The organism is Novosphingobium jiangmenense, assembly GCF_015694345.1.
Lineage (GTDB): Bacteria > Pseudomonadota > Alphaproteobacteria > Sphingomonadales > Sphingomonadaceae > Novosphingobium > Novosphingobium jiangmenense.
Map to the genome: position 1 here is coordinate 113,566 of NZ_JADQDC010000001.1, position 459,599 is coordinate 573,164.

Genomic DNA, 459,599 nt, shown 5'->3' on the forward strand with positions numbered 1-459,599 from the left:
CTGGCTGTGCTGTGCGGCGGCATTGTAGCCCGCGCCATAGGCCATGCGGATCACTGCCGGGCACTTGGTCTTGCCGCCGAACATGTAGCGGAACTTGGCGATCTGGTTCCAGATCTGGTCAAGCGAGACGCCGATGAAGTCGGCAAACATCAGCTCGGCAATCGGGCGCTTGCCCGAAAGCGCGAGGCCGGCTGCCGCGCCCATGATCGCGCTTTCCGAGATCGGGGTATCGATCACGCGGTCCGCACCAAACTTGCCGAACAGCCCGGTCGAGGTCGACCAGATGCCGCCGATGGCTTCGGGGCCGCCCGGCGTGCCCATGCCACCGACAATGTCTTCGCCCAGGCACACGACGTTCTCGTCGCGCTCCATTTCCTCTGCGATCGTCGAGACGACGGCGTCGCGGTACATCATTTTTGCCATTGGTCCGCTCCCTCGTCTCAGTACGAAATGTAGACGTCGGTCAGGACGTCTTCGGCGGTGGGACGATCGGCGGCCTTGGCCTGCCGGACGGATTCCTCGATCGCTTCAAGCACTTCGGCATCGAGCGCGTCGAGATCGGCGTGTTCGAGAAGACCCGCGTCGGTCACCGACTTGCGGAAGTTCTTGAGGCAATCGCGCATCTCGCGGATGCGGTCGAGCTCGCCGGGGCCGCGATAGCGCTGCGGGTCGCCCTCGAAGTGGCCGAAGAAGCGTTCGGTATCGAATTCGACCGCTGCCGGGCCGTTGCCGGGGACGCGGACGTAGTCGAGCACTTCGCGCATCGTTTCGTAGACCGAGAAGAAGTCGGTCCCGTCACCGCGCCACACCTTCATGCCGAAGGCCTCGGCGCGGCTGGCGATGTCGCCGCTGGTGCCGACTGCGTACTGGTAGCCGGTGTGTTCGGAATAGTGGTTGTTCTCGAACACGAAGATCGTCGCGGCCTTGGTGACCACGGCCATGTTCATCGCTTCGAAGGTGGTGCCCTGGTTGCACGCGCCGTCGCCCGAGAAGGTGATGGCGACCTTGCCCTTGCCGTCGATCTTGGCGGCAATGCCTGCGCCCACCGCGATCGGAGCGCCCGCGCCGACGATGCCGTTGGCGCCGAGCATGCCCTTGTCGACGTCGGCGATGTGCATCGAGCCGCCCTTGCCCTTGCACAGGCCGTCGCGGCTGCCCCAGATTTCCTTCATCATCCCGTTCACGTCACAGCCCTTGGCAAGGCAGTGGCCGTGGCCGCGATGGGTCGAGACGATCTTGTCGTCGTTGTCGAGATGCTCGCACACGCCCACTGCGACAGCTTCCTGCCCGCAGTAGAGGTGGGTGAAGCCGGCGATCTCGCCGGTCTGGATATCGACGTGGAGGCGTTCCTCGAATTCGCGGATCACCTTCATCTGGCGATAGGCGCGCAATAGCGCCTCACGGCTCAGTTGCATCCTCTTCTTCCTTTAAAGTCCGAGCACAGTGCGCGCGATGATGCCCGCCTGCACTTCGTTGGTTCCGCCGAAAATGGTCCAGGCACGGCTGTTGAGATAGCGTGCCGAGGCGACTTGCGCGCCCCTGGAATGAATCGCCTCGGGCGCATTGTCGCCATAGAACGGCCGCGCGAAATCGAGCTGGAGGCCGGCTGTGCCATAGAGGTCCACCGCCAGCAGATCGACGTCCTGCCGCAGGTTCGAGGCCAGCAGCTTGCACAGCGAGGTCTGCGGCCCCGGCGCACGGCCCTTGGCCACCTCCGAGAGGATCTTCAGCTCGATCATCTCGAGGCTCTGGATGCCGAGACGCACCTTGGCGACGCGGCGCTTCCAGTCGACATCGTCGGCCAGCTTGCCGCCACGGCCATCAGGCTCATCCGCCGCTGCCTGCTCGATCTGGTCGAGATCGTATTCCAGCTTGGGCGAATGGCACGAACCGCCGCGTTCGTTCTCGAGCAGGAACTTGGCGAGCTTCCAGCCATCGCCTTCCTCGGCAATGCGGTCCTCGACCGGCACGATCGCGTCTTCGAGGAACACCTGGTTGACCTCGTGGTCGCCCGCCAGCGTCAGCAGCGGACGTACCGAGACGCCGGGCTGGTTCATGTCGACCAGCAGGAACGAGATGCCCGCCTGCTTTTTCACGCTCGCATCGGTGCGTACCAGCGCGAACATCTTGTTCGCCCAGTGCGCATGGGTGGTCCAGATCTTCGAGCCGTTGAGCTTGTAGTGCGTGCCGTCTTCGGAAAGCGTGGCGCGGCACTGCAGGCTGGCCAGGTCCGATCCGGAGCCGGGCTCGGAGAAGCCCTGGCACCAGTAGTCCTCGCCCGAAAGGATGCGGGGCAGGTACTTGGCTTTCTGTTCTGGCGTGCCGAAGGTGTAGATCACCGGAGCGACGAGCTTCAGGCCGAGCACGGTGAGATTTGGAGCGCCGGCCAGCGCGCATTCCTTCTCGAAGATATAGCGCTGCGTCGGCGTCCAGCCGGTGCCGCCGACTTCCTTGGGCCACTGGTAGGCGAGCCAGCCCTTCTCGTTCAGCACCGCGTTCCAGCGCTGGCCGATGTCGGGCTCGACGAAGACCGTGGGCGACATTGCCGCGCCGTGCTTCACCTCTTCGGGCAGCTTCTCTGCCAGAAAGGCGCGCACTTCGTCGCGGAAGGCCAGTTCTTCGGGGGAAAGGTCGATATCCATGTCTTAACGCTCGAGAATGGTTACGGCAGAGACGCCCGGGGCGCCATAGACGTGGCTGTATGCGGTCTTGGGATTGCCGGGAACCTGACGCCCGCCACCATCGCCGCGCAGCTGCACGACGTTTTCATAGACCTGGCGCAGGCCCGAAGCGCCGATGGGTTCGCCACAGGCCAGGCAGCCTCCGTCGGTGTTGACCGGCAGCGCGCCGCCGATCTCGGTGCGGCCTTGCGCCAGCCACGCTTCCTGTTCGCCGTCCTTGCAGAAGCCGTTCTCGGCCATGTGCATGATCTCGGCACCGCATTCGGTGTCCTGCAACTGGGCGAGCGAAATGTCCTCCGGTCCGATCCCGGCCATGCGGAAGGCATCGGCGCTGGCGATCTGCGTGGCCGTGGCCTTGCCGCCGCCGATGTCGATCGAAGGCGCGAAGACCTCGAAGCTCTTGGGCGGGCGGGTGCGCATCGTCGCGGCCTTGAGGCGTACCAGCGGCTTGCCCAGCTCGCGCGCCTTCTTCTCGCTGGCAAGGATCAGCGCGACGCCGCCTTCTGCCGGAGAGCAGAACATGTACTTGGTATAGGGATCGGACACGAGCGGCGCTTCGAGGATCGTCTCCATGTCCACGGGCTCGCGCCGCCAGGCGTGCGGGGCGTGGACGGCGTTGCGGAACGCCTTGTTGGCCACGCGCGCAAGGCTGGTCTGGCTGATGCCGTGTTCGTGCATGTAGCGCATGATCTTGGCCGCAAAGAACTGCGTGGTGATCATGTAGCCGGCATCGCCATACCATTCCGGCAGGTTGTATTCCGAAGGCAGCGCGTTGAACGCGCCGCGCGGGTGCTTGTCGAAGCCGACGGCAAGGCCGATGTCGAACTCGCCGGACTTGATCGCCATCTGCGCCGAGAACAGCGCCGATCCGCCTGCGGCACAGCCATTGCGCACGTTGATGAACTGCACGCCCGTAAGGCCGAGGCGCTCGACCATGGTGTCGGGATTGCCAGCCGCGTCCGAGCTGCCATAGGCAAACTGGATCTGCGGCCAGTCGATCCCGGCATCGGCCAGCGCCTCGCGCACGGCGAAGACGCCCTGCTCAAGGCCGGACAGGCCATCGGTGCGGCCGAACGGGTGGATGCCCACGCCGACGATGCAGACGTCGCCACTCATGCTGCTGCTCCTGCGGGACGGAAGGCAGGGATCATCATGGAGCCGGGCGCGTCCGGATCAAGCGGGATCATGGTCAGTTCCAGCGGCATGCCGATGCGGATGTCCTCGAAGGCGACGTCGGTCAGGCGCGATTCGACGATCACTTCGCCGGGCAGCTCGACATAGGCGACGGCCCAGGGGCGGAAGGCCTCGGGGCCCTTGTAGGGCGGCGATTTCGGACGGTAGCGCTGGATCGTATAGGACCACAGCGTGCCGGTGCGCGACAGGGCGACTTGCTCGTACCGCTCGCCGGGAGGGCACGGAAACACGACGCGACCGGTCTCACGCTCGCGCCCGCCGATCAGGTGCGGCGGATTGTCCTCGGTAATGAGCCCTTGGGCGATAACGTGCATTCCACTCCCGTCCGTGCAAATCCGGCCGCCTGTTTCCGTTCGGCGCGATTCCGGTGTCAACCACTAGACCCGTCACAAACCACTTTGCCGACTCTGCAAAACGCTAGGGTTGTCCCTTTTGCCAGTGTGCCAGAACTGCGGCCCTGAGAGGGATGCACAATGGAACAGCACTGGGATTACATCGTCGTGGGCGCAGGCTCGTCCGGCTGCGTCGTTGCCGAACGGCTGAGCACTGACCCGCGCAACAAGGTGCTGGTGCTCGAAGCCGGTGGCGAGAACGACGGTTTCTGGGTGACGCTGCCCAAGGGCGTGGCCAGGCTCGTCACCAATCCCGACCACATCTGGGCCTACCCCGTCAGCCAGCCCCGCGCCGAGGGCTTGCCCGCCAACGAGGTGTGGATCAGGGGCAAGGGGCTCGGCGGATCGTCAGCGGTCAACGGCATGATCTGGAGCCGGGGCGAGCCTGCCGACTACGACGCGTGGGAAGCCGCGGGCGCCACCGGATGGAACGGCGCGGCGATGACCGAGGCGTTCCTTGCGCTGGAAGACCATGCCGCCGGGCCAGGGCCGATGCGCGGGGCGGGCGGGCTGGTCCATGTCGATCCGGCAATCTTCTCCTACCCGCTGGCCGAGCGCATGATCGCGGCGGGCGAGGCCATGGGCATGGCGCGTGTCGGCGACCTCAACGAGCGTGGCGGCGAGCGCGTCGGCCTTTACAGCCACAATATCCGAAAAGGGCAGCGGCAAAGCTCGGGCCGCACCTTCCTCGCCGCCGCGCGCAAGCGCGCCAACGTCTCGGTCGTGACCGGCGCGATTGCCGAGCGGGTGGTCATCGAGCAGGGCCGCGCCGTCGCGGTAGAGGCCCGCGTGAATGGCGTGCTGCGCCGCTTTGCTTGTGCGGGCGAAGTGATCGTCAGCGGCGGCGCGATGGAAAGCCCGCTGCTGCTCCAGCGTTCAGGCATCGGCGATGGCGAGCGGCTCAAGGCCGTGGGCATCGCACCGCTGGTGCAATCGCCCGACGTGGGCGAGCGCATGGTCGAACACCTCGGCTTCTCGATGCCGCACCGCTTGCGTGGTGAGCGCGGCACCGGCGGGCTCCTGCGCGGCCCCGGCCTGCTGGCGGCGATGGCGCGTTACATGCTGACCGGCGGCGGGATCATGGCGACCGGGCCGTTTGAGGTCGGCGCGTTCTGCAATGTCGCCCATCCCGATGGGCGGGTGGATGCGCAGCTCTACCTTGGCGGCTATACTTTCGAGGTGTCGGACGATGGCAACCCGGTCCCGCTCGACAAGATCTCGCGCGAGCCGGGAATGACCATCTACGGCCAGCTCCTGCGCCTGACCAGCGAGGCCTCGGTCCGCGCCGCGGGGCCTGATGCGGCGACGCTGCCGACGATCCTGCCAAACTGGCTTTCGACCGAGCATGACCGCAAGTCGGCCATCGCCATGGTGCGCAAGATGCGCGCCTTCATGCGCTCCGGCCCGTTGGCGCAAGTGGTGGGCGACGAGCTGATCCCCGGTGCGGGCGTGGAAAGCGACGAGGCGATTCTCGATGCCTTCCGCCGCATCGCCAGCTGCGGCCTTCACGCCATCGGCTCGTGCCGCATGGGGTCTGACGATCGCGCCGTGGTCGATCCGCGCTTGCGCGTGCGCGGGGTTTCCGGGCTGCGCGTGGTCGATTGCTCGGTCATGCCAGGCCACGTCACCGGCAACACCAATGCGCCTGCAATGGCGCTCGGCTATCGCGCAGGGGCCATGATTCTGGAGGATGCTAGGCGAGCCTGAGCGCCTCCAGCAGGTGCGGGATTTCGGACTTCAGGTTGAAGAAGCCCTTGCCGCAGTGGGGCCAGCACAGCCGGTCCCATTCGCGCTGGTGCTCGGCAAGGACGATGCCCTGCGCGGATAGCTGCCCCCGAAGGTCTTCGAGCGCCGCCGCAACCGGACCGACCGGCGCAAAGCCGGTCACCACCTGCGTGCAGCCATGTTGCGCAGCGATGCTGGCGATGTCGCCCGGGCCGGTAGGGCATTGCCAGTGTGCCGCCGCGCGGGCGGCGGCGTCCTGCATCGCAGTGCGGTCCCAGGCGTTGCGGGCAAGGTCGTCGGCCACGGCGACTGCGCGCACATCGAGGGTGGGCAGCACGGTTTCGAGCGAGCAGTCCTCCGGCGTCACCAGCACCAGCGTCGGCAGGGCGGGATCCGGGGCCGATGCTGCACGCAGCGGCGTGCGCGGCGGATGGGCGGAGCCATCAGGAATGCGGGGCATGGTGGCAAGACCATCAGGCCGGAACCTGCCGCCGGTCATCGCCGCGATCCGGTCCGCGTCGGCAAGGTAGGTCTTGCCCGGGGTGTGCAGCCCCGCCACCCAGCGCCAGCTCAGCGTGTTCGAGGCAGGGTCGGCATCGATCAGCCGCTCGAAGAACCACTGCGCGCCCAGCTGCCACGGCAGGCCCAGCGTGAAGGTCCAGATCGAGGCGACCTGCATCCGCGCCCAGTTGTGCAGGTACCCGGTCTCGGCCAGCTCGCGCGCCCAGTGATCGAAAGCGTCGATCCCGGTGCGCCCCGCGATCGCCTCGGCAACTGCCGTGCCGGGCTGAAAGGCTTCCACATCGGCCAGATAGCCCGTCCAGACGCCGGGTCGCTGTTCCAGCCAGCCCTTCCAGTAAGTCCGCCAGAACACCTCGGCGAGGAACTTCTCGCACTTGTCGAAGCGGTGCGTTGCCAGAACGGCGCGCACCACCTCGTCCTCCCCGATCAACCTGCGGCGCAGCGCGGCGGACAGGCGCGAGACATTGCCGTGATCGCCGTCCGGATCGACGAGATTGCGCCGCGCGCCATAGGCGCTCCCGGCGCGCGGCACGAAGCGTTCCAGCCGCTCGAGCGCGGCGGCGCGGGTGAGGGGAAACCGGTTCATGCCCCCGGCCTAGACCTGCGCGGGCGGAGGCTCGACGTGGCAACAGGGCCGTGTTGCGATGGCCTTGGCGCGGGGCCAGAGCGGAACCAGCATCAAGGAGTCCGCCCGCGTGTCCCGATCTTCCCTTCCTCCTGCCGTCACCGTGCTTGGCCTTGCCGGGTGGCTGCCGCAGGCGCTGTGCATCTGGGCGGTGCTCGACAAGGGGCCATACCAGTGGACCGCCAAGGCAGCGGGCTGCTTCTATGCCGCGCTGATTCTCTCCTTCCTCGGCGGTCTGTGGTGGATGGCGGGGCTGATGGGCAATGTGCGCAAGTCCGGGCTCTACGTCGTGTCGGTCCTGCCCAGCCTTGCCGCCTGGGCCGCGCTGCTGCCGTGGAGTGAGGGCTGGCATTGGCCGGGGCCTTCGCTTGTCGCATTAGGACTGTTGCTGCTGGCCAGCCCGCTGGTGGACTACAAGCTGTCCGGCGACGTCACCCTGCCGCAGGGCTGGTTGCGGCTGCGCGTGTGGATGGCCAGCGGCCTTGGCGTCCTGACCTTGACCTTGGCGGCGGTCGGCTGACCCGCGCACGCGCGTTTCGCTTGGTGGAACGCGCAAGGTCAGCGTCGATAGCGGGCACGCCGCCTGCGCGATAACTCTCCGGTGAAGCGGACATCATCCGCACCGGAGGGGACATATGCCGGACAAGACCACCGCCCTTGCCATCGCAGGGGTCACGCTCATGGCGCTCGCCGCGCCTGCCATCGCCGGGCAGAAGCTGGGCGAGGCGCAAGCCATCCGTACGCCTGAAACCATCTACGCCAAGACCTGCGGCTACTGCCACGGCCGCAACGTCGGCCCGATCATCCTCGGGCGCGGCCTGCCTGCGGAATCGGTGAAGTACATCGTCCGCCACGGCCAGAACGGCATGCCCGCCTTCCGTCCGACAGAGGTGAAGCCGGAAGAACTCGAAGCCCTCGCCGCGTGGGTCGAGAAGAGCGAAGCACGCAAGGGGGAGCACGGGCAGTGACCGACATCAACATGGACCGCCGCGGCCTGCTCGGCGCAGGAATCCTCGGCGCAGCCAGCCTCGGCCTCGGCACCGGCGCCAGCGCGAAGAACCCGGCCCCGCTCGCCCCGCACATGAGCAAGGCCGACTTTGCCGGCGCGATGAAGGCCTTCCGCGCTGTCGTCGGCAACGAATGGGTGTTCGGTGACGAGGACTCGGTCGCCCCCTACACCAAGGTCTACGTGCCCGACCCGACGCACCGCCACGTCCCCGTCGGCGCGGTCTGTCCCGAGACGGTGGAGCAGGTGCAGGAAATCGTCCGCATCGCCAACACCTACAAGCAGCCGCTGTGGACGGTCTCGACCGGCAAGAACATGGGCTACGGCATGACCGCGCCCGCCACGCCGGGGCAGGTCGTGCTCGATCTCAAGCGGATGAACCGCATTCTCGAGGTGGACGCCGATCTCGGCACTTGCCTGCTCGAGCCGGGCGTCACCTACCAGCAACTCAAGGACTATCTGGTAGAGAACAACATCCCGCTGTGGATCGATGTGCCCACCGTTGGCCCGATCGCCTCGCCGGTCGGCAATACGCTCGATCGCGGGGTGGGCTATACGCCCTATGGCGAACACTTCATGTTCCAGTGCGGTATGGAAGTGGTGCTGGCTGATGGGCAGGTCATGCGCACCGGCATGGGCTCGGTCAAGGGCAGCACCGCGTGGCAGGCGTTCAAGTGGGGCTACGGGCCGTACATCGATGGCCTGTTCACCCAGTCGAACTTAGGCGTCGTCACCAAGATGGGCCTGTGGCTGATGCCCAAGCCGCCGGTCTACAAGCCGTTCATGGTCCGCCACGCCGAAATGGCCGACGTGCCGCGCATCATCGAGGCGATGCGCCCCTTACGCGTCTCGAACCTCGTCGCCAACTGCAACCTGATGATGAGCGCGTCCTACCAGCTCGCCATGTTCAAGCGCCGCAACGAGATCGTGCCCGATGGCATGCCGCTCGATGAAGCCTCGATCAAGAAGGCGGCCAAGGCCAACGGCCTCGGCATGTGGAACACCTACTTCGCACTCTACGGCACCGAACAGACCGTGGCGGGTGTCGAGCCGATCATCCGCGCGAGCCTGACCGCCAGCGGCGGCGAAGTGCTGACCGCCGCCGAGATGGGCGACAACCCGTGGTTCCACCATCACTCCACGCTGATGGAAGGCGGGCTCAACCTCGACGAGATCGGCCTGCTGCGCTGGCGCGGTGCGGGCGGCGGCCTTGCCTGGTTTGCGCCGGTCGCCGCAGCGCGCGGGGTCGAGGCCGAGCGCCAGACCGCTCTGGCCAAGGAGATCGTCGAGAAACACGGCTTCGACTACACCGCCGCCTACGCCATCGGCTGGCGCGACCTGCACCACATCATCGCGCTGCTCTTCGACAAGTCCGACGCCGAGCAGGAGAAGAAGGCTGACGCCTGCTACCGCGAACTGGTCACGCGCTTCGGCGCGCAAGGCTGGGCAAGCTACCGCACCGGGGTCAACTCGATGGACCTCGTGGCGCAGCAGTACGGCGCGGTGAACCGCGAGTTCAACGCCAAGATCAAGCACGCGCTCGACCCCAACGGCATTCTTGCCCCCGGCAAATCAGGGATCATCTGACATGATGCGCTTCGAAGGAAAAGCCGTCCTCGTGACCGGCGCCGCAACCGGCATCGGCCGGGCAACAGCCATCGCATTCGCCCGAGAAGGCGCCTCGGTGATGATCGGCGACATTGACGACCGCGCCGACGAAACCGTGGCGATGATCCTCGGCGAAGGGGGCCGCGCCGCCTTCCGCAAGACCGACGTGCGCAAGGCGGGTGACCTCGACGAACTGGTCGCGCAATGCCTTGATCGCTTCGGGCGGATGGACGCGGCGTTCAACAACGCGGGCGTACTGCCGCCGCAGCGCCCGATCCACGAAATCCCCGAGGACGAACTCGATCTTGCCATCGACGTAGATTTCAAAGGCGTGTTCTTCGCCATGCAGTCCGAAATCCGCCACTTCCTCAGCGTCGGCGGCGGGGCGATCGTCAACACCGCCAGCGTCGGCGCGCTGATCGCGGACCCCAACATGAGCGCCTATTGCGCGATGAAGCACGCGGTCTCCGGCCTCACCAAGGCGGCGGCGGTGGAATACGCGCAGATGGGCATCCGCGTGAACGCCATCGCCCCCGGCTTCGTCGTCACCCCGATGACCCAACATTGGGCCGACAGCAACGAATTCACCGACATGTTCTTCGCCCAGAACATCTCGGGCCGCGCGGCGCGCCCTGAGGAAATCGCGCCCACCGTCCTGCACCTGTGCTCTGACGGGGCGAGCTTCATCAACGGTGCCACCTTCACCATCGACGGCGGCCAGACCGCACACTGACGGGAGACGGACCATGCGCAAGGTTCTCGCACTGCTCACCGCGTCGGCGCTTTCCATCGGTGCCGCTCACGCAAAGCCGCTCGACTACAAGGTCATCACCACCAGCCCCGGCAGCCTCGTCGCCAATGTCACGCTGGTGACGGGCGAGAAGGACGCGGTGCTGGTCGACGTACCGTTCACCCGCGCCGATGCCATGCGCGTGGCGGCAGACGTGCTAGACAGCGGCAAGACGCTAAAGGCCATCGTCATCACCCACGACCACCCCGATCACTTCTTCGGACTGGACGTGCTGCAGGACGCCTTCCCGGATGCGAAGATTCTCGCCAATCCGGTGGCGGCGAAGGACATGGCCCGCTCGATCCCCATCAAGTTCAAGCGTTGGGCCGCGCAGCTTGGCACCAATGCGCCGCGCCGTGGCGTCCAGCCCGAGGCCATGACCGGCGACAGCATCGATCTCGAAGGCCACAAGCTGCAGGTCATCGGCCCGATGCAGGGAGATCACGTGCATTCCACCGTCGTCTGGGATGCCGAGACGCGTACCCTGATCGCCGGCGACATCCTCTACAACGGCGTCTACGTCTGGCTCGGCGAACATGGCCCCGCGCAGTACGACGCCTGGCTCAGGACGCTCGACCGGCTGGAAGCGATGAACCCGGCGCGGATCGTGGCCGGCCACCGCCAGCCCGGCCTGCCGGACGACAACATGTCCATCGCCTGGACCCGCGCCTACATAACCGCCTTTGCCGCCGAAGCGAAAGGCGCAAAGACCTCCGCCGAACTCGCCGCCCGCATGGCACAGCGTTATCCGAACGCCACCGAGGTGCTGGGCGGCTTCCTGCTCGGCATTTCCAGCAAGGTCGGCGCGGGCGAGATCCCGCCTTGGGACGAATGACCGCCCACGGTGCAGGCTCTGCAAAACGCTAGGCTTGTCCGCTTCCCGCGCATGTCCGATGAAGGTGCGGGAAGGGAGCCGGGATGACGGCAAAGCACAGTGCCGGGATTCGCCGGCCGCAACTTGGCTGGACGATGCTCGAAAGCCCCCGCTTCGTGGCAGAGGCAGGGATGCTGGCGATGGCCTGGCCGATGCTGTTGCGCGCGCCGCGGGGCGATGGGCACGCGGTCATGGTCCTGCCCGGCTTTGCTACGAACGACGCGATGACCGGCCTGTTGCGCTGTTATCTGGCGCGGCTTGGCTATGCAGTCTTCCCGTGGGAACTCGGGTGGAATCTCGATCAGCATTCGGCCGGCGAGAACGGCGAACACGTTGCCGCCCGGATCGAGGCCATCGCCGCCGAGACCGGGCACAAGGTCAGCCTTGTCGGCTGGAGCCTTGGCGGCGTCATCGCGCGCGAGGCGGCGCGGCGCGATCACGGTGCCCTGCGGCAGGTGATCACGCTCGGCAGCCCGTTCACCGGCAATCCGCGCGCGACCAGTTTATCGACGCTTTACGAACTGCTCACCGGCAACAAGGTCTCATCGGATTCGACCGCCGAACGTTACAGTCGTGGCCACCACCCGCTGCTGGTGCCATCCAGCGCGATCTTCTCGCGCTCGGACGGGATCACCGCGTGGGAGAATTGCGTCAGCGCAACCGATGCCCGGACCGAGAACATCGAAGTGCACTGCAGCCACTTCGGCTTCGTCTCGAATCCTGCCGTGTTCTGGGCCGTGGCCGACCGATTGGCCCAGCCCGAGGGGACGTGGTCACCGTTCGTGCCGCGCGGCCCCTTCGCCGGGTTCTTTCCCGAAACGGGCCATCATCCCATCCCGTAAGCGGCCTTGAGCCCGCCCTGGCGCTCGAGGTCGAGCGCCATGATCGCGATGTCGTGCAATTCCCCTGCCGTATCGCGCACGTGATCGCGCAGCAGCGCCTCGGGGCGGAAGCCGAGGTCTTCGAACACGGTCAGCGCCGCGCCCTGATCGGGCGTGAGCCGCGCGGTCAGCTTGGAGACGCCGTCGGCCATGGCCATGGCAACGCATTCCTGCGCCAGCACCCGCCCGAAACCGGTGCCGCGCATCCGGGGGGAGACGAGCATACGGATGTCGGCAACATGCGGCGACCAGCTCAGCTCGTCGCGGGCGAGGGCAGTGCAGCCGACGATCTCGCTGCCTTCCACCGCCACCAGGCTGCGGATCTGGCCACGCTGGACCTGCTCGATCCACGCCGCCACCACGCGCGGATTGCGGATGTCGCGCAGCAGGAACAGCAGGTCGTGCTGGGGCAGGCCTTGCGCAAAGGCGATCAGCGCATCGGCATCGCCGGGCTGGAGCAGGCGCAGCTCGATGGTGTGCGGTCCGGCGCTGACGGTGCGGGGATAGGAGAGCGTTTCGGGCATTCTATACGGACCTTTCGGCAAGCCAGCCATCGATGTGCGGCCACAACCGGCGCAGCGCGGCGGGCCCCGCCACAAGGCTGACATGGCCGCCCTTCGACACGATCTCGTGATAGTCGGTGCAGCCCGTCCGATCGCGCAAGGGGCGCGCGGCTTCGAGGCTGACGACGTGATCGTGCTGGGCGATGATGTTGAGAATGGGCACCTTGATGGCGGACAGCAGCGCCTTGCGGCCGCCGATCTCGAGCGTGCCTTCGTGCAGGGCATTGTCCCACATCAGGTAGCGGATCTGCTCGCGGAAATACTCCCCCGGCACCGGCAGGGTTTCGGCCGCCCAGCGGTCGAACATGCGGTAGGATCTGACGAACTCGTCGTTCCACATGTTGGTCCACAGGTGCATGCGGCCTGCGGTGCGGTTGGCCGGGCGCGCCAGGTCGAACGCGCCCATCATGATCTCGGGCGGGATGATCCCCAGCTTGTCGACCACCTCGTCGAGATCGAAATGCCGCCGGTCGGACCATTTCTGGAACAGGTGCATATGGGTGAAATCGACCGGGGTGGCGAACAGCACCAGATTGCGCACGCCGTTTCCGGCATGGAGCGCGGCGTGGATCGTCGCCAGCGTGCCGCCCATGCAATAGCCCGAAAGCGACACTTCGCTCTCGCCGGTGATCCGCGCGATCGTGGCAAGGCAATCGGGAATGAAGCGGTCGACGTAATCGCCAAGGCCAAGGTGGGCCTCGTCGCGGCGGGGTGGTGCCCAGTCGAGGTTGAACACGTCGTAGCCGCGCCCGAGCAGGTATTCGACCATGCTCTGCCCCGGCGCCAGATCGAAGATATAGCCCTTGTTGCTGGGGGGCGAGACGATCAGCAGCGGCACCCGGTAGATCTCGTCCATCACCGGGCGATAGCGATAGAGCATCGCCGTGCCTTCGCGGTGGACCAGCTCCTTGGCCATCGCACCCACGTCCTGCCGGGGCGCGGTAAGGAAATCGAGGCCCTTGATGTTGCGCTTCATCGCGCGATCAATCTCGCGGCGGACCCGCTCGGCAACGGCTTCCGGCGATAGCTGTTCGGCCTCGCTCATGCCCGCGATGCGTCACCTGCCGGCGGCTTGCGGGTGCGTTTGGGTTCAGGCGGCGCCTCAGTCGCGGCGGTCTTCGTCGCCAGCGCCTCGACGGCAAGGCGCACTCGCTCGATCGAATCCTCGATCGCATCAAGCCGCTCGGAAAGGGCATCGACCTGTGCCTTGCTCGGCAGGTTGAGATTGCGCAGCAGCGTTTCCATCTGCTCGGCAAAGGCGTTCTGGGCGACGATCTGGACCTTGGTCAGCTGCCCCATCATCGCGCCGAACTGCTCGTTCTCGGTAACCTTGCCTGACCAGTCGTTGATCTCGTGCTCCCACTTCTGGACCATTTCCTGCCATTTGGCGCCGGACCAGATCTCGAACGGATCAAACGACTTCTGCGTCATGCCTGTCCCCCAGTTCGGCCCCGCGAGGCCGTCATGCATTCACTCAGGTTGCCAGCGAGATGTAGCCCAGCTGCGCCGCCTTGAAGACGGTCTGGCTGCGGTTGACCGCGTTCAGCTTCATCGAGGCGTTGTGGATGTGGAAGCGTACCGTCGCGCGGCTGCGGCCCATGATCATGCTGATCTCGAGGTCGGTCTTGCCGATCGCGGCCCAGCGCAGGCACTCCACTTCGCGCTTCGACAGGCGCGAGGCGGGCGGCAGCGCCTGGACCGAACCCATCGCATGAACGTAGCTGGCGATGAAGGTGCGGCTGTAGATGCCGAAGGCGTCGCCGTTTTCGAGAAACACGTCGTCAAGCTCGGTCGCTTCGGGGTCGAGCGGGTTGAAGCTCACCGCGCCGATCTGGCCGAACGGCAGGTGAACCGGCACGACGATCGCCGCGCGCGTCATCGCCCGCGCCTCGAAGTTGGTGAGGTCGATCGCGGTCAGGTAATGGTTGGGCTGGCGGGTGTGAAAGCCGTTGGCGTTGACCCAGAACGGCTCGCTCTCGAAGCGGCAGGCCGATGTCAGCGGCGAATCGAGCGCGATCCGCGAATTGCGCCACCAAACCTTCTCGTCGTTCCAGCCGAACACGTCGCGGGCGAGGATGTTGCCATCGGCGTCGACCGGCGTACGCTTGTCGGCAATGTCGTGGGCGGGTGCCGCGCGCATTCCGGCCTCGCTGGCAATCCGGTGCAGGGCCTCGGCCGCGCGACGCACGTCTTGCGGGCTGCTGATCCTGACCGAATCGATGGACTCCACCGAAAGCTGCAACTGACCTCTCCTGCACTTATGGTCATGGTCATACCGGGCGAAGCCCTTGGAAACAACGACGGGTTTGTTGCCAGCGCCTAGTCATTTGCGCAGCGTGGCGATGTCTGCGACTTTGGTAGAGGTCTGTTCCTTGAGGAGAGGGACGTGAATTTCGACCTGAACGAAGACGAGGAAATGCTGAAGGCGCTAGCCGAGCGTTTCGTCGAAGACAACTACGACCTTGATCGCCGCCGGGTCTATCTGGGCGGACCGAACGGCTTTTCGCCGCAGATGTGGTCGTTGCTCGCCGAACTCGGGCTCGTCGCCGCGCCGCTCTCGTTCGAGAGCGGGGGGCTGGCGCTCGACGCCACGGCGATCGCCACGGTGTTCCAGGCGCTGGGCAAGGGCCTGGTGGTCGAACCGCTGATCGAGAACGTGATGGTCGGCGCGCGCCTGTTCGAACGCGTCGCACCGGCAGACCTTGCCGCAGAATGGCTGGAAGCCCTTGCCATGGGCGCGCGCCGCATCGCGCTGGCCCATGCCGAACACGGCGCACGCGGCGGCCGCAGCTATGTCGAGACGCGCGTGAACGCCGATGGCACGCTCTCGGGCGCAAAGTCATGCGTGCCGGCAGGGGCCGGGGTCGATGGCTATATCGTCACCGCGCGTGAAAGCGGCGCGGCGGGCGATGCCGAGGGCGTTGGCCTGTTCCTCGTCGCCGGCAATGCACCGGGCCTCACCGTCACGCCTTGGCGCACGGTCGATGGCTCGCTGGCCGTCACCCTCGATCTGGCAGGCGTCCCTGCCACCGGCCTCGGCGGATCGCTGGGCGATGTGGCCGAAGTCGGCGTGCTCGCCTCGCTGGCCCGCTCCGCCGAAGCGCTGGGCGTGATGCAAAGCCTGTTCGACGCCACGCTCGAATATCTGCGCACGCGCCAGCAGTTCGGCACGACGCTCGGTTCGTTCCAGGCAATCCAGCACCGCATGGCCGCGCAATATGCCGCGATCGAGCAGGGCCGGGCGCTGCTTGATCTCGCCATCGTCAGCCAGGGCTCTGATCGTTTCGCTGCCGCAGTCGATGGTCTGCGCGCTTTCGTCGCACCGGCCTCGGTGGAACTCGGCCACGAGATGATCCAGTTCCACGGCGGCATGGGCGTGACCGACGAACTGTTCATCGGCCACGGCCACAAGCGCCTGCTCATGCTGTCGCGCTGGCCGGATGACGGCATGGCCGCGCTCGACCGCTTCGCCGGAGTGGCCTGACAGGCGACAAGGCCCTGAATCCGCGAAGGATCAGGGCCTTTCCGTTCAGAACTCGGACCAGTCCTCGGCCACGGCGAGGTTGCCTCTTGTGACCGGCACCGCTGCGGGCCGGGTCGCGCTTGTGGGCGCCCGCCTTGCAATCCGGGGTGCTGCTTCGGGCAAAGGCGCCTGCGCGGCAAGCGCCCGCTCGCTGATCCGGAACGCAGCGACCCCGGCGGAGAGGGCATTGGCCTGCTCGGACAGCGAGCGCGCGGCGGCTGCGGATTCCTCGACCATCGCGGCATTCTGCTGGGTCATCTGGTCCATCTCGGTCACGTCGGCATTGACGCTGACGATGCTGCGGACCTGCTCCGACGTCTGGCTGGCGACTTCGGTGATGAAGCTGTTGATCTCGTCGATCAGGCCGCCAAGCTCTGCCAGCACCGTGCGCGTCCGCTCGACGGTGGTCACGCCCCGCGCAACCGTGGTGCTGCTGCTGTCGACCAGGCTCTTGATGTCGCGCGCCGCTTCGGCGCAGCGCTGGGCGAGGGCGCGCACTTCGGTGGCGACGACGGCAAAGCCCTTGCCGGCCTCGCCCGCCCGCGCCGCCTCGACCCCGGCGTTGAGCGCCAGCAGGTTGGTCTGGAAGGCGATCCCGTCGATCAGCCCGACGATGCGACCGATTTCCTGCGAGGATTTCTCGATCTCGTGCATCGATTCCATCGCCGATGCCGCAACCTCGTGGCCTTCCTCGGCCTTTGCCGCAACGCTGGAGACGGAGCGATGCGCCGCATCCGCGCGCTGCGCCGTCTGCCCGAGCGCCTGGGTGACCTGATTCATCGCACCGGCCGTCCGCTGCAGGTTGGCGGCCTGGCGCTCGTTGCGCTGGGCGAGGTCGGCCGAGGCGGCATCGATCTCCTCGGACCCGGTAAGGACGCTCCGTGCCAGTCCGTGGATGTTGGCCAGCGCCGCCGAGACACTGGCGATCCCGGCGTTGAAGTTGCGCCGCATCTCCTCGTACTCGCCGGGGAAAGTCTCGGTCACTTCGGCGGTCAGATCGTTGGCGGCGAGCCGTGCGAGCGAACTGTTCATGCGGTCGATGATCCGGCGCTGCGTTTCCAGATCGGTCGAGGCGCGGATGCTGAGGCGGAACTTGTCCATCGCCTTGGTCATGCGGCCAACGCAATCGGCGTGGTGGGTGTAGCGGATCGGGCTCTCCGTATCGCCATCGGCCAGTGCTTCCATGCGCACCACCGTGTCCACATAGGGCCTGCAGATGCGTTCCGAAGCCGTACGGATGATCGCATAGGTCAGCACGAGCGAAACCGCCGCTCCAATGCCGACAAACAGTAACGCATGCTCGGGCAACAGCAGCACCGCCGGAATGTCGAGCAGGTTCAGCGCCGAAGCGCCCACCAGTGCCAGCATCATCACCCGCAGTTTCTGGCGGATCGGCGCCTGCGTTTCAAACCAGTCCAGCATGTCGAAAGCTCCCTGCGATCGGCACGGGAAGCGCGCGCGCCGGACTTCTGCGGTTCCGGCACGAATCCCGTGGAATCTGTGACCGACAGATTAACCAGTGCCCGTAAATGGTGTCGGACAGCTAACTCGTTGATTCTACGTATGCACTTTGGTGCAGGTGGCGATGCTCCGCGCGTCCGCCGCCCCCGCGTCGGTCTCCCCCATCCTTCCAAGGTACAATTGGCCGAGGCGCGGCAAGGGCGCACACTTGCGTCAGATCTCGATAACGAATTTCTGGAGGACCGAGGATGTTGCAGCAGGCCCTGAGCCAGTTCACTGGCGTATCGCTCATTCGCGAAAAGTTCGACAACTTCATCGGCGGCAAGTGGGTTGCCCCGGTCAAGGGTGCGTACTTCGACAATATCTCGCCTGTCACCGGCCAGGTGGTGTGCCAGGTCGCGCGCGGCACCGCCGAGGACATCGAGCTGGCGCTGGACGCCGCCCATGCCGCCAAGGATGCTTGGGGGCGGATGTCGACCACCGAACGGTCGAACATCCTGCTCAAGGTCGCCGACAAGATGGAGGCCAACCTCGATCTGCTGGCGATGGCCGAGACGATCGACAACGGCAAGCCGATCCGCGAGACGACCGCCGCCGACATTCCGCTCGCCATCGATCACTTCCGCTACTTCGCCGCCTGCGTGCGCGCGCAGGAAGGCTCGATCGCCGAGATCGACCACGACACCGTCGCCTATCACTTCCACGAACCGCTGGGCGTGGTCGGCCAGATCATCCCGTGGAACTTCCCGATCCTGATGGCCGCATGGAAGCTCGCCCCGGCGCTGGCCGCAGGCAACTGCGTGGTTCTGAAGCCCGCCGAGCAGACCCCGATGTCGATCCTCGTCCTCGCCGAACTGATCGCCGACATCCTGCCCGCAGGCACGCTCAACATCGTCAACGGCTTCGGCATCGAAGCGGGCAAGCCGCTCGCCACCAACAAGCGCATCAGCAAGATCGCATTCACCGGCGAGACCACCACCGGCCGCCTGATCATGCAGTATGCGTCCGAGAACCTGATCCCCTGCACGCTCGAGCTGGGCGGCAAGAGCCCCAACATCTTCTTCGCCGACGTGATGGATCACGACGACGACTTCCTCGACAAGGCGCTCGAAGGCTTCACCATGTTCGCGCTCAACCAGGGCGAGGTCTGCACCTGCCCGAGCCGCGCCCTGGTGCATGAATCGATCTATGACCGCTTCATGGAAAAGGCGATTGCCCGCGTCGAGGCGATCAAGCTCGGCAGCCCGCTCGATGGCTCGACCATGATCGGCGCGCAGGCCTCGAACGACCAGATGGAGAAGATCCTCTCCTACATCCAGATCGGCCGCGACGAGGGCGCCAAGGTCCTGACCGGCGGCGAGCGCGCGATGCACGAGGGCGATCTGGCGCAGGGTTATTACGTCAAGCCGACTGTGCTCGAAGGCCACAACAAGATGCGCGTGTTCCAGGAAGAGATCTTCGGCCCGGTCCTCGCCGTGACCAAGTTCTCGACCGACGAGGAAGCGCTCGAGATCGCCAACGACACGCTCTACGGCCTCGGCGCCGGCGTCTGGACCCGCGACGGAACTCGCGCCTATCGCTTCGGTCGCGGCATCCAGGCCGGTCGCGTCTGGACCAACTGCTATCACGCCTACCCGGCCCACGCGGCCTTCGGCGGCTACAAGCAGTCGGGCATCGGGCGCGAGACGCACAAGATGATGCTCGACCACTACCAGCAGACCAAGAACCTGCTGGTCAGCTACAGCCCCAAGAAGCTCGGCTTCTTCTGAGGCTGACATGAAACCGGCCTGAAAGCTGGAGGGAGACGGCGCGGCAGGGGAGGAAGGTCCCCGTCGCGCCGTCACCGTTTGTGATCTGCCGATTGCCAAGGCGCCGCAAGAGCGCGAAGGTGAAGCGATAACAAAGAGAGGATGAACGGATGGCCCAGGTCGTCGTCAACGTATTCTACAACGCCCCCACCGACCCGGAGGCGTTCGAAACCTATTATCACGACACTCACATGCCGATCGCGGATCAAATCCCCGGGCTGGAAAAGGCCGTCCTGCTCAAGGGCCTGCCCGGTCCCGATGGCAGTGCGCCCGCCTACTACCGGCTGACCCAGCTGTGGTTTGCCGATGCCGATGCCATGGCCGCCGGAATGTCCTCGCCACAGGCCCAGGCCGCCAGCGCCGATATCGCCAACTTCGCCATCGGCGGCGCCAGCATCATGATCAGCCACGTCGGATGAGCAACCTGCCGCCCCGTGTGCTGAACACGCCCGAGGCCGGGGAATGGATTTCCCGGCTGAAGGCGCGCCACGGGGCGCTGATGTTTCACCAGTCGGGCGGCTGCTGCGATGGCTCCGCCCCGATGTGCTTCGTCGCCGGCGAATTCCGCGTCGGCGGGCAGGACGTGCTGCTCGGCCATGTCGCGGAAGACTCCCCGGTATGGATCGGCGCCGCGCAGTTCGAATACTGGCGGCACACGCAGGTGACGATCGACGTCGTGCCCGGACGCGGCGCGGGCATGAGCCTCGAAGCCCCCGAGGGTGTCCGCTTCATCGTGCGCAGCCGGGTGTTCACCGATGAGGAAAGCGCCGCACTCGAAGCAGCGGGCGAGCCTGTGCGGGGCGACGCTGCCCTGCTTGGCGAAGCGGCAGGATCGCCTTAAGCTGCGGCAACGGCAGGAGAACCCGCAAGAGGTCTGGCCATGGAGGATGCGGTGATGGATATGGCGACGGCAGTGGACGAAGCGCGCATGATCGCGTGCACTTCGCGCGCCGCCGATCCCAAGGCCGCTGTGGCCGAACTCGCCGAGTGCATCGACGGGCGCAAGCTGGCCGGCGCGCTGCTGTTCTGCTCCAACGTCTATTCCCGCGATGCCCTCCAGGCCGAACTGGCCGAGGCCATGCCCGACGTCCGCCTGTTCGGCTGCACCAGCGCGGGCGAGCTGAATGATCAGGGCTATGACACCCACTCGGTCGTGCTGATCGGCTTCCCCGAAGGCCCCTTCGCCATGGCCTCGCTGCGCTTCGACGATCTCGACCACTTCGACCCGCAGGTCGCCCAAGGCGCAATCCGCCAGCTCGTCGCGCAATCGCGCCGCGAACATGGCGAGGGACTGCATCAGGTCGCGCTGTTCTTCGTCGATGGCCTGTCCCACCGCGAGGAACTGCTGACGATGACGGCGCAGCACGCGCTGGGCGATATCCAGCTGATCGGCGGGTCGAGCGGCGACGGTCTCTCGTTCCGCGATACCGCGATCTTCCACGAAGGCGCGTTTCACAAGGACGCAGCGGTGATCGTGCTGCTCACCAGCCGCCGCCCATTGCACGTCTTCTGCAAGAGCTTCTACCGCCCCGGCCCTGCCAAGATGGTGATCACCGAGGCCGATGCCGAATCCCGTGTCGTCACCGAGATCAACGCCGCGCCCGCCGCCGAGGAATACCGCCGCCTTGCCGGAAGTCCGCTTTCGGAACTCAACGCCCAGTTCTTCGCCGCCTATCCGCCGATCGTGCGCACCGGCGGCCAGTTCCACGTCCGCTCGATCCAGACCGCCAACGACGATGGCTCGCTGACGTTCTACTGCGCGATCGATACCGGCGTGGTCCTCTCGATCGGCGAACCGGTCGACCGCCTTGCCGAAATGGATGCCCTGTTCGACGAGATCGGCGCGAAAGTGGGCGAGATCGACCATGTCGTCGGCTTCGATTGCGTGCTCAACCGGCTCGATGCCGAAGACCGCCAGCAGGCCGGCGTCGTCTCGCGCATGTACGTCGCCAACCGCGTGTTCGGCTTCAACACTTATGGCGAACAGTTCCGCGCCGCGCACATGAACCAGACCTTCACCGGTCTCGCAGTCGGGCGATGAGCGGCACCGGCCTCACCGGCATCCTCGCCCCTGCCATGGTCAACGGCGAGGACGAGGTCACCGCCCTGCGCGCCCGCGTGCGCCAGCTCGAGAAGATCAACGCCGCGCTGATGGACCGCGTCGAACGCTCGGGTGACATGGAGGGCGGCGCCTTCTCGATGTTCGAAACCGCCATTGCGCTCGAATCCGTGGTGCGCGACCGCACCAGCGCGCTCGAAGCGGCCATGGCAGAACTCGCCGCCGCCAACGAGGATGCGACCGCCGCCCGCGTCCTGCTGCGCGACGCCATCGAGTCCCTGAGCGACGGCTTTGCCCTGTTCGACGCCGACGACCGCCTGATCCTGTGCAACCGCGCATTCCTCAAGATCTTCCCCGCCGTCGAACCGATCTCGGGCGACAGTCCGGAATTCGCCGAAATGGCCAGCCGCGTTGCCCTCACTGGCTCCACCCTTGGCGCCGCCACCGGTCCCGACCGCTGGCTCAGCGACCGAGTCGACTGGCACCGCCGTGCCGAAGGCGCGCACGTGCAGGCACTGGGCGACGGGCGCTGGATCCAGATCAACGAATTGCGCACCAGCGACGGCGGCATCGTTGGCATTTATACCGACATCACCTCGGTGAAGGCCGAGGACGCCCGCCAGCGCGCCTTGGAACTGGCCGAACGCAACCTCGCGCTGCAGGCCACGCTCGACACCCTGTCCGAAGGCGTCTGCCTGTTCGATGCCCAGCGCCGGATGCAGGCATGGAACGAGGGCCTCGTCCGCGTGCTTGGCCTCTCCGGCAAGGACCTCATGCGCCATGTCGAAAGCCACGCCCAGCTGGTGCAGTGGTGCAGCTGGCGCCTCGGTCTCGAATGCGCCGACAGCCTCGCCTGGCGCGAGGGCGATACCCGCCAGCTTTCCGCCGACTGCCTGATGGACGGACGGCATTTCGTCATCCGCTCGGTCCCATTGGGCAACGGCGGCATGGTCTTCACCTTCGACGACGTGACCGACCATGTCAGCCTGCAACGCTCGCTGACCGAGACCGCCGAACTGCTCGAACGCCGCGTGGAGGAGCGCACCGCCGAACTGGTCGAGGTCAACCGCCAGCTGGTCGAGGCCAAGAACGAGGCCGAAACCGCCAACCGCTCGAAGACCAGCTTCCTCGCCGCCGCCAGCCACGATCTGCTTCAGCCGCTCAACGCCGCGCGCCTGTTCGTCTCGGCGATGGATGGCCTCAAGCTCGCCGAACGCCCGCGCGCGCTGGTCAGTCAGGCCTCCACCGCGCTGGATTCGGTCGAGGACCTGCTCGAAGCCCTGTTCGAGATTTCGCGCCTTGATGCAGGCGCGATCCAGCCCGAGGTGGCGGACCACTCGCTCGGCGCGATCCTCCATGCCCTGCGCGTGGAATTCGCTCCGCTCGCCACGGCCGGAAACCTGCAGTTCGATGTGGTGGAAACCGACGCCTGGGTCCGCTCCGACGCGCGCCTCTTGCGCCGCGTGCTGCAGAACTTCGTCTCGAACGCCATCCGCTATACTGAAGCCGGGCGCGTGGCCGTGGAAGTGACCGAAATCCAGGGCATGGTCCGTGTCACCGTGCGCGATACCGGCCCCGGCATCGCCGCGTCAGACCGCGAGGAAATCTTCGGCGAGTTCCGCCGCGTCGGCAAGACCCAGAAGATTCCCGGCAAGGGCCTCGGCCTCGCCATCGTCCGCCGCGTCTCCACCATGCTCGATCACCCGATCGGCCTCGATTCCGTTCCCGGCCTCGGTTCGGCCTTCTCGATCATGCTGCCCCGCGTCGAACCAGTCGCTGCGCCCAAGCCGGTCGAACAGCCCTCGGCGCTGCCGACCGGCAATGGCGGCCTCGTTCTGGTGATCGACAACGACCCGGCCATCCTCTCGGGCATGGAAGCCCTGCTCGAGAACTGGGGCCTCGAAGTCGTCACCGCGCGCGATCCGTCAGAGCCCTGCGTCGCCGCCGCGCTCGCCCGCCGCCCCGCCATGGCCATTGTCGACTACCAGCTCGACGACGGCCTGACCGGCGAGGAAGCCATCGCCGCGCTGCGCGCCCGCACAGACCATGACCTTCCCGCCATGGTCATCACCGCCGACCGCAGCGAGGAAACCAAGGCCCGCCTCGCCGCGCTCTCGCTCCCCATCCTCAACAAGCCGGTCAAGCCCGCGCAATTGCGCGCCCTGCTCAGGCAGCGGGACGTGCTCTAAAGCGCCCGCCGCGCTTTCAGCCACGCCTTCGCATGGTTCTGCACCTGCATGAGCGAGGCGAACACCGACTTGCGCGGATCAGGCTTCCCCGTCCGCCCGATCGCATCGATCTGCGCATAGTACCACATCTGCACGCCGAAGCCCGCGATGGTGCGCACCGTGTCGAACTTCTCCAGCCAGCGCAGGGCAGGGGGCAGCAGGCGCAAGCTCGTCTCGAAGCGCGGCAGGTCGGCGCGGTCGGCCAGCAGATCGAGGCAGGCATCCGGCGCACCGCACAACGGACGGCCAATCCCGATCAGGTCCGCCGCGCCCGTCTCCAGCGCATGCTGCATCGCCGCCCTGCTGCGGAAGCCGCCCGTCACCATCAGTGGCATCTTCGTCAGGCTCGCCTTCATCGCCTTGGCGAAATCGACGAAATAGGCCTCGCGCGCCGCCGTCGAAGCCGGAACGTCAGGTCGCTCGAAGGGATCGAGCCCCTCCATGTCCATCATCGCCGGCTGTTCGTAGGACCCGCCCGAAACCTCCAGCAGGTCGACGCCAGCCTCCTCCAGCCAGCGCGCAACCTGAAGGCTCTCCTCGAAGGCAAAGCCGCCCTTCTGGAAATCGGCCGAGTTGAGCTTTACCGAAATGCCGAAGCCCGGCCCCACGGCATTACGCACCGCGCGCACCGTCTCCATCAAAAACCGCGCCCGGTTTTCCAGCGATCCGCCCCATTTGTCCGTGCGCTGGTTGCTGCGCGGACTGAGGAATTGCGACAGCAGATAGCCATGCGCCGCATGGATCTGCACCCCGCCAAAGCCCGCCTCCTGCGCTGCCTTTGCGCAAGTGGCGAACCGCCCGATCAGCTCCAGGATCTCCGCTTCCTCCAGCGGCACCGGCTCGCCGAACTGCCCACCCGGAAGCCCGAGCTTGACGGCGGATGGCGCCTTGGGGTGGGGATTGACCGTCGCCTGCGTCTGCCGCCCGGCATGGCTGATCTGCATCCACAGCTGGTTGCCCGCCCGAGTGCCCGCCTTGGCCCATTGCGCCAGCGCCGCCTTCATGCTCGCATCCGGCGCGCGGTCCACGATCACATTGCCGGGCCGCTCCAGATGGTCGCCATCGATCTGGACGTTTCCGGTGATGAGCAGCCCCGCACCGCCATTGGCCCAAACGCCATAGAGCCGGTCCAGTTCGTCTGTCGGCTTGCCGGAAGGATCGGCCAGCCCCTCGGTCATTGCGCCCTTGGCAAGGCGGTTCGGTATCACGGTGCCGCACGGCAGCGTCAGTGGCGTCTCGATCAACATGGCATTCTCCCCCGCGCCAATCTGCCAGACGGGCGACGGAGCGCAATTGCCCATTCGTGACCGTTTACGATCCTGAGGGTTTATCCCTTGAACCCGATCTTGCCCGCCATGATCACCGCCTGCGTGCGCGAGAACACGTTCATCTTCTGCAGGATGGCGGAGACGTGGGCCTTCACCGTCGTCATCGAGACGTCGAGTTCATAGGCGATCTGCTTGTTCAGCCGCCCCGCCACCAGATGTCCCAGCACCACGCGCTGCTGCGGGGTCAGGCTGTCGATCCGGCTGCGGATCAGGTCTTCCTCGGCGGCGGCGGAATCATCGCCTTCCAGCTCGGGCATGTAGATCTCGCCCGAGAGCACCTGGTTCAGCGCATCGAGGATCGCCGCGCGCTTCAGGCTCTTGGGCACAAAGCCAGCCGCGCCCGCCGCCAGCGCATCGCGCACCACCTTGCGGTCGGTCACGCCCGAGACCATCACCACCGGCGTCGCCGGAAAGCGGTCGCGCAGGGCTTCGAGGCCTGAAAGGTGCGATACATCGGGAATATTGAGGTCGAGCAGGACAAGGTCGACATCGCCTTCCTGCGCCAGCGTGTTCAGCGCGGCTTCGAGGCTGTCGGCTTCGAGAATGGCGCAAGCCGGAAAGGCGTCGTCGAAGATCGAACGCAGCCCGTCGCGCACCAGCGAATGATCGTCAACGATCAGGACGCGGTCAGGAGACCCTGTTTCGGCCATGGCAGCGCTCCCCCCATTGGCTGCAAGCGTTATTGCTTCGACGGAATTGTGCATTTTCATCTACCCGGGGAGGGGGTGGAGCGCCAGACCTCAGGTGAGGCCCGGCGCTCCGGGGAAACATCATTTCGGCAGCTTGAACACCCAGAGCGAGCCGCCCTGGCTGATTTCCTTGAAGGTCTTGGCAACCTCGCCGCCCCACAGCGGCACCGCGCCGCCCCAGCCGGACATCACGGCGACGTACTGTTCGCCGTCCTGCTCCCAGGTGATCGGCGATCCGACCACGCCCGAGCCGGTCTGGAACTTCCAAAGTTCCGCACCCGTCTTGGCGTCGAAGGCCTTGAGGTAACCCTCAGGCGTGCCGGTGAACACCAGATTGCCGCGCGTGGCCAGAACGCCGCCCCACAGCGGGGCCTTGTTCTTGTATTCCCACACGATCTTGCCCGTGGTCGGGTCCATCGCGCGCAGGGCACCGATGTGGTCCTCGGCAATCGGCTTGATGGTGAAGCCGGCACCCAGATAGGCCGCGCCCTTCTTGTAGGCGATGGGTTCGTTCCAGATGTCCATGCCCCAGTCGTTCGAAGGCACGTAGAACAGGCCGGTGTCCTTGGAATAGGCCATCGGCATCCAGTTCTTGCCGCCGAGGAACGACGGGCTGGCGAACACGGTCGTGCCCTTTTCCGCCCCGTTCGGCGCGCCCGGACGGTTGGCGGGGATGAAGTTCGGGCGGCCCGTCTTCAGGTTGATCCCGTCGGCCCAGGTCGTCTGCATGACGAACTTGTTGGCGCTCACCAGCTTGCCGTTGGTGCGGTCGAGCACGTAGAAGTAGCCGTTGCGGTCGGCCTTGGCGCCGAGCTTCATCGGCACGTCCTTGCCCTTGACCTTCATCGTCGCGTCGAACGGAATGAACTCGTTCACGCCGTCGAAGTCCCAGCCGTCGTGCGGCGTGGTCTGGTAGTGCCACTTGATCTCGCCGGTATCGGGATCGATCGCCAGCGTCGATGCGGTGTAGAGGTTGTCGCCCGGGCGCAGGTTGCTGTTCCACGGGCCGGGGTTGCCGGTGCCGAAGAACAGGAGGTTGGTCTCGGGGTCATAGGTGCCGCCGAGCCAGGTCGCACCGCCGCCGGTCTTCCACAGGTCGCCGGTCCACGAAGCGTTGAGCTTGCCGGTCATGGTGCTGGGCTTGCCGTTCAGCGAGCCCATGTGGCCTTCGATGGTCGGACGCGTCCAGATCAGCTCGCCGGTGTCGACATTGCGGGCTGAAACCTCGCCGATGATGCCGAACTCGCCGCCAGAGTTGCCGGTGATGACCATGTCCTTGACGATCAGCGGCGCGGCCGTGGCCGAATAGCCTGCCTGGTAGTCGGCCAGCTTCTTGTTCCAGATCACCTTGCCGGTGTGGCGATCGAGCGCGATCAGGTGCGCGTCGAGCGTGGCGAAGATGATCTTGTCGCCATGGATCGCGGCACCGCGGTTGACCACGTCGCAGCAGGGCATGATGCCGTCGGGCAGGCGGGCGTTGTATTCCCACTTCTTCTCGCCGGTGCGCGCATCGAAAGCGAACAGGCGCGAATATGAGCCGGTCACATAGATCGTGCCGTCATAGACCAGCGGCTGCGATTCCTGCCCGCGCTGCTTTTCCCCCCCGAGCGAGGCTGCGAACACCGGCACCAGGCCCTTGACGTTGCTCGAGTTGAGCTTGTCCAGCGTGCTGAAACGCTGCTGCTGCGGGCCCATGCCATAGCTGATCACGTCACCGGGCGTGGCTGCATCATTGACGATGTCCGCACTGGTCGGGCCACCGGCAAGTACCGGGGCTGCCGTAAGGCTGGTTGCGGCTGCAAGGCCTGCCAGCACGATTGAAAAACGCCGCTTCATCCTGTCCCTCCTGTTATGGGGTCTTGTTTTGCGATGGAGCGCGGTCGTGCGGGAATCCCCCCGGTCCGCCACTGGTCCCCGATCGTCGATGTGAGCCTATCGGTTGCAGCATCACGCACAATTGAACCTTGGGATGAGAACCTGGTGGACATTCGTCATTGCGAGGAGACGCAGTCGACGAAGCAATCCAGAGCGTCATCGCAAATCGCTCTGGATTGCTTCGCTACTCTCGCAATGACGAAGCATAACGTTTGTATATGAGAGCGACCTGACCCCCCTCCCGCAGGCGGGAGGGGCTGGGGGTGGGCATCCCAAGCTCTCAATATTGCGCGCAGCACAAGTGCAGCAAGAACGGTTCGGGGAACACCGGTCGCAGTCGGTGTTCCCATCCCCCCCGTTTGCCCGCCGCCCGAGAGCGATGGGCTCAAGTCTGTCTCAGGATTGCGCGGAAAGCGCGGGCTTCCAGTTCACGCCGTGGCTCTTGAAGATCGCGGCCATGCGCCCGTCGGCGATCATCTGCTCGAGCACTTCCTCCAGCCGGAAGCCGAGGTTGCGCGAATTCTCCTTGACCGCGATGCCGATGTCCCAGCCCGGTGACATCATCATCGGCAGCGGCCCTTTGCGCACCTTGATCCCGGCATCGGCATGATCGGCCACCACCGCCTCGATCTGCGCAGTCGTCGCCACGGTGAAGTCGGCGCTGCCATCGGCCAGCGCTGCTGCGGCGTCATAGCCGGTCGGCACGTGGATCAGGTCCTTGGCCAGCGTGCCCCCGGCGTGGCCGAGCAGGTAGAAGTCCGGGATCGAGGCCAGCTCCACCGTGATCGGCCGTCCCTTGAACGCCGCCGGCACTGCCTCGCAATTGCCGCCATCGCGCGAACAGGCCGCGCCGAAGGTCTCGCGGTAGTAGGGCGCAAGGAACACGACGTTGTCCTCGGCCTGCATCAGCTGGCGCTCGAACGGCACGTGCAGCATCACGTCGCATGGCTGGAAGCCGAGCAGGCCGCCGCGCCAGACGACGTTGCGCAAGTCGTCGGAAATGTCCTCGCCCGCCAGGAACAGCTGCAGGTCGGCCCGCACGCCCAGCGCCTCGGCCAGCGCCCGCGCGATATCCGCGTCGATGCCCGCAACCTTGCCGCCCTGATCCCACGACCATGGCCGGTTGTCCGCATAGAGCCCGACCCGAAGGACTCCGAGGTCTTTGACCTTCTCCAGCGGCGCGGCAAAGGCCGTGGACGAGGCGGCCAGCGCGCTCAGCGCCAGCCCCCGCAGGAACGAACGCCTGTTGGCGCGCATCCGGCTCACTCGCCCAGTCACTCGTCGGTGTGCTTGGATTCGATCCAGGTGCGGATCGCCCATCCCGCCTTCTGGCCCAGCACTTCGCCCATCGGCGGCATGTAGACCTTGCCGTCGCGCGCCGAGCCGTGCTGGAAGCGCTGGATGAACCATTCGTCGCCGCTGTCGCCGGTCTCGAGATAGCGCAGGTCAGGGGCGATGCCGCCGGAGATCGCGTCGAGCCCGTGGCACCGTGCGCAGTTCTGGCCATAGGCCGACTGGCCGATTTCCAGCGCCTTCTGGTTGCCGCGATAGGGATTGACCGTCACCCAGGTGTCGTTGCCACCGGCAAGGTCGGGCAGGGCGGAGGTGTCGACGGCCTGCGGCGTCACGTTGCCATGGGCGGAAAGGCTCGATGCGATGGCGCCGGTGGCAAGCGCAGCCGCTGCCAGCAGGGCGGCACGGCCCTTGGAGATCTTGATCATCAGTCATCCTCTGCGACACGGGTGCGAACGAGCGTCCGCCCCGATGATTTGCGATGCTTATCGCGGCCCGGCCCGCCTTCAAATTGAACCATGGTACAAGACCAAGGTGTCATATGCTCGCGCATGGGCGTCGGATATTGTGCGCAACATGGAGAGACAACTGAAGGCATTCGCAGCAGCCCTGCTGCTCGGCACCACCCTCGCGCCCACCGCTCACGCGGCGCGCGCCTACGTCAGCAACGAACGGTCCTCGACCGTCACCGTAATCGACGTGGACAAGGGCACGGTCGAGGCCGAATGGCCGGTCGGCAAGCGCCCGCGCGGCATCGCCATGACCCGCGACGGCAAGGCCCTGCTGGTCGCCGCAAGTGCCGACAACGCGGTCGAAATGCGCGATCCCGCTACCGGCGCACTGATCGCAGCGTTGCCATCCGGCGCAGACCCCGAACAGTTCTTCCCCGCTTATTCAGGTGATCTCCTCTTCGCCGCGAACGAGGACAACGGCGCGGTCACCGCCATCGATCTCGCGGGCCGCAAGGTCGCGTGGCAGGTTCCCACCGGCAACGAGCCCGAAGGCGTCGCGCAAAGCCCGGATGGCAAGTGGCTCCTCGTCACCAGCGAGGAGGACAACACCGTCGCCTGGATCGACCTTTCCACCCGCACCGTGGTCGAGGAAATGGAAACCAACGCGCGCCCCCGCCACATCGAGTTCGAAGCCAATGGCTCCAAGGTGTGGATCGCCGCCGAAATGGCAGGCACCGTCCAGATCGCCGACGTCGGCTCGAAGGCTATCGAACAGACCCTGACCTTCGCCCCGCCCGGCGTCCCGGCCTACAAGGTCATGCCCTGCGGCATCCGCTTCACCCCCGATGGCAAGACCGCAATCGTCGCGCTGGGCCGGGCCGACTCCATCGCCGTCGTCGATGTCGCCACCCGCACGGTGCGCGGCTACGTCAAGGTCGGCGACCGCCCCTGGCACCTCGCGATCACGCCGGACGGCACCCGCGCCATCGTCGCCAACGGCGCGAGCGATTCCGTCTCGTTCGTCGACATCGCCGCAATGCAGGTCACCGCCACGATCAAGGCCGGCGGCGGCCCCTGGGGCGTCGCGCTGGGGCGCTGAAGCTCTTCCTATAAGTTCGTCATTCCCGCGAAGGCGGGAATCCATTTGCATGATTTGGGCGCTGGATTCCCGCCTTCGCGGGAATGACGAAGGAAGGGGGCGTATGACCTTCGTCATTATCCCAAAGTCCAACGCCCAAAGTCCAATATCGCAGCGCCGTGTTGCGCAGCATTGTCCCCTCTCAGTCGCAGAATAATCGACACGACCTTCAAGGAGGGGAACACCAATGAACATCAGGAAGGCGCTCTGCGCCTCGGTCGCGCTTGCCACGATGGCGATCGCGACAACGCCCGCCTACGCCGGTACCGCCGAGCTTCTCAAGCGCCTTCACGAGAAGGGCATCCTCTCCGATGAGGAATATGCCGAGCTGCTCGCCGAGGAAGCCAATCCCGCCGCCGCTCCTGCGCCCGCCGCTCCCGCCGCCGACACCATGACCCGCGCCACTGAATCCGTCGATTCCAGCCGCATGGTGCGCATGGCCCCCACCGGCATCGGCCTCGAAGTCGGCCCCGCCACGATCACTTTCGCAGGCTCGGTCAACGGCTTCTACGTCCACGACAACCCGGCCACCCCCACCGCGAACACTGCGGTCACCGGCGGCATCGCCAGCGTCGGCGCGAACAATTCGAGCGCGGTGCGCAACGGCCTGCTTCCCGGCTTCCTCAAGGTCTCGGTCGCGGCCAAGCAGTCGGGCTGGGACGTCGGCGCAACCTTCGGCATGTACCCCGGCATCAACTCGACCGCATGGGGCGTGCTCGGCGCCAACAACGGCGGCCAGCCGACCGCACTCGCCACCGCCGGCATCGATTTCCGCCAGACTTTCATGACCTTCGGTCGCCCCGAAGTCGGCACCTTCAAGATCGGCCGCGACATCGGCCTGTTCGGTTCCGAAGCGATCCTCAACGACATCACTTTGCTGTCGTCGGGCACGCCGGGGAACAACGTCGCGCCGGGCAACACGACGCTGGGCCGCATCGGCGTCGGCTACATCTACACCGACTTCCAGCCGCAGATCACCTACACCACGCCCAGCATCAAGGGCCTGCAGGCCTCGGTCGGCGTGTTCCAGCCGCTGTCCTCGCTCACCGGTCCGGCCGAAAGCAACTCGGCCCCCGGCTTCCAGGGCAAGGTCACCTATGACGGCAAGTTCGGCGACGTCGCCGCGCGCCTGTGGGTATCGGGCATCACGCAGAAGCACGATATCGTCGGCGGCGGCAGCTACACCGGCAGCGGCGTCGATTTCGGCGGCAAGGTCACCGTCGGCCCGGTCACCGCAACCGGCTACTACTACACCGCCAGCGGCCTCGGCACGACCGTCCTCGGCCTGTTCGACACTGGCGTTCCGCAGTCCGGCCCCGGCGTCGCCAAGCGCGATTCCAACGGCTTCTACGCCCAGGCCCTCGCCACCTTCGGCAAGATCTCGGTCGGCGGCAGCTATGGCGAAAGCCACCTCGATTACGCCAGCAACGCCGACCGCCTCGCCAACCCGAACCTGCTCGACGTCAACTCGAGCTACGTCGGCCAGGTGCGCTATGGCCTGACCTCGTGGGTCACGCTGATCGGCGAATACATCCACTCGAAGGCCGTCGCCCACTCGGGCAACGAGGCGCAGAGCGATGCCGTGGCGCTCGGCGGAATCCTGTTCTTCTGATCGGGATTTCAAAAACTTAACATTAGATACCAAAGTCCACCCTTGTCGGCGGCGGAATTCTCCTCTCTTACCGCCGCCGACATACCTGTTTTCACATCGTCATCCGGAAAGTCGCAGCAGATGGACGACACCAGCTTTTCCCGCGTCTGCGCCCTCGTGGCCGCAGCCGCCCTCGCATCGACCGCGCTTCCGGCCTTGGCCGATGAAGGCCCCAGCGGCGAGATCGTCGTGCGCGGCACCGGTCTCGAAAAGACCCCCGGCACGCCCGCCTATTCGACGGTCGAGATCGGCCGCGATGCCATCACCACCTCGGCCTCGGGCCGCATCGAGGACGTGCTGACCTCCGTCGCCGGATCCCAGCAGTTCCGCCGCTCTGACAGCCGCTCCTCCAACCCTTCGGCCCAAGGCGTCACCCTGCGCGCGCTTGGCGGCAACGCCACCAGCCGCGCACTGGTGCTGCTTGACGGCGTGCCGATGGCCGACCCGTTCTTCGGCTACGTGCCGCTGCCCGCGCTCACGCCCGACACGCTCGGCGCGATCCGCGTCACCCGGGGCGGCGGCTCCGGCCCTTTCGGCGCAGGCGCACTCTCTGGCACGATAGAGCTGGAAAGCGCAGGTCCGGACCAATTGGGCCTCGTCAACGCCCAGCTCCTCGCCAGCCAGCGCGGCGAGACCGAAGCGGCCTTGACCATCGCGCCGCGCCTCGGCTCGGGCTTCGCGGTCGTCTCGGGCCGCTGGGATCGCGGCAAGGGCTTCTTCACCACGCCAGAGGCACAGCGCGTCCCCGCCACCGTCCGCGCTCGCTACGAATCGTGGTCAACGCAAGTCCGCGCCGTCGCCCCGCTCAGCGAAACGGTCGAACTGCAAGCCCGCGCCCTCATCTACCGCGACGACCGCCTGCTGCGCTTCAAAGGCGCCACCACCTCAAGCGAAGGGCAGGACGCCAGCCTGCGCCTCGTCGGCCGGGGCGATTGGCAGTTCGACGCGCTTGCCTATGTCCAGGTCCGCAACTTCGACAACGTTGTGGTCGGCAGCTCGGCCCCGTTCAAGCCCACGCTCGACCAGTACGACACGCCCGCCCAGGGCCTCGGTGGCAAGTTCGAACTGCGCCCGCCGGTCGGCAGCAACAGCGTGCTGCGCCTCGGCGTCGACTGGCGCCGCGCCTCGGGCACGATGAAGGAAAACCAGCTGGTCGCGGCCACCGGGGCAATCCGTGAGCGGCGCCGGGCAGGGGGCGTCAACACCGACCTCGGCTTCTATGCCGAAAACGACCTGACGCTCGGGAAGCTGGTCCTCACCGGCGGCCTGCGCGCTGATCGCACCGTGATTGCCGATGGCTATTACGAAGCGCGCAACGCCGCAGGCACCGTCACCACGCGCAACGACTACGCCACGCAGAGCGACTGGACCGTGACCTGGCGCGGCGGCGCAGTGTTCCGCGCGAACGACGTGATCGCCCTGCGCGCCGCTGCCTACACGGGCCTGCGCCAGCCGACGCTGAACGAACTCTACCGCCCGTTCCTTGTCTTCCCGGTGCGTACCGACGCCAATGCCCAGCTGCGCAATGAAAAGCAGAAGGGCTTCGAAGCCGGGATCGACCTCACCCCGGCCAAGGGTCTGCGCCTCTCGGTAACCGGCTTCGACAACCGCATCGAGGACGCGATTGCCAACGTTACCATCGGCAACAACCTGCGCCAGCGCCGCAATGTTGACCAGATCCGCGCACGCGGGATCGAGGCGGCCGCCCACGCCGAACTCGGCATTGTCCGCTTCGATGGCTCGCTGGCATGGACCGATGCCGAAGTACGCAACGGTCCTGCCTCCAGCCTCACCGGCAAGCGCCCCGCGCAAACCCCGCGCCTCGCCGCCTCGGCAACGCTCGGCCTCGCCCCCGCGCCGGGCTGGGACGTGGCGGCAACGCTGCGCCATGTCGGGCAGCAGTACGAGGACGATCTCCAGCTCGACAGCCTCAAGGCCGCGACCACGCTCGATCTCTTCGCGCAAGTGCCGCTGCCCAAGGGCGTGAGCCTCGTCTTGCGCGCCGAAAACCTGTTCGATGCCGAGATCGTCACGCGCAATTCGGGTGGCTCGATAGATCTTGGTAACCCGCGCACCCTATGGGCAGGTCTTCGCGTGAAGATCTGAGCACCGATGCGCAAACTGATCCCGCTTCTCTTTGCCGCCGCGCCCGTTCCCGCCATGGCGCAGGACCTGAACCAGATCGTCGTCAACGCGCCGGGCGGCATGATCGATCTCGACGAGGCCCGCGCGCTCGATCTCGCCGCGATCGACGCCTCGGGCCGCCCCGATCTCGGCCGCGCACTGGAACGCGTCATCCCCGGCCTGACGCTGGGTGAGGCGGCGGGCAATCCGTGGCAGGCCTCGCTCAACTGGCGCGGCTTTTCCGCAGGCGCCTTGCAGGGCATGGAGCAGGGCCTCGCCGTCTATCTCGATGGCGTGCGCTTCAACCAGCCGTTCGGCGATGTCGTCCTGCTCGATCTCGTGCCGGACAGCGTTCTGGTGAGCGCGCAGGTCAACGATGCCAATCCGGTGCTCGGCCGCAATGCCCTTGCCGGGTCGCTGCTCGTCCAGACCGGCGACGGCGTAAACCTTGCCGGGCTGAAGGCGCAAAGCGATCTTGACAGCCACGGCATGGCGGGCGGCGCGGTCAGCTACGGCACCGGCACTGCGCAAAGCAACTTGGCTCTGGCCTTCGAGGCACGCCATGACAAGGGCTGGCGCGTTGCCAGTCCGTCCACGCTCTATCGCGGCTTTGCCAAGGGCGTGCATCAGGGCGAGGGCTGGGGCATCGAACTGTCCGCCCTCGGCGCCTCGACCGACCTCACCGGCAACGGCGTTTCGCCAGTCGAACTGCTCGATGCGAAGTACGATGCCGTGTTCACCCGCCCGGACACCACCCGCACCCGCTTCGCCCGCGTGGTCGCCGCACCATGGCTCGCCACCGGCGACACCTCGCGCGTGGAACTGCGCGCCCACTGGCAGTATCTCGATCGTGCCAACGCCAACGGCGACCTTGCCGATTTCGGCCCTTGCGAAGCCGATCCGGCACAACTTTGCGTCGAGGATGACGACGACAACTACAGCGATGCACTGTTTTCGCGCGGCAATCCCGTCGCCGCCGATGCCGCTGGCGACGAGGCGGCGGTGTTCAATCGCGGCAAGGAGCGCACCCGCGCCTGGGGCGCCACCCTGCAATGGCAGGACACCGTCGAGACCAGCATCGGCACCCGCCGCATCGCCTTGGGCGGTACGTGGGAGCATGCCCACACCCGCTTTGGCGCCCAGACCGATCTCGGCGAACTGGAAGAAGACCGTTCGGTCGAGGACCTTGGCCTGCCCCTGGTCTCGGCAGACGGGGCGATCCAGCCGGTTTCGCTGGTCTCGAAGCTCGATGACTTCGCGCTTTTCGCCAGTGTCGCCCTGCCGTTGACTTCGGCGCTGTCGGTGGAAGCGGGTGCGCGCTATTCGCACAACCGCGTGGTGATGGAGGACCAGCTCGGCACCGCGCTCAACGGTCGCCACCACTTCAATCGCTTCAATCCCAGCGTCGAATTCGATTACGCGCTGGCGCCCGGCATCCATGCCACCGCCGGATTCTCGCTCACCAGCCGCAACCCGACGCCCGCCGAACTCAGCTGCGCCGACCCTGAAGCGCCCTGCACACTGGCCAATTTCTTCATCGCTGACCCGCCCTTGAAGCAGGTCACCGCCACCAACTGGCACGCCGGCGTCAGCGCCACCGGCAAGGCGCTGGCATGGCGCGTCAACGCCTGGCGCTCCGAAACCAGCAACGATATCCGCATGATCGCCTCTTCGGTCCGCGGGCGGGCCTACTTCGCCAACCTCGGTCATACGCTGCGTCAAGGCGTCGAAGCGTCGGCAGAATGGCGGCGCAATGGCTGGCACGCTTCGGCCAACTATGCCTTCACCGACGCCCGCTTCCGCGATGGCTTCATCATGTCCAGCCCCTCGAACCCCGCTGCGGATGGCGATGGCACGGTGATGGTCCGGCGTGGCGATCGCCTGCCCGCCGTCCCCCGCCATGCCCTCAACCTGCGCCTTGCGCGCGAGGAGCACGACTGGTCGGCGGGCCTGACGATGCGCGCCCGCTCGGGCCAGTACCTCGCCGGCGATGAAGGCAACGACAACCCGCGCACGCCCGCCTATGCGGTGTTCGACCTCGACGGCTCGGTCAGCCTCGCACCCGGCCTGCGCGTGGTCGCGCAGCTGCGCAATGTCCTGAACAAGCGCTACGCCACGTTCGGCACCTTCTCGGAAGTGGACGAGGTTTTCCTCGCCGAAGCCCCTGGCGCCGAAGATCCCCGCGCCTACGCCCCCGGCGCCCCCCGCCGTCTGACCGTGTCCCTGCGCGCCGAATTCTAGAGCTTCGGCAGCAGCTCCGCCTCAAGCCTCGGGTAGAAGTGCGAGACGCTGCGCTGCAGTTCGTAGCGCGCGGCCTTGAGCGTTGAAAAGCGGGGAGGAATTGGCAGCTCCCCGGCCTCGCTCATGTCGAGGCCATGGGCCACCGCATCGTGCAAGGTCTGCTCCACCCAGCCGAGCCAGTCGCGTGTCTGGGCAATCGCGCTGCCATCGCGGTCAAGGGGCCCGTGCCCCGGCACCAGCAGCTTGTGCGGCATCGCGGCCAGCCGGTCGAGCGAGGCGCGCCAGTCCGGCAGCGAGGCGTGGGGCGTCGAAGGCGCGCGGTCATGGAACACGAGGTCGCCTGCCAGCAGCGTCCCCGTCGCCTCGTCGAGCAGCGCCAGATCGCCGCCCGAATGCCCCTTCAGCGCCATCAGCCGGAACTGCCGCCCGCCGAATTCCGCTTGTCCTTCAGTGACATCGCCCTGCGGCAGGACCACCGCCGTGCCCTTCATCCAGTCCGCCAGCAGGCGATACATCGCGTCCGAAAACCCCTCGCCATCACGCTCCAGATCGGCGCGGGTGGCGGGCAGGGCGTGGACGATGGCGGGGTCGAAGGCCGCTGCGCCCATCGCGTGATCGGGATGCAGGTGGCTGATGTAGACGCGCCCCACCGCCTTGCCGGTCAACTTCTGCGCCAGCGCGCCCAGCGCTCGTCCGTGTTCGCGCGAGACGCCGGGGTCGAACAGCACCGCGCCCGCGTCGGTGGCGATGATCGCGCTGTTGGCGATGGCGCCGCCGTTGGCAAAGCCGATGGCCTCGTCCGCGCCGCGCACCATCCACAGGCCGTCGGCCACCTGCTCGGCCAAGGGATTGTATTTGCCTGCGAATTGCTCGGCAATTGCGGCTGCGGGGGCAAGCAGTCCGGCCAGCAACAGCGCCCGCCGTTGAAGCTTCACGCGCCCACCTTGCCGGGGAAGCGCAGGCCCGCCGTGTCGCGCGCCTCGAAGCTGATTGCGCCGGTTGCCTTGACTACCAGGGTGAAGGCCGGGTCCTCCGCCACCGATCCGAAAATCTGCATCTCGCCCAACGACCTGCCACTGTCATCGCGGAGTGTCAGGCGCTCGATGTTGTAGGCCGGGATGTTCTCGACAAGGCCGGTGTCCATCGGATGCCGGAAGGTCATGCGCAGGCGGGTTTCTCCCGCCTTTTCAGGCCATTGTCCCGCCCGAACCTCACCCAGATGATCCGCCCAGTCCCCCTTCACGCGGGAAACCGGCGGTGCCGAGCAGCCGCCGCCTGCGGCGTCGATCCAGGAACCTCCGACGTGCCAGGTGCCGTCCTCGGTCTGCACCGCCGCGCGCACCGGGGTGCGCTGGTCGAGCTTGATGCGGGTGGCGAGGAAGGGTTCGGCTCCGGTGGGGGCGTAGTCCACCGCGACGGGGATGGGGTTGAGATCGGCGAAGAGGACGATGCGGCGCACATGCGGCAGGGCGCGCGCGTCCACCGTCACCGGAAAAATGCGTTGATTTTCAGCGATTTCGGGAATGCGCACGGCGACGCGTTGGTCGAACACCACGGCATCCTTGCCGAACAGGCGCGCGGCGTGATGCTCCCACATCGGCGAGTGCAGCGGATCGGCGGGCGCCGCCAGCGCGGGCGCCGACGCCGTCACGAGCAGGGCAGCAGTCATCAACTTTGCCATCATGCGCATTCTCCCAAAGCACACTATGCGCGCATTGGCCGAACGATCATATTGGACCTTGGAACAATGGGTGGGGAGCGGAAAAGGCCATGAAATCAAGGCACATCGCACTCTGCCTCGCGATTTTCGCCACTTTCCAACTCCCCGGCAACTCTCGCGGGCAAAGCCATGACTCTGCCGCAACTCCCCCCGAACTCTTCGACGCCAAGGGGTATCGCACGGCACGCTACCGCGCCCCGGTCGATCGCCCGCCGACTCCCGCCGCGCAGATCGCGCTGGAACAGGTCCTCCGACTCAAACCGGGGGTCGACGCGCTGTTCATCGACGTGCTTCCCGTCGAGGGCGGGGTGCGCGATCCGCTGACGGGAAAGTGGACCCTCGCGGTGCAGCATGAGACCATTCCGGGTGCAGCATGGCATCCCGAAGTGGGGCGCGGTCATCCCGATGCGGTGCTGTGGCAGGGGCTGCGCGATGCAGTTTTTGCGGTGCGCGTGAAGCATCCGGCGATACCGGTGGTGGTGTTCTGCCGTAGCGATTGCTGGATGAGCTGGAACGCCGCTCGCCGCCTTGCCGGCGAGGGCGTTGGCAAGGTCTACTGGTTTGCGGAAGGCATCGAGGGCTGGCACGACGCCGGGCGGGCGTTGGTGAAGGCAGAGCCGGTAGTCACCGCAACGCGCTGATCCTCCCTGTTTTTCCGCAGGACAAACGGGGAGGGGGACCGCCAGCGCAGCTGGGGGTGGAGGGGTTTGGACTCTTGCCCCTCCGTCAGTCCTTCGGACTGCCACCCCATTTGCACCTCCGGTGAAAATGGGGAGGATCAGGCGCTCACTTCAGCGTCTTGAGGTAGGCGATCAGTTCCGCGCGCTTGGCCGGGTCCTTGAGGCCGGGGAAGCTCATGCGGTTGCCGGGGACGAGTTTTGCGGGGTTTTCCAGCCACTTGTCGAGCGTGGCGTCATCGAGCTTGAGGCCCGACTTCTTCAGCGCATCGGAGAACTTGTAGGTGCCCTTGACGCCCATCTTGTGGCCGTAGACGCCGTAGAGGTTGGGGCCGATCTTGTCGGGCGCGCCCTTGGCGTTGCTGTGGCAGACTGCGCAGCGGGCCCAGGTGGATGGGGGCGCCGAGGGGGGGGCGGCGGGGCCGGCGCTTGCGGCAGTGGCGGTCAGCATGGCGCCGGCGATGAGCGCAAGGCGGAGGGTGGTCATGTCGTCTCTCCCGGATTCGTTTACCCGGAAAGGTGTGACACGACCCCCATTCCGCCAAAATTGGACTTAGGATCAAGCCCCGGCAGCATCGTCATTGCGAGGAGCGCAGCGACGAAGCAATCCAGAGCGGTTTGCGATGGCGCTCTGGATTGCTTCGTCGCTGCGCTCCTCGCAATGACGAGAAGGGGATTTCAAGCCTTGGCCGGACGATCCTTCAGCCAGCCGATGCCCCGGCGCAGCAGATCGTAGAACACTGGCAGGTCCCAGGCGCAGCGGTCCACGGTGGGCCACCAGTCGAGCATGGGTTGCAGGTCATAGTGTCCGCGGCAGTGGCCCAGCGTGTTGTAGAGCACGCCGCCTTTTCCGTGGTCCTTCAGATACATGACGGCATGCTTGCCGATCGCATCCGCCGCCTCGACGAAGCCGGTGCCTTCCACTGTGCAATCGGTTTCCAGCAGCACGTGCAGGTCACCGTGGTACTCCATGTGGTAGAGTTCGTCGGTGGTCTCGAACGGTTCCACGCCCTGCACCAGCGGGTGATCGGGATCGGCCACGGTCACCGTATAGGGCGCGATCGGCGGGTGGCTGATGAACTGGCTGCCGAGCAGGTCCATCATCAGCGGCGCCCAGCGCGGCGCGTCCCACAGGTCCTTGTTCGGGCCATCGGTGAGGAAGCGCAGGACCGAGTTGGTGCCGTGCAGCGCATACCAGCGCCCGCCCGACTGTAGCCAATCGCGCAAGGCTTCCTGCGCCTTTAGCGAGGGCGTGACATCGCAGGTGTAGGTGATCAGGATGTCGGCGGCGCGGATCGCCTCGATGTTCTCGTAATCCTCGAAAACGCGGGTGCGGATCGCCGGGTCCTCGGCCAGCAGCTTGAGGATTTCGAGGCGGGCGAAGTCCATGTCATGCCAGACGCCGCCGCAGACGAACACGCAATCGATGCGCGGGGGGTGTGCAACTTCGCTCATGCGTTCAGGTACTTGTCGAGCGTCTGGTGGAACTGGCGGATGCGGATTTCCTGGTAGTCGCCGAGGTTGACCTCGCCGGTCTTCGAGGCGTGGAGACCGTCCTGCACATAGGGCAGGTTGTCCATGTCCTGTTCGAAGACGTGGCCGAGCACGCCGAGCTCGGGCGCGTCGGTCCACTTCTGGTCGTTGGACAGCAGCTTCATCGGCACGCCGTGCGGCATCGGATCGCCCTTCTTGACGCGGGCGAGGATGCGCACTTCCATCAGGCAGGTGTCAGGCGTCTTTCCGGGGCGCCAGCGATAGACGATGTTCGGCATGAAGCCGCCCCACGGCGCGAAGTTGGGGAAGACGTTGTAGACGAGGCCATCGAGCAGTTCGGCGTCGGTGGCGTGATCGTGGTCGTAGCCGGTCTGCGCGGTGTAGCCGGCGCGCATCGCCGCACCCAGCGCCGCGCGTGCGGTCATGCCTTCGGGCACGCTGACCGCGAAGGGATCGCCCGATGCCTCGTAGTTGTCGGCCGAGCGGCCATTGTACTTGCAGAACTCGTCGACGATCCACTGCTGGGTCTTGCCCTCGGGATCGACGTGCGGGGACATGATGCCGAACGGAACGTGGTTGACGTTCACGTTGTCGCCATAGGTCCAGTAGGCGCTGTTGGCGTCACCCGTGAAGGGCAGGAGCTGCGGGTGGGTGACGACGGTGTGCCAGGCCTCCATGAAGGCTTCGGCAGTGACCTTCCAGTTGGCCGGGACTTCCTTGGCCACCCAGATCACCGTGGTGCATTCCTCATGCCGCCAGCGCTTGAAGAATTCGGGCAGCGGGGCGAGGTATTCCTCGAGCGTGGGGCCGCCCGGTTCCTCGCGCAGGAAGATGTAGCCGCCCCAACGGCCCACTTCGGCCTCGGGCAGGTGCATCTTCTCGGCCGACAGATGCTTGAAGTCCCACGAACAGGGCATGCCGGCAAAGCTGCCGTCCTTGTTCCAGGCAAAGCCGTGGAACGGGCAGGTGAAGGTGTCGGCGGTGCCGTCTTCGGTGCGCAGCTTGCGGCCGCGATGGAGGCAGACGTTGTGCATGGCCTTGACGCTGCCGTCTTCCTGGCGGGAGATCAGCCATGAGCGGCCCGCGTTTTCGAAAACGGTGTAGTCACCGGCTTCGGGGATGTCTTCCTCGCGCGCGGCGAACTGCCAGACGTGGGGCCACATCTTCTCGCGTTCGAGACGGGCGAAGTCTTCGGAGGTGTAGCGCTCTGCCGCCAGCGGTTCGGAGCCGCGATACTGGTAGCTCTCTTCGGTCAGCATCGCCGGAGCGGGGCGCGAATCCTGTGCCAGCAGTTCCTGCCAGCTGATTGCCTCGCACCTTGCCTTGCCGCCGCCCATATTCGGATCGCTGTCAGCCATTTTCTCGATTCCTCACCCAGAATTCAGTCATTGCTGCCGGTTTTGCCGCTCCCCCGCGCGCGCGTCACCTTGCTGAAAGCATAGGTTGCACGGACTGCCCGTGCGCGTAACCACTGACGCCATAAATTCACGCAGATTCTGTGCGGGAGAGAGCAATTGTCCAAGAGGCTTGAAGGGAAAGTCGCGCTTGTCACCGGCGGCACCACCGGCATCGGCGCGGCCACGGTGGCGCGCCTGGCCGAAGAAGGTGCGAAGGTCTGGTTCACCGGATCGAAGGAAGAGGCCGCCGCTGCGCTCTGCGCGGAAACGGGCGCCGTATTCCGCAAGCTGCGCGTGCAGGATGCGGCAGGCTGGCCGGGGCTGATCGACGAGATCATTGCCGCCGATGGCCGTCTCGACATCGTCTTCGCCAATGCCGGGATCGAGGCGGGCGACGGTTCGATCGAGACTGTCGGCCTCGAGGGCTGGAACAACATCATCGCCGTCAACCAGACCGGGGTGATGCTGACCGTGCAGAACGCCATCCTTGGCATGAAGCGCAATCCCGATGGGCCGAAGGGCTCGATCATCATCAATTCGTCGATGAACGCCACGCGTCCGCTCGGCAATTACGTCGCCTATTCGGTGACCAAGGCTTCGGTCTGCGCGCTGGCCAAGTCGGCGGCGGTGCATTGCGGGCAGCAGGGCTATGCCATCCGCGTCAACGCGATCCTGCCGGGCGTGGTCGAAACCCCGCTGATCCAGAACATCATGAACGCACAGCCCGACCCGGCTGCCGCGCGCGCGATGTACGAAGGCATGGCGCCGATGAAGCGCATGGCGCAGCTGAACGAGGTGGCGGGCCTGGTCGCCTATCTCGCCAGCGACGAGGCCGGGTTCATCTCCGGCGCGGAATACGCGATCGACGGCGCGACGACCGCCGGCATGATGGGGGTCTGAATACCATGGAATTGTCTGCACAGCGCCTGAAGGGGCGCGTTGCCTTCGTATCGGGGGGCCTTCGCGGCATTGGCCTTGCCTGTGCCGAGCGTTTTCTGGCCGAGGGCGCGGAAGTCGTGCTGTCGGACCTCGATGCCGAGGACAGCGCGACGGCGACCGAAGTGATGGCCCGTCTCGGTCAGGCCGCCAGCTACATCAGCGCCAACGTTGCCAAGGAAGAGGACTGGGAGCGTGCCGTCGCTCTGGTGAAAGAGCGCCACGGCAAGTGCCACGTGCTCGTCAACAATGCCGGGATCGACCTGACCGGGCCGGTCGAGAGCCTTTCGATGGAAGGCTGGCGGCGGATCATGTCGATCAACGTCGACGGCGTGTTCCTCGGCACCAAGCATTTCGTGCCGCTGATGGCGGAGAGCGGCAAGGACTTCCGCGGCGGTTCGTCGATCATCAACGTCAGCTCGATCATGGGCCTTGTCGGCATGAACGAAGTTTCGGCCTACAACGCCAGCAAGGGCGCGGTGCGGCTGTTCACCAAGGGCATCGCCATCGAGTTTGCGCAGAAGAAGACGCCGATCCGCGCCAATTCGCTGCACCCCGGCTTCGTCGAGACGCCGCTGCTCAAGGCCGGGTTCCAGCGCTGGGTCGATCAGGGCTTTGCCGAAAAGCCCGATGATCTGGTGGCGGGCGTGGTCGGCGCGACGCCGATCGGGCGTCTGGCGCAGCCGAGCGAGCTGGCTTCGGCCGCGTTCTTCCTCGCCAGCGAGGATTCTAGCTACATGACCGGCGCGGAGCTGGTGATCGACGGGGGATGGACTGCACAATGACGATTGCTCTCAACAATGTGGTCGCCGTCGTCACCGGTGCGGCGGGCGGGATCGGCCGTGAGCTGGTCAAGGCGCTGAAGGCGGCCAAGGCCACCGTGATCGCCACCGACCTTGCGCCCGACGCGCAGATCGAAGGCGCGGACCACTACCTCAAGCACGACGTGACCAGCGAGGCCGACTGGCAGGCGGTGGCGGCGCTGGTGCAGGACAAGTATGGCCGCCTCGATGCGCTGGTGAACAACGCCGGCTATTCGATCGTGACCAAGTTCGAGGACACGCCGCTCTCCGATTTCCACCGCGTCAACGCGATCAACGTGGATTCGATCATCATCGGCACGCAGGTCATGCTGCCGCTCCTGAAGGAAGGCGGCAAGGCACGTTCTGGCGGCGCTTCGGTGGTCAACTTCTCGAGCGTCGGCGGCCTTCGCGGTGCGGCGTTCAACGCGGCCTATTGCACCAGCAAGGCGGCGGTGAAGATGCTGAGCAAGTGCCTCGGTGCGGAGTTTGCCGCGCTCGGCCACAACATCCGCGTCAATTCGGTGCATCCGGGCGGGATCGACACCGGCATGCTCAATTCGATCATGGACCGCTATGTCGAACTGGGCGCGGTGCCATCGCGCGAGGTGGCGGTGCAGGGCATCGTCGCCAACCACCCGATCGGCCGCATGGGCCGGCCGGAGGAAATGGGCGGCGGCGTGGTCTACCTCTGCTCGGACGCGGCGAGCTTTGTGACTTGTGCCGAGTTCGTGATGGACGGCGGATTTAGCCAGGTTTGATTTCCAAGTATTCCGGTCCGTAATCAAACATTGCTGCGACGCCATTATTGTGGCGTCGCAGCATCACTTGCAATCGAATAGTATTGCTCGAATGTAACCGCACCTCGGGGCAATTGATTCCCCGATGCGACTTAGCAGATTGCCCCCGACCCGCGCTGGGCATGGCGCGGGAAACGGGGACTATCCATGAAAACCACAACAGCATTTCGTGTCGCCACGCTGGCAACCGCCAGCGCGCTCTCGCTCATCTCGCTGCCGTCGTTCGCGCAGGACACCGCTCCGGCGATCGATGCGCCCGCCGAGGCGGAGAGCGCCGAGGGCACCATCGTCGTCACCGGCAGCCGCCTGCAGCGCAGCGCCAACGAAACCGCGCCGTTGCCGATCAACACGATCACGTCCGAAGCGCTGCGCAACGCGGGCAACACCGATGCCACGGCCACGCTGCGCCAGATTCCGGCGCTGATCTCGTCGGGCACGGTGGCGGACTCGATCGAGCGCGGCGGCGGCGGCATCGGCCAGGCCACGCTCAACCTGCGCCAGCTCGGCTCGAACCGTACGCTGGTGGTGGTCGATGGCTATCGCCACGTCTCGGGCGTCGCCGGATCGCAGACGGTCGACGTCGCGACCATTCCCAACGCCCTGATCGAGCGCGTCGAAGTGCTGACCGGCGGCGCCTCGGCGGTCTATGGCGCGGACGCGGTGACCGGCGTGGTCAACTACGTGATGAAGAAGGACTTCGAGGGGCTGACGCTGAACGCGCAGGCCAACGTGCCCACCGCCGGATCGGGTTCGGGCTATCGCATCGAAGGCACCTGGGGCAAGAACTTCGCCGAAGGGCGCGGCAACATCACGCTTTCGGCGGGCTACACCAAGGACGACGAGGTCCTGTTCGGCCAGCGTGACTTCACCCGCAACAACGGCCGCGCCAACAACAGCACGACCTATCCGCACGTCAACCGCCGCTTCCAGACCGGCGACATCTCGGCCAGCGCCACGCCCAACTTCTTCCAGCGCTATTCGCTGGACAGCGGGCGCTATCCGATCGGCTTTGCCATCCCGACGGCGGCGCAGTTCGCCACCTTCTTCCCCGGCCAGACCCCGACCGCTGCGGAACAGGCGCTTATGGATCGCGCCGCCAATTCGCCGCTGTTCCAGATCGCCGGTGATCCGCGCTTTGCGATCAGCTCGGGCGCAGGCCTCGTGTTCCGCCGCGACTTCGGCTTCTTCAATGCCGACATCAACAACAACGGCGTGAACGACTGCGAGGAAAGCTACGTCGGCCTGACCGGCTTCGGCGGCGGCGGCTGCTACGTCACCACGCCGGGCGGCGGGGTGAAGATCTTCCAGGACGGGCTGATCTCCAACGGCACCAACCAGTTCGGCGGCGATGGCGCGGTGGAGCGCACCAACCAGTCCTCGCTGGTCCCGTCGAGCGAGCGCATCTACACCGAGCTGCGCGCAAGCTATGAGTTCTCGCCGGCGGCCGAGCTGTTCGTCGACGCCAAGTATGCGCGCAACACTTCGGTATCGCGCAACAATTACAACACCTTCTACGACAGCCTGCTGATCTTCGCCGACAACCCGTTCATCCCGGCGGTGCTCCAGGCCGATGCCGACGAGGCGCGCGGCCTGCGCATCAGCCGCGACTTCCTCGACCTCGGCCCCAACACCTCGACCGCGCGGCGCGAGACCTACCGCATCGTCGGCGGCCTGCGCGGCGAAATCTCGTCCTCGCTCAACTATGAGCTGGTCGGCAACTATGGCCGCACCGACAACGCGGTGACCCAGTCCAACGCAGTGCGCTATGACCGCCTGTTCGCCGCCATCGACGTGGTGCGCGGGCCGAACGGCAATCCGATCTGCCGTTCGGACATCAGCAACGTGCCGCACCCGGGCAGCCAGTTCTTCCCGGTGATCGCGCGCGGCTTCTTCACCTTCCGTCCGGGCGACGGGCAGTGCCGTCCGGCCAACCTGTTCGGCGGCACCAACTCGCTCTCGCAGGAAGCGGTGGACTTTATCACCACCCCGGTGACCAACCGCTCGCGGCTTGAGCAGCTGGTGATCACCGGCCTGATCAAGGGCGATACCGGTTCGTTCCTCAATCTGCCCGGCGGCCCGGTGCAGTTCGTCGGCGGCGCCGAATACCGCAAGGAAAAGTCGCGCACCCGCTTCAACGACCTGCTGCTCGGCCTCCTGCCGGAAGGCTCGCCCGCAGGCCCGGCTGGCACCTACATCGGTGACATCTCGCCCAACAAGTCGCTGCTGTTCGATGCGCAGACCCAGACCTTCAACACCGGCGGCCAGTTCGACGTGAAGGAAGTGTTCGGTGAAGTGTCGCTGCCGGTGCTGCGCGACAAGCCGTTCTTCCATGAACTGTCGTTCGGTGCAGCGGGCCGCTATGCCGATTATTCGACCATCGGCGGCGCGTTCACCTGGAACGTCAACGGCATCTGGGCACCGGTGCAGGACATCCGCTTCCGTGGCAGCTATTCGAAGGCCATCCGCGCGCCCAACATCGCCGAACTGTTCGATCCTCAGCAGGGCGCAACCTTCCGCCCGGCCGATCCCTGCGACACGATCAACCAGAACGCCACGCCCAACCGCAGGGCGAACTGCATCGCGGCGGCAACGGCTCTGGGCATCCCCAACGCGGCGCAGTTCATCGCCAACTACTCCGACCCGCTGACCGCGCGCTTCTCGGGCACCAGCGGCGGCAACCCCAACCTGTCGGAGGAAACGGCGACGACCTGGACCGTGGGCACGGTGATCCAGCCGCGCTTCATCCGGGGGCTGACGCTGTCGGTCGACTACTATTCGATCCGCATCGAGGACGCGATCGCGGCGGTTTCGGCGCAGGACATCGTCAACACCTGCTATGACAACGATACCTTCCCGAACCAGTTCTGCAGCCTGTTCTCGCGCAACGGGCCGAATTCGGGGCCGACGACGTTCGGCTTCAACTTCCTGCGCCAGACGCAGATCAACTTCGGCCGCATCGAGACTTCGGGCATCGACGCGACGATCGACTACCGCTTCGCCCTGGGCGCGAACAACTTCGCGATCAACGTGGTGGCCAACTGGACCGAGAAGCTCAACCGCTTCTTCGATCCGGTTAACCGCAACCTCGTCAATCCGGGCCTGAAGGAAACCGGTGCGCCGGAATGGTCGGGCGTCGGCTCGGTCACCTGGAACCGTGGTCCGATCACCCTGAACTACTCGCTGCAGTACATCGGGCGTCAGGCCGTCGCCTCGGCCATCCAGATCGAGCGCATCGCCACCGAGTTCGGCCCGGCGGGCATGGCTCCGGAATACTGGGTCCACAACCTGGCCGCCACGGTCGACGTGCAGAAGAACTTCTCGATCACGGCGGGCGTGAACAACCTGACCGACAAGGAACCGTTCATCGCCAGCTCGGCCTATCCGGTCAGCGGCATCGGCCGGACCGTGTTCGTGGGCGTGCGCGCCAACTTCTGATCGCGCCGGAGTTCCGATCTCGGAAGGGGCGGGGCGTTCCGGCGCTCCGCCCCTTTTTCTTGCGTGTTTCAGTCGGCGGCGTTCACCGCCAGCACTTCGATGGCCTCGGCCTTGCCATTGAAATCGACCAGTTCGCCCGCTTCTGCGCCCATCATTGCGCGGGCGAGCGGGGCGGACCAGGCGATCAGGCCACTTGCCGGATCGGCCTCGTCGTCCCCCACGATGGTGATGCTCCTGGCCTTGCCGTTCAGCGCGAAGCGCACAGTGCAGCCGAAGCCGACGGTTCCGTCGGCAGGCGGCGCGGTGAGTTCGGCGGTGGCCTGCCGGGTGCTCCAGTAGCGCAGGGTACGGCGCAGTTTCTTGAGTTCGGCCTCGTCGGTCACGCCCTCCAGCGCCGCTTCGGCTTCGGCCAGCTTCTGCGCGATCAGCGCGGCACCGCGCGTGGTGACGAGGTTCGGACCCGGCGGGATCGGGATCTCGAACGCGGGTTCGAGATGCTCGTCATCGCTCTCGCGGCGGAAGGCCACGCTCATTTCAATTCTCCACTGGCGCGCGTGCAAGCGCTCTGCAACAAGCCGGCCCCTATGGCACAAGTGACCCGCGCGACGAAAGCACTGGACGAGGCCGGCGTGGTCTACGAACTGCGCAGCTACGAATATGATCCGGCCGCCGCCAGCATTGGCCGCGCCGCCGCAGAGGCGCTGGGCGCGGACCCGGCGCAGGTTTTCAAGACGCTGATGCTGCTGGCAGACGGCAAGCCCGCCTGCGCCATCGCCCCGAGCGACGGCGAGGTTTCACTGAAGCGCGTGGCGGCGGCGCTGGGTGCAAAGTCCGCCGCGATGATGAAGCCCGCCGATGCCGAGCGGCTGACCGGCTACAAGGTCGGCGGGATCAGCCCGTTCGGCCAGATGCGCCGCGTGCCCGTGGTGATCGACGAGACCGCGCTGTTGTGGGACGCGGTGTTCATCAACGGCGGGCAACGCGGGCTGCAGGTGCGGCTTGCGGGCGAGGATGCCGCGCGCGTGCTGGGCGCGGTGGTGGCGGAGATCGGGGCCTAGCGCGTCAGGTAGCCGCCTTCGACCGCGAGGCTGTGGCCGGTGACGTAGCTCGAGGCATCCGAGCAGAGCCAGGCGCTGGCTTCTGCCACTTCCTCGGGCTTGCCGAAGCGGCCGAACAGGCTGAGCGCGGGGGCGAAATCGGCTTCGGTGAAGCCGTTGGCGTCGAGCGCGCCGCGCAGCATCGGCGTGTCGATCGCGCCGGGAAGCACGGCGTTCACGCGGATGTTGCGCCCGGCGTATTCGAGGCTGCCGGTCTTGGTCAGGCCGATCACGCCGTGCTTGGCCGCGACATAGGCGGCGTTGTTGGGCTGCGGGCGGAACGAGCTGACCGAGCCGATGTTGACGATCGAGCCGCCCGAGCCTTGCGCCAGAAGCTGGCGGATCTCGTACTTCATGCACAGCATGACCGAGCGCAGATCGACGTTCAGCACCTTGTCGAACACCGCCATGTCGGCCTCGTGGATCGGCAGGACGTCGGGCGTGATCGCGGCGTTGTTCACCGCGCAATCGAAGCGGCCGAAGGTGGCGACGGTCTCGGCGATCAGCGCCTCGACCTGGGCTTCGTCGGCGACATCGGTGCGCACGGCGTGGGCAGTGCCGCCCTCGGCGCGGATCGCGTCGACCGTGGCGGCAGCGGTGTCCGGGTTGATGTCGGAGACGACGACCTTGGCCCCGCGCGCGGCGAGCAGGCGGGCGGTGGCCGCGCCCATGCCGACGCCCGCGCCGGTGACCACGGCGACCTTGCCTTCAAGCGATACGAGATTTGCGTTCACGATTTTGCTCCCTGCGCGATCCACGCGCGAATCTTTGCGATGTCGCTTTCGTCCAACGGAAATCCGCCGAACGGCATCCGCGCGCCCGAGCCGCCATGGTCGAGGTGCGTACCCTCGAGCTTCATCACCAGATAGGACTTCTCCGGCGCGCCGGGTTCGACGCGCATTACGGCAGGTGCCTCCTGCGAGGGCTTGCCGACGAGGAAGCCGATTGCCGCATCGCCGACCAGTGACATGCCGCCCGCTTCCTCGCCGGTGAGGTGGCAAGTCGCACAGTTCTGTTCGAGGATCGGCACGATTTCCTTTTGATAGGAAACAGTTGGGGCCGGTTCCTCAGCTCGCACCGCAACTGCCGCCGCGACCAGCGCCGCGCCTAGAACGAGCCGCTTCATGCCGACACCGCGTGGCGACCGGCGATGTAGCCGAAGGTCACAGCCGGACCGATCGTGCCGCCGGCGCCGAGGTAGGCCTGTCCGGTCGGTGCGGCGATGCAGTTGCCTGCGGCGTAAAGGCCGGGGATCGGCTGTCCGTTGGCCGCCAGCACTTGCGCGTTGGCGTTGATCTGCGGGCCGCCCGCCGTATCGAGCGTGCCGGGGGCGAGGACGATGGCGTAGTAAGGTCCCTTGGCAGCAAACGGGTGCATCGTGTTGTTCGGATAAGGATTTTCCGGCTGCGTCGTGCCCGCGCGGCGGGCCGAGAACAGCAGATGCCATTCGCGGTCATAGAGGTACTTGCCGCGCCCGAATTCGGGATCGACGCCCTTCTTGGCATAGGCATTGAAGTTCGTGATCGACTGCTTTGCATTTGCAGCGAATTCCGGGGCAAGACGGGTGCCGCCGGTGCGGTCCTGCCAACCTGCGAGCTGCGCGTCGATCTTCGCGAAGACCTCGTCCCAGGTCTGCCCTTCGACCAGATGCGGCTGCTCGGCCTTGTTGACCGGGAAGGGGAAAGCCCCGCCGAAGGCATCGATGCTGCGCTGGTCGAACAGCATGAACATCAGGTGGTTGGGGTATTCCTCGTGCGCCGGATCGTACCAGAAGTGCGCCTGCGTGCGGTCGTTGTAATCGCGCTTCTCGTTGACCACGCGCTTGCCGTACTTGTTGACGAGGATCATCGAATCCCCTGGCAGCACGAAGGCGCCAAGCCCGATGCCGCGCGTCTTTAGCGCCTCGCCCAGCACGACCTGGCTGCGCCAGCCGAGGCCGAGGTTGCCCATCATCGCGCCTGCTTCCTGCGCGATCGGGATGAAATCGCCGGTCGATCCGGGCAGCGAGCACGAGCCATAGACGGCGGGCTGGTGGACGTCGCACAGCTGGACGTTGTGGCTGTAGCCGCCGCTGCCGAAGACCACGCCCTTGCTGGCCTTGATGCGGATCACCTTGTCGCCCTGCGTGGCCTCTGCGCCGATGACGCGGCCCGAGGCGTCCTTGACCAGACGGGTGACGCGGGTGCGGGTCAGGATCGGCACGCCCTTGGCCTTGAGCCATGCGTGCATCTGCGAGGCGAGGCTGCCGCCGCCCTGCGTCGAACCCGAACCCACCGCAGGCTCCAGCGCGCGTCCGGTCGGCACCTTGTTCTCGGGCAGGTGGTCGGCATAGTCGGGGGCGGGCTTGTCCACCTGGAACAGGCGGAACTGCTTGAACTGCACCGCGCCCAGTTCGCGCAAGTGATCGACCGCGACCGAGCCGTTGTCGTAGAACGCCTCGACCACGCGGTAGCGGTTCTCATCGAGGCCCAGCGTCGGGCTGTTGGGATTGTACTGGCGCGGATAGCCATAGCGCACGGTGTAGCGCAGCGCGTCGGCCTTGGGGTCCTCGATGCCCTGCTCGCGGAAGATGAAGTGGTTGAAGATCCATGTGACGCCGCCGGACTTGGCAGTGGTGCCGCCAAGTATCGGCATCTTCTCGACCATCATCACCTTTGCGCCTGCCGCCAGCGCGGTGACGGCCGCCGTGCCCGCCGCCGCGCCGCTGCCGACGCACAGGACGTCGCATTCATGGTCCCAGCCCGCTGCGGAGGCGTCTGCCGCCTGTGCTGCCGTGGCAATGCCGCCGGTTGCGGCGACCGCTGCGGTCAGGCCCGCGCCTGCCAGCATCTGGCGGCGGTCGATACCCTTGGTGGGCTGGGTCATTGGTCGTTTCTCCCGTCTCATCCGTGTGTCGAGCGAGCGCCTGGTGCCCACCCCGTCCGACTAAGGCCTGCTGCGCAGACCCAAGTCTCCCGGCCCTCCCGCTTGCGGGCGGGCAAAAGTCAGTCTTGTCCCCCCTCCCGCGAGCGGGAGGGGTCGGGGGTGGGCTTTCTCAGCGCCGCCCCTCGATGTAGTCGTTGATCACTTCATGGAACCTGCGCACCCGGTTCTCCTGCCGCGCCAGATAGGCGTCGTCGTGGCCGAGCGAGTGCAGGCCCTGCTGCTGGGTCACCGCCACGTCGAGGTCCTGGATCAGGAAGTCGCCCTGCGGAATCTCGGCGCTGTAGGCGGAGAAATCGCCGCTCTGGTGTTCGGCTTCCTTCCACGGGCGGTTGCCGTAGAGCGTCGGCACATCGGCGCCGCCTGCCACTTCCGGGGCGAGATACCAGTAGTCGAAGGTCGACCAGTTGGGGTCTTCCATGTCGGGTTCGGTGCGGAACACGTGGAGCCCTTCGGGCGTGCCGGTCAGCGTCAGGTTGGGGAAGCAGGTGTGGTGGAACTGGTCGGTCAGTTCGTCATCGGCCAGCTTCTCGAAGTGGGTATAGCCGCGCTCCGGCCCGAGCTTGCGCCGCGCCTGCTGCAGGGCGAGGCGGCCTTCCTGCGCGCGGCCTTCGAACGCGGCAGGATCGAGGTCCCACTCCTTCAGGACCTGCGCCCACAGCGGCTTCATCGCTTGCGCGTCCTGATAGCGGCTCGAGGGTTGCAGCTTCTCGATCATGCGGTTGTGGCCGGTCGGGTACATCTCGAACACGGTGGTCGAGTAGTGATCGTCGATCATGCCTTCGAACTGCGGGTGGACTGCCGGGATGTGGTAGGCCTCGTTGAAGTTGTCGGAGGCGAACTTCCAGTTGGTGTTGACCCGCAGCGTGCGCCACACCACGCGCTTCCAGCTGGCAAGGTCGCGGTTGCCGAGCAGCGTCGGGATGGGATCGAGGTATTCCATCAGCGGCACGGCATTGGGATCGAAGCTGTAGAAGATGAAGCCGCCCCAGGTTTCGCAAGGGACCTCCTTCATGCGCAGCTTGGTGCAGGGGGAGCCCTGCGGGAAATCCTCCTCGTCCTGCACCCAGTCCAGCGCGCCGTCGATGTTCCACTTCCAGCCGTGGTAGGGGCAGGTGAAGTGTTCGCCGACACCGCCCTCTTCCACGGTGACGAGGCGATTGCCGCGGTGGCGGCAGACGTTGTGAAAGGCGCGGATGCCGCCATCCTTCTGGCGCACCATGATGACCGACTGGCGCATGAAGTTGTGGGTGATGAAATCGCCCGCTTCCTCAAGCTGGCTTTCCCGCCCGCCGACATGCCACACGCGCTTCCACATGTGTTCCCATTCGAGCGCGGCGAAGTCCTTCGACCAGTAGCGGTCACCGGTGATCGCATCTCCCCGGGGTTCGGGGAACTGCGCGCTTTCGTGCGTGGGGTAGGGGGCATCGACTTCGGGGACCTGGATATAGGTGGCCATGATAGAGCGCTCCTGTAACCGGCGTTCTCCCCGAGCGCCGGATTGGGGGTTGGGAATGTCGTCTCTTGTTCTCGTTGACGTAGCGCCGATGCCCACCCCGTCCGACTAAGCCTTGCTGCGCAAGGCCAAGTCTCCCGGCCCTCCCGCCTGCGGGAGGGCACTTGCTCCCCCCTCCCGCAGGCGGGAGGGCTCGGGGGTGGGCAGCGGTTTAAACTTACTTCGCGTTGTCCAACGTGCCGCTCAGCGGCATCAGGAAGTCCATGGTGTAGCGCGTGGCCTTCCAGCCCTTTTCGGTGCGGCGGACTTCGAAATAGTAGCGGCCGTTGACGGTGACCGCGCGGCCGTCCTTGCCCACGCCCATGCCGATCACATAGGCGCGCATCGATGCGGTATCGCCTTCGTAGCCGGTGACCGCGAAGTTGGTCAGGTAATGGGCGTGATGCTCCATGTTGGCGAAGACGTTGGTGAAGAATTCGCGGATGCCGGCGTGGCCGAGCTGCGGCGTGAGGCCGATGCCGGAGAGATCGAACACTGCGTCCTCGGTGAAAACGTCAAGCACGGCGTCGATGTCGCTGACGGTATCGACCGCGTGGGCATAGGCGATCATCAGGTCCTGAATGGCCAGACGGTCTTCAATCGGGCACTGCATTATCGTTTCCTCTCAGATACTTATGAATTCTGGAAAATGTTTCCCCGGGGAAACACCCTTTAGAACATTATAGGAACATCTATTCGAACAGGGGCCGGATAGGGTCGGTCACGCCGTCCCAGCCAGCCGCGCCCTCGGCGATCTTGGTGAAGGCGGAGGTCTGGTTCTCGTCCTCTTCGACGATCTCGATCATGCAGCCGAGCGCGGGCGAGGTGTCGACGTAGCAGAAGCGCATCGCGCCGAACTTGCCGTCGATGGCCACGGCGAAGCCCTGGTCGACGTAGCGCTGACGGCAGGCGTCGTAGTCGGCGGTGTAGATGCAGAAGTGATGGAAGCCGGTCTGCCCCTTGGCGATGGTATCGCGATAGGCGCTGGGGCGATCACAGTGCTGCTGGATCAGTTCGATCTGGATGCCGCCGGACTGGGCAAGGGCGACGGAGAAGTCGATGCCGTCCGATGGTGCCCCGCGATAGGTCGCCTCGGCCAGTTCGATGTGTGGAACCATGTAGAACGGGCCAATGCCGGTGGCGGCGATCCATGCCTTGGCGGCGGCCTCGACGTCCTCGACGATGAATGCGGCCTGCATGACGTGCGGGCCGGGAGTCCCAGGGGTTATCGGGCCGGGGGTGATGGTGGTGCTGGTCATTCCTTGTCCCTCTCCGTGGGCGTGGCACAGGCCCACCCCGTCCGACCAAGCCTTGCTGCGCAAGGCCAAGTCTTCCGGCCCTCCCGCCTGCGGGAGGGCAAGTTGCTACCGTTTTTTCTTCCCCCCTCCCGCAAGCGGGAGGGGTTGGGGGTGGGCTTGGTGCCCTTATTCCCGCGCTGCCGTCGGATGCCCCAGAACCATGTCGTTCAGCTTCTCGTGGAAGCGCTGCACGCGCTTTTCCTGACCCGGCAGCAGGCAGCCCTTGAAGCCACGCGAATTGAGGCCCTGCTGCTGGGTGGTGCCGATCGACAGGTCCTGATCGGCCACGAAGCCGAGCGAGACGCCATCACCGTAGACCGAGTGGCGCGCAATCGCGTCGTGCTTGAGCGGTGCCATGCCGACGGGCGTGAAGACTTCCGTCATCTTCGCGTTCGGCGGATAGAGGCACCAGTGCTGGAACACGCACTTTTCGGGGTCGGTCGGGTGCGGTTCGGTGCGCAGGATCTGGCACTGTTCGGGCGACATGGTGATCGTCAGGTTGGGGAACAGCGTGCAGTGGAAGTAGTCCACCAGCTGCTGGTCGGTCATCGAGGAGTAGTCGTAACCCGCATCGGCGCCGCGCTCGCGCTTGGCCTTGATCACGGCCTCGCGGATGTCGGCGGTGCGGCCACGGTACTCCTTGGGATCGATGCCCCAGGCCTCGGCGGCTTCATACAAGCCCGGCGGCACGTCGCCGCTGACGTAGTCCTTGCGGCTGGTGGCCTGGTGGCCGATCATCCACATCGCGTTGTGGCCGTTCTCGTACATTTCGAACACGGTGGTCGGCAGGCCATCGTTGATGAAGGTGGCGAGTTCGGGGTGGATCGTGGGGAGGTGGTAGCTCTCGTTGAAGTTGTCGCGGATGATCTTCCAATTGAAGTCGCAATCCGCCGAGACATTGAGCACGCGCACCCAGTTGTCGAGCTTGTAGCCGGCAAGGCGCTCGGTATAGGGCCACAGCCATTCGTGCAGGGGGGCGACGTCATCGTCCATGCACCAGAACACGAACGGGCCCCAGGTATCGCAGCGCAGTTCCGAAAGCGTGACCTTGCCGCAGGGGTTGCCGCCGGCGAAATCGTCGGGGTCCTGCACGTGGACGAGCGTGCCATCGGGATCGAACTGCCAGCCGTGATAGCCGCAGGTCAGGCGCGGGGCCGAGCCGACATCGCCGAGGACGAGGCGGTTACCGCGATGGGGGCACGTATTGTAGAACGCCTTTACGGAACCGTCGGCTTGGCGGACCATGACGACCGATTCCTTGCCGAAGTTGTGGCGGATGAAATCGCCCTCTTCCTCGAGATCGGCCAGCACGCCGCCAAGGTGCCAGACCTTGGGCCAAAGGTGCTTGTTCTCCAGCTCCATCCACTCGCGCGTGATGTAGCGGTCAGCCGTGATCGTGTCGCCGCGCACGGCAACGTCGAACTCCGGGGAGTAGCGGGAAATCTTGTCCTGAGCGGTCATTTCGGCGTCCTCTGATACTGTCTCAGACCGGCCAGTCTCGGGTCTGGCTGAAGTCCGTTCCGCGTCGTCCCGGCCGGACCAGCGGATTGCCTGAAAGGAATCCGTCGGCTGCCGGGTCGGTACGCGCCCAGTCCACTATTTCGCGGCGGCGAGAGATACGCCACTCCCCATTCTTGCAGGTATACTCGTCGACATAACGCCCGGCGACGACGAGGTCCTTGGGTTCGCCGTCTTCAACGGTGCGGTGCCAGGCGTAGAAGTAGACCTCGCCGCTGGCCTCATTCCCGCGCACCTCGATCTGGGCCTGCCCGATGATGTGCTGGCTGCCGTCGAGATCGGCGAGGAAGCCTTGGGCGAAGCTGACGAACTCGTCTGCGCTGCCCTGCATCAGGCCGCAATCGACCCACGCGTCGTCGTGGAACGCGCTGCGGTGGAGTTCGGGGTCCAAGCGGTCCTGCCCGCGCATGTAGCGGCACAGGCAATCGTGGATGTCGCGGCGGGCGCAGAGATCGCGCAACTCGGCTTCCATGTCGAAGGCCATCAGGCTTCTCCCGCCAGGTACTTGTCGACGACCATCTGGAAGTGGCGGATGCGCGATTCCTGATAGTTGCCGAGCTGCTGCACGCCGGTGGCGCTGGCGCGGAAGCCGGCCTGCTGGGCGCGCAGGTTGTCGGTATCCTGATCGTAGACGTGGCCCATGGCGGGATCGAAGCCGGGGGCGGTGGCGTAGCTCTGGTTCTCGGCGACGTGGAAGGGCTCGGCCGGTTCGGGCGCACGGCCGGTGGCGGGATTGGGGCGCAGGAACAGGATCTCGAACAGGGTGCGGTTGGGGTCGGTGCCGATTGGGCGGAAGCGGTAGACCATCGGCAGCGACAGGCCGGGGAACAGCACCATGTTGGGGAAGACGTGGTATTCGATGGTGTCGATCATCTCGCTGTCCGAGACGTTCGAGAGGTCGCAACTGTAGGCCTCGCCCATGACCTTGCGCAGGTGGCGGGCCATGACGGTGCGCGCGGTTTCGCCGGGGCCGACGGTGAGGCCCTGCCCGCGCGAGTCCTTGTCGCCAAGGATCATCGTGGCGAGGAGCTCTTCCTCGCTGAGGGGGTTTGCGAGGTGGGGGGAGTTGACGCCGCTGGCGGCATAGAACCGCGTCACCGTGTCCGAATGGCAATCGTACTGCACGTTGGCATCGCCCACGCCCTTGAGGAGCTGGGGATGGGTTTCGAGCACGTGGTAGGATTCGAGGAAGGCTTCCTGCGCGGTCTTCCAGTTGCAGGGCAGCTCCTTGGCCACGTGGACCGCGACGTAGCGGTTCGCGATGTCCCAATCCTTGAAGTGATCGGGCAGGGGGGCGAGGAATTCCTCAAGCGTGGGCCCTTCTTGCGAAGGGTTGATGAAGACGAAGCCGCCCCAGTGGCCGACGCGGGCTTCGGGGAGGTTGGTCCTGGCCGGATCGATGTGCCTGAAGTCCCAGGCGCAGGGGACCGAGGCGAGCGTGCCGTCGTTGTTCCAGGTCCAGCCGTGGTAGGGGCAGCGCAGATTGTCGCCCGAGCCGACGCCCTCGCCGCGCTTGAACTTGGTCGAGCGGTGGAGGCAGGAATTGACGAAGGCGCGGACCGACATGTCGTCCTGCCGGACGACGACGTAGGAGAGGTGGGCAACTTCGTAGGTGTAGTAATCGCCGGGCTCGGGGATGTGATCCTCGCGGCAGACCCACTGCCAGGTGCGCTTCCAGATCTTCTCGATCTCGGCCTCGAAGATGTCCTGATCGAAATAGCGGTTCACGCTGACCGGTTCGCTGCCGAGGTAGAGGGGTTCCTCCATGGTGAGGACGGCGGGCGGCGGAAGCGCGTCGCCGGCGACGATCTGCTGGACGCTGAGGGCGTCCGGGCAGCGGATTGCGGCAAGCTCTTCCGCGTCGGCGGGCTCGGGCAGTCCGTGGGGGTTGATCGCGTCCAGCATCAGGCTCTCCGAGGCTACCGTGATTAAAACCGGCAGTAGTGCCTGTTTTATGGACTCGCGCGCGAGTCGGCTCAACCTAGCGGTTGCGCTAGGTGCCATCGGAACGGCGCATCCGGCTTTATTAAAAAATTGTAACCCTTTCAGCGACAGACGGACAGCGCCTCTCCCGGCTATGGCGCGGCCATGCTGGACAAGACTTTTCTTGCTGATGCGGCGTTGAGCCTTGCCCCCGCGCTGACCATCCTGCTGATTTTCGTGACGGTCGACTTCTTCTTCGGCGAGACGGCAATCGGCTCGCAGAACTTCCTCGTGCTGTTCTTTGCCTCGGTCGCCGTCCTGGTGACGATCTTCTACGGCTGGTTCGCCGGATACGTCGTTTCCAAGATCGCGACCTTCCTGATCGTAGGGCGTTACATGCTGGGCGTCAGGAGAACTTGAACGGGGCGGTGCGGGTTACCAGACCAGTTCAACCCGCCGCAATGCGCCGACGATGCCGGGGACGGGGGAGAGGTCGGAACCTTTGCCGAGCGCGAATTCGGGGATGCGGCGCAGCCACTCCTCGAGCGTGATCGCCACTTCCTTGCGTGCCAGTTCCTGCCCCGGGCACATGTGCGGGCCGGAACCGAAGGTGGAGTGACGGGGGCGCTTGCGGGCCGGGTCGATCGCCAGCGGATCGGGGTTCACGCGGGGATCGAGGCCGTGGACCTGCGTCGGGATGGCGATCATGTCGCCGGCCTTGAGGGCTACGCCGTGGAAATCGGCAATGTCGCCACGCACTTCGCGGGCGATGGAGACGAGCCCGAAGCGGCGGAACAGTTCGTGGACCACGGGCAGGATGTCGGCCCCGCGCTGGCGCAAGTCGGCACGCAAGGCGCGGTTTTCGGCGAGTTCGCGCATGATGAAGCCGAGCACGTTGACCACGGTATCGAGCCCGGCGATCAGCACCTGGGTGACGATGGACAGCGCCTCGTCGCGGGTCAGGCGGCGGCCATCTCCGAGATCGGCGTGGAGCATGGCGCTGATCATGTCCTCGCCGGGGGAAGTGCTGCGCGCATCGACCAGCGGGCCGACGTAATCGAAGAACACCGCCTTGGCCTCGTCGAAGGTCATGTCCATGCCGGGGCGTGTCATGCATTCGGCCCAGTGGCGGATCTTCGGCGCTTCGGCGGCGTCGATTCCGACCAGCGCCATGAACACCCGGATCGGGAACTGTTCGGCATAGTCGGCGGTGAAGTTGCAGTGGCCCTGGGCGGCAAAGCCCTCGATCAGCTCGATGGCGGTGGCGCGGATGCTCTCGGACAGGCCGCGGATGGCGCCGGGATTGAGATGGGCGTTGAGCAGCTGGCGGTAAGGACGGTGCGCGGGCGGATCGATCGTGGTGGGGATGAGGCCGTGCATCTCGCCGACCGACTTGGGCAGGACGATAATGCGCGAGGAGAAGCGTTCCGGATCGGACTGGACGTCCTGCAGGGCCTCACCGCCAAGGGCAATCCAGTGGCCTTCGTTGCGATCGGTCCAGACGACGGCGGGATTGTGGGCCGAAAGGTCGCTCCACGCCTTGTGGAAGCCATGCTCCTCGAGCCCCGGCGGCATGTAGATGTCGATATCGACGACGCGATCATCGGGCACGTGCGACGGGCGCTGCATGGGCTGGTCCTCTCCTGTTTGCAGAAGATGATGCGACAGAGCCGCCGTCGCTGCGCTTGGCGTTTTGGATAGGTGGCGTCAGGAAGCGGGCGGGGGAGCGTCGGATTCCCGGCGGACCAGTTCGTAGGCTTGGGTGATCAGGCGGGGGGTACAGTCCTCGCCGCTGCGCTCGGCGCGGATCTGCTGCGCGAGCAGGTCGGTGGCCATTGCCGCCATTTCGCGGATCGGCTGGCGGATGGTGGTGAGTTCGGGCCAGATCGTGGCGGCGATGGCGGTATCGTCAAAGCCGCAGACGGTGAGATCGCGCGGCACGTCGAACCCGGCGCGGTGTGCGGCGGCGACGCAGCCTGCCGCCATGTCATCGTTCGAGGCGAAGATCGCGGTGGGGCGCTGCGGCAGGGCCAGCATGTCCATCGCCGCATCGTGGCCCGAGCGATAGGTGAACTGGCCTTGCCGGACCAGCGCTTCATCGACGGCGACGCCCGCCTGCGCCGTGGCATCGCGAAAGCCGGCGAGGCGCAGGGCGCTGGCGGACTGTTGCGGATTGCCGATGACGAAGCCGATGCGGCTGTGGCCGAGCGCGAGGATATGCCGCGTCATGTCGTGCGCGGCCTGATAGTCATCGATCATCACCACGTCGTGATCCGGCTCGGCCTGCCCCGGACCGATCAGCACCGCGCGCGTGCCCGCGCGGCGCAGGCGGGCGAGCAGCGCGGTATCGTCGCAGAGCGGCGGCGGCAGGAGGAAGCCGTCGACCGAGCTTTCGATCAGGCGGGCGATCATCCTGTCCTGATCGCGTTCGGGATCGCACCGTTCGACCACGAGGTGGGCGTCGAGCCGGGTGGCGGCGTCCATGCAGCCGATCAGCAGCTCGCTGAGATAGGCGGCGGACGGGTTCGAATAGAGCAGGGCGACGCGCAGTTGCGAGGCGCCGGCAAGGCTGCGCGCGGCGCGGTTGGGGGCATAGTTGAGCTGGCGGATCGCCGCTTCGACCGCGCGGCGGGTATCCTCGCGCACGCCGACGCCACCATTGACCACGCGACTGACGGTCATCGGCGAGCACTGCGCGAGGCGGGCGACGTCGCTGACGGTGGGGCGTCCAGCGCTGCGGCGCGACTTGGGTTCGTTCATCTGGTGCAGGCTCCCGTCGGGAAAGTCCTGACGCTGCCGGAGCGGCTTGGCAAGCGCGTTTCTGAATACGTAGGCACAAGGCCGCCCGCGCTTGCGCCGCCCCTGCCTTGCAATACAACAGCGCACGCGCAACCGGGGCGGAAGATGCCCGGAAACAGCAATTGAGAACGTAAACATGGCCGTCGACGCCGTGCCCCGGGCATGGCACTGTGCGAGCCGGTTCAAGGACTTGGGGGAGAAGGCAATGGCTGCAGGGCAGCAAGACCGGGTCAACATGGCGCTGGTCGGCGCGATAGTTTCGGTCGCAACCATCGGCGGATTGCTGTTCGGGTACGACAGCGGCGCGGTGAACGGGACGCAGGCGGGGCTGAAGGCGGCTTTCGCGCTGGACGACAATGGCCTCGGCTTCACGGTCGGCTCGCTGCTGGTCGGCTGCGCGGCGGGTGCTTTCACCGCGGGGCGCATGGCCGACCGCTTCGGGCGCAAGCGCATCATGGTGCTGGCAGCGATCCTGTTCCTGGTCGGCGCGCTGGTACAGGGGACGACCGGCAATCACGCGCTGTTCGTGGTGTTCCGCTTCCTTGGCGGCATGGCCGTGGGCGCGGCGAGCGTGCTTTCGCCAGCCTATATCTCGGAAGTGGCCCCGGCGGCGATCCGCGGGCGGCTGACCAGCGTGCAGCAGATCATGATCATCATCGGGCTGACGGCGGCTTTCGTGGTCAACTACGTGCTGGCGCAGCAGGCCGGGGATTCGCTGGGGCAGCTGGCCGGAGTGCCGGCGTGGCGCTGGATGTACCTGGCGCAGGCGGTGCCGGCGGTGGTGTTCCTGGTGGCGCTGCAGTTCATTCCGGAAAGCCCGCGCTATCTGGTGAGCAGCGGCCGAGCGGACGAGGCGCAGGCGGTGCTGACGCGGATCTTCGGGCAGAGCGAGGCGGCGCGCAAGGTTGCCGAGATCCGCGCCTCGTTCGCCACCGACCATCGCCCGCGCCTGGCCGATGTCCTGGCGCCCGGCACGGTGCTGCGCCCGGTGGTCTGGGCGGGCCTGATCATCGCGGTGTTCCAGCAGTTCGTCGGGATCAACGTGATCTTCTACTATGGCGAGACGCTGTGGAAGCTGGCGGGTGTCTCGGAGAAGGCGGCGCTGGAGCGCAACATCATCTCTGGCGTGGTCTCGATCGCGGCGTGCTTCGTGACGATGGCGCTGGTCGACCGGATCGGGCGCAAGCCGCTGCTGCTGATCGGTTCGGCGGGCATGACGCTGGCGCTGGGCGCGATGAGCTGGGCGTTCTCGCAAGGGACGCTGGATTCAGGCGGCGCGCTGCAGATGGACCCGTCGCTGGGGATGATCGCGGTGATCGCGGCCAACGTCTACGTGATCTTCTTCAATGCCAGCTGGGGCCCGGTGATGTGGGTCATGCTGGGCGAGATGTTCCCCAACCAGCTGCGCGGATCGGCGCTGGCGGTTTGCGGGCTGGCGCAGTGGGGCGCGAACTATGCCGTGGTGCAGAGCTTCCCGGCGATGGCCAGCGGCCTCGGCCTGGCCGAGACCTATGTTCTCTACACCGTGAGCGCGGCGGTGAGCTTCTGGCTGGTCAAGGCGTTCCTGCCCGAGACCAAGGGCAAGGAACTGGAGCAGATGGAAGGCTGGGGCGGGCACTGATCACAGGCGCGCCCCGCCGCGCTATTCGGGCCTGACGCCGAGGCGCTGTTCGGTGAGGATCTGCCACGCCGTGAGGAACAGCGCCCCGGCCACCGGGCCGATGACGATGCCGCTGAGGCCGAGCAGTTCGATGCCGCCCAGGGTGGTGACGAGGACCAGCCAGTCGGGAATGCCGGTATCGCGTCCGACCAGCATCGGGCGAAGCACGTTGTCGGCAAGGCCGATGACCATGACGCCCGAGCCGATCACCACCGCGCCCTGCCAGATCGCGCCAGTGGCGAAGAGGTAGACCGCGACCGGGCCCCAGACGATGGCCGGGCCGATGGCGGGGAGCAGTGCGGCGATGGCCATGAGCGCGCCCCACAGCAGCGCGGCGGGCAGGCCGACGATGGCGAAAGTGATCGCGCCCAGCGCTCCCTGCGCCAATGCGACGAGGACCGAGCCCTTGATCGTGGCGCGGACCACGGTGACGAAGCGGTCGACGAGGCGTCCGGCGATCGAGGATTCCAGAGGCAGGGTGCGCACCAGTTGCGGGCCGAGGGCATAGCCATCGCGCAGCAGGAAGAACGTGACGTAGAGTCCGACCGCGAAGGCGAGCAGGAACGAGGCGGCGTTGGCGCCAATGGCCAGCGCGCGCTGGGTGATGGCGCTGGCGCTGTTGCCGAGCGCTTCGGATATGCGGCTCTGCGCGGTCTCGAAAGTGCCGAACCCGGCATTGCCGAGCAGGTCCTGCAGGCGCAGGGGCAGGGCATCGTGGATCTGCTGGAAATAGGCGGAAAAGTTGATCTGGCCGGTGCGCATCTGTTCGAACACGCCCGAGGCCTGTTCGATCACCATCATGCCGATCAGCATCGCCGGGATGATCACCGCGAAAGTGATGATCAGCAAGGTCATCGCGGCGGCGCGACCGCGCTTTTCCGGCCAGCGGGCCAGCAGCCGCTCGTTCAGCGAATGGAACATGATCGCGGCGAGCGCGGCCCACAGCATCGCACCGAGGAAGTGCGAGACGACCAGCAGCAGCCCGACGGTGACGACAGCCAGCACGAGGACGAAGCCGCCCTTCTCGATCCGGTTACGCTCCAGCATTGATCCCCCATGTCGTGCGAGCCGGATGGCTCGTGTCATCCCAAGTGCCAGTGCAACGCGCCGGGGGGCAAGGGGTTTCGTGCAGAGGGTGGGTGGGAGCGCGAAGGTTGCCCGCGATCCTTGCGGACTTCCTGATCACTTCGTCATTGCGAGCGGAGCGAAGCAATCCAGAGCGGGTATGCGCCGACTCTGGATTGCTTCGTCGCTGCGCTCCTCGCAACGACGAAGCTCTGGTTTCGATCAGAAGCGGTTGAGCATGTTCTCCAGCCATTCCTGACGGCCCGAGACCGGGGCCGGGCGGAGGTCCTGCGCGACGGCGAGATCGGCGATCTCGGCGAGGCTGGACTTGCGGATGGTCTGGCCGAGGTCGCCGTTCCAGCCGGCGTAGCGTTCGGCGCGGAAGGCGTCGATGCGGCCATCGGCGATGATCGCCTCGGCGCGCAGCAGGGCCTTGGCGATGACGTCGACGCCGCCGATGTGGCCGTGGAACAGATCGACCGCGTCAACCGACTGGCGGCGGACCTTGGCGTCGAAGTTGAAGCCGCCGTCGGTGAAGCCACCGGCGCGCTCGATCTCGATGCAGGCGAGCGTCAGCTCCTCGACCGAGTTGGGGAACTGGTCGGTGTCCCAGCCATTCTGCGGGTCGCCGCGGTTGGCGTCGATCGAGCCGAACACGCCGAGTGCACCGGCCATGGCGATTTCATGCTCGAAGGTATGGCCCGAGAGCGTGGCGTGGTTGGCCTCGATGTTGACCTTGACCTCGTTCTCGAGGCCGAAGCGCTTGAGGAAGCCGTAGACGGTCTGCGTATCGAAATCGTACTGGTGCTTGGTCGGCTCGTGCGGCTTGGGTTCGATCAGGATCGTGCCGGCAAAGCCGATCTTGTGCTTGTGTTCGACCACGAGGCCGAGGAAGCGGCCGAAGTTTTCCTGCTCGGTCTTGAGGTCGGTGTTGAGGATGGTGTCGTAGCCCTCGCGACCGCCCCACAGCACGTAGTTCGCGCCGCCGAGGCGATGGGTGGCTTCGAGCGCATCGCGGACCTGCGAAGCGCCCCAGGCGTAGACTTCGGGACGGGGGCTGGTGGCGGCTCCGGCAAGGTAGCGCGGGTGGCCGAACAGGTTGGCCGTGCCCCACAGCAGCTTGCGGCCATGCCTCGCCTGAAGTTCCTCAAGATGGTCGACAGCCTTGGCGAAGCTGGCGCGGAATTCGCCGATGGTTTCGGCAGGGGCCATCACGTCGACATCGTGGAAGCAGTAGAACGGCAGGTCGAGCTTTTCGACGAAGGCCAGCGCGGCCTCGCGCTTGGCGCGGGCAGCGGCTTCGTCCTGCGGGCCGTTGAGCCAGGGACGGTCGAACGTACCGGCGCCGAACACGTCGCTGCCGGGCCAGCAGAAGGTGTGCCACATGCACACCGCAAAGCGCAGGTAGTCTTCCATGCGCTTGCCGAAGACCACGCGGTCCTTGTCGTAGAAGCGATAGGCAAGGTCGCCGGTGCTGTCGGGTCCTTCGTAGCGGACGGTGGCGAATTCGTCGAAATAGGCTGCGGACATCGGGTTACTCCTTGATCTGGCTGAGCGCGGCATAGGCGGCGCGGAAACGGGCGCGCTTGGACGCGAGGGCGGCGGCGAGGGCTGGGTCAGGCTCGATTACCGCACGGACGGGTGGGCGCGTGCAGACTTGCGCGGCAGGGGCGCCGGTCACCCCGATCTGGGCGAGGCGCGCGCCGCCAAGGGCGGGGCCGACCTCGCCGCCGTGGAGATAGACAAGGCGGACGCCGAGCACGCTTGCGAGGATGCGGCCCCAATGCGCCGAGCGGGAGCCGCCGCCGATCACGCAGAGTTCCTCGACCTGCGTTCCGGCGTTGCGCAGCGCGTCGAGCCCGTCGGCATGGGCAAAGGCGACGCCTTCGAGCACGGCGGCGGCCATCTGCGCGGTCGAGCTTTCGTTGCCGAGGCCGAGGAAGGCGGCGCGGATGTGGGGATCGTTGTGCGGGGTGCGCTCGCCCGAGAGGTAGGGCAGGAACAGTTCGGGGCCGCAGGCTGGGCCAACCTGTTCGGCCAGCGCGAAGAATTCCGCGGGGCCTGCGACGTTGCAGGCCTTTGCCGCCCAGTCGATGCACGAGGCGGCGGAGAGGTGGACGCTCATCTGGTGCCAGACGCCGGGCAGGGCGTGGCAGAAGGCGTGGACGGCCTCGGCCGGGTTGGGGCGGAACGCGGCATTGGCGACGAAGATCACGCCCGAAGTGCCGAGCGAGAGCATCCCCTGCCCATCGGACAGGACGCCGACGCCCAGCGCGCCCGCGGCATTGTCGCCAGCGCCCGCAACCACGGCAACGCGGTCCATGCCCCAGCCCTGTGCGACATCCTGACGCAGCACGCCGGTTACCTCCGGGCCTTCGTGCAGGCGGGGCATGTGGCTTTCATCGAGGTCGGTGGCGGCGAGCATTTCCGGCGACCATGCCCGGCGGGCGACATCGAGCCACAGCGTCCCGGCGCTGTCGGACATGTCGCTGGCCTTGTCACCGGTCAGGGCAAGGCGGACGTAGTCCTTGGGCAGCAAAACGCTGCGGGTGGCGGCGAAGACTTCGGGTTCGTGATTGCGGACCCAGGCGAGCTTGGGAGCAGTGAAGCCCGGCATGGCGATGTTGCCGGTGATGGCGCGGCTGCGCGGCTCGGCGGCTTCGAGTTGTTCGCATTCGGCGAAGCTGCGGCCGTCGTTCCACAGGATGGCGGGGCGCAGCGGCCGATCGTCGGCGCCGAGCAGGGTGGCGCCGTGCATCTGCCCGGCAAGGCCGAGGCCGCGCACTTGCGCACGCAGGGCCGGGTCGAGCGAGAGCACGGCCTGATGCGTGGCGCGGATCCAGTCGTCGGGGGCCTGTTCGGACCACAGCGGATGCGGGCGCGAGACGGAAAGCTCCGCCGTCCCTTGGGCCACGACGTCGCCGGTTTCCCCGGTGATGACGGCCTTCACGCCGCTGGTGCCGATATCGATTCCGAGGAACATGGCTTGAGTCTTTCGTGCGGAGCGAGGTGCATTGATAGCGCTACCTTTCGCGCACCGCAACGAAAAGCGGCGCCGTGGCAGGGTGCCACGACGCCGGGTGATTTCGGGGGAGGATCGGGTGCTCAGCCCATGGTTTCGCCGTTGTCGATGACGATGTTGGTGCCGGTGATGTGGCGGCCATCGTCGCAGGCGAGGTAGAGGACCATGTTGGCGATATCGATGGGCTGGCCCATGCCGTGGTTGTTGGCCTGTTCGAGGCCTGCGTTGTCGGCGGGCAGTTCGGCGAGGGCCTGCGCGGTCATCGGCGTGACGATGCCGCCGGGTGCGATCGAGTTGCAGCGGATGCGATAGCCCTGTTCGCGACAGTGGACCGCAATCGAGCGGGTCATGCCGATGATCCCGGCCTTGGCGCCGGCATAGGCGGGAATGGCGCTGATGCCCTTGATGCCGCCGATCGAGGCCATGTTGATGATCGAGCCCGAACCGTCGCGGCTCATGTGCGGGATGGCCGCCTGGCAGCCGAGGAAAGTGCCGTTCAGCATGACTTCGGTCTGGAGGCGGAAATCGCCGTAGGGCAGGTCCTCGACCGTGCCGAAGCGGACGAGGCCGGCGTTGTTGACCAGCGTATCGAGCCGACCGAACAGGCGCAGCGTTTCGGCGACGACTTCGTGCCAGCGCGCCTCGTCGCGCACGTCCTGCTGCAGGAATACGCAGTTCGGGATCTCGGCTGCGGTCTTGCGGCCGAGGTCTTCCTGCATGTCGGTGATGACTACGCGCGCCCCTTCGCGGGCGAGCACGCGGGCATCTTCGGCGCCGAGGCCCGAAGCGCCGCCGGTGACGATTGCGACGCGGCCTTCCATCTTGCCCATCGATCATTCCTTTGTTCTTGAAGCAAAAAAAAGACCCCGGTCGTGCTGGTACAGCGACCGGGGCCAGGGAGGATTCCGTTTTGCGGAGTCTGCTCCGTCAGGTCGAAATCAGAAGTTGTAGCCGACCGTCACCCCGAACTGGCGGGGCGGAGCGTAACCGACCAGACCCATGTAGCCGGGGCTGTCGTAGACCGTGGAGATGTAGCGCTTGTCGAACAGGTTCTTGCCCCACAGGCCGATCGAGTAGCGCTTGTCCGGGCCGTAGTAGGTCAGCAGCGCGTCGACGTAGTAGGTCGGCTGGATGGTCGAACGCGGGGTGTTGACCACGGCGGTGTAGAACTTCTGCCCCGTGTACATCCAGCTGACATCGGCCATGATGCTGGAGCCACCCGCGAACTCGTGGGTGTAGTTGGCGCCGAGCGTGGAGGCCCACTTCGGTGCGTTCTGCAGGGCAAAGCCCTTGAGGTCGATGAAGGTCGCCGCCACCGGATCGAAGTAGAGGAAGCTCTTGTACTTCGTGTCGAGATAGGCGAGCGAGCCGCGCAGGGTGAGGCCTTCGACCGGGATCGCCTGGACTTCAAGCTCGAAGCCCTTGATCTCGGACTTGGCAGCATTGAGGATGCGGTTGCCCTGCACGTTGGTGGCCGGATCGAAGTAGATCTGGGCAACCTGCATGTCGCGGTAATTGGTGTAGAACGCCGCGAAGTTCGTGCGCAGGCGACGGTCGAGGAAGTCTGCCTTCAGGCCCACTTCGAAGGTATCGACCTTTTCCGGGTTGTAGGGCGTGTCACCGTCGGCCGCGACGCCGATGCGGCCGGTGTAGCCGCCCGACTTGAAGCCGCGCGCCCAGCTTGCATAGACCAGCTGGTTCTGGCCGACCTCGTAATCGAGGCCGAGCTTCCAGCCGACGTTGCTCCAGCTCTTTTTGCCGCCGACATCGAGGCTGCCGGGGAAGGTCACGTCGAACTTGTCCCAGTCCGGCGAAGTGAGCGCCTCGCTGCCGAGACCGGTGTCGAGCTGCGAGCGTGCATCGATGCTGTCATGCGTCCAGCGGATGCCGGCCGAGAATTTCAGGGCGTCAGTCAGCTGGGTGTAGGTCTGCAGGAAGGCGGAGAACGATTCCGTGCCCTGGTCCTGCTGGTTGTACTGGATCAGCCCCGGCAGGGCGAAGTCCAGGTGGTACATCTGGTAGTGGGTATAATTGGTCTTGAGGTAGAACAGGCCGGCGACGGCGTTGAAGCTGTCACCTGCCGAGAAGGCGCTGCGCAGTTCCTGGCTGAACTGCCAGCCCTTGGTGCGGCGGCGCGTGGCGTTGTTGGTCTTCGCGGTGCCGTCCTGGTCGGTATATTCGAACAGGGTGAAGTTCTTGTAGCCGGTGATCGAGGTGATGTCGCCCAGAGGGGTGTTGTCGTAGTTGATCGTGCCGATGAAGAACTTCGTCGTCATGTCCGACTGGTCGGGCACTTCGTTGTTGCCCGAGAAGTACTTGTCGGGCGCCTTGCACGGCTGGTTCGGCACGGCGCAGGGGCTGCGGTACATCGGCAGCTTGGCACCGTTCCAGAAAGTGCCTTCGGGGACGTAGTTGCCTTCGCCCGGCAGGCCGCCATTGACGACGATAGGCGCGCCGTTGCGGGCGGCGACATATTCGCCCTGGAGCGTGATCCGGAGGTCCGAATTCGGCGTGATGTAGAGCTGGCCGCGCACCGCATCGACGTTCTTGCGGCCCATGTCCTCGCCGTTCCAGACGTTCGTCACCCAGCCATCGCGCTGGGTGTGGATGCCCGAAACCTTGACGCTGACGAGATCCTTGGCGAGCGGGGCCTCGATCGAGGCGTTGACGTCAAACCGGTTCCAGTTGCCGTAGGTGCCGCGCACGTAGCCGCCGAATTCGCCGGTGGGCTGGTTGGTCACCACGTTGACGACGCCGCCGGTGGTGTTCGCGCCGAACAGCGTGCCCTGCGGGCCGCGCAGGATTTCGACGCGGTTGGTGTCATAGGTATCGAGCAGCGCGCCCATCGAGAAGAACTGCGGCACGCCATCGACGACGATCGACACGGTGTTGCCGGCATAGGGATCGGGTTCGATCACGCCGATGCCGCGGATGGTGAAGACGGCGTTGTTGGGGGTGTTGGCGAAGTTGTCGATCTGGACGTTGGGGACCGAGCCCTGCAGTGCCTGGAGCGTGGTGACGTTGTAGGCTGCGAGCGTCTCGCTACCGACCGCGGCGATCGAGATCGGCACCGACTGGATGCTCTCGGCCTTCTTCTGCGCGGTCACGACGATTTCGCCGAGGCCACCGGCGGGGGCTTCTTCGGCCTGCGCCTGCGCTTCCTGCGCGTATGCTGCTGCGGGCAGCGTGATGATGGCCAGCGCCGAAAGGCTGCTCATCAGGTGTGACATCGTATGCCTTTTCATCATTTCATCCCCTCCCGATGGCACCGGCATGCTGCGTCCGGGTTGCCATGTCCTTTGCGCGTTCCCGGCATAACCGGCGCGTCTGCCGGTTTTATGCTCCCAATCTGGCGGGGCGGGGAACTGGCCGTTTTGTCAGGCGGTCTTGCGCGGCGTTCGCAGGCATGACAGGACAATGACGATGGCCGGTTCAACCATGCAGAAGCGGATGCTTGCCGCGATGCGCCCCGCCGCCCTGGGCGAGGGCGAGCCGATCCGCTGGCAGCAGCGCAAGTCGGCGCAGACGCGGCTGAAGATGCTCGAAGCGGCGGTCGATTGCCTGGTCGAGGGTGGCTATCAGGGGCTGACCACGGCCCAGGTTGCCGAACGCGCCAAGGTCTCGCGCGGGGCGATGCACCACCACTTCGCCACGCGGATGGACCTCGTTGCCGCCGTGGTGGAGCACGTGTTCTATCAGCGCATGCGGCTGTTTCTGGACGATTACATCTCGGCCATGGCGCAAAGCCGTGGCGCGCTGCTGATCGACCTTGCCACCGAGGCGCACTGGCGCAGCGTGCAGAGCCGGGAATATGCCGCCTATCTCGAACTGGCCGTGGCGGCGCGCACCGACCCGGAACTGGATGCGGCCTTCGCCCCTGCGGCCAAGCGCTATGACGAGGTGTGGATCGCCGAGATGATTGAATCCTTCCCGCAGTGGAAGGACCAGTGGGAAGCGATGAAGCTGGGCAGCGACTTTGCCATTGCCGTCCATTCCGGGCTGCTGATGCAGGGGCCGGTGATGGGTGCGGAACGCATCGAGAAGGTGCTGCGGCTGACGATTGCGACCATCCGCGGGCTCTATGATCCGATGACATGATTCGCGGCGCAGCTGCCGGATTTCAAGACAGACAAGACCAGTGGGAGACGACAACATGACCACCGTGGCAATTACCGGCGCCGGGCGCGGGATCGGGCTTGAGCTGGCTCGCCAGCATGTCGAGGCGGGCGACCGCGTGATTGCGCTGGTGCGCAACCCCGAAAGCGCGACGAAGCTGGCCGATCTTGCCGTCGCCTCTGGCGGAAAGCTTACCGTGCACAAGATGGACGTGGCCGACGACGCCTCGGTCAAGGCTGGCGCTGCCGAGACGGCAGGCGAGGCCATCGACGTGCTCTACAACGTTGCCGGCGTGAGCGGTTCGGATCCGGCGGAGCTGGAAAGCTCGGACTGGGCGGAGTGGGACGAGGTCTTCCGCATCATGGTGCAGGGCCCCTTGCGCGTGCTGCAGGCGTTTCTGCCGCGCCTCGGCGAAGGCTCGAAGGTCATCAATATCTCGAGCCAGCTGGCAGCATCGACCTGGCCTTATGGCGGGTACTATGCCTATGCCTCGGCCAAGGCGGCGCTTAACCGCCTGATGCGCTCGGTGGCGACCGACCTCAAGGAGCGTGGCGTGATCGTCGGCCTGATGCATCCGGGTTGGGTGCAGACCGACATGGGTGGCGAGGCGGCAGACATCACGCCGACCGAAAGTGCCGAGGGTATCCGCAAGGTTGCCGCCGACTGGACGCTCGACCGCTCGGGCGATTTCCTCAAGTGGAACGGCGAAACCCACCCTTGGTAAGGAGCAAGCCGATGCCATTTACCGGACCGATCGAGGATCGCACCGCGATCCGCGAACTGATGGACACGCATGCCCACGGCGTGATGACGCTCGATGCCGAGCTGTGGGGTTCGATCTGGGCGGAGGACGCCTATTGGGAACTGCCCGAGTATCCCGATCTCGGCGGCTTTTCCGGCAAGGCGGCGATTGTCGCGGGCTGGACCGAATCGATGAAGCACTATGGCCTCGACAATTGCTCGAAGCCGATGGTCTACTTCATGCAGCCCGGCTCGATCGAGGTGGAGGGCGATACGGCCAAGGCCGTGGCCTATACCATCGAGATCTTCGACGATCCCGCCTCGGGCAAGCGCATCCACGCCACCGGGCGCTATGACGACGAGCTGGCGCGGATCGACGGGGCGTGGAAGTTCACGCGCCGTTCGTACCGCACGGTCTTTGCCGATTGAGCCACGCGGTCAGGAACCGCCCGGCCCTTGGGGGTTTGGGCGGGGATGGACACGAGACCCCTTGATTGCCTGATCATCGGCGCCGGGCCGGCGGGCCTGACCGCCGCGATCTACCTCGCGCGGTTCCACTTGCGCATCGCGCTGGTCGATGCCGGGCATAGCCGCGCGGCGCTGATCCCGCGCACGCACAACCATGCGGGATACCCCGGCGGGATCGCGGGCGAGGCGCTGCTGCGACTGATGCGCGAGCAGGCTGGGGAGTTCGGCGTGCGCGTCGAGCGTGGGCTGATCGAGCAGCTGGTGCGGCAGGGCGAGCACTTCCTGGCCGTGGCAGGGGACCGGCAGTGGCAGGCGCGCACGGTGCTGCTGGCGACGGGGGTGGTGAACAACCGCCCGCCGATGGCCCCGGAAGTCCATCACGAAGCGCTGCGGCGCGGGCTGCTGCGCTATTGCCCGGTCTGCGACGGCTACGAGGCGAGCGACCAGCGCATCGCGGTGATCGGCACGGGCGAGCATGGCCATAACGAAGCGCTGTTCCTGCGCGGATTTTCGGCCGAAGTGACGCTGATCGCGCCCGAGGGCCAGCATGGCATCGCGGACGGGCATCGCGAGGCCCTGACGCAGGCGGGTGTGGCATTGGTGGACGGGCCGTGCCAGCCTTTGCGTATTGCGGGCGACACGATCGTGGTGCCGACGCCAGCGGACGAGCTGGCTTTCGATACGGTCTATCCGGCGCTGGGATCGATCATTCGCTCCGACCTTGCGCTGAGCTTGGGAGTGAAGGCGAATGACGAGGGCTGCATCGAGATCGATCCGCACCAACGCACCAGCGTGGCTGGACTCTACGCTGCTGGCGACGTGACGCGGGGCCTTGACCAGATCAGCCACGCCATGGGGCAGGCCGGGGTTGCCGCTACCGCGATCCGCAACGATCTTGCGAAAAGTCAGCCCATCCTGCGCGAGCGATCGCTTCAGGGCGCCCAGGCGACGATGCGACCCGGCTGAACCTGTCGTATCGCGCCATCGATCCAGGCGCGGTAGAAACGCACGTCGGTGTAGACGCCCGGCGTATCCATCAGGCCGCACCCCGGCCCTGCCGAGACCAGACCGACCAGCACGGCCTTGCGTCCCGTACCCTTGACCAAAGGCCCGCCGCTGTCGCCCTGGCAGGTATCGACGCCGTTGTCCGAGCCCACGCAGAGCTGGCCGGGGCCGACGCTCATCTTCTGTGCCAGAAAGTTGCGGTTCTCGTTGCAGGCCTGCGGGAGGCGGACCTTGAGTGTACCGATCCGCAGGCTGCGGGCGAGCGATTGCGGCTCCTTGTCGTTGGCAAGGCGACTGCCGCCGACCGCGCGGCGGCCGAGCCAGCCCCAGCCGGTGACGGTCAGCGCCTGGCCCATGGCGAGGCGGCCGGGGGCGGCGCGGGGGATCGGTTGCGGCTGGAACTGGGGTAGGTCAACCCGGTAGGGCTGTTCGCCCAACTGGATCAGCGCGATGTCGTTGCGGATGCTGCCGCGCTGGTAATCGCGGTGATAGACGACGCCGGCGATCCGCCAGAACTCGCCGTCGCGCTCGATGCGGTTGGAGCCGAGACGGATGGTGCGGCCGGTGAAGAACTTCTCCTCCGGGCTGGGCGCAGGCCACACGCAATGCGCGGCGGTGAGCACGATGCGGGGGGCGATCAGGGCGGCGCCGCACAAGTGATCGCGCTGCCAATCCTCGCGCAGGCGCTGATATTGTTCGATTTCCTCGCGCAGCGAGGCGGGACTGCGTGCACCAGCCGCGCTCCAGCCACTGCGCGTCAACTGCGCCTGCCATGGCGCGACGCCGACCGGGGCAAGCGTCATGCGCGGGCCGCGCACGATCTTGCGGTTCCATGCCGTGTGGAAGGCAAGGACATCGTTTGGACAGGTCGCTGCGGCCTTGGCGGTCTGGTTGGCGGGGATGGGGTCCTGGCCGATGAGGGGACCGCCTTCGATGCAGGGCAGTTCCTCAAGCAGGTCGGCACGAATGGCCTCCGGCCCGATCAGCGGCGCGTATTCCGCCAGAATTCGCCAGCGGCCAGTTTCGACGAGGCTGATCCGCCTGGCGAGCCGAGCTGCCTTGCCGGGATCGCTTTCCGCGAAGATCCGCAGCACGGCGATGGCCGTTTCGGGAGGCAGGGTCAGCACATAACCGGCCAGTGCGCCGCGATAGCCGGAGCTCTGGGTGCCGACAAAGGCGAGGTAGGCCTCGCGCTCGACGGGGGACAGCCGGTCAAGCAGCGCGGCGAAAGGGCCGCGTTCGGCATCGCGCAGTTCGGCATTGAGTGGGGAGAGCGCATCGTCCTGCGCGTGGGCAGGCGTGACGAGGAAGGCGGCGAGCATGAGGGCGAGCATCAGCCAGCGCGAAACGATTACGCGACGTGCGGATGAAATGCCGGTCATGGCGCTGCCTTCCTCGTAAGGATGGTTACTTGGTGGTGTCGTTCTCCGAACGCGTGGTGTCGTTGCCAGCGCGCGTGGGTGCCGCGCTCGGTGCGGCAGCGGGATCGCTGGCCGATGCGGAAACGGTGTCCTCCATCATCGGCGCCTCGGTCGCCTCGGCGGTCGGGGTGGCTTCGGGCGCGGGCTTGGCGCAGCCACCGACCAGCGCGGCAAGCGCGGCGGTTGCGATCAGGATCGTGGTCTTCTTCATGGCAGTTCCCTCCTTGGTTGAACTTGAGATCGGCATCAGCCGGTTGAAAAGCCGACGCTGGACAGCACCGCGGCAAAGCGCGGCTCCTTGCGCAGCGGATTGAGCATGGGATCGTTGCGCGCCAGCATCAGGCCGGAATCGCGCAAGGCCAAGGCCTTTTCCATGGCATCGAGCGCCGGTGCCACGCGGCCCCACTGCGCGAGGATCTGCGCCTGCTGGTACAGGGCATTGTCGCCATACTCGCGCAGCAGTTCGGCCATGCGTGCATCGCCGGCGGCCTGACCCGAAACTGCGCGCTCGGCAATGGCGAGCCCGCGCAGGCGCGAGAGCTTGGCGGTTTCGAGCCGGAATTCGGCAAGGGCGGTGGCATTGTCGCCCTTCAGCAGGGCGATGTCGCCGAGCAGGCGGTGGGCATTGCCGGCCTTGGGGTTGAGCGAGAGCGTGTAGTGCGCAAGATCGGTGGCCTTGGCATAATTGCCGGCGGCGAATTCCATGATTGCGGCGCCGCGGAACACGCTGGGATTGACCGGGTCGAGCCGCTTGGAGCGCTCGGTCATGCGCCGCGCCGCTTCGAAGTCGCCCATGTTGGCGGCGAACTCGGCGGCGGCAGAGAGAATGCCGGCAAGACCGAAGCCCAGCTCCGCCGCGCGCTGGAACGGCTCGCGCGCATTGGCCATCTGCAGCTGCGCTGCCAGAACGAAGCCGAGCGCGGCGTGACCTTCGGGCATGGCCGGGGCAAGCTCGGTCGCGCGGCGGGCGGCGGCGATCGAGGCATTGCGGAAATCGGCGAGCGCGGGCCCCGACAGGTAGCTGTTGGCAATCACGATCAGCGTGCGCGCCTGTGCCGCCATGGCGAGGCCATAGGCCGGATCGAGCGCCAGCGCCCGCTCGAACGCGGCAAGGGCTGCCCGGTCGCTCTCCTCGCCCGAGGCCGACTGGTATAGCGACTGGCCCTTGAGGTAGCTGGAGAAGGCTTCGGCGTTGCGGGTGCCGCCGGGGCGCTCGGAATGCCAGTCCTCGTCGCGGCTGATCGCCGAAACCAGCGCGTCGGCCACGGTGGTGGCAATATCGCGCTGAACGCCGAGCAGGTCGGCCTGGGTGCGGTCGAACACCTGCGACCACTTCTCGAAGCCGGTCTTGCCGTCGACCAGCTGGGCGGTGACGCGAATCTGCTCGCCCGCGCGGCGGAAACTGCCCTGCAGGATCGAGGCGACATTGAGGCGGCTGGCGATTTCGACCGGATTTGCGCCCGGCGCGCTGCCGACGCTGCTAGAGGACGCCTGCGCCGAAACTTCGAGCTGGGGATTGAGGCCGAGCGTGGAGCGCAATTCCTCGGACAGACCTTCGGCAAAGACATCCTGTTCGGGATCGCCGCTGAGATTGCGGAACGGCAGGACTGCCACGCTGTTGGCGCCGGCGCCGCCGCCGATCAGCCCGCCGGCCCATGCGGCGAGACCTCCGCCGACAACCACGGCTGCCCCTGCACCCAGCGCGGTTCGGCGGCTGATCCCGGCCTTGCGCCGCGAAGGCCGGGCCACGGGCGTGCCGGCCTGCCCGGTGATCGCCGAAAGCGCGCGGAGCAGCGACTGGAAGCCGGGGGCATCGACCTTGCCCTTCCAGCGTGACAGGTCGATCAGCTGCAACTGGCGGAAGCCGAGCGGGGGTTCGGTGCCGTCGATCGTCAACGGGACCAGGCGCTTGCGATCGCGCCCGACGGTGGCCTCATCGCGCACCCAGTCCGATGCGATGGCCGATTGCGACCACAGGACGATGACGGCAGAGGCTTCTTCGAGGGCCTTGGCGATGGTGGGCAGATAGCTTTGCCCGCCTTCCAGCAGGCCGTCCCACCACACGCGATAGCCCTGGGCTTCGAGCGCCTCGATCAGCGCGCTCGCCGTGGTCTGGTCATTGCGGGCGTAGCTGACGAAGACCGTTGCAGTCTCTTCAACCCGATCGCCCACCCATGCCCCCACGGCGTTGCCAGCGCTGCCTGTGATAAGGCAACGAACGTGCCGATGTTATACGTATTTGTCCGACAGGGAAGAGGGGATCGTGCCTAAGGTCAGAGCGCGGAGGCGTGCCGCTCGACTTGGTAGGTGCGCATCCGGGCGCGGTCGAACAGGCGCTCCTCGTCCTCGATGATCTCGGCCATGGTGGCAGGATCGGCCATGGCGGCAAAGCATGCGTCGCAGGTCTGCTGATCGGGGAAGTCGATTTCCAGCACGACGTCGAAATCGTGAGGCTGGTCGGTCCCGTCCATGGGGTGGAGGTGGTTGCGCTGGTAGCGGGTGGCCCAGCCGGACAGGACCTTCTCGCCGATCAGGCGGTGGCGGCTTTCGTAATAGGCGATGAAATCGGCCTTGCTCATGCCTTCGCGGCGCTTGAGCAGGGTGAGGACCGTGACGGTCATGCGTAGGCATCCAGCCAGCGCCGCGTGGCTTGCGCGACGGCGGCAGCGCGCAGGGCGGGGTGCGGGAAGGCATTGCGCAAGGCTTCGGAGCGCAGTTCGATGGCGAGCGGGATGCCGGGGGGCAGCGCTTCATGCAGCGCGGCGAGGGGGAGCGCGCCTTCGCCGCACTGTTCGCGCAAGTCTATCGCATCGCGGATCACCGCGGCGAAGTCTGCCGGGTCGGGGCGTTCGGCCGGGGCATCGCAGAACTGGGCGTAGGGGAGCAGGGCGGGGTCGACCTTGGCGATGTCCGCGATCGACGTGCCCGAGCGGTCGACGTGGATCGGGTCGATCAGCAGGGCCTTGAGCGGGTGGTCGATCCTGTCCAGCACGGCCAGCGCGGCGGTGAGGTCCTTCACCTCGGTGAAGATGCCGAATTCGAGCGCGACGCGAAGCCCTGAGCCTTCGGCGTGGCGGCACAGGTCGTGCAGCTGGGCAGCGGTGCGGGCGTGGTCAGGATCGGACGAGACACACAGGACATTGGCGGCGCCAAGCTCGGCACCGACGTCGATCACCTTGCGGTGGTCATCGAGCGGGACGCCCGGCTTGAGCCAGATCACCTCGACATCGAGCAGCGGCAGGCCGGTGGCGGCGAGCGCGGCGCGGGCATCGCGGGTGTGCGCCGGGGTCCATTCCAGCGGATCGACCCACAGGCCGACCATGTCGAAGCCGCCTGCGCGGGCGGCCTCGATGGTGTCGACAGGACCGAATTCGGGCACGACGCCCGAAGCGAGGCTGATCGGGTTCACCGGCAGCCGCCGATCACATCTGCGGTTCGGGGAGGTCCGGATCGTCCTGCAGATACCAGTCCAGCCATTCGTGGAAGTACTGGTTGCCGCGCTCGTTGCGACCGAAGACCAACTCGTCATGCGCGCCGGTTTCGAGGCCCTTCTGGATCTCGAGGCCGATCAGGTAGTCCTCGGTATAGGTCACGTCGCGGAAGAAGTTCATCGCCGCTTCGACGTTGGCCCGGTCTTCCTCGTCGCGGATGGGTTCGCGGCGCAGGTAGTTGAGCACGGTGCGGTTCTCGCCCGGCGTCGGCCCGGGGAAAAGCTGGGCGACCTGGGTGATCTCGGGAGCGATGAAGGCCGAGACGTTGGGGAACATGATCCGCACGAAGTCGAACCCGTTGTTCTCCTGCGTGCCCCACTGGTCGCGCGGAATGTCCTTCAGCGCCTCGGCGATCTTGTGGTGCGGGAAGCCGATGCGCTGGTGCGGGCCGAAGCCTTCGTAGTGCATGCAGTTCGAAGGGGTGCGCGGGAAGATCGTCTCGGGATGGAGCGAGGCGAAGTGGTAGCCTTCGAGATAGCCGTCATAGGCGATTTTCCAGTTGGCGCCCTCGATCACGCGGCTGCCCATGTAGGTCCACTTGTCGAAGTCCAGCGCTTCGAAATCGTCGAGGAAGCCGCGGTAGAAGGCATCGACGTCGATCGGGGCGTTGGGCGTCAGGACGACGAAGATCATCCCCGCCTTCTCCTGGCACGGCAGTTCGCGCAGGCCCATTTCCGACTTGTGGACCTCGCCGAACTTGGAGGCTTCGGAAATCCCGATCAGCTTGCCGTCCTGGCCGAAGGTCCAGCCGTGGTACTTGCAGGTGAAGCGCGGGCAGTTGCCGTGGCCTTCATTGGCGACCGGCGCGCCGCGATGCGAGCAGACGTTGAGGAAGGCCCGGACCTTGCCGGCCTTGTCGCGGTTGATCAGCACCGGCATGCCGACGGCGTCCATCGCCTTGTAATCGCCGGGATTGGGCAGTTCGGCGGTGAAGGCGAGCATCAGCGGCACGCGCTTGAACACCAGCTCCATCTCCGCCTTCCACTGGTCGGGATCGGTATAGCTGCGGACCGAGACGCGCTTGGTCTTGTCGGTCAGGAAGGTCTGCTTGTTCGCGACATAGTCGTGCATGATTTCAGCGACTTGTCCGATACGCTCGATACGGTCCATGGGATCTGGTGCCTCTCCGTGGCCTTATGGCCGAATGTTGCCGGTGACCATGCCGTGCCCAAGTTGCAGGGGAAAGCTGTGACAGGGGCTAGGTTACTGCTCTTTTCGCCAATTGATGCAGGCGCGCGCGCCTTGGAACAAGCGGACCCATGAACGAGAACACTGCAAAACCATGGGACTGGCTGCCGTTTCCTGCTCCGCATCAGCGCGAATTCGCGCAAGGCGGGGTCTGGCAGCGCAAGACGTTGGCCGACCTCGCGCGCGAACGGGCCGCGACGACGCCCGATTTCGTGTGCTTCATCGATGGCGAGGGGCAATACACTTTCGCGCAAGTGCTGGCCGAGGCCCAAGCGCTGTCCGCCGCGCTCCACGTGCGTGGCCTGCGCAGCGGTGACGTGATCGCCTTCCAGGTGCCCAACTGGCGCGAGGCGGCAGTGATCAACCTGGCGGCGGCGCTTTCGGGCTTCGTGATCAACCCGATCGTGCCGATCTACCGCGATGCCGAAGTGACGATGATGTTGGGCGATTGCCGTGCCCGCGCGATCTTCGTGCCGGACGTTTGGCGCAAAGTGGAATATGCCGCCATGGCGCGGCGCTGCCAGCAGGCGCTGCCCGATCTGGAGCACGTGTTCACCGTGCGTGGCAGCGGCGCTGACGACTTTGCCGCGCTGGTCGAGACCGGGCGCGGGGTGGAATTCGCCGCCCCGGACGTCGATCCGCTGGGCGTCAAGATGGTGCTCTATACTTCGGGCACCACCGGGCGGCCCAAGGGCGTGCTGCACAGCCATTGCACGCTGGCGCACATCGTGGCGGAAAGCGGGCGGCACTGGGGGTTGGCCGAAGGCGAGGCGACGCTGATGCCTTCGCCGGTGACGCACGTTTCGGGCTATGCCAATGGTCTTGAAGCACCGTTCATCTGCGGCATCCGCTCGGTGCTGATGGAAGCGTGGAATGCCGCCGAGGCACTCGCGCTGATCGAGCAGCACAGCCTTGTCGGCACGGTGGCAGCAACGCCGTTCCTCGTCGAACTGGCAGCTGCCGCGCGGGCGGCGGGCACCGGACTGCCGAGCTTCCGCTTCTTCGCCTGCGGCGGCGCGGCGGTTCCCGCGGATTTGATCCCTGCCGCGAATGCGGCCTTTGATAACTGCAAGGCGTTCCGCGTGTTTGGTGCCTCCGAAGTGCCGCTGGTGACGTTTGGCTGGCCGCAGGACGAGCATCTGGCGGCCACGACCGACGGCGAGGTGGTCGATTACCAGGTCCGCATCGTCGATCACGAGGACAAGGATCTGCCGCGCGGCGCCGAGGGCGAAATTCTTGCGCGTGGCCCCGCCATGATGATGGGCTATGCCGACGCCGCGCAGACTGCCGAGGCGATCACCGCAGACGGCTTCTTCCGCACCGGCGACCTCGGCGTGCTGACCGCAGAGGGCGCGGTGACGATCACCGGGCGCAAGAAGGACCTGATCATCCGGGGCGGCGAGAACATCTCGGCGAAGGAGATCGAGGACGTGCTGCATTCACACGCAGCGGTGAAGGAAGCCGCCGTCGTCGCCATGCCGCACGAGAGGCTGGGCGAGGGCGTCTGTGCCTATGTGATCCTGTCGGGCGAGGCCGACGCGGCGGCGCTGGTCGCGCATGTCGGCGCATCGGGCATGGCCAAGCAGAAGATCCCCGAGCGCTTCGAGTTCGTCGAGGACTTCCCCCGCACCGCCAGCGGCAAGGTGCGCAAGGACCAGTTGCGGGCGATGATCAGGGAAGCGCTCGCAACCGGCTGAGTCTTCGCCCATCCCCAAGGAGTGCGGGCTGAATTATTGCAGTCTGACGATCTGTTGCGCATGGAAGCGGTGATGCGGATGGCCGCGCGCCGTTCGGCTTCCTCGAACAGAGAGTTTTACAGGCATGAGCGAAGTCCTGTCCGATTCCGGCCTCCCCCCGGTCCAGCGCGTGGTTACCGGCCACGACGCCGCAGGTCGCGCCGTGTTCAAGTCCGAGGATGTGACGCCGACCAGGATGATCCCTTCGGGCGATGCCGCCTTCCTGCTGATCTGGACCACGCCCACGGTCCCGGCCGACAACAATGACGAGACCGACGGCCGCCATCGCGAGGCGGGCCTCACGCTAGAAGGAGGCTCGGTCATCCGCGTGGTCGACATGCTGCCGGGCAAGGAAAGCCCGATGCACCGCACTAACTCCATCGACTATGGCATCGTGCTCGAAGGGGAGGTCGAACTGGAGCTGGACGATGGCGTGAAGCGCACCGTCCGCCAGGGCGGGATCATCGTGCAGCGCGGCACCAACCACCTGTGGCGCAACACCACCGACAAGCCTTGCCGCATCGCCTTCGTCCTGATCGAGGCACCGGCCTATCTTCACAACGGCGCGCCGCTGCCGGAAGACCGGCCGGAACTCAAGTAGGCCGCGAATCGACGTGGGCCGGTCGACTGCAACTTCTGATCGAGGAACGAAATCGTGAACGTTGTCGTGACCGGTGCGGGCGGTTTCGTCGGACGAGAGCTTGTGCGACTGCTGGCAGGTGTCGGTCATGCGGTGACCGGAATCGACACCGCAGCAGGCGGCATTCCCGACGTGGCTCGGGCGGTGGCCGGCGACCTTGGCGATCCTGCCGTACGGGCCGAAGCGTTGAATGGAGGGTGCGATGCCCTGATCCATCTCGCCACCGTTCCGGGCGGTGCGGCGGAAGCCGATCCTGCGGCCTCCCGCCGCATCAATGTCGATGCGATGTACGATCTGCTGCTTGAAGCGGCGGCGACGAGGCCCGGCCTGCGCGTGGTCTATGCCAGTTCCATTGCGGTGTTCGGCGATCCGCTGCCGCCGCTGGTCGACGATGCCACGCCGCTTTCGCCCAAGTTGATCTACGGCGGGCACAAGGCGATGATGGAGGACGCGGTCGCGATGTTCTCCAATCGCGGCCTTATCGACGGGGTGAGCGTGCGGCTGCCCGGCATCCTCGCGCGGCCCAAAGGGCCATCGGGCATGAAATCGGCGTTCATGTCGGACTTGTTCCACGCCCTGAAGGCGGGCGAGGAGTTCATCTGCCCGGTATCCGCATCTGGAACGATCTGGGCGAAATCGGTGCGATGCTGCGCGCGGAACTTCATGCATGCGCTAGTCGTGGATTCGGCGTTGCTGCCGCCGACGCGGGCGGTGACCCTGCCGGCGCAGCGCGTCGCAATGGGCGATCTGGCGGCCGAAATCGCGCGGCAGTGCGGCGTTTCGCCCGATCTGGTCCGCCACGCACCCGATGTGGCACTTGAGGCGGCCTTTGCGGCACAGCCCCCATTGGCGACGGCCGCAGCCGAACACGCCGGTTTTGCGCACGACGGAGACATTCCTACCCTCGTCGCCAGCGCCCTCGCAACGATCTGAAGGGCTGCACGGAAATGGCAACGCGATCCGCCGGTCTTGATCGCGGCTACGGCAATCCTGAGGCTGGTGTTCCAGTATCGCCGCATTCATTGATTCTGTAAATGCTTATTCAGAAAAACAATTCATCGTCCTGATTTGCGCTGGGTCAACAATCCCGGGCGCGATTCCCGCCATGGCTTCGTACACGCGAACGGAGACTTGGAATGGCGATCATCGGCATCAGGCGGCTGACATGGATGGTGGAGGACGTTGCCGCTTGCGTCCGCTTCTTCACCGATTTCGGGCTGTCGCTGATCGACAGTGACGCCACGTCCGCGCTGTTCGAGGCGGCGGACGGGTCGCAATCACTGTTTCTTGCCAAGGGGCACGATGGCTTGCCCACGGGCACCGCGCAGACCACCAGAGGCGTGCACGAATGCGTCTGGGCGGTCGACAGCGAGGACGGGTTGGCGCGGCTCATGGCGCGATTGGAGCCGGTGGTTGCGCTGTCGACCGACGGCGAAGGCGTGGTGCACTTCGTCACGCCGTTCGGGCAGGCGATCGGCTTGCAGGTGTGGCGCCCGCGCGCGGTGTTCGGCGCGCCGACGCCGCAGAACACGGTTGGCCGCATCGCCCGGCTCAACCAGCCGCGCAAGTGGATCGACCGCGCCGTGCCCAAGCGCACCCACCACTGCGTCTGGACCTTTCCCGACGTGCAGGAGGCGGTAGATTTCTACCGCGACATCCTCGGCTTCCGCATCACCGACATGCAGAAGGGCTTTGGCGTCTACATGCGTGCCGATGGCTGTTACGAGCATCACAACGTGTTCCTCGCCGATGCCCACGCGCCGATGCCGGGATTCAACGGCACCCTGAAGTTCCACCACGCCAACTGGGAAGTGGAGGACATCGACGAGTTGATGGTGGCCAAGAACCATCTCGACCGGCGCGGCTATACCTATGGCGACTGGAACTGGGGCTTCGGCCGCCACCGCCTGACTTCGGCGGCGTTCTTCTATGTGCCCTGTCCGGCGGGCGGCGAGGCGGAATATGGCGCGGACTGCGATTGCGTGGACGACAGCTGGCGCCCGCGCATCTGGGACGGCGCGTTCGGCACCGCGATCTACATGACCAACCTGCCCGACTTCATGAAGGGCGAACCGAACTGGGACGTGACCTACGCCCGGCCGGATCAGCTGCACTACCATCCGGCAGACCGCGCTCCGATGGCTGAGGCTGCCGAATAGGCGGGGCTCATGCCAGAGCCTTGCCGATCGCACGGTTGAAGAGGTTCCTGCGCCGTCCGTCATGCTTGCCTGCACGGGCTGGCGCAGGCAAGGGAAGGCGGTGCCGGGGCGCCATGCCGGGTACGCACCAGCCTGAGGACGTGCCTTGACCAGCCCCTTCGACCTATCCGGCAAGACAGCCATCGTGACCGGCTCTACCCGTGGCATCGGCCGCGCCATTGCCGAAGCCCTGATTGCCCAGGACGCGCGCGTCGTGATCTCAAGCGAGAGCGCCGATGACACTGCGCGGGCTGCGGGCGAACTGGGGATGCCGGGCTTGGCATGCGACGTCAGCGACGATTCCGCGCAAGCCGCGCTGGTCGGGTTCGCTGTAAAGGAGCTTGGCGGGCTCGACATTCTCGTCTGCAATGCCGGGATCACCGGCAAGGCGGGACCCTTCGCCGAAATCGACATGGACGATTACGCGCGCGTGATGGCCATCAACCTGCGCAGCCAGGTCGTGCTGTGCAACCTGGCCTTGCCCCGTATCGCCGAGCGTGGCGGCGGGGCGGCAGTGCTCGTCGCCAGCCTTTCGGGCTTGCGCGGCAACGGGCGGATCAATGCCTATGCGCTGGCCAAGGCGGGCGTGGCGCAGCTGGCGCGCAATCTCGCGGTGGAATGGGGACCGCAAGGGGTGCGCGTCAACGCGATCTCGCCCGGCTTCATCGCCACCGAACTTTCCCAGCCCCTGCTCGACGATGCGGCGTTCATGGCGCGGCGCATGGCGATGACCCCGCTGCGCCGTCCCGGAACGCCGGCAGAGGTTGCGGGCGTGGCGGCGTTTCTCGCCTCACCCGCCGGGGCCTTCGTCACCGGCCACAACCTCGTGGTCGACGGCGGAACGCTGATCACCGACGGGAGCTGACGGTCAGCGCCAGTTCGCTCCCGCGGCATGGCGTCCGGCGCGGCGGCCGAAGTAGGAGCCCGGCCCGAGGCTGAGGCCCGAAGCATAGGCCTTGCCGGTACGCGGAATGTGCGCGGCGCTGGCGCCCACCACGTAAAGGCCGGGAATGGTATTGGACTTGAGGTCCAATGCCCGTCCGGTTGCGTCGGTCTTGATCCCGCCCAGGGTGATGAACAGGTAGTGCGACTTGTCGAAGCTGATGTCGAAGGCGGCATAGGGGCCGACGTCGAGCGGCTTGAGCCAGTCGGCATGCTTGTGGAAGCGCGAGTCCACGCCCTGCGCTGCATCGGCGTTGTAGGCGCGCATCGTTTCGACCAGCGAACCGGGCGGCAGGGCAAGGCCCGCTTCCATCTCCTCGACCGTTTCCCAGCCGTCGACGAGGGTGTGCTTTGCCAGGGGGTTCTCGGGGTAGGCGAAGACTTCGCTGTCGACGATGAGGTAGGCGGTCTGTCCGGGCTGCTCCATCACGAAGTTGCCGAGCCTGCCGTGATAGACGTCTTCCGCCACGAAGCGTTCCCCGTTGCGGTTGACGACGATGCCCTTGATCAGCTGGCCCGGCGGATAGATCGAGGCGGTGGGGATTACCCCGTCCATCGCCACGGCATGTGCGCCCGCCGAAAGGCCGAGCCGCACGCCCGCGCCATCGTTGCTGGGGATGCCGAGCGGTTCGCTGGTTTCGGTGAGCAGCGGCAGGTGCTGCTTGATCAGCGGCTCGCACATGTTGTGGCTGCCACAGGCGACGATCACGCCGCGCCGCGCCTTGACGAAGAACTCGCGGCCGGTCTGGCGGACCTTGACGCCGACCACGCGCCCATCGGCCTCGTCCTGCACCAGCGCGATCACCGCGCTGTCATAGATCGCGGCAATGCCCTCTGCCTCGCAGCGTTCGAGCAGCGGCTTCATGCCCGCAGAGCCTGCGTTCTCGCCAACGCCGGCCACCTTGTGCCCGCGCGGGGCAGGGCGGGCGGCTTCGCGATAGGGCCAGGCCTTCTCGTTGCCGGTCCACATCAGGCAAGTGGTGTCTTCCAGCCACACCGCCTTGCCGGGAAAGTAGGTGCGTTCGAATGGCACGCCCTGCGCTTCGAGCCAGTCGAAGTGGTCCTTGCAGTCGTTGGCAAAGGCGATAGCCGCATTGGGATCGAGCGGGTCGCAACTGGCGAGGAGAAACGCGGCGAGCTGTTCGGCGTCGTCATCATAGCCTGCGGCTTGCTGCACGGCGGTGCCACCGCCGAGATACCAGATGCCCGAAGACAGCGCGCTGGCCCCGCCGCCGCCCGAGGCGCGTTCGACGATCAGGACTTGCGCGCCGGCGCGATGGGCCTCGAGCGCGGCGCAGGTGCCGGCAGCGCCTTGGCCTGCGACGACGACATCGACTTCCTGTTCCCACTCCGCCACGTCTGCGGGACGGATTACTTCCGGGATTTCAACGTTGTGCGTCATCCGATCAGTCCTGGCCCATGGCCTTGGCAACCGACGCGGCGATCTCTTCGCGTGTCGGATTGCGGCGCAGGGTGAGGCCGCCGTTCACCTGCAGGTTCTCGCCGGTCATGAAGCATTCGTCGCTGGCGAGGAACACCACGGCGGCGGCGACGTCCTCCGACGTGCCCCAGCGGCCGAGCGGGTAGGAATTGCGGAAGCTCTCGAACAGGCCGGGAACCTGCTTGGCATCGGCGTTCATCGGCGTGTCTGTAAGGCCGGGCGAGATCGAGTTGGCGCGGATGCCTTCGTGGCCGAACTCGTGGGCGATGCAGCGGACGATGTGGTCGGTCCCAGCCTTGGTGCCCATGTAGATCGCGTGGTCATTGAGCATGATCGTGGCCGTGGCCGAGCTGATCGTCATCAGCGATCCGCCGCGACCGCCCAGTGACTTCGCCATCTTGCGCACCATCGCCTGGAAGAACTGGTGCGGGCCGACCAGTTGCAGCGCGCTCATCGCGTCGAGTTCGGCGCGGGTCACTTCGAGAAAGGGCTTGAGCAGGCCCCAGCCGGTGGCGTTGATCGCGATGTCGATGCCGCCAAGCTGCTGCGCGGCGGTATCGGCAAGGGCGTTGACGCTGGCTTCTTCGGTGATGTCGCAGGCGGTCCAGAGGCAGCCGGTGCGCGTCGCAAAGTCCCCGAGCACGGCTTCCTTGCGGCCGGCGACGAGCACATGCACGCCTTCGTCCATCAGGCGCTGGGCGATGACCTGGCCCATGTTGCCTTCGCTGCTGGCACCGAGCACCACGGCGGTCTTGCCTTCGAGACGCATATTCCTCGCTCCCATTCGTTGTGGGGGCTGGCTATCACCAAGCGCGCTGCGGCGTTTCCTGTTCAAAAGGGGAGTGGCTTGGCATTGCCGCCCCCTTCAAGAACACTGCAACGGAATCTGCACGGGATAGAGGAGCGATTAGATGGATCTCGGACTCAAGGGCAAGAAGGTCATCCTGACCGGCGGCAGCCGCGGCATCGGCCGCGCGACGGCGGAACTGCTTGCCGCCGAAGGTGCGGACATCGCGTTCTGCTCGCGCAATCCCGAACAGGTCGCCGAAGCGGCGGAGAGCCTCGGCAAGCACGGCGGCAAGGTGTTCGGATCGGCCTTCGACATGGATCAGGGTCACGATGCCTATCGCGCATGGTTGACCGATGCGGCGGAAAAGCTTGGCGGCTGCGACATCTTCATCCCGATGATCTCGACTTCGGGTTCGGGCCAGACCGGTGATTGGCAGAAGGGCCTTGATCACGACATCATGGGTTCGGTGATCGGCATCGAGGTGCTGGAGCAGTACCTCGAGAAGTCGTCTTCGCCTTCGGTGGTGATCCTTGCATCGACCGCCGGGCTTGAAACCTTCATCATTCCGCAGGGCTACAACGCGCTGAAGGGCGCGCTGATCGTCTATGCCGGCCAGCTTTCGCAGGCGCTCGGCCCCAAGGGCATTCGCGTCAACACCGTGTCGCCCGGCCCGATCAAGTTCACCGGCGGCAGCTGGGACGTGATCGAAGGCGCTGCGCCTGAACTGTACAAGTCGGTCGAAGCCGGCTTCGCGCTCGGCCGCTTCGGCGGGCCGGAAGAAGTCGCCAAGGCTGTGGTGTTCCTCGCCAGCCCGGCTTCGTCCTACACCACGGGAACCAATCTGGTTGTCGATGGTGGCTTCACCAAGCGTATCCAGTTCTAAGGAACCTGCCATGAGCATCGGGGCCAAGGGGATCCAGCATATCGGGGTCTCGGTCCCCGATCTCGACAAGGCGCGTGAATTCTACCTCGACTTGCTTGGCGCGGTCGAGGTAGGTCCGCCATTGGAATGGCGGGACAATCCGTTCATCGACGAGGTTCTGGGCCTCAAGGGCAGCGCGGCGCGGCAATTCATGTGCCGCCTCGGCAACACGCATATCGAGGTGTTCGAATACGCCTCGCCCCCGCCCGAGCGGCAGGACCCCGATCGCGGGGTGAACCATCACGGTTACACGCACTTCGCGGTGCAGGTTGAAGATATCCAGGCCTGCTACCAGCGCCTGCTCGCCGCCGGAATCCGCGTCCACACCCCGCCTTCGATGGACGGCGTGACCGTGGACGAGGAGGGGCGCAAGAGCGGTTACGCGGCCACGTACTGCCGCGATTTCTTCGGCAACGTCTTCGAAATCATGGAAATTTACGACGATCCGCAGATCCGTCCGGTCTGGCGCGAGGGCGAGGGCGTGATTCTGCCGAATTGAAGGTATCTTCCTCCCCCTTCGTCATTCCCGCGCAGGCGGGAATCCAGCGACAGGAAGACTCGTCGCGCCGCGACTGAATTTCTCGCCCCCGTGGTTTTCCCGCCTGCGCGGGAACGACGAGGTGGATAAGTAAAAACCGGCAGATTGGACTGTTTCCCCGGGGAAACACCCGAAACTAGCCAAAAGCGCAGGGGTTCCGGGCCTGCTTTCTTGACCTCGGTCAAACGCATTTCGTGGCCACCATGACATCTTCCTCTCACCCCAAGGACGAGAGAGGAATGACATGGCAGACCGCGATCCCGGCGCGTTTGAACAGGCTCGCTGCCCCGGCACCAGCTGGGAAGATATTCTTGCCGCAGACGACGTGCCGCCGCCGGCCTTCATGGCCGAGGACCGTTCGCAGTACCTCGGCTCGGAGCCGATTGACGCCGCGCGCTACTACAGCCCCGAATTCTTCAAGGCCGAGTGCGAGAAGATGTGGCCCGCCGTGTGGCAGTTCGCCGCGCGCGAGGAGGACTTGCCCGAGCCCGGCGACTATGTGACCTACGACAATGCCGGTCGCTCCTACCTGATCGTGCGGCAGGAAGACGGCAGCGTGAAGGCGTTTCACAACGTCTGCCTCCATCGCGGTCGCAAGCTCAAGACCGACAGCGGCAGCGCCGAGCAGTTCCTCTGCCCGTTCCACGGCTTTTCGTGGAACCCGGACGGGTCCTTGCGCAACATCCCTTGCCGCTGGGACTTCGCGCACCTGACCGACAGCAAGATGCAATTGCCTGAAGCCAGCCTTGCGCGATGGGGCGGCTACATCTTCGTGCGCGACAATGCCGAAGGTCCGACCATCGAGGAATATCTCGACCCGCTGCCCGAGTTCTTCAAGCGCTGGCGCCACGAGGAATGCGTGACGGTGGCATGGGTGGCCAAGGTCATCCCCGCCAACTGGAAGATCGCGATGGAGGCTTTCATGGAAAGCTACCACGCTTATGTCACGCACCCGCAGCTTATGCCGTTCACCGGCGATGCCAACGCGGCCTACCACGTGCTCGGCCGACACGTGAACGTGAACTACACCCCGTTCGGCGTGATCAGCCCGCATATCGAGGCACAGGCCGAGGCCGAGCACTGGCCGCAGCAGCGGATCATCGATGAGTTCCGCAAGTACAACGGCCGCAGCGCCGACAACTACGACGAGGACAAGGACAACTACGCGATTCGTGTGCCCGAAGGCCGCAGTGCCCGCGCCGCGCTGGGCGAGAAGATGCGCGAGGTTTCGGAAAAGCAGTTCGGCGGCGACTATTCGGGCGTCTCGGAAAGCGAACTGCTCGATGCGCTGGTCTACAACGTGTTCCCGAACTTCGCGCCGTGGGGCGGGTTCATGCCGAACATCGTCTATCGCTGGCGGCCATGGCCCGATCAGGACAAGTGCCTGATGGAAGTGCGCGTGATCGCGCGGGTGCCGGAAGGCCAGCCCAGACCGGCGGGCGTGCCGATGCACATGCTGTCCGATGACCAGATCTGGGCCGATGCGCCCGAACTCGGCGTGCTGGGTGCGGTGCTCGATCAGGACAGCGAGAACATGGCGCTGTGCCACGAGGGCCTGAAGGTTTCGAAGAACCAGGCCGTCGAACTCGCCGATTACCAGGAAGTGCGCATCCGCCACATCCACCAGACGCTCGACTCCTATCTGAACGCTTGAGGTTAGCGAGATGACCGAACTTTACGACAAGTACGCCCGCGCCGCCGAGCGCATGCTCCATTTCGTCGAGACGAAGACGACCGACATGGCGAGCGAGACCATGCGCGTGCCCGTGGCCGACTACCTCAGCGAGGAGCGCTTCGAGGCCGAGATCGCGCGCATCTTCAAGCGCCTGCCGCTGATGCTGGCGCTGACCATCGAGCTGCCGCAGGTCAACGATTACAAGGCGATGGAGGTCATGGGCCTGCCGGTGCTGATCACGCGCGGCAAGGACGGCAAGGCACGCGCTTTCCTCAACGTGTGCAAGCACCGCGCGATGCATCTGGCCAAGGAAGGCAAGGGCAATTGCAAGGCCTTCGCCTGCCAGTACCACGGCTGGACCTACTCCAACGAAGGCAAGCTGATGGGCATTGCCGAGGCGAGCACTTTCGGCGATGTCGATCGCTCGACCCTGAACATGACCGAACTGCCCTGCGACGAGGCGGCGGGGCTGATCTTCGTGATCCTGACGCCCGACCTGCCGATCAACGCGGTCGAGTGGATGGGCGGAATGTACGAGGACTTCGCCGCGCTGAAGCTCGAGACGTGGTACTACCACAAGAGCAAGGCGATGAAGGGGGCGAACTGGAAGGTGGCCTATGACGGCTACCTTGAAGGCTACCACTTCCAGGCCGCGCACACCAACACGGTAGCGACGCGCAGCCCTTCGAACCGGGCGAACTACGAAGGTTTCGGCCCGCATATCCGGCTCGGCTTCCCGCAGAACTCGATCACGCGGCTCGCCGATCTCCCGCGCGAGGAATGGGGGCGGCAGGAGAACAAGGGCTATGACTTCATCCGTATGCTGTTCCCCAACATGAGCTTCTTCCTGGCGCCCGAGATGGGGCAGCTGGCGCAGCTGTTCCCGGGGCCGAAGGCGAACCAGAACACCACGGTGATGAACTACATCTTCCCGGTGAAGCCCGAGACCGAGGAAGGTCTCGCCGCGCTTGACCAGATGTGCGACTTCTTCTTCGACGTGGTCGAGGAGGAGGACTATTTCCTCGGGCTGAAAGTGCAGAACGGCCTCGAATCCGGGGCGATGACGCACCAGACTTTTGGCCGCAACGAGCCGGGCAACCAGTTCTTCCACAAGTGGGTCGCCTACTATCTCGACGAGAGCGGGAAGACCCCGATGCCGGTGATGAAGGAATAGCCAAGCCGCTGATTTGACTGGACCTTCCGGCTCTTGCAGGTAACCGTTCAGCGCGGCCAGTCCGCCCTGAGTCGTTTCCCTTGCAACCGGAAGGTCCTTGCATGACGCATCGTTATCGCCCTGCCGCAGCGCTGCTGCTGGCCGCATCGGCATTTGTCCTGTCGGGTCAAGGCGTTGCGGCGCAGGACAGCTTTCCGCCGAGTGACATTCCGGCCAAGTTCACGCCGCCCGAAGACGCGCGCGACTATGTGAAGCGCGAAGTGATGATCCCGATGCGCGACGGGAAGAAGCTCTACACCGTGATCGTCTTTCCCAAGGGCACGACCAACGCGCCGATCGTGCTGACGCGCACGCCCTATGACGCCAAGTCACGCGCCAACCGGATGGACAGCCCGCATATCCTCTCCACCCTGCCGCTGGCGGACGAGGCCTTCGTCAAGGCGGGCTACATTCGCGTCTATCAGGACATCCGTGGCAAGTATGGCTCGGAAGGCGATTACATCGTCACGCGGCCAGTGCGCGGGGAACTCAACAAGACCGAGACCGACCACGTCACCGACGCCTATGACACGATCGACTGGCTGGTGAACAAGGCGAACCTCCCGGAATCGAACGGCAAGGTCGGCATGATCGGTTCGAGCTATGAGGGCTTCACCGTGGTCATGGCCCTGCTGAACCCGCATCCGGCGCTGAAGGTGGCCGCGCCGGAAAGCCCGATGATCGACGGCTGGATGGGCGACGACTGGTTCCACTACGGCGCGTTCCGCCTTGCCAACATCGGCTGGATCGGATCGCAGACCGGCTACAAGGGCAAGGGCGACGATCCGGCGACCGGGATCTACGACAATTACGAGGAATTCCGCCGCCTTGGCGGGGCCAACGAGTGGGCGAAGAATTCTGGCTTCGACCAGCTTCCGGCTTGGCAGAAGATGGTCAGGCACACCGCCTATGACGAGTTCTGGCAGGGTCAGGCGCTCGACAAGCTGCTGGCTGCAAACCCGTCCAACGTGCCGACGATCTGGGAACAGGGGCTGTGGGACCAGGAGGACATGTACGGTGCGATCACCGCGTGGGAAGCGCTCAAGGCCAAGGGCAAGACCGGCAACAACTTCCTCGTCATGGGGCCGTGGCGGCATAGCCAGGTCAACCGTGAAGGGCGCGAGTTGGGGCCGTTCAAGTGGAATGGGGACACCGCGCAGCAATTCCGCGAGGACATGGTGCTGCCGCTGTTCAACCAGTATCTGAAGGATGGTCCGGCGGCGAACCTGCCGCAGGCGGCGATCTACAACACCGGCGAGAACCACTGGGACAAGCTGACGCAGTGGCCGCTGGCGTGCGAAACTGGCTGCGCTTCGCCGCTGAAGCCGATCTACTTGCAGGCCGGCGGCGGGCTCGGCTTTGACAAGGGCGGTGCGGGCGAAGACTCTTATGTCTCCGATCCCGACAAGCCGGTGCCGCATCTGCCGCGCCCGGTGAACTTCAACGACGGTCGCTGGGGCGACTGGCTGGTGAGCGACCAGCGCCATGCCGACGGGCGACCTGACGTGATGACCTATACCTCGCCGGTGCTGACCAGCGCGGTGCGTGTTTCGGGCGCGCCGATTGCCGATCTTTACGCCAAGACCACCGGCACCGACGGTGACTTCGTGGTGAAGGTGATCGACGTGTTTCCGGACGAGGTAGCAGGGGCCGACCCGAAGATGGGCGGCTACCAGTTGCCGATCAGCCTCGACATCTTCCGTGGCCGCTATCGCGACAGCTTCGCCAAGCCCACCGCCATTCCGGCGGGGAAGGTGCAGCGCTACAAGTTCCGCCTGCCGACGGTGAACCACGTGTTCCAGCCCGGTCACCGGATCATGGTGCAGGTACAGTCCTCGCTGTTCCCCCTTTATGACCGCAACCCGCAGAAGTTCGTGCCCAACATCTTCCTCGCGAAGAAGGCGGACTACCAGAAGGCGACGGTGACGCTGGAGCGCGGTGGTGCCAATGCCAGCGCGGTGTGGCTGCCGGTCGTTCCCGAAGGGACCGCGCTGCCCAAGGCTCCCTAAGGCTTCGCGCTATCCGTCAGGGCCTGTGCCGGTGCGCCGAGAACGGCCTGGCGGAGGGCAAGCGACCGCGTGAACATCGGCCCGCAGGCTTCGAGGAACTGCGTCGGCTTCATGCCGAGGAACTCGTGCGCCTCGCGGATGAAGTGCGAGTAATCGGTGTAGCCGGCATCAATGGCGAGGGCGCGCCTGCCGGGGCCGCCCCGGATCAGGGCATGCAGCGAGCGCAGGAAGCGGGCGCGGCGGATCAGCAGCTTGGGCGGGAAGCCGAAGGCCTTGAGGCTGAGCCGTTCGAGCGTGCGCGGGACGTAGCCGAGTGCTTCGGACAGTTGCCTGACGGTGCGCAGGTTCGGGTCCAGCAAGGCGGCGAACAGGCGCGCGATCGCTTCTTCGTCGCGCTGCGGTGGCGTCATCCTCTCGAGGAACCATTCGTCGAAGATGGCGGGAATGGCGCGGGGATCGGAGCAGGTGCGCAGGCGATGCGCAAGCCTTTCGACCCCGGTGCCGAATACGTCACGCGCAGGGACGACACGGTTGGCGAGATCGGCAGCCGGCAATGCCGACAGGCGCGTCCAGCCCAGGGGCGTGATGCCGGCGCCGATGACGGTGCCGACGTTACTTTGCGACCAGCATGCCGCCGAGGATGGGCCGAACAACGACATATCGGGAACGCCAATCGCTTCGGGTGAGCCACAGCGGACCTGCCAGTGGGTCTGCGGATCGAGCAGGACGCGCAGGTTGAACCAGGCGGGCTGGAACACGTCGCTGTGAACCTCACCCGCAGACGGAGCCACGGCATAGAGGTGATAGCCGCTGACCAGCCCTTCGAGGCGGGGCGAGGGCTTCCAGTATTCCATGCGCATGGTTGCCGCAGGTGCGGCTGCCTTGGGATCGGGAACTGTCGCGACCGTCATCTTGCGAATTCTTGCCTCAGGGCCAATCGTTTACGACCACTGAGAAATGGAACGGTCGTTCCGGTGTTTAGTGCCTGACCATGGCGCCGCCGTCCACCCAGACGCCGTGTCCCGACATGAAACGGGCGTCGTCGCTGCAAAGGAAGGCGATGACGTCGGCGATGTCCTCGGGCTGGCCGAGGCGGCGCAGGGGTGCCTTGTTCTCCCAGAAGGTGCGGAATTCGGGCATCTGGGTGAAGGCGGGCGCGGTCATCGGCGTGGCGATGGCGCCGGGCTGGACGCAGTTGACGGTGACGCCGAACGGGCCGAGCTCTGCCGCTACCGACTTGGTGAAGCCGAGAACGGCGTGCTTCGACGCGGAATAGGCGGACAGGCCCTCGTCCCCATGGCTCGATGTGGTCGAGCCGATGGTGACGATGCGGCCATTGCCTGCGGCCTTGAGATGCGGCGTGGCATCGCGGACGAGGCGGAAGACGGCGATCAGGTTCACTTCCAGCACGCGCAGGAAGTAGGCATCGTCATGCCCTTCGAGCGGGTGGAAGGCGCTGATTCCGGCGCAGGGGACCACGGTATCCAGCCCGCCCATCGTAGCAACGGCCTGTTCGATGAGGCGGGAATTGGCATCAGGGGCAGTGAGGTCGGCAACGAAATCGACATCGCCCTGAACGTCTGCGGTGAACACCTGCGCTCCGTCTGCCCGCAAACGCGCGGCAGTTGCGGCTCCGATGCCCGAAGCCGCCCCTGTGACAATGGCCTTGCGGCCGGCAAGCCGGTCAGAGGCCATCGGCGATCTTCAGCACGAGCTTGCCGGTGTTCGCGCCCGAGAACAGGCGCATGAAGGCATCGTAGGCGTTCTCGAGGCCGTGCTGCACGTCTTCGTCGATGCGCAGGCGGCCTTCGGCCATCCACTGCGCCATGACCGCGCCGCCTTCGGGGAAGCGCGGCGCGTAGTCCATGATCAGGTAGCCATAGAGCGTGGCCTGGTTGGTGAGGACCGACCACAGGTTGCGCGCGCCGATCTTGGTGGGCGAGTTGTACTCGCTGATGAGGCCGCACAGCACGATGCGGGCATGCTTGGCGAGGTTGAGCAGTTCGGCATCGAACACGTCACCGCCCACGTTCTCGAACACCACGTCGGCACCGTTCGGCGCGGCGGCGCGGATTTCGGCAGCGAGCTGGTCGACCGACTTGCCCTTGTAGTCGATGGCGACATCGAAGCCGTAGTCCTCGATCAGGCGGCGGCACTTTTCCGCTCCCCCGGCAATGCCGATGACGCGGCAGCCGAGGATCTTGCCGATCTGGCCGACTGCCGAACCGACCGCGCCTGCGGCGCCCGAGACGAGCAGGGTTTCGCCGGGCTGTGGCTTGGCGACATCGATCAGCCCGAAGTATGCGGTCAGGCCTACCGCGCCCATTGCGGAGAGGAACCGTGATGGCGAATCGACCAGGCCCACATCAACCTTCATGGTGAATCCGCCGACGCCGTTGACCGAGTAATCCTCAAGCCCGTTCATGCCCAGGACCCAATCGCCCACCGCGAAATCGGGTGATTTCGATTCAGCGATCACGCCGATCGTGGTGGCGCGAACCGGGTCGCCAAGAGGAATCGGTGGCATATAGCTGGGCGCATCGTCCATCCACCCGCGCTGGGCGGGATCGAGCGAGGCGAAGCAGTTGCGGACGACGAAGCCACCTTCCGGAGCGGTGGGAACCGGTTCTTCGACAAGAGAAAAATCTTCGGGCACCGGCGTCCCGTGAGGACGGCGGGCCAGCAGGAAGCGGCGATTGACGGTCATTTCGATCTCTCCCGGATTCTTGTCCGAACGTTACGGCAAGCATGGAACATGCACCGGCCAAGGCACCTGTAACAAGTCGCAGTTGGTTCCCGGGGCGCGGCAGTGGATGAAAGAGAGGAACCATCGCCACCAAGTGGGCGAGGTTACCCTTGAGGGAGGATACTCATGAGAAGCACTGCCGCACGGCGTCTGATCGCTGCTGCCCTGACCACTACCGCAATCGGTTTCTCGTTGCCCGCGTTCGCTGCCGAGGCAGATGAGCCCCAGGCAGCGCAGGCTGACCAGAGCGCGCAAGCTGCCGATGAAGGTGACAACGGCGCGATCATCGTGACCGCGCGTCGCCGCTCGGAAACGCTGCAGAGCACGCCGGTCGCCATCACCGCCGTCAACACCGCCTTCCTCGAAAGCAAGGCTGCCGTGAACATCGGCGACCTGCAGGGCGCGGCTCCGGGCCTGCTCATCACCCAGCAGAACTCGGGTGCCCAGGCGGCCAACATCTCGATTCGTGGCCTGACCTACGCCGACATTGAGAAGTCGCAGACCCCGACCGTCGGCGTGCTCGTCGATGGCGTGGTGATCGGCACGAACACCGGCCAGCTGCAGGACGCATTCGACATCGCCCAGCTCGAAGTGCTGCGCGGGCCGCAGGGCACGCTGTTCGGTGCGAACACCATCGGCGGCGTGATCAACATCCAGCGCTCCAAGCCGACGATGAAGCCCGGCCTGAAGGCCGAGGTGACCTATGGCAAGTTCGCCACCTTCTCGACCAAGGTCCTTGCCAACTACGGCAACGAGGAAAGCTGGGGCGTCAAGGCGTGGTACTTCCACAACGAGACCGACGGCTTCTACAAGAACGTGCGCCGCAATGTCAGCGCAGGCTGGAGCAACGGCGAGAACTACGGCGCGAGCCTGCTGTGGAAGCCGGTCGGTTCGGGCTTCGATGCTCAGCTGACCGTCGCCCAGGTCGACCAGGTGTTTGACCCGGTCGTCAGCAACATCACCAACAGCAGCGAAGTGTTCTGCGGGTTCATTCCGGCGCAGGAATGCAACCGCAACACCACGACCGACCTCTATACCACGTTCGGCGATGCGGCTCAGAGCAACTACAAGGCTCCTGAAGCCACGCTCGAAATGAACTACGACGCTGGCGGCGTGAAGCTGACCTCGATCACCGGCTGGCGCAAGAGCACCGAAGCCCAGACGCAGGACTTCGACGGTTCTTCGACCGACCTCTACTACGTCGACCGTCGCCAGCACTACGAACAGTGGAGCCAGGAACTGCGTGCAGCGGGCAACCTGTTCGAAGGCTTCGACTACGTCGTCGGCGGCTTCTACTTCAAGTCGGACTACGACCTGACCCAGTGGTCGCGCGTGTTCGGCTTCAGCCCCAGCACTCCGCCGACGCTGTTTGACCGCAACGCCCAGCGCGTGGAAGGCAAGACCGAGAGCTACGCCGTGTTCGGCGACTTCAACTGGGCTTTCGCCGAAGGCTTCCGCCTCTCGTTCGGTGGTCGTTACAGCCACGACAAGAAGGAGCTGAGCAACGGCTTTGCCGCCAACACCCTGCTCGATCCGGACAACATCGATCTTTCGAAGATCGCGCTGGTCGGTAAGGGCAAGGCGAGCTTCAACAAGTTCACGCCCAAGGTCGGCATCGACTGGCGTCCGAATCAGGACGTGATGGTCTATGCCTCGTGGTCGCGCGGTTATCGTTCGGGCGGCTTCAGCCCGCGCGCTGCGACTGCCGCAACCGCCAGCACGCCGTTCCAGCCTGAAACGGTTGACGCCTACGAAGTGGGCGTGAAGCTGGCGGCGTTCGACCGCAAGCTCGAGATCAACCTTGCCGGCTTCGTGTCCGACTACAAGGACATGCAGCAGAACCTGACCGTTCCGGGCGGCCCCACGGGCAACCAGACGATCACCGGCAACGTGCCCGGCGGCGCGCTGATCAAGGGCATCGAGGCTGACGGCACGCTGCGCGTGACCGACAACCTCAAGTTCACCGGCTCGATCGCGATCATGGACTCGCACTTCCGCAACTTCTTGACCTGCGGTGCCTATGCCGGCGGTCCGGTTGCGACCAATGCCTGCGGTGCGGGCCTGGTGCCGTTCAACTACTCGGCCAACCGCCTGATCTATGCGCCGGACTTCACCGCATCGCTGGGTGCGGAATATGTCCAGCCGACCGGCTTCGGCGACATCACCACGAACGTGGGCTGGCGCCATATCTCGCCCTACGACGAACAGCTTTCGGCAGCTTCGCTGACGGTGGCGACCAACGGTGCGGGCGCAGCCACGGGGGTCACGGTGAACGGCAACGATCCGCGCGTGCGCACCACCACGCAGGATCTGGTCGATGCGTCGATGACCTTCAACTTCGACCTCAAGGACACCAAGGCCTACCTGCGCGTGTTCACCCGCAACCTGCTCAACGAGAAGACCACGACCCACGCGTTCACCGTGGCCGGGCTCTGGTCGTTCGGCATGGCGCTCGAACCGCGTACCTATGGCGTGACCGCCGGCTTCAAGTTCTGAAGCCAGCACACATAACCTGATCCACCTTGCCGGGGGGGCGGGGGAGGGTCGCTTCGGCGACGTTCCTTACCGCCCTTCCGGTTTTTTATGGGGAGAGTTTCGAATGGGCCGTCTTTCCGGGAAGATTGCACTGATCACGGGCGGGGCTTCGGTTCCGGGCCTTGGCAGCGCGACCGCACAGCGCTTTGCCGAGGAAGGTGCCAAGGTCTGGCTGACCGACCGTGATCTGGCCGGAGCCGAGAAGGTCGCCGAAGGCATCCGCGCCGCTGGCGGTCAGGCGAAGGCGCTGCTGCACGATGTGACCAACGAGGCGCAGTGGGACGAGGTCTTCGCCGGGATCGAGGCCGAGGACGGCAAGCTCGACGTCTGCGTCAACAATGCCGGCATCGCGGTGCTGCGCCCGATCGAGGAAATGACCTCGGCCGACTGGGCATTGCAGAACTCGGTCAACCTCGACAGCGTGTTCCAGGGCACCAAGCGCGCGGTGATCCTGATGCGCAAGACCGGCGTGAAGGGCTCGATCATCAACATCTCGTCGGTTGCCGGGCTGATCGGCGTGCCCGCATGCGGGGCCTATGCCGCAGCCAAGGGCGGTGTCCGCCTGTTCTCGAAAACCATCGCGGTGGAGACGGCCAAGGACGGCATCCGCGTCAACTCCGTCCACCCCGGCATGATCCTGACCAATATTCAGGGCGTGGCGCAGGAAGACAACGCGGCGAACTATGACGCGACGCTGGCGCTGGTGCCGATGGGCTACATGGGCGCGCCGCTCGACATCGCGAACATGAACCTGTTCCTGGCGTCGGACGAGAGCCGCTATGTCACCGGCACCGAACTGGTGGTCGACGGAGGCATGACGGCGCTTTGATTTTTGGGCGCGGGCGCTGATGCCCACCCCCGACCCCTCCCGCCTGCGGGAGGGGAGTTGCGACGTCAGCTCCGATTTCTGCGAAATGTCGCAACGCTTGTTGCCCCCCTCCCGCAAGCGGGAGGGGCCGGGGGTGGGCACGACTGCTACCCAGCCACCCAGCGGATCGCGTTCTCGACCAGACGGCGGTAGTGCGGATTGTCGTAAGCCGAGGGCCCATCGCCGGGCTGGAGATAGACGAGGCGGCTGTTCAGCGCCTGCCTTGCCCAGCCGACGAGGTTCGAGCCGGGCGGATGATTCCAGCCTTCGCGGCTGAACATTTCGCCTTTCACGGCAAGGTCTGCGGACCAGAAGTGGTCGCGATCATAGCTGGCGCTTGAGCGGAGCAGCGGGGTGCATCCCTCTTCCAGAACCTGACCGAGATAGACCTCGTCGGTTAGCGTGAAGCTTGTTGGCAGACCCGCCGTCACCGGGTGACCCTCAACTACGGTGACTTCATGGGTCACCTCGTGGCAATAGCCACTGTCGAGCACCGGTTCGCCCCGCCAGGTGCCGGGGTGGTAGAAGAACTGGCCGCCAAGCCAATCGTGATACTCGGCCCATGTCGGCCACCCTGCCAGTGCATGATGCAGCGCGACGACGCCCTTGCCCTGTTCGAGCAGAGCGCGGAAACCGGCCTGCAGTTCTGGTGATGGATCTCGATAGAGTGGGGCGTTCTCCGGCGCCTCGAAATCGAGGCCGGGCATATCATAGAGCACCAGTGCATCGAAGTGGCGCATGGCGTCCGGGTTCATCAATAGCGCGGCGGCGGGCTGATCGACCATCGTTGCGGAAATGCCGTCCATCGCCTGGAACATGGCATCGAAAGCGGTGCGGTCGAACGGATGGCCGCGCACCGCGACAAGGCACTGCAGCGGTGCGCGATGCTTGATGATCGGCATCAGGCGACCTTCACGATGACTTTGCCAATGGCCTTGCCCGAGAGCATCCGGCGATAAGCGACAAGCGTGTTCTCCAGCCCTTGCGTCTCGTCGAGATTGACGGTCAGCTTGCCGGCATCGACCCATTCGCGCAAGGTCGGCAGGAACTCTGCACCGCGATGGAGGAAGTCGGGGATAAAGAAGCCCTCGATCCTGAGGCGGCGCATCAGCACCTGATCGAAGCGGGCGGGACCGGGCAGGGGCGCATCGTTATCATAGGCCGCGACCATGCCGCAGACCGCGACCCGGCCATAATGCGCCATGTTGGGCAGGACGGCATCGAGCAATGGACCGCCGACGTTGTCGAAGTAGGCATGGACGCCGCCCTCGATCGCAGCGAGGCGCGCGGCGACGTCCTCGTTCTTGTAGTCGATCGCGATATCGACGCCGAGCTGTTCGGTCAGGTAGCGGCACTTCTCCGGCCCTCCGGCAATGCCGACGACTTTCGCGCCGAGGTTGCGCCCGACCTGACAGGCCATGGAGCCGGTGGCCCCGGCAGCGGCCGAGACGACCAGCCATTCGCCCGGCTTGATCGCCGCCACTTCCTTCACGCCGACATAGGCCGTCCATGCATTCATGCCGAGCGCGCCGAAGTGGTGGCGGATATCGCCGAGCGTTTCGTCGACGATCTCGAGGCCTGCCAGCGCGGGGACCATCGTGGCGTAATCGGCCCATTGCCCGAAGCCACGCACCAGCGCACCGACTGGGAAGGCTGGATCGCGTGTCTCGCTGACTTCGCCAAGCACAAGGCCGGACATCTTCGAGCCGAGCGGCAGCGGCGGCTGATAGCCGTCGGTGCGCGGGCTCATCCACATGCGCGTTCCGGCATCCATCGACAGCCAGCCGACCTTGACCCGAACCTCGCCTTCGGACAGCGGTGCAACATCCTCAATCTGCAGGCTCAGGGCACTCTCGAAGTCGGAGCCTTCGGGGTGGCGGTCCAGACGCCAGAAGCGGTTTTCGGTCATCGCAATTCCTCTCCCGTGCAGAGGTGCCGACGCTACGGCATTGCGGCACCTAGCCAAAGGGCGAGGCTAACGCATTGGCGAGGCGCTGTTTCACCGCAGCAGGCGTAGACGCGCGACCCTGTACAAGCAGAAAGGGAGGATACGACATGCGTACCCTGAAGGGACTACTTCTTGCGACCTGCGCACTCGGCGCGGCAGCTCCGGCCATTGCCCAGGACGCGGCTCAGGACGGCGCCAGCGCTGGCGGCCTCGAGGAAATCATCGTCACCGCGCGCAAGCGCGAAGAATCGGTGCAGACCGTTCCGGTTGCCGTGACCGCGATTTCCGAAAAGACCATCCAGCAGCGCGACATCACCTCGATCGAGAAGATCGCGGCAGCCACGCCGAACCTCAGCGTCGGCCGCGCTTCGAACGGCTCGGGCGCGCAGCTGACCATGCGCGGCATCGGTTCGTCGTCGACCTCGATCGGCATCGAGCAGTCGGTCGCCGTTGTCGTTGACGGTGCCTACTACGGTCAGGGCCGCATCATCCAGGAAGGGTTCTTCGACCTCAAGCGGGTTGAAGTGCTCAAGGGTCCGCAGGCCCTGTTCTTCGGCAAGAACGCCACGGCCGGCGTGATCAGCCTGACCACCAATGATCCCGGCCAGGACCGCGAATTCATCGCTCGCGCCGGCTACGAGTTCCGTTCGCGCCAGTACCAGGGCGAACTGATCGCCTCGATCCCGCTGACCGACACGCTGGGCGTGCGCTTTGCTGCGCGCGGCTCGATCATGGACGGCGGCTACTATCGAAACGTCTCGGTCGACCGCACTTACACTACCGTCGACATCCGCAACGTGCTGGCCGGTGGCAGCGGCAATCCGCTGGGCTCGGTGGCCAAGCCTGCTGCATCGCGCGCACCGGGTGAGGACGAGTTCCTTGGCCGCGTCACGCTGAAGTACACCCCGACCGACCGTCTGACCGTGACGCTCAAGGGTTCGTACAACTACAACCAGGTCAACAATTCCTCGTGGAACTACGTGGCCTACAACTGCGGCCTCGCCAGCGGCGTCAGCCAGCTGACCGGGTACCGATGCGGCACGGATTTCGTGACGCACCAGAACAACATGCCCGCCGACATCGCCAAGAACTTCCCCTTCGCGAAGGAAAACGGCGAGCTGTACAACCGCTATCGCTCGTGGGCGATCAACGGCGCGGTCAGCTATGAGCTGGACAACGTCACGATCAGCTCGGTCACCAACTACAACACCAACAACAACCGCTGGACCTGCGCCTGCGATTTCCAGAGCAGCAACAACGGCACCTGGGCGACCGAGAACAGCACGTGGAAGGCGTTCAGCCAGGAACTGCGCGCGCAGACCTCGTATGACGGCCCGATCAACCTGATGGTTGGCGGCCTTTACCAGAAGACCAAGCGCGACTTTGCCCAGTACGTGATGTTCGCAGGCCTGCGCGACGACACGGCTTCGGCGGCCAACCGCTTCGTCGCCTCGTCGAAGACCAGCTTCACCGATGGCGAGACCGCGGCGCTGTTTGGCCAGGTCAACTGGAAGCTGATCGACACGCTCGAACTGGCGGGCGGCGTCCGCTATACCCACGAGACCAAGGACAGCTTCTTCACGCAGCCGTACAACAACCTCGGCGTGCAGGGCATCTTCCGTGACCGGAACGATCCGGACGGCCTTGGCGAAGTGACCGCAAAGCAGGTCTTCGACGACTGGTCGCCGGAAGTGACGCTGACGTGGAAGCCGCAGCAGGGCATCCTCGTCTATGGCGCCTACAAGACGGCCTACAAGTCGGGCGGTTTCTCGAACGGCGGCATCAACTCGAAGTTCTCGAACGATCCGCTGGCCGACCTGACCTTCAATCCCGAGAAGGCGCGCGGCTTCGAAGCCGGGATCAAGACGACGCTGGCCGATAACCAGCTTCGCCTGAACCTGGTGGCGTTCACCTATGCCTACAACGATCTGCAAGTGGACTTCTTCAACTCGCCGATCTTCGCCTTCCAGACGCTGACGGCGGATGCGCGGACCAAGGGCGTCGAGTTCGAGTTCGAATACGCGCCGCGCAGCATCGATGGCCTGAACCTCCACGGTTCGGTCAACTACACCAAGGCTCGCTACACCAACTTCCCCTCGGCACCGTGCTATGCCGGCCAGACCCCGGCACAGGGCTGCACGCTGGTGGGCGGGCTGGACGCGCGCCAGAACCTGAATGGGGCTCCGCTTTCGGTTGCGCCGGAATGGACCGGTGCGTTCGGCGTGGGCTACGAGACGGCGGCAGGCGAAGGCATGAAGCTCGGCCTCAATGTCGATACGCGCTACTCGTCGAGCTACCTCGCTTCGGGCTTCGGCAATCCGTTCTCGCGCCAGGGCAAGTATGCCACGCTCGATGCGGGCATCCGCTTCGGGGCAGAGGACGACAACTGGCAGATCGCGGTGATCGGCAAGAACCTGACCAACCGCTTCTTCGTCAGCGGCGTGGTCGATGGTCCTTCGACCGGCGGCGGCACCGGAACGGCTGCAGGCGTTCGCGCCGACCAGCTCGGCTTCGGCAACCTGCCGCGCACCGTCCAGGTCTCGGTGATCAAGCGTTTCTGAGCTTGATGCAGGCATGAGCAATTGAAGGGCGGGGCCGAGGCTCCGCCCTTCTTGCATTGGGGCTTGCGGAATCATTCAATTCAACTATTCTTGAAATATCGAATCGTTGGAGGATGAACGTGCAGTCTGCATCGGTTGTTCGCGCACTCGGCGCGCTGGCGCAGGAGCACCGGCTCGCTGCGTTCCGGCTGCTCGTGCAGGCCGGGCCGGAGGGTCTGGCCGCTGGCGCCTTGGCTGAGGCGCTCGACATCGCGCCATCCTCGCTCAGCTTCCATATCGCCCAGCTGGCAAATGCCGGACTTGTCACCCAGCGCCGCAACGGCCGGTCGATCCTCTATGCGGCTGACTATGCCGCAATGGCGATGGTGATGGGCTTCCTGACCGAGAATTGCTGTGGCGGGGCGGCTTGCGTACCCACCATCGACTGCAAACCTGCCAGCACAACCGAAAGGGACGTCGCATGAAGCGTTTCCATGTCCACGTCGGCGTTGCCGATCTCGAAGCCTCGATCGCCTTCTATTCGGGGCTGTTCGCGGCCGAGCCGACCGTGGTGAAGGCCGACTATGCCAAATGGATGCTGGAAGATCCGCGCATCAACTTCGCGATTTCGCAGAAGGACGGCGCGACCAAGGGGATCGAGCACATCGGGCTGCAGGTGGAGGACGCCGACGAACTGGCCGAGGTCTATGGCAGGCTTGCCAATGCCCGTGGGCCGGTGCTCGAGGAAGGCGCAACGACCTGCTGCTACGCGAAGTCCGAAAAGAGCTGGATCGCCGATCCCGATGGCGTGGTGTGGGAGGCGTTCCTGACCCAGGGTGAAAGCACGGTCTACGGCGACAGCCCGGACCTTGCACCGCTCGCGTCAGCCAACGCGTCGGCCACGGCCTGTTGCACCCCGAAGGTTGCGGCGCCGGCAGCAAAATCGGGGTGCTGCTGATGGCGGAACGGCCATTCTCGGTGCTGATCCTGTGCACCGGCAATTCCGCCCGCTCGATTCTGGGTGAAGCCATTCTGGGGCTGAAGGGCGCAGGGCGGATTGTCTCCTACAGTGCAGGCAGCAAGCCCAAGGGCGTGCCGCATCCCGGTGCGCTCCGGCTGTTGGCGCGCAAGGGCATCGATACCGCGTCGTTCCGCTCGAAGAGCTGGAACGAGTTTACCGGCCCTGCTGCGCCGCCCATCGACCTGGCCATCACGGTTTGCGGCAACGCTGCGGGAGAAGCCTGCCCGGTTTTCATGGGCGCTCCGCTCAAGGCGCATTGGGGCCTGCCTGATCCGGCCGATGTCGCAGGCGACGACGCTGCGGTCGATGCCGCGTTCGAGCAGACCTGGGCCTGGCTGGAACTGCGCGTGGCCGCTTTTCTTGCCCTGCCGTTCGAAACGATGGACCGCGCCGCACTGGTCCGCGAACTGGCCCGCATCGGGCAGATGGAAGGAGCCGCCTGATGGCCACGATTGCTGCCGAAGCTTTCGAGAGGCCGCGCCTCTCGTTCCTCGACCGTTACCTGACGCTGTGGATCTTCGCGGCGATGGCGCTGGGCATTGCGCTCGGCAGCCTGGTGCCTGCCGTTCCGCAAGCGCTGGGTGCCATGTCGATCGGATCGACGAGCATTCCCATTGCCGTGGGCCTGATCCTGATGATGTTCCCGCCGCTCGCCAAGGTGCGCTACGAGGAACTGGGGCAGGTCTTCCGCGACCGCAAGGTGCTGGCCCTGTCGTTCGGCCTGTGCTGGATCGTCGCGCCCGCGTTCATGTTCGCGCTCGCCGCCCTGTTCCTGCCCGGCAATCCCGAATACATGACCGGCCTGATCCTGATCGGCATCGCACCATGCATCGCCATGGTGCTGGTGTGGAACCAGCTTGCCGGCGGCAGCCCGGAATACGTGACCGGCCTCGTTGCGTTCAACTCGCTGTTCCAGATCGTCTTCTACGTTCCCTTCGCGTGGTTCTACCTGACCTTCCTGCCGCCCTTGTTTGGCCTCGAAGGGCATGTGGTGGATATCGACTTCGCGATGATCGCGCAGGCGGTGCTGACGTATCTGGGCGTTCCGTTCCTTGCCGGCTTCCTCGTGCGCAAGGCGCTTGTCGGCGCGCGCGGGCGGGACTGGTACGAGACGCGGATCATCCCCGCGATAAGCCCGCTGACGCTGGCGGCGCTGCTGTTCACCATTGTCGCGATGTTCAGCCTCAAGGGAGGCGAGATCCTGGCCCTGCCGTTCGACGCGCTGAAGGTCGGCTTGCCGCTGGTGGTGTTCTTCGTGGTGATGTTCGTGATAGCCTTTGCGGCAGGGCGCGCGATCGGCGTGGGCTATGAACGCACGGCCTCGCTGGCCTTCACCGCGGCGTCAAACAACTTCGAACTGGCAATTGCGGTTGCCATCGCGGCATTCGGCCTTGCCTCGCCCGTGGCGTTTGCTGCCGTGATCGGTCCGCTGGTCGAAGTGCCGGTATTGATCGCGCTGGTCAATCTCGCGCTATGGTTCAGGAAGGCGTGGTTCCACGCCTCCTGAACCGCGCAGCCGGTCAGCAGCCCTTCGGGGCGTGCTGGCGGTGGATGTTGCGGAACGAGCGGCTCTTGAACAGCCACTTGCCGTCGATCTTCACGCAAGTGTCCTCGTAGACGCCGCGGTCGCGCATGGTGGTGCCGTTCTGGTCATAGACCTCGGCGGTGTAGCTGCGCATCGTCGCAGTATCGCCGGTCACTTCGATCGAGCCCGGCCAGGCTTCGAACATGATGCCGGGATAGTTCTTCATCGCCTCGATCCACATCGCCTTGATGGCGGCGCGGCCCTTGGTCGTGCCAAGCTCCGGATAGTCGGGCAGCGACCACTCGGCGTCCTCGGCCCAGGTTGCGGCCCAGTCGTCGGCATCGACGCGGGTCACGGCGTCGGCATAGGTTTCGAGCAGCTCGCGGATGGCGAGGCGGTCTTCGGCGGGGCCGGTGAAGGGCATTGTCGTTCTCTCCCGATGGTTCGTTGCGGGAGAGAAGCTAACGTAGGCCGGGATGCCGCGAACCTGCGCTTTCAGCGAGTTCAGATAACGACGGGCGTCTCGTCCATGCCCGGCGCTTCGTTGGGCACGCAGACCTCGATCTGGCCGCCTTCCACCCGGACCGGGAAAGTCCGCAGGTCCTTGTAGGCACCGCCGATGCAGCGACCGGTCGCCATTTCGAACCGCGCGCCGTGCAGTGGGCACATCACTGCGCCACGGCGGATGCGCCCGGTTGAAACGAGCGCTGCCTGATGGGTGCAGCGATCGTTGACCGCGAACAGCCCTTCGTCGGTTTTCGCCACGAGCACGTGCCAGCCGCCGACCTTCGTGGCGATCTTGCCTTCTGCAGGGAATTCGCTTTCGGCGATCAGGCTGTGCCAGGAGTCGGTCAACGTCTGCGTCCTCAAGTCAATCGAATGGTCTGGATCGGGTCGGAACCCCGATAGTCCTTCGCCGCCTGCGCGACCATGGCGTAGAAATCAACCAGCGTTTTTGTGGGGGCATAGAGTTCGGTGAACAGCCCGAGCGTCGCGGTGGTGTCGGCAAAGGCGAAGACGAAGCCGTCGGTCATTTCCGCACGCAGGGCGCATTCGGCGCCGCGAGAGGCGAACTTCGCCAGTTCTGCGTCCACGTCATCGACGAACACCGCCACATGATGCATGCCCCAGCGGCCCGATCCTTCCGGATAGAGATCGCGGAAGGGCGAGGGGCCGGGGTTGTTCTGCGCGACGAACTCGATCATCACCTCGCCCCACTGGCCATAGGCGGAAGTGTGGTCGAGTTCGCGCTCGACCCCGCGATGCACGGAGCGGGCGAGCGGGATGTTGTCGGCGACGAAGTAGGGGCCTGATCCGAAGGCTTCGTGATGGGCACGCGCGGCGGCCCGGACGTCTTCCACGAAGAACGCCACCTGCCGGATCGGAAGCCCGCCCGTCATATCGAGGCGCCGCCGTCCACGCGGAACTCCGCGCCGGTGGCAAAGGCGCTGGCGTCACTGGCGAGGAACACGGCCATCGCGGCGATTTCCTCCGGCTTGCCGAGGCGCTTGACCGGATGGACATCGACGAAGCTCTGGTACAGCGCTTCCGGGTTGTCGCTTTGCGCCAGCACCTTGTCGATGATCGGCGTGTGGATCGCGCCGGGGTGGATCGAATTGCAGCGGATGCCATAGCCCTTTTCGGCAAAGTGCAGCGCACAGGACTTGGTCATCAGCGTCACCGCCGCCTTGGCCGCGTTGTAGGCGACAAGGTTCGACGATGCCTTCACGCCCGAAAGCGAGGACATGTTGATGATCGAGCCGCCATGGGCCTTCATCTTCGGCAGCACCGCCTGCGTGCCCATGAAGACGCCAAGCACATCGATGTCGAGCTCGTGGCGGAACTGGTCGAGGGTGATCTCCTCGATCGAACCGAGCGTGGTGATCCCGGCGTTGTTGACCAGCACGTCGATCCGCTCGAACGGCGCGACGGCCTGCGCCCATGACGCTTCCTTCGTCACGTCGAGATAGACGAAGCGCGCGCCTATTTCCGAAGCAAGCGCTTCACCGCCGGTCGTGTCGATGTCGGCGATGATGACCGATGCACCCTCGGTTGCGTAGGCGCGGGCAATCGCCTCGCCAAGCCCCGACGCGCCGCCGGTCACGAACGCGACCTTTCCTGCGAGCGCGCCCATCAGATCAGGACCAGCGTCTTGCCGGTGGTCTTGCCGCTCATCAGTTCGATGAAGGCTTCGGGCAGTTTCTCGATCCCCGAGCGCACGTTCTCGAGCGGCTTGAGCTTGCCCTCGGCGAACAGCCGGTCGAGCATGGCCTGCGCCTCGCCCAGCACCTCAGGGTGATCGTATGTGATGAAGCCGCGCATGGTCAGGCGGTTGACCACCAGTTGCCATATGTTGCGATTGCCATGCGGGTTGTCGGCATCGTTGTACTGCGCGATCATGCCGCACACGGCGATGCGGCCGTGCAGGCGCATCAGCGGGAGAATGGCGTCGAGCGTCTCCCCGCCGACATTGTCGAAATAGACGTCGACGCCGTCAGGGGCTGCGGCCTTGATCGCTTCGCCCAGATCATCGACGGCGCGGTAGTCGATGGCGACGTCCGCGCCGAGATCCTTGACGATCTGCGCCTTGGCCGGACCGCCTGCAAGGCCGATGACCTTGCAGCCCGCCGCCTTGGCGAGTTGCACCACGGTGCTGCCGGTGGCGCCCGCAGCGGCGCTGACCACCACCGTCTCGCCCGCCTTGGCCTTGCCGATCTCGAAGAGGCCGACCCATGCGGTGAGGCCAACCGGGCCCAATGCGCCCATGTAATGCTGCAGCGGCACGCCGGGCGCCTGCTCGACCTTCTCTATGCCCAGCGCGTCGGCGCCGACGACGTAGTATTCCGACCAGACCGCGAACGTGCGCAGCAGCGTGCCGACCGGCCAATCCGGATTGTTCGATTCGACCACCTCGCCCAGCGACATGCCGTTGATCGGCGCGCCCAAGGCGACCGGGGGCAGGTAGCTCGGGCGGTCGTCAAGGAAGCCGCGAATGGCGGGATCGCATGAACCGACGCGCATCCTGACCAGGATCTCGCCGGGGCCGGGCTTGGGCCGTTCAACCTCGACGAGCGAAAAGTCCTCGGGGACCGGGATGCCGACGGGGCGGCGGGCGAGCGTGATCTGGCGTGTCCTCTCCATGGGCCGACCTTAGCTGCCTGAACGCAAAGGCATCGCTAGCCATATCGCTAGGTTTCGGGAAAGCGCCGCATGGTCGATCCTGAGGCCAAGAACGAGAGGACAATGCCATGACCATGACTGCACAGGAAATGATCCAGTTCGTCGACGATCTTTACGCCGCGACCGGCGTGGGCGACTGGGACAAGGCGGCTTCGATGCTGACCGACGATTTCTTCGTGAGCGAAGCGCCGGGCCTGCCGATGGAAGGCATCTATCGCGGCAAGAACGCGCTCAAGGAACTGTACATCAAGGTCATGGGGCTGGTCGATGTTGCTGGCCTTAACCGTGTCGAGACCACCGTAGGCAAGGATCATGCCGTCACGATCCTGTCGTTCCAGTTCGCCGATCCATCGCTGGCGCCCGCCGAGCTGTGCGAGATGTTCCGCTTCCGCGATGGAAAGTGCTGCGAGATCAAGCCGTTCTATTTCGATCACGCCGTGTTCCGCGCGGCGGCCGACCTTAAGGCGGCAGCGGCGGTCGCTGGCTGAGTGCATTTGACCCCTGCACTTTGGTGCATAGCTGCAATCCCTTAGGCTGCGATTTCCGACCAATTCAGTCCGGTTAACCTACTTTGTGCGCAACGCCGAAGAGGAGAAACCATGGTCGTCGCACGCGATCTGCAGGAGCGCATCGGATTTTACGAGCTGGACCGCAATCGGGGCAGCTTCGTCCGGCTTTCACGATTCGTCCGCCGGACGGTCGATGGGGGTCTCGAGAAGTTCTACGACAAGCTCGGCGCCACTCCGGCGCTGGGCAAGTTCTTCTCGTCGTCCGACCGCGTGCGCCATGCCCGCAACGCCCAGCGTGACCACTGGATCAAGGTTTTCGAGGACGGTCTTGACCAGGCCTACCACGAACGCGCGCTGACCATCGGCAATACCCATGCCCGCATCGGGCTTGAGCCCAAGTGGTACATCGGCGGCTATGCGCTGATCCTCGAGCACATGATCGAGGCATTGGTGCTTGGCGGCACCGGCCGTCTGTCGCCCGCGCGGCGGCGCATGGCGAGGGACCTCGTGGCGCTGGTCAAGGTTTCGATGATCGACATGGACATCGCCTTGTCGACCTATTTCGAGATGGCCGAGAAGAACACGCGCGACATCGTGCTGGGCAAGATGGGCGCATCGCTGCGGGCGCTTGCCGAAGGGGACCTGTCGACGCGAATGCGCGACCTGCCCGAGAGCTTCCGCCAGGTCGAGGACGATTTCAACATCGCGCTGGAAAAGCTGTCCTCGACGGTCGGCCTGGTAGCCGACAGCAGCGGCCATATTGCGACATCGACCGAGGAGATCCGCGCAGCGACCGAGAACCTGGCATCGCGTACCGAACGTCAGGCCAACAACGTGCAGGATTGTGCCCGCGCCATGGACGAACTGTCCGGCGGTCTGCGCCGGACATCGCAGGCCATGGCCGACCTCAGGATCTCGGCACGGGAGACCGAGGGCGAGGCTACCCAGGGGCGCGAAGCGGTCCGTCAGGCGATCGACGCCATGGACGATGCCCAGCAGAGCGCGCAGGAAGTGGTCCAGATCGCCGAAATCATCGACGGCATCGCCTTCCAGACCAATCTGCTCGCACTCAACGCCGGGGTCGAGGCGGCACGCGTGGGCGAGATGGGCCGTGGCTTTGCCGTCGTGGCCAACGAGGTGCGCGCGCTGGCGCAACGTTCCTCCGAAGCGGCCGACAACATCAAGAAGCTCCTTTCCGCCAGCCGCGAACAGGTTGATCGCGGGGCCGAACTGGTCAAGGGCGCAGGCGGCATGCTCCATGCGATCATCGGCAAGGTTACCGAGATCAGCACCGGCGTGGTCGAAGCGGCCCAGGCGACCGAGGAGCAGGCGGCTTATGCCTTGAAGGTCAACGAAGCGATTGCCGAGATCGATCTTGCCACGCAGCAGAACGCAGCGATGGTCGAGGAAAGCGCCGCTGCAACCCGCAGCATGGCCTCGACTTCCGGCAGGCTGGCGTCGGCAGTTTCGGTATTTTCAGGCCAGCGGGCCGCGAGCATTGCCGACTTGCGCCGGGCGGCGTGACCTGAGTTGGTCCGTCAGCGGAGGCGTTTGAGGGTCTCCAGCGTGGCGGCGTAGGCGTCCGCGCCGATCGAAGTCGTGATCATGTTCTCGCCTGCCGTCGATGCGGCGTGAATCGCCGGCATGATGCGCTGGCCGGACTCGGTCAGGAACATGCCGATGGTCTTGCCTTTGCCCGGTCGCCGCTCGAGCCAGCCGCGATCGACCAGCCGCGAGACCATCGGCGCGATATTGGACCTCTGGATGTTGAGCAGCCTGCCGATGCTGCTCTGGGTGATGCCCGGATTGGCATCGATGACAAGAAGCACGGCGCCGTCGGGATGACGGATGCCGAGATCGCCATAGGCGGCGTTGACAGCACGAAGCGCCAGATTGGCCGTTCTCACCAGGTGGAAGCCTAGCATCGGATCGAGTGGGTGCCGCATCGCGCGGCTCATAGCATCGCCGCTGGGAATTTTCATCAACAACCCGGCCGCACATTTCTATCTTTTTATGCTATTGACCATAACACAAAATCGGGCATACTCCCTGTAACGCTGGCATTCCGACCAAAGGCCGCGATCCGAAAAATCGGAGCGTGCCATCAGGTGAAAAGCCTTTCGGTCTCAACCGGATGCCACGTTGGGAGGAGAGGATGATGAAACTGCTTCGCGCGGGCGCGAGCCTGCTTGCCCTTTCGCTTTCCGGTACGGCCTTCGCGCAGGACGCCGCCGAGGAAAAGACGCCAACCACCGACGAAATCGTCGTGACCGCGCAGTTCCGCGCGCAGAACCTGCAGGATACGCCGCTGGCGATCACGGCGGTGAGCGGTGAGCTGCTGGAATCGCGCGGGCAGACCAACGTCTCGGAAATCGCGGCGCAGGCGCCGAACGTCACGCTCAAACCCCAGGGCCAGGAACTCGGGCCGGGCATCATCGCCTTCATCCGCGGCGTCGGCCAAACCGATCCGAACTTCGCGCTCGAACCGGGCGTGGGCATGTACATCGACGATGTCTACCTGCCGACGCTGACGGGCTCGCTGCTTGACCTGACCGACCTCGATCGCGTCGAAGTGCTGCGCGGGCCGCAGGGTACGCTTGCCGGACGCAACTCGCTGGGTGGTTCGATCAAGCTCTATTCGAAGAAGCCCGAAGGCAGCAACACCGGTTCGATCGAAGTGACCTATGGCCGCTTCAATCGCCTCGATGCACGCGGCCTGTTCGACGTGAAGCTGGGCAGCAACCTGTTCATGCGCGTGGCCGGCGTTACCAAGAACAGCGACGGTTTCGTCAAGCTCCTCGACTACAACCTGACGCATCCCGGCACCAACGTGCCGACCTTCGCCAAGGGCGCGGATCCGGTGCTGGGCACGCTTGGCGGGCAATCCTACGCTGCGGGCAAGGTCTCGCTGCGCTGGCAGCCGACCGACACCATCGATATCAACCTTTCGGGCGACTATACCCGTGAGCGCAACGAACCCGGCGCCAACGTCCTGCTCTATGCCAACACTTCGGCGGTGTTCGATGGCCCCAACGCCACCTTCACCGGCGGTCGCCCGTTCCTGGTCGGCACCAACGGCGCGGGCATCCCGCTCAACTGCGCCTTCGTGCCCAATGGCGTGAACAGCTGCGACACGATCACCGGCTACGACCGCCGCTACATCTCCTACGCGACCTACGCCGATCCGGCGCGGCCGGACAGCCAGATGCCCTACAAGCCGACGTTCAACGATCCGCACTCGGATCTCGACAACTACGGCGCGGCGCTGACCATCGATGTCGACCTGTCCGACCAGCTCAAGCTCAAGTCGATCACCTCGTGGCGCAAGTACACCGCCGACTGGTCCTATGACTCGGACGGCTCGCCGATTGCCAACAACAACCTCAACCAGACCCAGAAGAACCGCCAGTGGAGCCAGGAGCTGCGCCTGTCGGGCAAGGTGCTCGACGACAAGCTCGATTTTACCGTCGGCGGCTTCTACTTCGACACGCGCGGCACCTTCACCGGCCGCATCAACCTGAACTACGCCGGGATCGACTTCCTGCACGGTCCTGACCCCACGCCCGCCAAGAACAAGGCGCTCTTCGCCAACTTCACTTATGCGCTGAGCGATGCGGCGAACCTCACCGGCGGCATCCGCCAGTCCTGGGATGAGAAGGACTACGGCTATGTCCGCCGCAATCCCGATGGCACCGCCATCCAGGGACCGTGCAACTTCTTCCTCGGCGCGCCGACCGCTGGCCCGACCGGGCTTGGCAACCAGCCCAACTGCCTTCTCTTCGGCCTGAACGGTTTGAAGGCGAGCTTCCGCGACAGCCGCGTCGACTGGCGCGTTGCGGCGGACTATCGCTTCAGCCCCGAGTTCCTGTTCTACGCGCAAGTCTCGACCGGCTACCGCGCCGGCGGCGTCAACCCGCGTCCGTTCTTCCCGAGCCAGGCAACCGCCTTCAAGCCCGAGACGATCACGGCCTATGAAGCGGGCTTCAAGTCCGACCTGTTCGACCGCAAGCTGCGCCTGAACGTCTCGGCTTTCTTCAACGATTACAAGAACATCATCCTGTCGAGCGTGAACTGCCTCGATCTTGCCACGGCAGGCCCGGGCGGCAGCTCACAGGCCACGCCCTGTCTGCGTCCCTCGAACGTCGGTTCGGCGCACGTGAAGGGCTTCGAAGTCGAAACCCTGATCCGTCCGATCGACAACTTCACCATCGACGGTTCGCTCAGCTATCTCGACTTCCAGTACCAGAACGTCGACACGCTCTCGACCGGCGTGACGCTGAAGGACGTGACGCCCTATACGCCGAAGTGGAAGGCGGCGTTCGGCGTGCAGTACGACATTCCCGACGTCCTCAAGGGCGTGGTCACGCTGCGTCTCGACGGTGCCTACCAGTCGAAGATCTATACCGAGGCGGCCAACATCGACAGCCTGCCGGTCAGCAGCACGGTTGCGGCCAACAGCCCGGTCACGCCTTCGCCGTTCAGCAATGCCGGCGGCGGTGGCCCGATCACCACGCTGCGCCTGTCGAACCGCATCGACGGCTACTTCCTCGCCAACGCGCGGGTGGGCTGGCAGTCGGACGAGAAGACCTGGGGCGTCACGCTCGAGGTGCAGAACCTGACCAACAAGTACTACTTCAACACGCTGCTTCAGGAAGCGTTCGGCGCGGGTACCGCGTCTGGCGCTCCGGGCCGCCCGCGTACCTGGTCGGTCTCGGTCCGCCGCACGTTCTGATCCGGAGGGAGGCGCGGGCCGTACAGGTCCGCGCCCACCCACCTGTGCCGGTAGCCGGCGCGGTTTGATCATGAGTCTATAGCCTGAACCAGACTGAAACGACCGCGACAGGCGGGGCTTTGCCGGCTGCTGCGACCAATCTTCTTGAGGCTCGGGCAGTCTCGTTCCCCGTCCGCGGCCAACAGGCGGACCGATTTCGAGCACAGCGACAAGGCGGGTTGTGGTCCCGCGGGCCGTTTCGCGGTCAGCTTTGGCGATCGTAAATCGCCGCTGACTCGCCAGGGGCCGCCTCCCGCGTGCGATGATTCCCCAGCATTGGTAACTTCATTGCGGCTCGCGTGCAGGCCAGCCGCCCGCACGCCCTTGACCGGTCAAGTTAGCGTTGATAACAAACTGCTTGTTATCAGTGTTAACGGGCCGGTTGGAGGAGTAGAGCGTAATGGCAACTGCAGCGGTTGATCGCGTGGAGAGAGCGTCCCTTGTCGGTACGTACGCCGGGCTGACTGCCAGGGATCTCCTGGCGAAGGCGCAGGAACTCCGCCCACGGCTCCGGGCCATGGAGGAAGAGGCCGAGCGTCAAGGGCGCCTGCCGCAAGACCTGATGGAAGAACTCGATGCCGCCGGTTTCTTCCGCATCGTTCAGCCGCGTAACTTCGGTGGCCTCGAGTTCGACGTGCCGACCTTCTACAAGGTGATGATGGAGCTTGCGCGCGGCAGCACCGACGTGGGCTGGGTCATGGCGCTGGTCTCCGGTCAGCCGATGGTGCTCGCACGTTTTCCTGAGCAGGCGCAGTTCGAGGCCTATGGTGCAACCGGCGAATTTCGCGCGTCCGGCTCGTTTGCCCCTCCGGGCAAGGCCGTTCCCGTGCCGGGCGGCTATCGCGTTACCGCTGCATGGCAGAACGGATCGGGGTGCGACATTTCGACCCACTTCATGCCGCTGGTGATGATCGAGGCAAAGGAGGGCCCGCAACCCGCGCAGATCCTGATCGACCGCAAGGACTTCGAGATCGTCGACGACTGGAACGTGATCGGCATGCGCGGCACCGGGTCGAAGCGCGTCATCGTCAACGATCTGTTCGTGCCCGAGCACCGCGTGATGCGTTGCCACGGCATGATGCGCGGGGCCGAGCCGCTCGATCTGGCCTGCAAGACCAATGACAATCCGATGTATTCCAGCGCGCTCTCGCCGTTTCTGGTGAGCCAGACGGCCTGCGTTGCAGTCGGCACGGCCCGCGCCGCGCTCGACCACTACGAGGAAATTCTGCGCACGAAGAAATCGGCCTATCCTCCCTATCGTGAAAAGTGCACCGATCCGGTTCATCAACGCAACTACGGCACCGCCTTCCGTCTCGTGTCCACTGCCGAGGCGGCGCTGGTCCAGGCAGGGCACGAATTCATGGATTACGCCCGCGAGGTGCGTGATGGCGTGGAGTTCGATCCGATGCGCGCTCTTCGCCTGCGCTCGATCGCGGTCCATTCGGTCCAGCTGGGCTGGGAGGCCTTCCAGTTGATCTTCCACGCCGGCGGCACGTCAACCGCCGCGCGCGAAGGGCATCCGCTGACCCGTATCCTGCGCAACCTGAACGTGCTGCGCACCCATGCCGTCCTGCAACTCGAAGATGTTGCCCACGCCGTTGGCCGGACAGCCTTTGCGGAGGCAAACTGAGATGGCCGCAGTGCAGGAGAGCGATCTGGCCCTGGCGCGGGCGACGGACCTGGTGGCAATGCTGCGTCGTGGCGAGATCGGCGCCGAGGAACTGCTCGATCTCCATCTGGCGCGCGTCGCGCAGGTTAATCCTCCGATCAACGCGGTGGTTGCGCTTGACGTCGACCGGGCGCGGGCGGCAGCGCGCCGTTTCGATGCGAAGAGCGCGCAGGAGGCAAGCGGCCTGCTGGGTGGCCTGCTGGGCGGCCTGCCGATGACGGTCAAGGAAACCTGGGGCGCGCAGGGCATGCGCACCACGGTCGGCCTCCCGTTCCTTGCCGACAACGTCTCGGCCGAGGACTCGCAGCCCGTTGCCCGTCTGCGTGCGGAAGGTGCGGTCATCTTCGGGAAGACCAACGTGCCGATCGGTGGGGCCGACCATCAGACGGCCAATCCGATCTATGGCCTCACCCGCAATCCCTGGGATCTTTCGCGTACGGTCGGCGGGTCCTCCGGCGGCGCGGCTGCCGCGCTGGCCACCGGACTGACCTCGCTCGAGTTGGGCAGCGACATTGGCGGATCGATCCGCATTCCGGCGCATATGTGCGGACTGTTCGGCCACAAGGGAAGCTACGGGCTGATCCCCACGCTCGGGCACGTTCCACCCATGCCCGGAGTGCCGGTGGAGCCCGAACTGTCGGTGGCCGGCCCCATGGCGCGCAACGCGGCGGACCTCGAACTTGGGCTGGACGCCCTGACCCGCGCCGGTCCGCAGGTTCCGGCCAGCCGCCATGAACGACTGGCCGACTTCCGCGTCGCCATCTGGACCGGGGAGCTGCCCTATGCCGCCAGCGCCGAGACCAGGGCCGCGCTGGACAGCCTCGCCGATGCCCTGTCCGCCACGGGCGCAACGGTTTCAACAACGGCCCGGCCCGGCTTTGATCCGGCATCCTCGCTGGAAACCTATCTTCGCAGCCTGTTCTCGATTGTTCTGGGCGGCCAGGATTTCCGCGTCGGCGAGCCCGAACGCGCCACGCTCGGCCACGACGCACTCTGGTATGCCGATGTGCTGGAACAGTGTGCCAGCGGTGCCGGTCCGTCGATCCAAGCGCTGGCCCAGGCGCGGATGGCGCTCAAGGCGGCATGGCGCACCTTCTTCCAGTCATGGGACGTGATCGTCTGCCCGGTCTTCCCGACAACGGCTTTCGAGCATGATCTCTCTGGCGAGGGGATCGGAGCGCAGTTGCATCGGCGCCGCCGCTTTGATGGCGCGGACCATGTCTATCTGTCGCAATTGTCATGGCCGAGTCTGGCCACAGTTGCCGATCTGCCCTCGACAGTTGTGCCTGTGCCCCGCGGAGTTGGAGAACTTCCGCTCGGGCTGCAGCTGATTGGCCCGGCAATGGAGGATCGCACGCCGATCCGCCTTGCCGCGCTGCTCGAGGCAGAGCTCGGCTACCGCTTCCGCGCCCCTCCGGCTCTTGCCTGAGCGGCCCTGACACCATTTCACGAAGGATCCTCAAGATGGCTACCATCGCCTCCGAAGCTGCCGTGCTTCCGAAGTCCGTCCCGCAGCCCGAGCCGGGCCTCACCCCCCGGCGCATGCTCGAACGCGCGCGAGCCTTGCGCCCGCTGCTGCGCGCATCGCAAGCCGAATGCGAAAGTGGCGGCCGCGTGCCGCAGGCTGTTGCCGATGCCCTCGTCGAAGGCGGCTTTTTCCGGATGGTGCAGCCGCGCATGTTCGGGGGCTACGAGTTCGACCTTGCCACATTCTACCAGGTCGTCATGGAGATCGCCCGTGGTTGCAGCGAAACCGGCTGGGTCACGTCGCTGGTGGGTGGGCACCCTCTGCTCCTGTCACGTTATCCCGCTGAAACACAGATGGAAATTTACGGAACCCATGGGGAAGTGCGCTGCCCCGGCGCGTTGACCCCGCTCGGCACCGCAACCCGGGTCAGCGGCGGATACCGCATCACGCACAGCTGGGTTTCGGCGTCGGGCTGCGATCTTGGCACGCACTTCATGGGCCTTGCCCGGGTCGAAGGCGATGAAGGCGAAACGCTCGTCCAGTTGCTGGTCGACATGGCCGATTGCACGATCGAGGACGACTGGTTCGTGATGGGCATGCGCGGCACGGGTTCGAAGCGGGTGACCGTGACCGACCTTTTCGTGCCCGACCATCGCGCGCTGGCAGTGGGAGGCATGGCGCGGGGTGCCGAACCGCTCGACGTGAACGTACCGCTGCACGACAACCCGATGTACGCCGGCCTGATCGGTCCGTTCCTGATCGGAGAGACTGCCGCCGTGGCGGTGGGTGCGGCGCGGGGCGCGCTCGACATCTACGAAGATCTGCTCGTCACCAAGAAGTCGATGGTTCCGCCGTTCCGCGAGCGCTGCCACGACCCCGTCGCGCAGCAGTATTATGGCGAGGCGCTGTCGCTCGTGCTGACGGCCGAGGCAGCCATGGTGAAGTCGGGCGAGGACTACATGGCATTCGCGCAGGCCGCGCAGGACGAGGGCGTGCCGTTCGACACGGCCAAGGGCCTGCAACTGACGATGATTGCGCAGCGTTGCGTCGAGCTTTCGTGGCAGGCCATCGACCTGATCTACCGCACCGCAGGCACGACCGCCTCTGCCAAGCAGGGCATGCCGATCGGGCGGATTCTGCGCAATATTGCCGTCCTGCGCACCCACCCCGTGCTCCAGCGCGAGAACACGGGTATCCAGCTGGCGAAGCTGAAGCTGCTGGATCGTGCCGGCTGAAGGCCTGACCTTTGGGTTGCACGGTGCCGCAGGAATCCTTGCCCAGCACTACGGCCTTGTCGGTCGAATCGCGACTCTGACCGCAGAGCGCGACGAGAACTTCCGGGTCTCGGCCGCAGGTGGCGCATTCGTGCTCAAGGTGTTCGCGCCGGAGACGCCGCTCGACGAAGCAGAAATGCTGTCCGAAGTCCTGCGTCATCTTGAAGCGAATGCGCCTGATCTTCCGGTTCCCCGTCTTGCGCTGGCCTCGGGCGGGGAACCGGTCGTCCGCTTGCCGGACGGGCGAGGCGGGCAACGCTTCGCGGTGCTGTACAGCTTCATGCCAGGCAGGCCGATGATGGACAGCGTGCGAAGTGCCCGACAGGCGCACGGCTGCGGGGTGCTGGCGGCACGCCTGGCCCTTGCTCTGCGCGACTTCAGTCATCCGGCCATGCACCGGCGGCTGATCTGGGACCTTCGCCGCAGACCGGAACTTCGGGAAGTTGCGGCTTCGTTGCCCGAGGTTCCCTTCGCGCACTTTGTCATGCCATTCATCGAACGGTTCGCCGGTGAAACAGGTGCGCAGCTGGAAATGCTGCCGATGCAATTCGGCCATAACGATCTTAACGCGCGCAATGTTATCGTTGATAGCAACAACGACGACGTGCCGACGGGAATCATCGATTTCGGCGATGCGATTCACACGGCGCGAGCATGTGACATCGCCATCGCCCTGGTTGGCCAGATGCATCATCCCGACAGCGCCGAGCGCATGATGGAGGCGTTCACCGCCGGGTATGATGTCATCTCTCCGTTGTCGCCGGGCGAGCGCCGTTTGGTCCCGCCACTTGTTGCCGCGCGGATTGTCCAGAACGTCGTCATGACTGCGTTCTATCAGCGGAAAGCGCCGAAATCCCAACATTTTGCCGGATTCGACAACAGCTACTTCGGTTGGCGGATTGCGTTTGCCGAGAAGTTGGACGCGCGCTTCGCATAGCGATCCGGGACACGTCACCAGCGGTCCGGTTCCCGAAGCTGCAGGGGCAGATCAGGGCATCGAAAATTGTTCTTTTCGCGAAACAATGGCTATGATAGCAATGCTAACGCAAACCAGATCGCAACAATCAAAAATGGTGGATCGAAGGTCGCAGGAACGAGAACGGCTTCTTGAAAACCAAGGGGGGAAAGACATGACATTCCAGGATCGAGCGGTAGAATGCGGTTCTAAGGTTCTGCGCCTCGGCGCTTCGGCGATCGGCTTGGTCGCAGCCCTCGCATCGGCGCAGGCGCTGGCGCAGGAGGTCCGCGCCCAGGATGCCGCCGCACCGCCCGCGCAGGGCGGCAATCTCGCTCCGGAAATCGTCGTTACCGCGACGCTGCGCAGCGAGCGGTTGCAGGACACCCCGATCGCGATCACTGCGGTCACGGGAACGATGCTGGAAGCGCGCAACCAGACCAATGTCTACGAAGTCGCCCGCCAGGCCCCCAGCGTCACGCTCGCTCCTCAGGGCCAGGCCTTCGGCTCGACCATGCTGGCCTTCATCCGCGGCGTCGGCCAGTCCGACTTCATCCCGGCGCTGGAGCCCGGCGTCGGAATCTACGTCGATGACGTATACTACGCCACGATTACGGGTTCGCTGGTCGAACTGCTCGATCTCGATCGCGTCGAAGTGCTGCGCGGGCCGCAAGGGACGCTCGCGGGGCGCAACTCCATTGGTGGCGCGGTGAAGATGTTCTCCAAGGCGCCCAGTGGTGACGACGGGGGCATGGTTTCGGTTACCGGCGGCGCCTACAACCGCTTCGACGCGCGGGCCGTGGCCGATTTCACTATTGCGCCGGAAAAGCTGTTTGCCCGCGTTTCTGCGGTTTCGCGCAGCCGTGACGGCTTCATCAAGCGAATGGACTATGCCTGCACCCATCCGGGTTCGGGGGTTCCGGCATCGCCCAACCTCGGTGACGGTTGCCAACTCGGCACGCTTGGCGGACAATCCCTGGCGGCCGGTCGACTCTATCTGCGCTGGGTTCCGGCGAGCAATCTCGATGTCAGCCTGATCGGCGATCTGACGCGCGACCGTTCCGAAGCCGGCGGCGACGTCCTGCGTTTTGCCAACAATCCGCGACTGACGATCGACGATGGCAACCGTGCCACGCCGCCAGTGCCGTTCGACTGCCGTTTCGTGCCTTATGGCCCCAATTCATGCGATAGCGCGGGCCGTAACCGCTACTGGACCTATTCGACCTTCACCGATACGCGCCAGCCCACCGGGCAGGACCCGTTCACCCCGTTCAGCATCCCGATCATTTCGCACCTCGACAGCTATGGCCTGTCCGGCAATGTGAAGTGGGACGTTTCCGAGAACCTGGAGGTCCGCTCGGTCACCGCCTATCGCGACTATACAGCGACCTTCGCATCAGATGCCGATGGCAGTCCGGTGATGAACCAGCTTTCCCTGCAGAAGCTCCGGAACTGGCAGTTCAGCCAGGAACTGCGTGCCAATGCCAGGCTGATGGACGGCAAGCTTAACCTGACGGCGGGGGCTTTCCACTTCCGCAACACGGCGACCTTCTCCGCACGCCTTGCGCTGACCTATGTCGGCCTGAACTTCAACCAGGGGCCTGAGGACAGCGTCAGCAAGTCGACTGCGCTGTTCCTCAACGGCGACTACCAGTTGACCGATGCCCTGCGCATCTCGGGTGGCGTGCGCCACACCTGGGACCGCAAGACGCAGGAATACTTCCGCTCCAATCCCGATGGCACGATCCCGAGCACGCCCTGCCTGCCCGGTCGCGCCCCGTTCGATCCGGCCAACGCGCCCAATTGCGCGCTGCTCGGCCTGAACGGCCTGACGGATGGCTACGAAGGCAAGCGTCTGGATTGGCGCGTAGCGCTGGACTACCGGTTCTCGGACGAGGTGCTGGTCTATGGCCAGGTTTCGACCGGCTACCGCGCCGGCGGCGTCAACCCGCGTCCGTTCTTTGCGCCGGGCACGATCCTGCCGGTTGCCAACGGACAGATCGATCCGGTGAACGGCGTGCCGTTCGACGTGGGTCAGCTCAAGTCGTTCAGGCCCGAGACGATCACGTCGTACGAAATCGGTTTCAAGTCCGATCTGTTCGACCGTCGCGTCCGTTTCAACGTCGCCGGCTTCGTCAATGATTACAAAGACATCATCCTGAACGTGCTGGCCTGCCCGATTGCCCCGTGCTTCCAGCCGAACAACGCCGGCACGGCAAAGGTCAAAGGCCTGGAAGTCGAGCTCTCGGCCTATCCGACCGAGCGCCTGTCGCTCGATCTTTCCGGCAGCTACCTCGATTTCCAGTACAAGCGGACCGATCCTGCGACTTTCATCGCACTGAACATGGTCACTCCGTTCACGCCGAAGTGGAAGGGGGCTGCCGGCATCCAGTATGACATCCTGAATGGCGACGCCGGGCTGCTCACGCTCCGGGCCGATGGATCATACCAGAGCCACGTTTTCACCGAAGCGTTCAACGCACCGACCAACCGGATCGAGGGCTACTTCCTCGCTTCTGCACGGCTCGCCTGGAAGTCGAAGGACCGCAACTGGGGCGTGGCGCTCGAGGTGACCAACCTCGGCAACCGGTACTACGAGAACACCCGGTTCGATCAGTCGCAGCAGTCAGGGCAGACATCGGCCTCGCCGGGAGCACCGCGCCAGTGGGCGCTGACCCTGACGCGCAACTTCTGATCCGGGGCGGGGCCGGGCAAGCAGATGCATTCCGACACGAGCCAACTGCTTGCCCGGCGCGAGCGCGTGCTCTCGCCCAGTTACCGGCTGTTCTATGAGGAGCCGGTACACGTTGTGCGGGCGCAAGGCTGCTGGATCGAGGACGTTGCCGGGCGGCGCTATCTCGATGCCTACAACAATGTTCCGGTCGCGGGGCATTGCCATCCCCGCATCGTGGCTGCGATGGCGCGGCAGGCCAGCCTCCTGAACACGCATACCCGCTATCTCACCGAAGAGCCCGTCCTGCTGGCAGAGCGGCTCCTGGCAACTTTGCCCGATGCGCTGGGCAAGGTGATCCTGACCAATTCCGGCAGCGAGGCGAACGACCTGGCCATCCGCATCAGCCGCATGGCGACGGGTGCGCGCGGCGTGATCGTCACCGATGGCGCGTACCACGGCACGTCCGACCTGCTGCAGGGCATGTCGCCGGTGACCGGCCTGCCGCTTGGGCAGCATGTCTATCCGATCCGGATGCCCGAGGGACAATGCGGCCCGGAGCAGTTCGCGGCACTGGTCGGCGATGCCATCGCCAGGATGGAGAGCGAGGGCGTGCGTCCGGCTGCGCTGCTCGTCGATACGATCTTCGGCAGTGATGGTGCGATCGCAGACCCTCCGGGCTTTCTGGCCGGTGGCGTGGATGCGGTTCGCAAGGCCGGCGGGCTGTTCATTGCAGACGAGGTGCAACCCGGCTTCGGCCGGACCGGCGCCGGCATGTGGGGCTTTGCGCGGCACGGCGTGGTGCCCGACCTGATCAGCACCGGCAAGCCCATGGGCAACGGCCAGCCCGTTGCCGCGCTTGTCATGCGTGACGAGATCGCCCGCACCTTTGCGCGCAATCAGCGCTACTTCAACACCTTCGGCGGAAGCTCGGTCTCCTGCGCGGCGGCGCTTGCCACGCTTGACGTGATCGAGGACGAGGGCCTGATCGGGAACGCCCGGCGGATCGGACAGCGCCTGATGGCGGGACTTGGGCCGATGGTCGCCGCCTCGCCACTGCTGACGGACCTGCGCGGGGCCGGCCTGTTCATCGGCGTGCAGACCACCTCGGCCGATGTCGCCACGGCCATCGTCAACGCCCTGCGCGGTGCGGGCGTGCTCATCGGCACAGCCGGCCGGAGCAATGCCGCACTCAAGATCCGTCCGCCGCTCGTGATCCGCGCAGCCCAGGCCGACCTTCTGCTCGAAGCTTTCGCTCAGGCGCTCTTCGAAGTTCGCAATATCAACCAGTGAGGTAAGCAATGAAGATCCTGCATATCGACAGTTCAACGTCAGGCGAAGAGTCTGTCAGCCGCGAGCTGACTTCGGCCATTGTCGCCCAACTGGCGGCAAAGACACCCGGAGCGGTTGTCGAGCGGCTGGACCTCGCTGCAAGCCCGCTGGACCACCTCGATGCAGTGGCGGGAGGAGCCCTGCGGCTTCCGCCCGACGCGCAGAGCGATGCGATGAAGGCCGCGGCACCGGCCGAGCTTGCCCATCTCCGGCAGTTCATGTCAGCGGATGTGGCGGTGATCGGTGCGCCGATGTACAACTTCTCCGTCCCCTCGCAGCTCAAGGCCTGGCTCGACCGGCTGGCCGTGCCGGGCGTGGCCTTCACTTATTCCGAAGCCGGTCCCAAGGGACTGGCCGGCAGCACCCGCGTTATCATCGCTTCCTCGCAAGGCGGGATGTATGGCGAAAGTGATCCGGCAGAGCATCAGGAAAGCCTGCTCCGCGTGTTCTTCGGCTTGCTCGGCGTGACCGACCTGACGATCGTGCGCGCGGACAAGATCGGGTTCGGCCCCGAGGCCCGCGCTGCTTCGATCGCCGCAGCGAAGGCAGAGATCGCGGCGTTGTGACCGTGCAAGGGAAGGGGTGAAATTCGCCCCTTCCCGCCCTGCCCGATAAAGCGGGTGGAATACCGGGTTACTTGCCAGGTTTCTGGTGCTAACGCGCGGACCGCTGAAGGCTGATGCAGGTGCAGCCGAGGCCGAGCGAGGCGTCAATGAACCGGAAGACCAGTGAACCCGAGAAGAAGGCAACGCTGACGCGCGATGCCATAGTCGATGCGGGTCTGGCCTTGCTCGACCAGATTGGCCTCGACAAGTTCACGACCCGGCGTCTCGGTGATTACCTCGGCGTCGAAGGGCCGGCGCTCTATCGGCACTTCCCCAGCAAGGCCGTTCTGCTTGACCATATGGCCGCGGCGATCCTCCTGCCGGTTCTGCGTCAGCCGCACCCGGGCGAACCCTGGGACGAATGGCTCAAGGCGATAGCCCAGTGCAGCTATGAAGCGGTCCTGAAGTATCGCGACGGGGCGCGTCTGGTGGCCGCCTCGCTTCCGACCGAACCTCGCGATCTGCTGTCAAAGCCGCTGCGCGAAGCGGGCTTTTCCGAGGAGCACGCGGTTTACGGGGCGAAGCTGATCACCCGTTTCATGGTTGGCTGGCAGTTGCATGAGGACAGCGAGCGGCATCGGTCTGATCGGCCATCGGAGACCTATGACCACGAGGAAGCGTTCCATTTCGCCCTTGATGCGTTGATCAACGGCCTGAGACTCGTCCTCGCCCGGACGATGACCCAGCGCATCGAAAGCCTTGGGGCCCGCTGAGGCGAGACCGGCCTCGCATTCTTCCGCCGGTCTGCGCAATCCCTGGCCTGAACGCGTAACGTTCTGCCCCGTCGGTGGGCACCTGCATGGACACCCATGCCAGCCGCGCTAGTCCATTTTGCAGGTATGCATGGGAGGACGATTTTGGACGAGCTGGCAAACCTGCAGCGACGCGTGGCCCTGCTGGAAGCCGAAGCAGCCGTTCGCCGGTTGCTGGCCCGGTATCTGTTTCTCTGCGACGTGCCCTTGCCCGAGCCCGGGATGGATGCCGATCAGCGTGCCGAGGCAATCGGCAGGCTGTTTGCCGATGATGGCGTATGGCAGGGCGTAGGCGGCGCACATGGTGCGCAGTTCGGGGAACATCGCGGTCCGGCGAAGATCGCAGCGCACATGCGGCGCTTTTTCGCGGCTGCGACGCCTCGCCAGATATTCAACACCCACTACCTCACCTCGGAACAGATCTACGACCTTCGCGAGGACCATGCGGAGGGAACCTGGGTGCAATTCCAGCCGTGGGTGCATGACGATGGTTCGGCGCTGATCCGGTCGAGCCGCCTGCGGGTTACGTTCCGGCGCACCGATGGCGGGTGGAAGATTGCGCGCTATCGTACCGAGAACCTGTTCATCGGCGCCTTGCCCGATGGCTGGGCGCACACCCTGATCGGCAATTCGGTGCTCATGGCCGTGGAATGACCGAAAGGGGAGCGGCGGCGAACGCCGCTCCCCTCGTCATCTCGCGACCTGTGTCTCAGCCTTGTGCGCGGGTGCGCAGGGAGAAGGTCTGGTCCGCGTCGGTACGGGCGCGCTGCAGCCGGAAATCGAACGCGATGTGAGCCGTGTCGCCCTGGCGGCTGGGCACCGGCAGCAATCCCTCGCGCGTACCGAAGGCAAAGTCGTCGGCCGCAAAGGGATCGTCGCCGAAGTTGATCTGCGTCGTCAGCGTGCGATAGCCGGGAGCCTCGACAAAGAAGTGGACATGGGCCGGGCGGTTGCCATGGCGGCCCAGCGCCTGCATCAGCACGTCGGTTGCCCCGCCCGGCGGCACGGAATAGCCGTGCGGCATCTTCGAGCGGAAAGCATAACGGCCATCGGCTGGCAACTTGATGCGGCGGCGGTTGTTGAACGGGGTCTGCTCGCGCGTGGGATCGAAGTGCGAATACCAGCCCTGGCTGTTGGCATGCCACACGTGGAGGATGACATCCTGCACCGGCTCGCCATCGGGTCCGGTGACCGTGCCGGTCATGTGCAGGGTGTCGGTGTCGTCGGGGTCGGAAGTGAGGTCAACCTCCGTGGTGCCATCGACCAGCGGGGCACCGGCAACGTAGAGCGGGCCTTCGATGGTGCGGGGCGTACCGCCGGTCAGGCCGGCTTCTGCATCCTTGGCATCCATGTAGAGATCAAGGAAGTGCTCGAGGCCGATACCCGGGATGATCAGGCCGATCTCGCCCGCACCGTCGGCGAGGTACCTGGCCGCCTGCCAGAATTCGCTCTCGCTGATGTCGTGCTTGACGATGATGTCCGCTGTCGCCTGTAGCAGATCGCGCATGATCGCCTTGAGGCGCGGGTTGCCGCCCTCGACATCAAGGCCGCTGGCGCGATCGAGCAGCTTCTGGACGGTTTCGGTGCTGGCAAAGTTCGCAGGCATCTCGTGGCTCCCGTTATCTTGTGGTTTCAGCGATCGTCGTCGCGAATGGAAGAGGGGTGGCGGCACAGCGGCGTCACCTTGATGGCCATGAAGGGATAGAGCGGCAGGCCGATCAGGATCTCGTGCAGCCGCTCGTTGCTGGCGACATCGAAGATCGAGACGTTGGCGTAGAGTCCGGCCACGCGCCAGATGTGCCGCCATTCGCCGCTGGCCTGCAGTTCCTGGCTGTAGGCTTTCTCCACCGCCTTGATCCGCTCGGCCTCGGCCTTGTCGAAGTCGAGAGGGATGTTCACGGTCATCTCAACCTGGAACAGCATCGGTCAGACTCCTTGCAGGGCGAATTGAGTGGTGGAGCGATCACGCCGGAAGCGTGCGACGCGATCCTCGTCCAGCGCAATGCCAAGGCCGGGGCCAGTCGGCACCCCCAGCGCGAAGTCGCGATAAACGAGCGGCTCTTCGAGGATTTCCTCGGTAAGTAACAGCGGTCCGAACAATTCGGTGCCCCATTCAAGCGCGGGGAACGTGGCAAAGGCATGGGCCGAGGCGATCGTGCCGATCGCGCCTTCCAGCATCGTGCCGCCATAGAGCGCGATCCCGGCGGCATGGCCGATCTGTGCAACCGCCCGCGCTGCATCGAGTCCGCCCGACTGCTCGATCTTGACCGCAAAGACATCGGCAGCTGCAGCGCGGGCGAAATCCATCGCGCTGGCCGGGCCGCTCAGGCTTTCGTCCGCCATCACCGGAACCAGGCCGAGCGCGACCAGCCGCGCCATGCCGTCGCGGTTGTGGCGCACGATCGGCTGCTCCACCAGATCGCAGCCCACATCGGCCAGCATGGCCAGGCCGCGCCGCGCCGTCGGCTCGTCCCATGCCATGTTGACATCGACACGCACCGAAGCGCGGCTGCCGAGCGCCGCCTTTATCGCGCCGACATGGGCCACGTCTTCGGCCAGAGGACGCTTTCCGATCTTCAGCTTGAACGCGTTGTGGCGGGCGATGCCCAGCATATGCTCCGCCTCGGCTATATCGCGCGCGGTATCGCCGCTCGCCAGGGTCCAGAGCACGGGCAGGGCATCGACCCGCCGCCCGCCGACGAGTTCGCTCACGGGCAAGCCTAGCCGCTTGCCCTGCGCGTCCAGCAGGGCCGTCTCGATCGCACACTTGGCGAAGTTGTTGCCGACGACGTGCCGCGCCAGCGTTGCCATGGCTGCCGCCGGTCGGGTGGCATCGCTTCCTTCGAGCAGCGGGGCGAAGTAGGTGTCGATCGCCAGCTTGATCGTCTCGGGGCTTTCGGGGCCATAGGCCAGCCCGCCGATCGTCGTCGCCTCGCCGATCCCGACGATACCGTCAGAGCAGGTTATCCGCACCAGGCAGATCACCTGCGAATGCATCGTCGCCATCGCCAGCACGTGGGGGCGAATGGTCGGGAGATCGAGGATGATCGTCTCGATCGCACGAATAGTCGGATATTTGGGCAGATCCATGCGTGGGATGACTAGGCTTTGCGCGCGGTTCGGGGAAAGACTACTTCCGTGAGGGATCATACCTTGGAGGTATCATGGAGATTCGGCACTTGCGTTACTTCCTCGCCGTGGTCGAACAGCGCGGCTTCACCCGCGCAGCCGACCATCTCGGCGTCTCGCAACCGCCATTGAGCCGCCAGATCCGCGATCTCGAGATCGAGCTCGGCGTCGATCTGTTCGAACGCGGCACACGCCCCGTGCAGCTTACCGAAGCGGGGCGCCTGCTGTTTGAACAGGCGGCCCCGGTCGTCGCCGCGCTCGATCAGATCAAGCCGATGATGAAGCGCTGGAAACAGGCGCGCCGCCCGCGTTTCGCGGTGGGCGTGGTCGGTTCGATCCTGCATGGCGACATGCCCAGAATGATCAGGCGCTTTCGCGCGATGATGCCCGAAGTCGAAGTCGAACTGGTCGAGATGATCACGCTTGAACAGGTCGCAGCGCTCAAGACCGGGCGGATCGATGCCGGCCTGGGCCGTGTTGCGATCGATGATCCTGCCATTGCGCGCGAAGTGCTGCTGGAAGAGCCGCTCCTGGTGGCAATCCCTGCCGATTCCCCGCTCGCGCTTGGCGGCGAAGCCGTCCCGATTGCCGCGCTGGAGGCAGAGCGTCTGATTCTCTATCCGAGCCAGCCGAGGCCGAGCTATGCCGATCAGGTGCTGGCGATACTCGCACGCAATGCGATCGTGCCCTCGTCCACCCGCGAGGTCCGCGAAGTGCAGACGGCGCTGGGGCTGGTGGCCATTGGCGAAGGCGTGGCGATCGTGCCCGAGGCCCTGAGCCAGACCCGCCACGGGAGCATTGTCTATCGGCCGCTTGCAGGGATCGGCGCGATTTCACCGGTGATCCTCAGCCAGCGCGCAACCGACAGCAGCCGCGCTGCGCGTGCCTTTCTTGCGGCCGGGCGCGAAACGTGGCCTAACCCAGGTGGTCGATAACGGCCTGCGTGAACTGCTGCGGGCACTCCACGTTCGAAAGGTGCGCCGCCGGCAGGGTAACCAGGCGGGCATCACCTGCGGCATCGACGAGGAACTGCGCATCGGCCACCGAAGTTGCCGGGTCCGCCTGGCCCGCGATCACCAGCGTCGGCACGGTGTTCAGCGCGGCAGTCCGCCGCTGGTCCATATCGCGAATCGCGGCGCAGCAGGCGGCATAGCCTTGCGGATCGTTGGCAAGCAGCATCTGCCGGATCCATTCGGCCTGTTCAGGCTCGGCAGCAAGGAAGGCCGGGGTGAACCAGCGTTCCAGCGAGGCCTGCGCCAGAGGCCCCATGCCGTGGGACAGTACGCCCTCAAGCCGGGCCTGCCATGCCGCAGCCGGAGCCATGCAGGCTGAAGTGTTGGCCAGCACCAGCCGCAGCAGCCGTTCCGGGGCATGCGTGGCAAGCCACTGGCCGACCATCCCCCCCATCGAGAGACCGCAGAAATGCGCGCGCGCGGCGCCCAGCGCATCAAGCACGGTCAGCGCATCGCGGCCCAGCCGATCCATCGAAGCGGCGCCCGGCGGGCAGGTGGACTGCCCCTGACCGCGCCCGTCGTGGCGAACCACGCGATAACGGGCCGAAAGGTCTGCCAGCTGCGGGTCCCACATCGCCATCGTCGTGCCCAGCGAATTTGACAGGAGCAGCACGGGCGCGCTTTCCGGGCCGTACACCTCGACCGCCAGGCGAACTCCATCGTCGGTGACGATCGTCAGCGTCTGCACCGTCATACCCGCTCCAGAATCATGGCAATGCCCTGGCCCACGCCCACGCACATCATGGCAAGGGCAAGCCGACCGCCAGTGACTTGCAATTCCTCGACCGCCGTCTGCACCAGTCTTGCACCCGACATGCCCAGCGGATGGCCAAGCGCAATCGCGCCGCCGTTCGGGTTCACGCGCGGGTCGAAAGGATCGGCGCCGAGTTCGCGCAGGACCGGTATGGCCTGTGCCGCGAACGCCTCGTTGAGTTCGATCACGTCCATCTGGGCCATGGTCAGGCCGGTGCGCGCGAACAGGCGGCGCGCGGCATCGACCGGACCGATGCCCATCACACGCGGCGCAACCCCTGCCGAGGCCATGCCGACGATCCGCGCGCGGGGGGTGAGACCGTTGCCGGCAGCCGCGCGTTCGCTCGCCACGATCATCGCGGCGGCACCATCGTTCAGGCCCGAAGCATTGCCTGCCGTCACCGTGCCTTGGGCGTGGACCACCGGGCGCAGCGTGGCAAGCGCTTCGAGCGTGGTGGCGCGGGGGTGTTCGTCCTGCGCAAACAGGCGCGTGTCGCCCTTGCCCGCCGGTACGCAGACCGGAACGATCTCTCGCTCGAGACGCCCTCCGAGCTGCGCTGCAGCCGTCTTCTGCTGGCTGGCGAGGGCAAAGCGGTCCTGCTCCTCGCGGCTGACCTGCCATTCTACCGCGACGTTCTCCGCTGTCTGCGGCATGGTGTCGACGCCATGGGTCTGCTTCATCGCCGGGTTGACAAAGCGCCAGCCCAGCGTGGTGTCCTCGATCTTCTGGTCACGCCCGAAGGCGCTGCCCGCCTTGCCCAGCACATAGGGCGCACGGGTCATGCTTTCCGCGCCGCCGGCGATGAGCAGGTCGGCATCGCCGCCGCGGACGGCCTGCGCGGCAAGGCCCACTGCATTCATGCCCGATCCGCACAGGCGGTTGATCGTGGCACCCGGCACCGTCTCGGGCAGGCCTGCCAACAGCACCGCCATGCGCGCGAGGTTGCGATTGTCCTCGCCCGCCTGATTGGCGCAACCCAGCAGCACGTCGTCGAGCGCAGCCCAGTCCACCTGGCCATTGCGCTCCATCAGCGCACGCAGCGGCAGGGCGGCAAGGTCATCGGCACGGATGGCGGAAAGGCTGCCGTTAAGCCGTCCGATCGGCGTACGCACCGCATCGCAGACGAATGCCTCGGTGGTCATGCCGCCACCTGCAGCGGTGCGCCGGTCCGTGCGACGATCTCATCCACGCTTACACCGGGGGCGCATTCCACGAGCCTCAGCCCGGCACCCTTGTCCACGGCAATGACGCCAAGATCGGTCACGATCAGATCGACAACGCCGCGTCCGGTAAGGGGCAGGGTGCAGGCAGGCAGGATCTTTGGCGAGCCATCCTTGGCGCAATGATCCATCACCACGACGATGCGCTTGACCCCGGCGACAAGGTCCATTGCTCCGCCCATGCCTTTCACCATCTTGCCGGGGATCGTCCAGTTGGCGAGATCGCCGTTGGCGGCCACTTCCATCGCGCCGAGCACAGCCATGTCGATGTGCCCGCCACGGATCATGGCGAAGCTTTCGGCGCTGGAGAAGAAGCTGCTGTCGGGCAGGGCCGTAACCGTCTGCTTGCCGGCATTGATCAGGTCGGGGTCAGCCTCGCCTTCATAGGGGAAGGGGCCGATGCCGAGCATCCCGTTCTCGGATTGCAGGGTAACGTTGATGCCGGCAGGCACGTGGTTGGCGACCAGCGTCGGGATGCCGATGCCAAGGTTCACGTAATAGCCGTCGCGCAGCTCCTGCGCTGCGCGGGCGGCCATTTCATCGCGGCTCCAGCTCATAGTGCGGCCTCCGTGCGCGGTCGGGTGGTCAGCTTTTCGATGCGCTTCTCGTTGATCGTCGAAAGCACGATGCGATCGACATATATCCCCGGGGTATGGATGCAGTCGGGGTCAAAGGTGCCGACCGGCACGATTTCCTCGACTTCCACAACCGTGACTTTCGCGGCCGTTGCCATGACCGGGTTGAAGTTGCGCGCGGTGCGACGGAACATCAGGTTGCCCGATGGATCGGCGCGCCAGGCCTTGATGATCGCAAGGTCTGCGCGCAACCAGGTCTCACGCACATATTCCTCACCATCGAACACTTCGGTCGGCTTGCCCTCGGCCACCACCGTGCCAACGCCCGTTCGGGTGTAGAATGCCGGGATCCCTGCGCCGCCTGCGCGGATGCGTTCGGCAAGCGTACCTTGCGGGTTTAGCTCGAGATCGAGTTCGCCCGAAAGATACTGTTCCTCGAACAGCTTGTTGTCGCCGACGTAGGACGCAATCATCCGCTTGATCTGGCGCGTCCTGAGCAGCATCCACAGGCCGAACCCGTCCGCCCCGGCGTTGTTGGAGATCACCGTAAGGCCGCTCACCCCGGAATCGCGGATCTCCGGAATAAGGCTCTCCGGATTGCCCGACAGGCCAAAGCCACCTGACATGATCGTCATGCCATCGAACAGCACGCCTTCCAGAGCTGCGCGAGGATCGGGATAGATTTTTGCGGCCATGGTCGGGGCATCGTTCCTTTGAGGTACGGCAAAGGCACCTAGCCCGGATGGCACCGGCCTAGAATGGCGGAAGTTCGCATGATCGATACCTTTGGGGTATCGTCAGTGCGCGTTCAGGCCGGGCAATCAGGCAGCTTCGCACCCTTCGCCATGTTCGGCTGTGCAGCGATCTGTCGCATCAGCCCATCGCGCAGAGGCCGCGCCTTGCGCAGCCACGTCCGCCGCAGTCGAGCCACTTCGGCCGTGGTGAATGGTGCAGCGCGGCAGGTGCGAGGCGGTCCTACCCTGGCGATCAGCCAGTTCAGCAGGCGGGCGGTGCCGTCGTCGTCCAGCCGCGAGGTGGCAACGCCGGGCACCTGCACCAGGTAAGCGCGACCGCCGGGAACCTCGAGGAAACGACCAAGGGAATCGCGAAAGTCCGGCACCTTGCCAGCCATGCCCCGGCCATCGGCGAGGTGGCACCCCTGGCAGTGCAGGGCATAGTCGATCTCGACCCTTGGTTTGGCGGCCATGTCCGCAGGCCTGATCGCCTGCCCGGCGCTCGCCGCACCCGCCAGCACCACAGCCGAAAGGACCAGTGCGCGCATCGCTGCTGTCAGTCCGCCAGCCCGGTGACGACCGAGAGCGAGCAGTGGTAGGCAACGCCCACTTGCGTGCCGAGGCACCAGTCGAGATCATTGGCTGTGCTCGGCTGATAGACCGGCGTTGCGCCTTCGTCCCGGCTGCAGTTGCAGCGTCCGCACGCCGCCTTGCCGCAGCAATCGTTGTAGCTGATCACGTAGTTGCGTCCGTCAGCCGGATTGCGACAAGTGCCGAGCCAGGTGATCGGCGATGGCTCCGTGCCCGGCGGGCAGGACGATGCCGACCCTCCGCAGCAGGAACAGAGAAACCCGTCGACCGCACAATACCGCCAGTAGTCGCACGAATTGGGGTCACCCTCTTCGTGAACCTGAATGGGCACGGCTGCCTTTTCCGCGCGGACGCGTGATACCGGCAGGAGCGTCGCCGCCCCGGTTGCCGTCACGAACGCGCCCAGTCGGCCGATGAATCCGCGGCGCGACGTGCTGCGCGCGGCAGTGCGGGCAAGGTATTCGGCCGCACGATCAAATCTGCGCATGTTCGATATCCCCGTGAAATGTCGATCCGGCGGCGCTCACTCGGCCGCCTCCTGAAGTCCGCGCGCTGCAAGGTCCTGCAGCGAGCCCACCCCCATGCGGTGCGCTTCGAACAGGCTTTCGAGATGTTCGCGGTTGTTGATGAGACCCTTGGCGACGATCGTGCCGGCGTTATCGATCAACACCGCATGCGGCAGCTTTGACACCTGGTAGGCAAGGCCAAGCGGGGTGGAGAGCACCAGCGGATAAGCCTCCAGCCGTTCGCGCTTGATCATGGCCAGCTGTGCGGGCAAATCGCCATCGCTTGCCAGCACCACCCGCAAGGCACCGCGCTGCTCGCGCTCGATCGAGCGGATCAACGGCAACATCGCCTTGCACACCGGGCAGGTTGGCGAAAGGAAGAACAGCAGCGTCAAGGGCTGGGTGCTGGGGCCGCCCAGTCGAACCGGGCGTCCGTCAACGGCGGCGAGTTCGAACGTGGGGGCTGCATCGCCCACCGACGGCCCGCCCGGCATGACCAGCGCGCCGACCGGGCCAAGTCGTTCGTGCAGCATGCCCACCTGCCGCAACAGAGCGAACACGATGAGGCACAGCCCGATTACCAGAACCCAAAGCGCTATCAGCGCTGCAACAACGGCATTTGTCATGCTGTGAGCTCCCTCGTCGGAAGATTGAGCGCGGTCTCGCCCGCAGTGTGGATCAGCGCCAGCACGGCCAGTCCACCGATGAGAGTCAAGCCATCGAGCCACACGAGATCGCGCGCAGGTGTCGGCCACAATGCCGGCAGGGCCAGCGCGGCGAGCGCGAGATTGCGCACCACCATCCCGCGTCGCAAACCCGGTCCGCGCGCACCAAAGCCGAAGCAGCCGCAATCGATCGCGGTATTGCCCCGGGCAATGTTCAAGCCGATCGCGCCGGCATAGCCCAGCAGGATCGTCGCACAGGCGAGGGTGCCGAAACGGCCCGGCACCTGCGCAAGCGGGGTAGCAAGCGATGCAAGACCGGCCGCCAGTTCGGCAAAAGCCAGGACCGGGGCCACGGCAGGCGCCAGACCACGAGGCACGAGATCATATCCGGCGATCGAGCCGGCAAAGTGCCGCAGGTCCCGCAGCTTGTGTACCGCAGACATCACGAACAGCGCGCCAAGCCCGATGGCGCCGAGCCACAGGATGACCGGATCGCTCACTTCGCCGCTCCTGCAGCGGGCGCAGCGACGGGCGGAGCCTGCAGGACGGAAATGTCGTTGCCCAGTCCTTCGATCTTGCGCAGGACCGATGCATCCGCAGGCTTGCGCACGACGACCGTGCCGGAACCGAACAGCGCGGTGTAGAGCAGCGGATCGGCATCCTTGCTGATCTCTATCGCTGTGGCCGGCGTCTCGATCGGCAGGCGTGCAATGCGCTGCTGCCTGGCCACGTCGAACACCCAGATCTCGGTCCCGGGATGCTTGTGCGTGCCCGGACCGCCTTCATGCATCAGCACATAGAGCAGGCCGCTGGGAGCATGGAAGGCGTAGGGCTGCAGGCCGCCGGGGCGCCAGCCTTGTTCACCGGGGCCGGTCAGCCTCCACCGCGCGCCGGCAACCGGCGTGCCACTGGCGTTGTCAACTTCGGTCACCGCGCCCGCAAAGGTGATGAACAGCCAGCGAGAATTCCCCACGCGCACCGGCTTGTCGGTGGCGGGGTCATCGCGATCGAACAGGGGATCGGTGGTGGCACCAAGCGTGATCACCCCGCTTTCGTCCAGCGTGGCCGATTGCAGGCTGCCATCGGCGCACTGCATCATGAAGCTACGTGCCCCGGTCATGTGCGCCAGCGCGCATCCCGGCGTTTCGAATTCGCCAACCAGCTTCTTCGCCTGCGCATCGACCACGGTCATGGACTGCTCGGGCGTGAAATTGAAGATCAGCATGAACCGCCCGTCGTCGGTCAGCGGGATCGACGAAAGCAGCGGCAAGGCTTGCATCCGCTTGGGCGGTATCACCACCTCGGGTCCCGGCATGAGATCCTTCAGTGCAAACCAGGTGATCACGTCCGTCCGCTCGCCCCGGCTCCCTCGGGCAAAGAACGTGCCGGGCATGAGCAGGTTGGCGCCGTCAGGCGAAAACTGCACGCCCGCGTGCGAGTGGCCACCCGGCACCATGCCGAGATAGGTGCCCTTGTCGGCATCGACGATATACGCCCGACCATCGAGCAGGTGCGTGAAGACCACGTCGTTCACCACCAGCCAGTGTGCGGGCATGCGGTCTTTCAGTTCGACAACGGTCACGTCTTCGGCCGCCAGTTCGGGCACTTTCGGTGCGGCCGGCGCTTTCCTGGGGGCGGCGCAGACGGATGAGGTCATCACGAATGCCGCTCCAAGGCCCGCAGCCAGCATCCCGTTTCGTAGTGAACGCATCTTACCCTCGTGCTCCCCCGCAGCCTGAGCATTTCGCAACGGCAGCAAACTTGAGGAAATCGCTGTCCAATTCAATGCCATTGGCTTGCCGAAACCGGACAGTCGCTGCGTTGACGGAATAGCGCGAAACGCGATTGCCGGAATTGCGCGGGTTTTGGTGCCGTGCCCTTTGGTTCAGGATGATTGCGGCCTTTTCCGGCCCGGTGATTCCGGCGCGAAACGTATAGCACCCTGCGCGTAACGGATAGCGGCAAAGCGCGCGATGCTGTCCCAGAAGGGCAGGTCGCAGCGACGGCGGCCAGGAGATGCAGGAACCGCCATGGAACAGCAGCACGTCCTGTCGCAGGATCGTTACGGTGCGTTGAGCGAGGCGTGCGACATTGGCGCGGGCGCGCTGCGCGTGGCCATCAAGGACTGCCTCGACATCGCCGGCATGCCGACCGTTCAGGGCAGTGCCGTACTCCGCAATGCCGCGCCTGCGGCGCGCCATGCCGCCGTGGTGGCGCGCATTCTCGATGATCCGCGCTGGCGCATTGTCGGCAAGGCGCGGATGCACGAGTTCGCCTTCGGCGTGACCGGCGTGAACCCTGCCTGCGGCACCCCGGTGAATCCCGCGTGGCCGGACCGAATTCCCGGCGGCTCGTCAAGCGGCAGTGCCGTCGCGGTAGCCAGCGGGCTGGTCGATGTCGCCATCGGCACGGATACCGGCGGGTCGGTAAGAATGCCTGCCGCCTGTTGCGGCGTGATCGGCTTCAAGCCGACCTATGGCTTGGTTGACCGCACCGGCGCTTCCCCTGCCGCATCCTCGCTCGATTGCATCGGCGTCTTCGCGCGCGACATTGATACTGTCGAATTGATGATGGCCACGATCGCGCCCGGATTTGCGACCATGCCGCAGGCTATGCCAAGCCTTGGTGCTGTGCAGGCCGAAGCAGACCCCGCCGTCGCTGGCTCGGTTGGTGCAGCAATCGCAGCAATCGGCGGTGCTGCCACGGTCGCGCTGCCCTCGCTGCAGGACGCCTTCGTTGCCGGAATGACGATCATCGGTCGCGAAAGCTGGAATGCTCTGCACCCCTATGTCGATGACCCCGCGATGGGCGAGGACGTGCGTCAGCGGGTACGTGCGGGAGGTGCCGTCACCGACGCGCAACTGGCCGATGCCGAGGCTATACGCGCGCGCTTTGGCGCAGAGGTCGACGCCGCACTGGACCGGCACGAAGTGCTGGCTCTCCCCACGCTGCCGGTTGTGCCGCCGCTGCTTGCCGAGGCGAGCGATGCGCCCGCGCTGGTGCCACTGACCAGACTGGTGCGTCCGTTCAACCTGTCCGGCCACCCGGCCATCAGCCTGCCGCTGCGCGCCGGACATGGCCAGCCGGCGTCGCTGCAACTCGTCGGGCGGCGTGGTGAAGATGCAAGGCTCTGCGCGATTGCGCGCACTGTGGTTCAACGCCTTGAGGCCGCCGGCTTGTTCGCCGTGGCCTCCGGGCTCGATCGGGAGAATTGAGATGCACAGCGAGGATGCCGTGGCAGAGCGGCCCTGGGGCGCGCTGTTCGAAGGAGACCGTGCCGACGGCGCGATCTACCGTGACCCCGCCCTGTTCGATGCGGAGATGGACCGCATTTTCAAGAACACCTGGGTCTGGGTCGCCCATGACAGCGAACTGCCCGGCCCCAACACCTTCAAGACCGGCCACGTCGGTACCAGCCCGGTGCTGATAACCCGCGACAAGAAGGGCCAGGTCCACGTCCTGCTCAACCGCTGCCGCCATCGCGCCGCCAGCGTGTGCGAGAAGAAGAAGGGCAAGCAGTCGGTCTTCGTCTGCCCCTATCATGGCTGGTCCTATGACCCCGACGGGTCGCTGCGCAAGGTCCCCCATCGCTGGGGCTATGACGAGAATTTCGATCCGGCCGACTACCCGCTGTTCTCGCTGCGGGTAGAGCAGTACGCGGGCATGATCTTCGCCACGTTCAACGCCGACGCCCCGCCGCTGGAGGAGCATCTCGGCGCTGCGCGCAAGTGGATGGACCTGTTCATGAAGCAGGGTGGCGGCTTTGGCGTCAAGGTCCTTGGCCAGCACAGCTTCCGCTTCCCCGGCAACTGGAAGATCCAGCTCGAGAACACCACCGACGCCTATCACTTTCCCATCGTCCACAAGACCTTCCTCGACAGTCTCGACGAGGAAACCGAAAACGTCTTCGACGTGCTGGGGCAGGGCGGCTGGGTGGAAGACCTCGGCAACGGCCACTCGGTCATGGTGATGATTCCGTCGCTGATCGATCTCGAAGCCGATCTCGAAGCGCCGATCCCGGATCGTTTCGCCGATCTGGCAGCGGAACTGGCCGCCGAAGGGCACGATGACCTGACCGTGCGCCGCCTCGTCCGCGCCGTCGGAGGCACCGGCTTCAACCTCAACCTGTTCCCCAATGTCGCCTGCTCGATGGCCTTCTTCCGGGTGCTGCGCCCGGTCGACGTTGCGACCACCGAAATCACCCATGTCGCCATCGGCATGGACGGTGGCGAGAGCGTTGGCCCGGCCAACCGCGCCCGCATCCGCCTGCACGAGCATTTCCAGGGTCCGATGGGCTTCGGCACGCCGGATGATGCCGAAGGCTGGGAGCGCGTCCAGCGTGGCGTGCGTGCGGGCGAGGGTATGCCGATCCTCGTCAACCGTGGCGTTTCCGCGCCCGAAGGAACCGCCGAGCCCGGCCACGAGGCCGGCGATGTCAGCAGCGAGGTCGGCATGCGTGCCGCTTATCGCATGTGGAAGAGGATGATGGACGAATGAGCGCTGTGACTCTGGACCGCCCTGCGGTGACCCTTGCCGATCTCACCGCCTTCATCTGGGCCGAGGCCGATCTGCTTGACCGGCTCGCCTACAAGGACTGGCTCAAGCTGTGGTCGACCGATGGACTCTACATCGTCCCGGTCGAGCGCGGCGTGGCCGACCATGCCAATGCCGTCAACGTGCTCTATGACGATGCGGAGATGCGCGAGATGCGCGTCAAGCGGCTGCTCAGCGGCTTCTCGATGAGCAGCGCGCCGCCCGCACGCACCGTCCGTACGGTATCGCGCTTCGTCGAAACGGCGCGCAACGAAACCTCGGTCGATCTGCGCGCTGCACAGGTGATCGTCGAATACAAGTACGAGCGCCATCGCCTGCTCGCCGCCGATGTCGATTACCGCATCGAGCTTTCCGCCGAAGGCCTGAAGCTTGCGCGCAAGGTGGTGACGCTGATCAACTGCGACGATCCGCTGCACGGGATCGGCTATCTGCTGTAAGGTATCGAGGCCGGGAGCCACGCTCCCGGCCTTCGCGATGGGCCTCCTAGACCCGCCGACGCAGCGTTTCCGACGGCAGGCAGCCATATTGCTGGCGGTAATACTGGGCATAACGACCGAAGTTGACGATGCCGCATTCCAGCATCAGCTCGGTCACGCTGGTGTCACCGCAGGCATTCATCAACGCCGAATGGAGCCGTTCCAGCCGGTGTCGGCGCACGTACTCCAGCGGCGTCAGACCGAGGAAATCGCGGAAGCCGTTCTGCAGCGAGCGCACCGACACGCCCACTTGCGCCGCCAGCGCATTGATCGAGATGTTGTCGTCGAGCGACTGGTGGATGATCTCCCGCGCGCGGCGCACGTGGCGGGGCGAGATGTCGTTGCCGTGGAGCGCGATCTGTTCGGAATAGCTGTTGCAGTAATTGCCCAGCAGCACTTCGGCCAGGACCATCTCGTACTGCCGCTTCAGGCGGCGGCTGGCCATGATGCTGGGCCCGAGCCGCAATTGTTCGCTCAGGTGCTGGACCATGCCGCGCCACACCAGCGGCAGCTCGCGCGTGCCTGATTGCCCGGTGTAGAATTCCAGCGGGCGGTTGACCGGGATGTGCAGTTCGCGCGCAAGGTATTCGGTGCAGGTCGCCACGGGCAGCCGCACGGCGAGGTGCCGGCACTGCGGTGTCATCTGCACGCGCAGCGGCGTGCCGGGGGAGGACACCAGCATCTCGTCCCGCCGCAGCACGACCTTGCCGTGATTGGCCCACATCGTGGTCTCGCCATCGAGAGCAAGGTGGACAAGCACATGGCTGTCCCCCAGTTCGGCCGATACCGAAACGTCCGCGCCATATTGCAGGTCGACGATCTGGATGGAGCCGATCTCGGCGCTGTAGACCTTCGCGTCGAGCCGAGCGCTGGGGCTGCAATCAAAGCTGTGGCGCGAAAGCTGGCGGGTCAGCGCGTTGTGCACCACCTCGGCGTCATTCGAGCAAAGGCTCGACACGCCGGGCACATTGGCTTGGGCAAGGGATGCAAGCACGGCCATGCTCCGATCTTCTCGGCCTGCGGCGCCATGTCATCTCGCAGGCTCGCAGGTTCCGGTTTTCCGCAGATAGGACACACCTGATGCCCGGGGGAGTCAAGCGCCTTGCGGGTGTTCCTGCAGGCGATCGGCACCGCCATTCCGTTTCGGCACACCCTTTGCGCATATCGGATAGCGCCGCGGCCGCCTTGGCCCCTAGCCCGAAATGGTGGGCCTCGACGGGCCGGAATGCGGGAGTTCGGACAATGGCCAGTGAAGTTCTTGAAGCGACGGACGCGAATTCCGCGGCGCGGGCTTTCCTCGCTTCTGCCCCCGGCCTGTGGATCGCCGGGCTGGATGTGCCCGCAGCGACGGGTGCACGCCGCGATGTGGTCGATCCGTCAACCGCCCAGGTCGTATGCTCGGTGGCCGAAGGATCTGCCGATGATGTCGATCGCGCCGTCCGGGCAGCGCGCGCCGCTTTCGAGGCGCCCGAATGGCGCCGCATGAAGCCGCTCGCGCGCGAGCGGCTGCTCCATCGCCTTGCCGATCTGATCGAGCGGGATGCCGATATCCTGGCGCTGATCGAAGCCACCGACACCGGCAAGATCTTCCCGGCCGCCCGCCATGGCGACGTGGTCATCGCGCTGGATTCGCTGCGCTATACCGCAGGCTGGACCACCAGGATCGAGGGCACCACGATCAGCCCCTCGTTCTCCTACATTCCCGACGTCACCTTCTCGTCACGCACCGTCCGCGAGCCGGTCGGCGTCGTCGGGCAGATCATCCCGTGGAATTTCCCGCTGGTCATGGCGATCTGGAAGATTGCCCCGGCACTGGCAGCAGGCTGCACCGTGGTGCTCAAGCCTGCCGAGGACACGCCGCTCACTGCGCTCTACCTTGCGCGGCTCGCGGCTGAAGCAGGCATTCCGGCAGGCGTGCTCAACGTCGTTACCGGCGGGCGCGAAGTGGGCATGGCATTGGTCGAGCATCCCGATGTCGACAAGATCGCGTTTACCGGATCGACCGCCGCAGGACAGGACATCCAGCGCCGCGCCGCCGCCACGATGAAGCGCCTCAGCCTCGAACTCGGCGGCAAGAGCCCGGTCGTCGTCCTGCCCGATTGCCCGGTGCCGATGGCGGTAGAGGGCGCGGCGGGCGCGATCTTCTTCAACCATGGGCAAGTCTGCACCGCCGGTTCGCGTCTGCTGGTCCACCGCAGCATCTATGCCGAAGTCGTGGAAGGCCTGGCTGCTGCGGCAAATGCCATGACGCTCGGCGCTCCCGCAGATCCGCTGGCGCAGATGGGGCCGCTGATTTCCGCCCGGCAGCGTGACCGGGTCAATCGCTATGTCGAAGGTGCGCTCGCCCAGGGCGCCCGCCTCGCCGCGGGCGGTTTCGCGCCCGAGGGTGAAGGCTTCTTCTATCGTCCCACGGTGCTGGCCGATGCCACGCCGGAAATGACGATCTTCCGCGAGGAAGTCTTCGGTCCCGTCGTGATCGCGCTGCCTTTCGACACCGAGGAGGAGGCGCTGCGCCTTGCCAACGACACCTGCTTCGGCCTTGGCGCCAGCGTCTGGACCGGCGATCTTCACGCCGCCAACCGCTTTGCCGCCGGCCTGAAAGCGGGCAACGTCTGGGTCAACGCGCACAACATCCTCGATCCGGCCGTACCCTTCGGCGGCTGGAAGATGTCGGGCTATGGCCACGAACTCGGCAACAGCGCGATTACGCTCTACACCGAGGTCAAGGCCATCACCATGCCGCTGCTTTAGGTCTGGTTGCTGCGCGATCTGCATAGCGCCTGCGCAGGCTCCGGGGCCAGATGGGTCAGATGATGAGGGAGGACCCGATGGCTACTGCACCGCTTGAGCAGACTCGCCCGGACGATCAGTTCGCAGACCCGATGGAGCAGCTGCTCGCCGCCTGCCGCGCCCGTCGCGCCGAATTCGGCGAACGCCAGCAGATCAGCGCCGATGTGGTCGAGCTGATGAAGCGTGCCGGCGTCTATCGCGCTTGCGTGGCGAAATCGCTCGGCGGCGACGAAGTTTCTCCCGCCACCTTCCTGCGCATGATCGAACGCATTGCCCAGGCCGATGGTTCGGCAGGCTGGGTGGCCAGTTTCGGCGTCTCGGCAACCTATCTCGGCTCCCTGCCACTGGCCTCCTTGCAGGAAATGTATGCCAACGGCCCCGATGTGGTGTTCTCGGGCATGATCTTCCCGCCGCAACCGGCAACTCCGGTCGGTAATGCCCTTGAAGTCAGCGGGCGCTGGTCCTGGGGCAGCGGCAGCACCGGAGCGGACTACATCGGTGTCGGCATCAAGGTGGAGGGCGATCCGTCAACCGGCGGTCTGCCGCTCGTCGCGGTGATGCCTGCGCACAAGGCGCAGATCGTGCGCAACTGGAACGTCATCGGCCTGAAGGGCACCGGCAGTCATGATGTCGTGGCCGACAAGGTTCTCGTGCCCCGCGAATGGACCTTCGTGCGCGGCAGCAAGTCGAACCTCGATGGCGCCCTCTTCCGCTATCCCGCGATGGCGCTGGCGGCGCAGGTCCTTGCCGTGGTCGCACTCGGCGTCGGCCGCGCTGCGATCGAGGAGCTCATGGACTACGCGCTGGGCCGTACCTCGATCACCGGGGCACCGACGCTGGCCAATCGCCCCAACGTGCAGACCGATCTCGCCCGTGCCGAAGCCACGCTCCGCTCGGCCCGCGCCTTCTTCTATGAAACGACCGAGGAAGCCTTCGCCGCGCTCGAACGCGGGGACGAACTTACGCCGAAGCAGGTCGCGCTGCTCCGCCTCGGCGCGAGCCACGCCGCCCGCGCCGGGTCGGACGTGGCCAGCGCAGTCTATCGCATGAGCGGGACGACCGGGATTTTCGAGGGACATCCGGTTGCGCACTACATGCACGATGCGATGATCGTGCCGCAGCACGCCTTCCTTGCCGATGGGACGTTCGAAAGCGCGGGCAAGGTATTCTTCGGGCTGACCCCGCCCCCCGGCTTCCCCTGATCTGCAAGAAAGAGCTGCCATGACCGATACCACCCGACGCCCCTTGCGCGTGCTCCTGTGCGGGGCAGTGCTGCAGAACTTCTTCGACCTGCCCTCCACCGAGATCGGCAAGGTCTGGCAGGCGACCGGCCAGCTGTTGCGCGGCATTCGCGATCTTCCCGGCGTGACCATCCTCGGCACGATCGATGACGACGAGACGATGGTCGGCACCTCGCCGACAGGCTGGCCCTGGACGTTCTACATCCTCGCCGACATGCCCGATCGCGATACCGTCGTTGCCGCCTGCAACCTGCTGCGCACGATCGAGATCGATGGCTATCGCCTGTGGCGCTACATGCGTTTCGAAGCGCGCATCGGCCGCGAACTCGTCATCCCGGAGCTTTGAGGGATGGCCGCTGACAGCGTCCTGATCACCGGTGGTGCCCGCGGCCTTGGCGAAGCGCTGGTACGCGCCTTTCACGCCGCAGGCTGGCGCGTGGGAGTGTCAGACGTCGATGGCGATGCCGCACGGGCCCTGGCGCAAAGCCTTGACCCATCGGGCGAAACCGCCTTCGGTCTGGGACTTGACGTGCGCCACGCTGCCCAGTTCGAGGCCGCGCGCGATGCGCTGCTGGAGCGGTGGGGCAGCGTCGAGGCGCTCGTCAACAACGCCGTCGTCACCAGGGCGCGCCCGGTGCTTGAGATAGATCCGGACGAATTCTCTGCCGTGGTCGAAGTCAATCTGCGCGGCACCTTCGTCGGTTGCCAGGTGTTCGGACGCCTGTTCAAGGCAGCCGGCTATGGCCGCATCGTCAACATCGCCTCGCTCGCGGGGCAGAATGGCGGCACCGCCACCGGCGCCCATTATGCTGCGTCGAAGGGCGGGATCATCACCTTGACCAAGGTCTTTGCCCGCGATCTCGGGCCATCTGGCGTGGCGGTGACGGCGATTGCGCCGGGGCCGCTCGATTCCCCTGCCGTACACGAGCTCGTGCCGCCTGCGCAGCTTGCCGCGTTGGTCGATACCATCCCGGTGCGCCAGCTCGGGGATACCGCATTCATCGCCCGTACCGCCGTGCATCTCGCCGGCCGGGACGCGGCCTTTGCCAATGGAGCTGTCTGGGATGCAAACGGTGGCCTCTTCATGCGCTGACCCGACGCCACCGTCGCCAAGCTTCCGCGATGCCATGGCATCGCTGGGGGCGGCGGTCAGCGTCATAACCACCGATGGGCCGGCCGGTCGTCACGGGATGACTGCTACGGCGGTCTGCTCGTTGTCTGACAGCCCTCCGTCACTGCTCGTCTGCGTCAACCGCAATTCGCGCATGCACGATGTGCTGGCGCAGAACGGCGTCTTTGCGGTCAACGTGCTGGCGGCGGGCCAGGAGGATCTCTCGCGTCTGTTCTCGAACGCCGATCTGCCGATGGCGCAGCGCTTCGCCTCGGCCGGCGATCTCGTGCGCACCGCGCTCGACGTTCCCGGCCTTGGCGCTGCGCAACTGACGCTCGCCTGCGCCGTCACCATGACGATCGAGGCCTCTACCCACAGCGTCGTGATGGGCGAGGTGCGCGAGATCCTGAAGGGCAGGGGCGAGGGCGGGCTGGTCTATTTCGATCGCCGCTATCACGCGCTGGTCTGAGCCTTCTCCAGCTAAAACAGAAAGAGGCGCCGGGTTTGCCACCCGGCGCCTCTTTCTTTGCATTGAAACTGATCAGGTCATTGCGCGGAATAGACTTCCTTCCCGCCTACGATGGTGCGCAGGACCCGGGTCTGGTGGATCTGTGCCGGCGGCACGGCAAAGATGTCGCGGTCGATCACGATGAAGTCAGCCTCCTTGCCAGCCTCGATCGAGCCGGTACGATGCCAGATGCCGAGCTGCTTTGCCGCGCTCGACGTCAGCATCGTCACGGCATCGCCCACCGAAACCCGCTGGCCGGGCGAAAGCACGTCGGCCGAACCGCCCGGCGCCTGCCGCGTTACCAGCGTCTCGATCGCCACCCACGGCGACATCGAGGGAATCACCGGCCAGTCCGATCCCATCACCACCCGCGCCCCGGCGCTCAGCGCATCGCGCACCGGCGTGAAACGCTCCATGCGCTTCGCGCCGACACTCCTGATCACGTCGCGGACCGGAGGGCTGGGGAACCACAGGTAGGGTGAAAACTCGTAAGTCGCCCCCAGCTGCGCGGCACGGGCGACATCTTCGGCGGCGATGAAGTTGGCGTGGGCAATCTCGTGATGCGGACCATCGGGGCCGTTGCTCCGGCGCGCGGCGGCAATGCCATCGAGCGCTGCCCGCACCGATGCATCGCCTGCCGCATGGAGCTTCACGGTCAAGCCCGCCGCGTCATAGCGGGTGATCTTCGTAATGATCGAAGGTGCATCGATGATCAGCGAGCCCTTCTGGCGGTCCGGCCCAAGGGTGTGGTCGGCATCGGCATACGGCTCGAGCATTGCCGCCGTATGGGCATCAGTCGGCACGCCATCGAGGATCATCTTCACGCAGCCAAGGTCGAGCCGGGGCCGCGCATAGACCTGTCGCCGCGCGATCAGGTCCTGGTCGTTGTCCCACATGCAGGTCCGCACGTACTGCACCAGCCTGCCTTGGTCGGCCAGCGCGGCATAAACCCTGGCATTGGCCGAAGCCATCAGCGCTTCTTCATAGGCGGTGATGCCCTGCGCCAGCATGTCGTGGGTCGCACGGTCGAGCGCGGCAATCCGCTCTTCCTCGCTCGGCGCGGGAACCTTGTTGAGGAGGGCTATCGCCGCCGTTTCGCGCAGGACGCCGGTCGGATTCCCCTTGGCATCGCGTTCGATAACGCCGCCTGCCGGGTTGGGTGTATCGCGCGTGATTCCAGCCGCCTTGAGCGCTGCGGAATTCACCCACACGCTGTGCAGGCTGATATCGTGCAGCACCACCGGGTTCGCCGGTGCCACCGCATCGAGCAGCTTCGCGGTCGGCTTTGCCTTGCCCAGCGACGATCCATCCCACTGTCCGCCCTCGATCCAGGCTCCGGGCTTTGCTTTGGCCGCGCAAGCCTTCACCGTGGCGATGGCCGTTGCCATGGGGGCGCCTTGCGGGAAGCGGCAATTTGCCGCCTGCAAGCCGGCATCGACGGCATGAACATGCATGTCGATCAGGCCCGGAAGAACCGTGCGCCCCTCCAGATCGATCACTTTCGTCTGCGCCGTGCGGTGCTTCGCCACGTCCGCATCGCTGCCGGTGCCGACGATCGCATTGCCGGCCACGGCAATGGCCTGCTGCCATCCGCCCGGCGTGGAAACATGGCCATTCACATAGATCACGTCGGCCGGCACCGGCGGCTGACTTCCCACTGCATCCATGAACTGTGCCGACGAGGGTACGGCCATCGCCAGCAGCGCGCTGGCCAGGAGGGTGAAGCGAAGCGATCTGTTCATGGAAAGGTATCTCATCTTGCCGGAAAGGGTGCGGCCACCCCCGGTTCCGGGAGTGGCCGCAGTCAATCAGAAGCGGGTGCTGATTTCCACGCCATAAGTGCGGGGCACGGCCCAACGGTCCATGCGCTGGTCGAACGGCGCAAGGTAGAACGAGAAGTCGCGATAGCGCTTGTCGAACAGGTTGCGGCCGAACACCGCAACGGTCACCTTGTCCTCGGCGAAGGTATAGCCGACCCGGCCATTGACCAGAACATAGCCAGGCAGGCGTCCGTCCGGGACGTTGCTCGCCTCGTAGAACACGCTGCTGCGGTATGACAGGTCCGACCGCAGCGCGAGCGAACCGTCGCCCACGGGCAGGGTCAGCTGGCCACCTGCACTCAGCGAAAGCTTGGGCACGAAGGGCAGGCGCTTGCCGGCGCAGTTCAGGCCCGGACCGCAGCCGGGAAAATTGTCATATGTCGCATCGGTATAGCCTGCGCCGAAGTTGAGCTCCAGTTCGCGCACCGGCTTGGCGGTCACTTCCAGTTCGAAGCCCTTGATCTTTGCCGCAGCGGCATTGCGGATCTGGAAGGCGGCACCGATCAGCGCCGAGACCTGCAGGTCCTTGTAATCGGTGTAGAACGCGGCAGCATTGACGCGCAGCTTGCGATCCAGCAGATCGGCCTTGAACCCGGCTTCGTAGCTCCACGCGTTTTCCGGACCGAAGCTGATCTGCGTGTCACCAACGATGTCGGGGTTGTAGCCACCGCTCTTGAAGCCGCGCGCGACGCTGGCATAGACGCGGGCAGTGTCGGCGAACTGCCAGGTGACGCTGAGGTTGCCCGAAAGGTCCCTGTCTTCGCGATCCAGCTTTGCCGTCAGGTTCGGCAGCGGCACGAACGAGGTGTTGGTCTGCACGAAATCGAGATCACGCGTCTCGATATTGTAGCGCAGGCCGCCGCTGATCGTCACGCTCTCGGTCGGGCGCCAGTTGGCGTTGACGAACGCGGCATAGGCGTTGGTCTTCAGCGTCGAGATGCTGGAAATCGAGCCGAAGAACGCACCCGGTCCCGGAGGGCCGAGCGCGACGGTCGAGCGGTCGGCATCGGCATCCTGATAGAGGTAGTAGAGCCCGACGAGGTAATCGAACGTGCCCCCGGCAGGCGAAGCAAGGCGCAGTTCCTGGGTGAATTGGCGTGCACCGTCCCTGAAGTCCGAAGTCGAAAGCGGAATCGGCCGCCCGTCGTTGTCGACGATCAGGCGCGAGGTGTTGTCGCCATAGGCGGTGATCGACGTGACGGTGTAGTCGCCGACGCGCCAGTCGATGTTGAGGTTGGCCGTCCAGATTTCGCGATCCTGCTGGTTCCGGCCGTCCTGGGCCACGGTATAGGGATCGGCAAAGAAGCCCGGCAGCCCGGCCAGCCCGCCAACCGTGTTGTCGGCAATCTGGCCCAGCAGCAGGCGGTCGGATTGCTTGAGCCAGCTGCCGCCCAGGGCCACGTCGAGGTCGGCGGTCGGCTTCCACAACAGACCGCCGCGAAGCGACTTGCGATCCAGGTTGTTGAGCTTCTCGTCGGACAGCACGTTGCGGATGTAGCCGTCGCGCGTGGCGATCGACCCGGCGATCTTGAACGCCAGCTTGCCCGGCGCCAGCGGTCCGGTCAGGTATACGCTTCCCTCGGCCTGATCGAGATTGCCATAGGCAGCGCGGCCTTCCACATGGAAAGCCTCAAGGTCGGGCTTGCGCGTGGTGATGTTGATGGCCCCTGCCGTCGTGTTGCGGCCGAACAGGGTGCCCTGCGGCCCGCGCAGCACCTCCAGCGTGGCGATGTCGGGCAGCTCCTGGTCGAACGAGTTGGGGCGCACGCCAAGCACGCCGTCAACGTAGACCCCAAGCCCGCTGTCAAAACCGATGTTGCGGGTCTGCGAAACGATGCCGCGAATGCCCAGCGCGCCCAGCACTGCACCGCCACCGTCCTGCGACAGGTTCGGCACGGCGTTGACCAGGTCGCTGACGCGGGCGATGCCGCGATCCTGCAGGCCCTCGCCGGTCAGTGCCGTGATCGAGATCGGCACGGTCTGGACGTTCTCGGCTCGCTTGCGGGCGACGACCGTGATCGTCTCGATGACCGTGTCGTCCTGAGCTTCCTGCGCCAGGGCAGGCACAGCCGTGACGGCGGCGATGCAGGTCGCACTCATCAATGCGCGTTGAAAACAGGATTTCCTCATCTGATTGCCCCCGGATTCTTTTGACCGGCGAACAATGCGAAGGCTCCCGCAATCGGGCATCCCCCATTTGCGGGATGCGGGGGCCACGCACTTGTACAGAATTCGCGCGGATCTATCCGGAATCGGCAGAAAACCGGATGGAAAACCGGATCGCGCATTTGAGGCCGCAACGATAACCCGGCAGTCTGACGACATTCGCAAGAATGCCCGCGAGTCAGATTCGAGGAAAGTCGCCATGATCGAAGCCGAACTGCTGGCCAACTTCTACGGGGCTGCGATCGATCGCGCGCGGCTGACCGCCGCGCTGGACGGAGTCCGGCAGCGCGCAAATGCAGTGTCGGCAACGTTCCACATTTTCGAGCGCACCCCCGACCGGCTGCGCCACCGTGGGCAGTCGTCCTGCTCGAACACGCCGATCGGTGCCGACGAGATGGCGTTGCTGGATGAACTCAACCCGCGCACCGTGGCGCTCTGCAACCCCGCATGCTCCGCCCCCAGCGTGCTCGAGGACCACTTCCTGCCGGACAGTTTCCAGCCCGAGGTGCGTCGCTGGCAGGAGCAGCTCCGGGCGTTCGGCATGGGGCGCTTCCTCGCCGCCCGGATCACGCTTGACAGTGCGCACGAGGTCGGCGTGGCGGTCCATGGCCACGTTGCGGGCGACCCGCTTGATCCCGGCACCAGCGAGTTTCTCGTCAACCTCATGCCGCATGTGCGCGAAGCAGTCGGTCATGCGGTGCTGGTCGAGGCGCAGCGGCAGAGCCAGTTGCATATGTCCCATGCCCTGGATCACTTGTGTCATGCCGTACTGACTTGCGATGCGACCGGACGGATCACCTCGATCAACGCCAGCGCCGCCCGGCTGCTCGGCCAGGCGTGCGGCACGCCGTCGATGGCAGGCTTGCGCGTGGGCGATCATGTGCCGCGATCCCTGCTGGCGCGGGTGAAAGGCGGGGAGCGTGTCCTGCGCTGGCAGGGCAGCAGTCAGCTCCTGCAGGTCTGCGCCATGCCTCTTGGTCCCGGGGCAAGTGCAGATGCCCTCTCGGCGGCGATTGATCGGTCGCACGTGCAACTGCGCAGCGTGTCCGGTACTGCCTGGGTCATTGCGCTTGCCGATGTCGAGGAGGCTCCGTCAGTCGAAGCTGGAGACCTCGCGCGCAGTTTCGATATCACGCATGCAGAGGCCCTGCTGCTCCGCCATCTGGCCTGTGGCGGCGACATCGGCGATTTCGCCGCCACGCGCGGCGTGTCGATCCACACGGCGCGCTCCCAGTTGAAGGCGCTGATGGCCAAGACGGGGGCGTCGCGGCAGGCCGACCTTGTCCGGATGGCGCTGGCTACGCCGGCGGCGAGATTCTCCGAGGGCTTGGCGTAATGTCCGCATGGAACCGCAGGTTTTGACCGCGGAAGGTCATCGAACCGGCGTGCGATGCACAAGTATCTGTAATATATAGGAAATATTGTCAGGCCGGATCCTGCATCCTGTGGGCCGGGATCTGATGTCCTGCATTTCGATGCTCCCATTTGGCGTGTTTCCCCGGGGAAACACGCCAAATGGGTTGCAGAACAACTTATCGACGCGCGCCGAAGGGAATGCGCAAGGTAGCCCCGTAGGTTGCAGGCGGAGCGTAGATCGATGTCACGCCCAGGATGCCGAGGTTCAGCGCATAGGCGCGATAGGCCTTGTTGAACACGTTGCGGCCCCAGGCAGTCAACGCGATCCCGGTGTCATCGTGCCGATAGGTCAGCGATGCATTCGTCACATTGTAGGCCTTCTGCAGCGAACCCAGTCCGTTGGTGACTTCGAGGAACTGGTCGTCGTACCAGACGCCATCGACCTGAACCGCAACGTTGCCTCCGGCCACGTCGCGATTGTAGCGCAGCAGGTAGTTGAAGCTGAAGCGCGGGGCGTTGGGCAGTTCCGCCTTGGTGATGTTCGCCTGCGGGAACTCGCAACGGAAAACGCCGCCAAGGTTCGTGCAATATTGCGTATCGGGGGCGCCAGGGAACAGTTCCGGACCGAACTGCACCCCGGTGCCGGGGATGCTGTCGACCGACGAAGTCTCGTAAGTGGCGCCGAACACTGCATCGAAATTGCGCGAGGGCGAGACAAACGCTTCCAGCTCGGCCCCGGTGGCGCGGGCATCGCTGTTGTAGACCTTGGGCACCCCGCCGGCGAGCGAGAAGGCCTGATAGTCGTCGTAGATATAGTGGTAGACGGTGCCGTTGAGGCGCATCTTGCCGCCCATCAGCGTGGTCTTGAAGCCGCCTTCAAAGCTGTTCAGCGTTTCGGGGCGATGGCGGAAATCCTGTGGCGCGATGTTTGAAGACAGCGACCAGTTACCGCCCTTGATGCCACGGTTCCACGAAACGAACAGCAGCGTATCCGGGTTCGCCTGATAGTTCAGCGAAACGCGGGCCGCCCAGTCACCGTAGTGGTCCTCGTCCACGCCAGGGACGACGGCGGCCAGATCCTTGCCGGTGAACAGCAGCTTCGGGTTGGGCTGCGGGGCATAGGTCGGATCGATCAGGATGTTCTTGTAATCGATCTTCTTGTCGTCCCTCGAGTAACGGCCGCCGACGGTCAGCGTCATCTGGTCGGTGAAGCGCAGGTCGCCCTGGGCGAAGATCGACCAGTTCTTCGAATCCAGCACATACTGCTGATCGACCTTGGGCAGCGAAAAGCCGCCATTCCCGGCAATGGCCAGATCGAGGATCGGCGCGCCGGTGACCGCGTGCGAGCCATCGTAGGTCATGTCGAGATAATAGCCGCCGAGCTGCCACTTGATCAGGCCGGTCTCGCCCGAGAGGCGCAGTTCCTGCGAAAACTGGTCGAAGTTCACCCGCGAATCAACGTTCACGATGGTGAAGGGCAGGGCGTCACCGTCCTCGGCGTACGTCTTGTCCATCTTGAGGTAATTGGTGATCGAAGTAAGCTCGACGCCGCCCAGGTCCCAGTCGAGCTGCGCCTGATAGCTGTTCATCACGCGGTCGAGGCGGCCGGGGCGTTCGCCGAAGTGCTCCCACGGACTGGCCTTCTCGGAGGTCACGCCGTTGATCACGCCGTTCTGGCTGTCGCTGAGACCGGCAGCATTGGTGTCGCAATAGCCGTTGGCGAGGTATTCGCAGTTCTCGAAGACATAGCCGCCAGTGGCGACGTTGTTATCCTCGGAATGCTTGTACCACAGGCTGAGCGTTGCCGCAGGGGCGAGGTCGAACTGCAGGTTGGCGCGCGCCGCCCAGCCGTTCTTGCCGCCAAGGTCCTGGCCGCTGCCCGGGATCACCCCGAGGCCGAGGGCGGTCGCATCGGTATCGCGGGACTTGATGTAGCCGTCGGCCTTTTCGACACGGCCGGCAACGCGCAGACGCACGCCGCTGGCAAGGGAGCCGCCGGCCGCCGCTTCGAGCGACCACGCGTTGAAGCGGCCATATTCGCCCTGGGCATAGCCGTCGAAATCGTCCTTGCTGGCGTCCTCGCTGAGATAATGGATCAGGCCGCCAGTGGCGTTGCGCCCGAACAGCGTGCCTTGCGGTCCCCGCAGCACCTCGACGCGCTTGATGTCGAACAGCTGGCCGGCAACCGCGTTCATCGAGGCGATGTAGGCGTTGTCCTGATAGACAGCGACCGGCGCTTCGAGGTTGTCGGTGAAATTGTTCTGCGAAATGCCGCGCAGACTGAAGATCGTCAGGTTGGGCGACCATGCGTTTACGCGCAGCGACGGAATCTGCTGGGTGATCTGGGTCGTTTCGGTGATGCCGAGGCGGTTGATCTGTTCGCCTGAAAAGGCGCTGACCGAGATCGCCACCTTCTGCAGGCTCTCGTTCCGCTTGTTGGCGGTGACCACAATGGCATCGGCCATACCGCCGGTTTCGCCGGCCTCGGTCTGGGCTGGTGGATCCTGTGGCGGGGCTTCCTGCGCGGATGCACCGGCTGCTGCGGCAAGAGCCGCGGTAGAAAGCATGAGCGCCGCAATGCGGGCCGATTTCTGGTCACGCGTCATAGTGTCTTTCTCCCCGAATGCACGACCGCGTGTCCCTCTCACGCGCTGGGTGTCGTGCCCGAATGTTCATGTTGCTGAACGGATCGCGTTATTACATGGTTTACAGTAGCTGGCAATCAGGCATTATTGTTACGTAAGTGCAACGCTCCAAGAATTGATTCGAACCACCGGAAACCCATGAAAACCGGCGGTCTGGATAGGACGATCTGCAAGCAACCGTGTCAAACGAGGCAGACCACGGAGTTGCGCGAAACGGACAGGCGGAGGCTGGTCTGCGGTTTTGGCTTCGCAAACCGTACAGCCGCTGCCGAAGCCGGATTCGGGCGTGCCCCGGGTCATTGGAAAGAGATTGGAAAAGTGATGCAAAGTGCAGCCATCGCCACCGCTTCGTCGAGGAACGGCAACGCATCGCCAGCGCCCTCGGGCAGCGAGCTGATCGCCCGCGCCCGCGCCATGATCCCGGTGCTGCGCGAGCGCGAAGGGGCAGCAATCGCCGCGCGACAGGTTCCGGCCGAGACGATCCGCGACTTCATCGACGCAGGGTTCTTCAAGGTGCTGCAGCCCAGGACGTATGGCGGTTACGAAATGTCGCCCGCCATCTACTGCGAGATCGCGCGCACGCTGGCTGAAGGCTGCATGAGCAGCGCCTGGGTCTATGGCGTAGTGGCCGTCCACAACTGGCAGCTCGCGCTGTTCGATCCGCAGGCCGCCGCGGATGTCTGGGCCGAGGATGGCGACGTGCTGATCAGTTCATCCTACATGCCGATGGGCAAGGTGACCAAGGTCGAGGGCGGCTATCGCATCAGCGGACGGTGGGCCTTCTCCAGCGGGTCGGCGCATTGCGACTGGGTGCTGCTGGGGGCCAACATGGCAGCAGAAGAAGGCGGGGCGCCCGAGCCGTTCAACTTCCTGATTCCGCGTGCGGACTACCAGATCATCGATACCTGGCACACGATGGGCCTGTGCGCGACGGGCAGCAATGACATTCTCGTCGTGGACGCTTTCGTGCCCGCACATCGGGTGATGCGGGAGAAGGACATGTTCGACCTCGATGTACCGGGCAAGCATGCCAATCCGGGAGCGCTCTATCGCATCCCGTTTGCGCAGCTGTTCAATCGCACCGTTTCAACCACCTCGCTGGGTGCCTTGCGGCGCGCGCTGGAAACGTTTGTCCAGACGACGCGCGAGAAGCGGGCCACCTATACCGGGGCGCGGCTCGCAGCGGACACGACCATCCAGGAGGCGGTCGCCGAAGTGAAGGTGATCCTCAACGACATGGAACTGCGTCTGAAAAGCGACCTTGCCGAACTTGATGCCCGGGCCGAGGCGAACGACTGGCCGATCGAGCGCCGGGCCGAGCTTGGCCACCACACCACCTCGATGGTCAACAACTGCATCAGGGCGATCGACCTGCTCATGCTGTTCTCGGGCGGCAAGGCGATCTACCTCGGCAACCAGATCCAGCGGACGTTCCTCGACATCCACTGTGCCCGCGCGCACGTGGCCAACAATCCCTATCCCTACGCCCGCAATGTCGGGGCCATGGCGTTCGGCTACGACAATGACTGCATGGACCTGTAAGGCTAGATTGCCGATGCCAGGGCGAGGACGTTGCCCGATGCAGGCGCGTCCTCGTCACGCATTTCCTCGCGCACGAAATCGACGAAAGCCCTTACCTTGGACAGGGCATAGTTGCCGCGCGGGAAGATGATGTGCAGCGGAATGCGCTCCGTAACCAGTTCGGGCAGCAGCGGTTCCAGGCGGCCTGCGGCAATGTCGTCTTCCACCAGGAAGCGGGGCAGGTAGCTGATGCCGAGACCTTCGAGCGTAGCCTCGCGCGCCATGCGCACCGAGTTGCTGGTGAGAGGGCCCCGGTTGATCGGCACCGTGATGTCTTCCGAGAGCCGCCATTCGCCGACCTTCGAGATGTGCGTCTCGACGATGCAGGTATGATCCTTCAGATCATTCGGCACGTTCAGACGACCCGCGCTGTCGAGGTATCCGCGCGAGGCCACCAGCACCATGGGATAGTGGCGCAGACGCACGGAATCCAGAGAACTGTCAAAGGTATCGCCCATCCAGAAGGCGACGTCGAAGCGTCCCTTGATCAGATCGACCTTGCTGTCCGACAGGTTCACGAACAGCCGCACGTCCGGGTAGGTCTGGAGGAAGCGCGGCATGATGGAAGTCAGGTCGAACAGCGAGGCAACGACCGGTGCATTGACCTTCAGTTCGCCGCGCGGCTTCGACACCATGCCGCTGATGATCTGGTTCGCTTCGCTGACCTCTTCGACAATGCGCGCGCAACGGGCGTACATCTCGCGCCCTGCCGGGGTCAGCGTGACCGAGCGCGTGGTGCGATCGAGCAGGCGCACGCCGATGCTCTGTTCCAGCTTGGCAATCTGACGACTGACCGCCGCCTTCGAATAGCCGAGCATCTCCGCCGCACTGGAGAACCCGCCGGTGCTGACGACTGCGGCGAACGACATCATCGCCATGACATTACCAAGATCGGGCTTTTCGTCCATGCTTCCTGATCATTCAGGCATGGCTTCAAGTCAATGGTGAGCACGCTTTGCCAAGACATTGTTGCGCCAGATGAGACAATGCGCACCGGCCATGATTGTTCAGAAAACGGGAAAAACAGACGTCTATAACTATGACTGTTGCATAAAAGGACTAAATGGGTAATGGAAGGAGCGTTATTGATGTGCTGCCCCTGATTCGACAGGCGAGCCGGGCGGCGAGGGAGAAATCACATGGCCACCCAGCCTTCCGAGGCCGCGCGTTCCGAAGCTGCCCTGCGTGACCAGCGCAGCCAGTTCCATCCGTTCACCGCGATCACCGACCTCATGGCTGATGGTCCTACCGTCATGTCCAGCGGCTCCGGCGTCCGCGTTACCGACGTCGACGGCAAGGAATACCTCGACGGGATGGCGGGGCTGTGGTGCGTGAATCTGGGCTATGGCCGCAAGGAGATCACCGAGGCCATTGCCCGGCAGAGCGAGCGCCTTTCGTTCTTCCACACCTTCAACGGCATGTCGACCGACGTGGTTGCGGAGTGCGCCGAGGAATTGCTGAAGCGCGCACCGGTGCCGATGTCTCGGGTGTTCTTCGGCGCCTCGGGAAGCGATGCGAACGAGACCCAGCTCAAGCTGATCTGGTACTACAACAACCTTCGCGGCAAGGCGGAGAAGAAGAAGATCATTGCGCGCTGGAATGCCTATCACGGCTCGGGCGTGGCAACGGCGAGCCTGACCGGCCTGCCCGGCATGCACACTCTGTTCGACCTGCCCAAGGGGCCGATCATCCACGTCAGCGCGCCCTATCACTACCGCAACGCGCCCGAGGGGATGAGCGAGCGCGACTATTCCAGACACCTGGCCAAGGAGCTGGAAGACACCATCGAGCGTGAGGGCGCCGACACGATCGCGGCGTTCTTTGCCGAAGCGGTGATGGGGGCCGGCGGGCTGATCCCGCCACCCGAAGGCTACTTCGATGAGATCGGGCCGATCCTGAAGAAGCACGATATTCTGCTGGTGGCAGACGAAGTCGTCTCGGGCTTCGGCCGTCTCGGGACGTACTGGGGCAGCCAGGCATACGGCTATGAGCCGGACCTGATCACTTCGGCCAAGGGCGTGACTTCCGGCTATTTCCCGATGTCTGTCTGCTTCATCTCGCCAAAGGTGTGGGACGTCATCGAGGGGGAGGCGGCGAAGGCGGGCCTGTTCGGCCATGGCTACACTTATTCGGCGCACCCGGTCGGGGCCGCAGCGGCGCTTGCTGCATTGAAGCTGATCGACGACCTGAAGGTGGTCGACAACGTCGCAGATGTCGGCCCCTACATGCTCCGGCAGCTCAGGGACCGTCTTGGCCAGCATGCCCACGTCGGCGATATTCGTGGCAAGGGCCTGATGATCGGCATCGAACTGATGAAGGATCGCGGCACCAAGGAAACCTTCCCGATGGCCAACCGCACCGGACGCCAGATCCTCAAGGCTTCAGCCGCGCGCGGTCTGATCACGCGCGCTCTGGGCGATACGCTGGTGTTCGCGCCGCCTCTGGTGATCAACCGTGCGGAAGTGGACGAACTGGTCGACAAGTTCGCGCTGGCCGTTCAGGACGTCCTGCCTGCCTGACAACCATGACAAGACGCGGGGAGCGGGGCGGGCGATGGATCAGGCAGTGACGATGGAAACGGCCACCCCGCCCGACATGCCGGCAGCGCGGTTGACACCTGCAGGACTGGCAAGCGCAGTGGCGGTGGGCATCATCGGTGCGCTGGTGATCTTCGTGACGCCTGGCTTCCTGGCGCTCGTCGCGCAGCAGACCGGCTTCGACAACGACCAGCTGGGCTATCTCGTTGCGTGGGACATCAACGCGATGGGCGTGACCATTGGCCTCAGCACTTTCGCGCTTTCGCGGGTATCGTGGCGGTTCGCTGTTGCGGCGGGGCTGGCACTGATTGCGGCAGGCAACCTGATGACCGGCGTGACGACCAGCTTTGCCGCAATGGCAGCGGCGCGGGTCGTGTCCGGAGCAGGCGCTGGCATTGCGATTGGCTTTGCCTTTGCCGCGCTGGGCCGCGCCCGCAACCCGGACCGGGCCTTCTCGATCTACCTCGTGGCCGGAGCGTTGTTCAGCACGGTGTTCCTCTATGCCTTGCCCGCGATCCAGGCGACCTTCCGGCCGAGTACCGTGTTTGCTGCCATTGCCGTGGCGAGCCTGCTGGTGATCCTGTCGCTTGAAGCCCTGCCGGATGGCTCGGCCGACGAAGCGGACATGTTCGCCGGTGGCGGCGCGCTGGACTGGCGGATCGCGTCCGGTTCGCTTGTCGGCGTGTTCCTGCTGTTCTTCGCGATGGGCGCGGGGTGGAGCTATTCCGAGCGCATCGGCATCGAAAGCGCCCTTAGTGCGGGGACGATCGCCAGCGGCCTTTCGATCGGCACGATGGCCGGAGTTGTTGCAGCGGCGCTGGCGGGATTTCTGCCGCAGCGCTGGGGCCGGGCGGGGCCTTTGGTCGTCAGCGCCGTTGCCGGGGTCGTCGGCTTCCTGCTGTTCCGCGGTCATGTCAGCGACCATGCCTTCATCCTGGCCTGCGTGCTGATGATGTTCAGCTGGAACTTCGCGCAGCCGCTGCTTTCGGGGATCTGTTCCGATGCCTGCGAGCGCGGCCGTGTGGTCTGTGCGATGGGGTCAATCCAGACGTTCGGCACCGGGCTTGGACCCGCAGCAGCTGCGGCAACGCTGGTAACGGGCAGCTTCAACCTTATGCTTTATTCCTGCTGCGTGGTGCTGGTGCTCAGCGTCGTCGCGACGATCTGGGCCACTTCAGGCACGAAAAAGGCGGCCTGAACCGCCAATTGCAGCATCGCTTCGGGGGGATGGGGCGCCGGTCTTGCGACGGGCGCCCCATTGGCTTTACAGGAACACGGCGCGCGACAGGCCACCGTCGACGGCGATCGATTCACCGGTGACGCCGCTGCCCAGCTTCGAGCAGAGGAATACGATCGGATCGGCCACTTCCTCGACTTCGAGCATGCGCTTGAGTGCCGCCGGATCGCCCGCCTCGCGCTTGACGATGGCATCGACGGTGGTGCCTTCCTCGGCCGCCATCTCGGCGAACCATTCCTCGATGTGTTCCGTCCGTGTCACGCCGGGGTGAATGATGTTCACGGTAATGCCGTCCTTGCCGACTTCATCCGACAGCGTCTTGGTGAAGTGGACCAGCGCGGTGTTGCGCATGCCTGACAGCGCCTCGGTGCAGCGCGCGGTGAGGCCGCCGACGTTGACGATGCGGCCCCAGCCAGCCTTGCGCATGTGCGGCACGCAGGCCTTGGCGGTGCGGAAGTATCCGAACAGCTTGGTGTTGAGATCGAGCATCAGCGCGTCCTCGTCAGCCAGTTCGATGGCGTTGCGGACGAGGCCGCCGGGGGCTGCGGCGCAGTTGACGAGGATGTGAACCGTACCGAAGCGCTCGACCGCTGCGGCAACAAGGGCTTCGACAGATTCCTTCGAGGTGGTGTCGGTCGGAACGGCGATGATCTCGCCTCCGGTGCTGGCGCGCAGCTCGGCCGCTGCCGCCTCAAGCTTTGAAGCGGTTCGCGCGGCGATGACGACCTTGGCGCCGGCCAGGGCAAGCTTGCGTGCGGTCTCCTTGCCGATGCCCACACCGCCGCCGGTGATGACGGCAACCTTGCCGTCCAGTCCCAATTCAAGGCTCATTGAAGATCTCCGATGCAATACCAGTGTTCAGTCGACGATGGTTATTCGCGCGCCTTGCTTATCGCCAAAGTCTGCCGTCACCACGTCTCCGGCCTTTACCGGCGTAGCGCCAGTGCAACTCCCCGAGGAGACCAGCTGGTCGCGTCGCAGTCCGCCTTCGCCGTTTTCGCAAAGCCAGTTTGCCAGCCAGACCAGCGCATCGAGTGGATTGCCCATCACGCGGCTGGATGAACCCGTCTCGATCAACTCCCCGTTGACCTGGATGGAAACCGGCAAGGCGCCGAAACGAGGCTCCCAACCGGCGGCAAGATGGCTACCGGCGACGATGGCGTGGGCCATCGCATTGTCGGCAACGAACAGTTTGAGCGGCGCCGAACTGCCAAGATAGCGGGATGCGGCGAGTTCGATGCCGCCGTGGACGGCCCTGATCGCCGGAAGCACGGTTTCGCGGGTGTAGGGCGTTCCTGTGGGTGGCAGATCCTGGCCGATCTGAAACACGATCTCCGCTTCGGCATAGAGCTCCGGCCAGGTCTGTCTGGCTTCCGTCCCCGGATTGAGTATCGCGCTGGCCGACAATCGGCCCACCGCCGGCTCGGCGGCACCGAACTGCTCCCGGACAGGATCGGAGGTGAGGGCGAGCTTCCACACCGTCACCGGCAAGCCCGACGTCCCGAACACGGCCCGCTGGATATCATAAGCCTCGGCAAGTGAGGGTGCGATGTCGGGCACCTTGATAGGCGCGCGCTTCATGCTTGCCGAAGTCAGCCATGAGGCAAGATTACCGTGATCATCAATCGTCTGCATCGACAGCCCTCCCTCAGGCCCTTCGGCTCTGCCACATTGTCAAACATATGAAACAACCAAACATATAAATCTAGTATTGTTTACATTCAAATGGTGAGTTATCAGCTGATTCGAGATTTTGACCGGCCCGTATGCCGCGCTGTCCCGCTTGGCGGACCACCAGTGGCTGACGCCAGGATTCCAGAGAGGGACCATGACAAACCTTGCACATGTCGGCGGTTCGGACGCCTTTGCCATTGCCGCACGACTGGAACGGGCTCTCGCCGACAAGCCGCGCGGCCTGATCATCGATGGCAGGATGGTCCCCTCGGTTTCGGGCAAGACCTTTGCCACCTGCAATCCCGCTACCGGCAAGGAGATCTGCCGCGTTGCGCAAGGTGATGCGGCGGACGTCGACCTGGCGGTGCAGGCCGCCCGCCGCGCGCTGAGCAATCCCGCGTGGCGTGACATGAGCGCAGTGGACCGCTCGCTCCTGCTCAACCGCCTGGCCGACCTGATCGAGCGTGAGGCGCAGGAGCTGGCTGTGCTGGAGTGCATCGACAACGGCAAGCCGGCCACGCTGACCAAGGCCGTGGAGATCGAGGGCTCCATCAAGACATTCCGCTACTTTGCGGGCTGGCCGACCAAGTTCGGTGGCGAGACGCTGCCGGTTTCGCCGCGCAGCGGGGCCAGGATCCTGAACTATACGGTGCGAGAGCCGGTAGGCGTGTGCGGGCTGATCGTGCCATGGAACTATCCGATGTCGATGGCGGCGTGGAAGGTCGCTCCGGCGCTCGCGGCGGGCTGCACGGTGGTGCTCAAGCCGGCCGAGCAAACCCCGCTGACCGCGCTGCGCCTTGCCGAGCTGGCGCTCGAGGCAGGGATTCCGGCGGGTGTGTTCAATGTGGTTACCGGCTTTGGTGATGCAGGCGCGGCGCTGGTCGATCACCCCGGCGTGGACAAGGTGGCCTTCACCGGATCGACCGAGGTAGGCAAGGCGATCGTGCGTGGCAGCACCGGCAATCTCAAGAAGGTCAGCCTCGAGCTGGGCGGCAAGTCGCCGCAGATCGTCCTGCCGGATGCCGACCTCGATGCGGCGGCGGCATCGATCGCGTCGGGCATCTTCTTCAACCAGGGCCAGACCTGCACGGCCGGATCGCGGCTTTACGCGCATGCCGACATTCACGACGACCTGCTTGCCCGCATCGCCGAACATGCCGCGAAGCTGACCATCGGCAACGGGCTTGATCCTGCGGTGAACTTCGGCCCGCTGGTGTCGGAGGAGCAATGGGACCGGGTCAGCTCCTATGTCGAGATCGGGCAGCGCGAAGGCGCGGAACTGGTCATCGGCGGCGCGCGTCCGCAGGGCCTGGATGAGGGGTTCTTCTTCCAGCCGACGATCATGGCCAATGCGGCAAGCAGCATGCGCATCGTGCGGGAGGAGATCTTCGGCCCGGTGCTGAGCGCGCTGCGCTGGTCGGACCCAGAGGACCTGGTCGCTCAGGCGAACGATTCCGACTTCGGGCTTTCGGCAGGGATCTGGACCAACGACCTCAAGCAGGCGCATCGCATGGCCGCCGCCGTGAAGGCGGGGACGGTGTGGGTCAACTGCTTCAACCTGGTTGACAATGCGACGCCGTTCGGCGGCTTCAAGCAATCGGGCTGGGGCCGCGAACATGGCCGCCAGGCGATGGAGCTCTACAGCGAAGTCAAGAGCGTCTGGATCAATCTGAGCTGATCAGCAGCGAGCGCCGGAAATGAGCAGGAACGCAGGCAGCATGAGCAGGACACTCCCATGAGCAGGACTTTGATTGTCGCGACTGACGGACAGGCCGTCATGCGCAGCCATGACGATGGCAAGAGCTGGTATCGTATCAACATCCGCCAGGATCTGGAGTACGATGACCGTGTGCGCTGCCTGCTGGTCGATCCCGCCAATCCCGAAGCCGTGTTTGCAGGTGCCGAAAAGGGCCTGTTCCACAGCGAGGACTGTGGGGTTCACTGGCGCCGCATCGACTGCGCGCTGAACGGCTACGCGGTGTGGAAGCTGGCAGTGAGCGAGAGCGACCCCCGGATCATCTATGCCGGTAGCGGTGCGCCATCGCGTGCCGCGCTGTTCCGTTCGGTTGACGGCGGCTACACGTGGGAGAAGACGCCGCTGGAGATGCCGGAGTTCTGCGAAGGCGTGAACCGTCCGCGCATGCTCGCGGTCGCCGTCGATCCGCATGACCCGAAGGACGTGTGGGCAGGCGTCGAGGAAGGTGGCCTGTGGCGCAGCCGCGATGGTGGAGACACCTGGGATCGCATCGACACCACCTGGTCCGAATTCGGCGGCAATTCCGATCTGCACGACATCATGATCCTGCCGCAGGACGATGGCAGCACGGTCCATCTGGCCCTTACCGTGATCGCGCTCTATCGTTCGACCGACGATGGCAAGACGTGGGAGCGCACGCCGGCCAAGGACACCTGGGGCCTTCGGTATTCCCGCGTTCTCCTCAGGAAGCCCGGCAGTTCGACCGACATTGCGGTCGGCATCGGTGACGGAACCCCGGGCACCACTGCCGCGATCCTGACTTCTGCCGATGCAGGGCTGACATGGCACCATGCCGTCCTGGACACGCCGTCCAACTCCTGCATCTGGGCCTTCGGCTCAAACCCTTCCGATCCTGACTTCCTGCTTTCGGCGAGCAAGTTCGGCTACCTCTATCGCAGTACCGATGGAGGCCGGACATGGGCCAAGGAATGGAGGGAATTCAATGAGATCACTGATCTGGCCTGGATCCCTGGGGTTCCAGCTGACCTGGGGTTGCCGCATGTCACCAATTAGGATCGAGCGCATCGCGCACGTTGTTCTCTATGTGCGCGATCCGGAAGCGTCTGCGCGGTGGTACTGCGAGGTGCTCAACATGAAGATCACCGCCCGGGCGGGGGATGGCCCCTACAAGGGGGGCGTCTTCCTGAGCTTTGGCGAGAGTGACCACGACGTCGCGCTGTTCAAGGCCGAGGAAGGCGCATCCAAGGGCAAGGAATTCGAGCATATCGGTTTTCAGCTTGCCAGTACCAGCATGGAAGACCTGCGCCGGAACCATGAATTCTTCCAGCAGCGCGGCGTGAAGATCGCCGAGATCCTCGATCATGGCGTGTCGGTCGGCATCTACTTCTACGACCCTGATGGCCATATGCTCGAAGTCTTCTGCCAGCGGGTGCCGCTGGCAGGCGGGGCTTCGCAGGCAGAACTGAACCGCAACCAGGGCCAAGCCGATCCGACCACGCTGTAGGATCGGGGCTGTAGGCGGGGTCGTGTCCGAAAGCGTGCCGCAAAGGCAGCCGCGCATTGCATAGATTGGGGAGTTATGATGACGACTTATGCCGCCAACTTCGGCGCCTTTCACGTTCGCCGCTGGTACTCGCAGATCCAGGAAATCTGGGCGGGCGAGACCGGTGCTGCCGCCGATGGCGCGCCGCTGTTCAAGTACATGGTCGGTGCCTGCATCAAGAACCCCTATGCGGGGCAGTTCGTCGAGGATCTGTCGGCCTGGATCGACGCTTCACCTGTGCTGGGCGAGGAGTTCGGTCGCCGCCTCAACGCGCTGTCGGGGGGAGCCGCGATCGAGAGCTACGGCAAGGCGATCATGGTCGGCATCGACGGCGAGTATGAACATGGCAATGCCTTGCTGACCAACCCGGCGGCCAACCCGGTCCGCGATGCGGTGGGCGGCGGCGCATCGTGGGTGCCTTCGACCGGCAAGCGTGGCGTGCCGGGTACGATCCTCGACATCCCGCTGGGCCACAAGGACGCGCTCTATGTGCGTTCGCACTACGACACCATGAGTGTCTCGTTCGACGATGGTCCGAACCGCGACGAAGTGATCGTTTGCTGGGCCTTTGCCACGCGCGGCCGCCTCAACGCGCGCCTCGGGGGCCTGCGTGCCGAGGACGCCGAAGGCAATGGCCTGACCTGAGGGCATGGCGATGACGGCACAAGTTCCCGATCTGGCACCGCAGCCGGTTGCCCTGCTCGAGGGGGAGCGGACCCGCGCGGTGGCGAGCGGTGCGGTGAAGATCCACGTCCGCGAGTGGGGCGATCCGGCAAACCCGACGCTGGTCCTGCTGCACGGGCTGCGCGGCTACTCGGGAACATGGCGCAATCTGGCGCGTGCGCTTTCGGACCGGTTCCACATGATCGCCTTCGATGCGCGCGGGCGGGGCGAAAGCGATTGGGACCCGGACCGGAACTACTACACCGATGCCTATGTCTGCGATCTTGAGGCCGTGGTTGCGGCGTTCGGGCTGACACGTTTCACGCTGATCGGGCATTCGATGGGCGGGACGACGTCCTACGTCTATGCCAGCCAGAACCCTGAGCGGCTTGAAGCGCTGGTGGTGGAAGACATCACTGCCGGCTCGTCGGTTTCGGGTGCCGGCTTCGAACGGATCGTTGCCGAGATGAAGGCGCTGCCGACGCGCTTTGCCGACTGGGTCGAGGCGCGGGCCTATTGGCGCAAGCTGCGGCCCAACGTGAGCGATGCGGCGATTGAGGAGCGGCTGTGGGAAAGCATGAGGGCCGACGCCGATGGGGCGGTGATCTGGCGGTATGATGCCGAGGGGATCGCCAGAACCCGGGTGTCGCCGGACCCGGCCCGGGTGGTCGACCTGTGGCCGGTGATCGCGGGAATCGCTGTGCCGACGCTGGTGATCCGTGGTGGCAGATCGGACTTCTGCAGTCTCGATGCGGTTCGCGAACTGGAAAGCCGTAACGCGATGCTTCGGCACGCGACGGTGGAGAGCGCAACGCACTACGTGCATGACGACGCACCGCAGGATTTCCTGCGTCTGGTCGAGGGTTTTCTCGCCGGCGCAAGCGCGGCATCTGTTTCGGGTGAAAAGGCATGAGCAAGCGTACCGGCGCCGACGTGATGTTCGACGCGCTCCATCGCGGCGGCGTGGAGATCTGCTTCGCCAATCCCGGCACGACCGAGATGACCATGGTCAGCGCGCTGGCGCGCAATGGCAGGATCCGCTCGGTACTGAGCCTGTTCGAAGGCGTCTGTACCGGCGCGGCCGACGGCTACAACCGGGTTTCGGGCAAGGTTCCGATGACCCTGCTGCACCTTGGTCCCGGCTTTGCCAACGGCATCGCCAACCTCCACAATGCCCGCCGCGCCGGATCGCGCATCATCAACGTTATTGGTGATCATGCGACCTGGCATCTCGCCTACGATGCGCCGCTGACGTCGGACATTGAGTCGCTGGCCTCGCCCGTATCGCGGCAGGTGATCCGGATGGCCGCAACCGATGCGATCGTGCAGGATGTCGACCGTGCATTTGCCGCGACAGGCGAGGCGGAAGGCGGCGCGGCAACGTTGATCGTGCCGACCGACGTGATCGATGCCGAGGCCGCGGGTGACGCGCAGGCGCTTGTCGCGCGTGCCTGGCGAGGGGCCCCGGTGGCGCCTCAGCACATCGCGCAGGCCAAGGCGGCGCTCGAAGGTGCAGAAGATGTCATCGTGCTGCTGGGCGGCAATGCCCTGACCGAAGCCGGCGTGCGTGCCGGTGCCGCACTGGCCGCGCATCTGGGCGGGCGGCTGCTGATGGAGCCCTATCCCGCCATGGTGACGCTGGGTGGCGATCTGCCCGCAGTGGAACGGCAGGCCTATTTCCCGGACGATGTGATTGCGCAAATGGGCGATGCCACAGTGGTGCTGGCCGGATCGCGGATGCCGATCAGCTACTTCGGCTATGAGGGGTGGCCAAGCCAGCTCGTCGCCGAGGAGCGGCTGGTGCGGTTGGCAGGTCCCGAGCACGATGCCGTGGCGGCCTTGCTCGATCTGGGCGAGGCGCTGGGCGCGAGATCGCTTGCCATGACGGCGGGGGTCGAACCCGCCGTGCCCGCCACGGATCGCGGGGCTGCGCTGAACCCGGCGCTTGTGGTCGAGGAACTGCTCGCGCAGTTGCCGCATGATGCGGTGATCTCGCTGGAAGGATCAACACTGGGCGGGCCATGGCTGCGCAATGCCCATCGTGCGCGGCAGCACCGGGTCATGACCAATACCGGCGGGGCGATCGGGCAGGGCTTGCCCTGTGCGGTCGGCGCGGCGCTGGCTGAGCCTGGGGCCCGGGTTGTCTCGCTCCAGTCCGATGGCAGCGCGCAGTATACCCTGCAGGCGCTGTGGACGATGGCCCGGGAGAACCTCGACGTCACGGTGATCATCGCGGCGAACCATCGCTATGCCATCCTCCAGACCGAATTGACCCGCGCCGAAGCGCCCTTGGACGACACGGTCATCGCGGGGCTGACCCGGCTCGACAATCCATGCGTGGACTGGACCGCGCTGGCTGAGGGCTATGGCGTGAAGGCCGTACGGGTGAGTACGACAGGCGAGTTTGAGGCGGCGCTGCGCGAAGGCCTTTCCCGCCAAGGTCCGATGCTGATCCAGGCTGAGCTGCCATGACCGCCAGTCCGGTTGCCCTTGTCACTGGCGGCAGCGGTGGCATCGCACCGGGGATCGTGCGTGCGCTTTGCAAGGCGGGCTTTGCCGTGGTGATCACGGCGAGAGGGCTCGAGCGGTTGACTGCTGCGGCCGAAGACCTCGGCAAGCATGGCACCGTGGTGGCGCTCGCGTCGGATGCGACCGACAAGCGCAGCATGCGGCTGCTGGTCGATGGCGTGCTGGCACGGTTCGGGCGGATCGATGTGCTGGTCAATGCCGCGGCCAGTTCCAATCCGATCGGCGGGGTGATCGAGCAGGTCGATATCGACCTGCTGATGTCCGATGTCGACATCAAGGTCGGGGGATACCTTCGCTACATCCAAGCCGTTGCGCCCGCAATGAAGGCGCGAGGAGCGGGACATGTCATCAACATCGGCGGCCTTACCGGCCGGTCGAGCGATACGCTGAGCGGATTGCGCAACGTCGCCGTAACGCATCTGACCAAGGTCCTGTCCGACCAGCTCGGTCCGTTCGGCATCAGCGTCAACGCGGTGCATCCCGGCATCGTGCGCACTCCGCATCTGGCCGAACTGTTCAGCGAGATTGCGCATGACCGGAGGATCGACCCGGCGCAGGTCGAGGCCGAGTTCACCGCCGACATCCCTGCCGGTGCCATTCTGGAAACCGACGATGTCGGGCGGGTGGTGGCTTTCCTGGCCGCTGCGCCCGATGCATCGATCACTGGCCAATCGTTGACGGTGGACGGCGGATACTCGCGCGGCATCTATCTTTGAGGAGCAGGTCATGACCGCTGAGGCCGCAATTCCGACCAGGTATCCGCTTTCCATGCGCGCGCTTCACTGGCTGCGCGCGGTGCTGGTATGCGGCCTCATTCTGATCGGCTGGTACATGACCGGCCTGCCGGACGACTCCATTGCCAAGTTCGCCTTCTTCTACCCCAACCACAAGCAGTTCGGGCTGCTTGCATGGATCGTGGCGCTGGCGCATTTGCTGATCCGCTGGAGCAACCGCCGGCGGTTGCCGGAAGAGCCCGATGCTTTGCAACCTTGGGAAAAGTTGCTCTCGCACATGGTGCATCGGCTGCTCATCGCGCTGACCGTGCTCATTCCGCTGCTCGGGTACAGTATGTCGGCGAGCTTTACGCAGAGCGACGGGGTGCCGTTCTTCTTTACGGAACTGCCCGAATTGCTGCCGAAGAACGACACTGCCTTTGTGCTGTTTCAGGCGCTGCACAAGTATGGTGCGTACGCCCTGCTCATTCTCGTCATGCTGCACGTGGCAGGTGCGATGAAACACCGCATCACCGACCGGAACGGCGCAACCGACGTCCTCCCCCGGATGCTCTGACCTGCAACCGCTTTCCCCGGAACTCGCACCCTTCGGCGGTGTAAAGGACCCCGGTTTCGACCGGGAATGGTCGAGCCACGGGCTGGTGGCCTCACTGTGAAGTGCTGCCTGTGAGGGGGCCGTGATCGGGCATATCAGTCCTAAAGCACGTTATCTCGGACAGTGGGAAGACTCTTGGAAGGAGGCTCATGGATCAAGATCAATTCCGCCGCGGGCTTGCACGGCGCAAGGAGGTTCTGGGCGATGCCTACGTCGACAAGGCGCTGGCTGCTGCCGACGATTTCACCCGGCCGATGCAGGAACTCACGACGGGCTGGTGCTGGGGGGAGGTATGGTCTCGGCCAGGCCTTGCTGCGCGCGACCGCAGCCTGCTCAACCTTGGCATGATCAGTGCGCTCAACCGGCCGAACGAGTTGCGCCTGCATGTCAAGGCGGCCTTTCGCAACGGTCTGACCTGCGAGGAGATCCGCGAGGCACTGTTGCAGGTGGCTGTCTATTGCGGAGTTCCTGCCGGCATGGATTCGACGCGGATCGCCGCGGAAGCAATCAGGGAGTTCGCTTTGGAGAACCATGGTGCGCGTGCAGGGGCTGAAGACGATGGAGCGGGTTCGCGATAGCAGGGCTTCAAATGCTTTCATCCACGGCGCGAGCTGCGCCTTCGCGTTGCAAAGGCTAGTCTGTGACACTTTACCCTCGGGCAGAGTGTCACAGGGGACAAATGTTGGATTTGGTGAAGGATGCCGAACTTGAGGGATTCACAGGAATCACCTTTTGTGCTTTCTTGAATCCTGTAATGTTCCAGTCAGCCATCCTGCCCGGCCCTTCTGCACATGGCGCAATGTCGTCCTTGCTCGATTGCCTTTCGCAGGCGAGCTCCAGGCCGCGCTACGCCTTCATGGTGCTCAGCCTCATTGCCGAGGTGGCCGATGCCGATGGCGAAGCGGGGCCTTTCGTGCAGCGCGGGCGCCAGCAGTTCACCTTGCGCGATTGGCTGTGCGACAGTCTTGCGCCGATGGGCGGGCGTGACCCGCGCCGCGCCGCGCTTGCCGAACGGGTCCGGTCGGACCTGATCCTTGAAGATCGCATGCCCGCCGATCCCGCAGCTGCCGCTGCGGCGATCGAGGAAGAGGTGCGCTGCCGGGTTCGTGCCTCGGGCAAGACCAACCTCAGCCGAGCGGTGTCGGAACTGGTCGGGGCGGGTCTCCTGCGCCGTTACTACAAGGGCTATGCGATCGATCACGAGAACCGCGGCGGGCAGCGCCATGCCGTCTATGTACTGCAGGGCAGGGCACGCTGCCTCCTCCCGCAGGCGCGCACGGTGCCCGCACCACGGCGCAAGCCGCCGGTGCAGGGTGAGCTGCGCTTCTAGGGCGCGCTGAACGCCGGGCCGGGGAACCCGCGTCCGGTTCGATCATTCAGGGTTGCAATGACGCAGCCCCAATGGCTTTCGCTGGCCACCCTCGGCGGGATGATGGCCCTGTTTCTGTGGGGGCGCTTCCGGTATGACGTGACGGCCGTGATCGCGCTGCTGTTCGCGGTGGCAATCGGCGTGGTTTCGCCCAAGCAGGCGTTCACCGGCTTTTCCGATGACATCGTGGTGATCGTGGGATCGGCGCTGGTCCTGTCCGCTGCCGTCCAGCGATCCGGCATGATCGAGCGCGCCCTGCAGTCCCTCGCCCAGCGCATCCGGCGGCCGCAGGGCCAGATGCTGGCGCTTTCGGCGGCTGTCGGGCTGTCATCGGGCTTCATCAAGAACGTCGGCGCTCTGGCCATGCTGATGCCCGGAGCCGTGCAGATGGCGCGGCGCAATAAGGCCTCGCCCTCGCTCTACCTCATGCCGATGGCCTTTGCCTCGCTGCTCGGGGGCCTGACCACGCTGATCGGCACTTCGCCCAACATCATCGTCTCGCGGGTGCGTGAGGAGATGACTGGCGAGCCTTTCCGCATGTTCGACTATCTGCCCACAGGCCTCGCCCTGCTGGCCATGGGATTGGCCTTCCTGTCCGTGGGTTGGCGCCTGCTGCCGACCGACAGGCAGGCCGCACAGGGCATGGACGAGGCGATCAATATCGGCGCCTATGTCATCGAAGCCACGGTTACCGAAGGTTCGCCGATCGCCGGCCTTACCGTGTCGGAATTCGTCGCCCGGCACGATGACGAGATCGAGGTTGCCGGATTGCTGCGCGGCGACATGCGTGGCGAGGTCGATCCCCATACGCATATCGGCGAGGGGGACGTGCTGATCCTGAGCGGCGAACCCAACACGCTCGAGCGCGTTGTCGGCGCGGAACGCCTCGCCCTGGCAGGAGGCCACGATCAGGAGAGCGGCCGACAGCCCGACGGCATCGGCGTTATCGAGGCGGTGGTTCATGCCGACTCTGCCCTGATTGGCAGGACCGCGGGGCGGTTGCAGATGCGCGAAAGGCTCGGGCTGAACCTGCTCGCCATCTCGCGCGAGGGGGAGACCATCGCCAACAAGCCCGGCAACACCGTGCTGCAGGCCGGCGACGTGATCGTGCTGCAGGGGCCGCTCCAGACCATGCCCGCCCGTCTTGCCGAAATGGGCGCGTTGCCGCTGGCCGAGCGCAAGATCGGCCTGGGCTCGCGCCGCACGCGCTGGCTTCCGCTGGCCATTCTGGCCGCGGCCATGGTGGCGGCAGGCAGCGGCTTCATGCCCGCAGCACTCGCCTTCTTCGCCGCCGCGGGGCTGACGGTCATCACCGGCGCACTACCGGCGGACGAGGCCTACAAGGCGATCGAATGGCCGATCCTGATCATGCTGGCGGCGCTTATTCCGGTCAGCGAATCCCTGCAGACGACGGGCGCCTCGGACGTTATCGCCAAGCTCCTTGCCGATCTGGCCGTCCAGCTGCCGCCCTGGGGAGCCGTGGCGCTGATCCTGATCGCGGCGATGGCCGTCACCCCGTTCCTCAACAACGCGGCGACGGTTCTGGTCATGGCGCCGATCGCCGGGGTCTTTGCCGAGCAGTTGCACTACCGGCCCGAAGCCTTCCTGATCGCAACGGCAGTGGGTGCAGGGTGCGATTTCCTCACCCCGATCGGACACCAGTGCAACACGCTGGTGCTGGGTCCGGGAGGCTACCGGTTCGGCGATTACGCGCGGCTTGGCGCACCGCTATCGGTGCTGGTGGTGCTTGTCGGCACTCCGCTGATACTCTGGTTCTGGCCGCTGTGAAGGGAACGGGTTCAGGCAGTCTCTCCCGATGCTATCGCGCCATCGGACAAGGTTTGACACCGCTTCCCGGAGCATCGATTCGCTCTTGCAGTGGCAGAGCCGCACGATGTGCCTCGGCATGTCGGCGCCTTCCCACAGAGCGGAAAGCGGGATCGAGGCAACGCCCGCCTCGCGAACGGCGCGCTCGCTGAAGGTCCGGTCGTTGAGTGCGATGCCAGATGCTTCAAGATCAATGCAGGCAAACCACGTGGCGACATTTGGCAGCACTGCAAATCCCGCCTCGGCGAGAGCAGCTAGGAGGACCGAGCGCGATGAGGCCCATTGCGCCACGCAATCGGCGGCGATGCGGGCATCGTCGAGCGCCTCGGCGACTGCGCTCTGCAGCATCGGCGGCGTGGTGAAGGTAAGGAATTGATGGGCCCGGCCGACCACGGCGGCCACTTGCGGATCGGCCACGATCCAGCCAACCTTCCACCCCGTCGCGCCGAAGATCTTGCCCGCCGAACCGATCTTGATCGCACGCTGTGCCATCCCCGGCTGCGCGAGCAGCGAGGCATGGGGCCTGCCATCGAAGCGCACGTTCTCCCACACCTCGTCGCAGATGGCGAAGAGGTCATGTTCGATGCACACGGCCGCGAGCATGGCGAGATCTTCCGGCGAGGCGACCGTGCCGGTGGGGTTGAGCGGATCGTTGAGGATCACGGCGCGCGTTCGTGGCGAAATGGCCGCTTCGATCGCAGCCCGGTCAAACGACCACGCGGGTGGCTTGAGGGCGATGAACTTCGGCACGCCGCCAGCCCGCCGCACCAGCGGGGCGTAGGCGTCATATGCCGGGGCGAACAGCAGTACCTCGTCGCCCGGGGCGGCTACGGCGAGAATCGCGGCGGCAACCGCTTCTGTCGCCCCGGAGGTGACGATCACCCCGTCGCGCGCCTGTTCCAGCCCCTGCGTGCGCCTGTAGAAATCGGCCACGGCCTGCCGCAGTTCGGGCAGGCCGGCCATGGGCGGGTACTGGTGCGATCCCTTGGCCGATGACCTACCCAGCGCTTCCAGCAAAGGAGCCGGTGGCGGACCGTCGGGAAACCCTTGCCCGAGATTGAGCGCGCCCAGTTCGCGCGCCAGTCCCGACATGTGCTCGAAGATCGTGACCGGCATGTCGGCGTAGACCGGGTGCAGGCGCGGCGGGGAAGAGGTGGTCATCGCCCCGGACCCTAGCCAGCAGTTGCACCACCTTGCAATGGCAACCGCTGTGGCTACGCTGAGAGCCATGGAAAAAGATGTCGACCACGCAGGAACTGCCCCTCTCGTGTTGCATGGCTACTGGCGTTCCACCGCGTCTTGGCGGGTGCGGATCGCTCTTGGCCTGAAGGGCCTTGGCTGGGAGACACGGCCACACGATCTGCGCAGCGGGGAACAACGCCATGCCGATTACGTCTCGCTCAACCCGCAAGGCTATGTGCCTGCGCTCGAAGTTGCCGGAGCAGTGCTGACGCAGAGCATGGCGATCATCGAATATCTTGACGAGGTCTATCCCGAACCCGCTCTCCTGCCGCAAGACGCTGTCAGCAGGGCGCAGGTCCGCGCCTTCGCGCAGGTGGTCGCCTGCGATATTCACCCGATCCAGAACCTCAAGGTCCTCAAGATGCTCAAGGCGCGCGGCTTTGACCAGCAGGCGACCGACGCCTGGGCCGCGGAAGTGATCGAGACCGGGCTTGCGGCCTGTGCGGAGCTGGTCCGCGACTGTGACGGGCCATACTGCTTCGGTGACCGGGTTACCCTGGCCGACGTGCTGCTGGTGCCGCAGTTGGGCAATGCCCGACGCTTTGGCGCGCGCTTCGATTTCGGCCGGATTCCGGCGATCGAGCAAGCCTGCAATGCCTTGCCGGCATTCGCTGCGGCCCGGCCCGAGATGCAGGCGGATGCCGATGGCTGAGGGATGCGGCAAATTGGGCGGTTGAACTGAACTGATTTCATGTGCAATCACCCGCCGCAAAGGAGAGCTTCAAGATGGCAGGCATGGTTCCGTTCAGTTGGGAAGACGCACTCGGGCTGGAAGGCCTGCTGAGCGATGACGAGCGGATGATCCGTGATGCCGCCCGCGCCTTTGCGCAGGACCGCCTGGCGCCGCGCGTGATCGACGCCTTTGCCAACGAGCATACCGATCCCGATATCTTCCGCGAAATGGGCGAGCAGGGCCTGCTCGGCGTGACGCTGCCCGAGGACTATGGCTGTGCGGGCGCGGGTTATGTGTCCTATGGCCTCGTCGCGCGCGAGGTGGAGCGTGTCGATTCGGGCTACCGCTCGATGATGAGCGTGCAGTCGAGCCTCGTGATGTTCCCGATCTACGAGTATGGTTCCGAGGAACAGCGCCGCAAGTACCTGCCCAAGCTCGCCACCGGTGAATGGATCGGCTGCTTCGGCCTGACCGAGCCCGATGCCGGGTCCGACCCCGGCGGGATGCGCACCGTCGCGAAGAAGGTTGACGGCGGATACGTCATCAACGGCGCCAAGACCTGGATTTCCAACGCGCCGATCGCCGATGTCTTCGTGGTCTGGGCAAAGAGCGAGGCTCATGGTGGCGGCATTCGCGGCTTCGTGCTGGAAAAGGGCATGAAGGGCCTGTCGGCGCCCAAGATCGAGAACAAGGTCTCGCTGCGTGCCTCGATCACCGGCATGATCGTGATGGACGATGTGTTCGTGCCCGAAGACGCGCTTCTGCCCAACGTGCAGGGCCTCAAAGGGCCGTTCGGCTGCCTCAACCGCGCCCGTTATGGCATTTCGTGGGGTGCGCTGGGCGCGGCGGAGTTCTGCTATCACGCCGCGCGCCAGTACGGCCTTGATCGCCACCAGTTTGGCCGCCCGCTGGCGGGAACGCAGCTCTACCAGAAGAAGCTGGCCGACATGCTGACCGAGATCACGCTGGGCCTCCATGCCTCGCTGCAGGTCGGCCGCCTGATGGACGCGGGGAAGTTCGCGCCCGAGATGATCTCGATCGTCAAGCGCAACAACGTCGGCAAGGCGCTCGATATCGCGCGGATGGCCCGGGACATGCACGGCGGCAACGGCATTTCCGGCGAATACCAGGTGATCCGCCATATGGTGAATCTGGAAACGGTGAACACCTACGAAGGCACGCACGATGTTCACGCGCTGATCCTCGGTCGGGCGATTACCGGCATCGCGGCGTTCTGACGGTAGCGATCCTGGCGCGTCTGGACTAAGGGCGCGCCATGGACTCGCCCATTACCGTCGCTGCGCTCTATCGCTTCACCCCCGTTGCCGATCCGGCCGCGCTGCGCGATGCGCTTGAAAGCCAGTGCAAGGCACAAGGCATCAAGGGCACGTTGCTCGTAGCAGGTGAGGGAATCAACGGAACCATCGCGGGCAGCGCCGAAGGCATCGCGCACGTCGTCGATTTCATCCGCGCCCAGCCCGATTGCGCGGAAGCCGAGGTCAAGTACTCGCACGCGGCGGAAATGCCGTTTTACCGCATGAAAGTGCGGATCAAGCGCGAGATCGTGACGATGGGGGTCGAGGGGATCGATCCGCGCGCCAGCGTCGGAACCTACGTCGCGCCGCAGGACTGGAACGCACTGATTGCCGATCCCGACACCATCGTCATCGACACCCGCAATGATTACGAAGTGGCCGCCGGCACCTTCGAACGCGCGATCGACCCCAAGACCGCGACCTTCCGTGACTTTCCCGACTGGTTCCGGCGTGAGCGTGAGCGCCTGCTGGGCGAGGGGAGGGCGCCCAAGGTTGCCATGTTCTGCACCGGCGGCATCCGCTGCGAAAAGTCGACCGCCTTCCTCAAGGCCGAGGGCGTCGAGGACGTCTACCATCTCCAGGGCGGCATCCTGAAGTATCTCGAGGAAGTGCCAGAGGAGGAGAGCCTGTGGCACGGTGAGTGCTTCGTGTTCGACGAGCGCGTGACGGTGGGCCATGGCCTCGCGCTCGGCACCCATGTGCTGTGCCGCGCCTGCCGCCGCCCGATCAACGACGAGGGCCGCGCCTCGCCGCTGTACGAGGAGGGCGTGTCCTGCGCGGATTGCTACCACGAACGCACCGACGAACAGCGAGCCTCCGCGCGCGAGCGTGACCGTCAGGAAAAGCTCGCCCGCGCGCGCGGCACGAGCCACATCGGCGCTACAAGGCCCTGATAAAGCTGATGATTTCGTCGGTCAGGCGGCGGTCCGCCGTGCCGATATGCATAGCCATCGAATAATGGTTGTGGCCTGACAGGGTAACGGCGCGGGGCATGGTGCCGTGGCGCTGCAACCTCTCGTGCATCAGGCCGAGGAACTCGGCCTGGAAGCGCGGCGGATCGAACTGGGCGCAGGCCAGGAGAAGCGGGATGGTAGTTGCCGCCACCGCCTCGCGCGGCATCCGGTCGGCGTAGTCGTCGTTCGAACCGCAATACGGCTCGTCCTTCACATTGAGCGGGGTGTAGCCGTAGAGCCCTGAGAGGAGCACGGCTCCAGCGATCGGCAGGTCAGGCTTCAACTTCAGCGCCGTGGCGATGTGCACCGCGCCTGCCGAAGTCCCGATCACGAAGATCCGAGCCGGGTCCCCGCCATGGTCGGCGACATGCGCCTGCAGCCACGCGACCGCTGCCACCACGTCCTCGCCACCCTCGGGCCAGCGCGCCTCGGGCAGGAGGCGGTAATTCATCACCGCGCCAAGGAATCCGGCCTCGGCCATGGTGCGGGCAAATGCGGCGTTCTGCCAGGAACCGTTGTCGCCCTTGTCGCCAAGGCGGAAGCCGCCGCCGTGGACGAACAGCACTACCGGGAGGTTGCGCTCCTCGCCAGTGCGATAGAGGTCGAGCCGGTGGCGTTCGTGCGGGCCATAGGCACAATCGGCAATCAGCACCGGCACGCGGGCGGCAAGCGCACGCTGCTCGGCATCGAACAGGGCGCGGACCTGCTCGAGCACTTGTGGGCCGAGCGCGGTACCCATCGAGGCAATGGCGGGAAGATGGTGCATCTCAGGCGGTCTCCACGCGATAGAGTCGGCGCAGCGATCGGTCGGTGACAAGGCTCCCAAGCAGACCGCCGAACACGACCTTCATCGCAAAGGCACTAGTCCAGCCCATGCCGTCGCCGGGCCCGTAGAAGCAGGCAAGCATCAGCAACGCGGAGACCGCAAGGCCGCCCGCGATGGAAATGACTGCCTGACCAAGGATCTGCCGGGTCGTTGGTACGCTCCGCCCGGAGCCGCCCAGCGACCTCCGCACCAGTAAGGCAGGCACCAGCGTCGCCATCAGGGCAATCACGCCACCCTGCGGTAGGAAGTCCCGGGCGAGATTGTCGGGGGCGGCGAAGGCAAGGGGGCGGACCTCGGTCCCGAACACGCCGAGGAAGAAGGCTGCACTCAGCACGGCATTGATGCCCATGCTGGCCAGCCTCTCGCGCCGGATCAGGCGTTCGAGGTCCATGCTGCCCTCAGGCCTCGTCGATGACGGGATTGGTGAGGGTGCCGACCTTGCCGATCGAGATCTCGGCCACGTCTCCGGCCTTCATGTAGAGCGGCGGATTGCGCTTGTCGCCGACGCCGCCCGGCGTGCCGGTGGCAATGACATCGCCGGGTTCGAGCGTGGTGAAGGTCGAGCAGTATTCGATCACGAAGGCCACGTCCCAGATCATGTCGGAGACGGGCTGGTCCTGCACGAGCTGGCCGTTGATGCGGGTCTGCACGCGCTGTTCGGCGATGTCGGGCAATTCGTCAGGCGTCACGAGGGCAGGGCCGAAGCCGCCAGTGCCGGGGAAGTTCTTGCCCGGCGTGAACTGGATGTTGTGGCGCTGCCAGTCGCGCACCGAACCGTCGTTGAACACCGAGTACCCGGCGACGTGCTCCAGCGCCTTCTCGCGCGGTATGCGACGACCGCCCTTGCCGATCACGACGGCGAGTTCGCCTTCGTAGTCGAAGCGGGTGGTCTCGGGCGGGCGCACCAGCGGCTCGCCATCGGCGATCAGGCTGTCGGCCCAGCGGGTGAAGATCGCCGGATATTCCTTCTGGTCACGCCCGGTCTCGGCGACATGGGTGGCGTAGTTGAGGCCGACGCAGAGGATCTTGTTCGGATTTGGGATCAGCGGCAACAGGCGGACCTCGGTGCAGCCATAGGTCGCGGTCGTGGCCAGCGCGGAAAGATCACCGGCGACGGCGTCCTTCAACCACGCCGCAGCGCCTTGCGCTCCGAGGTCATGCACGGTCTCGCCGTCGAGGCGACCGAAGCTTGGAGTGCCGTCGGGACGGCGGAAGCTGATGTAACGGGCCATGGTCTTGTCTCCCCTGAGGACGCCTTGTGCCTGCACCGCCGATCCTGCCAGCGCAAGGGCGGCCGCGCCGCCGACGAAACCTCGTCTGTCGATGTTCAAAGTGGTGCCGGTTCCCAGTCCCGGCGGCAACGGAAGCGTTCCTCGGCAACGCGCAGTCCTGCGAAGTCCTTGTCCGAGATGCCCCACTGGTCGATGCGCTGCTCGGGCCAGGTCCAGTCGTCGGGCTCACCGGTGCGGTAGTCTTCTGGCACCTTTTCGACCGCCGTCGAATACTCGATAACCGGGCCAAACGGGGCGATGTAATAGGCATAGACGTTGTCGCCCGGACCGTGGCGACCGGGACCCCAGGCCGGCGCAAAGCCGTTGTCGCGCATCCAGCCAATGCCGCGCATCACCGCGTCGAGATCGTCCATCTCGAAAGCAACGTGGTTGAGGCTGGCAAAACCGGCGCGGGCAAAGGCGGTCGAATGGTGACTGTCGTTGCAGCGCACGAAGACCATGCCCTTGGTCCGGTCCGACACGCGGAAGTCCAGCACGTCCTCCACCGCATGGCCCAGCAGTTCGGCATCGGCGGAGTTGAACACCACGTGGGTCAGCTTGACTGGCGACACCCGCTTGCTGGCCTTCGAGAAGCCTTCGATGGTCTCGACCTCGGTCGACCCGGCCAGAAAGCGCAGGAGTGTGCCTTCGGGCAGTTCGACCAGCAGGCCTGCGCCCTCGCCCGGATCGGTCGAGGTCACTGGCTTTGCCGCCCAGCCCTTGTCGGCCACGCGCGCCTTGATCGCGGCGAGTTCGGCATCGGAGCAGGTGAAGGTGGTCGAGCGGACGAACTCGGCATCCGATTGCTCGAACGCGACGAGGTAGGGCATCGTCCCCGTACCACGCAGGTAGTGCGTCTGCCCCCGAACCTCGGCGGGATAGAGACCCCAAACGTCGACCATCCACGCCGCAGCCCCAGCGGGATCGGGCAGGGCCAGTTCGATGCTTCTCAACTTCACTTGCTGTTCTCCGGATCCAAGCCTGCAGCCTTCAGACCGGCAAAGGCGCAAAGCTCGTCGCACTCGCCGGTATCGCCACTGATGCCCACGGCACCGATAATCGTGCCAGCCTCGCGGATCAGCACGCCGCCGGGCGAAAAGGCGATGTTACCGCCCACGACCACGCTCACGCTCTGGAAGAAGGCGGCGTTACCCTTGGCGCGTTCTGCCAGCACGCGGGTATCGTCGCCCATGCCAAGCGCACCCATCGCCTTGGCGCGGGCGATATCGTGGCGGAACAGGCTTGCGCCGTCCTCACGCGCGAAAGCGACGGGGTGTCCACCGGCGTCGAGCACGATCACCGCGAGCGGCTTGGCTTTGCGCGCCCGGGCCTCGGCCAGTGCGGCGGTGGTGATGGTCTGGGCTGCTGCAAGGGACAGGCTCATGCCGCAATCTCCAGCTTCTGACGCAACATCGCATCGCGCAGGGCGAGCAGTTCGGCCGCAGATCCAGTGCCGAACACGTAGTGGTCCGGACGGACCAGCACGGCCTCAACCTCGCGCGCGTCGAGCCATTGCTGGACCGCCCCATTGTCGGGAAGCTCGCTCGCGGTAATCGCGCCCTCAGGCCCATTGTCCCGCACGAACAGCCGCCATCCTTGCCCGACGAGGTCATCGAGCTTGCGGCCATCGGTAAGGATGGGTTGGATGAAGCGCTGGCCCGCTGCAGGCGTGCCCTGCGCCACGAAACCGGTCGCGATAGCCGGGATCAGGTCCGCTGCCGTCTCGCCCTGCTTCTGCGCCGATTGCGCGCGGATCGATGCGTCACGCTCTGCGGCCTTGGCCGGATCGAGCTCGCAAATGTACCGCCCCGCTGCCACCGCTGCGCCAATCACGCCGCGCACGTGCGGATCGCGCTCGGGCTGGTACGTCGTCAGGATGGCTTCGTCTGCACCGTCGTTGACGATGGCCGCCATCTTCCAGGCAAGGTTCGCCACATCGCGCAGGCCATGGCACATACCCTGGCCGAAGAACGGAGGGGTCTGGTGCGCGGCATCGCCTGCCAGGAACACCCGACCGACCTGCCACTGCTCCGCCACCAGTCCATGGAAGCGGTAGGTTGCAGCGCGCACGATCTTGTGCGGGACGTCTTTCATCCACGCGCCGACCAGTGCCGCGACGTTCTCCTCGCGCATCATCTCGGCATCGTCTTCATGTGGCAGCAGCATGAATTCCCAGCGGCGATGGTTGCGACGGCCGGGCACCACCGTGGCGGGGCGGGCAGGATCGCACATCATCACCGACAAGCGCTGCAGATCGGCACCTTCGGGTACGCCGGTCAGGTCGGGGAAGGTCACCGGCCCTTCGACTTCGGCATCGACCACGAGCCACGGCTCCTCGAAATCGAGATCGTCGAGCTTGACGCCCAGCGCCTTGCGCACCGGGCTGCGCGAGCCATCGGCGGCAATCACCCAGCGCGCGGTCAGGCTGCGCTGCGCGCCGTCCTGCGCGTAAGTCACCGTCACTCCGTCATCATCTTGCGAAAGCGAGGAGAAGTCGGCCCCCAGCACCAGACCAATGCGGCCATTGTCGGCAAAGGCCGCACGCAGATGCGCCTCGAACTCGGGCTGGTAGAAGAAGTAGTCGTTGGCCCACCCGAACGGACGCGGCTTGCCGACCGTGCCCATGTAGCGGATCACGCCATGGTCAGCGCCCACGTGCAGGTGCCCGTCGGTCGCCACCATGTCCGGCTCGACCCGGTCGATCACCCCGGTGCTCTGGAACAGGCGCATCATCTCGTGGTCGAGATGGACCGCGCGGGGCAGGGGGTAGTGCTCGGTTTCCTTCTCGAGCACGATCACCGAAAGACCCTGCCTTCCCAAGAGGTTGGCAGCCATTGCTCCCACCGGGCCGCAACCAATCACGGCGACGTCGAACATCGTCGACATCAGGCGGCAACCTCGGCAGGCGCCTTGTAGAGAGCGCCGTCCTTCATGATCATGGCGAGCCTGTCCTTGTCCTGCAGGATCGAGACGTCCTGCGTCGGATCGCCGTCGACGAGCAGCAGGTCGGCCAGCCAGCCCTCCTTCACCCGTCCGACTTTCAGGTCCATCAGTTCGCCGCCAAGCGCGGTCGCGGCGTTCAGCGCCTCGCTCGGCGTGTAGCCGAAGTGATCGACGAAGATCTGCAGGTCGCGCGCGTTGCGGCCGTTGGGATTGAACGGGAAGCCATAGTCGCCGCCGATCAGGATGCGCATGCCGCGCGCCTTCAATGCCGGAACCAGCTTGCTTTCCAGTTCCATCCGCTCGGCCGCACTCTTCTTCATGTGGCTCATGTCGATGTGCGGGGGCGGCGTGGCTTCCAGCGCGGCGATCGAGACGCCGGGCGAGGGGGCGTAGAACGTCGTATCCTTGGCCGCGATCATCGCGTCGGCCGCCGCTTCGTCGGCATAGGAGGCGTGGTAGATGATCCGCGCTCCAGCCTTGAGCGCCAGTTCGATGGCCTTGGGGTAATAGGCATGGGTGGCAATCCACAGGCCAGCCTCGCGCGCGGCCTTGCCTGCCGCTTCCATCTCCTCGTCGGTATAGAGCACGTCCTGCGCACTGCCGGGCTTCAAGGCATCCTCGCCCGAAACCACCAGTTTGAGCGAGCCGATGCCCTGTTCCTTGCAATAGGCGACGAACTTGCGGATGGCCTCGGGGCCGCGCCCGTTGAACACGTCGCCCGTTTCGACGCCTTCGGCACCCTCAGGGCTGCGTTCCAGTGTCGAAGGCACCAGACGCGGCCCCGGCGTCTCGCCGGCGTCGATAGCCCGCGCCAGTTCCACCTCGATGCCGTCACCGAGTGCTCCGGCCGAATAGGCGCTGGTAAAGCCATGGTCGAGCAAGACCCGCGCGTTGCGCCATGCGGCAATCTTCAATTCGTCGGGCGGAAGGATGAACTGGTGGTAGATCTTCTCGACCGAGGAGCCCCAGGTAAGGTGGGCATGAGCTTCGACCATGCCGGGCATCAGCGTGCGCCCGGCACCTTCGATCACCACGTCCGCGTCCGTAGCATCCGGGGCAGCCGCCGATTCGACGACAGCGGCGATGCGACCATCCTCGACAAGCACCGAGAAAAAGCCCGCAAGGCTCTGTTCTCCATCGAATATCCGTACATTCCGGATGAGCGTCGTCACGGTAGTTCTCCCACGTTCCAAAAGTGGGAGTAGCGACCACATACTCTCAGGAAAAGTATTGATCCACAATATAAGCATAAGCCAGGGCTATGGCTCGGCTTTCATCCGGTGCTTCTGGACGCCTGCATGCCCGGGTGTGAGAGTTCCGAAATTGCAAGCCGATAAAAATCCCGTTTTTCCGGCAGCCGCATTGACACGAGGTGCTGTTGTCTTCAAAAAAGGAATAATTATCCGAAAAAGCCGGTCTGAGGAGTCGTGGCGTGGCCTATCCCGAATTTCTCGAGACCAGCCAGTGGATCGAGCGGCCCGCCGACACGCAGCCCGCTCTGCAAGGGGCGGTGAAAGCCGACGTGGTGATCATCGGCGGCGGCTTCACCGGGCTCAGCACCGCCTTGTGCCTGCGCGAGGCAGGAGTCGATGTCGCGCTGGTCGAGAAGGACTTCTGCGGGATGGGCGCGAGTGGTCGCAACGCCGGACACCTCACTCCGACCATTGGCAAGGATTTCCCGACATTGGTCAAGTACGTGGGAAAGGACCGCGCGGTGGAGTATGCACGCTTTGCCGACCGGGCGGTCCACTACACCGAGGGCATGATCGAAAAACTTGGCGTGGACTGCGAGTACCGGCCGACCGGGAACATCATCACCGGGCTCCATCCGCGCCATCGCAAGCCGCTGGCCGAAGGTGCGGACCTGGCCTCGCGACTGGGCGTGGGCGTTGCCTTCCTTGACGAGGCCGAAGTGCGGCGGCGCAACCTGCCCTCGCACGTGCGCTTCGGGGTGATCGAGCAGGCGGGCGGGCACCTCCACCCCGGCAAGTACGTGATGGCGATGCGTCAGGCGGCGATCACGGCAGGCGTGCGCATCTTCGAGGACAGCGCGGTCACACGGATCGAGGATACCGGATCGCCGGTCACGGTGCACACCGCCAGCGGATCGGTGACTGCCGAGAAGCTGGTGCTGGCGACCAATGCCTATACCCCGGCCACGCTCGGTCGGATGCGCAGCAAGGTCTTCCCGGTGCGCGTCACCCTGTTCCGCACGCAAGTCCTGACCGATGAGCAGTGGCGGCGTATCGGCTGGGAAGGGGGTGAGGCGCTCTACACCGCGCACGAGGCGATGGAGAACTATCGCCCGCAGGCCGACGGGCGCATCTCGGGCGGGTCAAAGTTCGTCCAGTACGGCTATGGTAGCAAGCTGACGACCGGTTACCTGCCGGAAGTCTTTGCGCAATGGCGTGAGGTTTTCGCGCGGCGCTTCCCGGAGATTCCGGACGTGAAGATAGAATCCTTCTGGGGCGGGTGGATCGGCCTGACGCTCGATTTCCTGCCGCTTCACGGCAGAAACGCGCGCGGCACGGTGTTTCACGCAATGGGTTACAACGGCCATGGAATTGCGCAGGCGACCTATGCCGGAACAATGCTGTCCGATCAGGTGCTGGGCAGGGCGAATGCCGAGGTGGAACTGTTCCGCCGCCGCCTGATCCCCTTGCCGCCGGAGCCGTTGCGCTGGCTGGTGGTCAAGGGCATCACCCATTTTCTCGACCGGATCGACAACAAGGTCGACGCCGAACTGGCGGCAGGGCGGTTCTGAAAGGGGAAGCGATGAGCGGTGCGACTGCGGGGAACCGCTCCATCCTCCCGGCGCTGGTCGTGGGGGCGGCGGGACTGCTTGTCCTCGGCGTACAGCCGCTGCTTTACGGCGGCTATGTCCATGAAGGGCTGATCCCGGAAGGGCGGCTCGGCACTTTGGCGGCGGTGGAGATCAGTTCCATCGCGTCGGGCAGCGTGGCCGGGATCAACCTGCTCGGGCGGTATCGTGCGCAATTCGTCGGGCTGGGCGGTCTGGCGCTGCTGCTGCTCGGCAACCTGCTGCCGGTGGGACTGGCACTGTTCGCATGGCGAGCGCTGGCCGGGTTTGGGGGCGGCATGATCGTGGCTATAGCGGCGGCGCAGATCGCGCGGCAGGCCAACGTCAATGCCGCCAGCGGACTGTTCCTCTTCTTCCAGGCGACGAGTCAGTACGCGATCCTGCAGGGGGTCACCCTGCTGGCACCCACCGCATCGACGCAGGCGGTGCAGGCCGCCCTGGCCGGAGTTTCGCTGCTGGTGCTGCCGTTGCTTTTCATGGTCCCGGCGAGGCTCGATGTCACGGCCGGGGAGGAGCGACCGGGACCACCGCCGCCGGCCGGATGGGCCGCGCTGATTGCCTCGGCCCTATTCCTCGGTGGAGCGATCGGGATCTGGGCTTACCTTGGCGTGTGGCTGGAGGTGGCGGGCCTGCCTGCGCAGGATGTGTCAGCGCGGCTGACCGCAGCGCTTGTCGGGCAGATCGCGGGGGCGCTTTGTGCGGTGGCGCTGGGCACGCACCGGCGCAGCAGCGTGCAGGTCATGGTCAGCGGTGTGGCCATTTGCGCAGCCATTGGCGCGTTGCTGATGACGGGTCCTCAAGGACCTGCCGGGTGGACGCTGATGATCGGATTCGGGCTGGCCTGGATGATCGGCACGCCGGCGCTATCGGGCCTGCTGCTGGAGGTCGACCCGGCGCGGCGAAGCTTGCCCTATGGCGCTTCGGCGCAGTTGGCGGGTGCTGCGATCCTGCCGACGGCGGTTGGCGAGGTCATGGCTGCGCGCGGGCTTGACGTAGTGCTGGCGACCAGTTGCGTGCTGGTCGCCATGGCACTGCTGGCAGTCGGCGTCGCGCTGGGCTTGCGCGAGAGGCGTTAGCTCGCGACGATGCCTTCGAACCGCGCCTTGAGTTGAAGGCCGAGCAGGCGGCAGTAGAAGCGCACCTGAGCAAGGTTTCCGCCCATGAACCACAAGCCGCGCTGCGCGGTGGGCTTCCACATGTTGCGCAGCTCACCCTCCCACGGACCCGGATCGCCCTTGAAGCCCGAGCCATAGCCCCAGCAGCGGCCGACGCGTGTCGCAACGTCCTCCCCGATCAGGCGCGAGACCCATTCCTCCATCGCGCCGAAGCCGGTGGCATAGACGATCACATCGGCGGGCAGGTGCTCGCCATCCTCGAGCACCACGCCATCGGGCACGATCCGCGCGATCTCCTTGCCCGAACGCAGGGCGATGCGGCCATCGGCGATCATTTCCGATGCGCCGACGTCGATGTAGTAGCCCGAGGCCGAGCGCAGGTACTTGCCAGCGATCCCGGCTCCGTCCTCGGCGAAATCGAGCTTGAAGCCGGCTTGTTCGAGGCGTTCGTAGAACGGGGCCTCAAGCTTGCGGATCGCGTCCCAGGCCTGGCGGCTGCCAATTTCCTGAAGGCGGATGGGCACCGACTGGGCGATCAGGTCGGCCCGCTCGGTAGTGATGCCTGCCTCCAATGCTTCCTGCGAATAGACGGGCTTGAGCATCATGTCCGTCATCGTCGACTGGCGCACGATGTGGGTGGAGGAGCGCTGAATCATCACCGGGTGCGCGCCGTGGGCGACGAGATCGGCGCAGATGTCGTGCGCGCTGTTGTTGGCGCCGACCACCACCACGCGCTTGCCCGCAAGGCCCTCGCCGCCGGGATGCTCGCTTGAATGGTACTGCTGGCCGGTGAAGCTGTCCTGCCCTTCGAACATGGGCACGCGCGCGAAGCCGGCATTGCCGAGCGCCATGACGAGATGGGCAGGTGCAAGCTCGATTTCGCGGCCATCGCGGCGGACGCGAGCGGTCCACTTACCGGTGGCCTCGTCATGGCGGGCCGAAAGCAGTTCGGTCCGGGTCCAGACGTTGAGTTCCATGGCCTGGGCATAGAGCTCCAGCCAGTCGCCCATCTTGTCCTTGGGGGTGTAGATCGGCCAGTGCTCGGGGAACGGCAGGAACGGCATGTGATCGTACCACACCGGATCGTGCAAGGTCAGTGACTTGTAGCGCGAGCGCCATTGGTCGCCGACGCGAGGGTGCTTGTCGATCAGCAGGTGGGGCACGCCGAGCAGGCGCAGCGCGGCGCCGATGGCAAGGCCCGCCTGGCCTGCGCCGACGACAAGGACGTATGGCTGTTCGGCGGTGCCCATCGCAGCGCGCTCGTCGGCGAGCAGGTCCTGCCAGTTGCGACCGTCGGGATCTTCGACCACGCCGCTGGTCCGCCGCTTGCCGACCGGGAATTCGTGGCCTGCGATGTCGGCCAGCATGGTGAAGAGCGACACGGCCTTGCCGTCTGCTAGGCGGACATAGCCCTTGCACGGCCCGGTTGCGGTCTCGAAGGCGATGAAGCCTTCGCTGGCACCGGAGGCCGCTTCTGTCGTCCAGTTGCGTGGCATAACGGCAGCGGCACGAGCTGCGACGAAGGCGGCGATGTCGGCGCTGCCTTCGTACGTTGCCAGCGTCCAGTCGAAAGCCAGGAAATCGCGCCACAGGCCCGCGGGGTTGAACAGGTTGGCGACGGCATCGCCATCGCCGGCAAGCAATGCTGCATCAAGGCTGGCGAGCCAACCGGTAACGTCAGTCAAGGCGATCCTCCAATGCGGGTGGGCTTATCCGGTCAGGCACTCAGAAATGGGCGCTGAGCTGGATGCCGTAAGTACGCGGTTCGTTGTAGTTTATCTGGTCCTGCGTGATAACTGGCGCGATGGCAGTGACATAGGCCTTGTTCGTCAGGTTCTTGCCCCACAGTGCAATCTCGTAGCGATTGTTCGGCGCGGCCCATGCGAGGCGGCCATTGAGCAGGCCATAGCCAGCGACCTTGTTGCTTGGCGCATTGTCCGGGAACAGGAAGATCGAGGACGTGTAGGTGCCATCGACATTCGCCCGCACTTCGCTTCCGTTGGCGAGCGGCACGGTCAGGCGAATGCCGGCGGAGCCCGCGAAGTTGGGGGCATTGACCAGTCGGTTGCCAGAATAATTCGTCCCGCCTAGCGCCGCGAAGTTCTTGTATTCGCTGTCCATCACCGTGATCGCGGTGAACAGTTCGAGGTTGCGCACCGGCCGCGCGGTCACTTCCGCTTCCAGCCCGTAGATCCGCGCGTTGCCGGCGTTAAGCTTGCGCTGGACCGGAACGGGGCCGGACAGGTCGAAGATGAACACCTGCAGGTCGCGGTAGTCGTAATAGAAGGCCGAGGCATTGAAGCGCAGGTGGCGGTCGAGCAGGTCGGTCTTGATCCCGGCCTCCCAGGCGTAGAGCTTCTCGGAGCGGAACGGGGCAAGCTGGAGTGGATCGGTGGACGCGCCGCCAGCAAAGCCGCCGCTGTTGTAGCCCTTCGAGAACGAGGCGAAGAGCAGGGTGTCGCCGGTCTTGTAGTTGAGCGCGGCGCGCCAGCTGAGATCGTTGAAGCTCTGCCGCCGGTCAAAATCGAGCAGGGGCACGACCACGTCGGAATAGGCCTTGCGCGGAACGACGGTGCCGAGCGCATCGAACAGACTGGCGAACTTCATGCCGATGCGATCGTGCGAATAGCGCAGGCCGAGCGTCGCGGTAAGCTCGTCGGTCAGCTTGTAGTCCGCCTGGCCGAAGAGGGCGTAGCTGTCGGTCTTCTGGGTATAGGGATAGCGCAGCAGGCCGAGCGAGTTGACAGGATCGAACCCGCCCAGCGGCGCCGAGGGATCGCGCAGGGCCCGCAGCAGGTCGAAGCTGCTGTCGGTCTTGAGCGTATCGTGGAAGTAGAACCCGCCGACGATCCAGTTCAGAGCGTTCTCACCGACCGACTGCAGGCGCAACTCCTGGCTGAACTGGCGCGGGCGATCTTCGTAGTAGGCGGTGATCACCTGGTTGGGGCTGGCGTCGGTGTCCTCCAGCGTGGCGCGGTTGACCTGCTCGTAGGCGGTTATCGACGTCAACTGCACGCCGCCAAAGGTGAACTGCCCGGTGAGCGAGGCGCCGAACACGTCGATCCGCTCCTTGCCCTCAACGTCGTAGTCGCCCGCCCAGGGATCACCATCGGTATCGGCATAGCCGAGGCCATCGGTCGGCGTGCCATTGGGAAGGAATGCGGGGTCGCCAAAGAAATCGATGCCCTGGCCGCGGTGCTGGAACTGGCGCGCACCTCCGCTGTTGCGCCCGCCGTGCACGGAGAGGCGGACCAGCGTGTCCGGTCCCGGCGTAAAGTCGACGATGGCGCGGGCGGCCCACAGGTCGATGTTGTTGACGCGGTTCCCGGTCACGCGGTTGAAGGTCGTGCCATCGTTGCGGTGGTAGAGCCCCGAGACGCGGGCCTTGAGCACGTCGCCGGCAATAGGTCCACCGATGCCGCCTTCGAGACGTACTTCGTCGAACCGGCCATAGAGCGCCGAAACATCGCCGCTGAGCGTGTCGGAAGGCTTGCGCGAGGAGAAGCGGATCGCGCCTGCGGTGGTGTTGCGACCATAGAGCGTGCCCTGCGGGCCCTTGAGCACTTCGATGCCGTCACTGTCGAAGACGTTGAACAGCTTGCCCGCATTGGCCCCCAGGAAAACGTCGTCAACATAGACGCCGACCGCGCCGGTGGTGTTAGAGTTGAAATCGCCGATGCCGACGCCGCGGATGAACAGAGAGGTGGTGGAAGCGGCGGTGCCAGCCTGCATCGACAGGCTGGGGACAAGCAGGGTCAGGTCGCGCGGATCGCGCACCCCGCTTTCGCGCAGCTGGTCGCCCGAAACGGCGGTAATTGCAATGGGTACGTCCTGCACGTTCTGCTGGCGACGCTGAGCGGTGACGACGATCTGGCCGATGCCTTCGTCAGCGGGCTTTTCAGAGGACTGGGCCCGCGCAACCTGGGGCAAGGCAGCAAGACAGGTGGATGCCGCAAGCGCGGCAATGACGGACCGATGAAGCGCAGAGCTGACCATTACCCGATTCTCCCTGATGCAAGGGCAAGCGGCTTCTCTGGCCGGTTCCTGCCCGTCCGGGACGTTGTTCCTTCTTCGTCGGTTATGGTCAAGGCCAAAAATGGATAAAAATCCGAATATCCGTCAAAACAGGTTGCGCGGCTGCGGTCATGCGATATGATTGCGACATGGCTCGAACACCCTCTTCCGCCCCTCCCGCCGGTCGCAAGCAACTCATTCGTCGGCCGCGCCAAAAGCGCAGCGAACAGCGGTTCGAAGCGATTCTCGATGCGGCAGAGGTTCTGCTCGAACGGCTCGAGCCTGCAGAGATCAGCATCTACACCCTGGCCGAAGAGGCCGGCATAACGCCGCCCTCGATCTATCATTTCTTTTCGGATTCCGGTCAGGTCTTCATTGCCTTGTCCGAACGCATCCATCTGCGTTTTGTCGCTGCCTTCGACAGTCCTCCACCCGGCGAGTTCCGCAGCTGGCAGGAGCTGATGTCGCTGCGATTCAGCGAAGGGCGCGATTACTACAATCGCCACGCCGCCGCGCGGCGGTTGCTGCTGGGCTCGGGCCTGTCCGCGGCGATCCGCGCCCGCGATCTGGAGATCGACCGGCAAGTGGCGTTGCGCAGCCTTGCCGAACTGCAGCACCACTTCGTCTTTCCCGACCTGCCTGAACTGGTCGAGCGATTCACCGAACTGCTGGTGATCAACGATGCGCTCTGGGCCCTCTCCGTCCACCGCCACGATACGATCACGGACGCCTACGAGGAGCAGGCGAGGCGGGCTCGAGAGGCCTACACGCGCACCTTCCTGCCCGAATACCTGGCACGGAGGCACGACAACAAGGCGGCCTGAAGCACAATTCCACCCTGTCTCCCATTCGAGGAAACCAGACGATGAGCGCCAAGCCCAACGACCTTGCCCTGCGTGAACGGGCCGTGAAAGTCATTCCCAACGGCATGTTCGGCCACGAGGCGACGCACCTCCTGCCGGCTTCGTTCCCGCAGTTCTTCAGCAAGGCCAAGGGTGCCTATATCTGGGACGTCGACGGCAACCGTTATCTCGACATGATGTGCGCGTATGGTCCGAACCTGCTGGGCTATGGCGACGAGCGGGTTGACGCTGCTGCAACGCGGCAGCTGGCGCTGGGCGACACGATGACCGGTCCGGGGGCAGTGCTGGTCGAACTGAGCGAGACGCTGGTGAGCATGGTCAGCCACGCCGACTGGGCCATGGTCTGCAAGAACGGCACCGATGCCACGACAATGGCGATGACAGTCGCCCGCGCGCAGACCGGCAAGCGCCGCATCCTCGTGGCCGACGGGGCCTATCATGGTGCCGCTCCATGGTGCACACCGATGCCCGGCGGCATCGTGCCCGAGGAGCGTGCATTCATCTCTAAGTATGCGTGGAACGACATTTCCAGCCTTGAAGCGGCGGTGGCCGAGGCGGGAGATGATCTGGCGGCAATCTTTGCCTCGCCGTTCAAGCACGATGCCTTCCAGGACCAGACCCTGCCCGACCCCGCTTATGCCCGTCTGGCACGTGAACTTTGCGACGCGACCGGGGCGAAGTTGATCGTCGACGACGTGCGCGCCGGCTTCCGGCTGGTGCGCGATTGCAGCTGGGAACTGGTCGGCGTGCGCCCAGACCTCTCCAGCTGGGGCAAGTCCTTCGCCAATGGCCACCCGATCTCGGCGCTTCTGGGATCGGACAGTTGCCGCGTCGGCGCTGAGGCGATCTATGCGACCGGCAGCTTCTGGTTCTCGGCGGTGCCCATGGCCGCCGCAATCGAGACGCTGCGCATCCTGCGCGAGAGCGATTACCTCGAGCACATGGTCGCGCTTGGCACGAAGTTGCGTGAGGGTCTGGAGCCGGTCGCCGCAAGGCATGGCTTCAGTCTGCGACAGACGGGGCCGGTGCAGATGCCGCAGATCCTGTTCGATGAAGACCCCGATTTCCGCATCGGTTTCGCCTGGGCCGAAGCCATGCTTGAACGCGGGGTTTACGTCCACCCCTGGCACAACATGTTCCTCAACGCGGCGATGACCGAAGCCGACATCGACCTGCTGCTTGAAGCGGCAGATGGAGCGCTGGCGCACGTGCGCAAATCCGTCGCCGCGCTTCAGCCCCATCCGCTGCTGATGCTGATGCTCGGCGCTCATTGACTGCACACAGGGCTGGATCTCCACAGGAACAAGGGGCGGTCGCGAGAGGTGGAGTCCGCCCAATCCACGACGCCTATTTCAATAATATACATTATGTTAAATTAAGGGAATGCCGGATGGCTCTGGATGCAAGACGAGCTCATCGTCTGTCACAAATGATGCGCGCGCAGCCCGTGGGCCGCGCCGCCGCTTCCGGACTTCGGCAGGCCGCCGAACTCCAAGTCAGAACCCGACCGAGTCACCGCCGGGAAATCCGAAAATCCAAGTCTGGTAAGGAACGTAGCATTGTTCGAAATGCCACGAAACCTGTGACCAGACTACAAACACGAGGAACAAGCCCAGATATGGAAAGGCAGAATGCAGCCCAGCATTCTTGCGGATGGCCAGATAGGGAATGCGGGCGAAGATCATGGCCTGGACTGGAATGAGATAGTAGCCGAACCTGTCTCCGATCACGGTCGAGACCGGAACCAGCAGGCAGGCAAGCGCCATCCCGATCGCGCCAATGCTTGCCAGGCTGTAGTCTTTTGGCCAGGCCAGCGGCCATTCCTTGCGCGCAAAGAGAAGGAAGTAGAGCGCGGAAAGACCCAGGATCGATACCCGGAAAGCCGCTCCCACCGCATCGATGCCGGTGTCGATGTAACGGCTGGTCGCTACATCGAAGGCCTCGCTCGCCATTTGGAAATAGACACCGGGAAGTGCCAGGAGCGCTGCGAGGATCAATCTTCCGCGCGTGTAGCGCCCTGTCGCGAGGGGCAACAGCAACATGAAGACGAGAGCGCTGGTATGAAAGCCGGCGGCAAGCACAACCCAGAGTGCAAAACGCAGCGGTCGTCGGTCGGTGAATGCCGTGAATGCGATGCAGATCAGTCCGATGGCCGCACCTTGGCGAATTCCGGACATCGGCATGTTGATGATCAGGATCGGGAAGAGCAGCACGAGAAAGCCCAGCGGGTCAGGCTGTCTACGGGCCAGAATGTGAATGCCGACAAAGAATACCGCGCTCGAGGCGATGTTGGCGACCGGGTAGGGAAAACCGGATTCGTTAATCCAGGCAAGGATCGCCCACCATATCGGTTCCTGGATTCGGGTCAGGCTGGACCAGTCGAAGTTGGCGGCTCCCACGTACTGGTAGTAGTATCCAGACCAGTCGCAACCAACCTGATATCGAAAGGCCGAGAACAGGAACAGGCCTAAGAGTACCGGATAGTAGATCTGCACCCGGGCCATGCCGCGCCCTGCGAGCGCATATCGCAGCATGAACAGGACAGTTATCAGGGCAACGTAGAGCATCAGTCACCCCTTCCTTGACTGGCCACTTCGCGCAACATCCGTGCGACCTGTGGCCCCCAGACGCGGAGGGAATAGTGCCGTTCGACTTTGCGCCGCCCCTCATCCCCCATCCGGGCTCGCAAGGAAGGATCACTCAGCAGCGTCCGCAGCGCTGCTGTCCACTCCTCTTCGGTAGACGCGAGAAACCCGTTGACCCCGTGTTCGACGATCTCCGCATTTACGCCAACGGGTGAAGCGACGACCGGCAAGCCACAAGCCATGTACTGGATCAACTTGTAACCACACTTCCCCCGCGCCCAAGGCGTATCGGTCAACGGCATGATGCCTATATCCATCGCCTGAATGCGCGCCACCTCCGAGTCTTCGGTCCAGGGCAGATTGTCCAGCAGCGGGTGCGCGACCGCCGCCCGCCCAGCGCCGACTGCGGCGATCCTCGCCCCATGAGCCTCGGCAACCTCGCTCAGTAGCGGCATTATCGGTGCAATGTATTCGGTCCATGTACTCGGTGTGCCGATCCAGCCTACTGACAACGTCCGCGGCAGGATATGCGCTGGCCGTGGCGCGTAGGCATCAAGATCGACCACGGTCGGAACAATCTCGATCCGGCGCGCTCCGGCGGCTTTGGCCCGCTCGGCCAGATAACGGTTCCCGACGGTTATCAGTTCGGCCGAACCGATCAGCCGGTCAAGCTTTGCCCCAAGAAGCCGTCGGACCGTCGAGGAACGATGCTGGTCATAGTTATGGAACACAGCATCATCGTAATCGATGACGAGTGGTACACTCTTCGAAAGCAGCGCTCGTTCAACGGCCCAGGTCAGCCAGGGCAGAGCTTCCTTTTCAAGCCACATAACGTCGTACTTGCAAGCGCTTCGCAGCTGTGAAACGCGCCGCGCATACGCGCCGATGGTCGGGCGCAGAATCGATCGACCGGCGTACCGACGTTCAAGGTAGGTCTGATCGAAGAACGGCGCGAGCGAATGTTCGATGCCCTGCGATCGCAATGCATCGCCATATTGAATCATGCGAAGTCTGCTCGAGGCACCCATCCGGTCGTAGCGGGTCATCATGAGGGTCCTCATGCGACGCGCTCACGCCATGCCATCAGCATCAGGATGATCCAGAGTCGGTGGGTCCAGTCGCGGTGGCCGGACAGATGCTCCGCCCAGGCCTTTCGGACGGGCGCCGGATCGATCAACCCGTCGTGCCGCAGGTTTTCTTCAGACAGGAGATCTTCTGCCCAGCCGCGCAGCGGGCCACGCAGCCAGTCCCCCACCGGGATGCCGAAGCCGGTCTTGGGACGTTCGATCAGGTCGCGTGGAACGTGCTGGTAGAGGATCTGCCGCAGCGCCCATTTCCCCTTGCCGTCGCGGATCTTCATCTGGTTGGGCAGTCTTGCCGAGGCCGCCAGCACCTCTGGATCAAGAAACGGAACACGTGTCTCGAGGCTGATTGCCATCGCCGCGCGGTCCACCTTGCACAGGATGTCATCGGGCAGATAGGTGCGCATGTCCTGCGCCATCATCCGGGCCGAAGCATCGTGCGCCAGAACCTCGGGCAGAGGATCGTCGAGCAGTGTCTTGCCGGCCTTCTCGAGGCCGGGCACCATCTGCTCTCCGGGCCATTCGGACACGAGGCTGCGATAAAGGTCGTCCATCGTCCGAACGTCGCGCAACCGTGCCGCCAGACGGTGCGCCTTGTCGCCCGGTCGTGTCACTCTGCCTCCGGAGATTGCACCGAGGCGATCCCATGCCTTCACAGGAACTGCGGCGATCGCACGGCCCAGCCCGCCGCGCACTGAATGAGGCATCCAGTCCAATCGCCGCCAGATGCGTGGCCCCCAGAAATAGCGGTTGTAACCGCCGAACAACTCATCGCCCGCATCGCCAGACAAGGCCACGGTGACGGTCCCGCGGGCAGCCCTGCACACGAGATGCGTCGGGATCTGCGAGGAATCCGCGAAGGGTTCGTCGTAGATGTCCGGGAGAAGCGGGATGACTTCGCGCGCATCGTTCTCGGTTACGGTCAGTTCGGTGTGGTCGGTGCCAAGATGCCGGGCCACTGCCGCGGCAAATGGGGCCTCGTTGAAGGCGGGGTTCTCGAAGCCTACTGTAAAGGTCTGGACAGGCCGCGACGATTGCGCTTGCATCAGGGCCACGATGAGCGAACTGTCGATCCCGCCCGAGAGAAACGCCCCCAGCGGCACATCGGCGAGCATTTGCCGGTCGACTGCTTTGCGCAGTGCCGTGTCGACGTTGCTGAGCGCCTCATTCTCTGACGTGAACTGCGCCCCTGCACCACTCTCGATCATCTCGTTGAGAGACCAGTAACGGCGGATTGTCAGCGATCCGTAGCTCTCGCCCGGTCGCAGTGGGGTGTGCGGGGGCACCACCGGCGCTGTGCCGTCGATTGTCAGGATGCAGCCCGGTTCCAGCTTGTAGACGCCGGGGTGGATGCTGCGCGGGGCAGGGACATAGGCGAAGCGCAGATATTGCGCCAAAGCCTCACGGCACACATCGCGCGGAAAATCGGGGTGCTGGCGCAGCGCCTTGAGTTCGGATCCGAAGACCAGCGCCTTGCCGGCCCAGCCCCAGTAAAGCGGCTTTTCGCCCACGCGGTCGCGGGCGAGCGACAGCCGCCTCTCGCGCTTGTCCCAGAGCGCAATGGCAAACATGCCCGCAGCGCGGCGCAGCGTCTCATCCAACCCCCAATGCGCGATCGCGGCGAGCAGCGTTTCGGTGTCCGAATGTCCCCGCCATTCCGGCCCTGCCCCACCCGCCCCGAGATCGCGGCGCAGATCGAGGTGATTGTAGATCTCGCCGTTGAAGGCGATCACGTATCTCCCGCAGGCGGAGTGCATTGGCTGCGCGCCGGCGGGGGAAAGGTCGAGGATCGAAAGACGCCTGTGACCCAGGGCAATGCCTTCGCCGACCCAGACTTCGCCGGCATCGGGGCCGCGTTGAACGAGTGGCTCGGTCATCGCGCTGATGAGATGGCCCAAATCTCCCGTGGCCTGATGTTGCGGGGCAAGAATCCCGGTCAGGCCGCACATGCGCGCTTGTCCTCCAGCACCTGTTCGTAAACTCTGGCATAGGCGGCAGTGCCGCTATCAAGTGAAAAGACCTCCTCCGCCGCCTTTCGACAGCGAGCGGAAAGTCCGGGATCTTGCAGCAAGGCTGTCAGCTCTGACCACGCTGCCGCCATCGCTTCCGGCTCTGCTCCGGCGGCAAGGACACCCACACGATGCGCGCGGATAATGCGGGCGACGTCACCGACGCCCTCATTGGCGACTACCGGCAATCCGCAGCCGAGGATCTCGGCCATCCGCGTGGGAGAGCGACCAAGTTCTGAAATCTCTCCACCCGCGTAGAACATCACTGACGCGGTCTGCCCCTGTAGCACCTTCTGCACATCCTCGGGGGCCGATGGGGCAATCTGCAGCCGGTCACCCAACTGTCCGTCAGGGTCCAGCGCGGCGCGAACCGGCGCAGGATCGTCCCGCGTGGTCAGTTCAAACACAGCGTCTTCGTCGCACGTCGCCGCCGCTGACAGGAACGAGGCGAGCCAGTCCAGCCGGAACCAACCGCTCAATACCGTCCCGAGGCACCCGATCACCCGACGTGGCGGGGCCTCACCCGCTGACACGAAACGATCGAGGTCGGCGCAGGTTGGGATGACCGTGATCTTTTGCCAGACCACGTGCTCCGGATATACCCTTGCGAGGTGATCGACCGCCGCATGGGTCAGCGAGACGACCGCCCTCGCCCGCTGCAGACAGGCCCGCTCGGTCGCAGCGATCGCGCGGTGCAGCAGCGATCCGCGCCGTAGCCGCCTTGCGGTGATCAGTTCCTCGGGCCAGAGCGCTCGCATGTCGAAGATGAAGGGCACCCCCGTCAATCGCGACACGATCATCGCCACGGCGGCCGGAATGTAGGACCGCGCATGGATCAGCCGCGCGCCCTGGGCTCGCACCTCGCGCCGGACCAGCCAGACCATCCGGAGCATCGACAGCGCGGGCGCGATCACCTTGGGGCGGGGCCGGAACCGTTGCGGCAGCCAGCAGATGCCCAGCCGATTGCATTCCTCGTGCTGGCGGAGCACGCGTTGCCGGTCGGCCCAGTCTTCATCCTTCTCATAGGTTATGAGCGTAATCCGGTAGTCCCGCGACAGGCCCCGCAGATAGGCCAGGACCTGACTTTGCCCGAGCGGTTCGAGAAGGCCGTTGCGCGTCAGGTAGAGCGTGGAGGTCATGCAAGCCCCAGAAGGTCGAGATACTTCCGGGCTGCGATTCCGGGCACGAAATCGGCCGCGCGCGCCTTCTGCGCCGCAGCATCCACCGGTGTGGACAGGGCAAGATCGATGGCGACCGTCAGCGCCCCCGCATCGCCAACCGGCACCAGTCGGCCGTAGCGGCCATTCTCGAGGATCTCTGCAGGACCTGACGGACAATCGGTTGAAACGACCGGCAGGCCATGGCCGAGGGCCTCGACGATCACGTTGCCGAACCCTTCGTGGTCCGACGACAGCACGAACAGATCGGCCGTCGCATAGAATGGTGACGGGTCGACGTGGAAACCTGCGAAGATCACCCGGTCCGTGATACCCAGGGTCTCCGCCAGGCTTCTCAAGGCGGCCTCATTCGCACCTTGACCCAGCAACATCAGCCGCGCCTCGGGCCGCTCCAACGCCGCGAACGCGCGCAGGAGGAGGCGGTGGTTCTTCATGTCCTTCAAGCTGCCGACGTTCAGAATGCGCTGGCCCGGATTGCAATTCCATAGCCGATCGGCGGATGTGCGCTGCTCTTCGGAAGGTATCAGTCTTTGCGGGATCGGGTTGTACAGCACCCCCACGCGGGACTTCGGCAACTTCGCCAAGTCCGCAGTTTCGGCGGCCGCGCCCTCGGATACCGCCGCGACCTTGTCGGCGAAGCGGTAGGTCGCCGCCATACTGAGCGCCAGCGCAAAGGCATGAATCTTTCCCCAAGACGCATATTGCCGGGCCAGCGTGATGTGTTCGACCAGAAGCAGCCTGCAACGCCAGCGCGCCAGCGCGCGGCCGACGACGCTGGCCGACGTGAGCGGCCACATGTTCGCGATCACGGCGTCAGGCTTCCGGTCTCGCAGATAGCGCGCCAAGAGAAGCGGCACCTGTCGGATTCGTGGCGCGCCAAGATCGACCACGCTGAAATCACTTCCAACCTCAGGCAGAAACTCTCCCACTGCCTGCATCAGGACGAATTCGACCTCATGGCCAACCTGCGCAAACTCCCGCGCAAGGTCGAGCATTACCCGCTCGGCCCCCCCACCACGAAGGTCGGGGAGAATAATCGAGATGATCATCCCGCCATCACGGGCGGGACTGGACAGGCTGCCCAGAGGGCGTCCAGGTCGATCGCTACACGGTAATCATGAAAGCGGTCCTCCAACGCGGAACGTTCGGTGCCTGCATCCACGATTATGGGGTCCCGGTCCGGCCGTCCGACCGAGGAGAAGTAGTCGCGAAACTTGAAGCCATCGCCCACGGGCTTGTCAGATGCGTGCAGCCATATCGCCGGTACGCCATAGGCGTCTGCGCAGATGATACCGTGCAGCGAGGAAGAGATTATGCGGTCACATGCGACGATCTGTTCGATAACTTCTTCAATTCCGCCGCAGATGTCGATCACGCGCGCATCTTCCCAATCGCGTGTCTTGCGATAGAACTCTTCGTCCCACTCGAAGCAATGCGGGATGACGCCCAGAGCCTTGCGTTCGAGCTCCCGTTTCGGCTTGTAGAGCCGTGGCAGGAGAAGCGCTGCATCACCAACCACATCCGGCGCGGGCAAACCTGCTTTTTTGAGGCGCTCGTTGGACAACCATCCACGAACGGCACAGATTTCTCGCGGCCGGCCCGCAAGCGGAACCGTCTCGGAAATGCAGCCCGCACCCCAGACGATGGCGTTCGGATCAGCACATGCCGTAGCCAGGTGGCTGCCGATCCAGTAATGTATCGGCCTGGGTGGATAGGGATAGATCTCTTCCCGGTGAATGACTTCGAGCCCGGAGATCTTTTCTCCCATCCACTCGTTCAGCTTGTCCCCCCAGTTGTGCTTTATGACGCCTTGGGTTGCCCAGGACATCAACAACGCCTCCCTGCCGGCAAGCAGGCTTCCAGTCACCTTTACCTTGTGTGGAATTGCTCTGATGCGTTGGGGGATCATTTGGTCTTCCTTACAGTGCGGGTAATTGACGCCATCGACGTTAGAATTGCTTCGTCATGGGCGCGTTTGGAGAATGCCTCGCGTGCTAGTTGGCCAGCCGCGGCAATCTCGGTTTCCGGCAAATCCAGAATTTGTCGTATTCTGGAGAGCCATGCCTCCGGGTCATACCCATCGATGAGGAATCGATGATCGAAGATTGTTTCGGGTAGTCCGCCGCAGTTTGCGACCAGTACAGCTCTGTCCGCTGCCTGCGCTTCGATCGAAACCCGGCCAAAGGGTTCGGCCCAGAGAGACGGCACCAACCACACCGCAGCCGAAGCGAACATTGCGCTTCGGTCCGATTGCCATCCCATGATTGACACATTTGCAGGCCGACCATCCGGAATCTCAGCCGAATGTCCATAAACCAGAAAGGTCAGATCCGGAGATCTTCGCGCTATTTCCAGAACAAGCGCGATGTTCTTGTCCTTGCCTCGATGTACAAAGCCGATAGTCTTTTGCGGCGGCCTCCGTGTCGCAGGTTCGCAGTCGACCTGTTGCTTGAGGACGTGAATCCTGCCCGGTTCAATTCGGAAACGCCGGGCAATTGCCGCGCGCATGAAGTTGCTGTTCGTCAGCACCCCGTCGGCGTGCCTCATCAGCCGCCCGTCCTGAAAACGGCGCAGAACGGCACCCTTGAAAAGATCAACCCTCGAGCGTGGCGGAACCCAGCGACAGTTGAGGCCGAAATTCTCGAAGGCTTGTACAACAGCCAGGCATCTGGCTTGTGGTGGAGCCACATCGAAGGCGGCGAGTGTAGACGTGGTGGCGATCAGGAAATCCGGTTCATTCGCACCGCCAGCAAGGTCCTTCGTGCATTTCCGAACGAAGTCTTGCCAGAACAGAAACAGGCCGGCCGCGCGCCATGCCGGGCGAACTTTCTGTATGACTTTATACGGTTCACTACAAAATAGATGCGGTTTCGAGGTGGGATCAAATGTCAGGACATTAACATCGTATTCCTGGGCCAGAAACCTGATCAGATTGCGGTTACTGATTGTGCCCCCCGTCTGATTGCGTTCTCCTTCGGGAGGAAAGAACTCGCTCACGAAAAGGATTTTGCGTCGGCTCATTCCTGCTCCCGAGGCTTTCCAGGATGGATCAGCAATCGCTTCGCACGAAGGTGTCGTGCAATGTTCAGGATGGAGGCGAAGAAACTGGGATCAATGCCAGTCAGGTTACGTGCCGCTATTGTTTGCGAACCAACTCTGATAAATGAACCAATAAGAACTGATGTTGCCGCACCGTATGCTCCATATCTTCGAATAAGAACAAGGCTTACCAACACAACTGCGATTAATGCCACGAATGACGTCGTAGTCACGGTTTTTTCATTGTTGGAGACATGGAGCAACGTTGTTCCCATCCCTCCCAAGCCGACAATCAGAGATGAAAAGAGGACAATAAGCAGTGGTCCCGTGGCAGGAGAGAACTCCTTTCCAAACAGAAGCGTCAGAATAGCTTCACCATCTATCCAGAGAACCGGAATAAGCAGGGCTGACGGTATTACCATTATGAAACAATACATGGCTACCAGCGACCTCAGCTTCTCCATTTCTCCGGTGGCATAAAGTCGCACGGCGCTTTGCGGAGCAATCGCGGAGATAATGTTCACGCCGAACATGGAGAAAACGGCCACCGCGGTGGCCACGCGGAAGATACCCGCTTCCTCCATGGTCGAGATCGCCCCGAGTATGATCAGCGGCAGTGCTGCCTCGGTCGCTCGGATAATTGTCGTCAGGCCCATCGTTGCACTTGCGCGCCGCCATGCACGTTGTTCTTCACTGGCGATACGGATTGGCGACTTCGTCCAGACGCGCGAAATCGCTGGCCATCCGAATGGCAACGCGAAGATGATTGCCAGGCATGACAATGCCAGTGCCAAACCCGGATCGATGGTTCCAGACCCGAGAATTGCGATCAGAAGAAGACCGGACTGGGCCGCCGGACGGATTGCGACGTCCATCGCTTGGCCGATTACGACAGCCTCCGTTCCCCGCACGATTGCTCCGGCGAGCGCAATCAGCGACATCAAGAGAGTCAGGAACATTGCCCAAAGGCCGAGCCCCGTCTCCGCGCCCTGCCCGGACAGCACATATCCGCCGACCGAGATAGATGCCGCTGCCCCCAGGACAAGGACATTGCGCAGCGACCAGCCTATCAGGCGCGCTGCGGTTTCAGGCTCTTTCCTGGCGAGACTCGCTGCAACTTCGCGGGTTGCATGCAATTGCAGACCGCCCGAAGCCACCGTTGCGCCAAGGTTGGCAGCGGCCATTGCCGAACCGTAAAGGCCGTAACCGGCGACACCCAGCCCGCGGGCGAGCTGGATCCCCACGAGGAAGCCCATGGCGGTGCCGAACAGGTAAACCCCGGTGCTGCCGGCAAGCGTGCGCAGGAGCTCGCTCCGAAGTGACAAGCCTTTCACCGCCTGTTACAGCCTGAGATCGCTGTGGTCGGGCCTGAACACGCTTTTCAGATCGCAGAATACGCTGCCCTTGCGGCCGTAGCTGCGTAACGCCTCAGCTCCAGTCGCGATGAAGGCATCATGCGCCACCGCCAGCACGATCCCATCGTAGGCACCTGGTTCAGGCGTGCCGATCAGGTCCAGCCCATACTCCGCCCGCGCCTCTTCAGGACCAGCCCAAGGGTCGTGTACATCGACCTGCATTCCGTAATCCCGCAACTCCTCCACCACGTCCACAACGCGAGTGTTGCGCAAGTCAGGGCAGTTTTCCTTGAATGTCAGGCCCAGCACCAGCACCCGCGCGCCGTCCACATGAATGCGGCGTTTCAGCATCGCCTTCACCATCTGGCCCGCAACGTAGGCGCCCATGCCGTCGTTGATCCGCCGGCCGGCAAGAATGACCTGCGGGTGGTAGCCGAGGGACTCGGCCTTGTGGGTCAGGTAATAGGGGTCCACGCCGATGCAGTGGCCACCGACGAGACCGGGGCGGAAGGGCAGGAAGTTCCACTTGGTTCCCGCCGCGCGCAACACGGCATCGGTATCGATGTCCATGCGGTTGAAGATGATCGCGAGTTCGTTGACGAGGGCGATATTGAGGTCGCGCTGGGTGTTCTCGATCACTTTCGCCGCTTCGGCCACGCGGATCGATTCCGCCTTGTAAGTTCCGGCGGTGATGATCGAGGCGTATAGTGCGTCGACCTTCTCCGCGACCTCGGGCGTGGATCCCGAAGTGACCTTGCGGATCGTCGTCAGCCGGTGCGCCTTGTCGCCGGGATTGATCCGCTCCGGGCTGTAGCCGCAGAAGAAGTCGACATTGAAGCGCAAGCCCGAGGCCCGCTCGAGCACCGGCACGCAGTCCTCCTCAGTGGCCCCCGGGTAGACAGTGCTCTCGTAGATGACGATGTCGCCCTTCTTCAGTGCGCGTCCGACGGTCTCCGATGCCTTGATCAGCGGGGTCAGGTCGGGGCGCTTGTGCGCATCGATCGGCGTTGGCACGGTGACGATGAAGATCGTTGCTGCAGCCAGGTCCGCCGGGTCGCTGGTCAGGTCTAGATGCCGCGCGGCGGCAAGCTCGTCGGCAGACACTTCACGCGTGTGGTCGTTCCCGGCACGCAGCGCGGCGATCCGCTCTGCGTTGACGTCGAAGCCGATCACCGGGCGATGGCGCGCAAACTCGGTAGCGAGCGGCAGGCCGACATAGCCGAGGCCGATCACCGCGATCGGGAGGTTCTGCTCAGCCATTGCTCACTTCCCGTAGTATTCGCGGAACCAAGCCACGAAGCGCGCGATGCCGTCGCGGAAGTCGGTCTGCGGGCGATAGCCGGTCAGGTTCTGAAGCAGGCTCGCATCGGCCCAGGTCGCCGGCACGTCGCCCATCTGCATCGGCATGTAGTTGCGGATGGCCTTCTTCCCGAGGCAGTCCTCGATCGCGTCGACGAAGTCGAGCAGGCGGACCTTGTCGGAGTTACCGATGTTGACCACGCGGAACGGGCCGACAGGCGAGAGGCTGTCTCCCGCTGGCACCACACCACCTTCCGGCCGCTCCGGCACCGCATCGATCAGCAACCTGATGCCGCGCACCAGGTCATCAATGTAGGTGAAGTCACGGTACATCTCGCCGTTGTTGTAGATGTCGATCGGCCGGTCCTCGAGGATCGCATCGACGAACTTGTACAAGGCAAGGTCGGGGCGTCCCCACGGGCCATAGACCGTGAAGAACCGGAACATCGTGGTCGGCAGGTTCCACAGGTGGGCATAGGCGTGGCCCATGCTCTCCGTGGCCTTCTTGGTCGCGGCGTAGATCGTCAGCTGCGTATCGGCCTTGTCAGTCTCGCTGAACGGCATGTCCTCGTTCGCGCCATAGACCGACGACGTCGAAGCCATGAGCAGGTGCCCCGCCCCTACCCGTCTTGCCGCTTCCATCACGTTCATCGTGCCGACGACGTTGGCGCTTACGTAAGCATGCGGATTCTCGAGCGAGTACCGGACACCGGCCTGTGCCGCGAGATGCACGATGGCTTCCGGCCGGAACTGGTCGATTGCTGCATCGAGTACTTCGCGATCCTCGAGCATTGCCTCGTCGGCCGAAAAGTTCGGGTTCGACAGCAGGATCGCGTGCCGCCGCTTCTTCAGCTCCACGTCATAGTAGTCGGTCATCCCGTCATAACCGTGGACGCGGAAGCCCTCCGCGAGCAGCACACGGGCGAGATAGAAGCCGATGAATCCGGCGGTACCGGTAATGAAGACGCGACGCACTGAATGGTAGCTCCCGTTCATTCTTTTCCTGGCGGATGCCGACTGGCAGCCGCAGTCAGGCGAGCGGCCTGCTCGTGATGCTGGCCATCGCCTCGCGATAGGCGCGCGCGACCAGCGCCTGGTCGAACTTGCTCTCCATCAGAGCCCGCCCCGCCAGCCCCATCGCCGTCCGCCTGTGATCCGGCATGAAGGCAAATGCAGTCATGGCATCGACCAGCGTCGCGACATCGCGCGGGGCACACATCAGCCCGGTGACACCCTTCTCCACCACCGCCCGGCAGCCGGGCACATCGGTGGCAATGACCGGGCGAGCCATGGCTGCTGCCTCGATCAGCGTCCGAGGCGCGCCTTCACGATAGGACGGCAGGACGACGCAATCGGCAGCGGCGATCTGGGCGCGTACGTCCGGCGCCGTGCCAAGGTATTCGACGCCGTGTGTTTTCTCCCACCCGCGCACGGTCGTTTCCGCGAAAGCCGAGCGATTGGCGGAGTCGGCAGGACCAAGCAGCTGGAAGCGCGCTGTCGGCAAGGTCCGGCGGACGATCTTTGCCGCCTCGACGAACTCCAGCACGCCCTTGTCGCGCAGCATTCGTGCGATCAGCAGGTAGACCGGCGCGTCGCCTCCCGGCAGTGGCACGGGCGCGAAGCGCTCGAGATCAATGCCGGAGCCGGGGAGAACCTGCGCCTGATTCTCGCGGACAAGGCCGCGGTCGAGGAAGAGCCCGCAATCGTCGCTGTTCTGGAAGAAGACGACCGGAAGCCCACGAAACGCCGCCCGGTAGAGGGCCTCGACAAGCCCGCGCAGGACCGGGCCGGAAAGAAATGCGGTGCCAAGGCCCGAAACATTGGGCACGAACGGTATGCCGACGGACTTCGCCGCCAGCGCACCGAAGATGTTGTTCTTGATGGTGTAGCTCAGCACCACATCCGGCCTGACTACGGCAAAGATCGTGCGGAGCTGCCGCATAAGTGCCAGATCCGTCAGGGGGTTGAGGCCCTTGACGTTCATTTCCAGCGGCACCGTATCGCAGCCCATGGCCCGCAATTCACCGATCGCCTCATCAGGCGGGGCGACAACGGTAACCCGCCCGCCTCTGGCCAGAACGTCTTCGACAACCGGCCTGCGGAAGTTGAAGATGTTCCAGGCCGCGTTTGCGGTCAGAAGCACATGCATGGGAAAGGTAATTGGCAGTCCAGGAAGCGGGCTGGTTCAGGCGACGGCCCCGTCGGTGACAGGAGGCCGGACGATATGAATTTCGAAACAATCCGTCTCGCCCCTCATCGGATGCGGGGGTCTGCAAAACGCCGGGCGGGATAGGACTAGTCAGCGAGGCGAAGCTCCATAGCTACCGCACGGCGGGTGAAAACACCCTGCCGCCAACTGTCTGGTGGGGACCGTTAGAGGAAACGCAGCGCCTCGGAAAGCTCTATTGTCGCAATGAAAACACTATTTTTGTGACGAAATATTGCTGTTCGAACAGCCTGCGGTGAGGGAGGAGTCCGCCGACAGCAGGGCAATTGCGTCCGCTCGCCATGCCTGCCCGGATCGTAGGTCAATCGCGATATGCAGTAGCCCATCCCGATGATTTCTGTGTCAGCAACGCAGGCCTACCGCATCGTTACCTTCAACTGCGTCCTGTGTCTTTTGAACGCGGGGCCAAAAACACGGGGTAACCATGCAACTCGATCGAACGCGCTTTGCTGCGCGCAGGCTACGGCAGATACTTCTGCTGCTATTCGCCGCGTTCGTCGCCATGACCACCACCGCATCGCCGGCGCTTGCGGGAAGCGCGACCAGTGGTGGCATGACGATCGACGACCTTTCCCTTCCCGCTGCCCAGCGCGGCGTTGCCTATAACTTCGACATCACGACCCGTCTGAGCGGTGGAACGCCTGGTTATACCTTCGCGCTGACCAGCGGCCCCCTGCCCACCAGCCTGTCGCTGTCGACGGCAGGCGTCGTCAGCGGCCTGAGCTGCGACAACACGAACGGCTCATTCCCCTTCACGGTGACGATCACGGATGGCAACGGCAGCATCGGCACGTTCGACCTGTCGATCAACATGACTGCGGGACCCGGCGGGGCTTGCAGCCTCTCGGTCAATCCCGCCTCGATCAATGATACGACGACGGTGGGAACGAGCTACTCCTCGACAACCATCACCCCGTCAGGCACCGGGCCGTACACCTACAGCCTGACCAGCGGTGCCCTGCCCGCAGGCGTGACGCTCTCCAATGGCGGCGCCACGGCCCAGTTCACCGGCACGCCGACCGCCGTGGGCACATTCGACTTCACTTACGACGTGACCGACACTGCAACCGGCCTCGTCACCACGCTGACCGGCACGATCAAGGTTGATCCGGCCACCATCGCCATCGGCCCTGCCTCCCTGCCCAACGGCACCAATGGCGCGGCCTACTCGCAAGGCCTGGTTCCGAGCGGCGGCACCGGCCCTTACACCTGCTCGGTCACCTCAGGCACACTGCCGGACGGCCTCTCGCTGACCGACAACACGATCAGCGGCACGCCCACGGCGGCCGGAAGCTATGACTTCACCGTAACCTGCACCGATCGCTACGGCAGCTCGGCGCAGAAGCGCTATACGCTGGTCATCGATCCCGGTCAGGTCCTGACCCTCAATCCGGCTTCCTTGCCCAACGGCACCAACGGTTCGGCCTACAGCCAGACCCTGTCCGCCTCGGGCGGCACCGGCAGCGGCTATACCTTCAGCCTGACCACCGGCTCGCTTCCTCCCGGTCTTGTCCTCACGCCCGGAACCGGTGTCGTCAGCGGCACGCCGACTACGCCCGGAAGCTACAGCTTCACCGCACGCGTGGTGGATTCTGCCGGCAACTACCAGACCCGCAACTATACCATCGTGATCGCGCCCGGCGCGCTCCTCAACCTCGGTCCGCAGTCGCTTGAATCACCGATGCAGGGCATCAACTATGCCTCTACCGTCGTTGCCACGGGTGGTTCTGGCACCGGTTACGTCTACTCGCTGGATTCCGGCTCGCTGCCTTCGGGCCTCACGCTGAACCCGTCGACCGGCGTCATCAGCGGCAAGACCCTGGCCAGCGGTACCTACACGTTCACCGTTCGCGCCGTTGACTCGCAGGGCAACTACGGCACCCGCACTTATGTCTTCACCATTCGCGAGCGGCCCGATCCGACTCTCGACCCTGAAGTGCGCGGTATCGTCGCCAGCCAGTTGAGCACCACCTCGCGCTTTGCGCAGGGCCAGCTGAACAACACCATGCGTCACATGGAAAGCCTGCACAGCGGCCTGCGCTGCGGTGCCAACAACGACCTCCGCGTGACCGATACCACGGGTGCCAACGTCGGCAACCAGACCGCGCCCGTATCGGCGAACGACAAGGCATCGGCCAAGGCCAAGCCCGTCGCTGTCGTCTGCGACGACGAAGCTCCGAAGATCGCCGCTTGGTCTGCAGGTTCGATCGATCGTGCAACCGACGATATCCATCACTTCAATGCTGATGCGGTAACGTTCGGTTTCGACGTGCAGGTCGGCCCCAAGGTCATCGCCGGCGCAGCGTTCGGCTATGGCTGGAACAAGAGCAACATCGGCACGCACGGTTCGCGCACGTCGGACAGCGCAAAGTCGGCGCTGGGCTATGCCAGCATCACCCCGGCCAAGTCCGTGTTCCTCGACCTCGCAGTCGGCGGGACCTGGGTTGATCTCGGTGGCAGGCGCTACGTCACCTCGGACTCCAGCTTCGCCGGGTTTACCCGCAAGGGCAACGTGACGTTTGGATCTGCCGCCCTTTCGGTCGAAAAGCCGATGGGTGCGATCCTGGTAGCCGGAAGCGTTCGCTACGACTACATGAAGGCCAGTCTCGACGGGTTCGGCGAAGTATCGGCAAGCCCCTATGCGCTGACCTACAACGCAGCAAAGCAGACGACGCAGAACCTCACGGCAGGCCTGCGGATGGAGACCAACCTGTCTTATGACTGGGGCCGTCTCAAGCCGATGCTGCGCGCTGACCTGCGCCATCACGTCAGCGGGAACTACGATCAGGTCATGGCCTACAGCGACCTGCTCACCCGCACCTACACGCTTCGCCATGCCACTTCGAAGCAGAACAACCTGTCGCTGGTCGGCGGTATCACCGCCAACATCGACGGGACGGAACTGACTGCGGAGTACGGCACCTCCTCGACGGCCGAAGACGGCCTGACCGGTGGTGAAGTGCGGATCATGGTGCGTCTGCCGTTCTGACGGCTGACTCAAGCTGACCAAAAGGAATGCCGGGGGCGTGAAAGCGCCTCCGGCATTTTCTTATTCTCGAGAGGTTTTCAGCAGTCTCTCACCAGTACGACCATTGCCCCAGCGCGATTGCCTGCACCGAAAGCAGGAAGTTCGTGATGCCATGCGCATAGAATGCCGGTGCCACCGAACGGCTTCTTAGAGCGAGCGCGCCGTAAACCAGACCCGCGAACACAGCTGCCCAGAAGTCCCCGTGCATTGCGGCGAATGCGAGAGTGGACGCGCTTATCGCGATCAGGGCCGACACCTGCGAGTAACCCCGCACGCTCACGAACTTGCCGGCCATCCGCTGAAGCCCTCCCCGGAATGCCAGTTCTTCGAACAGCGGGGTCAGCAGCGTAGCGCCAAGCAGGCGCATGGCGATCCATCCCGCTGCAAGGAGTGGCGGCGCAGCGTCCAGCGCCTGCTCCATCGCCAGGCTGCGCTCAGCATCGTGGGGTACAAGCGCCAGCCACAAAACATAGACCAGCACCCCGCCAAGAATATCGGCGGGCTTGATCCGCATTGCGATTTCGGCGCGAATGACCGCACGGAACTGCCAGACGATCAGCAGTCCGATGCAAGCCTGCAAGGGATAGAGCCAGTTGAACTCCGACGATGCCAGGCCGAGCACCATGCCTGCCAAAAGGAACCCTGCGAGGGGAAGGAGCAGGATCACATCGAGCGGATTCAGGGTGAAATCCGGACGCGAAGCTGTGCTGCGATCTACCAGCACTGCGTCCGAGGCTGGCTTTTCGGCGCGGTCAGCGATCGGAGCGCGGGAGAACCACGACAACTGCATCAGCCAGAGGAAGATGAAGGTCACCGCCAGCGACGCCAGCAGCCCGAAGTGCGAATGGAATCCGCCCACGGCAATCTCCGGCGAGTAGCTCTTGCCTATCAGGATAAGCAAGGCGATGCGCAACGCGTTCGACAGGAACACGGTTATGCAGGCCAGCACCAGCAGCACGGATGCCCGCGCCAAGCGCAGGCGGGCGCGGTCGGAAACCATGTAAAGCGTCAGCAGCCCGCAGCACAACGCAATGCCTTGCGCCCCTGCGCAGGAAGGCGCGATCCGGACCGAAAAGTCTCCCAGATGCATGATCGGGTAGGAATCCGCTGACGCCTGGGAAATCCAGGGCCTCGTCCCCGACAGCGCCTCGATGATCGCGCTGCTGATCGAAATCGTCAGCGACAGGATCTTGAAGTATACCCGGTCACTCAGCAGGTCGTAGACATTCTGCTGTGCCGCGATGATCAGCCAGAGGAATCCCGCATAGCCATAGACGATGCGCGGTGCCCGGAAGTAGGTCGCAGGGGTCGCCAGCGAGAACGCCGCTGTCCAAGCCATGATCAGAACAAGCAGCAACGGCACGGCAAGGTAGGCTTCAGTGCCCTCGATGGAGTTCTTGCACGTGCCCGCTGCGCAAAGCAGGCTTGGCGAAACGCAGAAGGCCACGACCGCTACGGCAAACAGCGCCATCCATTGGCCCCGGGTCGGCGCGCCATAGGACTTCCCGCTCCCGCCTGCTGTAAAGCGCGTCAGGAAATACAGCGCCGCCAGCACCACCACATTGCTCTTCACCGCGTATTTCAGCAGCAGCACCGGGTGCAGACCGTCAGTGGGCGTTATGCGGTTCTCGAAGTTGGCGTGCCAGACCAGATAGGCAGGCACAATGCACGAAAGGACCAGCAGGGGCGGCAGCAGTCCGCGCCAATTCATGCCTGCGAGGCGCGATCTCTCGCTCGCTGCCATTCCGCTCCTGTCCGTCATGTTACCCGATCTCCGCTCGCCGCATCTCAGCACTCGCCGTATTCGGCGGCGCGACAGGCGGCCGATGCGTTGCGCCCCTTGGCGATCTGCTTTTCCGACATCGTCGGGATGATCCGGTCGAGATTGCTGCGGCCGTCGGCCGATCCCAGTCCGGCCGCGAGGTCAAACCACATGAACGCAACCGAAAGGTCCTTGCGGACTCCCAGGCCCCGCTCGTGGATCAGGCCAAGGTTGACCATCGCCTCGCTGCTTTTCTGCTGCGCGGCCAAGCGGCTCCAGCGCAGCGCAGCGGCAAAGTCGAGCGCCACCACCTTCCCCTCGAGGTGCAGGAACCCCAGCGCGGCCGCAGCTTCGGGCACCCCGCGGTCGGCCGCGGCATGGAGCAGGTCGATCACCTCACCCTGCTGCTGCTCCGGCAGCTTCGCGCTCCTCAGCAGCACCGCCAGATTATACGTCGCCATGGCATTGCCCGCCACCGACGCAGCCTTGTACCACCGCAGCGCAGCGGCGATGTCCGGCTCGCCTGCGCCCGGATCTGCCAGCAGGTCACCGAGGTAGGCCTGGGCCGTGGTGTTCCCGCGCTCGGCATAGAACGTCAGCAGGCAACGCGCGCCCGCAATGTCGCGCGCTGTGCCCAGTCCGAACTTCAGGCTGATCGCCAGATTGACCCCTGCCCGTTCCACCCCCGCCTGGGCCGCACGTGCCCACAGCTTCACGGCCTCGGAACGATAGGGCGGCACGCCCAGACCTTCGGCGAACAGATCGGCAAGTGCAGCTTCTGCAAATGGCAGGCCCTGGGCCGCAGCCTCGCGATACCATCGCGCCGCCTCGCCATAGTCCTGCTCGACGTCCAGCCCGCGCTCATGGAGCAGACCCAGGGCTGCCTGCGCGCGCGGGTCTCCGTTCCGGGCGGCCTCCGCCAGCTTCTCCGCCCTTTTCGCATCGCCGTCGGCCCCAGCGCTTGCCGCAATTTCGCTCAGATCGGGTCCCCGAACGATCGCGGGGTCGACGTGCGTATAGCCGGTTCGCCCAATCTTCAGCACCTCGGTCTGACAGGCCGGCACAGCTTGCGCGAACGCGGAACCCGCCCAGAGGGTCGAAGCCATGATCGCAGGGAGCGACAGACGCCGCATCAGCATCAGTTACGTCCGCCGCCAATCGAAGCAAAAGGGACCGTCAGAGGAACCATGCAGCCGCGAACATGATCGGCAGGAGCAGCGGTATGGGCCAGAGCGCGCGAACCCGATCGTCATGGGTGTCGAACGATACCGAGCTCCACGCGTAGGCCAGAGCGCCACCGACCAGCAACGACCCCCCGCTGATCGTCGCAAAGGTGCGGAAAGTCAGGACATTGTAGATCTCGGGAATGGCGTAACCGAGCATCCACAGCACCGACGCGCCTCCGCAGCCCGCTGCCAGGGCAACCACATAACGCCGCGAAGTCCAGGTGCTCGGCACAGAACGCGACCTCCTCCGCTGGTTCCGGCGCGCGACGAATACGTACCAGTGCGTGCATACCCACAGCAGAAACGGAGCCGCCACCAGCAGGATGCCCAGGTGCGCCGAAGCGCGCTGAATGCGGACGTTGGCCGTCAGGCCCTTGCCGGTGATGATGCTGGCCTGGGTTCCATAGCTGCGGAACAGGTTCAGCACCGAACCGTCGTCAGGTCCCTGCGCCGCACGGGCGGCAACGTCCTTGTCGACATCGCCGATCACGTTGACGTACTGGCCATCGTCCTTGCGCTTGGTGCGCAGTTCACGCAGGGCCGTTGTCGCCAGCTCGTCGATCAGCCGCTGCCGGTCGGCCTGCAACTGGGCGTTCGCCAGACCCTGCGCGACCTGCGTCCTCATTTCGTCGGGGTCGACAGGGTCGGCAAACCGGTCGAGCAGCACGATCATCCGGAAAGCGGCCTGCCCCTGCTGGATGCGGATGTAATCGCGCGACCGCGCCATGTCTTCGAGCGTCCCCAGCATCTCGCGCGGCATCGCCTCGCTGCTGCGGAAGACCTGCTGGCCGGCCATCGGAATGGCAAGCTGGCGCAGTCTGGACTTGAAGGCGTTGATGCGTTCGATCGTCGGAGCCCCCGGCACGCGTCGCAAAGCATCGATCTCACGCTTTGCCGCGGCTACCTGAAACGGCTCTTTCGTGACGACGATGAACTGGAAGAACCTGAAGGTCGCGCGACCGGCAAACAGTTGCGGCTGACTGCTGATCGCCTGGTTGACCGCCTCCTCCGGCGGCTGCGGCTTCTCCAGCTGCATCCCCAGATAGTAGTCAAGGAGGATCTGGCGCCGCGCCTCGCTGATCTGGCGCTCGACGACCGATGGCGGACGCCGCCCTCCGCTGGTTACGCGGTCTTCCACCGCATAGGCCGCGATCAGCGAATTCTTGACCTGTTCGCGTAGCTTCGCCGGCGATTGCCCGCCCGTGTTGCCAATCCGCACCAGCGCAGTGTCCACGTCGGCAGTGGTGACCTCGCCGTTCGGAAAGGTCGCGATGACGGTGGACTTCTGCTCCTTGTCCTCGGCCATTGCCGCAGGCCCCGCAGCAAGCAGGACCAAGGACGCAAGAATTGCCTTCAGCAGTAAACGCAAACCGGTTCTCACAGGAACTCTGCCATTGACTTGGCAACAGGCGGAAAAGGAGGAGCCGCAGAAACGGCAAAATCGCCCGACCGAACACAGCGTCCGGTGGGCGACTTCACTGGTCCGCGAGAAGCGTCAGGCCGCGAGGGCAGCGCCCTTGCGGAACCCGCCGCGCAGCGATCCGAAACGCTGGCGCAGCTGGAATGCGGCCATCATCACGAACGCGATGTAGGCGAGCAGGCCAAGCTTGCTGCCGTCGATCTCCGGCACCGAAGCGGTGGGCGCTGCTGCCGGCGTCGAGCCGGAGTTCTCCTGAGTGGCAAGGTTGCCATTGGGATCTGTCGGGGTGCCAGAGCTATTGAAGAACTGCGTGGCATAAATAAGGTTATTAATCTTGTAGTTGTTGCCGATGTTGCTCGATTCCTTGCTAGTGAAGGAAGAATCGGGCGAAAATCCGAAATCGAAGCCACCAGCGTTGACCGTATTGGAGCCACCGGAAAGCTGATACCAGTTCGTGTCCTGGAACTTGCCCGCTGCCGAGTTCAGGAAGTACACGCCAGCGATACCGCTTTCCTTGTAGGTTGCCGTCCCCGTATCGCTCAGCTGCTGAGCAGAGCCAAGCGTCACCCACGAACCCGCCGAATTGCGATACCCGGTCACCCAAAGGCCATCAAAGCTGCCGCTGGCGCCCGAAAGCGTGCTGCTTTTGGTGGCATAGCCCGAAAAGACGACATTGTTGCCATTCGAGGAGAGCACGCTGAAGTCGTACTTCACGGCCTGCGCCCATGCAGCAGCCGGTGCAATTGCCGTGGCCAGCACGGTAGCGAGAGCGATCTTGCCGAGGATTTTCATCTGACGCCTTCTTGCATGAATTATCGAGCTTCCGAGATCACCTCGGACGACGAACCGAAGTTTGGTGACTCGGAGAATTAACAGCCTTGTCAGTGTTCAATAGTTTCCTGCAGCACGGCGCGACATAATCCTCTTGACTATACCTTTCGGTAGGTCAGCACCCGGCTTGCTGCGTTACTGGAATACTGCGGCCTTCCTGCTCAGAAATGGCAGCGGATTCACAGGGCGACCTGACAACCTGACCTCGTAGTGAAGATGCGGGCCAGTCGAACGTCCAGTCGATCCGACAAGTCCGATGATGTCGCCAGCCCGAACGCTCTGCCCGGCCGACACCAGCAGTCGCGACATGTGGCCATATCGCGTTTCCATGCTTGGGCCACTGCGCAACGCCACAAACAGGCCATATCCGCCAAACCACGAGGCCTTCTCGACAACGCCGTCAGACGTGGCCCGGACCGGAGTGCCAAAGGCGGCGGCAATATCGATGCCATCGTGATTGCGCAGTTCGCCACTGAGCGGGTGAACCCGCAATCCGAAGCCGCTGGTAAGCGCCACCTTCGGCACGGGCAACGCTCCTACATATGCCAGAGCAGGGCGGGCAACTGCCTTGGTTTGCGCCGGCGAGACGGGTTCCTTCAGCGCTTGGGCCGCCGCCCTCTGCCAGGCCCGACCGCTCGCAGCGAGCTGCCTGAATTGCTCGTCGGGGCCACTGGCAAGCGCAGTGACAACCGTGGGCGCCTGCAATGCCAGGGCAGGCATGGCGAACCCATGCGCAGGCGGTGCTTCAGCGGCGGGAACATCCTGCGCGCTTGCCTTTGCGGCCAACAGACAGACGCTCGCCTGCAGCACGATCATGGCAAGGCTGCGTACGCTGATCATTCAGCCGTTCCCGAACGATGGCTCCACGCCTGGGCGCAACCGACCCCGAGCAAGGCCGCATAGATCACCGCAATACCCGGCATCTGCACGCTGAAATCCGCGAGGCTGTGCAAGCCGACGAGAACGCTGGCAGACACCGCAAGAACCGGGAATATCCGCTCACGCTTCCGCCGGAACGCGCCAAAGACGCAGAAGCAGACCAGCCAGGCAACCGCACCGACAGCGAGGATCGTGGCGGGAATGCCTAGTTCGAATGCCAGCTCGAGGTAAACGTTGTGCGCCTCCGTAACGTTCGTCCCGATGGCAAAATCGCCGGTGCGATAGGCTTCGAATGTGTGTGCGAACGTTCCGTAGCCGTGCCCCGTCCATGGCAGTCGTGCTATCGCGTCCAGGCAGATCTGGAAGAGCGGCCAGCGTTCGGTGTCTTCCGAACCGCTGAAGCGATCCAGCGTCGTCAGCCCGCTGACATAGAGATAGAAGAACAGCAGGCCGATCACCACCGCCGCCAGTCGACGGTCCGCCCGGAAGTACCCCACAGCTGCCATAAGGCTCACGGCCACGAGCAGTGCGATGACGAACGACACCATCCCCATGCGCGAATGGCTCTGGAACAGACCCATCACGCAAATGCTGGAAGCCAGGAAATAGGCCGCGGGATTTCCGGCGAAGGCCGAAAGTGCCCGCACGAAGGAGGATGGCAGGTATGCCACGTCGCCCCAGCGCTTGCGAAAGCCGATGAAGGCCAAAGCCGCATTGGCAAGAGCGCACAGGCCTGCATAGGTGGCAAAGTGGTTGCGGTTGACGAAGGTCCCGGTCACGTCGCCAAAACCGCCGTACCGTGCCTGAAACAGCAGGTCACGGTTGCCCAGCGAGAAGTTGACGATGCCGTAGAGCGAGAGCGCCGCGCCGGACAATCCGATCCAGCGCAACAGCACCAGCGCGCGATCCGCCTGTCGCGAGAAATGCAAGGCTAGCCAGTATACGCCAAGATAGCTTGCCAATCGCACCAGCGCTTCCAGCGTGCCTGCCGGATAGAGGCTTATCGTACCGTACAGCGGGGTGCCAAGGCTGGCACTGGCCTTGGCCCACAGTGCATTGCCGCCCGGCATGCCCGGTATGATCGTCGCGATGATCCAGCCTGTAACGATGATCCCCCCGAAAAGCGCCGGCTGCAGTTGCCACGCGTAATCGATGTGGCGGACCTCCCTGCGCGAAATCTTGCGAAACATTGCAAGGCAAAGCATCGCGGTCATCAGCGCGATTGCATGCCAGAAGAATGGTCTGTTGCCGCCGAAGAACATCGGCGCCAGCAGCATCAGCCAGCCCAAGGCTCTGAACTCGGCAAGGTCAGGGGTCTGGCGCTGGGCAGAACGGCTCATACGGTGTTTCTCCGCGCCGCCTGCAGGGCCTTGATGAAGTTCAGATGTTCGGGCGTGCGCCCGACGAGGACGCGATGACAAAAGGTCACGAAGCCCGCATCGCGATTGAACTGTGCAAGATCGCGCGCGCGATACCGGGCTGCGAAAACTACCTGATCCCGAGCGACGTCACCCAGACCACGCTCTCCCGCTGCCATCAGTTCATAAGCAAGACGGGCGCGCCAGGCTGCAATGTTCACTACGTGCGGTCCGGTCTGCATCGACAGTTCAAGTGCTGCGACGGCGCCCTTCGCATCGCCCCGCTGGTTGCGTGCCCACGCCACGCGCGACCAGTTATAGGGATTGGACGGATCTTCCGCGAGCGCCCGCCTGCCAATCGCAATCAGCTCCTCGCCCTGTACCTGCTGCGCGGGCCGCCCGCCCTGAGGCAAGGCCGCCATGGCAGTGACCGCGTTGGTAAGGTTCCTCGCCGGATCGGTCAGCCGCGCCGCAGTGAGGCTGGTGTCCGACGCCATGCGCAGGCGGTCGGCATCGACAAGCTTGCCGCTGCGCAGCTCTTCGACCACGTCGCCGGCTTCGATGGCCCAGACATTGCCGATCACACCAGCCAGCGCGATGATCGCCACCGCAACTGCCGCAGCCATGGGCAGGACAAGTGCGGCCGACCGGTCAGCTGCCATAAGTGTAGGCTTTGTAGCGGTAGTAGTAGTAGTTGTAACCGAGGTTGTCGTAGGACGCGTACTTGCGCAGGTCGACAAGGCTCATGATCGTTCCAGCAAGCGGCACCTCTAGGCGCTTCATGATGCCGACGACGTTCTTTACCACCGAGACAGGCGCCTTTGCCCACGCCACCGAGAGCAGCACCATGTCGACATGCTTGGAGATCACCTGGCTGTCGCTGATCGGTGCGAACGGCGCCGTGTCGATGATGATGGTGTCGTAGAGCTTCCGCAGCTCGTCCAGCAACGCCGGGAACTCGGGTCGCAGCAGAAGCTCGTTGGGCGAACGCTGCCGCGCCCCTGCCAGCAGCACGTCCATGTCCGACAGGCTGTCCCTGACGAGCACGTTGCCAACGCTTTGCTCACCGAGAATGACTTCGGCAAAGCCGGGGCCGGATTCAAGGCCGAGGGCAGAGCCGACGCGTGGGCGCCGCAGGTCGAGCTCCATCAGCAGCACCCGCTGCCCGCGCATCGCCAGCGAGCGGGCATAGGTTACCGAGGTGAACGTCTTGCCCTCGCCCGCGATCGACGAGGTGATCATGATGATCTGACGCGGCCAGTCGGACAGTTGGGTCTCGATCGCCGCACGCAGCGTCGTCAGGGATTCTGACGTGGCCGAGTGCGGATTGGACAGCACCGCGTCCTCCGGGCTGTCACCGCCCGGATTGGTCAGCGATACCATCGTCAAAGTGGGGCGGCCCGTGATCTCCTCGACTTCTTCGGCCAGGCGGACGAACGGATCGAGGTATTCCAGTGCGAATGCCAGCGCGCCACCCAGCACCAGCCCCGCCACGAGCGCCGCGATAAGCGTCGGCACCTTCTGCGGATAGCTCGGATAGAACGCCGGACGGGCCAGCGTGATGATCCGCGCATCGGGCGACTGGATGCCCTGCTGCTCGCTGGTCTCCTTGTAGCGGTTCAGGAAGTTCTCGTAGAGTGACTTGGCCGACTGCGCATTGGTCTCCAGCTCGCGCAGCTTCACTGCCGCCATCTTCTCGCTGCCGGTCCGTCCCGTCGCAGCAGCAAGGCTGGCCGAGAGGGACTTCTCGCGCGCCTGAGCTAGCGACAGGTCGTTCGCGGTCGCTGCGGCGATCTTGCGGATCTCGATCTTGATCTTCTCGCGCAGGTCGCGCAGCTCGGCATTGGCATTGACGACGCGCGGATGCCGCTCACCAAGGTTCGTGCGCATTTCCGAAAGCTTGCGCTGGATATCGATCTCCTGCTGGCGCAGACCGGAGATGAAGCCCGATTGCAGGATCGCGCTCGAACTTTCGAGACCTGCACCGCCATTGGCGAGAAGCTGGTTGATCTGGTTGAGCTGGGTCTGCTTTTCCGCACGCGCCGCGCGGGCCATCATCAGCTGGGAGTTGACGTCGGTCAGCTGCTGGTCGCCGATCGTGACGTTCTCCGCCCCGCCCACGATGCCGTTGGCCACGCGATAGGTCTCGACCGCCTTGTCCGCTGCCACCGACTGCAGCCGCAGCTCCTCGACCCGCTTCTCGAGCCAGTTCGTCGCCCGCCGCGTCGCCTCGAACTTGGTGCCGATCTGCTGGGCGATGTACTCGCTTGCCAGCGCGTTGGCGAGGCGCGCCGCCTTGTCCGAATCTCGCGACGTGATCTTGATCAGCAACACATAGGAATTCTTGACCTGGTCGACCCGCAGACGCGCGCCGAGGTTGGCGATCGCGATCTCCTTGCGGTGCGCCAGATCGTCCGGTCCGTTGGCATCACCGGCCTTTTCGTCATCCTTTGATCTGGACGAGCCGAACCACGTGCTCGGCGACCACCACTTGAAGCCGCCTTTGGCCTGCTGGCCGAGGAACTCCGGATCGTCATAAAGCCGCTGCAGGTCGACAATGCGGGTAAGGATATCGGGCGAGCGGATCGTCTCCGCCTCGGTCGCCAGCGTGGCCATGTCCGGCTGCACCGAGGACACCACCTGCTCGACATCGACGACCTGGGTCTTGCGCGTCTCGATCGCTACCGACGCCGCGCTTTCGTAAAGCGGGGTGATCTGCATGACGACGATCGTTGCCAGCACGCCGACAATGGCCGCCGTGCCGACAATGATCGCCCAGCGCCGCCGGGCGATTTCCAGCAGCCGCTTGAGATCCAGTTCGTTCCCGTTTTCCTTGGCGGGACCGTCATTTACCTGCAGAGTATTCAAGACCAGGACTTTCGGTAACTCACATCCGCCAGCTGAGCGACAGGTTCAGCTTGTTGCGGTTGAAATCGAGAGATGATTGCGCGGAATTCCGGCGCATCAATGCATAGGAGAGGCCGACCGCCATGTTGCGGGGCAGCTTGTAGCGCACGGTCGCATCGAGCGAGTAAAGCGTGTCCTTGCGCGCGATATCGGAAAGCGACTCCGTGGCGAGCCCGAGAAAATCGTTGCGTCCGATGCGACCGCCGAGGCTGGCCGAAAGCCGTTTGCCGAATTCGCGATCCGCCGCCACCTCCAGCGTGGTAATCACGTAGTTCTTGGCAGCGTTGAGCGCCGTCTCCTCGATGCGGCGGTCCGCCGCGATCCGCACCTTGGTGCCTGGAGCTGCCGACCACACCAGAGCGGCGCCGAACACCGGAGAGCTGAAACGACGCAGAGCACCCGAGCGGTAACTGCGCGTCTGATAGCCGGCAAAGACTTCGCCCGTCACCAAGTTGGTGATGGCGACATAGAGTCCGGCAGTTCCGCGCCAGGTCGTGGAATCACGCTGGATGCCGAAATCGTCCTGATCCGTGACGTAGTCGATCTTGGTCCATTCGCCGCGCAGGACAACGGAATAGCCCGGCGAGAACTGGTACTGCAAGCGGGACCGCAGCGCCTTGGTCGTACGATCACGGTCTCCGTTGTTGATCGACCCCCCGTCATTTCGGGCAGTATCACGATAATTGTACTTCTGGAGCGAACCATCGAGGTTCATCTTCAGTCGCCCGAGTTCACGGCTCAGACTGAGCTCGGAGTTCCATAGGCCATAAGGCGTCGGCGAAACCGAACTGGCATCGTTGTTCGGGTCACCGCGATCTTCGTGCGAGAACGAATAACTCGTGCGCCCCCTGACGAAGGTGTCGTGGATCGGCTCGAGTTCAAGGCCGGCGTTGAGATTCCTGTCCCACCGGTTCTCCCGCGTTCTCTCGGCATAGTCGAAGCGGGTGACTGCACCACCAAGATTGAACTTGTAGCGGGACGTGTCCTTCTTGACGTTAAGCTTTGGCGACGTCCTCACATAGACGTCAGTCACCCCGCCGTCACGCTGGGCATAGACGTTGTCGTCGAGATAGGCATCGACGTCGAGAGCGAGGCTCACGCGAAAACCACCGACGTCCGCCCCGGAGGAATCCTGCCCGAATGCGACGCCAGGAGCGGAGAGTGCCAACGGCCCGAAGACCATCGCAATGCTGTACTTGGCGCGCGGAGGAGCCATCTTGCTAACCTTTGCCTTGGTTCAGGATTTGCGGGACGCGTTCCGTTCAGGACGGACTGATGTTGTCCCGGTTCGGGTTCTCGACGAAATCGGGCGGACCGTTCGTCCCCGGCCCCGGATCGTCGAACGGCGAATTACCGCCGTTATTGCCGCCGTTCCCGTTGTTGCCATTGTTGCCGTTGTTGTTGCCACCGTTGCCATTCCCCGACTGATTGCCAGTCACGGCCTCGACGGCCTCGGCCGAAGCGGGCACGGCCGCCACGATCTGCGGCGCCAGATCGGGAATGAGCTGCGCAAGTGAGGCGGCGGCAGCAGGGTCGGTCAGGACGATCTGCAGGATGCCGTTGACGACGCGATAGATGATGCGCCCGTTACCGCGCACGCCCTGGTTGGCAATTTCCTCTTGCGAGACAACGAGGATCTGGACCTTCAGGTTCGGGTTCTGCTTGCGCAGCTGCTCGACCGATGGCGGCTCGACTGCGGTCCAGGCCTGCGTCTTTCCATCACCCTGCGCCGGTTGCGAACCGCTGTCTTGCGATTGTTCGACACCCGCCGATTGTTCGCCCTTGTCATCGGAGGACTGCCCGGCGGCAGCTCCGCCGAACGCAAGGAACGCCAAGGACAGGCTGGCCATGCCCACGACACGGGTTCCCTGCAGCTTCTGCCGAACCGCCAATGCATGCATCATTATGCTGTTCACTGCACCATCCCTTCAGCAGGAAGCCGGACCCTCAATTGCAGTCCGGACATCAGAAGAACCTCTCGTTGACCTTGATGATGTCGCCGGGAAGAACAGTTGCATTCACGTCGACGGAGACCTTTTTATTGTCAGGCCCCCGGATCAGTTCGAACTTTGACTGCTTCGCGCGGTAGGTATAGCCCCCAGCAAGGGCGATGGCATTGAGGACGGTCATGCCGGCCACGTATGGATAGCTTCCGGGCTTGCCCACTTCCCCAAGCACATAGAACGGACGATAGTTCAGGACGTCGATCGCCACCTTGGGAGCGATCATGTAACCTTCCTCGCGGAGGCGCCGCTCGATCAGTGCCGACAGTTCCGTCAAGGTAAGCCCGACCGCTTTCACCTGCCCGAGCAACTGGAGCGACAGGTTGCCCGTGCTGTCCACCTCATAATCACCCGAGATGGTGTCTTCGTTGTAGACCCGGATCCGGAGCTTGTCGCCGGATCCGAAGCGGTAGGCGACCTCGACGCCGGAATCGCCCACCCCCTGCGCCACCCCGGCTTCCGCGCCGGCGAGCACCGTATCCGCAGACGCAGCGGTCTGCGCCGCAGCCTGCTGGAGCGGCAGGCTGAGGCAGGTCAGAAATGACAAGATTACGACGACGATTCTCATTCAATGCTCTTTGACCAACACCACAGTACAGCGGATGCATTCAGTAAATTACGCGCCGAATTCTGATCAGAAACTCCATCCGCATTTGCAGCGCAAAGTCACATCCCACAATTGGTCTCGTTAAGTCCTGCTTTATTCTTGCCCCTCATCGCTGTTTATTTTGAGGAATCCGATCGTCACTATATCTAAATGCAACATCGGATACTTACCATGCGTCCGAAAAAATCCCATGCCGCCATTGGCTTACCGAAATAAACCTTCCGGCTATGCGCTGGTTACTTTGGCGGAGCATCCTCGATTGCTGGAGCATCCGTGAGGGTGCGGTCGAGATAAGCGTCGATGTCATCGCCGGCGGGTTCACGGTCACCGCTCGAAGGTTCCGCAAGAGTCGGTCCGACAACGGCAAGCGCGGGAGCGCGACCCACTCCGGCGTCCCGGGGGGTCCGGTCGGACCTGCTGCCAAGCGGTAGACGGTCGACCGCCCGCACCAGCGGCGAGAGCAGCGGCACACCATTCATGCCACGTGATACTTCACGCGGCCTGTCAGAATCGGCGCCGACAAGGCCAGGTGCGAAGGTGCTCCAATCGAGGAGACCCGCTGCAGCAAGCAACCGAGTTCGCGCAGTGCGTGCCGTCGCCAGCGTGGCATTGTAGTTGATCTGCGCCGCGAGAAGATCTCTGGCAAGATCGAGCACGTCCAGCGTGGTACGCATCCCCAGCTGTTCCTGCTTGACCGCGCCTTCATGCGCCTGGCGCGCCAGTTCCATGGCAGTACCCAGATTGGTCAGCGAAGCTTCGGCGCTGACCCACTCGTTCCACGCATCGGCCAGTTCGGCGCGCGATTCGCGCAGGGCCTGGTCGATCAGCCGCCAGTCCGCATCGTTGGCGGCTTCGGCTTCGTGTATTCTCGCTGTCAGCTGGCCGCTCTGGAACACCGACCCCGACAGCACCACCTGCCCGCTCATCTGCGAGCGCTGCCGCCACTGCAAGCCGACGAGGCTGGTTTCGAACCCCGCCCGCCCCCTCAGATCGACCCGGATGCGCCCTTCGGCCTTCACCCCTTCGACCTCGGCCCGCGACAGCTGTTCGCGGGCATAGGCAGCCTTCATGACCGGCAACCGATCCTCGGCGAGCACCAATCCGTCTTCGATCGAGCCGAAGGGTATGGTGGCGACGGGTGGTACGGCAAGGTCTCCCGCTCTCGCACCGACCAGTCGCTGGAACAGGGCTTCCGAAGCGGCTGCCGAGCGCTGCGCCTGCAGCAATTGCGCCCGACCGATTTCGACGCGCGTTGCCACCTGCTGGACATCGGTGCGAGTGGTGTCGCGCGCCTTGTACCGGGAGGCATTGTTGCGCAGTTCGCGTTCAAGCAGCTGCAGATTCTCCCGCGCGATGTTCTGTGCGGCGCGATCTCTCAGGACATTGACATAAGCTGCATAGGTCTGCGCCACCAGCTGCTGTTCGGTCGCCTGCAGGGCGGCGCGTTGGTAGGCAATCTGCGCCTTCGCCTCGCGTTCGCCCGCCGCATTGCGCCCGAAGGTGAAAAGCGGTTGGGTCAGGATGGCCGAGGCTGCAGGGGACCAGCCAGACCGGGCAACAAAATTGCCGAACAGCTGTTCGACGTTCTCGCGCTGATAGCCATAGGTGGCTTCGAACGAAAGCTGCGGCCCGGACCTGGCCCGGGCCTGCGGCAAGCGATAGTTCGTGCTGTCCAGCTTCGCCTGCTGGGCCAGCAGTTGCGGGTTGCTTTCATAGGCCCGCTCCAGCGCCTCATCCAGACTGCTTACGGTCACGTCTCCCCGTTCGGGAGCGGCCTGCGGTGACGCAGGGCTCACACTGTCTGCCGAAGTCGCGGTCGTACTGGCCTGCGCTGGGACCGGCGCAGCGATTATCAGTCCGGAAGACAAGGCGAGTAGCCAGACCGACCTCGCCCTCGCCGTGCCACGGCCGTGTTCGACGCACATTCGCGAAATCTCCAGATGGTTCAGTCGCGGAAAGCGCGCTCGAGCTGGTCGAAGAAGGGCTTGGTCAGGTAGGACAGCAGCGAACGGTCGCCGGTCGAGATGAAAACTTCGGCGGGCATGCCCACGGTCAGTTTCAGCCCGGTCTGCTTCTCGAACCGGCTGCGGTCGAAGCTCAGCTTGACGTGGTAGAAGCTGGCGCCGGTCTTGTCGTCGGCGGCGCGCTCCGGCGCGATGAACGTCAGGACGGCGTCGGCTTCCGGGGTCGTCTGGGCGTTGAACGCCGGGAAACGCAGGCGGGCCTTCTGGTTCAGCTGCAGCTGGTCGATGTCGGACGGGCTAACCCGCGCGTCGACGATGAACCTGTCGCCATCCGGCACGATCTGCAGGATCTGCTGCCCCGGCGGGACCGCGCTGCCCGGCGTGGTGTAGGCAAGCCCATAGACCACGCCATCCTGCGGTGCGCGAATGACACTGCGTTCGTACATGTCGCGGGCATCGGCGCTGCGCACCTCGCCCTGGTTCAGCGCCTCGATGACCTGTGCGAGCTCGGTCCCCGCGTCCGCACGGCTGCCCTGCTTCAGGCTCAGCATCTGTTCGCGGATCTCGGAGATGCGCGCCGTGATCTGGGCCACGCGGGCTTCGAGCGATGCCGCCTCACCCGAAAGGCTGACGGCGGTGCGCTCGATCTCGTTCAGGCGATTGATGGTGACGAGCTTTTCGCCATAGAGCTGGCGCAGGCTGCCCAGTTCGGGCGAGATGAGCTTCTCCTGTTCTCGGATCGCCCAGATCTGCTTGCGCGTGCTGTCGATCTCCGAACGGGCCTGCGTCACCCGCTCCTCGAGAAGCGCAATCTGGCTCGCGCGTTCGGACTGGCGGATGTCGAAGAGCCGCCGCTCGCGCTCAAGGGCCGTCGCGACCGACGCATCGCGCGAGGCCAGCATGTCCTGCGGAAACGCGATCGTGCTCTGATTGCCAATCTCCGCCTCGAGCCGTGCCCGCCGCGCCCGTAGCTCGGCAACGCTGGCACCCGTCAGGTCTGCATTGACCGAGGTGACCGCATTGTCGAGCCGAAGCAGGACGTCCCCTGCCCTCACCCGCGAACCGTCGTGGACCAGCACCTCGGACAGGACACCACCGCGCAAGTGCGAAACGGATTTGACCTGCGATTCCACCGTCAGGGCGCCACCTGCGACAACGGCCCCGGTCACCTGCACCACTTGCGCCATCAGGGTGATCACGACGACGAACACCCCGACGGCACGGTAGGCCTTGCGGGTGCGCGACTGCAGCCGCTCGCCGGGCGTGAACTGCGAGGCTTCGGCCTTATCCGGCATTGGCGGGCGCCATGGTTGCAACTCCGGGATTGTTCGCCAGCGACATGCGGACGATCACCTCGTCCCGCCCCCCAAACTCGCGCACCCGCCCCCCTTCGAGGACGAGGAGGTGGCTGACGCTGTCGAGGATCTGCTTGCGGTGCGCCACGACGATGACAATCGCGCCGCGTGCTCGTGCAACGCCGATCGCCTGAACCAGCGCCGCCTCGCCGGCAGCGTCAAGGTTGGAATTGGGCTCGTCGAGAACGATCAGGAACGGGTTTCCGTACATCGCCCGGGCGAGAGCGATGCGCTGGCGTTGGCCGGCGGAGAGGTTGGTGCCGCCTTCGCCGACTTCGAACTGGTAGCCGCCGGGGAGAGCAAGGATCATCTCGTGGACGCCGGCGGCCTGGGCGGCGCCGATGATGCTCTCGGGCGAGGCCGAGGCGTCGCAGCGGGCGATGTTCCAGGCGATGGAGCCGTCAAAGAGTTCGACCGACTGCGGCAGGTAGCCGAGCGCCTGGCCGATATCGTCGGGGTCCCACTGATCAAGCGCGGCCTGATCGAGGCGGACGCGGCCGCTGACCGGAGCCCACACGCCGACGACCGTGCGCACCAGCGACGACTTGCCGGCGGCACTCGGCCCGATCACGGCAAGGACATCGCCTGCGGAGAGCGTGAAGGCGATCTGGGCGATCGACGGGCGCTGGGTACCGGGTGGACAGACGGTGACGTTCTCGACGACGAGCTGGCGGGTCGGCAGCGGCAATTGCAGGCGCTCGGGCTGCTCCGGCGTGACGGACAAGAGGTGATCGAGCTTCTGCCATGCCGAGCGCGCCGCGATCAGGTTGCGCCACTGCGCGATGGCCTGATCGACCGGCGCGAGCGCACGCCCGGCAAGTACCGAGCTGGCGAAAATCACCCCGCCCGTCGCCTCGCCGGAGAGCACGAGCAAGGCGCCGACGGTGAGGATCAACGATTGCAGCACCATGCGCGAACTGCGTCCGACGACCGCCAGCAGCACGTTCTTCTCGTTGAGCTCCTGCTGGGTCGAGACGAGTTCGGCACCAGCCTCCTGCGCAATTGCAATGGTCCGGTCGCGCATGCCGAGCGCCCGGATCAGTTCGGCATGGACGCGCTGGCTTTCCTGCATCCTGAACCGGCGGAGGCCGAGCGAGGACACCTGCTGGACCGCATCGCGATTGATGCGGTCGGTGAGGCGGGTCAGGCCGACAAGCAGCAAGGCACCGACAAGAGCCGTAACCCCCAACCAGATGTGGAGGAGCGACAGCACGATCAGGAAGAAGACGATCCACGGCAGATCGAGCAGGGCAGCAGGACCCGTTCCCGCGATGAAATTCTGCAGCTGATCGAGATCCCGCAGCGGGCTTTGCGTGGCCGACTGGACAGGATGTTCAATCGCATGCTGATGGGCGGCCCGCGCCACGCGAGGGCGCAGTCTGTTCCCGATCTCGGCCGCAACCTCGCCAAGGATGTTGGAGCGCAAGACTTCGAAGCCAGCTTGAGCGCTGTAGGCGACCAGGACCAGCACCAGAAGGCCGACGAGCGTGGGATAACTGTGCGAGGGCAGAACGCGATCGTAGACCAGCATCATGTAGATCGAACCGCCAAGCACCAGCACGTTGATCACTGCGCTGAGCGCGGCAATGCCCAGCAGCGGCCCACGCGCACCTGCCACCATCGCCTTCAGGGGACTGGCCGAGCCATCGGCCAAGAACGTGCTCATCTTGCGCAATTCCAAAAGTGCAGACCGGGCAAGGCGTCTGGCGTTCAGCGCTCCGGTAGAAAGAGCACGCCGAAACCGGCACCAGTGCTCCGGCACCCCGGATGCCTTGATCTGCGCACGTACTACGTTGGCAGGGCAGGCGAACTAGCCAGATCGGTTACCCCGTGTATCGGATCGGACGATCACAAAAAACCGGGAGGGTCCTGCGACCGCCCCCGGCTTATCAATACCGACTTGGTCAGAGAGACCAGATCAGGCGGCAGCGCCGACCAGATCGAGTTCCCCGTCCGTACGCGCAGCGGCACGACGCCGCTGCATCCACAGCGCAAAGGCAAGAACGATGAACAGAGCCACCGGCAGCTTGGCACCGTCAATCTCGGGAATCGCCACAGAGGACGCCGTGGCGAAGTTCAGGATCGTCTGCGAAGGATCGACGCCAACCAGGAAATAGGAGTTCTGGTAGGTGCTGTCGCCCGAAAAGAACGCGCCGTCGATGTCGATCAGGCCGCCACCATTCTGGTTAAGCGATTGCAGGGCGTAGAACACTGGGCCGGTGCTGACGCTGCCGCCCTCGCCGGGGTGCGGGAATATGCCGAGGTCATTGCCAAGCGCCGCAGCGAACTGGGCCGCGATGCTGCCGTCTTCGCTCCACGGCTGACCGATGAGCGCAGTCTGGACCGACGCGTCGTTCAGGGCGCCCTGGACGACGTTGAAATCGAAGGTTGCGGTCTGCGATACGCCGCTACCATCGGTCCAGGTAACCGTCCGCACGACGGCGTGCGCCGGAGACATCGCCAGCAACAGTCCTCCGACAAGGGTCACCGCGCTTTTCGCCGCAATGCTAAGCTTCTTGTTCACAGGATTCCCCATGTCTGCCTATTCACCTCTATGCCCTCATGATCTGGCAGCTGCCATAACCGAAAGGGCTACATATGTTTCGCCCGGGAACCACCCCGGAGAGCTGCCCCGGACCGACCCCCATGCCGGCCCGGAGCAAACCGGTCATGCCACGATCAGGAAGTCCGATGCGGCAAGAGTGGGTCGCGCGCCACCGAGGGTGGCGGCGGAGAGCACAGCGATCTGGACCGCAGCGCCGGCTCCGTTGCCATCCGCATCGTAAAGCAGAGCGCCCGTGCTGGAGTTGTAGATCAAGCGGTCATCCGCATCATGCGCTGCGGCACCGATGTGGAAGGCAGCCGAATCCAGGACCGTATCGGCAAGCCCGGTGAGACCGGTGAAGACCGCCTTGCTGAGCCAGATCTGGTCCGTGCCCGATACGAAATCGACGATCGTGTCGAGATTGTTCGTGGCATTGGGCGCCGCGTCGAACACGAAGGCATCCGCACCGGCTCCACCACGAAGGGTGTCGTTCCCGGCACTGCCGATGAGGATATCGTTCCCGGCATTGCCGGTGAGCGTATCGTTGCCGCCATTACCGACCAGCTTGTCGTTACCGGCGCCGCCGATCAACGAGTTGGTGCCGTTGTTGCCAACGAGTTCCAGCGCGCCGGCTGCAGCGGAGGCATTGACGTTGAGCGTTACCGTGCCCGTTGTCACGGCGTTGGCAGCCGTACCGGTGCCGACCACGACGCGCTCGATGCCTGAATCGCCACCGAAGATGGTCAGCGTGCCTGTAGCGGTAGCGGTGAAGCGCACTTCGTCAATTCCGCTGGTACCTGTATCGCTGATCTCGGCCTTGCCATGCTCGGTAGCAGCATTGATCAGATAGATGTCTGAACCCTGACCGCCGTCCATGGTGTCATCTCCGGCGCCGCCATAGATCACGTCGTTTCCGGCCGTGCCCTTGATCACGTTGTTGCCGGCCATGCCAGTGGTCTGGACCAGCCCATCGACGTTGAACGTCTTGGTGTCCGTAACCGTCGTGGCATTGCCTGCCGCATCGACCGAGCGGATCGCCACCGAGAGCGAACCTGCAGCCTGAAGGTCAGCACCGCTGACCGCGACGCTGTAAGCACCGTTGGCAACGGTTCCGGTGTAATCGGTTCCGTTCACGCGGACAGTGACCGCGTCACCATTCTGGACGTCGTCGCCGACGGTGCCGGTGATGTTGACGTTGGCACCAGCCTCACTCAGCGACAGGCGGTTGTCATCCGTGACGTTCGCAATCGAGAAGCTCACGGTCGGGGCAACGGTATCGACAGCCAACGTTCCGGTGGGATTGACGTTGTTGAAGCCGCCCGAGACCACGGCGTTGCCCGGTGCGTCCTTGATCGTGCCGGTCAGAGCCGAGGTGAGCGCCGTGGCCAGATCCGTCGTGTCCTGACCGGCCGAGGCGGTGTAGGTGAACACGAGGGTGCTGGTGCCCGAGCCGCTGGCGTAGGTCGCGGTGCCGCCATTGGCGAGCGCGATGGTCGGCGTGCCAGTGACGACGACGTTCTCGCTGAAGGTGACGTTCAGGTTGACGCTGTCACCTGCCTTGAGCGTGCCGTCGTTAGTACCGTAGGCGATCGAGCTGACCGTCGGTGCCGCACCGTCGACCGGGAGAATACCGGTGGGATTGACGCCGTTGAAGCCGCTTGCGGTGACCGCGTTGCCGACCGAGTCCTTGATCGTGCCGGTCAGGGCGTTGCTTGCCGCGGTCGCAAGATCAGCGGTGCTTTCACCTGCGCCTGCAGTGTAGCTGAACACCAAAGTGCTGGTGCCCGAACCGCTGACGTAAGAGGCGGTGCCGCCATTGGCGAGCGTGATGGTCGGGGTGCCGGTGACAACGACATTCTCGCTGAAGGCGACGTTCAGGTTGACCGATTCACCGATGATCAGGTGACCATCGTTGGTGCCGTAAGTGATCGACGATACGGTCGGCGCAGTGGCATCGACTGCCAGGGTGCCCGAAGGATCGACAGAGTTGAACGACGCGGCGTTGACCGTGTTGCCCTCAACGTCGGTGATTGTACCGGTCAGCGCGTTCGACGACGCGGTGACGAGGTCGCTCGTATCCTGGCCGGCGCCAACGGTGTAGCTGAAGGTCAGCGTGCTGGTGCCCGAACCGCTGACGTAGGTGGCGGTGCCGCCGTTCGCCAGCGTGATCGTCGGGGTGCCAGTGACGGTCACCGCCTCGCTCATGCCGACCGTCAGCGTGACGGTGCTGCCGAGCTTCACCCCACCATCGCTAGGCACGTAGACCAGCGAGGTCAGCGACGGAACAGTGGTGTCGACAGCCAGCGTGCCAGTGGGATTGACGTTGTTGAAGCCGCCGGTGCTGACGGCGTTGCCAGCCGCATCCTTGATCGTGCCGCTGAGTGCGCCGGTGAGCGCGGTGGAAAGGTCGGCAGTGTCCTGACCGGCTGCCGCGGTGTAAGTGAACACCAGCGTGTTGGTGCCCGAACCGCTGGCGTAAGTGGCGGTGCCACCGTTGGCGAGCGCAATGGTCGGCGTGCCGGTGACAGTGACCACTTCGCTGAAGACGACCGAGAGATCGACCGATTCACCGATGATCAGGTGGCCATCGTTGGTGCCATAGCTGATCGACGAGACGGTCGGTGCGGTTGCATCGACGGCAAGCGAAGTCGTGGTCGTGACGCCGTTGAAGCTGCTGGCGACGACGGCGTTGCCGGGGATGTCCTTGATCGTTCCGGTCAGGGCACCCGAGGCAGCGGTTGCCAGCGATGTGGCGTCCTGCCCGGCGGCGACGGTGTAGGTAAAGGTCAGCGCGCTGGTGCCGGTGCCGCCCGAGTAGGTGGCGGTGCCGCCGTTGGCGAGCGTGATGGCGGGCGTGCCGGTGACTGCCACCGCCTCGCTCATGTTCACGGTGAAGGTGACGAGATCGCCGACCTTCACGGTCGAGCCCGGTGCGTCGTAGCTGATCGACAGGACGGTGGGCGCGGTGCCATCGACCGGGAGAGTGCCGGTCGGGTTGACGCCGTTGAAGCCGCCCGACGTAACCGTGTTGCCGGCAAGGTCGGTGATCGTGCCGGTCAGCGCGTTGCTGGCGGCGGTGGCGAGGTCGGACGTATCCTGCCCGGCGGCGGCGGTGTAGCTGAACACCAGCGTGCTGCTGCCCGAACCGCTCACGTAAGAGGCGGTGCCACCATTGGCGAGCGCGATGGTCGGCGTGCCGGTGACATAGACCGCTTCGCTGAAGGCCACCGAGAGGTTGACCGATTCACCGATGATCAGATGGCCGTCGTTGGTGCCGTAGCTGACCGAGGAAACGGTCGGGGCCGTCTGGTCGATCGTGTAGGTCTTGCCCGTCGACGAGGTGCCGTTGTTGCCCGCGGCATCCTGGACGCGGAGCAGGATCGTGCCGGAGCCGGACAGAGTGGTCGCCCAGGAGACGTTGGTGCCGGTTACCGAGGTGGTGATGTCGGTCCAGTTCGTGCCGTTGTCGGTCGACGCCCAGAGCGATTCCGCCGAGGCGGCGCCCGATGCCGTGGTCGCCAGCGCGGTCGAGAGCGTGGCGGTTACGGTCTGGGTGCCGGTGTTGGTGACGCCATCGGTGCCGCTGTTGCCGTTGTCGGCGCTCAGCGCGACATTGCTGACGGTCTTGGTCGGGGCGACGAGGTCGACGATCAGGGTGCCGGTCGGGTTGACGGCGTTGAAGCCCGTGGCCGTGACGGCGTTGCCGGCAGTGTCCGCGATCGTGCCGGTGAGTGCGCCGGTGGTGGCAGTGGCAAGGTCAGCCGTGTCCTGACCGGCGCCGACGGTGTAGCTGAACACCAGGGTGCTGGTGCCCGAACCGCTGACGTACGTGGCGGTGCCGCCGTTCGCGAGCGCAATCGTCGGCGTGCCGGTGACGGTGACGGCCTCGCTCATGGCGACCGAGAGCTGGACGGTGTCGCCGAGCTTGAGCGTGCCGTCGTTGGTGCCGTAGCTGATCGACGAGACGGTCGGGGCGACGGTATCGACGAGCAGCGTGCCGGTGGGGTTGACGGCGTTGAAGCCCGAAGCCGTGACGGCATTGCCGGCGGCGTCGTTGATCGTGCCGGTGAGCGCGCCGGAAGCGGCGGTGGACAGGTCGGACGTGTCCTGACCGGCGCCTACGGTGTAGCTGAACACCAGGGTGCTGGTGCCCGAACCGCTGAGGTAGTTGGCGGTGCCGCCGTTGGCGAGCGCGATGCTCGGCGTGCCGGTGACGGTGACGGCTTCGCTGAAGGCGACCGAAAGGTTTATCGCCTCGCCAATGGCGAGATTGCCGTCGTTCGTACCGTAGCTGATCGAGGAAACCGTAGGGGCGGTCGTGTCGACGACCAGCGTACCGGTCGGGTTGACGGCGTTGAAGCCGGAAGCGGTGATCGCATTGCCGGCAGCGTCAGTGATCGTGCCGGTCAGGGCGCCGGTCGCTGCGGTGGCAAGGTCAGCCGTATTCTGGCCCGCCGCAACGGTATAGGTAAAGACGAGAGCGTTGGTGCCCGAACCGCTGGTGTAGCTGGCCGAACCGCCGCCCGTCAGGGCGATGGTCGGGGTACCCGTGACCACCACTGCTTCGCTGGTGTTGACCGTGAAGGTGACAGTCTCGCCCGCCCGCAGCGAACCATCGTTGGTGCCATAGACGATCGAAGTTACAGTAGGAGCAACAACGTCCACCGCCACAGTGCCGGTCGGGTTGACGTTGTTGAAACCGGCAGCTGTCACAGCTGTACCGCTGGTCACCGACGTGATCGTGCCAGTACCGGCAAGCGCCGCTGTGGCCGCCGTTGCAAGGTCGGCAACGCTCGTATTGCCAGCGGCAACCGTATAGCTGAAAACAAGCGCCGTCGTGCCAGAGCCGCTCACATAAGTGGCAGATCCACCGTTGTTGAGCGTAATGGCAGGCGTACCACCGGCGACAGTGACGGCTTCGGAGAAGGTCACCGTAAAGTTGATGACTTCGCCGACACTAAGCGCTCCGTCGTTCGTGCCATAGGCGATGGACGAAACAGTGGGCGTAGTAGCTGCGGCAATCGTCAGTGTCTGCGTGGTGTTGGGCAAAGCAGTTGCGCCAGCCACGGAAGCGGACGTTGACGCAAAGATTGTGTAGGTGCCAGCGGCCAGCGTGAAAATGTTTGAGGTCCACGCCGCATTGGTCTGCGCCGTGTTGAAGGTGATGGAGTCGACCTGCGTAGTAGTGCCCGCGCCGTTAGTGGCGTAGATGTAAAGCTTGTCGTTCTTGGCGTTTGTAGCCAGACCGCTGACCTGAATGCTGGTCGACGTCGTACGCCAGTCTCCGAGCGTACCGGTATCATAAGTCGAGACGAGTGTAGTCAACGTGACGCTGGACAGGACGGTTTCTACCGCAATCTGCTGCCCGTTGACCGTTACGGTGCCCGTGCCCTCGGTGCCGTAAAAACTGGTCAGTGAGCTGGTCGACGACAATTCGCCGAGGGCAAGTGCGGCGAAGATTCCGCCTTCTTCGCCCAGCGCGTCACGGCCGCCGTTGAGCAGCGTGTCGAAGGCGTGGCCGACTTCGTGCAGGAGCAGATCGACGATGGCGTCAGTCGACGTGGCCTGCGCAAGGACATCTGCGTTCAGGTAGATGACCGGCGTACCGTTAGGCCCGGCGGCGGCATAGGCGGCCAGCGCGCCGTTCATGTCGGCGCCGGACAGCACGTCGACGGTGAAGCCGAGATTGCCGCCGAGGATGAGTTCGCGCAGCGTCAGGATGTTCTGTTCGAAGGTGGCAGCGTCGGTGCCGGCGGTCGCATAGGCGGCGCGCAGCATGTCATCGAAGCTGTCCGACGAAGCGAGGCTGACCAGAAGGTCGGTTACCTGCGCGGCTGCACCATCGAGAATGGTCTGCTGCCCGGTCGCAAAAACATCTGAGTCAAACGAAAACATGCCCACCACCTACCTCATGAACTTGAACACCGGCGGTTTGCCCGCCTCGATTGGACCAATCATCATCAGGCAAGGAGCGACCTTGCCCTCTTCACTCATTGCGCGACCCGGCATGTGCAGCATGCACTGCCGGTCCAGATCATCGGGAAAATCATCACATCCCGAAAGCACATCATCACTTTTGTCATGCACAGGACGGAAATCGATCGCTGAAGGAATCACCTGAAACCAGTTTCGGGCTGTTTCTGTCCATCCCGATGCGGTTAGCTCCGGACTTCAGGCTTGCGTTTCAGCACTCGCTGCCCCGAGCAAGCGACTGAAAACCAGCAATCTTCGGTGATCTTTCGCCCCCCGCACTCCTCTTATCACTTTAGTTAATCACGTTTTTTCAGTGATATGCTTGACTTCCCATTTACTCTTCGACGGAAGGGCCAGACATAACCATATGGTTTATGGGTAGAGCAGATGATAAAAAAATGATGTCTTTTCCGTCTCGACGAAGGGGCCTCGCAGAACTCCGCGCAGTGCCCCGCGTGGGCAGAAAATGACCTTAACTGTCACAAAACGTGGAAAGATGGGGCTTTCGAACATCGCCACCGGCTCGTGCGACTTCGGCCGGCGCCGTCTCCTCGCCGCCCACCTGTTCACCCTTTTTTAATCAAAGGAGCGGGCACACTACCGGTCTGCGAGTTGATCTGGTGATGTATTCGGCCGTTGCGAAACAAATCAAAGCGAAGCCGGTTTAGGCCGGACCGCCCGAGCAGCCGAATCAGCATCGAAAAGAAGGTCGCATTGTCGGGCACGAGCCCGTTGGCTTTGTCCGCCCGTAGCAGTGATCAGGCTCCGGCGCCCTTGTGCCGCCTGGGCCCGGCCTGCGGCTTTTCAGCCCTCAGGACCGCTTTGCCTCGCTGCGACGACCAGTCCACGTTCTGTTGGCCAACTCGCGACGTTCTTTCGAGTACTTGGCAGCAACCATCGGATAGTTGTCGGGCAGACCGAACTTCTGGCGGTATTCGGCAGGTGTCAGGCCGTGGCGCGAGAGGTGGCGGCGCAATGCCTTGTAGGGCTTGCCGTCAATAAGCGAGATGATGAAGTCTTCGGATGCGAGCGATTGCTCGATCGAGACGGGCAACTGCTGGTCCGCCGCCGGATCTTCACCAACCGGGCCTGAAGGCTGGGCTGCCAGCTTTTCGACGATGCCGAACATCGCTGTAAGGAACGCAGCCGCATCATCCTGCCCGGCCTTGGTATTGGGATTGGACAGCCATGCGACCGTCAACTCGCTGGCAAATTGCAGCGATCGCGCCGCGTTGACACTGTCCACCTGACCACCTGCGGGAAGCTACCTGTCCGTTAACCCGCGCATAGCCGCAACGGCTAATGAAGTAAACGAACGCGGCGGGCAACTGCGTGATCTGGAGCGCAAAAGCGGGACAGCGGCGGTAACCTCGCCGGAAACAATAGCCATTTGCACAGAAGGAATGGCCCAACCGGCTATTTCACACTCTGGGCCGGACATGCACTATCGCTGCACAGGCTTCCGGTGCCCTAGTGGCTCTGTCCACCCCGCAGCACGGAAGCTGCGCCCCTCGCAGCTCTGCCACGATCACGGCGAGGGGCGCACTCTTTCCACTGAGATCACGCAACTCGCCGGTTCACCGGTAGGCTGCGTTCGCAGCTGCAATCAGGTAAGGCTGGTCAGTTCACGATCCGGTTGTGCGACCGCTGGGCTTGCCGGATGCATCGGCAGACGCACTTCGAACAGCGCCCCTCCGGCAAGGTTGCGCACTTCAAGGTGCCCGCCGAAGCCACTGACCAGTCCGAACACGATCGACAAGCCCAGTCCGGTCCCTTCGAGTGGCGGCTTGGTGGTGAAGAACGGTTCGAAGACCCGGTCGCGGATCTGGTCCGGCACGCCGCCGCCATCATCCTGCACGGCAATCGTGACCCAGGTACCATCGGAGTGGCAGAGCACTTCGACCTGCCCCGAGGAAGCGCCCTTGCGCCGGGATTCGATCACCGCGTCATGCGCGTTGACCAGCAGGTTCATCAGGACCTGCTCCAGCGCCAGCGATGTTGCCCGGACCGACTGCTGCAGTTCCAGCCCGGTCGCCTTCAGTTCAATGCGCGACGCTTCGAACTGGGGCGTGACCATTGCGATGACCGACCTGACGGCAGAAGCCACATCCACTTCGACGATATCGTCGACCGGCATCCTGCCATAGAGCTTCATCTGCCGGATGATTGCGGCGGCGCGTTCGATCTGCCCGACGACGACATCGAGCTTGCCCTGCAGGGTTTCGATCGGAAGCTGGCTGGTGCGGATGCGCTGGCGGATGTTGGTGACGGCCGCATTCATGATCTGCAGGGGCTGGTTGAGCTCATGCGCCACGCCGACAGCCATGCGGCCGAGGCTCGCCATCTTGTCGGCGTGGAGAAGTTCGGCTTCGGCGGCCTTGCGGTCGGAAACGTCGATCAGGAGGCCGACGACCTCGAGTTGTGCATGTTCGCCGCGTTCGACCGAGAGGCTGTCGAGGATCCAGACGAAGTGACCATCGCGATGGCGCAGGCGATACTCGAACGAGCCCTGCATGCCTTCCTTGAGCGCCCGCCTGCGCCGGGCGACCTTTTCGAGATCATCGGGATGATAAAGCTCTTCCAGCCCGTTCATCCGGGTAATCTCGACCGGCGTGTAGCCGAGCAGGCGTTCGACGCCGCCGCTTACGAACACGACCTCGAATCCGCCAAGCCCGTCGAGATCGACGGCGTAGATCGCGACAGGGGCATTGCGGGCGATGCTGCGCAAGCGCCGCTGGGCAGACTGAAGGCGCTCGCGCTCGTCGGCGGCGACTTCGCCGGCGCGGGCAATGTCGCGGGCAAGCTCGTCCAGCTCGGTGAAGTATTCGTCCTCGGCACCGGAAGAGGGATCGTCTTCGCGGGCCACCGACATGCCCACTGCAGTCTGGAGCAGGCGCCGCACCGAGACCTTGATCTCGCGGGCGAAGACCGTGGTGAGCGCAATGATCGCGACGATGATGATGGCCAGCAGGCCGAACAGCTGGAGCTGATAGACCCGCATAGCGTCGATCTGGCGGGAGACCGGAACCAGCACGGAAATATGCCCGTGGCCACCGGGCGCGGGCGCGGACTTGAGATAGACCGATGCAGACAGGCTGGTCATGCGTGATGTGCCGAACGCCGTCGGGGTCAGGAAGCCCTTGTCTTTCGGGTCGAGCATGGCCTGGCGCATGGAGGCTGCGGGAACGGCGGCGCCAGTAAGAGGCTGGATCCGGCGATCGGGATGGACGAGATAGACCTGGCCGAAATCGCGGAGCGGTGCCGCACCGACCGGATCTCCGTGCTGGCCGACTGACAGCCTCTGCGCGGCAATGGCCAGGGCGGCATCGGCCCTTGCCGTTGCCAGCTGGCGCACATCGGCCTCCTTCTCGGGAGCGGCTAGCCGGGTGAAGGCAAGGACCGGAAGGATGCTGGCGATGGCAAAGCTGGTCAGCACGAAAGTCTCGAGCGAGAGCTTCGGCAGTTCCTGCGCGTGGCGGCGGCGCGTGGCGTAAAACGCGTGATAGAGCAGTTCGCCGATCGCGACATTGAGCAGGCCGTTGACCGCCTGTTTTACCACGACCAGCGGGAGTGCCACGCCGCCTGTACCCAGCATCCAGCCGTAGCTGGCGAGGGTCAACGGGGCGCCAAGCACCAGCCAGAACAGCGCGTCGGCGGCAATCGGTGGGAGGCGTCGCTGCAGAATGGCCACCGTCGCCACTTCGGCGGTCCAGGTGACCATTGCCGCGGGGTGGTGCCAGAGCAGCAGCGTCGGAAGGCTCGCCAATGCCCCGGCGATGATCAGCAGGCGGCGGTCGAGCAACCTTGTCGCGGCCATGACCACGGCCAGCCCGAACAGCAGATCGAGCCCCCAGCCCAGCGAGAACGGCAGCAGGTTCAGGCCCGCGCCAGCCGCAGCCACGATCGCAAACGTCGCGAACTGGGACACCGGTGGTGCCATGCCCGATGCTGGCGCGGGGGCTACGTCCATCAGGGGTCCAGCCGCTCCCGGATCATCCGCACCAGGAGTTCGAAATCCACGGGCTTGGCGAGAGCGGGCACGTCTTCGAGCCGCTGATCGGGGGCGAGGTCGATCATGCCGGTGAGCATGATGAAGCGGACGGTGCGATCGGGCGGAAGCGCCTCGCGCAGGGTGCGGATCAGGGTGACGCCATCAAGGCGGGCCATGCGCAGATCCGTCACCACGACGCGGATCGCAGCGTCGGCAAGAACCCGTTCACGGGCGGCCATCGGGCAGCTCTCGGTCGTAACAGGCAGGCCCATCAGTTCGAGAAGTTCGGCATACTCCTCGAGCGCGGCCTGCTCGTCATCGATGATGAGAACCGGGCTGGCCGTGGGGGCGCCGGTCATTCGCGATACCGGTCGACCACGTCCTGCGCGCGGGCGATCTGCTCTTCGATGCGATCGAGCTTGCGCTGGAGGTAGTCGTTCAGATCGTCAGGCAGCTTTCCGGCCAGGGCATTGCGCAAGTTGGCGGTGGCAACGCTGATGACGTTGAGGGGCTGGCTCAATTCGTGGACGAATTTCCTGTCGATGCCGCCGCTTGCCATGACCCGACCTTCTGCTTGGCGCAGCGGGGCTGCGCTGTGTGTTTCCGAAGAGCCGGGCCATAGATCGGTCGCGCGGTCCTCGCAATCAGTCCGTCTGTGCCCGGGCGGACTTGGCCATCTCGACGATCTTGACCAGCTGGGCCGACGAGGTGACGCCGAGCTTGTTGAAGATGCGGAAGCGGTGGATCTTGGTGGTGTTCTCGCTGCGATCGAGCAGGTTGGCGATCTGCTTGGTGACGTATCCCTGGGCGATCAGCTCGGCCACGCGCCATTCGGCGGGGGTGAGCGCCTGGACCATGCGGCCGACTTCCTCGACCGATTCGCGGCGGCAGGTCTTCATCCGGCCCGCGCCGATCGCAGCGGTAAGCGCGCGGCGCAGGTCACCCTGCTTGATCGGCTTGACCAGGAACTCGACCGCCCCTGCCCGCATGCAGCTGACCGCTGTCTCGATGCTGGAGACGCCGGAGAGGAAGATGACCGGAAGGTTGGGTGCGACCGAGCGCAGCCAGGCGTGCATCTCGATACCGTCGACGCCGGGCAGCTCGACGTCGAGCATGACGCACCCTTGGAGGCTGGCGACGGATTCGCGCTGGAATTCGAGCGGGCTGCTGAAACACTTGACGGTGTAGCCACACCATTCGACCAGCTCGCGCAGCTCTTCGAGGATTACCGGGTCGTCGTCGAGAATGTAGACGGTCTCGCCCGCGATGCGGCAAATCTCGTTCTGCGGGCACGGCAGGCCGACCAGGGTAGCGTCACCGATCGCCTGACACGGACGGTTGAACGCCTCGATCCCGCAGCGGGTCTCGAGCGTATAGCCCCAACGCGCATTTTCCTTCGGCCGCAACAACCACTTTCCCCCGATCCACCGCTGTCTGGCCACCCCCCGAGGTCAACCAAACAACGTGCCACGCCCCATACTCTGGCGCCCCATGCCACACAGCCCTGCTACTCGCAAACGATTGAGGATTATAGCGATAGTCTAATTGGTTAGGCGGCCGACAAAAACAAGCGTTCCAATCCTGCTGCGGCCTTCGGGAAGCGTCATCCGGCAGGCGGCAGAGCGTCCTGCTCGCCGGTTTCAATGCGGCGGAACAAGTACTGGTACATCTGCGGATCGGCGACGATCACCTCGGTCTTCGATCCCGTCACCCCGGGAATCCCGCGCGAGATGATCTGGACGACCTTGATGCTGAGAACGCTGTTCCCGCCCTCGCCCGGCAGCACCATGGCATAGAACTTGAGGCCCTTGTCGCTGCGCGTCTCGTTGCCGGTCTGCCCGCGGGTGCCGCTCATCTGCCCGGTCGCGCGATCGACGACGTCCAGCTTGTACCCGCCCTTGCGGAACACCGCCTCGGCGCGGTCGAAGGTTTCCTCGATCGAGAAGGGGTAGGCGAAACGCTGGTAGTTGCCGTCGAGCGAGAATAGCGCCCGATCCGGCTGGAGCGTCCCGTTCAGCGCGCACCCGGCAAGAGTGGATGCAGCCAGGACGGCGCAGAGAGTGCGAAGATGCGAAGCCACGTGACGCCTCATCGGATACGGGAGGGATGCGTGCAGGTGCGGCTCAACCCGCCAGGGCGTGAACCAACCGCGGCGCTTCTTCAGCTTCGGCCTGAGCAGGTGTGGCCGACAGACGCTCGACCGCAGCTTCGAGAGCATTGCTGTCGATCTGATAGCCTTCCTCGCGCACATTGCGAATCTTGAGCAGGCCCTGAAGCTTTGCATTCAGGCGGCAGATCATGACCTGGATCGACTTGCGCGGATCGCGCGTCTTGGTTCGCCGCGTCAGCTGGGCGAGGCTGGAATAGCTAACCGGACGCCCGGCGCTCTGTTCAAGCTGGTGAATGAACTCGGCCTCGGCGCGCGTGAAGTTCTGCGAACCAAGCAACGCCACCAGACGCGACTGGACCGTGCCGGCGGCAGGTTCGGTCGTCAGGCCTTCCTGCCGCTTGATCGCATTCATGAGCCAGGCATTGGCAACGCCGCCCTCGCTGAACAGGTCGAACACTGCATCGGCCCCGGCCCGGTACAGCAAGGCGCGCTCTGCCGCGCGGGCGTGCGACAGCACCGCGATCATCAGCTTCGAAGGATAGACCTCGCGGAATTCGCGCAGCAGGTGGGCAACCCGGCGATCCTCGTCGCCATGAACCAGAACGACATCGAAGCGCGTGCCGGCCTGGGCAAGAAGCCGGGTGTTCCAGGGGCTGTAGGTCATTTCCTGTTCGATGGTTGCCCAAGCCCCGACCCAGTGAACGCGCTCGTCATAGGTACGGCCGGGCAGGCCGATCACCCGCAGGAGCGGCGCCCCTTCCGTTATAGAGCGCGCTGCATTGACCGGTGCCGGTGCATCTTGTTCCGCGTGGCCGGGTTGCGGGCCAGATTCGTGTCGCGCCGGGCCGAGCGAGCCACGCTCGCCCTCAAAATGGCGCTCGAGAGTGGCACGGAGCTGAGCTGCTTCGCCGGGCTCGAGAGCGTGCACGCCGCCTGCGGGAAAAGCTGTCCGCCCGGCATGTTCGGTTCGCGGATCCGGCTGGAAGTCGAAGCCCTGGGTAATCGCGATACGGACGGCGTCTGCCACGTTTCTTGCGCCAATGCGGGCCAGTGCCTGCGCACGGTGCAGTTCGACCGTGCGCGGGCTGATCGACAGCCACTGGGCGATGTCATCCGCGCTCATGCCCCAGACGACCGCGCGCAGAATTTCGGCCTGGCGGCCGGTAAGGCCACCGAAGCGGCTCCGCGTCCACGTATTCAGTCTTGGCGTATCATTATGATTCAAAGCGATTTCCACGGCGACCACCCTTCCCGCTCACGGGGATTTGAAGTGATGCGCAATTCCTTCGCCAACGATCTGCTGCAGCGATTGGCGCCCCGTTCGGAACCCCTGCCGACAGCTTCGTTCCGGACCCGGAAAAGCTAAGAATTTTTAATCTTGGTCTCGCTTTTTTCGATATATTGCAATTTGGCTATGGGGATCGCCCATTTGCCTATGTGCTTAAAATGAAGATGAAACTTGCGGTGCGATCGCAAATGCTTGCAGAATGTTTGCGCTATCCGCCAAGGGTCGCCGACAGGAGCTCAACTCTTCATTGGCGTAATGGCAAAGCAGGTCAATGTTCGGCAAGGGCTGCCGAACACGAACGCGAGAGTTAGAAGTTCGTTCATGGTAACGCGGAAATCCGGAGTTGATGGAGTGTCATCGCGACCGGCCTTTCAAAGGCTCGAGGACAGCACGCTGGACGTGCTGCGCCGGCTGGCGACGCCGATGCACATCTACTGCTTCGACAAACAGGTCATCTGCTGGGCAAACGCGCCGGCCGAAGCACTGTGGAGCGCGAGTGGTCCTGACGACCTGAGTTCGCGCGAAGTATCACCCCAGAGCACCGCCGTCCGGCTCCGGCTCGAGGAGTATCGCGAGGCGTTCGCGCGCGGCGAGGAACGTACCGAGAGCTGGACTCTCTATCCCAAGGGCAAGGCCACGACCGTGCTGTGCCATTGCCGTGGGGTGAGCATTGCCGGGCACCCCGAAGCGATGCTGGTGGAAGTCGTGCCGCAGGCGGGCGCTGCTTTTCCGGACGCCGAAGTGCGTGCGATCGAGGCCTTGCGCCATACGCCGCTGATGATTTCCCTGTTCGACAGCAGCGGCAATGTCCTGATGCGCAACCCCGCCGCGACTGCCGCCTTCGGCTCCGTCGATACGGCAAGACCGGGCGAAGACCACTTTGCCGGAATGTTCGTGGATCAGGGCGCCCCTGCGCGGCTGCTGGCCGCGGTGCGCGCCACTGGCCATGTCATGGAGATCTGCCGGACCACCGCAGCCGGCCGGCCATCGCACAGCCTGCAGATCAACCGCCTGGCCGACCCGGCAACGGGCGAGGAAGTCATTCTCGTATCGCAACAGGATGTGACCGAGACGCTCCTCGCGCGGCAGCAGCAGGCCGAAAGCGAGGACGCGCTGGACCTTGTGCTGTCGCTCGACGTGGCGCCCCTGCTGATCCTGTCGGAGACGACCGAGACCCTGTTGCGCTGCAATCGCTCTGCCCGGGAATTGCTGGGGATCGAAGAATCTTCCGGCCTTGTGAGTGGGGGCCGCTACTGGAACCGCGAAGCGATGGCAGCACTCGCCAGCCGACTGGAGAAGGAAGACCTTGCCAGCGGCGAAGTGGAATTGCGCAAGGCGGATGGCGAGACGCTGTGGGTTTTCCTTGCCGGTGCGCGCATCCAATATCGTGGCGAGGCCGCGCTGATCTTCACCGTGACGGACATCGACAAGCTCCACCGGGCCAATCGCGAGCTTGAGGCCGCGCTGGGCGTGGAACGGCGGGTCGGCGACCTGAACCGGCAGGTTCTCGCCATAGCAGCGCACGAATTGCGCACCCCGCTGGCGATCATCGACAGTGCGGCGCAACGCATCGAGAGCAATGCCGAACGCAATGCCAATGCCTTCAGCGTGAACGCGGCGCAGCGCATCAGGAAATCGGTGCAGGCGCTCCTCAGGGTCATGGACAGCACGCTGTCCCGGGTCGAGCGGGCCCTGCCACAGGAACAGGAACCACAGCAACAGGAAGCACTGGTCGAAACGGACCTTGCCACGCTGATCGAATACTGTGCCCAGTCCGTGCGCGACATCAATCCGGAGGCGCGGATTTCGGTGTCACTGCCAGCACTGCCCAAGGTGCAACTGGACGGCTCGCTGATCGAGGGGATGTTCTTCAACCTGCTGGTCAACTCGATCAAGTACAGCAACGGTCCGGCCAATATCGAGATCACTGGCTCCATCGCGGAGGACACGGTATCCGTGGTCGTGCGGGACGAAGGGATCGGCATTCCCGAAGCCGACCGGCCCGCCGTGTTCACCAAGTTCGCCAGGGCAAGCAATGTCGGCGAAAGGCCCGGCAGCGGTCTCGGCCTGGCGCTGGTGAAGGAAGCGATGGAGCGTCATGCCGGAACGGTCAGCCTGTTGCCCGATGACGGCACCGGCCTTGCCCTGTGCCTGCGGTTCCAGGTTGTCAGCGAATCGGCCTGACGAGGCAGGCGGGATGCGTCGGGTCCGCTTTCAGACGTAACTTTAATGCAAATGCCACCTTGGGTATCTCCATTAGCACTACTAACCGTTGTAACAGGTAGCCAAGCTGGTTAGAGAACCCGGCAAGGGGCAGTATCGGCGACAGCAATTTCAGCCTGAATGTGCGCGGGCGCACATATCGTGCAAAGCGGTGCTGTAACGTCGGATCACTAACTAAGGCGAGCGGTGGGAAGATGGAGGCCGAAAGCGAAGCGGGAAATCCATCGCACACGCCCATCCGGCGCTGGCTGTGGCTTTCCTACCTCCGCGCGGCGATCGTGCCGCTGCTGTTCATCGAGATCACCTTTCTGGCGATCTTCCTCCTTTCGAACTCGATCGTCCACGACGCCAATATCGAGGCGCTCGAGGACGTCTCGGGATCCTACCTCGACAGCGTCGCCCGGCTCGAGGCGCAAGGGATTGCCACCACGCTGGAAGGCATTTCCAGCAGCACCGCCGTCTTCGCCTCGCAGACCCGGGTGGCGCTCGATGGGAACTACCGCCCCTCGGCGGAGGAAATGGCGCGCTATGCCCGGACGTCGGATGGTGGCTTCTACACGCGCTACGGCATAGGGACGACGGCGAGCTACTATACCGGCGCGACGCCTGTGGGCCCGGCCGAGATCGAAAAGGTCTGGAAGCTTGCTGCGCTCGATCCGCTGATGGCCGACCTTGACCATGCCAATCCGCTGGTCGCCTCGGTCTATGTCAACACTTTCGACAGCTACAACCGGATCTACCCCTACTTCGACGTGCTGGAGCAGTATCCGCACAAGATGCGGATCCCCGACTTCAATTTCTATTACCTGGCCGATGCGAAGCACAATCCGGCGCGCAAGCCGGTGTGGACCGAGGCCTATCTCGACCCGGCTGGCCATGGCTGGATGATCTCGTCGATCGCGCCGGTCTATCGGAACGGCAAGCTGGAAGCCGTGGTCGGGCAGGACCTGACGCTGGGCAACATCATCTCGCACCTGCTCAACCTGAAGATGCCGTGGAATGCCTATGCGATGCTGGTGGATCGCGACGGGCGCATCATCGCCATGCCGAAACAGGGCGAAACCGACCTTGGCCTGCGCGAGCTGACATCGTTCAAGTACTCGGACTCGGTCAGGGCCGACATGCGCAAGCCCGAGGCATTCGACCTCAACAAGCTGCCCGCGACCAAGGCGCTGGCGGCGGCGATGAAGACGTCGGACCATGGCCGCATGCGCCTGCCGATCAATGGGAGCAGCGTTGCCAGCTATGCCCAGATCGCCGGTCCGCAATGGCGGCTGGTGGTGATCGCCCCCCAGGCCAACATCATCGCCGAGGCCGACGCGCTGCGCGACCAGCTCCGCACCATCGGCTGGAGCATGGCGGGCGCCCTGGTGGTGTTCTACCTCGGCTTCTTCATCTTCCTCTACCGTCGCGCCAAGGTGATGAGCACCGGCCTGTCCGGCCCGATCGGCAAGCTGGTCGCCGTGCTCGACCGGATTGCCGGCGGGCACTACCACCATGAGGTGCCCTCGACGAAGATCGCCGAGCTGGACGAGCTGGGGCAGCGACTGGTGCTGACCGGCGAGAAGCTGGGCGAGGCCCATCGCCGGCTGGCCGACCAGCAGCGGCTGACCGAGCAGGCGCTGCGGCGCCAGCAGCAGGCGAGCGTCGAGCAGATGCGGTTCATCCGGATCCTGTCGCACGAAATCCGCACTCCGCTTTCGGTGATCGACAGCGGCGCGCAGATTCTCGAAATGAAGGCAGGCGGCATCGGCGAGGCCGATCTGCGCAAGCGGGCGACGCGGTTCCGCAGCGCAGTCGAGCGGATCACCGGACTGCTCTCGAAGCTGGGGCGCAGTCTCGATGCCGGGAGCGAGGGGCCGGAGCTGGTGATGGCCAGCGCCGCGCCGCTCGACGACATCGTCAGCGCGCTGACGGCGGAGATCGTGCCGGCCGACCGCCTGCGGCTCGAAGCCGATGTGGAGAATGCCATCGTGAGAGACAGCGGTGCCATCTCGCTGGCGCTGCGCAGCGTGCTGGACAACGCGGTGCGCTATTGCCCGGAGGGCGCCATTACGGTTCGGGCGGTCGCGACGCAGGACACCGGCACCATCACCGTCAGCGACGAGGGCGGCGGCGTGAGCCCGGTGGAGCTTGGCCTGATTGGCACGAAGTTCTTCCGTGGCAACAATGCCGCGAACCAGCCCGGCGCGGGGGTCGGACTGTTCCTGGCGCGGCGCGTGCTGGAATCGGGCGGGGGATCGCTCATCCTCGAATCGGGTGCGGGCGGGACGACGGTGACCCTCACCTTCCAGGTCACCACCCAGGCGGACGAAAGTCCCGAGGTCAGTGCTCATGCCTGAAGGCGCGATCCGCATCCTGTGCGTCGAGGACGAGCCCGATCTGCGCGAGGATCTGGTCGATGTCCTGCGCGAGTGCGGGTACTACGTCGATGCTGCGGCGGACGGGCCGACCGGCTTTGCGATGGCGCAGGCGCAGCGCTATGACGTGATCCTGTGCGACGTGCTGCTGCCCGGCATGAACGGCCATCAGCTGGTCTCGGACCTGCGGCAGGGTTCGGGCGCCAGCAGCGGTACGCCGGTGATCTTCCTTACCGCCTATGCCGACCGCAAGATCCACGATGACTGCACCAGCCTCGCGAACACGCAGGTGATCATGAAGCCCGTGGACTATCGCAACCTCGAGAGCCTGGTATCGAGCATCGCCATCGGCGCGCGGTGACCTTCTAGCGGGAGCCGAAGCCGGTGAGGATCGTCCTGACCGTGAGCAGGATGACGAGGATGTCGAGCCACACCGAGCAGTGCTTGATGTAATAGAAATCGTACTCGAGCTTGCGCCGGGCCTCGTCGGCAAGGGCGACGTTGCCCTGGTTGACGGCGGCCCAACCGGTGATCCCCGGCCTGACCGAATGGCGATAGGCGTAGTAGGGAATCTCGCTCTGGTACATCGTGGCGAGTGACACGGCCTCGGGGCGCGGCCCGATGAAGCTCATGTCGCCGCGCAGGACGTTGAACAGCTGCGGCAGTTCATCGATCCGCCACTTGCGGATGAAGCGGCCGACGCGGGTGATGCGGGGATCCTCGGCCTCGGTAAAGGCAGGGCCAGCCACGTCCGAGCGCATCGAGCGCAGCTTGTAGCAGACGAAGACCTCGCCCTTGTAGCCCATGCGCGGCTGGCGGAACAGCGCGGCGCCGGGGCTTTCGAGGCGGATCAGCAGCGAGGCCAGCGCGATCACGGGCAGGGCCAGCACGATGGCAGGAATCACGACGACGAGATCGGCAAGCCGCTTGACCCGGAGCAAGGGGCGCGACGGCATCAGCAGGCCGAAGTACTCGATCGGGTGGGTGGCAAGGCTGACCCGGCCGGTCAGCATTTCGGAAAAGTCGCTGGATTCGTAGACCGGAAGTCCAGTGAGAACGGCCTTGCCCAGCAGCTTTTCGGCATGGGGCGACATCGGCTGGCTCCTGTCGAACACCACGCCCGAGATGTTCCCCGTGAGGTCGCTCGTCGAAAGGACGGTCCAGTCGATCTGGGCGCCGGCGAGGAGAGGATCGCGCGGCATGCCGCCGACGAAGGCGAGGCGCGGCCGACCCGAACGGCTGCGCAGCATGACCACGGCGAAGTACCAGACGATGGCGCAGACGAAGCTGCCAAGGGCAACATAGCGCAGGAACGGCAGCCGCAGCAGCGAGGCGGCGGAGAAGCACACGAAGAAGTTGCCGAGGAATGCCGGGAGAACCAGCGCCTTGTCCGCCGCGAAGGCGAGCATGCTGACCTGACGCAGCGCCACGTGGGCGCCGGTCAGGGCCAGTCCGCAGACCACCAGCGTCAGGATCTCGACCAGCGACATCGGCGGATGCTGCACGAAGCCGTAGCGGGTGAGGACGTGGCCCACCCACGGCAGGCCCAGACCGGCAAGATAGAGCCCGCCCAAGGTGAACCGGTTCGAGCGGATCAGCGCATTCCAGCGTCCGTCGGCGTAGCCGGATTCGCCGGTAAAGCCGTGCATCCGGTCGGGGAAGTGCATCTTCATTGCTGGAATCCAGTGCAGATCGGGGCAGGCCGGCGGAAGCGGAAGAGGGCGGGAGGCATCACAGCACCGGTTCCGGCGAGATGTTGCGGGTGCTCACCCGCAGCCTTGTCGCGCGGCCAAGTATGTCGAGAAGCACGCTGACGCGGCCCTTCTCATCAAGGTGTTCGACGGTGGCGAGATGATCGGCAAAGGCGTGCGAGACCAGGCGGACGGGCATGCCGGGGGACAGGGACGCTTGCGACGGACCGACAATGCCATCGACGCACCTGTCGAACAGTGCCTGCATGGCCGCGCGCGGGACGGCTTGCGGCTTGGCGCTGTCGGGCCCGACGATGCGCCTTACGCCGCGCGTGCCGTTGATCGAGCGCCAGGCCTGCAGCTCGGGATTGAACTGGACGAAGGCATAGCCGGGAAAGAGCGGCACGAGCACTTCATCGACGCGGCGAGCGTGCTTGCGAAGCTTGCGCATCTTCGGGAGAAAGCAGGTGAAACCCTGACGGAGGAGATTATCCTGGGCGCAGTGTTCGAGCCGGGGGAGAGTCTCGACGACATACCACGATGCGGGTGAGGAAACTGCAGAACCACTGTTGCCTGCCGGACCTTCCCGGAAGGGGCTTGCCTTGGTATCACGGACGCAGAAATCCGGGGCGCGACCTTCGGGCCCCGCTGTAGTGCTTGCAGGAACAAGCATTTTCTATCGAAATCCCCTTGCAGCGAACAAGTTGTTCGCTTTCGGGATGGTTATAATTCACCGGACCATACGGAAGTTATCGCCGGTTCGGTTACGCAGGTCATGCTTTCGCCAACGGAATCATCCGAAGGACTAGTCAGCTAGTCCGGGGAAGGGCCATCGTGCCCGCCAGCGAATTGCGGCAGTCTCCAGTCGGCTTACGCTCGGCCTACATCTCGAGCATCGAATCCGATCGTACGAGGCTGACCAGGCGCAGGCCATGCGCTCTTGCCTGCTCGCAGGCCAGCGACGATGCGGCGGAAATCGTGGCGAGCAAGGGCACGCCCGCGATGACCGCCTTCTGGACCAGTTCGAAACTGCACCGCGCAGTCAGCAGGACGAAATGGTCCGCCATGGCCATGTTCTGCCGTGCCGCCGCGCCGATCAGCTTGTCGAAGGCATTGTGCCGTCCGACATCCTCGCGCACCAGCATGATCGTCCCGTCTACCGAGCATAGCGCCGCAGCGTGGGCCGCACCGGTCTGCCGCCCCAAGGCCTGCCATTCCCGCAAGCCCGCCGCCGCCCGGAAGATGGCCTCTGGCCCAAGCTCGATCCGCGCCGTAACCGGCGACAGCGGTCGCAGGACCTGCTCAAGGCTTTCGATCCCGCACAGCCCGCAACTGCCCTCGGACAGGCGCAGCCGCGCGCGTTCGAGCAACGGGGCGGCCTCATCTGCGCCCAGTTGCACGCGCAGCATCCAGCCTCCCGCTTCGACCGGCGTAGCCTGTGCGGAGACGAACTCGGCTGGCGAGGCGATCAACTGCTCGGAAAGGCAGAAGCCGAGCGCATAATCCTCAAGATCGGTGGGCGTCGCCATCATCACCGCATAACCGATGCCGTTGATCTCGACAGCGACCGGCGCTTCCTCGATCAGCGGTCGCTCAAGCGGGCGCGATGCCGCGCCGCTTGCGAAATGCTCGGTCAGCGCGAAAGTGCGTGAACCTTCAACCGGCATCTGAGCCGTGGACGTGCGGATCGGTGGCGCGCGTTTGCGGTGCCGGGATGCGGCCGTCCGCTACCCGCGCCATGGCTTCTGCCGCTACCGGGTCGAGACCGGCGGAGCCTTGCGCGATCAGCGTGTCGATCATGCGCGGCGTCCAGAACGCGGTGATGTGATCGGCGACTGCGGCCACCGGCTTGTCGTCATGCACCAGATTGCGGGCGATCTGGTTGGCCATGTAGGCGAGCTTTTCCCCCGTGTGCCCGCTCATTCCGCTGGCTCCATCGCGCCTTCACGCCCTGCGATGCGGCGCGAGCGCGTGGCCTGTGCCTCGTAATCTTCCTGCCAGTCGGTCGGGCCGTTGGACGGGGTGATCTGCACGGCTGTGACCTTGTATTCCGGGCAGTTCGTGGCCCAGTCCGAATAGTCGGTGGTGACCACGTTGGCCTGCGTGGCGGGGTGGTGGAAGGTGGTGTAGACCACGCCCGGAGCAACGCGATCGGTCACCAGCGCGCGCAGTGTGGTTTCGCCGGAGCGGCTGGCGAGCTTGACCCAATCACCCGACTTGAGGCCCCGGTTCTCGGCATCGGTCGGGTGGATTTCGAGCAGGTCTTCCTCGTGCCACACCACGTTCGCAGTGCGCCGGGTCTGCGCGCCGACGTTGTACTGGCTGAGGATGCGCCCCGTCGTCAGCAGCAGCGGGAAGCGCGGGCCGGTGCGCTCGTCGGTCGGCACGTAGTCCGTCACCACGAACTTGCCCTTGCCCCGGACGAAGCCATCGATGTGCATGATCGGCGAGCCATCGGGCGCCTTGTCGTTGACCGGCCACTGCAGCGAGCCTTCGGCATCGAGACGCTTGTAGTTCACGCCGGTGAAGGTCGGCGTGAGGCGGGCGATCTCGTCCATGATCTCGGACGGGTGCGTGTAGTTCCAATCCAGCCCGATGGCGCGGGCCAGTTCCTGCGTGACCTGCCAGTCCTCGTAGCCGTTAAGCGGCTCCATCACCTTGCGCACCGGCTGGATGCGGCGCTCGGCGTTGGTGAAAGTGCCGTTTTTCTCGAGGAAGGTGGAGCCGGGCAGGAAGACGTGCGCGTAGTTCGCGGTCTCGTTGAGGAACAGGTCGTGGACGATCACGCATTCCATCGCGGCAAGGCCTGCCGCCACGTGCTTGGTATCCGGGTCGGACTGGAGAATGTCCTCGCCCTGGATGTAGATCGCCTTGAACTGACCGTCAGTCGCGGCATCGAGCATGTTGGGAATGCGCAGGCCCGGTTCGGGATCGATAGCCACGCCCCATTCGGCTTCGAACAGATCGCGCGTCGCCTTGTCCGAGACGTGGCGATAGCCGGAAAGCTCGTGCGGGAAGGAACCCATGTCGCACGCGCCCTGCACGTTGTTCTGCCCGCGCAAGGGGTTCACGCCGACGCCGCGACGGCCGATGTTGCCGGTTGCCATGGCGAGGTTGGCGATGGCCATGACGGTGGACGAGCCTTGGCTGTGTTCGGTCACTCCGAGGCCGTAGTAGATCGCACCGTTTCCGCCGGTGGCGTAGAGCCGCGCCGCGCCACGGATTGCTTCTGGATCAACGCCGATGACGGGCGACAGGAATTCGGGGCTGTTGCGCTCTGCCGAGACGAATTCGGCCCAGTGCTGGTACTCGTCCCAGTCGCAGCGTTCGCGGATGAACGCTTCGTTGGCGAGGCCTTCGGTGACAATGACGTGGGCGATCGCAGTGAGGATCGCGACGTTGGTGCCGGGGCGCAGCGGCAGGTGGAAGTCTGCGGCGATATGGGGGCTGCGCACCAGATCGGTGCGGCGCGGGTCGATCACGATGAGCTTTGCGCCTTGGCGCAAGCGGCGCTTCATGCGGCTGGCGAAGACGGGGTGGCCATCGGTCGGATTTGCGCCGATGACGAGGATGACGTCGCTGTCCTCGACGCTGTCGAAGTCCTGCGTGCCTGCGGATGTGCCGAACGTGGTCTTGAGGCCATAGCCGGTCGGCGAATGGCAGACGCGGGCGCAGGTATCGACGTTGTTGGTGCCGAAGCCGGCACGGATCAGCTTCTGGACGAGGAACGTCTCCTCGTTGGTGCAGCGGCTGGAGGTGATGCCACCCAGCGCGTTGCGGCCATGGGTCTCGCGGATGCGGTTGATCTGGCTGGCGGCGTAGGTCAGCGCCTCTTCCCACGAAACCTCGCGCCAGGGCTGGTCGATGGATTCGCGGATCATCGGCGAGAGGATGCGCTCCTGATGCTGGGCATAGCCCCAGGCGAAGCGGCCCTTGACGCAGGAATGGCCGCGATTGGCCTTGCCGTCCTTCCACGGCACCATGCGCACCAGTTGTTCGCCCCGCATCTCCGCGCGGAAGGTGCAGCCGACGCCGCAATAGGCGCAGGTGGTGACGACGGCGCGCTCGGGCTTGCCGATCTCCTTGACCGCCTTTTCCTGCAGGGTCGCGGTCGGGCAGGCCTGGACGCAGGCGCCGCAGGACACGCATTCTGAGGAGAGGAAGCTGTCCGAAGTGAGCCCTGCCGAGACCTTGCTGTCGAACCCGCGTCCGTCGATGGTGAGCGCCAGCGTCCCCTGCACTTCGTCGCAGGCGCGCACGCAGCGCGAGCAGACGATGCACTTGCTCGGGTCGAAATCAAAGTAGGGGTTCGAGATGTCCCGCATCGCGCCGAGATGGTTTTCGCCCTCGTAGCCATAGCGCACATCGCGCAGGCCCACGGCGGCGGCCTGGTCCTGCAGCTCGCAATCGTTGTTGGCGCTGCAGGTCAGGCAGTCGAGCGGGTGGTCGGAGATATAGAGTTCCATCACCCCCTTGCGCAGCTTCTGCAGGCGCGGGGTCTGGGTGTGGACCTTCATGCCCTCGGCGACCGGCGTTGTGCAGGAGGCCGGCGTGCCGCGCATGCCGTCGATCTCGACAAGGCACAAGCGGCAGGAGCCGAACTGCTTGAGGTTGTCGGTGGCGCAGAGCTTGGGGATCGAACCGCCGGTCAGCGCTGCGGCGCGCATGACCGTGGTGCCTGCGGGAACGGTGACTTCACGACCGTCGATGAAGCAGGTGACCTGCGTGTCCGAACGGACTTCCGGGGTGCCGAAATCGGCCTGGCGTTCATAGCCCATGGGTTCGCCTCTCCGCAGACTCGAGGTCCGCCGGTGTATTGATATTGTCAGGAATCCGGTCGAGCGTCACGGCCCGTGCGCCGACCAGTTCGGCAAATGCGCGCATCGAATGGCGGGCGTTGCTGATGAGCAGGGCGTCGAGCGTGGCCGAGGCTGTCGCGGGCCACAGGCCGATCACCGGCTGGCTTGCGCAATAGGCGGGCGACGGGCGCAGTTGCGCGGCGAGATTGTCGCCAAGGCCCACGCTGTCGACCGAGCAGGTCAGGACATGCGTATAGCCTGCATCGCGCGCATGGTGGAGCGCGGCGGCGATGCCGCCCAATGGCCCCATGTCGGGGTGCGGCCAATCCGGAAGGGTCGGCGCCGGGGCCTCGTCCCGGCCCACCACGACCACCGCTTCGCACTGCGCCGCCAAGGCATCCACCGCCCGCGCCAGCAGGGTGCGCCCGCCGAGTTCGGCGAGCGCCTTGTCGCTGCCGAAGCGGGTGGAGCGGCCACCGGCGAGGACGGCGCCTAAAATCACTCCGCGACTTCCTTTGCCGGAGCGGCGCCGAAGTCCTCGGGGAAATTGCGCAGCGCCGAGAGCACCGGATAGGGGGTGAAGCCGCCGAGCGCGCAGAGCGAGCCGAACTTCATTGTCTCGCACAGGTCTTCGAGTAGGACGATCTCGTCGGCGAGCGAGCGCTCTGACTTGCGGGCGTTGTGCATCTGGGGGAGCGCCTCGACCTTGTCCGGCGCACGGCCGGAGCGGGCGCGGATGCGGTCGATCAGCTCGACACCGCGCGTGGAGCCGATGCGGCAAGGGGTGCACTTGCCGCAGGATTCGGCGGCGCAGAATTCCATGGCGAAGCGAGCCTGGCGGCTCATGTCGGCGGTATCGTCGAACACGGTGATCCCGGCGTGGCCGATCAGCCCATCTGCGGCGGCGAAGGCCTCGTAATCGAAGGGCAGGTGGAAATCGGATGGCGCGTGATAGGCGCCCAGCGGCCCGCCCACCTGCACCGCGCGCACCGGACGGCCCGATGCGGTGCCGCCGCCGATGTCGTTCACAAGTTCGCCCAGGGTGATGCCGAAGCCGACTTCGAACAGGCCGCCGTGCTTGACATTACCGGCGATCTGGATCGGCATGGTGCCCTTGGACCGGCCGAAGCCGACCGCCGCATAGGCCTCGGCACCATGGGCCATTATCCACGGCACTGCGGCCAGCGTCAGAACGTTGTTGACGACGGTGGGCTTGCCGAACAGGCCTTCCAGTGCAGGCAGCGGCGGCTTGGCGCGCACTTCGCCGCGCTTGCCTTCGAGGCTGTTGAGCAGCGAAGTCTCCTCGCCGCAGACATAAGCGCCTGCGCCGACGCGCACTTCCAGTTCGAACGGCGCGACAAGGTGGGCCGAGGCGCGCACGGCCGCTTCCATCTTGGCAATCGCGTGCGGATATTCGCTGCGGATATAGACGTAGCCCTTCTGCGCACCGACGGCATGGGCGGCAATCGCCATGCCCTCGACCAGCATGAACGGGTCGCCCTCCATTACCATGCGGTCGGCAAAGGTCGCGCTGTCGCCCTCGTCGGCGTTGCAGACGATGTATTTGCGGTCAGCCGAGGCCTTGGCCACGGTCGTCCACTTGATCCCCGCCGGGAAGCCCGCGCCGCCGCGACCGCGCAGGCCGGATTCGGTAACTTGGGCAATAGTGGCCCCAGGCCCGATCTCGCGCGCCCTGGCGAGACCCTGCCAGCCACCATGCGCGGCGTAGTCCTCGAGGCTCAAGGGCCGGGTCTTGCCCGCACGGGCGAAAGTGAAGCGCTGCTGGCGGGCAATGAAGGGATGCGCTTCGACAGGGCCGATGGCCTTCGCGGAAGTACCGGCCAGCACCGCGGCAACATCCTCGGGCAAGAGCGGGCCGAAGCCCTGCCCGTCAATCTCGGCCAGCGGTTCGAGCCAATGCATGCCCCACGAGGAAACCCGCTCAACGATGCAGCCCGCCGCCGCGAACGCCGCCGCCACTTCGTCGGCACCGCAGGCCAGCGCCAGCGCATCGTCGCTGATCCGGACAAGTTTCATGCCCCCGGTCATGCGAGCGCCTCCACCAGCGCGCCCAGCTTGGCCGCATCGAGCCGTGCGTGGACCTTGCTGCCAACCATTGCGTTGGGACCGACCGAACAGAGGCCGAGGCAATAGACGGTCTCGACCTTCACGCGCCCGTTCTCCGGCAAGGCCGCCGCCAGAGCCTCGACGCCGCGCGCCTGGCAGGCCTCGGCCCGGCACAGCTTGAGCACGGGGCGCGGATCGACTTCGGCCTGGAAATCATGGTAGAAGCTGGCGACGCCCTGCACTTCGGCGCGGCTGAGGTTCAGCGCCTGCGCGATCATGCGGATCGCCTCTTCCGAGACGTGGCCATATTCGGCCTGCACATCATGCAGGATCGGCAGCAGCGGGCCTTCGCGCCCCGCGTGTGCGGCGATGATCTGGGGCAATCGTTCCATGGTGCGGCGATCTTGTCGGAAAGACACATCGGGTCAAATCGAAAAAATCGAAGCCTGATAGGACTTCTCTATGAAACTCCGGCAAGTCTGCGCGCCACGGCCAGCGCCGTGCTGGCCATCGGGCTCAATGGCACGCGATTGACCACGACCAGACCGATGCGGCGCGGCGTGTCGCCATCGTCGAGCACGGCACAGCGCGCCCAGGCAAGGCCTGCGAGCAGGCTGGCGTACGTATCGGGCACGATCGTGCAGAAACCGCCCGAGCGGACGAGATCGAGCAAGGTGACGTAGCTGTCGGCCACGGCGCGCGGGGTGATGGCAAGGCCGCGTTCCAGCATCCGCGCATCGAGGATGCGGCGGAACTGCATGCCCTGATGCAAGAGGCACAGCGGTTGCGCCGAGGCTGCTTCCCAGCCGATCTCGGTCAGTCCGCCCAAGGGGCCATCCGCCCGGGTAACAAACAGGTAGCGTTCGGCATGGAGCGGCACCGACAGGACGTTCGCCGGCGTTTCGTGATCGAGATAGGTCAGGCCGGCATCGCACTCGAAGTTGTTGAGCGCCCGCTCGATCTCGCGCGAAGTGGCCGAGCGGACGGCGAGGCCCAGACCGGGATGGCGCGCCAGCAAGGCATCACCGAACTGCCCGGCAAGCGGCAGCGCCGCCGGAATGGCCGCCAGCGCAAACTGGCCGGTGATCGAGGCCGAGCTGGCCGCGACCGAGCTGGTCATGCCGGCCACCGCGCCGAGGATCTGCTCGGCCCAAGGCAGCATCGCCTCGCCATGCGCGGTCAGGCCGACGAAGCGCCGGTCACGCTCGATCAGGCGGTGGCCCACCTCGCGTTCCAGCGCCGACAGTCCGGCGGACAGCGTCGGCTGCGAAACGCCGCACTCCTGCGCGGCATTGGCGAAATGCCGCAGCCGGGCGATGGTGACGAAATAGCGAAGCTGACGCGGGTGCATGGCGGGACGGTAGTTTGATAGGAGCGGCCTATCAAGCATCCTGCTTCCCCAAATGGCAGGTCTCGTGAAGGCTGCGACAGGCCCATAGGGACGGGATGGACGATGCCACGCAGCCACGGCGGAACCTGACGGTATGGTACGATGGTGCCTGCCCGCTGTGTTCGCGCGAGATTGCGACGATGCGGCAGCTGGATCGCGGCAAGGCCATTGCCTTTGTCGACATTGCCGATCCCGCCACCCCGTGCCCGATTGACCGCGATGCGGCACTGGCGCGGTTTCACGTTGAGGAGGACGGGCGGATCCTGTCTGGGGCGGCAGCGTTCGCAGCGATGTGGCGCGCGATCCCGGCCTTGCGCTGGCTTGGCCTGCTGGCGCGCGTGCGCCCGGTCGAGCTGGTGCTGGAACGCGGTTATCGCGCGTTTCTGCTGATCCGTCCCCGATTGCAAAGGCTGATGAAATGAGCGGATCGCGTTATCGCAAGGTACCTTCGGCGCGGCTTTCGCGCCTTGCCGCGTTCGGCCAGCTGGCCGGCGGGGTTGCCGGGGGCGTGCTGGCCGAGGGCGCGCGCAGGCTGGCGCGGGGCGAAGCGCCGAAGCTGTCCGACCTGCTGCTGACCCCCGGCAATGCCATGCGCGTGGCCGACCAGCTTTCGCGCCTGCGCGGCGCGGCGATGAAGCTCGGGCAGATGATCTCTCTCGATGCGGGTGACGTGCTGCCGCGCGAATTGACCGAGATTCTCGCGCGCCTGCGGGATTCGGCACATTACATGCCTCCTGCCCAGCTCGAGCGTGTGCTGGCGGCAGAGTGGGGCGCAGGCTGGCGCTCGAAATTCCGCCACTTCGGCGCGCAGCCGATTGCCGCAGCCTCGATCGGGCAGGTCCACAAGGCGGTCCTGCCCGATGGGCGCGTGCTGGCGATCAAGGTGCAATACCCCGGCATCGCCGCCAGCATCGATGCCGATGTCGACAATGTGGCGACGTTGCTGCGCGTCTCGGGGCTGCTGCCGCAGGGCCTCGACATCTCGCTCCTGCTGGCCGAGGCGAAACGGCAGCTTCACGAGGAGTCGGACTATCTGCGCGAGGCGGAGATGATGCAGCGCTATGGCGAGATGCTGGCGGGCGAGGAGGCCTTTCTGGTCCCCCGGCATCATGCCCCGCTTTCGGGCAGGCACGTGCTGGCGATGGACTTCATCGAAGCACGCCCGATCGAGACCCTGCTGACTTCGCACATCGAAGTGCGAAACAAGGCGATGCAGGCGCTGCTCGGGCTGGTGCTGCGCGAGCTGTTCGCGTTCGGGTTCATGCAGACCGATCCCAACTTCGCCAATTTCCGCTGGCAGCCGGAGACGGGCAAGCTGGTGCTGCTCGATTTCGGTGCCGCGCGCGAGGTTCCGGCAGAAACCACCGCGGCCTACCGGCGGATGATGCAGGCGGGCCTTGCCGAGGATAGCGATGCCTTGCGGGCGGCGCTGGTCGAGGTGGGTTTCGTGTCCGAGCAGCAGCTTGCCCGCCACGGCGCAGCGTTTGACCGGATGCTCGACATTCTGATCGGCCACCTTGGCAAGCCCGGCCTGTTCGATTTTTCCGACCGCTCGTTCGTCGATCGCGTCCGGGCCGAGGCGGAGAAGGTGGCGGCGGACCGGGCTTCGTGGCACATCCCGCCGGTCGATACGCTGTTCGTGCAGCGCAAGGTCAGCGGCACGGCGCTGCTCGCGATCCGGATGAAGGCGCAGTTGCCGCTGCGCGAGATGGTCGCCAAGGCGATTGGCGAGAACGAACCGGTGCAGCCAACGCTTCATCGCGCATTGGCTTAGGCACGGAACAGGCTGGCGTAAATTCCGTTGGCCTTTCATGCAGATAGATATCGAACAGCGAAGCACCGCCGCGCCCCAGTTCCGGAACGACACACTCCAGCAATCGCTGGCGCACTGGAACCGCGAGCGGCTCAGCCCCCAGTTTCCGGCCGATGACTGGCCGCAGCACTTCGAACACGAAGCGCAGATGCGCTACCTCGAGACATCGTTTCTCGAGGAGCTTCGCGCAGAAGTGATAGACCGTGCGCGCGAGGCGCCGGCCGACGTCGATGGCTTCGTCGCATGGTTCGAGGACCTGAAGGAGACCGGCCCCGGCCAGGGCGACCCGCTGTTTCCGTGGCTCGCCGAAAGCGCCAACGAGGTGCAGCTGCGCTGGTTCTTCGAGCAGGAAGCCGCCGGCGAAGCGGGGTTCGACGATCTCGTCGCCTATACGCAGGTCAAGCTGCCGGTCAGTGCCAAGCTGGAACTCGCCCGCAACTACTGGGACGAGATGGGGCGCGGCAATGTGCGGGGCATGCACGGCCCGATGCTGAACGATCTGGCGCAGACGCTGGGCGTGGAGCCGACCATCGAGCACACCGTGTGGGAAAGTCTGGCGCTGGCCAATGCCATGACCGGCATGGCGACCAATCGCGGTTTCGCGTGGCATTCGGTGGGCGCGCTGGGTGTGATCGAGCTGACCGCGCCGGGGCGTTCGGCGATGGTGGCCAAGGGGCTGCGGCGGATCGGCCTTTCGGATCGCGAGCGGCGCTATTTCGATCTTCACGCCGTGCTTGACGTGAAGCATAGCGAAGACTGGAACCGCGAGGCGCTGCGCCCGCTGGTGGCGGAAGACCCGCGTCGCGCGACGGCGATGGCCGAAGGAGCACTGATGCGATTGATGTGCGGCGAACGGTGTTTTGCACGTTACCGTGCGATCCTTTGGGGATAAACGCACATCGCGATGTGATTCTGGTTGACCTTCGTCATCATGATGTGACACACGCGACTCATGGCACAGGACATTGTGGCGCGTGCGCGCAAGCTCATCGAGGACCGGGTCATTTCGCGGGCGGCGCTTGCCCGCGCGGCCGGTCTGCATCCGAACACTCTGCGCGATGCGCTCTCGCCGGACTGGAACCCCACCGCCGACACGCTGACCAAACTGGAACGCGCGATGGACGACAGCGACGACGAGGAGTTCGCGCTGGCCTCGGTCGAGGAAATCATTGCCGACGTGCGCAATGGCCGCATGGTCATCCTTGTCGACGACGAGGACCGCGAGAACGAGGGCGATCTGGTGATCCCCGCGCAGATGGCGACGCCTGAATCGATCAACTTCATGGCGACCCACGGACGCGGGCTGATCTGCCTGTGCCTGACTTCGGAACGGGCCAACAAGCTCGGTCTCGAACTGATGAGCCGCCACAACGGCACGCGTCACGGTACCGCGTTCACCGTCTCGATCGAGGCGCGCGAAGGTGTGGACACCGGGATTTCGGCGGCTGACCGTGCGCGCACCGTGGCCGTGGCGGTCGATGCCACGAAGACCAAGGACGACATCGTCACGCCGGGCCACGTCTTCCCGCTGATCGCCCGCGATGGCGGCGTGCTGGTGCGCGCCGGGCACACCGAGGCGGCGGTTGACCTGCCGCGCCTGGCCGGGCTCAACCCTTCGGGCGTGATCTGCGAGATCATGAACGACGACGGGACGATGGCCCGCCTCAACGACCTGATCCCCTTCGCGCGCAAGCATGGCCTGAAGATCGGCACGATCCGCGACCTCATCGCCTATCGCCGCCGCCACGACCACCTTGTCGAGTGCCTCAACCAGGCGCCGTTCCATACCGACTACGGCGGCGAGTTCACGATCAAGACCTATCGCAACAAGGTCGACGGATCGGTGCATCTCGTGCTGCAGAAGGGCCAGATCCAGGCCGACAAGCCGACGCTGGTGCGCATGCACTCCATCTCGGTCCTGTCCGACGTGCTGGGCCAGCCCGGTCCGCGCAAGCGCATCCTGCAGCGCGCCATGACCGAGATCGGCGAGGCGGGATCAGGCGTGATCGTACTGCTGATGCCGACCGATCCCGAGCAGCTGATCCGTGAAGTGGGCGGCACCGCCGGACACGACATGGAACTGCGCAGCTATGGCATCGGCGCACAGATCCTGGCCGACCTCGGCATCCATGACATGGTGCTGCTGACCAATTCGCACCACAACCTCGTGGCGCTCGAAGGCTATGGCCTGAACATCGTCGGCGAGCGGGCGATTCCGGCCTGAAGCGAAGCTCAGGTCGTGGCGCTGGCCGCCATGACCTGACGCCCGTCTGCAGCGAAGGCGGCGAGTTCCAGCGCCTGCCCTTCCCCGCGCAGGACGAGGTGCAGCGGCTCTGCGCAGATCGCGGGCGAGAGACCTCGGAAGGCAAAGCTTTTCAGCGCGTTGTCGCCGAGTTCTGTCTGCGCCAGATCGAGCAGGAGCGTCGCCGTGAGCGGGCCGTGGACGACGAGGCCGCGATAGCCCTCGGTTCCAGTGGCATAGGGCAGGTCGTAGTGAATGCGGTGGCTGTTGAAGGTCAGCGCGGAATAGCGGAACAGCAGGGGTTCATCCGGCACGATAACGCGGTGCGCGGTCCACGGGGCGGGGTCGAACACGCCTTCCCCCGCTGGCGGTGGCACCGGAGGGGAGCCTGACGGCGCGGCGTCGCGATAGACCACGCTTTGCACTTCGCGGACGGCCAGCGCGCCATCGCACAGCGTTTCATGGGCGATGTCGACGAAGACCAGCGTGCCGGTACTGCCGTGCTTCTCGGTGATCGCCGCGACGGACGAGCGCCGTTCGACGGCTGTGCCGATGGTGATGGGCGCAAGGAACTCAACCTTGCTGGAAGCCCACATCCGACGCGGCAAGGGAACCGGCGGCAGGAAGCTGTCAGGGCTATCATCGCGCAAAGGGTGGCCGTCCGGCCCGAGCGCGGCGGTCGGCGCGTCGGGGGTGCACAGGCACCAGTGGAAGCCTTGTGGCATGGTTCCGTCAGCGGGGGCGGCGCGATCAAGCGTTGCCAGCCAGCGCGCGGCGTGGGCGGCATCGGCGCGGTCGGTGCGATGCTCGGTCCGGCCGATCCATGGGGTCCAGTCCGGCATCAGTTGCGCCCTTCCAGCAGCCCTCGCGCGATGACCTGCGCCTGAATCTCCGCCGCACCTTCGAAGATGTTGAGAATGCGCGCGTCGCACAGCACGCGGCTGATTTCGTATTCGAGGGCATAGCCGTTGCCGCCGTGGATCTGCAACGCAGCATCGGCATTGGACCAGGCAGCGCGCGCGGCGAGAAGCTTGGCCATGCCGGCTTCGATATCGCAGCGCTTGCCCGAATCCTTGGCGCGGGCGGCGGCGTAGGTCAGTTCGCGGGCCATGACCATGTCGACGAGGCTCATCGCCATCTTGTCGGCCACGCGGGGGAAGTGGACGATCGCCTTGCCGAACTGCTTGCGGTTCAGGGCGTAGTCGAGACCCAGTTCGAGCGCACGACGGGCGACGCCGACCGCGCGGGCAGCGGTCTGGATGCGAGCGCCTTCGAAGGTGCGCATGAGCTGCTTGAAGCCCTGCCCCTCCTCGCCCCCGAGCAGGGCATCGGCAGGCGCAATCATCCCATCGAACTGCAGCGCATATTCGCGCATGCCGCGATAGCCGAGCACTTCGATCTCGCTGCCGGTCATGCCCTGCGCCGGGAAGGGATCGGCCTCAGTGCCGCGCGGCTTTGGCACGAGCAGCATCGACAAACCGCCGTAGCCCTTTGCATCGGGAATGGTCCGGGCGAGCAGGGTCATCAGGTCAGACCGGGCAGCGTGGGTAATCCATGTTTTCGCGCCATCGATCTGCCATTGGCCGGTGTCGTCACGGCGAGCGCGAGTCTGGAGCGAGCCGAGGTCGGACCCGGTATCGGGTTCGGTGAAGACGGCGGTGGGCAGCACTTCCCCGCTGGCAATGGCCGGAAGCCACTGCGCCTTCTGCTGAGCCGTTCCGCCCAGAACGATCAGTTCTCCGGCGATCTCCGACCGCGTGCCGAGCGAACCCGCACCAATCCATCCGCGCGAGAGTTCCTCGGTGACCACACACATCACCAGCTTGCCGAGGCCAAGACCGCCGAATTCTTCGGGAATGCAGACGCCGAAGGTGCCGAGATCGGCCATGGCGCGCACGGTTTCGTCCGGGATCAGGGCGTTGGCGAGATGCCACTTGTGGGCGTGGGGCAGGATTTCGGCATCGGTGAAGCGGCGGAACTGGTCGCGGATGGTGTCGAGATCGGCGTCTCCGAGGCTTTCGGAGGGCCATTGCCCGGCGGCGAGCGCGGAGGCGACTTCGGCGCGGGCGCCTGCATGGTCCGCGTCGATCAGGCCGGCGCAGGAAGAGGCCAACGCTCGTGCCTGCTCGCCGAGGCCGAGGTCCGCAGGGCGGAGAATCTCGTTCTGCCCCATCGGCAGGCCACCGACGAGCTGGCCGATGGTTTCGGCAAAGGCGAGCCTTGCGATCAAGTGGTCGAGCGCGCAGCCGCCCCGCCCTGCCCAATCGGCAACGGCTTCAAGCGCGGCGACGCTGGTGGCGATCCAGGCGAAGCCATGGGCGGCGCGCTGGTGGTCGTCGATCCGCAAACCATCGAGCCGACTGGCCAGTGCGACCTTAGCCACTGACCGATACGCGCGCGCGGCTTCGAGTTCCTGATCAAACATCCTGTTCTTTTTCCGGATTGTAGAATGTAAGCATTGCTATTATCGCCAAGGCATGAAAGTCAACGTGGCCTTCTTGTCATCTGACGTCGGACGCCTGTTCCGCAAGCGCTTTGCCGCCAGTGCCCAGCACTTTGGCGTGACCGGGCCGCAGTGGCGCATGCTCGCCGCGATCCAGCGCGAGCCGGGAACGAACCAAGGCGCGCTGGCCGGATGGCTCGAGGTCGAGCCGATCACGGCGGGCCGCATGGTCGACAGGCTCGAGAAGATGGGGCTGGTCGAACGGCGCGACGATCCTGCCGATCGCCGCTGCTGGTGCCTCTATCTGACCGCGAAGGGCGAGGACCTTGTCCGCCGCATGGCGCCGCTGGCGCAGCAGGCAATCAGCGACGCGGTTTCGAGCCTGAGCGATGACGAACACGCGCAATTGCTCTCGTTGCTGGAGCGGGTGCGCATGAACCTTTCCGATGATTCCCCTTCTGAAGCGAACCTGATCCATGGCCGAGGCTGACCCCTTCCCTCCCCAGAACTCTCCTGCTGCGCAGGCCGCTGCCGAGCATGGCGGCAAGACGCGTGCGAGGCGGATGCGTACCGTGCTGATGTTCCTCGGCCCGATTGCGGCGGTGGCCGGCGGCCTGTGGTACTGGTTCGGCAACCAGGGCACGGTCGAGACCGACAATGCCTATATCAAGCAGGACATCGTTGCCGTGGCGGGCGAGGTCAGCGGGCTGATCGTCAAGGTCAACGTGCGCGAGAACCAGCACGTGAAGGCTGGCGACGTGCTTTTCACGATCGATCCGGCGACCTTTGACGCCACCATCAGGCAGGCAGACGCGCAGATCGCCACGGCGCAGGCCAAGGTCACCGCGCTCAATGCCGACGTGGCCGCCAAGGCTGCGGATCTGGCCGCTGCCAATGACGACCTCGCCCTCGCCCAAGCCAACCTTGCGCGCGAGAAGGCGCTGATGGACAAGGGTTTCAACACCCGCGCGCGGATGGATACGGCAGAGCACGCCGTGGCCGTGGCGCGTGACCGGATCGTCTCGATCCGCGCCGATGTCGAAAAGGCGCGGGCCGAGCTTGCCACCGGCTCGCAGGTTCCCGGCGTCAATCCCGCCATCGCCGCCGCACAGGCCAACCGCGCCAAGGCAAGCCTCGACATCGAACGCACCGTGGTGCGCGCGCCCGCCGATGGCGTGGTGACGCAAGTTTCGCGCCTGCAGATCGGCCAGATGGTGTTCCCCGGCGTGCCGATGGTCTCGATCGTGCGCGATGGCAGCGCGCGGGTGGAAGCGAACTTCAAGGAAACCGACCTCAACCACATGCGCCCCGGACAGCCAGCGGAGATCGAGATCGACGCCTATCCTGGGCTGAAGCTGAAGGGCCACGTCGAATCGATCGGCGCGGGCACGGGGTCCGAATTCTCGGTGCTTCCCGCACAAAACGCCACCGGCAACTGGGTGAAGGTGATCCAGCGCGTGCCGGTGCGCATCGCCATCGACAGCAAGTCGGAACGGCCGCTGATCGCAGGGCTCAGCTCCGACGTCACGGTCCATGTCGGCAAGTAGCGCCGAAAGCCCACCGCTCGTCTCGCGCAACCGGCCGCTGATGCTGGTCGGCGCGATGGCGGCGATGGTGATGTATACGCTCGACACGACGATCGCCAACGTCGCGCTGCCGCACATGACGGCATCGCTGAGCGCGACGCAGGACACGATCACCTGGGTACTGACGAGCTATGTGCTGGCATCGGCGGTCGCGCTGCCGCTGGCGGGATGGCTGGTGGACACGTTCGGCATCCGCCGGATGATGCTCGCTTCGGTGCTGCTGTTCACCGCCGCCTCGATGCTGTGCGGCGTGGCGCAGAGCCTTGAGCAGATGGTGCTGTTCCGCGTGCTTCAAGGCATTGGCGGGGCGTTCCTGTCACCGCTGGCGCAGACGATCACCCTGGATTCGAGCACGGCGGCAGAGCGGCCCAAGATGATGGGGCTCTATACGCAGGGCGTCATGCTCGGGCCGATCACCGGGCCGATCATCGGCGGGTTCCTGACCGACAACTACAACTGGCGCTGGGTGTTCTACGTGAACCTGCCGGTCGGCCTTCTGTGTTTCGTGCTGCTGCTGCTCTACCTGCCCAAGACGCCGGCCAAGCACCGCCGCGTGGACATCACCGGCTGGGTTCTGGTGGCGCTGACGGTTTCGGCGATCCAGCTGATCCTCGACCGGGGCCTGACGCTCGACTGGTTCGCCTCGGCAGAAATCGTGACATACGCCGTGGTTGCCGTCGCGGCGGGCTGGCTGGCGATCTTCCATCTTTCGGGAACCTCGCAGCCGCTGTTTCCGGCAGGGCTGTTCCACGACCGCAACTTCTCGGTCGGCCTTGCCTTCATGTTCCTGATCGGCCTCGTGATGATGTCGGTCATGGCGCTGCTGCCGGGCCTGCTGCAGCAGATCTACGGCTACACGCCGATGCAATCGGGCATGCTGCTGGCACCGCGCGGGATCGGCATGCTGGCCTCGATCACGCTGTTCGGGCGCTTCATGGCCAGGATCGATGCGCGCGCGCTGCTGACCGTGGGCCTGCTGATGATGGGCGGTTCGATGTGGCTGATGACCGGATGGTCGCTGGAGATGCCGCGTGGGCCGATCATTGCGGCGGGCCTGCTGCAGGGGCTGGGCCTGTCGTTCACGTTCATGCCGATGAACCTGATCTCGTTTGCCACGCTGCCGCCGCAGTATCGCACCGATGCCTCGAGCCTGGGCAACCTGATGCGCAACCTCGGCTCGTCGATCGGGATTTCGGCGGCTTCGGTGGAGCTGGCGCGAAACATCCAGGTCAACCACGCCGAACTCGGCGCGCACGTTACGCGCACGCTGGTGCCGTTCGACCTTGACCGCATCACCGCCTATGGCGGCACTGCCGAGACCATGCTGCGGGTGGTTGACGGGCTGGTCAACCAGCAGGCGGCGATGATTTCCTACATCAACGACTTCTACGCGATGGCGATTGCCTGCGTGGTGGCGATCCCGCTGCTGTTGCTGGTCAAGCCACCCAAGTCCGCGCCACCGCGCTGAGGCGCTCCCGCTTCCCCGGAATCAGGCCAAAAAAATGGGGCCGACTTGCGTCAGCCCCTTGGAAAGTTTGGGAGAGGATGCCTGAAAGGCCTGTCCCATATCGATTCTGTTAGCGTTATCGGCAAGTGCGAAGGGCGCTTTCTCATTTGCGTTCTATGCAACCGCGGCTCGCTTGGCCGCGGTCACCGTGTTGCTCAACAGGCAGGCAATCGTCATCGGCCCCACCCCGCCCGGCACCGGCGTGACCGCCTTGGCATGTTCAAGTTCGTGCGTGGCGCAATCGCCCACGATCTTGGTGTTGCCATCGTGATCAACCACGCGGGTGATGCCGACATCGATGACCACGGCACCGGGCTTCACCCAGTATCCGCGTACAAGATGCGGGGCACCGGCGGCGGCGACGATGACATCGGCCTTGCGGGCGACGTCGGGCAGGTCCTTCGTCTCGATATGGGTGACGGTAACCGTCGCCTCGCGCTCGAGCAGGAGCATCGAGACCGGCTTGCCGACGATGTTGGACTTGCCGATCACCACGACGTTGAGCCCGCGATAGTCCTCGATCACGCTGTCGAGCAGCATCATGACGCCCAGCGGCGTGCACGGGACGAGGCCGCCGGTGCCGGTGGAGAGGCGTCCGACATTTACGGGGTGGAAGCCGTCGACGTCCTTGCCGGGATCGATCCGGTCAAGCACCAGCGCGGCGTCGATGTGCCGGGGCAGCGGAAGCTGGACGAGGATGCCGTGGATTTTCGGGTCGGCGTTGAGCTTGTCGATCAGGCCGAGCACGACCTCCTGCGGAGTATCGGCAGCGAGGCGATGTTCGATCGAGCGGATGCCCGCCTTGCGGCACTGCGCGATCTTGCGGCCGACATAGACTTCGCTGGCGGGATCGTTGCCGACGAGAATCACGGCGAGGCCTGGTGCATCGCCGCCCGCTGCGACGATCTCGGCGACGTCCGCCGCAGTACGCGCCAGCACTTGCGCGGCCAGCGCCTTGCCATCGATGATCTGGGCCATTGTCTGTTCCTCAACCGCCATTTTGTATGTGTTGCATACAATATTAGCGATGAGCTGCGCGGAACGCAACTGCTTCGGGCACGACATCGGCAAGCACGTGCGCCAGCGCCCGCGCATTGAGGTCGCGCGCCTTCGCCTCGGTCTCCGCCTCGCTGTAGCAGCGCAGTTCGGGAGCGTTGCCTGAGGGGCGGAAATGGAGGATCGCGCCGTCGGCGAAGGTCATGCGGTAGCCGTCGGTGGTGTCGATGCCAGTGGGGAAGCCGGCGATCTCACCGAAGAGGCGGGCGATGCGGGCGAGCTGTTCATCTTCCGGACCGTGGCTCAGGAAGGCTATCAGCGCCGCGCTGTGGTCTTGCGGAAAATCGGCGACGCGGTCGGAGAAAGTGAAACGCGGCGGGAGTTCGGCGACGACTTCGGCGAGCGGACGGTGCTTCGCGTTCATCAGCACGGCAATGATCGGCAGCAGGGCATCGCGGGTGGGCAGCGGCGCCATATCATCGACGGCGCTGCCCAGCAGGAAGCCGCCATTGGCTTCATAGCCGCAGACGCGCGCGGCGGGGTCGGCTTCCGCAGCGTCCATCATCGCCCGGATCACGTAGGGCGAGCCGATGCGCGTGCGGACAACCTTGGGCACGGCGCCGCTGAGTTCCAGCACGGTGTTCGAACTGACCGGCGTCACCGCCACGTCTGCCCCGACCGCCCGCGCACAGAGCAGGCCGACGATGTCGCCGCGTAGCCAGGTGCCCGAGGCATCCGCAACCAGCGGACGGTCGGAATCGCCATCGGTCGAGATGATCGCGTCGACCTTGTTCTCGGCGGCCCAATGCGCGGCAAGGGCGATGTCCTCCTCGCGAATCGCCTCGGTATCGACCGGCACGAACACCGTCTCGCGCCCGAACGGCACGGCCGTGGCGCCGAGGGCCTCGATCGCGCGCACCAGCACGTCACGGCCCACGGCGGTGTGCTGGTAGACGCCGATGGTCAGGCCAGCGAGCGCATCGGCGCCGAAATGGCGGACATAGCGGGCGATGTACTCGTCCTCGACCGGGGTTACCTCCGGCAGGGCCACCGGCGCCAGCAGGCTGTCATCATTGCCGAAGCGCGCCGGGTCTATCACGACGCGCTGGCCGACGATGCCCGCCTCGTCGCTCTTGAGCACTTCGCCATGGGGGCGGTAGAACTTGATGCCGTTGCGGTCTGCCGGGATGTGGCTGCCGGTGACCATGATCGATGGGATGCCGCTGCCCATGGCGTGAAACGCCAATGCGGGCGTCGGCGTAAGACCGCAGAACACGATCTGCCCCCCGCAATCGCGCACCGCCGTGGTGCAGGCGGCGAGGATACGCGGGGTGCTTGTCCGCAGGTCCCCGGCGAGCGCGACGCGGTCACCGGTGGAAAATTCTCCGATCTGGCGCAAATACTGAAGAAAGGCAGTGGCATAGGCATGACACAGCTTGTCGGTCATCGCCGCGGCCAGCCCGCGCACGCCGCTGGTGCCGAAGGGCACCCCGCTCGACGCCATCAGTTCTGCGACAGAGACGCCCGCAGCTGAGCCCAAGTCATTCATACAAAGCCACTTTCCAAACGTTCTTGCCGGTCGGGACAGTCGTTCGCACTCGATTGAGCACGTGCGGCACGCATCCTGCCGATCGGAATTCTGCCACGCTGTCCGAACCGGAAGGCCGATGTTCCGTTCCCGACCGCTGGTCCAAAACCGGCCCCTTATCCGCAATTGCGCGGTTCGTCTGCCCCCGAGCACACCTTGCAGGCCAGCAAAAAAAGTTCACACAAGGTTGGCACAAAGATACCAAAGCATCCCCAACTGTGCTGCAACTGCGAAGAAGTGGATTCTAAAGACAAATGGCAGCCGGCCCTGACCATGCGACCGCCCCCGCGGCGCACCACCACGTACCGACGTTCCGCGATTTCTTTCGCTGGGCGCGGCAGGTGCTGGGCCCCGATGCCGCCTTCGTGCGGCTGGCGCTGCTGTTCGGCGCGGCGATCTCGCTGCTGTCGCTCGCCACGCCGATCTCGGTGCAGTTGCTCATCAACTCGGTGGCCAACACCGCCCTGCCCGCCCCGCTGCTGACGCTGGCGGCGATCCTGTTCGTGCTGCTGCTGGTCTGGGGCGTGCTCAGCGCGTTCCGGGTCCACCTCCTCGCCAAGTTCGAGCGGCGCTTCTTTGCCCGGCTGGTGGCGGAGATCACCCTGCGGGCGGTCCACGCCCAGAACCCGTTCTTCGTCGACGCCCGGCGCGGGGACCTGTTCAACCGCTTCTTCGACATGGGCATCGTCCAGAAATCGCTGACCAGCCTGCTGATCGGCGGCTTCACCATCGTCCTGCAAAGCTTTGTCGGACTGGTGGTGACGAGCTTCTACCACCCCTTCTTCCTCGCCTTCAACCTGGTGCTGGTGCTGGTCGTCGTGGTGATCTGGCGGATCTGGGCCAATGCCTCGATCGCCAGCGCCGTGGCCAAGAGCCATGCCAAGCACGCCACGGCGCACTGGCTCGGCACGGTCGGCGGCTCGAACGGCGTCTACAAGTCCAGCCGCCACATGGCCTATGCGATCCAGCGGTCCGAGGAGATGACGGCCAACTACGTCGCCGCGCACCGCCGCCATTTTGGCTATACCTTTGGCCAGACCCTTGCCCTGCTGCTGCTCTATGCGCTGGCCAGCGCCGGGCTGCTGGCGATGGGCGGCTGGCTGATCCTGCAGGGCGAGCTTTCGATCGGCCAGCTGGTGGCGGCCGAGCTGATCCTTTCGGGCGTGTTCTACGGCGTTGCCCAGCTCGGCACCTACCTCGAAGTCTTCTACGAGCTTTCGGCGAGCCTCGAGGAACTGCACCTGTTCTGGGAAGTCCCGCAGGAATCCGCGCCCAAGGCCGATGCCGCCTGCCCGCCCGACGGTTCGATCCGGCTGCGCCAGGTCTATCACGGCGACCACCACCTCGACTTTTCGGTCCCCAGCGGCGCACAAGTCGGCGTGCTGGCCGCGCCCGGCGTGGAGCGCACGCTGGCGACACTGCTCAAGCGGCTCGACGTGCCGCGTTCGGGCTTCGTCTCGGTGGGCGGCGCGGACCTTGCCTCGCTCGACATGTATCGCCTGCGTTCGGACGTGATCGTGCTGGACAGGCCGACCATCGTTGAGATGTCGGTGCGCGATTACCTCGGCCTCGGCGATCCGGACCATCCCGAAGCGCAGATCGATGCGCTCGAGCTCGTCGGGCTGGCGGGGCGCGTCGGCGTCCTGCCCGGAGGGCTCGATGCGCTGCTGTCCAGTTCCGGCTATCCGCTGACCGTGGGCGAGACCATGGCGCTCAAGCTGGCAGGGGCAGTGGTGGCGCGGCCGCGCGTGCTGATGCTCTCGCCGATCTATGACATGCTGCCGCCCGAACGGCTTGACCGGGTCTTCGCCGCGCTGCGCCCGCACGGCACCACGATCATGCAGTTCACCAACCGCCCGGAAGGCCTCAAGCGCGATTCCTGGCTGTGGATCGGGCCCGACGTCCAGGCCGAGGGGCTGACCGTGGACGATGTCATGCACTACGCCTACGTCGGCAAGGAGGGCTGAGCCATGGCCGCCAGAACCGCCCCCCACGCACACGATCTTTCGGCGTTTTCCACCTTCGCCAGCCTGAAGGTGCCGCGCACCACGCGCACGCTTGGCCGCATGATCGCGGTGACGATCCCGCTTCTGCTGATCCTGCTCTTCGCGGTGAAGTGGGTGCAGACCGCTCCCGGCCGCGGCGATGTCATCGCGCTGAACCCGGAGGACCGCGTTCAGCAGGTGACCGCGCTGGTCCCCGGCCGGGTCGAACGCTGGTTCGTGGTCGATGGGCAGCAGGTGAAGAAGGGCGATCCGATCGCCCGGATCATCGACAATGACCCGGACCTGCTGATCCGCCTCGCCGCAGAGCGCGAGCAGGTGCTGGCCCAGATCACCGCTGCCGAACAGGCCATGGCCACGGCGCGGCTCGACGTGAACCGCTCCTCGCAGCTCTATTCCGAAGGGCTTGCCGCCCGGCGCGACTATGAAGCGACGCAGATCAAGGTGGCCGAACTCAATGCGAAGCTCGCCGAGGCCCGCGCCAAGCTGAGCAAGGTCGACATCGCGCTTGGTCGCCAGTCGGCCCAGCTGGTGCGCGCGCCGCATGACGGGCGCATCCAGTCGCTGAACACCGCCGCCGGGGCAACCCTGGTCAGCGCCGGGGACTGGTTGGCAACGCTGGTACCCGAAAAGCGCACGCGCGTGGTCGAGCTGCTGGTCGATGGCCGCGACGCCGCATTGGTACGCAAGGGACAGGCCGTGCGCCTGAACTTCGAAGGCTGGCCCGCGATCCAGTTCAGCGGCTGGCCTTCGGTGGCGCAGGGCATGTTCGACGGCCGCGTGCTGACGATCGACCCTTCGGCGCAGCCCAACGGCCTGTTCCGCGTGCTGGTGGAACCCATGCCCGGCAAGCCTGAGTGGCCCGACGACAACTACGTCCGCCTCGGCTCCAAGGTGCGCGGATGGATCCAGATGGAAACCGTGACGATCGCCTACGAACTGTGGCGCCAGCTCAACGATTTCCCGCTTGAGTTCCCCACCCCGGTCAACGCCGGCCCGCGCAAGGGCAATGGCCTCAAGGCGCTGTCCGACAAGGACGCTGCCAAGGGCAAGAGCGAGGGCAAGGCCGGCTACGACAGCTATGGCAAGGACGAGGACGAGGACGCGAAATGATCGCACGGCTGATCGCCGCGATCCTGGCGCTCCTCGCGCTTGGCGGCGCAGCGCGCGCGCAGGAGCTGACCCTGCGCGAGGTGCTGCAGTCCTCGGCCACGCACGCGCCGCAGATCCTCGAGGCGATGGCGCGCCAGCGCCAGGCCGATGCCCGCGCGCTCAGCGCCGAAGGGCAGTTCGATCTGGTCTTCAATGCGGAGGCGTCGGTGCGCCCGCTGGGCTACTACAACGGTTCGACCGCCGAGGTTTCCGCCTACCGTCCGCTCCAGAACAACGGCGGGCAGGTCTATGGCGGCTATCGCAAGTCGTTCGGCGATTTTGCCAGCTACGAAGGCAAATCGATCACCAACGAGTTCGGCGAGATCAAGGCGGGGATGCTGTTCTCGCTGCTGCGTGACCGGGTGATCGACGAGCGGCGCGGGCGGCGCGAACTGGCGGGCTTCGATATCGAGCTGGCCGAGCTTGACCGCGATCTCGTCGCCATCGGCGTGCAGCGCCGCGCGATCGAGGCATACCAGCTGTGGGTGGCGGCGGGCCTGCGCGTGAAGATCTATCGCGAAATCTTCGATCTGGCGCGTGAGCGGCAGGATTCGATCGAGCGCCAGATCGCGCTCGGCGCACGGCCGGCGATCCTCGGCACCGAGAACCAGCAGAACATCGTGCGGCGACAGGCACTGCTGGTGCGCGCCGAGCAGGACCTGCAACTGCAGGCCAATGCGCTCTCGCTGTTCCTGCGCGATGGCCTTGGCCAGCCGGTCGTCCCCGCCGCCGATCGCCTGCCGCCACGCCTGGTGGACGGGGTGACCCCGCGCCTGGTCGACCAGACCGCCGCCATCGCCGCGCGGCCCGACCTGCAGGCGCTGCTGACGCGGATCGAACAAACCGGGATTCGCGCGCGGCTTGCCGAGAACGACCTGAAGCCCCGGCTGGACGTGCGGGTGGAGGCTTCGAAGGACATCGGCGCAGGTTCGCCGGTGCGCACCCCGACCGAGGGCATGGTCGGCCTGCGTTTCTCGGTGCCGCTCGAACAGCGTGCCGCCAAGGGACGGATTGCCGAAGTGGCCGCCGAACAGGACGCGCTCTCGCTCCGCCTGCGGCTGCTGGAAGACCAGATCGGCGTGGAGATCGCCAACTTGCGCACGCAGGTCACCGGCGCTGAGAAGCTGGCTGGCCTCGCCACCGCCGAAGCCGCGCTCGCCCGCAAGATGGCCGAGGCCGAACGCCGCCGTTTCTCGTTGGGCGCAAGCGATTTTCTCGTCGTCAACCTGCGCGAGGAAGCGCTGGCTGACGCCACCATCCGCGAGATCGACGCCAACTATCGCCACGCCGCCTCGCAGGCCGAACTCGTTGCCGCTCTTGCAGACCGGGAGCAACTTGGGCTTTAGGGGCAGATGTGGCGGAAATCGCCACGCCCGGCTCGATCCGCAACAACCGCCCTCTCCGGAGCCTCGATGTCCATTCTCGCCGCCGGCCTTGCTGCCGCGCTTTCCGTTCCCGAAGCCGATCTGCCGCCTCGCGAGGAACCGCAGGACGAGATCGTCGTCACCGCGCAGAAGCGGTCCGAGAAGGCGGGAGACGTGCCGATCTCGCTGTCGGTGCTGGGCGGAGACAGCCTTGAAGCGGCGCGGCTGACGCGGGCCGACGATCTGGCGGCGCGCATCCCCAACCTGCGCTTCAGCGCCACGGTGGGCGAAAACACGCCGATCTTCGCGCTGCGCGGCGTTTCGATGTCGGACTTCAGCCTCAATCAGGCGGGGCCGGTGGCGGCCTATTACGACGAGGTCTACAAGGGCAACTTCGCCTTCCTCGGCCTTGCGCTCTATGATCTGTCGCGGGTGGAAGTGCTGCGCGGGCCGCAGGGCACGCTCTATGGCAAGAACACCACCGGCGGCGCGATCAACTATGTCTCGGCCCGGCCGGTCTTCGCCAGCGAGGGCTATCTCAGAGTGGGCGCGGGCAATTACAACCGGCTGGAGACGCAAGGGGCGCTGAACCTCGCACTTGGGCCCACCGTGGCGGCGCGCATGGCATTTACCGCGGCGCGGGCCGACGGCTGGTTCCGCAATCGCCTGCCCGGCCAGCCCGACCTCTCTTCCACCCGCGAATACGGCATTCGTGGCTCTCTGCTGTGGCAACCGTCGGACAGTGCGGAGCTGATCTTGCGCCTGTCGACCAGCCTGCAGCGCCCGCAGAACTACGGAAACTATTCCAGGCCCCGCCCCGATGGCGTGGGCAATGGCGTCTATGAAGCCTTTGGCCAAGGCAGCAGTTACTTCCGCGAAGGGCTGGGCCTGCGCGAGCTGGAGGCGAACTTCACCCCTCGCCGCCTTGCCCGGACATGGTCCGCCGCGCTGACCGGCACGTTCAAGCTGTCCGACACGCTGACGCTGATCTCGGTCACCGGCTGGGACCGGGGCAGCCTCTATGTGCCCGAGGACACCGATGGCAGCCCGCGCAAGGTGCTGGAAATCCCCTATACCGATCGTGGCACCCAGTTCGGGCAGGAATTGCGGCTGGCGTGGGACGGCGATGGGCCATTGAGCCTGATCCTCGGCGCGCATCATCACCGCGAAGACCTGTTCAATGCGACCGACCTGAACTTCTGGACCGATCTCGACGTTGACGGCAATGGCCGCGTCGACGTCGACGATTGCACCGCCAACGCCAGCCTGCTCGCCTGCGTGATCTCCAACCGCTTCGATCAGGACAAGCGCAGCTGGGCGCTGTTCGGCGATGCGCGGCTGAAGCTGGGCAGGGGCACCACGCTGCGCGGTGGCTTGCGCTATACCCACGATACCGGCCTGCAGGCGGGGCTGACCTCCGAGATCCGTGGCGTCGGTGGCGTGCTCGTGGCAACGCCGATCGCGCCGCTCGACCGGCGGTTTTCAGGGGACAACCTTTCGGGCAAGCTCGCACTGGATCACAGGCTCGGCGATGGCACGTTGCTCTTTGCCAGCTACAGCCGCGGCTATCGCGCCAGCGGGTTCAACGCGCAGGCCTTCTTCGATCCGTCCGAGGCGGGGGTTGCCAAGCCCGAAATCCTCGACGCCCTCGAAGCCGGAGCCAAGACGCGGATCGGCGGCGTGGCCTCGCTCTCGCTCACCGGCTTCTGGTACGATTACCGCAACCAGCAGTTCCTTTCGGTCAACCCGGCAGACGCCACGCAGACGCTGGTCAACCTTGACCGTTCGCGCATCTACGGCGCGGAGCTGGAGCTGGACGCGCGGCCCCTGCCCTCGCTTTCGCTCAACGCCGGATTGGGCCTGCTCCATGCCCGGGCGACGCGCGGGGTAATCAGCGGCCTCGACGTGCGCGGCCACCACCTGTCCAACGCCCCTGCCCTCACCGCCAATGCCGCGATTGACTGGACGGCTTGGGAGAGCGACAGCGCGCGCCTGTCGTTGCGGGCCGATGGCTCCTACGTCTCCTCGCAATACTTCGAGATCGTCAACGTCCCGCGCCTGCGCCAGGGCGGCTATGCCCTGCTGGGCGCGGGAGTCGATTACGTGCGCGGCGACTGGACGGTATCGCTGTGGGGCCGCAACCTGACCGACCAGACCTACTTCACTTCGCGCATCGATCTTTCGGGCTTCGGCTTCGACTACAACCACGTCGGCACCCCGCGCACCTGGGGAGCGAGCGTGAAGCGGGTGATCTGAGCCGAATGCGCCGGGTCCTGCGTAAACTGGGTTAAGCTCCGTCTGCCGAAGGAAACCTGTGCATCCCTCGCGCGGTTTGGCAGCGAAGGCCCGGCATTTTCGCCCAGCGCCCTCGATGCGGAGTATCCCATGGCGAGCCAGACCGCGCTTGATCTTTCCGACGCTCATACCCTGCAACCCGGCCTTGACGGCAAGCGCATCGTCGTCACCGGAGGGACCACCGGCATCGGCCGGGCCATCGCGATCCTGCTGGCGAGCGAAGGCGCGCAAGTGTTCATCTGCGGGCGCGACGAGCAGCATCTTGCCGACGCGCTCGACCGCATCAACCAGGTCGGCAAGGGCGATGGCGTTGCGGTCGATCTCGCCCGCCCCGAAGGGATGCGCCGCTTCTGGAGCGCGGCCGACGCTTCGCTGGGTGGTGCGCTGGACGTGGCGGTGATCAATGCGGCGGTGCCGGCCGAAACGCCGATGGACGTGAACGAGGAGGAGCTGCGCTACCAGCTCGAGACCGACCTCGTCGCCTATGTCATCGCCTCGCGCGAGGCGGCGCGGCGGATGACGAAGGGCGGAGACATCGTGCTGATCGGGTCGATGTCGGCGGTGTCGCGCAACAAGGGCAGCTCGGTCTATGTCGCCGCCAAGTCGGGCGTGCAGGGATTTGCCGCCTCGTTCCGCGAGGAGATGGCGCCCCGCAACATCAAGGTCGGCCTGATCGAACCCGGGCTGACCGGGGCGGACTTCCAGTATCCGGAATACTCGGACGAGGAACAGCGTGCGGCGATCCATGCAGAGAAGATGCTGCGCGCCGAGGACATCGCCGCCGCCACCCACTTCATGCTGACCCAGCCGCGCCGCACGGCGGTTTCGCTGATGCAGGTCGAGCCGAGGCTGGAGAGCTAGCCATGGCGCAGGGCGGCGGGCATGACGGCACCGAGAGCAAGGCGGCCAGGCTCGGCGTGTTCGGCAAGTATGCCTACGGCTTGATCACGCTGGCCTTCTTCCTCGGCTCGCTGGTGCTGCATTGGTGGTTCGGCTGGCGCGCCTTCGTCAACGATGCGCAGACGCATGGGCAGGCTGCGCAGTTCGCCGAATACCTCGACGAGATGCTGCGCGACACTTTCGAGAACTGGCAGTCCGAATTCCTGCAATTGATGTGGCAGGTGATCGGCCTTGCCTATTTCCTCTACGTCGGCTCGCCCACATCGAAGGAGAACGACGATCGGCTGGAGGCGAAGATCGACGAGCTGATCCGCCTCCAGGCGGGCGACCGCGCCGATGGCCTGCTGCGCGATATCGACGAGCGCTACTTGCGCAGCGGCGGCCACGCCGATCCGTTCGGGCATCACCACGAACGGGGCGATGGGCAGGGGAAGCGCTGAGCTTCCCCCCTCGCCCTCAACCGGTCTTCAGGACGACCTTGGTCCAGCTGTCCTGCTGTTCCTTGAAATTGCGGTAACCATCGGCTGCCTGTTCCAGCGGCAGGCGGTGGCTGATCAGGAAAGTGGTGTCGAGCGTGCCGTCCTCGATCTTGCCGAGCAGGTCCTTCATGTAGCGCGGCACGTGCGTCTGCCCGGTGCGCAGTTCGAGGCCCTTTTCCATGACGGCGCCAAGCGGGAACTTGTCGCTGAAACCGCCATAGACGCCGGGAACCGAAACGCGCCCGCCCTTGCGCACGGCCAGCAGCGCCTGCTTGAGCGCGCTCGCCCGGTCGAAGCCCATGCCGAGCTTCTGCTTGACCACATCGATCATGTTGTCGGCGGCAAAGCCGTGCGATTCCATGCCGACCGCATCGATCACCGCATCGACCCCGATCCCGCCGGACATCTCCATCAGCGCCTCGCGCACATCGCTCTGGCGGAAGTTGATCACCTCGGCGCCAAGGCTGCGCGCCAGTTCGAGGCGGTGCGGGTAGTGATCGATGGCGATGACCCGCGCCGCGCCCATGACCAGTGCCGACTGGATCGCGAACAGGCCGACCGGGCCGCAGCCCCAGACGGCGATGGTATCGTCGGGCTGGATCTGCGCGTTCTCCGCCGCCATCCATCCGGTGGGGAGGATATCGGACAGGAACAGCACCTGATCGTCATCGAGATGATCGGGCACGACCAGCGGGCCGACATCGGAGAACGGCACGCGGACATATTCCGCCTGCCCGCCCGAATAGCCCCCGGTCATGTGCGAATAGCCGAACAATCCCGCCATCGGATGGCCGTACATCATCTCGGAAGCGTCCTGCTTCTCGGCCGGATTGGAATTGTCGCAGGCGGAATATTGCTGGACGCTGCAATGGAAGCACGATCCGCAGCTGATCGTGAAGGGCACGACGACGCGCTGGCCTTTCTGCAAGGTGCTGCCGGGCCCCACTTCGACGACTTCGCCCATGAATTCGTGGCCGAGCACGTCTCCCGGCATCACGCCGGGGATGACGCCATCGTAGAGATGAAGGTCAGACCCGCAGATCGCGGTGGAGGTGACGCGGATGATCGCATCGCGCGGGTTGATGATCTCGGGATCGTCGACGGTATCCACCCTTACATCGTGGGTGCCGTGGAATGTCAGGGCGCGCATCAGGCGGTCTCCTCTTCGCGGTGCTTTTCGGCTTGCCGTGCGGCGCGGGTCTGGTCCTTGCGGCGGGCCGAGGTGGCGATCTCGCCGGTTTCCATCAGCATGCGGAAGCGGCGCAGATCGTGGCGCGCCTGCACTTCGGGTTCGCGCCCCATGATCTTTGCCAGCACGCGCCCCAGCTCACCGGCAGGGGGCCTGTAGGCAATGCGCACGCTGACGCGGGTGCCGCGATTGCCGGGGGCGTCCTCGAAGGTCACCCGGCCCTCGGTATCGATGTCCGAGCCCTCGACCGAGCGCCACGCGATCAGGTGCCCCGGCTCCTCGCTCACGATGCGGGTCTCGACGTCGACCGTCTCGCCCATCGGCGCGCGCAGGGTCCAAACGCAGTGGCCGTCGCTGCCCACCGGCTGCACCTTCTCGACGTTTTCCATGAAAGTGGCGAGATTGGCGAAGTCGCGCCAGAAGGCGAACAGTTCCTCGCGCGGGCGGCCGATCGTCACGCTGCGGCCGACCACGTCGTACTTGCCGAAGGAGCGTTGTCCGAACAGGCCGCGCGCGGTGAAGCCGGGGGCATCGTCGGAAGCGTCCTTGTGCCCGCGCTTGCGCGATGCGGCGTAGAGGCCTGTGCCGGCCGCGATCGTGCCAAGGACGATAAGCCCGGCAAGACCGGCGGCGCTGGCCGAGCCGGATCTGAGGTTCTGGGATTTCATGGGAGGTCTCCACCTGGCCGATCTATCGGCGCAATAGTGCGACAACCGCCGGGGAGCGGCGGGGTTGCAGCTGGCAGCGGCATGCACCCCGTAAAGCCCACCGTCTGCCTCAAATCCAACAAGGGCTCATTGGAATCAATAACTTACGTGGCGTTTCCCCGGGGAAACATCCGGCGCTTGCGGCATTGCCACCCCAAGATGCTTAGCTCGTCCTTCCATCCCGGTACCGTATCGCCCAAGCGGAGCGATGCCGCCATTCTACGACTGCGTTCGCTGGCGGCGCTCTCGCCCGAAGGCTGCGGCCTGTTGCGTGCCGTGCTGGGGCAGCGGATGCGCCAGATACCATCGCGCGCAGACATCGTCCGCGAAGGCGATCCGCCGCGCGTGGTGCGCGTGTTCCACGAAGGCTGGGCCTGCCGCTACAAGCAGTTGCCCGATGGACGGCGGCAGATCGTCGCCTTCTTCATACCAGGCGACCTGTGCGATTCCGGGGTGTTCCTGCTCGACCGGATGGACCATTCGATCGCCGCAATCACGCCGGTGAAGCTGGGCGAGATCCTGCCCGCCGACTTCGTTCACCTGGCGCGCGAGGCACCGGACCTGGCCGAGGCCTTGACGATCAGCGAACTTGTGACCGTGGCCATCCAGCGCGAATGGACGCTGGGCCTTGGCCAGCGATCCGCGCTGGAGCGAGTGGCCCACCTGATGTGCGAGCTCTACGTGCGGATGGATGCGGTCGGACTGGTGGAAGGCGGGGCCTTTTCGTTCCCGCTGACGCAGGTGGACATCGGATCGGCCACCGGCCTGACCCCGGTTCACGTCAACCGCACGCTTCAGGAACTGCGGCGATGCGGGCTGATCGAACTCGGCCGCCGCCGCCTGAAACTGCTTGATCCGCTGGCCCTGATGGCCGCAGCCATGTTCGATCCGGGCTACCTGCACCTCAGGGATCGCCCGCCCGGACCATCAGCGTCCGCCCCCTGAGCTCGACCAGTCCGCGCTGGCGCAAGCCTTGCAGCACGCGGTTGACGTGGACCGGGGTCAGGCCGACCACATCGGCGATGTCGCGCTGGGTGAGCTGGATCGGACGGAACTCATCGCTGGAGCGCTCGTTCTCCCGCAGGCGCTCGAACAGTTCGCCGAGCAACTCGCTGACGCGTTCGACGGCAGTCTTGCGGCCCAGGCTGACGATCCACTTGCTCTGCCGTTCAAGGGTCTGCACCATCGCGCCGAGCAGCCGCTTGACGCCGTCGCCAGGCCGGGTGTGGATCGATGCCAGGGGCACTTCCCGCACGCGCAGGCCAGTCATCGCCATGACCGGCAGGTCGGCCCGGCCTGAGAGCAGCCAGTGCGGCTCGCAATAATCACCCGGAAGGTAAAGCGCGGCGATCTGGCGGCGTCCGTCGGGCAGGAGGCAATAGCGGCAGGCCCAGCCCTCCTCGACGCGGTAGATCGAATCCCGGGTTTCGCCCGGCCTTGCAAGATGTTGCTGGCGACGAAAATGCCTGACGCTGGAAGGCGCTTCCATGTGCTTGTCCCTGCTCGTGACTCGCCCGTCCGACCTCACCCGTTTGCTGCACCAAAGTTTGCGGTAGAATATTGATATAGATTGCTTTTTCGCGACATTGCCGATGAATGGTGGACAGGGTGCGGTGGCCTGTTGGCCTGCGTGGAAAGGCGGCCTGCCGCGCCTTGGCAACATGGATCAATCCACCGGATCGGACCCCTGCCCGAGGCCATTGCCCCCCTGCAAGCCGGACACGGAAAGCCGGCAGCTACAGCCACAGGAGGCAATCCAAAATGTCACCACCCAACGGGTCCAAACCCGGCGGCGAGACCTCGGGCGGGACGGCCGGACAGGCCGGCGCCACCGCTCAGGAGGGGCAAGGCGCCAAGGAGACAGAAGGCAGCACGGCCACCCAGACCGCAACCGGCGCTGCAACCGCGCAACCGGCCCAGCCCGACAAGCCGGCTGCGGCAAAGACGGCGAAGGCTGGCGGGCAGAAGAAGGCTTCTAGCACGTCAACGGCCGGCAAGACTTCTGCCACGCAGCCCCGCAAGGGCGGCGCGATCGAGGCGCTCAAGGCCGACCACCGCAAGGCCGAGGAGCTGTTCGCCCGCTACGAGAAGGCGGACGACAACGAGAAGCGCCAGCTGGTCCAGCAGATCTGCAAGGCGCTGACGCTGCACACGATGCTGGAGGAGGAAATCTTCTATCCGGCCTGCCGCGAGGCGGTGGACGAGGAAGATCCGCTCGACGAAGCGCAGGTCGAGCATGACAGCGCCAAGCTGCTCATCGCCGATCTGATGGCATCGGGTGGCCGGGGCGATCGCTATCGCGATGCCAAGGTCAAGGTGCTGGCCGAGCAGGTGAAGCACCATGTCGCCGAAGAAGAAGAGCCGAAGAACGGCATCTTCGCCAAGGCCATGGCCGAGGGGATCGATACCCCTGACCTGGCCGAAGAGCTGATGGAGCTGCGCTCCGAGCTCGAAAGGGAGGACCGGCTGCCGGCCGGGCGGCCACGTGCCATCCACGTCGACGCCGGCAGGACATCAGGGGAGCAGACGCGGGAATCCTCCCGCGATCGCAACAACAATCAGTCCAATCGAGAGGAGTACCAGAACATGGCAAGCTATCAGCAGCGAGGTCAGGAACGCGACGACCAGGGCCGCTTTACCGGCGGCGGACGCAACGGCGGTGGTCGTGACTATGACGATGACCGTGGGCGTTCGTCGCGAGGGTCCGATCGTGAGCGCGACGACGACGGGCGCTTCATGAGCTCGCGCGGCGGCGGACGCGGCCGCGATGATGATGACGACCGCGGCGGGCGCAGCAGCAGCAGCCGGGGCGGTGGTCGCGATAGCGACGACGGGCGTGGCTGGTATGGCGACAGCCGTGGCCATTCCGAAGCGGCCCGCCGAGGCTGGGACGATCGCGACGATCGCGGCAGCAGTTCGCGTTCCTCGCGCGATGATGATGACCGTGGCGGACGCGGCGGCTCGCGTTCGGGTTCGTCGGGCCGTGGCGGTCGTGATGACGACGATCGCGGTCGGGGCGACGGTCGCGGCTGGTACGGCGACAGCCGGGGCCACTCGGAAGCGGCCCGCCGGGGCTGGGACAACCCTGACCATGGCGACAGCGGCTGGTTCGGGGATTCGCGCGGCCATTCCGAAGCATCGCGCCGGGGCTGGGACAATCCCGACCATGGCCGCAGCGGCTGGTTCGGCGACAGCGAGGGCCATTCGGAAGCCGCCCGCCGCGGCTGGGACGATCGCGATGACCGTGGCGGCAGCTCACGTTCCTCGCGCGGCCGGGACGATGACGACGATCGCGGCGGTCGCAGTTCCTCGCGCTCTTCGCGCGGCCGGGACGACGATGACGACCGTGGTGGTCGCAGCAGCTCGCGCTCCTCGTCTTCCTCGCGCGGCCGAGATGACGACGATGATCGCGGCCGGGGTGGCTGGTTCGGCGACAGCCGTGGCCATTCCGAAGCGGCCCGCAAGGGCTGGGAAAGCCGCCACTGAGCTGCGGTGATGACCCTCTGACGTTCGTTACCTGATCGTCGCGCTGGCGGCCGGTCCACCTCCATGGGCCGGCCGCATTCGCGCTATACACAAACGCGAACGGGCGGGGCCGCAAAGCCCCGCCCGCCGTTTGCCGACCTGCCCCCTGCCGGTCGGCGAGGGAGCCGGTATCAGAACTTCATGCCGGCACGAACGCCGTAGGTGCGCGGATCGGCCAGCTGGACCGTGCCGTTGGCGCCGGGGGCGATGGACGAGACGGTCACGTTGTCTTCGAGGTTCTTCACGAAGAGCTGGAAGTAGTAGTTCTTGTCAGGCGAGTTGTAGGTGAGGTTGGCGTCGGTCTTCGAGAAGCCCGGCTGCTTGAGCTGCTGGACGTTGGCCAGCCCCGCCAGTTCGTAGCTGGTGCTGATGCGGGTGCGGACCTGCGCATCGAGCGAGCCCACGCTGCCAAGATCGAACGTGTGGATGTAGTTGAGGTTGATCGTCCAGCGCGGCGAACGATCGAGATCGAAGCCCTTCCAGTCGCGCTCGACAGTGGCACCGCTGATGATCAGGTTCGGCTTGAAGTTGCCGTAGCGGGCATTGAGCCAGGCGACGGCGAGGTCGATCTTGTCATTGTCGCCGGCCTGGATGTTGCTTTCGAGTTCGATACCGTCAACCTTGGCGGTGGCGGCGTTGGTCGTCACCTGGCACTGACCGCCGGCCGGGGTGCAGGTGGCAACCTGGCTGACCTGCAGGTTCTTGTAATCGTAGTGGAAGCCCGAGAGGTTGACGCGGACGCCGTCGCCGAGGCGGGTCTTCACGCCCACTTCGTAGGCGGTCAGGGTTTCCGGCTCATAATAGAGCGCGCCGAGCGTGCGGTTCTGGTTGCAGCTGGCAACTTCGGCGCTGTTGCAGCCATCGTTGAAGCCGCCGGCCTTGTAGCCGGTCGAGACGGTGCCGTAGAACAGCGTCGTCGGATTCACGTCGTAGTCGAAGCCGAGGCGCCAGGTCGTCTTGCTGAACGAGCGGGCGGCATTGTTGTTCGACTTGGTATCGCCGGGAGCGTTGCAGGCCACGGTCGAGCAGGTGACGGTGTTGCCGATGCGCGACTTGTCGTCATGCGAATAGCGGATGCCGGCGGTGAAGCGCAGCGCATCAGTGGCGCTGTAGGTCGTCTGCGCGAAACCGGCATAGGACTTGGCCTTGGTCGGGTTCTGCGGGAAGCCGAAGACATAGCCGGTCGTGTTCGGCGTCGGGCTGAGGAGGCCGAACAGGTAGAAGCCGATGGCCGAGCGCTCCTCGAAGTAGTAACCGCCGACCTGGGCCTTGAGCGGGCCGTCACCGTTGGTGGCAAGGCGCAGTTCGTGGCTCTGCTGCCAGTAGGTGCCGTCGAAGCGGGTGGGGATGACGCGGGCGCCGAGGCCGCGGATGTTGATGCCGTCCTCGTGGCGTTCGAATTCGCGATAGGAACCGAGGTAGTTCACCGTGACCGGGCCGAGGTCATAGCTGAAGTCGGCCATGACGCCCCAGGTCTTGTTGTTGCGGTCGGTACCGAAGTTCGAGGGCACGTTGAGAGTGCGCAACTCGGTCGACGAGCGGTCACCGCCGATGTAGACCGGATCGACGAAGTTGGTGGTCACGCCCGAGTAGACGTTGGTCAGCGGCAGCGCGTTGACGGTCTGGCCGCCGATGTCCGAATAGTCGGCACGGACGACGAGTTCGCCGCCACCGAGGTCGAACAGCGCCGAGCCACGGACCGACAGGTTTTCCTTGAACGGGCTGAGCTTCGAGGTGAAGCCGGTGCCGGCCTTGAGGTAGCTGTCGCGGCGGTCATAGTTCACCGCGCCGCGCAAGGCGATGCTCTCGCTTACGGGCACGTTGATCACGCCGGTAGCCTGGAAGGTGCTGTAGTTGCCGTAGTTGAGGTCGACCGAACCTTCGAACTTGTCGAGCTTGGGCTTGGCCGAGATCAGGTTGACCACGCCGGCGGTGGTGTTGCGGCCATAGAGCGTGCCCTGGGGCCCACGCAGCACTTCGATGCGGCCGATGTCGAAGAACGACACTTCCTGCACCTGCGGACGGGCGATGTAGATGCCGTCCTGCATGAAGGCGGCCGAAGGATCGCCCTTCTCGGTGCCGTCGGTGCTGGTCACGCCGCGAATGGTGATCTGCAGGCCGTTGGCGCGGTCAATCGACAGGTTGGGCACGGTTTCGGCCAGCGCGGTGGGGTTGGTGATGCCCTGGCTGACCAGCGCGGCGCCCGACACTGCGGTCAGCGCGACCGGGGTCTTTGAAGCGAGCGATTCGGTGCGGTTGGCGGTGACGATGATGTCGCCATTGTCGACCGGCTTGTCTGCGGCTTCCTGAGCCATGGCCGGTACCGAAACCAGCGCAAGCGCCGGGATCAAGCAGGCGAAGTGGAACTTTTACATGACATTGTCCTCCCTGGAAATACGTCTGGCCGGGACAACGCTGTCAGACACACAGGGAGGCGACGGGCACTAGCCCGACTGCCACTTTCCGCACCTCCCCGTACGCCGCACTACGTTGCGACCTTGTGTCCGAGAAGTTGCATAGACCGACTGACAGCGCAACTCAGAAAATGCACAGTGGCAGTTTATCGGCAATCGTGTATGCAAATCTTCCTTTTGATATGGGAACTCCATGCAAGAGGCAGGAGTGGCGTCAATCCGCCCCCGGAAGCAGCCGGGCAAAGCTTTCGAGAGCGCCCGAGGCATTGAACATGTGGGCGCGCATCAGCTTGGCCGCCTGCTCACCATCACCGCGCATGACCGCTTCGACCAGTTCGCCATGTTCGTGGCGCGACCGTTCGGGACGCCCGCCCTGCCGCAACTGGGCGCGGCGGAACGCGGCCATGCGCTCGCGCAGTGCCTTGGCCTGCTCGACGATGTAGGCGTTGTGGGTGCCCTCGTAGATCGCATCGTGGAAGCGCCAGTTGAGGCGATCGTATTCGTCGACATCGCCGCGCATCACGGCATAGGCCGATTCCTCGTGAATCCGGCGCAACGCGCTGCGCTCGACCGGGGTCATCCGCCACGCGGCAAGGCGTACGCACAGCGCCTCGATCTCGGCTGAAAGCTCGAACATCTCGAACACGCGCTCGGTCGTCAGCACCGCGACAACGGCGCCGCGGCGCGGCCGCATTTCGACCAGACCCTCGGCGGCGAGCTGGCGCAGAGCCTCGCGCACCGGCGTGCGCGAGGCACCGAAGCGGTCACCCAGCTGCTGCTCGTCGAGCTGCGTGCCCGGTGCGAGGGCGCCGGTGGTGATGTCGTCGGCGAGCGCCAGACGGATGCGTTCGGAAAGCAGCATGCCCGCTGCCGCGCCTTGGTCGGAATTCATGTTGATGCATGCCCAAGAGTGTGATTATTGGAATCTTGCATACACAAGGGCCGGAGACAACCATTTCCGGCGGAGCTTTCGAGGACTCACTTTTGGCTGACACCGTTGCGCAGGATATTCTCTCGCTGTTCCTTCGGCAGTGCAGCCAGAACCCGCAAGCCCCCTTCCTGATCGCGCCCGACGGCGCAGTGTTGAGCTATGGCGCCGCACACGCCCGCGCCGCGCAACTTGCCCATGCTTTCCGCGCGAGTGGCGTGAAGCCGGGAGACCGCATTGCCGTACAGGTGGAGAAGTCGCAGACGGCGCTACTGACCTGGTTGGCGTCGCTGCTGGCAGGCGCGGTCTATCTGCCGCTGAATACCGCCTATACCATTGGCGAAGTGCGCTATTTCCTGAGCGATGCGCAGCCCGCGCTGCTGCTGTGCCGCAGCGAGGACGAAGCCGCGATGGCGGTCTTGTGCGCGGAAATCGGCGTGCCTTCGCTGCTGACGCTGGATGCTGCGGGAACCGGCGGTTCGCTGGTTGCGGCCGCAGACGGCCAGCCCGACAGCATCGAGCGGACCGCAGTTTCGCCGCAGGACCTTGCCGCGATCCTCTATACCTCGGGCACCACCGGGCGCAGCAAGGGCGCGATGCTGAGCCATCGCAACCTGGCTTCGAATGCGCTGACCCTGCTCGATTACTGGCGCTTCACCAGCGCCGACCGGCTGCTCCATGCCCTGCCGATCTTCCATACGCACGGGCTGTTCGTGGCCACCAACGTGACGATCGCGGCAGGATCGGCGATGATCTTCCTGCCGAAGTTCGATGCCGACGAACTGGTGCGGCTGATGCCGCAGGCCAGCGTGCTGATGGGAGTGCCGACGTTCTATTCGCGGCTGCTGGCCCATCCCGGCTTCACCCGGGAGCTTGCCGCCCGCATGCGCCTGTTCGTTTCCGGATCGGCCCCGCTTTCCGCCGAAGTCCACAAGGATTTCAGCGCCCTGACCGGCCAGGCCATCCTCGAACGCTATGGCATGACCGAGACCAACATGAATACCTCGAACCCCTATGACGGCTTGCGCAAGCCGGGCAGCGTGGGGTTCCCGCTGCCGGGGGTGGACTTGCGCATTGCCGATCCGGAAAGCGGGACGGTGCTGCCGCAGGGCGAGATCGGGGGGATCGAGGTCAAGGGCCCCAATGTGTTCGGCGGCTACTGGAAGATGCCGGAGAAGACCGCCGAGGAATTCCGCGCCGACGGCTTCTTCATCACCGGCGATCTGGGGTTCATCGATGCCGAAGGCTATGTCCACATCGTCGGGCGGGCCAAGGACCTGATCATTGCCGGCGGGTTCAACATCTACCCCGCCGAGGTCGAGGCGGTGCTTGACGAGATTTCGGGCATTGCCGAAAGCGCGGTGATCGGCGTGCCGCATGCGGACATGGGCGAGGCCGTGGTGGCGGTGGTCAAGGCGACCGATCCGTCGCTCGATGCCGATGGCGTGATTGCCGCGCTGGCCGACCGCCTCGCCCGCTTCAAGCAGCCGCGCGCGGTGGTGTTCGTGGAGGAATTGCCGCGCAACACCATGGGCAAGGTGCAGAAAGCGCTGTTAAGACAGGAACATGCCGGACTGTTCGCCAGGTAGAGCGGACCTTCGGGAGGGGAATGGAATGATCATCGTTTCGATCGCGATTCTCGTCGCGATCTTCGTGGCGGCAGTGTGGCTGCCGGTGAACATGGGGCTGATCGGCTTTGCCGCCGCGCTCGCGCTCGGTGTGTTCGGGGCGGGCCTGCCGGTGAAGGAAGTGCTGACCGGCTTTCCCGCCGACCTGTTCCTGACCCTGCTCGGCATCACCTACCTGTTCGGCATTGCCAGCCGCAACGGCGCGATCGACTGGCTGGTGGCGCGCGCCGCCGGGCTGCTCGGCAGCCACACCGCGTTCCTGCCGCTGCTGGTGTTCATGGTCGCCGCGGTGCTGACCGCGCTTGGCGCAGTGGGGCCGGCGGCAGTGGCCATCGTCGCACCGATCGCCATGCGCTTTTCGCGCAGCCACGGCTTCTCGCCGCTGATGATGGGCCTGCTCGTGGTCCACGGAGCGCAGGCGGGGAGCTTCTCGCCCATCTCGATCTATGGCGGGATCACCGCCAAGGTCCTTTCGGGCAGCGGCATCGCGCCCGATGCGCAATACCTGTTCCTGGCGAGCGCCGCCTTCAACGCGGCCATCGCCGTGCTGGTCTGGGCCTTCTACGCCCGCCGCGAGGCCGCGACCGGCGCCGGGCACGAAGGCCGGGTCGAAGTGCCTGTACTAGGCCGCGAAGGCGCCTGCACCCTCGTAGGGCTGGTTGCGCTGGCCGCAGGTGCGCTGCTGTTCAAGGTCGACATCGGGTTCATGGCGCTGATGGTGATCCTTGCGCTGGCCATCGTTGCCCCGCGCACGCAGGACGGCGCGCTCAAGCAGGTGGACTGGTCGACGATCCTGCTGATCTCGGGCATCGTCATCTACGTGACCCTGCTCGACAAGATCGGCACGCTCGATGCGATCAGCGCGATGATCGGACAGGTCGGCTCGGCCACGCTGGCGGTGCTGCTGCTGTGCTATCTCGCAGGCGTGGTTTCGGCCTTTGCCTCGTCGACCGCGCTGCTGGGCGTGATCATTCCGCTGAGCCTGCCGATCCTTGCCGGCGGGCACCTTGCCGTCATGCCGGTGGTTTCTGCGATCTGCATCGCCAACACCATCGTCGATACCTCGCCGTTCTCGACCAACGGCGCGTTGATCGTCGGCAACGTGGCCGAGGACGAGCGGCCTGCCATGCTACGCAAGCTGCTGGTCTATGCGGCTATCGTCGTCGGCATCGGGCCACTGGTGGCGTGGGCGGCGTTCGTGGGGCTGCCGAACCTCTAGCCGAAGCGGAAGCTGGTGACGGCAAGACCGCCGAAGAAATCGTCCTGATGGAACTGGATGCTGCACGGGTCCTGCCCGGCAGCGCCCGCGATGACCATCAGCGGCAGGAGGTGTTCGGGCCGGGGATGGGCCTGCAGCGCTGCCGGGGCGGTGGTCCACCGTTCGAGCGCGGCGAGGCGCGGAGCAGCTTCGACCCCGGCAAGGTTATCGCGCAGCCATTGGTCGAAAGCGTGCGAGGCGGTGTGCCCTTGTGCCCCGAAGGCGCGGAGATTGTGGTACGAAAGCCCGGAGCCCAGCACGAGCACGCCTTCATCGCGCAAGGGTTTCAGCAGGCTCCCCATGGCGATGTGCGCGGCGGCATCGAAGCTGGTGAGCACCGACAGCTGCACGATCGGGATGTCTGCCTCGGGCCGGATCGGCTGCATCATCGAGAAGGTGCCGTGGTCGAAGCCGCGCTGCGTGTCCTCGCGGCAATCCATGCCGCCCGCGCGGAGCAGGTCGCGCACCCGCAGGCCGAGGTCAGGGCTGCCCGGTGCGGCATAGCGGATATGGTAGGTGTGCTCGGGAAAGCCGTAGTAATCGTAGAGCATCGGCGGGGCCAGATGCGTCGACACATGCGGCACGGCTTCTTCCCAGTGCGCCGACACGACGAGAATGGCCTTGGGAGGCTGCTCCAGCGAGGGGATGACCGCCTGAAGCGAGGCTTCGAGCTGGTCATAGCCCCGGCGCATCGGGCCATCCATCCACGGCCAGGGCCCGCCGCCATGGTTGAGGAAGAAAGTCGGCAGGCGGCTGGCGGTGGTGGTCAAGTGGCGTTCCCGGCGTGTTGTCCGGGAACCGAGATGGGACCTGCCCTCCCCCGCGGCAAGAGCGTCAGAGCTTTACCACCCGCATGTTCGGCACGACGTTCTCGGCCGCGTTGAACCAGCGCCACAGGCCGGTGCCCGAGCGGTGTCCGGCAAGGTCGACCCAGTTGCCGAAGCCGGGATCGCGATCGGCGCAGACAACGACGACGCTGCCATCGGCCTCCAGCTTGGCCATGGAATTGTTCAGCCAGACCTTCTGGTGGACGTGATCGAGCGATTCCATCCACCAGTTGTCGATCTGCAGGTTCCACATGCGGCAATCGGGCACCGGGCTCTCGATCACCAGCGCTTCGCCGGGCTGCAGATCGAAGTAGAAGTGGCCGTACCAGATGTTGGGATCGCCGCCCGCCTTCCAGAAGATCTCCTGCGGGGCGTCATAGAACTGGTTGGGGTGGGCCTTGAACCATTCCGACCAGTTGGCGAAGGTGTTGGCGGTGCCCTTTGCCCAGGCGGCGGAAGCCATGAGCTGCTGTTCGATCAGTTCGGGCGTGAGCAGAGCCGGGGCGGCAGGGCCATCGCTGATCCGTTCGACCTTGATGTCGGCGGGGACTTGCGTGTGCTTGTCGTCAAAGGTCTGGCGGACGATCAGCAGGGTGGTGTCATCGGCCATCGGCAGCCAGTTGCCGGGCTGCTGCTCCTTGCTCACGATGATTTCGAAGGTGCCGTCGGGGCCGAATTCCATCTGGGCGAATTCGATCTCTCCGGTCGAGGCCATGGTGCCGTCGATGGCGTAGCGGTTGGCCTTGCTGCCGATCGAGAAATAGGGGACCGAATTGCGCTTGCCGGTGATGCGATAGGTGCGGTCGCCGCGCACGACGCACTGCTGGTAAAGGTTGTCGGGATTGTCCGCGCCGATCTTGATCTTGTCGTCGCAGAGCAGGAACAGGCGGGGGAAATCGGGGTCGGCACTGTCGACCAGCATGTTGAGCGCGGTGCGCGCAAGGCGGCTGAGGTAGCGCAGGCCCTCGGCCTGGTCGAGCGCGGTGGTGGGCGATGAAGGGCGGGCCAGCACATCGCCTGCTTCGGCCAGTTGCGCGCAGAACTTGCGCCACACGTGATCGAGTGTACCGACGTGGGCTTGGGGATCGGTCATCTGGTCTGGCCTTTCGCGTGGGGAGACTTGGTTTGGAGCACGATATCGCAACGCTCGCCGCGCGGCTTCAGGCGCTGGAGGACCGCGAGGCGATCCGCGAGCTGGTGGCGCAATATGGCCCGCTGGCGGACTGCGGGGATGCGCAGGCGCTGGCCGCGCTGTGGTGCGAGGATGGCGCTTATGAAGTGGTGGGCTTCGCTACGGCCAGAGGCCATGCCGAGATTGCCGCGCTGATCGACGGGCCGGTACATCGGCAGCTGATGGCCGATGGCTGCGCGCACGTACTTGGCCCGCTGACGGTAGCGGTCGACGGGGACCGGGCGAGCGCGCGGGGGCATTCGGTGGTGTTCCGCAATAGCGGCAACGGCTTTGAAGCGTTCAGGGTTGCAGCCAACCGCTGGTCGCTGGTGCGGACCGGACAGGGCTGGCGGGTGGCTCACCGCGCCAATGCCCTGCTGAACGGGGATGAGGCTGCACGCATCCTGCTCTCCCCCGGCGACGGTCAGCCCGCGAGCTGACCGCCATCGACGGTAAACAGCGACCCGGTGATCTTGCGCGCCTTGTCGCTGGCGAGGAAGGCGAACATCTCGGCAATGTCCTCGGGCTCGCACGAACCGTCGAGCAGCTTTGGCGCGTTGCGCATCATCAGCGCCCAGTCGACGCCTTCGGGCGGCGCGGTGTTGACCGTCATCGGAGTAACGACGTGGCCGGGACAGATCGCATTGATGCGTACGCCAGCAGCGGCGTATTCAATGGCGAGGCCCTTGGTGATTGCCGCCACCGCGTGCTTCGAAGCCGAATAGGCGGCGTTGTAGGGCTGGCCCTGCAGCGCGGCGGTCGACGCGGTGTTGACGATGTTGCCCTTGGACTTGAGCAGGTGCGGGATCGCCGCCTGGCAGATGACGAAGACGCTTGTCGCGTTGACGTGCATCAGCAGGTCGAAGTCTTCGGCGGAGAAGGTCTCCGACCGGCCCCACTTGAGCAGGCCGGCGATGTTGCAGACGATGTCGAGCCCGTCGCGCGCGGCGGTATCGACCAGCGCGCGGCACGAGGCATAGTCGGTGGCGTCATAGGCCTGCACCACCGGCGCGGTGCCGCCAGCGGCGGCGATCATCGCCGCCGTTTCCTCGAGCCCTGCAAGGTTGCGGTCACCGATGGTGAGCGTTGCCCCTTCGGCAGCGAAGCGGATGGCGGTGGCGCGGCCGATACCCGAGGCCGCGCCGGTCACCAGCGCCTTCTTTCCCGCGAACAGCATCAGAACTTCACGCCCAGCGTCAGGCCGTAGGTGCGCGGATCGGGGAAGTACCCGACCGTGAGGCCACCGAAGCCCGGGCCGAAGTCGATGAAGTTCGAAGGATCGCGTTCCTTGGTCAGGTTCTTGACCCACAGCGCGACCTCGGCCTTCGCCCCGCCCAGCGGCACTTCCGAAACCGCCGCGCGCAGGTTCACGATGGTGCGACCCTTCGACTTGGTGTTGTTGGCGTTCTGGTCAGAGGGGTTGGCCGTCACCAGCGCATAGGGGAAAGTGTAGTAGCTGGAGACGTAGTTGATATCGCCGTTGATGTTCAGGCGACCCCAGTCACCCTGCGCGACACGAAGATCGACGCCAGCGGCTGCCGTGGTCTTGGGCGTGTGCGGGAAGGCGCGGTTGTTGGCGACGTTGGTATCGACGCCGTTCACCGCCTCGATGTAGCTCTTGTACTTCGGGTCGAGGAAGGCGAGCGAGCCGTTGATCGTCAGCACGTCGACCGGACGGATCACCGTTTCGATTTCAAGACCGCGGATGCGGGCGGCTGCGGCGTTCTTGACGATCGAGGACGCGGCGCCGTTGGCGGTGAACACCGAGAGCTGGATGTCCTTGTGCTCGTCCCAGAAGCCGGCGACGTTGAAGATCACCTTGCCGTCGGCCAGCCTGGTCTTGATGCCGACTTCGTAGCTGTCGACCGTTTCCGGGCGATAGGGGTTGCACAGTTCGAACGCGCCGGTCGGGCACGATGCGGTCGGCGCGCGGAAGTCGTTGGTCTCGCCGTTGAAGCCGCCCGACTTGAAGCCTTGCGCGAAGCGGGCGTAGAGATTGATGTTCTCGTTCGCCTGATAGGCCAGGGTGATCGCCGGGTTGAAGCGGTTGTACTTGGCATCGGGGACGCCGCCATAGGGGATGTTGGCGACAACGAGCGGCGAGGTGATGCCGTTCGCAGAGTCGAAGTTGATCCGCAGGAAGCGGCGCACGTCCTTCTTCTCGTGCGTGTAGCGGCCGCCGAGCGTCAGCTTCAGCGCATCGGTGATATCGTAATCGACCTGCGCGAACACGGCGAAGGCTTCGGTGTTCGAGCCATAGTCCGACTGGTAGGACGCGCCGCCGCCGAAGAAGCTTTGCGGCCCGAGGGTTTCGGCCTTTTCCTTGTAGTAGAACACGCCCGCGACGTACTTGAGCTTGTCGCTCATCGTCTGGCCCGAAACCTGCAGTTCCTGGCTCCAGCTGTGGAAGCTGGTGTCGCGCCCGGTGAAGGCGACCGGCAGCGGCGAGCCGTCAAGGTCGAGCGAGTCCGCCCACTTCAGGTTGCGGTAGGCGGTGATCGACTTGACCGTGGCGCCGCCGAGGTCGAGCGCGAGGGTCAGCGCGTGACCATAAGTGCGCGAACGTTCGTAGAGCGGGTTGGCATCGAGCGATGCGGTCGACTGGCGGTCAGCCCGGTCATAGAGGTTGAGCGGGAAGAACGCCCCGGCGAAGGGATAGCTGACCGAGTTCGGATCGAAGATGTCTTCCGGACGACCATTGCGGTTGATGCGGACGAGCTGGGCATAGTCCGGGCGCTGATCGAACTTCGAATAGTCGAACATGTAGTCTGCAGTGAAGTTGCTGCCTTCGGGCTTGAAGCGCAGCTGGACCATGCCGCTCTTGCCGTCGAGATCGTTGGTGCGGCCGGTGCGTGCGGGGCCCGCGAGGAACGCCTGCGGATAGGGGTTCGGCGTCAGCTTGATGAAGCCGTCGCGCTTCTGGATCTGGCCGGAGAGCTTGAGCGAGAACGGCCCCATCGCCGGAAGATCGACCACGGCGCGGCCCTTCCAGTAGTTGAAGTTGCCGTAGGTCAGCTCACCCTTGACGCCAAGTTCGCCGCTCGGCGCCTTGGGCACCAGGTTGACGGCACCGGCCAGTGCGTTGCGGCCATAGAGCGTGCCTTGCGGGCCGCGCAGAATTTCCACGCGCTCGAGGTCGGCCACGTCGAAGATCGAGCCCTGCGCCTTGGCGATGTAGACGCCGCCGAGGTAGAGGCCGACGGCAGGCTCCCAGGTCACGGCCGGGTTGATGGTGACCGAGCCGCGGATGGCGATCTGCGAGATGGTCTTGTTCGACGGTGCGCGTTCGAACTTCACGTTCGGCGCGATCGAGCCGAGGCTGTCGATCGAGGTGATGCCGCGCGTTTCGAGGAACTGGCTGCTGACTGCCGAGATGGCGATCGGCACGTTCTGGATGTTTTCCGCACGCTTCTGCGCGGTGACGACGATCTCGCCGATGCCGGAGTCGTTGGGCGCGTCGTTCTGGACGGCCGAATCCTGCGCCGAATCCTGAGGCGCGGCCTGGGCGAAGGCTGGTGCTGCGATAAAGGCAAGCGAACTCAATGCCGTAGCGGCAAGCAGATTCCTCACGATGTCCTCTCCCTGAATGGAAACGTCGGGAACGCGTTAGCGCGTTCAATTCGGTCCAAATTGTATGTTTCCGAAACGAGATTGGCAAGCATTTCTTGCATTTCATAGGAGAATGCGTTGTTTGATGCTTAATGAACTGCGCATGATGGCTATGGGAGAGAGCTGAGGTGAAACAGGCAAAGGCTGAGGCATGGCCGCTGCAACCGGGCAGCGTCTGGCAGGAAAACCGGCAATCGGCCGTCCCGCAGCCCGGCACCCGGATCGACGCATGGGGCCTCGCCATCGATGCGCCCCTGACACTGGACGACGCCGACGCGCACGACTGGGCAGGCGAGGCCGATGTCGTTGTGGTCGGGCTTGGTGGCGCAGGCGTGTCAGCCGCGCTCGAGGGACTGGAGCGCGGCCTCTCGGTGATCGCACTCGACCATTATGACGGCGGCGGTTCGTCGGCGGCGAATGGCGGTGTCTACTATGCCGGCGGCGGCACCTCGATCCAGCGCGAGGCGGGGGTCCACGATGACCCGGCGATGATGGAGGCCTATCTCCGCACCGAAGTCGGCGATGTGGTGCCGGACCATGCCTTGCGGGACTTCTGCGAGGGCAGCGCCGAGACCTTCGAGTGGCTGCGCCGCCACGGGGCGCCGTTCAGCGCCACGCTGCACGCGAAGAAGACGTCCTATCCCCCGCTCGACCGCTTTCTTTATCACCCTGACAGCAGTCTGGCCGAGCCGTTCCGCAGCCACACCCCGCCTGCCGCGCGCGGGCATCGCACGGTGCGGCGCAACGGCAAGAAGCCGTGGGGCCTTGGTGCCGGCATCTGGGAGCCGCTGCGCGATGCGGCGCTGAAGCGCGGCCTGCAATTGCACACCCAGGCCGAGGCGCGGCAACTGGGAGTGGATGCGACAGGCCGGGTGATCGGCGTGCGGGTGGAGATGTTCGCAGATCCTGCCGTGCAGAAGCGCTATTCCCGCCTGATCGCGAAGGCGGGCGCATGGATGGCGATGCTCTCGCCCACCTTCCCCGGTGCGCGCTTCACCTTTGCCCGGGGGTATCACTACCTCGCCAAGGCGCGCGAGCTGGAGCGGCAGAACCGGAAGAGCGCGTGGTTCCGCGCGCGCCGTGGCGTGGTGCTGAGCGCGGGCGGGTTCATCTGCAACCCCGAAATGGTTCGCCACTTCGCCGCGCCCTATGCCGCCGGCCTGCCCAACGGCACTTTGGGCGACAACGGCAGCGGCATCATGCTGGGCGTGACGGTCGGCGGCGCCACCGGACTGATGGAGCGCGTCTCGGCGTGGCGCTTCCTGTCGCCACCGGCATCATGGGGTCGGGGCATGCTGGTGGACGGCACCGGCGCGCGCTACGTCAACGAGACGTGGTATGGGGCGCGGATCGGCGATGCGATGGTCGAGCGCCACGGTGGACGGGGCTGGATCGTGCTGGATGCCAAGTTGTTCCGCCAATCGCTGCGCGATGCCTTCGCGCCCGACACTTTGGGCTTCCAGCGCGACATCACGCTGGTCAACGCCATGTTCGCCAGCGTGAAGGCGGCAACGCCCGAAGCGCTGGCCCGCAAGATGGGCTTCGATCCCGCAGTCTTTGCGACCACGCTCGAAACCTACAACCGCGCCGCACGCAGGGAAGCGCCCGATCCGCTGTTCAAGGACGGGGCCGACCTTGCCGTGCTGGATCAGGGACCGTTCTACGCGATCGACGCCTCGGTCGATGCCCGCATGTTCCCGATCGCCTGCATGACCGTTGGCGGGTTGCTGGTGGACGAGGCCACCGGCGCGGTGAAGTCGCTCGATGGCGGCAGGGTTGCAGGCCTTTACGCCGCCGGGCGCAACGCCGTGGGGATTTGCTCCAACCTCTATGTCAGCGGACTGTCCTACGCCGATTGCGTGTGGTCAGGCCGGCGGGCGGCGCGGGCCATTGCTGGCGCAGGGCCTGAGCCGACAGACCCCTAATCGGTCACTCCTCGCCGAAGTCCGGCACCCAGGGCACGCCGTTGATGTGGCCGCCGCCGTCGACGAACAGGGTGTTGCCGGTAAGGTAGCGGGCGTCCTCGCTGGCGAGGAAAAGGGCGACGCCGCCGATGTCCGCTTCCGGATCGCCCATGCGACCCATCGGGTTGGCGGCAGCGGTCGCTGCAGCAACGGCGGGTGCCATATCGGCAAAGCGGCGGTAGGCGGCCGAAACTGCTGCCGGGCAGATCACGTTGACGCAGATGCCGTACGGTGCCCATTCGCGCGCCGCCGTGCGCGAGTAGGCGCGCACCGCTTCCTTGGCGGCGTTGTAGTCGGCACTGCCCATGTGGGCGTTGACGCCGTTGAGCGAGGCCATGTTGACCACCCTGCCCCAGCCCCGCGCCTTCATATGCGGCAGCGCGCGCTCCATCGCCCACTTGGTGGCATAGAGGCACATCTTGAGGGCATCGTCGAAGCGCTCGTCGGTCTTGCGCTCGATGCGGATCGGGCCTTCGCCGCGATAGGCATTGTTGACGAGGATATCGACCGAGCCGAAGCGTTCGGCGCACAGGTCCACCGCTGCGAAGACGTCGTCGCGGGAGGAGACGTCGCAGCGGATGAATTCCGCCCGTGCGCCCAGCCCGCGCAGTTCCTCGGCCACGGCAGGGCCGTGCTCGGCGTCGTAGTCGGCGACGATCACGCTGGCGCCTTCGCCGGCAAAGCGCCGGGCGATGCCATAGCCGATCCCGTCGGCTGCCCCGGTGATCACCGCCGCGCGTCCCTCAAGCCTTGTGCCCATTCCCGATCTCTCCACTTGAAACGAAAAGGGGCCGGGCAATCGCGTACCCGGCCCCCTTGTCTGCTGCAGTTCCGGTCAGTTGCCGAAGCTGTAGCGCAGGCGAACGCCGAACATGCGCGGTTCGCCATAGATCACCGTCTGCGCACCGATCGTCTGGAAGATGCCGGTGTTCGAGATGATGTAGTTCTTCTTGGTCAGGTTGGTCGCAAACAGGCTCAGATCGAGCGGCGCGCCCATCACGCCCTTCCAGTCGATCGTGGCGTTGAGCAGGCCGTAGCTCGGCAGGAGCACGCCCGGCTCGTTGATCGTGCCATCGGGGAAGCGTTCGGTGGAGAACGGCGCGGTTGGCTGCTTGTCGGTCCAGTTGTAGCTGAGGAACAGGCTGAGGTTGCCGACATCTTCGGAAACCGGCAGCGTGAACCGGCCATAGACCGAGACGATGTTGGGCGAGAGGTACTGCAGCGGACGGCAGGTCATGTCGGCCCCGGCAAAGACCTTGGGCGAAGTGATCGACTGCGCAGTACAGTCCCACACGCCCGAGCTCGAGTCGAACTTGAACGACTTGTACTTGGCGTTCAGGTGGCTGTAGTTGCCGCCCAGTTCGATGTTCTGCGTGGGCTGGATCATCGCCTCGACTTCGACGCCCTTGATCTCGGCCGAAGCGTTGTTCAGCGTGATCGCGCCGTTGCCGCCGGTTGCGCGGTTGAAGTCACCGGCTGCGCGCTGGATGTTCTTGTAGTCCAGCCAGAAGCCGTTGACGTTGAACCGGCCGCGCATGCCACCGGCGTTGAAGTCGGTCTTGAAGCCGGCTTCGTAGTCGGTGACGGTTTCCGGACCGAAGGTGCGGGTGTTCTCGAACACGGCGTAGCTGTTGAAGCCCCCCGCCTTGTAGCCGCGCGTGACCTTGCCGTAGACCATGATGTTGTCGTTCGGGCGATAGTCGAGGCCGAGCGTCCAGTTGGGCGACGAGCTCTTCAGTGTGGCGCCGAACAGGCAGGTGTTGAGCGGATCGGCGATCGGCTGGGTCGGGTTGGGATTGGATTTCCACGAGCACGCCGTGACGTACTTCCCGCCGCCCGGCAGCGGGACATAGCTGAACGAGGTGGTGGAGCCGCCGACAGTATCCCAGGTGTAGCGGTAACCTGCCGTGAGCCGGAGCCGGTCAAGCGCGGGCGTGAATGCGCCGAAGTCCAGCGACCCTTGCGCATAGAGCGCCTTGGATTCGTTGGTCACGCGGATGCGGCTTTCACCGATCGAGCAGCCGGTAACCGACTGCAGGCCGCAGACGTTGATCGCATAGGATTCCATCGTCCCGCGCGGGCTCTGCTTGTAGTAGAAGCCGCCGACGGTGTAGGTCAGCTTGTCGCCGAGAGCGGTGCCCTGCAGCTGCAGTTCCTCGGTGACCTGCTTGTACCAGTCACGCGGCGCGGTGCGGCTTTCTGCGGTGACGCCGGTGTCGTAGACCGGGGCGATCGTGCCGTCCTGGTCGTTGGCGTAGTACGACTTCAGCTCGGCATAGCTGACGATGTTGCGCAGCTTGAGATTGCTGGAGAGCTCGATGTCGGTGGTGTTGTTGATGCTCCAGGATTCGAGCTTGGCAAAGCTGTCCATGCCGTGCGCGGTCTGGCGAATGCCGCGCGCGTTCTGCTGGTTCAGCAGGTTGGTGTAGAAGCTGCAGTTGGCAGGGCCAGTACCCGCGCCGCAGAAGTTGAACGTGGGCGCGATGGCGCCGAGCGGGAGCGAGACGCCGGGTGCAACCGTGATGGGTCGCGTTGCCAGACCAACGAAGTAGTTGGTGTTGAAGTTCTTCGCGATCGAGCCGGTGCCGTTGCTGTGCGACTTGCCGTAATAGGCCAGCGTGTAGTTGGTAACGCCCTCGAACGGCTCGAGCCAAAGGCCGATGCGGCCCATGCGCCAGTGCTGGTCGTCACGGTCCTTGTTCCAGTTCACATCGTGGGTGAAGCCGTCACGATCGCGCGATGCGCCGACGAGGCGCAGGCGCACCTTGTCCGAGATCGGCAGGTTCACGACCGCTTCGGTCTCGACCATGCTGTAGTTGCCGAAGCCGGCCTGGACATAGCCTTCGAGCTTGTCGGTCGGCTTGGCCGGAGTCAGCAGGATGGCGCCGCCGGTGGTGTTGCGACCGAACAGGGTGCCCTGCGCACCGGCGAGGACCTGCACGTTCTGCAGGTCGACGAAAGTGCCGGGGCCGCCCTGACCCGAAAGCGTGATCGCCGAGACCAGCGGAACTTCGTTCATGTAGACGACGACGGCCGGCGAACCCTGGAACGAGGCGCTCTGCCCGCGGATGGAAGGCGACATCACATCGCGCGAGGCCTGCCCGTTGGGGCCGACGACCAGCGAGGGCACCGAGGCCTGGAGATCCTGCAGCTGGGTCAGGCCGCGTTCGCGGATGCTGTCGGCACTGATCGCGGTGATCGAAATCGGCACGTCCTGCGCGCGTTCCTCGCGGCGGTTGGCAGTGACGATGATTTCGGTGTTGCTCGGCTGGGCGCCTTCGCTGGCCTGTTCCTCTGCAGCATTTTCCGCAGCATTGGCCAGCTGCGGCATCGCCACGCAAGCAAGCGCGACGCCGGCCATCAGCCCTGCGCCGCAACGGCGCATGATCACCGACTTAAGGTACTTTTCCTCGGACATGTTCCTCTCCCTCCAAAAGCTGGACGCCCCGACCGGCAATGGTCGGCAGCTGCGGAATGAGAGAAGTGCACCAGGCTGTGATCGCCAGATCGCCCCAAGCCGACCTGCCTTTGGCAGGTGCTCACCCCTCATTCCGGATTCTGTTCTGTTGTTGAGTCGAAACTAACAACTACGCAAACTTCGCGCAATACCCAATTTCAAGCCGCGCTTTGCGTAACAGGATGGTGATTGTCCTACCGAAATCACCGGGAGACCATTTGTGAGGGCGACGCCTTAGCGATCTTGCCAAGGCTTTCGCATGGCCCTAGATATTGTAAGCGAATACCCACTTTAAGAGTCGTTCCCCGTCGAGGGTCCTGACCAAGGGAGTAACCCATGACAAATGCTTCGATCTTCCGCCCGGTTGCGCCACCCCGCGTCATCGAGGATGCCTATTCGGCGGACCAGCACGCGCGCATGCTCGATCTGGTGCGCCGCAACGGTCCGTGGTCGCTGATTCTCGCGCAGCATTTCAAGTCGCCGGAAGAAGTGATCGCGACGACGTCCGGCTCCATCCCGCCAGGCTTCACGCCGACATGGGACATGTTCCTCTCGCCGGTCTTCCGCGGCTACTTCGGAACCGGGGCGACGCCGTTCTACCCCGAGATCGAGGACTGCTTCTACAACAGCAAGTTCCTCGCCCTCGTACGCGACTACTGGGGCGCGAAGTATGCCACGGCCGAGAACATGCTGTTCAACATCCAGGGACCGTGCTCCGGCGGTGGCAGTCCCCATGTCGACGCCACCCGCTTCCGCGGCGCATCGATGGGCAACACGCCGATCTGGCTGATGAACACCATGGTCAAGACCGGCCTGTTCGAGCGCTGGCGGGCCAAGAAGGCACAGGTCATCGCCTGGTACTACAAGGGCCGGACCGGCGGCGGCTTTACCTACTGGCCCGAAGGCCCGCGCGAGGCGCCACAGGTGATCGAAGCACCGATGTGGGGCCGGGCCGTGGTGGTCGAGAACGAGAAGATGTTCCACACCGCGCAGACCAACGGCCCTGCCGCGATGCGCCGGCCCGAGGGGCTTGCGATCAACTCGCTGATGGAAGCCGATCCCGAAGACCCCACCGGCTGGCAGATCACCACCGACGGCAAGGTCATCCAGAAGATCCCGGAAGAGGAATTCCGCTTCCTCATCCACTGGGGTGCCGACATCTACATGGACATGGCCGAGCTCAAGCGCGCGCTCGACCATACCGACGACCTGACGCACGAGATGATCTTCGACATCATCATCTCGGACCTGCGCAAGCGCGGCGAGGCGTTCCAGGTCCCCAACGATCCCCTGACGGATCCCGCGTTCATCGGCCTGCTGACGCGGGTCTATGACCCCGGCCAGCCGACGATCTTCCCGCCCGAACCCGAGGAACGGCAGGCGGCCTGACCGCGCTGCCCGAACGCCTGCTCAGCCGCCAAGCCCATGGAGAAACAGCTTGGCGGCACGGAGCGCGTGGGCGGAAAGGGCATCGCCTTGCGGCCCGCCACCTGCGGAAATCGCGCGGTTGCCCTGCATCGCCAGCACCACGCCCTGTCGTGCCAGCCAATCGGCGTCGGGGTGGCCGGCAAGGCGCGTGATCCATTCCGCCAGCGGGCCAACCCACGGCGCGCGGACCGTGTCATGCACGGTGCGGGCCAGCGCCGGTTCTCGCCGCGACGCCGAGATCGCCACGCGGTGCAGCGCGACCGATGCCGGGCCGGTCAGGTGCAAGGTAGCCTGTGCCAGATAGTCGGCCATGCTCCGAACATCGGCGCTCGCAGGCAGTTCGGGCGGACGGGCGGTCTCTGCCACTTGTGCGGCAAGGTGGCGCAGGACGGCATCGAACAGGCCGGCCTTGCTGGCGAAGTGGCGATAGAGCGTGCCGCGCCCGACTTTCGCCTCCGCCCCGATTTCGCCAAGGCTGGCAGCTTCGAAGCCCTCGCGCAGAAAGTGTTCGGCGGCAACTTCGAGCAGTCGGCGCAAGTGCGTTGGATGCTCGCGTCCGGGCGGGGCCTTTGCGGCTGCCTCGCTCGCGCGTTCGGGCACAGGGGTGCCGGGTGGCAGCGCCAGCACGCCATGCTCGAACAGCGCGGCAACCCTTGCCACGAGGACCTTGCGCCTCTCCGCTGGCGGCGGGGCAAAGCCCATCAGCAGCGCTGACCCTTCCACCGAGAGCGAGCCGAAATCGAGCGCATCGTCGATCGAGATGGCCCGCGCCAATCCCTTGGACCGGGCAATATCGGCCAGCGCCTCGCGCACAGGTTCCATCCGCGCCGCCTGTGCCGCCTGCAGTTCGGCGGCAAATGCCGGCAACCGCGTGCCCAATCCGGCCGCGAGCCATGAAGGGCTGAGCAGACCGCCGCCGCAAGCAGCATCGAGAATCGCCTCGGCCAGACCGGCGAGTTCCTCGGCAGCGGGCATGGCCGACGCGTGGCCCGAGCGCACAATCGCCTCGGCTCGGGCGGTGAAATGGTTGGCCATCTCCTCGAGCGAGGCGGTGAAGAGCGCCTGCTTGTCGGGGAAGTGGCGGTAGATCGTTTCCTTGCTGACCCCGCCCTTGCGGGCGATCGCATCGATGCTGACGCCGTCGAAGCCCTCCGCAACGAATTCGGCCCGCGCTACCTCGAGCAGATGCGCCACACGCGGCGGCATGCTTTGATCGGTCCGGTTGTGCAGGGCGGCGTCCATCGCCCGCCTATAGCACCTTGCCGCCCGCATGCATGCTCCCGGCCAGCTTGCATACACAGCTTGCCACATGCCGAACGGTCCGATACCGTTCGGAGCAGAATCGTTGATGGGAAGGATCGAACCGATGGCCGACATGCCTTATCTTGCGCGCGGCGTGATGCCGGTCGAAACGCCGTCGAGCGTGCTCGTCTCGTCTTCGAAGTACCTCAACAATCCGCGCCTGCGCGAATGGCTGGCGATGATCCTGCTGCGCCGCAACGGGCCGGACCTGCCGCCCCCGGCCGAGATGTACGAGTTCCTGCCGATCCTCGAGGAACTGCGCGATCATGCCGCGATCGAGGAGATGTTCACCGCCGAGCGCCGCATCAATCCCGAACTCGATGCCTGGCTGTCCGAGGGGTTCTACTCCACTTACACCATCGAGGACTTCGCGCAGTACGCCCCCGGATCGCTTGGCGGAATCTTCTATCGGTGGATCACCGAAGGAAACTACGAGATCCAGATCACGCCATGGCGCGAACCCAAGAGCCAGCTGGAGTTCTACAACCTGCGTTCCGGCCAGACGCACGATTTCGAACACATCCTGTGCGGCGGCGGGTTCAACTTCATGGGCGAGCTGGTGCCCTACTGGTACCGCCTGACCAACGTGTTCAAGCACATCCGCAACCCGGAACTGGCAGCCGAACTCAGCGTGATCCAGATCTTCGGCTCATTGCGCTACACCGTTCGCACCATGCTCCATTACCCGCAGGTCTGGGATACCTGCACCGACGCCATCCAGCGCGGGATGACGGTGGGCAAGGCGAGCGACGCGCTGTTCATGAAGAAGCTGGAGCCGTACTTCCACTTGCCGCTCGACGAAGCGCGCGCGGCGCTGGGCGTGCGCGGGGCGGTGGACGTGGATACCGATCTTGAAGGGGCGTTCTGGGCCGAGCGCGTGCCGCTTTCCGCACTGGAGCAACGGATCGCGGCGGAGTAACGCCTGGCGATGCCTGACCATCCCACGCAAGACGCGATGAAGCGCACGCTGCAGGCCTATGTCGACCTGATCAACGCGGGCGATGCCGCGGGCGTCACCGCGCTGTTCGCGCCCGATGCGGTGATCGAGGACCCCATCGGCTCGCCCCCGCGCAGCGGCGAGGCGATTGCCGCATGGTTCGCCGATACGGTCGCCTATCAGACCCGCATCACGCCGGTTGCGCCGCATCGCGGATCGCATGGCAACGAGGCACTGCTGGTCTTCGACGTGGAATTCGCCCCGCCGGGCGGGGAGAGGCTGCGGATTCGCTCGGCCGATGCCTGCCGGTTCGATGCAGCAGGGCGGATCACCAGCCTCAGGGCCTATTGGGGGCCTGACGACCTGGGACCTGCCGGGTGACGGCGCGCGGCGGTCATCCCGGCCCGTTCAGCTTCAACCACTTCTGCCGCTCGCTCTGGTACAGCCTGACCCCCGATCTGCCGGGAGCGATCAAGGCCTGTGCAAGGGCCGGGTTTGACCAGTTCGCGCCCGACTGCCTGTCGCTTGCGGCGTGGCAGGAGCAGGGCGGAACGCTGGCCGAACTCGCCCGCCTTCTGCGCGATGCCGGTTTGGCAACGGGACCGCTCGCCGCTTGCGCGATGATCGATGGCAGCGCCGCTGCGCTCGATCAGCTTGCGGGTGCGGCACGCATGGCCGAGGTGCTGGGCACGTCGATCCTGCAGATCAACGTGACCGGGCCGGATGCCGACCTGCGCGCGGCGGCGGTAGAGGCGGCGTGTGACATGCTTGGGGCATACGGCGAGTTCCGGCTGGCGCTCGAATACATGCCGATCAGCGGCCTCGCGACCTTGGCCGAGACGCTTGAGATCGTGGCACGGGTGGGCGAAGCGCGGGCTGGCGTGCTGGTAGACATCTGGCACCATGCGCACGATCCGGACGGATGGCAGACACTGGCCGGTGCGCCGTTGGGCGCCATCGCCTATGTCGAGATCGACGATGCTCTGCCCCCCGAGGGAGAGGATCTTCTGGCTGAGATGATGGACCGGAGAACCTTCCCCGGCGAAGGCGTGCTGGAGACGGCGCGGTTTGCCAAACTGCTGCGCGAGCGCGGCTACGACGGGCCGGTAAGCGTCGAAGTGCTCAACCGCAAGCTGGCGGCAGAGCCGATCGGCTGGTTCGCCACCCGCGCCATCGAGACATCGCGCAGCCTGTTTGCAGGCTGATCCGGTCAGTCGTCGTCGGAGACGACCGACGGCTTGGTGATCTTGGCCATGCGCGCGTTGTACTTGACCGTCTTCACCGCGATCGAGGTTTCGACGTGGTGGACGCCGTCGACGGCGAGGATGCGATCCGAGGCGAGTTCGACCAGAGCATCCAGATCGTCGATCAGGCACATCGCGGTGATGTTGAACTGGCCCATGGTGATCAGCACGGCATTGACGCTGGGAATATCGGAAATGACCTGGGCGATATCGCGCACGCGGTCCACTTCGGCCTGGACGTTGATGAAGGCAAGGCGGGCGCGCTGTTCGAGCTGGAAGCCGGTGATCGCCGTGAACGCGATCAAGCCTTCCTGCTGCAGGCGCTTGATGCGGCCGCGCACGGTGCCCTCGGTCACGCCGAGTTCGGCGGCGATACGGCGGTTGGAAACGCGGGCGTCACGCGCCAGCATGTCGACAAGCTGGGTGTCGAGGGCGTCAAGCTGCAGGTCTGCCACGGCGATCAGGCCCTCCCTTCGATCGGAGCGACGTCGAACTGGTACTTGATGATGTCGACGACGATGGCCGGGGTGAGCGTGCGGATACCATGGACGCCCGAGAGCTTGTCGAGCAGGAACTCGGACAGATCATCAAAATCGTGCAGCGCGACGAGCATGTCGATGTCATAGCCGCCGGTGACCATATGCGCGGCGACGACTTCGGGCAGCGCGGCCAATTCGTGGGCGACATCGGAAGCGGGACGGCCATCGACCGAAACCGAGATGCGCAGCAGCACGTTGAAGCCGTGGGCCGAAAAGTCCGACACCGCGACAACGCGCAGCTGGTTGGCGTCCTCCATGCGGCGGATGCGCGTGGAAACCGTGGTCGCCGTCAAACCGAGCTTCTCGGCAATCTGCTGATTGTTGGCCCGGCCATTCGCACGCAACTCGCGAATGATCGCGTGATCCGTCGCGTCGAAGTTGAAAACCTGGCTCATTCTACCTCGTACCATCTGGGCGTGGTTTACCGAACCTTGCCGATGTGCGCAGCGAAACCCCGGCAGTCAACCGCATTTCCGGCCTTATCCGCACCAAAGACGAGAGCATTGATGCCGAGTCACTGCGATTCCTGGCCCTTTCACGCCTGCCTTAATGAGAGACTCGTTGCTTTGCGCAGGCATATTCCATCATACCTACGAGGACAAAGACCTAGCACGCGTCGTTTTACGATGAATGCGCAGAACGGGAGAGTTTGAACCATGTTGGACAGGTTGGCGGGCCGTGCCGTGATCGTCGTCGGCGCAGGGACCGGAATTGGCGCTGCCACGGTGGCGCGGCTCTGTGCCGAAGGCGCGCGGGTCTGCGTCGCGGACGTGAATTTTTCCGCCGCCGAGGCCGTTGTCCGGCAGATGACCGAGGTCGGCCATGAGGCCCACGCGCTTGAGGTCGACATTACCAGCGAGGATGCGGTGAACGCCTGCTTTGCCGATGCGATCGCCCGGCTCGGCCACCTTGACGGCGCGCACATCAACGCAGCCGACCTGCGCACCATCTTTGCAGACAGCGATGCGCTGTCGCTCGATCTCGCCACGTTCGACCGGACGCTCGCCGTCAACCTGCGCGGTCACCTGCTCTGCACCCGCGCCGCCCTGCCGCACCTGCTGCAAAGCGAACACGGCGCGATCGTCTACACCAGTTCCGGTGCTTCCGTGGCGGGCGAGCCCGAGAGGCCGTCCTATGCGGCGTCGAAGAGCGGACTGAATGCGCTGATGCGCCATGTTGCCAGCAAGTGGGGCAAGCAGGGGCTGACTGCCAACTGCGTGGCGCCGGGCTTCGTGATGACGCCGGAAATGATCGCAGGGGGCGCGGTGCCGCCGGAGTGGATCGACTATTCCATCGCTCAAACCCGCAGCACCCGCCTCGGCAAGGTGGAGGACATCGCGGCGATGGTGGCCATGCTCCTGTCCGAGGACGGGCGCTGGATCAACGGGCAGGTCATCCACGTCAACGGCGGTGCGCTGCTGACCTGACTTGCCTTGTGGCTTTGGGCGCGGGGCTTATTCCAGTCCGGCAAAGTACTCCGCGATCTTGGCATCGGGCATGCCGATGCCGCGCAGGCAGAACCACGTGGCTTGGCGCACCAGCTCGTCGCCCTCGATGCCATAGGGGCGGGCCGCCGGGGGCAGTCCGCCGATGGCCGCGATCATCGTGCCGACGTGTTCGATGAACATCGCGGCTGCAGGAACGTCGAGCGCTTCGCCGGTCAGCCCGCCCTCGGCGCGGGCGGAGGCATAGGCCGCATCCATGCTGGCGGCATTGCGGCGCTGCGAGCGGCGGTAGATCAGGCTGGCATAGGAGCCATCGCCCGCAAGGCTGGCAAGGGTCATCCGGTGCGTGTCGTAGCGCTCGGGATCGCCCGCGTCGGCAACGCTGGCGGCGACGAACGTGTGGATCGCCTCGGCCAGGCCCAGCGTTCCCTCGGCATGGATGCCCTGCTCGCGCCAGCGCTCATCCTGTTCGAGGAACACCTGCCGCAGGACTGCTCGATAGAGCGCCAGCTTGCTGGGGAAATGGCGATAGACCAGTGCCTCGGAGATCTTCGCCTCGCGCGCGATCTGCAGCGTCTTGGCGCCATCGTAGCCGTGCTGGGAGAAGACCCGTCGCGCGGCAGAGACGATCTGGCTGCGACGCTCGGCGCCGGGAATGCGTGTTCTGGCCATGAACACTCACTTACTTTGGGCGAGCGTCGTGTCAACCGCGCCAATGGCCGAGAAGGCGCAGCGCCGACAGCACTGCACCCACTTACCAACGGTCGTCGGGTTCAGGGGCCGACTGGCAGCATCACCGGGGCGAAGGTGGAGAGCAGCGCCGCGTCGAGCACTTGCGCCTGCCCGGTTATGAACCCGGCGGCGGGGCTCGAAAGCCACAGCGCCACTTCGGCCACGTGCTGGGCACTGCCCATGCCGCGCAAGGGCACGCGAGGCAGGGACTGCGGATCGACCATGGCGACATCCGCCGCGCCGATCAGCGGGGTTTCGACGCCACCGGGGCAGATCGCGTTGATCCGCGCCCCGCGCGCGGCAAAGGCATCGACGCAGGACTTCACCAGTCCGACGATGCCATGCTTGGCCGCGCTGTAGGCAGGGTTGGCGGGATGGCCGATGACGCCCGCAGCCGACGCCGTGACGACCACCGCGCCGCCTTGCGCGATCACCGGCTGCACTGCCTTGATCCCGCCGAAGGTACCCTTGAGATTGATCGCCACGATCCTGTCGAAGAACGCCTCGTCCACGGTGTCGAGCCCTTCGGCGGCACCATAGAAACCGGCGTTGAGGAAGGCGACGTCAAGCCTTCCGGCCTGCGCCATTACCGCGTCGACCATGGCCTGGTTGCTGGCATAGCTGGCGACATCGACCTGCACCGCGCTGGCATTGCCGCCGATCTCGGCCGCAACCGCCTCGGCTCCGGCAAGGTTGAGGTCCGCGCAGAACACGCGCGCGCCTTCCTGCGCATAGCGGATCGCCGCTGCGCGCCCGATGCCCGATGCCGCACCGGTTACCAGCGCGACCTTGCCTGCGAATGTTCCGGCCATCCTCGTCTTCTCCTTATTGGCTGCGCAGTTCGGTCTTGAGCACCTTGCCGGCAGCATTGCGCGGCAGGTCTTCGACCATCACGAAACCGCGCGGCACCTTGTAATTGGCCATGTTATCGCGCGACCAGGCGATCAGCTCGGCCTCGGTGGCATTCGCGCCGGGGCGCAGCACGACATAGGCGCGGCCGACTTCGCCGAGCCGCTCGTCAGGCACGCCGACGACCGCCGCCATGCCTATCGCGGGGTGTTCAGCGAGCAGCTTCTCGACCTCGGCCGGATAGACGTTGAACCCGCCCGAGATGTAGAGGTCCTTCATCCGGTCGGTGATGCGGACATAGCCGCGCTCGTCCATCGTGCCGACATCGCCGGTGTGGAGCCAGCCATCGGCGTCGATGGTCTCGGCGGTCGCTTGCGGATTGTCGAGATAGCCGAGCATCACGCCCTGCCCGCGCACCTGCACTTCGCCGGTTTCGCCACGCGGCACTTCGTTGCCCTGCTCGTCGGCAATGCGCACCTCGTTGCCGGGGAAGGCCTTGCCGCAAGTGCGGGCGATAGTCTCCGCATCGTCACCCGGCACGCAAGTGGTGATGTTGACGCACTCGGTCATGCCGTATGCGGTGATCAGATCCACCATGCCGAGGTCGTTTCGGATGCGGTCGACCAGTGCGGGCGGCACGCTCGCCGCCCCGGTGGTGCCGCCGCGCAGCGACGAGCAGTCCCACTGGCGCTTGTCCAGTTCGGCCAGCAGCATCTGGAAGATCGTCGGCGGGCCGGGCATGAAGGTGATCCGCTCGCGCTCGATCAGGTCGATCGCCTGTGCCACGTCGAACTGCGGCATCGGCACGGCGACCGCGCCCGACAGGATGCAGGCGACCCAGCCGACCTTCATGCCGAAGGAATGGAAGAACGGGTTAGCGATCAGGTAGCGGTCGCCCTCGCGCAGGCCGGTGTTCTGGCACCAGATCGCCGCTTGCGGCAGGACGCGACCATAGGTCATCAGCACGCCCTTGGGGCTGCCGGTAGTGCCGCTGGTGAAGAGGATGTCCGAGACGGTATCGGCGTCGATCCCCGCCAGCGCGGCGTCAACCGCCGGATCCTCCGCGCCCTTGCCGCCTTGCGCCAGATCGCCTTCGAGCAGCAGCGCCGCTTCGAGCGCGGGCAGGTCCTCGTCCGCGATCAGGGCGCGGTAGTCGATGCCGAGGAAGCCCTCGACCGTGAACAGCAGCTTGGCGTTCGTGCGCCGCAGGATGTCCCCCGCCTCGCGCCCCTTCAACCGCGTGTTGAGCGTGACCACTGCCGCGCCGCAGGTCATCACGGCAATCGCGGCGACGATCCATTCGCGGGAGTTGGGCGCCCAGATCGCCACGCGGTCCCCCGCGCCCACGCCCCGCGCCAACAGGGCCGAGGCCGCGGCGCGGCTGCGCTGCCACAGCTCGGCGAAGGACCAGACCTCGCCGTTCTCCAGCACCGCCGGAGCATCGGGCCAGGTCCTTGCCGCAGCTTGCGCAGCGTGGGGAATAGTGGGCGGAAGCGGATCGAGCATCGTGCCTCAGGCCACTTCGAACAGACCGGCAGCACCCATGCCGCCCGCCACGCACATCGAGACAACAACGTACTTCACGCCGCGCCGCTTGCCCTCGATCAGGGCATGGCCGACCAGACGCGATCCGGTCATGCCGAAGGGATGCCCGATGGCGATGCCGCCGCCGTTGACGTTGAGCTTCTCGGGATCGATCTCCAGCTTCTTCTGGCAATAGACGGCCTGCGAAGCGAACGCCTCGTTGATTTCGAACAGGCCGATGTCCTCGATCTTGAGGCCCGCCCGGTCGAGCAGCTTGGGGATGGCGAAGACCGGGCCGATGCCCATCTCTTCAGCCCCGCAGCCTGCCACCTGGAAGCCGCGATAGATGCCCAGCACCGGGCGGCCTTCGGCCCTGGCGGTAGCGAGGTCCATCAGCACTTGCGCCGATGCGCCGTCGGAAAGCTGGCTGGCGTTGCCTGCCGTCACATGCTTGCCCTCGGCAATCACCTGCCCGTTCTTGAACACCGGCTTGAGGCCCGCCAGCGCCTCGTATGTCGTGCCAGCGCGCACGCCTTCGTCCTTGGCGAGGGTGACTTCTTCCTTGCCGGTCTCGTTGCCTTCCTTGTCGAACAGCGCCTTGGTGACGGTGATCGGCACGATCTCGTCGTCGAACTTGCCCGCTTCCTGCGCTGCTGACGCGCGCTGCTGCGACAGGGCGGCAAAGCGGTCCTGCTCCTCGCGGCTCACGCCATAGCGTTCGGCGACGATTTCGGCGGTTTCGATCATCACCATGTAGGCGTGCGGGTCCGCCGCCTTGATGAATTCCGAACGGTTGCGGAAGGCCGGGGCGTGCTTGTTGATGGTCAGCGAGATGCTTTCCATGCCGCCCGCCACGGCAACGTCGATCTCGTTGCACATGATCCCGCGCGCGGCGAGCGCGATGGCGTTGAGGCCGGACGAGCACTTGCGGTCGAGCGTGAAGCCGCCGGTCGTATCGGGCAGGACCGAACCGTGCACGGTCAGGCGCCCCAGGTTGTAGCTCTGCGTGTTCCAGTGGTTGCCAACGCCGAGGTAGACGTCGTCCACCCGCGCCGGATCGATGCCAGCGCGCGCGATGGCGGCATTGACCACGTGGCTGGAGAGCACCGGAGCCTCGGTGTCGTTGAAGGCTCCGCGATAGGCTTTGCCCACGCCGGTGCGGGCGGTCGAAACGATGGCGGCTTCACGCATGTATATGTCCCCTTCAGCCGAAACCGTGCATGTTGGAAGGCCCGAAATAGGCCCGCATCTCGACGACCTTGCCGTCGTCGTTGAACTTGAAGGTGTCGATCACCTCGACCCGATGGTCCTTGCCTTCCCAGTGGAGGTGGACCGTGAAGGCGAACGCCGCATAAGGACCGCACAGTCGGATCGCGCCATCGAGTGCGAGCTTCGCGCCGGTCTGCATCGAGGCGGTGTAGAATTCGAGGATCGCGGCCTGCCCGACCTTCGGCTCCGTGCCCACCGGGTCCTCGACCGTAGCATCCGCCGCGAACAGCGCGGCGACCCGCTCGGGCGCACCGGCGTCGAATGCGGCGACATATTCGTGGACGGCAGCTTCCATCACCTTGGGATCGGGCATCGCATTCACTCCGGAAAATAGCGGCTGATGGTATCGAGCACGCAGGCGGGCTTCTCCTGTCCCTCGATCTCGACGGTGACGCGCACGACCGACTGGATCGCGCCCTTCACTTCCTCGACCGAAACCACCTCGCCCACGCCACGAATGCGGCTGCCGACCTTGACCGGCGACAGAAAGCGCAGGCGATCGGCGCCGACGTTGACCGCATGGGCAAAGCCGCGCACCTCGATCAGCTGGGGCAGGAAGTAATTCACGAGGCTCATCGTCAGGTAGCCGTGGACGATGGTGCCGCCGAACGGCCCGTCCTTGGCGCGCTCGACGTCGACATGGATCCACTGGTGATCGCCGGTCACGTCGGCAAAGCCGTTGACGCGGTCCTGATCGACCAGCAGCCACTCGGTCGGCGGCAATTGCGTGCCTTCCTTGCCGAGCAGGTCGGCGGGCTTTTCGAACACCACCGCCACGATCAGGCCCTCTGGCTGGAGACCGGGACGATCTCGCCGGTCATGTAGGAGGACAGGTCCGAGGCGAGGAACAGCATGACGTTGGCCACTTCCCACACTTCGGCGGGGCGGCCATAGGCCTCGGTCTTGACCAGTTCGGCAAGGCGCTCCTCGGTCGTCACCTTGGCGAGGAAGGGGTGCATGGCAAGGCTCGGCGCGACGGCATTGATGCGCACGCCATGGTCCGCCGCTTCGAGCGCGGAACAGCGGGTGAAGGCCATGACGCCTGCCTTGGCCGCGGCATAGTGCGCCTGGCCCTTCTGCGCGCGCCAGCCCAGCACCGAGGCATTGTTCACCATCACGCCCGACTTGTTGGCATACATCGAGGGCAGGAACGCCCGCGTCATGCGAAACAGGCTGGTCAGCGTCACATCGAGCACGCGACTCCACTGCTCGTCGGTCATGTCGACGACATCGACCTCGCCGCCAAGGCCGGCGTTGTTGATCAGCACGTCGACCTTGCCGAGCTTCTCAAGCGCCGCATCGCGCAAGTCCTGCACTTGCGCCTCGCTGGTCACATCGCAGACCTGCGTGACCGGACGCTCGCAGCCGACTTCCGCCGCGATGCGATCCGCCGCCTCGCCTAGGCGCCGTTCGTGGAAGTCGCTGATCAGCAGACGCGCGCCCTCTTCGGCGGCGCGCTTGGCCACGGCAAAGCCGATGCCGGTGCCGGCAGCTGCAGTGACCACGACGGTCTTGCCCTTGAGCATGCCCAGCGGCGTGGGATAGGGAGGAACGGGAACGCTCATGCTTGGCCTCTCGGTTCGCGCGGCAATCCCAGACCGCGCTCGGCGATCAGGTTGCGCTGGATCTGGTTGGTGCCGCCGTAGATCGTGTCCGAGCGGCTGAAGAGAAACAGGTTGGGCAGGGTCGGCCAGGAGTAGTGGTCACCGGGCGCGACTTCCGCCGCCTGCCCCAGCACCTCCATGCCCAGTTCGCCAAGGTTGCGCCGCCAGGTTGCCCACTGGATCTTGTAGGTCAGCGCCGCGCCGTCGATGGCGGCAAGATCGGTGCCCGAAAGCATCCGCAGCGCGCCGTAGCGCATCAGCCTGAGGCCGATCTCGGCCCGCGCGATCTTCTGGCGCACGACCGGATCGGCGGCCTTGCCATTGGCCTTGGCGGCATCGATTACCGCGTCGAGCTCGTTGCGGAACTGCATCTGCTGGCCGAGCGTGGAAACCCCGCGCTCGAACGCCAGCAGCGCCATGGCCACCTTCCAGCCCTCGCCCGCCGCGCCGAGCATGGCATCGGCGGCACAACGCGCGTCGGTGAGGAAGGTCTCGTTGAATTCGGCCTCGCCGTTGATCTGGCGGATCGGGCGGACCTCGATGCCGGGCTGGTCCATGTCCATCAGCAGGAACGACAGGCCCTTCGGCCCCGCCGAACCTTCCTCGCTGCGCGCGACGACGAAGATCATGTCGGAATAGTGGGCAAGGCTGGTCCAGACCTTCTGGCCATTGACCACCCACTGCCCATCTTCCAGACGCGCCTTGGTCTTGACGTTGGCAAGGTCGGACCCGGCATTGGGTTCGGAATAGCCCTGGCACCAGATCTGCCGCCCTGCGGCGATTTCGGGCAGATAGCGCGCCTTCTGCTCCTCGGACCCGAAGGCGAGGATCGTCGGTCCGGCCAGTTCGACGCCGATGTGGTTGATGCGGTTGGGAGCGCCCGCCCGCGCATATTCCTCGGCGAAGATCACCTGCTGGGCGATGGTCGCATCGCGCCCGCCCCATTCGCGCGGCCACCCGATGCAGCTCCAGCCCGCTTGCCCGAGGCGCTGCTCCCACTCCTTGCGGCGCGGGATTGCGTCACACAGGTTGGGGATGCCGCGAATGTCGGCGAAGTCCCCGGTCATTTCCGCCTGCAGCCACGCCGCGCACTCGGCGCGGAAGGCTTCGTCGGCGGGGGAAAAGCCCAGCTTCATGCAGCCGCCCCGAGAACTGCCGAGGCGACCTGTTCGCGATGCCACTGGCCATCGCCGAGCAACGTCTGGATCGAACGCGCGCGCTTGAAGAACAGGTGCGCGTCATGCTCCCACGTAAAGCCGATGCCGCCGTGCAGCTGGATCATGTTGCCCGCGCACATGAAATAGGTGTCGGCGCAAAACGCCTTGGCCGAATGCAGCGCGACTTGCGCCTCGTCCGAACCCTCGTCCACCGCGCAGGCCGCCCAATAGACCGCCGAGCGCGCCTGCTCGATCTCGATCATCATGTCGGCAAGGCGGTGCTTGTAGGCCTGGAACGAGCCGATCTGCCGCCCGAACTGCACGCGCTCCTTGGAGTAGGCGACGGTGCGATCAAGCGTCGCCTGAGCCCCGCCCAGCGCCTCGGCGGCAAGGCAGATCCACCCGGCGGCCAGAGCCCCGGCAATCGCCGCGTCGCCATCGGCCAGCTGCTCGCCCTGCGCGCCATCGAGCGTCGCGGTGGCGAAGGGCCGGGTCTGGTCCATCGTCACGTGCGCCTCAACGCTCACGCCCGCGCCCTTGAGGTCGACGATCCACGCATCGCTGCCCGAATGGACCAGCAGCAGGTCCGCCGAAGCACCGTGCGGCAGGAACGGGAATGTGCCGGAAATCCGGCCATCGGCAACGCTCAGCTTGGGCGCCCATGCCGCCGTCGCGATCAGTTCGCCCGCGGCGAGACGCGGCAGCCATTCGGCCTTCTGCGCCTCGGACCCGCCGCGCGCGATCGCCTGGCCGATCATCACATGGCCCAGCAGCGGCAGCGCCGCAACTTGCGCCCCAGCGGCTTCGGCGACCAGCGCCATCTCGACCATGCCGAGCCCTGCGCCGCCATGCTCTTCGGGCAAGCCGATCCCGGCGAGGCCCAGTTCATTCGCGAACGAGGACCACAGCTCGCGGTCGATCCCGTCAGCCGCCATGGCCTTGCGCGTGCGCTCGCTCGTCGCGTTCTCGGCAAAGAAGCCGCGCACGGTCTCGGCGATCATCGCCTGTTCGTCGGTGAAGGCAAATTCCATTGTCTCTAACTCCGTACAGGCCTTCAGGCCGTGCCCCACACCTTGCGCGGCGGCACGCGCGCTTCGATCAGCTTGTCGACCACTTCGCCTACTTGCGCCGGCTCCCAGCGTGCCTGCTGGTCGACGAACGGGCCTTCGCGCCAGCCGTCTTCCAGCATGATCTTGCCGCCTTCGAGTTCGAAGACGCAGCCGGTCACGTGCGCGCTCTGCGCACTACCCAGCCACACGACCGTCGGCGCGACATTGGCCGGGTCCATCACATCGAACCCTTCCTCCACCGCCTTCATCTTCTCGGCAAAGGCACCTTCGGTCATGCGGGTGCGGGCCGAAGGAGCGAGCGCGTTGGCGGTGATGCCATAGCGGCCAAGCTCGGCCGCCTGGACCAGCGTGAGCGAGGCAATGCCGCCCTTGGCGGTCGAATAGGCGGCCTGTGCGATCGAGCCCTGAAGGCCTGCGCCGCTCGAGGTGTTGATGATCCGCGCATCAGGATCGCGCCCGTCCTTCTGCTTGGCGCGCCAGTAGTTCACCGCATGGCGCGCGATGCAGAAGTGGCCACGCAGATGGACGTGCATCGTGGCATCCCATTCCTCGACCGTGGCCGAGACGAACATGCGATCACGCACGATACCGGCGTTGTTCACCACCACATGCAGGTCACCAAAAGCCTCGATCGCGGCATCGACGATGCGCTTGGCCGCGTCCCAGTCGGTGATGTCCTCGTAGTTGGCGATGGCCTTGCCGCCCGCCGCCTTGATCTCGGCGACGACCGCGTCAGCCGCGCTGGTATCGCGCCCTTCGCCACCCAGCGAGGTGCCGATGTCGTTGACCACCACGTTTGCGCCTTCCGCGCCGAAGGCCAGCGCATAGGCGCGGCCGAGGCCACCGGCGGCTCCGGTGATGATGACAGTGCGATTTTCGCAGATGCCCACTTGTATCTCCTGTGAAGTTCTTCAGCCGACCGGCAGCAGCAGGTGCTGCGAAAGGTCGCCGATGTAATCGAGCATGGAATAGTCGCGCGTGGCGAAGCGCCAGATGCCGGCAACGCGCTCAAACGTGTCGTGATAGCGCCCCGAAGCGATGGCCTGCAGCGGCAGCTCCGGCGTCTGCTGGAACACGGTATAGACCGAGCGGCAGCTTGCCGTACCCGCCGTCTCGTCGATCTCGACAATCGGGTTGGTGATGACGTGCCGCGTGCGCGGCGTGCCGCAAGGGTGGATGCGCACGAAGGCGCGCCACTGTTCGAGCATGGGTGCCGCGCCCTCGACCACCTTGCCACCGCCGAGGGTCACGCGCGCATGTTCGAACAGCGCGGCGACCTCCTCGAGATGGCCTGCATCCATCAGTTCCGCGTAACGGTAGAGCAGGTTGGTGATGGCAGTGGCGGACCCCATGATGGTCAGAGCCGCTCGATGATCGTGACGTTGGCCTGCCCGCCGCCTTCGCACATCGTCTGCAGGCCATAGCGGCCACCGGTGCGCTCCAGCGAATTGAGCAGCGTCGTCATCAGCTTGGCCCCGGTCGATCCGATCGGATGGCCGAGCGCGATGGCACCACCCTGAACGTTGACCTTCTCGTGCGGGATATCCAGCTCCTTCATCCACGCCATCGGCACGGAGGCGAAGGCCTCGTTGCATTCGAACAGGTCGATGTCGGAGAGCTTCATGCCCGACTTCTGCATGGCATAGCGCGTGGCGTTGATCGGCCCGGTCAGCATCCACACCGGATTGTCGGCGCGGACCGACATATGGTGGATGCGCGCGCGCGGCTTGAGGTTGTGCTCCTTGAGCGCCCGCTCGCTGACAATCAGCAGCGCGGCGGCGCAATCGGAGTTCTGGCTGGCGTTGCCTGCCGTGATCCGCCCGCCTTCGCGCACGGGGTTGAGCGAGGCGAGGCCTTCGAGCGTCGTACCCGGACGGATCGTCTCGTCGCGGTCGAGCCCTTCGAGCGGCACGATCTCGTTCTTGAACCAGCCCTGCTCGGTGGCATGCTGCGCGCGGCGGTGGCTTTCATAGGCGAATGCGTCCATTTCCTCGCGGGTGATGGCCCACTTTTCGGCAATCATCTCGGCCGAGCGGATCTGGTTGACTTCCTCGTCGCCATAACGCGCGTCCCAGCCCTTGGCGCCAAGGAACGGGCTTTCGAAGCCATAGGCCGCGCCTGCCGTCATTGCCGCCATGATCGGAATGCGGTTCATCGCCTGACTGCCACCGGCAACGACGATGTCCTGCGTGCCGCTCATCACGCCCTGCGCGGCGAAGTGGACCGCCTGCTGGGCCGAACCACACTGGCGGTCGATGGTCACGCCGGGCACGTCCTCGGCGAGGCCCGCGACCAGCCATGCGGTGCGGCCGATGTCGCCCGCCTGCCCGCCGATGGTCTCGGTGCAGCCCCAGACCACGTCCTCGACCAGCGCCGGGTCGAAGTCGTGCCGCGCCATCAGCTCGCGGATCGGGTGCGCGGCAAGGTCTGCCGGATGGATGTGAGCCAGACTGCCCTTCTTGCGCCCGACAGGCGCGCGCACGGCATCGACGATATAGGCTTCAGGCATGTTCGTTCTCGCGGGCAAAAGTCTGATCGGCGCCAAGTGGCTGGGTGAAGATGCGCGTGGCGATGCGGCTGCGGTGGAACGCGGGCGTGCCCCACGCCGCCTTCAGCGCCAGCGCGCGCTTGAGGAACAGGTGGACGTCCACTTCCCACGAATAACCCATCGCGCCATGGACCTGGATCGAAGCCCGTGCCGCCTTCTCGGCAGCTTCCAGCGCGACGATCTTGGCCTCGGACACGCGGGCGCGGGAATGCACGTCGGCATGGCCGATCTCGGCAGCAGCGGCGAGCACCACAGGCCGGGCGAACTCAATCGCGGTCTGCGCGCTGGCAAGGTGGTGCTTGACCGCCTGATAGGAGCCGATCGGCTTGCCGAACTGCATGCGGTCCTTGGCATAGGCGACGGCAAGGTCCACAGCCCGCTGTGCGAGGCCCAGCCCTTGCGCCGCCGCGAACAGCGATGCACGGTCCAGCGCCAGCGTCCAGTCGGCAGGGCCGAGGTCTTCGGCCTTGCTTGCGTCCCATTCGATGCGGAACAGGCGGCGGAACGGGTCGATGGTTTCGGCAGGCGTCAGCGTCACCTGATCCGGCGTCACCAGATAGGCCCGCCCATCCTTCTCGATGAGGATAGCCGCCGCAACGTCGGCATTGGCGACGACCGGATTGATTGCCGGAGCCACCGCGATGATCGCGGCAGGATCGGCGAGCACCGGATGATCAGGTGCAAGGCTGGCCAGCAACGGCGCGCCAACGCCCGCGCTCTCGGCCAGCGGCTCGGGAAGTGCGACATAGCCAGCCTCAATCGCGATAAGCGCCAGGTCCAGCTCGGTCAGCCCCATGCCGCCCGCCGCTTCGGGCAGGAGCAGCAGGGTGAAGCCGTTCTCGACGATCTGCGCCCAGCGCGCAGCGTCGAAGCCCGCGCCCTGTTCCATCATCTTGTGCCAGTGATCCGGCGTGCAGGTATCGCCCAGCAGCGTCCGCGCCGTCTCGGCAAACATCAGCTGTTCGTCGTTGAGGGTGAAGTCCATGTGCCCGTCCCTCCTCAGCGCGGCAGGCCGAGCATGCGCTCGGCAATGATGTTGCGCTGGATCTCGTTCGACCCGGCGTAGATTGGCCCGGCCAGCGAGAAGATGTAATCGTCCAGCCACTCGTGCTCGCCGGTCGGCGGCAACAGTTCGGCCTCGGCCCCGAGGATCGCCAGCGCGGTCTCGTGCAGATGAATGTCCATCTCCGACCAGAAGATCTTGTTGGTCGAAGCCTCCGGCCCGATCTTGGCACCCGCCATCAGCCGCGATGCGGTCTGGTAGATGTTGAGCGCATAGGCCTCGGCATTCATGTGCGCGCGCACCACGTCGGCCTCAAGCGCCGGATCGCATGTGCCCTTGCGGCTCTGCCACAGCGCCGCGAGAGCAGCAGCGGCTTCCTGAAAGCGCGCCGGGCTGCGCAGCATCAGGCCGCGCTCGAACCCGGCGGTCGCCATGCAGATGTGCCAGCCCTGTCCCTCGTCGCCGAGGCGGTTGAAAGCAGGCACGCGCACGTTGTCGAGGAAGATCTCGGCAAAGCCCACGTGTCCGTTGATCTTGCGGATCGGGTTGCGGGTTACGCCTTCCTGATCGAGCCGGAAGAAGATCAGGCTCATGCCCTTGTGCCGTTCGCTGCCCGGTTCGCGGAACAGGCCGAAAGCCCAGTCGGCAAAGGCGGCGCGGCTCGACCAGATCTTGTGGCCATTGAGCACGTATTCGTCGCCCTCGCGGAGGGCAGTCGCGCGCACCCCGGCAAGGTCGGACCCTGCCTGCGGTTCGGACCATGCCTGCGCCCAGATTTCCTCGCCGCTCGCCATCGGCGGCAGGAAGCGCTGCTTCTGTTCGTGCGTGCCGAACTCCATCAGCGTGGGGCCGAGCAGGAAGATGCCGTTCTGGTTGACGCGGCCCGGAGCCCCGGCGCGGTAATACTCTTCCTCGAAGATCAGCCACTGGATCAGGTCGAGCCCGCGCCCACCATATTCCTTGGGCCAGGTCACCATGCCCCAGTCGCCGCTCTTCAGCGTCGCTTCCCACTGGCGGTGCGCCTCGAAACCCTCGCGCGTCGCGTCATAGTGCTCGAGCGGCGCCTTGGGCACGTGCGCTTCCAGCCACGTGCGGACTTCGGCGCGGAATGCCTGCTGTTCGGGAGTGTACGTCAGATTCATCGGTTCAAATGTCCTTCGTCACCCCCGCGCAGGCGGGGGTCCAGTCGAGGTTGCGCGCTGGATTCCCGCCTTCGCGGGAATGACGATGTGGGTGGTGGGAAGACATCAGAACTTCGCTGCCTTGCCGGTCTCCACGAAAGCATCGCGCGCGCGCTGGCTGTCTTCGTGCATGTACATTTCCAGCGTGAAGCCCTGCTCCCAGCGGTAGCCACGATCGACGTCGCGCGCCTCGAGGCCGTTCAGAGCCTCCTTGGCGATGACCAGCGCCTTGCGGCTCTTGGATGCGATCACGCTGCAGAAGGCGTGGGCTTCGGCCACCAGATCGGCGCGCGGCACCACCTTTTCGACAGCGCCCAGACGATAGGCTTCCTGCGCCGGGATATTGCCGCCGGTGAAGAAGGCCGCGCGGACCTTGTGCAGCGGCAGCATGCGCGACATGTGGCTCGCCCCGCCCATCGCGCCGCGATCGACCTCGGGCAGCGAGAAGAACGCATCATCGGCCGCGATGATCACATCGCTCGCCCCGCAGATGCCGATGCCGCCGCCGATCACGAACTTGTGCGCGGCGACGACCACCGGAATTTCCGCCTCGTGGATCGCCTTGAAGGTAAGGAAATTGCCACGGTTGAGCAAGGTGATGCGTTCGGGATGCGCCTGCATCTCCTTGATGTCCACCCCGCCGCAGAACCCGCGCGACTCTTCCGCCGCGCGGATCAGCACCACGTTCGCCTCGGGGTCAGCAGCCGCCTTCTTGACGATGGCGGGTAGCGACATCCACGTCTCGCTGTCGAACGCGTTGACCGGCGGCACGTCGAACACGATCTCGGCGATGCGGTCCTTGACGGTAAGCGTGATCGGCATGGGGTGTCCCTCGTCCTCGAATGTCAGCTTGCGCAGAGCGCGGAAAGGCGGGCGTTCGCCTCGGCCATGATGCGGTCGACCAGCTCCTGGCAGGTCGGAATCTCGGAAATCCGGCCACCGACGACGCCGGTCGCCATCACGCCGTTCTCGATGTCGCCATCGACCACGGCCTTCTGGATCAGCATCGGCATCGTCGCGGCCATCATCGCCTGCTTCAGCGGCACGTCGCCGTGACCGGTCATGCCCTTGGCCGCCTTGATGAAGTGCAGCCACGACGCGCCAGTCTGGCGCTTCATCGCCGCGCCTGCCTCGAACGCTCGCAGCCACATGGCAAGCGAGCCCGATCTCTCGATGCGGTCCATCAGCCGCGTGCGCACCATGCGCTGCGGGATGCCGTCGAGCTTGGTCGTGACGATGATCTGGTCCGTCCCCGCCTTGAGGTAGGCCGCCTTGGCGCTGTCCGGCACCGGGCTTTCCTGCGTCAGCAGGAAGCGCGTGCCCATGGCAATGCCGACCGCGCCATAGGCCAGCGCCGCCACCAGCCCGCGCCCGTCGGCAAAGCCGCCGCTGGCGATGACCGGCACCTTCACCGTATCGAGCACTTGCGGCAGCAGGATCGTCGTCGGCACCGAGCCGGTATGCCCACCGCCCTCGCCGCCCTGGACGCTGATCATGTCGACGCCCAGTTCTTCCATCTTCTTGGCGTGCTTCACCGCGCCCACGGTCGGGATACACAGGATGCCGGCGTCCTTGAACCGCCCGATCATCTTGGCATTCGGCCCGCGCCCGAAGCTGACCGCGCGCACCTGCTCGGCATTGGCGAGGATCAGATCGACGATCTGCTCTGCCCCGGGCTGGAACGAATGGAAGTTCACCCCGAACGGCTTGTCAGTGCCCTTCCGCACGGCAAGGATTTTCTCGCGGCATTCATCCGGCGTCATCACCGCCGCACCGAGGAAGCCGAAGGCGCCGGCATTGCAGCTGCCGATGACAAGGCTCGGCTCGGCCACCCAGCCCATCGCGGTCTGGATGATCGGAGCCGTGCAGCCAAGGCGCTCGGTCAGGACGGTGTGAAGCGCGCTTGCCATCAGCCTTCGCCCGCGTCCTTCTTATTTGCGGCAGCGGCGGAAGTCCCGCTCACGCCCGCAATCGAATTGCCGGTTACGATGTCGTTCTGCGCGTGGGCGAAGTGGTGCATGTGATAGACCGCGTCCATCGCCGCACGCTTGCCGCGCAGTTCCTCGACATGGTTGACGGACTGCTTGGTCAGCCAGTTGCCAAGGCGACCCTGCTTGGCGAGCTTGTTCGCCCATGCTGCGGTCGCCTCGCGCAGTTCGGCGCGCGGGACCACCTTGTTGACCATGCCAAAGCTGTAGGCCCGTGCGGCGGGCATGCGTTCGCCCAGCAGCAGGAATTCCTTGGCCACGCGCGGCGGCAGTTCATAGGCATGGGCGAAGTATTCGACGCCGGGAATGCCCATCAGCGGATTCACCGGGTCCTGGAAGAACGCATCTTCCGAAGCGACGATCAGATCGCACACCCAGGCCAGCATCAGCCCGCCAGCTACGCAAGCGCCCTGCACCATTGCGATGGTCGGCTTGGAGATGTCGCGCCAGCGGCGGCACATACCCAGGTACTGCTCCTGCTCGCGGGTATAGAGCAGTTCGGCGCCGGGCTTGTTGGTGTGCGGCGGGAACATCAGCCGCTTGTCGAACTCGTGGTGCAGGTCGCGCCCCGGCGTGCCGATGTCGTGGCCTGCCGAGAAGTGCTTGCCCTCGCCTGCCAGCACGATGGCGCGGACGTTGTCGTCCTGCACCGCGCGGTTGAAGGCATCGTCGAGCGCGTAGGTCATCTGCCCGTTCTGGGCATTGTTGAACTGCGGCCGGTTCATCGTGATCCAGGCCACGCTGTCGATCACTTCGTAACGGACGGGCTCTTCCGTCTCGTAGACGATGTCGACTTTCTTCGGCTCGACGAGGTCGGTCATGCTGTCATCTCCCTCAGGCAGCGGCGCGAACGGCGGGCGGGTTGTCCTTGAGCACGCTGGCGCGGACGTTGTGCGGATCGAGGCTGGCGATCACCGCCAGTTCCTCGGCCGTCGGCAGACGCGTCGTTTCCACGTTCTCGGCCTTGCACAGCTCGAACCCGGTTGCCGCCTGCACTTCCTCGAAGGTCACGCCGGGATGCAGCGAGATCACGCGGATCGCGTTGTCAGGCCCGCCGAAGTCCATCACGCACAGGTTGGTGACGATGCGGCGCAGGTTCACGCCCGAGAAGTTGCCACCCGCCACGCGCTTGGCCGGATTGTACCCCACGCCCGAGATCATATCGACCTGGGGCACGAACACGCGCGGGCCGTGCGCGGGGAAGAAGAACGAGTTGGGGTGGTAGATCGTGTTCCCCGGAAAGCCGCGCACGCCCAGCATCTGGGTCTTGGGCTTGTCATAGGTCCCGCCCATGTAGGACAGGTTGATCTGGCCGAAACGGTCAAGCTGCGTCGGCGTGACCATGGCATGACGACGGCCCGACCACACCGCGCTGTCGAAGAAGCGCGAGAACGGCAGGTAGCCTGCGGGCTTGCGGTCATCGTACTTGCGCGGGCCCAGCGGCACCGGCTGCTCGACGAGATAGGCCTCGCCATCGGTCATCATCAGTTCAGGCGTATGGGTCAGCTTGGCGAGGCCAGCGGCCACGCGCGGCACCGGGCCGACGCCGGTCGCCACGATTTCGCCATTGCCCCGGAACGCTTCCGAACAGGCGACGATGCACAGGTCTACAAGAGTGATGTCGCTCATCAGAAAATCGGCAGCGAGAGAGCCGCTACCGCCTCCTTTCCGCCAATGGATTCAAGATATTCGGCTTCCGATGCGCCGACGAAGCGGTCTGCCACGGCCGACCAGTCGCCCGGATCACGGGCAGCATCGGCGTAGGCCTTGAACGCCTTCATGTCCCAGCCATAGTGCGGGGGCATCGAGCTGGGATGCGCGCCGCAGGGCATCTCGACCACGCCCGAAACGAAGCAGCGCTCGAACAGGTTGTCCTGCGCGCCTTCGGGGTAATGGTCCTCCATGCGGTCGACCAGTTCCTCGCAGCTGACGTAGGTCTTTGCCGCAGCCTTGGCGAACCACTCGTCGTAATAGACGTCCGCGCCGAACACCTGCACGTTGCCGCGCCAGTCGCTGCGGTTGACGTGGATCAGCGCGGCATCGAGCTTGAGCGCAGGCATCGCGATCAGCGTCTCGCCGTCATCGTAAGGCGACTGCACGGTCTTCAATCCGCCAAGTTCGGCCAGATCGGTACCGAGGCCGACACGGGTCGGCAGGAACGGCAGGCCGAACGCGGCGGCCTTGAGGCCCCACTGGAACATGCCTTCGTCCAGTTCCAGCACCTGCAGCGCACCGCTTTCACGGCTCTTGCGGAACCACGGTTCGAGCGGAATGGCATCGAGGCTGACGAACGCGAAGACCAGCTTCTTCACCTTCCCCGCGGCACACAGCATGCCGACATCGGCGCCGCCATAGGCGACCACGGTCAGGTCCTTGAGGTCGGAGCGCATGATCTCGCGGACCAGCGCCATCGGCTTGCGCCGCGGGCCCCAGCCGCCGATGCCGATGGTCATGCCATCGGAAAGCTGCGCGACGATCTCCGCCGCAGTCATCCGTTTATCTAGGCTCACGCCTGTTCTCCTGCCTGTTCTTCAAGCGCCTTCTGCCATGCCCAGACATGGCCCCATTCGCTGGGAATCAGGTGCGCGGTCGGTGTCCAGTTGGTCGGGTCGATCACCAGCGGATCGGCCCCGATCTCGATATCGAAGCCCGATGGCGTCTGCATGTAGAAGCCGAAGGTCTGATCGTTGACGTGGCGCCCGATCGAAGCGCTCTCGGGCACCTTGTTGAGGCGCATCCGGTCGTAGCACTTGCCGACGTCGCTCTGCGTCTTCATCTCCAGCATCAGGTGAATGCAGGCCGAAGGCGGCACCGGCATCTCGGCAATGGCGACCGAGTGATGGCGGCCGTTGTCGGCATGCATGAAGGCAAAGCCCATGCCCGGATCGTTGGGATCGTCCGAGAAGCGGAAGCGCGGGATGTCGGTATCGTGGAAACCGATGGCCTTGTAGAAGGCATGGGCCTCGTCGAAGTTGGGCGTGGCGAACACGGCATGTCCCATGCCCATGTCCCCGGTCACGAAACCGCTGACGCCTGCCGGCGAAACGAATGCCACCTGATCGCGCGTGTCGCCGTGGAAGAATTCGAGGCCGTTGCCCGAAGGATCGCTGGTGGCAAAGAACGCCGTCACGCCACGCGCCCTGGCCCCTTCCGCATCGCCGTCGACGATCTCGCGGCCGAGCCCGGCAATCGTCTCGCGCAGCGCGGCCAGCTCCGCCGCATCGCCCACTTCATAGGCCGCAGCGACCAGCTGGTCGCCCTCGCCGCGCTCCACCCAGAAGCGGAACGGGCGGTCGTCGATACGGTATGCCGCCACGCCTTCGCGCGGCGCATCGGCCCGCATCGTTCCGACCACCTGCGTCATGAAGTGGTCCCAGGCCTCAGCCTTGGCGGTTTCGATCCTGACATAGCCTAAAGCCTTGATGCCCATGGCCGGTTATCCTTTCACGAGGTCGAGGAAGTAGGGCCTCTCGCCCCCTCCATCGACGTTGATGCGTGCGCCGCTCACCCATGAGGCGAGGCTCGAGCTCAGCCACAGCACGGCGCCCGCGATGTCCATTCCAGTGCCCATGCGCTGCAACGGCAGCGACCGGGCGACAGCGGCCTGCGCCTCGACATCGCCATAGGTTTCTTCCGAAGTCTCGGTCTGCATCAGCCCGACGATGATCGCGTTGACGCGCACGCCGTCCGGGCCCCACTCCTGCGCCAGGCTCTGCGTCAGGCTGAGCAGCCCCGCCTTCGCCGCGCCGTATGCTGCAGTCATCGGCGAGGGACGGATGCCCGATACGCTGGCGATGTTGACGATGCTGCCCGCGCCCGCCTTCGCCATGTGGGCATAGGCATATTGCGACATGTACATCGCCGAATGCAGGTTCAGCTTCACGATTGCGTCAAAGAAGCGCGGGCTGGCCGTGGCGGGAGCCTGCGGCGAGCCGCCCGCGTTGTTGACGAGGATGTCGATGCGGCCATGCTGCGCCGCCACCGCCTCGACCAGCGCCTCGGCCTGTTCGGGATCGCGGATGTCGGCGGCGCGGAAGGCAATGCCTGCAGGCGGGTCGGCAGGTTCGCTGCGCCCGCACACCGTCACAGCGGCACCGGCCTTCGCCAGCGCCTCGGCAATGTGCCGGCCGAGCCCGCGCGTACCGCCGGTGACGATCGCGACCTTGCCCGACAGATCGATGTGATCAGTGCCCTGCACGGGGCCGCTCTCCCTTTGCCTTTTCGATGCCCGCCAAGCTTGCATCAACAGATTCGAAATCGCCAATATCGAAAGGCGATTGGGTTTTCAATTGACGATTTGCGTATCCAATGCAATTGGAAATTACGAATGCAGTGCAGAAATGCGAAAAATGAGTCGGGCCGGCCCATTCTCGGGCCAGCCTCTGAACGGCGGGCAAAACGATCCGCCACGGCTTGGGAGCGGAAGACCGGAATGACAGCCTATTCACAGCATCGACCCCTGCCCATCGAGCAGGTCCCGCAGTGGGATTTCGATACTGACGTCGCCATCATCGGCTTTGGCGCGACCGGCGCCTGTGCCGCGATAGAAGCGCGCGTCGCGGGCGCGCGCGTGATGCTGTTCGAACGCAGCTCGGGCAGCGGCGGCGCATCGGCGCTATCGGGTGGCGAGATCTACATCGGCGGCGGCACCGATGCGCAGAAGGCCGCAGGGTTCGAAGACACGGTCGAGGACTTCACCGCATACCTCAAGCTTGCTGGAGGTCCGTGCGCCGATGATGCCAAGTGCGAACGCTATGGCCGCGAGGCCCTTGCCCACTACCAGTGGCTCAAGGACCAAGGCGTGCCCTATCGCGGCAATTACCTGCCCGGCAAGGTGATCGAGCCGACGGACGATTCCACACTGATCTGGTCGGGCAGCGAAGCCGCCGCTCCTTTCTACAAGAGCGCCAAGCCCGCGCCGCGTGGCCACGTCATCCAGCACATGGGCTGGGGCGGCGGGCGTCCGCTGGTCGACATCCTCGAAGCCCGCGCCCGCGATCTCGGCACCGAGATCCACGTCGATGCCCGCGCCGTCGCGCTGATCACCGACGGCACCCGCGTGGCCGGTGCCGTCGTGCGCATCGACAACAAGGACCGCTTCGTCCGCGCGCACAAGGGCGTGGTGCTGGCCACCGGCGGCTTCGTGTTCAACGACGCGATGCGCCGCAAGTACTGCCCCGACAGCTTCCGCGTGAACAGCCCGATCGGCGACAAGGACGATGGCATCGGCATCGAACTCGGCGCATCGGTCGGCGGCGATCCGATCCACATGGACCAGTTCTTCACCACCTGCCCGTGGACGATCCCGGCGGACCAGGCCCATGGCGTGTTCGTCAACGTGGCTGGCCAGCGCTTCATCAACGAGGATTGCTACCACGGTCGCGTCAGCCGCTGCGCCGTCGACCAGCCCGGCGGCAAGGTCTACCTCCTGCTCGACAGCGCCCACTTCGAACAACCGCTCGATCTTGCCGGCATCACCATCGCCGGCACAGGTGAGACCTGGGAAGAGGTCGAGGCCGAACTCGAAATGCCGGCAGGCACGCTTTCGGCGACGATGGCCTTCTACAACGAACACGCCCGCAACGGCAGCGACCCGCTGTTCGACAAGCAGGCCCCGATCCTGAAACCCTTGGACCAGTCGCCCTTCGTCGCGCTCGAATGCAATTTCGAGACGAGCTACTTCAGCTTCTTCACCTTGGGCGGTCTCAAGACCACGGCCGATGCCGAAGTGCTGGACCGCGCCGGACAGCCGATCCCCGGCCTTTTCGCGGCGGGCCGCTGCACTTCGGGCCTGCCTGCCTGGGGCCACGGCTATTCCTCGGGGATGAGCCTTGCCGACTGCACCTTCTTCGGCCGCTACGCCGGTCGCAACGCGGCTTCCGCCTGAGAACTGCAAGCACCTCGCGTACCGATCGCGGGGTGCTTGCAAGCGCGGGCATTTTCGATAAGTCAGCACTTACATGTCTAGAAGGATTCCCGGAATGCTCCAGAAGGTCACGCTGAACAACACCGACCTCACCGTCAGCCGCCTGTGCTATGGCACCAACATGCTCGGCTGGATGCTCGACCAGGGCAAGTCCAACGCCATCCTCGACACCTTCGCGGGGCTTGGCGGCAACTTCATCGACACCGCCCGCTCCTATGGCGACTGGATGCCCGACGCCCCCATCGGCGCGAGCGAGCGCGCCGTCGGCGCGTGGCTCAAGGGGCAGAAGCGCGAGGACTTCGTCATCGCCACCAAGGGCGGCTTCTTCGACATGCGCGTGGGCGACTATCGCAACCGCGTGACGCCCGATGACGTCGCCACCGACCTTGCGCAGAGCCTCGACCACCTCGGCATCGACAGCATCGACCTCTACTTCCTCCACATGGACAACCCGGAAAGCCCGGTCGAACCGATCATCGACGCGCTGATCGCCCATCGCGAGGCCGGCCGCATCCGCCACTTCGCGGCGTCCAACTGGGCCGCTGACCGCATCGCCGCCGCCAACGCCTACGCCGCTTCGCTCGGCAAGCCAGGCTTCGTCGCCTCGGAGACCTTCTGGGGCCTTGCCGTCCCCGATGTCGCTGCCGCCGCGCAGCAAGGTTACCAGCACTACTACGAGGGCGAGTACGAAGGCCTCCACGCCGCCGGCCTGCCGATCGTCGCCTATGCCGCGCAATCAGGCGGTTACTTCACCAAGCTCGCCGCCGGTTCAGTCGGCGAGCAGCTTGCCGCACGCTATGCCAATCCGGTGAACGATCGTCGCTTCGCCGTGGTCCAGGCGCTGGCAGCAAAGCACGGCGTCTCGATCAACGAGATCGCGCTGGCCTACCTGCTCAGCCAGCCCAACCAGACCATCGCCATCTTCGGCGGCTCCTCGCCCGAGCAGGTGACCGACAGCGCCAAGGCCGACGCCCTGACGCTGCGCCCGGACGAACTCGCCGCCCTGCGCGACGCCTGACCCTACCGCCCAGACCCTAACGCAACGCCGCGCGCGCGCTGTCCACGGCGCGTCGCGCGCGCATTGCGGTGGCTTCGCTGCCGACTGCGTGATTGCGCGGGATCTCCACGCTCACCGGGCAACCCGCAGGCAGCGCACGAACGAAGCCTGCAACGTCGAAATCCCCCTCGCCGCACAGCAAGCGCTCGCAGGATGCTTCCAGCTCGGCGTTCTCTGGTGCCTGCGCGGGGCCATCGGCAATCTGCCCGTAGAGCACACAGCCCTCCGGCACCGCCGCCAGTTCGGCAATCGACCCGCCCGAGCGCATCAGGTGCAGCAGGTCGACATTGATCCCGACCTGCCCCGGCCGCGCCACTTGGCCGACCAGCTCCAGCGCCGCCGCCAATGACGGCACCTGGCTCGGCGGATAGAACTCCACGCCGACCCTCAACCCGAAGCCCTCGGCCATGTCGCAGAAGCGCCCGAAGGTATCGAGCCGCCGCGCCGGATCGCGATCATAGAGCAGTGCATTGATCAGCCCTGCGCCAAGTTCGCCTGCGCACTCCATCGCCGTGGCAAAGGCAGACACGTCAGTCCGGCCCGTGAGCGTGAACGGATAGGCAAGGTCGAGCGACACGCCGAGATCGTCCATCACGCGCCGGGTTTCGGCCCGCGCTCCCCGGTCGCCGTAGATGTCGAACTTCGGCATCAGCGGCAGGACGTCCATCGGCTCCATGAACAGGCACATGCCATCGCACCCCGCGTCCCGCGCGGCTTGTGCCAGCTGGACCGGCGTGGTGTCGATGGCGGTGATATGGTCGAGTGCGAAACGCTGCATACCGGTGTGCCTATCCCCTCATGACTAGCCACGCCACCGTTTTGCGATACGCAAATGGTGGATCGTGACGCATATCGGCCCTCAACCTTCGGAACAGAGCATAATACGTCATACGCGAATTATCATTAGTGCTTACTTACAAATGTTGCGAGACGCGCTCCTCGCTGTTAGGCTGGTGCTGAAAACAGCTTTGAGAGGACAGCCCACCCATGGCCACGACCGCACCCGATACTGCAAGCACCGCCATCACCGATGGCGGGTTGTCGATGGGCCACCTCGCACTGCACTACGGCAAGCCCGAAGACGGCCCGCTCGCCTCGCGCCTGCTGCAGATCGCAGGCCTTAAGGAAACGCAGGTCCTGCCCCTGCCCCATGGCAATTTCTATCGCTTTGTCGTTTCGGGCAATCACTTCGCGCGGGGCGATGGCATCGTCTACCTCTCCTGCCTGCCTGAACCGCAACAGCAACTGATCGCCGCGATCCATCAGGCGTTGCGCGTTGGCAGCGATGATGAGCATGAGGCGGTCACGGCCTACCGCGCCATGATGGCGCAGGATTTCGAAGCCAGTTTCCACTTCGGCTTCCTTGTCGAATCGCTTGAAGAACTGGAAAGTATGGTCCTGACATTATCGGATCTTGCCGAGAACGACCCCGCCTTCAAGGGCCGCCTCAACATCGGGATGAACCGCGCTCGCCGTGGTGATGACGCGATAGACGCCCGGCTCGATTCATCGCCCGTTTTTGGCAAGGCCACCCGCTATGCCTATGGCGCGGGCGGCGTGCAGATTTTTGTCGAAACCGATCTGCTGCGCGCAGGCCAGCTTGGTGAAACCATGGTGCTCGAATTCGACTACGTCTTCCCCGACAAGCAGAGCCACATCCTCTCGGTGGTCGAGCTCTGATCCTGCTAGGCGGGAGGTCAGGCGGCGGCACGTTTCGCCGCCACCTCCCACTGCAGGCGCAGCGCGGTAAAGCCCATCACCGATCCGCCGAACACCGATCCCGCCGGTTGCTCGTCGGCCAGCTTGAACTCTGGAATCCGCCGCAGCCATTGTTGCAGCGAAACCATCACCTCGCGCTTGGCCAGCACCGAACCGATGCAGCGATGCGGGCCGACGCCGAAGGTCAGGTGCACGTTCACCTCACGGTCGAGATCGATCACCTGCGGCGCCTTGAACACGCGCGGATCGCGGTTGGCGACGGTGTTGGGCAGGACAACGCGGTCATTGCGCCTGAACTGCACGCCGCGATATTCGCAATCGTGCGTCACCCGGCGGAACAGGTTCGACACCGCGTTGATCCGCATCAGCTCCTCGATCCCGCGCAGGAAGCCGTCGGGATCGTCGAGCCGGTCGCGGAAGTGCTTTTGCGCAGCCGGGGTCGTGGCGAGGTAGCGCCAGATATAGGCCATCGTGTTGGTCACGGTGTCGAGGCCCGCCACGAACAGCAGGAACCCGCAGTTGAGGATGTCCTCCCACGGATGCTGCGCGCCATTCTCATCGCGCGCCATCACGATTTGCGTGGCGATGTCGTTGCCGGGATTGCGCTTCTTCTCGCGGAACAGCTGGTCGAGCACGGCATAGATCTCGCCGATGTTCTGCGCCCGCGCTGCGGGGTCGGTGCTGCGGAAGAATGTGTTGGCCAGCGCGAGGAATGCGTCCAGCCGCTCCTCGGGCAGCCCGAAGAGATAGAGGAAGGTTCCGGTCGGGTAACGCTCGGCGAAGTCGGTGATGAAGTCGCAGGCACCCCGCTCGGCAAAGCCGTCGATCAGCACCGCCGCGCGCCGCTCCAGCTCGCCCATCATGCCGCGCACAGCCGTCGGCGTGAACATCGGCGCGAGCAGGCGGCGGAACACGTTGTGCGCCGGCGGGTCGACGCCCTGCGGCTGGACCACCGGGAACGGTTCGATCGGCGGCACCGGCGTCTGGTAGGTCGAAAACACCGAATGGTCGCGATAGGCCTCGACAATGTCCTCGTAGCGCAGGAACACCCAGTGCCCGCCATTGTGCGGGGTATAGAAGATGTCGGGCACGCCCCGGCGCACCAGATCGTGCCAGATCTCGGCAGGGTCGGAAACGCCCTCGGGGATGTGGAACATGTCGAAGTCGACCATGCGCTCGGGCGGCACGTGATCGGGCGGCGATGGCTGGAACAGCAAGGTCATGCCGCACCCTCCGCCGGGCCGGACTTCGCCACGCGCAGCGCGCCTTCGGGGCAGTTGCGCACGGCAAGTCGCACCTTGTCCTCCAATGCCGCAGGCACTTCCTCCTGCACGATCACGACCTTGCCCTCCACGGCATCGGTCGCGAACACTTCGGGGCACAGATCCTCGCACCGGGCATGGCCCTGGCACAGCGCATGGTTGGCAATGACTCGCATCGCGGTCTCCTCTCCCCTTCTGGCTAGACCGCCGATGCGGGAGACCCCAAGCGCCTCGACCAAGCCATGCGTGCCAAAACAAACATTATGCGCCATCATCGCCTCACACCGATGCTGCGCATGTTGCGGCCATGCTGCGTGACCGGCAGGTTGCAGCACAACAGACAAGCAGGTGATCGGGAGAGCATGGACCGCCTCGAATTCGACTATGTGATCGTCGGCGGCGGGGTGGCCGGGTGCATCCTCGCCAATCGTCTTTCCGCCGATCCGAAGTGCCGGGTCCTGCTGCTCGAAGCGGGCGGCAAGGACACGAGTCCGCTGATCGCCGCGCCGGGCGGGTTGCTGCCGATCATGATGTCCGGCGCCCATGCCTGGCGCTACATGTCCGCGCCGCAAGCGCATCTCGATGGCCGCATGCTCTACCTGCCCCGCGGCAAGGTGCTGGGCGGCGGCTCCTCGATCAACGGCATGACCTACGATCGCGGCTTTCATTCGGACTATGACCGCTGGGCGCAGGCCGGCAATCGCGGCTGGTCCTTCGCCGATGTCCTGCCCTATTTCCGCAAGCTCGAAAGCTTCGGCCCGGTGCAGGACGAATGGCACGGGATCGACGGCCCGATTCAGGTCACCCGCGCCGGGCAAGACCACCCCTTCGCCCGTGCTTTCCTTCAGGCCGGAACGCAGGCCGGCTACCCGCTGACCGACGACCTCAACGGCGCGACGCGCGACGGCTTCGGCGCGGTCGACCTCACCGTCGGCAAGGGCCGCCGCTCCAGCGCCTCCTCGGCCTACCTGCGCCCGGTGCGCAGGCGCACGAACCTCACCGTGCTGACCAATGCCCAGACCCGCCGCGTCACGTTCGACGGCACCCGCGCCACAGGTGTCGTGTACCGCCGCGATGGCAAAGACACGCTCGCCACCGCCGCGCGCGAAGTGATCCTCTCGGCAGGCGCGATCAACACGCCGCAATTGCTGATGCTGTCCGGCGTCGGCCCCGCCGCGCACCTTGCCGAACATGGCATCGCGCTCGTCCGTGACCTTCCCGGCGTCGGCCAGGGCCTGCAGGACCACCTTGCGGCGCACGTAAAGTTCCGCTCGACCAAGCCTTGGTCGATGCTGCGCTTCCTCAACCCGTTGCGCGGCGCACTGGCCATGGCGCAGTACCTCGCCTTCCGCACCGGGCCGCTGGCTGACCCCGGCATGTCGGTCGCCTGCATGGTCCGCTCCGACCCGGCGCTGGACGAGCCCGACATCAAGATGCTGCTGGTCTCCGCGCTGTTCGGCCACAACGGCCGCCAGATGGTGCCGATGCATGGCTTCTATGCCCACATCAATGTCGCGCGGCCGGAATCGCGCGGCAGCGTCACCCTTGCCAGTGCCGATCCCGATGCGCCCCCGGTGATCGACCAGAACTACAACGCCACCGAGAACGACCGCCGCGTCATGCGCGAAGGCGTGCGCATCGCCCGCCGCCTGTTCAACCAGCGCGCCTTCGATGAAATGCGCGGCGAGGAATTGGCCCCCGGCGCACAGGTGGAGAGCGACGAGCAGATCGACGCTTACATCCGCGCCCATGCCGAGGCCGATTACCACTCGACCAGCACCGCGCGCATGGGTTTCGATCCGATGGCGGTGGTGGACGATCGTCTGCGCGTCCACGGCCTCAAATCGCTGCGCGTGGTCGATGCCTCGATCATGCCGCACCTGCCCGGCGGCAACACCGCCATCCCCGTCGCGATGATTGCCGAAAAGGCCGCCGACGTGATCCTGCAAGAGGCATTGCCGAGATGAAAACCAGAGCAATGGTCTGCCACGCCCCCGGCGCTCCACTGGTCGAGGAACTGCTCGATCTCGCCCCGCCCGGTCCCGGCGACGTGCTGATCGAGATCATGGCGAGCGGGCTGTGCCACACCGACCTCAGCCAGATCGAAGGCAAGGCAGCGCCCTATCCCTTCCCGGTCGTCGTCGGCCATGAAGGCGCCGGGATCGTCCGTGAGGTCGGCGCCGAGGTCACCTCGGTCAAGGTCGGCGACCACGTGATCCCGGTCGGCATCGGCGAGTGCGGCACTTGCGGGAATTGCCGGTCAGGCAAGACCAACCTGTGCGAGGCCTTCCTCGGCGACATCGCGCTTCAGCCCAGCCCGTTCTCGCTCAACGGCCAGCCGGTCTCGGCCTACTCCGGCGTCGGCAGCCTCGCCCAGTTCATCGTCACGGCAGAGCGCAACGTGGCGGTGATCCGCGATGACGTGCCCTTCCACCTCGCCTGCACTGCCGGCTGCTGCGTGGCGACCGGCGTCGGCGCGGTGATGAACACCGCCCATGTCGAGAGCGGCGCGACCGTTGCCGTGTTCGGCCTCGGCGGCATCGGCCTCAACGTCGTGCAGGGCGCGCGTCTTGCCGGAGCTTCGCGGATCATCGGCGTCGACATCAACCCGCTGCGGCATGAACAGGGCCAGCGCTTCGGCCTGACCGACTTCATCGACGCGCGCGAGGGTGATTCCGTCGCCGCGATCCAGGCGCTGACCGGCGGCGGCGTCGACTACGCCTTCGAGTGCGCGGGCAACGTCAAGCTGATGGGGCAAGCCTTTGAATCCACGCGCATCGGCTGGGGCTGCACCGTCGTCCTCGGCGTGCCCCCCGATGGCCAGACGATGGACCTGATCCCCTTCCAGCTGCAACTCGGGCGGCGGGTGCAAGGCTCGTTCATGGGCAACGTCAAGGGCCGCAGCGAGCTGCCCGGCCTGCTCGATCACTTCGCCGCCGGTCGCCTCAATCTCGCCGATCTCGTCACCCATCGCTTGCCGATGAGCGAGGTCAACCAAGGCTTCGACCTGATGCGGCGCGGGGAGTCTCTGCGAACGGTGGTTTCGTTCTGATTTGTGTTTGCATTATCAGGTGCATGGTGACAAAACACGGCCAATTGCGAACCAAACAGCGTCAATAATTACGCATGGCGCAAATTGGTCCTAGTGAGAGGCAAGTCTGTCATGGCAACCACCGCCACCCGCTCCGCCCCGGTCTTCGACCGCGAAAGCCTGCTCGCCGCCGCGCGGACACGCACCGGCCTGTCGGACTTCGGCGATACCTGGTTCTTCGAACCGATGGACCAGTACATCGCCGCCGCCAATGCCGAGGGCAAGCTGACCGAGGCGGGCTTTGCCGGGCAGACCGAATCGATCCTCAGGGGCCTCGCCAGCCGGTTGCGCATGGTCGAGGACATCAAGCGCCACCCCGAGATCATGGACGAGGAGGTCGAGGTCGCCGCGATCATCCTCGGCCTGCCGCGCACCGGCAGCACGATCTTCCACCGCCTGCTCGCCAGCGCCCCGGGCATGACCGCGATCCGCTGGTACGAGGCCCAGAACTACGCCCCGCTTCCCGGCGACGAACCCGGCAATCCCAAAGCTCGCCGCGCCTATGCCGAGGCGATGATCGAGGGCTGGCTCAACCTCTCGCCCGAACTCGCCTCGATCCACCCGCTCGATCCAGATGCGCCGGACGAGGAGATCATCATCCTCGGCCAGCTGTTCATCACCACCATGGTCGAGGCGATGACCTTCATCCCTTCGTTCGCCAAGTGGCTCAACGGTTACGATCAGGCCAAGGGCTACGAGGATCTCAAGACGATCCTCAAGTACCTGCAGTGGCAGGACCCGACGCGGCGCGGCAAGAAGTGGATCCTGAAAAGCCCGCAGAACCTGCCCTATACCGATGTCATCGCCAATGCCTTCCCCAAGGCGGTGCTGGTGATGACCCACCGCGATCCGCTGGAAGTCGTACCAAGCTACGTCAGCATGGAAGCCGCGCTCTACAAGCTGAACTCGGTGCATTCGGACGAGGAAGTGGGCGCATTCTGGTTCCCGCGCCTGGCCGAATGGATGCACCGCTTCGAGGAGGCCCGCGCCCGCATCGGCGAGGACCGCTTCATCGACATCGACTATCGCGAGGTGGCCAGGGAGCCGCTCAAGCAGGCGCAGCGCGTGCTTGCCCACATTGGCGTTCCGCTCGATGACAAGATCGAGGCCGCACTGACCGAGTTCATGGCGGGCAACAAGCGCGAACAGCGCCCGATGCACGATTACTCGCTCGAACGCTTCGGCCTGAACGAGGCCGAAGTGCGCGAGGCCTTCGCCTCCTATCGCGCCCGCTATATCGCCAGGGACTGATCGCGATGGCCGGCCCCATGCCGCTGAGCGATGGCGCGGCGGGCAGTTCGCGCTGGCTCGACGATGCGCGCATCCGCGATTGGGTGGCGTTCCACACCCTGCGCCGGAACACCGGCCCGCAAAGCCTGATCGAGGGGCTGCCCGAGATGGTCGGCGCGGTGGACGAGCTGCGCGATCGCGACCGGGTGGAAGCGATGATCAAGGACGAGCGCCGCCGCAACAAGGCGCTCGACCGCTGGTTCGATGAGCGTTTCGTTTCGACCTATACGCTGGAGGACCTTGGGCAGAACCCCGAAGGCTCGATCGGTCGCCTGCTGCACGATCACATGGTGTCGCTTGGCCTTACGCTCGAACTGCTGCCGCAGCGGCAGGCCGATCCTTCGTGGGCGCCGGAAAGCGACCTTGATTACTACACCCTGCGCAGCGGCCAGACCCACGATTTCGATCACCTGATCGGCGAATGCGGCTTCGATGCCATCGGCGAGGTTTTCCCGGCGGGCCTGCGCACCGGCAACCTCTTCGCCCACCTCTCGCCTGACCTTGCGGGCGAACTGCTGACGACGACGATGTTCGTGACCTTCCCTTGGGCGATGCGGACGATGCTGCACTATCCGCAGATCTGGCCGGTAGTGTGGGACAACTTCTCCCACGGCCACGACGTGGGGACGAAATCCGCCAATCTGTTCATCGTGCGCTGGGAGGAACTGCTCCACCTGACGCCGGCGCAAGTGCGCAGCGAGCTTGGCGTCAAGGGCTTCACCGGCCCGCGCGACAACCGCGCCGCCAGCCTGATCTTCGGCGAAGGCCGGGAAATCTTCTGAGGGGCAGCACCGTGGAAACAGGCTTGCCGAACTCTGTTCACGGAATGTTTCCCCGGGGAAACATTTTTTGAACGACTATTCCCCCACCGTCATCGCCCTTGTGGAGACGCCGCTCGGGCGTGCCGAGATCGTCGAGTGGCACTGGCCATCGATGCTCGACTTCACCCGTCGCGAGAGCGAGATGATGGTGGAAATGTCGCTCCCGCCGACATCGGCGGACGCCTCGGCCTGTTTCCCCGAGATCGACGCCGACCGCCGCTGCTTCATGGGCACCCTGTTCACGCGCTGGCCCGGCGTGCTGGTCGCCGGACGCTCCGAAGGCGGCCACATCCGCGTGGTGCGTTGCGTCTTCGGAGCGGAGCGGACCGCGCACCTGATGGCGCAGGTCGCCAGCCCCGACCTCGCCTTCCTGCAAGGCCTGCTCGCCCTGACCGGCGAGACTCTGCGCAGCCTGATGGGGCTGGTCAGGCGCGAGCTGGAGAACCTGACCGACTGCAACCCCGCTGCCATCGCCGCGCTGATGGAACTTGTCTTCATCGAGCTGGAGCGGGTCATGCGCGAGGAGGCGGCGCCTTCGGTCTCGGGCCGCCTCGCACCATGGCAGTTCCGCCGCATCCGCGAGCGGCTCGACCGGACAGGTCCCCCGCCGGGTGTCGCCGAACTGGCCGCGCTGTGCGGGATCAGCATGCGCCATCTCCAGCGCCAGTTCCTTGCCCTGACCGGGATGACCGTGGCGGACTATGTGGAGACGACGCGGATCGAGCAGGCCAAGGCGCTGCTGCAGGACGGATCCCGCCCGATCAAGGCGGTGGCGCAGGCCTGCGGATTTTCGCACCCCAACAGCTTCACCCGCGCCTTCCGCCGCAGCACCGGGCAGACGCCGCTGGCCTGGCGGCAATCGTCAGGCCAGCGGGTCCCCAACTAGGCGACCTGCATCACCTCGCCCTTGCCGCGCAGCGTTATGTGCGAGCCATTGACGCGGTTCTGGAATTCGGCGGCGCGTTCGCGAGGGTGGAAGAACTGGCGATACCAGATGCGGCCCTTGTGGAATGGGCCGTCGTCGGGGATCTGCAGCACGCTGAGCGCCGGTTCCTTGTGCTGCCAAAGTTCGAAGTCCTGCGCGAAGGCGGCAAGGCCGGATTCGTGATAGGCGCGGGCTATCGCGGCTTCCTCGCGCGTCGGCTGGTGATTGTCGGCCGTCTTGGCCATGACCGCGAACCACACCCGCACTTCGCCGTCTTTCACCGGCGTGTTGCAGATCATCATCAGCGAGGGGTGCTTGCCCTCCATCCGGCACAGCAGGATGCCGGGGCCGGTGTACCAGGTGTCGGTCTCGAGCAGCGTGTCGCTGTCGACCAGCGTGCGATGGCCCGAGCCGAAGCGCTGGCGCATGATCGGACCGTCATAGACGTTCTCGAAATAGACCGTGCCGGTGCTGCCGTGGACCGGCGCGAAGTGGGCAATGTCCGACATGTTGTCGAGGATTTCCTGCGGGTGGATCGGCAGGGTGCCGAGGTGATCGGGCGTCCAGCGCACCCAGCCCTCGCCCGTGCGGTCCCATTCGGACAACGCGGGCAGATCGAAGTCCGGCGCGCCGCCTTCCATGTCGTGCCACATGAAGATGCAGCCGGCGCGCTCCTCCACGGTGTATGACTTGAGGCAGGCGGACTTGGGGATGCCGTGCGTCGAATAGGGGATATCGTCGCACTGCCCCTTGGAATTGTAGCGCCAGCCATGCGCCGGACAGCGGATCGAATCCCCTTCCACCTGCATGCCATCACGCACGATGTAGGAGGTGGTGTTCTTCGCGATATGGACGCGCATGTGCGGGCAATAGGCGTCAAGCAGGATCGGCCTGCCACTGCCCTTGCCGCGATAGAGCACCATCTCCTTGCCGAAGAAGTGCACCGCCTGCGGAGTGGGGGTGACGTCCGCCGCGACGGCGATCATGAACCAGCCGCGGGGGTATGCGTTCGGGCCGAGCCCGTAGTCTGCCGTGGTTGCCATGGGATCGGTCCTTCTCAGATGAAGCTGTCGGCGTTGGGGGCGCCAAGCAGGACGTTGCCGAAATTGCGGCCGACCTTGGCCGGATTGTTCGCCACATGGGTGCGTCCGGCGTGGATGTCGCAGAAGATCCGGGCGATGGGCCGGCCCCGGAAAATTCCTTCCGCGCCCGATGCGTGGAAGATGCGGCTGATCAGTTCGGCACAGCGGCCCGAGACTTGCGCCGACTGGTAACGGTAGGTCAGCCGCGTCTCGACATCGGCGGCCTGTCCGGCGCGGGCGCAGGCGTTGAGGTGGTCGAAGTTGCGGTTCAGCGTTGCCTTCATCTCGTCGATGGCGGCGGCGGTCTCGGCGATCAGTTCCTGCGTCGCCGGGTCCTGCGCCGCGCTCGAGGCATCGTTGTGCGAAACGCGCTTGGCGCCTGCCTCGCGATAGACATCGAGTGCGCCCTGCAGCGCACCGATCGACGAGGAGGAAACGGCGCGGACGAAGACCTGGCCGAACGGCAGCTTGAACAGCGGCGCATCGTTGACCTTGAGGCCGGGGCTGGTCACCGCGAAGCCGTCTTTCGAGCGGTGGACGCGGTAGGCGGGGACATAGACGTCCTCCACGGTAACGTCATGGCTGCCGGTCGCGCCGAGGCCGATGGTGTCCCACACCGGCAGGACGGTGAAGTCCTTGCGCGGGATCAGGAAGGTGACGAAATCGGGCTTGCCGGTTTCGGGATCGAGCAGCTGGCCGCCGAGGAAGGCCCATTCGCAATGGTCGACGCCGCTGGAAAAGCCCCAGTGCCCGGTGACGCGATAGCCGCCCTCGACCGGGGTCGCCTTGCCCTTGGGCATGTAGGACGAGGAGATCAGCGTGGTCGGGTCCGAACCCCAGACGTCTTCCTGTGCGCGGGCGTCGAACAGCGCGAGCTGCCAGTTGTGGACGGCGACGACGCCCAGCACCCAGGCCGAGGACATGCAGCCTTCGGCCACCTTCATCTGCACCGCGTAGAAGGTTTGCGGGTCCATCTCGTAACCGCCGTAGCGGCGCGGCTGGAGGATCTTGAAGAAACCGGCGTCCTGAAAATCGCGGATGGTCTCGTCGGGCAGGCGGCAGAGGCGGTCGGCCTCGTCGGCGCGGGCGCGCAGGGCCGGGATCATCGCCTCCGCGCGGGCGACAAGCTCGGCTTCGGTCGGCTGGGCCAACACAGGTTGGGCAAGGGTCATGGTCCGTCTCCTCGTTCTGTTTCTCAGGCCGCTGCTGCCAGCTGCGCCTGCTCGTCCGCGCCGAAGCCGACGCTGAAATCGTGGCCCCACAGGCTCACCTGGGTGAATTCGAACTCGCTGTGGCGGTCCCAATCGAGCTGCAGCCCGCCGAACCCGTATTCGAGCGCGAAGCCGCCGGGAGTCGCCACGTAGAAGCTGGTCATGCGGTCATTGGTGTGCTTGCCCAGCGTCGCCATCAGGCGCGCCCCGGAGGCGAGCATGCGGTCATGGGCGCGGCCCACTTCGTCGAGGTCGGGCACTTCGACCATCATGTGCACGCAGCCTGTCGGCACCTCTCCTTCGAACAGGGCGAGGCTGTGATGGCGGGCGTTGGCGCAGTGCATGAAGTCTATGCGCATGGCCGGGCCATCGGGCCCCATCGGGCGGTGGACCATGAAGTCCGACACGCCGAAGCCGAGCACGTCGATCATGAAGTCGCGCACCGCGTCGATCTGCGGCGCGGGCAGGACGACGTGGCCATAGCCGAGCTCGCCGGTGACGAAACCGCGCACGGCCTGCGGGGAGACGAAGCGGGTGAAGTCGGAGATCGGGCCGTAGCACAGCTCGTGGCGGTTTCCGGCGGGATCGCGGAACCAGACCATCTCGGCAACATGGCGCAGCGCGCGCTCGGCGGGTGTGGAGGCTGTGAAGGCGATGCCCCTGGCGGCAAGCTCGGCCAGCGCGGCATCGAACTGGCGGCGGGTGCGCAGTTCCCAGCCGCTGGCAGCGTAGCGGTCAGCCGCCGCCGCTTCGACAAAGACGCGACCCGCGCGCTCATCCATGCGCAGGGCAAGGCCGCCGGGGACGTAGTGTGCGGAGAAACCGGCGAAATCTTCGCCGAATCTGGCCCATGCACCGAGGTCCGTCGCGCTCACCACGCTGTAGGCAAGGCCTGCGATTTCCATGGGTCCCCTCTCCTCTGCACCGGGCTTTCGATGGGTGCAGAGTGACTGCTGGTGACGCGGATGAAATTGACGGATGTCAATAATGCGTAATCGATGGATTCATTTTCTACGCATTTTTGGTCATCAAGAAGGAGCCTGGTTCAGATGCGCGTGAAGTCTGCGCAGTCGCTCACGCACAGGGGGCTTGCCACTTGCCGAACGGTCGAGTACCGTTTGCGAAAGACCATGGGAGAACGAGGATGACCACCAAGGCCGATCTGCTGATTCGCGGCGGACTGATCGTCGATGGCACCGGCGCGGAGCCGAATGTCGGCGACGTGGCGCTGCTGGGTGACCGGATCGTGCAGGTGGGCGGCAGCTTCACCGGCACGGCGGCGGAGACCATCGACGCCAGCGGGCTGGTGGTAACTCCCGGTTTCGTGGACATCCACACCCATTATGACGGGCAGGCGATCTGGTCCGATACGCTCTCGCCCAGCTCCTCGCATGGCGTGACCACGGTGGTGCTCGGCAATTGCGGCGTTGGGTTCGCGCCGTGCCGCAAGCAGGACCATGAGGCGCTGATCCGGCTGATGGAAGGCGTGGAAGACATTCCCGGCGTGGTCATGGCCGAGGGCCTGCCGTGGGACTGGGAGACCTTCCCGCAGTATCTCGACGCGCTCGCGGCACGGCAGCGCGACATCGACGTTGCCTGCCTGCTGCCGCACAGCCCCTTGCGGGTGTGGGTCATGGGCGAACGCGCCATCGCGCGCGAGGAAGCGACCGACGCGGACCTTGCCGCGATGCGCGACATTGCCCGCGAGGCGCTGGAAGCAGGGGCCATCGGCTTTGCCACCTCGCGGCTCAACATCCACCGCACCAAGGCGGGCGAGCTGATCCCGACTTTCGGCGCCGACACGCACGAACTGGTGGTGATCACCGAGGCGTTGAAGGACGCCGGGACCGGGGTGTTCCAGGCGGTGCTCGACGCGCCGTTCCAGAGCTGGGACGAGGAAATGGCGCGGCTGGTCGAGGTGACCCGCGCTTCGGGCCGCCCGTCCACCTTCACCGTCGGGCTGGTCAACAGCGGGCCGCGCAACTGGGAAGAGGCGCTTGCCAGGGTGGATGAAGCGCGCGCCGAGGGCATGGAAATCTGGCCGCAGATCCTGCCGCGCCCGATCGGGCTGATCTCGGGCTGGGCGCTTTCGACCCATCCGTTCTGCCTGTGCCCATCATACCAGCCGATTGCGGGCCTGCCGCTGGAGGAACAGCTGCCGCATCTGGCGGACCCCGCGTTCCGCGCCAGGCTCCTGTCCGAAATGCCGCAACCCGGCCACCCGCTCGCCATGCTGACGCGGATCTGGGACTGGATGTTCCCGTTCGGCGATCCGCCGCAGTACGAACCCTCGTCCGACCAGAGCATTGCCGCGCTGGCGCGCGCGCAGGGCCGCACTTGCGAGGAGGTCGCCTATGACGTGCTGATGGAGCGCGGCGGCAACGGCATGATCCTCAACACGCTCGGCAATTTCCATGAGGGCAAGCTCGATGCGCTGCTCGAACTGGTGCGCCGCCCGGATACGGTGATCGGCCTTGGCGATGGCGGCGCGCATTATGCGGCGATCTGCGATGCCAGCTATCCGACCTTCATGCTGACCTACTGGGTGCGCGACCGCGCGGGCGAGCGCATGTCTCTCGCCGAGACGGTGGAGATGCTGGCCGCCCGTCCGGCGAAGGTCATGGGGCTGGAAGATCGCGGCGTGCTGCGCGCCGGGATGAAGGCCGACGTCAACGTGATCGACATGGCCGCGCTCGAACTCCATGCGCCGGTGGTGCGCCACGACCTGCCCGGCGGCGGGCGCAGGCTTGACCAGACGGCGAAGGGCTATGTCGCCACGGTGGTCAGCGGCAAGGTGATCCGGCGTGACGACCAGCCGACCGGCACGCTGCCGGGCAAGGTGGTGCGCGGTGCGCGCAAGGTTCACGCCGTGCCGGAAAAGGTGGCGGCGACCACCTAGGGCACTTTCCCGGCGGGCTCGGCCATTCCGGGCAGCGCGGCAATGAAGGTCTGCAGCAAGGTCTTCTGCAGCGCCATCGCGCGCTCGTCGGTGGCGGGCTTGCCGGTGAGGCTTTCGAGCAGGGGCGAGGCCCAGAAGAACCCGAACAGCATGTTGAAGATGGCGACGATCTGCACCGCCAGCAGATCGCCCGCCGGGTCCTCGCCCGCCTTCTCGCTGAGCCTGCGGCCATAGCCGACGACGCGATTGAGCCAGTCGAGCGCAACCAGATCGGGCTGGCTGTCGGACGAGACGACCGCGCGCACCAGCAGGCGGGCGATGGTGGGATGCTGGGCGAGGAGATCGGTCATGCGGTTGGCCAGTTGATCGAAACCGTCGTCGGAGCCGGTGAGGAGCTGGTCCATCAGGTCGGTCACCGGGCGCAGCGCGCGTTCGTAGACCTGACGGTAGAGATCCTCCTTGCTGGCGAAGTGCTTGTAGAGGCCCGGCTGCTGGATGCCGGCCTCGGCCGCAATGTCGCGCAACGAGGTGGCTTCGTATCCGTTGCGCGCAAACAGCGCTTCCGCCGCATCGAGTATGCGGTTCGCCGTCCTGCGGCCCTTGTTGATGGCCGCGCCTGAACCCTTCGGTAGCTGGTTGGATGCCCCTTCCATGATCGGGCCATAGACGGATTTGCGGAAAACCGCTTGCAGAAAAAGTTATCGACCTATAACTTTTCTCATTGAGAGCCGATCGGACCGAGTCACGGTGACGTAGCGGCCAGAGGAGACAGCGATGCTCGACGAATCCCGCAGGCAGTACCTTTCCGACATTCTCAAGCCGGTCTCCCCGCCGCGCGAGATCAGCAATCCCTTCACCGAGGCGCAGAAGCGGGTGATGCTCGACGTGGTGCACGACAAGGGTCCGTGGAAGCTGATCCTGGCGCAGCACTTTCCATCGGCGGAATCGCTGCTGGCGACCTTTGCCGGCGGTTTTCCGGAAGGCTTCAAGCCGACGCTCGACATGTTCATGACGCCGACGTTCCGTGGCTACTTCGGCAACTATTCGACCGCGCTCTACCCCGAGCTGCACGAGGTGTTCTACAATCAGGCGTTCCTCGACCACGCCAAGTCATACTGGGGCGCGCAGTACGCCAAGCCGCAGATGATGCTGTTCAACGTCAACGGTCCTTGCGCCAACACCGATCCGGGGCACCTCGATTCCCCCAGCTTCCGCGGCATCCGCCACGAGAATTCGCCGACGTGGCTCTGTTCGATCATGGGACGTTCGGGGCTGTTCCAGGACTACCTGATCAAGATGGCGCAGGTGATCACCTGGTTCAGCCATGATCCGGAAAGCGGCTTCACCTACTGGCCCGAAGGCCCGCTGAAGAAGCCGGCCCGCGTCCAGTCACCAATCTACAACCGCGCGGTGGTGGTGCAGAACGAAATGCTGGTGCATCGCGGCGAAGCCAACGGCGCCCATGACCGTCGCCGCCCGGCAGGCCTTGCCTTCGACAGCGTGTTCACCGGTGATCCCGACGATCGCGACGGCTGGCTGGTCAAGACCGGCGACGAGGTGATCGAACGCTACCACACCGACGACCTGCGCTTCCTCGTCCACTGGTCGGCAGAAGTGTTCATGGACTTCGACGAACTGAAGAAGAACATGGACGGCACCGACAACCTGACCCACGAACAGGCGATCGACACGCTGATCAAGGACGTGCGTTCGCGCGGGATTCACATCGAGACGCCGAGCGATCCTCTGAACGATCCTGCGTTCATCAGCACGCTGAACGCTGCCTACAACTTCGGTGGTCCGGCAGAGTATCCGGCGGAGGCGCCGGTCGACGCGCCCTTCGGCATGGCGGCCTGAACCGACGGGGTTCGGTCAAGCAACCCGCTGCATCGTTTAGCCGCCCGCCCACCCCCAACCCCTCCCGCCTGCGGGAGGGGAGCAAAACCAGCCCTCCCGCAGGCGGGAGGGCCGCGAGACTTGCCGAGCCGCAGGCGAGGTTAGTCGCAGCGGGGTGGGCTTCGGACCAGCGGTGCTGGAAAACGTCATCGGCCACAAAGAAAAGGGGCGGCAACCGCAGTGGTTGCCGCCCCTTTTGTCAGTCCGCGCAACGTGCGGGCGCCGATCACTTCAGACTGGCGAACTCGGCGTCGATCTTGGCGAGGCGTTCGTCGGTCACGTCGTCCGGCGCATAGGCCTGCACCGCCTTGAGCGTCATCGAGCGGGCCATTTCGATCTGCTCGTTGCTGGTCATGCCGGGGATGTACTTGTCGATGATGGCCTTGGCGGCGGGATCATCGAGCAGGGTGCCGATGTCGGTATCGGCGGTGGTGTATTTGGCCTTGGCGGCAGGGGCGGTTGCCACGGGCTTGGCCGGTTCTGCGGCGATTGCCGAGGCGGGGAGCGCGGTGGCGGCCAGCGCGATGACAAGGGCAGTGCGGATCATGGGCGTCCTCTCGAATTACGACATGGCGAGTCGTTCGCCCGGATATTAATGCACACTGGTGTTCGAATATCAAGGGCTACCAGGCGCTCGTGCCCCAAAGGATCAGATCGACCGTCCTTTGCGCAAAGCCTTGCAAATCCTCGTCATTTGTTCCCGCAAGCCCGCTCTGCAATTGTGCCCCGGTGATCCCGGCAACCAGCAGTCGGGCAACCGCCAGCGGATCGCGCAAATTACGCCGGTCACGCGCCGCCGCTTCGGCAATGTCCTTGGCGATCAGGCCGATGATGTAATCGCTGCCGCGCCGCTGCATGACTTCGCTGAGCTCGGGAAAGCGTTCCTGCACCGAGAGCAGCAGGCGCTGCAGGGCGAGCACGTCGGGCCGGCCCAGCCAGGTGGCGATGATCCGGGCGTGATGGCGCAGGCGCTGTTCGATGTTGTCGGTAAGCGCGGCGTCCTGCAGCGAGGCTTCGGCCGACCAGTCCTCGATCGACCGCTCGATCACCGCCTTGAACAGCGCTTCCTTCGAGGAATAGCGGGCATAGAGCGTGCCCTTGGAGACGCGTGCGGTTTCGGCCACCTGCTTCATGCCGACCGCATCGAAGCCGTCTGCCAGGAACATCGTGCGCGCGGTGTCGACGATGGCGCGGTCGATCGAGGTGACCTGCTCTGCCGTCGGTCGGCCGCGCACGGGCTGGTGCGGAGCGGGCGCGCCCTTCCTAGCGGCGGAACTGCGGGATTTCTTGGGGCTGGCGTCCATCGTGGTGCCTTGTTCCACAGCGGGAAAGACCACGCAAGCGACCTCGTATAATCGAACCCTTGTGATCTATTACTTGACTCGAGGGGGCGGTTCGTGGAGCTTGCCAGCAGGAAAAGACTGTCGAGCCCACACCTGAGGACCCTGAAATGACGCCTGCCGCGCGCCTATCCTGCTCTGCCGCCATGATCGCGCTCGGTTGCGCCGGGGCGGAGGCCAAACCGGCGCGGACACCGCTGGATGCCGCGGAAGCGCGTGCCGAACAGACCGTCGCGCAGATGACGCAGGAAGAGAAGATCCAGCTGTTGCACGGCACGATGGCGGTGTTCATCCCGTCGGCAAAGCGGGCGCCGGGGATGCCGGTGGGCGCTGGCGTCATTGCCGGGATCGAACGCCTCGGCATTCCGCCGCAGTATGCGACCGACGCCAGCCTTGGCGTTTCCAACATCATGGACATGCGCAAGGGCGACGTGGCCACCGCGCTGCCTTCAGGCCTGTCGCTGGCCGCCACCTGGAACCCGGCGCTGCTGCGCGAGGGCGGACGCATGATCGGGTCGGAGGCGGTGGCCAAGGGGTTCAACGTGATGCTGGCGGGCGGGGTCAATCTTGTCCGCGATCCGCGAGCGGGTCGCAATTTCGAATACCTCGGCGAAGATCCGCTGCTTGGTGGCGTGCTGGTCGGCGCACAGATCGAGGGGGTGCAGTCCAACGGCATCATCGCCACGATCAAGCACTTCGCGCTCAACAACCAGGAGATCGGGCGCTCATCCGCCTCGGTGGAAATGGACGAGGCGGCGATGCGGGAGAGCGACCTGCTCGCCTTCCAGATCGGCATCGAGCGCGGCAAGCCCGGTTCGGTGATGTGTTCCTACAACAAGGTTGGCGGCACATATGCCTGCGAAAACAGGTTCCTGCTGACCGACGTCCTGCGCCGCGACTGGGGCTTCAAGGGCTATGTAATGTCGGACTGGGGCGCGGTCCATTCGACCGAGGCGCTGCTCGCCGGGCTGGACCAGCAATCGGGCGAGATGATCGACCGGAAACGCTGGTTCTCGACCGAACTGAAGCCGAAGCTGGCCGATGGCAGCATCCCGCTTTCGGCGGTCGACACGGCGGCCAAACGCATCCTCTGGGCGATCTATGCCAATGGCTTGGACCGGACAGCGATCACGCCCAAGCCGATCGACTATGCGGCCAATGGCGAAGTGGCGTTGCAGGCGGCGCGCGAGGGGACGGTGCTGCTGCGCAACGAAGGCAATCTCCTGCCGCTTTCCGGCTCGGTGCGCTCCATCGTGCTGATCGGCGGCAAGGCCGACCTCGGGGTGCTTTCGGGCGGCGGGTCGAGTCAGGTCGTGCCGGTTGGCGGTTTCCGGGCGGTCGAGAAGCTCGAGAGCGGCCCTGCCGCCGTCTTCGCCCGGCGAGCGTGGGGCGGCACGCCGCCGCTCGATGCGCTGCGCAGCACCTTCGGCAATGCGCAAATCACCTTCGTCGACGGCAGCGATGCGCAGGCAGCAGCGGAAGCGGCGAAGGGAGCGGATGTCGCCATTGTCTTTGCCACGAAGTTCGCGACCGAAGCCGAAGACCAGCGCGACCTTTCGCTCGACGGGCAGCAGGATGCGCTGATCGATGCGGTGGCCGGTGCCAACCCTCGCACGGTGGTGGTGCTGGAGACCGGCAATGCGGTGGCGATGCCGTGGCTGGACAAGGTGCCGGCGGTGCTTGCCGCGTGGTATCCGGGCCAGCGCGGCGGCGATGCGATTGCGCAGATCATCGCCGGCACGACCAATCCTTCAGGTCGTCTGCCGGTGACCTTCCCGGCAAGCGTTCGGCAATTGCCCAACCCGGTCCTGCCGGGATCGGACCTGCCGCCGCCCTCGAAGGAAGACAAGATCACCTACGGCGTGAACACCAACAGCCCGCCGTTCACGATCACCTATCCCGAAGGGTCGGACGCCGGCTATCGCTGGTTCGACCGCAAGGCCGAGAAGCCGCTGTTCGCGTTCGGGCATGGCCTGTCCTACACCTCGTTCCGCTACTCGGCGCTGAAGGCCAAGGGCGGTCGCACCGTCAGCGCCAGCTTCACCGTGACCAACACCGGCACGCGCGAGGGGGCCGATGTGCCGCAGGTCTATGTGACGCTGCCGGGCAAGGCACGGCGCCTGATCGGATGGGACAAGCCGGTGCTGAAGCCGGGGGAAAGCCGGACAGTGACGATCGAGGCCGACCCGCGCCTGCTCGCCAGCTTCGATGCGGCACTTGGGCGCTGGGTGGTGAAGCCGGGGAAGGTGAAGATCGAGGTGGCCCGGTCCGCCAGCGATCCAGTGCTGACCGGGCAAGTGCAGCTGGCCGCGCAGACGATCAGGCCCTGACCTCCGAACAACCACTGCGGGAGAGAGAAACGATGAAGCTCAACCGGCGCGAAGCCATCGCTTTGGGCATTGCCGGAACCGGCGCGACGGCCGTGCCGCTGCGGGTGCTTGCTGCGTCCCAACCGGCGCAGGTCGAGTCCTTGCGCGTGTGCGGGCTGGAGAATCCGCTGGCGCTGGGCGATGCCACGCCGCGCTTCTCGTGGAAGCTGGACGGTGCGGAGCGCGCCGGACAAGTGGCCTATCGCGTCAGCGTTGCCCGCAGCCTTGAAGACCTCGCCACTGGCCGCAACCTGATCTGGGACAGCGGGCGCATCGACGGCGGCTCCACTGTCGACGTCGGCTATGCCGGGCCGCCCCTGCCCTCGCGCAGCCGTGTATGGTGGCAGGTGGAAAGCTGGACAAAAGGCAGCCGCACGCCGCTGCGCAGCAAGCCGGCGATGTGGGAAACCGGCCTTGCCCCGGCCGACTGGCAGGCCGAATGGATCGCCAGCGAAACGCTCGTCGCCAAGGCCGACCGCGAGGCCGGGCTGCACTGGATTTCCGGGCCGGACCGGCAGAACGTCGGCCAGACCCGCGCCTTCCGCTGGACCTTCGACCACCCCGGCGGCGCGGCGGAATTCTGCGGCACACTGCACGAGCTGACCGGCGTATGGATCAACGGCGAGCCCGCGCCGACCCCGCGCGATGGCCCGGCGCGTCATACCGAGATGGCAGTCTGGCCGATCACGCTGAAGAAAGGCCGCAATGTCATCGCCATCGAAGGGCGCCGCGTCGGCAGCTTTGGCCAGCCGCCATGCGTGGCCGCCGCGCTGCTGCGCCACGGCGAAGGGATGACGCAGCGGATGACCTCGGCCAGCCCCGGCTGGAAGACCATGGTCGCAGCCCCGGAAGGTTGGCACGCGGTGGCCTTCGACGATGCCGCATGGCCTCCCGCCGAACCGGCCAAGGGCGCGTTGCCGATTGGCGAGCCTTGGCCGCTCACGCCTGCCAGCCGGTTGCGCCATGGCTTCAGCATCGACAAGCCGATCCGCGCGGCGCGGCTGCATGCCACGGCACTGGGCATCTATCAGCCATGGATCAACGGCGCGCCGCTGGCAGACCGCAAGCTCGCGCCCGAGTTCACCGATCCTTCGAAGCGCGTGCTTTATCAGACCTATGACGTGACCGCGCTGCTCAAGCCCGGCGCCAACGTGCTGGGCATGGTCGTCGGCGACGGTTGGTACGGTTCGCGCTTCAGCACTTCGGCGCGCTTTGCCTTTGGCCCTGCGCCGTGCCGCATGCTGTGCCAGCTCGAGATCGAGCATGACGACGGTTCGCGGACCGTGGTCGGCAGCGGCGAGGGCTGGGAGATTGCGGACTCTGCCGTGCTGGAGCATTCGCTCTATGACGGCGAGATCCACGATGCGCGGGCCGAACAGTCCGGCTGGGCGAGCGTTGGCGGCACAACGGCAGGCTGGCGCCCGGCCAGCGTAGTCGCCGCGCCTGCGATCCCGGTCGAACCGCAGCGCTGCCCGCCGATCCGCGTGCGGCAGACGCTGCAGCCGAAGTCCGTCACGCGTCTGGGCGCCGGTCATTTCGTGCTCGATTATGGCCAGAACTTTGCCGGCTTCCCCCGCCTCACCGTCACGGCACCGGCCGGCACGAGGATCGAGATGCGCTTTGCCGAGCTACTCAAGGCCGATGGCACGGTCGATCAGGCCAACCTGCGCACCGCCAAGGCGCGCGACATCTACATCGCCGCCGGGCGCGGGCGCGAGGTCTATGAGCCGCGCTTTACCTATCACGGCTATCGCTATGTCGAAGTCACCGGCGTGCCGGACGATACGGGCGCGTGGAGCCTTGAGGGACTTGTAGCGCATCAGGATCTTGCCGAGACGGCGGAGCTGCGGGTCGGCGATCCGGTGATCGAGAAGTTCTGGCGCAATTCGGTGTGGAGCCAGCGGGCGAACTTCTATGGGCTGCCCACCGATTGCCCGCAGCGCGACGAGCGGCTTGGCTGGATGGGCGATGCTGCGGTTTTCTGGCCTGCCGCGGCGTGGAACATGGACGTGACCGCCTTCACCGCCCGCGTGATGGAGGACGCCCGCGTTTCGCAAAGCGCCAAGGGGGCCTTCCCCGATTGCATCCCGCCGTTCGTGCCGACGATGAAGCTGTCCTCACCTGGGTGGGCCGACGCCGGGGTGATCTTGCCCCATACCTCGTGGATGCAGAACGGCGATACCGGGGTGATCCGGGCGAACTGGCAGTCGATGGAAGCCTATATGGCGTGGATCGAAGCGGCCAACCCCGACCACATCTGGCGCAAGCAACGCGGCGCGGACTATGCCGACTGGCTCTCGGTCGATGCGCCGACCGCCAATCCCGGCGCGGCGACGACGCCCAAGGACCTGCTCTCCACCGCCTATTGGGCGCAGGACGCCACGATGATGGCCGCAATGGCCGAGGCGATCGGCGATGCCGCAGCCGCTGCCAAGTATCGCAACCTGTTCGAGGCGATCCGCAGCGCGTTCAACACGGCTTTTGTCGTCGATGGCAAGGTCGGCAACGGCAGCCAGACCGGCAATGTCGTGGCGATCCGCTTCGGCCTGCTCTCGCCGGATGCCACGCGGGTGGCGGGCGCGGCGCTGGCGGCGGACATCGCGCGGCGCGGCAATCACCTCTCCACCGGCTTCCTCGGCACGCCGCACATCCTCGATGCGCTGGTCATGGCCGGGCAGGAGGCCACCGCGATCTCCCTGCTGACGCAGCGCAGCTACCCGTCGTGGGGATACATGGTCGAAAAGGGCGCGACGAGCATGTGGGAGCGCTGGAACAGCGACCAGGGCGATGTCGGCATGAACAGCCGCAACCACTATGCCTTCGGCGCTATCGGCGATTTCCTGTTCCGCCGCATCGCCGGTATCGCGCCTGCCACGCCGGGCTTCGGACGGGTGCGCATCGCGCCGATCATGAGCCCGGTGCTGGGCAGCGGCGGTGCGACCTATCAGAGCGTGCGCGGCACGATCCGCACCGACTGGACGGCCAGGGACGGCAGGTTCCGGCTCGACGTGGAACTGCCTGCCGGGGTGGAGGGCGAGGTGATCCTGCCGGGTGGGCGTCAGGCGCGCGCGGGGTCGGGGCCCAACCGCTACTCCGGCAGGCTCTGACCCGGATCAGGCGAACACGGTTTCGCGGATCCAGTCGACCGTGGGCTGAGGCGAGGCCAGTCGTGCCGCGCCCAGCACCTGCGACCAGTACCCTTCCGAGCCGTCTGCCAGGCGCCATTCGTGGAGGCGGCGGGTGAGGAGTTGCAGGTCGTATTCCTCGCTGATGCCGATGGCGCCATGGACGGCGTGAGCGGAGGCAGCGATGCGCGGGGCGGCGGCCGACGTGGTGATCTTGGCTGTTGCGGCGGTGGCGAGGGACGGGCCAATCCCCTGCGAGGCACCGAGCTGCGCGGCGATGCGGCAGGCGATCATGTCCTCGGCCATCAGCGCCAGCATCTGCTGCAGCGACTGCTGGCGGCCGATCGGCTTGCCGAACTGCACACGTTCGGAGGCATAGGCAGTGGTCACGTCGCACAGGCGCGCGGCGGCCCCGGCGATCAGAGCGGCGCGCAGCACGGCAGCGATGGCGCGCAGGCCGGAAGCGGGACGCGGCAGGCGGATGCCATCGGGTGTGCCGGAAATGCGCGCGGCCAGCCCGTTCGTCACGCCGGTCGGTGCGGGCGAGAGCTGCGCCATGTCGCACAGGACAAGCTCATCGCCGCAATCGACCAGCGCGGCTTTTGCGACCAGTCCGCAGGGCACCGGCTGGGTCATCGAGGTGACCAGCACGATCGGCCCCTCGGGCGCGGTAATGCCTTCCTGCGCCAGAACGGCGCGCGCGAGCATGGTCTCGGCCACCGGCAGCGGCACGGCGCGGGCGCCCAGCGCCTCGATCAGCGGTTCGATGCCGGCGAGGCTCAGGCCTGCGCCGCCATGCTCCTCGGCCACGAGTGCATCGAGGAAGCCGGACTCGGCAATCTCGCTCCACAGCGCGTCGGGGGAACCGCCGTGCTCGATGGCGCGCACGGTCGCCGGGGCCGCTGCCGCATCGAGCATGCGGACGAAGGGTTCGAGCAGTTCGTTGATGTCCATGATGTCCTCTCCCCCTCAGCGCAGGCCCATGCCGCGCGCGATGATTCCGCGCAGGATCTCGCGCGTGCCGCCGCGCAGGCTGAAGCTGGGCGCGATGTGCGTGACATAGAGCAGCGTGCGGTAAAGCTCCTCGCTCACCGCCTCGTCGGGGTGCGCGGCAAGATCGTCACCGATCACCAATGGGAGTTCCTGTTCGAAGCCGGTGCCGCGATCCTTGACGATGCTCGCTTCGACCACCGGGCTTTCCCCCGCCACCAGTCGCGCGGTGCAGGCAATCGACATGGCGCGCAGCGTGGCGAGTTCGGCGGTGAGGCGTCCGACCAGCGCGGCGCAATCGCTGCGGCCCACGGCCTGCAGGTGCCGGATCCAGGCATCGAGCAACACGGCGCTGGAATAGATCCGCTCCGGCCCCGAACGTTCGAAGGCGAGTTCGGCGACGACCTGCTTCCAGCCCTCGCCCTCTGCGCCGACCAGCGCATCCTCGCCCAGTTCCACGTTCTCGAAGAACACTTCGGCAAAATGCGCATCACCCGTCAGGTCGACGATGGGCCGCACGGTTACGCCGGGTGCCTTGAGGTCGATGATCAGCTGCGACAGGCCTGCTTGCCGATCAGCCGAGGTGCCGGATGTGCGGATCAGCGCGATCATGTAGTCCGAATGCATCGCGTTGGTGGTCCAGATCTTCTGGCCATTGACCACCCAGCCCTTCTCGGTGCGCTCGGCGCGGGTGCGCACGCTGGCAAGGTCCGATCCCGAACCCGGCTCGCTCATGCCGATGCAGAACAGCTGCTCGCCCCGGCAGATTGCCGGGATGTGCTTCTGGCGCTGCGCCTCGGTGCCGAAGTTCAGGAGCAGCGGCGCGCTCTGCCGGTCGGCGATCCAGTGCGCGGCCACCGGGGCACCTGCCGTCAGCAGTTCCTCGACCACCACGAAGCGGGCGAAGGGGCCCTTGCCGTGCCCGCCATATGCCTTGGGCAGCGTCAGGCCGAGAAAGCCCGCTTCGCCAAGCGCGCGGCTGAATTCGGCGCTGAAGCCCTGCCACGAGCGCGCGCGGCGATCGAGCGGGATTGCGGCGATGTGGCGCTCGATAAAGGCGCGGACGGCGGGGCGCAGCGCCTCGTCCTCGGGCGGAAGTTGGGCAAGCGTCAGTGTATCGAACACGAAAGGGCGGCTCCTGTCCCGGGTGGCACGCTTCGTCGCCACGTCTCGGTGCCATGGATGCGCCCACACGCCTTCTGCTTCAAATATTTAATTTTCTGATTTTGATATGGTTTGCATATCAGTCCGGGCCGGTAGCGAGCGCCGCCTGGACGAAGTTATGCGCCAGCACCGATGCATCCTGCGCCCGCGCGATGCCCATGGCGATGGGCACCGGCTCGGCGAGAGTCACGATGCGCACCCCGGCCCCGGCGAAGCGCGCGCTGCGGGCGGGCACCAGCGCAACGCCAAGTCCGGCCTCGACAAGGCTCAGAATGGTCTGCACCTGCACCGCCTCCTGCGCCACCCTTGGCGCAAAGCCGGCGCGATGACAGGCGAGGCGGATCGTGGCGTGGAGCACGCTGACCGGGCTGTAGATGATGAACGCGCGGTCGGCGAGCGCGCCCAGGTCGAGCGTCTTGCGCCGCGCCAGCACGTCGCTGGCAGGCAGCACGGCCACGAGTTCGTCCTCCTCGATCACGTCGATGGCGACGGGCGCGGAGTCCATGACCGGCAGGCGCACCAGCCCGATATCCAGCCGCCGCGCGGCAATTGCGCGCACGATTTCGACGCTGTTCAGCTCCTCCAGCGCCAGTTCGACCTCGGGATAGGCCTTGCGGAAGGGCGGGACGATGCGCGGCAACAGATCGCCGATGGCCGAGCCGATGAAGCCGACCGAGAGCCGCCCGCGCAGGCCCGCAGCCCCCTGGCGCACGGCCTCGCGCACTTTCTCTGCCGCAGCCAGCGCCTCGCGCGCCGGGGCGATGGCGGCAAGGCCTGCGGTGGTCAGCCGCACACCGCGCGGATCGCGCTCGAACAGGGCGACGCCGAGGTCTTCCTCGAGCTTGCGGATGGCCACCGTCAGCGGCGGCTGCGAGATGTGCAGGCGTTCGGCCGCACGGTGGAAGTTCAGCGTCTCGGCAAGGGCGTTGAAATAGCGCAGCTGGCGCAGGTCCACGATACACACTCACTATCGAAGCCGGAAAATTCAATATTAGCCCGAAAGGGCATGGTGGCCTAGCTGTTTCGCGCAACACAGAACCAACGGAGAGCGCGCGATGTCCGATACCCCTTTCCTGCTGATCGAACGCGATGGCCCGGTGGTCATCGCCACGCTCAACCGCCCCGACACGCGCAACGCGATCTCGGAAACCGCGCACAGCGAGGAGATTGCGCAGTTCTGCGCCGACGTGACGCGCGATGCCTCCGTCCGCGCGGTGGTGCTGACCGGCGCGGGCAAGGCGTTCTGCGCAGGCGGCAATGTCAAGCACATGGCCGACAAGACCGGCATGTTCGGCGGCTCGCCCTTCTCGATCCGCAACCAGTATCGCACCGGCATCCAGCTGATCCCGACCGCGCTTTATGATCTTGAAGTGCCGGTCGTGGCCGCCGTCAACGGTCCGGCGATCGGTGCGGGTCTCGATCTTGCCTGCATGACCGACATCCGCATTGCGTCGGACAAGGCTTTGTTCGCCGAAAGCTTCGTCAAGCTCGGCATCGTGCCGGGCGATGGCGGGGCGTGGCTGCTGCCGCGCGTGATCGGCATGGCCCGCGCCAGCCTGATGACGCTGACCGGCGACACCATCGATGCCGCCAAGGCACTGGAATACGGCCTCGTCAGCGAAGTCGTCGCGCCTGACCAGCTCCTGCCCCGCGCGCTCGAAGTCGCCCATGCCATCGCCGCCAACCCCGGCCACGCCACGCGCATGGCCAAGCGCCTGCTGCGCGAAGGGCAGGACATGAAGCTGGCCCCGCTGCTCGAACTCTCGGCCGCCTATCAGGCGCTCGCCCACCACACCCGTGACCACCACGAGGCGGTCAGCGCCTTCCTTGAAAAGCGCACGCCGGAGCTGAAGGGCGAGTGAGCGAGGTGACGACTGCAGGCCCCCTTGCCGGCATCACCGTGCTGGATCTTTCGCGCGTGCTGGCCGGGCCATGGTGCAGCCAGACGCTGGGCGATCTTGGCGCGGACGTGATCAAGATCGAACAGCCGGGGCAAGGCGACGACACGCGCAAGTGGGGGCCGCCGTTCCTCGACGATGGCAGCCGCGATGCCGCCTATTACCTCTGCGCCAACCGCAACAAGCGCTCGGTCGCGATCAACATGGCCGACCCCGCAGGCGCCGACCTGATCCGCCAGTTTGCCGCCAAGGCGGACATCGTGATCGAGAACTTCCGCGTCGGTGGCCTCGTCAAGTATGGCCTCGACTATGACTCGCTGCGCGCGATCAAGCCAGACCTGATCTACCTTTCGATCACCGGCTTCGGCCAGACCGGACCCTTGCGCAACAACGGCGGCTACGACTTCCTCGTGCAAGGCATGAGCGGGTTGATGAGCGTGACCGGCCTGCCCGATGGCGAGCCGGGCGGCGGGCCGATGAAGGTCGGCATCCCGATCAGCGACCTTACCACCGGGCTCTATGCCACCATCTCGGTTCTGGCAGCGCTCAATCACCGCCATGCCACCGGCGAGGGGCAGCGCATCGACCTTGCCCTGCTCGACACGCAAGTCGCGCTGCTGGCCAATCAGGCCTCGAACTGGCTCAACGGCGGGATGGTGCCGCGCCGCATGGGCAACCAGCATCCCAATACCGTGCCCTATCAGGACTTTGCCTGCGCCGACGGCAGCATCCTCGTTGCGCTGGGCAACGACCGCCAGTTTCGCGCCTTCACCGCCCTGCTCGGCCTGCCCGAACTGGCAGACGACGAACGCTTTGCCATCAGCGCGGGCCGCAGCGTGAACCGCGAGGCCCTGCTGGCGCAACTACGTCCGGCGATTGCCAAGTGGAAATCCGCAGAGCTGATCGCGGCGATGGAAGCGGCAAAGCTGCCCGGCGGCAAGGTCAACGAGATCCCCGAAGTGCTCGATCATCCGCAGATCGCGGTGCGCGGGCTGGTCCATGAAATGACCCGGTCGGACGGAACGCCGGTGAAGGTGCTCGGCTTCCCGGCGCAACTTTCCGCCTCGCCCGCCACCTATCGCCACGCACCGCCGCGCTCGGGCGAGGATACCGCGAGTGTCCTGACCGAACAGCTCGGGCTGCAAGCGGAAGAGATCGAGCGCCTGCTGGCCGCGGGCGTGATCGCGGAGACACTGTGATGAAGGGCGCGAACTACATCGACGGGCGCTGGGTGGATGGTACGGTGCCGTTCACGACGGTGAACCCCTCGGACCTCGACGAGACCGTCGGCAGCTATAGCAAGGTCGGCGAGACCGAAGTGCGCGAGGCGATGGCCGCTGCGCGTCGGGCACAGCCTGCCTGGGCCGCGTTCAACATGCAGGCCCGCGTCGACATCCTCTACCGCATTGCCGAACTGCTGAAAGCGCGCGCGCCCGAGATCGGCAAGCTGCTCAGCCGCGAGGAAGGCAAGACCTTGCCCGAAGGCGTGGGCGAGGCGCTGCGTGCCGCGCAGTGCTTCCAGGCCGCTGCCGGGGACGTGATCCGCGCGCAGGGCGAATGGTACAATTCGATGCGCGACGGCTTCAACGTGCTGGTCACGCGCGAGCCGTTGGGCGTCGTTGCCGCGATCACGCCGTGGAACTTCCCGATTGCCCTGCCGTCGTGGAAGGTTGCGGGGGCGCTGGCCTATGGCAATTCGGTGGTGCTGAAGCCCAGCAGCTTCGTGCCCGGATGTGCGGTGATGCTGGCGCAGATCATCGAGGAAGCGGGCGTTCCAGCGGGCGTGTTCAACCTCGTCATGGGCGATGGCCGCGCCACCGGCAACGTGATGATCGACGAGGCCGATGGCCTGACCTTCACCGGCGGCACTGCCACAGGCCGTGCCGTGCTGACCCGCGCGGCCGAGACGATGACCAAGTGCCAATTGGAACTCGGCGGCAAGAACGCGCTGGTCGTGCTCGATGATGCCGACCTCGATCTGGCGGTGGAGATCGCCAGCAACGGTGCGTGGATCCAGACCGGGCAGCGCTGCACCGGGACGGAGCGCCTGATCGTCACGCGCGGCATCCACGATGCCTTTGTCGAACGCATGGCCAAGGTTGCGGGCAGCTACCGCGTTGGCCACGCGCTCGATCCCGAGACCCAGATCGGTCCGGTCGCCAATGTGCAGCAGTTCAACGAGAACCTGCAGTTCGTGATCGATGCCCAAGGCGAAGGCGCTGAACTGGCAGCGGGCGGCGGTGCCGTGGAAGGACGCACGCGCGGCCTGTTCATGGCGCCGACGCTGCTGACCGGCACCAGGGCAGAGTGGCGCTGCAACCAGCATGAATCGTTCGGCCCGATTGCCTCGGTGATCAAGGTCGAGGATCTCGACGAGGCGATCCACGCCGCCAACGCCTGCGAATACAAGCTCTCGTCCGGCATCGCGACGACCAGCCTGAAAAGCGCCGAGCGCTTCCGCAAGGCCTCCAAGGCCGGAATGGTCATGGTCAACGCCCCGACGGCGGGCCTTGAGTACCACGTGCCGCTCGGCGGGCGCTCGCCCTCGGGCTACGGCGCGCGCGAGACCGGCGCTGCGGCGGCCGAATTCTTCACCGAAAGCAAGACCAGCTACATCAATCACGGCGCCATCTGAGCGCCTGCGGAGAGCATATCATGACGACTGTCGCCTATATCGGCCTTGGCGCGATGGGCCTGCCGCTGGCCCGGCATCTGGTGCGCAAGGGCTTCGACGTCATCGCCTATGACATCGAACCGGCGCGTGCCGACGAGATCGTGGAACTGGGCGGGCGCAAGGCTGGCTCGGTGGCCGAAGCCGCGCGGGACGTCGAGGTGGTTATCACCTGCCTTCCCGCCACGCCGCATGTCGAGGCCGTTGTGCTGGGCCCGGATGGCGCGTTGGCGCAGATGAAGCCGGGCACGCTGCTGCTCGACATGTCGACCATCGACGCCAACGGCACCGACCGCGTGGCCAAGGCCTGCGCCGCAAAGGGCGTCGCCTTCGTCGACAGCCCGATCGGCCGCCTCGTGCTCCATGCGGAGCGCGGAGAATCGCTGTTCATGGTTGGCGCGAGCGACGAGGACTTCGCCCGCGTCGAGCCGCTGCTGAACGCCATGGGCAAGGACATCATGCGCTGCGGCGGGCAGGGCATGGGCAGCCGGATGAAGCTGGTGAACAACTTCCTGTTGCTGACCATCGCCGAAGTCAGCGCCGAGGCCGTGGCGCTGGGCACGCGGCTCGGGCTCGATATCGACACGATTCTCAAGGTCACCGGCAGCACGACGGCGCAGAACGGACAGTTGCACACGCTGATGGTCAACAAGGTGCTGAAGGGCGATACCGTGCCCGGCTTCACCATCGACCTTGCGTTCAAGGACATGACCCTGGCGATGACCGCTGCCGCCGAATACCGCATGGGCCTGCCGGTCGGTGCCGCCGCCCACGCCGTCTATGGCGGGGCGCGCGCCATGCCGGAATTCGCAACCAAGGATTACTCGGCGCTGCTCGAATGGGCCTGTCGCAATGCCGGGGTGGAAACCCCGCGCACCACCTGAAGGAAGACGGCCCGGCGAAAACCGGGCCGCTGCCCCGTCATCAGTACCTCAGGCCGATCGCGCCATCATGGTACATCGACGCGCCGGTCACGAAACGCGCCTCGTCACTCGCCAGATAGACGAATGCGTGTGCGGTATCCTCCGGCTCGCTCGCCACGCCAAGCGGATTCATCGCGGCAAGCGCGGCTTCGGCTGCCTCGGTGCTTTCCCACATGCCTTGCGCGACGTAGTCGGCCAGCCCCTCGCGCAAGATCGGGGTCATCGTCACGCCGGGGTGGATCGAGTTCACGCGGATCTTCTGCGGGCCGTATTCCAGCGCCGCGCAGATCGTCAGCATCCGACCCGCCGCTTTCGAGACGTGGTAGCCGATGTTGGTGGCGTTGGGCATGTACGAGGCCATCGACAGGTTGTTGATGATCGAACCGCCGCCGCCGAACCGCTCCACCGCCGAAGCGAGATGCGGGGCGCAAGCCTTGATGCCGAGGAACAGCGCATCGTGGTTCACGGCCATGACCTTGCGCAGATCGTCGAGCGAGGTCTGGGCGATGCCGCCGTGAATCGACAGGCCGGCATTGTTCACCAGCACGTCGATCTGGCCGAAATCGGCGACGGTCGCCTCTGCAACGCGTGCCCAGTCGGCCTCGCTGGTCACGTCCTGCTCCATCAGCACGAAGCTGCCGGGCGAGCCGTCGGCCCGCACCAGCGCCTCGATCTCTGCCGCCTGTTCGCGGCGGAAATCGGTGCCGACCACGGCCTTGGCGCCCTCGCGCAGGAACGCGCGGGCCACGGCCACGCCGATATTGCCGACGCGGCCCGCCCCGGTGACGATCGCCACCTTGCCTTCAAGCCTGCCCATCGCCTCAATCCCCCGCGATCTGGCGGGCGATGTCGGGCATGACCGGCGGGGTCTGGTCCTGCATGAAGCGGATGCGGCCGCCGAGGGCCTGCTCGCTCATCTCGGGCTGGCTGTGTACCCAGAACTTCTTCTCGGCCATCTGTTCGAGGAACAGGCGGCAGCCTTCGTCGAGGTCCATGCCATAATCGCGCATCATCTCGAACATTGCGCGGCGATGGCCGCTGGCGTTGGCGGGTTCGCCCTCGCCGCCTTCGGCATTGAAGATGTTGGTGCGCATCATGCCGGGAATGATCGAGCAGACGTGGATCGGCAGCTTTTTCAGCTCCATCTCGAGATAGAGGCATTCGCTGAACGCCTGCACCGCGTGCTTGGTGACGATATAGGCGGTCTGCGCCGGCATCTGCCCGAAGGCGCCGACCGAGGAGAGGTTGCCGATCCACGCTTCCTTGCCGCTGGCGATGATGCGCGGCACGAAGGCGCGCACGCCGTGAATCACGCCGTGCAGGTTAATGTTGAGCGCGGCTTCCCAACGTGCAGTCGGCACTTCCCAGGTGTAGCCGACCGTCTCGATCCCGGCGTTGTTGATCAGCAGGCGCACTTCGCCGTGGCGGGCGAAGACCAGCTCTGCCAGGCGATCAAGTTCCTCGGGGATGGAGACGTCGACCTTCTCGGCCTCGGCCTTGCCGCCTGCCGCGACGATGGCCGCGACCGTTTCGGCCGCTGCGGCTTGGTTGATGTCGGTCACCACCACGGTCATGCCAAGCGCGCCTGCGCGGCGGGCGAGGCCTGCGCCGATGCCCGAACCGGCACCGGTGACGACGGCGACGCCGCCTGCGAATACGTCCTTGTCCAAGGCCATGGGCTTACTCTCCGCTGCGGATCAATGGGCCAGCATCTGCACGTTTTCGCACAGCGCGCCTTCGGGATCGGTGGAGAATACCACGCGCACGCCGTGTTCGGCTTCCTCGCGGATCGGGCCGACCAGCTTGCCGCCGTTGGCGGTGATCTTTGCCACCAGCGCATCGAGGTCCTCGACCACGAAGCCGAGGATGACCTGCTGGTCGCGCGGGGCGTCACGTTCGGTGAAGTTGAACATGACCAGCGAGCCCTTGGTCCAGTCGCCGCCGGGGGCAAGGATCACTTCGCGGAAGGGTTCGCCATCGCTGCTTCCGGCAACGCGCTGGACGATGCCGTAACCGTAGACCGAGGTGTAATAGGCGGCCATCGCCTCTTCATCGCGGCAGATCAGCTTGGTGAAGCCTGACAGTGCGGTCATTTCCGGTTATCTCCCATTTCGCCCCGATGGCATGGCTTGCAGCCGCCTCGCTGGCCTATCGCAAAAACGCGTCCCGACAATGTGACTCAGTGGCCACTTACTATTGATTATCGTAGCTCATTCGCGCATTGATTACGCAATGACAAGATGAAAGACGCATCAGGAGAGGTGATGCACGCGTTTTCCGCCGATCTGCGCCACGAAGTTCATCATGGACGCGTGGTGCGCTCCTTTGCCGACCGGGCACGCTCGCTGGCCGATTGTCTGGCGCGGGCGGTGGCACGCGCGCCGGACGCAGAAGCGGTGGTCGATGGATCGCGGCGGCTGACCTATCAGCAGCTGGATGCGGCGGTGCAGTCGCTAGCCTCGGCGCTGGCACAGGCCGGTCTGGCCAAGGGCGAGCGCGTTGCCATCCTGCTCGGCAACCGGCTGGAATATCAGGTCATCGTCCTCGCCTGCGCGCTGGGCGGGTGGATCGCGGTGCCGCTCAACCTGCGGCTGAGCAAGCCGGAGATCGCGCAGGCTCTCGAAGCCAGCGGCGCGGCGGTGCTGTTCCACGAAGCCGATGCCGCCCTGCCCGATCTTCCAGAGGCTCTCCGCCATCGCTTTGCCGTCGCTGATGAGACGGCCCTCCCCGCCGCCGAGCCGCAGCACTTCGATCCCGTCGACGAAGACGATGCGGCAGTCATCCTGTTTACCTCGGGCACCACGGGCAAGCCCAAGGGCGCGGTGCTGACCCACTGCAACGTAGTCCATTCGCTGCTGCACTATCGCGCGCATTACGGCCTGCGCGAGGGCGAGCGTTGCCTGCTGGCGGTCCCGGCAAGCCACGTCACCGGACTTGTCGCCCTGCTCGGCGTCAGCGTTGCCGTGGCGGGGTGCCTGGTGATCATGCGCGAGTTCAAGGCGGCGCGCTTCGTCGAGATCGCCCGGCAGGAGCGCATGACCTACACGCTGATCGTCCCCGCCATGATCGCGCTGATCCTGATGCAGCCGGACTGTGACCGGACGACCCTGCCCGACTGGCGGGTCTGCGGCTTCGGCGGCGCACCGATGCCCGACGCGACGATTGCCGAGATCGCCACGCGCCTGCCCGGCCTTGCCCTGCACAACACCTATGGCGCCACCGAAACGGCCTCGCCCGCAGTGATCATGCCAGCACAGGAAGCAGCGGCGCGACCGCGCCAACTCGGCCTGCCGGTGGCCTGCTGCGACCTGATCGTGATGGACCCGCAAGGGCGCGAAGTGCCGCGCGGCGAACAGGGCGAGATCTGGATGGCGGGGCCGATGGTCAGCCCCGGCTACTGGAACGATCCTGCCGCCACCGAAGCCGCCTATTGCCACGGCTTCTGGAAATCGGGCGACATCGGCGCAATGGACGCGCAGGGCTTTGTCTCCCTCCACGACCGGCTCAAGGACATGATCAATCGGGGCGGCTTCAAGGTGTGGTCGGTCGAGGTCGAGAACACCCTCTGCGCCCATCCCGCCGTGGTCGAGGCGGCGGTGGTCGGCAAGCCCTGCCCGGTGCTGGGGGAGCGCGTGGTGGCCTTCGTCCATCTCTGCGAACCGGCGACAGCCGACCAGCTCCGCGCTCACGTCGGCGCGCTCCTGTCGGACTACAAGGTGCCCGAGGACATCCACATCGAGCCCGCGCCCCTGCCCCGCAACGCCAACGGCAAGCTGCTCAAGCGCGAACTGCGCGAACGGCTCATCGTGAACTGACCCGACATACATCCGAAGGAACAAGACGAATGCGCAGCTACAAAGTTGAAAACGGGGTAGTGGATCTCGGCCGGGTCAAGCTCGACGTGCCCGATACGATCAGCGAGGAAGCCAAGGCCTATCTGCGCTTCGATCCCAACCAGCAGATGCCCGAGGACGCGCCCCCGGTGCCGATGTGGCTGATGCGCGAACCGCTGGCTCCGATGTTCGAATGGCTCAACCAACAGGCGCTCGAGGTCTTTCCCTGCACGATCGAGGAAACCGCGATCGACGGAGTGCGCTGCCACCGCATCAAGCCGAAGGACGGCGTGCGCCATGCCGACAAGCTGCTGATCAACCTGCACGGCGGCGGCTTCGTGATGGGTTCTGGCTCGCTGGTGGAGGCCATTCCCATTGCTGGCGAGACCGGCTGCGAGGTCATCGCGGTCGACTATCGCCTCGCGCCGGAACACCCCTTCCCGGCAGCGGTCGACGATATCGTCGCGGTCTATCGCGATGCGCTGAGGACCCATGCGGCCAAGGACGTGATCCTGTTCGGCACATCGGCGGGTGGCTTCCTCACGGCCATGGCGATCATGCGCTTCAAGAAGGAAGGCCTGCCCCTGCCTGCGGCCTGCGGCGTGTTCACGGCGGGCGGCGACGTGACGCAGCTTGGCGATACCTTCAACTACCTGACGCTATCGGGCTTCTACGGCCACCTCGGCGCGAAGCTTGACGATCCGCAGTGCGAGCGCGGCGTCTTCGTCGGCACGGCGGACCGCAACGATCCGCTGCTCGTCCCGATCAAGGGCGACCTGTCCGACTTCCCGCCGACCCTGCTGGTCACCGGCACGCGCGACGCCGTGCTCAGCTCCACTGCGATGTTCCACCGCGCCTTGCGCAAGGCCGGTCGCGATGCCGAACTCTTCGTGTTCGAAGCCATGGCCCACGGCTTCTGGTACAGCGTAGGCATCCCGGAATCGCGCGAGGCAATCGACCTGATGGCCCGCTTCTTCGAACGCCACCTCGGCATCGGCCAAGCGTGAGCAAGGCGCCAGTCAAACGGCGGACCACACAGAAGGCGTCCACGGTGGCGGGCACTGCGCCCGCCCCGGCACCTGCGGGTCCGGACCCGACCGACCTTGCGATCATCGAAACCCTGCGGGCGAACGGTCGGGCCAACAACCAGCAGGTGGCCGACATGCTGGGCCTTACCGCGACCACGGTGTCCACGCGCATCCGCCGCATGGAGGATGCCAACCAGTTGCGCGTTGTCGCGGTGTCGGACTTTTCGGCGCATGGTTTCAACGTGCTGCTGCGCATCTCGGTCTCGGTCGATGGCCGTCCCGCTTCCGATGTCGCCCACGAACTCGCGGCGCTGCCCGAAGTCGTCGCCGCACACCTGGTCACCGGCGGCTATGACATCGACATGCTCGTCGCCCTGCACGATTTCGACGACCTGTCGGAGTTCCTGCTCGACAAGCTTTCGGGCGTACACGGCATCCGCACGCTCACCCCGGCCATTGTCGTCGACATCATCAAGTACCAGTTCGACGTTGCCCCGATCGAGGGGAAGGCCTGAGCCCGCAGGCCTTGCATCCTGCGAAAACGAAAAAGGGGTCGCTTAGCCAGCGACCCCTCTCTTCCCGGTGGTCCGGACTGCTTACCAGTTGAACTTCAGCGTAGCGCCGAATTCGCGCGGGTTGGTCATGCTGACCTGTCGGAAGCCGGAGTTGAAGGTGCCGGCGATCAGCGAATCCACCGTGCCGTTGCCGAGGCCGCGCTGGGTGATGCGGCGCTGGTCGAGCAGGTTGCGGGCGAACACGTCGAACTCCCACTTGCCGTCGCTGGTGCGCACGCCCAGGAACATGTTGAGCAGTTCGCGCGACTGGTAGGTGTACTGCGCGCGTTCGGAATCGAAGCCCGGACGGTAGGTGAACAGGGCGCGGACGAAGGGCGTGAAATCGCCCATCGGAACGCGCAGTTCGGTGTTGGCGGTCAGGCTGAAGTCGGGAACCTCGGCAAGGCGGCCATTGGCGATGCAATAGCTGACGTTGCCGTTACCGGTGACGGCAGGCGCACCGGTGCGGTTGGGAATGCCGGTTCCGGCAAAGTCGGTGCAGGGCACGCGGGCCTTGTCGAACCGCGCCTTGGTATAAGCCGCCGACACGCCGAGGTCCCAGTTGTCGGAAACGCGGCCGTCGAACGACGCCTCCACGCCCTTCACGGTGGCGTCGGCGTTGTAGTTGAAATCGAAGAAGCCGGTCGAAGGCTGGGCGGCGGGCGCGTTGTAATAGATGTCGGTGAAGCGCGACAGGAAGTTGTCGATCTTCTGGTAGTAGGCGGCGACCGAGTAGTTCACGCGCCTGTCGAACATGGTGCCCTTGAAGCCGGCCTCGAACGAATCGGTCTTTTCCGGATTGGTGCGGATCAGGTCGTTGGAAATGCCGGCCGGCACCGCAACGCCGGTGCTGCCGGCGCGGAACGAGTGGCCATAGGCGGCGAAGACGTTGAGGTCCGGCGTGATCGCGTAGGAGATGTTGACGCCGCCGGTCACCGGCTTGTTGGTGTTGCGCTGCAGGGCTGCCGGGATGATCTCGGTGGGGCCGCTGTTGACGGCTCCGCTGAGCGTCAGCTGCGTGGTCTGCACGCTCTTGATGATCGAGTAGCGCACGCCGCCTTCGATCGAGAGCGGGCCGGAGCGATAGCGCAGGTTGGCGTTGAACGACCAGGTCTGGTTGTTGACCGGCACGTTGACGCGGGTCGCGATGCCCAGCGTGTTTGGCAGCGTGAACGGCGTGAAGCCGGGGAGCGGCACCCCGATCGCGGCGAACGGCAGATTGACCTGCGCGTTCGGGTTGACCGCATACCAGAACTGCGAGGCGTCCTGATCGACCACGGTCGTGCCGGTCTGCTTCGTGTAGAACGCGCCGACGCCCCAGCCGAGGCCCTCGGTGTTGTTCGAGGTCAGGCGCAGTTCCGCGGTGTCGACCTTGTAGGGCGTCACGACATTGGAATACTGCACATAGCCCGGCAGCGCGTTGGTCACGTCGAGATCGCGCTTGATATCGAGCTTGCTGAACTGGTGCGCACCGACAAAGGCGAGCGTTGCTCCGCCCAGATCGTAATCGAGGTTGAGATTGACGATGTGCGACTTGTTGATGTTGCGGAACACCCCGTCCTGGACCGAGGCGTAGTCACCCGGCGTCAGCGCCGGCCCCGAGCTTGCGGTCGTATCGGGAATGAACACCCCGGCCAGCTGCGCCGGAAGATCGCCCACGCCCGGAACCGGAATGGTGAAGTACTGGCTGTAGGGATTGTTGCCGGTGCCGATGACCTGCTGGAACTGGCGATTGTCCGCTTCGAGGTACTGGTAGGTCAGGTAGCCGGTGAAATTGTCGGTCGGCTTCCAGCCAAGAGTGACGCGCGCGCTTTCGGTCGTGCTCTTCGACCGTTCGCCGCGGGTCACGTTATAGACGTTGTTGAGGCGGTTGCCGTCGACCAGCGCGGCGACGCGGATCGCCAGCTTGTCCGAGAACGGCAGCGAAGCGCCCATCTGCGCGTTGTACCCGGCGCGGGTGGTGCCGCTGATCTGCGCATAGCCCTCGGGCTTGTCGAAGTCCGGGCGGCGGCTGGCGATGGTGATCGCGCCGGCCGGAGCCGACAGGCCGCGCAGCAGACCCTGCGGCCCGCGCAGGACTTCGATCTGCTGGACGTCATAGATCGCGGTATAGACGGTCTGCGCGTCGGTCGGGATCTCGTTGAAGTAGACCTGTACCGCAGGCGAGGTGCCCTGATCGGGATCGAACGAGATGCCGCGCAGCGTGGTCGTGTTGTTGCGGCCGCTGACATTGGTCAGTTCAAGGCCCGGCGCCAGCTGCGCCACGTCCTTGACGTCGAAGATCTTGAACTTCTCGAGCTGTTCGCCGGTGGCGACGTTGACCGTCATGGCCACGTCCTGCAGCTTCTGCGACTGGCGCGTGGCGGTGACGATGATCTCGTTGGCCGGCGCTTCCTCGGCCGCCTGCGGCTGCGCGTCCGCAGCTTCGGCTGCGCTGGCGGTAATGGGCGACATGAGCGCCACAATGCTTCCGCCAACCAGCAGCGACAGCTTCAAGGTATCGAACTTCATGTTTCCTCCCCGGTGATTGCCTTGCCGACGGGCCTTGCCGCCGGATTCTGGAACAACGCGCCGAACGTCTTGCCCGGCCGGACACCGGCCAAGGACGGGTTGGCCGCTTGCGTCAGAGAGAATCGGTGGGTTGCCGGGGCTCGCCCCCTTGGCTGCACCCGAAGCGCAAACCGCGAGCCTTGGCATCCTCCTCTCCCCGATCGCAGACTGCCACGTCCTTCGCCGAAGTTAGTCATGACTAACCTACAAACGCGGAAGTGTCAAACCGCAAGCAATCAAACGTGATCAAACATGATCATAGGGCTGAGAGTTTCCCTTTTTGCGTAGGACTGTAGCTGTTTGGCCACGCATGTGATGGGCGGAGTGCGAGGCTTACTTGAGAAGCCGAAGCATCGCCATTGACAGGCGCACGCCCCACTTGTAAGTGTTCACTTACTCAAACGAGAGGAACCGCGATGTCGGCCACGAACTCCCCCCGCACGGCAAACCTGCCCATCACCGACCGGGAAAGCCTGAAGGCTGCTCTGCGGGACGCGAACCTGCCCACGCTGCTCATGGTCTATTCGACCTGGGCGCAGGACCGAGCCTACCTCGACAGCTTCGCGCCCTATCTCACCGCCGCCTACGCCGCTGACGCGCCGAGCGATGTGCCCGAAGCCATGGCGCAGGACCTGCGCGACCGCCTGTTCGCGCTGCTGACCTCGCCCATTCCGCCAGAGGAAAAGCCTCTCGACACCGAGTTCCTCCGCCACATGATGAGCGTCAGCGTCGGCGAAGACGTCGATCCCGGCCTGATCCCGGTGCTCTACGACCAGATGGGCTTCGAACCGCCGGTCGCGCGCAAGCACATCTCCGGCCGTCCGACTCCGCCAAAGGACTTCGACGTGCTCGTCATCGGCGGTGGCATGAGCGGCATTGCGGCGGGCATCAAGCTCTCCGAAGCGGGCTATTCCTACACCATCGTCGAGAAGAACGCCGAGCTGGGCGGCACCTGGTGGGAAAACCGCTACCCCGGCGTCGGGGGTCGACACGCCCAGCCACTTCTACAGCTACTCGTTCGAACTGAACCCCGAATGGAGCCACTACCATCCCAAGGGGCAGGAAATTCAGGACTACCTCGTGGGCGTGGCCGGCAAGCACGGTGTGCGCAACCATGTCCTGTTCGAGACCCGCGTCACCGGCGCGGTGTGGGACGACGGCGCTGCCAAGTGGCGCGTCAAGCTGCTGCACAAGGACGGCACCACCAGCGAGAAGGCCGCCAGCGCCGTGCTCCTCGCCCATGGCGTCCTCAACCGCTGGTCCATGCCGAAGATTCCGGGCCTCGAAACCTTTGCAGGGCCCAAGATGCACACCGCCGGATGGGACACCTCGGTCGATCTCAAGGGCAAGCGCGTTGCGGTGATCGGCACCGGCGCCAGCGCCGCGCAGCTCGCCCCGGCGATTGCCGACGAAGTCTCGCACCTGACGATCTTCCAGCGTTCCAAGCACTGGGTGCTCAACAACCCGGACATCAACGTCAACGTCAACGACAACGTCCGCTTCGCCCTGCGCGAGATCCCCCACTACAAGGAATGGTTCCGCTTCCGCGTCTATTGGTTCTCGGGCGACGGACTCTATGGCAACGTCAAGATGGAGGCAGACTGGCCGAACCAGGAGGTCTCGATCAGCGCGCAGAACGATGCCGTGCGCAATTACGCGCTGCACTATATCCACACCAAGCTGGCCAGCCGCCCCGACCTCGTCGAGAAAATCGTCCCCGACTATCCCATCTTCGGCAAGCGCATCGTGCTCGATGCCGATGGCGGCTGGCTCGATACGCTGGTCAGGCCCAACGTCACGCTGGAAACGCGCGGCATCGACCATATCGAGAAGGACGCGATCGTCCTGAATGATGGCACCCGCGTCGAGGTTGACGTACTGGCGCTGGCTACGGGCTTCGAGATCACCAAGGTCGCCGGCAATCTCGACATCGTCGGCAAGGGCGGCTGCCGCATCCAGGAGGACTGGGGCGAGGACGATCCCTACAGCTACCTCGGTGTGATGACGCCGGGCTATCCCAACTTCTTCTTCGTGCTCGGTCCCAACAGCGCACCTAACCATGCTGCGGGCGTCAACATGGTGATCGAGGCGCAAATCAACTGGATGGTCGAGACGCTCGATCTGATGGTCGCCGAACAGGCCCGCAAGGTGGAGCCGACCATCGCCGCCTACGATGCGTGGAACGAGAAGGTCGCCGCGCAGATGAGCCAGATGATCTGGGCGCACCCGAAGGCCAAGAGCTATTACCTAAACTCGGCCGGTCGCAACATCATCTCCTGCCCCTTCCGCCTTGCCGACTACTGGAAGTGGACCCGTCATCCTGCGCGCGAGGACCTCACCCTGTCCTGATCGCCACCAACCTCGGGCGCGGCGGCCGATCCGGTCGCCGCGCCTCTTTCAGTCCCGGGTTTCAATCCACATCCGGCCAGACTTGCGCGAAAAACGGGTTGGCCGCCTTGTTCGCATCATAGCTCGACTGGTCGATCATGCAGGTCGGGCACCAGTGGCCACCTTTCAGGTAAAGCCTCGGCGTCATCGCGAATTCGTGCCCGAGCGCGCAGCGGAACTGCGTGGGGCTGTCGGCATCATGCAACGCACCGAGGTGCTTGCCCCCACGGAACTCGGCGGCGGACCTGAGATCGTCGCCGGTCCAGTCGTGCTCGTGCTTGCCGGTGTCGTAACCGTGATCTAGCAGCGACACTTCGCGCGATGGTTGCCGAAACTCGAAGTCCGCCCAGTCGCGCGGCAGCTTCTCCCATGCTTCGCGCGATCCGAAGTAGGCGTCGATATGCTCGCGGTCGTCATTGGCGATCCAGTTGAGCGTGCCGCCCGGCCCCTTGGCGAGCTTCTCCATCCGGCTACGCCCCACGCCCGGAAACCACCGCGCGATCAGGCGCACCAGCGCAGGCATGCCCGCCACCATTTCGCGCGCCCAATCTTCCAGCGTTTCGGAGCGGAATGGCACCATTTCCTCAAGCCGGTCGGAATCGGCGTACCACTGACCGTGGAAATTGCGCGTGGCCGACCAGTGCGGGAGGTAGCTGGCGAAGGCCTCCTTCTGCCCCAGCGCCCGGGCGGTGATGCGCGCGAACTCGTGGTTCACCACCCGCAGCTTCTCGCCCCCGCCGATGTTGTAGAACTGCTTCCAGAACGCCTCTGGCACCGCATCCTCGCAGGCGTTCGCCGCAAGGCGGGCCGAATCCCCGACCGTCACCCATTCGAACACGCCGGCGAACGGGTTGTGGAAGATGATCGGATCGAAGATCTTCCACATGTTGGGATGCGCGATACCGGTCTGGCGCAGCGAGACCCAGCGCTTCAGCCCGCTCTGCGCGACGATTGCCTCAGCCTCGGTCTTGCTGACGGCGTACTGGTCGAACCGGCTGATCTTGATCGGATCGCCAGTCCTGCCCCAATGCACCGGCGCATTGCGATGCCCGGTCTGCGCCACCGTGCCGATATAGACCAGCGAAGTCGTCTCGGCCTGCCCCGCCGCCTTGATCGCCTCGACGATGTTGCGCGCACCGCCGACGTTCACCTTCATGGTCCGCTCGGGGAACTTGTCGGCCAGGGGCGAGACCATGCCGCCGATGTGCAGCACCTGATCCACGCCCGCCACGCCTCGGCGCATGTCCTCGACATTGGTGAGATCGCCCCAGACCCACTCCACGGCGGGATTGCCATCGAAGCGCTTGACCACGGCGTGATTGCGCTCTTCCGGGCGGACCAGGGCCTTCACCCGGAACCGGTCAGCGCGCCGCACCAGCTCTGCGAGCGTGGCGCTGCCCATGTTGCCGGTCGCTCCGGTCAGGAACACGGTCTTCTTCGTGCTGATCGCCACTATTGTGCTCCGCCTGCAAAATCGCTCCCGTAAGTTCGATTAATTTCGCGATCCCGTCAACCGGTTCAATCGCGGCTTTACTTGCCCGCGCAATTTAATGTAAGCGCCCACTTATAACGATAGGGAGACCGCCGTATGGCCTCGATTCTTGCCGCAGAGCAAACCCGCTTCACCCCTCTGGCCGACAATGCCGAGCTTGCCCGGGCGCTGGACGAGGCCAATGTGCCGACCCTGCTCGCCGCCTACGTCTATCTCTCGCACGACAGCGCCATGCTCGAGGCATTCGCCCCGCACATCCGCCCCGCCTTCTCCTACCCGCCCACCGACATCCCCGAAGCGCTGGCGGATGAACTGCGCCTCAAGCTGCGCCACCTGCTCACCACCGGCGAAGGCCTTGCCGCCGGTGCCCCTGCCGACGCGCTGGTCCAGCGGATCATGTCGGTCACGGTCGGAGAGCCGGTCGAGGACGAATTCATCGAGCTGGTCTATGACCAGTGCGGCTTCCGCCCGTGGATCGACCGCAGCAAGCTGCCCGACCGGCCCGCACCCAAGGCCGGCTTCAAGGTCCTCGTCATCGGGGCGGGGATGACCGGCATGGCCGCCGCAACCAAGCTGCGCGAGGCGGGCTACGAGTTCGTCGTGATCGAGAAGAACGCCGAAGTCGGCGGCACCTGGTACGAGAACCGCTACCCCGGCGTCGGCGTCGACACGCCGAGCCACTTCTACAGCTTCAGCTGGGAGATCTGGCCTGACTGGCAGCACTACCACCCGCATGGCGCCGACATGCAGCGTTACATGACCGGCGTTGCCGACAAGTACGACTTGCGCCGCGACATCCGCTTCAACACCACGGTCGAGAAGCTGGTCTGGGACGCGAAGTCCTGCACCTGGACGGTCACCGTCCGCAACGCCGATGGCACGAGCGAAGACCTCGTCGTCAACGCCGTGATCAACGGCCACGGCCCGGTCAACCGCCTAAAGATGCCTGACATTGCCGGTCTGTCGGACTTCAATGGCCCCGTCGTCCACACCGCCGCCTACCCCGCCGACCTCGATCTCAAGGGCAAGCGCGTTGCCGTGATCGGCACCGGGGCCAGCTCGGCCCAGCTTTGCGGTGCGATCGCGCCCGAGGTCGCCGAACTGACCGTTTACCAGCGCACCAAGCACTGGGTCATCTACAACCCCGAAATTGCCCACGAGGTGAGCCAGGGGATGAAGTGGGCGCTCGGCAACATCCCGACGTTCAAGGAATGGTTCCGCTTCCGCGTCTATTGGGCGGCAGCCGATGGCCTGTTCTCGAACGTGCTCAAGGACCCGGCGTGGGCAGAAAACATGCTCGCCGTTTCCGAGGGCAACGAGATGACGCGCCAGTATGCGCTCGGCTACATGCAGCAGCGCTTTGCCGACCGGCCCGACCTGATCGAGAAGCTCACCCCCGATTTCCCGATCTTCTCGAAGCGCATCATCCTCGACAACGGCTGGTTCGATGCCCTCGCCCGCCCCAACGTCCACCTCGAAACGCAGGGCATCGCCCGCATCCTGCCGAACGGCATCGAGGCGAAGGACGGCTCGGTGTTCGAATGCGACGTGATCATCTGCGCCACCGGCTTCAACGTCTCGCAGATGGTCGGCAACCTCGTGATCAAGGGCGAAGGCGGGCGCGAGCTTGGCGAGGAATGGGGCACGGAAGACCCGCGCAGCTACCTCGGCATGTGCGTGCCGGGCTATCCCAACTACTTCCACACCGTCGGCCCCAACAGCGCGCCCAACCATGCCGCCGGACAGAACCTGATCTCCGAAGCGCAGGTCAACTGGATCATCGAGGCGCTGGACCGCATCAATGAATCCGGCGCCCGCGCCTTCGAAGTGAAGCAGGAGGCCTTCGACGCGTGGAACCGCAAGGTCGACGAGCGCATGCCGCAGATGATCTGGACGCATCCGCGCGCAAATTCCTACTACAACAACTCGAAAGGCCGTGTCTTCCTGTCATGGCCGTGGCGCCTGGTCGATTTCTTCAATGAAACGCGCCGGCCCCAACCGGGCAGCTATCGCCTGATCGACTGACGAAACCGCACCGGCCAAGCCGCAATTCTGCGCGCCATCTTGCGCAGGATCGCGGTTTGGCCGTATTCGCGGGGGCGTGAACAAGCGCATCCGTCTCCCGGCCCACGAACGCCGCGCGGTCATCCTCGGCAAGGCCCGGGCGATCTTCGCCCAGAGCGGGTACGAGGCCGCGCGCACGCAGGACATCGCGCGGGAATCCGGCGTGTCCGAAGCGCTGATGTACCGCCACTTCCCTTCGAAGGAAGTGCTCTACCGCGCGGTGCTGCGCGACGTGATCCGCGATCAGGACGCCAGCTACGACAAGCTGGCCCTGCAGGAGTTCAACGGCCGCGCCCTGATCCGCAATCTCCACGCCTATTTCAGCATCGTCGTCGATCCGGCCGAAGTGCGCATTCGGGAAGGCTTCCGTCTGCTGCTGGCCAGCCTTGTCGGCGACACCGGCTTTGCCACGCTGGTCTATCGCCGCGCCAATCGCCTGATGCAGCACCGCATCACCGCAGCGATGCAGCAGGCGCGCGCGGCGGGCGAGATCGTCGGCAGGGAAATCTCGGTCAGGAACACTTCGCTGTTCACCGAACACGTCGGCACCGTGCTCAACGTGCTCGCCACCAAGGCCGAGCGTTCGCCCTATGAGGGCAGCACCGAAGACCTGGTGCGCGATGCGGTGTGGTTCTGCTGCCGCGCCGTCGGCTTCACCGACGAGGCGATCGAGCGCCACTTGCAGGACTGATCCTGCCGCGCAGGCCCTGTGGCCTCGCGACCACCCCCTTGAGCTTTGCCCGCCTGACTCCCCGGCCGCCTGTGCCGCGCGCACAATTTTCGCGAATATCGAAAGCCGATTGGCATCGCTATTGACGATTTGCGTATCCGATGGCATCGTAAATTACGAATGCAGCGCACCTCATGCGGCCAACGAGTCGGCAGTGCGTTCAGGTGATTTGGGAGAGTCGGGGAACATGGCCAGCGCTGTCGCACTTTCGCAGACGGATGCGATTCCAACGGGCGAGGAACTTGTCGCCCGCGCAAAAGCGATGATCCCGACCTTGCGCGAACGCGCCCGCGCTTGCGTCGCCGCGCGCGACGTGCCAGCGGAATCCATCGCCGAGATGCATGAGGCGGGCTTCTTCCGCATCCTCCAGCCGCGCCGCTGGGGCGGCTACGAAATGCACCCCAACGTGTTCTACGATGTGCAGAAGGCGCTGGCCGAAGGCTGCATGTCGACCGGCTGGATGTACGGCGTTGTCGGCTGCCACCCTTACGAGATCGCGCTGTTCCACGAAGAGGCGCAAGCCGAAGTCTGGGGCAAGGACACTTCCACCCTCGTCTCGTCGTCCTACCAGCCCGTCGGCAAGGTCACCCCGGTCGAGGGCGGCTATCGCCTCTCGGGCCGCTGGGGCTTCTCGACCGGCTCGGTCCACTGCCAGTGGGTCGTGCTCGGCGCGATGGTCCCCCCGCGCGAAGAAGGCGGCGCGCCCGACATGCGCGCCTTCCTGCTGCCCCGCGCCGACTACACCATCGACACCGATAGCTGGCACGTATTCGGCCTGCAGGGCACCGGCAGCCATGACGTGATCGTCGACGATGTCTTCGTCCCCGAACACCGCACCCACCGCTCGGTCGATGGCTTCCTCTGCGCCAATCCGGGGCAGGAGACCAACCCCGGCCCGCTCTACACCCTGCCCTGGGCGCAAGTGTTCATGCGCTCGGTGTCGACCGCGGCCTTCGGCGGCGCGCGCGCGGCGATCAACGCCGCTGTCGAGATCGCGCAGAGCCGCGTCTCGACCAACACCGGCAAGGCTTCCAAGGACGATCCCTTCATGAACGCGGCCATCGCCCGCGCCCATGCCGAGGTCACCGAGATGGAGCAGACCCTGCGCCTCACCTTCGAAGACCTCATGGCCCATGCCGAGCGGGGCGAATCCATCCCGATGGAGAAGCGCACGTTCTACGCCTACAACTCGTCCAGCGTGGTACGCCGCATGGCCGATCTGGTCGACGACATGGTCAAGCTGCTCGGCGGCCGCGCGATCTACATGTCCAGCCCGATCCTGCAGCCGTGGCTCGATCTCCACGCCGGCCGCGCCCACGTTGCCAATGATCCGGCCAACCGCACCGCCGATCTCGTCGGCGGCATGCTCGGCCGCGAACCTTCCTTCACCTTCCTTTGAGCGAGCGCGCACATGGCTGATCTCAAGCACGCCAGCCACCGCGTTACCGGTGGCTACGACATCGTCATCGCCGAAGCGGGCGACGCTTCCGCACCAGCGGTCGTGTTCCTCCACGGCAGCGGCCCCGGCGCATCGGGCGCATCCAACTTCCGCCAGAACATCGACGCCTTCGTCGATGCCGGATACCGCGTGATCCTGCCCGACCTGATCGGCTATGGCGGCTCGTCCAAGCCCGAAGGGCTGGACTACACGCTGCAGCTGTTCACCGACACGGTATACGAAGCGCTCGTCGCCCACGGCGTGACCAGCGCCAGCCTCGTCGGCAATTCATTGGGCGGCGGCATTGCCCTGCTTATGACGCTCGATCATCCGGAGTTCACGAAGAACCTGGTGATGATGGCGCCGGGCTGCGTGGCAGAGCGCGAAAGCTACTTCGTGATGCCGGGCATTGCCAAGATGGTCTCCAACTTCGGCAGCCCCGATTTCGACCTGGCCGAACAGAAGCGTCTCGTCTCGAACCTGGTCCACCCCGATTTCGCGCCGAACATCCCGGACGCGCTGGTGGAAGAGCGCTTCGCCGTGGCGCGCACCCAGCCCAAGGACGTGCTGGTGCGCATGCGCACGCCCGACCTCTCGCCGCGCCTGCCCGAGATCACCCAGCCGGTCTTCGTGCTGTGGGGCCTCAACGACGAGTTCTGCCCGGAAGCGCACTCGCGCCTGTTCCTCGACCACTGCCCCGACGTGCGCGCCATTACCTTCGTCCGCACCGGCCACTGGGTCCAGGTGGAACGCGCCGCCGAATTCAACGCCTATGCCATCGAGTTCCTGAATGCCCGCCGATAAGATCCAGCACTATGGTGCGGCGCTTTACGACGCGCTGCGCGCCCGCAAGACCATCGCCCCGCTGATCGAGCAGGACCCCTCGCTGACGATCGATGACGCCTATGCGATCAACCTGGACTTCCTTTCGCGCCGCGTCGCCGATGGCGAGAAGGTCGTCGGCAAGAAGATCGGCGTGACCAGCAAGGCGGTGCAGGACATGCTCGGCGTCCACCAGCCGGACTTCGGCTTCCTGACAGACTGGATGCATGTCGAGGGCGACATCGACATCGACGCCAAGGCCCTGATCGCCCCGCGCGCCGAAGCCGAAATCGCGTTCATCCTCAAGAGCGGCCTCAACGGCCCCGGCATCACCGCCGCCGACGTTCTCGCCGCGACCGAGAGCATCGCACCCTGCTTCGAGATCGTCGACAGCCGCATCGACGACTGGAAGATCAAGATCGTCGACACCGTCTCCGACAACGCCTCCTGCGGCGTCTACGTGATCGGCGAGGAACGGCTCGATCCGGCAGGGCTGGACCTGCCCAACCTGCACGTCGCCGTCACCAAGAACGGCGAACCGCTGTCCGAGGGCTATGGCCACGCGGTTCAGGGCGATCCGGCGCAGGCCGTGGCTTGGCTTGCCAATACCCTCGGCGCCTATGGCGTGACGCTCGATGCGGGCGACGTGATCCTGTCGGGATCGCTCGTCCCCCTCGCGCCCGCCGTGAAGGGCGACCGTTTCGAAATGACTCTCAGCAACGATGCAGGGCCGCTGGGCACCTGCGTCGCCAACTTCGTTTGAGGAACACTCCATGGCACGCGTGAAGGCCGCGATCATCGGCTCGGGCAACATCGGCACCGACCTGATGATGAAGATGATCAAGTACCCGCAGAACATGGAGCTGGCGATCGTCGTCGGCATCGACGAGAATTCCGAAGGCCTCGCCATGGCGCGCGAGCACGGCATTGCCACGACCCATGAAGGCCTCGAAGGCCTGCGCAAGCACCCGCTCTACAAGGACATCGGCATCGCCTTCGATGCGACCTCGGCCTATGCGCACAAGGTCCACGACGAGGCCCTGCGCGCCGACGGTATCCAGGTGGTTGACCTGACGCCCGCCGCGATCGGTCCGTTCACCGTGCCCCCGGTCAACATGGGCCAGCACCTCGATCAGCCCAACGTCAACATGGTGACCTGCGGCGGTCAGGCGACGATCCCGATGGTCGCCGCCGTCGCCCGCGTCTCGGACAAGCTGCACTACGCCGAGATCGTGGCCAGCGTCTCCTCGCGCTCGGCCGGCCCCGGCACCCGCGCCAACATCGACGAGTTCACCCGCACCACCGCCCGCGCCATCGAGCAGGTCGGCGGCGCGGCCAAGGGCAAGGCGATCATCATCCTCAACCCTGCCGAACCGCCGATGATCATGCGCGATACCGTGTTCACCCTGTCCGAAGGCGGCGACGAGGACGCCATCCGCCGCTCGGTGGCGGACATGGTTGCCGAAGTGCAGAAGTACGTCCCCGGCTACCGCCTCAAGCAGGAAGTCCAGTTCGAACGCTTCGGCGACAACAACCGCCTCAAGATCCCCGGCCAGGGCGAGTTCACCGGCATCAAGTCGATGATCATGCTCGAAGTCGAAGGCGCGGGCGATTACCTGCCCAGCTACTCCGGCAACCTCGACATCATGACCGCCGCCGCCAAGGCCACCGGCGAACTGCTTGCCGCGCGCCGCATGGCCGCTGCTGCCGCCTGAAGGAGACCGGACGATGACTGCAACCTTCAACGTCGAACGCGGCGACAAGCTCTACATCCAGGACGTGACCCTGCGTGACGGCATGCATGCCATCAAGCACATGTACGGGATCGACCACGTTCGCGCGATTGCCGCGGCCATCGAGAAGTCGGGCGTCGACGCCATCGAAGTCGCCCACGGCGACGGCCTGTCGGGTGCCAGCTTCAACTATGGCTTTGGCGCGCACACCGACTGGGAATGGCTTGAAGCCGTGGCCGACGTGCTCGACAAGTGCGTGCTGACCACGCTGATCCTGCCCGGCGTCGGCACGGTGGAGGAACTCCGCCGCGCCTACGATATCGGCGTCCGCTCGGTCCGCGTCGCCACGCACTGCACCGAGGCCGACGTTTCGAAGCAGCACATCGGCATCGCCCGCGATCTCGGCATGGACGTCTCGGGCTTCCTGATGATGAGCCACATGATCGAGCCCGATGCGCTCGCCCAGCAGGCCGTGCTGATGGAAAGCTACGGCGCGCAATGCGTCTACGTGACGGACAGCGGCGGCGCGCTCGACATGGATGGCGTGCGTGCGCGGTTCGAGGCCTATGACCGCGTGCTGAAGCCCGAAACCCAGCGCGGCATGCACGCGCACCACAACCTCGCATTGGGCGTTGCCAACTCCATCGTCGCGGCGCAGTGCGGCGCAGTGCGCATCGATGCTTCGCTCACCGGCATGGGCGCGGGCGCGGGCAATGCCCCGCTCGAAGTGTTCATCGCCGCCATCGACCGCAAGGGCTGGAACCACGGCTGCGACGTGATGATGCTGATGGACGCCGCCGAAGATCTCGTCCGTCCGCTGCAGGACCGCCCGGTCCGCGTCGACCGCGAGACGCTCGCGCTCGGCTACGCCGGCGTCTACTCCAGCTTCCTGCGCCATGCCGAGAAGGCGGCCGAGACCTATGGCCTCGATACCCGCGCGATCCTCGTCGAACTCGGCCGCCGCAAGATGGTCGGCGGGCAGGAAGACATGATCGTCGATGTCGCGCTCGACATGCTCAAAGCGCAAGCCTGACTTCAAGCAAGCAACCGGCGAGAGGGCACCAAAAGCCCCCGCCCTACCGGGAGAGAATGCCATGATCCTCAAGGACAAGGTCGTCATCATTACCGGCGCCGGCCCCGGCATGGGCCAAGCCGCGTGCCGGGGTGCGGCAAGGGAAGGCGCCAAGGTGGTCGTCACCGCGCGCTCGAAGCAGGCCATCGAGGAAGTGGCGCACGAGATCGTCGCTGCCGGGGGCGAGGCCATCGCCGTCCCGCTCGACGTCACGCAGATGGATCAGTGCCAGGCCGCCGCCAAGGCCGCGCTCGACAAGTGGGGCCGCATCGACGGTCTGGTCAACTCGGCCTACTACCACCCCGATTGGGGCCCGCTGATCGAACATGACATCGACCAGGTCCTGCAGGCGTTCAACGTCGGCGCGGCAGGTGCCCTGCGCATGGCGATGGCCGTGTTCCCGACCATGAAGGCGCAAGGCGCAGGCTCGATCGTCAACATCTCCACCCTGTGCACCCGCAAGCCGATGCCTGGCGAAGGCGGCTATGGCATGGCCAAGGGCGCATTGAACCACATGACCCGCCACCTCGCGGTCGAGTTCGGCGGCACCGGCGTACGCGTCAACACCGCGCTGATGGGCTGGATGATGGGCGCGCCGCTGGAAGGCTTCATCCAGACGCTTGGCGAAGGGGCCGAAGCCTTCCGCACCCAGCGCGCCAGCGAAATCCCGGTCGGCCACATCCCGCCCGACGCCGATTGCGCCAAGGCGGTGTACTTCCTGCTCTCGGACTACGCCTCGGAGATCACCGGCGCGATGCTCGACGTCAACGGCGGCGACTGGGTCGCGGCATAAGGGGAAGCGCCATGCAGCTTGAATGGATGAAGACGGCAAAGTCCCTCGCCGAAGACCCGGTAGAGGGCTACGATCCCGATGCGGTCACCGTCAGCGAGGTCTTCGAGATCGCCGCACCGGCCCGCGTGGTCTGGTCGATCCTCACCGATCTTGAGAACTACAGCGCGTGGAACCCCTTCTGCATCCGCGCCGAAGGGAAGATCGAACTCGGCCATGCCGTGGTAATGACGCTGATCAACTATGCCGTGCCGGGGACGCTCTTCCCCAACTGCGAGTTCATCAGCTCGATCGTGCCCGAACGCCAGATCTCGTGGGACCTGCCCAACGATCCCGCCTGGCCCTACCCCGCCCGGCGCGACCAGATCATCGAGCCGACCGGCGAGGCCTCGTGCCGCTACTTCTCGACCGACGCGTTCCTCGGGACCAACGGCATCCACGTCTTCCGCTTTGCCGGCCCATGGGTAAAGCGTGCCTTCGACGATACCGGCCGCGCGCTCAAGGCGCGTGCCGAAATGCTCTACGCGCAAGAACAGAAAGCCTGATCCCGCAATGCCTTATACGCTTCAGCAGCTGTCCGACATGGAAGAGATCAAGGTGCTCAAGCACCGCTACTTCCGCGCCATCGACACCGGCGATTTCGCCGCCCTGCCCGCGCTGTTCACGGCAGACGTCGCCTGCACCTACAACGGCGGCACCTACAAGGTCTCGCTCAAGGGGCGCGAGGCCATGGTCGAGTTCCTGTCCAACTCGTTCCATTCGGGCGCGCTGGCCATGCATATCGGCATCATGCCCGAGATCAACGTCACCGGCGACAACAGCGCCACCGGCCTGTGGTACCTGCAGGACGTGTTCATCGACCTCGAAAAGGACGCCCACACCTTCGGCACCGCGATCTACACCGACGCTTATCGCCGCGAAGGCGGAGTGTGGAAGATCGAATCCACCTACTACGACCGCGTGATCGAAGTCCTGCGCAAGTTCAGCGAGATGAAGGGCAAGCCCACCGTCCAGCGCCTCGCCACTACCGGCCGCAAGCCCCACGAACGCACCGACATCAGCCACCTCATCCACTGGGACGAGTGAGGCGGTACGAAGCGCGCGCTACTTCAACCCGTAGCGCGCGTAGTCGGCAACCAGCCCCGGCATGACCTTGCGGAAATAGGCTAGGTCAGCCTTGGCTTCGGGCTTGCCCAACGCATTGCCGATCCACGCACGCAGGTACTGCGTCGAGACCTGCCCCGGCGCGATCTTCAGCGCCGCTTCGGCATCGGCCAGTGCCGCGACAAGGTTTCCGCTGGCAATCCCGGCCATCGCCCGGCTGTCCAGCACGGCCGAGGCGTTGGACGCCCGCTCCACCGCCTGGTTGCACACATCCATCATGCCCTCGGTGCCGACGCGGAACCGTGCGCGATACCAGCACGAAGCATTGAGCAGCGAAGTATCGCCCGGCTTCTCCTCGATCAGCGCGTCGATCTCCTTGAGTCCGTCTGTCCCCTTCCCCGCATAGCCCAGCACGTCCGAACGGACCTGCACCACCGAACTGTGCTCGTCGCCCATGTCGTCATATTCGGCGAGCAGCTTCAGCGCTTCCTCGCTCTTCCCGGCATAGCCCAGCGTGTCGGCCAGCGTCAGCGCGCTGTCCACCGAGGGCGAGAGCTTCAGCGCCTCGCGCAGGTCGGCAATCGCCTCGTCCACCCGTCCAAGCTGCCGCTTGAGGTAGCCGCGGCGCATGTAGCTCGCCGCATCCGGCGCAATCGCGATCACCTTGTCATAGTCGGCAAGCGCTCCTGTCAGGTCATAGGTCCCCGCGCGAAGCCCTGCCCGGGCGACCAGCGCGGTGGCCTGTTCCGCCACCGGCTCGCGCGCAATCGCCTTGGCATAGGCCTCCTCGACCGGCACCAGCCGCGGCTTGAGCGCGGGTGACTGATAGCGCCACGCCCGCGCGGCGGTCAGCGGCGCGGTCAGGAACGGGATCGTATTCTTCAGCCGCAGCGCCTTGGCCTTCTCGGCGGGGATTTCCGCTGCCGGAAGCTCGCCCCCCAGCGACGCATGCTCCTCGGTCACGACCAGCCGCTGCCCCTCGAGCACGCCCTTGCGCGTCACCGTCATGCCCGCATAAGTCGCTTCGTAGTCGGGCCTGCCACCCAGCTTGAAGCCCGGTTCGTCCACCGGCAGCAGAACCTCGACTTCCTCGCGCATCCGCCGCGCTGCGCCGAGATCGACCGGAAGTGCCTTCCAGCTTGCCCGGCTGCGATCGAATTCGAAGGCCTCGTTCGCGCTCGACAGGCCGGACAGGTCCAGCCGCTTGGTGCCGTCCCGACTCGTGAACTGCGTGGTAACGATGCCCTTGACCGTGGCCGTCGCCGTCCCGGTCTCGGCATCGAAGGTCATGTCGCCCTCGGTCACCAGCCCGCCGTTGCTCGAAAGCACGCCGAACATCGATTGCGCGAAACCATCGATAATCTGCTTCTTCTGCTCGGCGCTGGCCTGCGCCAGTGCCGCACCGAGGTTGCTGCCGAGCATTCCCTGGAACGTCGTCGTCGCAGTGACCAGCGCCGGAATGTCGATCCCCGCACGCTGGTCGATGGTCATCTTGACCACGCCTGAAGGCTGCTGCGGCACGCGCGGCGCGATTGCCATGAGCGGCGCACCCTCGGCGCGGATCGGCAGGGCGTGGCGGAACGGTGGCACATCGGCCAGCGTGGCGAGGCGCGTGCCGGTGGCGGTGCCGTCCAGCCAGTAGGTCGTGCCCGCGATCTCCGCCCGCACGATCACGTGATCGAAGGCGGCGGGCATCGGCAGCGAATCCGGCACGGCGTCCCCGCTCCGGCTGTTCACCGTCACCGCTTCGGCCTTGATCCCCAGAGCCTCGAGCAGCGACAGCAGCAGCAGAGACTTGGCCTTGCAATCGCCATAGCGCGAGGTCCACGTCTCGGCGGGAGCCTGCGGCACGTAGTTGCCGCCCGCCATGCCGTTGAGCAGGTAACTCACCTGATCCTGAACCAGCCGCGTCGCCAAGGCCGCGCGGGTCAGCGGATCAGGGCTGGCCGCCGCGATCTTCGCCACTTCCGCCGCGAGCGGACTGCCCGCCGGAATCGCATCCTTTGTGGAATAGAGCGGCGCAAACACGCGCGAGACCTCGTCCCAGCTGGCGAAGGTCGTCGCCTCTAGCGTCGGCTGGCGGGTAAAGCGCGATGGCACGCCTGCGGGCATCTCCTCGCGCTTGGCCAGCGGCAGGACCACGTTGACCGTGTGCCACCCGTCCTTGACCGTCTCTACCGGCGCGCCTGCCGCAGGCCCCGCCTGCCACTTCACCGCCACGCCTTCGGGCCAGGACACGCTCGACCGTGCAAACCCCGCCTCCACCGGCAGCGTCAGCAGTGGCATGTCGATCTGGACCCTGCCCTGCAGCGCCTTGTCGCGCGTCGTCTGGCTATAGGCGATGCGCAGGACGTCACCCACCTGCAGGCCGGGGATGGCCAGCGTCGCGGTCAGCAGTCCGTCGATCTGGCGCTGTTCCAGCCCGCGTTCGCGGCGGAGCACCTGATAGCGCGCCCCGCCCTTGAGCACGTCGATGACCTTTCCGCCGCGCAGGATCTCGACGCGATGGACGGTGAGGTCGCCCTTGTCGGGCATCCACGAAGCCGTGCTGGTACCGCCCTGCGTCAGCGCCTCGGGGCTACCCAGCTTGTAGGCCTGGTCGACATAGACCTTGAGCGTATCGCCCTCGATCCGCTGTTGCACGTCGAGCAGCGTGAGCGCCGTGCTGGAGGAAGTATCGATCTTCGCCGCATCGCGCACTTCGACCCATTTCGGCGCAGGTTCGTAAAGCACGGTCTCACCGGCAAATGCCGGTGCAGTACTGACAAGAAGACATGCAACGAACGAAGCGGATCTGGCAGTCACGCAATTCCCCTGTATTCAGAGGGAATACCTGCCCGCTATTGCCAAAGCTGGCAATCGCCGTTCACGCGCCTTTGTCGAGCGCCCGGATCTGCGCCAGCACCATCTCGGCGTGTTCCTTCCGGCAGATCAGCAGATCGGGCATGTACGTATCGGCCTGGTTATAGACCAGCGGGCTGCCGTCGATGCGGCTGCAGTGCAGGCCATGCGCCAGCGCCACCGCAACCGGCGCGCAGCTGTCCCATTCGAACTGCCCGCCCGAATGGAGGTAGATGTCGGCGTCGCCGAGGATCACCGCCATGGCCTTGGCCCCGGCGCTGCCCATCGGCACCAGCTCGGCCCCGATCGCTGCGGCAACATCCACCGCCTCGCGCGCCGGGCGCGTGCGGCTGACGACCATCCGTAGGGTCTCGGGCGCGGGCGGAACTTCGCGAGGCTGGTCCGTGCGCAGGACGATGCCCGCTCCGGGCAGCGCCACCGCACCAATGCTCGCCACGCCATCAAGGGCGAGGCCGACATGCACCGCCCAGTCGGTGCGCGCCTCGCCATACTCACGCGTGCCGTCCACCGGATCGACGATCCACGTGCGCGAGAACTGCAACCGGTCGAGGTTGTCCTTCTCCTCTTCCGACAGCAGCCCGTCCTCGGGCCGCTGTTCGCGCAGGGCGTGGACGAGGAACTGGTTGGCCGTGGCATCGCCCGCCTTGCCCAGCGCCTTGAGGCTGAGCATCCCGCTATCGCGCACCGTGATCAGCAGCTTGCCCGCCACTTCGGCAAGGTGCGCAGCAAGTTCGGCATCGGTCATTGCGAGATCGGTCATATTGGTCCCCTCAGGCTCGGCTTGCAATTCACCGCTCCGCCCCTAAACCAAAGCTCCCATATGGGAGGAAACGGTGGCGTTCAATCACAGCGATCAGCAGGAGCTGTTCCTGCCGCTTGTCGAGGGCGTGCATGAAACGCCGCCGTGGGGTGCGTTCATGCGCAACCTTGTTGCCCGCACTTACGCCCGCCGCGCCTTCCTGATCATCACGCTGGCCAATGCCATGCCGACGCAGGAGCCGACCGTGATCCACGTCTCGGCCCCGCGCGCGGTCAAGGAACCGCCGCTCGACTTTCGCCGTCTCAACGCGCTCGACCTGCACCCCTATGGCCAGCTCCGCCCCGGCCGCGTCTATGGCATCGACGAGATGCTCGATTTCGACAACCCGGCGCGCCTTGCCATGCAGCGCGGCGCGCTGGCCGAAATGGGCATCCGCTATGGCCGCTGGCTGCGCGTGACGGCAGGCGGCGTGGCCGACGCCTGGCTGCTGCTGGTGCGCGAGCGCGAGGACTTCTCATCCAGCGCCGTCTCCACCCTCGCCGCCATCGGCCCGCATCTTGCCGCGGGCCTGCGCACGCTTGCCGCGCTGACCGAACTGCGCCTTCAGGCCGCCATGGCTACCGCTGCGCTGGGCCGCCTCGGTGCCGGACAACTGGCCTTCGATGCCGGAGGCCGGGTCATGGCCGCAGACCCCCAGTCCGAACGCCTGCTCGCCTTTGCGCCGGCCCCTGACCCACGCGGCGGTCGCCGTCTGCAAACCCTGCCCGCCGCCGCGCTCGCGCTGGAAAAGGCCTGCACCGCCATAGCCGAGGGCCGAAGCGAGAGCGCCGTCGTGCTGCTCGATCCGGCGCGTGACCTGCACCTGCTCCTGCGCAAGTGCGACCTCGCCCTGCCCGAACCGCGCGCCATGCCTGCGGTGATCGGCACCCTGCGCCTCGACCTGCGCGAGGATGAGCGCGCCGGCACGCTGGTGCTGCGCGACGTCCACGGCCTGTCCGAACGCGAGGCCGCGCTCGCCGAAAAGCTCAGCCGGGGCGAAAGCATCATCGAGGCCGGCCGCGCCCTGCGCCTGACCGACGAGACCGCGCGCAACTATTCCAAGCGGATCTATGCCAAGACCGGCACGCGCGGCCAGGGCGACCTCGTCCGCGCGATCCTCAGCGGATTGACGCCGCTCGCCTGATGCTCTGCGAAATTCGCACTTAAGGCCGTACAGTTTGCGTTTCGCGTATCCTCAGGCAATATCCGTTCCGCATATAACGATAGACCGGAGCGGACATGATCAAGGCCATCGCACTCCTGCGGCGCAAGCCGGGCCTCACGCGCGAGGCGTTCATCGCCTATTACGAGACCCGCCACGCCCCGCTGATCCGCTCGCTCCTGCCGGAAATCGCCGACTATCGCCGCAACTACGTCGACCGCACCGGCGCCTTCGAAAGTACGGTCGCCCCGATCGATTTCGACAGCGTCACCGAGATGCGCTTCGCCAGCCGCGCCGCCTATGACGCGTTCCTTGTCCGCGCCGCAGATCCGGAAGTCGCGCGCCTGATCGCCGAGGACGAGGAGAACGTCTTCGACCGCGCCGCCACCCGCATGTTCGTCGTCGACGAAACCCCCGCCGCGTCCACCGCCCCTGCGCTCGACGACCTGCTGGCGGAACGCGCCATCCGCGAAGGCCTCGCCCGCTTCGCCCGCGTGCTCGACAGCAAGGACTGGCCGGCGCTCGCCGATGTCTTCGCCGCCGACCTGACCTTCGACTACGGCCTCGGCGAACAGGCCGGCCTCGATGCGCTGACCACCAACATGCGCCGCTTCCTCGACGTCTGCGGCCCGAGCCAGCACCTGATCGGCAGCATCACGATCACCGTCGACCCCGGCCAGGCGAGCGCCACCAGCCGCGCCTATGTCCAGGCCCGCCACCAGCGCGCGGGCGACAGCGGCGGCCCAGTGTTCGACAGCAACGGCGAATATGTCGACCGCTGGGAAAAGCGCCCGCAAGGCTGGCGCATCGTCCGCCGCGATGCGCTCTGGCAGACCCAGAGCGGCGAGGCGGCGATCATCTGGTCGGGCGCCTGATCGGGAGGCTGATCAGCCCCCGCGCGATACCGGAATCAGCGCACCACTGATGTTGCGCGCAGCAGGCGAGGCAAGGAACACGATCACCTTCGCCAGCGAGGCCGGCTGCACCCACTGCGAGAAGTCCGCATCGGGCATGTCGGCGCGGTTGACCGGCGTATCGATCACGCTCGGCAGCACCGCGTTTACGGTGCAATCCGTGCCCGCCAGTTCGGCGGCAAGGCTCTCGGTCAGCTTGTGCACGGCCTGCTTGGACGCGGCATAGGCACCCATGCCCGCCCCTGCGACCAGCGCCGAACCCGCACCGATGTTGACGATCGCCGCGCCAGCCGTCTCGCGCAGAACCGGCAGCGCCGCGCTGGTCATCGTCACGCAAGTCGTCGCGTTCATCGCGAACATGCGGGCAAAGGTGGCAGGCGCGGTGTCGCCCACCGTCTCCCAGGTGAAGCCACCCGCCACGTTGACCAGCACGTCCACGCCGCCAAGTTCGGCCTTGACCCGCTCCACCGCCGCTGCCGCCTGCGCCGCATCGGTCAGGTCCACTCCGCCAAGGTCCAGCCCGCCGGGATTGGCGTCAGGGGCCGAAGGCGCAAAGTCGATCCGCGCCACCTTGTCGCCATTGTCGCGGAAGGCCTGCGCCACCGCACGGCCCAGCACGCCGAACCCGCCCGTCACGATTACCGAACGCATCTGTCTTGAAACTCCTTCAGGGCCGCTGCGAATGGCGGATGCCGCCATCGACGACGATTTCCGCAGCGGTGATATAGCTCGCCTCGTTCGAAAGGAGGAAGCGGATAGCGGTCGCGATTTCCTCCGGCCTGCCGAAGCGGCCCTGGAAGATGCGCGGCCCGAACAGCTGCGCCATGCCGTCGCGCATCTCGCCAAGGATCGGCGTGTCGATCATGCCCGGGCTCAGCGCGTTGATGCGCACGCCCTCAAGCGCCAGTTCGTCGGCCATGGAGCGCACCAGCGAAATCACCGCGCCCTTGGCTGCAGTATAGATCGGGATCATCCCATTGCCGAACCAGGCGTTGATCGATGAGATCGCCACCACCGATCCGCCGGGATGCGCCTTGAGGTCCTCGCGGAAGGCCTGCACCAGTTCGATCACCGCGCGCACGTGCAGCGCCATCCCGGCATCGAAGTTCTCGGGCGTCACGCCATCGATGCCGGTCTGCACCGCCGTGCCTGCGCCATGGACGATGCCGCCGACGCTGCCCAATGCCGCGCGTGTTTCCGCTGCTGCCGGAGCCACGCCTTGCGGATTGCGCAAGTCCACGGCGAGGCCCAGCGCCTTCACCCCATGCCGCGCCGCAATGTCCGCCGCCGCTGCCTTGGCACCCTCGGCATTGATGTCCCACAGCGCCACCGCGCGGCCCACTTCGGCCAGCGCATGGGCAGCGGCAAGGCCGATGCCCGAAGCGCCGCCGGTAATCACCACGCCGGTTCCCGGCGCGCCCAGTCTCTCGTCACTCACGCTCATGCTGCTTCCTTGCCAGTACTCAGTCCTGCCAGGCACACCGTATCGAATCCGAGCACATGCGCGACGCGACCCAGGCCGACCCACGCCGCCGTGCAATGTGCCAGATCGACGATCTCGCCATCAGCGAACGCGCCGTGCATCCGCGCCCAGAAGTCCTCGTCCGCCGCCAGCCCCTGCGGATCGGTGCCGAAGCGCTCGGCAAACTCGATGGCCAGCCGCTCACGGTCCGAGAACAGCGGTGCGGTGCGCCATTCCGTCACTGCGGCATAGAACGCCTCGTCCGGGCCGGGGCCATTCGCGGTCACCAGCTTCTGCCCCGGATCGCCGGCCACGCTGTAGAGCTGCGGCACGTCGCGTTCGGCGCGGAAATCGCGGCAGACCATGCAGCCGTTGATCTGCGCCGTGCGCATCCGCGCGCCCTCGAACTCGCGCAGCGACAGCCTGCTGGTGCGATAGACCGCCTCGGAAAAGGCCGCGCCTGCCGCCATGATCGGCACCGCATGGGTGCGCGCGGCATAGCCATAGGGATTGGCCTGCTCGCTCTCGGGAATCGCAATCCGCGCCATCGCTCCGCTCCTCTGCCGCTTGTCGTTGTTGTCGCCTCACATACCCGGCGAGCCGGGGAAGCCATGGTAGTAGGTGCCCACCGTCATCCCGCCATCGACGACGATCTCCGCACCATGCAGATAGGAAGCATCGTCGCTGGCAAGGAACGCGCTGGCCGCCGCCACTTCCTCGGGCGCGCCGATGCGCTGCAGCGGCACTTCGCCATAGCTCTTGTCCAGTTCGCTGCGCGCGACGCCCGAATGGTTGGACATCACCGTGTCGACCCCGCCGGGATGGACCGAGTTCACCCGCACGCCCTTGTGGCCCAGTTCCATCGCCGCAACCTTCGTCAGCCCGCGCACGCCCCATTTGGACGAGGCATAGGCGACAAGGCTGTTCGCGCCCTTCATCCCGTCGACCGACGAGACGTTGACGATCGAACCCTGCCCCCGCGCGATCATCCCCGGCGCCACCGCCTTGATGCCCAGGAACTCGCCGACAAGGTTGACGCCCAGCACGCGCTCGTAATCGGCCTTGGTCGTCTCCAGCAGGCTCTTGAACATCAGGATGCCGGCATTGTTGACCAGCACGCCCACCGGGCCGAGGTCTGCCTCGACCGCCGCCACCACGCTCGCCCAGCTTTCCTCGCTGGTCACGTCGAGCTTGTAGTAGCGCGCCGCATCGCCCAGTTCCGCCGCCAGTGCCGCGCCTTCGGCCTCGAGCACGTCGGCGATGGCAACCTTGGCGCCTTCCGCCACAAAGCGCCGCGATGTCGCCGCGCCCATGCCGCGCGCACCGCCGGTGATGATGGCAACCTTGCCTTCAAGCTTTCCCATGATCTCTCCCGTTTATCTCATCGTTGTGTTGCGCAAGGTGCCCACCCCGCTGCGACTAGGTTCGCTTCGCTCTCCAAGTCTCGCGGCCCTCCCGCCTGCGGGAGGGCAGAAACATCGCTCGCATCTCCCCTCCCCCTTCGACAAGCTCAGGACGAGCGGGAGGGGTTGCCCTCTTTACCCCCCTCCCGCAGGCGGGAGGGGTTGGGGGTGGGCATAAGCACTCACGCCCCGATCTCCGGCACCACAATTTCCGGCACCGGCCCCATCGGCGGCACGTTGTGGGACCAGCCCATCTCCTCGTAGCGCTCGGCAATGCGCCAGCCGTCCGCCGTGCGCACCAGTCGGTCGCGGTACCAAAGGCCGATGAAGAACACCTGTTCCGTCCCGTCCTGCGCCTTGTGGGTCATCGGGTTGAACAGGATCGTCCGGCTGCGCGCCTCGTCGCCGTCAAGCTCCAGCTTGGTCGTGGCGACCATGTGCTGGAACGTGGGGAAGCGTTCGAGCGCGACCGGCAGCCAGGCCTTGATCTCGGCCAGCGTGCCTTTCGCGCCCCCGGTCTCGCTGTAGTCAATCCGCGCGTCGGGCGTGAACACCGTGTCGAGCGCGGCCCAGTCGCGCTCGTCGATGGCAAAGCTGTAGCGCGCGAACAGGTCCTGTATCTCGATCCTGTCCGATATCTCCTGCAGCGAAAGCATCGACCGCCCTTCCCGTTTCAGGCCCGCTCAAGCGACCTTCTGGCCGGGGCGCTTGTCCAGCGTCACGTGCAAGCCGTTGACGCGGCCCTGGATTTCCAGGGCCTTGTCGCGCGGGTTGTAGAACTGGCGGTACCACAGGCGCACCTTGGCGTAAGGGCCGTCCTTGGGGATCGCCAGCGGGTTGATGCAGGCGCGCTTGTTCGCCCAGATCTCCACGTCCTGCGCAAAGGCAAGGCGGCTGCCTTCCTGATAGGCCAGCGCCATTTCACGATCCTCGGCCGTCGTCTCGCGGCTGCCATCGTGGACCTTGACCATCAGCGCATGCCACGAGCGCGTCACCCCGTCCTCGACCGGGGTATTGGCGATCATGATGAAGCTGTCGAACGTGCCCGCCATTTCCGACTGGAGGAAGCCCGGCCCTTCATACCAGGTATCCAGCACCAGCGCGTCCTCGGGGTTCGCGGTCAGCGTGCGGTGCCCGGCGCTGTAGTACTGGTGGAGGTGCGGCCCCATGAACTCGTTGGCGAAATACTGCCAGTCGGTCGCGCCGTGGATCGGCACGAAGTGGCCGAAGTCGGCCATGTTGTCGACGATCTCGATGCCGTGGCTGTTGAGATCGCCCATGTAGTCGATCTTCCACTCGATCCAGCCCGGCTCGCCATAGTGGCCGCCGAAGTTGGCCAGTTCGACATCAGGCTCCAGCCCTTCGGGATCGTGCCACATCCAGATGATCCCGGCGCGTTCGATCACCGGATAAGTGCCGAGCTTGGCCGCCTTGGGGATGAAGTCCGAATAGGGAATGTGGTTGCACGCACCATCGGTGCCGAAGCGCCAGCCGTGGAACGGGCAGCGGATCGATTCGCCTTCGACATGCTCGCCATCGCGGACGATGTAGGAGGTGCTGTTCTTTGCCAGATGCGCGCCCATGTGCGGGCAATAGGCATCGACGATATAGGGCTTGCCGCTCTCGCCGCGGTAGATCACCAGATCCTTGCCGAAATAGCGGATCGGCGCGGGCGTGCGCGTGGCATCGGCGGAAGTGCCGACCATGAACCAGCCGCGCGCGAAATCGAACTCACCCAGGCCATACTCTTTCGAGGTCGCCATCTGCATCACTCCTGTAACCACTGCGCCGTTCAGCTTTGGCCGCGAACCCCGGCCGCATCAGCGCATTTTAAGGTCTGAACACCGAATCATGGGCGATTTGCGAATTTCCTGCGCGCTCGCCCTGCCCCATTACGATGGCACGCCTTGGGCTTCAGGGCAAGCCGTGGCGTTCATGGCTCCTGCGTCGCGAATACACTCCCTCCTTACGCAAACATCGGATAAAGTCCGCGCTCTGTTCTTGAATTGCGCTTGCAATGATCCTTTGCGCTATGCGGCAGTCAGCGCCAGTGAGCTTGCGAATTCGTAGCCGAGCGCAGCCAATCCTGCGCGTTTGCAAATCCCGCGTCCCGACTGAAGGCGACAATCCCGACCTTGCCCTCGCCTTGCGGATTTTGTAAGTAACACTAACAAAACAGGTAGAGGAGCCGCCCGATGCAAGACTTCACCAACCAGATCGCCTTCATCACCGGCGGCGCCTCGGGCGCAGGCCTCGGCCAGGCGCAGGTCTTCGGCCGCGCGGGCGCGAAGATCGTCATCGCCGACATCCGCGCCGAAGCGGTGGAGCAGGCCCTTGCCACCCTGCGCGCCGAAGGCATCACCGCCCACGGCCTCGTGCTCGACATCATGGACCGCGCCGCCTACGCCCGCGCCGCCGACGAGGTCGAAGAGGTGTTCGGCGCCCCGCCGACGCTCCTGTTCAACACCGCCGGGGTCAACAGCTTCGGCCCGGTCGAGAACACCTCCTACGACGATTTCGACTGGATCATCGGCGTCAATCTCGGCGGCGTGATCAACGGCATGGTCACTTTCGTGCCCCGCATGATCGCCAGCGGCAAACCCGGCCACATCGTCACCACCTCGTCATTGGGCGGCCTGATGGGCAGCGCGCTCGCCGCGCCTTACTCGGCGGCCAAGGCGGCAGTGATCAACCTGATGGAAAGCTACCGCCAGGGCCTCGAGAAGCACCAGATCGGCGTCTCGGTGCTCTGCCCCGCCAACATCAAGTCCAACATCGCCGAAGCCAGCCGCCTGCGCCCCGCCCAGTTCGGCCAGAGCGGCTACGTCGAAAACGAGGACTCGATCGCCTCGCTCCACTCGATCCACCAGCACGGCATGGACCCGGTCGAACTGGCCGAACACGTCAAGCGCGCCATCGAAGCGGGCCAACTTTACGTAATCCCCTACCCCGAAGCCAAGGACGGCCTGCGCGCCCACTTCGACCAGATCGTAGGTTCCGTCCTCCCCCTCGAAGCCGACCCCGAAGGCGCCCGCCTGCGCACCGAAGCCCTCCAGAACTGGGCCGCGGACCGGGCCAAGGTGTTCATGGAGAAGCAGACGGGCTGATCACCTCAAATGAAACCTTCGTCATCCCCGCGCAGGCGGGGACCCAGTGCTTTCCAGGACGCCGTCGCAAGGCGACGACCTAATCGTTTGCTGGATTCCCGCCTGCGCGGAAATGACGGGAAGACTTTATCAATCGGGCTACACTCCCCCTCAAACCGCGCCCTTCGCACCCCCCGCCCCCAGAGCCTCGGTCCAGGCCGAAATCCCGTCCACCCGCATCGGCTCCATGTCCAGACCGCGCATCACGCTGAGCATCCCGTACCAGCCGCTGCCCGCCGCCGCCGGATGGGCCTGACGGTCGCGTTCGGCCAGCGCCTGCACCTCCAGATGGTGGCGCTCGATCAGGTCGGCCAGTTGCGCCGCGCCTGCGGGTGAAAGCTTGACCGTCTCGGCGCTGTAGATCGTTTCGGGCTGCGAATAGTCGAGTTCGAAGAACGCGCGCTTCATGTGCGTCTCGAACAGCCCGCGCAGCGGCTGCTTGCGGAACACCAGCGCGCGGTCGACCAGCGGGCGGACGCGGCCACTGCGCAACCGGTCGATCAGCGCCAGCCGCTCCAGCCGGTCGAGCGCGGCGTCCATCGCCGGCTTGGGCACCTGGAAGTCGGCCGCCACTTCATCCGGCCCCACTCCGCCGAGCAGCGCCATGAACAGGAACGACAGGAAGATGTTGGTCGAAAGCGCCCGCTCCTGCGCCAGCGTCAGCTCGTGCGCGAGGTCGCCGGGGTTCTCCTCCGCCTCGCGCGCCAGGTCGCCCAGCACCAGCCCGCACAGCTGCGCCATGCGCTCCAGCCGGTCGATGGTCACGCCCTTGCCCGCCAGCCAGCGCTTCACGGTCGCCTCGCCGACTCCAAGTTCTTTGGAAATTCGCAAAACCGTCCAGCCTTCGCTGCGCAAATGGCGGCGCAGGGCTGCAATCATCGCGGATGCCGTCGGCTCGTATCGCGTCATGATCCGAATTAGATAACAGGATGATCCTTTTGGCAAGAGCCCGTCTTCGCAAGGCCCCGCTCATCCATATGCTGCACCTAACGAACGAGATTCAGCCCGCCATGCTGCGCAGCATGACATGGTCGGCGAACCCACCGGGAGAATGAAATGACCGACATCCTCATCAAGAACGGTACCGTCGTGGACGGCACCGGTGCACCGGCCTTCAAGGCCGACGTGCGCGTCAGGAACGGCGTGATCGCCGAAGTGGGCGAAGGCCTCGCCCCCGCAGGCGAGCGCGTGTTCGACGCCGCCGGTTGCCACGTCACCCCCGGCTTCATCGAAAGCCACACCCACTATGACGGCACCATGTGGTGGCAGCCCGATCTCGATCCGCTGCCGGGCTATGGCGCAACCACGATGATCCTCGGCAACTGCGGCTTCTCCGCGGCACCGCTGCACAAGTACATGCCCGCCCAGCGCGAGATGATCGGCATCTTCTCGTTCTTCGAGGACATCCCCGAAGGCCCGTTCATGCAGAACCTGCCGTGGGACTGGAACACGTGGAGCGAATATCGCGCCTCGGTCGAACGCAACGTCAAGGCCCCGCTCAACTACGCCGCCTACGTCGGCCACATCGCCATCCGTCTGGCCGCGATGGGCGTCGAGGCGTGGGAGCGCGAAGCCACCCCGGAAGAAATCGCCAAGATGGCCGAACTGCTCGACGATGCGCTGGCCGCTGGCGCGCTCGGCATGTCCGACAACATGCACGACCATGACGGCCAGAACCGCCCCGTCCCCACGCTGATGGCCAACGACGCCGAGTTCGAAGCCCTGTTCGACGTGATGGAGCGCTACCCCGGCTGCTGCTACCAGGTCATCGTCGATACCTTCATGCGCATGACCGGCCCGGCCAACCTCGAGCGTCTGGCCAAGCTGCTCGGCGGCCGCAAGATCAAGTGCCAGATCGCCGGCGCCATCCCCACGCTCGAATTCCAGAAGGGCATCCTGCCCGCGATGCAGGAATCGGTGCGCAAGATGCGCGAAGCCGGTGTCGACGTATGGCCGGGCTATGCCCACGTCTCGCCCACCTCGACGCTCAGCCTCGTCAAGTCGCTGATCTTCGCGCAGTCGAACGATTACGTGTGGCACGAAGTCGTGCTCGAGGACGATCACCACAAGAAGGCCCAGCTCCTCGCCGATCCGGCATGGCGCGCCCGTGCCCGTGAAAGCTGGGACACGCAGGCCTGGGATCACTCGCCGCTCAAGAACCCGCAGGAACTGTTCCTGCTCGACAGCGAGAACGGCACCGGTCCGCTCAACATCACGCTGAAAGAGTATGCCGACAGCCTCGGCCTGCACCGTTCGGACGCGATGGCCGACTGGATCCTCAAGAACGGCACCCGCTCCACCGTCCACATGGCCCCCTTCCCCAAGGACGAGGACCTGACGCTGGAACTGATGAAGGACCCCAAGACCGTCGGCAACATCTCCGACGCCGGCGCCCACCTGCAGATGCTGTGCGGTGGCGGCGAGAACGCGCTGCTGCTCACCCAGTACGTCCGCGAGCAGAAGAAGCTGACGCTGGAGCAGGCCATCCACATCATGACCGGCAAGCTCGCCGGGCACTTCAACCTGCACGATCGCGGCGTGATCGCCGTGGGCAAGCGCGCTGACCTCGCCGTTTTCAACATGGACGAAATCCAGCGCCGCGAAATGGTCAAGGCCCACGACGTGCCCGATGGCCGCGGCGGCACCACCTGGCGCTTCACCCGCGCCGCGATGCCGACGCGCCTGACCCTGGTCAACGGCGTGCCGACCTTCGAGAACGGCGCGTTCACCGGCGCGATGCCGGGCGAATTCCTCTCGCCCGCCAACGACGATGCCGCGCTCGCCGAGGCTGCCGAATGATGGCCTTAGCGAGGGCGCAAACCCCAAGTTGAACCCTCGCGCAGGGGGCGTCCACTCCCTCCCGGACGCCCCCATACCTGTTGCAGAACAACCCCATACGGAAAGGATGCCCACCATGAGCGAAGCGCAGATCGGCGACGCCGACAGGGCCTACTTCAACGGCCGGATCCAGAAGATCGAGACACAGAGCTCGGTGCTCGTCAGTTCGTCCAAGTATCTCAACCACCCGCTGCTGCGCGCCTACATTTCGCAGGAAATGCTGCGCCGCAACGGCCCCGATCTGCCCAACACCGCCTACATCCCCGAAGTCGCGCAGATCCTCCACGATCTCGAGGACATGCCGCGCATCATCGAGCTGTTCGAGATGGAGAAGGCGCGCCTGCCGCTGTTCAAGCGCTGGCTTGATCGCAAGAGCCTGTCGAACTTCACGATCGAGGAAACAAAGGGCTGCGCTCCCGGCACACTCGGCGCCAAGATCCACGATTTCATGGTGAACTCGGGCTACCAGCTCGACCTGTTCTTCCAGGAAATCCAGGTGGTGAACGATTTCACCTACTACCTGCGCCAGACCGCGCTGACGCATGACATCGAGCACATGATCACCGGCTTCGGCCCCAACCACGGCGGCGAGATAGCCCTGCTTTCGGCCAACATGCATGCCAAGGCGGTCTATTTCCACCCGGAACTCAGCAACTTCTTCAGCCGCATCGCCTTCTACCTGAAGTCGAAGTCGATGCTGAAGGACGGCCTCTACTACCCCGAGGCGATGACCGTTCACCTCGAGGCCGAATTCCTCGGCGCGCAGCAGGGCCGCAACTGGAAGTACCCGCTGATGCTGGTCGACTGGCGCGAATACGTCGACGTCCAGATCGAGGATATCCGCCGCGAACTGAACATCACCCCCGTGATCGACAGCCGCTGGGACGACACCAACCGCCTCTGCAACGAGGACGACCCCAACTACGGCGTGCCGATGATGGAAGCCGCCGAATGATCCCTGGTCCGATCAGTTCCGGACCACCCACCTGACTACCGGGGCGGCGGGCGCAGCGCGCTTTGCCGCCCTTTTTGCATCCCGCACCGGCAAAAGCCCGGGCGGTCACCAGAACGAGAAAACGGAGGGAGAGACATGATGAAAGCACGGTACACCCGCAGCCTGCTCCTGCGCGGATCGATCCTTGCCGCCAGCACGCTGGCGCTGGCTCCGATGGCCCATGCCGAGGACGCCGCCGCCGAGGAACCGCAGGCATCCGGCCAGTCCGCCTCGGTCCAGGAAATCATCGTCACCGCGCAGCGCCGCGAGGAAAGCCTGCAGAAGGTTCCCGTCGCCGTCACCGCGATCGGCGCGCAGCAATTGGAAGCCCTGCGCGTCACCAGCGTGCGCAATCTTGCCGGCCTTGCCCCCAGCCTCCAGTTCAACGCGCAAGGGCAGCAGTCCAACCCCACGATCATCATCCGCGGCGTCGCCTCCGGCACCTCGTCGAACTCGGTCGACCCCAAGGTCGGCATGTACATCGACGGCGTCTACATCGGCCGCGCGGTCGGCTCGCTCCTCGATTTCTCCGACATCCAGCGCGTCGAAGTGCTGCGCGGGCCGCAGGGCACGCTGTTCGGCCGCAATGCCACCTCGGGCGCGATCAGCATCGTCACCGCCGCGCCCAAGGGCGAATGGGGCGTTCGCGCCACCGGCTCCTACGGCAACTACGATGCCTGGCGCGGCAAGGTCTCGCTCGACCTGCCGCAGATCGGCCCGTTCTCGATCCGCCTCTCGTACCTGCATGACCAGATCGACGGCGACGTCACCAACACCATGGGCGGCAAGGGCCTCAACATCGCCCTGCGCGCGTCGGAGTTCGGCACGCAGCGCTTCGTCAACAAGCTCGGCTACCGCAACGTCGATGGCGGGCAGGTCGCCGTGCGCGGCGAGTTCGGCGCGCTGACCGCCGACTACCGCTTCGACTACACCGACACCCGCGCCTCTGGCCGTGCGATGCAGAGCCTCGGCGTCATCCCCGATGCCTCGGGCCAGCTGCTCGCCCCCATCGTCGCGCTGCAACCGTTCTTCGGCGGCACCACCAACGAAGGTCTCAACGGCCCGCTGTCGTCAGTGGCGGCGGCCACCAGCGAGGAGCACATCGTCACGCAAGGCCACAGCCTGACGCTGACCCTTGCCGCCAGCGACAGCCTCACCGTCAAGTCGATCAGCGCCTACCGCAAGTTCCGGCAGGACCCGGTGATCTTCGACCTCGGCTCGGCCGGCGGCATGCGCTTCACCTTCCAGCAACTGGGCGGCCTGATCACGCCGGGCCTCACCCCGCAGCAGCGCCAGGCGATCCTGTTCAACCCGGCCAACGCGCCCGGCCCCAACGACTACTTCTTCCCGCTGCTCTCGGCCCGCGCGACGAAGCAGGAGCAGTTCAGCCAGGAACTGCAGTTCCAGCTCTCCAATGACAGCTACCAGCTCACCGCCGGCTTGTTCTATTTCCACGAAAAGTCGCCCGGCACCGAAGTGCTCGGCATCCTCTCGCCCACCCCGTCGGCCACCATCGTGCCCAGCCCATTGGACGCGGTGTTCGGCAGCGGCATCACCCGCACCGAGGGCATCAACGATTCGATGGCCGGCTATGCCCAGCTGACCTGGCACCTCAGCGACACCTTCGACATCACCGGCGGCCTGCGCGGCACGATCGACGATCGCGAACTCAAGATCTTCGTGATCTCGGGCGCGCAGGGCGGCTCGTTGGGCGTGGGTGACTACAAGGCGACCTACAAGAAGCTGACCTGGACCGGCATCGCCACCTGGCGCCCGACCGACCAGACCACCCTCTTCGCCAAAGTCGCCACCGGCTACGTCTCGGGCGGCATCCTTTCGGGCATTCCCTATCGGCCCGAGAACATGACCAGCTACGAACTCGGCGCCAAGACCCAGTTCCTCGACAACAAGGTGCGCCTCAACGTCGCGGCCTACTACAACGACTACAAGGACCTGCAGACCCAGAACTTCATCAACGGGCGGCAGTTCTTCGACAACGCGGGCAAGGCCAAGATCAAGGGCTTCGAAGCGGAAATGGACGTCGTGCCGGTTGCGGGCCTCAACCTTTCGGGCAGCATTTCCTACACCGATTTCGACTACAAGACCTTCATCCTCAACGGGCAGGACGTCGCCGCCTTCGCCCGGCCGACCTACTTCTCGAAGTGGACCGGCAGAGCCGCCGCCAGCTACAACTCGCCCGATTTTACCAGCAACGGCGGCCACGTCGCGGCGCTGATCGAAGGGCGCTACCGCAGCACCTACTACCTCACCTCCACCCCGCTGCGGAACGTGCTCACCGGCCAGCCCGCGCTCGAGGACCGCAACAAGCAGCCCGCCTACTGGCTCGTCAACGGCCGCATCGGCGTGGCCGACGTGCCGCTCGGCGGCGCCCGCGTCTCGCTCTCGGTGTTCGGCGACAACATCTTCGACAAGCGCTACATCAGCTTCGGCGCCCCGGTGCTCCTGTTCACCGGCAGCTACGAACGCGGCCGCACCTACGGCGTGGAGCTTGGCGTAAACTTCTGATTGCGGTGCAACAGGGAGAGGGGCCGGTGCGCAAGCTCCGGCCCCTCGGTTGCATCATGTCACAGCAAGCCAAACTCAGCGGCTGAAAACGCGAACCTGTCATCGTGCGGAAAGGCGGCCAAGGCGATCAGCCGATCCCCCTCATGGCGCAAGTGCCACGTCTTCCCATGGTGCGGCCTCGCCTCGGCAAAGGCCACAGGATCAAGGATCACGACATTCAGACCTGCCGGATCGCGAACCGACCGTGTTCTTATCAGGTGTGTGGCAGCGACACGTGCTTCCGCAGCAAGCGCCTGGCACGCGGCATAATCCTCAGGGTCCATCCACGCCGCCTCATCGCCAGCAAATGGAGCGACCGTGATGTCCAGCGCCCTGTCGCTTGCCGCGCGAACCCAGAAGCTGGTGCATTCGATTGTGGTGACCGGCGGCGTGAAGCCCGGAGAGCGCGAGAAGAACCGCAGCCTCCAGTATGATGCCTCGGCCAGCGCCGTGCGCTCCGCCTCGCTCGAATAGAAGATGCCGGGGCGTTCGTCGGCGCGGCGAAAGCGGCTCGCCTGCCGGTGTCCATAGCGAAACGGCGATGCCAGCAGAAAGTCGAGGTGCCGTGCCGCCACCGGGACCTGCGGCTTCACCTCCTCCGCCAGTTGCTCGAGCGCTTCCTGCTCCGCCAGATTCCTCGCGAGCCGGTTCGTCGAGATCCGGTGCTGGGCCTCGACCAGTCGCCATACCTTCCCGCGATAGGGCCGATGCTCAGACGCGAGCGCGGTAGAAGTCCACATAGTCGCAGACCTCCATCAAGCCCCGCATGGTATCGATCCGGTCAATCGGTTTGCCATCGAGATCGAGATTGACGGTATTGAGCCACGCCTTCGCAGCGTTGTCGTCACTGCCCAGCAACGCGTCGAGGGACCGGAACAGGCGCAGCAGGAACTGGCCCGCCTCGAAGGACTTGGACGCAGGGTCGAGCGCCGTCGTGCCCGCCCGCAGGCGTGAGACCGTCGCCGGAGAAAGCCCCAGCACCGTCGCCAGCTTGGCGTTGCTCAGGCTCCAGAAATCGCTGATCCGGACGACTGCGCCCGAAAGCGCTCCCGCCTTTTCCTGCAGCGGCCGTGCCAGCACACTCATCGCCTGCACTCCTTTCATATGAAAGGAATATAGCAAGAGCGTTCAAAAGAACAACCGCATCTGCGTCCGGATCGGGACCTCGATCACAGGCCCGTCACGAATACTCCGGCCACAGCAGCGAAGCCTCGCGGCTGTCGAGGTCCACCGCGCCGACGATGCCGAGCGCCGCGCGCGCTTCCTCGATCGGCAGGTGGAAGACGTCCTCGTACTTCGCCATCCAGTAGGGGCCGGACTGTTCGCCCACGTCCATGCCGCAACGCACCGCCTTCAGCACGGTCGGGAACGCTGCCGGATAGTGCAGCCCGGTGCGCGAGACGAGGCGCAGCGCGCCCAGCAGCTGGCCTGCATTGATCAGCCCGACCAGCTCCGGATCGAGGAAGCGCGGCAGGTTCGAAAGCCGTGCGAAATAGGGCACCAGCTCGCCGATGATGTCAAACCCGCCGCCGCAGACGATGTGTTCCAGATCGTGCGTCTGGCCGCTGCGCAGCGAGAAGTATTCGAATTGGTTGCGTGGGCTAAAGCGCGGCACGATGTCGATCTCGAACCCGTTGTCGCGCAGATATCGCCCGAAGGTGTGGCCGAGCGAGCCTTCCGGGTGCTCCAGCAGTTCGTCCACCGTGAAATTCGACGAGAAGCCTTCGGCAAACCACGCATCCAGCTCGGGCCAGCGCTTGCGCTCGGCGGTGAACAGTTCCTCGATGCGTGGCACGTCGAAGATGTCGGCAAGGATGCCGTAGAGCTTGTGCGCATCGAGCGTGGTCGGCGAATCCTTGCCGCTCTTGCGCAAGTAGGCGGTCGCCAGCCAGTCACGCAGGCGCGGCTCGTTGAGGTAGCGCGAATTGCTGACCAGCACGGTGCTGTCGGTCGCCACCGGCTTCGCACCGCGCGCAAGGTAGGGCAGGTCATCGGCCATCGGTCAGGTCCTCTCGCTCATTATCCATTCGCCCCGAAGCTTCGTCATTGCGAGGAGGCGCAGCCGACGAAGCAATCCAGAGCGTCACGCAAACCGCTCTGGATTGCCGCGCGACCTGCGGTCGCTCGCAATGACGAACGCGCCAGCAATCACACCAATCCCACCGGCACCCGCACCGGCATCTCCAGCAGGTGCTGCGCCATGCTCTTGGCCGCCGCATCGAAGCGCGGCGAAAGGTTGATCCCGCCGCCTTGCGCATCGTGGGCAAGGAAGTTGATCGCATGGACGCCCGGCACCTCGAACGCCTCGACCCGCGCATTCGCCGGATCGTCGAACAGGTGGCGATACCAGTCGGTCACCGCATCGACGGTCAGGCTCGCCCGGATCCACGGCAGGTAGTCGGGCTGCCGCGCGATAACGGCCACATTGAACAACCGCCCCTTGTCGCCACTGCGTGCCCAGGCCAGCCGGATCAGCGGCACGTCGACGAGATCGCCTTCCAGCGCCGCCGCTTGCCCCTCGATCTGCGGCAAGCGCGCCGGATCGAACCCCGGCGAAACCGGATCGGCAAAGTCCAGCGCCACGCCATCCAGCGCGACCTTCTGAGTCACCCTGTCCCGGCCAATCAGCCCGAAGAACATCCCCGTCAGCGGGAAGGCCCTCGGCGCAGCGATGATCGGGGCAATAGAGGTGCCGACGCTCATGTTCATGATCGCCGTGGTCTGTTCGCGCCCGAACAGCATGCACGCCGCCGGATTGGCATGATCGACCACGATCTTGAGCAGAACCTCGCGCGGCGCCAGCGCCTGAGCCCTCGCCCCCCACGCGGTCTCGGTGCCGATCACCTCGACGTGGCTCTGCCGCCACGGCCCCCAGCCGCGCTCTTCCAGCATGGCCGAAACCCGCTCGAGCAAGGCCTCCGCCGTCCGCCGCGCCTTGGCCACCGCATCGATCCCGCTCACTGGAATCAGCGCGACCGAGCGCCAGCCATCATCGAACGTCCCGCACAGCTTCAGCGTTTCAGGCGGAGCATAGCCCCTCGCCCCGCGCACCAGCACCCGGTCCGGACCGACCTGCTCCAGCGTGATCCCGGTGAAGTCGCACACCACGTCGGGCACGATATAGGCGCGCGGATCGCCGACTTCGTAGAGCAATTGCTCGGCAATCGTGCCGACCGAAACCAGACCGCCGGTGCCTTCGGGCTTGGTCATCACCACGCTGCCATCGGCATGGCATTCGCCCACCGGGAAGCCGATGTTCGCCCAGCCTTCAACGTCCTGCCAGTCGGTGAACGTCCCGCCCGTTGCCTGCGCGCCGCATTCCAGCAGGTGCCCGGCCACGGTCCCCGCCGCCAGCAGGTCAAGGTCGTCCGGACCCCAACCGAATTCGTGGATCAGCGGCCCGAGGATCAGCGCGGAATCGACCACGCGCCCGGTGATCACCACGTCAGCCCCGGCATCGAGCGCGCGGGCAATGCCGAATGCGCCGATATAGGCGTGCATCCCGATCTCGCCCTCCGGCAGAGGCGCACCGCTGTACATGTCTTGCAAGCCCTCGGCGCGAAGCTGCGGCACGAGATGCTCGACATCGTCGCCGGTCACGGTCGCCACGCGAAGCTCCAGCCCCTGCTCGCGCCCGCGCTGGCGGATCAGTTCGGCCAGCCCTTCCGGATTCATGCCCCCGGCATTGGCGGTGACGCGGATGCCGCGCGCCTTCAGTTCCTTGAGGTACGGCCCGATATGGATATCGACGAAATCCGGCAGGAAGCCCGAGCGCGGATCGGCCTGCTTCATCCGCCGGAAGATGCCCATCGCCCCTTCGCCAAGGTAGTCGAAGGCGAGGTAGTTCAGCCCCTCGACCTTGAGCAGCCCCGGCACGGCAATCGCGCTGTCGTTCAGCGCCCCGCTCGCCCCGCCGATGCGGACGACTTTCGGGGTGTCAGGCATTCGCGCCCGTCAATTCGCGCGCGGCGACGTAGCCGAAGGTCATCGCCGGGCCGATCGTGACGCCCGCGCCCGGATAGCTCTCGCCCATGGCCGAGGCGGCGTTGTTGCCCACGGCATAGAGCCCGGCAATCGGCTGCCCGGCATCGTCCACCACCTGGGCGCGCGCATTGGTGCGCAGGCCGCCGTTGGTGCCGATGTCGCCGGGGTAGATCGGCAGGGCATAGAACGGCCCCTCTGTCAGCGGGCGCAGGCAGGGGTTGGGCTGGTGGCGATAGTCGCCGTACATCTTGTCGTAGGCCGCCTCGCCGCGATGGAATTCGGGGTCCTCGCCCTTGGCCGCGCCAGCATTGAAGCGCGTTACCTGAAGCTCCAGCGCCGCCGGATCGACGCCCATCGCCTTGGCCAGTTCGCCAATCGTGCGCCCCTTCTTGAGGATCGACTTGACCGCGCCCGATTGCAGCCAGTCGGGCACCAGTGGCAGCAGCGGCCCCATCGGGAACTGGTGGCGATACTTGTGGTCGAACACCATCCAGCTGGGCGAAGCATCGCCGAACTCGCGCTGCCGCCGCGCCATCTGCTGGCCGACGACATGGTAGGACGCCGCCTCGTTGAGGTAACGCTGGCCTTTCTGGTTGACCATGATGCACCCCGGCAGCGCGCGCTCGATCGTGCAGAGCCTCCCGCGATCCTCGCCGGGGACGTAGAACACCGGCGCGGCCCAGGCCGAATGCATGTTCATCGTGCCCGCGCCCACGGCCTGCCCGGCCCGGATCGCATCGCCGGTATTGCTGGTCACCCCGCCCGAAGCCCAGGCCTTGTTGTAGAGCGGCGCATTGGCATCGCGCATCTGCTGGTTCTTGTCGAACCCGCCCGCCGCCAGCACAACGCCCTTGCGCGCGCGGATGGCAAAAGGCTTGCCGTCCTTCTCGACGACCAGCCCGACGACGCGGCCGTTCTCGGTCACCAGTTCCTGCATCGGCGTCTTGAGCCACACCGGCACGCCCGCCTCGTTGAGCGCAACGCGCAAACCGCCCGTCAGCGCATTGCCCAGCGTCAGCCGCCGGTCCTTGCGCGAAGTGAAGCGCAGCGGCCAGTCGAGCCAGTACTTGGCCATGTTTTTCGCAAGGCCGGTCAGCCAGCCGGGACCGCGATAAAGCAGCTGGTAGGTCTCGGCGAAAGTCCAGTTGAGGTAGCCGAACAGGCTCGCTGCGGGCGAGGGAAGTCGCTGCGTTTTCAGATCGTTACCCAGCAGCGTGCCGTCGAACATTTCGGGCAGGTGGGTGCGGTAGCCGGTGACCGATCCGCCGGGATTCTCTGCGTGGTAATCGGGATAGGGCTGCGAGGTGTAGGTGACGCCGGTGTTGGCGGTTACCCAGCGCAGCATCGGCGCGGCGTTCTCGACATAGGCGCGGATGTTCTCGTCGGGCACGTTGTCGGCGGAAAGGGCGCGGACGTACTTGAAGGCATCGTCGAGATTGTCTTCGAATCCCAGTGCCTTGGCCTGATCGCTCCCCGGAATCCAGATCCCGCCGCCCGAGGTGGCGCTGGTCCCGCCCCAGAGCTTGTCCTTCTCCACCACCAGCACCTGCGCATGGTTCTTCGCCGCCACCAGCGCACTGAGCATCCCGCCCGCGCCCGAGCCCACGACGACGACGTCGACTTCCATTTGCCAGTTCACGCCCATGATTATCCTGCCAGCGGGGCGCAAGCCGCGCCCTCTCTCCCGAAATTTGACGCAAACGTCGGCCAGACTTGCGCATCTGTCAACTCCATGCGTAGAATGATTGCGAAGATTCTACGAAGAATCTGTATGGGAGAGAGCAACGCGATGGAAAAGGTCATCGCCGCACTGTGGGCACCGCCGGGCGAAAGCCGCGAGGAATACGGCGCGCGCCTGCTCGAAACGCTGCCGCAGGCGCTGGTTTCCGCAGGCGCCAGCCGTGTGCGCCTCAACATTCGCGATGCCACGGTAGCGCCGGGTGAGGCATTGGTCCAGCAGTGGCAGGCCCCGCAACAGGCCGCCATCGCGCAGTTCTGGATGCCGTCCGCCAACGCCCGTTTCCGGGGCGAGGTCGACGCCGCCCTTGCCGCGCACAGCGCGTGGTTCGCCGCGTGGCTGGTCTGCGAATCGGAGATCATCCCGAACACCGCGCATCCGTGTTCTGCAAATGTTTCCCCGGGGAAACATCCAACACCTCCCGAACGCACCTGGGGCTGGAGCCAGGCGAGCTTCATCTCGTTCCGCCCGGACCTGACCCGCGAAGCCGCCATCGCGCACTGGCATTCGCACCACACCCGCGTGGCGATCGAGACACAGGCGAATTTCGAGTACGTCCAGAACCTGATCGTCCGGCCCCTCACCGAGGGCGCCCCCGCTTACAGCGCTTTCGTGGAAGAGTGCTTTCCGATCAAAGCCTTGAATGAACCCGAAGCGTTCTTCGATGCGGTCGGCAATCCGGCCAAGTTCAAGACCAACCTCGATGCGATGATGGACAGCTGCCACGCTTTCCTCGACTTCACCCGCAACGACATCATCCCCTCCTCGCAGTTCGATTTCGCGCACCTGGGCTGACCCATGGCAGCGCCCGAGCACCTGATCCTCGCCTCGGCGAGCACGCCTGCGGGCCGGGCCGAGCTGGTCGAGATGCACTGGCCGGCGCTCGTCGCCTTCGCCGCGCGCGAGGAGCGGCTGGTGCTCGAACTCGCCCTGCCGCCCCATGCGCTGAGCGCATCGGTGTGCCTGCCCGAGATCGACGCCGACCGCCGCTTCATCGCCAGCGCCCTTTTCGCCAGGCTGCCCGGCGTGCTGGTCGAAGGCCGCGCCGAAGGCGGCACGGTGCAGGCGGTGCGGCTGACCATCGACGATGCCCGCGCCGCTGCGATCCTGCCCGAGAGCGCGCCCTCGCCCGACCTGCTGCGCGCGCTGATGGCGATCCAGTGCGACATGCTGCGGCAGGTGATGGAAATGCTCGGGCGCGAACTTGCCCGTCCCGATGGTGGCGATGCCGGGGTGCTGGCCTCGCTTGCGGACCTCGCCGTGCTGTCGCTGGGCCGGGTGATCGCCGAGGAGGCGCGCGGCACCACCTCCCCTGGCCTTGCGCCGTGGCAGTTCCGCCGCATCCGCGAGCGGATCGAGGCGCCCGGCGCTGCCCCGCTCGCGGCAGAGCTCGCCGAGTTGTGCGGGATCAGCGTGCGCCATCTTCACCGCCAGTTCCACGCGCTGACCGGGCGCTCGGTCGCCGATTATGTCGAAGCGGCGCGGATCGACCGGGCCAAGCGCCTGCTCGCCACGCCTGACCGCGCGGTTGGCGCCGTGGCGCGCGATTGCGGCTTTTCCCATGCGCAGAGCTTTGCCCGCGCCTTTCGCCGTTCCACCGGCATGACGCCGCTCGCCTTCCGCCAGCAGCGCCGCCACACCATCTCGCAGGATCACAAGAGGATGCATCCATGACCCAACCGAAAATCGCACTCGTGACCGGCGCCAGCCGCGGCGCAGGCGCCGGCATCGCGCGCGGCTTTGGCGAGATGGGCTACACCGTCTACGTCACCGGCCGCACCGTCACGCCCGGCGATGCCAAGGGCTGGGACGGCACCGTCCTGCCCGGTACCGTTTCCGAAACCGCGCAGAAGATCACCGAGAACGGCGGCAAGGGCATTCCGGTCGTCTGCGATCATGCCGACGATGCCAGCGTCGCCCGCGTGTTCGAGCAGATCATGGACGAGCAGGGCCGCCTCGACGTGCTGGTCAACAATGCTGCCTACATGCACCACCAGCTGATCGACAAGGCGCCGTTCTGGGAGAAGGAACTCGACGCCCAGAAGATCCTCGATGTCGGCCTGCGCAGCGCCTATGTGGCGAGCTGGCATGCGGCGAAGATCATGGTGCCGCAGAAGTCCGGCCTGATCGCGATGACCTCCTCGTTCGGCGCAAGCTGCTACATGCACGGCCCCGCCTATGGCGCGCAAAAGGCCGGGCTCGACAAGCTGGCGCATGACATGGAGCACGATTTCCGGGGCACCGGGGTGATCGCCGTCTCGCTCTGGCTCGGCCCGCAATTGACCGAACGCGCGCTGATCGCGGCCAAGACCAACCCGGAGCAGTACGAAGGCTTCCTGTCGATGGCCGAGAACCCCGAGTTCTCCGCCCACGTCCTTGCCGCCATCGACCAGGCCCCGAACCGTGACGAGCTTTCCGGCCAGACGCTGATCGTGGCCGAGATCGCCAGGGAACTCGGCGTGACCGACCGTGGCCACGACCGCCCTTCGCACCGCGAAATGCTCGGCAGCCCGCGTCCGAAGAACCCGGCGGCGGTTTATTGATCAACGGCTATTCAGCCTCGTCATTGCGAGGAGCGTAGCGACGAAGCAATCCAGAGCGTCATCGCAAATCGCTCTGGATTGCTTCGCTCCGCTCGCAATGACGAAGTGTTCTGGCGTGGGTGCTTGAACGCCCATAGCAAGTCCGCCCGATGATCCCCACCGGATCATCCCGCGATACCCAAACCCGCGAGGGACTTGCACCGCCCCCCGCGCCCCATACGCTTCGCCGGTTCGAGCCGGAGCAACCGGCCGTGCGGGGAGATGATCGATGGCGAGTGCAGCACCGGGTGCAGATGGCCTTCCCTTGCTCGATGGCGGCGTGCCGCTGCTCGGGCATCTTGCGCAGTTCTTCCGTGATCCCGTTTCGGTCCTGAAACGCGGCTACCGTTCCAAGGGGCGGATGTTCGCGATGAACTTCATGGGCCAGCGCATGAACGTGATGCTGGGGCCGGAGCACAACCGCTTCTTCTTCGAGGAAACCGACAAGCTGCTCTCGATCCGGGAGTCGATGCCGTTCTTCCTCAAGATGTTCTCGCCCGAGTTCTACTCCTTCGCCGAGATGGACGAGTACCTGCGCCAGCGCGCAATCATCATGCCCCGGTTCAAGGCGGCATCGATGAAGCAGTACGTGCCGGTGATGGTCGAGGAATCGCTGAACCTCGTCAGCCGGCTTGGCGACGAGGGCGAGTTTGATCTGATCCCGACGCTGGGGCCAGTGGTAATGGACATCGCCGCGCACAGCTTCATGGGGCGCGAGTTCCACGAGAAGCTGGGCCACGAATTCTTCGAGCTGTTCCGCGACTTTTCGGGCGGCATGGAGTTCGTCCTGCCGCTGTGGCTGCCGACGCCCAAGATGGTGAAAAGCCAGCGCGCGAAGAAGAAGCTGCACGCGATCCTGCAATCGTGGATCGACAAGCGCCGCGCCGCCCCGCTCGATCCGCCCGACTTCTTCCAGACGATGATCGAGACGAAGTATCCCGATGGCCGCGCCGTGCCCGACGAGATCATCCGCCACCTGATCCTGCTGCTGGTCTGGGCGGGGCACGAGACAACTGCCGGACAGGTCAGCTGGGCGCTGGCCGACCTCCTCCAGAACCCTGGCTACCAGCAGGTGCTGCGCGATGAAATCACCGGCCTGATCGGCGGCAGCGACGGCTCTGGCCTGGGCTGGGAGCAGGCCGTGGCGATGGAGAAGATGGACCTTGCCCTGCGCGAGACCGAGCGGCTCCACCCGGTGGCCTACATGCTCAGCCGCAAGGCCAATGCCGATATCGAGCGCGAGGGCTATCGCATCCGCAAGGGCGAGTTCGTGCTGCTCGCCCCCTCGGTCAGCCACCGCATGGAAGAGACCTTCCGCAACGCCGATGCCTATGACCCTGAACGCTTCAACCCGCAGAACCCCGATGCGCAGATCGAGAGCAATTCGCTGATCGGCTTCGGCGGCGGCGTCCACCGCTGCGCCGGCGTGAACTTCGCGCGCATGGAAATGAAGGTGCTGGTGGCGATCCTGCTGCAGAACTTCGACATGGAGCTGATGGACGAGGTGAAGCCCATCGCGGGTGCCTCGACCTACTGGCCGGCCCAGCCCTGCCGCGTGCGCTACAAGCGGCGCAAGCTGGACGGCGCAGGCGCGAGTGCCGATGTTGCCGCGCTGGCCAAGGCCGCCGGTTGCCCGGCCCACGCTTGATCAACCCGGCTTTCGTCATTGCGAGCGGAGCGAAGCAATCCAGAGCGATTTGCGATGACGCTCTGGATTGCTTCGTCGCTTCGCTCCTCGCAATGACGAGGTAATGGGAACAGGGACGGTAAAGGGAGATCCATGGCCAAGGTGACTTTCGTCCAGCCCGATGGAACGGCGCGGACTTGCGTGAACTTCGAGGGCATGACCCTGATGCAGCTGGCGGTCGGCAACCTTGTCGACGGCATCGACGCGCTGTGCGGCGGGATGATGCAGTGCGCGACCTGCCATTGCTGGATCGACCCGGACTGGCTCGACCGCACCGGCGCGGCGCGGCCCGAGGAGCGCGAAATGCTCGAGGCGATCGAGGGCGTGGAAGTGCGCCCGAACAGCCGCCTGTCCTGCCAGGTCCAGCTGGGCGAGGAGCTTGACGGGCTGGTTGTGCATATCCCGGCGGAGCAACCGGGAATTTAACGGGCCCTCGTCATTGCGAGCGTAGCGAAGCAACCCAGGGCGTCGCTGCGCCGCCACTGGATTGCTTCGCTACGCTCGCAATGACGAAACTAACCGTCCCTCTCCCTACGCATCCGGTTGACACTTCACCGAAGTGAAATCAGAATGCGTAGGAATGACAACGATAATCGCCGAATCATCGGCTTGGAGAGGGAACTGACCGTATGACTGCGGCAGACAACACCGGCCTTGCTGCGCAGGCCCTCGATTTCACCGGCAAGACCGTCCTTGTCACCGGCGGCGGCGTGGGCATCGGCCGCGCGATTGCCGAGGCCTTTGCCGGCGCAGGGGCAAGCGTCGTCATCGCCGAGATCGACCCGGCCAATGCCGACGCCGCCGAAGCCGCCATGCCCACCGCCCGCGTGATCCGCTGCGACGTGCGGCAACGCGGGGTCGGCGCGATGCTGGCCGAGCGGATCGCGGCGGAGACGGGCAAGCTCGACGTGCTGGTCAACAATGTCGGCCACTTCGTCCACGCCCGGCCCTTTGCCATGCTGGAGGAGGACGAGGCCGAGGAAATCCTCGACGTCAACCTTGGCCAGCTGCTGCGCATGACCAAGGCGATGATTCCGCTGCTGCGCAAGGGTGCGCCGGGCTCTTCCATCATCAACGTCACCTCGATCGAGGCGCATCGCGGCATTCCCTATTGCTCGGTCTATGCCGCCGCCAAGTGGGCCGTCACCGGCTTCACCAAGAGCCTCGCGCTGGAACTTGGGCCCGAGGGCATCCGCGTCAACACCATCGCGCCCGAGACGACCGACACGCCGCAAGTGGCGCTCGATTACATGATCCCGCCCGCGAACCGCGCGCACGAGGAACGGTGGATTCCGCTGGGCCGCTTTGGCCAACCCGGCGACTGCGCGGGCGCGGCGCTCTACCTCGCCAGCCCGCTGGCGGCATGGGTGACGGGCAGCACGATCAACATCGATGGCGGCGCGCTGGCAGCGGCGGGCTGGTACCGCACGCCGCAGGGCGAATGGACCAACGTGCCTCTGATTTCGGGCAATGGTCTGGTCATTCCGGGGACGGTTTCGTGAGCGATCTGGCCGCGCTGCGCCGCACCGCCGAACGCTATGCCCTCGGCGCAGACCGCCGCGACAAGGCGCTGTGGCGCGAGGTGCTGGCCGAGGACGTCGAGATTTCCGGCCCCGGCTTCAGCATCAAGGGGCTGGAGGCGAACCTCGGCTCGATCGACCACCTCGCCCACGCCTTCAGCGCCACGCGGCATGTGGTCCACGATATGAACGTGGTGGTCGAGGGCGACGCTGCACGGGGTGAGACCCGCTCCACCGCCGAACATCGCATTGCCGCGCCCGATGGCGACAAGCTGCTGGTCTGGGCGATCCGCTATCAGGACCAGTGGCGGCGTGAGGGCGCGAGCTGGAAGTTCACCGCCCGCGCCCTGATCGTCGATTGGGAGGAACTGCGCAGCGTCGGCAATCCGGGCGGCGCGGCGTGAGCGGCCTTTCCGGACGCACGGCCTTCGTCACCGGGGCGACCGGTGCGATTGCCGAGGCTTGCGCGCTGCAGCTCGCCCGCGATGGCGCGCGGCTGGCGCTGATGGCGCGGCGGGCCGAGGGGCTGGCCGAAGTGGCCGAGCGCATCCGCGCGCAAGTGCCGTGGGCCGAAATCCACACCTTCATCGGCGATGGCACCGACGAGCAGGCCGTCACCGAAGCCGTTCAGGGCGCGCATGATCTGGCCGGACGGCTCGACATTGCCTTTGCCACGGTCGGCGGCGGCGGGTTCAGGCCGATTGTGGAGAGCACGGCAGACGACTTTCGCGATGCCTTCGAGAGCAATGTCGTCTCGGCCTTCCACGTGATCCGCGCGGCGGCGCCATTGATGCGGCCCGGCGGGTCGATCGTGTGCCTCTCATCCGGCGCGGCGGTGCTGACCTTCCGCCACCTTGCCGCCTACCATGTGGCCAAGGCCGCGCTCGAAGGGCTGGTGCGCTCTGCTGCCGACGAGCTTGGGCCATCGGGCCTGCGCGTCAACGCGATCCGCCCCGGCCTGACGCGCTCGGGCGCGACCCAGGGCATGTTCGATGGCGGCGCGGCGGAAGCCTTCCTGCCCGAATATCCGCTCGGCCGGCTGGGCGAGGCGCAGGACATGGCGGGCGCGGTGGGCTTCCTGGCCGGCGACGAAAGCGCCTGGGTGACCGGGCAGTGCATCGCCGTCGACGGCGGCAACCTGCTGCGCCGCAGCCCCGATCTGGCACCACTGCCGGTGGTGAACGCGAATTCCGAAGGGAGAGAATGATGAAGGTACTGGTCATCGGCGGCACAGGGGCGCTTGGCGGCCATGCCGCGCTGCATCTGGCGGCACAGGGGCATGACGTGACGATCACGGGCCGCTCGTCCGCGCCAGCAGGCACGCCGCTCACCGAACTCGGCTTCCTCAAGGGCGATTACGTGGCGGGCGATTTCACCGCCGACAAGCTGAAGGGCTTTGACTGGATGGTGTTCGCGGCGGGCAACGATCCGCGCCACGTGCCGCAGGGCGCGGACTTCGGCGCATGGCTGAAGAAGGCCAATCACGAAGCCCTGCCCGCCGTCTTCGCCGCCGCGCGCGAGGCTGGCGTGAAGCGCGCGGTGCAGCTCGGCAGCTTCTATCCGCAGGCCGCGCCCGAGCTGATCGCCGGCAACGTCTATATCCAGTCGCGCCTTGCCGCCTGCCAGCTCGCCCGCAACGAGGCGAGCCACGATTTCGACGTGGTCAGCGTCAACGCGCCGTTCATGGTCGGCGCGGTGCCGGGCCTGCCGAGCGCGATCTTCGAGCCCTATGTCGCCTGGGCCAAGGGGCAGATACCGATCCCCTTCTTCGCGCCGACCGGCGGCACCAACTTCATGTCGTTCCGTTCGCTCTCCGAGGCTATCGAAGGCGCGCTGCTGCGCGGCGAGCCAGGCAAGGCCTATCTCGTCGGCGACGAAAACCTGACCTTCCGCGAATACTTCCAGCTGTTCTTCGACGCAGTTGGCAGTGACGTTCAACTTGAGGAGCGCGACGAGGAATTGCCGCTCCTGCCCGACATCGCCATCCCGCAAGGGCGCGGCAACACGATCAGTTATGAACCCGACGCTGGCGAAACCGCGCTGCTCGGCTATCGTCGCGGCGATGTGGCGGCGGCGGTCGCCGAGATCGTCGCCCAATACGGTTGAAGACTTGCTGATTTCCGCCCCTTGCTCTCGTCATTGCGAGCGGAGCGAGGCAATCCAGAGCGTCGTGCCTTGCGCTCTGGATTGCTTCGTCGCTTCGCTCCTCGCAATGACGAAGATGTATGGGGCACGAGGGCCAAGGGAGAGAAACTGATGACGCTCAATCCACAGGTCGAGGCGCTGCTCGGCTTCTTCGCGCAGATGCCGCCGATCGATTACGAGACGATCACGCCCGAGGCCCTGCGCGAGGCCAACAAGCCGATGCAGATGGGCCCGCCCCCGGCCGTGGCCGAAGTGCGCGACCTGACGCTGGATCTGCCCGGTCGCACCATCGCCGCGCGGTTCTACAAGCCCGAGGGCGCAGGCGATAACGCACCGCTGGTGCTGTTCTACCACGGCGGCGGCTGGGTGATCGGCTCGATCGAGAGCCACGATGCCACCGCACGCGCGCTGGCCGTGGCGGGCGGCGCGGCGGTGCTGTCGGTCGACTACCGCCTCGCCCCGGAAACGCCCTTCCCCGGCCCGCTCGACGATTGCCACGATGCGCTGCTGTGGGCGGTGGATCATGCGGGCGAGCTTGGCATCGATGCCAGCCGCCTTGCCGTGGCGGGTGACAGCGCGGGCGGCAACCTTGCCGCTGCCGTCGCCATCCGCGCGCGCGATACCGGCGGGCCGAAGCTGGCCCATCAGCTGCTGATCTACCCGGTGACGGACACCAACTTCGAGAACGGATCGTACACCGAGAACGCCGAGGGTTACTTCCTCACGACGCGCATGATGCAGTGGTTCTGGACGCACTACGTGGGTGATCACGGCGATCCGCACCCGCATGCCGCCGTATTGCGGCACGAGAACCTGACTGGCCTGCCGCCTGCAACAGTGCTGGTGGCGCAGTACGATCCCCTGCGTGACGAAGGGCTGGACTATGCCGAGGCACTGAAGAAGGCCGGCGTGCCGGTCGAGACCGAACTGGCGCCGGGCATGATCCACGGCTTCTTCTCGATGTTCGAGGCGGTGCCCGATGCCATGCCCTATATCGAGCGGGCGGGCGCAAGGTTGAAGGCGGCTTTCGCCTGAATCAGTGAACGGCGAAGCGCGCCGAGGCCTGCAGCACGGTGCGCTCCGAGCGTTCCCATGCGGCGATCATGTCGGCCAGCGGCATGGGCTTGCCGAACAGGTAGCCCTGCAGCTTGTGGCATCCGGCGCGGCGCAGCAGGTCAGCCTGCTGCTCGGTCTCGACGCCCTCGGCAATCACCCGCATGTCGAGCCCGCAGGCGAGCATGATCGCGCCGGTCACCAGCATGGCCGCCTTGCTGCCGGGGGCGAGGCCATCGAGCAGCGACTTGTCGATCTTGATGTGGCTGAAGCCATAGCTGCGCAGGTAGTGGATGCTGGTGAAGCCGGTGCCGAAATCGTCGAGCGCGACCGACATGCCGCGCTGCTTGAACGTCTCGACCGCCCGCACCACGCGTTCGGGATTGGCGAGGAGATAGCCCTCGGTGATCTCGAACTGCAGGCGCTCGGGCGGAAAGCGGGTCTGCTCCAGCACATGGGCGACCTGCCGTTCGAAATGGGCATCGCGGAACTGCGCCGGGCTGACATTGACGCTTAGCCGCAAATCGCCCAGCGGCGCGATATCGCGGCAGGCGCGTTCGAGCACGAACATGCCGAGCGGGTGGATCTGGCCGGTGGCCTCGGCAATGTCGATGAAGTCGTCGGGCGGGAGCGGCCCTTCCGGGCGGCGGGGCCAGCGCAGCAGCGCCTCGACCGCGACGATCCGGCCGGTCCAGGCATCGACTTCGGGCTGGTAGAACACCTCGAACTCGCCACGCGCCAACCCGCGCCCGATCTGCGCTTCGACCGCGAGGCGATGGAGGCGGCCCTCGTCGAACGCGGCATTGTAGATCGCCACCTGGTTCTTGCCGCCGGTCTTGGCGTGATACATCGCGGTATCGGCACGGCGCAGCAGTTCGCGCGGAGTACCGGCCGCATCGGTATTGGCGGCAATGCCGATGCTTGCCCCCACCTGCAGCACGTGGCGTTCGATCAGCACCGGCAGCGAGACTTCCTCGAGGAAGATGGCCGCCAGCTGCTCCGCCTCCCCTTGCGCGCCGGGAGCCTCGATCAGGACCGCGAATTCGTCACCCCCGACGCGGGCGAGGCGGGCGAAGGGCGGGCAGAGCTGGCCAAGGCGCAGGCAGATGCTGCGGATCAGCGCATCGCCGGCCTGATGGCCATGCTCGTCGTTGACCGCCTTGAAGCCATCGAGGTCGATGAAGATCACGGCGAGGGCATCGTGCGGGTGTTGGCCGCGCTCCTCCAGCCGGTCCAGCCGCATCAGCAGCTCGCGCCGGTTGGGCAGGCCGCTCAAGGGATCGCTGAAGGCGATGCGGCGGTTCTCTTCGGAAAGCTTCTCGGTCTCGCGCTGGCGCGTGCGCAGATGGCTCTGTGACCGGATCAGTTCGGAAAACGAGATGTTATAGCTGTGCGTCACCACGATCATGCCGATGCACACCAGCGTCAGTACCACCGATTGCGCCAGCAAATGCCCGCCATCGACCCACGAGAAATAGAACAGGAACGACAGCGTGCTGACCACCGCCACGCGCATCGCCGCCGGGCGCAGCGTCATCAGGCAGAACACGGTGCTCACCTCGGTCAGGCCGAGGAAGAAGGTGAGGTTGCTGCGCGCATAGACATCGCCATCAGGATAGACCCAGATGCACCACATCTCGAAGGCCAGCGTCATCAGCACCGCCAGCCAGCACGTGCGGCGCAGGCAGGCGGCGATATAGGCGTCGGAATGCTTGGCCGGATCGCTCTGCACCCACCACCAGATCCCCCGCCAGACGGCGACGGCGCAGATGAACAGGGGGGTCAGGATGGTCTTGACGGGATTGGCCGGATCGAAGAACGACAGGCCGATGGCAAAGGCATTGCACACCAGAATCGCGTAGAGCAGCGGCATCTGGCTCGAGAACGAACGGAACTGCGCCCGCATCAGCTCCGGGTCGCTGGTATCCAGCTTGAGGATGTTCGCAAAGGCCTGCATCCGGCGCGTTTTCCGCCCTAAGTCCTTGAATCTTCGTTAAGATACCAGTTCTAGGTAAAAACCTTTAAGATGGGGGATTAACCAGGGCTGCGTAGGATTGCTTAGCCAGTCTCGGCGGCGCGATCATCCGGCAAGGGACGACAGGCCCGGTGGCCGTTGCCACGATACCGCGGGCAGGCTTTCCACCGCCGGCCTGGCAAAGAAATACCCCTGCATCAGGGTGACGCCGAGATCGCGCAGCACGTCCTGCTCGGTCGCGGTCTCGATCCCTTCGCACACCGGCTCGATACCGAGATCGTGCAGCATCCTGATCGTGTTGCCGACGATTGCCCGTTTCGGCCGGCTGCTGTCGATATCGCGGATCAGGTCCATGTCCAGTTTGACGATATCTGGCTGGAACTTGCTCAGCAATCCCAGGCCCGCGTAGGCTGCGCCGAAATCGTCGATCGCGGTCTTGAACCCCATTGCGCGATAGGTCCTGAGGATGTGCAGGATGTGGTTGACGCTGATCTCTTCGCTTTCGGTGAATTCGAAGATGATGTTCTGCAAGGGAAATCCGGTCTGCATCGCGGCGGCCAGCGTAACCCGGATGCAGGCGCGCGGCTCGTAGACCGCGTTCGGCAGGAAATTGATCGAAAGGTTCGCCCCACTGGCAGCAAGGCCGGTTGCGGTTGCCTGCTCTATGGCGGTCTTGCGGCAGAGCTGGTCGAAGGCATAACGGTTCTCGTCAGACACTTGGGCCAGAATTTCGCCCGCGCTGCGCCCGTCCTGGCCCCTGACCAGCGCCTCATAGGCAAAGACGCGCTCTGACTCCACGTCGACGATGGGCTGAAACGCCATCGTGATCGGCAGGCCGAAGGATCTGTCATCAAGGCAAGCAGCGCAGGACATATGGGCACTCCATCATGCGCGTTTGTGCCAGAGAGGAGTTTAGCTTTTCGATAACGGCGATCTCGTGGCGACCACGGGGGGTGGCACTGAGAGCCGGGCCGGGGCCAGCAGGAACACGGCATAGCCCCGGAACATCGGATGGCCCTCCAGCCCAGGCGGCGCCTGCCATTGTCCGCCTTCGACCAGCGCCACCCGGAAGGGGATGGGGAAGCCTTCCAGTCTGGCGAAGTAGGCTTCGTAGCCGGGGATGGTGGAGCGGGCCTGGTAGGTCTGGATCACGACTTCGTCCACCGTGCCGGCCAGCTGCGCGAGCGCCTGCGGGTCGCCGTTGGCGCTCCAGTCCATCAGGCCGGTGATAGAGAGGCGCATGTCCTTGGGCAGGCGGGCGCGCAGGTCTTTCAGGAACGCGGCGTAGCCTGACAGGCCCTTGGTTGCGGCGTCGAAATCCACCTGCAGGCCTGCCACTTCGTTGCCCGCCGCGCGCCATTGCGCGAGGTCTGCGAGGATCGCGGCGCGGGTGGCGTCGGTCCAGTCGAGCCGGTCGGCGCGGACCACCAGCCACAGCGTCCGCCCCCGCAGACGCGGCGTGCCCATGCGCAGGCGGTGGAGGCGGGCCGGGCCGTCCTTCCGCACTTCGCCATCGAGCAGGTAGACGGTGCGCGCCTTCACTTCCGGCGCGGGATGGACGCCGGGCCAGACGAACACCGCCTCGGCCGTATCGGCGCGGACGCGCGGCGTGTCAGGCTGGCGCTCGCAGGCGGCGAGCAGCAGCGGGGCCAGAAAGGCAAGCGCGTGCCGGATCACCAGTAGAAGCGCAGCGCCTTGGCCCACTGGCTTTGCGGGTAGCGCTTCTTCAGTTCATCGTACCAGCCCTTGCGCGTGGCGAGCGGCACTTGTGCGGCTTCGTATTCGGCCATCGTGCGCGAGGGACCGGCGCAGCCATTGTTGCCGGACGGCGCATAGCAGCGGACCGCGCGGTAGAGCGCATAGGCGCGCAATTCTGCGGGCGCGGCCTTGTTGGCGATGATCGCGGCGTAGATGGCGTCGCGATAGCTGGCCTTGCCGGGGAACTGGTCAGCTGCGTTACCCAGAACCATCGGTCCCGGCACGTTCACGCCATCGCCCGGCGTGTGCAGGGCAAAGCCATCGAAGCCGTTCAGCCGCCAGAAGTCGCCGAGGCACAGGCGGGCGCGCTGGTCAGCCGGATTGCGGGCGAGCGTGGCAGCGGTCTGCGCGATGGCGGGGCAGGCAAAGCCGTCCGACCACTGGCCCTTGGTGAAGAGGCCGACCGGCACTTGCTCCTGCCGCGCAAAGCCCCACAGCCCGCCATCGGTATTGGCACCGGCAGGCACCAGCGCCACGTCGCGGGTGAAATCGGCAAAGGCGCCGCGCGTCAGGTCCTTGTGCAGCAGGGTGAAGCGCGCAACGTCGCGTTCATGCCCCGGACGCGAGGCGTCCGCCGCGCTGGCGCGCAGGATCGCGGGGCTGGCGATCGTCTGGAGCAGCACTTCGCGGATCGACTGTTCCTGCACTGGCGATCCGGGCGCGAAGGCCTGATCGACCCGGCCATCGCGCTGCCAGAGCAGGGCGAGGGCGAGTTCGGCGAGCGGGCGCTGGTGGAAGGGGCTGGCCGCGCCGATCAGCTCGCGCCAGAACCCGGCCTCGTTGGGATCGCGCAGGGCCGAGAGTGCCTGTCCGCGCACCATCTGGCGGCTGAACGCGAGCGGCGTCATCCCCTTGGCCCGCGCGGCATCGGGCAGGATCGAGAGGATCGGCTGGGCGTTCTCGCCCGCGTAAGTGATCCGCGTCGCTTCGAGCAGGCCGTAGAGATCGGGGTAGCCCGAGAGCTGTGGCTTGTGCGCGGCAAGCTCGGCGGCGGAGAAGCCGACCGCCGGGCCATCGTACACCGGGCGCATCCGCTTCATGTCGGCCAGCGCGAGCAGTAGCGGCGCCTTGCCCTGCCGTGCCACGACAGCGGACGCATCCTCCCGCTCGAGCAGCTTGCGGTCGATCTCCTCGGCCAGATACGCGGCCTCGATGCTGGAAGCGGGCGTGGACTTGAGCAGCGCCTCGTAAGCGCCGACCAGCGTATCGGTATCGCCGCCCAGCCACGCCACGCGGCGCTTCAGCCCTTGCGCGGAGTCCGCGTAACGGCCCTTGGGATAGGCGGCGAGATAGGCGTCGATGGCCTTGGCCGCAGAAGTCAGCGCCGCCCGGTCTACCTTCTCCGGCCCGGCAAAATCACCCCACTCGTCGAGCGAGGTTGCCGCCGCGCGGCGCAACCCGATACGGATCGGCATGTAGCGGGCGGTCTCGGCGATCCACGGATTGCCCGACCTGGCCAGCGCGGCAAAGCCCGCATCCGCCGCCGCGTAATCCGCCTTGTGGAAGGCATCGGCGGCCTTGAGATAGGCGAGGAACGCGCGGCCCTGCTGGCTGGCAACGGCTGCATCGTTCCATTCGCCTTCGTGGCAGCCTGTCGTTTCGCGCAAGGTGGTGAGTGCGGCCCGCTCGCCCGCCGGAACGCCCTTGTCCGCCGCCAGCGCCTCAAGGAAATCGGCGCTCCCCGGCATGGCCTCGTAGCACTTCTTCTCGTCATACTCAGGCTCGGCCATCTCGGGCTCCGGCCACAGCGAGGAGCGCAGGCCCTCCCACGACAGGAACACCTTGCCGAACTGCGGATCGTTCACGTCGACCTTGGCCTCGGCAGGCAAGCCCTGCCCCGGCTGGATGCTCTGCATCAGCATGATCAGGTTGATGCGCGTGTCGTTGCCGGGGCTGATCAGCGCGCGTCCGGCGCAGTCATACTCCAGCGCGCCCAGCTGCCAGCCGGGATAGCACGATGAGTCGGCACAGGCCCACAGCGCCGTGCCGACGCCAAGGCTGCCGAGCGCCACGGCTGCGGCGGCGGTGAGGACGGGATGCTTGGCAAACAGGCGCTTGATCATGCGCGGCAAGGTGGCCCAGCGGCCCCCTCGCACGCAATGCCCTTCATCACATTGTCACACGAACTCGGCCTGGCGCGTCTCTGCCGGAGCCAGTGGTGGCAATCCCCGGATCACGTCGGCGATCTTCTCGGCGATCATGATCGTCGGCGCATTGGTGTTGCCGCCGATCAGCGCGGGGATGACCGAGGCATCGACGACGCGCAGACCTTCGAGGCCGATGACCTTGCAGTCCTTGTCGACCACGGCCAGCGGATCGTCCTTGGTGCCCATCTTCGCGGTGCCGACCGGGTGGTAGATCGTCTCGCCCTTGGCGCGCACCCAGGCGTCGATGTCCGCGTCTGACTGCACATGCGCGCCCGGCCAGATTTCCTCTCCGCGATAGGGCGCGAGCGCGTCCTGCGCCGCCACGTCGCGGGCGATGCGGATGCCTTCGCGCACCACGCGGCGGTCTTCCTCGGCGGCGAGGAAGTTGGTGAGGATTGCAGGGTCGGCGTAAGGATCGGCGCTGGCGAGCGAGACGCTGCCCCGGCTTTCCGGGCGCAGCTGGCAGACGTGGATGGTGAAGCCGTCGCGGTTGGCCTTCACCTTGGCGTGCTCCTGCATGATCGCGATGACGAAATGGATCTGCAGGTCGGGCCGATCAAGATCGGGCCGTGATTTGAGGAAGGCGCCCGCCTCCAGTCCGTTCTGGCGCCCGGTGCCCTTGCCGGTCAGGAGATATTGCAGGCCGACCTTCAATTGCCGCAACCCCTTGATCTCGTTGTAGAGCGAGATCGGCCGGGTGCAGGCCCAGTTGAGCGTGACGTCGAGATGGTCCTGCAGGTTCTGGCCGACGCCCTTCAGCGCATGGACCGGGGTGATGCCCTTGGCCTTGAGCGCCTCGGGATCGCCGATGCCCGACAGCTGGAGGATCTGCGGGCTCTGGAACGCGCCTGCGCAAAGCAGGACTTCACGCCGCGCATCGGCCCGCAGCGGTGCCTTGCCCTGACCGAGCGAATACTCCACGCCCACAGCGCGCCCGTCCTCCACCACGATGCGGTGGACCCGCGCTCCGGTCACGATCGAGAGATTGGCCCGCTTGCCCGCGATCGGCGCGAGGTAGCCGCGCGCGGCGCTCCAGCGCTGGCCGTCGTTGATGGTCAGCTGGTAGCGCCCGAAGCCTTCCTGGTCCGCGCCGTTGAAATCGGGGGTGACCTTGTGCCCGGCCTGCCGCCCCGCCTCGATCACGCCGCGATAGAGCGGATGGTCGGAATTCTCGCCCCAGTTGACCTTGAGCGGGCCGCCTGCGCCATGGAACTGGTCAGCGCCGCCGCAATAATCCTCGGCCTTGCGGAAATAGGGCAGGACATCGGCGTAGGACCAGCCCTCCAGCCCCATCTGCCGCCACTGGTCGTAGTCGCGGGCGTGGCCGCGGATATAGACCATGCCGTTGATCGCCGAGGACCCGCCGAGGCCCTTGCCCCGGGGGTGCCACATGCGGCGATTGTCCATGTGCGGCTCTGGCTCGGACCAGAAGCCCCAGTTGTGCTTGCTCTTCTGCTTGATCAGCGTGCCGACGCCCGCCGGCATCCGCACCAGCACCGAGGTGTTGGGTCCGCCTGCCTCGAGCAGCAGCACCCGCACCTGCGGATCTTCGGAGAGGCGGGCGGCCAGCACCGATCCGGCACTGCCCGCCCCGATCACGATATAGTCGAACGCGCCTTCCGCCATTTCGCCACCTGTCCCGATTCCGCATTCATCGCGGTTACTGCTTTGGGGTTATTGGCAGAGGGGTAATTAAGCGGACGGTTAAACGCAAGTGATCAGAAGGCGGTAGCGCCCCCGTCGACCACCATGGCATGGCCGGTGACGAAGCTGGCGGCAGGCGAGCACAGCCAGACCACCGCTTCGGCGATCTCGCTGGCCGAGCCCATGCGGCCCATCGGCGTCATGCCATCGATCAGCGCCTTCATTTCGGGGTTCTGCACCAGCGGCGCGGTCATCGGCGTCTCGATCACGCCGGGGCATACGGCATTGACGCGGATCCCGGCCTTGGCCCAGCGCAGCGCGCCATGGCGGGCAAGGCCGACGACGCCGTGCTTCGCGGCGGTATAGGCAGGCTGGCCACCATTGCCGACGAGGCCGTTGATCGAGGCCGTGTTGACGATCGCGCCGCCGCCGTTCTGCAACATCACGGCGGCTTCCTCGCGCATGCAGCGCATCACGCCCGAGAGGTTGATCGCGATGTCGCGCTCCCAGATCGCGTCGTCGTACTGGTCGTCGGTGATGCGATTGATGCCGGCGTTGTTGAACGCGCAGTCGAGCCCGCCGAACTTTTCGACCGTGGCGGCAACCATGGCCTTGACCTCGTCGGCCTTGCTCACGTCGCAGCGCACGAAAGCGGCCTTGCCACCGGCAGCCTCGATCAGGGCGACAGTCTCGGCGCATCCCGCCTCGTTCACGTCGCTGACCATCACGCTCGCGCCCGAACGCGCGAACACTTCCGCCGCCGCGCGACCGATGCCGCCGCCTGCGCCGGTGACGAGTGCTACCTTGCCTTCAAGGCCATAGTTGATTGCCATGTCTGAATTCCCCTCTGGTATCTGGTCAGGCTGCGGGCGCTTCGGCCAGCGCGATCACGGTGACGCCGCCATCCTCGGCCACCTGTTCGGTGAGCATCGAGGTGACGCGGCTGACGGTCTCGACGATCCACCAGCGCCCGTCGCGCTTCTCGTAGACGTCATCATATTCCACGGCGAGGCGGACGACCTGGCGCGGTCCGGTCAGGATCGTGCGGAAGTTGAGCGACCACTTGCCCGTGGCGCGGGCATCGCCATCCAATGCGATTTCCCAGTTGGTGGCGTGGTGGATGTCATAGACGCCGCCGTTGCAGGCCATCTGCTGGTAGATCGCGACGAAGGCGTCGCGGTCATCGAATTCGGGGAAGTTCTCGTAGGCAATGCGGATCTTGCCGGTGGCAAAGCAATCGCGCACATCCTCGACCTGCTTGAGATCGCAGGCGCGCAAGTAGCGGGCCTTCAAAGCGCGGATCGCTTCCTTGTCCTCAAGCGCGGTGAGGCGGGCGGCAACGTCTTCCAGGCTGATCGACACAGGCTCTCTCCTCCGAATGCACTTCGCATGATTCGGCTTTTGAAACGGGTATAGGGATACGCATTCATCCGTCAAAGGATGTTTTGTGCCAATGAACGCGTAATCAATCCACCTTGCTGCCGCCGAGGAAGATGGAAACGCAGCGCCGCGCATGGGCAGCAACGCCAGTGCTGTCAGGCAGGTCCATGCCGACCAGCATGGCGTTGTGCAGCGGCGACAGGGCCATGGCGACGAACAGCATCGTGCGCTCGGTCGAATCCCCCTCTTCGAGGCCCAGCTTGCGCAGATAGGCGGCGAGCGGCGCGATCATGAAATCGAAGTGGCCGCGCTGGATCGACCCTGCCAGTTCGGGAAACTCCGCCGCTTCGCGCAGGAACAGCGCGCCCATGCCGTAGCTGTCCTCGCGCGTCAGTTCCTGATGCAGTTCGAGAACATAGCGCTCGAGCGCGGCGCGCGGGTCCTCGCCCTCACCCGGTTCGATGCGCGGAAAGCGTTCGGCCCCCAGCATCACGCAGGCGCGGAACAGCGCTTCCTTGTCGGCATGCCAAGCATAGAGCGTGCGCTTGGTGACGCCTGCGGCAGCGGCAACCTCGTCCATCGTCGTCGCGCGGTAGCCGCGCCGCACGAAGATGCCGCGCGCCACCTCAAGCAGATGCGCCATGCGCAGGCGCGTGGATTCGGCCGAGGGCCTGCCTCTGCGGGCATTGGCGACAGGGGCTGCTGCGTCCGTTTCCACCATGCCTCCCTGCCCGCTTCGTCGGGTGTCGTAAATCCCGCTTGATAAATATACTGTCCGGTATACCATTGCAAGCGAACCAGCGAGACAACCCCGCGAATCAAGCGGGACGGGAAGAGGAGGCCAAGCGATGGCCACAGCAGCAACGATGCGCCTCGCGCGCGTCCACGGCCCTGCCGACGTGCGGCTCGATGAGGTGCCGGTGCCCACCTGCGGCCCCGGCGAGGCGCTGGTGCGCGTGGCCGCCTGCGGCGTCTGCGGCAGCGACCTTGGCTATATCGCGCAAGGTGGCCTTGGCGGGGTGGAACCACTGTCGCAGCCGCTACCGATAGGCCACGAATTTGCCGGGACCGTGGTGGCCGTGGGCGAAGGCGTAGCGGGCGTGACGCCGGGACAGCGCGTCGCGGTAAATCCTGACCGCGCCTATATCGGCGGCGGCGGCCCTGATGGCGCGATGGCCCCCTACATCCGCGTTGCCGGGGCCGAGATCGGCGAGACGCTGTTTGCCCTGCCCGCCAGCCTGTCGTTCGAACGCGCGGCACTGGCCGAACCACTCTCGGTCGGCCTTCACGGCCTGCGCGTCGGCGGCGCCAAGTCGTCGGACAAGATCGCCATTCTTGGCGCAGGGCCTATCGGCCTGTGTACGCTGGTCATGGCGCGGCACCTGGGCGCAACCGACATCGCCATTTTCGACCGCGTGCCCGAGCGCCTCGAACGCGCCCGCGCGCTGGGTGCCGGGCTTGCCGTCAACGTCGGTGAAGAAACCCTGACCTCGGCTCTCAGCCGCTTCCACGGCAAGGGCGAACGCTTCGGCAGCGCTTATGTCGGCACCGACCTGTTCGTCGACTGCGCCGGGTCCGCCGCCGCGCTGGAGGAAGTCGTCGCGGGGGCGAAATACCGCGCGCGCATCAGCGTCGTCGCCCTGCACCACAAGCCGCTGGCGCTCGACCTGTGGCGGATGATGGCCAACGAGATCACCGTAGCGGGCTCCATCGCCGACAACCGCGCCGCAGAGTTCGGCGAGGCCATCGCGATGCTGGCGCATGCGGGCCAGGACCTGTCCGCGCTGATCAGCCACCGCTTCGACTTTTCCCGCTTTCACGAGGCCCTTGCCGTAGCCGCCGACGGTGCGCGCGCGGCCAAGGTGATGCTGACCTTCCCGGAGCCTGCATGAGCCAGATCATCCATATCGACGACATGGCCGATCCCGTCGTCACCCCGGCGCTTGCCGCATGGCGCGAAGGGCCTGCCGATTTCCCCTGCCCGATGACGGCAGGCGAGGTGCTGGCCCGCGCCATGGCCGAAACCGGGCTTTCGGACTTCGGCGACGACACCGGCTTCCGCCAGCGCCTCGCCGTGATCCTCGAAGCACTCTATGAGGACGAGGGCCTGACGCGCGGGGGCCGCGTCTTCGTGCTGAAACAGGCGGTGCGCGCCATGGCCAATCGCCTGCGTATCGAGGATCTGGTCAGGCGCCACCCCGAAATCCTCGAGGTGCCGGTGGAGCGCCCGATCTTCATCGCCGGGCTGCCGCGCTCGGGCACCACCCACCTCGTCAACTGGCTCTCGCGCGACGAGCGGCTGACCTCGCTGACGCTGTGGGAGTCCGAAGAGCCGGTGGCAGGGCCGCCCGTCCCCCCCGGCGAAGTCGATCCGCGCGTCACCCGTTCCGCCGAATTCTGGGGCGCGTTCGGTGCGCTCGTCCCGCACATGGCAGCGATGCACGAGATGGCGGCGAACGACATCCACGAGGACAACGAACTGCTGTTCATGGACATGAACTGCTACAACTGGGAGTTCTCCGCCCGCCTGCCGCGCTGGACCCGCCACTACCTCGCGCATGACCGCGCCGGGTCATACGCCTACGAGAAGAAAGTGCTTCAGGCCATCGCGTGGCAGCGCGGAAAACCTGAAGGCGTGCGCTGGCTGCTCAAGTCCCCGCAGCACATGGAGAACCTTGCTGCGATCAAGGCGGTGTTCCCCGATGCGACGATGGTGATAACCCACCGCGATCCGGTCGATGTGCTGCGCTCGCTCACCACGATGCTCGGCTATTCCGACCGCACGCGGCGTTCGTGGATCGACCCGCCCGCGCTTGCCCGCCTCTGGGCCGACCGCATCGAGGCGCTGCTGCGCGAATGCGTCGCCCAGCGCGAGGCGTGGGGGGCCGAGCAATCGCTCGACGTGCTGTTCCACCAATACATGGCCGACCAGCAGGGCATGGCGCGCCGGATCTATGCCCTCGCCGGGCTCGACCTGCCGCCCGAGACCGAGGCGAAGCTGCTGGGCTACCTCGCCGAGAACCCGCGCCATGCCCACGGCAAGGTCCATTACGATCTCGAAGGCGTGTTCGGCATGGACGTGGCCGCGCTGCGCCAGCGCTTTGCCTTCTACTACGAGCGCTTCCCGGTGAAGCAGGAGCACTGACGATGAGCCGCACTGACATGAGCCGCACCGGCACCGCCCGCCAGCGCCTGCTTTCCGGCCAGGCCTGGGACGATTTCTGCGATACGCTCAAGCTTGCCGGGCGGCACATCGAGGCCTTCGACGGCCCGCTGTCCGATCTCGACCGCGCCGAATGGTATCGCTTCATGACCCGCCTTGCCCGCTCGAGCATGGAGCGCCTGATCGAGAATGCCGAGCCGACCCGCCCGCGCCTGCGCGACATGGTCTGGCGGCAGTCGATCAACGTCCAGACGGTCGATCAGGACCACCTGATGTGCCAGTTCGACGAGGCGCGCGACTATCGCATCACCGGCACGCGCGGCTCGATCCCCTATTTCGTCATGGCGCTGTGCACCTGCCCCGCCCCCGATGCGCCGGGCGCCGAGGATTGGGCGCCGCAGGGCTTTGCGGGGCTGGAACGCTTCGATCCTTCCAACCTCAAGACCACCGGCTTTCTCCATTCCCGCCAGATGACCTTTGCCGAGGATGGCAGCTTCGAGGTGATCCTCTCGCGCAGCGATCCGGGCGAGGGCCACAACTGGCTGCGCCTTTCGCCTGAAACAAACTGCATCCTGATCCGCCTCGTCTGGTCCGACCGCGCGAGCGAGGTCGCGCCTGTGATGACCATCGAGCGCATGGACAATGCCCCGCCCGAACCTGTCACCCCCGCCCTGATCGCCGATGGCCTTGCCTGGACCGCGCAGGCCGTGGTCGGGTATGCCGAACTGGTGCGCAACTGGTGGCAGGGGAGCCAGGGCAACTTCGCCGCGCGTCTCAACCGGCTTGACTACAGCCGCGCGCAGTATCTCTCGAACGGCGGGGTGCCCGATCGGCACGTTGCCTTCGGCGGCTGGGAGAAGGGGCTGGACGAGGCGCTGGTGCTCGAATTCACGCCGCCCGAATGCGAATACTGGAACTTCCAGCTGTGCAACATCTGGCAGGAAAACCTCGATACGTTCGAGGACGGCAACGGCTGGATCAACAACTACCGCCACGTTGCCGAAGCCGATGGCCGGGTGCGCGTGGTGATTGCCGAGAGCGACCCCGGCATGGGCGGCAACTGGATCAACTCCTACGGCCACGAACGCGGGCTGTGGGGCCTGCGCTTCGTGCTGACCGAACAGACCGCGCCGGTAACGCTGTGGCGCCTGCCGCTGGCGACGCTCAAGGCCGAAGGGCTGGCCGCGCTCGATCCCGCCAAGGCCGCCCTCACCGGGCAGTTCGTCGACTGATGGCCATCCCCCCGCTCACCCCGGCAGACCTGGTGTTCTGCCCTGCCCCTTTCGGCCATGTCCCTCTGCTCGACCGGCTGGCACCGGCGGCGGCGGCGGGTTTTGCCGCGATTGCCCTGCAGCCGAGCGACGTCTGGGCCGCAGAGGCGCTTGGCCACAGCGCCGCGGACCTCGCCGCGCGCATCGCCGATGCGGGCCTTGGCATTGCCGAGATCGACTGCACCGCCTGCTGGATGGAGCGCCAGGCCAGCGGCGACGACAGCGAACTGGGACAGTTGCTGCGCGGGCTGACACCGGACAAGGTCGTCGCCACTGCGGCGCGGATCGGCGCGCGCTCGGTCGCGGCAATAGACCTCTCCCCCACCCCCGCCCCGCTCGACGAAGCCGCAGAAGGCTTTGCCGCGCTGTGCGATCTTGCCGCCGAGCATGGCCTGCGCGCCCATATCGAGTTCCTCCCGGTGGGCGGCATCCGCACCCTAGCCGAGGCATGGGCCATCGTGCGCGAGGCGGGGCGCCCCAACGGCGGCCTGACCATAGACGCCTGGCACTTCTTCCGCAGCGGATCGACGCTGGATGAACTCGCCGCGATCCCCCCGGAGCGCATCCACGCGGTGCAGCTCTGCGATGCACCCGCCGAGCCGCAGGCAGACCTCTGGGCCGAGCTGATGAGCGCGCGCCTGCTGCCGGGCGAAGGTGCGCTCGATGTCCTCGGCCTTGTCCGCACGCTCGACCGGATGGGGTCGCAAGCCCCGTTCGGCGTCGAAGTCTTCAACACCCGCCAGCAGGGCCAGACCATCGCGCAAGTGGCGCAGGACTGGGCCGATGCCGGCCGCATGACCCTTGCAAGGGCGAGAGGATAGCCATGAACGCTTCAACAATCGGCGCCGTCGTTGTCGGCACCGGCTTCGGCCTGTTCACCCACGTGCGCGCCTTGCGCGATGCCGGATTCGAAGTGCGCGCCATCGTCGGGCGCGACCTCGAAAAGACCCGCGCCCGCGCTGCACCGCTCGGCATTCCGCTTGCCTCGAACGATTTGCCGCAAGTGCTGGCCGATGACCCGGCGATCCGCCTCGTCACCGTCGCCACGCCGCCCCACGCACACTACACGCCAGTGATGCAGGCCATCGCGGCGGGCCGTGCGGTGATGTGCGAGAAGCCCTTTGCCCGCGATACCGCGCAGGCGCGCGAAATGCTCGCCGCAGCCGAAGCGGCAGGCGTGCCCCATGCGCTCGGCGCGGAGTTCCGCTATGACAGCGCACAGGCCTTGCTCTCGCGCCTCGTCCGCGCAGGCGCGATCGGCGAGCCGCTGATGTTCCACCGCATCTACCAGCAGCCCGGCGGCGATCCCACCGAACCACTGGCCGACTGGTGGACCGATGCCGCACAGGGCGGCGGCTTCCTCGGCGCGTTCGGCACCCACATGATCGACCAGGCCCGCGCCACGGTTGGCGAGATCACGGCGGTCAGCGCGATCCTGCGCAAGCTCTCGCCGCTGCGCCCGGCAATGACCTCTGACGATTACTACAACGTCCAGTTCCGCACCGCGTCGGGCTGCATGGGCGTGCTCGAAGCCGCGATGTGCTTCCCCGGACCCTTCGTGATGACCTGCAAGGTTGCGGGGACGAAGGGCGCGGCGTGGATCCAGTCGGGCGCGGTGTTCGGCGATCCCGAACAGGTCTGGGTGCAGGACGCCGAAGGGAAGGCGCGGCAGGTGGAGATGCCCGCCGAATTGGTGAACCCCGCGCCCGAACCCTTCCCCATCGGCGAACTGGTGCAGACCGAAATGGACCGCTGGCACAGTCAGGGCTTCGACGTGGCGCCTTATGCCAAGCTGTTCGGCCAGCTGAAGGCGCGGATCGCAGGGACCGCCCCGCCCTTGCCCGATCCGGCGGCGGATTTCCGCGATGCCCTGGCCAATCAGGCCATTCTCGATGCCGCGCGCCGCTCGGCCGCGGAACTGCGCTGGGTTGAAGTGGAGCAGGCATGATGGGACCGAAACACGATTTTGCCGGAGCGCACGTGCTCGTCACCGGTGGCACCAGCGGCATCGGCGCAGCAACCGCCGCCGCCTTCCGCGATGCCGGGGCGCACGTCACCATCACCGGCACGCGCGGCGATGCGGCGGATTACGACGCCGACCTTGCGGGCTTCCGCTACTTGCAGCTCGATGTCGAGAACAAGGAGCAGATCGACGCGGTGGCCGCCGCGCTCCCCCGGCTCGACGTGCTGGTGAACAATGCCGGGATCGCCCTGCCCTCCCTGGGCTTCGACGAATGGGAGCCCGAAGTGTTCGAGCGCGCGGTGCAGATGCTGCTGACCAGCGCCTTCCGCATGGCGCGCCGCACGGTCGACCTGCTGGCGCAGAGCACCATTCCCGGCGGCGGTTCGGTGATCGGCATCGCTTCGATGAGCAGCTTCTTCGGCATTCCCGTGGTCCCCGGCTACGGCGCGGCCAAGACCGGCCTCGTCGGCCTGACGCGGACCATGGCCGCGCACTGGGGCGCACGCGGCGTGCGCGCCAATGCCGTGGCGGCAGGCCTTACCCGCAGTGGCATGACTGCAGGCACCTTTGCGCAGGATGCCTGGACCGCTCCCACCCTCACCCGCACGCCATTGGGCCGTCTGGGCGAGGCCGAGGATATCGCCGGAGCCATCCTCTTCCTCGCCAGTCCCGCCGCCAGCTGGATCACCGGCCAGACGCTGGCGGTGGACGGCGGCTACACCATCTCGGGCTGAGTGCGAGGATACGGCCTCATCTTTCTTTCTCGAAACGTGTGAAGCCCACCCCGCTGCGACTAATCTCGCCTGCGGCTCGATAAATCTCGCTCCCCTCCCGCATGCGGGAGGGGTTGGGGGTGGGCCTTCGACGCCTGCGTCGAAACGGAAAAGCCCCGCCCCTGCCAGCGCAGGAACGGGGCTACCCGAAGACGAAGACCGGGCGAGCCCGGCTCCATCCTCCCCAAAGATCAGAACTTCACGCCCACGGTCACGCCATAGGTGCGCGGATCGGCGTAGTAGCCGCCGCCGTAACCGAGCTGGCCGAAGTCGATGGCGCGGACGAGGTTGTGCTCGTCGGTCAGGTTCTTGACCCAGAAGCGCACCGCCGCCTCGCTTCCGGCGAGCGGAATGCGATCGATCGCGACCTGTGCGTCGACGATGTTGCGGTTGTCGCCCTTCAGCACCTCGTTGTACGGCGAGGACAGCACGTTCGAGAAGCTGTACTTGCCATCTTCATAGGCATAGCTGACGCGGCCGGTCAGGCGCATGCCGTTGTCCGAAAGCGGGAACTGCGCATTCATCGCGACATTGGCGGTGAACGGCGAAGTGTAGCCCGGCGTCGCATAGCTGGCGATGTTGACCAGCGGCTGCCCTGCGGCGACCGGAAGCCCGGCGAGCAGTTCCTTGTACTTGATGTCGACGTAACCGGCGTTCGCCTCGAAGGTGAAGTTGTCGGTCAGCACGGCCATCAGCTCGGCCTCGATGCCGGTGTAGGTGACCTTGCCGGCGTTCGTCACCTTGGTGGCGAAAGTGCCCGGAGCCAGGTTGGTGATCGGCACGGCGATCGCCAGGTCCTTGTATTCGTTGTAGTACCCGGCAAGGTTGAAGCGCACCTTGCGGTCGAACAGTTCCGACTTCAGGCCGACTTCGTAGCTGGTCACGCTCTCCGGCTTGAACGAGGGCAGCACGCCCGCCACTGCCGGATCCTGCGCGTTGAAGCCACCCGAACGATAGCCGGTGGCCACGCGGGCATAGACGTTGACCTGATCGGACACGTCATAGCCGAGCATCAGGTTCCAGGTGAACTTGCTGTACTTGGCGCGGCCCTGTTCCGGCGTCGCCAGTGGCGCGGTGCCATTCTGGCGGCGCACCATCGACTTGGTGTCCCAGGTGTAGCGACCGCCGGCCGTCAGGCGCAGCCCGCTGTCCTTGCCGCCGGGGTAGAACGTCGCCTGGCCATAGACCGCGGTGCTCTCGGCAGAGGCGGTGTAGTCCAGCACCGACAGCGTCTGGACCAGACGGTAGCGGGCCGGGTTCGCCGCGACGAACGAGGGGCCGAGCGGACCGAAGTTGCCGAGGAAGATCGAGTTGGTATCGAGCACGAAGCCGCTGTTCTGCGGGTTGTACTCCGAACCCTTCTCCCAGAAGTAGAAACCGCCGAGCACCCAGTCGAGCATGTCGCTCTCGTTGCCGATTTCGACTTCCTGGCTGAACTGCTTGTGGCGGCGCTTGTTGTTGGTGTCGAACAGGTTCTGCTGCACGGTCGGCACCGGCGCGGCGGCGATGAACGGGCGGAAAGCCTCGGGGATCGACGGGATGAACTGCAGCAGGCCGACCGGCATGCCGTTGAACAGCGAGGCGTTGGTAAAGCGCGGCGCGGTGAACGCGCCGATACCGTCGAGGTCGGTGACGCTGTCGTTGTTCCAGAAGCGGTAGCCGGTGGTCGACTTGAGGTGGAACGCGCCGAAATCGTTCTGCACCTGCAGGTTGTGGCCCCAGGCCTTGTCGGTCGAACGGCTGTTGATGTCGTTGCACACAGTCTGGCGCCATTCGCGGGTCGGCGCGGCAAGCGCGGCGCAGCGCGGATCGAGGAAGCTGACCGTGCTGAGGAACGGTGCAACCGGGGCCTGCTGCGTCACCACGACCGGCACGCCGTTCACCACTTCGGCCGGGCGGAGCGCGCCGCTGGCGGCGTTGGTCAGCTGGAAGTTGATCGGCGAGGCGTCGATCTTGCTCCAGTCGAAGATGTACTGGATCGAACCGGTGCCGCCGATCTCGGCCTTGGCGGCGACGCGGAAGGAATCGCCCTTGCGTGCGCCGGGATCGCGCGCATCGTCAGGCTCGTTGAGGTTGTCGACGGTGCCGTTGCGCTGGCGGTGGCTGTAGGTGAAGCTGGTCGAGATGCCGGCGATCTCGCCCGGATCGAGCGTGATCTTGCCGTTGAAGGCGTTGTAGTTGCCGTAGCCGGCCTCGGCGCTCAGCTTGAACGTCTTGGACGGCGCGCGCGAGATGAAGGCGATGCCGCCGCCGGTGGTGTTGCGGCCGAACAGCGTGCCCTGCGGGCCGCGCAGCACTTCGACGCGAGCCACGTCGATCACGTCAAGCGCGCTGCCGCCCGAGCGGGCGATGAACACGCCGTCGACATAGAGGCCGTTGGCGGTATCGAGGCCGAAGGTTTCGGTCGCGGGCGTCGGGATGCCGCGGATCGAGATGACGGCGGCGTTGGCGTTGGTGGTGCCCTGCACGATCGTCACGTTGGGGGCGAGGCCCGAAAGGTCCTTGGCATCGCGGATGCCGAGCTTCTCGACCTTGTCGGCGCTGATCGCGCTGATCGCCAGCGGCACGTCCTGGAGGTTCTGCTCGACCTTCTGCGCGGTGACGACGATCTGTTCGAGCTGGCCCTGGTCGTCGGCCTGTGCGTCCGTCGCCTGTGCCTGATCTTCGGCGGCGTGGGCGGCAGAACCCAAAGTGATCGTGGCAAGGCTGGCGCCGAGCATGAGGCGCACGGCCAGAGATGCGCAAGTGGTGGCCTTCATCATTACTCCCCTCATTCCGTTATTGGCGCGGAAAATAGCCAATGCGTAGACGATAGCAAGTCCAAATACGCAAACGTGTCGCGAAGCGCAGATTTGAGCCATTTATCGGAATTCGACACCGTCAGAATCCCGCAGAAACGACGCCTGAGCTTCACCTTCGATAGGACCCGCGCACGACGCTTCCGCGAATCGCGCAACCCGCGTGATGCGGAGTTGACTTTGCCGAAAATGGCAGATTGCACTGTCCATATTCGGATGATATGCATGTTTGCATAATTCTGGCGGCTCTGTGATCCGCAAATCGGTAATATGGGAGAATCGCGAATGAAGGGCCTCAAGGGCAAGGTCGGCATTGTTGCCGGTGGCGGACGCGGCATCGGCGCGGCAACCGCACGGCGTCTCGCCGAAGAAGGCGCCCACGTCGTCATCGGCGACCTGATGGGCGACTGGGCGCGCGAAGTGGCGGAATCCATCCGCAGCACCGGCGGCAGCGCCACCGGCGTCGACCTTGACGGCACCAGTGCGGATTCACAAGCGGCGATCGTCGCCTGCGCGGTCGAGACCTATGGCGGGCTCGATTTCTACCACTCGAACCTCGCCGGCGGCACCGGGGGCGACAACGACATCCTCGATTGCCCCGAGGACGTGCTCGACATGAGCTTCGCGATCAACACCAAGAGCCACTTCCTCGCATCCCAGGCCGCGCTGCCGAAGATCATCGAGCGCGGCGGCGGGGCGATGATCTACACCTCCTCGGGCGCGGCATCGGGCGGCGCGCCGTGGCAGGTCGCCTATCCGATGACCAAGAACGCGATCCACGCGCTCGCCCGCCACGTCGCCGCCAAGTTCGGCAAGAAGGGCGTGCGCGCCAACGTCATCTGCCCCGGCCTCGTCCTCACCGAAGCGGTCAAGCAGCACCTCACCGACGAGTACGTCGAACGCGGCCTTGCCGCCGTACCGCACCTGCGCCTTGGCCAGCCCGAAGACATCGCCGCCGCCGTGACCTTCCTTGCCTCGGACGATGGCGCATGGGTCAACGGGCAGGTCTGGCACGTCAACGGCGGCGCGCAGATGCGGGACTGACCCGCATGGCCGCCCCGATCCCGGCAGGCGCCGCCGCCACCCTCACCGCCAGCGGCAAGCCCTTGACCAACCGCTGGCTGGCGCTGACGCTGCTGGTCATGGTCGCGGTGCTCAACTACGCCGACCGCTTCCTGATCCCCGGCCTCGCCCAGCCGATCAAGACGCACTTCGGCATCAGCGATGCGATGATGGGCGCGCTGATGGGCCCGGCCTTTGCGCTGCTTTACAGCGTCTTCACCCTGCCCATCGCCCGCGCTGCCGATCGCCGCTCGCGCGTGATGATCATCGCGCTCGGCTGCGGGTTCTGGAGCTTCTTCACCCTGCTGTCGGGCCTTGCCACCAGCGCCGAAATGCTGGCGCTGGCGCGCGTCGGCGTCGGCATCGGCGAGGCGGCCTATCAGGCCCCCGCCGCCGCCCTGATTGCGGCCTACTTCCCCGCCAACGAGCGCGGGCGCGCTTTCGCCCTGCTCGGCACGGCGATCTATGTCGGCCAGATGGCGGGCCTTGCCGGGGGCCCGGCCATCGCCGCCCATGGCAGCTGGCAGACCGCATTCCATGCGCTCGGCATTGTCGGCATCGTCATCGCGCTGGCGACATGGCTGATCGTGCGCGAACCGGCGCGCGAGGCCGAACACCCCACCACGCCCGTCCTCCCGCTCAAGGACACGATGCGCCTGCTGATCGGCACGCCATCGGTCATGCTGCTGGCGACGATCATGGCGCTGGGCTCGCTTTCCGGCGTGACCTTCGGCATGTGGGGCCCGGCCCTGTTCGAGCGCGCCTATGGCCTGTCGACGCAGGCCGCAGGCGCCACCTTCGCGCTGTCGTTCGGCCTGCCCGGCCTGATCGGCGTGCTCGGCTTCGGCTTCGTGTCCGACAAGCTCGGCAAGGGCGATGCCACGGTCCAGATGCGCCTGACCGCGCTCGCCCTGGGCGGTGCCACCACCGCGATCCTGTTCGTCACCTGGAGCGACAGCCTGACCGTCGCGCGCCTGCTGGCGGTGCCCGCGGGCCTGCTCGGCGGAGGATGGTCGGTCGGCGTGCTGGCAGGTCTGCAATACATCCTGCCCAACGCCCACCGCGCCACAGGCACCGCGCTGGTCCTGCTGATCTCAAGCATGTTCGCCAACGTGCTCGGCCCGGTCCTGGCGGGGCAACTGTCGGACTGGATCGCCGGAGCCGGCCCGCAAGGCCTGCGCATCGGCCTCTCGGTCGCCATCCCCACCGGCTACATCGGCGTCTGGGCCGCCCTGCGCGCGATGCGCTCGCTCGAGCGGGACAAGGCGGCGCTGGCGGGCTAGCGGCCCGAACACCACCGCTCATCCTGAGCTTGTCGAAGGATGCTGGTGTCGTGCGACATCCTTCGACAAGCTCAGGATGAGCGGAGCGCGGTGTGATACGCTACAGAGGGACCTGACGTTCGCAGGCAAGCAAGCGGCGAAATAGCAGGCTCGCAAAGTCCTGCTTCTCCTCAGCCACCAGCACCACGTCCAGACATGTGGGCGAGGGAAGAAAGATTACGCGAAGCCCTGAACGCAGCACCTGTCTCCATTCATCATGCCCCAGCCCGGCAAGTTCATGCGGACAGGCAGCGCCAGCCTGATCATGAGCAAGGTCGGCGATCCATGCCAGAGTTTTCGCCAAGTCTCTTTGCCCTTCGGCCTCGCCCTTGCGAAACACTGCGAGTTCAAACAGGCGGACAAGGTCGAGTTTGGCACTCTCGGTGACTCTGACTGGCCGGTCAGGCATCGGCAGGCCGCTCGCCCGTAATCCGCTCGAGCAATCCTTCGATCGGCTTCACCTTCCCCGCCGCGATGTTCTCCTTCGCCAGCGCCAGCAGCTTCAGCAGCGCCAGCGTCTCCTGCATCCGGTAGTAGCTCGCCGCATCCTGCAAAACGGCCTTGGCCTCGCCGTTCTGGGTGATGACCAGCGGCTCGGCGCCCTCGTTCAGTTCGCGCAGCACTTCGGCGGCGTTGGCCTTGAGATAGCTGATCGGCTTGATGCGGCTTTCGAGGCCCATGACACGGCTCCATCCATATTCGGACTGAATGTAGTCCGAATATGGATCGGCGGCAACCGGCCTCAATAGCCCATCAGGCTCAGCACTTCCTTGCGGCTGCGGTTGTCTTCAAGAAAGGTGCCCATCATACGGCTCGTCACCATGCCCACGCCCGGCGTGCGCACGCCGCGGCCGGTCATGCAGCCGTGCTGCGCTTCGATCACCACCGCCACGCCGTGCGGACGCAGGTTGTCCCAGATGCACTGCGCCACTTGCGCGGTCAGCCGCTCCTGGATCTGCAACCGCCGCGCATAGGCATGGAGCACGCGGGCAAGCTTGGAGATGCCCACGACCTTGTCGCGCGGCAGGTAAGCGATGGCCGCCTTGCCGATGATCGGCGCCATGTGGTGCTCGCAATGGCTCTGGAAGGGAATGTCCTTCAGCAGCACCAGTTCGTTATATCCGCCCACTTCCTCGAACTGGCGCGAGAGGTGCGCCGCCGGGTCCTCGGCATAGCCCTGGCAATATTCGCGCCACGCCCGCGCCACGCGCTTTGGCGTATCGAGCAGGCCCTCGCGGGCGGGGTCATCCCCCGCCCAGCGGATCAGCGTAGCGATAGCCTGCTCCACCTCGGCAGGCACGTGCGGCTTGTCTCCCATGCTCAGGCCGCGAACGCGAACTCTTCGGCCACCGGCTTGGCCATGGCATTGGCGAAGTCGTGGTAGCCCCAGGGCCAGGTGGCGGGAATGCCGGTCTTGTCGAGATACCAGCTGGTGCAGCCCGAACCGAAGATCGTCTTCTTGGCCGCCGCGATGCGCCGCGCCTCATAGGCCTGATAGGCCGGCTCGAGCGGCTCCACCGTCCGCGCCTCGCCCCGCCGCACGGGTTCGAGCAGCTGCTCGATATACTCCCACTGCCGCTCGGCAATGTCGATCAGCGGGAAGTTACCCACCGGCGCGCCGGGACCGTTGAGCATGAAGAAGTTCGGGAAATCAGGCATGGCGATGGCATAGTGCGCGGTCGGCCGGGTCGCCCAGAACTCGTCGAGCGAGCGCCCCTCGCGGCCCGTCACCACCGCCGGACGGATGAAGCTGTCGGCGCGGAAGCCGGTCGCCAGCACCAGCACGTCAAGCTCATGCAGCGTGCCGTCCTTCATCAGCACGCCCTCGGGCACCACGCGGTCGATCTGGCCCACTTCCACCGAAACGCCGGGGCGCTGCACGCAGTCGTAGTATTCCCACGAATAGATCAGGCGCTTGCACGCGGCGTGGTAATCCGGGCGCAGCTTCTCGCGCAGTTCCGGATCGCGCACGTTCTGTTCGAGGTTCTGGCGGCACAGCTCCTCGATTTCCTTGATCTGCGGGCTGGTGAAATCGGTGACGCCCTCGGTGAAGCGATAGACCGCTTCCCAATACTGCGGATCGTTGCGGATCGCCTCGATCAGCGAGGGATCGGCGGCAAAGGCGGCGCGCTGTTCGGGGGTATATTCGAACTGCACCACCGGCATGATCCACTGCGGCGAGCGCTGGAAATGCACCAGCTTCGAAGCCCGCGTGCTCAGCGCGTTGACGATCTGGATGCCGGTCGACCCGCAGCCGATCACGCCCACCCGTGCGCCATCGAGCACCGCGCTGTCGTCCCAGCGCGCCGAATGGAACGCCTTGCCCTTGAACGTCTCCAGCCCCGGCAGGTCGGGCATCTTGGGATGATGCAGCACGCCGGTCGCCACGATCACCACGTCCGCCTCGTAAGCAGAACCGTCGACGATGCCGAGCGTCCAGGTCTTCTTCGCATCGTCGAAGGTGCAGGAGGTAACTTCGCTGTTGAAGCGGATGTAGGGCATCACGCCGAAACGTTCGGCCACGCCCTTGAAGTAGGCATGGATCTCGGCGCCGGTCGCGTAATACTGGCTCCAGTCAGGGTTCAGGGCAAAGCTGTAGCTGTAGGCGTGCGAGGGCGTATCGCAGGTCAGCCCCGGATAGCGGTTGTCGCGCCAGGTGCCGCCGAGTTCGGCGCCCTTCTCGAACACCTGGAAATCGGCATCGCCGCGCTGCAGCAGCTTGATCGCGGCCATCACGCCCGACATCCCTGCGCCAATGATCGCATAGCGCAAACGGCGCTGTCCGTTGTTTTCAGTCATTCTCATCCCATCCCGGTGATTCGTATCGAGTGATGCGACACTCTCCGCAAGAGCATCGGGTTTCATCACCCGAACGTGTTACGCGTAATTCTTATTTCCTGTTGCTACGCATTATCCGTCAGGATAGGCCTTGCGCAAACGGAATCGAAAGGGAGAGCCATGACTGAACTCGCAGGCAAGGTAGCGCTCGTCACCGGTGGCGGGCAGGGCGTGGGCCAGGGCGTCGCGCTGGCGCTGGCCAGCGAAGGCGTCGCCGTGACGATCACCGGACGCACGCTCGCCAAGGTCGAGGAAACCGCGCGCCTGATCACCGAGCGCGGCGGCAAGGCCCTGCCGCTTGAAGGCAACGTCAAGGACGCCGCCGATCTGGCGAGCATGGTCGACCAGACCGTCGCCACGTTCGGCGGGCTCGATATCCTCGTCAACAATGCGCAGGAAGTGCCGCTCGGCAAGCTTGCCGACGTGACCGACGAGGCCTTCCTCGCCGGGTTCGAATCCGGCCCGCTCGCCACGCACCGCCTGATGAAGCTCGCCCGCCCGCATATGGCGGCGCGCGGCGGCGGCACGATCTTCAACTTCTGCTCCTCGGCCGGCATTCGCTGGGACATGACCGGCTATGGCGCCTATGCCGCGGTCAAGCAGGCGATCCGCTCGCTGACCCGCGCCGCCGCCGCCGAATGGGGCGCCGAAGGCATCCGCGCCCTGACCATCGCCCCCCACGCGGAATCGCCCGGTCTCAAGTGGTGGCTCGAAAACAACCCCGAGGAAGCGCGCGCCTTCTTCAAGACCATTCCGCTGGGCCGCATCGGCAAGCTGGAAGAAGACATCGGCCGCGCCATCGTCGCCCTGTGCCGCCAGGACCTCGGCTACCTCACCGGCGCGACGATCCCGCTGGATGGCGGCCAAGCGAACTTCGACTGAGGGGTCGCGCGCTTGCCCACCCCCGACCCCTCCCGCTTGCGGGAGGGGAGTTCAAAGACCTGTTCCTGCCCTCCCGCAGGCGGGAGGGCCGCGAGACTTACTGAACGCAGTGAAGTTAGTCGCAGCGGGGTGGGCAATCAGCGCCCGAACATCCCCAACCGTGCGAACACCGGATCATCCGCCCCGGCGCGCCCGGTGCCGACACCCTCGCTGCCGAAATCATCCCCCACATTCGCCGGCAAATCCTCGGCATGGTCCAGAACGAACGAGCGCTTCGCGAACCGCCACACGCCATCGCGCCGTTCGTAGTGATCGGCATAGCGCCCCCACGCCACGAACTGTCGCGCCCCATCGAGCGTCAGGTGCCACGCCCGCGCGGTCACTTCGCCCTCGGCCCGGTCCCCGTCCACCACCAGCAGCTGCGTGAACGCGGTGTGCATGGTGGCGCGCCAGTTGGCCATCATCCCCGGCAGCCAGTCGATGTAGCCGCTGGCGGAGCCGCAATAGTAAGGCGTGTGATCGTCCACCGCATCGTCGTGATAGAGCGTGCGCAGCAGGTCCCAGTCGCGCCGGTCGATGCCGTGGCCATAGGCGTCGACGAGGTGGCGCAGCGCCATGCGCGTTGCCACCTCGTCCGCCGAAATCACCTTGGGGGCAAGCGGATGCTCAGACACCGAACCCGCCCGAGACCGAGATCGTCTGCCCGGTAACGTAGTTGCCGCGCGCCGAGGCGAAGTAGACCGCCGCCTGGCCGATGTCCTCGGGCGCGCCCCAGCGGCCCAGCGGCAGCATCGCCTTGACCGCCGCTTCCCATTCCGGCGTGAACGTGCCCACTTCCTTGTGGACCTTGAACTGCCCGGCATCGATCACGCCGACCAGCACCGTATTGGCGCGGATGTTGAACTTGCCCTCTTCCTTGGCGATGCCCTTGATCAAGGCCTCGTTGCAGGCCTTGGGCGCAACCGAGAGCCCGTCCTGCGCCGGCCACCAGTCATGTCCGGCAGAACCCAGATGCACGAAGCTGCCGCCGCCGTTCTCGCGCATGTGCGGCAGCGCAGTGTGGACCGCGTTGTTGAAGCCGAACGCCTCGATCTCCATCGAATCGCGGAACATCTGTTCGGTCCAGTCGCCGATGTGGACTTGCGGCACCACCGGCCCTGCCCCCCACACCACGGTATGTACGCGGCCATGCGCGGCGACGGCCTCGGCGAACACCGCCTGCACTTGCGCCCGTTCGCGCACGTCGGCGCGGTGGATCGTGACCTTGCGACCCATCGCCGCGATCTGCGCCGCCGCTTCCTCGGCCACGGCCTGCTTGGAGCGGTAGACGATCGCCACGTCCGAGCCTTCCTTGCCGAACTCGACCGCCACGCCGCGCCCCAATCCGCCGCTGCCGCCGAACACGATCACCGCGCCATCGGGAAACTGACCTGCCATTACGCTCTCCTGCCTCTGTCGTTGCGCCAAGACTGCCAAGCCCCCCCGCCTGCCGCAACCGCACCCCCGCACAAGATGGCACTCGCGGTGCAATCGGGCAGGAACGGTGCAATCGCGGAGAGGAACCGACGCAATTCTGCGCATCCGGGCCGAAACGCGCCCAAAAACCGACAATGCGCAAAATTTATCACTTCCAAATCCGCAAATGCTGGCATAGAGCTATGTCAAACGATGGCATGCATCGATTCGATGGGAGAAGTTCAATGCATCACCGGCGCGCAAGGGACGCAGCATGAGCGCGGCCGTCGATGCACCCACGCCCGCACAGGTGCTGGCCCGCGTCACCGGCCCCGGCTCCCCGTTCGAGATCGGCGAGCGTGAAGGCCTGCGCCAGTTCGTTGCCGCGCCGCCCGATCTCAACCTGCTGATCGAATCCGCCCGCCGCTTTGGCGACCGCACTTGCGTGGTCGATTTCGACAGCGCGGGTGCCGAGCGCCGCATGTCCTACGATCAGGTCTTCGCCTGGCGCGACCAGCTGGTGCCGATCCTGCACATCGCGCGCGGGGACCGCGTCGCCATCGCCATGCGCAACCGCGCCGAATGGCTTATCGCCTTCCTCGCCGTGATGAAGGCCGGCGGCGTTGCCGTGCTGGTCAACAGCCGCGGCTCCGGCCCCGAAGTGCTGGGGATGCTCGAGGACGTCGACCCCGCCGTCGTGCTGGCCGACAGCGAGCGCGCTGCCGCGATCCGCGAGTCCGGCTTCAAGGGCCGCGTGCTGGACCTGACCAGGCCGTTCGACGCCGACGAACTCGCCCGCCGCACCGCCGAAGCGATGCCCGATCCGGGCGTGGCCAAGCCCACCGACCCTTGTGCCATCCTGTTCACCTCGGGCACCACCGGCCGGGTCAAGGGCGCAGTCCTTTCGCATCGCAACGTGATCACCGGGCTGATGTCCACGCAGATGTCGGGCATGGTCGTGCTCGGCAACATGGCCGCGCAGATGGGCACCACGCCCGAGGCGCTGATCGCGCAGATGCCGCAGCAGGCCTCGCTGCTGGTCTATCCGCTGTTCCACGTCTCCGGCCTCGGCTCGGGCTTCCTCTCGCCGTTCCTCGGCGGCGGCAAGGTGGTGATCATGCGCCGCTGGGACGCCGAGGAAGCCGCCCGCCTGATCGCCGCCGAACAGATCTCGATGTTCAGCGCGGTGCCGACCATGCTGTGGGACATCCTCCACCGCGCCCGCATCGACGGCACCAGCTTATCCTCACTGCGCAACATCGGCTGCGGCGGACAGGCCCTGCCGGTCAACCTTGTCGAGGAAGTCCACGCACTGTGCCCGCACGCGCAGATCGGCACCGGCTATGGCATGACCGAATGCTCGGGCGCGATCGCGCAGGCAGTCGGCCCCGAATTCATGGCCCGCCCCGCCGCTGCCGGGCGCGTGCTGTCGATGGTCGAAGTGCGCATCGAAGCCGCTGACGGCACGATCCTGCCCCCCGGCGAGACCGGCGAGATCGTCGTGCGCGGGGCGCAGGTCATGTCCGGCTACTGGAACCGGCCCGAGGACACCGCCGCCGTGCTGACCCAGGACGGCTGGCTGCGCACCGGCGATGTCGGGATCGTCGACGAGGACGGCTACGTCTTCATCGTCGACCGCAAGAAGGACATGGTCATCTCGGGCGGCGAGAACATCTACTGCGCCGAGGTCGAGCGCGTGCTCGGCACGATCCCCGGCCTCACCGAATGCGCCGCCTTCGGCCTGCCCGACGAACGCCTCGGCGAACGCCTCGTCGCGGTCGTCATCGCTCCCAACATTGATGAAGCCGGCGTGATCGAATGGGTCGCCGCCCGCCTCGCCCGCTACAAGGCGCCGACCCGCGTCGCCGTCACCACCACCCCGTTGCCGCGCAACGCGCTGGGCAAGGTCGACAAGATCGCCCTGCGCAAGTTGTGGCCGGAACTCTCTGGAGAATAACGAAATGGCCATGCCCACCAACATCGGCATCATCGACTGCATGCTCGGCATTCCCGATGCCGAGGACCGCGCCGAATGGTTCGCGCCGTTCCGTCCGCTGATCAAGGACAAGCAGACGCTGGGCCAGTTCGCCATGCCCGCGCAGTACATGTTCAAGGACATCCCGCAGTCGGGCAAGCAGGACGACTACCTCGCCTGGACCGTCGCGCAGATGGACAAGCACAACGTCGAGAAGGCCCTCGTCGGCTGGAACGAGAACGAAACCTCGTACCGCGCCAAGGAGCTCTACCCCGACCGCTTCTTCTTCGACCTGCCGGTCAACCCCAACAACGGCACCGAGGAAGTCCGCCGGATCAAGCGCATCCACGCCGAAGTCGGCCTCTCCGCCGTCTCGGTCTTCCCCTCGGGTACGCTCCCGCAGGTGGCGATCAACCACAAGTACATGTGGCCGATCTACTCCGCCTGCGAGGAACTCGGCCTGCCGATCCTGCTCAACGTCGGCATTCCCGGCCCGCGCATCCCGATGGAGACGCAGAAGGTCGAGCATCTCGACGAGGTCTGCTGGTTCTTCCCCGAACTCAAGGTGGTGATGCGCCACGGCGCCGAGCCGTGGGAAGCGCTCGCGGTCAAACTCATGCTCAAGTGGCCGAACCTCTACTATTCGACCAGCGCCTTCGCGCCCAAGCACTACCCCAAGGCGATCATCGACTACGCCAACACGCGTGGCGCCGACAAGGTGATCTACGCCGGGTACTTCCCGATGGGCCTCAGCCTCGATCGCATCATGTCCGACATGCAGAACGTTCCGTTCAAGGACGAGGTGTGGCCCAAGTTCCTCCGCGAAAACGCGATGAAGGTCTTCGGGCTTTAGGTCGTGCGCCTGACCATCCCCACCGCACTGCGTCACCCTGAACTCGTTTCAGGGTCCATCTCTCGACACAAGCGGCGGCCTGATCGGCAAAATGGATCCTGAAACAAGTTCAGGATGACGATGAGTTTGAACGGACCGTCAAAGTCCGAACCGCAATCCCAGGGAGCCGGGAAGTCTGCTCCTACCGCAGGAAAGTGCCGTCGCGGAGACAACCCCCGCCACGGCGATTCAGGAGTGAAAACATGAGCGATCCAGTGGCCACAGATGCCCGCACCGCTCCCGTCGCGGTCTGGCAGATTCTCGAAAAGCTCAAGGGCCAGGACCTGATCGACTGGCGCACCGCGCCGGTTCCGGGCCGCGCCTCGGTGGCAGAGCGCAACCTCGACATCGGCTTCCCGCTTGGCTGGTATCCGGTCGACCTTTCCGCCAGCCTCGCCGTGGGCGAGGTCAAGCCGCTGCGCTATTTCTCGCAGGACCTGGCGATGTGGCGCGGCGAGGACGGCAAGGTCCGCGTGATCGACGCCTACTGCAAGCACTTGGGCGCCCACATGGGCCATGGCGGCAAGGTTTCGGGCAACCTGCTCGAATGCCCGTTCCACGCCTGGCGCTATGATGGCGAGGAAGGGACCGTGAAGGAGATCCCCTACTCGAAGTCGATCCCGCCGCAGGTCAAGCGCAAGTGCACCCGCACCTGGCACGTCACCGAAGCCAACCGCTGGATCTGGGTGTGGTATCACCCCGAGGACGCCGCGCCGCTGTTCGACGTCGTCCACCTGCCCGAGGCGACCGACCCGGAGTGGACCGACTACGACATCTACGAATGGAACGTCTACGGTTCCATCCAGAACATGGCCGAGAACGGCGTCGACGTTGCCCACTTCAAGTACATCCACGGCACCGCCAACGTGCCGCTGGGCGATCTGCGCTGGGGCGAATGGGGCCGCGGGGCCGACGTGAAGGCCAAGATGGGCACGCCGTGGGGCGAGGTCGACGGCCAGATCAGCTATGACACGATGGGCCCAGGGCAAAGCTGGACGCGCTTCACCGGCATTTCCGAAACCCTGCTCGTCGCCTGCCTCACCCCGGTCGAGCTCGATCACGTCCACGTCCGCTTCTGCTTCACCCAGCCCAAGGCCCAGGCCGAAGGCGAACGGGCAGGCGTCGCCCGCGCGATCATCCGCGACATCTGCAAGCAGTTCGATCAGGACAAGGTCATCTGGGACCGCCAGAAGTTCGAACCCAACGCCCTGATCTGCGAGGGCGACGGCCCGATCGCGCAGTTCCGCAAGTACTATTCGCGGTACTACGTGAAGTGATGAAAACGACCAGACGGGAAGCCCTCGCTGGCGGAATTGCGCTTGCCGCAACCGCCGGCCTCGCAACTGAATCCAAAGCGAAAGCGGGAAGCATGAACGACGTGCTCGATACCCATGACTCCCTCGGGCTTGCCGCGCTGGTCAAGGCGCGCAAGGTCTCGCCCACCGAACTGCTCGAAGCAGCCATCGGCCGGGCCGAGGCCTTGAACCCGCGCTTCAACTTCATGGCGCAGAAGCACTACGACTACGCCCGCAAGGCCCTTGCGGCGGGCCTGCCGCAAGGTCCGTTCAGCGGCGTGCCGTGGCTGCTCAAGGACCTCAACACCTACATCGCCGGCGAAGTCACTGAAAACGGCAGCCGCCTCTACAAGGGCCAGCGCGCCAGCGTGACCTCGGAACTGGTGCGCCGGATCGAGCGCGCCGGCTTCGTCATCTTCGGCAAGACCACCACGCCCGAATTCGGCCTCACCGGCACGACCGAAAGCGTGCTGAAGGGCCCCACGCGCAATCCGTGGAACCCTGAGCGCATCGCGGGCGGCTCGTCCGGCGGCGCGGCGGCTGCCGTGGCGGCAGGCGTGATCCCTGCAGCCCATGCCACCGACGGCGGCGGCTCGATCCGCATTCCGGCGTCGGCCTGCGGCCTGTTCGGCCTCAAGCCCTCGCGCGGTCGCGTGCCGATGGGCCCTGCCCGCACCGAAGGATGGGGCGGCATGTCGGTCCACCACGCGGTCAGCCGCACCGTGCGCGATTCCGCCGCGATCCTCGATGCGACCCATGGGCTGGAAGCAGGCTCGCGCTACAGCGCCCCGACGCCGGAGCGGCCCTACCTGCAAGAAGTCGACCGCGATCCGGGCAAGCTCCGCATCGCACTGATGCTCAGCCCCTACTCCGGCGCCCCGGTCGATCCCGAAGTGGTCGAAGCCACGCGCGCGGCGGCAAGGCTGCTCGAAGGCCTCGGCCACCATGTCGAGGAAGCGGCGCCGAAGATCGACATGGCCGTGATCGGCGCCAGCAGCTTCGCGCTGATGGCCTCCTCGGTTGCTGCCGACTGCATCGACCGCGCCAAGGCGCTGGGCATCGAACTCGGCCCCGACGTGGTCGAGCGTACCACGCTCGACATGATCGCCATGGGCAAGAGCTACACCGGCATGGACTTCGCGCGCGGCAACAACGCCTATCAGGCCGCCGCCGTGACCATCGCGCAGTTCATGGAACGCTACGACGTGATCCTCTCGCCCACCCTCTCCGCGCCGCCGCTGCCGCTTGGCCACATCGGCCTCGATACCGGGCGCAGCATGATGGACTGGGGCCGCGAGGTCGGCACTTTCACCGCGTTCACCGGCATCTACAACGGCACCGGCCAGCCCTCGATGTCGCTGCCGCTTGCCATGTCGAAGGACGGCCTGCCCATCGGCGTGATGGTCACCGGCCGCTTCGGCGATGAAGGCCTCCTCTTCCGCCTCGCCGGACAGGTGGAGAAGGCCGCGCCCTGGGCAGGACGACGGGCGAAGGTCTGACCTTCGCCCCTAGAGCGCCAACATTGAGAAACCGACCTCCGGGGAATTGCATCTTTTGCAAACCCGTCAGGTTCGGAAACCCTCCCCGCTGCGACTAAGGCGCACCAGCAGTGCGCCAAGTCTCGCTCCCCTCCCTCAAGGGAGGGGCGGGGGTGGGTTTACGATGGTTGTGCTTACAAAAGACATTAGCGCCAACACACAGGCCAGATCACTCAGGCCCCAATCACTCAGGCCCCGTCATCGTCCTCGATGACGGCAGGCCGGGTGATCTTGGCCATGCGCGAATTGTACTTGGCCGTGCGCACCGCGATCGAGGTTTCGACGTGGTGCACCCCCTCGATCGCCAGGATCTGGTCCGAGGCGAGTTCGACCAGCGTGTCGAGTTCCTCGATCAGGCAGATCGCGGTGATGTTGAGCTGGCCCATGGTGATCAGCACCGCGTTGATCCCCGGCGTATCCGCCACGGCCTGCGCCACTTCGCGCACGCGGTGGACATCGGCCTTGATGTTGATGAAGGCGAGGCGCGCGCGCTGGCCCACATCGAAGCCGGTGATCGCGGTGAAGGCAATCAGCCCCTCCTGCTGCAACCGCTTGATCCGCCCGCGCACGGTGCCCTCGGTCACCCCGAGGGCCACCGCGATCTTGCGGTTGGACACGCGCGCATCGCTCGACAGCATCTCGATCAGCTGACGGTCGGTGGCGTCGAGCGTGGGCGCGGCCATTGGCGGGCGGTCCCTCAGGCCCCGGCGAGCTCGCGCACGGCATCTGCCGCGCCGCGCATGGCGCCTTCGATATAGCCGACGCCGTTGGCATCGCCCACCGCGCGGACATCGAACCCGGCCGCGCGTAGGCTCTCGGCCAGCGACAGGTCGCCCTCGGCTCCCTTGGCGACGATGACGTTGCCCGCCGGCACGCTCACCTGCTCGCCCGCGATGTTGGTGAAGCTCACGCTGTCCTTGCCGATGACGATGTTGCTCGCCCCGCCGTGCAGGCCGACGCCGTGTTCGGCCAGTTCCGACATGATCCGCATGCGGCGCACCAGCGTCAGCCCCTTGCCCAACCGCGGCGCTTCCTCGATCACGTTGACGGTGCGCCCGCGCTCGCTGAGGAATTCGGCGAGTTCGAGGCCGACCAGCTCGCCACCGATGATCGTCACGCTGTCGGCCAGCGGCATCCACGCATGCGTCGCCTTGCGCACCAGCGCGAGGTTGGCGGTCGCCCCGGTCGCCGCGCCGACCTTGGTGGCCAGCCGCGTGAACAGCCCGGTCTTGCGCTTCAGTTCGGCGCTGTCCTCGCCCAGCATCATGCCGCGCATGTCATCGCCCGAATAGACGTGGTCCTGATCGTTGCCGGGGATCGAAGGCATCCCGCGCACCGCCCCGCTCGCCACGATCACCGCCTCGGCCCCGATCGAGCGCAGCAGTTCGGGCGTCGCCAGCGTCGAAAGCTTCACCTCCACGCCCGCTTCGGCCACTTCGCGCTTGAGCCATTCCAGCACGCGCTCGTTGGGTTCATAGGCCAGGCTGGCAAAGCGCAGCGTGCCGCCCAGCCGGTCCGATTTCTCGATCAGCGTCACCTTGTGGCCCAGCGCCGCCAGCCTGCGCGCCGATTCCATGCCGCCGGGGCCGCCGCCGACCACCGCGAACTTGCGCGGTGACGTGGCAGGCTTGACCGCGCCCTTGAATTCCAGCCCGAGATCCGGGTTCACCGCACAGCGCGCGCTCTCGCCCATGTAGATCGCGCTGACGCAGGTGTAGCAATAGACGCAAGGGCGCACCTTGTCCGGCTCGCCCTGGGTCAGCTTCCTCGGCAGGTGCGGATCGGCGAGCAACTTGCGGCCCATCGAAACGAAGTCCGCCTCGCCCTTGCCGATCGTCGCCTCGGCGGTATCCACCTCGATGCGCCCAGCCCCGATCACCGGGATCGAGACCACCTCGCGGATCGCCTTGGCGGCGGGGAGGTTCCAGTCCTCGATGTGCGGGATGTTCGATTCCGAATGGAGCTTGCCCACGGCGGTATCGTGGTACGCCGTCACTGCAATCGCATCGACGCCCGCCGCCTCGACCAGCTTGGCCGCTTCCTTGGCGAGTTCCAGCGTGATGCCGCCGGGCTTGCCCACTTCGCGCGAATCGAGCTTGATCCACACCGGGAAGTCCTTGCCCACTTCGGCGCGGATCGCGCGGATCACGTCGCAGGTCAGGCGCAGGCGGTTCTCGGTGCTGCCGCCGTACTGGTCGGTGCGGGTGTTGGTATAGGGCGAGGTGAACGAGGACAGCAGGTAGCCGTGCCCGCCGTGGATCTCCACGCCGTCAAAGCCCGCTTCCTTGGCCCGCCGCGCCCCTTGCGCGAACTGGCTGACGGCAAGATCGATGTCCTCCTGCGTCAGCACGTGCAGCTCCGGCATCTTCATGCCCGCCAGCGCCTGCAGCTCCTCCATCAGGAAGTAGTCGATGAAGCTGCCCTTGGGCGCGGGCGGCACCGCCGGGCCCCACAGCTTGTGGCCCCAGCGGTTGAACGAATAGCCTGCCACGAACCCGCCATGATGCAGCTGCGCGGCAATCTTGGCGCCGTGCTTGTGCACGCGGTCGGTCATTTCCTTCAGCTTGGGAATGAAGCGGTCATCCGAGATCGCGGTCTGCCCCATGGCCACCGCGCCGACCGGCCAGGCCACGCCCGCCACGCCCGAGACGATCAGCCCGACGCCGCCCTTGGCCTGCTCCTCGTGGTAGGCCATGATCCGCTCGCCCACGGTGCCGTCGTCTTCCGACATGCTCACCCCCATCGCGGCCACGGCGATGCGGTTGCGGGTCTCCATCGTGCCGATGCGGCCCGGCGAAAGCAGGTGGGGGTAGCGGTTCGAGGTCATTCGGGCAGCTCCGTGCTACCGGAGCGAGAAGCGAGGCACCGCAATGCGCGCCTTACCCTTCACCCCCGGTGTTTATCGCTTATTGCGTAATCCATGATCGATTGAATTACGATTTTCAAGGGGAATAGCCATAGGGCTGGCGCGAACTTCGCAAAACCTATCCACCCAGCGACGCAAGCAGCGCCACCAGCTGCGCCTGCCGCCGCACCCCGGTCTTGGCGAAGACCGCGCGCAACTGCACTTTGGCGGTGTTGTGCGCGATGCCCAGCGCCCTTGCCGCTTCGACCAGGCTCATCCCCTCGCCCAGCACCGCGGCAAGGCGCGCCTCGGCCATGGTCAGCCCGAGCAGGTCGCGAAGGCCCTGCGGGTCGCGACGGGTCTCCGGCCCCGATTGGCGATTCGGCCGCGCCAGGAACAGCGCCAGCGCCCCCGCGCCCGAATGGATCGCGCTCAATTCCACCGGCCTTGCCGTGACGACGAGATCGCCATGCACGGGCCGCTCGATGCGAAAGCGGGTGAGCGGGCCGGACGAGGCATCGGCGAGGACTTCGCCCACCAGTTTCTGATGCGCGCCATCGGCAAAGGCCAGCTCCTCGCCCCGCCTGCGCAGCCCTTCGTCCTCGGCCATCAGGCTTTCGGCCAGCGCATTGCTGCTGACGATGCGGCGATTTCGGTCGAGCACCAGCAGGGCGAGCCCCAGCCCTTGCGCGGTCGCATGGAACATGCCGTGTTCGGCCCCGGCAAACTGCAGCTTCTCGAACAGGGTCACGGCGATGCGCAGGTGCTGCGCCAGCGCCTGCAGCCGCGCCCGCTCCTCGCGCGTGAAATCGGGCAGCGAATTGTGACGGCTGACGCGGAAGCGGGCCTCGTAGCGCCCTTCGTCCGGCCTTCCGCCCGCACTCCCGCCAAAGTGCAGGTCGATCCCCAGCACCTGATCGAACCCGCTGCGCGCCATCGCCTCGCGATAAGTGGCAAAGGCATCCGGCGACAGCCCGTCCATGAACTCGGCATAGGACGTCACCACGCCGTCGGGCAGGCCCTGGAACGGGTCCTCGGCAAACAGCGTCTCGGTGTAGGCGGCATCGAATTCGGCATCCGATCCCGGCGTCAGGAACGTGGCGGGCTGGCGCTTGCCGGGAGCGGTGATGATCAGCGTGGCAAAGCTCGCGTCCATCCACCGCGCCAGCGCCTCGAGGAACGCGCGCCACGGCGGAGTCTCGCCGACACCGGCATAGAGCCGGGCCAGAACATCGGAAAATCCGTTATCGATCGCGCCACCGCCCATCGCACCAGCATAGGCAAGCGAAGGGCAATCCGACAACTGCGATGGCGCAGCCATGGCGAATTGCGCCATACCGTGGACCGAAGGGGTTTGAACCTTTGCATTTGCGTAACTCGAGGTCTATAACATAGCGCAAACGTTGCATGCAGTCCGGATTCGCCCCAGGTTCGCGGATCACCGGAACGAGGGGAGCCAGATTGACCGAGACCACGCCACCGCTCGACGCCCGTCTCAAGCGCGTGCTGCGCTTCATGCCGGCACCGCTCGGCATCGTCACCAGCTTCGATCCCGAAAGCGGCGATCCGGTCGGCCTCGCCATGTCGGCGCTGATGCCGGTGTGCCTCGATCCCCCGGCCATGGCGATCTGCGTCAACCGTTCGGGCAGCGCGCACGATGCGATGATGCGCGCCGGGCGCTTCTGCATCAACCTGCTGCAGGCCGGACAGGACGGCCACGTCGCGCCTTTCGCCGATCCCGCCGCGCGCGGGACGCGGTTCAAGCAGGACGACTGGCGCCAGCACGTCCACCACGCGCATGCCAAAGAATCTCTCAGGGGCGTCTGGTACATCGACAACGCCCCCGCCGCGATCTTCTGCACGATCCGCGAGTCCGTCAGCTTCGGCACGCACGACCTGCTGGTGGGCGAGGTCGACGACCTGATCACCTCGGGCAGCGACGACATCCTCGGCTGGGCCAACGGCTCGCTCTACCGGCCCGCTCCCCTTTCCTGAAAGCACGACCCATGACCGACGCATCTCTCCTCGCCCGCATCGACCGGCTGGAATCGCTCGACGCGATCCGCCAGCTGCCCGCCAAGTATTCGCTCGCGCTCGACATGCGCGATGGCGATGCCTGGGTGAACCTGTTCCCCGAGGACGTCCGCGTCGGCGGCGGAAAAAGCGGGCGCAAGGCCCTGCGCGACTGGTTCGACGAGACCCACTCGATGCAGTTCGACGGCACCAGCCACCACATCGGCGGCCACATCATCGATTTCGACGATCCCGACCATGCGCAGGGCGTGGTCTATTCCAAGAACGAGCACGAATGCGGCGCCGAATGGGTGCTGATGCAGATGATGTACTTCGACCAGTACGAGCGCATCGACGGTCGCTGGTACTTCCGCCGCCGCCTGCCGCTCTACTGGTACGCCAGCGACATCAACAAGTCGCCGGTCGGTGACCGCAAGATGCGCTGGCCCGGCGTGCCGCCCTATCACGGCAGCTTCCATGACCTGTTCCCGAGCTGGAAGACCTACTGGGCGCGCAATGGCCAGCCGCACGACGGCCCGGTCGAACCCGCCGCCCCGCTCGAGAAGTTCATCGAGACGATGCGTCGTGGCGCCCCCCTGCCCAAGCCCCGCGTGCGGAGCTGATCCGGATGGCCGACGTCTTCTCGCCCGTCCGCATTGGCGATCTCGAATTGCGCAACCGCGTGGTCATGGCCCCGATGACGCGCGACCGCGCCGGACCGCATGACGAGCCGACCGACCTCATGGTCGAATACTACCGCCAGCGCGCCTCGGCGGGCCTTATCGTCACCGAAGGCACCCAGCCCTCGCCCAATGGCAAGGGCTACTGGCGCACGCCGGGGATTCATTCGCGCGAGCAGGTCGCAGGCTGGCGCAAGGTGGCCGATGCGGTCCATGGGCAAGGCGGCCTCATCGCCATGCAGCTGATGCACGTCGGCCGCGCCGCTGTCCGCGCCAACAAGGCGGACGATGCCGAAACCGTTGCCCCCAGCGCGATCCCCTGCCCCGATCCAATCCCCGGACCCGATGGCGTCCCCGTCGCCACCGAAATGCCCCGCGCCCTGGCAGCGCACGAGATCCCCGGCGTCATCGCCGAATACGTCGCCGCCGCGCGCAATGCCCGCGCCGCCGGGATCGACGCGGTCGAGCTGCACTGCGCCTCCGGCTACCTGCCGATGCAGTTCCTCTCCTCCAACTCCAACCAGCGCGAGGACGCCTATGGCGGCAGCGCGGCAAACCGCGTCCGCTTCGTGGTCGAGACGCTTTCCGCCCTTGCCGCAGCCATCGGCCCGGGCCGCGTCGGTTTTCGCATCTGCCCCGGCGTCACCTTCAACGGCATGGCCGATGCCGACCCTGCCGAGACCTACGCCACGCTGCTTAAGGCCGTGGACGGCATGGGCCTTGCCTACTGCCACCTGATCCACATTCCCAATGCGGGCTTCGACTCGCTGGAACTCGTTCGCGCCAACTGGTCCGGCCCGGTGATCGAAAACTGCGGCCTCACGCTCGACAAGGCCAATGCCGTGATCGGCGAAGGCAAGGCCGAGGCCGTCTCGTTCGGCTACGCCTATATCGCCAACCCCGATCTGGTTGAGCGCTTCCGCTCCGGCGCAGCCCTCGCCAAGGGCGACCGCACCACCTTCTACACCGGCCACGGCGACGACGCGCGCGGCTATACCGACTACCCCTTCGCGGGCTGAGAGGAACCGATGGCAGGACTGATCAAGGGGCGCAGCGCGCTCGTCACCGGCGGCGGACAAGGCGTCGGCCAGGGCATCGCCCGCGCACTCGCCGCTGAAGGCGCAGACGTGATGATCGCCCAGCGCAATCTCGATGCCGCCGAGGCCGAAGCCGCCCACTTGCGCGAGGCATACGGCGTCAACGCCATCGCCCGTCAGGTCGACGTGACCGCGCGCGGCGAGGTTGATGCCATGATCGAGGCCTGCGCCGCCGCGTTCGGGCGGCTCGACATTCTCGTCAACAATGCCGGCGGCAGCTTCCCCAAGCGCTTCGAGAACCACACCGACGAGGACATGGAAGGCGCCTTCCTGCTCAACTACTGGTCGGCGTTCTGGGCCATGCGCGCCGCCTTCCCGCTGATGAAGGCGCAGAAGTATGGGCGGATCATCAACCTCGGCTCATTGAACGGCGTCAACGCGCACATGTTCACCGTAGCCTATAACGCCAGCAAGGAAGCGGTGCGCGCGTTGACCCGCACTGCTGCGGTCGAATGGGGCACCCACGGCATCACCGCCAACGTCATCTGCCCCTCGGCCCTGAGCCCCGCCGCGCGCGACTATTTCGACGCGAACCCGGAAATGGCGCAGGCGATCCTCGGCCAGGTCCCGGTCGGGCGCTTCGGGCAAGCCGCTGCCGACATTGGCCCGGTCGCACTGTTCCTCGCCAGCGAGGCATCGAGCTACATGACCGGCAACACGCTCTACGTCGATGGCGGCGGACACATCAACGGCGTCGCCTGGCGGCCTGAAGTAGAGGCCTGAAATAGAGGAATGCGCAGATGAAGCGACTGGAAGGAAAGCGCGCGGTCGTCACCGGCGGCGCACAGGGCATCGGCGCGGCCATCGCGCGGCGTCTTGCCGATGAAGGCGCCGTCGTCGCCGTGCTCGATCTCTCCGCAGAGAAGGCGGACGAAGTCCTGGGCGCGCCGCATATCGGCGTCGCTTGCGACGTTTCGGACACGGCCTCGGTCGATGCCGCCTTCGCGCAAGTGGCGCAAAGGCTCGGCGGCGTCGACGTGCTGGTCAACAATGCCGGCATCGGCAGCGCGCCCGGCGATGGCATGGCCGAATACTACGCCGGACAAGCGGCGCGCGCCGGCGGCGACGAGACCGCCTTTGCCGACCAGACCATCCACTGCGCCGACGAAGGCTGGAGCCGCGTCCTCGCGGTCACGCTCGACGGCGCGTTCCGCTGCAGCCGCGCCGCCGTGCGGATCATGTCCGAGCAAGGCACCGGCGGTTCCATCGTCAACATCGGCTCAACCGCCGCGCTCGCCGGGAATGGCCCGGTGCCCTATGTCACCGCCAAGGCCGCCGTCCTCGGCATGACCCGCGCCATGGCGCGCGAGCTGGCCCCGCGCGGCATCCGCGTCAACGCGGTCAATCCGGGCGCGACCGAAACCCCGATCTACGCGCCCCTGCCCGAGGAAGTGAAAGCCGCCGTCGCTGCCGACAGCGTGATGAACCGCCTCGCCCAGCCGGAGGAAGTGACCGGCGCGGTCGCCTATCTCGCCAGCGACGATGCCAGCTTCGCCACTGGCAGCACGATCAACGTCAACGGCGGCGCCTGGTTCAGTTGAGGATCTAGAACCCGCTGAAGTGGCCGCTCGGCTGATCGCTCACCCCGGCATCGCCACTTCGCACGATGTCGGGCAGAAGCAGGAGGCAGGCGGCGACATTGATCGCCACCGCCAGCTTGAACGCGGCCATGACGGCGCGGTTGTGGCGCGCAGGTGCGGGCGCGGATGTGTCGGGGCGTTTGCCGTGATGGCGGTCGTAAAGGCTGGCCAAGGCAGTGGATCCGGAAGAACGGGACGCGCAAGTGTCGACGCCCTGAAACTCCGATCCAAGCCTTTGGTTCCCAACAAATTTTTCAGATCTCCCGTTCCAATCCGGAACGGTGCCGGTCAGCGCGAGAGCAGCTTCGCGCGCAGCGACGAAATCTCGTGCCGGGTCAGGCCGAGCCCCTTGGCAACGTAGCCGTCGAACGAGCCGTAGCTGCGCTCGACCTCGGCAAAGGCCGCCTCGATATAGGCGGGCTTCACCGTCAGGACCGGTTCGAGAAACGCCGGATCGAGCGTGCTGCGCGACTTGGCCAGGCCCGACAGGATCGCGGCATTCTTCGCGGCCAGCCGTTCGTTGCTCAGCAGATAGTCCTGCATGATCGTCTCGCGCGGCACGCCCAGCAGCGAAAGCACCACCGCCGTCGCCCAGCCGGTGCGGTCCTTGCCCGCGGTGCAGTGATAGACCACCGGCCCGTCCGCCGCGATCATCAGCCGCACCAGCTCGGCATAGGATTTCCGCGCGCTCGGCAGGGTGACAAATTCGCGGTTCGCCTCCACCAGCAGCGCCTCGCCCTTGCCCTGCGCGATCTGCGCCATGGCCAGGCGCATGTCGCCGCCGAGCGACTGCGTGCTGTCCGCCGCGACATTGAGCACGACATAGCGCGCGCCCGCCGGCAGGCGATCAGGCTCGCGCGTCCGCTCGGTCTGCGTGCGCAAGTCGGCAATGGCGGCAGGATGCAGCGCCGCGATCGCGGCAAGGTCGGCCTCGCTCAACAGGTTCATCTGGTCCGAGCGCCAGACCAGACCGCGCCGCACCTTGTGCCCATCGCGCGTGCGATAGCCGCCGATGTCGCGGAAGTTGGGCGCGGTGGCGAGGTGCAGCGAAGCCGCCACTTCGCCGCTCGCCACGGCCTGCGCAACGGCAAGTTGCGGCGCGCCGCCCGTCAGCGCGGCAACCAGTGCCGCCAGGACAATCACACCGCTCCGCTGCCGCATCGCTCAACTCCTCACAGGAACAGATCCGTGTTCTCGCCGCCCATCAGCATGTTGCCATAGTTGCGCCCAAAGCCGACCGGGTTGTTGGCGACATGGGCGCGTGACATGCGCACGTCGTGCCACAAGTCCTGGAAGGCGCTGCCGGTATAGACCGAGCGACCGCCCGCCACGTCCATCAGCAGGTCCATCGCCTCGATGCAGCGGTCGGCGACAAGGCTCGCCTGATAGCGATAGCGCACGCGCTCGAGCATCGAGGGGCGCCAGTCGTTCGCTTCCATCTCGTCATAGGCGCGCACCATCACCGCCGCCGCCTCGTCGGCAAGGTTGGCGGCGCGGGCGACGCGGCCCAGCACGTCCGGGTCGGCGTTGCTCTTGGTCATGTCCGTTGTCGACATGCCGACGCGCTCGGCCATGAGCTTGATGGCGTGGCGCACCGCGCCGATCGCGCTGGTGTTGACCACGCGGATGAACACCTGCGCCCACGGCATGTCATAGATGCCGGGCCCCTGATGATGCACGCCGTGGAAGCCGTCCATCTGCTTGTGGGTCATGTGGTCGGGCACGAACACTGGCTCGTCGATCACGATGTCGTTCGATCCGGTGCCCTGCAGGCCCATGGTAAACCAGGTGTCGTCGATGCGGTACTGCGTGTTGGGCACGAGGAAGGTGCGATAGCCCTCTTCGGCAATGACCCCTCCCAGCAGCACCCAGTTGCAATGCGCCGACCCGCTCGACCAGCCCCAGCGGCCCGAGAGCATCACCCCGCCATCGACCTTCTGCGTCTTCGCGCCGACCGGGTTGTACGAACTGGAGATCATCGCGTCGGGGCCATCGGCGAAGATCGTGTCCTGCGCCGCCTTGTCCATCATCGCGATCTGGTAGTTGTGGACCGCAACGATGCCCAGCGCCCAGGCCGTGCTCATGTCCCGCTCGGCAATGGCGATCTGGTCGAGGAAGAAGTCCTGCGGACGACCGGCATTACCGCCGTACTGCTTGGGCGTGAAGTGGCGGAAGAAGCCGTCGGCGGTCAGCGCATCGACCACCGGTTGCGCAATGCGCCGCGCGGCCCGGCCTTCGGCGGCATGGGCTGCCACCAGATCAAGGGTGGACGCGGAAATGGCCATCTAGATTCTCCCCAAAACTTCCAGCGGCTTGCCCCGAGCCAAGCCGTGCGCACGGGCGGGATTTGTTTTCTCCGCAAATGCAGCATCTCCCAGACTCATACTGCCTTATTCGTCAGTTTGTAGCAGGAAAATCACGCAATGCCCAAAATGACAGGGGAAAGTTCGGGATTACGCGGATTTTTTCCGCCGAACCACCGACAGCGGAGGCCAATTCGCAATCAATCACGCATTGATTCGTATTATTGAAGCTTCAAAATTACGCATTGGATTGACAAACACCCCTGATTCGCAGCAGATGCGCGAAAGCGATGGCGTGGGGACAGGAGAGACCCGGATGGCACAGGATTCGATACAGCAAGACTTCTTGGGCCAGGTGGCCGTGGTCACCGGCGGCAGCGACGGCATCGGCCTCGCCACCGCGAAACTGCTGAGCCAACGCGGCGCCATGGTCGTGATCTGCGCCCGCCGCGAGGACAAGCTCGAAGCCGCCCGCGCCGAAATCGCCGCGGTCGGCAAGGTCGAGGCGGTCAAGCTCGACGTGTCCGACGATGCCGCCTTCACCGCGCTGATCGAGGACGTGGCAGCGCGCCATGGCCGGCTCGACATGCTGGTCAACAACGCCATGTCGGTCCACTACGCCCCCATCGCCAAGCTGACGCTGGAACACTGGCGCAAGGACTTTGCCGTCAATGCCGATGCCGTGTTCGTCGGCACCAAGGCGGCGATGAAGGTCATGGCGAAGCAGGATCTCGAAGGTCGCCAGCGCGGCTCGATCGTCAACATCGCCTCGACCTGCGGGATCAAGGCTCTGGCCAACATGGCAAGCTATTCGGCCTCGAAGGCGGCACTGGTCCACTTCACCGCCGCCGCCGCGATGGAAGGCGCCCCGCTCGGCATCCGCATCAACGCGATCGTGCCGGGCCAGGTGCAGACCGCCGCCACGCAGGACTTCGAAAGCAAGGCGCCCGACTTTGCCGCCGCCACGACCAGGGCGATCCCGATGCAGCGCGGTGGCGAGCCTGACGAACTGGCCGAGGCCATCGTCTTCATGCTCTCGCGCAAGGCCAGCTACATCACCGGCACCGCCCTGCCCGTCGATGGCGGCAAGGCCGCGCAACTCTACATGCCGGGTTGACATGAAGCTTGGATTTTCCGCCGCCGACGAGGCGTTCCGCGCCGAATGTGCCGACTGGCTGCAGGGCCAGATGGCGGGCGAGTTCCGTGACATCAAGGGCATTACCCAGCTCACCGCCATGCCCGAACGGCGGCGCGAGTGGGAGCAGCAGCTGGGCGAGCACCGCTGGGGCTGCATCGGCTGGCCGACGCAGTGGGGCGGGCGCGATGCCAGCCTCGCACAGCAGGTGATCTTCGCCGAGGAATATGCCCGCGCCGGGGTTCCGGGGCGCATCAACCATATCGGCGTGGAACTCGCCGGCCCGACCATCCTCACCTTCGGCACCGACGAGCAGAAGCGCCGCTTCCTGCCCGACATTGCCGCCGGCCGCACGATCTTCTGCCAGGGCTTTTCCGAACCCAACGCCGGATCGGACCTCGGCAGCGTCCGCACCAAGGGGCGGCTCGAGAACGGCGAATGGGTCGTCGATGGCCAGAAGATCTGGACAAGCCTTGCCCACATCTCCGACTGGATCTTCGTCGTCACCCGCACCGAGGAAGGCTCGCAAGGCCCCAAGGGCCTGACCTTCCTGATGATGCCGCTCGACCAGCCCGGCATCGAGGTGCGCCCGATCCGCCAGATCAATGGCGACGCTGAATTCAACGAGACCTTCTTCACCGAGGCGCGCTGCCCCGCCGACAGCCTGATCGGCGCGCCCGGCGAAGGCTGGAAGATCGCGATGGGCCTGCTGGCGTTCGAGCGCGGCGTCTCCACCCTCGGCCAGCAGATGGGCTTCCGCAACGAGCTGGACGAAATCATCAAGGCGGCCAAGGAAACCGGCAAGGACAGCGATCCCGTCATCCGCCAGCGCATCGCCAGCGCCGAGATCGGCTTGCGGCTGATGCGCTATGGCGCATTGCGGATGCTGTCGCATACCGATCATTCGAGCATCGACGGCGCGGCGCTGACCTACAAGATCCAGTGGGCCTCGTGGCGCCGCCGCCTCGGCGAACTGGCGATGGACGTGCTCGGCCAGGCAGGCGAAGTGGCGGAAGGTGCGTCCTACGAATGGGACGTCCTGCCCAACCTCTTCCTGTTCAGCCGCGCCGACACGATCTACGGCGGCACCAACCAGATCCAGCGCAACCTCGTCGCCGAACGCGGGCTGGGCCTGCCAAGGGAGCCGCGCGGGTAAGCGCACACTTGCCCCGCTGCGTAGCGCGCTCTAGGCTGGTTTGCGCAAACGGGGGTACGCATTTGGCCGAGGACAAGCCGACGACACGCCGATCAAAGGGGCTTGCGCTCGACGATATCGACTTGCGCATCATCGAGGTGCTCAAGCGCGATGGCCGCGCGCAGTCGACAGTCATCGGCGAGGAACTGGGGCTGACCGGCAATCTCGTTGCCAACCGCATCCGCGCGATGGACGCCGCAGGGCTGATGCGCGTCGTCGCGCTCGCCGATTTCCGCGTCCACGGCTATCGCCTGCTCGCCCGCATCCGCCTTCAGGTCAGCGGCCGCGCCCCGCTCGAAGTGGCGCAGGAACTGGCGGAGCGCGAGCATGTCCTCTCGGTCCACATCACCTCGGGCCGCTATCCGGTCAGCTGCCTCTATGCCTTCCACGCCGCGCGCGAGATGATCGAGGCGGCGCGCGACGTTTCCGCCGGAATCGCCGGGGTGGAGGACGTCGACGTCGAACTGCTCAACACCGTCTACCGCTACAACACCGCCGTCGGGCCGCTCGCGGCATGATCGACCAGTTCCCCCAGACCGACGACCTCGATCGCCAGATCGCCGAGGCGCTCGCCGACGATGCGCGCCTGTCGTTCCGCAAGATCGCCGCAGACCTCGGCGTGACCGAGGGCACCGTGCGCGGGCGGGTCAAGCGGCTGCAGAACGCGGGCCTGCTCAAGCTCGTCCCCATCGTCGACATCGCGCGCGGGATGGACGCCACCAACGCCGGGCAGCACATGATGTTCGTCACGGTGAAATGCGCCAGCGGCAAGCTCGATGCCGTGCGCGAGGGCCTGCTCGCCCTGCCCCAGGTCCGCGCGCTCTACGATGCCAACGCCGCGCTGCGCCTGATTGCGGTCTGCGTCCTGCCCAGCCTCGATGAAGCGGCGGCAGTGACCAACCAGGTCCTCGCTCTCGACGGCATCCGCGAGGCCGAGACCGAGCTGGTCCTGCAGACGGTGAAGTACAACGCGGCCATCGGCCCCATCGCCACGGTCGAGGACCTGCGCGGCCTCGACAGCGTGGACGAAGGCTGAGTGGAGGAGGGCTGAGCGCTACTCCGCCGCTTCCATTTCCTGCGCTTCTGCCGCTTCCAGCGCGCGGAAGTGCGGGATGACCTTCTCGCCGATGTTGCGGATCGTCTCCATGATCACGTCGTGCGGAATGCCGCCCATCTGGAAGATGAACAGGATCTCGTCGGCCCCTGCATCCTTCAGCCGCTGGACATAGCGGATGCAGTCGTCGGGCGTGCCATAGGCGTCCTGCGCCACGGTGTAGTTGGAAAGGTGCTCGTCCCCCACCGGAATCGCCTCTTCGGACAGGTAGGCGATGGTCGCCTGCTTGCCCTGCTCCAGCACCTTGGCATGATCCTCGGCGTCGAGGTCCTCGTCCACCGTCGGCTTGGCCCCGCCCTGGTACCAGTAGGCAATGCTTTCGGCGAAGAAGCGCTGGCCGCGCAGGCCGATCTTGCGGGCCTTTTCGCGGTCGTCGAGCACGGTCGCGGCGCAGAGCGCGGCAAGGTGCTCGGTCGGACGGAAGCCGACCTGGTCCTCAGCCTTGCGGGTGCGGAAGGCCTCGCGATAGATCGCGTTCTTCCTGGCGATCTCCTCGGGCCCGGAAAAGCCCAGCACCAGCGCACCGATGCCACGGCTGCCCGCCGCGATCAGCGTGTTCTCGCGGGTGCAGGCCATGTACATCGGCGGGTGCGGGTCCTGCCACGGCGAGGGATGGATCGGCCGCTTGGGGATCTTGATGTAGGTGCCGTCGTGCTCGATCTCGTCCTGCACCATGATCTTGGGGATCAGGTACATCGATTCATCGATCATCGGCTGCAGTTCGTTGAGGTCATAGCCGAAGGTCCCCGCCTCCTGCTGCGTCCCGCCCTTGCCCACGCCGAAGTGCAGGCGCCCCTTCGAGAGAATATCCAGCGTCGCAATGCGCTCGGCCACCTTGACCGGGTGGTTCATGGCGGGCGGCAGGCAGACCACGCCGTGGCCGATGTGGATGCGGCTCGTCGCCCCGGCGATGAACGCCAGCACCGTCTCGGGCGCGGACATGTGCGCGTACTGCGTCAGCGCGGTATGTTCGACGCACCAGATGCAGTCGAAGCCCATCTCCTCGGCATACTTGGCCTGCTCGACGATCTGGAGGAACACCGCGCGCTCGTTCTCGCGGCTGGCATCCACCATCTGCGCTTCATAGATGATCGAGAATTTCATGGGGCTCTCCGGGTTCCGCCCTATGCTTGGGCGTTTTGACGTTCCGGAATCCAAGTTATCGCACACCAAGACAGGGCGCATAACCCGATCGGGTTAGGCGCAGCTTCGGTCCGTCGCAGAGTCTGCAAGCCCCGCTCAGGCCTCAGTCGTCGTCCTCGCCCTTGTCGGCCTCCTTCACCTCCTTGGCCGTCGGCAGCCCGCAGCCGGTGCCGCGCCGCGCGTCGGCCGAAGCCTTGTTGATCTGGCGCAGCAGGCTGTCCTGATCGGCCGGAGCCAGCAGCGCGAACTGGTCCTGCTGCTCCCCGTTCATGAACGCGAATTCGCAGGCATTGCTCAGCGTCGGGTTGTCGCTTTCATAGCAGCGTAGCAGCGCCTCGGTGCCGCCCTTCGCGTCCTTGGTCTGAAAGGCGATTGCCACCATCGCCGGGAGAAACGGCTCGTCATCGCCAAAGCGGTTGCGAGCGAGGTCGATCACCTTCTTCGCCTTGGCATAGTTGCGCGCGCGCAGCAGCATGTCGACATGCTCGCCGAAGCCCGCGATGCTCTGCTGCATGTAGGGATCGGGCGGCACCGGCGGCGCGGCCACGGCCGGGGCGGCCTTGCGCCCCTTGCGCGCGGGCGCGGCTGCCGGTGCCGCGGCCATGCCGGCGCTGTTGGCAATGTCGTACATCCGGTCGGCCTCGGCGATCCTGCCGGTCTGGCGGTAGAGGAAGCCGACCGTGTTGGCGACGAGCGGCGTCCCCTTGAAGCGCCGCGCCAGTGCCGGCTGCATCGCAGCCAGCCCCTCCTGCGCCGCCGCCAGCACCTTGGCATTGCACGCCGCGTCCTTGGCATCGCAGGCGCCGCCGGGAATCTTGAGATGCGCCGTGTCCACCGCGATCACCGTGGCGCGCGCATCGGCATATTCCGCCGTGGCGCGGATGCGCTCGATCTGGGTCGTGCGCACCGCCAGCGGCTCCTTGTCGGCGTAGACCGCGTTGACATACTTGCCCAGTCCGGCCAGCCGCTTCTTCGCCGGACGGTGTCCCGCCGACATCATCTTGTCGAGCTTCTTGAGCGCGATGTTCTGCGCGTTCTTCAGCAGCCCGTCGGCCAGCTTGGAAAAGATGTTGCCGGTGCCCTGCCCGGTCGAAAGATCGACCAGCGCCTGTCCCCCGGCCACTTTCATGTAGTTGCTGAACTCGCCGCCGAACTGCTGCAGCAGGTCCCCGTCGCGCTTCTCGTCAGCCTGGATCCGTTCCAGCGCGGTCTTGAAGCCATCGTCGGCCGAAAATGCCGCGCGATAG

408 protein-coding genes and 2 pseudogenes (2 of these 410 only partly in view) are annotated in these 459,599 nt (G+C 65.5%); 186 read left to right on the plus strand and 224 right to left on the minus strand.

The features are described from left to right. The 5 genes in view from I2488_RS00525 to I2488_RS00545 are tightly spaced (at most 17 nt apart) and all read right to left on the minus strand, a layout consistent with a single transcriptional unit that may run on beyond the window. On the minus strand, positions 1–423 hold the beginning of the coding sequence (locus I2488_RS00525) for an alpha-ketoacid dehydrogenase subunit beta (protein WP_196273856.1). It extends 591 nt beyond the left edge of the window; the window shows 423 of its 1,014 coding nt (coding positions 1–423); the start codon lies at positions 421–423; its stop codon lies off the left edge, out of view. Between the two features lie 17 nt (positions 424–440). Then, the gene (locus I2488_RS00530; RefSeq protein ID WP_168904897.1) at positions 441–1,415 is read right to left on the minus strand and encodes a thiamine pyrophosphate-dependent dehydrogenase E1 component subunit alpha; all 975 of its coding nucleotides are present in this window, start codon (positions 1,413–1,415) and stop codon (positions 441–443) included. Positions 1,416–1,427: 12 nt separating this feature from the next. After that, the gene (locus I2488_RS00535; RefSeq protein WP_196273857.1) at positions 1,428–2,642 is read right to left on the minus strand and encodes an acyl-CoA dehydrogenase family protein; all 1,215 of its coding nucleotides are present in this window, start codon (positions 2,640–2,642) and stop codon (positions 1,428–1,430) included. 3 nt (positions 2,643–2,645) lie between these two features. Then, a complete protein-coding gene (locus tag I2488_RS00540) occupies positions 2,646–3,797 on the minus strand; it encodes a thiolase family protein (RefSeq protein WP_196273858.1) in 1,152 nt (383 codons plus the stop codon). Next, positions 3,794–4,189, minus strand: a complete 396-nt coding sequence (locus tag I2488_RS00545) for a Zn-ribbon domain-containing OB-fold protein (protein ID WP_196273859.1) — start codon at positions 4,187–4,189, stop codon at positions 3,794–3,796. Before I2488_RS00545 ends, I2488_RS00540 begins: the two co-directional genes overlap by 4 nt. A gap of 159 nt (positions 4,190–4,348) precedes the next feature. Here I2488_RS00545 and I2488_RS00550 point away from each other — a divergent pair, with 159 nt between their 5' ends. Continuing rightward, on the plus strand, positions 4,349–5,974 hold the full coding sequence (locus I2488_RS00550) for a GMC family oxidoreductase (RefSeq protein ID WP_196273860.1): 1,626 nt from the start codon (positions 4,349–4,351) through the stop codon (positions 5,972–5,974). Here I2488_RS00550 and I2488_RS00555 read toward each other — a convergent pair. Further along, positions 5,961–7,100 carry an FAD-binding domain-containing protein gene (locus tag I2488_RS00555; RefSeq protein WP_196273861.1) on the minus strand — a complete coding sequence of 380 codons (1,140 nt, stop codon included), beginning with the start codon at positions 7,098–7,100 and terminating at the stop codon, positions 5,961–5,963. The two genes, I2488_RS00550 and I2488_RS00555, sit on opposite strands and share 14 nt — an antisense overlap. 109 nt (positions 7,101–7,209) lie before the next feature. Between I2488_RS00555 and I2488_RS00560 the strand changes: the two genes are divergently transcribed. From I2488_RS00560 to I2488_RS00585, 6 genes are all read left to right on the plus strand, one after another. Next, positions 7,210–7,659: a DUF3429 domain-containing protein gene (locus I2488_RS00560; RefSeq protein ID WP_343070953.1), complete on the plus strand. Its 450-nt coding sequence runs from the start codon at positions 7,210–7,212 to the stop codon at positions 7,657–7,659. Between the two features lie 115 nt (positions 7,660–7,774). Beyond that, entirely contained in the window at positions 7,775–8,107 is a 333-nt protein-coding gene (locus I2488_RS00565) for a c-type cytochrome (protein ID WP_196273863.1), read from the plus strand. After that, positions 8,104–9,732, plus strand: coding sequence for an FAD-binding protein (locus tag I2488_RS00570; protein ID WP_196273864.1), 1,629 nt, complete (start codon positions 8,104–8,106; stop codon positions 9,730–9,732). Before I2488_RS00565 ends, I2488_RS00570 begins: the two co-directional genes overlap by 4 nt. Before the next feature lies 1 nt (position 9,733). Beyond that, on the plus strand, positions 9,734–10,486 hold the full coding sequence (locus tag I2488_RS00575) for an SDR family NAD(P)-dependent oxidoreductase (RefSeq protein WP_196273865.1): 753 nt from the start codon (positions 9,734–9,736) through the stop codon (positions 10,484–10,486). Positions 10,487–10,499: 13 nt separating this feature from the next. Then, complete coding sequence (locus tag I2488_RS00580; protein WP_196273866.1) at positions 10,500–11,378, plus strand: MBL fold metallo-hydrolase; 879 nt, start codon at positions 10,500–10,502, stop codon at positions 11,376–11,378. 83 nt (positions 11,379–11,461) lie between these two features. Continuing rightward, positions 11,462–12,259 carry an alpha/beta fold hydrolase gene (locus I2488_RS00585; RefSeq protein ID WP_196273867.1) on the plus strand — a complete coding sequence of 266 codons (798 nt, stop codon included), beginning with the start codon at positions 11,462–11,464 and terminating at the stop codon, positions 12,257–12,259. Here I2488_RS00585 and I2488_RS00590 read toward each other — a convergent pair. Genes I2488_RS00590 through I2488_RS00605 form a run of 4 tightly spaced genes read right to left on the minus strand, consistent with a single transcriptional unit; the run spans position 12,244 to position 15,103 of the window. After that, a complete protein-coding gene (locus tag I2488_RS00590; protein ID WP_196273868.1) occupies positions 12,244–12,822 on the minus strand; it encodes a GNAT family N-acetyltransferase in 579 nt (192 codons plus the stop codon). The two genes, I2488_RS00585 and I2488_RS00590, sit on opposite strands and share 16 nt — an antisense overlap. Position 12,823: 1 nt before the next feature. After that, positions 12,824–13,906 (minus strand): alpha/beta fold hydrolase, encoded by a 1,083-nt coding sequence (locus tag I2488_RS00595; protein ID WP_196273869.1) that lies wholly within the window; start codon positions 13,904–13,906, stop codon positions 12,824–12,826. Further along, positions 13,903–14,292, minus strand: a complete 390-nt coding sequence (locus tag I2488_RS00600) for a hypothetical protein (protein ID WP_196273870.1) — start codon at positions 14,290–14,292, stop codon at positions 13,903–13,905. Before I2488_RS00600 ends, I2488_RS00595 begins: the two co-directional genes overlap by 4 nt. A gap of 43 nt (positions 14,293–14,335) precedes the next feature. Next, the gene (locus I2488_RS00605; RefSeq protein WP_196273871.1) at positions 14,336–15,103 is read right to left on the minus strand and encodes a helix-turn-helix transcriptional regulator; all 768 of its coding nucleotides are present in this window, start codon (positions 15,101–15,103) and stop codon (positions 14,336–14,338) included. A 144-nt stretch (positions 15,104–15,247) separates the two neighbouring features. Between I2488_RS00605 and I2488_RS00610 the strand changes: the two genes are divergently transcribed. After that, complete coding sequence (locus tag I2488_RS00610) at positions 15,248–16,345, plus strand: acyl-CoA dehydrogenase family protein (protein WP_196273872.1); 1,098 nt, start codon at positions 15,248–15,250, stop codon at positions 16,343–16,345. A gap of 45 nt (positions 16,346–16,390) precedes the next feature. Here the strand turns inward: I2488_RS00610 and I2488_RS00615 are convergent, their stop codons facing one another. After that, the gene (locus tag I2488_RS00615; RefSeq protein WP_196273873.1) at positions 16,391–17,806 is read right to left on the minus strand and encodes a methyl-accepting chemotaxis protein; all 1,416 of its coding nucleotides are present in this window, start codon (positions 17,804–17,806) and stop codon (positions 16,391–16,393) included. A gap of 287 nt (positions 17,807–18,093) precedes the next feature. On the opposite strand from I2488_RS00615, the gene adh reads away from it, so the two are divergent. The 5 genes from adh to I2488_RS00640 all read left to right on the plus strand — a co-directional run bounded on the left by adh (position 18,094) and on the right by I2488_RS00640 (position 23,901). Further along, complete coding sequence (adh, locus tag I2488_RS00620; RefSeq protein WP_196273874.1) at positions 18,094–19,614, plus strand: aldehyde dehydrogenase; 1,521 nt, start codon at positions 18,094–18,096, stop codon at positions 19,612–19,614. A 149-nt stretch (positions 19,615–19,763) separates the two neighbouring features. Further along, positions 19,764–20,072, plus strand: a complete 309-nt coding sequence (locus I2488_RS00625) for an EthD family reductase (RefSeq protein ID WP_196273875.1) — start codon at positions 19,764–19,766, stop codon at positions 20,070–20,072. Further along, positions 20,069–20,494 carry a DUF779 domain-containing protein gene (locus tag I2488_RS00630; protein WP_196273876.1) on the plus strand — a complete coding sequence of 142 codons (426 nt, stop codon included), beginning with the start codon at positions 20,069–20,071 and terminating at the stop codon, positions 20,492–20,494. Before I2488_RS00625 ends, I2488_RS00630 begins: the two co-directional genes overlap by 4 nt. A gap of 39 nt (positions 20,495–20,533) precedes the next feature. Further along, the gene (locus I2488_RS00635; RefSeq protein WP_246465389.1) at positions 20,534–21,694 is read left to right on the plus strand and encodes an FIST N-terminal domain-containing protein; all 1,161 of its coding nucleotides are present in this window, start codon (positions 20,534–20,536) and stop codon (positions 21,692–21,694) included. Next, on the plus strand, positions 21,691–23,901 hold the full coding sequence (locus I2488_RS00640) for a hybrid sensor histidine kinase/response regulator (protein WP_246465390.1): 2,211 nt from the start codon (positions 21,691–21,693) through the stop codon (positions 23,899–23,901). The genes I2488_RS00635 and I2488_RS00640 overlap by 4 nt, the downstream gene beginning before the upstream one ends. On the opposite strand, the gene I2488_RS00645 is transcribed toward I2488_RS00640, so the two are convergent. The 5 genes from I2488_RS00645 to pedF all read right to left on the minus strand — a co-directional run bounded on the left by I2488_RS00645 (position 23,898) and on the right by pedF (position 29,553). Beyond that, positions 23,898–25,187, minus strand: coding sequence for an NADH:flavin oxidoreductase/NADH oxidase family protein (locus I2488_RS00645; protein ID WP_196273877.1), 1,290 nt, complete (start codon positions 25,185–25,187; stop codon positions 23,898–23,900). The genes I2488_RS00640 and I2488_RS00645 overlap by 4 nt on opposite strands. A gap of 80 nt (positions 25,188–25,267) precedes the next feature. Further along, positions 25,268–25,918: a response regulator gene (locus tag I2488_RS00650; RefSeq protein ID WP_246465391.1), complete on the minus strand. Its 651-nt coding sequence runs from the start codon at positions 25,916–25,918 to the stop codon at positions 25,268–25,270. 120 nt (positions 25,919–26,038) lie between these two features. After that, positions 26,039–27,793, minus strand: a complete 1,755-nt coding sequence (locus I2488_RS00655; protein ID WP_196273879.1) for a methanol/ethanol family PQQ-dependent dehydrogenase — start codon at positions 27,791–27,793, stop codon at positions 26,039–26,041. A 435-nt stretch (positions 27,794–28,228) separates the two neighbouring features. Then, positions 28,229–29,089, minus strand: coding sequence for a substrate-binding periplasmic protein (locus tag I2488_RS00660; RefSeq protein WP_196274242.1), 861 nt, complete (start codon positions 29,087–29,089; stop codon positions 28,229–28,231). A gap of 17 nt (positions 29,090–29,106) precedes the next feature. Beyond that, the gene (gene pedF, locus I2488_RS00665; protein ID WP_196273880.1) at positions 29,107–29,553 is read right to left on the minus strand and encodes a cytochrome c-550 PedF; all 447 of its coding nucleotides are present in this window, start codon (positions 29,551–29,553) and stop codon (positions 29,107–29,109) included. A gap of 148 nt (positions 29,554–29,701) precedes the next feature. Between pedF and I2488_RS00670 the strand changes: the two genes are divergently transcribed. The 4 genes from I2488_RS00670 to I2488_RS00685 all read left to right on the plus strand — a co-directional run bounded on the left by I2488_RS00670 (position 29,702) and on the right by I2488_RS00685 (position 36,731). Then, positions 29,702–30,676: a PQQ-dependent catabolism-associated beta-propeller protein gene (locus tag I2488_RS00670; RefSeq protein WP_196273881.1), complete on the plus strand. Its 975-nt coding sequence runs from the start codon at positions 29,702–29,704 to the stop codon at positions 30,674–30,676. Between the two features lie 226 nt (positions 30,677–30,902). Beyond that, complete coding sequence (locus I2488_RS00675) at positions 30,903–32,327, plus strand: porin family protein (protein ID WP_196273882.1); 1,425 nt, start codon at positions 30,903–30,905, stop codon at positions 32,325–32,327. 120 nt (positions 32,328–32,447) lie between these two features. Continuing rightward, the gene (locus I2488_RS00680; protein WP_196273883.1) at positions 32,448–34,472 is read left to right on the plus strand and encodes a TonB-dependent receptor; all 2,025 of its coding nucleotides are present in this window, start codon (positions 32,448–32,450) and stop codon (positions 34,470–34,472) included. 6 nt (positions 34,473–34,478) lie between these two features. Beyond that, positions 34,479–36,731 (plus strand): TonB-dependent receptor, encoded by a 2,253-nt coding sequence (locus I2488_RS00685; RefSeq protein WP_196273884.1) that lies wholly within the window; start codon positions 34,479–34,481, stop codon positions 36,729–36,731. Here the strand turns inward: I2488_RS00685 and I2488_RS00690 are convergent. Continuing rightward, entirely contained in the window at positions 36,728–37,666 is a 939-nt protein-coding gene (locus tag I2488_RS00690; RefSeq protein ID WP_196273885.1) for a quinoprotein relay system zinc metallohydrolase 1, read from the minus strand. The two genes, I2488_RS00685 and I2488_RS00690, sit on opposite strands and share 4 nt — an antisense overlap. Next, positions 37,663–38,421 carry a quinoprotein dehydrogenase-associated SoxYZ-like carrier gene (locus I2488_RS00695; RefSeq protein WP_425492336.1) on the minus strand — a complete coding sequence of 253 codons (759 nt, stop codon included), beginning with the start codon at positions 38,419–38,421 and terminating at the stop codon, positions 37,663–37,665. The genes I2488_RS00690 and I2488_RS00695 overlap by 4 nt, the downstream gene beginning before the upstream one ends. Positions 38,422–38,501: 80 nt before the next feature. Here I2488_RS00695 and I2488_RS00700 point away from each other — a divergent pair, with 80 nt between their 5' ends. Next, on the plus strand, positions 38,502–39,092 hold the full coding sequence (locus I2488_RS00700) for a rhodanese-like domain-containing protein (RefSeq protein WP_196273886.1): 591 nt from the start codon (positions 38,502–38,504) through the stop codon (positions 39,090–39,092). 145 nt (positions 39,093–39,237) lie between these two features. Here I2488_RS00700 and I2488_RS00705 read toward each other — a convergent pair whose 3' ends face one another. The 3 genes from I2488_RS00705 to I2488_RS00715 form a co-directional block, all read right to left on the minus strand. Next, a complete protein-coding gene (locus tag I2488_RS00705) occupies positions 39,238–39,615 on the minus strand; it encodes a c-type cytochrome (RefSeq protein WP_196273887.1) in 378 nt (125 codons plus the stop codon). Between the two features lie 191 nt (positions 39,616–39,806). Then, the gene (locus tag I2488_RS00710) at positions 39,807–40,583 is read right to left on the minus strand and encodes a ThuA domain-containing protein (RefSeq protein WP_196273888.1); all 777 of its coding nucleotides are present in this window, start codon (positions 40,581–40,583) and stop codon (positions 39,807–39,809) included. Then, a complete protein-coding gene (locus I2488_RS00715; protein ID WP_196273889.1) occupies positions 40,580–41,980 on the minus strand; it encodes an aromatic ring-hydroxylating oxygenase subunit alpha in 1,401 nt (466 codons plus the stop codon). The genes I2488_RS00710 and I2488_RS00715 overlap by 4 nt, the downstream gene beginning before the upstream one ends. Positions 41,981–42,136: 156 nt before the next feature. On the opposite strand from I2488_RS00715, the gene I2488_RS00720 reads away from it, so the two are divergent. The 4 genes from I2488_RS00720 (at position 42,137) to I2488_RS00735 (ending at position 47,990) form a co-directional block, all read left to right on the plus strand. Next, positions 42,137–42,919 carry an SDR family NAD(P)-dependent oxidoreductase gene (locus tag I2488_RS00720; RefSeq protein ID WP_196273890.1) on the plus strand — a complete coding sequence of 261 codons (783 nt, stop codon included), beginning with the start codon at positions 42,137–42,139 and terminating at the stop codon, positions 42,917–42,919. A gap of 5 nt (positions 42,920–42,924) precedes the next feature. Further along, the gene (locus I2488_RS00725) at positions 42,925–43,740 is read left to right on the plus strand and encodes an SDR family NAD(P)-dependent oxidoreductase (protein ID WP_196273891.1); all 816 of its coding nucleotides are present in this window, start codon (positions 42,925–42,927) and stop codon (positions 43,738–43,740) included. Further along, positions 43,737–44,516: an SDR family NAD(P)-dependent oxidoreductase gene (locus I2488_RS00730; protein ID WP_196273892.1), complete on the plus strand. Its 780-nt coding sequence runs from the start codon at positions 43,737–43,739 to the stop codon at positions 44,514–44,516. The genes I2488_RS00725 and I2488_RS00730 overlap by 4 nt, the downstream gene beginning before the upstream one ends. A 186-nt stretch (positions 44,517–44,702) precedes the next feature. Further along, positions 44,703–47,990: a TonB-dependent receptor domain-containing protein gene (locus I2488_RS00735; protein WP_196273893.1), complete on the plus strand. Its 3,288-nt coding sequence runs from the start codon at positions 44,703–44,705 to the stop codon at positions 47,988–47,990. A 68-nt stretch (positions 47,991–48,058) separates the two neighbouring features. Here I2488_RS00735 and I2488_RS00740 read toward each other — a convergent pair whose 3' ends face one another. Further along, entirely contained in the window at positions 48,059–48,523 is a 465-nt protein-coding gene (locus tag I2488_RS00740) for a GreA/GreB family elongation factor (RefSeq protein ID WP_196273894.1), read from the minus strand. A gap of 51 nt (positions 48,524–48,574) precedes the next feature. Between I2488_RS00740 and ybaK the strand changes: the two genes are divergently transcribed. Continuing rightward, positions 48,575–49,048, plus strand: coding sequence for a Cys-tRNA(Pro) deacylase (gene ybaK, locus I2488_RS00745; protein WP_196273895.1), 474 nt, complete (start codon positions 48,575–48,577; stop codon positions 49,046–49,048). Here ybaK and I2488_RS00750 read toward each other — a convergent pair. The 9 genes from I2488_RS00750 to I2488_RS00790 all read right to left on the minus strand — a co-directional run bounded on the left by I2488_RS00750 (position 49,045) and on the right by I2488_RS00790 (position 58,225). Continuing rightward, a complete protein-coding gene (locus tag I2488_RS00750) occupies positions 49,045–49,821 on the minus strand; it encodes a glucose 1-dehydrogenase (RefSeq protein ID WP_196273896.1) in 777 nt (258 codons plus the stop codon). The genes ybaK and I2488_RS00750 overlap by 4 nt on opposite strands. Continuing rightward, positions 49,818–50,213, minus strand: a complete 396-nt coding sequence (locus tag I2488_RS00755) for a c-type cytochrome (protein ID WP_196273897.1) — start codon at positions 50,211–50,213, stop codon at positions 49,818–49,820. Before I2488_RS00755 ends, I2488_RS00750 begins: the two co-directional genes overlap by 4 nt. After that, the gene (locus I2488_RS00760; RefSeq protein ID WP_196273898.1) at positions 50,210–51,952 is read right to left on the minus strand and encodes an FAD-binding protein; all 1,743 of its coding nucleotides are present in this window, start codon (positions 51,950–51,952) and stop codon (positions 50,210–50,212) included. The genes I2488_RS00755 and I2488_RS00760 overlap by 4 nt, the downstream gene beginning before the upstream one ends. 169 nt (positions 51,953–52,121) lie before the next feature. Beyond that, positions 52,122–53,468, minus strand: coding sequence for an aromatic ring-hydroxylating oxygenase subunit alpha (locus I2488_RS00765; RefSeq protein WP_196273899.1), 1,347 nt, complete (start codon positions 53,466–53,468; stop codon positions 52,122–52,124). Positions 53,469–53,682: 214 nt separating this feature from the next. Further along, positions 53,683–54,117, minus strand: a complete 435-nt coding sequence (locus I2488_RS00770) for a nuclear transport factor 2 family protein (RefSeq protein ID WP_196273900.1) — start codon at positions 54,115–54,117, stop codon at positions 53,683–53,685. Between the two features lie 79 nt (positions 54,118–54,196). Then, positions 54,197–54,763 carry a VOC family protein gene (locus I2488_RS00775; protein ID WP_196273901.1) on the minus strand — a complete coding sequence of 189 codons (567 nt, stop codon included), beginning with the start codon at positions 54,761–54,763 and terminating at the stop codon, positions 54,197–54,199. 165 nt (positions 54,764–54,928) lie between these two features. Further along, positions 54,929–56,263, minus strand: coding sequence for an aromatic ring-hydroxylating oxygenase subunit alpha (locus I2488_RS00780; RefSeq protein WP_196273902.1), 1,335 nt, complete (start codon positions 56,261–56,263; stop codon positions 54,929–54,931). A 22-nt stretch (positions 56,264–56,285) separates the two neighbouring features. Then, complete coding sequence (locus I2488_RS00785; protein WP_196273903.1) at positions 56,286–56,804, minus strand: nuclear transport factor 2 family protein; 519 nt, start codon at positions 56,802–56,804, stop codon at positions 56,286–56,288. Next, positions 56,804–58,225 carry an aromatic ring-hydroxylating oxygenase subunit alpha gene (locus tag I2488_RS00790; RefSeq protein ID WP_196273904.1) on the minus strand — a complete coding sequence of 474 codons (1,422 nt, stop codon included), beginning with the start codon at positions 58,223–58,225 and terminating at the stop codon, positions 56,804–56,806. The genes I2488_RS00785 and I2488_RS00790 overlap by 1 nt, the downstream gene beginning before the upstream one ends. Before the next feature lie 183 nt (positions 58,226–58,408). Between I2488_RS00790 and I2488_RS00795 the strand changes: the two genes are divergently transcribed. Then, positions 58,409–58,663, plus strand: coding sequence for a hypothetical protein (locus I2488_RS00795; RefSeq protein ID WP_196273905.1), 255 nt, complete (start codon positions 58,409–58,411; stop codon positions 58,661–58,663). Between the two features lie 15 nt (positions 58,664–58,678). On the opposite strand, the gene I2488_RS00800 is transcribed toward I2488_RS00795, so the two are convergent. After that, complete coding sequence (locus I2488_RS00800; RefSeq protein ID WP_196273906.1) at positions 58,679–59,872, minus strand: cytochrome P450; 1,194 nt, start codon at positions 59,870–59,872, stop codon at positions 58,679–58,681. 78 nt (positions 59,873–59,950) lie between these two features. Beyond that, entirely contained in the window at positions 59,951–61,003 is a 1,053-nt protein-coding gene (locus I2488_RS00805; RefSeq protein ID WP_196273907.1) for a LacI family DNA-binding transcriptional regulator, read from the minus strand. 244 nt (positions 61,004–61,247) lie between these two features. On the opposite strand from I2488_RS00805, the gene I2488_RS00810 reads away from it, so the two are divergent. Continuing rightward, positions 61,248–62,663, plus strand: a complete 1,416-nt coding sequence (locus I2488_RS00810) for a sugar porter family MFS transporter (RefSeq protein WP_196273908.1) — start codon at positions 61,248–61,250, stop codon at positions 62,661–62,663. Between the two features lie 21 nt (positions 62,664–62,684). Here I2488_RS00810 and I2488_RS00815 read toward each other — a convergent pair whose 3' ends face one another. The 5 genes from I2488_RS00815 to I2488_RS00835 all read right to left on the minus strand — a co-directional run bounded on the left by I2488_RS00815 (position 62,685) and on the right by I2488_RS00835 (position 70,007). Beyond that, the gene (locus I2488_RS00815) at positions 62,685–63,749 is read right to left on the minus strand and encodes an AI-2E family transporter (RefSeq protein ID WP_196273909.1); all 1,065 of its coding nucleotides are present in this window, start codon (positions 63,747–63,749) and stop codon (positions 62,685–62,687) included. A 240-nt stretch (positions 63,750–63,989) separates the two neighbouring features. Continuing rightward, positions 63,990–65,297, minus strand: coding sequence for a xylose isomerase (xylA, locus tag I2488_RS00820; protein ID WP_196273910.1), 1,308 nt, complete (start codon positions 65,295–65,297; stop codon positions 63,990–63,992). A 4-nt stretch (positions 65,298–65,301) separates the two neighbouring features. Continuing rightward, on the minus strand, positions 65,302–66,750 hold the full coding sequence (gene xylB, locus I2488_RS00825) for a xylulokinase (RefSeq protein ID WP_196273911.1): 1,449 nt from the start codon (positions 66,748–66,750) through the stop codon (positions 65,302–65,304). A 122-nt stretch (positions 66,751–66,872) separates the two neighbouring features. Beyond that, on the minus strand, positions 66,873–67,619 hold the full coding sequence (locus tag I2488_RS00830; protein WP_196273912.1) for an SDR family oxidoreductase: 747 nt from the start codon (positions 67,617–67,619) through the stop codon (positions 66,873–66,875). Between the two features lie 108 nt (positions 67,620–67,727). Next, positions 67,728–70,007: a TonB-dependent receptor gene (locus I2488_RS00835; protein ID WP_246465393.1), complete on the minus strand. Its 2,280-nt coding sequence runs from the start codon at positions 70,005–70,007 to the stop codon at positions 67,728–67,730. Positions 70,008–70,212: 205 nt separating this feature from the next. On the opposite strand from I2488_RS00835, the gene I2488_RS00840 reads away from it, so the two are divergent. The 4 genes from I2488_RS00840 to I2488_RS00855 are packed head-to-tail and all read left to right on the plus strand — an operon-like array spanning position 70,213 to position 73,080. Continuing rightward, on the plus strand, positions 70,213–70,887 hold the full coding sequence (locus tag I2488_RS00840; RefSeq protein ID WP_196273914.1) for a TetR/AcrR family transcriptional regulator: 675 nt from the start codon (positions 70,213–70,215) through the stop codon (positions 70,885–70,887). A 55-nt stretch (positions 70,888–70,942) separates the two neighbouring features. Next, on the plus strand, positions 70,943–71,629 hold the full coding sequence (locus I2488_RS00845; RefSeq protein WP_196273915.1) for an SDR family NAD(P)-dependent oxidoreductase: 687 nt from the start codon (positions 70,943–70,945) through the stop codon (positions 71,627–71,629). An 11-nt stretch (positions 71,630–71,640) separates the two neighbouring features. Then, on the plus strand, positions 71,641–72,075 hold the full coding sequence (locus I2488_RS00850) for a nuclear transport factor 2 family protein (RefSeq protein ID WP_196273916.1): 435 nt from the start codon (positions 71,641–71,643) through the stop codon (positions 72,073–72,075). A gap of 45 nt (positions 72,076–72,120) precedes the next feature. After that, on the plus strand, positions 72,121–73,080 hold the full coding sequence (locus tag I2488_RS00855) for an NAD(P)/FAD-dependent oxidoreductase (RefSeq protein ID WP_196273917.1): 960 nt from the start codon (positions 72,121–72,123) through the stop codon (positions 73,078–73,080). Here the strand turns inward: I2488_RS00855 and I2488_RS00860 are convergent. From I2488_RS00860 to I2488_RS00885, 6 genes are all read right to left on the minus strand, one after another. Continuing rightward, positions 73,047–74,501 carry a serine protease gene (locus I2488_RS00860; protein ID WP_196273918.1) on the minus strand — a complete coding sequence of 485 codons (1,455 nt, stop codon included), beginning with the start codon at positions 74,499–74,501 and terminating at the stop codon, positions 73,047–73,049. The two genes, I2488_RS00855 and I2488_RS00860, sit on opposite strands and share 34 nt — an antisense overlap. A 25-nt stretch (positions 74,502–74,526) precedes the next feature. Continuing rightward, a complete protein-coding gene (locus I2488_RS00865; RefSeq protein ID WP_196273919.1) occupies positions 74,527–74,751 on the minus strand; it encodes a hypothetical protein in 225 nt (74 codons plus the stop codon). A gap of 35 nt (positions 74,752–74,786) precedes the next feature. After that, positions 74,787–76,712, minus strand: a complete 1,926-nt coding sequence (locus I2488_RS00870; protein WP_196273920.1) for a TIR domain-containing protein — start codon at positions 76,710–76,712, stop codon at positions 74,787–74,789. 101 nt (positions 76,713–76,813) lie between these two features. Beyond that, positions 76,814–77,161, minus strand: coding sequence for an EthD domain-containing protein (locus tag I2488_RS00875; protein ID WP_196273921.1), 348 nt, complete (start codon positions 77,159–77,161; stop codon positions 76,814–76,816). Then, complete coding sequence (locus tag I2488_RS00880) at positions 77,158–77,949, minus strand: TIM barrel protein (protein WP_196273922.1); 792 nt, start codon at positions 77,947–77,949, stop codon at positions 77,158–77,160. The genes I2488_RS00875 and I2488_RS00880 overlap by 4 nt, the downstream gene beginning before the upstream one ends. A 13-nt stretch (positions 77,950–77,962) precedes the next feature. After that, the gene (locus I2488_RS00885; RefSeq protein ID WP_196273923.1) at positions 77,963–79,141 is read right to left on the minus strand and encodes an aromatic ring-hydroxylating oxygenase subunit alpha; all 1,179 of its coding nucleotides are present in this window, start codon (positions 79,139–79,141) and stop codon (positions 77,963–77,965) included. Between the two features lie 149 nt (positions 79,142–79,290). Here I2488_RS00885 and I2488_RS00890 point away from each other — a divergent pair, with 149 nt between their 5' ends. The 5 genes from I2488_RS00890 (at position 79,291) to I2488_RS00910 (ending at position 84,658) form a co-directional block, all read left to right on the plus strand. Next, entirely contained in the window at positions 79,291–80,916 is a 1,626-nt protein-coding gene (locus I2488_RS00890; protein ID WP_196273924.1) for an AMP-binding protein, read from the plus strand. Between the two features lie 124 nt (positions 80,917–81,040). Beyond that, positions 81,041–81,556 carry a cupin domain-containing protein gene (locus I2488_RS00895; RefSeq protein ID WP_196273925.1) on the plus strand — a complete coding sequence of 172 codons (516 nt, stop codon included), beginning with the start codon at positions 81,041–81,043 and terminating at the stop codon, positions 81,554–81,556. Between the two features lie 54 nt (positions 81,557–81,610). Then, the gene (locus I2488_RS00900) at positions 81,611–82,528 is read left to right on the plus strand and encodes an NAD-dependent epimerase/dehydratase family protein (protein WP_196273926.1); all 918 of its coding nucleotides are present in this window, start codon (positions 81,611–81,613) and stop codon (positions 82,526–82,528) included. Between the two features lie 203 nt (positions 82,529–82,731). After that, on the plus strand, positions 82,732–83,754 hold the full coding sequence (locus I2488_RS00905; protein WP_196273927.1) for a VOC family protein: 1,023 nt from the start codon (positions 82,732–82,734) through the stop codon (positions 83,752–83,754). Positions 83,755–83,899: 145 nt separating this feature from the next. Further along, positions 83,900–84,658 carry an SDR family NAD(P)-dependent oxidoreductase gene (locus I2488_RS00910; protein ID WP_196273928.1) on the plus strand — a complete coding sequence of 253 codons (759 nt, stop codon included), beginning with the start codon at positions 83,900–83,902 and terminating at the stop codon, positions 84,656–84,658. A 3-nt stretch (positions 84,659–84,661) separates the two neighbouring features. On the opposite strand, the gene I2488_RS00915 is transcribed toward I2488_RS00910, so the two are convergent. Both I2488_RS00915 and I2488_RS00920 read right to left on the minus strand, forming a co-directional pair. Further along, positions 84,662–86,137, minus strand: coding sequence for an FAD-dependent oxidoreductase (locus I2488_RS00915; RefSeq protein WP_196273929.1), 1,476 nt, complete (start codon positions 86,135–86,137; stop codon positions 84,662–84,664). A 4-nt stretch (positions 86,138–86,141) separates the two neighbouring features. Next, a complete protein-coding gene (locus tag I2488_RS00920) occupies positions 86,142–86,945 on the minus strand; it encodes an SDR family oxidoreductase (RefSeq protein ID WP_425492337.1) in 804 nt (267 codons plus the stop codon). A gap of 142 nt (positions 86,946–87,087) precedes the next feature. On the opposite strand from I2488_RS00920, the gene I2488_RS00925 reads away from it, so the two are divergent. From I2488_RS00925 to I2488_RS00945, 5 genes are all read left to right on the plus strand, one after another. Then, positions 87,088–87,849, plus strand: coding sequence for an SDR family NAD(P)-dependent oxidoreductase (locus I2488_RS00925; RefSeq protein ID WP_196273931.1), 762 nt, complete (start codon positions 87,088–87,090; stop codon positions 87,847–87,849). 10 nt (positions 87,850–87,859) lie between these two features. Continuing rightward, positions 87,860–88,387, plus strand: a complete 528-nt coding sequence (locus I2488_RS00930; protein ID WP_196273932.1) for a VOC family protein — start codon at positions 87,860–87,862, stop codon at positions 88,385–88,387. Between the two features lie 283 nt (positions 88,388–88,670). Then, a complete protein-coding gene (locus tag I2488_RS00935) occupies positions 88,671–90,080 on the plus strand; it encodes an aromatic ring-hydroxylating oxygenase subunit alpha (protein ID WP_196273933.1) in 1,410 nt (469 codons plus the stop codon). 10 nt (positions 90,081–90,090) lie between these two features. Further along, complete coding sequence (locus I2488_RS00940; protein ID WP_196273934.1) at positions 90,091–91,275, plus strand: aromatic ring-hydroxylating oxygenase subunit alpha; 1,185 nt, start codon at positions 90,091–90,093, stop codon at positions 91,273–91,275. Between the two features lie 101 nt (positions 91,276–91,376). Next, a complete protein-coding gene (locus I2488_RS00945; RefSeq protein WP_196273935.1) occupies positions 91,377–93,323 on the plus strand; it encodes a CocE/NonD family hydrolase in 1,947 nt (648 codons plus the stop codon). On the opposite strand, the gene I2488_RS00950 is transcribed toward I2488_RS00945, so the two are convergent. From I2488_RS00950 to I2488_RS00960, 3 genes are all read right to left on the minus strand, one after another. Then, positions 93,320–94,234 (minus strand): helix-turn-helix domain-containing protein, encoded by a 915-nt coding sequence (locus I2488_RS00950; RefSeq protein ID WP_196273936.1) that lies wholly within the window; start codon positions 94,232–94,234, stop codon positions 93,320–93,322. The genes I2488_RS00945 and I2488_RS00950 overlap by 4 nt on opposite strands. A gap of 67 nt (positions 94,235–94,301) precedes the next feature. Then, positions 94,302–95,018: an SDR family NAD(P)-dependent oxidoreductase gene (locus tag I2488_RS00955; protein WP_196273937.1), complete on the minus strand. Its 717-nt coding sequence runs from the start codon at positions 95,016–95,018 to the stop codon at positions 94,302–94,304. Next, a complete protein-coding gene (locus tag I2488_RS00960) occupies positions 95,008–96,030 on the minus strand; it encodes an NADP-dependent oxidoreductase (RefSeq protein ID WP_196273938.1) in 1,023 nt (340 codons plus the stop codon). Before I2488_RS00960 ends, I2488_RS00955 begins: the two co-directional genes overlap by 11 nt. A gap of 165 nt (positions 96,031–96,195) precedes the next feature. Here I2488_RS00960 and I2488_RS00965 point away from each other — a divergent pair, with 165 nt between their 5' ends. Beyond that, positions 96,196–98,565, plus strand: coding sequence for a TonB-dependent receptor (locus I2488_RS00965; protein ID WP_196273939.1), 2,370 nt, complete (start codon positions 96,196–96,198; stop codon positions 98,563–98,565). A gap of 103 nt (positions 98,566–98,668) precedes the next feature. Next, on the plus strand, positions 98,669–99,433 hold the full coding sequence (locus I2488_RS00970; RefSeq protein WP_196273940.1) for an SDR family NAD(P)-dependent oxidoreductase: 765 nt from the start codon (positions 98,669–98,671) through the stop codon (positions 99,431–99,433). 146 nt (positions 99,434–99,579) lie between these two features. Here I2488_RS00970 and I2488_RS00975 read toward each other — a convergent pair whose 3' ends face one another. Both I2488_RS00975 and I2488_RS00980 read right to left on the minus strand, forming a co-directional pair. Further along, the gene (locus I2488_RS00975) at positions 99,580–100,374 is read right to left on the minus strand and encodes a ThuA domain-containing protein (RefSeq protein ID WP_196273941.1); all 795 of its coding nucleotides are present in this window, start codon (positions 100,372–100,374) and stop codon (positions 99,580–99,582) included. Continuing rightward, positions 100,374–101,381: an NADP-dependent oxidoreductase gene (locus I2488_RS00980; protein ID WP_196273942.1), complete on the minus strand. Its 1,008-nt coding sequence runs from the start codon at positions 101,379–101,381 to the stop codon at positions 100,374–100,376. Before I2488_RS00980 ends, I2488_RS00975 begins: the two co-directional genes overlap by 1 nt. Before the next feature lie 146 nt (positions 101,382–101,527). On the opposite strand from I2488_RS00980, the gene I2488_RS00985 reads away from it, so the two are divergent. From I2488_RS00985 to arsB, 5 genes are all read left to right on the plus strand, one after another. Then, positions 101,528–103,981 carry a TonB-dependent receptor gene (locus tag I2488_RS00985; protein ID WP_196273943.1) on the plus strand — a complete coding sequence of 818 codons (2,454 nt, stop codon included), beginning with the start codon at positions 101,528–101,530 and terminating at the stop codon, positions 103,979–103,981. Positions 103,982–104,100: 119 nt separating this feature from the next. Next, positions 104,101–104,445 (plus strand): metalloregulator ArsR/SmtB family transcription factor, encoded by a 345-nt coding sequence (locus I2488_RS00990; protein WP_196273944.1) that lies wholly within the window; start codon positions 104,101–104,103, stop codon positions 104,443–104,445. Next, positions 104,442–104,918 (plus strand): ArsI/CadI family heavy metal resistance metalloenzyme, encoded by a 477-nt coding sequence (locus I2488_RS00995; RefSeq protein WP_196273945.1) that lies wholly within the window; start codon positions 104,442–104,444, stop codon positions 104,916–104,918. The genes I2488_RS00990 and I2488_RS00995 overlap by 4 nt, the downstream gene beginning before the upstream one ends. Next, positions 104,918–105,424, plus strand: coding sequence for an arsenate reductase ArsC (locus I2488_RS01000; RefSeq protein ID WP_196273946.1), 507 nt, complete (start codon positions 104,918–104,920; stop codon positions 105,422–105,424). Before I2488_RS00995 ends, I2488_RS01000 begins: the two co-directional genes overlap by 1 nt. Further along, on the plus strand, positions 105,424–106,488 hold the full coding sequence (gene arsB, locus I2488_RS01005; protein WP_196273947.1) for an ACR3 family arsenite efflux transporter: 1,065 nt from the start codon (positions 105,424–105,426) through the stop codon (positions 106,486–106,488). Before I2488_RS01000 ends, arsB begins: the two co-directional genes overlap by 1 nt. 13 nt (positions 106,489–106,501) lie before the next feature. Here arsB and I2488_RS01010 read toward each other — a convergent pair whose 3' ends face one another. The 5 genes from I2488_RS01010 to I2488_RS01030 form a co-directional block, all read right to left on the minus strand. Then, on the minus strand, positions 106,502–106,930 hold the full coding sequence (locus I2488_RS01010) for a nuclear transport factor 2 family protein (protein ID WP_196273948.1): 429 nt from the start codon (positions 106,928–106,930) through the stop codon (positions 106,502–106,504). Between the two features lie 80 nt (positions 106,931–107,010). Continuing rightward, positions 107,011–107,361 (minus strand): Rieske (2Fe-2S) protein, encoded by a 351-nt coding sequence (locus I2488_RS01015; RefSeq protein ID WP_196273949.1) that lies wholly within the window; start codon positions 107,359–107,361, stop codon positions 107,011–107,013. Between the two features lie 11 nt (positions 107,362–107,372). Beyond that, positions 107,373–107,906 carry a VOC family protein gene (locus I2488_RS01020; protein ID WP_196273950.1) on the minus strand — a complete coding sequence of 178 codons (534 nt, stop codon included), beginning with the start codon at positions 107,904–107,906 and terminating at the stop codon, positions 107,373–107,375. Beyond that, the gene (locus I2488_RS01025; RefSeq protein ID WP_196273951.1) at positions 107,903–108,640 is read right to left on the minus strand and encodes a glucose 1-dehydrogenase; all 738 of its coding nucleotides are present in this window, start codon (positions 108,638–108,640) and stop codon (positions 107,903–107,905) included. The genes I2488_RS01020 and I2488_RS01025 overlap by 4 nt, the downstream gene beginning before the upstream one ends. Beyond that, on the minus strand, positions 108,640–109,647 hold the full coding sequence (locus tag I2488_RS01030) for an NADP-dependent oxidoreductase (protein ID WP_196273952.1): 1,008 nt from the start codon (positions 109,645–109,647) through the stop codon (positions 108,640–108,642). The genes I2488_RS01025 and I2488_RS01030 overlap by 1 nt, the downstream gene beginning before the upstream one ends. A gap of 107 nt (positions 109,648–109,754) precedes the next feature. On the opposite strand from I2488_RS01030, the gene I2488_RS01035 reads away from it, so the two are divergent. Next, entirely contained in the window at positions 109,755–110,174 is a 420-nt protein-coding gene (locus I2488_RS01035) for a nuclear transport factor 2 family protein (protein ID WP_343070954.1), read from the plus strand. 111 nt (positions 110,175–110,285) lie between these two features. Further along, positions 110,286–111,719, plus strand: a complete 1,434-nt coding sequence (locus I2488_RS01040; RefSeq protein WP_196273953.1) for a methyl-accepting chemotaxis protein — start codon at positions 110,286–110,288, stop codon at positions 111,717–111,719. 14 nt (positions 111,720–111,733) lie between these two features. Here the strand turns inward: I2488_RS01040 and I2488_RS01045 are convergent, their stop codons facing one another. Beyond that, on the minus strand, positions 111,734–112,153 hold the full coding sequence (locus tag I2488_RS01045; RefSeq protein ID WP_196273954.1) for a MarR family winged helix-turn-helix transcriptional regulator: 420 nt from the start codon (positions 112,151–112,153) through the stop codon (positions 111,734–111,736). A gap of 200 nt (positions 112,154–112,353) precedes the next feature. On the opposite strand from I2488_RS01045, the gene I2488_RS01050 reads away from it, so the two are divergent. The 10 genes from I2488_RS01050 to I2488_RS01095 all read left to right on the plus strand — a co-directional run bounded on the left by I2488_RS01050 (position 112,354) and on the right by I2488_RS01095 (position 126,346). Continuing rightward, the gene (locus tag I2488_RS01050) at positions 112,354–114,927 is read left to right on the plus strand and encodes a TonB-dependent receptor (RefSeq protein WP_246465394.1); all 2,574 of its coding nucleotides are present in this window, start codon (positions 112,354–112,356) and stop codon (positions 114,925–114,927) included. A gap of 439 nt (positions 114,928–115,366) precedes the next feature. After that, positions 115,367–116,596: an acyl-CoA dehydrogenase family protein gene (locus tag I2488_RS01055; RefSeq protein WP_196273956.1), complete on the plus strand. Its 1,230-nt coding sequence runs from the start codon at positions 115,367–115,369 to the stop codon at positions 116,594–116,596. Between the two features lies 1 nt (position 116,597). Continuing rightward, positions 116,598–118,064: an amidase family protein gene (locus tag I2488_RS01060; RefSeq protein ID WP_196273957.1), complete on the plus strand. Its 1,467-nt coding sequence runs from the start codon at positions 116,598–116,600 to the stop codon at positions 118,062–118,064. Positions 118,065–118,099: 35 nt separating this feature from the next. Next, the gene (locus I2488_RS01065; protein WP_196273958.1) at positions 118,100–119,338 is read left to right on the plus strand and encodes an acyl-CoA dehydrogenase family protein; all 1,239 of its coding nucleotides are present in this window, start codon (positions 118,100–118,102) and stop codon (positions 119,336–119,338) included. Next, a complete protein-coding gene (locus I2488_RS01070) occupies positions 119,328–120,314 on the plus strand; it encodes a phosphotransferase (protein WP_196273959.1) in 987 nt (328 codons plus the stop codon). The genes I2488_RS01065 and I2488_RS01070 overlap by 11 nt, the downstream gene beginning before the upstream one ends. Positions 120,315–120,507: 193 nt before the next feature. Continuing rightward, positions 120,508–123,027: a TonB-dependent receptor gene (locus tag I2488_RS01075; RefSeq protein ID WP_196273960.1), complete on the plus strand. Its 2,520-nt coding sequence runs from the start codon at positions 120,508–120,510 to the stop codon at positions 123,025–123,027. Between the two features lie 24 nt (positions 123,028–123,051). Continuing rightward, positions 123,052–124,296 carry an aspartate aminotransferase family protein gene (locus tag I2488_RS01080; RefSeq protein ID WP_196273961.1) on the plus strand — a complete coding sequence of 415 codons (1,245 nt, stop codon included), beginning with the start codon at positions 123,052–123,054 and terminating at the stop codon, positions 124,294–124,296. Positions 124,297–124,304: 8 nt separating this feature from the next. After that, a complete protein-coding gene (locus I2488_RS01085; protein ID WP_196273962.1) occupies positions 124,305–124,901 on the plus strand; it encodes an FMN-dependent NADH-azoreductase in 597 nt (198 codons plus the stop codon). A 146-nt stretch (positions 124,902–125,047) separates the two neighbouring features. Continuing rightward, positions 125,048–125,653 (plus strand): TetR/AcrR family transcriptional regulator C-terminal domain-containing protein, encoded by a 606-nt coding sequence (locus I2488_RS01090; RefSeq protein ID WP_196273963.1) that lies wholly within the window; start codon positions 125,048–125,050, stop codon positions 125,651–125,653. A gap of 144 nt (positions 125,654–125,797) precedes the next feature. Continuing rightward, a complete protein-coding gene (locus I2488_RS01095; protein ID WP_246465395.1) occupies positions 125,798–126,346 on the plus strand; it encodes a nuclear transport factor 2 family protein in 549 nt (182 codons plus the stop codon). A 55-nt stretch (positions 126,347–126,401) separates the two neighbouring features. On the opposite strand, the gene I2488_RS01100 is transcribed toward I2488_RS01095, so the two are convergent. Genes I2488_RS01100 through I2488_RS01110 form a run of 3 tightly spaced genes read right to left on the minus strand, consistent with a single transcriptional unit; the run spans position 126,402 to position 128,782 of the window. Further along, a complete protein-coding gene (locus I2488_RS01100) occupies positions 126,402–127,298 on the minus strand; it encodes a dioxygenase family protein (protein ID WP_196273964.1) in 897 nt (298 codons plus the stop codon). A 26-nt stretch (positions 127,299–127,324) separates the two neighbouring features. Then, positions 127,325–127,615: a muconolactone Delta-isomerase gene (gene catC / locus I2488_RS01105; protein WP_196273965.1), complete on the minus strand. Its 291-nt coding sequence runs from the start codon at positions 127,613–127,615 to the stop codon at positions 127,325–127,327. Between the two features lie 3 nt (positions 127,616–127,618). Beyond that, positions 127,619–128,782 carry a muconate cycloisomerase family protein gene (locus I2488_RS01110; protein WP_196273966.1) on the minus strand — a complete coding sequence of 388 codons (1,164 nt, stop codon included), beginning with the start codon at positions 128,780–128,782 and terminating at the stop codon, positions 127,619–127,621. A gap of 74 nt (positions 128,783–128,856) precedes the next feature. On the opposite strand from I2488_RS01110, the gene I2488_RS01115 reads away from it, so the two are divergent. Then, complete coding sequence (locus I2488_RS01115; RefSeq protein WP_196273967.1) at positions 128,857–129,756, plus strand: LysR family transcriptional regulator; 900 nt, start codon at positions 128,857–128,859, stop codon at positions 129,754–129,756. Here I2488_RS01115 and pcaD read toward each other — a convergent pair. The 9 genes from pcaD to I2488_RS01160 form a co-directional block, all read right to left on the minus strand. Further along, positions 129,737–130,528: a 3-oxoadipate enol-lactonase gene (gene pcaD, locus I2488_RS01120; protein ID WP_196273968.1), complete on the minus strand. Its 792-nt coding sequence runs from the start codon at positions 130,526–130,528 to the stop codon at positions 129,737–129,739. The two genes, I2488_RS01115 and pcaD, sit on opposite strands and share 20 nt — an antisense overlap. Beyond that, positions 130,525–131,730 (minus strand): 3-oxoadipyl-CoA thiolase, encoded by a 1,206-nt coding sequence (gene pcaF / locus I2488_RS01125; RefSeq protein ID WP_196273969.1) that lies wholly within the window; start codon positions 131,728–131,730, stop codon positions 130,525–130,527. The genes pcaD and pcaF overlap by 4 nt, the downstream gene beginning before the upstream one ends. Further along, positions 131,727–132,365 (minus strand): 3-oxoacid CoA-transferase subunit B, encoded by a 639-nt coding sequence (locus I2488_RS01130; RefSeq protein WP_196273970.1) that lies wholly within the window; start codon positions 132,363–132,365, stop codon positions 131,727–131,729. The genes pcaF and I2488_RS01130 overlap by 4 nt, the downstream gene beginning before the upstream one ends. Further along, entirely contained in the window at positions 132,362–133,078 is a 717-nt protein-coding gene (locus tag I2488_RS01135) for a CoA transferase subunit A (RefSeq protein WP_196273971.1), read from the minus strand. The genes I2488_RS01130 and I2488_RS01135 overlap by 4 nt, the downstream gene beginning before the upstream one ends. Positions 133,079–133,191: 113 nt before the next feature. Further along, complete coding sequence (locus I2488_RS01140; protein WP_246465396.1) at positions 133,192–133,665, minus strand: c-type cytochrome; 474 nt, start codon at positions 133,663–133,665, stop codon at positions 133,192–133,194. Positions 133,666–133,673: 8 nt separating this feature from the next. Next, the gene (locus I2488_RS01145) at positions 133,674–134,195 is read right to left on the minus strand and encodes a methylamine dehydrogenase light chain (protein ID WP_196273972.1); all 522 of its coding nucleotides are present in this window, start codon (positions 134,193–134,195) and stop codon (positions 133,674–133,676) included. A gap of 36 nt (positions 134,196–134,231) precedes the next feature. Further along, entirely contained in the window at positions 134,232–134,840 is a 609-nt protein-coding gene (gene mauD / locus I2488_RS01150; protein ID WP_196273973.1) for a methylamine dehydrogenase accessory protein MauD, read from the minus strand. Beyond that, entirely contained in the window at positions 134,837–135,379 is a 543-nt protein-coding gene (locus I2488_RS01155; protein WP_196273974.1) for a MauE/DoxX family redox-associated membrane protein, read from the minus strand. The genes mauD and I2488_RS01155 overlap by 4 nt, the downstream gene beginning before the upstream one ends. Continuing rightward, positions 135,376–136,590, minus strand: coding sequence for an amine dehydrogenase large subunit (locus tag I2488_RS01160; protein ID WP_196273975.1), 1,215 nt, complete (start codon positions 136,588–136,590; stop codon positions 135,376–135,378). Before I2488_RS01160 ends, I2488_RS01155 begins: the two co-directional genes overlap by 4 nt. 319 nt (positions 136,591–136,909) lie before the next feature. Between I2488_RS01160 and I2488_RS01165 the strand changes: the two genes are divergently transcribed. From I2488_RS01165 to I2488_RS01175, 3 genes are read left to right on the plus strand one after another with little or no spacing between them, the layout of a single operon-like run. Further along, the gene (locus I2488_RS01165; protein ID WP_196273976.1) at positions 136,910–138,094 is read left to right on the plus strand and encodes an amidase; all 1,185 of its coding nucleotides are present in this window, start codon (positions 136,910–136,912) and stop codon (positions 138,092–138,094) included. 1 nt (position 138,095) lies between these two features. Beyond that, the gene (locus I2488_RS01170) at positions 138,096–139,376 is read left to right on the plus strand and encodes an aromatic ring-hydroxylating oxygenase subunit alpha (protein ID WP_196273977.1); all 1,281 of its coding nucleotides are present in this window, start codon (positions 138,096–138,098) and stop codon (positions 139,374–139,376) included. Continuing rightward, positions 139,373–139,870 (plus strand): aromatic-ring-hydroxylating dioxygenase subunit beta, encoded by a 498-nt coding sequence (locus tag I2488_RS01175; protein ID WP_196273978.1) that lies wholly within the window; start codon positions 139,373–139,375, stop codon positions 139,868–139,870. Before I2488_RS01170 ends, I2488_RS01175 begins: the two co-directional genes overlap by 4 nt. Before the next feature lie 46 nt (positions 139,871–139,916). Here I2488_RS01175 and I2488_RS01180 read toward each other — a convergent pair whose 3' ends face one another. After that, positions 139,917–140,909, minus strand: a complete 993-nt coding sequence (locus tag I2488_RS01180) for an AraC family transcriptional regulator (protein ID WP_214652138.1) — start codon at positions 140,907–140,909, stop codon at positions 139,917–139,919. A 242-nt stretch (positions 140,910–141,151) separates the two neighbouring features. On the opposite strand from I2488_RS01180, the gene I2488_RS01185 reads away from it, so the two are divergent. From I2488_RS01185 to I2488_RS01205, 5 genes are all read left to right on the plus strand, one after another. Continuing rightward, a complete protein-coding gene (locus I2488_RS01185) occupies positions 141,152–142,660 on the plus strand; it encodes an aldehyde dehydrogenase family protein (protein ID WP_196273979.1) in 1,509 nt (502 codons plus the stop codon). Positions 142,661–142,737: 77 nt separating this feature from the next. Next, on the plus strand, positions 142,738–143,901 hold the full coding sequence (locus I2488_RS01190; protein WP_196273980.1) for an acyl-CoA dehydrogenase family protein: 1,164 nt from the start codon (positions 142,738–142,740) through the stop codon (positions 143,899–143,901). A 19-nt stretch (positions 143,902–143,920) separates the two neighbouring features. Next, positions 143,921–144,286: a hypothetical protein gene (locus tag I2488_RS01195; RefSeq protein ID WP_196273981.1), complete on the plus strand. Its 366-nt coding sequence runs from the start codon at positions 143,921–143,923 to the stop codon at positions 144,284–144,286. Between the two features lie 3 nt (positions 144,287–144,289). Then, a complete protein-coding gene (locus I2488_RS01200) occupies positions 144,290–145,033 on the plus strand; it encodes an SDR family NAD(P)-dependent oxidoreductase (protein WP_196273982.1) in 744 nt (247 codons plus the stop codon). Next, positions 145,005–145,520: a flavin reductase family protein gene (locus tag I2488_RS01205; RefSeq protein ID WP_196273983.1), complete on the plus strand. Its 516-nt coding sequence runs from the start codon at positions 145,005–145,007 to the stop codon at positions 145,518–145,520. Before I2488_RS01200 ends, I2488_RS01205 begins: the two co-directional genes overlap by 29 nt. A gap of 77 nt (positions 145,521–145,597) precedes the next feature. On the opposite strand, the gene I2488_RS01210 is transcribed toward I2488_RS01205, so the two are convergent. Beyond that, on the minus strand, positions 145,598–147,301 hold the full coding sequence (locus tag I2488_RS01210; protein ID WP_196273984.1) for an amidohydrolase: 1,704 nt from the start codon (positions 147,299–147,301) through the stop codon (positions 145,598–145,600). Positions 147,302–147,367: 66 nt separating this feature from the next. After that, positions 147,368–149,479 carry a TonB-dependent receptor gene (locus tag I2488_RS01215; RefSeq protein ID WP_196273985.1) on the minus strand — a complete coding sequence of 704 codons (2,112 nt, stop codon included), beginning with the start codon at positions 149,477–149,479 and terminating at the stop codon, positions 147,368–147,370. Between the two features lie 265 nt (positions 149,480–149,744). Between I2488_RS01215 and I2488_RS01220 the strand changes: the two genes are divergently transcribed. Beyond that, the gene (locus tag I2488_RS01220) at positions 149,745–150,881 is read left to right on the plus strand and encodes a helix-turn-helix transcriptional regulator (RefSeq protein WP_196273986.1); all 1,137 of its coding nucleotides are present in this window, start codon (positions 149,745–149,747) and stop codon (positions 150,879–150,881) included. A gap of 196 nt (positions 150,882–151,077) precedes the next feature. On the opposite strand, the gene I2488_RS01225 is transcribed toward I2488_RS01220, so the two are convergent. Then, positions 151,078–153,507 carry a TonB-dependent receptor gene (locus I2488_RS01225; RefSeq protein ID WP_246465397.1) on the minus strand — a complete coding sequence of 810 codons (2,430 nt, stop codon included), beginning with the start codon at positions 153,505–153,507 and terminating at the stop codon, positions 151,078–151,080. 360 nt (positions 153,508–153,867) lie between these two features. On the opposite strand from I2488_RS01225, the gene I2488_RS01230 reads away from it, so the two are divergent. Next, entirely contained in the window at positions 153,868–155,088 is a 1,221-nt protein-coding gene (locus I2488_RS01230) for an acyl-CoA dehydrogenase family protein (protein ID WP_196273987.1), read from the plus strand. 2 nt (positions 155,089–155,090) lie between these two features. On the opposite strand, the gene I2488_RS01235 is transcribed toward I2488_RS01230, so the two are convergent. Further along, the gene (locus I2488_RS01235; RefSeq protein WP_246465398.1) at positions 155,091–156,035 is read right to left on the minus strand and encodes a LysR family transcriptional regulator; all 945 of its coding nucleotides are present in this window, start codon (positions 156,033–156,035) and stop codon (positions 155,091–155,093) included. Between the two features lie 231 nt (positions 156,036–156,266). On the opposite strand from I2488_RS01235, the gene I2488_RS01240 reads away from it, so the two are divergent. Further along, on the plus strand, positions 156,267–157,646 hold the full coding sequence (locus I2488_RS01240; RefSeq protein ID WP_196273988.1) for an aminotransferase: 1,380 nt from the start codon (positions 156,267–156,269) through the stop codon (positions 157,644–157,646). 34 nt (positions 157,647–157,680) lie between these two features. Beyond that, the gene (locus I2488_RS01245) at positions 157,681–158,862 is read left to right on the plus strand and encodes an MFS transporter (RefSeq protein WP_196273989.1); all 1,182 of its coding nucleotides are present in this window, start codon (positions 157,681–157,683) and stop codon (positions 158,860–158,862) included. Positions 158,863–158,928: 66 nt separating this feature from the next. Here I2488_RS01245 and I2488_RS01250 read toward each other — a convergent pair whose 3' ends face one another. Together I2488_RS01250 and I2488_RS01255 are read right to left on the minus strand one after the other, a co-directional pair. Then, the gene (locus I2488_RS01250) at positions 158,929–159,732 is read right to left on the minus strand and encodes an SDR family NAD(P)-dependent oxidoreductase (RefSeq protein ID WP_196273990.1); all 804 of its coding nucleotides are present in this window, start codon (positions 159,730–159,732) and stop codon (positions 158,929–158,931) included. Positions 159,733–159,759: 27 nt separating this feature from the next. Next, complete coding sequence (locus tag I2488_RS01255; protein ID WP_196273991.1) at positions 159,760–160,482, minus strand: 2-keto-4-pentenoate hydratase; 723 nt, start codon at positions 160,480–160,482, stop codon at positions 159,760–159,762. Positions 160,483–160,729: 247 nt separating this feature from the next. Here I2488_RS01255 and I2488_RS01260 point away from each other — a divergent pair, with 247 nt between their 5' ends. From I2488_RS01260 to I2488_RS01310, 11 genes are all read left to right on the plus strand, one after another. Continuing rightward, on the plus strand, positions 160,730–162,253 hold the full coding sequence (locus tag I2488_RS01260; RefSeq protein ID WP_196273992.1) for an aldehyde dehydrogenase family protein: 1,524 nt from the start codon (positions 160,730–160,732) through the stop codon (positions 162,251–162,253). Between the two features lie 57 nt (positions 162,254–162,310). Next, positions 162,311–163,345, plus strand: a complete 1,035-nt coding sequence (locus tag I2488_RS01265) for a WD40/YVTN/BNR-like repeat-containing protein (RefSeq protein WP_196273993.1) — start codon at positions 162,311–162,313, stop codon at positions 163,343–163,345. Then, positions 163,332–163,796 (plus strand): VOC family protein, encoded by a 465-nt coding sequence (locus tag I2488_RS01270; protein ID WP_196273994.1) that lies wholly within the window; start codon positions 163,332–163,334, stop codon positions 163,794–163,796. The genes I2488_RS01265 and I2488_RS01270 overlap by 14 nt, the downstream gene beginning before the upstream one ends. A gap of 78 nt (positions 163,797–163,874) precedes the next feature. Beyond that, a complete protein-coding gene (locus I2488_RS01275; RefSeq protein WP_196273995.1) occupies positions 163,875–164,480 on the plus strand; it encodes an amino acid synthesis family protein in 606 nt (201 codons plus the stop codon). 10 nt (positions 164,481–164,490) lie between these two features. Beyond that, the gene (locus tag I2488_RS01280) at positions 164,491–165,411 is read left to right on the plus strand and encodes an alpha/beta fold hydrolase (RefSeq protein ID WP_246465399.1); all 921 of its coding nucleotides are present in this window, start codon (positions 164,491–164,493) and stop codon (positions 165,409–165,411) included. Next, a complete protein-coding gene (locus I2488_RS01285) occupies positions 165,408–166,970 on the plus strand; it encodes an acetolactate synthase large subunit (RefSeq protein ID WP_196273997.1) in 1,563 nt (520 codons plus the stop codon). Before I2488_RS01280 ends, I2488_RS01285 begins: the two co-directional genes overlap by 4 nt. After that, entirely contained in the window at positions 166,967–167,743 is a 777-nt protein-coding gene (locus tag I2488_RS01290; RefSeq protein ID WP_196273998.1) for an SDR family NAD(P)-dependent oxidoreductase, read from the plus strand. The genes I2488_RS01285 and I2488_RS01290 overlap by 4 nt, the downstream gene beginning before the upstream one ends. Positions 167,744–167,753: 10 nt before the next feature. Next, positions 167,754–168,317, plus strand: a complete 564-nt coding sequence (locus I2488_RS01295; RefSeq protein ID WP_196273999.1) for a cytochrome b — start codon at positions 167,754–167,756, stop codon at positions 168,315–168,317. A 188-nt stretch (positions 168,318–168,505) separates the two neighbouring features. After that, positions 168,506–168,934: a carboxymuconolactone decarboxylase family protein gene (locus tag I2488_RS01300; protein WP_196274000.1), complete on the plus strand. Its 429-nt coding sequence runs from the start codon at positions 168,506–168,508 to the stop codon at positions 168,932–168,934. 176 nt (positions 168,935–169,110) lie between these two features. Then, positions 169,111–169,686: a hypothetical protein gene (locus I2488_RS01305; RefSeq protein ID WP_246465400.1), complete on the plus strand. Its 576-nt coding sequence runs from the start codon at positions 169,111–169,113 to the stop codon at positions 169,684–169,686. 57 nt (positions 169,687–169,743) lie between these two features. After that, positions 169,744–171,513: an SLC13 family permease gene (locus I2488_RS01310; protein WP_196274001.1), complete on the plus strand. Its 1,770-nt coding sequence runs from the start codon at positions 169,744–169,746 to the stop codon at positions 171,511–171,513. On the opposite strand, the gene I2488_RS01315 is transcribed toward I2488_RS01310, so the two are convergent. Beyond that, positions 171,454–172,713 carry an aminotransferase gene (locus I2488_RS01315; RefSeq protein ID WP_196274002.1) on the minus strand — a complete coding sequence of 420 codons (1,260 nt, stop codon included), beginning with the start codon at positions 172,711–172,713 and terminating at the stop codon, positions 171,454–171,456. The genes I2488_RS01310 and I2488_RS01315 overlap by 60 nt on opposite strands. 67 nt (positions 172,714–172,780) lie before the next feature. Between I2488_RS01315 and maiA the strand changes: the two genes are divergently transcribed. From maiA to trhO, 3 genes are all read left to right on the plus strand, one after another. After that, positions 172,781–173,446: a maleylacetoacetate isomerase gene (gene maiA / locus I2488_RS01320; protein WP_196274003.1), complete on the plus strand. Its 666-nt coding sequence runs from the start codon at positions 172,781–172,783 to the stop codon at positions 173,444–173,446. Between the two features lie 74 nt (positions 173,447–173,520). Then, complete coding sequence (locus I2488_RS01325) at positions 173,521–174,705, plus strand: acyl-CoA dehydrogenase (RefSeq protein ID WP_196274004.1); 1,185 nt, start codon at positions 173,521–173,523, stop codon at positions 174,703–174,705. Between the two features lie 38 nt (positions 174,706–174,743). Then, the gene (trhO, locus tag I2488_RS01330; protein WP_196274005.1) at positions 174,744–175,676 is read left to right on the plus strand and encodes an oxygen-dependent tRNA uridine(34) hydroxylase TrhO; all 933 of its coding nucleotides are present in this window, start codon (positions 174,744–174,746) and stop codon (positions 175,674–175,676) included. Here the strand turns inward: trhO and I2488_RS01335 are convergent. The 7 genes from I2488_RS01335 to I2488_RS01365 all read right to left on the minus strand — a co-directional run bounded on the left by I2488_RS01335 (position 175,663) and on the right by I2488_RS01365 (position 181,948). Further along, the gene (locus I2488_RS01335; RefSeq protein WP_196274006.1) at positions 175,663–176,502 is read right to left on the minus strand and encodes an alpha/beta hydrolase; all 840 of its coding nucleotides are present in this window, start codon (positions 176,500–176,502) and stop codon (positions 175,663–175,665) included. The genes trhO and I2488_RS01335 overlap by 14 nt on opposite strands. Before the next feature lies 1 nt (position 176,503). Further along, a complete protein-coding gene (locus I2488_RS01340; protein WP_196274007.1) occupies positions 176,504–176,953 on the minus strand; it encodes a hypothetical protein in 450 nt (149 codons plus the stop codon). 7 nt (positions 176,954–176,960) lie between these two features. Beyond that, the gene (locus I2488_RS01345) at positions 176,961–177,794 is read right to left on the minus strand and encodes a fumarylacetoacetate hydrolase family protein (protein WP_196274251.1); all 834 of its coding nucleotides are present in this window, start codon (positions 177,792–177,794) and stop codon (positions 176,961–176,963) included. A 95-nt stretch (positions 177,795–177,889) separates the two neighbouring features. Further along, entirely contained in the window at positions 177,890–178,792 is a 903-nt protein-coding gene (locus I2488_RS01350) for a VOC family protein (RefSeq protein ID WP_196274008.1), read from the minus strand. Next, positions 178,789–179,217, minus strand: a complete 429-nt coding sequence (locus I2488_RS01355; RefSeq protein WP_196274009.1) for a GlcG/HbpS family heme-binding protein — start codon at positions 179,215–179,217, stop codon at positions 178,789–178,791. Before I2488_RS01355 ends, I2488_RS01350 begins: the two co-directional genes overlap by 4 nt. Beyond that, positions 179,214–180,710: a bifunctional 3-(3-hydroxy-phenyl)propionate/3-hydroxycinnamic acid hydroxylase gene (locus I2488_RS01360; protein ID WP_196274252.1), complete on the minus strand. Its 1,497-nt coding sequence runs from the start codon at positions 180,708–180,710 to the stop codon at positions 179,214–179,216. Before I2488_RS01360 ends, I2488_RS01355 begins: the two co-directional genes overlap by 4 nt. Positions 180,711–180,718: 8 nt before the next feature. Then, positions 180,719–181,948 carry an amidohydrolase family protein gene (locus tag I2488_RS01365; protein WP_196274010.1) on the minus strand — a complete coding sequence of 410 codons (1,230 nt, stop codon included), beginning with the start codon at positions 181,946–181,948 and terminating at the stop codon, positions 180,719–180,721. Between the two features lie 260 nt (positions 181,949–182,208). On the opposite strand from I2488_RS01365, the gene I2488_RS01370 reads away from it, so the two are divergent. Both I2488_RS01370 and I2488_RS01375 read left to right on the plus strand, forming a co-directional pair. Beyond that, complete coding sequence (locus I2488_RS01370) at positions 182,209–183,540, plus strand: FAD-dependent oxidoreductase (RefSeq protein WP_196274011.1); 1,332 nt, start codon at positions 182,209–182,211, stop codon at positions 183,538–183,540. Between the two features lie 11 nt (positions 183,541–183,551). After that, positions 183,552–184,673 carry a hypothetical protein gene (locus tag I2488_RS01375; protein ID WP_196274012.1) on the plus strand — a complete coding sequence of 374 codons (1,122 nt, stop codon included), beginning with the start codon at positions 183,552–183,554 and terminating at the stop codon, positions 184,671–184,673. Here I2488_RS01375 and I2488_RS01380 read toward each other — a convergent pair. Together I2488_RS01380 and I2488_RS01385 are read right to left on the minus strand one after the other, a co-directional pair. Next, complete coding sequence (locus I2488_RS01380) at positions 184,670–186,397, minus strand: flavin-containing monooxygenase (RefSeq protein WP_196274013.1); 1,728 nt, start codon at positions 186,395–186,397, stop codon at positions 184,670–184,672. The genes I2488_RS01375 and I2488_RS01380 overlap by 4 nt on opposite strands. A gap of 40 nt (positions 186,398–186,437) precedes the next feature. Further along, the gene (locus I2488_RS01385; RefSeq protein WP_246465401.1) at positions 186,438–188,642 is read right to left on the minus strand and encodes a TonB-dependent receptor; all 2,205 of its coding nucleotides are present in this window, start codon (positions 188,640–188,642) and stop codon (positions 186,438–186,440) included. A 233-nt stretch (positions 188,643–188,875) separates the two neighbouring features. Here I2488_RS01385 and I2488_RS01390 point away from each other — a divergent pair, with 233 nt between their 5' ends. Further along, the gene (locus tag I2488_RS01390) at positions 188,876–189,550 is read left to right on the plus strand and encodes a TetR/AcrR family transcriptional regulator (protein ID WP_196274015.1); all 675 of its coding nucleotides are present in this window, start codon (positions 188,876–188,878) and stop codon (positions 189,548–189,550) included. Between the two features lie 41 nt (positions 189,551–189,591). Beyond that, positions 189,592–190,863 (plus strand): aminotransferase class III-fold pyridoxal phosphate-dependent enzyme, encoded by a 1,272-nt coding sequence (locus tag I2488_RS01395; RefSeq protein WP_196274016.1) that lies wholly within the window; start codon positions 189,592–189,594, stop codon positions 190,861–190,863. Positions 190,864–191,085: 222 nt separating this feature from the next. Here the strand turns inward: I2488_RS01395 and I2488_RS01400 are convergent, their stop codons facing one another. From I2488_RS01400 to I2488_RS01450, 11 genes are read right to left on the minus strand one after another with little or no spacing between them, the layout of a single operon-like run. Then, positions 191,086–192,156 carry an EpsG family protein gene (locus tag I2488_RS01400; protein WP_196274017.1) on the minus strand — a complete coding sequence of 357 codons (1,071 nt, stop codon included), beginning with the start codon at positions 192,154–192,156 and terminating at the stop codon, positions 191,086–191,088. Then, entirely contained in the window at positions 192,156–193,220 is a 1,065-nt protein-coding gene (locus tag I2488_RS01405) for a glycosyltransferase family 4 protein (protein WP_214652140.1), read from the minus strand. The genes I2488_RS01400 and I2488_RS01405 overlap by 1 nt, the downstream gene beginning before the upstream one ends. A gap of 11 nt (positions 193,221–193,231) precedes the next feature. Further along, on the minus strand, positions 193,232–195,205 hold the full coding sequence (gene asnB / locus I2488_RS01410; RefSeq protein ID WP_196274019.1) for an asparagine synthase (glutamine-hydrolyzing): 1,974 nt from the start codon (positions 195,203–195,205) through the stop codon (positions 193,232–193,234). Beyond that, a complete protein-coding gene (locus I2488_RS01415) occupies positions 195,193–196,404 on the minus strand; it encodes a glycosyltransferase (RefSeq protein ID WP_196274020.1) in 1,212 nt (403 codons plus the stop codon). The genes asnB and I2488_RS01415 overlap by 13 nt, the downstream gene beginning before the upstream one ends. Further along, the gene (locus tag I2488_RS01420; protein ID WP_196274021.1) at positions 196,401–197,492 is read right to left on the minus strand and encodes a glycosyltransferase; all 1,092 of its coding nucleotides are present in this window, start codon (positions 197,490–197,492) and stop codon (positions 196,401–196,403) included. The genes I2488_RS01415 and I2488_RS01420 overlap by 4 nt, the downstream gene beginning before the upstream one ends. After that, positions 197,489–198,352 (minus strand): polysaccharide pyruvyl transferase family protein, encoded by an 864-nt coding sequence (locus tag I2488_RS01425; RefSeq protein ID WP_196274022.1) that lies wholly within the window; start codon positions 198,350–198,352, stop codon positions 197,489–197,491. Before I2488_RS01425 ends, I2488_RS01420 begins: the two co-directional genes overlap by 4 nt. After that, positions 198,349–199,464, minus strand: coding sequence for a glycosyltransferase family 4 protein (locus I2488_RS01430; protein ID WP_196274023.1), 1,116 nt, complete (start codon positions 199,462–199,464; stop codon positions 198,349–198,351). The genes I2488_RS01425 and I2488_RS01430 overlap by 4 nt, the downstream gene beginning before the upstream one ends. Further along, positions 199,461–200,807 carry an MATE family efflux transporter gene (locus tag I2488_RS01435; protein ID WP_196274024.1) on the minus strand — a complete coding sequence of 449 codons (1,347 nt, stop codon included), beginning with the start codon at positions 200,805–200,807 and terminating at the stop codon, positions 199,461–199,463. The genes I2488_RS01430 and I2488_RS01435 overlap by 4 nt, the downstream gene beginning before the upstream one ends. A 15-nt stretch (positions 200,808–200,822) precedes the next feature. Next, positions 200,823–202,097: a Vi polysaccharide biosynthesis UDP-N-acetylglucosamine C-6 dehydrogenase TviB gene (tviB, locus tag I2488_RS01440; RefSeq protein ID WP_196274025.1), complete on the minus strand. Its 1,275-nt coding sequence runs from the start codon at positions 202,095–202,097 to the stop codon at positions 200,823–200,825. Positions 202,098–202,100: 3 nt separating this feature from the next. Beyond that, the gene (locus I2488_RS01445; RefSeq protein ID WP_343070957.1) at positions 202,101–203,111 is read right to left on the minus strand and encodes an NAD-dependent epimerase/dehydratase family protein; all 1,011 of its coding nucleotides are present in this window, start codon (positions 203,109–203,111) and stop codon (positions 202,101–202,103) included. A 55-nt stretch (positions 203,112–203,166) separates the two neighbouring features. Beyond that, positions 203,167–204,279: a glycosyltransferase family 4 protein gene (locus I2488_RS01450; protein ID WP_214652141.1), complete on the minus strand. Its 1,113-nt coding sequence runs from the start codon at positions 204,277–204,279 to the stop codon at positions 203,167–203,169. Between the two features lie 508 nt (positions 204,280–204,787). Between I2488_RS01450 and I2488_RS01455 the strand changes: the two genes are divergently transcribed. Further along, complete coding sequence (locus tag I2488_RS01455; RefSeq protein ID WP_214652142.1) at positions 204,788–207,352, plus strand: putative Ig domain-containing protein; 2,565 nt, start codon at positions 204,788–204,790, stop codon at positions 207,350–207,352. 88 nt (positions 207,353–207,440) lie between these two features. Here the strand turns inward: I2488_RS01455 and xrtE are convergent, their stop codons facing one another. The 25 genes and pseudogenes from xrtE to I2488_RS19835 form a co-directional block, all read right to left on the minus strand. Further along, positions 207,441–209,102, minus strand: coding sequence for an exosortase E/protease, VPEID-CTERM system (gene xrtE / locus I2488_RS01460; protein ID WP_196274029.1), 1,662 nt, complete (start codon positions 209,100–209,102; stop codon positions 207,441–207,443). A gap of 77 nt (positions 209,103–209,179) precedes the next feature. Further along, the gene (locus tag I2488_RS01465) at positions 209,180–210,292 is read right to left on the minus strand and encodes an SEL1-like repeat protein (RefSeq protein WP_196274030.1); all 1,113 of its coding nucleotides are present in this window, start codon (positions 210,290–210,292) and stop codon (positions 209,180–209,182) included. Positions 210,293–210,329: 37 nt separating this feature from the next. After that, entirely contained in the window at positions 210,330–211,685 is a 1,356-nt protein-coding gene (locus I2488_RS01470) for a hypothetical protein (protein ID WP_196274031.1), read from the minus strand. A gap of 189 nt (positions 211,686–211,874) precedes the next feature. After that, the gene (locus tag I2488_RS01475; protein ID WP_196274032.1) at positions 211,875–212,591 is read right to left on the minus strand and encodes a hypothetical protein; all 717 of its coding nucleotides are present in this window, start codon (positions 212,589–212,591) and stop codon (positions 211,875–211,877) included. Between the two features lie 174 nt (positions 212,592–212,765). Then, entirely contained in the window at positions 212,766–213,446 is a 681-nt protein-coding gene (locus I2488_RS01480) for a M23 family metallopeptidase (RefSeq protein WP_246465402.1), read from the minus strand. 20 nt (positions 213,447–213,466) lie between these two features. Continuing rightward, on the minus strand, positions 213,467–214,849 hold the full coding sequence (locus I2488_RS01485) for an O-antigen ligase family protein (protein ID WP_196274033.1): 1,383 nt from the start codon (positions 214,847–214,849) through the stop codon (positions 213,467–213,469). Next, positions 214,846–215,493 carry a hypothetical protein gene (locus I2488_RS01490; protein ID WP_196274034.1) on the minus strand — a complete coding sequence of 216 codons (648 nt, stop codon included), beginning with the start codon at positions 215,491–215,493 and terminating at the stop codon, positions 214,846–214,848. Before I2488_RS01490 ends, I2488_RS01485 begins: the two co-directional genes overlap by 4 nt. Positions 215,494–215,518: 25 nt before the next feature. Continuing rightward, the gene (locus I2488_RS01495) at positions 215,519–217,735 is read right to left on the minus strand and encodes a GumC family protein (protein ID WP_196274035.1); all 2,217 of its coding nucleotides are present in this window, start codon (positions 217,733–217,735) and stop codon (positions 215,519–215,521) included. A gap of 19 nt (positions 217,736–217,754) precedes the next feature. Further along, positions 217,755–218,990, minus strand: coding sequence for an outer membrane beta-barrel protein (locus I2488_RS01500; protein WP_196274036.1), 1,236 nt, complete (start codon positions 218,988–218,990; stop codon positions 217,755–217,757). A 46-nt stretch (positions 218,991–219,036) separates the two neighbouring features. Then, positions 219,037–219,624 carry a hypothetical protein gene (locus I2488_RS01505; RefSeq protein WP_196274037.1) on the minus strand — a complete coding sequence of 196 codons (588 nt, stop codon included), beginning with the start codon at positions 219,622–219,624 and terminating at the stop codon, positions 219,037–219,039. A 115-nt stretch (positions 219,625–219,739) separates the two neighbouring features. Then, on the minus strand, positions 219,740–220,345 hold the full coding sequence (locus I2488_RS01510; RefSeq protein ID WP_196274038.1) for a polysaccharide biosynthesis/export family protein: 606 nt from the start codon (positions 220,343–220,345) through the stop codon (positions 219,740–219,742). Between the two features lie 275 nt (positions 220,346–220,620). Next, positions 220,621–222,138 (minus strand): TolC family protein, encoded by a 1,518-nt coding sequence (locus I2488_RS01515; protein WP_196274039.1) that lies wholly within the window; start codon positions 222,136–222,138, stop codon positions 220,621–220,623. 191 nt (positions 222,139–222,329) lie between these two features. Continuing rightward, the gene (locus I2488_RS01520) at positions 222,330–223,643 is read right to left on the minus strand and encodes an HlyD family type I secretion periplasmic adaptor subunit (RefSeq protein WP_196274040.1); all 1,314 of its coding nucleotides are present in this window, start codon (positions 223,641–223,643) and stop codon (positions 222,330–222,332) included. Then, a complete protein-coding gene (locus I2488_RS01525; RefSeq protein WP_196274041.1) occupies positions 223,633–225,369 on the minus strand; it encodes a type I secretion system permease/ATPase in 1,737 nt (578 codons plus the stop codon). Before I2488_RS01525 ends, I2488_RS01520 begins: the two co-directional genes overlap by 11 nt. A gap of 252 nt (positions 225,370–225,621) precedes the next feature. Further along, positions 225,622–226,227 carry a hypothetical protein gene (locus I2488_RS01530; RefSeq protein ID WP_196274042.1) on the minus strand — a complete coding sequence of 202 codons (606 nt, stop codon included), beginning with the start codon at positions 226,225–226,227 and terminating at the stop codon, positions 225,622–225,624. A gap of 144 nt (positions 226,228–226,371) precedes the next feature. After that, on the minus strand, positions 226,372–232,143 hold the full coding sequence (locus tag I2488_RS01535; RefSeq protein ID WP_196274043.1) for an Ig-like domain-containing protein: 5,772 nt from the start codon (positions 232,141–232,143) through the stop codon (positions 226,372–226,374). Between the two features lie 9 nt (positions 232,144–232,152). Next, the gene (locus tag I2488_RS01540) at positions 232,153–232,365 is read right to left on the minus strand and encodes a hypothetical protein (RefSeq protein ID WP_196274044.1); all 213 of its coding nucleotides are present in this window, start codon (positions 232,363–232,365) and stop codon (positions 232,153–232,155) included. 667 nt (positions 232,366–233,032) lie between these two features. After that, positions 233,033–233,467, minus strand: coding sequence for a MucR family transcriptional regulator (locus I2488_RS01545; protein WP_196274045.1), 435 nt, complete (start codon positions 233,465–233,467; stop codon positions 233,033–233,035). A gap of 360 nt (positions 233,468–233,827) precedes the next feature. Beyond that, positions 233,828–236,191, minus strand: a complete 2,364-nt coding sequence (locus I2488_RS01550; RefSeq protein ID WP_196274046.1) for a PAS domain-containing sensor histidine kinase — start codon at positions 236,189–236,191, stop codon at positions 233,828–233,830. Beyond that, positions 236,191–236,571, minus strand: a complete 381-nt coding sequence (locus I2488_RS01555; RefSeq protein WP_196274047.1) for a response regulator — start codon at positions 236,569–236,571, stop codon at positions 236,191–236,193. Before I2488_RS01555 ends, I2488_RS01550 begins: the two co-directional genes overlap by 1 nt. Beyond that, positions 236,568–236,771: a histidine kinase dimerization/phospho-acceptor domain-containing protein gene (locus I2488_RS01560; RefSeq protein WP_196274048.1), complete on the minus strand. Its 204-nt coding sequence runs from the start codon at positions 236,769–236,771 to the stop codon at positions 236,568–236,570. The genes I2488_RS01555 and I2488_RS01560 overlap by 4 nt, the downstream gene beginning before the upstream one ends. A gap of 85 nt (positions 236,772–236,856) precedes the next feature. Continuing rightward, a complete protein-coding gene (locus tag I2488_RS01565; protein ID WP_196274049.1) occupies positions 236,857–237,618 on the minus strand; it encodes a response regulator transcription factor in 762 nt (253 codons plus the stop codon). A 197-nt stretch (positions 237,619–237,815) separates the two neighbouring features. After that, on the minus strand, positions 237,816–238,292 hold the full coding sequence (locus I2488_RS01570; protein WP_196274050.1) for a hypothetical protein: 477 nt from the start codon (positions 238,290–238,292) through the stop codon (positions 237,816–237,818). Positions 238,293–238,335: 43 nt separating this feature from the next. Continuing rightward, complete coding sequence (locus I2488_RS19455; RefSeq protein ID WP_246465404.1) at positions 238,336–239,061, minus strand: hypothetical protein; 726 nt, start codon at positions 239,059–239,061, stop codon at positions 238,336–238,338. Positions 239,062–239,385: 324 nt separating this feature from the next. After that, positions 239,386–239,445, minus strand: a pseudogene (locus tag I2488_RS19835) (hypothetical protein); the annotation flags it as partial. A gap of 516 nt (positions 239,446–239,961) precedes the next feature. Between I2488_RS19835 and I2488_RS19770 the strand changes: the two are divergent. The 3 genes from I2488_RS19770 to I2488_RS01590 all read left to right on the plus strand — a co-directional run bounded on the left by I2488_RS19770 (position 239,962) and on the right by I2488_RS01590 (position 244,554). Next, positions 239,962–241,794: an ATP-binding protein gene (locus I2488_RS19770; protein WP_196274051.1), complete on the plus strand. Its 1,833-nt coding sequence runs from the start codon at positions 239,962–239,964 to the stop codon at positions 241,792–241,794. 233 nt (positions 241,795–242,027) lie between these two features. Then, positions 242,028–244,175, plus strand: coding sequence for a sensor histidine kinase (locus I2488_RS01585; protein WP_196274052.1), 2,148 nt, complete (start codon positions 242,028–242,030; stop codon positions 244,173–244,175). Further along, positions 244,168–244,554, plus strand: a complete 387-nt coding sequence (locus tag I2488_RS01590; RefSeq protein WP_196274053.1) for a response regulator — start codon at positions 244,168–244,170, stop codon at positions 244,552–244,554. Before I2488_RS01585 ends, I2488_RS01590 begins: the two co-directional genes overlap by 8 nt. Positions 244,555–244,558: 4 nt before the next feature. Here the strand turns inward: I2488_RS01590 and I2488_RS01595 are convergent, their stop codons facing one another. The 9 genes from I2488_RS01595 to I2488_RS01635 all read right to left on the minus strand — a co-directional run bounded on the left by I2488_RS01595 (position 244,559) and on the right by I2488_RS01635 (position 254,101). Beyond that, the gene (locus I2488_RS01595; RefSeq protein WP_196274054.1) at positions 244,559–245,866 is read right to left on the minus strand and encodes a sugar transferase; all 1,308 of its coding nucleotides are present in this window, start codon (positions 245,864–245,866) and stop codon (positions 244,559–244,561) included. A 58-nt stretch (positions 245,867–245,924) separates the two neighbouring features. After that, positions 245,925–246,557 (minus strand): transcription termination/antitermination protein NusG, encoded by a 633-nt coding sequence (gene nusG, locus I2488_RS01600; protein ID WP_196274055.1) that lies wholly within the window; start codon positions 246,555–246,557, stop codon positions 245,925–245,927. 208 nt (positions 246,558–246,765) lie between these two features. Next, a complete protein-coding gene (gene fdhD, locus I2488_RS01605; protein WP_196274056.1) occupies positions 246,766–247,551 on the minus strand; it encodes a formate dehydrogenase accessory sulfurtransferase FdhD in 786 nt (261 codons plus the stop codon). Continuing rightward, on the minus strand, positions 247,541–247,807 hold the full coding sequence (locus I2488_RS01610; protein ID WP_196274057.1) for a formate dehydrogenase subunit delta: 267 nt from the start codon (positions 247,805–247,807) through the stop codon (positions 247,541–247,543). Before I2488_RS01610 ends, fdhD begins: the two co-directional genes overlap by 11 nt. Continuing rightward, positions 247,804–250,662 carry a formate dehydrogenase subunit alpha gene (fdhF, locus tag I2488_RS01615; RefSeq protein WP_196274058.1) on the minus strand — a complete coding sequence of 953 codons (2,859 nt, stop codon included), beginning with the start codon at positions 250,660–250,662 and terminating at the stop codon, positions 247,804–247,806. Before fdhF ends, I2488_RS01610 begins: the two co-directional genes overlap by 4 nt. After that, the gene (mobA, locus tag I2488_RS01620) at positions 250,652–251,185 is read right to left on the minus strand and encodes an NTP transferase domain-containing protein (protein WP_196274059.1); all 534 of its coding nucleotides are present in this window, start codon (positions 251,183–251,185) and stop codon (positions 250,652–250,654) included. The genes fdhF and mobA overlap by 11 nt, the downstream gene beginning before the upstream one ends. Next, positions 251,182–252,720 (minus strand): NADH-ubiquinone oxidoreductase-F iron-sulfur binding region domain-containing protein, encoded by a 1,539-nt coding sequence (locus I2488_RS01625; RefSeq protein WP_196274255.1) that lies wholly within the window; start codon positions 252,718–252,720, stop codon positions 251,182–251,184. The genes mobA and I2488_RS01625 overlap by 4 nt, the downstream gene beginning before the upstream one ends. An 8-nt stretch (positions 252,721–252,728) precedes the next feature. After that, positions 252,729–253,142: an NAD(P)H-dependent oxidoreductase subunit E gene (locus I2488_RS01630; protein ID WP_196274060.1), complete on the minus strand. Its 414-nt coding sequence runs from the start codon at positions 253,140–253,142 to the stop codon at positions 252,729–252,731. A 68-nt stretch (positions 253,143–253,210) separates the two neighbouring features. Next, complete coding sequence (locus tag I2488_RS01635) at positions 253,211–254,101, minus strand: LysR family transcriptional regulator (protein WP_196274061.1); 891 nt, start codon at positions 254,099–254,101, stop codon at positions 253,211–253,213. 95 nt (positions 254,102–254,196) lie between these two features. On the opposite strand from I2488_RS01635, the gene I2488_RS01640 reads away from it, so the two are divergent. From I2488_RS01640 to ribB, 4 genes are read left to right on the plus strand one after another with little or no spacing between them, the layout of a single operon-like run. Then, positions 254,197–254,562, plus strand: coding sequence for a thiol-disulfide oxidoreductase DCC family protein (locus I2488_RS01640; protein WP_196274062.1), 366 nt, complete (start codon positions 254,197–254,199; stop codon positions 254,560–254,562). Beyond that, positions 254,559–255,914 carry an ABC1 kinase family protein gene (locus tag I2488_RS01645; RefSeq protein WP_196274063.1) on the plus strand — a complete coding sequence of 452 codons (1,356 nt, stop codon included), beginning with the start codon at positions 254,559–254,561 and terminating at the stop codon, positions 255,912–255,914. Before I2488_RS01640 ends, I2488_RS01645 begins: the two co-directional genes overlap by 4 nt. A gap of 37 nt (positions 255,915–255,951) precedes the next feature. Continuing rightward, positions 255,952–256,845, plus strand: a complete 894-nt coding sequence (locus I2488_RS01650; RefSeq protein ID WP_196274064.1) for an iron-containing redox enzyme family protein — start codon at positions 255,952–255,954, stop codon at positions 256,843–256,845. 60 nt (positions 256,846–256,905) lie between these two features. Then, a complete protein-coding gene (gene ribB / locus I2488_RS01655) occupies positions 256,906–258,177 on the plus strand; it encodes a 3,4-dihydroxy-2-butanone-4-phosphate synthase (protein ID WP_196274065.1) in 1,272 nt (423 codons plus the stop codon). Between the two features lie 8 nt (positions 258,178–258,185). On the opposite strand, the gene I2488_RS01660 is transcribed toward ribB, so the two are convergent. After that, positions 258,186–259,037, minus strand: coding sequence for an HTD2 family dehydratase (locus I2488_RS01660; protein ID WP_196274066.1), 852 nt, complete (start codon positions 259,035–259,037; stop codon positions 258,186–258,188). Further along, positions 259,037–260,620 carry an acyl-CoA dehydrogenase family protein gene (locus I2488_RS01665; protein ID WP_196274067.1) on the minus strand — a complete coding sequence of 528 codons (1,584 nt, stop codon included), beginning with the start codon at positions 260,618–260,620 and terminating at the stop codon, positions 259,037–259,039. The genes I2488_RS01660 and I2488_RS01665 overlap by 1 nt, the downstream gene beginning before the upstream one ends. A gap of 52 nt (positions 260,621–260,672) precedes the next feature. On the opposite strand from I2488_RS01665, the gene I2488_RS01670 reads away from it, so the two are divergent. Genes I2488_RS01670 through I2488_RS01680 form a run of 3 tightly spaced genes read left to right on the plus strand, consistent with a single transcriptional unit; the run spans position 260,673 to position 263,692 of the window. Beyond that, positions 260,673–261,128, plus strand: coding sequence for a MarR family winged helix-turn-helix transcriptional regulator (locus tag I2488_RS01670; RefSeq protein WP_196274068.1), 456 nt, complete (start codon positions 260,673–260,675; stop codon positions 261,126–261,128). Continuing rightward, positions 261,115–262,185, plus strand: a complete 1,071-nt coding sequence (locus I2488_RS01675) for an HlyD family secretion protein (RefSeq protein ID WP_196274069.1) — start codon at positions 261,115–261,117, stop codon at positions 262,183–262,185. Before I2488_RS01670 ends, I2488_RS01675 begins: the two co-directional genes overlap by 14 nt. After that, entirely contained in the window at positions 262,172–263,692 is a 1,521-nt protein-coding gene (locus tag I2488_RS01680; RefSeq protein ID WP_196274070.1) for a DHA2 family efflux MFS transporter permease subunit, read from the plus strand. The genes I2488_RS01675 and I2488_RS01680 overlap by 14 nt, the downstream gene beginning before the upstream one ends. 153 nt (positions 263,693–263,845) lie before the next feature. On the opposite strand, the gene I2488_RS01685 is transcribed toward I2488_RS01680, so the two are convergent. Beyond that, entirely contained in the window at positions 263,846–264,709 is an 864-nt protein-coding gene (locus I2488_RS01685) for a bifunctional 5,10-methylenetetrahydrofolate dehydrogenase/5,10-methenyltetrahydrofolate cyclohydrolase (RefSeq protein WP_196274071.1), read from the minus strand. A 43-nt stretch (positions 264,710–264,752) separates the two neighbouring features. Continuing rightward, complete coding sequence (locus tag I2488_RS01690) at positions 264,753–266,231, minus strand: phosphomannomutase (protein WP_246465406.1); 1,479 nt, start codon at positions 266,229–266,231, stop codon at positions 264,753–264,755. Positions 266,232–266,569: 338 nt separating this feature from the next. Between I2488_RS01690 and I2488_RS01695 the strand changes: the two genes are divergently transcribed. The 6 genes from I2488_RS01695 (at position 266,570) to I2488_RS01720 (ending at position 274,469) form a co-directional block, all read left to right on the plus strand. After that, on the plus strand, positions 266,570–268,282 hold the full coding sequence (locus I2488_RS01695; RefSeq protein WP_196274073.1) for an ABC transporter ATP-binding protein: 1,713 nt from the start codon (positions 266,570–266,572) through the stop codon (positions 268,280–268,282). A 3-nt stretch (positions 268,283–268,285) separates the two neighbouring features. Further along, on the plus strand, positions 268,286–269,431 hold the full coding sequence (locus I2488_RS01700) for an HlyD family secretion protein (RefSeq protein ID WP_196274074.1): 1,146 nt from the start codon (positions 268,286–268,288) through the stop codon (positions 269,429–269,431). After that, on the plus strand, positions 269,428–270,816 hold the full coding sequence (locus tag I2488_RS01705; protein ID WP_196274075.1) for a TolC family protein: 1,389 nt from the start codon (positions 269,428–269,430) through the stop codon (positions 270,814–270,816). Before I2488_RS01700 ends, I2488_RS01705 begins: the two co-directional genes overlap by 4 nt. 66 nt (positions 270,817–270,882) lie before the next feature. Then, the gene (locus tag I2488_RS01710; RefSeq protein WP_196274076.1) at positions 270,883–273,090 is read left to right on the plus strand and encodes a TonB-dependent receptor; all 2,208 of its coding nucleotides are present in this window, start codon (positions 270,883–270,885) and stop codon (positions 273,088–273,090) included. A 129-nt stretch (positions 273,091–273,219) separates the two neighbouring features. Then, positions 273,220–273,990: an SDR family oxidoreductase gene (locus I2488_RS01715; RefSeq protein ID WP_196274077.1), complete on the plus strand. Its 771-nt coding sequence runs from the start codon at positions 273,220–273,222 to the stop codon at positions 273,988–273,990. 2 nt (positions 273,991–273,992) lie between these two features. Further along, entirely contained in the window at positions 273,993–274,469 is a 477-nt protein-coding gene (locus I2488_RS01720; protein ID WP_246465407.1) for a DUF6766 family protein, read from the plus strand. A gap of 16 nt (positions 274,470–274,485) precedes the next feature. Here the strand turns inward: I2488_RS01720 and I2488_RS01725 are convergent, their stop codons facing one another. Then, a complete protein-coding gene (locus I2488_RS01725; protein WP_196274078.1) occupies positions 274,486–275,658 on the minus strand; it encodes a zinc-dependent alcohol dehydrogenase in 1,173 nt (390 codons plus the stop codon). Then, positions 275,658–276,365: an SRPBCC family protein gene (locus tag I2488_RS01730; protein ID WP_196274079.1), complete on the minus strand. Its 708-nt coding sequence runs from the start codon at positions 276,363–276,365 to the stop codon at positions 275,658–275,660. Before I2488_RS01730 ends, I2488_RS01725 begins: the two co-directional genes overlap by 1 nt. 198 nt (positions 276,366–276,563) lie before the next feature. On the opposite strand from I2488_RS01730, the gene I2488_RS19470 reads away from it, so the two are divergent. Further along, positions 276,564–277,349 (plus strand): Crp/Fnr family transcriptional regulator, encoded by a 786-nt coding sequence (locus I2488_RS19470; protein ID WP_246465408.1) that lies wholly within the window; start codon positions 276,564–276,566, stop codon positions 277,347–277,349. On the opposite strand, the gene I2488_RS01740 is transcribed toward I2488_RS19470, so the two are convergent. After that, positions 277,309–277,893 (minus strand): Crp/Fnr family transcriptional regulator, encoded by a 585-nt coding sequence (locus tag I2488_RS01740; protein ID WP_246465409.1) that lies wholly within the window; start codon positions 277,891–277,893, stop codon positions 277,309–277,311. The genes I2488_RS19470 and I2488_RS01740 overlap by 41 nt on opposite strands. Positions 277,894–278,165: 272 nt before the next feature. On the opposite strand from I2488_RS01740, the gene I2488_RS19405 reads away from it, so the two are divergent. Beyond that, positions 278,166–279,890: a hemerythrin domain-containing protein gene (locus tag I2488_RS19405; protein WP_214652144.1), complete on the plus strand. Its 1,725-nt coding sequence runs from the start codon at positions 278,166–278,168 to the stop codon at positions 279,888–279,890. Between the two features lie 170 nt (positions 279,891–280,060). Here I2488_RS19405 and I2488_RS01750 read toward each other — a convergent pair whose 3' ends face one another. Next, the gene (locus tag I2488_RS01750) at positions 280,061–282,244 is read right to left on the minus strand and encodes a TonB-dependent receptor (protein ID WP_196274080.1); all 2,184 of its coding nucleotides are present in this window, start codon (positions 282,242–282,244) and stop codon (positions 280,061–280,063) included. A 313-nt stretch (positions 282,245–282,557) separates the two neighbouring features. Then, positions 282,558–283,235, minus strand: a complete 678-nt coding sequence (locus tag I2488_RS01755) for a GntR family transcriptional regulator (RefSeq protein ID WP_196274081.1) — start codon at positions 283,233–283,235, stop codon at positions 282,558–282,560. 92 nt (positions 283,236–283,327) lie between these two features. On the opposite strand from I2488_RS01755, the gene I2488_RS01760 reads away from it, so the two are divergent. Both I2488_RS01760 and I2488_RS01765 read left to right on the plus strand, forming a co-directional pair. After that, positions 283,328–284,860, plus strand: a complete 1,533-nt coding sequence (locus tag I2488_RS01760) for a malonate--CoA ligase (RefSeq protein ID WP_246465410.1) — start codon at positions 283,328–283,330, stop codon at positions 284,858–284,860. Positions 284,861–284,885: 25 nt separating this feature from the next. Then, positions 284,886–286,118: an SLC13 family permease gene (locus I2488_RS01765; protein WP_214652145.1), complete on the plus strand. Its 1,233-nt coding sequence runs from the start codon at positions 284,886–284,888 to the stop codon at positions 286,116–286,118. Here I2488_RS01765 and I2488_RS01770 read toward each other — a convergent pair. Continuing rightward, positions 286,115–286,927 (minus strand): DODA-type extradiol aromatic ring-opening family dioxygenase, encoded by an 813-nt coding sequence (locus I2488_RS01770; protein WP_246465411.1) that lies wholly within the window; start codon positions 286,925–286,927, stop codon positions 286,115–286,117. The two genes, I2488_RS01765 and I2488_RS01770, sit on opposite strands and share 4 nt — an antisense overlap. A gap of 64 nt (positions 286,928–286,991) precedes the next feature. After that, positions 286,992–288,077, minus strand: coding sequence for a DUF1214 domain-containing protein (locus I2488_RS01775; protein WP_196274084.1), 1,086 nt, complete (start codon positions 288,075–288,077; stop codon positions 286,992–286,994). Between the two features lie 32 nt (positions 288,078–288,109). On the opposite strand from I2488_RS01775, the gene I2488_RS01780 reads away from it, so the two are divergent. Further along, positions 288,110–288,595, plus strand: coding sequence for a nuclear transport factor 2 family protein (locus I2488_RS01780; RefSeq protein ID WP_246465412.1), 486 nt, complete (start codon positions 288,110–288,112; stop codon positions 288,593–288,595). On the opposite strand, the gene I2488_RS01785 is transcribed toward I2488_RS01780, so the two are convergent. Then, complete coding sequence (locus I2488_RS01785) at positions 288,580–289,332, minus strand: SDR family NAD(P)-dependent oxidoreductase (RefSeq protein ID WP_196274086.1); 753 nt, start codon at positions 289,330–289,332, stop codon at positions 288,580–288,582. The two genes, I2488_RS01780 and I2488_RS01785, sit on opposite strands and share 16 nt — an antisense overlap. Continuing rightward, positions 289,332–291,725 carry a TonB-dependent receptor domain-containing protein gene (locus I2488_RS01790; RefSeq protein WP_196274087.1) on the minus strand — a complete coding sequence of 798 codons (2,394 nt, stop codon included), beginning with the start codon at positions 291,723–291,725 and terminating at the stop codon, positions 289,332–289,334. Before I2488_RS01790 ends, I2488_RS01785 begins: the two co-directional genes overlap by 1 nt. A gap of 167 nt (positions 291,726–291,892) precedes the next feature. On the opposite strand from I2488_RS01790, the gene I2488_RS01795 reads away from it, so the two are divergent. Then, positions 291,893–293,689: an FAD-binding protein gene (locus tag I2488_RS01795; RefSeq protein WP_343070958.1), complete on the plus strand. Its 1,797-nt coding sequence runs from the start codon at positions 291,893–291,895 to the stop codon at positions 293,687–293,689. 4 nt (positions 293,690–293,693) lie between these two features. On the opposite strand, the gene I2488_RS01800 is transcribed toward I2488_RS01795, so the two are convergent. Continuing rightward, entirely contained in the window at positions 293,694–294,488 is a 795-nt protein-coding gene (locus I2488_RS01800) for an SDR family NAD(P)-dependent oxidoreductase (protein ID WP_196274088.1), read from the minus strand. 75 nt (positions 294,489–294,563) lie between these two features. Continuing rightward, on the minus strand, positions 294,564–297,146 hold the full coding sequence (locus tag I2488_RS01805; RefSeq protein ID WP_196274089.1) for a TonB-dependent receptor: 2,583 nt from the start codon (positions 297,144–297,146) through the stop codon (positions 294,564–294,566). Positions 297,147–297,521: 375 nt separating this feature from the next. Between I2488_RS01805 and I2488_RS01810 the strand changes: the two genes are divergently transcribed. Continuing rightward, positions 297,522–298,574, plus strand: coding sequence for a hypothetical protein (locus I2488_RS01810; RefSeq protein WP_196274090.1), 1,053 nt, complete (start codon positions 297,522–297,524; stop codon positions 298,572–298,574). A gap of 21 nt (positions 298,575–298,595) precedes the next feature. Here the strand turns inward: I2488_RS01810 and I2488_RS01815 are convergent, their stop codons facing one another. Further along, a complete protein-coding gene (locus tag I2488_RS01815; protein ID WP_246465413.1) occupies positions 298,596–299,819 on the minus strand; it encodes a TetR/AcrR family transcriptional regulator in 1,224 nt (407 codons plus the stop codon). 160 nt (positions 299,820–299,979) lie between these two features. On the opposite strand from I2488_RS01815, the gene I2488_RS01820 reads away from it, so the two are divergent. Genes I2488_RS01820 through I2488_RS01830 form a run of 3 tightly spaced genes read left to right on the plus strand, consistent with a single transcriptional unit; the run spans position 299,980 to position 302,057 of the window. After that, positions 299,980–300,834, plus strand: a complete 855-nt coding sequence (locus I2488_RS01820) for a hypothetical protein (RefSeq protein ID WP_196274092.1) — start codon at positions 299,980–299,982, stop codon at positions 300,832–300,834. A gap of 9 nt (positions 300,835–300,843) precedes the next feature. Continuing rightward, positions 300,844–301,233, plus strand: coding sequence for a steroid Delta-isomerase (locus I2488_RS01825; protein ID WP_196274093.1), 390 nt, complete (start codon positions 300,844–300,846; stop codon positions 301,231–301,233). Then, positions 301,230–302,057 (plus strand): TIM barrel protein, encoded by an 828-nt coding sequence (locus I2488_RS01830; protein WP_196274094.1) that lies wholly within the window; start codon positions 301,230–301,232, stop codon positions 302,055–302,057. The genes I2488_RS01825 and I2488_RS01830 overlap by 4 nt, the downstream gene beginning before the upstream one ends. A gap of 5 nt (positions 302,058–302,062) precedes the next feature. On the opposite strand, the gene I2488_RS01835 is transcribed toward I2488_RS01830, so the two are convergent. Together I2488_RS01835 and I2488_RS01840 are read right to left on the minus strand one after the other, a co-directional pair. Further along, positions 302,063–302,551, minus strand: coding sequence for an AsnC family transcriptional regulator (locus I2488_RS01835; protein ID WP_196274095.1), 489 nt, complete (start codon positions 302,549–302,551; stop codon positions 302,063–302,065). A gap of 5 nt (positions 302,552–302,556) precedes the next feature. Further along, positions 302,557–303,030 (minus strand): Lrp/AsnC family transcriptional regulator, encoded by a 474-nt coding sequence (locus I2488_RS01840; protein WP_196274096.1) that lies wholly within the window; start codon positions 303,028–303,030, stop codon positions 302,557–302,559. Positions 303,031–303,291: 261 nt separating this feature from the next. Between I2488_RS01840 and I2488_RS01845 the strand changes: the two genes are divergently transcribed. Then, the gene (locus I2488_RS01845) at positions 303,292–304,062 is read left to right on the plus strand and encodes an SDR family NAD(P)-dependent oxidoreductase (RefSeq protein WP_196274097.1); all 771 of its coding nucleotides are present in this window, start codon (positions 303,292–303,294) and stop codon (positions 304,060–304,062) included. Positions 304,063–304,089: 27 nt separating this feature from the next. On the opposite strand, the gene I2488_RS01850 is transcribed toward I2488_RS01845, so the two are convergent. The 21 genes from I2488_RS01850 to I2488_RS01950 form a co-directional block, all read right to left on the minus strand. Continuing rightward, the gene (locus I2488_RS01850; RefSeq protein ID WP_196274098.1) at positions 304,090–304,752 is read right to left on the minus strand and encodes a TetR/AcrR family transcriptional regulator; all 663 of its coding nucleotides are present in this window, start codon (positions 304,750–304,752) and stop codon (positions 304,090–304,092) included. Between the two features lie 101 nt (positions 304,753–304,853). Next, a complete protein-coding gene (locus I2488_RS01855; RefSeq protein WP_196274099.1) occupies positions 304,854–305,624 on the minus strand; it encodes an SDR family NAD(P)-dependent oxidoreductase in 771 nt (256 codons plus the stop codon). 13 nt (positions 305,625–305,637) lie between these two features. Then, complete coding sequence (locus I2488_RS01860) at positions 305,638–307,167, minus strand: FadD3 family acyl-CoA ligase (protein WP_196274100.1); 1,530 nt, start codon at positions 307,165–307,167, stop codon at positions 305,638–305,640. 6 nt (positions 307,168–307,173) lie between these two features. Then, positions 307,174–308,376, minus strand: coding sequence for a thiolase family protein (locus I2488_RS01865; RefSeq protein ID WP_196274101.1), 1,203 nt, complete (start codon positions 308,374–308,376; stop codon positions 307,174–307,176). A 13-nt stretch (positions 308,377–308,389) separates the two neighbouring features. Further along, entirely contained in the window at positions 308,390–308,767 is a 378-nt protein-coding gene (locus I2488_RS01870) for a steroid Delta-isomerase (protein ID WP_196274102.1), read from the minus strand. Between the two features lie 5 nt (positions 308,768–308,772). Beyond that, positions 308,773–309,234: a MaoC family dehydratase gene (locus I2488_RS01875; RefSeq protein WP_343070967.1), complete on the minus strand. Its 462-nt coding sequence runs from the start codon at positions 309,232–309,234 to the stop codon at positions 308,773–308,775. After that, a complete protein-coding gene (locus tag I2488_RS01880) occupies positions 309,234–310,019 on the minus strand; it encodes an SDR family oxidoreductase (protein ID WP_196274104.1) in 786 nt (261 codons plus the stop codon). The genes I2488_RS01875 and I2488_RS01880 overlap by 1 nt, the downstream gene beginning before the upstream one ends. Continuing rightward, complete coding sequence (locus I2488_RS01885) at positions 310,016–311,194, minus strand: acyl-CoA dehydrogenase family protein (RefSeq protein ID WP_196274105.1); 1,179 nt, start codon at positions 311,192–311,194, stop codon at positions 310,016–310,018. The genes I2488_RS01880 and I2488_RS01885 overlap by 4 nt, the downstream gene beginning before the upstream one ends. Next, on the minus strand, positions 311,191–312,246 hold the full coding sequence (locus I2488_RS01890; RefSeq protein WP_196274106.1) for an acyl-CoA dehydrogenase family protein: 1,056 nt from the start codon (positions 312,244–312,246) through the stop codon (positions 311,191–311,193). The genes I2488_RS01885 and I2488_RS01890 overlap by 4 nt, the downstream gene beginning before the upstream one ends. A gap of 23 nt (positions 312,247–312,269) precedes the next feature. After that, positions 312,270–313,175, minus strand: coding sequence for an SDR family oxidoreductase (locus tag I2488_RS01895; RefSeq protein WP_196274107.1), 906 nt, complete (start codon positions 313,173–313,175; stop codon positions 312,270–312,272). Between the two features lie 21 nt (positions 313,176–313,196). Further along, on the minus strand, positions 313,197–313,637 hold the full coding sequence (locus I2488_RS01900) for a nuclear transport factor 2 family protein (protein ID WP_196274108.1): 441 nt from the start codon (positions 313,635–313,637) through the stop codon (positions 313,197–313,199). A gap of 5 nt (positions 313,638–313,642) precedes the next feature. Then, positions 313,643–314,794: an acetyl-CoA C-acetyltransferase gene (locus I2488_RS01905; protein ID WP_196274109.1), complete on the minus strand. Its 1,152-nt coding sequence runs from the start codon at positions 314,792–314,794 to the stop codon at positions 313,643–313,645. Further along, positions 314,787–315,818: an acyl-CoA dehydrogenase family protein gene (locus tag I2488_RS01910; protein ID WP_196274110.1), complete on the minus strand. Its 1,032-nt coding sequence runs from the start codon at positions 315,816–315,818 to the stop codon at positions 314,787–314,789. The genes I2488_RS01905 and I2488_RS01910 overlap by 8 nt, the downstream gene beginning before the upstream one ends. Before the next feature lie 14 nt (positions 315,819–315,832). Continuing rightward, positions 315,833–316,978, minus strand: a complete 1,146-nt coding sequence (locus I2488_RS01915; protein WP_196274111.1) for an acyl-CoA dehydrogenase — start codon at positions 316,976–316,978, stop codon at positions 315,833–315,835. 105 nt (positions 316,979–317,083) lie between these two features. Next, a complete protein-coding gene (locus I2488_RS01920) occupies positions 317,084–317,839 on the minus strand; it encodes an enoyl-CoA hydratase family protein (RefSeq protein ID WP_196274112.1) in 756 nt (251 codons plus the stop codon). A 23-nt stretch (positions 317,840–317,862) separates the two neighbouring features. Then, a complete protein-coding gene (locus I2488_RS01925) occupies positions 317,863–318,927 on the minus strand; it encodes an NAD(P)H-dependent flavin oxidoreductase (protein WP_196274113.1) in 1,065 nt (354 codons plus the stop codon). Beyond that, positions 318,927–319,826 carry an enoyl-CoA hydratase gene (locus tag I2488_RS01930; RefSeq protein WP_196274114.1) on the minus strand — a complete coding sequence of 300 codons (900 nt, stop codon included), beginning with the start codon at positions 319,824–319,826 and terminating at the stop codon, positions 318,927–318,929. Before I2488_RS01930 ends, I2488_RS01925 begins: the two co-directional genes overlap by 1 nt. 13 nt (positions 319,827–319,839) lie before the next feature. Continuing rightward, positions 319,840–320,634: a CoA-transferase subunit beta gene (locus I2488_RS01935; protein ID WP_196274115.1), complete on the minus strand. Its 795-nt coding sequence runs from the start codon at positions 320,632–320,634 to the stop codon at positions 319,840–319,842. Further along, positions 320,634–321,515, minus strand: a complete 882-nt coding sequence (locus I2488_RS01940) for a CoA transferase subunit A (protein WP_343070959.1) — start codon at positions 321,513–321,515, stop codon at positions 320,634–320,636. The genes I2488_RS01935 and I2488_RS01940 overlap by 1 nt, the downstream gene beginning before the upstream one ends. Beyond that, the gene (locus I2488_RS01945; RefSeq protein WP_196274116.1) at positions 321,512–322,435 is read right to left on the minus strand and encodes a VOC family protein; all 924 of its coding nucleotides are present in this window, start codon (positions 322,433–322,435) and stop codon (positions 321,512–321,514) included. Before I2488_RS01945 ends, I2488_RS01940 begins: the two co-directional genes overlap by 4 nt. 6 nt (positions 322,436–322,441) lie before the next feature. Next, entirely contained in the window at positions 322,442–323,203 is a 762-nt protein-coding gene (locus I2488_RS01950; RefSeq protein WP_343070960.1) for an SDR family oxidoreductase, read from the minus strand. 234 nt (positions 323,204–323,437) lie between these two features. Here I2488_RS01950 and I2488_RS01955 point away from each other — a divergent pair, with 234 nt between their 5' ends. Then, entirely contained in the window at positions 323,438–324,892 is a 1,455-nt protein-coding gene (locus I2488_RS01955) for an FAD-dependent oxidoreductase (RefSeq protein WP_196274118.1), read from the plus strand. Between the two features lie 73 nt (positions 324,893–324,965). Beyond that, on the plus strand, positions 324,966–325,949 hold the full coding sequence (locus tag I2488_RS01960) for an aldo/keto reductase (RefSeq protein WP_246465414.1): 984 nt from the start codon (positions 324,966–324,968) through the stop codon (positions 325,947–325,949). 16 nt (positions 325,950–325,965) lie between these two features. Here I2488_RS01960 and I2488_RS01965 read toward each other — a convergent pair whose 3' ends face one another. Then, a complete protein-coding gene (locus I2488_RS01965) occupies positions 325,966–326,766 on the minus strand; it encodes a sugar phosphate isomerase/epimerase family protein (RefSeq protein WP_196274119.1) in 801 nt (266 codons plus the stop codon). A gap of 209 nt (positions 326,767–326,975) precedes the next feature. Between I2488_RS01965 and I2488_RS01970 the strand changes: the two genes are divergently transcribed. After that, on the plus strand, positions 326,976–327,668 hold the full coding sequence (locus tag I2488_RS01970; protein ID WP_196274120.1) for a hypothetical protein: 693 nt from the start codon (positions 326,976–326,978) through the stop codon (positions 327,666–327,668). Between the two features lie 17 nt (positions 327,669–327,685). Here the strand turns inward: I2488_RS01970 and I2488_RS01975 are convergent, their stop codons facing one another. Further along, positions 327,686–328,930 (minus strand): cytochrome P450, encoded by a 1,245-nt coding sequence (locus tag I2488_RS01975; RefSeq protein WP_196274121.1) that lies wholly within the window; start codon positions 328,928–328,930, stop codon positions 327,686–327,688. Next, positions 328,927–329,145 carry a ferredoxin gene (locus tag I2488_RS01980; RefSeq protein WP_196274122.1) on the minus strand — a complete coding sequence of 73 codons (219 nt, stop codon included), beginning with the start codon at positions 329,143–329,145 and terminating at the stop codon, positions 328,927–328,929. Before I2488_RS01980 ends, I2488_RS01975 begins: the two co-directional genes overlap by 4 nt. A 186-nt stretch (positions 329,146–329,331) precedes the next feature. On the opposite strand from I2488_RS01980, the gene I2488_RS01985 reads away from it, so the two are divergent. The 5 genes from I2488_RS01985 to I2488_RS02005 all read left to right on the plus strand — a co-directional run bounded on the left by I2488_RS01985 (position 329,332) and on the right by I2488_RS02005 (position 335,057). Continuing rightward, positions 329,332–330,936 carry a GMC family oxidoreductase gene (locus tag I2488_RS01985; protein WP_196274123.1) on the plus strand — a complete coding sequence of 535 codons (1,605 nt, stop codon included), beginning with the start codon at positions 329,332–329,334 and terminating at the stop codon, positions 330,934–330,936. Beyond that, complete coding sequence (locus I2488_RS01990; protein WP_196274124.1) at positions 330,933–332,021, plus strand: zinc-binding dehydrogenase; 1,089 nt, start codon at positions 330,933–330,935, stop codon at positions 332,019–332,021. Before I2488_RS01985 ends, I2488_RS01990 begins: the two co-directional genes overlap by 4 nt. 111 nt (positions 332,022–332,132) lie before the next feature. Continuing rightward, a complete protein-coding gene (locus I2488_RS01995; protein WP_196274125.1) occupies positions 332,133–333,311 on the plus strand; it encodes a sulfotransferase family protein in 1,179 nt (392 codons plus the stop codon). A 5-nt stretch (positions 333,312–333,316) separates the two neighbouring features. After that, on the plus strand, positions 333,317–334,132 hold the full coding sequence (locus tag I2488_RS02000) for a Coq4 family protein (protein ID WP_196274126.1): 816 nt from the start codon (positions 333,317–333,319) through the stop codon (positions 334,130–334,132). Positions 334,133–334,199: 67 nt separating this feature from the next. Continuing rightward, the gene (locus I2488_RS02005) at positions 334,200–335,057 is read left to right on the plus strand and encodes a helix-turn-helix transcriptional regulator (RefSeq protein ID WP_196274127.1); all 858 of its coding nucleotides are present in this window, start codon (positions 334,200–334,202) and stop codon (positions 335,055–335,057) included. On the opposite strand, the gene I2488_RS02010 is transcribed toward I2488_RS02005, so the two are convergent. The 3 genes from I2488_RS02010 to I2488_RS02020 are packed head-to-tail and all read right to left on the minus strand — an operon-like array spanning position 335,054 to position 338,294. Beyond that, a complete protein-coding gene (locus tag I2488_RS02010) occupies positions 335,054–336,139 on the minus strand; it encodes a Rieske 2Fe-2S domain-containing protein (protein ID WP_196274128.1) in 1,086 nt (361 codons plus the stop codon). The genes I2488_RS02005 and I2488_RS02010 overlap by 4 nt on opposite strands. A gap of 14 nt (positions 336,140–336,153) precedes the next feature. Further along, positions 336,154–337,350 (minus strand): flavin-dependent monooxygenase, encoded by a 1,197-nt coding sequence (locus tag I2488_RS02015; RefSeq protein ID WP_196274129.1) that lies wholly within the window; start codon positions 337,348–337,350, stop codon positions 336,154–336,156. Between the two features lie 23 nt (positions 337,351–337,373). After that, positions 337,374–338,294, minus strand: coding sequence for a VOC family protein (locus I2488_RS02020; RefSeq protein WP_196274130.1), 921 nt, complete (start codon positions 338,292–338,294; stop codon positions 337,374–337,376). A gap of 239 nt (positions 338,295–338,533) precedes the next feature. On the opposite strand from I2488_RS02020, the gene I2488_RS02025 reads away from it, so the two are divergent. Beyond that, positions 338,534–340,288 carry an N-acyl-D-amino-acid deacylase family protein gene (locus I2488_RS02025; RefSeq protein ID WP_196274131.1) on the plus strand — a complete coding sequence of 585 codons (1,755 nt, stop codon included), beginning with the start codon at positions 338,534–338,536 and terminating at the stop codon, positions 340,286–340,288. On the opposite strand, the gene I2488_RS02030 is transcribed toward I2488_RS02025, so the two are convergent. Beyond that, complete coding sequence (locus I2488_RS02030) at positions 340,285–340,941, minus strand: TetR/AcrR family transcriptional regulator (protein ID WP_196274132.1); 657 nt, start codon at positions 340,939–340,941, stop codon at positions 340,285–340,287. The two genes, I2488_RS02025 and I2488_RS02030, sit on opposite strands and share 4 nt — an antisense overlap. A 121-nt stretch (positions 340,942–341,062) precedes the next feature. On the opposite strand from I2488_RS02030, the gene I2488_RS02035 reads away from it, so the two are divergent. Beyond that, positions 341,063–342,145 (plus strand): hypothetical protein, encoded by a 1,083-nt coding sequence (locus I2488_RS02035; RefSeq protein ID WP_196274133.1) that lies wholly within the window; start codon positions 341,063–341,065, stop codon positions 342,143–342,145. A 265-nt stretch (positions 342,146–342,410) separates the two neighbouring features. On the opposite strand, the gene I2488_RS02040 is transcribed toward I2488_RS02035, so the two are convergent. Together I2488_RS02040 and I2488_RS02045 are read right to left on the minus strand one after the other, a co-directional pair. Continuing rightward, positions 342,411–342,731 carry a hypothetical protein gene (locus tag I2488_RS02040; protein ID WP_214652146.1) on the minus strand — a complete coding sequence of 107 codons (321 nt, stop codon included), beginning with the start codon at positions 342,729–342,731 and terminating at the stop codon, positions 342,411–342,413. A 76-nt stretch (positions 342,732–342,807) separates the two neighbouring features. Next, entirely contained in the window at positions 342,808–343,488 is a 681-nt protein-coding gene (locus tag I2488_RS02045) for a TetR/AcrR family transcriptional regulator (RefSeq protein WP_196274134.1), read from the minus strand. Between the two features lie 146 nt (positions 343,489–343,634). On the opposite strand from I2488_RS02045, the gene I2488_RS02050 reads away from it, so the two are divergent. After that, positions 343,635–345,854: a glycoside hydrolase family 3 C-terminal domain-containing protein gene (locus tag I2488_RS02050; RefSeq protein ID WP_214652147.1), complete on the plus strand. Its 2,220-nt coding sequence runs from the start codon at positions 343,635–343,637 to the stop codon at positions 345,852–345,854. Between the two features lie 32 nt (positions 345,855–345,886). Next, positions 345,887–349,000, plus strand: a complete 3,114-nt coding sequence (locus I2488_RS02055) for an alpha-L-rhamnosidase (RefSeq protein ID WP_196274135.1) — start codon at positions 345,887–345,889, stop codon at positions 348,998–349,000. Between the two features lie 6 nt (positions 349,001–349,006). Here I2488_RS02055 and I2488_RS02060 read toward each other — a convergent pair whose 3' ends face one another. The 3 genes from I2488_RS02060 to I2488_RS02070 all read right to left on the minus strand — a co-directional run bounded on the left by I2488_RS02060 (position 349,007) and on the right by I2488_RS02070 (position 352,127). Next, positions 349,007–349,972, minus strand: a complete 966-nt coding sequence (locus I2488_RS02060) for an acyl-CoA dehydrogenase family protein (protein ID WP_196274136.1) — start codon at positions 349,970–349,972, stop codon at positions 349,007–349,009. Between the two features lie 15 nt (positions 349,973–349,987). Continuing rightward, complete coding sequence (locus I2488_RS02065; protein WP_196274137.1) at positions 349,988–351,133, minus strand: acyl-CoA dehydrogenase family protein; 1,146 nt, start codon at positions 351,131–351,133, stop codon at positions 349,988–349,990. 118 nt (positions 351,134–351,251) lie between these two features. Beyond that, positions 351,252–352,127: a LysR substrate-binding domain-containing protein gene (locus tag I2488_RS02070; protein ID WP_196274138.1), complete on the minus strand. Its 876-nt coding sequence runs from the start codon at positions 352,125–352,127 to the stop codon at positions 351,252–351,254. A 100-nt stretch (positions 352,128–352,227) separates the two neighbouring features. Here I2488_RS02070 and I2488_RS02075 point away from each other — a divergent pair, with 100 nt between their 5' ends. Genes I2488_RS02075 through I2488_RS02090 form a run of 4 tightly spaced genes read left to right on the plus strand, consistent with a single transcriptional unit; the run spans position 352,228 to position 356,625 of the window. After that, the gene (locus I2488_RS02075; protein ID WP_196274139.1) at positions 352,228–353,034 is read left to right on the plus strand and encodes a crotonase/enoyl-CoA hydratase family protein; all 807 of its coding nucleotides are present in this window, start codon (positions 352,228–352,230) and stop codon (positions 353,032–353,034) included. Then, complete coding sequence (locus tag I2488_RS02080) at positions 353,031–354,269, plus strand: CaiB/BaiF CoA transferase family protein (protein ID WP_343070961.1); 1,239 nt, start codon at positions 353,031–353,033, stop codon at positions 354,267–354,269. Before I2488_RS02075 ends, I2488_RS02080 begins: the two co-directional genes overlap by 4 nt. Further along, positions 354,269–355,705, plus strand: a complete 1,437-nt coding sequence (locus I2488_RS02085) for an aldehyde dehydrogenase family protein (RefSeq protein WP_196274140.1) — start codon at positions 354,269–354,271, stop codon at positions 355,703–355,705. Before I2488_RS02080 ends, I2488_RS02085 begins: the two co-directional genes overlap by 1 nt. Beyond that, entirely contained in the window at positions 355,702–356,625 is a 924-nt protein-coding gene (locus I2488_RS02090) for an NAD(P)-dependent oxidoreductase (protein ID WP_343070968.1), read from the plus strand. Before I2488_RS02085 ends, I2488_RS02090 begins: the two co-directional genes overlap by 4 nt. Positions 356,626–356,665: 40 nt before the next feature. Here I2488_RS02090 and I2488_RS02095 read toward each other — a convergent pair whose 3' ends face one another. Genes I2488_RS02095 through I2488_RS02105 form a run of 3 tightly spaced genes read right to left on the minus strand, consistent with a single transcriptional unit; the run spans position 356,666 to position 358,757 of the window. After that, on the minus strand, positions 356,666–357,481 hold the full coding sequence (locus I2488_RS02095; protein ID WP_196274142.1) for an SDR family NAD(P)-dependent oxidoreductase: 816 nt from the start codon (positions 357,479–357,481) through the stop codon (positions 356,666–356,668). 4 nt (positions 357,482–357,485) lie between these two features. Next, positions 357,486–358,340 carry an SDR family NAD(P)-dependent oxidoreductase gene (locus tag I2488_RS02100; RefSeq protein WP_196274143.1) on the minus strand — a complete coding sequence of 285 codons (855 nt, stop codon included), beginning with the start codon at positions 358,338–358,340 and terminating at the stop codon, positions 357,486–357,488. Positions 358,341–358,361: 21 nt separating this feature from the next. Further along, positions 358,362–358,757 (minus strand): VOC family protein, encoded by a 396-nt coding sequence (locus tag I2488_RS02105; RefSeq protein WP_196274144.1) that lies wholly within the window; start codon positions 358,755–358,757, stop codon positions 358,362–358,364. A 171-nt stretch (positions 358,758–358,928) separates the two neighbouring features. On the opposite strand from I2488_RS02105, the gene I2488_RS02110 reads away from it, so the two are divergent. Genes I2488_RS02110 through I2488_RS02120 form a run of 3 tightly spaced genes read left to right on the plus strand, consistent with a single transcriptional unit; the run spans position 358,929 to position 362,040 of the window. Beyond that, the gene (locus tag I2488_RS02110; protein WP_196274145.1) at positions 358,929–360,479 is read left to right on the plus strand and encodes a class I adenylate-forming enzyme family protein; all 1,551 of its coding nucleotides are present in this window, start codon (positions 358,929–358,931) and stop codon (positions 360,477–360,479) included. A gap of 29 nt (positions 360,480–360,508) precedes the next feature. Continuing rightward, positions 360,509–361,504: an alpha/beta hydrolase gene (locus I2488_RS02115; protein ID WP_196274146.1), complete on the plus strand. Its 996-nt coding sequence runs from the start codon at positions 360,509–360,511 to the stop codon at positions 361,502–361,504. 44 nt (positions 361,505–361,548) lie between these two features. Further along, complete coding sequence (locus I2488_RS02120; protein ID WP_196274147.1) at positions 361,549–362,040, plus strand: Lrp/AsnC ligand binding domain-containing protein; 492 nt, start codon at positions 361,549–361,551, stop codon at positions 362,038–362,040. Between the two features lie 81 nt (positions 362,041–362,121). On the opposite strand, the gene I2488_RS02125 is transcribed toward I2488_RS02120, so the two are convergent. Then, a complete protein-coding gene (locus I2488_RS02125; RefSeq protein ID WP_196274148.1) occupies positions 362,122–364,590 on the minus strand; it encodes a TonB-dependent receptor in 2,469 nt (822 codons plus the stop codon). Positions 364,591–365,495: 905 nt separating this feature from the next. On the opposite strand from I2488_RS02125, the pseudogene I2488_RS19475 reads away from it, so the two are divergent. Together I2488_RS19475 and I2488_RS19480 are read left to right on the plus strand one after the other, a co-directional pair. Then, positions 365,496–365,549: pseudogene (locus tag I2488_RS19475) on the plus strand (hypothetical protein); the annotation flags it as partial. 166 nt (positions 365,550–365,715) lie between these two features. After that, complete coding sequence (locus I2488_RS19480) at positions 365,716–366,978, plus strand: flavin-containing monooxygenase (protein WP_343070962.1); 1,263 nt, start codon at positions 365,716–365,718, stop codon at positions 366,976–366,978. Positions 366,979–367,039: 61 nt separating this feature from the next. On the opposite strand, the gene I2488_RS02135 is transcribed toward I2488_RS19480, so the two are convergent. Then, complete coding sequence (locus I2488_RS02135) at positions 367,040–368,470, minus strand: NAD-dependent epimerase/dehydratase family protein (protein ID WP_343070963.1); 1,431 nt, start codon at positions 368,468–368,470, stop codon at positions 367,040–367,042. A 135-nt stretch (positions 368,471–368,605) separates the two neighbouring features. Here I2488_RS02135 and I2488_RS02140 point away from each other — a divergent pair, with 135 nt between their 5' ends. From I2488_RS02140 to I2488_RS02185, 10 genes are all read left to right on the plus strand, one after another. Next, positions 368,606–370,534 (plus strand): flavin-containing monooxygenase, encoded by a 1,929-nt coding sequence (locus tag I2488_RS02140; RefSeq protein WP_196274149.1) that lies wholly within the window; start codon positions 368,606–368,608, stop codon positions 370,532–370,534. A 76-nt stretch (positions 370,535–370,610) separates the two neighbouring features. Then, positions 370,611–371,264: a TetR family transcriptional regulator gene (locus I2488_RS02145; RefSeq protein ID WP_196274150.1), complete on the plus strand. Its 654-nt coding sequence runs from the start codon at positions 370,611–370,613 to the stop codon at positions 371,262–371,264. A gap of 226 nt (positions 371,265–371,490) precedes the next feature. After that, positions 371,491–372,702, plus strand: a complete 1,212-nt coding sequence (locus tag I2488_RS02150; RefSeq protein WP_196274151.1) for an acyl-CoA dehydrogenase family protein — start codon at positions 371,491–371,493, stop codon at positions 372,700–372,702. 12 nt (positions 372,703–372,714) lie between these two features. After that, positions 372,715–373,545, plus strand: coding sequence for an alpha/beta fold hydrolase (locus I2488_RS02155; RefSeq protein WP_196274152.1), 831 nt, complete (start codon positions 372,715–372,717; stop codon positions 373,543–373,545). Then, positions 373,532–374,326, plus strand: coding sequence for a fumarylacetoacetate hydrolase family protein (locus tag I2488_RS02160; RefSeq protein ID WP_196274153.1), 795 nt, complete (start codon positions 373,532–373,534; stop codon positions 374,324–374,326). The genes I2488_RS02155 and I2488_RS02160 overlap by 14 nt, the downstream gene beginning before the upstream one ends. A gap of 10 nt (positions 374,327–374,336) precedes the next feature. Next, positions 374,337–375,278: an acetaldehyde dehydrogenase (acetylating) gene (locus I2488_RS02165; RefSeq protein WP_196274154.1), complete on the plus strand. Its 942-nt coding sequence runs from the start codon at positions 374,337–374,339 to the stop codon at positions 375,276–375,278. A 13-nt stretch (positions 375,279–375,291) separates the two neighbouring features. Next, positions 375,292–376,329, plus strand: a complete 1,038-nt coding sequence (gene dmpG / locus I2488_RS02170) for a 4-hydroxy-2-oxovalerate aldolase (RefSeq protein WP_196274155.1) — start codon at positions 375,292–375,294, stop codon at positions 376,327–376,329. A 61-nt stretch (positions 376,330–376,390) separates the two neighbouring features. Beyond that, entirely contained in the window at positions 376,391–377,161 is a 771-nt protein-coding gene (locus I2488_RS02175; RefSeq protein WP_196274156.1) for an SDR family oxidoreductase, read from the plus strand. Positions 377,162–377,172: 11 nt separating this feature from the next. Further along, entirely contained in the window at positions 377,173–377,703 is a 531-nt protein-coding gene (locus I2488_RS02180; protein ID WP_196274157.1) for an SRPBCC domain-containing protein, read from the plus strand. Between the two features lie 7 nt (positions 377,704–377,710). After that, positions 377,711–378,244, plus strand: a complete 534-nt coding sequence (locus tag I2488_RS02185; RefSeq protein ID WP_196274158.1) for a nuclear transport factor 2 family protein — start codon at positions 377,711–377,713, stop codon at positions 378,242–378,244. A gap of 18 nt (positions 378,245–378,262) precedes the next feature. On the opposite strand, the gene I2488_RS02190 is transcribed toward I2488_RS02185, so the two are convergent. Then, positions 378,263–380,995: a DUF3857 domain-containing protein gene (locus tag I2488_RS02190; protein WP_196274159.1), complete on the minus strand. Its 2,733-nt coding sequence runs from the start codon at positions 380,993–380,995 to the stop codon at positions 378,263–378,265. A 133-nt stretch (positions 380,996–381,128) separates the two neighbouring features. Then, a complete protein-coding gene (locus I2488_RS02195; RefSeq protein ID WP_196274266.1) occupies positions 381,129–381,869 on the minus strand; it encodes a 3'(2'),5'-bisphosphate nucleotidase CysQ in 741 nt (246 codons plus the stop codon). A gap of 88 nt (positions 381,870–381,957) precedes the next feature. Between I2488_RS02195 and I2488_RS02200 the strand changes: the two genes are divergently transcribed. Together I2488_RS02200 and I2488_RS02205 are read left to right on the plus strand one after the other, a co-directional pair. Then, positions 381,958–383,067, plus strand: coding sequence for a LuxR family transcriptional regulator (locus I2488_RS02200; protein ID WP_196274160.1), 1,110 nt, complete (start codon positions 381,958–381,960; stop codon positions 383,065–383,067). 95 nt (positions 383,068–383,162) lie between these two features. Continuing rightward, entirely contained in the window at positions 383,163–383,960 is a 798-nt protein-coding gene (locus I2488_RS02205; protein ID WP_196274161.1) for a nuclear transport factor 2 family protein, read from the plus strand. 12 nt (positions 383,961–383,972) lie between these two features. Here the strand turns inward: I2488_RS02205 and I2488_RS02210 are convergent, their stop codons facing one another. From I2488_RS02210 to I2488_RS02235, 6 genes are all read right to left on the minus strand, one after another. Continuing rightward, on the minus strand, positions 383,973–384,650 hold the full coding sequence (locus I2488_RS02210) for an SDR family NAD(P)-dependent oxidoreductase (protein ID WP_196274162.1): 678 nt from the start codon (positions 384,648–384,650) through the stop codon (positions 383,973–383,975). 16 nt (positions 384,651–384,666) lie between these two features. Further along, entirely contained in the window at positions 384,667–385,443 is a 777-nt protein-coding gene (locus tag I2488_RS02215; protein WP_196274163.1) for an SDR family NAD(P)-dependent oxidoreductase, read from the minus strand. Continuing rightward, on the minus strand, positions 385,440–386,009 hold the full coding sequence (locus tag I2488_RS02220; RefSeq protein ID WP_196274164.1) for a carboxymuconolactone decarboxylase family protein: 570 nt from the start codon (positions 386,007–386,009) through the stop codon (positions 385,440–385,442). Before I2488_RS02220 ends, I2488_RS02215 begins: the two co-directional genes overlap by 4 nt. A gap of 36 nt (positions 386,010–386,045) precedes the next feature. Beyond that, positions 386,046–386,825: an SDR family NAD(P)-dependent oxidoreductase gene (locus I2488_RS02225; protein WP_196274165.1), complete on the minus strand. Its 780-nt coding sequence runs from the start codon at positions 386,823–386,825 to the stop codon at positions 386,046–386,048. 221 nt (positions 386,826–387,046) lie between these two features. Further along, positions 387,047–387,520, minus strand: a complete 474-nt coding sequence (locus tag I2488_RS02230) for a nuclear transport factor 2 family protein (RefSeq protein ID WP_196274166.1) — start codon at positions 387,518–387,520, stop codon at positions 387,047–387,049. A 27-nt stretch (positions 387,521–387,547) separates the two neighbouring features. Beyond that, the gene (locus tag I2488_RS02235; RefSeq protein ID WP_196274167.1) at positions 387,548–388,627 is read right to left on the minus strand and encodes a 3-ketosteroid-9-alpha-monooxygenase, oxygenase component; all 1,080 of its coding nucleotides are present in this window, start codon (positions 388,625–388,627) and stop codon (positions 387,548–387,550) included. A gap of 432 nt (positions 388,628–389,059) precedes the next feature. Between I2488_RS02235 and I2488_RS02240 the strand changes: the two genes are divergently transcribed. Further along, the gene (locus I2488_RS02240) at positions 389,060–389,971 is read left to right on the plus strand and encodes an SDR family NAD(P)-dependent oxidoreductase (RefSeq protein ID WP_196274168.1); all 912 of its coding nucleotides are present in this window, start codon (positions 389,060–389,062) and stop codon (positions 389,969–389,971) included. A 150-nt stretch (positions 389,972–390,121) separates the two neighbouring features. Here I2488_RS02240 and I2488_RS02245 read toward each other — a convergent pair whose 3' ends face one another. Continuing rightward, positions 390,122–390,919: a helix-turn-helix domain-containing protein gene (locus I2488_RS02245; protein ID WP_196274169.1), complete on the minus strand. Its 798-nt coding sequence runs from the start codon at positions 390,917–390,919 to the stop codon at positions 390,122–390,124. A gap of 147 nt (positions 390,920–391,066) precedes the next feature. Between I2488_RS02245 and I2488_RS02250 the strand changes: the two genes are divergently transcribed. The 3 genes from I2488_RS02250 to I2488_RS02260 all read left to right on the plus strand — a co-directional run bounded on the left by I2488_RS02250 (position 391,067) and on the right by I2488_RS02260 (position 396,368). Then, positions 391,067–392,809 carry a D-aminoacylase gene (locus I2488_RS02250; protein ID WP_196274170.1) on the plus strand — a complete coding sequence of 581 codons (1,743 nt, stop codon included), beginning with the start codon at positions 391,067–391,069 and terminating at the stop codon, positions 392,807–392,809. A gap of 115 nt (positions 392,810–392,924) precedes the next feature. Next, positions 392,925–393,803, plus strand: a complete 879-nt coding sequence (locus tag I2488_RS02255; RefSeq protein ID WP_196274171.1) for a Coq4 family protein — start codon at positions 392,925–392,927, stop codon at positions 393,801–393,803. Between the two features lie 135 nt (positions 393,804–393,938). Then, a complete protein-coding gene (locus I2488_RS02260; RefSeq protein WP_246465415.1) occupies positions 393,939–396,368 on the plus strand; it encodes a TonB-dependent receptor in 2,430 nt (809 codons plus the stop codon). 59 nt (positions 396,369–396,427) lie between these two features. On the opposite strand, the gene I2488_RS02265 is transcribed toward I2488_RS02260, so the two are convergent. The 5 genes from I2488_RS02265 to I2488_RS02285 all read right to left on the minus strand — a co-directional run bounded on the left by I2488_RS02265 (position 396,428) and on the right by I2488_RS02285 (position 402,036). Then, positions 396,428–397,147, minus strand: a complete 720-nt coding sequence (locus I2488_RS02265; protein WP_196274173.1) for an RES family NAD+ phosphorylase — start codon at positions 397,145–397,147, stop codon at positions 396,428–396,430. Further along, the gene (locus tag I2488_RS02270) at positions 397,119–397,493 is read right to left on the minus strand and encodes an antitoxin Xre-like helix-turn-helix domain-containing protein (protein ID WP_196274174.1); all 375 of its coding nucleotides are present in this window, start codon (positions 397,491–397,493) and stop codon (positions 397,119–397,121) included. The genes I2488_RS02265 and I2488_RS02270 overlap by 29 nt, the downstream gene beginning before the upstream one ends. 94 nt (positions 397,494–397,587) lie before the next feature. After that, entirely contained in the window at positions 397,588–398,406 is an 819-nt protein-coding gene (locus tag I2488_RS02275) for a Coq4 family protein (RefSeq protein ID WP_196274175.1), read from the minus strand. Positions 398,407–398,555: 149 nt separating this feature from the next. Further along, positions 398,556–400,352, minus strand: coding sequence for an acyclic terpene utilization AtuA family protein (locus I2488_RS02280; protein WP_196274176.1), 1,797 nt, complete (start codon positions 400,350–400,352; stop codon positions 398,556–398,558). After that, complete coding sequence (locus I2488_RS02285; protein ID WP_214652148.1) at positions 400,345–402,036, minus strand: FAD-dependent oxidoreductase; 1,692 nt, start codon at positions 402,034–402,036, stop codon at positions 400,345–400,347. The genes I2488_RS02280 and I2488_RS02285 overlap by 8 nt, the downstream gene beginning before the upstream one ends. A gap of 126 nt (positions 402,037–402,162) precedes the next feature. Here I2488_RS02285 and I2488_RS02290 point away from each other — a divergent pair, with 126 nt between their 5' ends. The 10 genes from I2488_RS02290 (at position 402,163) to estDL136 (ending at position 411,098) form a co-directional block, all read left to right on the plus strand. Continuing rightward, positions 402,163–402,924 (plus strand): EthD domain-containing protein, encoded by a 762-nt coding sequence (locus tag I2488_RS02290; RefSeq protein WP_246465416.1) that lies wholly within the window; start codon positions 402,163–402,165, stop codon positions 402,922–402,924. A 3-nt stretch (positions 402,925–402,927) separates the two neighbouring features. Then, complete coding sequence (locus tag I2488_RS02295) at positions 402,928–403,803, plus strand: AraC family transcriptional regulator (RefSeq protein ID WP_196274178.1); 876 nt, start codon at positions 402,928–402,930, stop codon at positions 403,801–403,803. Then, a complete protein-coding gene (locus I2488_RS02300) occupies positions 403,800–404,672 on the plus strand; it encodes an SDR family NAD(P)-dependent oxidoreductase (protein ID WP_196274179.1) in 873 nt (290 codons plus the stop codon). Before I2488_RS02295 ends, I2488_RS02300 begins: the two co-directional genes overlap by 4 nt. 268 nt (positions 404,673–404,940) lie before the next feature. Further along, complete coding sequence (locus I2488_RS02305; RefSeq protein WP_196274180.1) at positions 404,941–406,359, plus strand: cytochrome P450; 1,419 nt, start codon at positions 404,941–404,943, stop codon at positions 406,357–406,359. A gap of 132 nt (positions 406,360–406,491) precedes the next feature. Further along, on the plus strand, positions 406,492–406,824 hold the full coding sequence (locus I2488_RS02310; protein ID WP_196274181.1) for a 2Fe-2S iron-sulfur cluster-binding protein: 333 nt from the start codon (positions 406,492–406,494) through the stop codon (positions 406,822–406,824). A gap of 203 nt (positions 406,825–407,027) precedes the next feature. Next, positions 407,028–407,900: an SDR family NAD(P)-dependent oxidoreductase gene (locus tag I2488_RS02315; RefSeq protein ID WP_196274182.1), complete on the plus strand. Its 873-nt coding sequence runs from the start codon at positions 407,028–407,030 to the stop codon at positions 407,898–407,900. Then, positions 407,897–408,322 carry a nuclear transport factor 2 family protein gene (locus tag I2488_RS02320; RefSeq protein ID WP_196274183.1) on the plus strand — a complete coding sequence of 142 codons (426 nt, stop codon included), beginning with the start codon at positions 407,897–407,899 and terminating at the stop codon, positions 408,320–408,322. Before I2488_RS02315 ends, I2488_RS02320 begins: the two co-directional genes overlap by 4 nt. After that, the gene (locus tag I2488_RS02325) at positions 408,319–409,125 is read left to right on the plus strand and encodes an SDR family oxidoreductase (RefSeq protein WP_196274184.1); all 807 of its coding nucleotides are present in this window, start codon (positions 408,319–408,321) and stop codon (positions 409,123–409,125) included. The genes I2488_RS02320 and I2488_RS02325 overlap by 4 nt, the downstream gene beginning before the upstream one ends. Next, a complete protein-coding gene (locus tag I2488_RS02330; protein ID WP_196274185.1) occupies positions 409,125–410,024 on the plus strand; it encodes an NAD-dependent epimerase/dehydratase family protein in 900 nt (299 codons plus the stop codon). The genes I2488_RS02325 and I2488_RS02330 overlap by 1 nt, the downstream gene beginning before the upstream one ends. Positions 410,025–410,174: 150 nt before the next feature. Next, positions 410,175–411,098 (plus strand): chloramphenicol hydrolase, encoded by a 924-nt coding sequence (estDL136, locus tag I2488_RS02335; RefSeq protein WP_196274186.1) that lies wholly within the window; start codon positions 410,175–410,177, stop codon positions 411,096–411,098. Between the two features lies 1 nt (position 411,099). Here the strand turns inward: estDL136 and I2488_RS02340 are convergent, their stop codons facing one another. From I2488_RS02340 to I2488_RS02375, 8 genes are all read right to left on the minus strand, one after another. Then, the gene (locus I2488_RS02340; RefSeq protein ID WP_196274187.1) at positions 411,100–413,073 is read right to left on the minus strand and encodes a putative bifunctional diguanylate cyclase/phosphodiesterase; all 1,974 of its coding nucleotides are present in this window, start codon (positions 413,071–413,073) and stop codon (positions 411,100–411,102) included. Positions 413,074–413,196: 123 nt separating this feature from the next. Next, positions 413,197–413,913 carry an EAL domain-containing protein gene (locus I2488_RS02345; RefSeq protein WP_214652151.1) on the minus strand — a complete coding sequence of 239 codons (717 nt, stop codon included), beginning with the start codon at positions 413,911–413,913 and terminating at the stop codon, positions 413,197–413,199. Positions 413,914–414,003: 90 nt separating this feature from the next. Beyond that, positions 414,004–414,768, minus strand: a complete 765-nt coding sequence (locus I2488_RS02350; protein ID WP_343070965.1) for a DUF3142 domain-containing protein — start codon at positions 414,766–414,768, stop codon at positions 414,004–414,006. Next, positions 414,765–416,912, minus strand: a complete 2,148-nt coding sequence (locus tag I2488_RS02355; RefSeq protein ID WP_196274190.1) for a PA5441 family protein — start codon at positions 416,910–416,912, stop codon at positions 414,765–414,767. The genes I2488_RS02350 and I2488_RS02355 overlap by 4 nt, the downstream gene beginning before the upstream one ends. Before the next feature lie 54 nt (positions 416,913–416,966). After that, positions 416,967–418,622, minus strand: a complete 1,656-nt coding sequence (locus tag I2488_RS02360; RefSeq protein WP_196274191.1) for a choline dehydrogenase — start codon at positions 418,620–418,622, stop codon at positions 416,967–416,969. Positions 418,623–418,714: 92 nt separating this feature from the next. Further along, the gene (locus tag I2488_RS02365) at positions 418,715–419,473 is read right to left on the minus strand and encodes an SDR family NAD(P)-dependent oxidoreductase (protein ID WP_196274192.1); all 759 of its coding nucleotides are present in this window, start codon (positions 419,471–419,473) and stop codon (positions 418,715–418,717) included. Positions 419,474–419,498: 25 nt separating this feature from the next. Continuing rightward, entirely contained in the window at positions 419,499–420,002 is a 504-nt protein-coding gene (locus I2488_RS02370) for a nuclear transport factor 2 family protein (protein ID WP_196274193.1), read from the minus strand. 103 nt (positions 420,003–420,105) lie between these two features. Beyond that, the gene (locus I2488_RS02375; protein ID WP_196274194.1) at positions 420,106–420,738 is read right to left on the minus strand and encodes a TetR family transcriptional regulator; all 633 of its coding nucleotides are present in this window, start codon (positions 420,736–420,738) and stop codon (positions 420,106–420,108) included. Between the two features lie 130 nt (positions 420,739–420,868). Between I2488_RS02375 and I2488_RS02380 the strand changes: the two genes are divergently transcribed. Genes I2488_RS02380 through I2488_RS02405 form a run of 6 tightly spaced genes read left to right on the plus strand, consistent with a single transcriptional unit; the run spans position 420,869 to position 427,151 of the window. Further along, positions 420,869–421,912 carry a zinc-dependent alcohol dehydrogenase gene (locus I2488_RS02380; RefSeq protein ID WP_196274195.1) on the plus strand — a complete coding sequence of 348 codons (1,044 nt, stop codon included), beginning with the start codon at positions 420,869–420,871 and terminating at the stop codon, positions 421,910–421,912. After that, positions 421,909–423,165, plus strand: a complete 1,257-nt coding sequence (locus tag I2488_RS02385; protein WP_196274196.1) for a sulfotransferase family protein — start codon at positions 421,909–421,911, stop codon at positions 423,163–423,165. Before I2488_RS02380 ends, I2488_RS02385 begins: the two co-directional genes overlap by 4 nt. 2 nt (positions 423,166–423,167) lie before the next feature. Further along, positions 423,168–424,415, plus strand: a complete 1,248-nt coding sequence (locus I2488_RS02390; protein ID WP_246465417.1) for a DUF1214 domain-containing protein — start codon at positions 423,168–423,170, stop codon at positions 424,413–424,415. Then, complete coding sequence (locus tag I2488_RS02395; protein ID WP_196274197.1) at positions 424,415–425,275, plus strand: sugar phosphate isomerase/epimerase family protein; 861 nt, start codon at positions 424,415–424,417, stop codon at positions 425,273–425,275. Before I2488_RS02390 ends, I2488_RS02395 begins: the two co-directional genes overlap by 1 nt. 2 nt (positions 425,276–425,277) lie before the next feature. After that, positions 425,278–426,402 (plus strand): Gfo/Idh/MocA family protein, encoded by a 1,125-nt coding sequence (locus I2488_RS02400; protein ID WP_196274198.1) that lies wholly within the window; start codon positions 425,278–425,280, stop codon positions 426,400–426,402. After that, entirely contained in the window at positions 426,399–427,151 is a 753-nt protein-coding gene (locus I2488_RS02405) for an SDR family NAD(P)-dependent oxidoreductase (RefSeq protein ID WP_425492344.1), read from the plus strand. The genes I2488_RS02400 and I2488_RS02405 overlap by 4 nt, the downstream gene beginning before the upstream one ends. A gap of 230 nt (positions 427,152–427,381) precedes the next feature. Here the strand turns inward: I2488_RS02405 and I2488_RS02410 are convergent, their stop codons facing one another. Then, on the minus strand, positions 427,382–429,949 hold the full coding sequence (locus tag I2488_RS02410) for a TonB-dependent receptor (RefSeq protein ID WP_246465418.1): 2,568 nt from the start codon (positions 429,947–429,949) through the stop codon (positions 427,382–427,384). 324 nt (positions 429,950–430,273) lie between these two features. On the opposite strand from I2488_RS02410, the gene I2488_RS02415 reads away from it, so the two are divergent. Then, complete coding sequence (locus tag I2488_RS02415) at positions 430,274–431,032, plus strand: SDR family NAD(P)-dependent oxidoreductase (protein ID WP_246465419.1); 759 nt, start codon at positions 430,274–430,276, stop codon at positions 431,030–431,032. Between the two features lie 5 nt (positions 431,033–431,037). Next, positions 431,038–432,333, plus strand: a complete 1,296-nt coding sequence (locus I2488_RS02420) for a spinster family MFS transporter (protein ID WP_196274201.1) — start codon at positions 431,038–431,040, stop codon at positions 432,331–432,333. A 100-nt stretch (positions 432,334–432,433) separates the two neighbouring features. Here I2488_RS02420 and I2488_RS02425 read toward each other — a convergent pair whose 3' ends face one another. The 4 genes from I2488_RS02425 to I2488_RS02440 form a co-directional block, all read right to left on the minus strand. Continuing rightward, complete coding sequence (locus tag I2488_RS02425; protein ID WP_196274202.1) at positions 432,434–432,781, minus strand: hypothetical protein; 348 nt, start codon at positions 432,779–432,781, stop codon at positions 432,434–432,436. Then, entirely contained in the window at positions 432,774–433,052 is a 279-nt protein-coding gene (locus I2488_RS02430) for a type II toxin-antitoxin system Phd/YefM family antitoxin (protein WP_196274203.1), read from the minus strand. Before I2488_RS02430 ends, I2488_RS02425 begins: the two co-directional genes overlap by 8 nt. Positions 433,053–433,114: 62 nt before the next feature. Next, complete coding sequence (gene folE, locus I2488_RS02435; RefSeq protein WP_196274204.1) at positions 433,115–433,690, minus strand: GTP cyclohydrolase I FolE; 576 nt, start codon at positions 433,688–433,690, stop codon at positions 433,115–433,117. 2 nt (positions 433,691–433,692) lie between these two features. After that, positions 433,693–435,171 carry a flavin-containing monooxygenase gene (locus tag I2488_RS02440; protein WP_196274205.1) on the minus strand — a complete coding sequence of 493 codons (1,479 nt, stop codon included), beginning with the start codon at positions 435,169–435,171 and terminating at the stop codon, positions 433,693–433,695. A gap of 159 nt (positions 435,172–435,330) precedes the next feature. Here I2488_RS02440 and I2488_RS02445 point away from each other — a divergent pair, with 159 nt between their 5' ends. Beyond that, positions 435,331–436,092: an SDR family NAD(P)-dependent oxidoreductase gene (locus tag I2488_RS02445; RefSeq protein WP_196274206.1), complete on the plus strand. Its 762-nt coding sequence runs from the start codon at positions 435,331–435,333 to the stop codon at positions 436,090–436,092. Between the two features lie 137 nt (positions 436,093–436,229). Here the strand turns inward: I2488_RS02445 and I2488_RS02450 are convergent, their stop codons facing one another. Continuing rightward, positions 436,230–436,766 carry a nuclear transport factor 2 family protein gene (locus I2488_RS02450; RefSeq protein WP_343070966.1) on the minus strand — a complete coding sequence of 179 codons (537 nt, stop codon included), beginning with the start codon at positions 436,764–436,766 and terminating at the stop codon, positions 436,230–436,232. Then, positions 436,759–437,529 carry an SDR family NAD(P)-dependent oxidoreductase gene (locus tag I2488_RS02455; protein ID WP_196274207.1) on the minus strand — a complete coding sequence of 257 codons (771 nt, stop codon included), beginning with the start codon at positions 437,527–437,529 and terminating at the stop codon, positions 436,759–436,761. The genes I2488_RS02450 and I2488_RS02455 overlap by 8 nt, the downstream gene beginning before the upstream one ends. Before the next feature lie 292 nt (positions 437,530–437,821). Here I2488_RS02455 and I2488_RS02460 point away from each other — a divergent pair, with 292 nt between their 5' ends. The 4 genes from I2488_RS02460 to I2488_RS02475 all read left to right on the plus strand — a co-directional run bounded on the left by I2488_RS02460 (position 437,822) and on the right by I2488_RS02475 (position 443,208). Continuing rightward, on the plus strand, positions 437,822–439,504 hold the full coding sequence (locus tag I2488_RS02460) for a class I adenylate-forming enzyme family protein (RefSeq protein ID WP_196274208.1): 1,683 nt from the start codon (positions 437,822–437,824) through the stop codon (positions 439,502–439,504). Positions 439,505–439,508: 4 nt separating this feature from the next. Then, positions 439,509–440,375 (plus strand): amidohydrolase family protein, encoded by an 867-nt coding sequence (locus I2488_RS02465; protein ID WP_062345230.1) that lies wholly within the window; start codon positions 439,509–439,511, stop codon positions 440,373–440,375. Between the two features lie 242 nt (positions 440,376–440,617). After that, on the plus strand, positions 440,618–441,691 hold the full coding sequence (locus I2488_RS02470; protein ID WP_196274209.1) for a Rieske 2Fe-2S domain-containing protein: 1,074 nt from the start codon (positions 440,618–440,620) through the stop codon (positions 441,689–441,691). A 92-nt stretch (positions 441,692–441,783) separates the two neighbouring features. Further along, positions 441,784–443,208, plus strand: a complete 1,425-nt coding sequence (locus tag I2488_RS02475; protein ID WP_246465420.1) for an amidase — start codon at positions 441,784–441,786, stop codon at positions 443,206–443,208. 227 nt (positions 443,209–443,435) lie between these two features. Here the strand turns inward: I2488_RS02475 and I2488_RS02480 are convergent, their stop codons facing one another. The 3 genes from I2488_RS02480 to I2488_RS02490 all read right to left on the minus strand — a co-directional run bounded on the left by I2488_RS02480 (position 443,436) and on the right by I2488_RS02490 (position 447,413). Next, entirely contained in the window at positions 443,436–443,930 is a 495-nt protein-coding gene (locus I2488_RS02480; protein ID WP_196274211.1) for an Lrp/AsnC family transcriptional regulator, read from the minus strand. A gap of 14 nt (positions 443,931–443,944) precedes the next feature. Then, a complete protein-coding gene (locus I2488_RS02485; RefSeq protein WP_196274212.1) occupies positions 443,945–446,074 on the minus strand; it encodes an oxidoreductase in 2,130 nt (709 codons plus the stop codon). Positions 446,075–446,231: 157 nt separating this feature from the next. After that, positions 446,232–447,413, minus strand: a complete 1,182-nt coding sequence (locus I2488_RS02490) for a helix-turn-helix transcriptional regulator (protein WP_246465421.1) — start codon at positions 447,411–447,413, stop codon at positions 446,232–446,234. Between the two features lie 140 nt (positions 447,414–447,553). On the opposite strand from I2488_RS02490, the gene I2488_RS02495 reads away from it, so the two are divergent. From I2488_RS02495 to I2488_RS02515, 5 genes are read left to right on the plus strand one after another with little or no spacing between them, the layout of a single operon-like run. After that, positions 447,554–448,087, plus strand: a complete 534-nt coding sequence (locus I2488_RS02495; RefSeq protein ID WP_196274213.1) for a flavin reductase family protein — start codon at positions 447,554–447,556, stop codon at positions 448,085–448,087. Positions 448,088–448,098: 11 nt separating this feature from the next. After that, entirely contained in the window at positions 448,099–448,728 is a 630-nt protein-coding gene (locus tag I2488_RS02500) for a nuclear transport factor 2 family protein (protein ID WP_196274214.1), read from the plus strand. 5 nt (positions 448,729–448,733) lie between these two features. Beyond that, positions 448,734–449,804 carry an alkene reductase gene (locus I2488_RS02505; RefSeq protein ID WP_196274215.1) on the plus strand — a complete coding sequence of 357 codons (1,071 nt, stop codon included), beginning with the start codon at positions 448,734–448,736 and terminating at the stop codon, positions 449,802–449,804. Positions 449,805–449,813: 9 nt separating this feature from the next. Then, positions 449,814–450,605 carry an SDR family NAD(P)-dependent oxidoreductase gene (locus I2488_RS02510; protein WP_196274216.1) on the plus strand — a complete coding sequence of 264 codons (792 nt, stop codon included), beginning with the start codon at positions 449,814–449,816 and terminating at the stop codon, positions 450,603–450,605. A gap of 17 nt (positions 450,606–450,622) precedes the next feature. Beyond that, a complete protein-coding gene (locus I2488_RS02515) occupies positions 450,623–451,423 on the plus strand; it encodes an SDR family NAD(P)-dependent oxidoreductase (RefSeq protein ID WP_196274217.1) in 801 nt (266 codons plus the stop codon). A 4-nt stretch (positions 451,424–451,427) separates the two neighbouring features. Here the strand turns inward: I2488_RS02515 and I2488_RS02520 are convergent, their stop codons facing one another. The 3 genes from I2488_RS02520 to I2488_RS02530 form a co-directional block, all read right to left on the minus strand. Beyond that, complete coding sequence (locus I2488_RS02520) at positions 451,428–451,634, minus strand: hypothetical protein (protein WP_196274218.1); 207 nt, start codon at positions 451,632–451,634, stop codon at positions 451,428–451,430. A 116-nt stretch (positions 451,635–451,750) separates the two neighbouring features. Next, positions 451,751–452,623, minus strand: a complete 873-nt coding sequence (locus I2488_RS02525) for a tyrosine-protein phosphatase (RefSeq protein ID WP_196274219.1) — start codon at positions 452,621–452,623, stop codon at positions 451,751–451,753. An 11-nt stretch (positions 452,624–452,634) separates the two neighbouring features. Continuing rightward, the gene (locus I2488_RS02530; RefSeq protein ID WP_196274220.1) at positions 452,635–453,747 is read right to left on the minus strand and encodes an acyl-CoA dehydrogenase family protein; all 1,113 of its coding nucleotides are present in this window, start codon (positions 453,745–453,747) and stop codon (positions 452,635–452,637) included. 334 nt (positions 453,748–454,081) lie between these two features. Here I2488_RS02530 and I2488_RS02535 point away from each other — a divergent pair, with 334 nt between their 5' ends. The 4 genes from I2488_RS02535 (at position 454,082) to I2488_RS02550 (ending at position 457,131) form a co-directional block, all read left to right on the plus strand. After that, positions 454,082–454,882 (plus strand): SDR family NAD(P)-dependent oxidoreductase, encoded by an 801-nt coding sequence (locus I2488_RS02535; protein WP_196274221.1) that lies wholly within the window; start codon positions 454,082–454,084, stop codon positions 454,880–454,882. Between the two features lies 1 nt (position 454,883). After that, positions 454,884–456,056 carry an acyl-CoA dehydrogenase family protein gene (locus tag I2488_RS02540; RefSeq protein ID WP_196274222.1) on the plus strand — a complete coding sequence of 391 codons (1,173 nt, stop codon included), beginning with the start codon at positions 454,884–454,886 and terminating at the stop codon, positions 456,054–456,056. A gap of 62 nt (positions 456,057–456,118) precedes the next feature. Then, the gene (locus tag I2488_RS02545) at positions 456,119–456,613 is read left to right on the plus strand and encodes an Lrp/AsnC family transcriptional regulator (protein ID WP_196274223.1); all 495 of its coding nucleotides are present in this window, start codon (positions 456,119–456,121) and stop codon (positions 456,611–456,613) included. After that, positions 456,610–457,131, plus strand: coding sequence for an Lrp/AsnC family transcriptional regulator (locus tag I2488_RS02550; protein WP_196274224.1), 522 nt, complete (start codon positions 456,610–456,612; stop codon positions 457,129–457,131). Before I2488_RS02545 ends, I2488_RS02550 begins: the two co-directional genes overlap by 4 nt. A gap of 18 nt (positions 457,132–457,149) precedes the next feature. Here the strand turns inward: I2488_RS02550 and I2488_RS02555 are convergent, their stop codons facing one another. Together I2488_RS02555 and I2488_RS02560 are read right to left on the minus strand one after the other, a co-directional pair. Further along, on the minus strand, positions 457,150–458,313 hold the full coding sequence (locus I2488_RS02555) for an LLM class flavin-dependent oxidoreductase (RefSeq protein ID WP_196274225.1): 1,164 nt from the start codon (positions 458,311–458,313) through the stop codon (positions 457,150–457,152). A 142-nt stretch (positions 458,314–458,455) separates the two neighbouring features. Next, positions 458,456–459,599, minus strand: the 3' portion of a protein-coding gene (locus I2488_RS02560; RefSeq protein ID WP_214652154.1) for a M48 family metalloprotease. It continues 842 nt past the right edge of the window; only the last 1,144 of its 1,986 coding nucleotides appear in the window; its start codon lies beyond the right edge, outside the window; its stop codon occupies positions 458,456–458,458.

Excerpts from the sequence above, each read along its gene's own strand:
- I2488_RS00530 (WP_168904897.1), bottom strand. The coding sequence starts at position 1,415 with ATGCAACTGAGCCGTGAGGCGCTATTGCGCGCCTATCGCCAGATGAAG.
- I2488_RS00535 (WP_196273857.1), bottom strand. The coding sequence starts at position 2,642 with ATGGATATCGACCTTTCCCCCGAAGAACTGGCCTTCCGCGACGAAGTG.
- I2488_RS00540 (WP_196273858.1), bottom strand. The coding sequence starts at position 3,797 with ATGAGTGGCGACGTCTGCATCGTCGGCGTGGGCATCCACCCGTTCGGC.
- I2488_RS00545 (WP_196273859.1), bottom strand. The coding sequence starts at position 4,189 with ATGCACGTTATCGCCCAAGGGCTCATTACCGAGGACAATCCGCCGCAC.
- I2488_RS00550 (WP_196273860.1), top strand. The coding sequence starts at position 4,349 with ATGGAACAGCACTGGGATTACATCGTCGTGGGCGCAGGCTCGTCCGGC.
- I2488_RS00555 (WP_196273861.1), bottom strand. The coding sequence starts at position 7,100 with ATGAACCGGTTTCCCCTCACCCGCGCCGCCGCGCTCGAGCGGCTGGAA.
- I2488_RS00565 (WP_196273863.1), top strand. The coding sequence starts at position 7,775 with ATGCCGGACAAGACCACCGCCCTTGCCATCGCAGGGGTCACGCTCATG.
- I2488_RS00575 (WP_196273865.1), top strand. The coding sequence starts at position 9,734 with ATGATGCGCTTCGAAGGAAAAGCCGTCCTCGTGACCGGCGCCGCAACC.
- I2488_RS00580 (WP_196273866.1), top strand. The coding sequence starts at position 10,500 with ATGCGCAAGGTTCTCGCACTGCTCACCGCGTCGGCGCTTTCCATCGGT.
- I2488_RS00585 (WP_196273867.1), top strand. The coding sequence starts at position 11,462 with ATGACGGCAAAGCACAGTGCCGGGATTCGCCGGCCGCAACTTGGCTGG.
- I2488_RS00590 (WP_196273868.1), bottom strand. The coding sequence starts at position 12,822 with ATGCCCGAAACGCTCTCCTATCCCCGCACCGTCAGCGCCGGACCGCAC.
- I2488_RS00595 (WP_196273869.1), bottom strand. The coding sequence starts at position 13,906 with ATGAGCGAGGCCGAACAGCTATCGCCGGAAGCCGTTGCCGAGCGGGTC.
- I2488_RS00600 (WP_196273870.1), bottom strand. The coding sequence starts at position 14,292 with ATGACGCAGAAGTCGTTTGATCCGTTCGAGATCTGGTCCGGCGCCAAA.
- I2488_RS00615 (WP_196273873.1), bottom strand. The coding sequence starts at position 17,806 with ATGCTGGACTGGTTTGAAACGCAGGCGCCGATCCGCCAGAAACTGCGG.
- adh (WP_196273874.1), top strand. The coding sequence starts at position 18,094 with ATGTTGCAGCAGGCCCTGAGCCAGTTCACTGGCGTATCGCTCATTCGC.
- I2488_RS00625 (WP_196273875.1), top strand. The coding sequence starts at position 19,764 with ATGGCCCAGGTCGTCGTCAACGTATTCTACAACGCCCCCACCGACCCG.
- I2488_RS00630 (WP_196273876.1), top strand. The coding sequence starts at position 20,069 with ATGAGCAACCTGCCGCCCCGTGTGCTGAACACGCCCGAGGCCGGGGAA.
- I2488_RS00635 (WP_246465389.1), top strand. The coding sequence starts at position 20,534 with ATGGAGGATGCGGTGATGGATATGGCGACGGCAGTGGACGAAGCGCGC.
- I2488_RS00640 (WP_246465390.1), top strand. The coding sequence starts at position 21,691 with ATGAGCGGCACCGGCCTCACCGGCATCCTCGCCCCTGCCATGGTCAAC.
- I2488_RS00645 (WP_196273877.1), bottom strand. The coding sequence starts at position 25,187 with ATGTTGATCGAGACGCCACTGACGCTGCCGTGCGGCACCGTGATACCG.
- I2488_RS00650 (WP_246465391.1), bottom strand. The coding sequence starts at position 25,918 with ATGGCCGAAACAGGGTCTCCTGACCGCGTCCTGATCGTTGACGATCAT.
- I2488_RS00655 (WP_196273879.1), bottom strand. The coding sequence starts at position 27,793 with ATGAAGCGGCGTTTTTCAATCGTGCTGGCAGGCCTTGCAGCCGCAACC.
- I2488_RS00660 (WP_196274242.1), bottom strand. The coding sequence starts at position 29,089 with ATGCGCGCCAACAGGCGTTCGTTCCTGCGGGGGCTGGCGCTGAGCGCG.
- pedF (WP_196273880.1), bottom strand. The coding sequence starts at position 29,553 with ATGATCAAGATCTCCAAGGGCCGTGCCGCCCTGCTGGCAGCGGCTGCG.
- I2488_RS00670 (WP_196273881.1), top strand. The coding sequence starts at position 29,702 with ATGGAGAGACAACTGAAGGCATTCGCAGCAGCCCTGCTGCTCGGCACC.
- I2488_RS00675 (WP_196273882.1), top strand. The coding sequence starts at position 30,903 with ATGAACATCAGGAAGGCGCTCTGCGCCTCGGTCGCGCTTGCCACGATG.
- I2488_RS00680 (WP_196273883.1), top strand. The coding sequence starts at position 32,448 with ATGGACGACACCAGCTTTTCCCGCGTCTGCGCCCTCGTGGCCGCAGCC.
- I2488_RS00685 (WP_196273884.1), top strand. The coding sequence starts at position 34,479 with ATGCGCAAACTGATCCCGCTTCTCTTTGCCGCCGCGCCCGTTCCCGCC.
- I2488_RS00695 (WP_425492336.1), bottom strand. The coding sequence starts at position 38,421 with ATGCGCATGATGGCAAAGTTGATGACTGCTGCCCTGCTCGTGACGGCG.
- I2488_RS00700 (WP_196273886.1), top strand. The coding sequence starts at position 38,502 with ATGAAATCAAGGCACATCGCACTCTGCCTCGCGATTTTCGCCACTTTC.
- I2488_RS00705 (WP_196273887.1), bottom strand. The coding sequence starts at position 39,615 with ATGACCACCCTCCGCCTTGCGCTCATCGCCGGCGCCATGCTGACCGCC.
- I2488_RS00710 (WP_196273888.1), bottom strand. The coding sequence starts at position 40,583 with ATGAGCGAAGTTGCACACCCCCCGCGCATCGATTGCGTGTTCGTCTGC.
- I2488_RS00715 (WP_196273889.1), bottom strand. The coding sequence starts at position 41,980 with ATGGCTGACAGCGATCCGAATATGGGCGGCGGCAAGGCAAGGTGCGAG.
- I2488_RS00725 (WP_196273891.1), top strand. The coding sequence starts at position 42,925 with ATGGAATTGTCTGCACAGCGCCTGAAGGGGCGCGTTGCCTTCGTATCG.
- I2488_RS00730 (WP_196273892.1), top strand. The coding sequence starts at position 43,737 with ATGACGATTGCTCTCAACAATGTGGTCGCCGTCGTCACCGGTGCGGCG.
- I2488_RS00735 (WP_196273893.1), top strand. The coding sequence starts at position 44,703 with ATGAAAACCACAACAGCATTTCGTGTCGCCACGCTGGCAACCGCCAGC.
- I2488_RS00740 (WP_196273894.1), bottom strand. The coding sequence starts at position 48,523 with ATGAGCGTGGCCTTCCGCCGCGAGAGCGATGACGAGCATCTCGAACCC.
- ybaK (WP_196273895.1), top strand. The coding sequence starts at position 48,575 with ATGGCACAAGTGACCCGCGCGACGAAAGCACTGGACGAGGCCGGCGTG.
- I2488_RS00755 (WP_196273897.1), bottom strand. The coding sequence starts at position 50,213 with ATGAAGCGGCTCGTTCTAGGCGCGGCGCTGGTCGCGGCGGCAGTTGCG.
- I2488_RS00760 (WP_196273898.1), bottom strand. The coding sequence starts at position 51,952 with ATGACCCAGCCCACCAAGGGTATCGACCGCCGCCAGATGCTGGCAGGC.
- I2488_RS00765 (WP_196273899.1), bottom strand. The coding sequence starts at position 53,468 with ATGGCCACCTATATCCAGGTCCCCGAAGTCGATGCCCCCTACCCCACG.
- I2488_RS00770 (WP_196273900.1), bottom strand. The coding sequence starts at position 54,117 with ATGCAGTGCCCGATTGAAGACCGTCTGGCCATTCAGGACCTGATGATC.
- I2488_RS00775 (WP_196273901.1), bottom strand. The coding sequence starts at position 54,763 with ATGACCAGCACCACCATCACCCCCGGCCCGATAACCCCTGGGACTCCC.
- I2488_RS00780 (WP_196273902.1), bottom strand. The coding sequence starts at position 56,263 with ATGACCGCTCAGGACAAGATTTCCCGCTACTCCCCGGAGTTCGACGTT.
- I2488_RS00785 (WP_196273903.1), bottom strand. The coding sequence starts at position 56,804 with ATGGCCTTCGACATGGAAGCCGAGTTGCGCGATCTCTGCGCCCGCCGC.
- I2488_RS00790 (WP_196273904.1), bottom strand. The coding sequence starts at position 58,225 with ATGCTGGACGCGATCAACCCCCACGGACTGCCCGAGCCCGCCGACGCG.
- I2488_RS00795 (WP_196273905.1), top strand. The coding sequence starts at position 58,409 with ATGCTGGACAAGACTTTTCTTGCTGATGCGGCGTTGAGCCTTGCCCCC.
- I2488_RS00800 (WP_196273906.1), bottom strand. The coding sequence starts at position 59,872 with ATGCAGCGCCCGTCGCACGTGCCCGATGATCGCGTCGTCGATATCGAC.
- I2488_RS00805 (WP_196273907.1), bottom strand. The coding sequence starts at position 61,003 with ATGAACGAACCCAAGTCGCGCCGCAGCGCTGGACGCCCCACCGTCAGC.
- I2488_RS00810 (WP_196273908.1), top strand. The coding sequence starts at position 61,248 with ATGGCTGCAGGGCAGCAAGACCGGGTCAACATGGCGCTGGTCGGCGCG.
- I2488_RS00815 (WP_196273909.1), bottom strand. The coding sequence starts at position 63,749 with ATGCTGGAGCGTAACCGGATCGAGAAGGGCGGCTTCGTCCTCGTGCTG.
- xylA (WP_196273910.1), bottom strand. The coding sequence starts at position 65,297 with ATGTCCGCAGCCTATTTCGACGAATTCGCCACCGTCCGCTACGAAGGA.
- xylB (WP_196273911.1), bottom strand. The coding sequence starts at position 66,750 with ATGTTCCTCGGAATCGATATCGGCACCAGCGGCGTGAAGGCCGTCATC.
- I2488_RS00830 (WP_196273912.1), bottom strand. The coding sequence starts at position 67,619 with ATGGGCAAGATGGAAGGCCGCGTCGCAATCGTCACCGGCGGCGCTTCG.
- I2488_RS00835 (WP_246465393.1), bottom strand. The coding sequence starts at position 70,007 with ATGAGCAGCCTTTCGGCGCTGGCCATCATCACGCTGCCCGCAGCAGCA.
- I2488_RS00840 (WP_196273914.1), top strand. The coding sequence starts at position 70,213 with ATGGCCGGTTCAACCATGCAGAAGCGGATGCTTGCCGCGATGCGCCCC.
- I2488_RS00845 (WP_196273915.1), top strand. The coding sequence starts at position 70,943 with ATGACCACCGTGGCAATTACCGGCGCCGGGCGCGGGATCGGGCTTGAG.
- I2488_RS00850 (WP_196273916.1), top strand. The coding sequence starts at position 71,641 with ATGCCATTTACCGGACCGATCGAGGATCGCACCGCGATCCGCGAACTG.
- I2488_RS00855 (WP_196273917.1), top strand. The coding sequence starts at position 72,121 with ATGGACACGAGACCCCTTGATTGCCTGATCATCGGCGCCGGGCCGGCG.
- I2488_RS00860 (WP_196273918.1), bottom strand. The coding sequence starts at position 74,501 with ATGACCGGCATTTCATCCGCACGTCGCGTAATCGTTTCGCGCTGGCTG.
- I2488_RS00865 (WP_196273919.1), bottom strand. The coding sequence starts at position 74,751 with ATGAAGAAGACCACGATCCTGATCGCAACCGCCGCGCTTGCCGCGCTG.
- I2488_RS00875 (WP_196273921.1), bottom strand. The coding sequence starts at position 77,161 with ATGACCGTCACGGTCCTCACCCTGCTCAAGCGCCGCGAAGGCATGAGC.
- I2488_RS00885 (WP_196273923.1), bottom strand. The coding sequence starts at position 79,141 with ATGGACCGTATCGAGCGTATCGGACAAGTCGCTGAAATCATGCACGAC.
- I2488_RS00890 (WP_196273924.1), top strand. The coding sequence starts at position 79,291 with ATGAACGAGAACACTGCAAAACCATGGGACTGGCTGCCGTTTCCTGCT.
- I2488_RS00895 (WP_196273925.1), top strand. The coding sequence starts at position 81,041 with ATGAGCGAAGTCCTGTCCGATTCCGGCCTCCCCCCGGTCCAGCGCGTG.
- I2488_RS00905 (WP_196273927.1), top strand. The coding sequence starts at position 82,732 with ATGGCGATCATCGGCATCAGGCGGCTGACATGGATGGTGGAGGACGTT.
- I2488_RS00915 (WP_196273929.1), bottom strand. The coding sequence starts at position 86,137 with ATGACGCACAACGTTGAAATCCCGGAAGTAATCCGTCCCGCAGACGTG.
- I2488_RS00920 (WP_425492337.1), bottom strand. The coding sequence starts at position 86,945 with ATGCGTCTCGAAGGCAAGACCGCCGTGGTGCTCGGTGCCAGCAGCGAA.
- I2488_RS00925 (WP_196273931.1), top strand. The coding sequence starts at position 87,088 with ATGGATCTCGGACTCAAGGGCAAGAAGGTCATCCTGACCGGCGGCAGC.
- I2488_RS00930 (WP_196273932.1), top strand. The coding sequence starts at position 87,860 with ATGAGCATCGGGGCCAAGGGGATCCAGCATATCGGGGTCTCGGTCCCC.
- I2488_RS00935 (WP_196273933.1), top strand. The coding sequence starts at position 88,671 with ATGGCAGACCGCGATCCCGGCGCGTTTGAACAGGCTCGCTGCCCCGGC.
- I2488_RS00940 (WP_196273934.1), top strand. The coding sequence starts at position 90,091 with ATGACCGAACTTTACGACAAGTACGCCCGCGCCGCCGAGCGCATGCTC.
- I2488_RS00945 (WP_196273935.1), top strand. The coding sequence starts at position 91,377 with ATGACGCATCGTTATCGCCCTGCCGCAGCGCTGCTGCTGGCCGCATCG.
- I2488_RS00950 (WP_196273936.1), bottom strand. The coding sequence starts at position 94,234 with ATGACGGTCGCGACAGTTCCCGATCCCAAGGCAGCCGCACCTGCGGCA.
- I2488_RS00955 (WP_196273937.1), bottom strand. The coding sequence starts at position 95,018 with ATGGCCTCTGACCGGCTTGCCGGCCGCAAGGCCATTGTCACAGGGGCG.
- I2488_RS00960 (WP_196273938.1), bottom strand. The coding sequence starts at position 96,030 with ATGACCGTCAATCGCCGCTTCCTGCTGGCCCGCCGTCCTCACGGGACG.
- I2488_RS00965 (WP_196273939.1), top strand. The coding sequence starts at position 96,196 with ATGAGAAGCACTGCCGCACGGCGTCTGATCGCTGCTGCCCTGACCACT.
- I2488_RS00970 (WP_196273940.1), top strand. The coding sequence starts at position 98,669 with ATGGGCCGTCTTTCCGGGAAGATTGCACTGATCACGGGCGGGGCTTCG.
- I2488_RS00975 (WP_196273941.1), bottom strand. The coding sequence starts at position 100,374 with ATGCCGATCATCAAGCATCGCGCACCGCTGCAGTGCCTTGTCGCGGTG.
- I2488_RS00980 (WP_196273942.1), bottom strand. The coding sequence starts at position 101,381 with ATGACCGAAAACCGCTTCTGGCGTCTGGACCGCCACCCCGAAGGCTCC.
- I2488_RS00985 (WP_196273943.1), top strand. The coding sequence starts at position 101,528 with ATGCGTACCCTGAAGGGACTACTTCTTGCGACCTGCGCACTCGGCGCG.
- I2488_RS00995 (WP_196273945.1), top strand. The coding sequence starts at position 104,442 with ATGAAGCGTTTCCATGTCCACGTCGGCGTTGCCGATCTCGAAGCCTCG.
- I2488_RS01000 (WP_196273946.1), top strand. The coding sequence starts at position 104,918 with ATGGCGGAACGGCCATTCTCGGTGCTGATCCTGTGCACCGGCAATTCC.
- arsB (WP_196273947.1), top strand. The coding sequence starts at position 105,424 with ATGGCCACGATTGCTGCCGAAGCTTTCGAGAGGCCGCGCCTCTCGTTC.
- I2488_RS01010 (WP_196273948.1), bottom strand. The coding sequence starts at position 106,930 with ATGCCCTTCACCGGCCCCGCCGAAGACCGCCTCGCCATCCGCGAGCTG.
- I2488_RS01020 (WP_196273950.1), bottom strand. The coding sequence starts at position 107,906 with ATGACGGGCGGGCTTCCGATCCGGCAGGTGGCGTTCTTCGTGGAAGAC.
- I2488_RS01025 (WP_196273951.1), bottom strand. The coding sequence starts at position 108,640 with ATGGGCGCGCTCGCAGGAAAGGTCGCGTTCGTGACCGGCGGCGCGTCG.
- I2488_RS01030 (WP_196273952.1), bottom strand. The coding sequence starts at position 109,647 with ATGGAGAGGACACGCCAGATCACGCTCGCCCGCCGCCCCGTCGGCATC.
- I2488_RS01035 (WP_343070954.1), top strand. The coding sequence starts at position 109,755 with ATGACCATGACTGCACAGGAAATGATCCAGTTCGTCGACGATCTTTAC.
- I2488_RS01040 (WP_196273953.1), top strand. The coding sequence starts at position 110,286 with ATGGTCGTCGCACGCGATCTGCAGGAGCGCATCGGATTTTACGAGCTG.
- I2488_RS01045 (WP_196273954.1), bottom strand. The coding sequence starts at position 112,153 with ATGAGCCGCGCGATGCGGCACCCACTCGATCCGATGCTAGGCTTCCAC.
- I2488_RS01050 (WP_246465394.1), top strand. The coding sequence starts at position 112,354 with ATGAAACTGCTTCGCGCGGGCGCGAGCCTGCTTGCCCTTTCGCTTTCC.
- I2488_RS01055 (WP_196273956.1), top strand. The coding sequence starts at position 115,367 with ATGGCAACTGCAGCGGTTGATCGCGTGGAGAGAGCGTCCCTTGTCGGT.
- I2488_RS01060 (WP_196273957.1), top strand. The coding sequence starts at position 116,598 with ATGGCCGCAGTGCAGGAGAGCGATCTGGCCCTGGCGCGGGCGACGGAC.
- I2488_RS01065 (WP_196273958.1), top strand. The coding sequence starts at position 118,100 with ATGGCTACCATCGCCTCCGAAGCTGCCGTGCTTCCGAAGTCCGTCCCG.
- I2488_RS01075 (WP_196273960.1), top strand. The coding sequence starts at position 120,508 with ATGACATTCCAGGATCGAGCGGTAGAATGCGGTTCTAAGGTTCTGCGC.
- I2488_RS01080 (WP_196273961.1), top strand. The coding sequence starts at position 123,052 with ATGCATTCCGACACGAGCCAACTGCTTGCCCGGCGCGAGCGCGTGCTC.
- I2488_RS01085 (WP_196273962.1), top strand. The coding sequence starts at position 124,305 with ATGAAGATCCTGCATATCGACAGTTCAACGTCAGGCGAAGAGTCTGTC.
- I2488_RS01090 (WP_196273963.1), top strand. The coding sequence starts at position 125,048 with ATGAACCGGAAGACCAGTGAACCCGAGAAGAAGGCAACGCTGACGCGC.
- I2488_RS01100 (WP_196273964.1), bottom strand. The coding sequence starts at position 127,298 with ATGCCTGCGAACTTTGCCAGCACCGAAACCGTCCAGAAGCTGCTCGAT.
- catC (WP_196273965.1), bottom strand. The coding sequence starts at position 127,615 with ATGCTGTTCCAGGTTGAGATGACCGTGAACATCCCTCTCGACTTCGAC.
- I2488_RS01110 (WP_196273966.1), bottom strand. The coding sequence starts at position 128,782 with ATGGATCTGCCCAAATATCCGACTATTCGTGCGATCGAGACGATCATC.
- I2488_RS01115 (WP_196273967.1), top strand. The coding sequence starts at position 128,857 with ATGGAGATTCGGCACTTGCGTTACTTCCTCGCCGTGGTCGAACAGCGC.
- pcaD (WP_196273968.1), bottom strand. The coding sequence starts at position 130,528 with ATGACGGTGCAGACGCTGACGATCGTCACCGACGATGGAGTTCGCCTG.
- pcaF (WP_196273969.1), bottom strand. The coding sequence starts at position 131,730 with ATGACCACCGAGGCATTCGTCTGCGATGCGGTGCGTACGCCGATCGGA.
- I2488_RS01130 (WP_196273970.1), bottom strand. The coding sequence starts at position 132,365 with ATGAGCTGGAGCCGCGATGAAATGGCCGCCCGCGCAGCGCAGGAGCTG.
- I2488_RS01135 (WP_196273971.1), bottom strand. The coding sequence starts at position 133,078 with ATGGCCGCAAAAATCTATCCCGATCCTCGCGCAGCTCTGGAAGGCGTG.
- I2488_RS01140 (WP_246465396.1), bottom strand. The coding sequence starts at position 133,665 with ATGCGCGCACTGGTCCTTTCGGCTGTGGTGCTGGCGGGTGCGGCGAGC.
- I2488_RS01145 (WP_196273972.1), bottom strand. The coding sequence starts at position 134,195 with ATGCGCAGATTTGATCGTGCGGCCGAATACCTTGCCCGCACTGCCGCG.
- mauD (WP_196273973.1), bottom strand. The coding sequence starts at position 134,840 with ATGACAAATGCCGTTGTTGCAGCGCTGATAGCGCTTTGGGTTCTGGTA.
- I2488_RS01160 (WP_196273975.1), bottom strand. The coding sequence starts at position 136,590 with ATGCGTTCACTACGAAACGGGATGCTGGCTGCGGGCCTTGGAGCGGCA.
- I2488_RS01165 (WP_196273976.1), top strand. The coding sequence starts at position 136,910 with ATGGAACAGCAGCACGTCCTGTCGCAGGATCGTTACGGTGCGTTGAGC.
- I2488_RS01170 (WP_196273977.1), top strand. The coding sequence starts at position 138,096 with ATGCACAGCGAGGATGCCGTGGCAGAGCGGCCCTGGGGCGCGCTGTTC.
- I2488_RS01175 (WP_196273978.1), top strand. The coding sequence starts at position 139,373 with ATGAGCGCTGTGACTCTGGACCGCCCTGCGGTGACCCTTGCCGATCTC.
- I2488_RS01180 (WP_214652138.1), bottom strand. The coding sequence starts at position 140,909 with ATGGCCGTGCTTGCATCCCTTGCCCAAGCCAATGTGCCCGGCGTGTCG.
- I2488_RS01185 (WP_196273979.1), top strand. The coding sequence starts at position 141,152 with ATGGCCAGTGAAGTTCTTGAAGCGACGGACGCGAATTCCGCGGCGCGG.
- I2488_RS01190 (WP_196273980.1), top strand. The coding sequence starts at position 142,738 with ATGGCTACTGCACCGCTTGAGCAGACTCGCCCGGACGATCAGTTCGCA.
- I2488_RS01195 (WP_196273981.1), top strand. The coding sequence starts at position 143,921 with ATGACCGATACCACCCGACGCCCCTTGCGCGTGCTCCTGTGCGGGGCA.
- I2488_RS01200 (WP_196273982.1), top strand. The coding sequence starts at position 144,290 with ATGGCCGCTGACAGCGTCCTGATCACCGGTGGTGCCCGCGGCCTTGGC.
- I2488_RS01205 (WP_196273983.1), top strand. The coding sequence starts at position 145,005 with ATGCAAACGGTGGCCTCTTCATGCGCTGACCCGACGCCACCGTCGCCA.
- I2488_RS01210 (WP_196273984.1), bottom strand. The coding sequence starts at position 147,301 with ATGAACAGATCGCTTCGCTTCACCCTCCTGGCCAGCGCGCTGCTGGCG.
- I2488_RS01215 (WP_196273985.1), bottom strand. The coding sequence starts at position 149,479 with ATGAGTGCGACCTGCATCGCCGCCGTCACGGCTGTGCCTGCCCTGGCG.
- I2488_RS01220 (WP_196273986.1), top strand. The coding sequence starts at position 149,745 with ATGATCGAAGCCGAACTGCTGGCCAACTTCTACGGGGCTGCGATCGAT.
- I2488_RS01225 (WP_246465397.1), bottom strand. The coding sequence starts at position 153,507 with ATGACGCGTGACCAGAAATCGGCCCGCATTGCGGCGCTCATGCTTTCT.
- I2488_RS01230 (WP_196273987.1), top strand. The coding sequence starts at position 153,868 with ATGCAAAGTGCAGCCATCGCCACCGCTTCGTCGAGGAACGGCAACGCA.
- I2488_RS01235 (WP_246465398.1), bottom strand. The coding sequence starts at position 156,035 with ATGGACGAAAAGCCCGATCTTGGTAATGTCATGGCGATGATGTCGTTC.
- I2488_RS01240 (WP_196273988.1), top strand. The coding sequence starts at position 156,267 with ATGGCCACCCAGCCTTCCGAGGCCGCGCGTTCCGAAGCTGCCCTGCGT.
- I2488_RS01245 (WP_196273989.1), top strand. The coding sequence starts at position 157,681 with ATGGATCAGGCAGTGACGATGGAAACGGCCACCCCGCCCGACATGCCG.
- I2488_RS01250 (WP_196273990.1), bottom strand. The coding sequence starts at position 159,732 with ATGAGCCTTGAATTGGGACTGGACGGCAAGGTTGCCGTCATCACCGGC.
- I2488_RS01255 (WP_196273991.1), bottom strand. The coding sequence starts at position 160,482 with ATGAAGCGCGCGCCTATCAAGGTGCCCGACATCGCACCCTCACTTGCC.
- I2488_RS01260 (WP_196273992.1), top strand. The coding sequence starts at position 160,730 with ATGACAAACCTTGCACATGTCGGCGGTTCGGACGCCTTTGCCATTGCC.
- I2488_RS01265 (WP_196273993.1), top strand. The coding sequence starts at position 162,311 with ATGAGCAGGACTTTGATTGTCGCGACTGACGGACAGGCCGTCATGCGC.
- I2488_RS01270 (WP_196273994.1), top strand. The coding sequence starts at position 163,332 with ATGTCACCAATTAGGATCGAGCGCATCGCGCACGTTGTTCTCTATGTG.
- I2488_RS01275 (WP_196273995.1), top strand. The coding sequence starts at position 163,875 with ATGACGACTTATGCCGCCAACTTCGGCGCCTTTCACGTTCGCCGCTGG.
- I2488_RS01280 (WP_246465399.1), top strand. The coding sequence starts at position 164,491 with ATGACGGCACAAGTTCCCGATCTGGCACCGCAGCCGGTTGCCCTGCTC.
- I2488_RS01285 (WP_196273997.1), top strand. The coding sequence starts at position 165,408 with ATGAGCAAGCGTACCGGCGCCGACGTGATGTTCGACGCGCTCCATCGC.
- I2488_RS01290 (WP_196273998.1), top strand. The coding sequence starts at position 166,967 with ATGACCGCCAGTCCGGTTGCCCTTGTCACTGGCGGCAGCGGTGGCATC.
- I2488_RS01295 (WP_196273999.1), top strand. The coding sequence starts at position 167,754 with ATGACCGCTGAGGCCGCAATTCCGACCAGGTATCCGCTTTCCATGCGC.
- I2488_RS01300 (WP_196274000.1), top strand. The coding sequence starts at position 168,506 with ATGGATCAAGATCAATTCCGCCGCGGGCTTGCACGGCGCAAGGAGGTT.
- I2488_RS01305 (WP_246465400.1), top strand. The coding sequence starts at position 169,111 with ATGTTCCAGTCAGCCATCCTGCCCGGCCCTTCTGCACATGGCGCAATG.
- I2488_RS01310 (WP_196274001.1), top strand. The coding sequence starts at position 169,744 with ATGACGCAGCCCCAATGGCTTTCGCTGGCCACCCTCGGCGGGATGATG.
- I2488_RS01315 (WP_196274002.1), bottom strand. The coding sequence starts at position 172,713 with ATGACCACCTCTTCCCCGCCGCGCCTGCACCCGGTCTACGCCGACATG.
- maiA (WP_196274003.1), top strand. The coding sequence starts at position 172,781 with ATGGAAAAAGATGTCGACCACGCAGGAACTGCCCCTCTCGTGTTGCAT.
- I2488_RS01325 (WP_196274004.1), top strand. The coding sequence starts at position 173,521 with ATGGCAGGCATGGTTCCGTTCAGTTGGGAAGACGCACTCGGGCTGGAA.
- trhO (WP_196274005.1), top strand. The coding sequence starts at position 174,744 with ATGGACTCGCCCATTACCGTCGCTGCGCTCTATCGCTTCACCCCCGTT.
- I2488_RS01335 (WP_196274006.1), bottom strand. The coding sequence starts at position 176,502 with ATGCACCATCTTCCCGCCATTGCCTCGATGGGTACCGCGCTCGGCCCA.
- I2488_RS01340 (WP_196274007.1), bottom strand. The coding sequence starts at position 176,953 with ATGGACCTCGAACGCCTGATCCGGCGCGAGAGGCTGGCCAGCATGGGC.
- I2488_RS01345 (WP_196274251.1), bottom strand. The coding sequence starts at position 177,794 with ATGGCCCGTTACATCAGCTTCCGCCGTCCCGACGGCACTCCAAGCTTC.
- I2488_RS01355 (WP_196274009.1), bottom strand. The coding sequence starts at position 179,217 with ATGAGCCTGTCCCTTGCAGCAGCCCAGACCATCACCACCGCCGCACTG.
- I2488_RS01360 (WP_196274252.1), bottom strand. The coding sequence starts at position 180,710 with ATGTTCGACGTCGCCGTGATTGGTTGCGGCCCGGTGGGAGCAATGGCT.
- I2488_RS01375 (WP_196274012.1), top strand. The coding sequence starts at position 183,552 with ATGAGCGGTGCGACTGCGGGGAACCGCTCCATCCTCCCGGCGCTGGTC.
- I2488_RS01390 (WP_196274015.1), top strand. The coding sequence starts at position 188,876 with ATGGCTCGAACACCCTCTTCCGCCCCTCCCGCCGGTCGCAAGCAACTC.
- I2488_RS01395 (WP_196274016.1), top strand. The coding sequence starts at position 189,592 with ATGAGCGCCAAGCCCAACGACCTTGCCCTGCGTGAACGGGCCGTGAAA.
- I2488_RS01400 (WP_196274017.1), bottom strand. The coding sequence starts at position 192,156 with ATGCTCTACGTTGCCCTGATAACTGTCCTGTTCATGCTGCGATATGCG.
- I2488_RS01405 (WP_214652140.1), bottom strand. The coding sequence starts at position 193,220 with ATGACCCGCTACGACCGGATGGGTGCCTCGAGCAGACTTCGCATGATT.
- asnB (WP_196274019.1), bottom strand. The coding sequence starts at position 195,205 with ATGTGCGGCCTGACCGGGATTCTTGCCCCGCAACATCAGGCCACGGGA.
- I2488_RS01415 (WP_196274020.1), bottom strand. The coding sequence starts at position 196,404 with ATGACCTCCACGCTCTACCTGACGCGCAACGGCCTTCTCGAACCGCTC.
- I2488_RS01420 (WP_196274021.1), bottom strand. The coding sequence starts at position 197,492 with ATGATCATCTCGATTATTCTCCCCGACCTTCGTGGTGGGGGGGCCGAG.
- I2488_RS01425 (WP_196274022.1), bottom strand. The coding sequence starts at position 198,352 with ATGATCCCCCAACGCATCAGAGCAATTCCACACAAGGTAAAGGTGACT.
- I2488_RS01430 (WP_196274023.1), bottom strand. The coding sequence starts at position 199,464 with ATGAGCCGACGCAAAATCCTTTTCGTGAGCGAGTTCTTTCCTCCCGAA.
- tviB (WP_196274025.1), bottom strand. The coding sequence starts at position 202,097 with ATGGCTGAGCAGAACCTCCCGATCGCGGTGATCGGCCTCGGCTATGTC.
- I2488_RS01455 (WP_214652142.1), top strand. The coding sequence starts at position 204,788 with ATGCAACTCGATCGAACGCGCTTTGCTGCGCGCAGGCTACGGCAGATA.
- xrtE (WP_196274029.1), bottom strand. The coding sequence starts at position 209,102 with ATGAATTGGCGCGGACTGCTGCCGCCCCTGCTGGTCCTTTCGTGCATT.
- I2488_RS01465 (WP_196274030.1), bottom strand. The coding sequence starts at position 210,292 with ATGCTGATGCGGCGTCTGTCGCTCCCTGCGATCATGGCTTCGACCCTC.
- I2488_RS01470 (WP_196274031.1), bottom strand. The coding sequence starts at position 211,685 with ATGGCCGAGGACAAGGAGCAGAAGTCCACCGTCATCGCGACCTTTCCG.
- I2488_RS01475 (WP_196274032.1), bottom strand. The coding sequence starts at position 212,591 with ATGAAAATCCTCGGCAAGATCGCTCTCGCTACCGTGCTGGCCACGGCA.
- I2488_RS01480 (WP_246465402.1), bottom strand. The coding sequence starts at position 213,446 with ATGATCGTGCTGCAGGCGAGCGTCTGTCTGTTGGCCGCAAAGGCAAGC.
- I2488_RS01485 (WP_196274033.1), bottom strand. The coding sequence starts at position 214,849 with ATGAGCCGTTCTGCCCAGCGCCAGACCCCTGACCTTGCCGAGTTCAGA.
- I2488_RS01490 (WP_196274034.1), bottom strand. The coding sequence starts at position 215,493 with ATGGCTGCGGCAGTTGCGGTGGCGATCATCGCGCTGGCTGGTGTGATC.
- I2488_RS01500 (WP_196274036.1), bottom strand. The coding sequence starts at position 218,990 with ATGGCTCCTCCGCGCGCCAAGTACAGCATTGCGATGGTCTTCGGGCCG.
- I2488_RS01505 (WP_196274037.1), bottom strand. The coding sequence starts at position 219,624 with ATGGCCAGCCTGTCCTTGGCGTTCCTTGCGTTCGGCGGAGCTGCCGCC.
- I2488_RS01510 (WP_196274038.1), bottom strand. The coding sequence starts at position 220,345 with ATGAGAATCGTCGTCGTAATCTTGTCATTTCTGACCTGCCTCAGCCTG.
- I2488_RS01520 (WP_196274040.1), bottom strand. The coding sequence starts at position 223,643 with ATGCCGGATAAGGCCGAAGCCTCGCAGTTCACGCCCGGCGAGCGGCTG.
- I2488_RS01525 (WP_196274041.1), bottom strand. The coding sequence starts at position 225,369 with ATGAGCACGTTCTTGGCCGATGGCTCGGCCAGTCCCCTGAAGGCGATG.
- I2488_RS01535 (WP_196274043.1), bottom strand. The coding sequence starts at position 232,143 with ATGTTTTCGTTTGACTCAGATGTTTTTGCGACCGGGCAGCAGACCATT.
- I2488_RS01550 (WP_196274046.1), bottom strand. The coding sequence starts at position 236,191 with ATGGACGTAGCCCCCGCGCCAGCATCGGGCATGGCACCACCGGTGTCC.
- I2488_RS01555 (WP_196274047.1), bottom strand. The coding sequence starts at position 236,571 with ATGACCGGCGCCCCCACGGCCAGCCCGGTTCTCATCATCGATGACGAG.
- I2488_RS01560 (WP_196274048.1), bottom strand. The coding sequence starts at position 236,771 with ATGGCAAGCGGCGGCATCGACAGGAAATTCGTCCACGAATTGAGCCAG.
- I2488_RS01585 (WP_196274052.1), top strand. The coding sequence starts at position 242,028 with ATGGAGGCCGAAAGCGAAGCGGGAAATCCATCGCACACGCCCATCCGG.
- I2488_RS01590 (WP_196274053.1), top strand. The coding sequence starts at position 244,168 with ATGCCTGAAGGCGCGATCCGCATCCTGTGCGTCGAGGACGAGCCCGAT.
- I2488_RS01595 (WP_196274054.1), bottom strand. The coding sequence starts at position 245,866 with ATGAAGATGCACTTCCCCGACCGGATGCACGGCTTTACCGGCGAATCC.
- nusG (WP_196274055.1), bottom strand. The coding sequence starts at position 246,557 with ATGCTTGTTCCTGCAAGCACTACAGCGGGGCCCGAAGGTCGCGCCCCG.
- fdhD (WP_196274056.1), bottom strand. The coding sequence starts at position 247,551 with ATGCCGGTTGAAGGTTCACGCACTTTCGCGCTGACCGAGCATTTCGCA.
- I2488_RS01610 (WP_196274057.1), bottom strand. The coding sequence starts at position 247,807 with ATGAGCGGGCACACGGGGGAAAAGCTCGCCTACATGGCCAACCAGATC.
- fdhF (WP_196274058.1), bottom strand. The coding sequence starts at position 250,662 with ATGGGCTATGAACGCCAGGCCGATTTCGGCACCCCGGAAGTCCGTTCG.
- I2488_RS01625 (WP_196274255.1), bottom strand. The coding sequence starts at position 252,720 with ATGAAACTTGTCCGGATCAGCGACGATGCGCTGGCGCTGGCCTGCGGT.
- I2488_RS01630 (WP_196274060.1), bottom strand. The coding sequence starts at position 253,142 with ATGGAACGATTGCCCCAGATCATCGCCGCACACGCGGGGCGCGAAGGC.
- I2488_RS01635 (WP_196274061.1), bottom strand. The coding sequence starts at position 254,101 with ATGCACCCGCGTCAGCTTCGCTATTTCGTCACCATCGCCCGGCTGCGG.
- I2488_RS01640 (WP_196274062.1), top strand. The coding sequence starts at position 254,197 with ATGGACGATGCCACGCAGCCACGGCGGAACCTGACGGTATGGTACGAT.
- I2488_RS01645 (WP_196274063.1), top strand. The coding sequence starts at position 254,559 with ATGAGCGGATCGCGTTATCGCAAGGTACCTTCGGCGCGGCTTTCGCGC.
- I2488_RS01650 (WP_196274064.1), top strand. The coding sequence starts at position 255,952 with ATGCAGATAGATATCGAACAGCGAAGCACCGCCGCGCCCCAGTTCCGG.
- ribB (WP_196274065.1), top strand. The coding sequence starts at position 256,906 with ATGGCACAGGACATTGTGGCGCGTGCGCGCAAGCTCATCGAGGACCGG.
- I2488_RS01660 (WP_196274066.1), bottom strand. The coding sequence starts at position 259,037 with ATGCCGGACTGGACCCCATGGATCGGCCGGACCGAGCATCGCACCGAC.
- I2488_RS01665 (WP_196274067.1), bottom strand. The coding sequence starts at position 260,620 with ATGTTTGATCAGGAACTCGAAGCCGCGCGCGCGTATCGGTCAGTGGCT.
- I2488_RS01670 (WP_196274068.1), top strand. The coding sequence starts at position 260,673 with ATGAAAGTCAACGTGGCCTTCTTGTCATCTGACGTCGGACGCCTGTTC.
- I2488_RS01675 (WP_196274069.1), top strand. The coding sequence starts at position 261,115 with ATGGCCGAGGCTGACCCCTTCCCTCCCCAGAACTCTCCTGCTGCGCAG.
- I2488_RS01680 (WP_196274070.1), top strand. The coding sequence starts at position 262,172 with ATGTCGGCAAGTAGCGCCGAAAGCCCACCGCTCGTCTCGCGCAACCGG.
- I2488_RS01685 (WP_196274071.1), bottom strand. The coding sequence starts at position 264,709 with ATGGCCCAGATCATCGATGGCAAGGCGCTGGCCGCGCAAGTGCTGGCG.
- I2488_RS01690 (WP_246465406.1), bottom strand. The coding sequence starts at position 266,231 with ATGGCGTCGAGCGGGGTGCCCTTCGGCACCAGCGGCGTGCGCGGGCTG.
- I2488_RS01695 (WP_196274073.1), top strand. The coding sequence starts at position 266,570 with ATGGCAGCCGGCCCTGACCATGCGACCGCCCCCGCGGCGCACCACCAC.
- I2488_RS01700 (WP_196274074.1), top strand. The coding sequence starts at position 268,286 with ATGGCCGCCAGAACCGCCCCCCACGCACACGATCTTTCGGCGTTTTCC.
- I2488_RS01705 (WP_196274075.1), top strand. The coding sequence starts at position 269,428 with ATGATCGCACGGCTGATCGCCGCGATCCTGGCGCTCCTCGCGCTTGGC.
- I2488_RS01710 (WP_196274076.1), top strand. The coding sequence starts at position 270,883 with ATGTCCATTCTCGCCGCCGGCCTTGCTGCCGCGCTTTCCGTTCCCGAA.
- I2488_RS01715 (WP_196274077.1), top strand. The coding sequence starts at position 273,220 with ATGGCGAGCCAGACCGCGCTTGATCTTTCCGACGCTCATACCCTGCAA.
- I2488_RS01720 (WP_246465407.1), top strand. The coding sequence starts at position 273,993 with ATGGCGCAGGGCGGCGGGCATGACGGCACCGAGAGCAAGGCGGCCAGG.
- I2488_RS01725 (WP_196274078.1), bottom strand. The coding sequence starts at position 275,658 with ATGCGCGCCCTGACATTCCACGGCACCCACGATGTAAGGGTGGATACC.
- I2488_RS01730 (WP_196274079.1), bottom strand. The coding sequence starts at position 276,365 with ATGAAATCCCAGAACCTCAGATCCGGCTCGGCCAGCGCCGCCGGTCTT.
- I2488_RS19470 (WP_246465408.1), top strand. The coding sequence starts at position 276,564 with ATGCTTAGCTCGTCCTTCCATCCCGGTACCGTATCGCCCAAGCGGAGC.
- I2488_RS01740 (WP_246465409.1), bottom strand. The coding sequence starts at position 277,893 with ATGGAAGCGCCTTCCAGCGTCAGGCATTTTCGTCGCCAGCAACATCTT.
- I2488_RS19405 (WP_214652144.1), top strand. The coding sequence starts at position 278,166 with ATGTCACCACCCAACGGGTCCAAACCCGGCGGCGAGACCTCGGGCGGG.
- I2488_RS01750 (WP_196274080.1), bottom strand. The coding sequence starts at position 282,244 with ATGGCTCAGGAAGCCGCAGACAAGCCGGTCGACAATGGCGACATCATC.
- I2488_RS01755 (WP_196274081.1), bottom strand. The coding sequence starts at position 283,235 with ATGAATTCCGACCAAGGCGCGGCAGCGGGCATGCTGCTTTCCGAACGC.
- I2488_RS01765 (WP_214652145.1), top strand. The coding sequence starts at position 284,886 with ATGATCATCGTTTCGATCGCGATTCTCGTCGCGATCTTCGTGGCGGCA.
- I2488_RS01775 (WP_196274084.1), bottom strand. The coding sequence starts at position 288,077 with ATGACCGATCCCCAAGCCCACGTCGGTACACTCGATCACGTGTGGCGC.
- I2488_RS01785 (WP_196274086.1), bottom strand. The coding sequence starts at position 289,332 with ATGCTGTTCGCGGGAAAGAAGGCGCTGGTGACCGGCGCGGCCTCGGGT.
- I2488_RS01800 (WP_196274088.1), bottom strand. The coding sequence starts at position 294,488 with ATGGGCACAAGGCTTGAGGGACGCGCGGCGGTGATCACCGGGGCAGCC.
- I2488_RS01805 (WP_196274089.1), bottom strand. The coding sequence starts at position 297,146 with ATGTCCGAGGAAAAGTACCTTAAGTCGGTGATCATGCGCCGTTGCGGC.
- I2488_RS01810 (WP_196274090.1), top strand. The coding sequence starts at position 297,522 with ATGACAAATGCTTCGATCTTCCGCCCGGTTGCGCCACCCCGCGTCATC.
- I2488_RS01815 (WP_246465413.1), bottom strand. The coding sequence starts at position 299,819 with ATGCCGCCGCGTGTGGCGCATCTGCTCGAGGTAGCGCGGGCCGAATTC.
- I2488_RS01820 (WP_196274092.1), top strand. The coding sequence starts at position 299,980 with ATGGCCGACATGCCTTATCTTGCGCGCGGCGTGATGCCGGTCGAAACG.
- I2488_RS01825 (WP_196274093.1), top strand. The coding sequence starts at position 300,844 with ATGCCTGACCATCCCACGCAAGACGCGATGAAGCGCACGCTGCAGGCC.
- I2488_RS01840 (WP_196274096.1), bottom strand. The coding sequence starts at position 303,030 with ATGAGCCAGGTTTTCAACTTCGACGCGACGGATCACGCGATCATTCGC.
- I2488_RS01845 (WP_196274097.1), top strand. The coding sequence starts at position 303,292 with ATGTTGGACAGGTTGGCGGGCCGTGCCGTGATCGTCGTCGGCGCAGGG.
- I2488_RS01850 (WP_196274098.1), bottom strand. The coding sequence starts at position 304,752 with ATGGCCAGAACACGCATTCCCGGCGCCGAGCGTCGCAGCCAGATCGTC.
- I2488_RS01855 (WP_196274099.1), bottom strand. The coding sequence starts at position 305,624 with ATGGCCGGAACATTCGCAGGCAAGGTCGCGCTGGTAACCGGTGCGGCA.
- I2488_RS01860 (WP_196274100.1), bottom strand. The coding sequence starts at position 307,167 with ATGCTCGATCCGCTTCCGCCCACTATTCCCCACGCTGCGCAAGCTGCG.
- I2488_RS01865 (WP_196274101.1), bottom strand. The coding sequence starts at position 308,376 with ATGCGTGAAGCCGCCATCGTTTCGACCGCCCGCACCGGCGTGGGCAAA.
- I2488_RS01870 (WP_196274102.1), bottom strand. The coding sequence starts at position 308,767 with ATGCCCGATCCCAAGGTGATGGAAGCTGCCGTCCACGAATATGTCGCC.
- I2488_RS01880 (WP_196274104.1), bottom strand. The coding sequence starts at position 310,019 with ATGAGCGTTCCCGTTCCTCCCTATCCCACGCCGCTGGGCATGCTCAAG.
- I2488_RS01885 (WP_196274105.1), bottom strand. The coding sequence starts at position 311,194 with ATGAAGCTGGGCTTTTCCCCCGCCGACGAAGCCTTCCGCGCCGAGTGC.
- I2488_RS01890 (WP_196274106.1), bottom strand. The coding sequence starts at position 312,246 with ATGGAATTTGCCTTCACCGACGAACAGGCGATGATCGCCGAGACCGTG.
- I2488_RS01900 (WP_196274108.1), bottom strand. The coding sequence starts at position 313,637 with ATGGGGTCCGCCACTGCCATCACCAACCTGCTCTACCGTTACGCGGAA.
- I2488_RS01905 (WP_196274109.1), bottom strand. The coding sequence starts at position 314,794 with ATGCCTGAAGCCTATATCGTCGATGCCGTGCGCGCGCCTGTCGGGCGC.
- I2488_RS01910 (WP_196274110.1), bottom strand. The coding sequence starts at position 315,818 with ATGGACTTCACCCTCAACGACGAACAGCTGATGTTTGCCGAGACGGCG.
- I2488_RS01915 (WP_196274111.1), bottom strand. The coding sequence starts at position 316,978 with ATGAATCTGACGTACACTCCCGAACAGCAGGCATTCCGCGCCGAAGTC.
- I2488_RS01920 (WP_196274112.1), bottom strand. The coding sequence starts at position 317,839 with ATGCCGATCACGCTTACCGTCAAGGACCGCATCGCCGAGATCGTGTTC.
- I2488_RS01925 (WP_196274113.1), bottom strand. The coding sequence starts at position 318,927 with ATGGCAAGCGCGCTTCACACCGTCCTGACCGAGCGCCTTGGCTGCACG.
- I2488_RS01930 (WP_196274114.1), bottom strand. The coding sequence starts at position 319,826 with ATGACCGACCTCGTCGAGCCGAAGAAAGTCGACATCGTCTACGAGACG.
- I2488_RS01935 (WP_196274115.1), bottom strand. The coding sequence starts at position 320,634 with ATGAGCGACATCACTCTTGTAGACCTGTGCATCGTCGCCTGTTCGGAA.
- I2488_RS01945 (WP_196274116.1), bottom strand. The coding sequence starts at position 322,435 with ATGGGCATCAAGGCTTTAGGCTATGTCAGGATCGAAACCGCCAAGGCT.
- I2488_RS01955 (WP_196274118.1), top strand. The coding sequence starts at position 323,438 with ATGACAGCCTATTCACAGCATCGACCCCTGCCCATCGAGCAGGTCCCG.
- I2488_RS01960 (WP_246465414.1), top strand. The coding sequence starts at position 324,966 with ATGTCTAGAAGGATTCCCGGAATGCTCCAGAAGGTCACGCTGAACAAC.
- I2488_RS01965 (WP_196274119.1), bottom strand. The coding sequence starts at position 326,766 with ATGCAGCGTTTCGCACTCGACCATATCACCGCCATCGACACCACGCCG.
- I2488_RS01970 (WP_196274120.1), top strand. The coding sequence starts at position 326,976 with ATGGCCACGACCGCACCCGATACTGCAAGCACCGCCATCACCGATGGC.
- I2488_RS01975 (WP_196274121.1), bottom strand. The coding sequence starts at position 328,930 with ATGACCTTGCTGTTCCAGCCATCGCCGCCCGATCACGTGCCGCCCGAG.
- I2488_RS01980 (WP_196274122.1), bottom strand. The coding sequence starts at position 329,145 with ATGCGAGTCATTGCCAACCATGCGCTGTGCCAGGGCCATGCCCGGTGC.
- I2488_RS01985 (WP_196274123.1), top strand. The coding sequence starts at position 329,332 with ATGGACCGCCTCGAATTCGACTATGTGATCGTCGGCGGCGGGGTGGCC.
- I2488_RS01990 (WP_196274124.1), top strand. The coding sequence starts at position 330,933 with ATGAAAACCAGAGCAATGGTCTGCCACGCCCCCGGCGCTCCACTGGTC.
- I2488_RS01995 (WP_196274125.1), top strand. The coding sequence starts at position 332,133 with ATGGCAACCACCGCCACCCGCTCCGCCCCGGTCTTCGACCGCGAAAGC.
- I2488_RS02000 (WP_196274126.1), top strand. The coding sequence starts at position 333,317 with ATGGCCGGCCCCATGCCGCTGAGCGATGGCGCGGCGGGCAGTTCGCGC.
- I2488_RS02010 (WP_196274128.1), bottom strand. The coding sequence starts at position 336,139 with ATGGCAACCACGGCAGACTACGGGCTCGGCCCGAACGCATACCCCCGC.
- I2488_RS02015 (WP_196274129.1), bottom strand. The coding sequence starts at position 337,350 with ATGACCCTTGCCCAACCTGTGTTGGCCCAGCCGACCGAAGCCGAGCTT.
- I2488_RS02020 (WP_196274130.1), bottom strand. The coding sequence starts at position 338,294 with ATGGAAATCGCAGGCCTTGCCTACAGCGTGGTGAGCGCGACGGACCTC.
- I2488_RS02025 (WP_196274131.1), top strand. The coding sequence starts at position 338,534 with ATGACCACCAAGGCCGATCTGCTGATTCGCGGCGGACTGATCGTCGAT.
- I2488_RS02030 (WP_196274132.1), bottom strand. The coding sequence starts at position 340,941 with ATGGAAGGGGCATCCAACCAGCTACCGAAGGGTTCAGGCGCGGCCATC.
- I2488_RS02035 (WP_196274133.1), top strand. The coding sequence starts at position 341,063 with ATGCTCGACGAATCCCGCAGGCAGTACCTTTCCGACATTCTCAAGCCG.
- I2488_RS02040 (WP_214652146.1), bottom strand. The coding sequence starts at position 342,731 with ATGATCCGCACTGCCCTTGTCATCGCGCTGGCCGCCACCGCGCTCCCC.
- I2488_RS02045 (WP_196274134.1), bottom strand. The coding sequence starts at position 343,488 with ATGGACGCCAGCCCCAAGAAATCCCGCAGTTCCGCCGCTAGGAAGGGC.
- I2488_RS02050 (WP_214652147.1), top strand. The coding sequence starts at position 343,635 with ATGACGCCTGCCGCGCGCCTATCCTGCTCTGCCGCCATGATCGCGCTC.
- I2488_RS02055 (WP_196274135.1), top strand. The coding sequence starts at position 345,887 with ATGAAGCTCAACCGGCGCGAAGCCATCGCTTTGGGCATTGCCGGAACC.
- I2488_RS02060 (WP_196274136.1), bottom strand. The coding sequence starts at position 349,972 with ATGGACATCAACGAACTGCTCGAACCCTTCGTCCGCATGCTCGATGCG.
- I2488_RS02075 (WP_196274139.1), top strand. The coding sequence starts at position 352,228 with ATGTCCGATACCCCTTTCCTGCTGATCGAACGCGATGGCCCGGTGGTC.
- I2488_RS02085 (WP_196274140.1), top strand. The coding sequence starts at position 354,269 with ATGAAGGGCGCGAACTACATCGACGGGCGCTGGGTGGATGGTACGGTG.
- I2488_RS02095 (WP_196274142.1), bottom strand. The coding sequence starts at position 357,481 with ATGGGCAGGCTTGAAGGCAAGGTGGCGATCGTCACCGGGGCGGGCCGC.
- I2488_RS02100 (WP_196274143.1), bottom strand. The coding sequence starts at position 358,340 with ATGGCCTTGGACAAGGACGTATTCGCAGGCGGCGTCGCCGTCGTCACC.
- I2488_RS02105 (WP_196274144.1), bottom strand. The coding sequence starts at position 358,757 with ATGACCGCACTGTCAGGCTTCACCAAGCTGATCTGCCGCGATGAAGAG.
- I2488_RS02110 (WP_196274145.1), top strand. The coding sequence starts at position 358,929 with ATGCACGCGTTTTCCGCCGATCTGCGCCACGAAGTTCATCATGGACGC.
- I2488_RS02115 (WP_196274146.1), top strand. The coding sequence starts at position 360,509 with ATGCGCAGCTACAAAGTTGAAAACGGGGTAGTGGATCTCGGCCGGGTC.
- I2488_RS02125 (WP_196274148.1), bottom strand. The coding sequence starts at position 364,590 with ATGAAGTTCGATACCTTGAAGCTGTCGCTGCTGGTTGGCGGAAGCATT.
- I2488_RS02140 (WP_196274149.1), top strand. The coding sequence starts at position 368,606 with ATGGCCTCGATTCTTGCCGCAGAGCAAACCCGCTTCACCCCTCTGGCC.
- I2488_RS02150 (WP_196274151.1), top strand. The coding sequence starts at position 371,491 with ATGGCCAGCGCTGTCGCACTTTCGCAGACGGATGCGATTCCAACGGGC.
- I2488_RS02155 (WP_196274152.1), top strand. The coding sequence starts at position 372,715 with ATGGCTGATCTCAAGCACGCCAGCCACCGCGTTACCGGTGGCTACGAC.
- I2488_RS02160 (WP_196274153.1), top strand. The coding sequence starts at position 373,532 with ATGCCCGCCGATAAGATCCAGCACTATGGTGCGGCGCTTTACGACGCG.
- I2488_RS02165 (WP_196274154.1), top strand. The coding sequence starts at position 374,337 with ATGGCACGCGTGAAGGCCGCGATCATCGGCTCGGGCAACATCGGCACC.
- dmpG (WP_196274155.1), top strand. The coding sequence starts at position 375,292 with ATGACTGCAACCTTCAACGTCGAACGCGGCGACAAGCTCTACATCCAG.
- I2488_RS02175 (WP_196274156.1), top strand. The coding sequence starts at position 376,391 with ATGATCCTCAAGGACAAGGTCGTCATCATTACCGGCGCCGGCCCCGGC.
- I2488_RS02180 (WP_196274157.1), top strand. The coding sequence starts at position 377,173 with ATGCAGCTTGAATGGATGAAGACGGCAAAGTCCCTCGCCGAAGACCCG.
- I2488_RS02185 (WP_196274158.1), top strand. The coding sequence starts at position 377,711 with ATGCCTTATACGCTTCAGCAGCTGTCCGACATGGAAGAGATCAAGGTG.
- I2488_RS02195 (WP_196274266.1), bottom strand. The coding sequence starts at position 381,869 with ATGACCGATGCCGAACTTGCTGCGCACCTTGCCGAAGTGGCGGGCAAG.
- I2488_RS02205 (WP_196274161.1), top strand. The coding sequence starts at position 383,163 with ATGATCAAGGCCATCGCACTCCTGCGGCGCAAGCCGGGCCTCACGCGC.
- I2488_RS02210 (WP_196274162.1), bottom strand. The coding sequence starts at position 384,650 with ATGCGTTCGGTAATCGTGACGGGCGGGTTCGGCGTGCTGGGCCGTGCG.
- I2488_RS02215 (WP_196274163.1), bottom strand. The coding sequence starts at position 385,443 with ATGAGCGTGAGTGACGAGAGACTGGGCGCGCCGGGAACCGGCGTGGTG.
- I2488_RS02220 (WP_196274164.1), bottom strand. The coding sequence starts at position 386,009 with ATGGCGCGGATTGCGATTCCCGAGAGCGAGCAGGCCAATCCCTATGGC.
- I2488_RS02225 (WP_196274165.1), bottom strand. The coding sequence starts at position 386,825 with ATGGGAAAGCTTGAAGGCAAGGTTGCCATCATCACCGGCGGTGCGCGC.
- I2488_RS02230 (WP_196274166.1), bottom strand. The coding sequence starts at position 387,520 with ATGCTTTCGCTGCAGGAGATATCGGACAGGATCGAGATACAGGACCTG.
- I2488_RS02235 (WP_196274167.1), bottom strand. The coding sequence starts at position 388,627 with ATGGCGACCTCGAAAGAGTATGGCCTGGGTGAGTTCGATTTCGCGCGC.
- I2488_RS02240 (WP_196274168.1), top strand. The coding sequence starts at position 389,060 with ATGCAAGACTTCACCAACCAGATCGCCTTCATCACCGGCGGCGCCTCG.
- I2488_RS02245 (WP_196274169.1), bottom strand. The coding sequence starts at position 390,919 with ATGACGCGATACGAGCCGACGGCATCCGCGATGATTGCAGCCCTGCGC.
- I2488_RS02250 (WP_196274170.1), top strand. The coding sequence starts at position 391,067 with ATGACCGACATCCTCATCAAGAACGGTACCGTCGTGGACGGCACCGGT.
- I2488_RS02255 (WP_196274171.1), top strand. The coding sequence starts at position 392,925 with ATGAGCGAAGCGCAGATCGGCGACGCCGACAGGGCCTACTTCAACGGC.
- I2488_RS02260 (WP_246465415.1), top strand. The coding sequence starts at position 393,939 with ATGATGAAAGCACGGTACACCCGCAGCCTGCTCCTGCGCGGATCGATC.
- I2488_RS02265 (WP_196274173.1), bottom strand. The coding sequence starts at position 397,147 with ATGTGGACTTCTACCGCGCTCGCGTCTGAGCATCGGCCCTATCGCGGG.
- I2488_RS02270 (WP_196274174.1), bottom strand. The coding sequence starts at position 397,493 with ATGAGTGTGCTGGCACGGCCGCTGCAGGAAAAGGCGGGAGCGCTTTCG.
- I2488_RS02275 (WP_196274175.1), bottom strand. The coding sequence starts at position 398,406 with ATGGCCGATGACCTGCCCTACCTTGCGCGCGGTGCGAAGCCGGTGGCG.
- I2488_RS02280 (WP_196274176.1), bottom strand. The coding sequence starts at position 400,352 with ATGCCTGACACCCCGAAAGTCGTCCGCATCGGCGGGGCGAGCGGGGCG.
- I2488_RS02285 (WP_214652148.1), bottom strand. The coding sequence starts at position 402,036 with ATGGGCGTGAACTGGCAAATGGAAGTCGACGTCGTCGTCGTGGGCTCG.
- I2488_RS02290 (WP_246465416.1), top strand. The coding sequence starts at position 402,163 with ATGGGAGAGAGCAACGCGATGGAAAAGGTCATCGCCGCACTGTGGGCA.
- I2488_RS02295 (WP_196274178.1), top strand. The coding sequence starts at position 402,928 with ATGGCAGCGCCCGAGCACCTGATCCTCGCCTCGGCGAGCACGCCTGCG.
- I2488_RS02300 (WP_196274179.1), top strand. The coding sequence starts at position 403,800 with ATGACCCAACCGAAAATCGCACTCGTGACCGGCGCCAGCCGCGGCGCA.
- I2488_RS02305 (WP_196274180.1), top strand. The coding sequence starts at position 404,941 with ATGGCGAGTGCAGCACCGGGTGCAGATGGCCTTCCCTTGCTCGATGGC.
- I2488_RS02310 (WP_196274181.1), top strand. The coding sequence starts at position 406,492 with ATGGCCAAGGTGACTTTCGTCCAGCCCGATGGAACGGCGCGGACTTGC.
- I2488_RS02315 (WP_196274182.1), top strand. The coding sequence starts at position 407,028 with ATGACTGCGGCAGACAACACCGGCCTTGCTGCGCAGGCCCTCGATTTC.
- I2488_RS02330 (WP_196274185.1), top strand. The coding sequence starts at position 409,125 with ATGAAGGTACTGGTCATCGGCGGCACAGGGGCGCTTGGCGGCCATGCC.
- estDL136 (WP_196274186.1), top strand. The coding sequence starts at position 410,175 with ATGACGCTCAATCCACAGGTCGAGGCGCTGCTCGGCTTCTTCGCGCAG.
- I2488_RS02340 (WP_196274187.1), bottom strand. The coding sequence starts at position 413,073 with ATGCAGGCCTTTGCGAACATCCTCAAGCTGGATACCAGCGACCCGGAG.
- I2488_RS02345 (WP_214652151.1), bottom strand. The coding sequence starts at position 413,913 with ATGGCGTTTCAGCCCATCGTCGACGTGGAGTCAGAGCGCGTCTTTGCC.
- I2488_RS02355 (WP_196274190.1), bottom strand. The coding sequence starts at position 416,912 with ATGATCAAGCGCCTGTTTGCCAAGCATCCCGTCCTCACCGCCGCCGCA.
- I2488_RS02360 (WP_196274191.1), bottom strand. The coding sequence starts at position 418,622 with ATGGCGGAAGGCGCGTTCGACTATATCGTGATCGGGGCGGGCAGTGCC.
- I2488_RS02365 (WP_196274192.1), bottom strand. The coding sequence starts at position 419,473 with ATGGCAATCAACTATGGCCTTGAAGGCAAGGTAGCACTCGTCACCGGC.
- I2488_RS02380 (WP_196274195.1), top strand. The coding sequence starts at position 420,869 with ATGGCCACAGCAGCAACGATGCGCCTCGCGCGCGTCCACGGCCCTGCC.
- I2488_RS02385 (WP_196274196.1), top strand. The coding sequence starts at position 421,909 with ATGAGCCAGATCATCCATATCGACGACATGGCCGATCCCGTCGTCACC.
- I2488_RS02390 (WP_246465417.1), top strand. The coding sequence starts at position 423,168 with ATGAGCCGCACTGACATGAGCCGCACCGGCACCGCCCGCCAGCGCCTG.
- I2488_RS02395 (WP_196274197.1), top strand. The coding sequence starts at position 424,415 with ATGGCCATCCCCCCGCTCACCCCGGCAGACCTGGTGTTCTGCCCTGCC.
- I2488_RS02400 (WP_196274198.1), top strand. The coding sequence starts at position 425,278 with ATGAACGCTTCAACAATCGGCGCCGTCGTTGTCGGCACCGGCTTCGGC.
- I2488_RS02405 (WP_425492344.1), top strand. The coding sequence starts at position 426,399 with ATGATGGGACCGAAACACGATTTTGCCGGAGCGCACGTGCTCGTCACC.
- I2488_RS02410 (WP_246465418.1), bottom strand. The coding sequence starts at position 429,949 with ATGAAGGCCACCACTTGCGCATCTCTGGCCGTGCGCCTCATGCTCGGC.
- I2488_RS02415 (WP_246465419.1), top strand. The coding sequence starts at position 430,274 with ATGAAGGGCCTCAAGGGCAAGGTCGGCATTGTTGCCGGTGGCGGACGC.
- I2488_RS02420 (WP_196274201.1), top strand. The coding sequence starts at position 431,038 with ATGGCCGCCCCGATCCCGGCAGGCGCCGCCGCCACCCTCACCGCCAGC.
- I2488_RS02425 (WP_196274202.1), bottom strand. The coding sequence starts at position 432,781 with ATGCCTGACCGGCCAGTCAGAGTCACCGAGAGTGCCAAACTCGACCTT.
- I2488_RS02430 (WP_196274203.1), bottom strand. The coding sequence starts at position 433,052 with ATGGGCCTCGAAAGCCGCATCAAGCCGATCAGCTATCTCAAGGCCAAC.
- folE (WP_196274204.1), bottom strand. The coding sequence starts at position 433,690 with ATGGGAGACAAGCCGCACGTGCCTGCCGAGGTGGAGCAGGCTATCGCT.
- I2488_RS02440 (WP_196274205.1), bottom strand. The coding sequence starts at position 435,171 with ATGACTGAAAACAACGGACAGCGCCGTTTGCGCTATGCGATCATTGGC.
- I2488_RS02445 (WP_196274206.1), top strand. The coding sequence starts at position 435,331 with ATGACTGAACTCGCAGGCAAGGTAGCGCTCGTCACCGGTGGCGGGCAG.
- I2488_RS02455 (WP_196274207.1), bottom strand. The coding sequence starts at position 437,529 with ATGGCAGGTCAGTTTCCCGATGGCGCGGTGATCGTGTTCGGCGGCAGC.
- I2488_RS02460 (WP_196274208.1), top strand. The coding sequence starts at position 437,822 with ATGAGCGCGGCCGTCGATGCACCCACGCCCGCACAGGTGCTGGCCCGC.
- I2488_RS02465 (WP_062345230.1), top strand. The coding sequence starts at position 439,509 with ATGGCCATGCCCACCAACATCGGCATCATCGACTGCATGCTCGGCATT.
- I2488_RS02470 (WP_196274209.1), top strand. The coding sequence starts at position 440,618 with ATGAGCGATCCAGTGGCCACAGATGCCCGCACCGCTCCCGTCGCGGTC.
- I2488_RS02475 (WP_246465420.1), top strand. The coding sequence starts at position 441,784 with ATGAACGACGTGCTCGATACCCATGACTCCCTCGGGCTTGCCGCGCTG.
- I2488_RS02480 (WP_196274211.1), bottom strand. The coding sequence starts at position 443,930 with ATGGCCGCGCCCACGCTCGACGCCACCGACCGTCAGCTGATCGAGATG.
- I2488_RS02485 (WP_196274212.1), bottom strand. The coding sequence starts at position 446,074 with ATGACCTCGAACCGCTACCCCCACCTGCTTTCGCCGGGCCGCATCGGC.
- I2488_RS02490 (WP_246465421.1), bottom strand. The coding sequence starts at position 447,413 with ATGGCTGCGCCATCGCAGTTGTCGGATTGCCCTTCGCTTGCCTATGCT.
- I2488_RS02500 (WP_196274214.1), top strand. The coding sequence starts at position 448,099 with ATGACCGACGCATCTCTCCTCGCCCGCATCGACCGGCTGGAATCGCTC.
- I2488_RS02505 (WP_196274215.1), top strand. The coding sequence starts at position 448,734 with ATGGCCGACGTCTTCTCGCCCGTCCGCATTGGCGATCTCGAATTGCGC.
- I2488_RS02510 (WP_196274216.1), top strand. The coding sequence starts at position 449,814 with ATGGCAGGACTGATCAAGGGGCGCAGCGCGCTCGTCACCGGCGGCGGA.
- I2488_RS02515 (WP_196274217.1), top strand. The coding sequence starts at position 450,623 with ATGAAGCGACTGGAAGGAAAGCGCGCGGTCGTCACCGGCGGCGCACAG.
- I2488_RS02525 (WP_196274219.1), bottom strand. The coding sequence starts at position 452,623 with ATGCGGCAGCGGAGCGGTGTGATTGTCCTGGCGGCACTGGTTGCCGCG.
- I2488_RS02530 (WP_196274220.1), bottom strand. The coding sequence starts at position 453,747 with ATGGCCATTTCCGCGTCCACCCTTGATCTGGTGGCAGCCCATGCCGCC.
- I2488_RS02535 (WP_196274221.1), top strand. The coding sequence starts at position 454,082 with ATGGCACAGGATTCGATACAGCAAGACTTCTTGGGCCAGGTGGCCGTG.
- I2488_RS02540 (WP_196274222.1), top strand. The coding sequence starts at position 454,884 with ATGAAGCTTGGATTTTCCGCCGCCGACGAGGCGTTCCGCGCCGAATGT.
- I2488_RS02550 (WP_196274224.1), top strand. The coding sequence starts at position 456,610 with ATGATCGACCAGTTCCCCCAGACCGACGACCTCGATCGCCAGATCGCC.
- I2488_RS02555 (WP_196274225.1), bottom strand. The coding sequence starts at position 458,313 with ATGAAATTCTCGATCATCTATGAAGCGCAGATGGTGGATGCCAGCCGC.